The following is a 435,362-nucleotide window of genomic DNA, read 5'->3' as shown; positions in this document are numbered from 1 at the left end:
TCACCCTGACACCACCATCTCCTTGCGCCTCAAGCTCAAGCGCGCCGGGTGGAACGATGCCTTTCTTTTTGAGCTCCTCGGCCACATGCGATAGCCCTGCCCTCCAGGGGAGGTGAGCGGCCCCTAAATCTTCGCGGCCGTCTTCGGCCAATATTTGTCGCGCAAGTGCCGCTTCACCAGCTTGCCGGTCGGCGTGCGCGGCAGCTCGGCTTCGAAATCGATCGAGCGCGGGCACTTGATGGCGGAGAGGCGGTGCTTGCAATAGGCGATCAGGTCGGCTTCGAGTGCTTTGCCGGCACGGCTCATGTCGTGCGGTTGCACCACCGCCTTCACCTCTTCGCCCATCTCCTCGTTCGGCACGCCGAACACGGCGACGTCGGCGACCTCGGGGTGGGTGATGAGCACGTCCTCGGTCTCCTGCGGATAGATGTTCACGCCGCCGGAGATGATCATGTAGGATTTGCGGTCGGTGAGGTAGAGGAAGCCGTCCTTGTCGAGATAGCCGACGTCGCCGAGCGTCGACCAGCCCTTGGCGTTGTAGGCCTTCTTCGTCTTCTCGGGGTCGTTGTGATAGGTGAAGGCCGGCGCGTCCGCGAAATAGACCGTGCCAATCTCGCCCACCGGCTGCTCCTCGTCGTTCTCGTCCAGAATCTTGATCGTGCCGACCACGGCGCGGCCGACGCTGCCGCGGTGCTCCAGCCATTGCTGCGAAGTGCAGACCGTGACGCCGTTGCCTTCCGAGCCGGCGTAATACTCGATCAGGATCGGTCCCCACCATTCGATCATCTTGGCTTTGACATCGACAGGGCAGGGCGCGGCGGCGTGGATCGCGCCCTTGAGTGTGGAGACATCGTATTTGGTGCGCACCTCGTCCGGCAGCTTCAGCATGCGCACGAACATGGTCGGCACCAGCTGCGACTGCGTGACCTTGTATTTTTCGACCAGCTTCAAAAATTCCTCGGCGTCAAAATGCTCCATGATGATGGAGGTGCCGCCGAGCACGATCGCCATCATGTTGAAGCGCAACGGAGCCGCGTGATAGAGCGGCGCCGGCGAGAGGTAAGTGCTTTCGGCGTTCATGCCGCACATGTCGGCGCAGAGCACGCGCAGAAACGGATTCGGCTCGTCGATCGCTTTGCCTTCGAAGGCCTTCTTGACACCCTTGGGCCGCCCGGTGGTGCCGGACGAGTAGAGCATGTCGTAGCCGGCGACCTCGTCTGCGATTGGCGTCGTCGGCTGCGCGGCGGCTTCGTTGTCGTAGGAGCGGAAGCCCGGTGAGGGCTCGTCCATCATGTAGAAGATCGGCTCGCCGGCGGCGCCCCTGATCAGGCCATTGATCTGGTCGGCGCATTTCGGTGTGGTGATGACGACCTTGGCGCCGCAATCCTTCACGATGTAGTCGATCTCGTCCTGCTTCAAATAGCGGCTGATCGCGGTGTAATAGAGCCCGCTGCGTTGTGCGGCCCAGCAGATCTCCATGAAGGCGAGCCGGTTCTCCATTAACAGCGCGATGTGGTCGCCGGCCTTCAAGCCAAGCGAGCGGAACAGATGCGCGCCCTGGTTCGAGAGCTCGTCGAGCTCGCGATAGGTGATCGCCTTGCCGCTGCCGGCCATTCGATAGGCGCTCTTGTTCGGCGTGGTGCGGGCGTGGATGGAGGGGTGAGTCATGTCTCTGCTTGTTCAGTTAGGTGTGGCGTTCCCCGGACGCAGCGCATCGCGCAGTGGTGCGCTGCTGATCCGGGGTCCACTGTGAGGCATGGGCCCCGGCTCTGCGCCGCCGCGCTTCACGCTGCAGCGCGACCGGGACACGCGAAGGCTTACAGCCGCTCCACGATCGTCACGTTGGCCATGCCGCCGCCCTCGCACATGGTCTGCAGGCCGTAGCGCTTGCCGCGCTGGTGCAGGGCGTGGACTAGCGTGGTCATCAGCTTGGTGCCGGAGCCGCCGAGGGGATGGCCGAGCGCGATGGCGCCGCCGTTGACATTGAGACGCTCCGGGTCGGCGCCGGTGGTCTTCAGCCACGCGGTCGGCACCGAGGCGAAGGCCTCGTTGACCTCGAACAGGTCAATGTCACCAATTTTCATGCCGGCCTTCTCCAGCGCGCGCTTGGTCGCGTGCAGCGGGGCGTCGAGCATGATGACGGGATCACCGCCCGTCATGGTCATGTGATGGATGCGGGCGAGCGGCTTGACGCCGAGCTGCTTAAGGCCGCGCTCGTTCACCACCATGACGCCGGAAGCGCCGTCACAGATCTGGCTGGCGCTGGCCGCGGTGAGCTTGCCGTTCTCGGCGATCAGCTTGACGCCCTTGATGCCGTCGAGACTGACGTCGAAGCGGATGCCCTCGTCGATGTGATGGGTGTCCTTGCTGCCGTCCGCACGGGTGATCTCGAGCGGCACGATCTCCTTCTTGAAGTGGCCGGCCTGGGTGGCCGCGATCGCGCGCTGATGGCTGTTGTAGGAATATTCGTCGAGCTCATCCTTGGAGAGGCCGTACTTCTCCGCCATCATCTCCGCGCCGGTGAACTGGCTAAAGACGATGTTGGGATACTTCTTCTCGATGCCCGGGCTCTTGTAATTGCCAAAACCGTTCTTGGCCGGGAGCTGTGACGACAGGCCCATCGGCACCCGCGTCATCGATTCCACGCCGGCCGCGATCACGACGTCCATCGCACCGGACATCACGGCTTGCGCGGCGAAGTGCAGCGCCTGCTGCGAGGAGCCGCACTGGCGGTCGATCGACGTGCCCGGCACGCTCTCCGGCAGTTTTGAGGCCATCACCGCATTGCGCGCGACGTTGTTGGACTGCTCGCCGACCTGCATCACGCAGCCCATGATCACGTCCTCGACCTGGGCGGGATCGACCTTGGTGCGGTCGACCAGCTCGTCCAGCACCTTGGCGGCGAGATCGGCCGGATGCCAGCCGGCGAGGCGGCCCCCCTTGCGCCCGCCCGCGGTACGCGCAGCGGCGACGATGTAAGCCTCGGCCATGTCGGTTTCTCCCTGAATTTCTTGATTGGGGTTGGTTGTCGGGGAGGGATTTAAGGGGCGCGAGATCGTTTAGTCAATCGATCAATTAACTCTTGTGATGCGGCGCGGCTTGGGCTTATCTGCGCGCCTCACGAGGCATGTTCAGGGATCTCTGTGGCTACCAGCGTACCGACCAAGCTCCCCAGCGGGAAGAATTCCACGGCAGAGAAATTGCTCGTGGCCGCAAGCGAGCTGATGATCGAACGCTCCTCGATCGAGATCTCGCTCTCCGACATCGCGCAGAAGTCGGGCGCCAACGCCGCGTTGGTCAAATATCACTTCGGCAACAAGGACGGCCTGCTGCTGGCACTGCTCGCGCGCGATGCCGCGACCGAGCTGTCCAATCTCGAATACCTGCTGGCGCAGCCCATCACACCGACCGCGAAGCTGAAACTGCACATCGGCGGTATCATCCGCGCCTATTACCGGTTCCCGTACATGAACCGGCTGATCCATTATCTGCTGCACGAGACCAATGCGAGCTCCGCCGACGAGGTCTCGAAGTTCTTCGTGGCGCCGCTGCTCGACTTTCACCGCCGCCTGCTCGCCGAGGGCGAGCGAGCCGGCGAATTCCGCGCCACCGATCCGGTGCTGTTCTACACCAGCCTGATCGGCGCCTGCGACCATCTGTTCTTCGGCCGGCACGCGATGTCGCGCGCGACCGGGGTCGGCCCGGTCACCGACGAAGTCTGCCGGCAATACATCAAACACATGGAAACGCTGATCTGCGGCGGCATCCTCGCGCAAGCCGAGGAAGCTGTCGCGGCCGGGTGATCCGGCCGAACTTTCAAGTCCAGAGAAGAAACGCCCAAGGAAAGGTACAAGCGATGCAGTTGAAAGACGTAGCCGTTCTCATCACCGGCGGCGGTTCGGGGCTTGGTGCCGCGACCGCCCGGGCCATGGCCGCCAAGGGCGCCAAGATCGGCGTGATCGACCAGAGCAAGGAAAACGCCGAGAAGGTTGCTGCCGAAGTGAAGGGCGTCGCGCTCCATGCCGACGTCACCAGCGAAGAGCAGATCAAGGCAGCGATCGCCAAGGCAGAAGCCGCGCATGGCGTGGCGCGCGTACTGATGAACTGCGCCGGCATCGGCGGCTCGCAGCGTATCGTCGGCCGCGACGGCGTTTACCCGCTGGAAAAGTTCGCCCGCATCATCAACGTCAACCTGATCGGCACCTTCAACTGCCTGCGCCTGTTCGCCGAGCGCCTGGTCACGATCGAGCCGATCGGCGAAGAGCGCGGCGTCATCGTCAACACAGCCTCGGTCGCCGCTTACGAAGGCCAGATCGGCCAGATCGCCTATTCGGCCTCGAAGGGCGGCGTCGTCGGCCTGACGCTGCCGGCCGCGCGCGACCTCGCCAGCCAGAAGATCCGCGTCAATACCATCGCGCCCGGCCTGTTCTTCACGCCGCTCTTGATGGGTCTCAACGAGGAGGCCCGCAAGAGCCTGGGCGCCCAGGTGCCGCATCCCTCACGCCTCGGCGACGCCAACGAATACGGCATGCTCGCCGTGCACATCGTGGAGAACCCGATGCTGAACGGCGAGACCATCCGTCTCGACGGCGCCATCCGCATGGCGCCGCGGTAAGGCTCTCTTCCCTTCTCCCCTTGTGGGAGAAGGTGGCGCGAAGCGCCGGATGAGGGGTCTCTATCCGCGGACGCAGACCCCTCACCCGAGCGAACTCGTGGCTACCGACGTGCATGCCCTCTCCCACAAGGGGAGAGGGCACAATAATAGGCACCTCCCGCGCGCATGCACGAGGCCCCCATGTCCCGACCGCTGCTGATCGAGCATGATGACGGCGTTGACCGGGTGACGCTGAATCGTCCTGAAAGCCTCAATGCGCTCGATCCGGCGCTGATCGATGCGCTCAACGTCTACTTTCAGGGGCTTCAGCGCAACCGCGACACGCGCGTCGTGGTGTTGCGCGGCGCCGGCACGAATTTTTGCGCGGGCCTCGATCTCAAGGCCGCGATGGCTCGTCGCGCCGGCCAGCAGGAGCCGCCTGGCGTTACCGAGTCGCTGGATTCGCAGCGGCGCATCGCCGACATCGTGATGTTGATGCGGCGCTGTCCGCAGCCGATCCTAGCGCTTGTGCAGGGCGCCGCGGCGGGCGGCGGCTTTGCGCTGGCGCTTGCCTCCGACATCCGCATCGCCACGAAATCGGCGCGCATGAATTGCGCTTTCATCAAGCTCGGCCTCGGCGGCTGCGACATCGGCACCAGCTATTTCCTGCCGCGGCTCGTCGGGGTGTCGGTGGCGTCCGAGTTGATCCTGACGGGGCGTTTCATCGGCGCCGAGCGCGCGCTCGCGGTCGGGCTCGTCTCGGAGGTCGTCGACGAGGACAAGCTCGATGATGCAGCCGCGCCTTATGTCAACGCGATGATGACGGCCTCGCCCGTGGGGCTGAGTCTCTCCAAGGAATGTCTCAACATGAGCGTCGATGCCGGTTCGCTGGAAGCTGCGATCGCAATGGAAGACCGCAACCAGGTCCTGTGCAGCCGTTCCGAGGAATTTTCGGAAGGCATCAGGGCCTTCCTTGAGAAGCGAAAGCCTGTCTATATCAAACGCTAAAGACAAAGATCCGCCAAGGACAAGAAATTCCGGGAGACGCAAAATGAGTGGAAGCGCGGCGGCGGTGATGACGAAGCCCGCCTTTCGCAAGGTCGAGTGGCTCGCGCGCGACATCGCCGTCGAGCGCCGCGGCGACGGCACGGTGGTGCTGAAGTCGCGCATTCCGCTGCAGCCTTACGAGAAGCACATTCCAGCTTCGCTGGCGAAATGGGCGAAACAGGCCCCCGAGCGCATCTGGCTCGCGCAGCGCGGCGGAGTGAATCGCGAATGGCGCAAAGTGTCCTATGGCGAAGCCAAGCGCACCGTGGATGCGCTGACGCAAGCGCTGCTGAACCTCAAGCTCGAGGGACGACCCGTCACGATCCTCTCCGGCAATTCGATCGAGCACGCCCTGATGACGCAGGCCGCGATGCAGGCGCGCGTTCCGGCGGCTCCCGTGTCGCCGGCCTACTCGCTGATGAGCCACGATCACGTCAAGCTGAAATATCTGTTCGATTTGATCCAGCCGGCCGTGGTGATGGTGCAGGACGGCCCGATCTTCGAAAAGGCACTGAAGGCGCTCGACCTCACCGGCGTTACCGTCGTTCACGTCGCGCGCCCCTGCGATGGCATCAAGAGCGTCGGCTTTGCCGAACTCGCCGCAACGCCGGTGACCGCCGAGGTCGAAGCGTCGGTTGCACAGATCACGCCCCAGACCATCGGCAAGCTGCTGTTTACCTCCGGCTCGACCGGCATGCCAAAAGCCGTCATCAACACGCAAGCGATGATGTGCGCCAATGCGGCGATGATGATGCAGGTGCGGCCCCGGGATCCCAGCGGCCCGATCTCGACCATGCTGGACTGGATGCCCTGGAACCACACCATGGGTGGCAATGCGGCGTTCCACCCGATCCTCGTCGATGGCGGCACACTCTATATCGATGACGGCCGGCCGGTGCCGGGCCAGTTCGAAGAGACGCTGCGAAACTTGCGCGAGATCTCGCCGACCTATTACGCCAACGTGCCGGCCGGCTATGCTGCGTTGGCGGCGGCGATGGAGAAGGACGACGCGCTGTGCCGCTCGTTCTTCAAGAACCTGTCGATCATGGCCTATGGCGGCGCGCGCCTGCCGGACGATCTCTACGATCGCATGCAGGCGCTCGCGGTGAAGACGACCGGTGAGCGCATCGTGTTCTACACCGGCTGGGGCTCGACCGAGACCGCGCCGACCTCGACCGGCACGTATTGGGAGACCGAGCGCGTCGGCCTGATCGGGCTCCCGTTCCCCGGGGTCGAATTGAAGATGGTGCCGTGCGGCTCGAAATACGAACTTCGCCTGCGTGGCGTCAACGTCACGCCCGGCTATTTCGGTCAGCCTGAGCTGACGAAGAAGATGTTTGACGAGGAGGGTTTTTACTGCATCGGCGATGCCGGCATCTTCGTCGACGAGAAGGATCCGGTGCAGGGCATCATCTTTGCCGGGCGCGTGGTGGAGGATTTCAAGCTCACTACGGGCACCTTCGTGCACGTCGGCTCACTCCGGACCGATGCGATCGCGGCCGCAACGCCCGTCGTGCATGACGCGCTGGTCGCGGGACAGGATCGCCCGTTTATCGGCCTGCTGGCCTGGCCGAACCTGCACGCTTGTCGCCAACTCGTCGGCAATCCCGATCTGAGCTTTGCGGATGCGGTCAGGCACCCCGAGGTGATCGCTTGCTTCAGGCGCGGGCTGGAGACGCACAACCGGGAATGCGAAGGCGCCAGCAGCCGCATCATCGCGCGTGCCATGCTGATGGCCGAACCGCCCTCCATCGACGGCAACGAGCTCACTGATAAGGGCTACATCAACCAGCGCGCCGGCTTGGAGCGCCGCGCAGCGCTGGTGGAGCGGCTTTATGCGGATGAGCCGGATGAAGATGTGATCGTGCTGCGATGAATGCGCAACACTCTCAACCTCGTCATTCCGGGATGGCCAAAGGGCCAGGTCCGGAATGACGGCTTCAATGAGTACGACGAATAAAAAGGTAGCCCGCCATGAACTTCGATTTCTCCGACGACCAGAAGCAGCTCCGCGACCAAGCGCGCAAATTCCTCACCGAAAAGTGCTCGCCCAAGGCCGTACGCGTCGTCCTCGACGGCAAGGCGTCCTATGACAAGGAGTTGTGGAAGGGCCTTGCCGAAATGGGGTTTCTCGGCGTCGCGATCCCGGAAGAGTTCGGCGGTGCGGGCGCCGGCCATCTCGAGCTCTGCGTGATCGCGGAGGAAATGGGACGCGCGAACGCGCCGGTGCCGTTCTCCTCAACTGTTTACCTCGCCGCCGAAGCGCTGCTGATCGCCGGCAGTGACGCGCAGAAGAAAAAGTGGTTGCCCGCTATTGCCTCGGGCGAGGCGATCGGCACGCTGGCGCTGTTCGAAGGCAAGGGCAATCCGTCGCCGAAGAATGTCAAGCTGGCCGCTTCGAATGGCGCGCTCAACGGAGTCAAGAAGCCGGTCGCCGACGGCGCCATCGCCAATTTCGCGGTGGTCGCCGCGCGCACAGGATCGAGCGGACGTGAGAATGACATCTCGCTGTTCCTGGTCGATCTCAGGGCCGGCGGCGCCGAGGTGAAAAGCCTCACCAACCTCGATCCGACCCGTGGGCAGGCCGAGATCACCTTCAAGGACTGTAAGGCCGAGCCGCTGGGGGGCATCGGTGAGGGTTGGAGCATCCTCACCCAGGTGCTCGACCGCGCCGCGGTGCTGTGCGCGTTCGAGCAAGTAGGCGGCGCCGACCGCGCCCTGGAAATGGGCCGCGACTACGCGCTCGACCGCATCGCCTTCGGCCGGCAGATCGGCTCGTTCCAGGCCGTAAAGCACATGCTCGCCGACATGTATGTCTCGGCGACGCTGGCACGCTCCAACAGCTATTACGGTGCCTGGGCGCTCTCGACCAGCGCAGCCGAATTGCCGGAAGCCGCCGCCGCCGCGCGCATCAGCGCGACGCAGGCGTTCCAGCACTGCGCCAAGAACAACATCCAGGTTCACGGCGGCATGGGTTTCACCTGGGAGTTCGACTGCCACATGTACTACCGCCGCGCCAACGCCATGGCGCTCGGGCTCGGCAGCCTCACCTATTGGGAAGACCAGTTGATCGACCGCATGCGGAAGAAGAACGCGGCGTAACGTTGTCGTCATTCCGGGCGCCGCAAAGCGGCGAACCCGAAATCTGGAGATGAGTGAATAACATCGAGATTCCGGGTTCGCGCTACGCGCACCCCGGAATGACAGAGAGAAAGAGCCATGAACTTCGACGACACCCCGCAAGAGGCCGCATTCCGCGCCACCGCCCGCGCATGGATTGATGCGAACGCGCCCAAGCAATACGAAGAAGAGCTGCGCAAGTCCTCGCTCGGCCGCACCCAGCTCAGGAACGCGAACATTCTCGAGGTCGCAAAGGCCTGGCAAAAGAAGAAGGCCGATGCCGGCTGGGCCTGCCTGCACTGGCCGAAGGAGTACGGCGGCCGCGGCTCATCGCCCATCGAGCGCGTGATCTGGCAGCAGGAGGAGGGCCCGTTCGGAAAGCTCTCCCACATGTTCATCATCGGCCACGGCATGTGCGGGCCGACCATGATGGCATTTGCGCGCGAGGAACATAAGCGCACCTATCTGCCGCCGCTCGCTTCCGGCGAGAAGGTCTGGTGCCAGCTCTTCTCCGAGCCGGCCGGCGGCTCGGACGTCGCGGGGCTTCGTACTCGCGCGGAGAAGGACGGCGATGAATGGGTCATCAACGGCCAGAAGATCTGGACATCAGGCGCGCATTATTCCGACTACGGCATCCTCTTGACCCGCACCGATCCGACCGTGCCTAAGCACAAGGGCCTCACCATGTTCTTCCTGGACATGAAGAGCCCGGGCGTCGAGGTCAGGCCGATCAAGCAGGCGAGCGGCGCGTCCGATTTCAACGAGGTCTATTTCACGAATGTCCGCATCCCCGACCACCAGCGCCTCGGCGAGGTCGGTGACGGCTGGAATGTCTCGCTGACCACGCTGATGAACGAGCGCATGTCGATCGGCGCAGGCGTCTCGACCGGCTTTCCGGAGCTGTTCGAATATTGCTCCAGCCTGATGCTCGACGACGGTCCTGCGATCGATGATCGCGCCGTGCGCGCGAAGCTGGCGAACTGGGCGGTGAAGGCGAGCGGCCTGCGCTACACCAGCATGCGCGCGATCTCGGCGCTCTCGAAGGGCGAGCGGCCGGGGCCGGAGAATTCCATCGGCAAGCTGGTGGCAGGCTCGATGATCCAGGACGTCGCGACCTACGCGCTGGACTTGCAAGGTGCGGCTGGTGTCGTCAGCGGTCCAGAGGATGCCGAAGTCGCGGGCCGCTTCCAGGCGATGCTGCTGCGTGCACCGGGTACGCGCGTCGAAGGCGGCACCGACGAGATCATGCGCAACATCATCGCCGAGCGGGTGCTGGGCCTGCCGGGCGACATCCGTGTCGACAAGGACGTGCCGTTCAACAAGATCCCGACAAAGGGAAGAGGTTAATCATGTCCCGGAGGCGGTGCGGTACGAAGTGCCGCTCCGCCGCGCCGGGACCCCGAGCTACAATGGGCCCCGGCTCGAGAGCGCACCGCTTTGCGCTGCGCAGCGTCCGGGGCAGGGAGAGGAGAGTTCGAAGATGAATTTCGACGACACCCCGCAAGAGGCCGCATTCCGCGAGACCGCGCGCAAATGGGTCGAGGCCAACGCGCCGAAGGAACTCCATGCCGAGTTATCAAAATCTTCGCTCGGCCGAATCCGCCTCGCCAAGCAAGACATCGTCGATGTCGGCAAGGCCTGGCAGAAGAAGAAGGCCGAAGGTGGCTGGGCCTGCCTGCACTGGCCGAAGGAATATGGCGGCCGCGGCGCGACGCCGATCGAACGCGTCATCTGGCAACAGGAAGAGGGCGTCTACGGCAAGCTGACGCAACCGTTCCAGATCGGTGAAGGTATGTGCGGCCCGACTGTGATGGCCTTCGGCAGCGAAGATGCCAAGCGCCGATACTTGCCGAAGCTCGCCTCTGGCGAGGAGATCTGGTGCCAGCTTTTCTCGGAGCCGTCGGCCGGCTCCGACGTTGCGGGCCTCCGCACCCGTGCCGAGAAGAAGGGCGATAGCTGGGTCGTCAATGGCCAGAAGATCTGGACCTCGGGCGCGCATTATTCCGACTACGGCCTCTTGATTACGCGCACCGATCCGAATGTGCCGAAGCACAAGGGCCTCACCATGTTCGTCCTGGACATGAAGAGCCCGGGCGTCGAGGTGCGCCCGATCAAGCAGGCCAACGGCATGCAGGAGTTCAACGAGGTCTATTTCACCGACGTCGTGATCCCCGACAGCCAGCGCCTCGGCGCTGTCGGCGAGGGTTGGAGCGTATCGCTGACCACGCTGATGAACGAGCGCATGTCGATCGGTGCGCGGCTCGCAACCGGCGTGCCTGAGATATTCGAGTTCTGCTCGAATCTGATGCTGGAGGACGGGCTTGCGATCGACGATCCCGCCGTGCGTTCGAAGCTCGCCAGTTGGGCCGTGAAGGCGAGCGGGCTGAAATACACCAGCTACCGCGCGATCTCGGCGCTGTCGAAGGGCGAGCGACCGGGCCCGGAGAATTCGATCGGCAAGCTGGTCTCGGGCATGATGCTCCAGGACATCGCGACCTACGCCATGGACCTCCAGGGCGCAGCCGGTGTTCTGACAGGCAGCGACGAGGAGACGGTGCAGGGCCAGTTCCAGCAAATGCTGCTGTCCTCGCCCTCGATGCGCATCGCCGGCGGCACCGACGAGATTTTGCGCAACATCATCGCCGAGCGGGTGCTAGGTCTGCCGGGCGACATCCGCGTCGACAAGGATGTGCCGTACAACAAGATCCCGACCAAGGGACGGTGATCTCACGCCTCGCGGTATCTCGTAGGATGGGCCAAGCGAAGCGTGCCCACCCTATGCAGATGCTCAGGGGTAAGTTTGCCGGTGGGCAGGGCGCTATCGCGCCTTTGCCACCCTACGAGGACAACGCGAGCTGATCCATGGACGCACAAGTGAAACAAACCGACCGCATCGGCGTGCTTGAAGAGCTGCTCAACGAGCGCTACTCCGTTCGCGCTTTCCTCCCCAAGGAAGTCGACCGCGCCACGATCGAACACGTGCTGAAGACGGCGCAGCGCACGGCGTCCTGGTGCAACAGCCAGCCCTGGCAGGTTGTCATCGCCAGCGGCGCGGCCAAGGAGCGCTTTCGCCAGGCGATCTACACGGAAGCCTCCGGCGGTCTTGGCGACGATTACGATTTCACCCCGCCGCGCGAATATGTCGGGGTCTATCTCGAACGCCGGCGCGAAAGCGGCTTTCAGCTCTACAACACGCTCGGCATCGCCCGCGGCGACAAGGCGGCCTATGCCAGGCAGGCACTGGAGAACTACAATTTCTTCGGCGCGCCGCATGTCGCGATCATTCACACCAACGAGCCGCTCGGCATCTATGGCGCGATCGATTGCGGCGCCTATGTCTCCAACTTCATGCTGGCCGCGCAGGCGCTTGGGCTCGGCACCATTCCGCAGGCGGCGCTGGCACGCCATTCCGGTCTGATCCGCCGCCACTTCAGCCTGCCCGACGATCGCCGGATCGTCTGCGGCATCTCGTTCGGCTATGCCGACCACGCGCACAAGGTCAACAGCTACCGCACCTCGCGGGCGAGTGTGGCCGATAGCGTGATCTTCGTGGACGAGTGATCGGCGCTGCGAGCTTGGCACCATCGGCGACGCACAAAGGCGGCCGCGGAAGCGGCCGCCTTTGTCTGTCTCACCCAGTTGACGCCGCCGTCAGCCGCCGCTGCCGCCGATCACGGCCCGCACGGTCTCGTCGGGCCCAAAGTCCTCGGCGCCCTCGACATAGAGCAGCGCGGCGAGCTTCGAGCGGGCGCGGTTGACGCGGCTCTTGATGGTGCCGACGGCACAGCCGCAGATCGAGGCCGCATCCTCGTAGGAGAAGCCGGAGGCGCCGACCAGGATCAGCGCTTCACGTTGGTCCTGTGGAAGCTTGTCGAGCGCCGTACGAAACTCCTCGAACTCGAGATGCGCATTTTGTGACGGTTGCGTCTTCAGCGTCTTGGCGTAGTTGCCTTCGGCGTCCTCGACCTCCCGCCGCCGCTTGCGATAGTCGGAGCGGAACAGGTTGCGCAGGATCGTGAACAACCACGCCGGCAGGTTGGAGCCAGGCTGGAACGAATCGATGTTGGCGAGCGCGCGAAGCAGTGTCTCCTGCACCAAATCGTCAGCGCGGTCCGCATTGCCGCTGAGCGAGATCGCGAACGCGCGCAGACTCGGCACGGCCGCCAGGATGTCGTTACGCAGGGAGTCGGTGAGAGGCATTAATCCCTCCCATTGCTGTTGTCGTTGGATCCGCCCTCATTTTCCACTTGGGAAGTCGCTCCTTGTGCATCAAGCTTCTTGATCAGTTCAGCGAACCGATCCGGAACCCCCTGCCGCACCACATCGTCGTACATGGCGCGCAGCTGATGCCCGATCCGGGATTGGATCTCCGGAGTGAGCCCTCCCTTGCCGGGGGTCGTGCTTTTGCTGGCTTGAGACTTGAGATCTTTCATGACCTGTTCCACGTTTCCCCGAGTTAAGTGACTGTAAAATCGAGAAATTTTCTCAACCGGGAGCCGTTCCCTGGATAGGCACAATGCGAGCTGCGAGAAAAAGTTCCGCGCAATGCGGAACTTTTCTGAAGCTGAGGCGTAAACAGCCGAGCAGGGGAACCCGGGCCCCCCGCGTAACGCCTGACCTAAGGGTGACCTCAAGGCTGGCCCGAAGATGAATGGAGTGGGGATGTCCCGTTCACAGCTCGTTGCTGAACACTTGCCGCTGTTGCGCCGGTATGCACGCGCCCTGACGGGCAGCCAGGCCTCCGGTGACGCCTATGTCGCGGCCATGTTGGAAGCCATGCTTGGCGATCCGTCGGTGCTCGACGAAAGCCATGGGCCGCGCGCCGGCCTGTTCCGGCTGTTCACCCAGATCTGGAATTCGGTCTCCGTCAACGATGATGCCGAGGTGACGACACTGCCGATGCCGCCGGAGCGGCGGCTGTCGAACATCACACCCCTGCCACGGCAGGCCTTCCTGCTGCTCTCGCTCGAGGGCTTTTCGGAAGAGGAAGTCGCCTTCATCCTCGGCACCGACGTGAGCGAGACGCGGCGGCTTGCGGACGCTGCTGGACGCGAGATGGCGGCCGAGATCGCCACCGACGTGCTGATCATCGAGGACGAGACCTTCATTGCCATGGACCTCGAGAGCCTGGTGAAGAATCTCGGCCACAACGTCGTCGGCGTCGCGCGCACCCATGCCGATGCGGTGGCGCTGGCCAAGAACAAGCGGCCCGGCCTGATCCTCGCCGACATCCAGCTCGCCGACGGTTCGTCCGGCCTGGACGCCGTCAACGAGCTGCTCCGCACCTTCGAGGTGCCGGTGGTGTTCATTACCGCGTACCCCGAGCGATTCCTCACAGGCGAGCGCCCCGAGCCCGCGTTCCTGATCTCAAAACCGTTCCAGCCGGCGATGGTGTCTGCGGTGGCGAGCCAGGCGCTGTTCTTCCAGCGCAATTCGCGCAACCGCACGCCAAAGGCGCCGGCGGCCTGATAGAGGCTCCCGCGCAAGATTGATCCGGCGTGCTGCAAAGGCACGCCGGATTCTCAGTGTTTGCATGCCACGGCTTGACGGGCGTCGAATTGGCCGCTCATACCTCGTGCATCGGACTTCCCTCGGAAGCGTGCACATGGACCAGCAACTCCTCGATCGCCTCGCCATCCGCGACCTCGTCGAGAACTGGGCGGTGTGGCGCGACGCCGGCGACTGGGAGCGCTTTGCCACCGTCTGGCATGATGAAGGCTGGATGTCCGCCACCTGGTTTCAGGGGCCGGCGCGGGATTTCATGCGCGTCAGCCAGGAGGGGTTCGCCAAGGGCGTGCGCATCCTGCATTTCCTCGGCGGCACCAGCATCGACCTCGAGGGCGACCGGGCCATCGCCCAAACCAAGATGACGATCTCGCAGCGTGCCCTGGTGCACGACGTGCTCTGCGACGTCGTCTGCACCGGACGCTTCTACGATTTCCTGGAGAAGCGGCAGGGCGAATGGGGGATTGTCCGCCGCCAGCCGATCTACGAGAAGGACCGGATCGATCCGGTCGATCCCGCCGCGCCGCTTCAGCTCGACCAGAAAGCGCTCGCCGCGCTTCCCGAAGCCTATCGCCACCTCGCCTACATGCAGGAGCTGATCGGCTACAAGGTCAAGCGCGACATGCCGGGCCTCACCGGGCCTGAAGTCGAGAAGCTCTATGGTGAAGGGCGGGACTGGCTGGCGGGGATGGCCAAATAACGCGAAGCAAAAGTGAGCCCCAGACAAAAGTAAGGCGCGACTGGCATCACCACAGTCGCGCCCTACGTCGCCGGCTTATGGGGCAGGGGGGAATAGCCGGCTGCTGAGACGACTCCTGCCCGCGAAAGTCGTTCCACGCCTTGCAAAATATTTTGCGCGGCCGGCGACTTTTTCGCACACGGTTAAGTGATCGTGACGCCCGAGAACCCCTGATCCTTGGTCAGCGTTGTTCCCGCGATCGCCATGGGGCGAGGGATCGACAGCCATGTCACAGACTCAAAAGGCATTTTTAGGCGCCGTCGCAATTGCCGCGACGCTGGGCGCGGTGCAATTGGCCTCCGGCCACGATCTGGCCGACCGTTGGCAGGCGGTCGCCGATATTCCCAGTCACAGCACCAACTACGCGCCAAGCCACAACGTCAACCGAACCGGCAAGGCCGACCGCCTTGGCGAGATCAAACCGGCACCGGTTCCGACCCGAACCGTGTCGATGCGACTGAATGACCTTGCCGATACGTCGGTGCTGCTGCGGGTGCCGGCGGTGATCGAGACCGGCAATGCGAAGCCGCCGGTGCTGCTCCAAAACCAGAATCAGACCCTGCAGAAGGCCCGCAGCAAGCCGACGATCGCCTGCGAGCCGATGGTCAGCTCTCTGACCGAGATCGCCAAGCTGCTCCAGCCCGGCCGCTGCGTGACCTGATCTGGGCATTCGTCCAGTCAAGGCAGGCTCTGCCGCGCCCCATCACATCCTCTTGATCCGCCGTGTCGTCGCGCTATATCCGGGTTCCTCCCTTTGATTTGACCGGGTAAGCGCATGACGACGTCAGATACGGCTGTGCATACGCAGCCTTTCCAGGCCGAAGTTTCCGAACTGCTGCACCTCATGGTGCACTCCGTTTATTCGGAAACCGATATCTTCCTCCGCGAACTCATTTCCAATGCCTCCGATGCCTGCGACAAGCTGCGCTACGAGGCGATCGCAAATCCGGCGCTGCTGGGTGACGGCGAGGCGCTCAAGATCCGCATCATCCCGAACAAGACAGCCGGAACGCTCACGGTGGCGGACAATGGCATCGGCATGGAGCGACAGGAGCTGATCGATCATCTCGGCACCATCGCCCGCTCCGGCACCAAGGCGTTCGTGTCGAAGCTGAAGGAAGCCAAGGACGGCCTTGGCCTGATCGGTCAGTTCGGTGTCGGCTTCTATTCCGCCTTCATGGTCGCCGAGAAGATCGTCGTGATCAGCCGCCGTGCCGGTGAGAGTGACGTCTGGAGCTGGACGTCCTCCGGCGGCTCCGGGTTCGAGATCGCCCGTGCCAGTGACGAGGACGCGGCACGCGTGGCGCGCGGCACCGAGATCGTCCTGCAGCTGAAGGAAGACGCGAAAAAATACCTCGAGACCTACGAGATCGAGCGCATCGTCGGTGCCTATTCCGACAACATCCTGTTTCCCATCGAGCTCGTGCCTGGTGAGGGCGAGCCGCGCCAGATCAATTCGGCAAGCGCGCTGTGGCAGCGCTCGAAATCCGAGCTGACCGCAGACGACTACAAGAAGGCCTATCAGCAGATCGCCTCCGCCTTCGATGATCCCGCGGTGACGCTGCATTACCGCGCCGAAGGCCGTTATTCCTACGCCGTGCTGCTGTTCGCGCCGTCGACGAAACCGTTCGACCTGTTCGAGCCGAACCGCAAGGGCCGCGTCAAGCTTTACGTCCGCCGCGTCTTCATCACCGATGATGCCGATCTGTTGCCGGGCTATCTCCGCTTCATCCGCGGCGTCGTCGACAGCGAGGATCTCCCGCTCAACATCTCCCGCGAGATGCTCCAGAACAATCCGCAGCTCGCGCAGATTCGCAAAGCCGTGGCGACTCGCGTCGTGTCCGAGCTCGAAAGCCTCGCCGAGAAGGATCCGGAGAATTTCGCCAAGATCTGGGATGCCTTTGGCGCCGTGCTGAAGGAAGGCATCTACGAGGATTTCGAACGTCGTGAAAAGCTGCTGGCGCTGTCGCGCTTTACCACGACGTCGGGTGAGAAGCGGTCGCTGAAGCAGGTGATCGCCGATTTCAAGTCGAACCAGACCGAGATCTACTATCTCGTCGGCGACAGCATCGAGCGGTTGAAGTCCAATCCGCGGCTTGAGGCCGCGACCGCGCGCGGCATCGAGGTGCTGCTGCTGTCCGATCCCGTCGATGCCTTCTGGACCTCGATGCCCTCGGAATTCGAGGGCAAGCCGCTGAAATCGCTGAGCCAGGGCGATCTCAACCTCGACCTGATCCCGCGCGTCGACGACAAGGACGAGGCGAAAAAGGATGAGCCTGAGGCGGATGAAGCCGCCACTATCGCGGTGATCAAGGCCGCCCTCGGGGAGCGCGTCAGCGACGTCAAGGCCTCGACGCGGCTCACCAGCTCGGCCTCGTGTCTCGTCGCCGACAGCCGGGGTCCGAGTCGCGAACTGGAGCGCATCCTGGCGCAGCAGAATCGCGGCATGAAGACCAAGCCGATCCTCGAGATCAATCTGCGCCATCCGATGGTGGGCGCGATCACCAAGGCGCAGGCGGGCTCGAAGGTGGTCGATGATCTCAGTCTCCTCCTGCTCGAACAGGCGCAGATCCTGGATGGCGAATTGCCGGAAGATCCGGCGGCGTTTGCGGCGAGGCTCAACCGCCTCGTGCTGCAGGGGCTCGGCGGCTAGTTTGCTCCACTCACCTTGCCGTCATCTGTCCCTGGGAACAGTCGCCTCTTGCGTGGTGTTATGCCATATGAGGCGGCTGGCATCCGCGCCGGCGCCTGACCAATTCGAGGTTTCGCCATGCGTCTGTCAATCTTGATGCTCATCGCGGTCTTCACGGTGCTGGGCGCGTCAGATGCCAGCGCCCAGACCTATGATCCGCGATACCCGGTGTGCATGCACGTCTATACGCCCGGCGGCTTCACCGGTGGCGGCGGTGACTATTTCGACTGCTCGTTCACCTCGCTGCCGCAATGCCGCGCCACGGCGTCGGGCCGCTCGGCCAGCTGCGACGTCAATCCCTATTACGCCTTCGATGAACCGCCGCCGCCGCGCCGCCGCCACAAGAAGGTGCACTAGCGCTGCGACTTCTGAGGACTGTCTTCATGCGCCACTCACTCGGCCTGATCATGACTTTCGGTGCCATGCTGGCGGCCGCGCCGCTGCATGCGCAGACTTTCGACCCCCGCTATCCCATCTGCATGCACGTCTATTCCGGCGCGAACGGCGGGGGCGGGGAGTGGTACGACTGTTCGTTCATCTCGGTACCGCAGTGCCGCGCCACGGCGTCGGGCCGCGCCGCGACCTGCGACCTTAATCCGTACTATCCCGTCAACGCCCCGGCCTCGCGCCCGCGTTACAGGCTAAACGGTTAAGGCCGGGCGGATTGCCGCTCCGCCTCGCCTGGGGCTTACCGCTACCCCTTCCTGAACCCCGGCAACTCCACCACCTGCGCCAGCGATCGTCTCGGCCATCGGCATGCCGCCGATCCCTCCGGCTTGACCAAGGGTCACCAGCGTTAATCCCGTACTAACCGGGTTTACCCTGTCTCTTAACATCTGGGCAGGCTCGCAGGTCTAAGCTGCTGGATCAGCACACACGGCCTGAGAGAATGAACGGCATGACCACCAGTGTCATTGAGCAACCGAAAGTCGCGCGCGCGCCCTCGGCTTCGAAAATCTGGCTGAAGGCGATCGAGCTCACCGCGCGGATCGAGACTTTGCCGGGCCGTCTGTTCGCTGACGTCGTCGACGATTGGGCGCGACGCCAGCCCGATCGCGCAGCGCTGGTCATGGACGAGGCCACTCTCGACTACGAAGGCCTGTCGAAGAGGATCAACCGCTATGCGCGCTGGGCGCGCTCGGCTGGGATTGCCAAGGACGACACCGTTGCTCTGATCATGCCGAACGGCATCGACTATGTCGCGGCCTGGCTCGGCATCAGCCGTGTCGGCGGCGTGGCCGCGTTGATCAACACCAAACTCGTTGGGCAATCGCTCGCGCATTGCATCGATGTCGCAAAGCCGTCGCATGTCATCGTTGCGCATAAGCTGACGGGGATGCTGGACAGCGCCGCGCCGTATCTGAAGACCGAAGCAAAAGTCTGGACCCATGGCGATGCCCGCGGCGAACGCGCGATCGACGTGGCGCTGGCCGCGCTCGACGATGGAGCGCTCTCGCCGGACGAATATGGCAACGTCGCCATCGATGACCGCGCGCTGCTGATCTATACCTCGGGCACCACCGGCCTCCCGAAGGCCGCCAGCATCAGCCACCGCCGCATCCTCAACTGGGGCTTTTGGTTCGCCGGCCTCACCGGGGCGACGCCGCAGGACCGGCTCTACGATTGCCTGCCGCTGTTCCACTCGGTCGGCGGCATTGTCGCGCCCTGCAGCATGCTGGCTGCCGGCGGGTCGGTGGTGATTGCGGAAAAGTTTTCGGCTTCGCATTTCTGGTCCGACATCGTCCGGCATGACTGCACGCTGTTCCAGTACATCGGCGAGCTCTGCCGCTATCTGCTCAAGGCGCCGCCGTCGGAATATGAGAACGCGCATCGTCTGCGGCTCGTCTGTGGCAACGGCCTGCGTGGCGACATCTGGGAAGACTTTCAGGCGCGCTTTTCCATTCCCCGCATCCTCGAATTCTATGCGGCGACCGAAGGCAATTTCTCGCTGTTCAACGTCGAGGGGCAGCCCGGCGCGATCGGCCGCATTCCACCGCTGCTCGCGCACCGCTTTCCCGCGAGCCTCATCAAGCTCGACTCCGACAGCGGCGCGCCGTTACGCAACGAAGAAGGCTTTTGCATCGCCTGCGCCCGCGGTGAGGCCGGTGAAGCGATCGGCCGCATCGGTACCGCGGACCAGGGCGGCGGCCGTTTCGAGGGCTATACCGACGCGGGCGAGACCGAGAAGAAGATCCTGCGCGACGTCTTTGCCCGGGGCGATGCCTGGTTCCGCACCGGCGACCTGATGCGGCTCGACGACAAGGGCTTCTTCCACTTCGTCGACCGCATCGGCGACACCTTCCGCTGGAAGGGCGAGAACGTCGCGGCGTCGGAGGTGAACGATGCCGTGCGCGATTTCACCGGCGTGATTGATGCTACCACCTACGGTGTCAGCATCCCCGGCACTGACGGTCGCGCCGGCATGAGCGCGCTTGTCGTGAACGAGGGCTTTGACATCGCCGCGCTGCCCGCGCATCTGGGACAGCGCCTGCCGGCCTATGCCTGCCCCGTTTTCATCCGTATCTGCTGCGAGATCGACGCGACCGAGACCTTCAAGCAGAAGAAGGGCGACCTCGCGCGCGAAGGCTTCGATCCGGACGCGATAGCAGATCCGCTGTTCATGCTGGACCCGAAATCCGGCGCCTATGTCGCGCTCGACGCCGAGGCCCATGCGCAAATCGTGGACGGCACGATCAGGCTGTAACGCTGCGAAAATGCGCAGATAGGTCCAATTTTATCTGAATTGTCCAAGAAGCCATTTACTTCTGTCGGGTACACAGGCGGTCATGGGGAGGCGGTCAGCAAGAGCCGCCGCAACGCGAACAATCGATAACAACAAGCGAGCCAGCCATGTCGGTAAGGTCTAAGGTCATTGAAGCGATCCAGCAGATCGCCAAGGAGCAGCACGTCACGCTTCCCGCACTCTCGGACGATCTGTCCCTGCACGAGACGGGCTTCGACTCGCTCGCCTTCGCGATCTTGGTTGCGCGCCTCGAAGACGAGACCGGCGTCGACCCCTTCACCATTTCCGAGGACGCATCGTTCCCCGCGACCGTCGGCGATTTCGTGCGGGCCTACGAAAATGTCCCCGCGTGAGATCTTTGCGCTTCGCGACCATCTCGGCGCGGAGCTGAAGGGCCGCACGCTCTCGGGCGCGCACCATGTTGTGTCGCTGACGGACATCCTGTCGCACACGGTCCTGGGTGGCTGTCTGCGCGAATTGTCCGGCCGCTGCGTGCTCCTCAAGCTATCCGACCAGCTCCGGTCCGGCCTTGCCATGATCGAGCTCGACGGCATTGCCCGTCGCATGCTGTTATGCCCACCCGATCTCAAGCCGGCGTATCTCGACACGTTGATCGCGGATGCCGGGATCGATGCTGTCGTCACCGACGACGACGATGGCTGGACCAACACCGGTGTCGCGCTCATCGTCACGGCGCAATTGCCGCTCGAAGCGGCCGCGCCGGCGAAGACCGAACGTGCCACGGAATGGCTGATGCTCACCTCGGGCACCTCGGGCGTGCCAAAGATCGTCGGCCACACGCTGGAAGCTCTCACCGGCGCGATCGTCGCCGAAGGTCCGCCGCGCGGGCCCGCGCCGGTATGGGCGACGTTTTACGACATCCGCCGCTATGGCGGCCTGCAAATCTTCCTCCGCGCCATCCTCTCCGGCGGCTCCATGGTGCTGTCGGATCCGCATGAGGCGTTGGCCGATCACGTCGTGCGGCTGAACGCGCGCGGCGTATCGCATATTTCCGGCACGCCCTCGCACTGGCGCAAGCTCCTGATGAGCGGCTCGGCGGCACAGTTCGCGCCGGCCTACGTCCGTCTCTCCGGCGAGATCGCCGATCAGGCGGTGCTGGACGGCCTGAAGGCGGCATTTCCCAATGCCTCGGTCGGTCATGCCTATGCCTCGACCGAGGCCGGCGTCGGCTTTGCTGTCAATGACGGGCTTGAGGGCTTTCCCGCCAACTATCTCGGCAACCGCAATGGTGTCGAGATGAAGGTGGTCGACGGCTCGCTGCGCATTCGCTCGACGCGCACCGCACATGCTTACATTGGCCGCGACGCTGCCGCGCTCACCGACGCGGATGGGTTTGTCGACAGCGGCGACATCGTCGAGTTGCGCGGCGATCGCTATTATTTCATCGGCCGCCGCGGCGGCATCATCAATATCGGCGGGCTGAAGGTTCACCCCGAGGAGATCGAGGCGGTGATCAACCGCCATCCCGACGTGCGGATGTCACGGGCCAAATCCCGCCGCAGTCCGATCACCGGCGGCATCGTTGTCGCCGACGTGATTCTCGCCGACGGCTGCGATCCTGCGCGCACGAAAGAGATCCGCGACCAGATTCTGGATCAGTGCCGCGCGCAACTCGCCTCACACAAGGTGCCGGCGGTCATCCGCTTCGTCGAGGCGCTCGATGTCACTCCGGCCGGCAAACTGGCGCGCACCGATGCATAACGTTCTAGTCACCGGCGGCAGCCGCGGCATCGGCCTTGCGATTGCAAGGCGCCTCGCCGGCGCCGGCTTCAACGTGATTGCGGCCGCACGGCGCGAGAGCGAGGAGCTCAAGGCCGGGATCGCCGGGTCCGAAGGACGCCTGCATTTCCGCGCCTGCGATCTCGCCGTGATCGATGCGATCCCGGCGTTCGCAAAGCTCGTCCGCGACGAATTCGGCCCGATCTACGGCCTCGTCAACAATGCCGGCCTCGGCACCGAAGGCCTGCTCGCGACCATGCACAATTCCGAGATCGCGGCGCTGGTGCAGCTCAACGTGCTGTCGCCGATTATCCTCACCAAATACGTGGCGCGGCAGATGATGGCCGATGGCGCCGGCCGCATCATCAACATCTCATCTATCATCGCCACCACCGGCTATAACGGCCTCTCGGTCTATGGCGCCACCAAGGCCGCTGCCACCGGCTTCACCCGCTCGCTGGCGCGCGAGGTCGGCAAGCTCGGCATCACCGTGAACGCGATCGCGCCGGGTTTCATCGAGACCGAGCTGACGCACAATCTCTCCGACGAGGGACGCAAGCGCATCGCCGGCCGCAGCGCGCTGCGCCGCCTGCCCGAGACCGAGGACGTCGCGCGCATGGTGGAATATCTGCTCGGCGAGGGCGGGCGCAACGTCACTGGCACCGTGTTCACGATCGACGCGGGGAATACGGCATAAGCGGAACTCCGCCGCCGCCATAGAGTTGATCCGGCCCAATTTCAATTCACCGGATGTGGTCGTAAGATGCCTCGCAACCGGCTGGGTTACGTCAATCCGTCTGCCCTAACCGACAGGGAGCAGTCATGACCATGCCTGACATGACCCCTTCAAATCAGGGCCAGACGGAGCAATCCCGCGCGACGTCCGATGACGGCCGTTGTCCGCCGATGACGCATCAGAATTTCGGTGGCAACGGCCATGAGATGTATCCGCAGCAATTCGTGCGTCTGATCGGCTGTCATGACGCCTCTCTCGATGTCTTGCGCAAGCGTCAGGACGAGAAGCTGCACTAGCCGCTCACGTCCGGTGCCATCAAGGTCTTCGGCAAATCAATCGGCGACGGCGGCGGTCGGCCTTTCCGGCATCTTCACCGGCGATTGCGTCGAGGCCCGTATGCCGGCGTACGGGTGAGGTCGCGTCCTCGTGGCCGAAGGCGGACGCTTCGATGATTCCGCGGCAATCATTTTCGATAAATCAAGAGTAAACACCATTTGCGATGCGCCGTTGATGTCGATCAAAGTGCGACATTGCATCGCGGTGCGAGCTTGTTGTTCAGCTCCATTTGGCCAATGATCGGGACGTCGCGGCGAGACCGGCCGGCGAACCCTGATCGGTCCTGCCGCGTATCTGTTTTTCAACGTGCCATCCCAACCATCCGGCATCCCCCGATGACATCAGGCGAATCCTTTTACGGCGGCATTCCGGTCTTCCGCGGTTTCACCAGCCTGATGGATCCGGTGCTGTATTCGCCGCTGCCGAACAATTGGAGCATCGGCGTTGCGGACATCGTCGATTCCACCAAGGCGATCGCGGCGCAGCGCTACAAAGCGGTGAACATGGCCGGCGCCGCCGTGATCGCGGCGGTGACGAACGCGTTGGAGGGGCGCGAATTCCCTTTCGTGTTCGGCGGCGACGGAGCGAGCTTTGCGGTCGCGCCTCACGATCTTGAACTTGCCCGCGACGCGCTGGCGGCAACCGCGACCTGGGTACGGGAGGACCTCGATCTGAAGATGCGCGTCGCCCTGGTGCCGGTCAGCGCCATCCGTGCGCAGGGCCTTGACGTACGCGTCGCACGCTTCGGTCCGTCGGCGAACCTGTCCTATGCGATGTTCTCCGGCGGCGGCCTGGCCTGGGCGGACGCCGCGATGAAGCGCGGCGAGTTCGCGGTGGCTGAAGCGCCAAACGGTACGCAGCCCGATCTCTCCGGCCTGTCCTGCCGCTTCGAGGTAATGCCTGCGTCACGCGGATTGATTCTCTCGGTGCTGGTGATGCCGGCGCGCGGCGCTGACCCGCTGGCTTTCCGCAAGGTGATCGAGGACGTCATCCATCTCGCCGAGCGCAGTCCGGATGCCGGCCGTCCAGTGCCGGCGCAGGGGCCGCCGCTGAAATGGCCGCCGCAGGGGCTGGATTATGAAGCCCGCACCAAGCGCCGCGGCCCTCTGCTCGTGCGCCGCGCCACCGTCCTGGCCTACACGTTGTTCGCCTATCTGATCATGCGCTTCGACATCAAGGTCGGCGGCTTCGTGCCAAACGTCTACAAGCGTCAGGTGGTCGAGAACTCGGACTTCAGGAAATATGACGACGGACTGCGCATGATCCTCGACTGTACGGCCGAGCTCGAACGCGCGCTGAGCGATCGTCTCGCTGCGGCCGCGCGCGATGGCATCGTGCGCTACGGCCTCTACCAGCAGGACGCGGCGATGATGACCTGCTTCACGCCCTCGGCGCTGCGCAGTGATCACGTCCATTTCATCGACGGCGCGCGGGGCGGCTATGCCTCGGCTGCCACGGCGTTGAAGGCGATGGTGGCGTGAACCGCTAGCGTCCCGCGCGCGTCCAGGTCTCGCCGCCGCAGAGTGCGCCGACGCAGCCTTCGACCCGCAACGAATCCGCGCCCGTCACCGTGACGCTGCTCGCATAGGTGCTGCCGTCGTCGGCATTGTAGATCTGGCCCGACCATTTGTTCGGAGCTGACGGCTGCATGTCGCTGAACAATGGCAGGCCGATCATCGGACGCTTCGCGAGCGCGGGATTGGGATTCTTGCTGTCGGTCGCGGGCTGGCCGGTCGCGGTGTCATAGGGTTCGCGCAGCCAGACGATGTGGCCGCAGATGCCACCGCCGCATCTGCTGATCTTCACGCGCGCATCGCCTGCCTGGGTGAGCCAAGTGCCATCGGCGCTCTGCGCATGGGCGCTCGCTGCGCCAAGCAGTGCAGCCAGGACGACGAAGGGAAGCGCGAATCTGCTGAACATGGAGAGTGCCCCCGAAAATGAAGGCGCCTCCCATAGCAGGCCGGCAGGATAGTGCAACGCTGGATAGAATCACATTCCCGCGCTTATTGCGTGCGCCTATTCGCCTGCGCTCATTTGCCCCAGCGCACGAAGGCGACCGAGGCGGCGGTCGACAGCCCGAACACGACCATGGCGCCGCCGACCAGAGCGAACAAGGTCCAGGCCGGCGCCTGCACCATCATGAGGCTGACGCCGCCGACCGCGACGATCAGGAGCCGCGCCGTGGAGGCGAGCACGGGCCCGCCGACGCGCGCCGCGCCTTGTGAGGAGAAATACAACGATACGCCCATGCCGAAGAACACGAAAGCCGGACCTGCCCAGTAGAAATAGCTGTAGGCAGCGGCGGTTACGCCGGGATCCCGTGTGAAGAGCGCGACCCATAGCGACGGATCGAGCGCGATCACGAGGCCGATCAGGCCGACCGTGAGCCCGGAGGCGGTCGCCGCGGTCCAGGCCACGCGCCGCGCGCGCTTCAAATGTCCGGCGCCGATTGCCATGCCGACCATCGGCACCGATGCGATGCCGAAGGCGAAGGTGATCGGGATCAGCAGGAATTCCAGCCGCGACCCGATGCCGTAGCCGGCCAGCATCTCGGTGCCGAAGGTCGCGAGGATTTTTGTGAAGATCAGAATGGTGAGCACGGTCTGGAGGGGCGACAGGCAAGCCACCGCGCCCACCTTGAGAATGTCCAGGAACATCGCCCGCTCGAAATGGAAGGCGCGGACGTCGAGCTGCAATCGGCTGCGGCCGGACAAGAGATACCAGAGCAAAAAGACCGCGGCGCAGCTGAACGCGATCAGCTGGCCGCTCGCTACGCCCGGCATGCCGAACTGCTTCACGCCGAACAGGCCGAGGCCGAGGGTGCCGCCGAGCGCGACCTGGAGCACGCTCGCCCCGATCAGCGTCATCGAAGGCAGACGCATATCGCCGGTGCCGCGGATTGCCGAGGCCAGCGTGTTGACGAGCCAGATCGCGACGGCGCCGGAGAACAGCACCTGCGAATAGCCGCTGGCCTCCTCGAGCACGCGCTCGCGGCCGCCGAGCAGCGCAAAGAACGAGCGGCCGAACACGAGCATCATCACCGTGAAGAACAGCCCGCCGCAGAGGCCTATGATGGCCGCATGCAGCGCGAGCGTCGCGGCGCGGTCGCGATCTCCCGCCCCGAGCGCGCGGCTGATCGCGGAGGAGACGCCACCACCCATCGCGCCCGCGCTCATCATCTGCGTCAGCATTGCGAACGGAAACACCAGCGCGATCGCGGCGAGCGGGATGGTGCCGAGCCGGCCGATATAGGAGGTCTCGGCGATCGCAACCAGCGTGCTGCCGACCATCGCGATCATGTTGGGAATCGTGAGCCGCAGCAATGTCGGCAGGATCGGCGCCGTCAGCAGGCTGGCGATGGGGGAGGCGACCGGCGCAATCGGCGGGACGGCGTCTGCAGAGGCGTCGATCGTCATGTTCACCGGGCGGGACGTTAAATGATGGTTGACATATTATAGGGCGTGAGGCGGCCGGCGCAGCCCTTGCTCACGCAGGGCTCACCACGGCAGGCCGCATAGGTCGATGGTGCCCAGCGTCGGCGCGCGGACGATGTCGAAGACGTAGGGTGCCATGTAGTCGAAGCGGATTCGGCCCTCCGGCTGTTCGCAATAGACCTCGCCCTTGAAGGGCTGCCATCTGCGCGCCTCGTAGAACGCGAAATTGTGCGGCTCGCAGAACAGCAGCGCGAAGCGCACCGCCTCGTTGGCGCGCATGGTGTGCACCGCCGCGTCCATCGCCATGGTCGCGTAGCCGCGGCCGCGCCGGTCCTCGCGGGTGCAGACGCCGCCGATGCCGCCGACATGGACCTTCTGCCCGTTCCAGGTGACGGTTCGGAAGTAGACGCCGACATGGCAGACGAGACCATCCTCGGGCGTTTCGATCAGCACGCGGAGATCGGCATTGGCCCATTTGACATGAGCCCAGGGCTTATCCGCGACCATGTGCGGGCCCCAGACCGCCTGGTGCAGCGGCTCTGCGATCGGCCACGAGGCGTCGCCGTTCAGGATGTCGATTTCGATGCTCATGACTTTCTCTTTCGCAACGTCGGTTGATGCATTCGTTCTGGGATAAGCGCCTCAAAGGCAATGTTATTTTGTACCAGGGCACCCAGCCGCGCGAATGCCCGCGTGCTGCGACGATTTATGCAATCGTGCCAAGCGTCCGCCTCACGCATTTTCGCAAATTGGCGGTATTTAACGGCCACGGAACCTTCTATAAGGGGTGACCGTTAGAACTCGTTCCCACCAGTTGCGGACAAGAAGCCATGACCTTTACGCTGCCCCCCCTCCCTTACGCCTATGACGCCCTCGGCCAGTACATGTCGAAGGAGACGCTGGAATATCATCACGACAAGCATCATCAGGCCTACGTCACCAACGGCAACAACGCGCTCAAGGGGACCGAATGGGAAGGCCAATCCCTTGAAGAGATCGTCAAGGGCTCGTTCGGCAAGAACCCCGCGGTGTTCAACAATGCCGGCCAGCACTACAATCACATTCATTTCTGGAGCTGGATGAAGCCCAATGGCGGCGGCACCAAGCTGCCGGGCAAGCTCGAGAAGAAGATCAACGAGGACCTCGGCGGCTTCGAGAAGTTCAAGACCGACTTCCAGGCGGCCGGCGTCGGCCAGTTTGGCTCCGGCTGGTGCTGGCTCCAGGTCAAGAACGGCAAGCTTGAGATCTCCAAGACCCCGAACGGCGAGAATCCGCTGGTGCACGGCGCCACCCCGATCCTCGGCTGCGACGTCTGGGAGCACTCCTACTACATCGACTATCGGAACCGCCGTCCGGACTATCTCAAGGCGTTCGTCGAGAACCTCGTGAACTGGGAATACGTCGAGTCCCTGTTCGAGAAGGCGTGAGGTCTCATCTCGTCATTCCGGGATGGTGCGCCAGCACCAGACCCGGAATCTCGAGATTCCGGGTTCGCACTTCGTGCGTCCCGGAATGACAGACAAGGCGGTCGTCTGCGGCCGCCTTTTTGCTATGCGGAATTGCCTTGCGCGGTGCGCGCATGGGTGTGTCATCACACCGTTTGCATCACATCGCCGGCGCGCTTAATCAGGACGGGCATCCCCTCGATCCGACCCAAGCCCGTTTGTCAGAACCTTCCCCGAAAGACCCGGCGTCTGCCGAGGACGCGGACTCCGAGCCGCGGCCTGGGCGTGTGCGCAAGCCGATCGGCTGGTCGACCATCATCATCGCGGTCCTGGTGGCGGTGAGCGCCGCTCTGGTCTGGCGGCGTGACGGCACGGGCGGTGTTCTCGACATTCTCACCCACGACCTTTCGCTGTTCGGCGGCATCCTGCCGCGCGTGCTGGCCGGCTGTCTGCTCGGTGCGTTCATCTCGGAGATCCTGCCGCACGAAAAGGTCTCGCGCTCGCTCGGGCCGAAATCCGGCCTGATGGGGCTTCTGATCGGCACCGCCTTCGGCGCGATCCTGCCGGGCGGTCCCTTCACCGCCTATCCGGTCGCGAGCGCGCTGCTCGCGGTCGGCGCCGATTTCGGAGCCACCATCGCCATGGTCGTGAGCTGGACCCTGATCGGCTACGGTCGGGCGGTGGCATGGGAAATCCCGATCATGGGCACCGATTTCACGCTGTGGCGGATCGTGATCTCGCTGCCGCTGCCGGTGCTCGCCGGCGCGCTCGGCCGCTTCGTCTATGTCCGGCTCTATCCGAAGCCGATGACGAAGGATGACGAGACGTGAGCGCCGCGCTTCTGATCGACATCTTGTTGTGGAGTTCGGTGTTCGGCGTCGGCCTGATCGCCTTCGGCCGCGGCCCTGCCGTGTTCAGCGCTTCGCTGCGCGAAGGCTCGCTGGACTTCATCAACATCGTGCCGCGGATCGCGCTGGGGGTGATCGGCTCCGGCTACATCGCCGCCATCATCCCGCAGCAGGTGATCACCGGGTGGCTCGGGCCGGACAGCGGATGGCTCGGGGTCGCGTCCGCCGTGGTCGCCGGTGCCGCCACGCCGGGCGGACCTGTCATCGGCTTCTCCATCGGCACGGTGGCGCTGAAGTCGGGCGGCGGGGTGCCCCAGGTGGTTGCCTATGTCGTCGCCTGGGCCCTGTTCGCGTTCCAGCGGGTGATCCTGTGGGAGATCCCATTCATGCCGGCTCGTTTCGTCTGGTTCCGCTGCGCCGTATCGGTGCCGTTCCCGTTCGTGGCGGCCGCCATCGCCATGCTGATCGGCAAGCCTTGAGCCCGGCGTGGACAGACGCAATGTTATAATATAACGTCCTCGCATGGTTCCCGCCGTGTCTCACGCCCGTCATCACGACCACTCCCACGACCACGTGCATTCGCAGGGGCATGACCACACCCATGCCCATGTCCATGATCCCGCTTCGCCGCATCCGGCCCAGGCGGCCCCCTGGTCGATCCTGCGCATGACCATGGCCGGCCGCCTCGCGGCCGCGCTCGCTGTCTGCGCGGTGCTCTGGGGCATGGTCTTTCTGGCGATGAGGTGACCATGGCGGCACTGCACTTCCACAACGTCACGCTCGGCTATGACCGGCATCCGGCCGTGCACCATCTCAATGGCGAGGTCGCATCCGGCGCGCTGGTCGCAGTGATCGGCCCGAACGGCGCCGGCAAGTCGACGCTGCTGCGCGGCATCGTCGGCATCCTCAAGCCGCTCGACGGCAGCATCCACCTCGGCGGCCTCGACAGCAGGGACATCGCCTACCTGCCGCAGAGCGCCGAGATCGACCGCAGCTTTCCGATCTCGGTGTTCGATTTCGTCGGCACCGGGCTGTGGCGCGGGACCGGCCTGTTCGGCGGCATCGGCAAGGCTGCGCGGGACAAAATCCTGCGCGCAATTGCCGCCGTTGGCCTCAACGGTTTCGAGAACCGTCCGATCGGCACGCTCTCCGGCGGCCAGATGCAACGCGTGCTGTTCGCCCGGGTGCTGCTTCAGGACGCGAGTCTGATCGTGCTCGACGAGCCCTTCAACGCCATCGACAGCAAGACCACGGCCGATCTGCTCGCGCTGGTGAAGAATTGGCACACCGAGGGCCGCACCGTGCTGGCCGCGCTGCACGATATGGAGATGGTGCGTACCCATTTCAGCGAGACACTGGTGCTGGCGCGCGGCCCCGTGGCCTGGGGACCGACGGCCGAGGTGCTGACGCCGGAAAACCTGATGGTTGCGATGCGGATGTGCGAGGCTTTCGACGACAGCGCGGCGGCCTGCGCCGGCGACGACGGGCGGTCGCAGGCGGCGTGATTGCAAATGGCCTATGACGCGCTGATCGGTCCGTTCACCGAATTCGAGTTCATGCGGCGGGCACTCGCCGCCGTGATCGCACTGTCGCTGGCAGGCGCGCCGATCGGCGTGTTCCTGATGCTGCGGCGGATGAGCCTCGTCGGCGATGCCATGGCACATGCGATCCTGCCGGGCGCCGCCGTTGGCTTCCTGCTCTCCGGGCTCAACCTGTTCGCGATGACCGCCGGCGGCCTGATCGCCGGCTTTGCGGTCGCAATCCTCGCCGGTGTGGTCGCGCGCTCGACCGGGCTGAAGGAGGACGCTTCGCTGGCCACCTTCTACCTGGCCTCGCTGGCGCTCGGCGTTACCATCGTCTCGATCAAGGGGACCAATATCGACCTGTTGCATGTACTGTTCGGCAACATTCTCGCGATGGACGACCAGACGCTGCTAGTGGTGGCCTTCAACGCCACGGTGACGCTCCTGGTGCTTGCGGTGATCTACCGCCCGCTGGTGATCGAGAGCGTCGATCCCTTGTTCCTGCGCACGGTGAGTCGCGCCGGGGGCCCTGCGCATCTCGCCTTCCTCGCGCTCGTCGTGATCAACCTCGTCAACGGCTTTCAGGCGCTCGGCACGCTGCTTGCGGTCGGCCTCATGATCCTGCCGGCCGGCATTGCGCGATTCTGGTCGCGCGATCTCACCGCCATGATCTGCATCGCCGTGATTGCTGCCGCGGTTTCGGGCTATGCCGGCCTCGTGCTGTCGTTCCAGACCCGAGTGCCGTCGGGCCCTGCGATCATTCTCGTGGCGACGGTGCTCTACGTGGCCTCCGTCCTGTTCGGCCGCGTCGGCGGTATCGTCCGGCAATTGTTTCCCGGCCGGCATCTGGAAGCGTGACGATGCGGCTCATCCTGCTTTGCGCGCTGTTGCTGATCGCCTCGCCGCTGCACGCCGCCGAGCGGCTCAACGTGGTCGCGAGCTTCTCGATCCTGGCCGATTTCGTCCGCAATGTCGGTGGTGACCGGATCAATCTGACCACGCTGGTCGGCGCCGACAGCGACGTCCACGTCTACACGCCTGCGCCGAGCGATGCGAAGCGGATCGCCGATGCAAAGCTCGTCGTCGTCAACGGGCTCGGCCTCGAGGGATGGCTGCCGCGGCTCGTGCAATCCTCCGGCAGCAAGGCGACGGTCGTGACTGCAAGCGCCGGTATCACGCCCCTGAAATTGGGTTCGGCCGCAGATCCCCACGCTTGGCAGTCCATCCCCAATACCAAGATCTACGTCACCGATATCGCCAATGCGCTCGCCGCTGCTGCCCCGGATGACGCGGAGTTCTTCCGCGCTCGGGCCAAAGCCTATCTGGAAACACTCGAAGCCCTCGACAGTGAGGTCCGCGAAGCCGTGGCGAGAATCCCACTGGAGCGGCGCAAGGTGATCTCCACCCACGACGCCTTCGGCTATTTTTCCGCCGAATACGGTATCCGGTTCATCGCCCCCTTGGGCGTCTCCACGGAGACCGAGCCCAGCGCGCGCGACATCGCCGCGATCATCGGCCAGATCAAGGCCGAAAAAATCCCGGCAGTATTCCTGGAAAATATCAGCGATGACCGGCTGATCCGGCGGATCGCGGCCGAGACCGGCGCAAAGGTCGGCGGGACCCTGATTTCCGACGGTTTAACCGGCGAAAAGGGGCCTGCACCCACTTACATTGACATGGTCAGGCACAATATAAAGGCCCTGATCAGCGCGCTTGACCATTAGGGCAGGGGGCCACCCCGCCTCGCGTCGCGCGAAAGCCCGAAATCCGGAGTTGTTATGTCTGAAGTGACCTCCCCAAAAATTCCCGTGACCGTCCTGACCGGCTATCTCGGTGCCGGCAAGACCACGCTTTTGAATCGCATCCTGTCGGAAAACCACGGCAAGAAATACGCTGTCATCGTCAACGAATTCGGCGAGATCGGCATCGACAACGATCTCATCATCGGCGCCGATGAGGAAGTGTTCGAGATGAACAACGGTTGCATCTGCTGCACCGTGCGCGGCGACCTCGTGCGCATCATGGACGGCTTGATGAAGCGCAAGGGGAAGTTCGACGCCATCATCGTCGAGACCACGGGCCTTGCCGATCCCGCGCCCGTCGCCCAGACCTTCTTCGTCGACGAGGACGTGCAGAAAAACGCGCGGCTCGACGCAGTGGTGACGGTCGCCGATGCAAAGTGGTTGTCCGACCGGCTGAAAGACGCGCCCGAGGCGAAGAACCAGATCGCGTTCGCCGACGTGATCGTGCTGAACAAGACCGATCTCGTCAACAAGGGCGAGCTCGCGGAGGTCGAGGCCCGCATCCGCGCCATCAATCCCTATGCGAAGCTGCATCGCACCGAGCGCTGTTCGGTGGCGCTGGCTGACGTGCTCGATCGCGGCGCGTTCGACCTCGACCGCATCCTCGACATCGAGCCGGATTTCCTTGAGGCCGATGATCATGATCACGACCATGATCATCACCACCGTGGTCACGACCATCATCACGGCCATGGCCTGAAGCACTATCACGACGAGGACATGCAGTCGCTGTCATTGAAAACCGACAAGCCGCTCGATCCGAACGTGTTCATGCCCTGGCTCCAGAACCTGGTGCAGGTCGAGGGCGGCAAGATCCTGCGCTCCAAGGGCATCCTCGCCTTCCACGATGACGATGACCGCTACGTCTTCCAAGGCGTCCACATGATGCTGGAGGGCAACCACCAGCGGAAGTGGAAGGAGGGTGAGCCGCGCGAGAGCCGCCTCGTCTTCATCGGCCGCGAACTGCCGGAAGAGGCCATCCGCAAGGGTTTTGAGAGCTGCATCGTCTCGTGATGAAAGAGTTTACGCCGGCTCCTGATTCCGCCTCGATCGTCTCCGTCACCGACCGCGTCAAGCCGATCGCGCTCGGCATGGGCGTGACCTCGGCGCATTTCCTGGCCGATCGGGCCGCCTTCGTCGGCGGCGAGGAGAAAGTCGCGCTGGTCGACGCCAAGGGCGAGATCAGCACGGTCGCCGTGCACAGCGGCGGCATTCTCTCGACCGCCTCCGACGGCAAGCGCCTCGTCATGGGCGGCGACGACGGCAAGGTCGTGTCGCTCGATGCCAAGGGCGAGGTGACGCTGCTCGCCACCGACCCCAAAATGCGCTGGATCGATGCGGTGGCGCTGCATCCAGACGGCGCCTTAGCGTGGTCGGCTGGCAAGACGGCGAACGTCAAGAGCGGCAAGAACGAGGAGAAGTCGATCGAAGTGCCCTCGACGGTCGGCGGGCTTGCCTTCGCGCCAAAAGGCCTGCGGCTTGCGATCGCACATTACAACGGCGCGACGTTGTGGTTTCCCAACATGGCTGCCACAGCCGAATTCCTCCCGTGGGCCGGCTCGCATCTCGCCGTCACCTTCAGCCCGGACAACAAGTTCCTGGTCACCGCGATGCACGAGGCGGCGCTGCACGGCTGGCGGCTCGCCGATAACAGGCACATGCGCATGACCGGCTATCCCGGCCGCGTCCGCTCGATGTCCTGGAGCGCCGGCGGCAAGGCTCTGGCGACCTCGGGCGCCGACACCGTCATCCTGTGGCCGTTTGCCAGCAAGGACGGTCCGATGGGCAAGGAGCCCGCGATGCTCGCGCCGCTCCAGGCCCGCGTGTCCGTGGTGGCCTGCCACCCCAAGAACGATATCCTTGCCGCCGGCTACAGCGACGGCACCGTGCTGATGGTGCGGCTGGAGGACGGTGCGGAAATCCTGGTCCGCCGCAACGGCACGCCACCCGTGGCCGCGCTCGCCTGGAACGCCAAGGGCACGCTGCTGGCGTTTGCGGATGAAAATGGGGACGGCGGCCTGCTGGAGCTTTAATCTGTCATGGTCCCGGCCGTATAGGGGACCATGCGGTTTCTGACGACATTCCAGATTGCCGATTTTGCAGACACGCTGATCAGCCTGTTCACGGCCTTCGTGCTGGGGACGCTGATCGGCGCCGAGCGGCAGTACCGCCAGCGCACCGCGGGCCTGCGCACCAATGTGCTGGTCGCGGTCGGCGCCGCCGCCTTTGTCGATCTCGCCATGCATCTGGATGGCGCCGCCGGCGCGGTGCGGGTGATCTCCTACGTCGTCTCCGGCATCGGATTCCTCGGCGCCGGTGTCATTATGAAGCAGGGCATGGACGTGCGCGGGCTCAATACGGCCGCGACGCTATGGGCCTCCGCCGCGGTCGGCTCCTGCGCCGGGGCCGACATGGTCGCGCAGGCCGCGGCGCTGACCGTGTTCGTCATCGCCGGAAACACACTGCTGCGTCCACTCGTCAATGCTATCAATCGCATTCCGCTGAATGAGCGGGCACTGGAGGCGACCTATTACTTCAAGATAGCGGTGGCGGCCGACGCTCTGCCTGACATGCGCGACCGCCTCGTCGAGAGGTTGGAAGCCGCGAAATATTCCGTTGCTGATATCGACCTGGTGGAGATCGGCGAGGACATCCTGGAGATCGTCGCAAAGCTGGTAGCGACCGCGGTCGATCCGAACGAGCTGAACGCGGTCGCGACGGATCTCCAGCACCTTCCGGGCGTGCGCCACGCCACTTGGGAAGTCAGCACCACGGATTGAGCGCGGCGTTTTAGCGCGCAGGGGTGCGGTTCCCGCCCGGGCAGGCGCGGAACCCGCGCGCGGCCATTTCGTTGGTCCCGCGGGCAAACGCGGTGATCGACATGACAGGCAATGAGAAGCGCAGACTGAAACTCGACCTGATGATCGCCTGCTCGCTGTTCGCCGCGGGCGTCGTGGTGTCGGGCCTGTCGCTGGCGCAGATTCGCGCCGAGAACCGGATGCAGATGGCGCAGGCAACGCCACCGCTCCAGGGCACTCCTTCGGACGATCAGGGCAAGACGCCTGCGGAGTCCAAGCCCGGCGGTGATCGCCCGACCACGCCGGCTCCCGAGCCCGCACGGCCCGAATCCCAGACGCAAGGCGCGGCGACCAAGCCCGCGCTGCCGGCGGCGCCTGCGGAGAAGATCGCGCCGCCGATCAAGGAGAAATAACGACAGCCAGTTGCGGCGTCACCGCTGGGCTTGTCCGGCCATCCACGTTCTTGGCGTCCCGCGAAAGAAAGTGCGTCGATGCCCGGGACAGGCCGGACATGACGGCAGAGCCCTCACCGCACCAGAATATTCCGGAACTGCCAGGGATCGCTCGTGTCGATGTCTTCCGGGAACAGTCCCGGACGATCGGTCAGCGGCGTCCAATCGGTGTAGAAGCCCTTCACCGGGCCGAGATAGGGCAGCTGGATTTCCAAGAGACGTTCGAAATCCATCTCGTCGGCTTCGACGATACCTTCGTTCGGATTCTCCAGCGCCCATACCATGCCGGCGAGCACGGCGGAGGTCACTTGCAAGCCGGTGGCGTTCTGGTAGGGCGCAAGCCTGCGGGTCTCTTCGATGGAGAGCTGCGATCCGTACCAATAGGCATTGTTGTCATGGCCGAACAGCAGCACGCCGAGCTCGTCGATGCCATCGACGATTTCGTTCTCATCGAGGATGTGGTGCTTTTCCTGCATCTTCGCCGCGCGGCCGAACATTTCATGCAGCGAGAGCACGGCATCGTCGGCCGGATGATAGGCATAGTGACAGGTCGGCCGATAGATCGCCGTGCCCGATGCGTCGCGCACCGTGAAGTAATCGGAGATCGAGATCGACTCGTTGTGGGTGACGAGGAAGCCATACTGCGCGCCGCGGGTCGGGCACCAGGTGCGCACGCGCGTGTTGGCGCCCGGCTGCATTAGATAAATGGCGGCGCCGCAGCCCGCTTCGTGGGTCCGCGCATTCTCCGGCATCCATTTCTCATGGGTGCCCCAACCGAGTTCTGAGGGCTGCACGCCTTCCGACAGGAAACCTTCCACCGACCAGGTGTTGACGAAGACGTCAGGCTCTTTCGGGTTCCTGGAGCGCTGGGTGTCGCGTTCGGCGATGTGAATGCCCTTGACGCCGGCCTGCCGCATCAGGTCCGCCCATTCGGCCTTGGTCTTCGGCTTGGGGGCATTGAGCTTCAGATCCGCGGCGACGTTGAGCAGCGCCTGCTTGACGAAGAAAGAGACCATGCCAGGATTGGCACCACAGCAGGAAACGGCCGTCGTGGAGCCCGCCGGGCGCGCCTTCTTGGCGGCCAGCGTCACTTCGCGAAGAGCGTAGTTGGAGCGCGCTTCCGGGCCCTTCGAAGCGTCGAAATAGAAGCCGAGCCAGGGCTCGTTGACGGTATCAATGTAGAGAGCGCCAAGTTCGTTGCAGAGCTCCATGATGTCGGTGGAGCCGGTGTCGACTGAAAGATTGACACAAAAGCCCTGACCGCCGCCTTCGGTGAGTAGCGGGGTCAGCAACTCGCGATAATTGTCCTTGGTCACGCCCTTCTGGATGAAGCGTACATTGTGCTTCTCGCAATGCGCCTTGCGGCCCTCGTCCTTGGGATCGATCACGGTGACGCGCGACTTGTCGTAATCGAGATGCCGTTCGATCAGCGGCAACGTGCCTTTGCCGATAGAGCCGAAGCCGACCATGACAATGGGACCGGTGATCTTCGCGTAGATCTGCGAGGCGGGGCTCATGGGATGGTTTCTCCGGAACGTGATGGCAGACAAAGAGTGAGGGTGTGGATCAGGCGCTGCGGCGCTTGGCGGTGACTTCGATCTCGACCTTCATCTCAGGCTTGTAGAGCGCCGAGACGACCAGAAGCGTTGCGGCCGGGCGGATGTCGCCGAGGACTTCGCCGCAGACGGCGAAATGGGCGTCAGCGTCTTTGATGTCTGTGAGGTAGTAGGTCGCGCGGACGATGTCGGCCATCTCGAAACCACCCTCCTTCAGGGCGGCTTCAATGGTCTTGAAGCAGTTGCGTGACTGGCTCGTGACGTCGGCCGGCATCGTCATGGTCGTGTAGTCATAGCCCGTGGTTCCCGCGACGAAGGCGAACTCGCCGTCGATCACGGCGCGGCTATAGCCGGCGGCCTTCTCGAACGGGGAGCCGGTGGAAATCAGGCGACGGGACATGCTCTCGGACCTCAACTGAAGGGAGGGATGTTTCGCGGGTTTAAAGGGCGTTTCTCGGGCCCGTGCAACCCCAAACGAACAGCATCAAGTCAGCAGCCGGGCATGGCCGCTGGCTGCGGCTTCGGTCGTTGCGATCACCGCAATGCCTTAGGCCGCGTGCGCCTGGAGAGCGCGAACCGCCCTCCGTTTGGGCAGGGCCGCTCCGGTCGGAACGATCATCCCTTCCGCGCCGTCGAGCGCGCCTTCCGCAAACTCGATCGCCAGCAGCCGGTTGCGCTCGAACGGGCCGGGCAGCGACAACGCGCCGGTTTTCTCGGGCGAGAAGCCGAAGCGAGCGTAGTACGGGGCGTCGCCGAGCAGGATCACGGCACCATGCCCGCGCGCCCGGGCGGCGGCCAGCGCTTGATGCATCAGCGCGGCGCCGATCCCGAGTTCGCGGCAGGCAGAGTCGACCGCCAGCGGTCCAAGGACCAGAGCGGGCCTGCCTCCGGCGCTGACGTGCCACAGCCGCACGGTTCCCACGAGCTGTCCCTCGCGCACGGCCGACAGGGCAAGGCCTGTGGCAGGCGCGCGTCCGTCGCGCAGGCGCTGGCAGGTCCGGCCATGGCGGTTCTCGCCAAAGCAGGCATCGAGCAACGCTTCACGCATCGCGACGTCGGCAGCACGCTCCGCTCGGATCGCGAACGGAGCGGCTTTCGAAGTGAGGGCGATCTGTGGCTTCCGAGGAGCAGTCATGGCGCGTCAGTCCCCGCTTGAACGGACATGCGAGAGGCACATCGGTCCAAGACGTCGTCAGAATTGAAATTGTGAGGGAGGAGCCGGCAAGCCGGCTCCCGGGTTCGTCAGGCCTCAAGAGAGAGGCGGATCAGATGTGGTACGTCTTCAGCGGCGGGATGCCGTTGAACGCCACCGACGAGTAGGTCGACGTATACGCCCCGGTGCCTTCGATCAGCACCTTGTCGCCGATCTCGAGCGTCACGGGGAGTGGATACGGGGTCTTCTCGTACAGCACGTCGGCGCTGTCGCAGGTCGGGCCCGCGAGCACGCACGGCGTCATGTCCGCACCGTCGTGACGGGTACGGATGGCGTAACGGATCGACTCGTCCATCGTCTCGGCGAGACCGCCGAACTTGCCGATGTCCAGGTACACCCAGCGCACCTCGTCCTCGTCGCTCTTCTTCGAGATGAGCACGACCTCGGATTCGATGATACCGGCATTGCCCACCATGCCGCGGCCCGGCTCGATGATGGTCTCCGGGATCTGGTTGCCGAAGTGCTTGCGCAGCGCGCGGAAGATCGACCGGCCGTAGGTCACTACCGGCGGCACGTCCTTGAGGTACTTGGTCGGGAAGCCGCCGCCCATGTTGACCATGGAGAGGTTGATGCCGCGCTCGGCGCAGTCGCGGAACACCTGCGAGGCCATCGCCAGCGCACGGTCCCACGCCTTCACCTTGCGCTGCTGCGAGCCGACATGGAAGGAGATGCCGCACGGCTCCAAACCAAGGCGCTTGGCGACGTCGAGCACCTCGACCGCCATCTCCGGGTCGCAGCCGAACTTGCGGGACAGCGGCCATTCGGCGCCGGCGCAGTCATAGAGGATGCGGCAGAACACCTTCGCGCCGGGGGCGGCACGGGCGACCTTCTCGACCTCGGCGGCGCAGTCCACCGCGAAAAGCCGAATGCCCAGCGCGAAGGCGCGCGCGATATCGCGCTCCTTCTTGATCGTGTTGCCGAAGGAGATGCGGTCGGGCGTCGCTCCAGCGGCCAGCGCCATCTCGATCTCGGCGACGGTCGCGGTATCGAAGCAGGAGCCCATGGAGGCGAGCAGGGCCAGCACTTCCGGCGCCGGGTTCGCCTTGACGGCATAGAACACGCGGCTGTCGGGCAGCGCCCTGGCGAAGCTCTGGTAATTGTCGCGCACGACCTCGAGGTCGACGACGAGGCACGGCTCGGTGTCGAGGCCATCCTTGCGGCGGTTGCGCAGGAATTCCTGGATACGTTCGGTCATGGCACTCTCCCAAACGGCCCAGCGACGGGCCCGTTCAAAACATGACGTCGGATAAGAGCGCTCTGGCCAAATCGCGCGATGGAGGCGCGACGAAGCCAAAAAACTCAAACCAGACTGTGCTGCCGTGGATTGGTTGGGAGTGTTCCCGCCCGCACACCTGGCAATGAAGGACAAGCCTTTTCAGTAGCCCGCGCCGGCGTTGGACTGCCGGTAGAGACCAAAAAAGCCCGATCCGTCGTTGCTTTAAGTCGCGTCCCCCGTTGAGAGCGGGGTGCGCCGGTTCGCCTCCGGCTGCCAGTCACGGTTGCAAAGAGTGAAGTCACCTTCGACAAGGCATCCCTTGAGAGAGATGCTGGGCGCTCCGGGTTTGCTTTCAGTCCGTCGGCTTTTCAGTCTTTCGACTTTCAAGTCTTCCGGCTTCTGCACGTCCGAAGAGCCCCTCGGCTTCTTCACCCCTTGGCGGCTGTCCGGCCTCTTGTCCGGATACCTACCGACTGACACACGACCACAGGCACGTGCGAAATTGGGCAAGTCCGCACATAAGCGTTTTGAATCGGCTTCGCAAGAATTTTTTTAGGCTGAGAACAGAATTGCCTAACATCTACTTGCGCAGTGCTGCGCGAGCGACGCGGAAGATGAACACGTGTTAAGTTTTCTGTGCCGCGCGCGCGTGTCTGTCGCGCGCGAGCTTCAGCGGCGCGTCGTGAACGGCTCGATGCGCTGAGCTGTGCGGATGAACGCGGTCATCACCAGCACGCCGAGTGCGAACAGCACGGCCTGGAGGATGTGCGCGCCCTGGTCGCCGAGCCCGAACAGGATCGCGAGCGCCCAGCCGCCGGCAAACGCCGCGCCGAACACCTCCGCGCCGATCAGGATGGCGGCGCTGATAACGGTGATGACGCTCGGCCAGGCGATCTGGCGGGAAGAGGAGGCAGGCGCGTTCATGAGTTCAGGGACCCCGTGTCTTCGAGGGCCGCAATCTCCCCGAAAAGGCGGTCGGGAGCAAGGGCAAACGGCCCAAAAAAGCCCCATCGCGTGCTATAGCTGGCCACAACAAATTCGGCTCAAAAACCGGGACTTGTGATGTCAGAACTCCGCCAAATTACGGATGCCGAGACCAACCCGCTCCTGAAGGCCTGGGTGACGCCGTTCGCGACCCCGCCTTTCGACGAGATCAAGCCGGAGCATTTCCTGCCCGCCTTCGAGCAGGCCTTCGCCGACCATGCCGCCGAGATCGCGGCGATCACCAACGATCCGGCCGCCCCCGACTTCGCCAACACCATCACGGCGCTGGAGCGCTCGGGCAAGCTCTTGAACAAGGTCGCGGCGGTTTTCTACGACCTCGTCTCGGCGCATTCCAACCCGGCCATCCTGGAGATCGACAAGGAAGTCTCCTTGCGGATGGCGCGGCACTGGAATCCGATCATGATGAACGCCGTGCTGTTTGGCCGCATCGCCCAGCTGCACGAGAACCGCGCCAATCTCGGTCTCACGCCCGAGCAGCTGCGCCTCCTGGAGCGCACCTACACCCGCTTCCACCGCTCCGGCGCCGGCCTCTCCGACGAGGCCAAGACGCGGATGGCAGAGATCAACGAGAGGCTCGCCCAGCTCGGCACCAGCTTCAGCCATCACCTGCTCGGCGACGAGCAGGACTGGTTCCTGGAGCTCGGGGAGGCGGACCGCGAGGGCCTGCCGGAGAGCTTCGTCGCCGGCGCCAAAGCTGCGGCAGAAGAGCGCGGCATGGAAGGCAAGGCCATCGTCACGCTGTCACGCTCCTCGGTCGAATCGTTCCTGAAGAGCTCGGCGCGGCGCGACCTGCGCGAGAAGGTCTACAAGGCCTTCATCGCGCGGGGCGACAACGGCAATTCCAACGACAACAACGCAACCATCGTCGAGATCCTGAAGCTGCGCGAAGAGAGCGCCAAGCTGTTGGGCTACCCGACCTTCGCCGCGTATCGACTCGAAGACTCCATGGCCAAGACGCCGGAAGCGGTGCGGAGCCTATTGGAGCGGGTCTGGACGCCGGCGAGGGCGCGCGCGCTCGCCGACCGCGACGACATGCAGGCATTGATCACGGCCGAAGGCGGCAACTTCAAGCTCGCCCCCTGGGACTGGCGCTTCTACGCCGAGAAGCTGCGTCTTCAGCGTGCCAATTTCGATGACGCTGCGATCAAGCCGTATCTTTCGCTCGACAACATGATCGCCGCCGCCTTCGACTGCGCCACGCGCCTGTTCGGCATCACCTTCGAGGAGCGCAGCGACGTTCCGGTCTGGCACCCGGACGTCCGGGTTTGGGAGGTGAAGGGCAAGGACGGCAAGCACAAGGCGCTGTTCTATGGCGACTACTTCGCCCGGCCCTCGAAGCGCTCCGGCGCCTGGATGACTTCGCTGCGCGATCAGCAGAAGCTCGACGGCGAGGTCGCGCCGCTGGTTCTCAATATCTGCAATTTTGCCAAGGGAGCCGGGGGCGAGCCTTCGCTGCTGTCGCCCGACGACGCCCGCACCCTGTTCCACGAATTCGGCCACGGCCTGCACGGCATGCTCTCCCACGTCACCTATCCTTCGCTGTCGGGCACCTCCGTGTTCACCGATTTCGTCGAGCTGCCGTCTCAGCTCTACGAGCACTGGCAGGAGCGGCCCGAGGTGCTGCAAAAGTTCGCGCGCCACTACCAGACCGGCGAGCCGCTGCCGGACGACCTCCTGCAACGCTTCCTTGCTGCGCGAAAATTCAACCAGGGTTTTGCCACGGTCGAGTTCGTCTCCTCGGCGCTGATCGACCTCGAATTCCACACTCAGCCGGCTTCCGCCGCGCAGGACGTGCGCGCCTTCGAGAGACGCGAGCTGGAGAAGATCGGCATGCCCGAGGAGATCGCGCTGCGTCACCGGCCCACGCAATTCGGCCACATCTTCACCGGCGATCATTATGCCGCCGGCTATTACAGCTACATGTGGTCGGAGGTGATGGACGCCGACGCTTTCGGCGCGTTTGAGGAGGCCGGCGACATCTTCGATCCTTCGGTCGCCAAGCGCCTGCATGACGACATCTACGCCTCGGGCGGATCGGTCGATCCGGAAGCCGCCTACGAGGCCTTCCGCGGCCGCCCGCCGGAGCCGGACGCGCTGCTGCGCCGGCGCGGCCTGCTCTACGCCGCGAAGGCGGCGTGATGGGCATGCGCATCCTTCTCGGTCTGCTGCTCGCCGCCGGCCTGTCGCTCGCAGCGGGGCCGGCGCGCGCGCATCCGCATGTCTGGATCACCGCGACCAGCGAGTTGCTCTACGCGGCCGACGGCACCATCACCGGCGTGCGCCACGCCTGGACCTTTGACGACATGTTCTCGGCCTATGCGGTGCAGGGGCTCGAGAGCAAGACCAAGGGCGCCTATACGCGCGAGGAGCTAACGCCGCTGGCGCAGACCAATGTCGAGTCGCTGAAGGAATACGCCTACTTCACCTTCGCGAAGGCCGACGGCAAGAAGGAACGGTTCCAGGAGCCGGTCGACTACTTCCTCGACTACAAGGATACGGTGCTGACCCTGCACTTCACCTTACCGCTGAAGAACCCCGTCAAGCCCAGGCAGCTGGTGCTCGAAGTATTCGACCGCTCCTTCTTCATCGACTTCCAGATGGCCAAGGACAATCCGGTCAAGCTGGTCGGCGCGCCCGCCGGCTGCCAGATGAAGCTGGAGCGACCGAACGACGGCACCGCGAGTGCGCAGAAGCTCAACGAGCAGACCTTCCTCAATGGCGAGAATTCAAACTTCGGCATGATGTTCGCCAACAAGATCATGGTGGATTGCCCTTGAAGTCGCAACTCTCCGGGTTCGCGCTCGGGCTTCTCACTTGCGCCGCCGTTCTGCTGGTCGTGTCCGTGGCCGACGCCGCGCTCCACGATCTCCTCGCGCAGAATCCGTTCGGCGCGCCGCGCGCCCAGCAGGCGGCGGAGCCTGAAGCCAGCGGCCTCATCGGCTGGCTGTTGGCAAAACAGTCGGAGTTCTATCGCCAGATGTCGGCGACCATCCGCGCCGCGAAGTCCGACGGCTCGGCGGTGTGGACGCTGCTCTTTATCTCGTTTGCCTATGGCATCTTTCACGCCGCCGGCCCCGGCCACGGCAAGGCGGTGATTGCCTCTTATCTCGTCGCCAACCGCGAGACTGCGCGGCGCGGCATCGCGCTGTCGTTCGCCTCCGCGCTGATGCAGTCGCTGGTGGCGATCCTGATCGTCGGCATCTCCGCCTGGATCCTGAATGCGACCGCCAAGACCATGTGCAAGGCCGAAGGCGCGATCGAGATCGCGAGCTATGCCCTGATTGCGCTGTTCGGTCTGCGCCTGGTCTGGGTGAAAGGCGGCGCCTTCATCCGCGCGCTTCAGGTAGCCCAGCCGGTGCCAGCGATGGCAGGCGTGCCGCATGACCATGACCACGGCCATGATGCGGATGATCATCATGGCCACGATCATGATCACCATCACGGTCACAGCCACGCTCGCCATGAGCATGGGCATGGCCACGTCCATGACGAGCACTGCGGTCATTCCCACGGGCCTGCTCCGAGCGAGCTCGCCGGCCCCGGCGGCTGGCGGCGCGGCTTTGCCGCGATCCTCGCCGTCGGTATCCGCCCGTGCTCGGGGGCGATCCTGGTTCTGGTGTTCGCGCTGGCGCAGGGCCTGTTCTGGGCCGGCATCGCCGCGACCCTCCTGATGGGACTGGGCACCGCGATCACGGTCGCGTCCATCGCGGTCGTCGCCGTGTCCGCCAAGGACATCGCGCAGCGCCTCAGCGCAAGACGCGACGGGGGCGGCGCCCTCGTCATGCGCGGCATCGAGTTCGGCGCCGCTGGCCTGGTATTGCTATTCGGCGTCGGCCTGCTGTTCGGCTACATCGCCGCTGAACGGACAACCTGTTTTTAAGCCGCGCTCGCGGGCCCCGGCTCTGCGGAGCAGCGCACAGGGCGCTGCACCGCGTGCGGGGCACGGCACCTTAAACCGGCAGAAACCGCTTCAAGGCCGGCATGAAGAAGATCCCGAGATTGATCGCAAAGCCGATGCTCCAGAGGATCGAGCGCAGCGTCGGGCGGTTGCCGAGATAGGTCAGCACATAGGCGATCCGCACGATCAGGAACAGTGCCGCGAGCTCGTCGATCAGCCGCTGCGGCGAATCCCGGAATTCGGCGAGCAGCACCGCGAAGGCGAAAAACGGGAAGGTCTCGATGCCGTTCAGGTGCGCGCCGAGCGCGCGCTGCGCGAGGGCGTCATCGAAGAAGGCGGGGTCGCGCGGCTGGGAATTGTCGAACGTGCGAAACCTGGCCCATTTGATCGAGACGATCGTTGCAAGGTAAAGCAGCAGCGCTCCCAGGACGCACCATTCCGCGAGTGTCATCTTCCCTCCCGCTTGGGTGCAACCGTAGCCAAATCGGCCTCATCTTGACAAGTTCGGAGCAACGCGCGACCCACGGAGCCATGACCAGCGTCGTTCCCATCGACAGCGCGAAACCGGCAGCTCAATCCGCTCTGCCCCGCGTTGGCGTGCTTCTGATCAACCTTGGAACGCCCGATACTGCTGACGCGCCCGGCGTGCGGGTCTATCTGAAGGAGTTCCTCTCGGATGCCCGCGTCATCGAGGACCAGGGCTTGGTCTGGAAGCTCGTGTTGAACGGGATCATCCTGCGCAGCCGCCCCCGCACCAAGGCGCTGGACTACCGCAAGATCTGGAACAACGAGCGGGACGAGTCGCCGCTAAAGACCATCACGCGCTCGCAGGCCGACAAGCTCGCGATCGCGCTGTCGGATCGCAGTCATGTCGTCGTGGACTGGGCGATGCGCTACGGCAACCCGTCGATCCAGGCGGGCATCGACGCGCTGATCGCAAAAGGCTGCGAGCGCATCCTCGCCGTCCCGCTCTATCCGCAATATTCCGCCTCGACCTCGGCAACCGTCTGCGACGAGGTGTTCCGCGTGCTCGCCCGCCTGCGGGCGCAGCCGACGCTGCGGGTGACGCCGCCTTACTACCAGGATGCGGCCTATATCGAGGCGCTCGCGATCTCGATCCAGACGCATCTGGCGAGCCTGCCGTTCAAGCCGGATCTGATTGTGGCATCCTTCCACGGCATGCCGAAATCCTATGTCGACAAGGGTGATCCATACCAGAACCACTGCATCGCCACGATCGAGGCGCTGCGCCGCCGGCTCGGCATGAACGAGACAACGCTGCTGCTGACCTTCCAGTCGCGCTTCGGCAATGACGAGTGGCTTCAGCCGTATACGGACAAGACCATGGAGCGTTTGGCGAAAGACGGCGTGCGCCGCATCGCGGTGGTGACCCCGGGCTTTGCCGCCGATTGCCTGGAGACGCTGGAGGAAATCGCGCAGGAGAATGCCGAGATCTTCAAACATAATGGCGGCGAGCAGTTTTCCGCGATCCCCTGCCTCAACGACAGCGAACCCGGCATGGACGTGATCCGCTCCCTGGTGCTGCGCGAGCTTCAGGGCTGGATCTGACGTTTACGATGGGGCGGCAAATCTAACGTTTGGCGCTAGGTCCGCGCCGGCATCCTTTCAAGAGCGTTCTCGCAAACACATAATCCTTGCCATTCCCCTTCCGTACGCCTTGTGCAGAATCGCGCCGGTACCGACGTTAGTCGCGACCGCTGAACCGATAGGGTTGCGATACCGACCAATGACAGCGCGGGAAAGGGCCTTTTCCCGTTTGGAGGAGATATGAGCGGTTTCGACATTTTCGCGATTGTTCTGGTGTTGCTCGTCATCGTCACGCTGGTTGCCGGCGTGAAGACGGTGCCGCAGGGCTATGATTGGACTATCGAACGTTTCGGCAAGTACACGCAGACGCTGAGCCCCGGGCTCAATCTGATCGTGCCCTATTTCGATCGCGTCGGGCGCAAGATCAACATGATGGAGCAGGTGATCGACATTCCCGAGCAGGAGGTGATCACCAAGGACAACGCTACGGTGACGGTGGACGGCGTCGCCTTCTATCAGGTGTTCGACGCCGCGAAAGCGAGCTACGAGGTTTCCAACCTCACCCAGGCCATTACCGTCTTGACCATGACCAACATCCGCTCGGTGATGGGGGCTATGGATCTCGATCAGGTGCTTTCGCACCGCGACGAGATCAACGAGCGCCTGCTCCGCGTCGTCGATGCCGCGGTCTCGCCCTGGGGTCTCAAGGTCAACCGCATCGAGATCAAGGACATCGTGCCGCCGGCCGATCTCGTCGAGGCCATGGGCCGGCAGATGAAGGCCGAGCGCGTCAAGCGCGCCGACATTCTCGCCGCCGAAGGCCAGCGCCAGTCGGAAATCCTGCGCGCCGAGGGCGCCAAGCAGGGCCAGATCCTCCAGGCCGAAGGCCGCAAGGAAGCTGCGTTCCGCGACGCCGAGGCCCGCGAGCGGTCGGCTGAGGCCGAGGCCAAGGCAACCCAGATGGTCAGCGAAGCGATTTCGAAGGGCGATGTCGCCGCGCTGAACTATTTCATCGCCGACAAGTATATCAAGGCGTTCGGGCAATTGGCCGATTCGCCAAACCAGAAGGTCATCATGCTTCCGGTCGAAGCGATGAGCATGCTGGGTTCGCTCGCCGGCATCGGCGAGATCGCCAAGGCGACGTTCGGCGAGAGCGCCGCGTCCGCTGCGCTCGCTCGCCGTCCCGGCTCGGTGCCGCCGACCGGTGGCACGCCGCCGGCGGTGCCGCCGCGGCAGGGATAATCAAAGAGGTCGTATCATGGCCGACATGTTGGTATCGCTCGGCACCTGGAATTGGCTGATCTTCGGCTTCATCCTGATGGCGCTGGAGGTGCTGGCGCCGGGCATCTTCCTGTTCTGGCTCGGGCTCGCCGCGCTGCTGGTCGGCCTGATCTCGTTCACTGTCGCCGTGTCCTGGCAGATCCAGCTCGTGATGTTCGCAGTCTTCGCTGCCGCCGCCGTGCCGGTGTGGCGCCGCCTGGCTCGGCCGAAGCCGGACGCCAGCGCCGGCCCCTTCCTCAACAAGCGCACCGAGGCGCTGTTAGGGCGCGAGTTCACGCTGGAGAAACCGATCATTGACGGCGCAGGCACCGTCCGCATCGGCGACACGGTGTGGCGCGTGGCTGGGCCCGATACGCCGGCGGGGACGCGCGTGAAGGTAGTGCAGGTCGACGGCGCGAATCTTACTGTGGCCGCGGCGTAGCTTCCTTACCTCTCCTGGAGGGGGAGGGTCGATCGCGCGCAGCGCGAGCGGGGTGGGGTGATCTCTCCACTCGGGCACTGCCCCCGTGGAGGAACTGTCACCCTGCCCCGCTACGCATTTCGCGGCACTGCATGCGTAGCGACCCTCCCCCTCCAGGGAGGGTAAACAAGAGCGCTACCTTTTCCATCGCTCGGCAAATCGGTGCAATGGCATGAATGTCTCGCACAGCTCGCGTCCGTGCGGCGTCAATGCGTAACCTCCGCCTTCGCCAAGCTCGACGAATCCCGCTGCACGCAGCTCCGTCAGCCGCGCCTGCAGCACCGTCGGCGAGGCTTCGTCGCAGGCGCTGCGCAGCGCGCGCGAGGTGAGGGGCTCGCCGCGCAACTCCCACAATATCCGCAGGCTCCAGCGCCGGCCGAGCAGGTCCAGCAGCGCCATGATCGGCCGCCCGGTGCGCGAGCCGCGGACGCGGCGTTCTGATGCTGGCTGCTTTGCCATATCGGCCTCTTGCGTAGCGCTACAGATAATGTAGCGTATTGCTACGATAATTGTAGCAACGGAAGCAGTCCATGTCTTCTGCCATGTCACCCTCCTCGCCGCGTATCGCGCCCCTCGATCCGCCTTATCCCCCGGAGATCCAGGCGCAGTTCGACCGCATCATGCGCGGCGCACCGCCCCTGGTGCTGTTCAGGGTGATGGCAAGCCACAGCCGCGCCTGGGACAAATTTCGCGCCGGCGGCCTGCTCGATCCCGGCCCGCTGTCCCTCCGCCAGCGCGAGATCATCATCGACCGCACCTGCGCGCTGAACGAATGCGAGTATGAATGGGGGGTGCATGTCGCCATCTTTGCCGGGCCGGCAAAGCTCATGGAGGATGAAGTGCGTGCGACGGTGCTGGGCGATGCCATGTCACCGTGCTGGTCGCCGGCCGAGCAGGCGCTGATTGCGGCCGTCGACGCGCTGCATCATCGTGCGACGCTTGATGACGAGGAGTTCGCCGCGCTGTCCGCGCATTACGACGAGGCGCAGATCCTGGAAATCATGCTGTTGTGCGGCTTCTATCGCACGGTGTCGTATCTGGCGAACGGGCTGCGCTTGCCGCTGGAGGAGAACGCGGCGCGGTTTCCGGCGTAGGTCTCTCCGCCGTCATTGCGCGCCACACCCTCGGTGTCATTCCGGGGCACGCGAAGCGTGAACCCGGAATCCATTGGGCAGAGATCTCGGAGATGAATGGATTCCGGGTTCGCGCCCAAACGGGCGCGCCCCGGAATGACTCCCTGGAGTGTGTGCGCCTTACGCGACGCCCGCCCGCAACAGATCGTGCAGATGCACGATGCCGACCACCTTGCCCGCTTCGGTCACGACCAGCGTTGTGATCTTGCGTGTGTTCAGCACCTCGATCATCTCGGTCGCGAGCATCGACGGCGGCACCGTCTTCGGTTCAGTGGTCATAATCTCATCGACCGACGCAGCCAGCAGGTCGGGCCGCATGTGGCGGCGCAGGTCGCCGTCCGTGATGATGCCGACGGCCTCATCCGCATCATTGACGATACAGACGCAGCCAAGCCCCTTGGCTGACATCTCGACCACGGCCTCCGACATCTTGGTGCCGAGCGGCTTGACCGGAATTTCCGTGCCGGTGCGCATGTAGTCACGGACGAATTTCAGCATCGCCCCCAGCTTTCCGCCGGGGTGGAAATGCGCGAACTCCAGCGCGGTGAAGCCCCGGCCTTCGAGCAGCGCGATCGCGATGGCATCGCCAATCGCCGCCTGCATCAGCGTCGAGGTGGTCGGCGCCAGATTGTGCGGGCAGGCTTCGCGTGCCTTCGGCAACTCGATCACGATGTCGGCGGCCTGGCCCAGTGAGGACGCCGCGCTCGACGTCACTGCGATCATGGGAATCGCAAAGCGCGCCGAATAATTCACGAGGTTCTTCATCTCCGGCTGCTCGCCTGACCAGGACAGCGCCATGATGACGTCGTCGGACGTGATCATGCCGAGATCGCCATGGCCGGCCTCGGCCGCGTGCACGAAGAAGGCGGGGGTGCCGGTCGAGGCCAGCGTCGCCGCGATCTTGCGGCCCATATGGCCTGATTTGCCGAGTCCGGTGACGATGACGCGACCCTTGGCGTTGCGGATCAGGTCCACCGCTCTCGCAAATGTCGCACCCAGCGGGCCGCGCAAGGCGGCGGCGAGCGCGTTGATGCCGCCGCTCTCCGTCTCCAGCGTGCGGAGCGCGGATTCGACGCTATCAGCAATGGAGCCGGATGATGCGGTCATCAGCGGTTTCGAACTCGGCATGTTCAGGTCCAGGGAGGAGGAGCGTTCGCCCGTTGGCACCTGCTTAGCACGCCCGGGCAGGCGAGGCGACGCGCCGGCCAAATCCCTCAACTGGTCATTAACCATAATTGTTTTAACTCCATTAACGATGGTTCCCGCCAAGCGGTGGGAGCTCGTCGTGAAAGTATTTGATTTCGTTGGAGTTCTTCCATCGTGGGGTCGCCTCCAGGCACTGGCCGGAGCAAACGCGCGCATTTCCTGCGCGCCGTATTGCCGTGCCTGATGCTGACGGCCCTCGAGAGTGCACCGGCTCTGGCCCAGAGCCTCACGCCTGATCTGTTCAATCCCAACCGCGGCGGCTTCGCCGCGCCCGAGACGCTGCCGACACGGCGCACCGCCGGCGTGCCGCAGGCGCCTTCGGACGCGCTGCCGACGCTGCCCGATCCCAACGATCCGCGCAGGCGCCAGCAGCCCCCGGCGATCTCGCGCGCCGGCCAAAGCCCGGCCGGTCAGGTCCCGACCTACGGCCTGCCCGCGGCCAACGTCGCGAGCGGCTCCGGCTACGATTCGCTCAACCGCAAGCGGCAGCAGCCAAAACTCTATCCCGGACAGCCGAAGCCGAAGCGCCCCGCCGGCCCCGACTCAAAGGTAGCGCCGGCAACGCCGGAGCGGACGCTCGGCCCGCCGCGCATCGCGCCGCCACCCTCCGAAACCGCGCACAGGACGCCAGTGCCGCCGGCGATGGCCGGCAACGTGCCCGGCCAGCCGCTGCGCCGCCGCCTCAAGCTGGACGAGGATCCGTTCGGCGCGGTGGGCGACTATGCCGGCAGCTTCCTGATCAAGGGCGGGCTCGAGCTCTCCGCCGGCTACGATACAAATCCCGCGCGTCTCAACAGGCCTGTCGGTTCGCCGGCCTATGTGGTCGCGCCTGATCTCCTTGTAGTGTCCGATTGGGAGCGCCACGCGCTGGTCGCCGATCTGCGCGGCTCGTTCTCGGGCTACACCAACAACATGCCGGCGACCATCAACGGCTTCGCCTCGCCGTCGCCGGTCGAGGTCGATCGCCCCGATTTCACCGGCCATGTCGACGGCCGCCTCGACGTCACCCGCGATTTCAAGTTGACCTCGCAGCTCCGCCTGCGGCTCGCCACCGACAATCCCGGCAGCCCGAACGTGCAGGCAGGTCTTCAGAAATTTCCGGTCTACGCCGCCTATGGCGCGACCGTCGGCTTCGACCAGACCTTCAACCGTTTCCAGGTCGCCGCCGGCGCCACCGTCGATCGTACGGCCTACACCGATTCAAAGCTCATCGACGGCTCGACCTTTGCCAATACCGACCGCGAGTTCAACCAATATGGCGGCGTGGGCCGGTTCTCCTACGATCTGAAGCCGGGCCTCAAGCCCTTCCTGGAAATCCAGGGCGACACCCGCGTGCACGACCAGGCCGCCGACCGCAACGGCTACTTCCGCGATTCAAACGGCGGCTATGCCAAGGTCGGCTCCTCCTTCGAGTTCTCGCGCATCCTCACCGGCGAGATCTCGATCGGCTATTCCGCGCGCAACTATGTCGACCCGCGCCTCAGCCAGCTCGCGGGCTTCCTCACCACGGGCTCGCTGATCTGGAATGCGAGCGGCCTGACGACCGTGAAGTTCTTCACCGACACGCAGATCGCCGAGACCACGATCCCGGGCTCTTCCGGCGTCCTGGTGCGCACCTATTCGGCCGAAGTCGACCACGACTTCCGCCGCTGGCTCACCGCCGTGGGCAAGTTCACCTACGGCACGCTCGACTACCAGAACCAGAATCGCAACGACAAGACTTACTCGCTCGAAAGCAATCTGATCTACAAGCTCAACCGCAACATCTGGATCAAGGGCACGCTGCGCCACGACATCCTGGATTCGAACGTCGCGGGGGCGAGCTCGTCGGGGACGGTGGTGATGCTGGGGGTGAGGTTGCAGAATTAGGTAAGACGGGGCGCGTCGTTCGAGGCTACGCTATCTCGTCCCCACTCCGCTGTCATGCCCCCGCGCAGGCGGGGGCATCCAGTACGCCGCGGCGGATGTGGTGAGTGCGTGCCCTCTAAGGAGAGCCTCTGGAATACTGGATCGTCCGCCTCCGCGGACGATGACAGCGTCATTTGAAGCTTGGCTGCTGCGCGAGCCGCGACTACCGCGGCAGATCCGTCTTCCCCATCAGGAACGTATCGATCGACCGGGCGCACAGCCGGCCCTCGCGGATCGCCCAGACCACCAGCGATTGGCCGCGGCGCATGTCGCCGGCGGTGAACACGTTCGGGCGCGAGGTCTGGTAGTCCAGCGTGTTAGCCTTGACGTTGCCGCGACCGTCGAGCTCGACCGCGAGCAGGTTCAAGAGGCCCTCGTGCACGGGATGCACAAAGCCCATCGCGAGCAGGACGAGCTCGGCATCGAGCACGAACTCCGTGCCGGCAATCGGTTTGAACTTGTCGTCGACGCGCACGCAGTGCAGCTTCTTGACCTTGCCGTTCTCGCCCGAGAACTTCTGCGTCAGCACGGCGTATTCGCGGATCGCGCCTTCGGCCTGGCTGGAAGAGGTGCGCATCTTCAGCGGCCAGTTCGGCCAGGTCAGGCCCTTGTTCTCGCGCTCGGGCGGGGCGGGCATGATCTCGAGCTGGGTCACCGAGAGCGCGCCCTGGCGCAGCGAGGTGCCGATGCAGTCAGATCCGGTGTCGCCGCCGCCGATGACGACGACGTGCTTGCCGCCGGCCAGGATCTCCTGGACGCCGCGGAGCGGCTCCTCGGAGACGCGGCGGTTCTGCTGCGGCAGGAAGTCCATCGCGTAGTGAATGCCTTCGAGATCGCGGCCGGGGATCGGCAGGTCGCGCGGAGCTTCGGCGCCGCCGGTCAGCGCGACAGCGTCGTACTCGTTGAGCATCTCGCGCGGATCGACATTGCCGTCGGCGCCGACATGGCTGTTGTAGTGGAAGGTGACGCCTTCGGCTTCCATCTGCTTGACGCGGCGGTCGATGATGCCCTTCTCCATCTTGAAGTCGGGGATGCCGTAGCGGAGCAGGCCGCCGGCCTTGGCGTACTTCTCGAACAGATGCACGTCGTGGCCGGCGCGGGCGAGCTGCTGCGCGCAGGCCATGCCGGCCGGACCCGAGCCGATCACGGCGACCTTCTTGCCAGTCTTGACGGTAGCCACTTCCGGCTTCACCCAGCCATTGTCCCAGGCGCGATCGACGATCGCGCATTCGATGGTCTTGATGGTGACGGGGTTGTCGTCGATGTTGAGCGTGCAGGAGGCTTCACACGGCGCCGGACAGATGCGCCCCGTGAACTCCGGGAAATTGTTGGTCGAGTGCAGGTTGCGCGAGGCTTCTTCCCAGTTGCCCTGGTAAACGAGATCGTTCCAATCCGGGATCTGGTTGTTGACCGGGCAGCCTGGCGTGCCGGGCGCGACCGAGCCTGTGCCGTGACAATAGGGAATGCCGCAGTTCATGCAGCGCGCGGCCTGGTCGCGCACCTCCTTCTCGGAGAGGGGAACGACGAACTCGTGAAAATGCTTCACGCGCTCGGCGACCGGGATGTACTTGCGGTCATGCCGTTCGATTTCAAGAAAACCGGTGATCTTGCCCATTAAACCCGTAGTCCCTGCCGCTTAGTCGTTTGTTCTCTCACTCCTCATCCTGAGGAGCGGCGCCCTTTCGCGCCGCGTCTCGAAGGATGAGGTCCCGGATGGTGGCCTCATGGTTCGAGACGGCGCTCCGCGCCTCCTCACCATGAGGTTATTCTCTACGCCCCGATTGCGATCTTCGGCTCGGCGTCAGCATTGGCGGCCATTTCGCGCAGCGCGCGCCGGTACTCGACCGGCATCACCTTGCGGAATTTAGGCAGCCATTCCTTCCAATTGGCAAGGATGTCGGCGGCGCGCTTGGAGCCGGTCGCTTTGGCATGGCGCGAGATCAGCACGTGCAGCCGCTCGACGTCGGAGGCGAGCAGGTTCTTGAACACGTCGACCCGGCCATGCGCCTCGAGGTCACCGGCGTGGTGATAGGTGCCGGCATTGATCAGCTCTTCCGACAGCACCGGCTCGAGCTCGACCATCGACAGATTGCACAGCCGGTCGAAATCGCCGGCCTCGTCCAGCACGTAGGCGATGCCGCCGGACATGCCCGCCGCGAAGTTGCGCCCGGTCTTGCCGAGCACGACCACGATGCCGCCGGTCATGTATTCGCAGCAATGATCGCCCGCGCCCTCGACCACCGCGACCGCACCCGAGTTGCGCACGGCAAAGCGCTCGCCGGCGATGCCGCGGAAGTAGCATTCGCCTTCGATCGCGCCGTACATCACGGTATTGCCGACGATGATGCTCTCTTCCGGCACGATCGCAGAGTTCCTCGGCGGCTTGACTATGATCTTGCCGCCCGAGAGGCCCTTGCCGACATAGTCGTTGGCCTCACCCTCGAGCTCGAAGGTGACGCCGTTGGCGAGCCAGGCGCCGAAGGCCTGTCCGGCAGTGCCCTTGAGGCTGACATGGATGGTGTCATGCGGCAGGCCGGCATGGCCGTAGATCTTGGCGACCGCACCCGACAGCATGGCGCCGGCGGAACGGTTGGTGCTGTTGATCGCGGCCTCGATCTTCACCGGCGCGCCGCGGTCAAGCGCAGGCGTCGCCTTCTCGATCAGCGTGCGGTCGAGCACGGCCTCCAGATGATGGTTCTGGCGCTCGGAATGATAGATCTTCTGGCCGTTCTCTTCCTTCTGCTTGACGAACAGCTTTGAGAAGTCGAGGCCCTTGGCCTTCCAGTGCGCGACCAGCTTGGTCTGGTCGAGCAGCTGCACCTGGCCGACCATTTCGTTGAAGGTGCGGAAGCCGAGCGAAGCCATGATCTCGCGGACTTCTTCCGCGACGAAGAAGAAGTAGTTGATCACGTGCTCGGGCTGGCCGGTAAAGCGCTTGCGCAGCACCGGATCCTGCGTCGCGACGCCGACCGGACAGGTGTTGAGGTGGCACTTGCGCATCATGATGCAGCCGGCCGCGATCAAGGGCGCGGTGGCGAAGCCGAACTCGTCGGCGCCCAGCAGCGCGCCGATCACGACGTCACGGCCGGTGCGGAAGCCGCCGTCGACCTGGACCACGATGCGGCTGCGCAGCCGCTCGCGCACCAGGGTCTGATGGGTCTCGGCGAGGCCGATCTCCCAGGGCGAGCCGGCGTGCTTGATCGACGTCAGCGGCGAGGCGCCAGTGCCGCCCTCGAAGCCCGCGATGGTGACATGGTCGGCGCGCGCCTTGGCGACGCCCGCGGCGACCGTGCCGACGCCGATCTCGGAGACGAGCTTGACCGAGACGTCGCCCGCCGGGTTGACGTTCTTGAGGTCGTAGATGAGCTGCGCCAGATCCTCGATCGAGTAGATGTCGTGGTGCGGCGGCGGCGAGATCAGGCCGACGCCCGGCGTCGAGTGCCGGACCCTGGCGATGGTCGCGTCGACCTTGTGACCGGGCAGCTGGCCGCCTTCGCCGGGCTTGGCGCCCTGTGCCATCTTGATCTGCATCATGTCGGAGTTGACGAGATACTCCGTGGTGACGCCGAAACGGCCCGAGGCGACCTGCTTGATCGCCGAGCGCATGGAATCGCCGTTCGGCATCGGCTTGAAGCGGTCGGCTTCCTCGCCGCCTTCACCGGTGTTCGACTTGCCGCCGATCCGGTTCATCGCGATCGCGAGCGTGGTATGGGCCTCGCGCGAGATCGAGCCGAAGCTCATCGCACCTGTTGCGAAACGCTTGACGATCTCCTTGGCCGGCTCGACCTGGTCGAGCGGCACCGGCTTGCGCTTCTCCTCCTCCGCGTTCTTGATCCGGAAGAGGCCGCGCAGCGTCAAAAGGCGCTCCGACTGCTCATTGAGGATTTTTGCGAAGGCGCGGTAGCGCTCCTGCGAATTGCCGCGGGCGGCGTGCTGGAGCAGCGACACTGACTCGGCGGTCCATGCATGGTCCTCGCCGCGGCTGCGATAGGCGTATTCGCCGCCGACGTCGAGCGCGGTCTTGTAGACCTGCGCCTCGCCGAACGCGTCGGCATGGCGGCGTACCGCTTCTTCGGCGATCTCGGAAAGACCGACGCCCTCGACGCGGGTGTGCGTGCCGGCGAAGAACTTTGCGACGAAGTCCGCCTTGAGGCCGACTGCGTCGAAAATCTGCGCGCCGCAATAGGACTGGTAGGTCGAGATGCCCATCTTGGACATCACCTTGAGCAGGCCCTTGCCGATCGACTTGATGTAGCGCTTGACGATCTCGTAGTCGTCGAGCGAGCCGGGCAGGCGGTCCTTCATCGCGATGATGGTCTCGAACGCGAGGTAAGGATTGATCGCTTCGGCGCCGTAGCCTGCAAGGCAGGCAAAGTGATGCACTTCGCGCGGCTCGCCGGATTCGACGACGAGGCCGACCGAGGTGCGCAAGCCGGTGCGGATCAGGTGGTGATGCACGGCGGCGCAGGCCAGCAGCGACGGGATCGGCACCCGGTCGGTGCCGACCATGCGGTCGGACAGGATGATGATGTTGACGCCCTCGCGCACCGCGCTCTCAGCGCGCGCGCAGAGCTCGTCGAGCACCTGATCCATGCCGGCCGCCCCGAGGCCAGCGTGGAATGTGGTGTCGAGCGTGCGCGACTTGAAGTGCGACTCGGCGACCTCGGAGATCGAGCGGATCTTTTCAAGGTCCGCGTCGGTCAGGATCGGCTGGCGCACTTCGAGGCGCTTGGTCGTGGCCATGCCTTGCAGATCGAACAGGTTCGGCCGGGGCCCGATGATTGAGACGAGGCTCATCACCAGCTCTTCGCGGATCGGGTCGATCGGCGGGTTGGTGACCTGCGCAAAGTTCTGCTTGAAGTAGGTGAACAGCGGCTTGGCCTTGTCCGACAGCGCCGAGATCGGCGTGTCGTTGCCCATCGAGCCCGCGGCTTCCTCGCCTGTGGCCGCCATCGGCGTCATCAGGATGGTGATGTCTTCCTGGCTGTAGCCGAACGCCTGCTGGCGATCGAGCAGCGACAGGTTGGAGCGCACGCCGGTGGTCGGCACCTTCGGCAACTCCTCCAGCACGATCTGGGTCCGCTCCAGCCACTCCTTGTAGGGATGGCTCTTGGCAAGCTCGGCCTTGATCTCGTCGTCGGGAATCAAGCGGCCCTGTTCGAGGTCGACCAGCAGCATCTTGCCCGGCTGCAAGCGCCACTTGGTGATGATCTGGTCCTCGGGGATCGTCAGCACGCCCATCTCGGACGCCATCACGATGCGGTCGTCTTTGGTCACCAGATAGCGCGCCGGCCGCAATCCGTTGCGGTCGAGCGTGGCGCCGATCTGGCGGCCGTCGGTGAAGGCGATCGCGGCGGGGCCATCCCACGGCTCCATCAGCGCGGCGTGATATTCGTAGAAGGCGCGGCGCTTCTCATCCATCAAGGGATTGCCGGCCCACGCCTCCGGAATCATCATCATGACGGCGTGCGGCAGTGAGTAGCCGCCCTGCACCAGAAATTCGAGCGCGTTGTCGAAGCAGGCGGTGTCCGACTGTCCCTCATAGGAGATCGGCCAGAGCCGGTTGATGTCCTTGCCGTAGAGCTCGGAGCTCACCGAGGCCTGGCGCGCCGCCATCCAGTTGACGTTGCCGCGCAGCGTGTTGATCTCGCCGTTATGCGCGATCATGCGATAGGGATGCGCCAGCGACCAGGCCGGGAAGGTGTTGGTCGAGAAGCGCTGGTGAACGAGTGCCAGCGCGCTCTCGAAGTCCTTCTCGTGCAAATCGGGATAGTACTTGCCGAGCTGGTCGGCGAGGAACATGCCCTTGTAGATCACAGTGCGGCAGGACATCGAGCAGGGGTAATAGCCCGCAAGTCCGCGGTCGCGGCGCTGGTAGATCGCCTGCGAGATCGACTTGCGCAGGATGTAGAGCCGGCGCTCGAATTCGTCCTCGGTCTTGGCGGTGCCGTTGCGGCCGATGAACACCTGCATGCAGGCCGGCTCGGTCGGCTTCACGGTGATGCCTAGCGAGGAATTGTCGGTCGGCACGTCGCGCCAGCCGAGCAGCGTCAGGCCCTCTTCCTTGATTTGGTCGGCGATGATGCTCTTGATGACGTTGCGCCAGGCGGTGTCGCGCGGCATGAACAGCGCGCCGATGGCATATTCGCCCGGATTCGGCAGCGCGAAGCCGAGCTCCTTCGCCTTGCGGCTGAAGAAGGCGTGCGGGATCTGCACCAGGATGCCGGCACCGTCACCGGCGCGCGGATCGGCGCCGACGGCGCCGCGATGCTCGAGGTTGCAGAGGATGCTCAGCGCGTCCGCGACGATCTCGTGCGACTTCTTGCCCTTGATGTTGGCGATGAAGCCGACGCCGCAGGAGTCCTTCTCCAGGCTCGGATCGTACAGGCCTTCGGCTTCAGGGCGCGAATTGTGTTCCTGAATCGGATCGGTCGTTTTCGAGGCGACCGTCGCCGACAGCTGTTCTGCCACGATGTTTGCGCGCCCGAATTGCGACCCGTTCATTGTCCTGTCCTCTCCATGCGGCAAGCTGCCTCACCGCCATCTTCGGCGCACCTTGGGCGTTCCGCGGCACCCGCCTCTGGGTCACCGCTCGTCCGCTAGCGAGCCGCATTTTCTTAAATTCAGGCCTAGGCGTTCTTCGTCCCCGAGAACGGCTTTGCCTGGTACCTTCCCGGCGCTCGAGAGCACCGCTTTCGCTGCAATCCCCATGCCGGGGACCGCAAGCAAAATTGAGACAGCTTTCCTGTCCTAACCATCACCTTGCCAAATTTTTGTCTAGCACACAAGCGCGCACAAGTCCCGATTCCCGAGGTGTCAATTCCCGCTTTCCGTAGGCCGGCAGCCCCGGTTTTGAAGCAAACGTGCCCCGATCCGGCCCCGCGGGCGCCGAAATCCCGAATGAAGCTTCGGATCAACCCTTCGGAAGGCGCGCCACGCCGCGCGAAGCGAAAGAGGGCCGCCGTCGGGGGGCCTGACAGGAGCGTCTCGACCATGAAGTTTTTCACAGGATGTGTGGCTGCCGCCGCGCTGGCGCTGGCCGCAAGTGCGGGGCATGCGCAGGCTCCTCCGAACGGTATCGGGAGAGGGGGCGTTATCGCAGTGTCGGATTTCGACGGACCCTATGCGCCGCCGGAGGCCGCGCCGCCACCGCCGCCGCGTTACGGCTATGGCTACGGCTCCGAGGGGCGCGGTCCGGCCCCGGTGCTGCTGCCGTCGACCGAGGTCTATGCGGTGCTGCGCGAAAACGGCTTCTCGCCGCTCGGCATCCCGCGCCTGCGCGGCAGCGTCTACACCATCGCAGTGATCGACCATCGCGGCGACGATGGCCGGCTGGTGATCGACGCCCGCGACGGACGGATCATCCGCTTCATGCGCGCCAGTGACGCCTACGGCATGGCGCCCGCCTATGACGAGCACGCGGTCGCGCCTTACGGCCCGCAAAGCGCGCTCCCGCCGCCGACGGTGATCCGCAGCGGCCCGCCGCGCCCGCCGGCTTCGATTCCGCATGTCGCCAGCCGCACGGTGCCGATGCCCAAGGCTGCCCCGCGGCGCGGGGCGACGCCGGTGGCCGCGGCGAAGCCGGCCGAACCCGCGCGGCAGGAGGCTCAGGCGCCGCCGCCGGTACAGGCACGGCCCGCGCAGCAGACCACTGCCGTGGCCGCAAAGCCTGCCGAGGCCGCTCCGCAGGCGGCCCCGCCAACCGTCGCTCAGGCCAAGCCGGCGCCGGCGATCATGCCGACCCAGGAGATGCCGGCCGCACAGGGCCTGGATTAGCGAGCTGCTGCTTGACGCGACGGCCCGTCTTAAATTCCTCGGTGTCGTCCTGGCTTTCACCAGGACGCTGCGGAGAGATGTGGGCAAAAATGAAAGGCGCCCGACAATCTCGGGCGCCTTTGCATCAGGCCATCGTTCCTCAGCTATGCCCATACCCCGCCGCGTTCAGGATCAGCTTCGCCACTTCCCTCGGATGCGACACCAGCGAGAGGTGGCCGGCATCGAGCTCGATCGTGGTGGCGTTCATGCGCTTGGCGAGGAAACGTTCGAGATCGGGATTGATGGTGTAGTCGTTCTTCGACACCGCGTACCAGGCCGGCTTGCTGTGCCATGCAGCTTCCGTGGTGCGGCCGGCGAAGATTGAGGCTGCGGTTGGCCATTGCACCGCGTAGAGCTCCTTGGCCTGCTCCGACTTCACGCCATTGGCGAAATATTTCAGGAAGGCGTCTTCCGAGAGTTTTGTGTAGCCGTCGCGCTCGACAATGCCTGCGCGGGCAGGTCCCGCCGGAAACTGCTTGGACAGCGCGACGAAATCCTCGTTCGCGTCGGGAGCACGTGCAGCGACATAGACGAGGCCGGTGACCTTCGGGTCAGTGCCGACCTGGCTGATCACGGTGCCGCCCCAGGAATGCGCGACCAGCACGGTCGGTCCGTCCTGTTCAGCCAGTACGCGCTTGGTCGCGTCGACCGAGTCCGCAAGCGACGACAGCGGATTCTGCACGGCGGTCACGTGCAGGCCTGCGGCCTGGAGGATCGGGATCACCTCCGACCAGCTCGAGCCGTCGGCCCAGGCGCCGTGCACCAGCACGACGTTGTTGGCTTTCACTGTTTGCGGTGTCTGCGCGTCGGCAAGGCGGATGGGGGCCGCTAAAAGGCTCGCGGCGACGAAAAGGCTGCGCCAGAGTGTCATGATCGTTTTCCGTCTCGTTTTGGTTTCGATGACCATAGGACGGAGGGAGGGGTGGCCGCGTTACGCGACTTCACTGCTCTGTGATGCGGTGCAATAGCGGCACAGAAACGGTGTCGTGGCGAAGGCCAGAACCCATACCGCGAGGTCTATCGGCCGAAGTGAGGTGTTCGTGCCGGAGGCGAGTCTTCGCCAATCGTCTCGCTGGGGTGTGGGTCGTCGCCTTCGCCAGAACGACGGCGGGAGGCGCGATCACGAACGAAAAAAACGCCCCGGGGCACCGGGGCGTTCTCGCAACTTGGAAGTGACGTGCCTTTACGCGGCGGCTTGCGCGGAGCTCTCGATCACCTGCGCCTTCGGGGCGCTGGTGTTGATCGCGATCTGGCGCGGCTTCTTGGCCTCGGGAATCTCGCGTACGAGGTCGACGTGAAGCAGGCCATTCTCGAGCGAGGCGTCCTTCACCTGCACGAAGTCGGCAAGCTGGAAGGCGCGCTCGAAGGCACGCGCGGCGATGCCGCGGTAGAGCACTTCGGATTGCGAGTTCTCGTTGGCGACTTTCTCGCCCTTGATCGTCAGCGTGTTTTCCTTCGCGACGATGGAGAGCTCATCCTTGGCGAAGCCAGAGACCGCAACGGTGATGCGGTAGGCGTTCTCGCCGGTGCGCTCGATGTTGTAGGGGGGATAACCGGGGCTGCCGTCCGATGTTGCCTGGTCGAGCAGGCTGAAGAGGCGGTCGAAGCCGACGGTGGAACGATAGAACGGGGTGAGATCATAGCTACGCATGGTCAAGTCCTCCATAGAGCGACTGTTGGGTAACCCGCCCGCCAATCGGGCCGGGCTTTCGTCTGTGTGCAGCCTGATGTTCCGGTTCCGAAACACTGGTAGCGGCCTGCACGAAAATGATATGGGTGGAACGAGACGGCGTTCAAGAGGGCGGCATTTGCGCCTTTTCGGCGCTTTAGCCCCTTGATTTGCAGTACTTCCCGCCTATGACGCTGGTCTCGATCCCGTCCAATCCCGTCCCCGAAAACGTCGTCAGCGGCACCATCAAGACCCCCGATGGCGCCGAGTTGCGCTTTGCGCGCTGGGCGCCGCCGGCGGGCCGCAAGGGCACGGTCTGCGTCTTCACCGGGCGCAGCGAGCAGATCGAGAAATATTTCGAGACGGTCCGGGATTTGCGCGACCGCGGCTTTGCGGTGGCGATGATCGACTGGCGCGGACAGGGCCATTCCTCGCGCCGCCTGCGCGATCCGCGCAAGGGCTATGTGCGCGACTTCGCCGATTTCGAGGTGGACGTCGAGACCTTCGTGCAGCAGGTGGTGTTGCCGGATTGCCCGCCGCCGTTCTTTGCGCTCGCCCATTCCATGGGCGGCACGGTGCTGCTGCGGGTCGCGCATGCCGGCAAGCGCTGGTTCGACCGCATGGTGCTGTCGGCGCCGATGATCGACCTGCCTGGCCGCACCACGTCGTTTCCGGCCCGCGCGCTCATAAAGACGATGCGCCTGTTCGGGCAGGGCAGCCGTTATGTCCCCGGCGGCAGCAGCCGCATCACCGGGCTCGATCCCTTCATCAACAATCCCTTGACCAGCGATCCCGTGCGCTATGCGCGCAATGTCGCGATCCTGGAGGAGGATCCGACGCTGGGGCTGGCGTCCCCGACGGTGGCCTGGGCCGACGCTGCCTTCAGCGCGATGCAAACCTTCAAGCGCGTGAAATATCCGTCAGAGATCCGCCAGCCAATCCTGATGCTGGCGGCCTCCAGCGACACCGTGGTCTCCACCGCTGCGATCGAGGAGTTCGCCTATCATTTGCGCGCCGGCTCGCATCTCGTCATCGCGGGCTCGAAGCACGAGATACTCCAGGAGCAGGACCGTTACCGCTCCCAGTTCTGGGCCGCCTTCGACGCCTTCGTGCCGGGCACGCCGCTGTTCAAGTGAGAGCCCTGGTTCCGCAAGAGTGGTGTGGACCTGCAGAGAATCCTCATCCTCCGTTATTGCGAGGAGCTCTTGCGACGAAGCAAATGGCGGTGCTCACAGCGTCTTCAAATACTCGATCAAATCGTAGCGCTCGGCATCGTCCTTGAACGCGCGGCCGATGACGCCGGGGCGCTTCGGATCGCCTTCCTTGCGCTCGAAGGAATGGCCGAGCACGCTGTTGCCCTGGATCGGCTTGCCGTCCGATCCCGTCGCAGAGAATTCCGTTTCGCCGGTCTTGCAACGCTCGTTGTCGGTGACTGCAAAACCGACGGTCTCGGGATCATAGTCGCGGCGGCCCATGCAGAATTTTTGCGGGCGCTCGCCCGCCGGCTTCAGCAACCAATACAGTGAAGGTACCGAACCGTTGTGCAGGTAAGGTGCGGTGGCCCAGATGCCGTTCAGTGGCCGCGCGCGATAGCGCGGATCAGGCGCGGGATTGAGACAGTTCTTGCGCGCGAGATTCCATAATTTCGCCCGCTCGGCCTCCGGCATCTTCTCGTCGTCCATCCATTTGCGGGCGACGAGATCGACCACCGTCATCAGGCCGAGCGCATAGATCATCTCGTTGGGCGAGGTGCTTGCGGTCGGGATGTCGCATTGCCACCATTTCTGGAGATCGGCCGTGTTCACCTTCAGGAAGCCGGGCACATCGACGGTCCTCTTGCTGAGGACAAGGGACTGTTCGGGATCCGTCTTGATCTCGTCGAGGGGGATCGTCACCGCGTTCAGGACCTTGCTGTCGCCGCTCGGCTCCCAATGCTTCGATGACCAGAAGGCCGGGCTGTCGACGGCGGGCAGATGGCATCCGGAGCACATCTCGGTGTAGATCGCACGGCCGCGTTCGACGCGATCAGGCTTCAGCCTCCAGGCATCGCCGAGGATCTGCGAGGGCCATTTCGGCGCGAGCAGGCCGCCGAACTTCGGACCGGAGGAAGGATCGGCGGCCTTGAACGGATCGGGGCCTCTCAGCAAGTCCTCGATCCAGCCGAGTGTCGTGATGTTCACCGAGGAGCGCCACAGCCTGTCCTCTGGATAGGCATCGGACAGGTTAAGCAGGGCCGTCACGCCGAGGGCTTCGCCGGCGTTGCGGATCAGCGGCTGCTCGATCGAGGCGTCGTACTGGGCGAACTTGAACCACGGCACGGTCCAGATCGCGGGGTAGCTGACCGGCGCGTCCTGGGCGTGCAGGTTCTTCTCGAATCCCTTGACGCCGCTCAGAGCGAGATCTTGCGAAAAGACCTGATTGCCGATGCGGTTGAGGGCATCGAGCCGGCCGAACCCTTCCTCGGTATCCTTCTGCTGCTTGCCGTCCCAGGTTGTCTTGCCTTCGATCGTTTGTTGCTGGGTTTTTGCCCAATCGATCAGGAAGGTGCCGATCGTGCTGAGCTTCTGCTTGAGCGCGGCGCGGTCCGTCTTGCTGGCCTCAGCGCCGAGCACGCGATCGGCGAAGCGTTGAAAGCGGAACGGAACGTGCAGCGTGTAGGCGATCGACAGGCCGGTCGCGAGCTCGAGCTTCTTCAGGTCGGTCATCGCCGGACCGCCGTCGAAGCGGACGTCGACGTCCTGATAATGGATCTGGCCGGTATGACAGGCCGCGCAGGTCAGCCCGATCTTATCCTCTTCGCGGCGGCCCCGTCGCGGGATCGACGACACCGGTCATCCGCGCGAAGCCAACCGGCAGGCCGTCGACGTTCTCCGTCGGCGTCCATCTCGTCGACCAGTCCGACACCGGCGTCGTTTCGTAGACATTGGCGTAGCCGAACCGGCGCAGCGTCGCCGTGTCGGTCAGGATCGACTGCGGGCTCGGGATGAAGCCGAAGCGCTCGAGATAGGCGCTGTCCTTCATCATGCCCGGCTTCGAGAACAGATGAAGGCGCGGCTGCTCCAGCGCCACGAACCACTCATAGGGCACCGGGAAGGTCGCAGTGCCTTGGCTGGCATGGTGGAACCAGTGCCGGTCCTTCAACGACCAGTTTTGCTCAAGCCAATAGGCCGCTTTCGTCTCCGGCAGCTGCGGCAACGGTGGCGGCAGAAGATTCACGAGAATGCCCTTCTGCGGCAGCAAGGCGCGGACCTGGTTGGGGAATTCGGCGACCGCGACGAGGGCGAGGAGACCGAGACCGATCACGACCGCTGTGAGCGCGACCGTCCAACGAAAGCCGAGCTGGCAGGCCGACAGCAGCGGCTGCGACACGATCCGCTGGTTGATACGGTCCGGGAATTTGCGCTGCTCGAACAGCGTGCGCACGTCGGCCACGCTGAGATAACGCTCCTCGCCCTTCTTACCCTTGCCCATGATCTTCAGGAGGATGGGCCATTCGAACTTCATCAGCAGCGGGTCGTACCAGCGTGCGGCGCTGCCGGCGCGCTGAAGGTTGTCGTGCATGAAGGTCTTGATTTCGACGGCGTTGAGGCCAACCTCGCCGATGCCGGTGTTGGGATCGGTGTAGGTCCGGCCGAAGCTCGCGAGCCGCGCGATCTCGTCCTCGTTGACCTTGCCGTCAACGCCGAGGATGCGCGAGCCGGCGCCGCGCTTGTCGAGCGGACCGCCGCGCAACGCGTCGAGCTGCGGGCCCGACCAGATGGTCTTCAGGATGTGACTGATACCGTTGGCGATGAGCGCAACGCCGCGAACCTGGATGCGGGCCGATATCTTCTTCACCCCCGTCTCGCCGCTCGCATTCGCAATGGTCTGCGATAGCGTGTTGAGCGGGACGGTCTCGCCGTCGATGAAGCCTTCGCCGACGAGGCCGCGAAGGAACGGACAGGGATTATTTGGCGAAACCTGGATCGAAGGGTCAAAGGGCGGCTTCGAAGCGGCGTGATGCATGGCCCAAATCCGAATCGTGAAAAAGCAGGCGCGCCGTTAGAGCGCGAAAGTTTTAACAAACCGACAGCACGATATACGACTTCAGCGTGTGACGAAGTGTGGCGGATTTCACTGTCCTGGAAACAAGAGCAGACGTGAGGCTGCCAATGGACTGCAATGGACCCGTGGCCCTGTCAGGACTCGGCGGCGCGCTTGAGGTCGCTCTGCACCAGGGTCAGCTTGCCGAGCGGCACGCCAGCCTTCAGCAGACCCTCGCGGTAATGGGCGATGTCCTCAGGCCGCTTCCAGTGGAAGTTGCGCAAGTGCCTGTCGACATTCAGGGTTGGATAGTTTGCCATCAGCACGCCGACGGCCTCGTTCGCCTCGCCGCTCCGTCCCATTTGGGCCAACGCCGCGGCGCGGATCGCCAGTGCCTGCATGTGGTTCGGGTTGATGTAGAGCTGCTCGCGCGCCCATGACAGGGTCGCATCATATTGGCGCAACAGATAGTGACTGAAGGCGTTCAGCGCCGCCCATTGGTAGCGCGGGTCGCTGTTGTCGCGCTGCGCCGCCATCGAGAACAGCTCGATCGCCTCGCGGTGTTCGCCGATGACGAAATGGCAGATGCCGAGCACGCCCCGCGCGCCGTTGTCGTAGGGGTTGAGTGCGACCGCGCGCTTGGCGGCGTCCATCGCGGCGTCGTAATGCCCCTCCATGGCGTGGGCCCAGGACAGGATCGAGAACGCGAAGGAGGAGCGCGGGTCCAGCCGGACGCTGGTCTCGGCGAGGTCCATCGCCTCGGCCCACATCTCGCGCGTGCCCTTGACCCAGCCGAACTGGATGCTCTGGATCTGGATCGTGCCGAGATAGGCATGCGCGATCGACAGTTTGGGGTCGAGCCTGATGGCCTCGCGGAACAGCTCGACCGCGACGGCCAAATCCTCCTTGGTCTGCCGGTAGTAGTGCGACAATCCCTTGAGAAAGCGGTCCCAGGCGCTCACGTCAGTCGACAGCCGCGCCGGCGCCGAGGCTTCGGCGCGGACGATCTCGGTGGCGATGGCGGCGGACAGGTTGGTGGTGATCTCGTCCTGCATCGCGAACAGGTCGCCAATGTCGCGGTCGTAGCGGCCGGTCCAGAGCTGCTCGCCGCTCTCCGGCGCGATCAGCTCGGCGGTGACGCGGATCTTGGCACCGGCACGCCGCACCGAGCCCTGGATCAGATAGGTGGCATCGATCTCGCGCGCGATCAGCCGCGTGCTGGTGTTCTTGCCCTTGAAGGCGAAAGTCGAGTTGCGGCTCAGCACGCGGTAGAAGGATTGCAGCGACAGCGCGTGGATCAAATCCTCAGTGAGCCCGTCGGAGAAATATTCGTCCTGGGCATCGCTGAGATTGGCGAAGGGCAGTACGCCGACGATCGCGGTGCGGTACTGCTGCGAAAGGGCGGAGGCCTCCCTCAGCTCGGGCGCGAGCGGCGGCGCGCCCTCGGGCGTCCAGGTCCAGACTCCGACCGCATCCTTGATGTTCTTGAATCGATGGTTGCCGGCGTCGGTGAGCGGCACGGTGAGATGCTTGCTCGCCTCGCGATAGGCCTTCGCCGAGATGGCGAAGCCGCCGGGGCTCGCCACCGATTCCAGGCGGACGGCAATGTTGACGTCGTCACCGAACACTTCGTCCTCGTCGGCGATGACGTCGCCCATGTGGATGCCGAGCCGGAACTGCATGGCGCGGTCGGCGGGCAGATGATGGTTCCGCTCCGCCATCAGCGTCTGCATCGCAATCGCCGCCTCGGTGGCGCCGACGATCGAGGGAAACTCGAGTAGGAAGCCGTCGCCGGTGTTCTTCACGACACGGCCGCCGTGATTGAGGATGATGGGGTGGATCGCGCTGCGATGGGCCTTGAAGGCAGCATGGGTGCCGGCCTCGTCGCTGCCCATCATGCGCGAATAGCCGGCGACATCGGCGCAGACAATGGCGGCCAGACGTCTTTCCATACCCCAGGAGCTCCAAAGGACCTGCGATCGGCCACGGCGTGGCAGTCGCCCCGAATCCCGCATTTCAAGAACCCTGCCTTTATAAAGCAGATAGGGCCGCGCGAAAGTATGATCCGCATTGCAAATTCGAGTTAATTCCCACGCAATTGCGGCAGTGGACGGGGAGGGGCGAACCGATTAAGCCGCTTCAGGGCCGACGGGGGGCATCACATGCTGGGCATTCACGAGATCTGGCTCTTCATCCTGTCGGGCGTGCTGCTCAACGTCACGCCGGGCCCTGATACCGTCTATGTCATCGGCCGCAGCATGCAGATGGGCTGGCGGGGCGGCGCCGCCGCCGCGCTGGGCATCAGTTGCGGCTGCTTTTTCCATGTCGCGGGCGCCTCGATCGGCCTTTCGGCCCTGCTGATGGCCTCATCGACTGCGTTCTCGATCCTGAAGTTGGTCGGCGCGGCCTATCTGGTCGTCACAGGACTTCAGATGCTGTGGTCGCGCCCGGCGCTGGCGGCGGTCAGGGACGAAGGCGAACGGAGCTCGCTGCGGCGGGTCTTCCTCCAGGGCGTCTTCACCAACGCGCTCAACCCCAAGGTCGCGCTGTTCTTCCTCGCCTTCCTGCCGCAATTCGTCGCAGCCGATTCACCGCACAAGCCGCTCGCCTTCCTGACCCTCGGCTTGGTCTTCATCTGCACGGGGACGCTGTGGTGCCTGGTGCTGGCGGCCTTTGCGGCAAGGGCGGCCCATCGCTTGCGGAGCTCCGAGGGCGCGATCGCCTGGGTCAACCGCGCGCTCGGCGGCCTCTTCATCTATCTCGGCATCCGCGTCGCCATGCTGGAGACGCGGTGACTCGTTCGAACGAATGGCTGAAGCATCGCGCGGTTCGCTCGATCGAAGCCGCGCTCGGGAGGTTTTGATGATTCGTGGTAGCTGTCTGTGCGGCGCCGTGCGGTTCGAGATCGATCAGGTACGTTGGCTGACACATTGCCATTGTGCCAATTGCCGCAAGCTGACCGGCGCGGCATTCGCCACCTACGCCCATGTCGACGCCGACAAATTTCGCTTTGTTGCAGGCGAGGAGCTAACGGTGGCTTATGAATCCTCGCCGGGAAGTTTCCGCCATCGGTGCAGGACCTGCGGCTGCCTGACGCCGGGCAAGGCGAGCTATCTCCCGACAGTCAGCATTCCCGCTGGTCTGCTTGATGACGACCCGGAAGTCCGGCCTCGCCTCCACGTTTTCACCTCGTCGCGCGCGCCGTGGTGGACGATCCAGGACGATCTGCCTCAGCACGAAAAATGGGTGCCGGGTTACGCACCCGAGGCGTAAGTCTGTTCGAGTAAAGATGGCGCAGGCCTTCAGGCGAACTCCTTCGCCAGCGCGCTGCCGGCAAGATAGAGGCCGAGCAGGATCATCGCGATCAGGAACCAGCGGCGGAACGCTTCCGCCGGCATCCGCGCCCGTACCGACTGGCCGATGAACATGCCGGCAAAGGCCATGGCGAGTCCCACGGCGCCAGGCACGGCATTGGCGGGCGTCAGTAATCCGACGGCAGTCAGGTTGAAGGCGAGCGCCAGCGTCGCCGTGGTGAAGAACACGCCGAGCGCCTGCACCAGTTCGTCCTTCTCCATGCCGATCGCCTGCATGAACGGCATCGAGGGGATCACCTGCACGCCGGTCGAGGCCGAGATCACGCCGGTGACGACACCGACCACGCCGCCGACCCATTTCTCGTTCTCAGGCGCGACGCGGACCTGGAATTTGTTCAGGCCGATCACCGCGTAGATGACCAGCAGGGCGCCGAGCACGATCGTGCCGTAGCGCGCATGCGGGCCGGTCAACGCGCCCGCGTTGAGCCAGCATCCAATCACGGTGCCGATCATCAGCGGCCACAGCCGCCTCAGAATGTCGCGCAAATGAGGGCCGACGAAAGTCTGCCAGATGTTGGTGATAATCGCGGGCACGATGACGATGGCGATCGCGCGGCTCGGCGCCATGCTCACCGCGAGCAGGCCCATGGACACCGTCGGCAGGCCGAGCCCGACGACGCCCTTGACGAACCCGGCGATCAGGAACACAGCGGCGACGGCAATGAGAAGGGGGTCGAACATAGCCGCACATTGACCGAAGCCTTGCGCCGGCACAATCTGGAGGTTACGGAGACAGCCTTCGCTTGATGCGAAGGCTGGGGAGAAAACCGTCATGCGCTTCGACCTCGTCGACCTCCAGCTCTTCATCGCGGTCGCCGATCAGCGCAGCATCACCCGCGGCGCGGAGCGGTCGCACCTGGCGCTTGCCTCGGCCAGCGCACGCATCAAGGGCCTCGAGGATGCACTCGGCGTCGCGCTGCTCAAGCGCGGGCGCCGCGGCGTCGAGCTGACGGCGGCGGGCGAGAGCTTGCTTGATCACGCGCGCCTCGTCATCCACCAGATCGATGCCATGCGTGGCGATCTCGCCGGCTTTGCCAGCGGCGTGCGCGCCAGCGTGCATTTCCTCGCCAATACCTCAGGGCTCTCGGAGCACTTGCCGAAGGCGCTGGCCGCCTTCCTGCGCGAACATCGCGACGTCGCCGTCGACATCGAGGAGCGCGAGAGCACCGATATTGCGGCGGCGATTACCGCGGGCGCCGCCGACCTCGGCTTTGCCGCCGAGCACGCGCTGCCAGAGCATATCGAGCGCTTCCCCTTCAGCGAGGATCGGCTGACGCTGGTGACGTCGCGCCGTGGCCCGTTCGCGGGCCGCCGCCAGATCGACTTTCAGGAAGCGGGCGCCTGTGACTTCGTCGGCCTGACCAGCGCCACCGCGCTTCAGATGCACATATCGAAACATGCGGCGCGGCTCGGCATGCGCCCGCATTTCCGCGCGCGGCTGCGCGACTTCGACGCGATCTGCCAGATGGTCGCCGCCGATGTCGGCGTGGCGCTTGTGCCCGAAGCCGCCGCCCGCCGCTGCGCCAAGACCATGCCGCTCTCCATGGTCCGCCTGCGCGATGCTTTTGCCAACCGGAAGCTCGTGATCTGCGCGCGCAGCTTCAAGACGCTGCCAAGACCGGCGAAGATGCTGGTGGAGCATTTGCGGGCCACGGCGGCATAAGCCGGGTGTTGCCGCGGAATTGCGGTGCGCGAAGGCAAGCTGACTTGTCTGCATCGCGCCCGCGCCGCCCATGTGGTTCTGGCGCTTGCAGCGTAGGTCGACAAGCCAGGCCCGCCAAGAGCGGGCAAAAATGGTTCTCGCAGCAGATTGCATCTCCAACGTGCGGACGACAGATGCATCGCCGCGTCGAACGTTCCTACTTCATCGAGAAGATCGACGTAGAGCAGGCGTATGTCCGTTTAACGCATGTTAATCTCGATGGATTGGCTATTTAGATGCGCAAGCTTCGCGCGGCGGAAGCGCGATTGTCATAGGAACGCTTGCGCGAGAGATGGCTTGTTCTCGCGGCAAAAGTTCCGGTCCGCGCACGGGTTCATTAATGCAAGGCATCAGATGCTGCTCGCGCTCGCGACAGCGCCGGCATTCACGGTCGTCCTGTTCGGTCTCTCGCTGGATGATCTCCTGCAGATGCGTTGCTCTGTGCCGATCTGACGGAGGAGGTGACCATGGTGGAGTTCAGGCTTCCAAGAAACTCCCGCATCGGGAAAGGAACGGTCTGGCCAAAGCCGCACAGCAAAAGCTTGCGCGAGTTTCACATCTATCGCTGGAATCCCGACGATGGCCGCAATCCCCGGCTCGACACCTACTTTGTCGACACGACGGATTGCGGGCCGATGGTGCTGGACGGCCTGATCTGGATCAAGAACAACGTCGACTCGACGTTGACGTTCAGGCGATCCTGCCGCGAGGGCGTGTGTGGCTCATGCTCGATGAACATCGCCGGCCAGAACACGCTGGCCTGCACCAAATCCATGAGCGAGGATATTCGGGATGGTGAGCCGCTCCGCGTGCTGCCCTTGCCGCATCAGCCCGTAGTGAAGGATCTGGTGCCCGACCTGACGAACTTCTATGCGCAGCTCGCCATGATCGAGCCGTGGCTGCAGACCAGTTCGCCGACGCCCCAGAGGGAATGGCGGCAAAGCCTCGAGGATCGCGCAAAGCTCGATGGACTGTACGAGTGCATTCTCTGTGCCTGCTGCTCGACGTCGTGCCCGAGCTACTGGTGGAATTCCGAGCGCTTCCTGGGGCCGGCGGCCCTGATTCAGGCCGCGCGCTGGATCAACGACAGCCGGGACGAAGCCACCGGCGAGCGCCTCGACATGCTCGAGGACCCCTTCAGGATCTATCGCTGCCACACCATCCTCAATTGCGCCAAGGCCTGTCCGAAAGGTCTCAATCCGGGAGAAGCCATCGCCGCTCTGCGCCTCAAGATGGTCGAGCGGAAGTTCTGATCGCTGCAGACGCCACTCCGCAGACAGGAACCATGCCTGCGGCGCTTGCTTATCAATCTCCGAACGGAGGAGTTTGATGGGAAAGAAGCAGTTCGCCGCTTTGCCGTTTCGTCTGGATAATTCCGAACTGCGCGTGATGCTGATCACGACCAGGCGCAAGCGCAGATGGAGTGTCCCCAAGGGATCGCCGATGCGCAACAAGGAGCCGCACCTCACGGCTGCGCTGGAAGCCTACGAGGAGGCGGGGCTGGTCGGCATCATTGCGACACGCGCGATGGGCAGCTTCAAGCATCGCAAACGGAAGGGTGACCGCAAGCGGACCATGGACGTTGCCGTCTTTCCCATGAAGGTCCATGGTCAGGAGCGTTGGTGGCCTGAAAAAGGGGAGCGGGAAGCGACCTGGGTCTCCGCGGAAACGGCGGCGCGTCTGGTGCACAAAGCGGAGCTCCGGTGGTTGATTGCCCGCTTCGCGGCGCAAACGGAAAAGGGGTGCGTCCTCGCTGCTGAGCGGCAGGCGGGCTTTCTTGTCCAGGAACCAGCGTCCCGCGCAATCATTCAAGCTAGATGAAGCAAAGACCGACAAGGCTCGCATCTGAGGAGCGGCCGCCTCACGAAGTTCTGGCTGCGGCGATAGAACGACGCCGCGCGGTCCTGTTCGTCGGCGCCGGTGTCTCGATGGCTGTCGGATTACCATCCTGGCAGTCCCTGATCGAGCATCTGCTGGACGATCTCGGTCTCGAACGCGACGTCCTCGACGGAATGCACGGCGGCTATCAGATGCTTGCGGAGTATTACCGGCTGAAGCGTGGGGGCATCGGACCGCTCCGCAGCTGGCTCGATCGCAATTGGCGCGTCGATCCAGAGAGAATCGCCACCTCGGAGCTCCACCAGATCATCGTCGAGCTCGATTTTCCGGTCATCTACACAACGAACTACGATCGCAATCTCGAGACTGCCTTTGATGTCCTGAAAAAGCCATACGCGAAGATCAGCAACGCGAAGGAGATCGCGAGCGCTGGCGCCGGCGTCACGCACATCATCAAATTCCACGGCGACTTCGACGATGATGCCTCGCTCGTTCTGACCGAGACCGACTTTCTCAACCGGCTCGCATTCGATTCCCCGCTGGATATCCGTTTTCGCGCCGATGCTTTGGGAAGCACGCTGCTCTTCGTCGGCTACAGCATGTCCGATCCAAACATACGGCTGCTGCTGCACCGAATTTGGCAGATTTGGGATGAATCCGGGCACCGACAGGACCGGCCGAAATCCTTCGTGTTCGTCGCCCAGCGCAATCCGGTGCAGGAAGCCGTATTGGCGAACTGGGGCATCACGACCATTGCGCCGCCTGAAGGAATGGCCGCCGACGATGGTCTGACCCGGTTTCTCCTCGACGTCCGCCAGCGTATCGATCGAAGCTCCTAGAGTGATCGCTATCGCCGGCGCACGGTGCAGATCCCGTTCCGGATCGGGGCGACGCTTGCTGCATATTGCATATCCAGAAGGCCCGCCCGCCACCGCTGCGCCATCGCCGCTTCCGAAAGATCAAAGGATTTTTCGGGTCCGGCCTCCTCGCGACCCGGGCGGCAGCTCAGGAGATAGACGACGTCGTCGCAAACAAGCCCCTGCAACTCTGCGCGGAGCTGGCGGGCTTCCAGGGCATGGTCCAGGCGCTGAAATGTCTGGTTGCCGTAGGTCAGGTCGCTTTTGCGCTCGGCTGCGGCTTCGATGCCATCAGGGATTTTGCCGTCGCGCGCAAAGAGGTCGATCACATAGAGGCGAAGCGGGCTCGGGGATTCCAGGATCGGTTCAAATGGTGCGTTCAGAGAGAACCCGCCATCGCCGAGCCAGCGGCTGGCAATCTGCACTGGCGCGAACTCAGGGAGGAAGCCGCAACTGGCCAGGATGTGATCCATTTCGATCCGTTCCGACGAGGAGTCGAAGAGCACGGCGTCGCCGCTTTCGAGGTCGGTGGCGCAGATCGTGATGCGGGGATCACCGTCATTCAGGCGGTCGAAATCGACCAGCTGACGAAGGCGTTCGCGCGTCGGGCCGAGATCGTACAGGCCGCCGAAGTGAGGTGCCGGAAGCGGGAGACGGGGATGGAAGAAGCCGGCATGGCCAAGTAGGCGCGTATTGATCGAGCTCAGTCAGGCGGACAGATGACGGCGGGCGCTCGGCGGACCGGCACGACCGCCCGGTCCATGCCAATAATTACTTAGAGTCCGGATCCGATCGGCGCTCGGGCTTCCCGCGATCAGTGCGGCCGTGATCGCACCGGACGATGAACCGGCCACCCAATCGATCTGTGGCGAGAGAGAAGTGAGCGCTTCGAACGTACCGCCATGATACGCCCCGAGCCCAAGGCCGCCGGAGAAGACAACGGCGGTGAGCTGGCGCTCTGCTGTCTTGGCGCCGCTCGGCTCAGCGGCGCGGTCAGTCAAGGCGGGCCCCGGTTGTCAGTCTGATTCAGGCCGATCACCGGTATCCCCTGTGGCGGCGTGCATAGGCATGTCGAGGGTTGATGCCGCAATAGGCCTGCGTGCCCGATGCGGTCGCCATGCACTGAGCGTAGCTGGCGAACTGGCAATTGCCCGGATAGCCCCAAATGCGGCCCTGGAGGCAGTAGCGATCCTGTGCGACCGCCGTCGAAGGGCCGAAGCTCGTCACAAACGACAGGACGGCGGCAATCATCAGCAAACGATGTTTCATTGAAAATCTCCAATTTCGACAATGAACGCAGCCGGTGAGGCTGCGTTCCAAAGCGGCGCGCAGCACGCGCATCCCAGGGATTCAAGCGTGCGATTAACCTGTATGAAGCCGCTCGCGGTGGATCGCGGCTACGGTAATCGCTGCGACGTTTCGATCGGAAGCAGGATACCCGAACAGTCTTCGAGCCTCAGAACTTCAGCATCAATTTCGGTCCTCAGCATCCGGCGGCCAATGGCGTGCTGCGGCTCGTGCTCGAGCTCGACAGCGAGGTCGCCGCGCGCGTCGATACCCATATCGGATTGCTGCGTCGAGGCAGCGAGAAGCTGATAGAGGCCAAGGCATACCTCCACGCAATTCCGTATTTCGACCGGCTCGACCAACTATTTCCGGTCTGTGGGCTTTACTTCGCCGTCTCCACGCCGGCGTCCTTGATCACCTTCGCCCACTTCTTGGTCTCATCCGCGATGAAGCTGCGAAAATGCTCCGGCTCATCGCCGATCAGCGTCGCGCCTTGGGCTGCGAGCTTCTCCTTCACCGCCGGATCGGCCATCGCCTTCGTCGCAAGAGCATGCAGCGCGGCGACGATTCTCGTTCGGCGTGCCCTTGGGTGCGACCATGCCGTACCAGTTCTCGATACGTAGCGCGGGAAATCCCGTTTCCGCGGTGGTCGGCACGTCGTGCGCGGTCGGTGCGCGCTCGGCCGAGCCGACCGCAATGGGGCGCAAGGCGCCGGCCTTGACCTGCGGCAGCAGCACCGGCAGGTCGAGGAACGTCATCTGCACCTGCTGTCCCAGCAGATCATTCACCGCCGGCGCGGCGCCGCGATACGGCACGTGCACGATGTCGATCTTCGCCGTCAACTTGAACAGCTCGCCGGCGAGATGCGGCAGGCTGCCGGGGCCGGAGGAGGCGAAGTTGAGCTTTCCCGGCTGCGCCCTGGCGAGCGCAATCAACTCGCCGATGTCCTTGGCGGGCACGTTGGTTGCGACCACCAGCATTTCCGGCACGGTCGCAACCAGCGTCACCGGCGTGAGGTCGTTGAGCGTGTCGTAGGCGACCTTCTCCATGCTCGGGCTGATCGCCAGCGCGCCGGCTGAGGAGATCGCGACGGTGTAGCCGTCGGGCGCGGCCTTGGAGACGGCGTCAGTGCCGAGCACGCCGCCCTGGCCACCGCGATTGTCGATCAGCACCGGCTGCCCCGACAGTTCCGACATGCGCTGGCCGATCACCCGGGCGATGATGTCGTTGGGACCGCCGGCCGGGAACGGCACGATCAGCTTGATCGGCTTGGCCGGAAAATTCTGCGCGGAGGCGAGTGTCGGCAGCAGAAGCAGGAACAATCCGAGGAGCAGCCTGCGTGAGACGGTCATGCAAGCCCTCCGCTCGCGTTGTTATTGGTTCAATAGCTTGAGTGCTTCTTCGTGGACCCTGGGGTCGCCGGCCGCAATGATGCGGCCGCCACCCTGGGCCGGCTTGCCTTCCCACGTGGTGACGATGCCGCCGGCGCCGGTCACGATCGGGATCAGCGCCGCGATGTCGTAGGGCTTCAGCTCGGTCTCGACCACGAGGTCGACATGGCCGGCCGCGAGCATGCAATAGGAGTAGCAGTCACCGCCATAGCGCGACAGCCGCGCGCCCTGCTCGATGCGGCCGAAGATGGCGCGGTCGCGCTCGTTCATCAGCAGCGGGCTGGTGGTGTAGGTCGTGGCTTGCGAGAGCGAGGTGCAGCGGCGGACCTGGAGCCGCCGCTCGCCGGAGGGGCCCTTGTAATTGGCCGAGCCGTTGTCGCCGGAGAAGCGTTCGCCGATGAAGGGTTGGTGCATCATGCCGAACACCGGCGCGCCCTTGTGCAGCAGCGCGATCAGGGTGCCCCAGATCGGAAAGCCGCCGATGAAGGACTTCGTGCCGTCGATGGGGTCGAGCACCCAGACATAGTCGGCGTCGTCGCGCTCATTGCCGAACTCCTCGCCGACGATGCCGTGCTGGGGGAAGCTGGCCTTGATCAGCCGCCGCATCACTGCCTCCGCGGCGCGATCGGCTTCCGTCACGGGATCGAAATCCTTGGTTTTGCTCTTGTCGTCGACCGACAGTGAGGTGCGGAAGAACGGCAGGATGGTTTCGCCCGAGACGGTGGCGAGCCGTCCGATGAAAGCTGAGAAGTCGATCACCGTCACGGCGTATCCTCAAAAGCGAAAGTCGAATGAAGCTCGCTTCTGCCTAGCTCAAATCGGCAGAATCTTGCAGCGCTGTCTTTAAATGCTCCCTGGTATTTTGAATGCCGCAGCCGGCTGCCTTATCTCAGTCATCTCTTGGCCAAATATCGATCACAGCGTTGAAAACTTAGTTCCAATCATGCCTCGTTCGTATGCAAACATCTATCAACCCATTGAATTCTCTTATTAAAGAAAGTGAATCTGGGTTTCCATAGAAGCAACTGAGCCATGTGTGTTTTGCATGGGAAATCGCTCAAAAGCCCTTGCACTTTGTGCGGCGCGGTCGCATATTGTTGCGGTGCGGTAGCGCTTTGCGTTACCGCTGCCCTCCTTGGGCGTTTCCTCCCTAGACTTGGGCCGCTTCTTCATCAGAAGCGGCCCTTTTTTCTTTCCGGGTCTGCTTTCGTTTTCAGCGCGCGGCGCTGCGCAGCGAAACGCGCGCGCCGTTGCTCATGGCACGGATCGTTCGGGGAAAAATCCAAGCCTATTCCGCTGCGGCCTGGAACGGGCCGAGATCGCCGAACGGGATCGTGGCCGCCAGCACGTCGGCGAGGATGGCGAAGTCGCTTGCGACTTGCGCAAAGCGCGGACCGCGCTCGCGCCGCCGTTCGTCCATGTAGATCGCGCGATTGAGCTCGAGCTGCACCGCATGCAAGCCGCTTGCGGGGTTGCCGTAATGCTCGGTGATGAAGCCGCCGGCATAGGGCTTGTTGCGGCCGATCGAATAGCCGAGCCCCGTCATGGTCTCCTCGATGCGGTCGGGAAGCAGCGGCGTGCAGCTCGTGCCATAGCGGTCGCCGATCACGATGTCGGGCCGGCGCGGCTCGTCGCGGGAGACGCCGACCGATGGCATCGAGTGGCAGTCGACCAGCACCACGGTGCCGAACATCTGGTGTACCTTGTTGATCAGCCGACGCAGCGCGCGGTGGTAGGGCTTATACAGCGTCTCGATGCGCCCCAGCGCGTCGTCGACCAGGATGCGGTCGCGGTAGATCTCCTGTCCGTCACCGACCACGCGCGGAATGGTGCCGAGGCCCCCAGCGACCCGCATCGAGCGGGTATTGGCAAAGCTCGGCAGACGGCCGGTGAACATGCGCGGGTCGAGCTCATAGGGCTCGCGGTTGACGTCGACATAGGAGCGGGGAAAGTTGACCCGCACGGTGGGAAAGCCGCGATCGCTCAAATGGCCGATCAGCTCGTCCATGAAGGAATCTTCGGACCGCCGCAGCGTCGGCAGGTCGATCCTGGAGGCGCTGAGGAATTCGTCCGGATAGGTCGAGCCGGAATGGGGCGAGTTGAAGATGACCGGGGCACGCCATTGCGCGGGCTCCACGATCTCGAAGGCTGGCGACGTCGCGCCGTCAAACCGGGTCATCTTCTCAGGCTTCGTCCCTTCGCGCCGGGATCTGGCGTGGTCCAGATCGCATTGATTCGGCCGATCGAGCGGCTCTTATGTGTCGTCATTGTCCGGAATCGCAACCATTCTGCCAAGCGAAAAGATGCGATGGACGTTGGAACACGTCTTAACCGTGCGGGCAGGGAGGCGGGGATGCGGTGGCGGCTCGATTGATTCGAACTGCATTCCGGTTCACAAGGGACCGGCAGTGGCAGCCGTCTCAGGGTTAAGATTTTCACCCCAAATTTACCCTCTGTCGGGCTTAGTGACCTCTGCTGATATCCTCTGGGGATTCGACGTTTCCTGCCATGCCAAAGATACTGCTCGCCGAAGACGACAACGACATGCGCCGCTTCCTGGTCAAGGCGCTGGAAAACGCCGGTTTTCAGGTCTCGTCCCACGACAACGGCATGGCCGCCTATCAGCGGTTGCGGGAAGAACCGTTCGAGATGCTGCTGACCGACATCGTGATGCCGGAGATGGACGGCATCGAGCTCGCCCGCCGCGCCTCGGAACTCGACCCCGACATCAAGATCATGTTCATCACCGGCTTCGCCGCGGTCGCCCTGAACTCGGATTCGGACGCCCCCAAGAATGCCAAGGTGCTGTCCAAACCCGTCCATCTGCGCGAATTGGTCAGTGAAGTGAACAAGATGCTGGCGGCCTGAATCGGCCCCCTTCCGTCCTTGCACAGGCTCCCCTGAGCCGTTATAGGGACCCCACCCGATCTAGACGACCTCTAGGGCACGTAGCTCAGCGGGAGAGCACTACCTTGACATGGTAGGGGTCACAGGTTCGATCCCTGTCGTGCCCACCATCCTTCGCTCGCGAAGCGAGAGAAGGATGCCACGCCGAAGCCCCAAGGGCGCAGGCGGGCTTATCGCCGCGAGCTACGGCTCGGCAAGCCACGATTCAACGTATCCTAACGCGAAGCGTAGACGGGCTGGGGTGTCCTTGGAACAGTCCGATGCCATCGATATTGGTCCGCCATGCCGAAAACCTTCAAGCGCGGCGATCACGTCAGTTGGAATTCGGAGGCCGGCCGCGTGCGCGGCCGTATCCTGCGCGCGCACACCGAGGACGTCGACTACAAGGGCTACGTCCACACGCTACGCCGGACGATCCGCAATACGAGATCAAGAGCGACCAGACCGATCACGTCGCCCTGCACAAGGGCAAGGCGTTGCGATTGTTGCAGAGCTGACGAACGTGAGGTGAGCAAGGCATCCCCATGGCTCATCCCTTCTTCACCATCGGCCATGCCACGCGTTCGATTGGGGAATTCGTCGAGTTGCTCCGAGGCAGCTCGATCACATATCTGGCCGACGTTCGCACCGTTCCCCGCTCGCGCACCAATCCGCAGTATAATCGCGACACGCTGCCGCAGTCGCTCGCGGCCGTTTCGATCGGCTACGAGCATATCGCCTCGCTCGGCGGCCTGCGCAGCCGCAAGCGCGAGGTGCCGCGCGAGACCAATGCTTTCTGGCAGAACGGCAGCTTTCACAATTATGCGGACCATGCCATGAGCGCGGCCTTTCACCATGGTCTCGCTCATTTGCGCGATCTCGGGCAGACGCAGCGCTGCGCCATCATGTGCGCGGAAACATTGTGGTGGCGATGTCACCGACGCATCATCACCGATTATCTGCTCGCCGCCGGGGAAACCGTGTTTCACATTCTGGGACCAGGGCAGGTCAATCCGGCCGAGATGAATCCGGCGGCGCGTCATGGCTGACGGCAGCTTGGTCTATCCTGCGGAAAGTTAGCCAATCGTCCCTATCGCGGCTATTCTTGCCGCAGTCGTAGATCCTCTGCGGTGATGGTCTTCACCGTCACTCATAAATCTACGGCCTTGATCCAAGACGCGAGGCTGCCCATGAGCGTGTCCGTCATCGAACAGGCAAAAATCCAGGCGCAGGTGCTGGTGCCGCTGGTCAAGGCATTGCAGGCCGAACTCGGCGAGGCGCGCGCCAACACGCTGGTGCGCAAGGCGCTCGGCGATCTCTATCGCGGCTTCGGCGAGGAATTCTGGAAATCGAAGAACCTGAACAAGGACGAGACAGACCTCGGCCAGGCGGTCGCGTCCGCCTTCAAGACCTATGCCCGCGGCGACGCGCTCGCCTATGACGTCATCGAGCAGTCGAAAGACGTCTTCGCCTTCGATGTGAAACGATGCGCCTATGCCGAGTTCTACAAGGCGCTCGGCGAGCCCGAGCTCGGCTTCCTCCTGATCTGCACCGCCGACTTTGCGACAGCAGATGGCTTCGGCCCTGACATCACGCTCACGCGCACGCAGACCATCATGCAAGGCGCCGATCATTGCGACTTCCGCTACCGGCGCGACTCCGGTGAGCGCCGGTGAAGGGAGCGCCTCTCACGCAGACGCGTCTTCCACACATCGAGATCAGCCAGGTGAACCAGCGGCGACGACGTGCGCGCCGTTGACGTCCCTGAAGTCGATCTGGGTCCTGATCGCGGAATGCGGCATCGGCTAACTCGACCTCGGAGATGAACATCACTCGTCCACGAAGATATTCTCCAGCATCAAGGGATCGCCCTTGAGGGCGACGACCCGAGCTCTTAGTTGAATTCGCGCGAAGGGCAGCCCGCCGACTTTCGCAAGCTCGATCTCGCCGCCGAGCGCCGTTACCCGCGGTAGGCGCGATTAGCTGACGAGATATTTGGTGACTGCCGCCTCGTCCCACGCAATCCCGTTGCCGGGCTCCTCGCTCGGCAACGCAAAGCCGTCCTTGATCGCGAGGCGCGTCGACAGCACCGCGTCCGCCCAGTCGACATATTCCAGCCAATGTGCGGTCGGCGTCACGCACAAGAGGTGCGCGCTGACTTCCGAGAACAGATGCGTCGATATCTCGATGCCGGCGGCGTGTGCCAGCGAGGCAGCGCGCAGCCAGCCGGTGACGCCGCCGATGCGCTGGACGTCGGGCATCACGTAGTCGCAGGCTTCTGCGGAGAGTGCCGACTGCATCGCAAATGCGCTGTCGAAGTTCTCGCCGATCTGGACCGGCGTATGCAGCGCGTCCGCAATGCGGGCGCAGCCCGAATAGTCGTCGTGGCGGATCGGCTCCTCGATCCAGCTCAAGCTCTCGTCGTCGAGCATCTCGCCGCGGCGGATGGCTTCCGTGACCGTCAGCGCCTGATTGTAGTCGCACATCAGCGTCACCTGATCGCCGACGGCCTTGCGCACCGCGCGCACGACGGCGAGATCCTCCCGCGCATCGGGCCGGCCGACGCGGATCTTTGCCGCCCGAAAACCCTCGGCCAGCAGCTTGTGCGCTTCATCCACCGCCGCGCCTGCAGGCATGAGGCCGAGCCCCTTCGAATTGTAGGCCTTGACCGGCTTCGGCGCGCCGCCGAGCAGGCGGGCCAGCGGCAGGCCGCGTGTGCGCGCGAGAGCGTCCCAGGCCGCCATGTCGATGCCGGATTGCGCCAGCCGTTGCAGGCCGGCGAGGCCCAGCAGCGTGAAGCGCTGGGACAGCTTGCGCTCGATCTCGAACGGCAGCAGTTCGTCGCCGGCGACGAGGTCTGACATCTCCGTGACCATGGCGGTCAACGGCTTCAAGGCCGACGGCGTGATCGAGAACAGATAGGCGTGGCCGCGCACGCCCTGGTCGGTCTCGCAGTCGATCAGCACCAGCGGCGCTTTTGCGATTGCCCCCGTCGAGGTCTGGAGCGGCAGGTTCATCGGCACGATCACCGGCCGCGCATGGAAGCGCCTGATGCGGATAGTCTCGGTCATGGGTCTCTCCCGGCGGAGCGGATGCAGGAAGGCGCCGATCTTAAGCATTCGCGATCAAACGAAAAGGTGCCTGTTGCGACTCTCATAAAACGCAGAGCGATTATGAAGCGGTCGAGGCGCGCGCTGTGGCTGCCGCCAAGATCATATGCGATAGGCCTGCCTTCTGCGGGGATGGGTAGCCCAGCGGTGCGCGTGAGCTCACCGCGCCGCGCCTTCCGTGAAGGCGGTCTCGATCACGTCGCCAAAAGGCTGCCAGGAGCGGCCGTCGAACTGGACGAGCCGCATCTGCTTGATCGGCAGATAGCTATTGGGCGAGGTATTCATCCTGATGTCGGGCAGCGCAACGGAGGGGTGATGACCCCTAATCGACGCCGCCTGACGCATGATGTTCTCGCGCGAGAAGTCGTCGCCGCATTGCTTCAGGACGAGCGTCAGCGCCTCGGCCGCGGCGTAGCCAAAGACGGCCGCGCTGTTGTTCGTGCTTTCGACTTGATGGTATTTGTCCATGAAGGCAAACCATTCCTTCATGGCGGAATCGTCCTTCCATGCGGGATCGCTCGGATCCTTCAGAAAGGCCGCGGAGATCACGCCGGCGGAGTTCTCCAGGCCCGCTGGCGCCATTGCATTGGCGATCGAGGCGGAGGCATCGTTTACGATGAACACCGGATGCCAATTAAATGAGGCCGCCAGCTTGATCACCTTGGAGGCCGTCGACGGCACGCCGAGAAAGACGAAGATGTCGGCGCCCGCGCGCTTGAGAATCGAGACGTGCCCCTCGAGATGCTCGTCGGCAATGTCGAAGGCGATGTCGACGAGGACATGACGGTTCAAATCGCCAAGGCCCTCCTGGACGCCCTTGTAGAGCATGCGCCCGAACTGGTCGTTCTGCCAGAGCACCACGATCTTCTTCCGGGGATAATAGGCTTGGATGTAGTTGGCGTAGATGCGCCCCTCCGACCGGAACGACGGCTGCCAGCCCATGGTCCAGGGAAACGCGCTTGGCTGGCTCAGCTCCTCGTCGCCGGAGGCGACGAACAATTGCGGGATCTTCTTCTCGTTCAGATACCAGCGCGTGGCGAGATTGCCGGGCGTGCCGAACGACCCAAACATCAAGTGCACATCGTCGGTCTCGACCAGGTTGCGCGTCAGCTCCAGCGCAGTCGCCGGATCGGAATTGTCGTCGCGCGAGATGAAGCGGATCTTGCGGCCGTTGATGCCGCCGCGCGCGTTGATCATGTCGAAATAGGCGGCCTCCGCCTGGCCGATGGCGCCGAACTCCGACAGCGATCCCGAATACGGCATGACATTGCCGATGCGGATTTCCTTGTCGGTCGTGGGTTGCTCCGCACGTTGCTGCGACATCGCCCCGAGGGAGGCGTAGGCGACGATCAAAACGAAGGATAGTCTGCCGGTGACGCGCATGGTCGGCACCTCGACGTTGGCCCCGGAGAGGTCGGCTCGATCCCCACCAAGGCTGGTTGGTGTAGGTCAAGCGTTTGGCGATCGCATGGCTTGATCGCCCGCTTCAACGCAGCGCAGGGACCGAATGAAATGGCAGCCCTGCTGTCACGCCCTCTACGGCAGTCCCCGCGCCTCGAGCTGATGCACCAGCAGCAGCGTCGGCTCGGCGAGGCTGTCGCCGGAGCCGTCGAGGCCGAAGGCGCTCGCGATGCCGTCGCGGCTGCGCAGCAGCGCGCTGCGAGGGCAATGGCCGGCGCCGCAGAGCGTCTTCTTCAGGGTCTCGCCCTGCGCCACAACACCGGCGGAATCGTCCGCGGCCCAGGCCAGCACGATCGGCACGTCGACATTGAGGATGCCGGGGAAGACCGAGCGCTTGTTATATTGGCTGGCGTCGCTGCCGAGATACGCCTTCTCGCTGTCGCTGGCGTCCTTGCCCGCACGGTAGATGCCGGACACCAGGATCACGGCGGCCACATCGGCGCGGTCGGCCTGAAGCTCGGGATGCGCCAGCAGGGTGGCGACATGGAAGGCGCCGGCGCCGTAGCCGACCGCGACGATCTCGCGGGCATCGCCGTTGAACAGGTCGATATTGCCGTGGACCCAGGACAGCGCCGCCGCCACGTCGCTCGCGCCGGCGGGCCAGGTCGCGCCGGGCGCCAGGCGATAGCCCACGCGGACCCCGATCATGTCATTGCGCGCGGCAAAGCACATCGCCTGGTCCTGGATCTGGCGAGCCAGCTCCGGCGCGGCGCGGTCGCCGGTGAAGGAGTCGCCGGCCACGAACAGCAGCACCGGCCGCGGGGTATCCGCCTTGGTCGCGCTGGTCGCGACGTCGAGCACATTGGCCTCGCTCTCGCCATAGCGCAAACCGCGCGAGAAGGTAACCTGCTCGCACAGCCGCGCGGTGCCGCCGGCGGTCGTGTCGGAGTCGGTGAGGCCCACTTGGACGAGATCGGACGGCGGCGACAGCCGCGCCGGCAAGGGTCCGTGCGCGGAGGCCGAGGTCATGGTCAGAGTTAGGAAAAATGCCAGATAATTCTTCATGGTGATGCCGGCCTTGCGTGCCTCATATTGGCTTGCCGGTTTGGCCTGTCTATTCAATTCGCCCCATTAGTTGGCTCGGCTTGAGGCGATTTCACGGCACCTCGGTCGGCACGGGACGGGCATCCAGCCCGGCCTGCAGCCGCTCTTGGCACGCAAGTTGGCGGGCCGCGGGACGATTGCGCGGCGCAGCCGTTTTATCTCGATCTGTCAAGCCGTTGCCCAGCGCCGCAAAGCCTCGAGCCGGAAACGGCTTTCTACTGTGCATGGGGTTGTTTTCGCAGTTTTTGTTTTGGACCGCCCGTCAGGCCCGCTTCATGGTCCGGAAGGTGATCGAATAGCGGCGCGCCTCGACTGGCGGAATGCTGTGCTCCCATTGCGACCGTGCCTCGCCGTCCATCATGTAGAGCGAGCGCGGCATGGCTTCGAGCGTGTGACGCTCCCATCGGTCGCCGTTGCGGCGGCGAAAGCGGAATTTGCAGGGCGCGCCGAGCGACAGGCCGAGGACCTTGTCGAAATGCGGCTTGTCGCGGTGCCAACCGATGCCGACGCCAACCTCATATTCGGTGCAGAGCACCTGCCGGATGTCGCCCGACGGCAGACCCGCCCACGCCTCGACCTGGCGCGCGACGGGCGCCACCCAGTCCGGGATTGGCTCCGCCTCGGCCAGTCGTTGCAGGGAGTAGTCGTAGCGATAGCCGAACGAGGCCACCCGGCGATTGCCCTCGAAGACGCCGAACTGGAAGCGCTGGAGCGGCAATGCCGCGATGCGGCCGATCAAGGCCTGCTCGTTGGCCGCCTCGATAAAATCGTCCGTGTAGCGAAGCCCAGCGGGCCCTTCCTGCGGTTCTGCGAACAAGCCTAGCTGCGTCATTCCTCGCACGTCCGTGATGGAACCTAATTGCGGCTGATGCGACTTACATAGGACGCGGGGAGTAATGTGCGAGGCCGTCATGGCAGAGAAGCATACCGCCGATCCGGCAGAGATCATGCGGGCGACCGGTCATCCGGAGCTGGAATATGCCGCCGGCTGGACCATCGCCGGTCTGGTCACCATCGGCACCATCGTCGCCGCCTGGGTGTTCGCCATCTAGGCTACAGGGAATAGGCGACTGGGAATTGAAGTTCGAAAGCCGCGGCCCTGGTCGGCCGGCTTGAGCCGGATCGCCATGGCTCGCCATTACCGCGAGTGCCATCGCCAAGCCCATCCTGGTGCCACCCTGTTGCGGGCGGCTGGTGCAGAAGGCGTCGAAATCCGCTCGCGGTTGCGCAAGAAGATCGGTTCGGCGCAGGGTCGATTGCGGCATAGTTGAACAGCACCGGCACGTAAGCAGTTCGATCGTCAAGAGCGTCATCGACGGCGCGATCCACTCGCCAAAGAACAGCCAGTCAGCCAGCGCAGTACGAGGAGCAGCGCGTACCGCCCCCGTAGAGGGGGCGGTTGAACTCAGTGCGCACACGCGTTGGGCTGGCTTCCTATTCGGCCTGCTCCAGTGCGGCGGGCATCTTCGCCACCGACATCAGCGACCGCGCCACCTGATTGAGCAGGAGATCGGCATTCTCTTCTTCGGCGAGCGATTTCGAGAGCAAAGCGACGACCGCGCTGTGACGGAGCTGCTGGGCCAGATTGCGTGCCGTGGTATAGCCGGACATCTCGTAATGTTCGACGCGTTGAGCCGCTGAGATCAGCGCGAGGTCGGCGGCTGCGTCTTCCTTCTCTTCGCCTTCCTTCATGACCTCCTGGCCTTCCTCGATCAGCCCCATCATGCCTTTGCAAGGCTTGGCCCGAGCGTTCTCGCCGAGGAGCTCGAAGCATTCGTTGATGCGTTCGACCTGGTTCTCGGTCTCGGCGAGATGCTGCTCGAACAGTTCCCGCAACTGATCGAAACGCGCGGCCTGCGCCATCTTCGGAAGCGCCTTGGTCAACTGCTTCTCGGCATGGAGAATGTCACGCAGCTCGTGAAGCAGAAGATCGGTCAGGCCGGCTTCGTCGACGGGCGGCGAGCTCTCCGTGACGATCGATGTGGCAGCGCCGGGCTCCGCGGACTGCAGTGCCGGGGACTCGGTGAACACCCAGTCTTCGCCTTCGTTCCACGGACCGCGGGTGTCGATTTCGCCGTGGTCACCGCTGCCGGTGGAGTCGTTGAAGTACTGGTTCACGAGGCCAGGCGTCGGAGCAATCCGGCCGACACTGAAGGCCGGTTTGGACAGGCTTTCGAGTGCGCGCGCGAACGCCTTCATATGCGTAATCTCTCGCGTCATCAGGAATTGTAGTGCGTCTTTGCTGCCGGCGTCGTCGCAGAAATTGATCAGACGCTCGTAGACGATCTTGGCTCGCGCTTCGGCGGCGATGTTGCTGCGCAGGTCGACGTCGAGCTCGCCGGTGATCTTGAGATAGTCGGCGGTCCAGGGATTCCCCTGCGAATTGAACAGATTGACGCCACCGCCGCCGGCAATTGCAATGAGCGGATCGGCTTCCGCCGCCTGACGGTCGTTCTTTGAAGGCGCAAGATGCATCCGCGCCAGGCAGCCGACGACCTCGAGATGACTAAGCTCTTCGGTGCCGATATCCATCAAGAGGTCTTTGCGGTCGGGGTCCTCGCAATTCAGCCCCTGAATCGAATATTGCATCGCGGCCGCGAGTTCGCCATTGGCGCCGCCGAACTGCTCGAGGAGCATATTGCCGAAGCGCGGATCGGGTTCGTCGACGCGCACGGTGAACATCAGCTTTTTGACGTGGTGATACATGGAGGGCTCGCGCTCTGGAAGGAAAGATACGCGACAACGAGACGTCCGGACGTTCGTTCCTAAGCCCTCTCCAAGATTCAAGCTGTAGTTGCCCGAGACATTGCCGCAGAAGCGATAGCTCTGATCTCGCGGCGAGGAGTGTTACGGCGTCACCGCGCCGCGTTCGACCGCGGGCGGGGCGGTGAGCTTCTTCCAGGTCGAATTGGCCAGATGCACCGGCGAGAATGGCGGCCGCTCGACATAACGGCCGTCGCCTGCCTTGGCGCGCAGATCGCCATCTTTCCAGACGATGCGGCCACGGGACAACGTCGCGGCCGATCCGCCGGTGCAGGAAAAGCCCTCGAACACGTTGTAATCGATCCGACTCATCTGCCGCTTGGCACTGATGGTCCTGGTTGCCTTGGGATCCCACACCACGATGTCGGCGTCCGATCCGGCGGCGACGGCGCCTTTCCGCGGATAAATGTTGAGGATGCGGGCGATGTTCGCCGAAGTCACCGCGACGAATTCTTCCCTAGTCAGCCGCCCGGTGGCGACGCCCGCGGTCCACAGCAGCGCAAGGCGGTCTTCGAGCCCGCCGGTGCCGTTCGGGATCTTCCTGAAGTCGCCGAGGCCGAACCGTTTCTGCGCAATGGTGAAGGCGCAATGGTCGGTCGCGACGACCTGGAGCGAGCCGGCTTGCAGGCCGGCCCACAGGCTGTCCTGATGCGATCTGTCGCGGAACGGCGGTGACATCACGCGCTGGGCGGAGTGATCCCAGTCCTTGTTCTGGTACTCGCCGGCGTCGAGCAACAGGTGCTGGATCAGCGGTTCGCCATAGACGCGCTTGCCGGCCGCGCGCGCCCTTGCAATCGCCTCATGCGCTTCGCGGCAGCTGGTGTGCACGATGTAGACCGGCGTGCCCGTCATGTCCGCGATCATGATCGCGCGGTTGGTGGCTTCGCCCTCGACCTCCGGCGGTCGCGAGTAAGCGTGGCCTTCGGGGCCGGTGACGCCGCGTGCGATAAGCGCCTCTTGCATCAGGGCGACGACGTCGCCGTTCTCGGCATGGACCACCGGCATGGCGCCCAGATGAGCGCAGCGCGCGAACGAGTTGTAGAGCTCGTCATCGTTCACCATGAGCGCGCCCTTGTAGGCCATGAAATGCTTGAACGTGTTGATGCCGTAGGTTTTGACCACGGTCTCCATCTCGTCATGGATTTGCTTCGACCACGATGTCACCGCCATGTGGAAACCATAGTCGGCGGCCGCCTTCTCGGATTTGCGGCGCCAGTCCTGATACGCCGCGAGCATCGACTGGCCGTGATCGGGCAGGCAGAAATCCACCACCATCGTGGTGCCGCCAGCGAGCGCCGCTTTGGTTCCCGATTCGAAATCGTCGGCGGTGACGGTGCCCATGAACGGCATTTCGAGATGGGTATGCGGATCGATGCCGCCCGGGATGACGTAGGCGCCGCCGGCGTCAATCACTTCAGCGCCCGCGGGTGCATCGAGTGAGGCCCCGACCGCGACGATGGCCTCGCCGTCGATCAGCACGTCAGCACGGCGCGAACAATCGTGATTGACGACGGTGCCGCCGCGGACGAGGAGGGGCATAGAGAACTCCGGGGTGGGGCGAGGGGATAGGGCTCCGTGAAGGCTAAGCGCGGCAATCGCGATGCGACAGGCGAAATTTTAGTCAGCCACCGCCAACGGTTTCGCCGCTGCCTCTACTCTGCGAGGGCGACTAGCCCAACCAGCATTGCGCGTACGAGGCCTGCGATTTCCTTGCGCAGCGCCGGCAGGGGTACGGCGACCAGCTTCTGTTCCAACCCCAGCGCCACCATGCCATGGACCGCCGAGAACAGGCTGCGCGCGGTGATGCTCAGTTCTTCCGGGCTGCGCTTTGGAAGCAGCGCGGACAGCGGCTGGTAGATGTGGCGGAACAGCTGCATCTGGTCCTCGATCGACCAGTCCAGGACGATCTTGTCGGCCTCCATGCGGTGCTCGAACAGCGCGCGCCAGAGCTGGAGATTTTCCGCGGCAAAATCACAATAGGCGATCGCGATGCGGACCAGGGCTTCTTGTGGCGATGGCTCGCCCGCGCTCTCAGCGGCGCTGAGCGCCTTGTCGAGCCGAAGCAATGTGCGCGAGCCGACGCGCAGGATCAATTCGTCGACGTCGGCGACGAGATTGTAGACCGCGCCATTGGCGCAGCCGATCTCGCGGGCGAGATCCCGGGTCTTCAGGCCAGCCAATCCCCGTTCAGCGATCATTCGTTCCGCCGCAAGAACTAGGTCTGATCGCAATTTCTCTCGACGTTCCAAGATCTTAGACATCGCCTACCAAGTTCGTGAGCGTCGCTCATAAATTTCTTGAGCAACGCTCAAGATATGCTAGAAAGCATATGTGAGCAACGCTCATAACAGGGAGCAACAAATGTTCAAGACCGTGGTGACCCTTTTCCGCGGCAGCGTGGCCGCTGCGGGCGAGGAGCTGGAAGACCGGACCGCCCTACTCATCCTCGATCAGCAGATGCGTGATGCGGCCGCGGCCGTCGAGCGCAGCAAGCGCACGCTGGCGCTGGCGATCGCGCAGGACCAGCAGGAGGGCCGCAAGCTCGAAGCGACGAATGCCCGCATCGCCGATCTCGAGACCCGCGCCGTTGCGGCGCTCGACGGTGGCCGCGACGACCTCGCCAAGGACGCGGCGGAAGCCATCGCGAGCCTTGAGGCCGATCGCGATGCGTTGATGACGGCACGCGCGCTGTTCGCGACCGAGATCGTGCGGTTGAAGCGCCATGTCGCCAGCGCGCAGGCTCGCATCACCGAGCTCGATCGCGGCCGCCGCATTGCCCGCGCATCGGAAGCGGTGCGCTCGCTTCGTCGCAGTGGCATCGAGGCTGCACGACCCTACGAATCCACGCTGCCGGAGGCGGAGGGCACGTTGAGGCGTTTGCGCGAGCGGCAGATGGAGGCCCAGGCCGCCGACGATGCCCTGGTGGAGCTCGACGCGACCACCGGTCCGCTCGCCACTGCCGAGAGACTCGCCGAACAGGGCTTTGGCCCGCGGCTCAAGACGACGGCAGACGATGTGCTGGCGCGGCTGAAGTCCAAGCGCATGCCGACTGCCTGATCTCAACCCCAACTTCCCGAACCAATCATCATTCGAACAACAGGAGACCACCATGAACCAGAACGGCCAGCCGCACAGCAGCGCTTGGGTGAGCTTCACTTACGCGTCCTTCGCAGCCTCGGCTTTCCTCGTCGGCATCGGCATCTTCTTCCTGCCGATCGACCTCTGGATGAAGGGCTATCTCACCATGGGCATCGTCATGCTGATCCAGACCTGCATCACGCTGACCAAGACCGTGCGCGACAATCACGAGAGCAGCCGCCTCGTGAACCGCATCGAGGACGCCAAGGCCGAGCGGCTGCTGATGGAGGTGTCCAAGGCGGCTTGAGGAGAGAGGCGCGGAAGAGGAGCGCTGTATGGCGGCGGCTGATGCTGAGCATCCGCCCCCGCCGTATCTCCGGTCATTTGCAACAATCGTGGCATCGCCCGCAAAATGCAGTCGAACCATGATGGCGGGTGTTGCGCTCATATGTTGCCGAGATCCTTTACATGCTGAGGCTTGTTACCTGGTTGTCCAGGTCAGAGCAGGCTTTGCCGATTGTGATTTGAACGCAGGTGCGATATGGCTCTCGCGCTTTCCAGAGGCGGAGACGAGCATTGTCGAAACAATCGTTGCGTGAGGAGGCCGAGCGCCTGATCCGCGAATCGATGGAAAAGAGAACCATCGTCGTCAAGCAGGGCACCACCCGCATCGAGGCCGTCTGCGGCAAGTGCGGCGCGCCGAACCGGGTGCAGGCGGAAAAGGGCCAGACGCGCGTCAAGTACGCCTGCAAGGATTGCGGGCACAAGCAAGAGACGCTGTAAGCGGGTTATCTGATCTCACCGTGCTGTCGCGCTCCAGCTCCTCAGCATGAGGGTCTGATAGTCAGTCGCCCTCCACAAACGTCTTGAACGCATCGGCGTAATCCGGGTGCCACCGCGACAGCGGCGGGCGGTTCTCGATGATGTCGCCGGCGGCCCACAGCATGCGCTTCTCGTCGAGTGCGCGCGGCACGTCGTTGTCCGGGCACAGGATGTAGAAGTCGCCGGCCTCGATCCGCGCCAGCATGAAGTCGACGGTCTGCTCCGGCGTCCAGGCGCCTGCGGGCTTCTCGGTGCGGCCTTTCGCGGTGAGGCCGGTGAAGACGAAACCGGGGATGAGCAGATGCGCGGTGATGTGGCAGTCCTTCGTGTTACGCAGCTCGTGCTGGAGCGCTTCCGTAAAAGCTTTCACGCCGGCCTTGGAGACATTGTAGGCGGGATCGCCCGGCGGGGTGGTGATGCCTTGCTTCGATCCGGTGTTGATGATGAGGCCTGGTTTACCGCGCGCGATCATGCCAGGTGCGAAGATGCGCGAGCCGTTGATGATGCCCCACATGTTGACGCCGATGATGCGCTGCCAATTGTCCGGCCCGGCGAACAATGTGCTGCCGGGCTGGATGCCGGCATTGTTCATCAAGATATCGGTGCCGCCGAAGCGTTCGCCTACGGCATGTTCGAGTTCCGTCACGCTCTCGGCCTTGCTGACATCGGCGGCAAACGTCATCACATTCGCAGCACCTGCGATGGATGAGAGTTTTGTTGCGGCCTCGGCCAGCCGCACCTGATCGACATCGGCGATGCACAGCTTCATGCCGGTGCGCGCAAACGCCGCGGCGGCGGCAAATCCGATCCCGGACGCGCCTCCTGTGATCACGGCAACGTTGTCTTTGATGATGGCGGGATGTGACATGGCGGCCTCCGGCGAAGCTACGTTGCGTTCCGCCGCGTTATAGCACGTGTCTCGTGCGACCCTGCACAACTCGGCATGGGAGGTCTTCGCTCCGCGCCGCCTTTACGCCTCTCCGGCGCCGCTGTATTTTGTGGGACGAACGATCGCGCCCAGATCGAACCAATCAATCACCTGACAGGGAGTGCAGCCATGGCTGTGTCGCAGGCTATTCCGATCACGCGCCATCCATTCGCGAACGGGTCCTACAAGCAGATGCTGGTCGACGGGAAGTGGGTCGACGCTGCCTCAGGCAAGCGCTTCGAAACCCGCAATCCCGCCACCGGCGAGCTGCTCGCAACCGTCGCCGAGGGGGACAAGGAAGACATCGACCGTGCGGTCGCCGCGGCCCGCCGCGCCTTCGAAGGACCCTGGAGCAAGGTCAAGCCGTTCGAGCGGCAGAACCTACTGCTCAAGCTCGCCGATCTCGTCGAGAAGAATTTCGACGAATTGTCGCAACTCGACACGCTCGACATGGGGGCCCCGGTCAGCCGGACCCGCGCCTATCGCCTGCGCGCCATCGGCATGCTGCGTTACTACGCCGGCCAAACCACCGCGATCCATGGCGAGACCATCGAGAACTCGCTGCCGGGCGAGATCTTCTCCTACACGCTGAAGGAGCCGGTCGGTGTCGTCGGCGCCATCATCCCCTGGAACGGGCCGCTGACGGCGACGATCTGGAAGATCGGTCCGGCGATCGCGACCGGCTGCACGGTGGTGCTCAAGCCTGCCGAAGAAGCGCCGCTGACCTCGCTGCGCATCGCCGAGCTTGCGATGGAAGCGGGCGTGCCGCCCGGCGTCATCAACGTCGTTCCCGGCTATGGCGAGACCGCGGGCGCGGCGCTCGCCTCGCACCATGACGTCGACAAGGTCGCCTTCACCGGCTCGCATGTCACGGGCCAGTCGATCATCCGTGCGTCGGCCGGCAACCTCAAGCGCGTCTCGCTCGAGCTCGGCGGCAAGTCGCCGGACATCGTATTCGCGGATGCCGATCTCGATGCCGCGGTGCCGGGCGCCGCGATGGCGGTGTTCGCCAATTCGGGGCAGATCTGCAGCGCCGGAACGCGCCTGTTCGTCGAGCAGTCGATCTACGAGGAGTTCGTCGGCCGCGTCGCGGAGTTCGGCAAGAAGCTGCAAGTCGGAAACGGCCTCGATCCAAACACCCAGATCGGCCCACTGGTGTCCGAGCAGCAATTGGAGCGTGTCACCGGCTACCTCGATATCGGCCAAAAGGAAGGCGCCAAGGCGCTCGCCGGCGGCGGACGCGTCACCGAAGGCGCGCTGTCGAAGGGCTTCTTCGTCTCACCCACGGTGTTCGCGGGCGTCCAGGACAACATGCGCATCGCGCAGGAGGAGATCTTCGGTCCCGTCATCTCCGCGATCGCGTTCAAGGACATGGATGAGTTGGTCAAGCGCGCCAACAACACCACTTTCGGCCTCGGCTCGGGCCTATGGACCCGCGACGTCAGCAAGGCCCATGCGGTAGCGAAGAGTTTGCGCGCCGGCTCGGTGTGGGTGAACTGCTACCAGGCGATGGACCCGGCTGTGCCCTTCGGCGGCTACAAGATGAGCGGCTATGGCCGCGAGTCGGGCAAGCAGCACGTCGAGGAATATCTCAACGTGAAGGCCGTCTGGATCAAGACGGCGTAGTTTCCCTCCTCCCTTTCGCAAGGAGGAATATTGCCTTCGTGGGGCGGCACCTTTCCGGTAGCCGCCCCGCTATATGATCGTCATCCTTCCGAAGCATTTGAGGCCAGCATGAAGTTCGAGGCGTTGTTTCGACCGTTGCAGGTCGGTCCGTACAGGCTCGCGCATCGCGTCGCGATGGCGCCGCTAACGCGCATGCGGGCGGAGCGCGAAACTTTCGCGCCGTGGCCGCTCAACGCCGAATATTACGGCCAGCGCGCGACGCCGGGCGGCTTGATCATCGCGGAAGCCTCCCCTGTGCTCTCGCACGGCCGCGGCAATCCGGCGACGCCGGGCATCTATTCGGAGGCGCAAGTCGCTGGCTGGCGCAAGGTGGTCGATGCCGTGCACGCCAAAGGCGGCATCATCTTCCTCCAGCTTTGGCATGTCGGCCGCGTCTCGCATTCCTCCTTCCACGGTGGCGCGCTGCCGGTGTCGGCCTCGGCGATCCCGATCAAGGCCGAAGGCATGAAGGCGATGACCGCCGACGGCAAGATTTCGGACTACGAGACGCCGCGCGCGCTGGAGACCGAAGAGGTCAAGGGCATCGTCGAGGCATTCCGGCAGGGTGCCAAGAATGCGCTCGCCGCCGGCTTCGACGGCGTCGAGATCCACGGCGCCAACGGGTATCTGCTCGAGCAGTTCCTGCAATCGCGCAGCAACCAGCGCACTGATCAGTATGGCGGATCGATCGAGAACCGCGCGCGGCTGCTGTTCGAAGTGACGCAGGCCGCGATCGACGTCTGGGGAGCGAACCGCGTCGCCGTCCGGCTGTCGCCTCACGGCATCGCCAATGATTCCGGCGAGCCCGATCCGATGCCGCTCTATAGCCATGTCGTGAGGGCGCTCGACAAGCTCGGTCTTGCCTATTTGCACTTCATCGAGCCGCGTTCCAGCGGCGCCGGCCGCGCCGACGTGCATTGGGAGAACGTGCCCTCCGCGATGGTGCTGTTCCGCCCGCTCTACAGCGGCGTGCTGATGACCGCCGGCGGCTTCACCGGCGAGAGCGCGAATGCCGCGGTCGCCGACGGATATGCCGACATCATCGCCTTCGGTCGCATCTTCATCTCCAACCCCGACCTGCCGCGGCGTCTTCGGCACGGCTTCCCGATCACGCCGTACAATCGTGCGACGTTCTACGGTGGGGAGGAGAAGGGGTACACGGATTATCCGGCGTATGACGAACTGACGCCGGCCTGAACTGTTTCCGTCATTCCGGGGCGACGCAACGCCTCGAGCCGGGAATCCATGTCGCATCCTGGCGTGCCGCCCGATGGATTCGGGCTCGCGACTTCGTCGCGCCCCGGAATGACAATCGTGTATTCTCGTCCTCGCAATGACGACGGAGAGAATCCCCATGGCCAAAGCCGCCGCCGCCGCAGGAATTGCCACCGGGCAATGTCTCTGCGGCAAGGTCAGCTTCGAGATCGACGTGCCTGCGCGCTGGGCCTGGCATGATCATTCCGCCGCCAGCCGCCGCGCCCATGGCGCGGCCTACGCGACCTATGTCGGGAGCTGGAAGAAGCGCTTTCGCATCACCGCTGGCAAGACTGCGCTCACGCGTTACGAAGACAAGGCCACGAAGACCACCCGCAGCTTCTGCTCGCATTGCGGCACGCCGATCGCTTATGAGCGCCCGCGCGGGCCGCACATGGTCAATATCCCCCGCGCGCTGTTCAACGAGCGCACCGGCCGCCAGCCGCTCTATCACATCGCCATCGAAGAGCTGCAGGAATGGGCCTATGCCGGCGAGCCGCTGGTGCCGCTGAAGGGCTTTCCTGGCGTGGTCTGGCAGCGCTCGAAAAGGAAGAAACGGGTGAGGGGCGAGGATCCGTTCGAATTGGGGCGGGAGGAGATGTAGCGCACCGCGCACAGCTCTCGTGCCCCGGACGCAGCGCTGCGCCCCTTCGGCGGTGCGCTCCTGAGCCGGGGCCATGGTACCAGCCTCCGCCGTGCGAGTTCTGTGTCCCGGCTCTGCGTCGCAACGTTACACGTTTGCGCCACGTCCGGGACACGGAGAGGCGCTCACGCAACGCAGCCATGACCGCGTTTCCTTGCACGCTTCCTCCGACTTCGGCCATCATACGCCCATCCTTGCGGCAACGTCCGCTCCTGGAGGAAACATGAAGAACAAGATCACCGGCCGCTCGGCCTTTCTCGCGCTGCTCAAGGACGAAGGCATCACCCATCTGTTCGGCAATCCCGGCACCACCGAGTTGCCGATCATGCATGCGCTGAAGGATCACCCTGATCTCACCTATGTGATGGCGATGCAAGAGAGCCTGGTGGTCGCGATCGCCGACGGTTACAGCCGCGCCTCCGGAAAGCTTGTCGCTTGCAACGTCCATGTCGCGCCCGGCCTCGGCAACGCGATGGGCTCGCTCTACAACGCCAAGTTCACGGGCACGCCGATGATCCTCACCGCCGGCCAGCAGGAGCAGGGCCACGGCCTGATGGAGCCGGTGCTGTACGGTCCCTTGGTGCGCATGGCCGAGCCGCTGGTGAAATGGGCGGTCGAGGTGACGCGGCTCGAGGACCTGCCGCGCATCGTGCGCCGCGCGGCAAAGGTCGCGACCACGCCGCCAACCGGCCCCGTGTTCATCTCGCTGCCTGGCGACATCCTCAATAGCGAGGCGGGCATCGATCTCGGCCGCTCCACCCGCATCGACGCGCGTACCAGACCATCAGATGGTGCGCTCAGGGCCTTTGCTGCGCGGCTGCTGAAAGCCGAGCGTCCTGTGATCGTCACCATGGACGAAGTGGTCAAGAGTGACGCGCTGAAGGAGGCGGCTGAATTGGCGGAGTTGCTCGGCGCCGCCGCGTTTCAATCCTCGACAGCTTACGGTGCGCACTTCCTCTCGGAGAGCCCGAGCTTCGTCGGCACGCTGGCGCGGGTTCAGAAAGCGGCGCGCGATACGCTCGCGCCCTACGATCTCCTGATTGCGCTTGGCGGTGATCCGCTGCGGATGTCGGTCCATAGCGAAGTCGATGCGCTGCCGGATGGTCTCGGCATCGTGCAGATCGGTCTCGTCGATTGGGAGATCGCCAAGAATTACGGCGCCGAGATCGCGCTGAAGGCGGATTTGAAGGAAACGCTGCGCGCGCTGATCCCGGTGCTGAAAGAGATGGGCGGCGCAACACTCGCGAGCCGCGCCAAGCAGCACCTCGCCGAGCTCGTGCCGAAGAATTGGACTGCGCGCCGCGCCGCGCTGATCGAGCAGATCAACAGGAGCGCGGGCCGCACGCCGATCGACCCGGACTTTCTGGTGTTGCAAATGGTCGAGGCCATGCCCGAACATGCCATTCTCGTGGACGAAGGGCTCACCTCCAGCCGCCAGATCACCAACCTGCGTCCGCATCGCGAACGCTACGGCTATCACGGCCTCGCCTCCGGCGGCATCGGCTGGGGCCTGCCTGCCTCGGTCGGCGTCAGCATCGCCAATCCGGATCGCCCCGTCGTCTGTTTCTCCGGCGACGGCAGCGCGATGTATTCGATCCAGGCGCTGTGGACGGCGGCGCATCACAAGCTGCCGCTCAACGTCGTCATCGCCAACAATGGCGGCTACCGCATCATCAAGCAGCGCCTGCTCGCATTCCACGGTGACGACAATTACGTCGGCATGGATTTCGTCGATCCGCCGGTGGATTTTGCGGGCGTCGCGAAAGCGCTTGGCTGCGAGGCGATCAAGGTCAGCGATTCGCGTGAGCTGAAGACGACCCTGTCGTCGGCGCTTGGCCGGCCGGGGACGAAGCTGATCGAGGTGCTGGTGGACGGGAGGGTGTAAGTAGCGCTGCCTCCAAGTTCTCAGCTGTCATCGCGCGCGAAGGCGGGCGATCCAGTATTCCAGAGACGGCTGTGATTCCTCGATAGGCCGCGGCGTACTGGATGCCCCGGTCCCGGCTGCGCTAGGCTATGCGGGGCTTGCAAGCTCACTCGGCCGGCGAAGCTTCAGCGAAGATGGCAAGCCGGGGCATGACAGTGAGAGTGTGGCTCCTACCCCGTCTTCCCCACCCGATACCCCGCCGCCGGGTGCGGCGCATCGAGCCTTGCCCGGCCCTCGCCGAACAGCTTCTCCCGCAGCGTGCCCTTGGCATAGCCCGGCTTGTACCGTCCGCGCCGCGTCAGCTCCGGCACCAGCATGTCGGCGATATCCTCGAAATCGCCGGGCGAGATCGCAAAGGCGACGTTGAGGCCGTCGACATCGGTCGCCTCGAACCATTGCTCGATCTTGTCGGCAACCATCTCCGGCGTGCCGATCACGACGGGGCCGGCGCCGCCGATGCCGACATGCTCGATGACGTCGCGCACAGTCCAGACCCGGTCCGGATCGGCCCGGGTGACGTTGTCCATGGCGCTGCGGCCAGCGTCGTTCTGGACGTGCCGGACCTGCTGGTCGAGGTCGTAACCGGAGAAGTCGACGCCGGTCCAGCCCGACATCAGCGCCAGCGCGCCTTCGGGGCTGATATGGCGGCGATAGTCGGCGTATTTCTCTTTCGCCTCGGCTTCCGTCCGTCCGAGGATGATCGTCATCATCGAGAACATCAGGATTTCGGCCGGGTTACGGCCGAGCGCGGCGGCCTCTTGCCGGATTGCTGCCACGCGCGGCGCGATCACCTTGGCCGACGGTCCCGACATGAACACGCATTCGGCATGCTTCGCCGCGAATTGCCGGCCGCGCGGCGAGGTGCCGGCCTGGTACAGCACGGGCGTGCGCTGCGGCGACGGCTCGCTGAGATGAATGGTGTTGTTGATGCGGTAGTTCGCGCCCTCATGGTTGACGCGATGAACTTTCGCGGGATCGGTGAAGATGCCGCGCGTCCGGTCTCGCAGCACGGCATCGTCCTTCCAGCTTCCTTCCCAGAGCTTGTAGACGACCTCCATATATTCGTCGGCGATGTCGTAGCGGTCGTCGTGCCCGGTCTGCTTGTCCTTGCCGGCGCCGCGCGCGGCGCTGTCGAGATAGCCAGTGACGACGTTCCATCCGATCCGTCCCTCGGTGAGGTGATCGAGCGTCGACATCCGCCGCGCGAACGGGTAGGGCGGCTCGAAGGACAGATTGCTGGTGACGCCGAACCCGAGATTTTGCGTTACTGCCGCCATCGCCGAGAGCAGCAGCAGCGGCTCGTTCGACGGCGTCTGTGCTGCGTTGCGCAAGGCTGCGTCAGGGCTATTGCCGTAGACGTCATAAACGCCGAGCACGTCGGCGAGGAACAGCCCGTCGAAGCGGCCGCGCTCCAACGTCTTGGCGAGATCAATCCAATAGGGCAGGCGGTTATAGTTGGCGGTGCGATCACGCGGATGGGTCCACAGGCCCGGTGACTGGTGTGCGACGCAATTCATCGCAAAAGCGTTGAGCCTGATCTCTTTGGCCATGACGGTCCCTCGGCACTCTGTACTGAGCGCTCTTCGAATGGTAGACGTGCGCCCGAACTTGGCGAAGTTCTTGCATATCCTAGACTTGGATGTCTCGGCCTTGGCAAGGCCAAAATCCGCAGTGCTGCCGCACTTGGCAAGCCAATCTCACGAGAGCAAGAACCAAATTCCAAGAGAACCCCAAGAACTATCGAAGTCCCGCCACTTTCGAAGACCCGCCCGTCTCGGGTAATGTCCTTCGTCTCAAAATCTCGAAAAGCAAGTCATGACCAGAGCCGACGCTATCGCCCGCGCCCGCGAGGATTTCAAATCCGGTGCGTTCCTCACCGAGCTCGACCGCCGGATCGCTTATCGGACCGAGAGCCAGAATCCCTCGCGCGGCACTGAGCTGCGCGCCTATCTGGAACAGGAAATGCAACCGGCCTTTGCCGCGCTTGATTTCACCAGCCGCATCGTCGAATCCCCGAGCGGCAAGGCGCCGTTCCTGTTTGCCGAGCACCACGAGAGTGACTCAGTGCCGACCGTGCTGATCTACGGCCATGGCGATGTCGTCGACGGCATGGAGGGCGAGTGGCGCGACGGCCGCGATCCCTGGCGCACGACGGTTGCGGGCACGCGCCTCTATGGCCGCGGCACTGCCGACAACAAGGGCCAGCACAGCATCAATATGGCGGCGCTGCGCGCCGTGCGCGAGGCGAGAGGCGGCAAGCTCGGCTTCAACGCCAAATTCATTGTCGAGATGGGCGAGGAGATCGGCTCGCCCGATCTCGGCAAGGTCTGCGACCTCAATCGCGATGCGCTCAAGGGCGATCTGTTCATGGCCTCGGACGGGCCGCGTCTGTCCGCCGACCGTCCGACGCTGTTTCTGGGCTGCCGCGGCGGCATCCGCATCCATCTCGATGTGAACTTGCGCGACGGCGGTCACCATTCGGGCAATTGGGGCGGCGTGCTCGCCAACCCCGCGACCATCCTGGTCAACGCGATCTCCACGCTGGTTGATGGCCACGGCCGTCTCCAGCTCGACGCGCTGAAGCCGCCGCGGCTCACCAACCAGATCCGCAGCTATCTCGCCGACGTGCAGGTGGTGCCGACCGCGGACGAGCCGGCGCTGGCGGAGAATTGGGGCGAGGAGGGCCTGTCGGCGGCCGAACGGCTCTACGCCTGGAACACGCTGGAAGTGCTGGCGATGGCCTCGGGCAATATCGAGAAGCCGGCGAACGCCATTCCCGGCCATGCCAATGCCGTGCTGCAACTGCGTTTCGTGGTCGGGACGAAGATCGAGGGTCTGATCGAGGCCATCCGCGCGCATCTGGTCGCAAAGGGTTTTCCTATGGTCGAGGTGCGGGCGGCCCAGAGTTTTGCCGCATCGCGGACCGATTTCGACAGCCCCTGGATCAAATGGGCGGCCAATTCAGTGCAGGAGACGACCGGCAAGGCGCCGGCCGTGCTGCCGAATTTCGGCGGCTCGCTGCCCAACGACGTGTTCTCCGAAATCCTGGGCCTGCCGACGATCTGGGTGCCGCACTCCTACCCCGGTTGCTCCCAACATGCGCCCAATGAGCACATCCTGCTGCCATTGACCGAAGAGGCCTTGACGGTGATGGCCGGGCTGTTCTGGGATCTCGGCGAGTTGCCGGCGCCGTTAACCTGAGCCTTTGATCCAGCCGAAAGTTACATTCTAATCCGGCTCGATTTGTGCTTGCATCCGGGCCGCATCATCCGAAAGGGGAAGAAAAGTGAAACATTTCCGTTACATCGGGCTCGCGCTTGCCGCGACCTTCGCCGTCAGCCAGGCCGGGGCCCAGGAGCTGACCGGCACGCTGAAGAACATCAAGGACACCGGCGCGATCACGCTGGGCTTCCGCGACTCCTCGATCCCGTTCTCCTATCTCGACGACAACCAGAAGCCCATCGGGTTCGCGATGGACATCTGCTACAAGATCGTCGATGCCGTGAAGAAGGAGCTCAAGCTGGACAAGCTCGAGGTCAAGCTCAATCCGGTGACCTCGGCGACCCGCATCCCGCTGATGGCGAACGGCACCATCGACCTCGAATGCGGCTCGACCACCAACAATGCCGAGCGCCAGAAGCAGGTCGCTTTTACCAACACCCACTATCTGACGGCCAGCCGCTACGTGTTCAAGAAGTCGAGCGGCCTGAAGTCGATCGACGATCTCAAGGGCAAGACCGTGGTCTCGACCGCCGGCACCACCAACATCAAGCAGCTCACCGAAGCCAACGTTGCCAAGGGCCTCGGCGCCAACATCATTCCCGCCAAGGACCACGCCGAGGCCTTCCTGATGGTCGAGACCGACCGCGCGGTCGCCTTCGTGATGGACGACATCCTGCTGGCGAGCCTCGTGGCCGGGTCGAAGAACCCGGACGACTATGCCATCTCCAAGGACGCGTTCTCCAAGCCCGAGCCCTATGGCATCATGCTGCGCAAGGATGACCCCGCCTTCAAGAAGGTGGTCGATGCGGCGACGGCGGCGCTCTATACGTCCGGCGAAGCCCAGAAGATCTACGATAAGTGGTTCACCCAGAAGATCCCGCCGAAGGGACTGAACCTCAACACGCCGATTTCGCCAGAGCTGAAGAACGAGTTCGCCAAGCCGACGGACTCGCCGAATCCGGACGATTACAAGTAAGATGGAGCTGTTCGCCTCTCCCCGCTTGCGGGGAGAGGCGGTACATTTCGGACATTCTGGAGGGAGAATGGCCGGACATTTGCATAGGTGCCGGGACATCCATGATTGGCGCGTTCGCGCGGGGGACACGTGAACTACAACTGGAACTGGGGAATCTTTTTCCAGCCGAACCCGATGGGGACCGGCACCTATCTCGACATGCTGCTGTCGGGACTGGTGCTGACCCTCAAGACTGCGGCGCTGGCCTGGGTCATCGCGCTGATCACCGGCTCCATCGTCGGCGTGATGCGCACGCTGCCGTCGAGGGGAGCGAATTGGTTCGGCTTTGCCTATGTCGAATTCTTCCGTAACATGCCGCTGCTCGTGCAGCTCTTCCTGTGGTTCTTCGTGCTGCCGGAACTGCTGCCAAGAGGCGCCGGCACTTGGCTGAAGCAGCTGCCGAACGCGCCGTTCTGGACGGCCGCGATCGGTGTCGGCTTCTTCATGTCGGCCCGCGTCGCCGTGCAATTGCAGGCCGGCATCGGTTCGCTGCCGCGCGGGCAGAAGATGGCCGCAACCGCGCTGGGTCTGACCACGGTGCAGGGCTATCGCTACGTGCTGCTGCCGATGGCGTTCCGCATCATCCTGCCGCCCTTGACCTCTGAGTTCCTCAACACCATCAAGAACACGGCGGTTGCGATCACCATCGGCCTGCTCGAGCTGACCGGACAGGCGCGCTCCATGCAGGAGTTCTCGTTCCAGGTGTTCGAGGCCTTCACCGCTGCGACGATCCTCTATCTCCTTGTCAACGCCGTCGTCGTGACCGCGATGCGCTTCCTTGAGCGCTGGGTTGCGATCCCCGGCTACATCACGGGGAAATAGCGATGTTCGGCAATCTCGATTTCGACGTCATCCGCCGCGCGCTGCCCTATTTGTTCTATGAGGGCATGACGTTCACGCTGACGCTAACGGGGCTCGCGGCACTCGGCGGGTTGGTCTTCGGCACGGCACTCGCGCTGATGCGGCTCTCCGGCTTCAAGATCCTTGGCCGGATCGCCGGCGTCTATGTCGACTTCATGCGCTCGCTGCCGCTGGTGCTGGTCATCTTCTGGTTCTATTTCCTGGTGCCCTATATCGGGCAGTGGCTGACCGGCGCCTCGCGCCCCATCAGCGTCGGCGCATTCGCATCGTCGCTCATCACCTTCATCATGTTCGAGGCGGCGTACTTCTCCGAAATCATGCGCGCCGGCATCCAGTCGATCTCGCGCGGGCAGCCGGCTGCGGCCAGCGCGCTGGGGCTGACTTACGCCCAGACCATGCGCTATGTCGTGCTGCCGCAGGCCTTCCGCAACATGCTGCCGGTCCTGATCACGCAGACCATCGTGCTGTTCCAGGACACCTCGCTGGTCTACGTGCTGTCCATCACCGACTTCCTCGGTGCCGCCAGCAAGGTGGCGCAGCGGGACGGGCGCCTGGTCGAAATGTATCTGTTCGCAGCCGTCGTCTATTTCACCATTTCCTGTATCGCCTCCTTCGGCGTCCGCCGGCTCCAGGCGCGCATCGCCATCATTCGCTAGGTGGAACGTGAGTTCGAGATTTCGAATGCGATGCCCCTTCACCTCTCCCACAGGGAGAGCTCGGATCGCGCTAGCGATCCGGGTGAGGGGTTTCGCTCCAACGATGGACCTGTACCGCCTCACCCGGCGCTTTGCGCCGACCTCTCTCCTTGGGAGAGGTGAACCGAGATTGCCGAACCGCTTGAGAAACACATGATCGAAATCAGCCACGTCAACAAATGGTACACGCCGAGTTTCCAGGTGCTGACGGATTGCACCACCAGCGTCACCAAGGGCGAGGTCGTCGTGGTCTGCGGTCCCTCGGGCTCGGGCAAGTCCACGCTGATCAAATGCGTCAATGCGCTGGAGCCGTTCCAGAGCGGCGACATCTTGGTCGACGGCACCAAGGTCAACGATCCCAAGACCAATCTGCCGAAGCTGCGTTCGCGCGTCGGCATGGTTTTCCAGCACTTCGAGCTGTTTCCGCATCTCAAGATCATCGACAATCTCTGCCTCGCGCAGGAGAAGGTGCTGGGGCGGCCGCGTGACAAGGCGCAGACCAAAGGCATGCAGCTTCTGGAGCGCGTCGGGCTGATAGAGCAGGCGCAGAAATTCCCGGCGCAGCTCTCCGGGGGGCAGCAGCAGCGTGTCGCCATCGCTCGCGCGCTGGCGATGGATCCGATCGTCATGCTGTTCGACGAGCCGACCTCGGCGCTGGACCCCGAAATGGTCAGCGAGGTGCTCGACGTCATGGTCGATCTCGCCCGCGAAGGCATGACCATGATGGTCGTCACCCACGAGATGGGTTTTGCCCGCAAGGTCGCCAACCGCGTCATCTTCATGGACCGCGGCGAGATCGTCGAGGACGCAGCGAAGGACGATTTCTTCGGCAAGCCCCGCAGCGACCGCGCACAGAAATTTCTGTCGAAGATCCTGTCGCATTAATCACCGCCGTCATTCCGCGGCGCGACTTCGCGGGCTCGGAATCCATTGTGCGGCAGTACGCGAGGTGAGATGGATTCCGGGCTCATTCGCTTTGCGAACACCCCGGAATGACGCATCGAGGGTTTATCGTCGGCGCCAAATCTCCTATACCGGTGGGCAAATCCCCTTTCCGCCAGGAGACCTGCCTTGGACTCGATTGCCTACGTCAACGGCTCATTCATCCCGCTCTCGGACGCGAAGATCTCGATCCTCGACCGCGGCTTTCTGTTCGCCGACGGCATCTACGAGGTCTCGGCCGTTCTCGATGGCAAGCTGGTCGACAATGCCTCGCATCTGGCGCGGCTGGAGCGTTCGGTCGGCGAGATCAAGCTGAAGCTACCGGAGACGCTCGAGCGCATCACCGAGTTCCAGAAGGAACTGATCGCGCGCAACAAGCTCGAGAACGGCCTCGTCTATCTCCAGGTCACGCGCGGTGCCGACAAGGGCCGCGACTTCGCGTTTCCCAAGGGTGACGTCAAGTCGAGCCTGGTGATGTTCACCTCGGAGAAGGATATCATCAACGCCGCGTCGGCGAAGGCCGGCATCAGCGTGATCACCGTGCCCGACATCCGGTGGGAACGGCGCGATATCAAGAGCGTGGCGCTGCTGGCGCAGGTGCTGGCGAAGCAGGCCGCGGCCGAAGCCGGCGCCGGCGAAGCCTGGATGCTGGAAGACGGCTATATCACCGAAGGCGGCTCGTCCTCGGCATTCATCCTGACGCAGGACGACGTCATCGTGACCCGCAAGAACTCCAATGCGATCCTGCCGGGCTGCACCCGCAAGGCCGTGGTGGCGCTCGCCGAAGAGCGCCAGCTCCGCGTCGAGGAGCGTTCTTTCACGGTGGCCGAGGCGCTGGCCGCAAAGGAGGCTTTTGCGACGTCGGCCTCACTGTTCGTGCAGCCGGTGGTGGCGATCGATGGGAAAAAGATCGGCGACGGCAAGCCCGGCCCGTTGGCAACGCGGCTGCGTGAGATCTACGTGGAGTTCGCCAAGGCGACGGCGGTTTAAGCCACACCCATTGCTGTCATCGCCCGGCTTGACCGGGCGATCCAATACTCCGAGGCGGTCGTGCTTCAATCGATTGGCCGCGCCGTACTGGATGCTGCGGTCACGCCGGGGCATGACAGTTGAGCGGCTGGAGGCGACGTTGCGTCCATGACGCCACTCCTCACCCCACCGACGCCTTGACCTTCACCGGGTGAACCGCGCGGAACGAGATCGCGATCCTGTTCCAGGCGTTGATGGTCGCGATCAGCATGGTCAGATTGACCGTTTCCTCCTCCGAGAACTGTGCGCGGACCTGCTCGTAGACGTCGTCCGGCGCGTGCGTCTGCGAGATCAAGGTCACTGCTTCGGTCCAGGCCAGCGCGGCGCGCTCACGGTCGGAATAGAGCGGAGATTCGCGCCAGGCGTCGAGCAGATAGATGCGCTGCTCGGTCTCGCCGCGCTTGCGCGCGTCCTCGGTATGCATGTTGATGCAATAGGCGCAGCCGTTGATCTGCGAGGCCCGGATCTTGACGAGCTCGATCAGTGATTTCTCCAGGCCTGTCGACTGGATCTGCGTCTCCAGCGCCATCAGTGCTTTGATCGTGTCGGGCGCGGCCTGGTAGTAGTTCATGCGGGGCTTCATGGGCGTTCTCCTTGCTTGGATTGAGGTCAGTGGGCTCCGCCGGCGGAAGTCTGGCCGGGCTTCTTCAGGAAGAGGGCTGCGACCAGGGCCACGATCAGCGCCGCGCCAAGCAGATAGAAGGTGTCGCTGAAGGCGAGGATATAGGCCTGCTTCTGCACGATACGGCCGATCGCGACATAGGCACGATGCGACGCATCCGCATGGTCGAGGATGCCATGATTGATGAAATACTGGGTGAGCTGCTCCAGCCGCGTGCGCGTCGCCTGCTCGAACACCGAGACCGACTGCATCAGCACGTTGGAGTGATACTGCTCGCGCTTGGTCAGCACGGTCTGGAGCAGCGCGATGCCGACGGCGCCGCCGAGATTGCGCATCATGTTGAACAGGCCTGACGCCGAGCCCGCGTTTTCCGGCTCGATGCCTGATGTTGCCACCGCGGACAGCGGCGCCATCACCAGCGCCTGGCCAATCGCACGGACGACGTTGGGCCAGAACAACTGATCGGCGGCATAGTTACTGGTCATGGTGATGTTCATGAAGTTGGAGGCCGCGAACAATACGAAACCGACGCCGATCACCAGCCGTGCGTCGAACCTCTGCATCAGGCGAGGGACGAGCGGGATCAGAACGAGCTGCGGCAACCCGGTCCAGGCCAGCACGAAACCGATCTGCTCGGCATTGTAACCTTGGATGCGAGCCAGATATTGCGGCAGGATGAACACCGAGCCGTAGAGTGCGATACCAAGCAGGAAGTTCGCGAGCATGCCGAAGCCGAAATTGCGCCGCACCAGCAGGCGCAGGTTCAAGAGCGGCTTCTTCACTGTGAGCTCGATGACGAGGAAGGCGGTGAGCGCAACGCCAGCGATTAACGACAGTTTCACGATGAACGGCGAGCCGAACCAGTCGTCCTTGTTGCCTTCCTCCAGCACGGTCTGCAGCGCGGACAGCCCGATCGCCATGGTGATGATGCCGGCCCAATCGCCTTCCCGCAACAGCGACAGCTTCATGGGCGTTGCGTCGAGCGCGTACCAGAGCATGCCGACCATGATCGTGCCCGGCACGAGGTTGACATAGAAGATGTACTGCCAGCCGAAATTCTCGGTGAGGTAGCCGCCGATGGTCGGGCCGATCGCGGGTGCGAACGTCGCCGAGAGCGCGAACAGCGCAAGGCCCACGGGCTGTTTTCCGCGCGGCAATAGCGTGATGATCAGCGTGAAGGCCATCGGAATCAGCACGCCGCCGGTGAAGCCTTGCACCGCGCGCAGGACGATCATCTGCGACAGATCCTGCGCCAGCGCGCAGGCCGCCGACAGAGCCAGGAACAGGATCGCGTTGGTGAGCAGATAGATGCGGATCGAGAACACCTGCGCGAGCCAACCCGAGAGCGGGATCACCACGATCTCGGCGATCAGATAGGAGGTCGAGATCCAGCCGCCGTCGTCGATGCCGGCGCCGATCGCACCCTGGATATCGGCCAACGAAGCGTTGACGATCTGGATGTTCAGCACCGCCATGAAGGCGCCCAGCGTCGCGCCGATCACCGCGATCCATGTTCTTGCGGAAACCGCCGGGGTGGCGGGCGCAGCCGGGGCGGGGAGGGCGGCTGCGGCGTTGAGGGTGGATTGGAGCGTGCTCATGGAAGTCTCGTCAGCTTCAGCCGCCATTCGGACGGGTTGTGTTGTCGGCGAGATGCCTGGCCGTCTCGCGTTCGGCCAGCACCGCCTGCTTGGTGTCGACGGTCGGCACTGCGGACATGCCGGGGCGCAGCAGGCCGGTCAGGCTGTGGTCGTCGAGCACAATCTTGACCGGCACGCGTTGCACGATCTTGGTGAAATTGCCCGTGGCGTTGTCCGGCGGCAGCAGGGCGAATTCGAGCCCGCTTGCCGGCGACAGGCTGTCGACATGGCCGCGCAGGGTCTTGCTGCGGAAGCTGTCGACGCGTAGCTCGACGGGCTGGCCGGGGCGCATATGCGTGAGCTGCGTCTCCTTGAAGTTCGCGACGACATAGACGGCATCCAGCGGCACCACGGCCATCAATTGTGTGCCGGCCTGCACGTACTGGCCGACGCGTAAGCTCCGTGCGCCAACCGTGCCGTCGACCGGCGCGGTGATCTCGGTATAGGACAGGTTCAGCGCCGCCTGCTGCGCCACCGCGCGGGCTCGCTCGACTTGGGCCGCCGTCTGGGCCCGCTGGGTGGTGAGCACGTCGACCTTGCGCTGCGCCGCCAAGAGACCGGATTTGGCGTGCTGCAATTGCGCGGTGCTGGCGCGCAGCGCCGCATCGGTCTGCTGCGCGCGCTGGATGGTGCCGGAGCCCGACTTCATCAGGTCGTCGTAGCGGGCGCGTTCCTCCTGGGCGAATTTCAGATTGGCCTCAGCAGCAGTGACGTCGGCGGTGCTCTGCGCGATGATCGGCTGTTGCAATTCGAGTTGGGCATCGATGTTGCGCACCGAGGCTTCGCCGGCCTCGACATCGGCGCGGGCCTGGTCGAGGGCCGTCTTGAAGTCACGATCGTCGATCTTGGCCAGCAGCTGGCCTGCTTTGACTTTCTGGTTGTCGCCGACTAGCACCTTCGCGATGTACCCGGAGACCTTAGGCGCGATGATCGTGGAATCGGCCTTCACATAGGCGTCGTCGGTGGATTCGAGATAGCGGCCGGTCTTCAGGTAATCGTAGCCATAATCGCCAGCGACGACGATGCCGAGGGCCAGCGCCAGGCCGACCGCGCCCCGCTGGAGCGCCTGGCGAGACGGGCGAAGCCAGATTTTCTCATTTGTTTCAGCAACATACGAAGCATTTGACATGACATCCTCGAGATTCCCGGGCGCCTTCTGAGGGGCGCCGCTGGCCCTAAGATGCGTTGTCCTCACGGCTGCGATAATCGTGGTATTATTGGAAGAATTATCCGGTCTAGGTGGATAATCGGGGGCTTCGAGACATGGACCGCTTCAGCAGCCTCACGGCGTTCGTCCGGGTGGTCGATAGTGGCGGCTTTTCCGCCGCTGCCCGTCGGCTCAACATGTCGACGACGATGGTGAGCAATCATGTCCAGGCGCTCGAAGAGCGGCTGGGGGTGCGGCTGCTCAATCGGACCACGCGGAAAGTCAGCCTCACCGAAATTGGCAAGGCCTATTACGACCGTGCCACGCAGATCCTCGCCGATCTCGAACAGGCCGACGACATCGCGAGCGAATTGCAGTCGGTACCCCGCGGCACGCTGCGCATCCACGTCGCCACGCACATGGTGCCATTCGTCGCGCCGGTGGTTGCACAGCTCCTGTCGACTTATCCGGAGCTCAAGATCGACCTGCGCATGGGCGAGGCCGACGTCGACCTCATCGAGGAAGGTTATGACGTCGCCTTGCGCATGACCCAGCCGCGGGATTCCAGCCTGATCGTGCGGAGTCTCGCCACGTGGCGCCATGTGCTGTGCTGTTCGCACGACTATCTCGACAAGCACGGCCGCGTGCAGAAGCTCGATGAGCTCTCGGCGCATAATTGCGGCCGGCACCTGAATTATCCCTTCGGTGACGAGTGGCGCTTCCTCGATCGCAAGGGTGCGCCGGCATCGGTCCGCATCTCAGGCAGCTTCGTCACCAACAGCGGAGAAGCGTTGCGGAAGGTGGCGCTGGAGGGCGCGGCTATCTGCCTAATGGCTGGGTTTCTCGTTCAAGACGATCTCGAATCGGGTCGGCTGGTCCGCCTGCTGCCGGAATATCGGACCGTCGAGCTGTCTATGAACGCGGTCTATCCGCATCGCCACCATCTGACGGCGAAGGTCAGGACCTTCATCGACATGCTCGTGCATCACAGCGCCGAACAGCAGAAGCTGATCAACCCTTATTCGTGAGGACGAATGCGGTCAGGCTGCCTTGGCCGCGGCCGGCCGAGCCAGCAAGGATTCGACCTCAGTCTTCACCTTCGCGATCGCAGCCTCCTTCACCGGGCCATAACCGCGAATGTCCATGGGAGCCCTAGCGATGGCCGTGAGATTCGGCAGACGTGCCGCGTCAAGCTCGCCGAGCATCCGCTCGATCAGGCCTTCGTACCAGGCGATCAGCTCCCGCTCGGCACGCCGTTCGGCCGTGTAGCCGAATGGATCGAACGGTGTTCCGCGCAGCCCCTTCAACCGCGCCAGCATGAGGAGCGGTGCCTGGATCCACGACCCGAAGGCGCGCTTGCGCGGACGCCCACGTGCATCGCGGCTTGACAGCAGGAAAGGCGCGGCAAGGTGATACTGGATGCGGAAGCCATCCTCGAACTCGCCTTTTAGCTCGTCGAGGAAGCCGCTCTGCATATGCAGCCGCGCCACCTCGTACTCGTCCTTGTAGGCCATCAGCTTGAACAGGGCGCGGGCAACCGCGCCGGTCAGGGCTTCGCTGTTCAGGACGGCCTCTGCGCGGCGGACCCTCGTGACGAGCGCCCGGTAGCGCGCCGCATAGGCTTCGTCCTGATAGGCGGTGAGGAAATCGGCGCGGCGTTCAATGAGTTGGTCGAGTGTCTCGGCCGTGGGCGCGCGGTCCGTCTTCGGCAGAAAATCCGGATCGGCAGCGGCGATGCGGCCCCAGGCGAACGCCTGCTTGTTGCGCTCGATGGCGACGCCGTTGAGCTCGATCGCGCGCAGCAGCGCTTGCAGCGAGACCGGCACCAATCCGTGCTGCCAGGCAAAGCCCAGCATGATGATGTTGGCATAGACGGCATCGCCGAGCAGCCCTTCGGCCAGCGCATTCGCGTTGATCGTATCGAGATTGCCATCGCCGATCACGCGGCCGATGGCGCGCATGCGGGCAGGGGAGGCGAGGTCGGCATCGCGGAAGCGGACGACGTCACCGGTCGGCATCTCCGCGGTATTGACCGCGGCGCGCGTGCCGCGGCGATAGGTGCCGGAGGCCTTCGGCGAGGAGCTCACGACGAGGTCGCAGCCGATCAGCGCATCGGCCGCGCCCTGGTCGATACGGACCTGATGCAGCGCCCCGGGGGAAGGAGCAAGCCGGATGTAGCTCAGCACGGGGCCGAATTTCTGCGCAAAGCCGGTAAAATCCAGCACCGAGACGCCGCTTCGTTCGAGATGCGCGGCCATGCCGATCAGCGCGCCGACCGTGATCACGCCGGTGCCGCCGACGCCGGTCACCAGCAGGTCGTAGGGCCGGTCGAGCGTCGCGAAGGCGGGCAGAGGCAGCGTCGCGGCCTGGCCGATCGCGTCGATCCGGCTCGCGGTTTTCTGACGACGCGTGGCGCCTTCGACGGTAACAAAACTCGGGCAGAAGCCGTTGAGGCAGGAAAAATCCTTGTTGCAGGCCGAGAGATTGATCTGGCGCTTGCGGCCGAACGGCGTTTCCTTCGGCTCGACGCTGAGACAGTTGGACTCGACCGAGCAATCGCCGCAGCCTTCGCAGACGAGATCATTGATGTAGACATAGCGCTTCGGGTCGTTCATCTGGCCGCGCTTGCGCCGCCGGCGCTTCTCGGTGGCGCAAGTCTGCTGGTAGATCAGCACGGAGACGCCTAGCACCTCGCGCAGCTCGCGCTGCACCGCGTCCATCTCCTCGCGTGGATGGATGGTGACGCCAGTTGGCAGGTCGGGCGGAGAAAATTGCGCGGGATTGTCCGACAGCAGCGCGATACGCTCAACACCTTCGGCGCGGACGCTGTGGGCGATGGCATGCACGCTGACCGGCCCGTCGACCGGCTGGCCGCCGGTCATCGCCACGGCATCGTTGAACAGGATCTTGTAGGTGATGTTGGCCTTGGCGGCGATCGCCTGCCGGATCGCCATCGACCCGGAATGATAATAGGTGCCTTCGCCGAGATTCTGGAACACGTGCTTGTGGCCGGTGAATTTCGACGAAGCCGCCCAGTTCACGCCCTCCCCGCCCATCTGGATCAGCGAGGAGGTCTCGCGGCCCATCCAGCTCGCCATGAAGTGGCAGCCGATGCCGGCGAGGGCCTTGGAGCCCTCCGGCACCTTGGTCGACGTGTTGTGCGGACATCCCGAGCAGAAATAGGGTGTGCGCGTCGCGCCTGGGACGTTGATCGTGCGCGCGGCCTCCGGCATCAAGGCAGCTGCCCGCGCGGCGAGATTGAGGCCTGGAAACATCGGGTCGAGCCGGCGCGCCAGCACGGCAGCCAGCGCGCGCGGTGACAATTCGCCGATCCACGAGATCAGCCGCGCCCCCCGCTCGTCATGCTTGCCGACCATGCGCTCGGGCTTCGCGCCCGGATAATCGTAGAAATATTCCTTGAACTGGCTCTCGATGATGCCGCGCTTTTCCTCGACCACGAGGATCTCGCGCTTGCCCTTCACGAACTCCATGGCATCATGCAGCGCCAGGGGCCAGACCATGCCGACTTTGTAGATGTCGATGCCGATGCTGCGGCAGGCCGTTTCATCGAGGTCCATCAGCCGCAGCGCTTCCATCAGGTCGAGATGCGCCTTGCCCGTGGTGACGATGCCGTAGGTGGCACCCGGAATGTCGTAGATGTGCCTGTCGATCGGATTGGCCTTCGCAAAGGCGTAGACGGCGTGCTTCTTCGCTTCCAGTCGTTCCTCGATCTGCGGACCCGGCAGGTCTGGCCAGCGATAGTGCAGGCCTCCCGGTGGTGGCGCGAAGTCGGGCGTGCGGAAGTCGCGGGGCGGGCTTAGCGCCACGGAGGCGCCAGACTCCACGATCTCCGAAATCGCCTTGAAGCCGACCCACATGCCGGAGAAGCGGCTCAATGCGTACCCATACTCGCCGAACTCGAGATATTCGCCGACGCTTGCCGGGTGCAACGTCGGCATGAACCAGCTCATGAAGGCGACGTCGGACTGGTGCGGCATCGAGGATGAGACGCAGCCATGATCGTCGCCGGCGACCACCAGCACGCCGCCATGCGGCGAGGAGCCATAGGCATTACCGTGCTTGAGCGCATCGCCCGAGCGATCGACGCCGGGGCCCTTGCCGTACCAGAGCCCGAACACGCCATCGACCTCGCGGTCCCCTTGCGTCTCGACCTGCTGCGATCCGAGCACGGCTGTTGCCGCAAGGTCTTCGTTGACTGCGGGGAGGAATTCGATGCGGTCGCGCTTTAATCGCTCCTGGATGCGCCAGAGCTCGAGATCGATGCCGCCAAGCGGCGAGCCGCGATAGCCGGAGATGAAGCCGGCGGTGTTGAGGCCGCGGGCGCGATCGCGCCTGACCTGGTCGAGTGCGATACGGACGATCGCCTGTGTGCCCGTGAGGAAGACACGGCCTTGCTCGCGGTCATAGCGGTCGGAGAGTTCGTAAGTGTCGAGGGACGGAATGGCGTCCATGCGGACCTCCCGCGGCATTCCCTGCCGGATCAGCAGAGGTTAGGCTCGGGGGGCTGGTAGGTCTTACCTATCTTTCCCAATAGGCGCGGTTATTCTGGTAGATGTAACCTGATTTGGCCTATAATTCGGTTAAGTTATCCGGTTTGTGAGGATTCCATGATCGAAGAGCAGGATACGCGGATTCTTGCGCACCTCCAGAAGGACGGCCGCGCCACCAACCAGCAGCTTGCCGATGAGGTCGGCATGTCCACCTCGGCCTGCTGGCGCCGGGTGCGCGCGCTTGAGGAAAGCCGCGTCATCCGTAGCTATGCAGCGCTGATCGATCGCGAGCGGGCGGGCTTTGCGATGTCCGCCATCCTCCACGTCTCGCTGGAGCGGCATGACGCCAAGTTCGTCGATGAATTTGTCGCTCGGGTCACCACGCGCCGCGAGGTGCTGGAGTGCTTTGCGACCACGGGCGATGCCGATTATCACTTGCGCGTCGTCGTGCAGGACATGGCCGCCTACAACAGATTCTTGGACGAATTCATGTTCCGCATCCCCGGCATCCGCTACGTCCGCAGCAATGTGGTGCTGAAGGAGATCAAGACGAGCGTGGCACTGCCGTTTTGACGCAGGTGTGCACGGATTATCCGTGGTCGTCCCGGCCCTGCTGCGCCATTGCGCAGGGAGCCGGGACCCATGATCACGAATGCCAATTGTTTGCGAAGCTATAACAACGAGTCCCGATCATAACATATCTGCTGCGGCGGTATGGCTCCCGGCTTTCGCCGGGCCGACACTGTGGGTGCAGCGTGCGCTATACCTTCTCCCTGACAAACCTGTTCCGCAACGTTCCGATGCCGCTGATCTCGATCTCCACGACATCGCCGTGCTTGATATCCGGCGAGGCGCCGTCCGTGCCCATCCAGATCACGTCGCCGGGCCACAGCGTGAAATACTTCGTCAGCTCGACCAGGAACGGCACCACGCCGAAGATCATGTCGTTGGTTTGGAAGCGATTGGTCTCCTTGCCGTTGACCCGGACGATCGTCTGCATCCTGGCGAGGTCCGCCTCGGTCTCGATCCACGGGCCCATCGGCTTGAACGTGTCGGCGTTCTTGGAGCGCCACAGGCTGCGATCAGCCTTCTGCCAGCTGCGCTCGCTGACGTCGTTGCCGATGGTGTAGCCGAACACGCAATCCATCGCGTTCGCTTCGGTGAGATGCTTCACTTTTTTGCCGATGACGACGACGAGCTCGCCTTCATAGTGGATCTTGTCCGTTGCAAAGGAAGGGATCACGACATCCTGGTCATGCGCGATCAGCGCGTTTTGCGCGCGATAGCCGATCTCGGGACGGTCTGGCACTGCCGGCACCTCGCCGCGCTTGTCGGCGGCCTCCTTCAGGTGCTTCAGGTAGTTCAGGCCGACGCAATAGAAGGTGCGGGGAATCAGCGGCAGCTCGATGGTAACTTGTGACAGCGGATGCGTGCGCGAGCTGCGCCGCCATTCACTGAAGGGATCGCCGTCCACGGCGATCACCTGGTCGTCTTCAACGATCCCCCAGGACGTCCTGTCCCTGGCAGTGAATTCAGCCAGCGCATGTTATGCCCTCGTTGTCATTCCGCGGCATCGCGGGCTGAGTCTTCCAGGCACCGGGTGCCGGCCGCTTGAGCCCGAGATTTTCCCGCAACGTCTTGCCGCGGTATTCTTTCTGGAACAGGCCGCGCCGCTGCAATTCCGGCACGACGTGTTGCACGAAATCCGCGTAAGAGCCGGGTACGTAAGTCGCGGCGATGACAAAACCGTCGCAGCCGCGCTCGGCGAACATCTCTTCCAGCTTGTCCGCGATCTCCTTCGGACCACCGACCATCGCATCCTGAACCTGGCCGCGGCCGGAGTAGGTGACGAAGTCACGCGCGCTCGGATTGCTCTTGCCCGAATTCTTCAGCACGCCGTCGCGAATGCCTAAGATGCCCTGCATGCTCTTCAGCTCTGCCGTCGTCAGCGGCTCGTCGAGATCCTTGGAGGCGAAATCGTAGTTGAGCGCTTCGGCGAGCAGCGACAACGCGTCGATCTCGAGCGGAAGTTTGTTGATCAGCGCCATCTTGTCCTCGGCCTCCGCCTTGGTCGCGGCGCAGACCGGCGTCGTCAGGTTGCAGAGGAGCATCTGGTCGGGATCGCGGCCAGCCTTGGCGGCTTCGTTACGCACGGAAGCATAGCCTTCCTTGGCGCCCGCGAGGTTGCGCGCGGCGGTGAAGATCACCTCACCCCATCGCCCGGCAAAGCGCTGACCGCGACCGGACGCGCCGGCCTGGATGATCACGGGATGGCCCTGGTCCGAGCGCGGCACTGTGAACGGTCCGCGCGACTTGAAGGCCGGTCCATTGTGATCGAGTCGCTTGACCTTGGTGGGATCGGCAAAGCGGCCGCTCTTCTTGTCCATGATGAGCGCGCCGTCCTCCCAGGTGTCCCAATGGCCGAGCACGACCTCCATGAACTCGTCGGCTCGGTCGTAGCGGGAATCATGCTCGGGGTGCGAGTCGCGCCCCATGTTGAGCGCCTCGCCGTCGTTCAGCGAGGTGACGACGTTCCAGCCGGCGCGCCCGCCGGACATCAGATCGAGCGTTGCAAAGCGTCGCGCGACGTCGAACGGCTCGTAATAAGTGGTCGAGCAGGTCGCGCCAAGGCCGAGCTTCTCGGTGACCATGCCCATCGTGGTCAGCACGATCAGCGGGTCCATCTTCACGCAGCGGATGCCGTATTCGACGGTGTGGGCGTGATCGTTGCCGTAGCGGTCCGGCATCGCAAGGCGATCGTCGAAGAAGGCCATGTGAAATTTGCCGGCTTCGAGGATTCTCGCGATCTCCTGATAATAATCCGCCGACATCGAATCGTTGCGCGAGTCCGGATGCCGCCAGGAGCTCGGCAAGTTCGTGCAGTTCTGCGCCTGGAGGAAGCCGACCAGTACCATCTGCCGCGTCATGCTGCTGTTCTCCTGATGCCGTCAAGCCAGATCGAGGACGGTGTCGAGCCGGTACTCGCGCGCCAGCGCGCGCAGCTTCCCCCAGGTCGTATCCTCGATCTCGATGCCGTCGCGCAGGCGTTGCCGCTCGCGCAGGCCCTCGATCTCGCCGGGATAGAACACGCCCGTGCTGCCTTCGGACGGCGGCGTCGATTTGAGGTAATGCGCAAACTCGGCGACTTCACGCTTGAACTCCTTCAGCGGACGGAAGGCCGCGACGTTGAACACCGCCATGAAGCATCCGTCATTGTGCCGCCCGGTCGGCTCGACGCCGAAGCCGAGACCGGTGAGCAGGCCGCACAGCACCTCGACCATGGCAGCAAGACCGCTGCCCTTGTAGCCCTCGGTGCCGCCGAGCGGCAGCAGCGCGCCGCCCTTGCGATATTGGGACGGATCGGTGGTGTGCCGCCCCTCGGCATCGATGATCCACCCCGCCGGAATCTCCTCGCCGCGGGCAAGCGCGAGCTGGATCTTGCCGGCCGCCACCGCCGAGGTTGCCATGTCCAGATAGAACGGCGCATCGAGGTCGGACGGCACCGCGATCGAGATCGGGTTGGTGCCGAGCCGCGCCTCCTTGCCGCCAAACGGGGCGACGTGCTTCGGCGAGCGGCCGGAGTCCGCGGTTGCGATTCCGATCATACCTTCCCGCATCGCCATCAACGGATAAGCGGCAAGGCGGCCGACATGGCTCTGCCGGAACACGGTGCAGGCGGCGACGTTCGCCGTCTTCGCCTTCTCGATGGTCAGTGCCATGGCCTTGGCGTTGACGTGGTAGCCCAACCCCCAATGGCCATCGATCACGGTCGTGGTCGGCGATTCCTGGACGATGGTCCATTTGGCGCCGGGAACGATGTGTCCGGCCTTGATGCGGTCGATATAAGTGGGAACGGCGATCACGCCGTGCGAGTCATGGCCGGCGAGATTGGCGTTGACGCAGCCGAACGCCACCGCGTCCGCTTCTTCCTCGGACGCTCCGGCGGCGCGGAGCAGCGCTGCGCTGATGCACGTGAGACGCTCGGCCCCGACGATCGGCATGGCGTTTCCTCGGCTTGGTGCCCTTAACAGGGTGTTTGTTGGGTGCATGGTCTCAAAGCGCCGGCGCGATATCAATCTCCCGTAAACCAATACAGGGCTGCATTTTCGTAAAGAGAACGCGCCTTCGGTCGACAGTTCGTGCCATGCGGCGGTATTTTCGACAGTTTGGCGCCGGCCGTTCGCCGCTCATTCACTTTGATTGAGGGTTTGCAGCGCGCAATAACGTCCACTTAGGCGATCGCCACCCATAAAGTCACCCGGGAAAAATAGGCAGAAAATGCCCGGGAGCTGAGAACGTGCCGACGACCCTCGCACGCACCTTTGCGGCGTTGAGCGCCATCAACGAAGCGATTCTCTACGCGAAATCGCCGGACGAGCTGTACCAGAAGGTCTGCGACGCCGGGTTTTCGAGCGGAGATTTTTTGGCGGTCGCGGTGTTTCTGGTGGGACCGGACGGCCGGCGGCTGCATTTTGCGGCCGGCTGCGGCGATGACGTTGCGCGCCTGCGCTCGATCGTGATCACGACGGAAGCAGGCACGCCCGAAGGATCCGGCGTCGGCGGCGAGGCGTTTCGCGATCAGAAGCTGTGCATCAGCAACGACTATCTGAACGACCCGCGTTCGCTGGCGTGGCGCGAGGGTGCGGCGAAGGCCCAAATCGGGGCGGCTGCAGCAGTCCCGCTCCTCTGTAACGGCAAGGGCGTCGGCGTGCTCTACGTGACCCGCCGCAACGCCGGATCGCTGAACGAGCAGATGGTGTCGCTGTTCGAGCGCATGCCAGCCAATATCTCCTATGCGCTCGAGAATTTCGAGCGAGAAGGAGCGCGCCGGGACAGCGAGGCGGCGATGCGGCGGCTCAATCGCATGTTTGGGGCGCTTAGCGCGACCAACGAGGCAATCCTCAAAGCCAATACCGAATTGGACTTGTATCAGCGGGTCTGCGACGCAGCAGTGCACGGCGGCAAATCACTGGCGACTTTCGTGCTGTTGCGCGAGGAGAACTCGCATTGGCTGACGCCGGTGGCCGCGACCGGACAAAATCTCGATCTGATCAGACAGGCACGCTACTCGATCGATCCCGACAATCCTCACGGTCGGGGCATCTCCGGCCAGGTCTTCCGGACACAGAAGGCGATGGTCGAAGACGACCTCGTCGGTCGTACCAAGGGAACGACTTGGGAGCGGGCCAGCATCAATGCTGGCGCGGTCGCCTGCGTCGCCGCACCACTGATCAAGCGCGGAACCAGCGTCGGCGTGATGTTCTTCTTCGTCAGCAAGTCTTGGGCGAAGGACCATGGCATCGTCGCGCTGTTGCTGCGGATGACCGAGAACGTGTGCTTTGCGCTCCAGAATTTCGATCGCGACGAGGAGAAGGCGCAGATCGCGCGCGAGGAGGAGCGGCTCGCGCGCATGTACGCCGCGCTGAGCGCCACCAATGAGGCGATTATCCGGGCCACGTCGCGTGCCGAGCTGTTCGATCTCGTATGCGAGGCCTCAGTGCAGGGTGGTAAGTTCGGCTCGGCAACGATCGCGCTTGCCGAGCCCGCCTCCGGCTTGCTTCGGGTCGTCGCCTCCGCAGGGCCGTACTCCGATGAAGTACGCAGACTCAAATTCGCCACGACCGACAAGGTGCCGGAGGGAAGAGGCCTGACCGGCACGTGCTTCCGCACCGGGCAGCCGTGCATCTCCAATGACCTGCTCGCCGACGAGCGCCTCAAACCCTGGCACGAGAGTGCCCGCCGCACCGGCGTCAAGTCCTCCGCCGTGTTGCCGTTGCTGAACGGCGACCGCACGGAGGGCGTGTTCCTGTTCAACTCGCTCGAGATCGGCACGTTTACGCCGGAATTGGTCGAACTGCTGGAACGGCTCGCACGCAACGTGTCATTTGCGATCGCAAATCTCGACCGCGCCGAGGAGAAGGCGAAGGCCGACAAGCAGCGAGACCGGCTGAGCGGCATGTTCGCGGCGTTGAGTGCCACCAACGAAGCCATCATGCGCGCCGAGACCCGTGAGGAGCTGTTCGAAGTCGCATGTCAGGCGGCCGTGCTGGGCGGCATGTTCGCCTCTGCGACGATTGGAATCATCGACCAGAAACGTGAGTTGGTCCGGGTCGTCGCCGTGAAGGGACGGCTCCAGCAGCGAATGGTCGGGCGCACCTGCGCGATTGCCCCGGATCATCCCGAGGGCCAGGGCATCATTGGAACCTCGCTGCGGACGCGCCGGCCCAGTGTCGTCAACGACTATATGCACGATCCGCGCTCAGCACACTGGCACTCCAAGGCGGTCGAGGACGGAACCCGGGCCGCTGCCAGTTTCCCGCTTCTACGTTCCGGTCAGGAGCCGATCGGCATCCTGCTGTTCCTTGCTCCGGAGGAGGATACATTCACGCCCGATCTGGTCGAACTGCTGGCCCGTCTCGCAGAGAACGTCTCGTTCGCGCTCGACAATTTCGACCGCGCCGAGGAAAAGGCCCGCACCGAGGCGCAGAAGGAGCGCCTGACCCGCATGTTCGCGGCGCTGAGCGCGACCAACGAGGCGATCATGCGGGCGAAATCGCGCGCCGAATTGTTCGACCTCGTGTGTCTCGCCGCATCGAACGGCGCCAAGTTCACCTCGACGACCATTGCGCTCGCCGGCGCCGACAGCGACCAGCTCAAGATCGTGTCAAGCGCAGGACCGTCGTCCGACACCACGCGCAATGTCCGCCTCTCGGTCGACCCCGAGCGCCCCGAAGGTCGGGGGATGGCCGGCACGGCGTTCCGGACCCGGCAGCCCTGCATCAGCAACGACTATCTCAACGACCAGCGCGTGAGCGCCTTCCACGCCATTGTTCGTGGCGACGGCGCACGGTCGGGCGCGGCGATCCCGCTCATCGTTCATGATCTGGCCGTCGGCGTCATGATCTACATGTCGACCGACAAGGACACGTTCACCGCCGAGTTCGTCGAGCTGTTGCAGCGCCTTGCCGACAACGTTGCCTTCGCGATGGAGAATTTCGATCGCGCCGACGAGAAAAAGAAGGCCGACGAGCGGATCGAATACCTCGCCTCGCATGACAGCCTGACGGACCTGCCGAACCGCGAGACATTCAACGGATTGTTGCGCGAAGCGATCGGCGCGGCGCAGCGCTACGATCACCGCTTTGCGGTGCTGTTCATCGATCTCGACCGCTTCAAGGTCATCAACGATTCGCTCGGCCACGAGGCCGGCGACCTGCTCTTGCTCGAAGTGGCGAGTCGGTTGCGGAGCGCGCTGCGGACTAGCGACGTGGTGGCACGGCTCGGCGGCGACGAGTTCGTGGTGATCCTCGACCGGTGCGGCGAGATCGACGAGGTCCAGCGCATCGCCAGCGGGCTGCTTGCCGTGCTTGCCGAGCCCATGGAGCTGGCCGGGCACGAGTGCCACACCACGGCCTCGATCGGCATTGCGATGTATCCGACCAACGGCTCCGACGCGCAGACGCTGACCAAGAATGCCGACATGGCGATGTATCTCGCCAAGGAAGACGGCAAGAACGGCTATCGCTTCTTCTCGAAGGAAGTGAAGACGCAATCGATCGAACGTCTGTCGCTGGAGAGCGCGCTGCGCCGGGCGCTGGAGCGCCAGCAATTTTCGCTGAATTACCAGCCCAAGGTGGATATGGAGACCGGCCAGATCACCGGAGTGGAAGCGCTGCTGCGCTGGACGCATCCCGATCTCGGCAACGTCTCGCCGGCGCAATTCATTCCGCTTGCCGAGGAGACCGGGCTGATCGTGCCGATCGGCCGCTGGGTGCTGAATGAAGCCTGTGCCCAAGCGATGGCTTGGCAGCGCCGCGGCCTGCTGCCCCTGTCGATGGCGGTCAACCTGTCGCCGCGGCAGTTTGCCGACGAGCATCTGTTGCAGGACGTCGATGAGGCGCTGGCCGCCAGCGGCATGTCGCCGGTGCTGCTCCAGCTTGAGGTCACCGAGAGCATGATGATGCGCAATGTCGGGCGCGCGCTCAAGGTGCTCGACGCCATACAGAGCCGCGGCATTCGCCTCGCCATCGACGATTTCGGCACCGGTTATTCGTCGATGTCGCTGATGAAGCACTTCCCGATCGACACGATCAAGATCGACCGCTCCTTCGTCCGCGACCTGCCGCAGGATTCGGAAGATCAGGCGATCGCGCAGGCGATCATCAGCATGGGCAAGGCGCTCGGCATGACCGTCGTCGCCGAAGGCGTCGAGAACGCCGAGCAGGAGGCATTCTTGCGTACCCATGGCTGCGACGAGATGCAGGGCTATCTGATCTCCAAGCCGCTGCCGGCGCGGCAGATGGCCGAACTGCTGCGGCCGATGGAGCTGACCGTTGCGCCGCCGCTCCAGCCGGAGCCGGACCTTGCCGCAACCGATGCCGCAGCGTTACGGCTGAAACGCGCTGTCATCTGACGGCTGCGGGTGCAGCTCGCGGACGTCGTCATCCTTGCTTTCCGCCTTGCGCGGAAAATCTTCCGGCCACGGCAGTGAGGTCTGATCCTCGAACAGCGCGAGAAGTAGGCGCGCGCCATCGGCAAAGGCCGATCCTTCGCCGAGGCCGAGCGTGCGCGACCACGCACTTGGCATAGGCTGGCGCACGTCGAGCACCGCGATCGCGGGTCCCCACCACCAGGCCGGCGCCGGCGAACGTTCGTCCTCGGGCACAGCGAGCCAGCGGGCGAACTCCTCCACCACGCGCTCGAATTGCAGGCTTGCGGCCTGATGCATTCGTTCCGTGCTCCCTTGGGTCCGCCTGAGCAGGCCGATGCGCGCACTCGGTCGTGGTCTTTACGTTTGAAGAACGGCTCGTGTCGCGCAGCCACGTCTGCCGCTCCCATCGGCGGCCAGGCCTGAAACATGCGGCGGCCGGAAAAGCGGTCGACGCCGGTTGTCATAGTCTCTTCATTCTCTTTAGCCGCTGAAGGGCCCTGCCGGCAAGGTGCAGGACGGTTACCTAACGCGACCTGAAGGGATGCGCCTTCTGGTGCCAGGCCCAGGCGGTGCGGATGATCGTAGACAGGTCGGAGTGACGCGGCATGAAGTTCAGCACCTTCTTCGCGGCAGAGGGATCCGCGACCAGATAAGTGGGATCGCCGGCGCGGCGCGGCTTGACGGTGTGTGGCACCTCGCGTCCGGTCTCCTGCCTGATGGCGTTGAGGATCTCGCGCACGGAAAAGCCGGAGCCGGTGCCGAGATTGAAGCTGCCGCCGGCATGCCCTTCTTCCAGAAGCTTCAGTGCCGCCACATGCGCCGCGGCGAGATCGGTGACATGGATGTAGTCGCGGATCGCGGTGCCGTCGGGCGTGCCGTAGTCGTCGCCGAACACTGCGAAGTCGACATGACCCTGAAGCGCCATCATGGCGCGCGGAATGAGATGGGTTTCGTTGTCGCGCAGTTCTCCGATGCCGCCGGCTGGGTCGGCGCCGCTGGCGTTGAAATAGCGCAGGCAGAACGCGCCGAAGCCATAGGCCGCGCGGTAATCGGCGAGCATGCGCTCGATCATCCATTTCGATGCGCCGTAGGGGTTGATTGGCACGCAGGGAAAGTCTTCCGGCAGTTCCTTGGAATCGGCGTTGCCATAGACGGCGCCGGTCGAGGAGAACACGATGCGATGGCAGTTCGCGTTACGCATCGCCTGCAACAGCGACAGCGTGCCTTGCACGTTGTTGATGTAATATTTCTGCGGGTCGGTCATGGACTCCCCGACGAGGCTCGCCGCCGCGAAATGCATCACTGCCGTGATCTTGTGATCGGCGAAGGCGCGCGCCAGTGCTGTGCCGTCGAGCAGATCGCCCGTCACCAGCGGGCCAGTCACGAAACTGCGATGGCCCGTCGAGAGATTGTCATAAACGACGGGCTGATAGCCGGCGGCGGTCAGTGCGCGGCAGGCATGCGAGCCAATATAGCCCGCGCCCCCGGTGACGAGGACGGTCGGTCGGTCGGTCATGTCGTGTTCAGCTCTTCCCTTAACGGACGGGTCGGTTACGGCTGAAGAGAAGATAGAGCGCGCGGGGGTTGGTGGTCAAATAGCGCCAGAACAGGCGGCGTGGCTCGAGCCAGGTGCGCCAGGCCCACTCGAGCCCGATCTTCTGCATCCATTGCGGCGCGCGGGAACGGCTGCCCGACAAAAAGTTGAAGAGGCCGCCGGATGTCTTGATAACGCCAACATTGGTGAGATGCGGCGTGAATTCCTCCACGAATGCCTGCTCGTTGGGCACGCCGAGCGCAACCCAGAGATAATCCGGCGCAAGCGCGTTGATTTCCTGGACCTTCGCGCGCAACGCTTCGCCGCGCAGATAGCCATGGCTGCGGCCGACGATCTTGAGGTTCGGATACATCTTCTGAACGTTCTCGACCGCTGCGATGTTCTCGGCCTCGCTGGCGCCGAGCATGTAGAAGGTGCGGCCGAGCGCTTCCGCCTTGCGCGCGACGACATGGAACAGGTCCGTGGTTGCGACGCGCTCCGGCAGCGGAAACCAAGATTGTAGCTTCGAAGCCGCGACCAGCGGCTGGCCATCGGCGTTGATCAGGTCGGCGATGCGGAACAGGCGCTCGGTCTGCGGCTCGGTCGAGCAGCGCGCCAGCACCTCGCCATTGGCCGAAGTCAGGAACAGCGGACGGCCGATGCGATTGTCAGGATCGGTCGCCTCGATCATGAAATCGGCGGTCGCTTCCAGGTCGATCGCGGCCATGCGAAGGCCGCCGACGGTGATCCGCGGCACGTCGGCAGTTGCCGTCCGTCCCTCGAAATTGACGCGACGCTCAAGCATATTGCCGGCCTCGCTGGCGCGTTTGGGCTGCGGGAGTGAGCTCGTCGAGCACGACGCCGACGAGCTTGCGCTCGGCGCGGCCGAGTGTGGTCAAGATCTCTTCCAGGCTGTCGTTGATGTCGAGGCTGGTCGGCAGCACCGCCACCAGCGCCTCGGTGTCGTCCAGCAGCTTGCGGCCGCCGGCCGAGAGCGGCACCGCGGGGCCGTCGAGGATCACGAGATCATAGCCACCCGCGGCTCGCGCCTGTGTAATCGCCTTGCGGATGGCGTCGGCCGCCTTGCCGGCGTCGCCCTCTGCGGCCGGCAGCACCGAGATGCCGTTGACCGTCTTGATCTCGCGGGCGTCCTTGCTGCCAATCGAGAGCCAGCCGAGCCTGCTCGGCTCGTTCTTGCCGCGACGATCGACCTTGTTCGAGAGCGAACGCGCCTGATGATCGGCATCGATCATCAGCACGCGGGTGCCGTCGCGCGCGGCGGCCAGTGCGAAATTCAATGCGGCCACGCTACGCCCGGTGGTCTCGCCGGTCCCGACGAGCGCGATGACCGGCATCGCCATGCCGCCGGCGCGCCGGGCCACGGCAGCGCGCATGTCGCGCCAGGCATTGAGCAGCGTGGTGAGGGGAAAGCCGGGGCGCAGGGTCGGCCAGCCCAGCCGGGTGAGATCGACGCTGCCGCCGGTGGCGAGAATGGCGCCGAGCGTATGAATGACGTCGGCCTCCTGGAGGCGTGCGATCAGCGGCTTCTCGATCAGGGGCTTCTCGACGATCGAAGGCTGTAACGGAGGTGCGGCAAGTTCCGGCGGAGCTTGCTCTACTTCCGGAGCACCTGAGACCTGCGGGGGCGGCCAGGCCTCCGAGACCTCTGGTGCCCGCGCGCGCTGCGGAGCTCGCGTCGCATCCGGCGCCGGCGTGCGCTGTGGACGGGCAGGTGTTGGCGCCGGCGCGCTCGCACCAGCGAACATGAGCTCGGCCGCAGCGAACCAGCTCGACGCCGCGACCGCACCGAAGATGAAGCCGATCATGGCAAACAGGCTCATCGCCGGCGGGAACGAGCGCCGCTGCGGCACCGTCGCTTCGCCGATGACGCGGGCTGCTGAGGTGTTCAGGCTCTCCTGCTCCTCGGTCTCGCGGGAACGCTTGAGGAAGGATTGATAGACGTCGCGGCTGGCGTCGGCCTCGCGCTCGAGCTCGCGCAGGCGGACTGCGGCCTGGCTGAGCTGGACACTCTGCCGCTTCTGCGCTTCCAGCGCCCGGTTGAGCGAGGCTTCGAAGTCGCGGGCACGCGTCAGGTCGTTCTTGGCGGACTGGGCGAAGCGATCGATTTCCTCGTTGATGGTGCGCTTGAGATCCTCGACCTGCTTCTCGGTCTGGCGCAGCGCCGGGTGGCGCGGGCCGAGCTCGCCGGCTTGTTCCGCATACTTCTTGCGGGCGTCCGCATATTGCGCGCGCAGGTTCGCAATCGTCGGCGATTGCAGCGCCTCGGGGATTGCGCCCGCATCCGCCGCCGTGCGCCGGCTCGCCTCGATCTGGTCGAGCCGCGCCTGCGCATCCATCGTCGCCGCGCGGGCCGCGGCCAGCCGCTGGTTGCTGGCGGAGAGCTGCTGGTCGCTGATCAGCGTGTCCTGGGTGCCGACGAAATTGTTCTGGGCCTTGTAGGTGGCAAGCGCGGTCTCGGCGTTGCGCAGCCGCTCGCGCAGCTCCTTCAGGCGGCCGGAGAGATCATTGGTGGCGCGCCGTGCGGCCGAGGCCTGCGAGTTGCGGGATTCCGCAAGATAGGCATTGGTCAGCGTGTTGGCGAGCATTGCCGCTTTCGCGGGGTCCGTCGACCAGACCTCGATGTCGACGATGAAGCTCTTCTCGGTCTTGCGGACCGTGATGTGCCGGTTCAGCGCGTCGAGCGCCGCGAGCTGCACTTCCTTCTTTTCCGCAGCGGAGGGCGCGCGGGGCTGAAGGCCGATCAGGCCGAGCAGCGATGACATCAGGCTCGTGCCCTCGCCGCCGCCGAATTCCGGATCCTTGTCGAGGCCGGCTTGCTGGATGACCTGGAGCAGCACGCTATTGGAGGTGATCAGGCGCGCCTGGCTCTCCACCACCATGGACATGCCGGAGACGTCCTGGGCGCGCGGCGTCAGCTCGCGATCGACGAGCTGAAGCTCGCGCGGGTCGACATAGAGCTGTGCGGTGGCGGTGTAGCGCGGCGTCAGGCTCTTGCCGATGGTGACCGCAAGCGTCGCGCCGAGCAGGGCGGCCGCGGCAATCGCGACCTTTCGCCGCCAGAGCAGATTGGCGAGCTCCAGCACGCTGAAGCCGGCCTGAGGCTTTCCTCGCGGGGCCTCCGGTCTGGCCCGCTCAATCGGCTGGTTATAGTCAAGCATGATCCCCAGCTTTCATTCCAACTGCCGCGGGCTGAGGGGTTACTCTTCGTTTCACGCCACGCACCCGGGATATAGGTGCCCAATCAACGCAACAGGAAAAATTAACCATACTCATTGAGGGACTATTCACCGAAATGGCAAACAAAGCGTTTAAGCGCATGTCGTTCTTCGGTGCGTCGCGGCGACGCTGAGGTCGCTCAGAGATTAACGGTTCGTTACCGCGCGCAGCGTGGCCGCGAAGCTTCGCTTGTTGTGCGATCCGCTGCGCGCGCATGGCGTCAGCTCTTTCGCAGGATGACGTGATAATCGCCGCGGCGGACGTCGGTGCCGCGCGGCAGCACGGCGTTCAGCACCGTGGCCCCAGCGTCGGCCAGGGCCGCAAACAAAGGCTTGCGCCGGCGCATCTCGGGATAGCGCGGGCTCTCGACTTCACGACGATAGATCATCTCGAGACCGTTGGCGGCCGCAAATGCTTCGAGCCTCGGCAATGTCACCAGCGGATGGAAGAACGTCGGGAACGGCGGCTCGCCCGGCAGGCCGGCATCCTTGATGCCGCGGATATTCCGGTAGAACCAGACGTGGAACCAATGCGGCGAGTATTTGGTGACCACGCCGGACAGCGAGCGCGGGTTGGGGGCGCCGATCAGGATCATTCCGCCGCGCTTGAGCGCATCGCGGAAATTCAGCAGTGCGGCTTCGACGTCGGGAAGATGTTCGATCACGTTGTAACAGATGACGAGATCGAAAGTCTCTTGCCCAAAACGGTAGGTCTGGACGTCACCGAGGATCGCCACGTCCGCGTAGGTATTGTTGCGGACCTGATCCTCGTCGATGTCGACGACGGTGATGTGACTGCGGCTTGGCAAGTCCGGCGGCAGAACGCTGCACGAGCCACCGCCGGCTTCATAGATGGCGAGCCGGCCCTGCGGCAGTTCGCGGCGCAGCACGTCATGAATCGCGAGCAGGCTGTCGCGGGCTTCGCCAGGGATCAGATCGTGCAGCGCCTGGGTGGGGGGAGTGGCCGCGGAGACGTTGATCGCCGTGGCTGTCGCGAACTCGATCGTCGCTGGCTTGTTCATGATTTTCTGACCGCACTTGTTCTATTCAAATTTACAGGAAAAAACTCGCTTGGCCGAAGAGCAAATCTGATGCCGCGCCATCTCACTGATCGCAGTGCTTACGGTCGGGTTAATGCGCATAGGCGTTAACTACGGCATTGTTCGTGTTGAGGTGTTGTCGGCGCATTGGACCGCGAGTTGCACTAACACGGGTGCGAGGTTTCGCTGCGGAAGCGTGCGAAGGCGGTTAACTGCATGGTGTTTGTGCCAAGATGGCTGGAGATCGCCAGCGTGCGCGAGGATTTTCCGCTCGCCGGCCGTTCATTTTGGGACGCATCTGTCCCGCCGCGATGTGCCGTCGCGGGACGCGGCCGATCCGCGCGATCGAAGCAGGGCTTTTTCAACATATCTCGGACATCTAGGACGTCATGACACTGATCCCGACAGACTTGTCCGCCACGCGCTTCTCGGACCTCGTGTGCGATCCCAACCGCGAGATCGCGGCGAGCTCCAGCGTCATCGACCTGTCGGTCGGCATCGTCGTCTGCATTCCCTGCTTCCGCCGCCCGCAGCATCTGCGGCTGACGTTGGACTCGCTGGCCAGCCAGCGCACACCTCGCTCCTTTGCGGTCGTCATGGTCGAGAACGATGCCGCGCTGCGCGAGAGCGCGCCGGTCGCCGCGGAATATCTCGCCGACGGGAGGCTCCAGGGCATCTGCCTCGTCGAGAAGCGGCAGGGCAATTGCCAGGCGATCAACGCCGCGTTCGAGACGGCGCAGGCCATATTTCCCGCCGCGACCCGCTTCCTGATGATCGACGACGACGAGATCGCCTCGCCCGATTGGCTCGAGTTGATGGTGCGCACCGCGGAGGCGACCGGCGCCGACGTGGTCGGCGGGCCGGTGTTGCCGGTCTTCGACGACGACAGCCAGCCCTGGCTGTCACGTCATCCCGCTTTCTGTCCCGCCTATGATTACAGCGGCGCGGTGCCGCTGATCTATGGCTGCGGCAATTGTCTGATCACGCGTGCGGTATTCGAGCGGTTCGAGCGTCCGGCCTTCGACCTGCGCTTCAATTTCCTCGGCGGCGGCGACTGCGATTTCTTCGTGCGGTGCCGCGATGCCGGCATGACATTCCACTGGACGGCGGAGGCGGTCATCACCGAGACCGTGCCGCAAAGCCGCACCAGCCTCGGCTGGATCGCGAAGCGAGGCTTGCGCATCGGTGCGATCAATTATCGCGTGCAGTCCAAGGCTGCGCAGAGCGCAGCGGCGCGGATGCTGGTGTTTGCGCAGATGGTTGGCCGGTTGCCGCTGTCGCTAGTGCGTGCGGCCGGTCTGCTGACATCGTCGAAGACAGTCGTCGCGATGCATCCCGTGATGGTCGCGCTCGGCTCCGTGCTTGCGGCATTCGGCATCGAGCCGAAGCCCTATGAAGCCTCGAAGATCGTGTCCTGACGCCCTGGTAGCGGAGCTAGATGCCAAAACGGGCGAGGACGACCCGGAGCGCGGAGCGCGGCAGCGATTTGAGCGAGCGCCGGCCGACCATGGCGAGATAGGCGACGGCGTCGCGATATCTGCCGAAGCGAACCGCCTGCATCGCCGAATAGGTGACGAGATGAATCTCGGCGGCCCGGCGCAGCGCGCCGGCCGTGCCTTCGGGCAGTCTCGCCAGGATCAGCCCGTCGTCGAAGACTCGCGCGACCGCCGGGAAGAAATCCTGCGGCGTCCGCACCGCGGCATTCATCGTGTTCGCCGTGTGCAGGCGATAGTCGAGCAGGAGCTTTGGCGCGAATTCGAACTCGCCGATCGCGGCAAGTCGGCACCAGCAATGCCAATCCTCGCAATATCTGAGGGAGACGTCGAAGCCGCCCACAGCGCGAAAAGCCTCCGCACGGGTGAGCACGATGCCGCCATTGACGATGAAGTTGCCGGCTGCGAGCCGCGTCAGCACGTCGCCGGACGGCTTGCGGCGTCCCTTCAGCAGATCGCGCCGGCCGATCTGCCGTCCCTCGCTGTCGATCGTGTTGTAGTCGCCATAGACGAGAACCGCGCGCGGAGCGCCGCGCGCTGCCGCCAGCAGGGCCGCCACGCCATCGGGCCGCAGGCGGTCGTCGGCATCGAGGAAGAGCAGCCAATCGCCGACCGCCTGCCGCGCGCCAAGATTGCGCGCCGCTGACACGCCCGCGGAGGCGTTTTGTATCATGCGGAGCCGTGGATCACGCATGGCGCGGACGATCGCAATCGTGTCGTCGGTCGAGCCGTCGTCTACGACGATGATTTCGGCGACATCGCGTTGCGCCAGCGCGCTGGCGATGGTTTCGCCGATATAGGCCGAAGCGTTCTTGGCGGGAATGACGACGGATACCGACGCGCCCGGATTCACCGGCAACGGCAGGCGCGCCGCCGGCATCACGCGTGAGGCAGCCGTTAATTCGAGAACCTCGTCGGCGGTGATCAAGCTGCGACTCGTCTTTAATGATCCGTTAACCAGGGCGCGTCTGCCGAGCCGGCAATGCCAGCAATCGAAATCTCGGCTGCTGCGGATGATACCCGCATTATGGGCAAGTCGCTGCCGCGAGCGCCTGCGCGGCGCCGGATTCGTGGAATAACGTTAAGCCGGTGACATTGAGCCTGCGGCAAATCTAGAGTGCGGCAGCGCTGCCGCACAGAATATGCCTGTCGTCTTCGACATGCTGGTTGACGGATGGTTAACGGCGGTGAGCTAGAACCTGAAGCTTCCCGGCCTCACCTGCCTTGAGCTATGGATCGCAGCTTGGATCGCAGCGCCGCTGACATGACTGACGTCGAGGCCCGATCGTTGGGCCACGTCCTGCGCGGCGGGCTCGCAGGGCTGAACGCGGTGCGGGCAGCGCGCTGTCTCGTCGCCGTCGCGGCCTTGCTGTTGATCCTGGTGACGCTCGATCCGTTTCCGGACCTGCGGAGTGAGAATTTCGCTACTGTCGTCAGCGGGCGAATGGCGCTGACCTACATCGCCTTCGGCCTCTTGGCCGTGGTCGCCGTGCTGTTCGCCGCCGTGACCGATGCGCCAGCGCTGAAGTCCCTGGTGACCCCGTTGCATCTCTGTCTCGTCGGTTGGCTCTTGATCAACATCGCCTTCTCCGAGAGCCGCGGCGTTTCGTTTCAGCGCTTCGTGCTCGCGGCGAGCGTGACGTCGCTCGCCGTGCTCCTGCCGCTGTTGCCGCCGACGCAGCGCAGCTTCAACCTGTGCCTCGGCGGTGCCGCGCTCGCGCTGCTCGTGCTCTGCTATCTCGGCGTCTTCCTCGCGCCGCAATATTCGATTCACACCGCGTTCGACATCACCGAGCCGCAGCTTGCCGGTGACTGGCGCGGCAGTTTCGGCCACAAGAACGTCGCCTCGCCGGTGATGACCATCCTGGTCTATGTCGGCATCTACCTTTGCAGTGCCGGCGCGTTCGTGATGGGGCCGGCGATCGCGGTGCTTGCCGGCATCTTCCTGATCTTCACCGGCGGCAAGACGTCCTCGGTGCTGTGCCTTGCGATCTACGCGCTGGCGTCGCTGGTCTACGTCACGCGCAGCCTCTGGCTGAAGCGGATCATCTGTTTCGTGCCGCTGATCGCGATGAACCTGCTGACGGTGGGCAGCGTCTTGAGTCCGTCGCTCGGCGCCATGACGCGGCTGCTTCCGCTCGACCCCACTTTCACCGGGCGCTCCGCCATCTGGGAATTCGCGCTCGCAGCCGTCGCCGAGAAGCCGATCATCGGCCACGGCTATGCAGCCTTCTGGGATGATTTGACCGAGCGGCAGACCACGCAAGGCGCGGAATGGGCGACGAGCGCGGCGCACAGCCACAACAGCTATCTCGACCTCGCCGTCACCATCGGCCTGTCGGGGCTGCTGCTGGTGATCCTCGTCTTCGTGCTCGCACCGCTCGGCAATTTTCAGTCGGCCCAGGCGCATAACCGCAGTCGCGCGCTGGCAAAGCTGTTCCTGACGGTATGGCTGTTCGGCCTTTATTACGGAGCCACCGAGACCTTCCTGCTCGACCGACAGAGTCCGATCTGGTTCATCTTCGCTGTCGCAGTGGCCGGCCTGCACTTCCTGGCCCGGTTCCAGTGCGCAGGGCAGGTGGAACCTGAGCACTGACACCTGTCGCAGCGGGGCGGCTTTAAGTGGCATCGCTTAACGATAAGAGGCGACGTTACTTGTCCTCCGCGGCAAAACATAATCTATCCGGAAACTTCAGTAATCCTATGTCCCGCGGATGACGTTCCTCAGCGTCGAGCAATCAGAAGGCCGGGTGTCGAGCACGTCGGGAATCGCGGTCGATTTCATACGCGACTGGCGGCGGGCCGCATTGCGCCTGAATGCAAGCCATCGCACCGCGTTCCAGCACGGTTACTGGCTCGGCGCCTGGTACGAGGCGTTCCACGACCTCACACCGCTGATCGCCGTGATCTCCGATGCCGCGACCGGCAAGGACATCGCTCTTGTGCCGATGATCAGCCATACCAGGCGCGGCATCCGCGTGGTCGAATTTGCCGATCTCGGCGTCTCCGATAACAATGCGCCGATCCTGTCGCTTGACGCGGATGCGCCAGATGCCATCAGCAAGGCGTTGATCGATGCACTACGCGCCTTGCCCGATGGCTTCGATCTGCTGCGCCTGAGGAAGATGCCGGCCCAAATCGGCGGCAAGCCGAACCCGCTGGTCTCGCTCGGCCGGATCGGATCCTCCTCGCTCAACGGCAATCTGGTGCTGATGGGCGACGACTATGAGGCTTACCAGGCCTCGATCAAGCGCATGCAGATGCCGCGCTGCTGGCGCGTCTTCAGCCGTCATGCCGGCGCGCGGTTCGAGATCGCTGCGGATATCGCTCGCGCGCATGAACTGCTGGATGTCATGGATGTTCAGCAGCAGGCGCGCATGCGAAAGCTCGGCTCGCCATTTATCCTCAACGACGAGACCCATGCGCGATTTTACCGCGAGGTCGCCCGCCAGGGCGTCGTGGAAGGCTATGCCGTCGTCTCGGCGCTGGTCTGCGACGAGGGCGTCGTCGCCACCTCGCTCGGCGTCAGGCAGGATGCGACTTACTACCTGCTGCGCATCAGCCACGCCGGTGATTCATGGTCGAGCTGCTCGCCCGGGCTGCTCGTCGCCGAGCGCACCATGGCCGCACTGCATGCAGGGGGCGTGCGCTGCTTCGATCTCAGCATCGGCAATCAGGACTATAAGCGCCGCTTCGGCGCTCAGAGGGTCCCGCTGACCGATGTCAGCGTCGCACTGTCCTGGCGGGGCCTGCCCTATGCATGGCGCGACCACGCCGCGCAGGGGCTGCGCCGTCACCCGAGGCTCGCCGCGCTTGCGGCGCGGGCGATGGGCAAGGGGACGCGCTGAAGCGGCATTCCCGAACGAGAAATGCCGCCCGCGATCGCGTCAGCCGTGCAGCTCAGCCATGTAGTTTCCTGGCGGTCTCCGCGATCTGGCGGCCCTGATAGCGTGCGCCGGCGAGCTCGTTGGCGCTGGGCTGGCGGCTGCCATCGCCGCCGGTGATGGTGGTGGCGCCGTAGGGCGCGCCACCCGTGACCTCGTCCAGCTTCATCTGTCCGGCGAAGCCGTAGTTCATGCCGACGACGATCATGCCGAAATGCAGCAGGTTGGTGATGATCGAGAACAGGGTCGTTTCCTGGCCGCCATGCTGGGTCGCGCTCGACGTGAACGCGCCGCCGACCTTGCCGTGGAGCGCGCCCTTGGCCCACAGCCCGCCGGCCTGGTCGAGGAAGTTGGCCATCTGCGAGGCCATCCGGCCGAACCGGGTGCCGGTACCGACGATGATCGCGTCGTAATTGGCGAGATCTTCGATCTTGGCGAGGGGGGCGGCCTGATCGAGCTTGTAGTGCGAGGCTTTCGCGACCTCCGCCGGCACCAGCTCCGGCACGCGCTTGATGTCGACGGTGGCGCCGGCCTCGCGCGCGCCTTCGGCAACGGCATTCGCCATCGCCTCGATGTGACCATAGGCGGAATAATAGAGGACGAGAACTTTGGTCATGGGTGGTCTCCGTTGGATGACGAGGTGAGTTGCTTGTTCGCCGTCGTTGCCGGGCTTGACCCGGCAGCCCATCGCTTTTCAAAAAGCTCTTTACGAAGGCGATGGATGCCCGGCTCAAGGCCGGGCATGACGAGTTGCTGTGTGGTGGGGGCGCCTACGCCGCATCGACGAGCACGAGCTCCGTATCTTCCAGAGCGGTGATCTTCAGCCTGTCCTCGTCGCGGATTGCGGCGCCATCGCGGGCTTCGACGCGAACGCCATTGACCTCGACCGCGCCCGCAGCCGGCACCAGGTAGAGGTGCCGTGACTTCTGCGGCATGTATTCTGCGCTCTCGCCGGCCTCAGCGTGGTGGCGAGCACCCGCGCATCGGCGCGGATCGGCAGCGCGTCGGTGTCGTCCTCGAAGCCGCTCGCGATGGTGACGAGCTTGCCGGAACGGTCCGCCTTGGGGAATGGTTTCGAGCCCCAGGTCGGCTGACCGCCGCGTGCGGTCGGCTCGATCCAGATCTGGAAGATCCGCGTTCTGGTCGGCTCGAGATTGTACTCGGAGTGGCGGATGCCGCTGCCGGCGCTCATCACCTGCACGTCGCCGGCCTCGGTGCGTCCCTCGTTGCCGAGGCTGTCCTGATGGGTGATCGCGCCCTCGCGCACATAGGTGATGATTTCCATGTTGGCGTGGGGGTGAGCGGGAAAGCCGGTGTTCGGCGCGATCTCGTCGTCGTTCCACACCCGCAGGGCGCCGTGAGCCATGTTGTTCGGGTCGTAGTGGCTGGCGAAGGAGAAATGATGCTTGGCCTTGAGCCAGCCGTGATCGGCGCCGCCGAGCTTTGCGAAAGGTCTGAGTTCGATCATTTGCGTAATTCCTTGACTTGAACGGACGGCGCCTGAATCAGGCGCCGAATCCGCCGTCGACATTGAGCACCGTTCCGGTGACGAAGGAGGCTTCGGGGCTTGCGAGGAAGACGACGCCGGCTGCAACTTCCTCGGGGCGGCCGAAGCGCTGGAGCGCGTGCTGCTTGCGCTGGGTCTCGGCGAACTCGCCGCCGTCCTTCGGATTCATGTCGGTGTCGATCGAGCCCGGCTGCACCACGTTCACGGTGATGCCGCGTGGGCCGAGATCGCGCGCCGCACCCTTGGTGTAGCCGACCACGGCCGCCTTGGTGGCGACGTAGTCGGCGAGTCCGGGGAACGAGGCGCGGTCGGCCAGCATCGAGCCGACGGTAATGATGCGGCCGCCCTCATTCATCAATTGCGAGGCGGCGCGGATAGCCGCGATCACGCCATGCACGTTGATCAGATCCTGGCGGGCGAACGCTTCGGTGTCGGCATTGGCATCGTCGATCGCTCCGCCCGCGGCGACGCCGGCATTGTTGACGAGGATGTCGAGATGGCCGAACTCCTTGGCCACGTCTTTGACCAGCTGCGTCACGTCACTGGCCGAAGCCTGATCGGCCTTGAAGGCGCGTGCCTTGACGCCCTTGGCTTTCAAATCGGCAACGACGGCCTCCGCCTTTTCGGGCGAGGCGACGTAGCTGATGGCGACGTCCGCGCCTTCATCTGCGAGCGCGCGGGCCGACGCCGCGCCGATGCCGCGCGAGCCGCCGGTGACGAGAGCAACCTTGCCTGAGAGCTTCTTGGTCATTGGATGTCTCCATTGCTGGAATTGCGATTGACGCTTGGATAAGCCTCCGCCTGTGGTATAGAAATAGAAACTGTTGAAACTCATTGTTTCATTAAATAAACTAACGACGGACTTCACATGGCAAAACTCCCCGATTTCGAGGCGCTCGCGGTTTTCGCAAAAGTCGTGGAATTGCGGTCGTTTGCGGGGGCGGCAAGCGAGCTCGCGATGTCGAAGGCGACGGTCTCCAAGGCGGTCACCCGGCTGGAGGAGCGGCTCGGCGCCCGGCTGTTCAACCGTACCTCCCGCCGGCTCGCGTTGACCGATGCCGGCCACAAGCTCGCCGAACGCGCGACGCGCCTGCTGGCCGATGGCGAAGCCGCGGAGAACGAAGCGCTGGCGCAATCGGTGGCGCCGCGCGGCCTGGTCCGGCTCGCTGTGCCCATGACATTCGGCATCAAGGCCGTGGCGCCGCTGCTGCCGGAATTCTTTCAGGCCTATCCGGAAGTCTCGGTCGACCTGCATTTGAGCGATGCGACCGTCGACCTGATCGGGGAAGGCTTTGACATGGCGGTACGGATCGCGCGGCTGCCGGATTCCTCGCTGATCGCACGGCAGCTCTTCACCATGCCGCGCTATACCGTGGCGGCGCCGTCTTACCTCAAGCAATATGGCCGTCCGACGCATCCGATGCATCTGGCCGAGCACAAATGCTTCAGCTACGCCTATCTCTCGACGCCGAATGCCTGGCACTACACCAATTCGGCCGGTGAGCAGGCCAGCGTGCGCCCGGGCGGCCAGCTCCGCGTCAACAATGGTGAAGCGGTGATGCCGGCGCTGATCGCGGGCCTCGGTATCGCCGAGTTGCCCGAGTTCATCGTCGGCGAGGCGATCTCCTCAGGTCAGGTCGAAGTGATCCTCAAGGACTGGAAGCAGGCCGAAGGCGCCGTGCACCTGGTGACGCCGCCCGGTGGCCCGCGTCCCGCACGTGTCGAGGCCCTTGGCGATTTCCTGGCCGCGAAGCTGCCGGGCACCTGTAAGCGGCGGACACGCGGGAAGGCAAAGACGTCGTAGACCCACGCAGACTGACAGATCTAACGACCTCGTCATTGCGAGCGCAGCGAAGCAATCCAGAGTAAACCCGCGGAGAAACTCTGGATAGCTTCGTTGCAAGAGCTCTTCGCAATGACGGGTTAAAACGAAGGCAACTTCACGCCGTCGATCGCGACAATCCGCAAGCTCGGCTTCAGTGTCCCTTCCAGCTGGGACTTCAATTCGTGAACACGCGGGTCGCTCGAGCGTCTCGCGCAAACCGCATATTGATGGACAGATTGCGCCAGTGCGCGTCGCGCTTCCGGCGTTCGCGTCATTTCGGGCGTTGAAAGTCGCAACACGATCGCGGCGAGATTCACCAGCATCTCGTCCAAGGCGACGTCGATGGTCGCGAGTTTTCCCATGGCACACTCCTTGGAGTGAAAACGGAGGCCTCAGGCATGCGTTCCGGACCCAGTCGAACATGGCTAATGCTTCGTAAACATCTTGTTCTTGCCGATCGCGACGTTAGGCTGGCGAGCGAACAAAGAAAATGAGGGGAGGGACCTGCCATGGACCGACGCGACGTCCTGCGCGCCGCTGCTGCACTGCCGTTGTTGCGCGCTGGGTTACCTGACAATGCCTTTGCTCAAACCTATCCAGCCCGCAACATCACCATGATCGTGCCGTTTCCCGCTGGCGGACAGGCCGATCTGGCGGCGCGTCCGGTGGCCCAGGCGCTGGAGCGGATTCTCGGCAAGCCCGTGATCGTCGACAACCGCGCCGGCGGTGGCGGCGGATCGGTGGGCAATGCCGCGGCCGCGCGCGCCGAGCCCGACGGCTACACGCTGCTGATGACACTGTCCTCGCTCGCGGTGCTCCCCGAAGCCGACCGCCTGTTCGAGCGTCCTGTTGCGTACGAAGTCTCGCAGTTCATGCCGATCGCGCGCGTGCTCGCCGATCCCACGCTGCTCGCGGTGCCAGCCTCGGCACCGTGGAAGACGGCGCAGGATTTCGTCGAGGACGCGAAGAGGCGACCGGGCCAGATCACCTATGGCTCGTCCGGGCCCTACGGCACGCTGCACGTGGCGATGGAGATGTTCGCAAGCAGCGCCGGCATCAAGCTGCTGCATGTGCCGTTCCGCGGCGCAGGTCCCGCACTGACCGCCATCCTCAGTGGTACCGTGCAGGCGATCGCCGCGGCACCCGGCACGCTGAAGCCGCAGGTCGACGGCGGCAAGCTGCGCGTGCTCGGCAATTGCGGCGCGCAGCGCATCGCGAGCTTCCCCGACGTGCCGACCTTTCAGGAACTCGGCTACAGGGATGTCGAGATGTACATCTGGGCCGGCCTGTTCGCGCAGAGCGCGCTGCCGGCCGCGATCGCGACCCGTCTGCGCGAGGCGATGGCGCAGGTGATGACGAGTCCGGACGTGCTCAAATCGTTCGAGGCCTCGGGCAGCCTCGTGGCCTATCAGGATGCCCCGGCCTTCGCGCAATTCGTCGCGGCCGACAGCGCGCGGCTGATCGCGGCGGTGAAGAAGATCGGCAAGGTCGAGTAGGTTCCAGACGCGCTTTCACATTTTGTTGTTGGTCCAGAACCTTCCCCCGCCTCATTGATTGAGGAGGTTTTGACGGATTCGGGAAGGATCGGGACATGCGAACAGAGCGGATTGCGCTGGGTGTGGCGCTCGCGATCAGCGGCATCGTCGCGCAGAGCGCGGCATCTGCGCAAGAATACCGCGGCACGATGGAACAGCAGATGGCCTGCACGCCTGATGTGTGGCGTCTGTGCAGCGATCAGATTCCCGACGTGAACCGCATCGTGGCCTGCTTGCAGCAGAACACGCCGCAACTCTCCAGCGGGTGCCGTGCGGTGTTCCAGTCGAACAATCAGGCCCAGCCGCAGCAGCCGGTCCCGCGCAACCGCGCCGCGCCGCCGCCGCCGCGCTATAATGCGGCTCCGCCCGGGGCTCAGCCCCGACCCTACGATGACGATTAAAGTGCTTTCGCGCGACGTGGATACCCGGTCGCGCGGAGAGGTTCGGTTCTGATTCGATCAGAACCGATAAGGCTCTAGTCGCGCCTGATTTCGCAGACGTCGACCCATTCGGCCGCGACCAACTCGGCCATCCGGTCAGGGGTGATGCGCACGGCACTGTGGGTCGAGCCCGCGGCTGGCACCACGACGTCGAACGCTTTCAGCGAGACGTCGCAATAGATCGGCAGCGGTGCCTTCAGGCCGAACGGGCACACGCCGCCGACCTCGTGGCCGGTGATCTCGGCGACCTCCTCCGGTCCCAGCATTTTCGGCTTGCCCCCGAACTGCGCCTTCACCTTCTTGTTGTCCATGCGCGATGTGCCGGCAGCGACGATCAGGATCACGCGCTCGCCGACGCGCAACGAGAGCGTCTTGGCGATGCGCCCCGGCTCGACGCCATAGGCTTCGGCCGCCAGCGTCACCGTGGCGGAGCTGATCGGGGATTCGATGACGGTAATGTCGGGGGCTTTCTCGGCGAAGAAATCGCGAACGGATTGCAGGCTCATTCCAAACAGCTCATTCCAGCAGTTCACTCGAACTCATGGCAGCTAGCGATCCCTAAGCGATGCTTGGCAGCTCGGAGAGCGCGCGGACACGATGATCCGGCGCGAAGCCGAGCTCGTCCATCTGGGTGCGGATCGCCTTGAACATCGTCAGCGGTGCCATGAGTTCGGTCTCGACGCAAGCCAGCGCCATGGCTTCGGGTGCCACCCGCTCGATCCAGGCAACCTTCAATCCGAATGATTTCGCGCCGGCGGCGTCCCAGGGATTGGAGGAGACGAACAGAACCTCGTTCGGCTTGGTGCCCAGCACCTCGCCGATGAGGCCATAGGCCTCCGGGCTCGGCTTGAAGATATTCTTGGCGTCGACGCTGATGGTGGCATCGAGCAGGCGATCGAGGCCGGTATTCCGCACCAACGCGTTCAGCATGTGCGGGCTGCCATTGGAGAGGACCGCGAGCTTGCGCGGCTTCAGCGCGGTGAGCGCATCGATCGCATCCGGATAGAGCTCAAGATGCAGATATTTCTCGATCACGCGCTCGAACGCCTCGCTGTCATAAGCGAGCCCGAGCACGCGCAACGTATAGGCCAGGGAGTCGCGCGTGACCGCCGAAAAATCCTGGTAGCGCCGCATCAGCGAGCGCAACCAGGTATATTCGAGCTGCTTGATGCGCCAGATCTGCGTGATGATCCCGCCATAGCCTGGAAATGCATCCTCGGTGATCTCAGCGACCGACTGGATATCGTAGAGCGTTCCGTAGGCGTCGAAGACGACGGCTTTGAGGGGCAATTGACCGTCCTCCGGGCTCGATGCAGCCGCAGGACTATAGCGGGCCCCGTGATATCGATCCAAGCAGGAAATTCGGATCGGGCGCTGTTGCGCGGCCAAGAGTGTGCGAGGAATTCGATCGGGTTGCGAGGCGAACGCTGCAATATTTCAACGAAGCGAAGCGCATCTGGCGTGAATGCGTTCCGAAGTCGATCAGGCTGATACCACCGAAGGGGAGTTCCTGCGTGCAGTTGAGAAGCTGCGCGCCGAAGCCACTAGAGAACCGGGAGTTACACCGTGATTTGGCGCGGACGATGTGACCGGAGGCAGCTTCCGTTGGCGCAGTATCCGTTGCGCCCACGAAAATCAGCCAGACTCCACCGATCCATGAGCGCGTCTAGATTCCCAGCAGCTTGCGCGCGTTGGCCTTGAGCACCTTGGGCCGGATCTCGTCGCGGATGTCGATCTTGGCAAAATCCGACAGCCAGCGATCCGGCGTGATCACCGGCCAGTCCGAGCCGAACAGCATCTTGTCCTGGAGAATCGAGTTGATGTAGCGCACCAGGATCGGCGGGAAATATTTCGGCGACCAGCCCGAAAGGTCGATGTAGACGTTCGGCTTGTGGGTTGCGACCGACAGTGCCTCCTCCTGCCAGGGGAAGGAGGGGTGGGCGAGAATGATCTTGAGGTCGGGGAAATCGGCCGCGACATCGTCCATGTACATCGGGTTGGAGTATTTCAGCCGCATGCCCATGCCGCCGGGCATGCCGGAGCCGACGCCGGTCTGGCCGGTGTGGAACAGCGCGATGGCGCCGCCATTGTTGATCTCTTCATAGAGTGGATAGGCCATGCGGTCATTGGCGTAGAAGCCCTGCATGGTCGGGTGGAATTTGAAGCCGCGTACGCCGTATTCCTCGATCAGCTTGCGCGCCTCGCGGACGCCCAGCTTGCCCTTGTGCGGGTCGATGGAGACGAAGGGGATGAGGACGTCGAGGTGGTCGGAGGCGACCTCCAGCATCTCGTAATTGTTGTAACGGCGGAAGCCCGTCTCGCGCTCGGCGTCGACGGGGAAGATCACGGCGGCGATGTTCTTGGCGCGGTAGTACGCCGCGGTCTCCGGCACTGTCGGCGGATGCTTGTTTGGCGACTTGAAATACTCCGCCATCTGCGCCTGGAAATCGTCATAGCCGTCGTCAGCATGGCAGCCGCAGGGCTCCTCGGCATGGGTGTGGATGTCGATGGCGACGACATCGTCGATGTTGGGCAGCTTCAGCTTCGGCATGGTTTTCCTCCCGGCGGGTTGCCGAATTGATTATATGATATAACGAATTTTGCAAGGCAAAGCCGCAGGTTATCGATTGGCAGATCGAGCCGATCCGGCCGTTTCTACTGTGCATGGGGTTGTTTTCACGAATTTGCTGGTTCGGAACGGGGCCGTTAACATTGACATCACCGCCCGCCATGCCTTAAGAACCGCCCCGTCCCGGGCGGTCGGTCTGCCAGCGGGAAAAATCTCATTTTGCCACATTCGCGCGTGCCGAAACGGTAGTGCCGAACACGGCCTTTCGAACGTTCAGGATTCTGCCATGAAGGTCCGTAACTCGCTGAAATCGCTGCGCGGTCGCCATCGCGCCAACCGCCTGGTCCGCCGCAAGGGCCGGGTCTATGTGATCAACAAGGTGCAGCGCCGCTTCAAGGCGCGCCAGGGCTGATCTCGCCCTGCCGGACGCCGCGCGCGTCCCGCAAGACCCGGTCTCACACGAGTTTGACGCCGCCTTTGCTTTGCAAGGGCGGCTTTACGCGTTTAGACTTTCACCATGGCAGTGAGATTCCCTTTCGCGCTTACGCTGTGTCTGGCCCTTGTCCTGGGAACCGCCGGCTTCGCCCCGGCGCGAGCACAGCAGATTGAGCCGCCGCCCCCGCCCGGCAAGCAGAAGAAGCTGCCGGAAGCGCCGGCCAAGCTGCCCAAGGTCGACCGCACCAAGAATCTCGATTTCCTGTTCGGCGCGCTGAAGGCGGCGCCCGATGAGGCCAGCGCCAAGCATGTCGAGGCGCGGATCTGGGCGATCTGGCTCCAGACCCCGAGCGACACCGCGGCACTGTTGATGTCGCGCGCCAAGACCGCGGTCGACGCGCAGAAGATCGAGGTCGCGATCAAGCTGCTGGATTCGGTCATCAAGCTCAGGCCCGACTACATCGAGGCGTGGAACCGGCGCGCCACGCTCTATTACATGCAGAACGATTACGGCCGCTCGCTCGCCGACATCCAGCAAGTGCTGATCCGCGAACCGCGCCATTTCGGTGCGCTCGCCGGGCTCGGCATGATTATGCAGGACGTTGGTGACGAGAAGCGCGCGCTGGACGCCTACCGCAAGGCACTCGCCGTCAATCCGCACCTCGAGAAGATTCCCGACCAGGTCAAGGCCCTGACCGAGAAGGTCGAAGGCCGCGACATCTAGCTTCTAGCGATCGCGGCCGGCGCGGATTAACCACGATCGCAGGCGTCGCATCGTGAGGGCTATTGCCGGGGCCGCCGCGGGCCTCCCTGCAGGGCAGGAGCAAAGCCATGAAGCGTTTGATCTTTGCGGGTAGCTTGCTGCTCGCGTCGGGCACGGCGAGCCTCGCCGACGGATTGTTCTGGGTGGTCGGCAACCGCGCCACCGGCAAATGCAACATCGTGACCAGCAATCCCGTGATCATCGGCGATATCTGGTTCGGTGACGGCCCCTACAAATCCAAGGCCGACGCCAAGGTTGCGCGTTCAACGATCCGCGCCTGTCCCGCGCTCACGCCGGACGAGGAAAAGGACGAGGACGGGTCGAACTAGCCTGCACTCAATGCAGGACGCTGCCGCCGCGCTCGGAGAGGCCGCGATCGGCGGCTGCAGCGTAAGCCTTTGCAAGCTCCGCTTCGAGATGCTCGTTGATCAGGAGCAGCGCCCGCACGGCACCGCGCAGGTCGCCGTTACAGCTCGCGACGATCTCATCGATCGCAGTGTCATTCGATCTGAAGCTCATCGAAAATCCTCCGGTTCAACCAGGAAACATCCTGCCGGTCTTTCCCGCATCCCCGAGGTTGCGAGGAGGATCGGCGCCCACCCGCGCCTAGATGGCCGAACCGACCATGGCGATTATATGGATTCCGCGATGACGACTGCATGAAGCTGGGCCGAGGCGTCCGTGTCGCCAAGGAATATTGTTGATTCCATTGAGTTTTTACGCTCCCCAATTGTGCACATATCCACAGCCCACCATTTCCGGTGGAAGCCTTGATGCCGGCTGAGCGAAACTGCCGTGTGCCAAGACTCGTAACTGCCCTGTGCCCAGGATCGCCCGGATTCTCTCGATGATCGTGATGTCAATCGTGACGGCGCTGGTTCTGCTGGCGCTCGTCACGCAGGCTGGAATCGTCGTCGTGCAGCGCGCCTTTCCGGCGCAGGGCCGGATGATCGAGGTCGACGGCGCTGTGCTTCACGTCCTCGATCTCGGCCCGCGCGACGCTGGCCTGCCGATCGTGATGCTGCACGGCGCGAGCTCCAATCTCGAAGCGATGCGACGGCCGCTCGGCGATCTCCTCGCCAGGGATCATCGCGTCATTCTGATCGATCGCCCCGGCCACGGCTGGAGCACGCGCCTGCGGCGGCAGGATTCGACGCCGCAGATCCAGGCGCGGATGATCGATGAAGCGCTTCATAGGCTCGGGATCGATCGCGCGGTGTTCGTGGTGCATTCCTGGAGCGGCGCCCTCGGCGCGCGGATCGCGCTCGATCACCCCCACCGCGTTGCCGGCCTCGTGATGCTCGCGCCCGTCACTCATCCCTGGCGCGGCGGCGTCGGCCGCTACAACGAGATCATCGCAACGCCCGTGGTCGGTCCGCTGCTCGCCTACACGATCACGCTGCCGCTCGGCTACGTCCTCACCGAATCCGGTGCGCGCAACGTCTTCCTGCCCCAAGTCATGCCGGACGGCTTCGTCAAGGATTCCGCGACGCCGCTGCTGCTGCGTCCGCGCGAGTTCATCGCCAATGCCTTTGACCTGGTGACGCTGAAGGAAGCAGTGGCCGGGCAAGTCGCGCGTTACGGCGAGATATCGGCGCCGGTCACGATCATCGCCGGCGAGCCCGACAAGACCGTCTCGACCGGCATCCACGCGCGCCCGCTCGCTGCCACCGTGCCGAATGCGAAGTTGATCGTGCTGCCCGATCTCGGCCACATGGTGCAGAACGCCGTGCCGGATCTCGTGAAGGCGGAGATCGAGGCGATGATCGGCAAGATCGTGCCGGCGCAGGCGGCCGCCGATTAGCGGCCGCCTTTTCCGCGTTTACTGCTTGATCTTCCCGTCCTTGTCGAATTGGGAAATGAAGGCCCAGAGATTGTTGATCTCGGTCTCGTTCTTGATGCCGGCGAAGGCCATCTTGGTGCCGGGGATCTTGGCCTTGGGATCCTTGATGTATTCCTTGAACGTCGCCTCGTCCCAGGTGATGCCGGAATTCTTGTTCGCATCCGTGTAGTTATAATCGGGAGCGGTGCCCGACTTGCGGCCGTTGAGGCCGTTGAGCTCGGGGCCGACCTTGTTCTTGGCGCCTTCGCCGATCGCGTGGCAGGCCAGGCATTTGTTGAACGACGTCTTGCCGGCCGCGACATCCTGCGCCATCGCGGCGGGTGCGGTGGCAATCACGGTGAGGGTCGTCAGTGCGCCAAAGGTCAGTTTTGTCATCGGGTGCTCTTCGTCTCTTCCCTGGTGGGTCTAGTCAGTCTCTTGCCTGAGCGGCAATGGTCGGACGTGCCGGTTTTGGCAGGCCTGCCCGGCTTGGACAAGCCGCCAGACCATGACAGGTTTCACGATTTCCTACTTGTCCCAGAGCGAAGTCGCGGAAAGATCGTTGTCCGACTTTCGGATGGCCTACCCAAACATCCGCGGACGTGGTTGATTTGCCGCAACAAATTGATCAGGCGGCCTGGGCCGGAAAGGAAATGCCATGAAGGATTTGATATGGCTATCATGATGCCTGCGAGCGACCAGGCCGTGCTCGCGCGCCGCGCGGACATCGTTGCCGCGCTGCGCGCAATCGTGCCTGGCGAGGGTGTGATCGACAGCGCCGCCGAGATGCGAGCCTATGAATCCGACGGATTGACGGCCTATCGGCAGCCGCCGATGGTCGTGGTGCTGCCCGACACCACCGAGCAGGTCTCGCTGGTCCTGAAGTATTGTGCAGGGCAGGGCATCAAGGTCGTGCCGCGGGGGTCCGGTACCTCGCTATCCGGCGGCGCCCTGCCGCTCGAGGATGGCGTGCTGCTCGGGCTCGGCAAGTTCAAGCGCATCCGCGAGATCGATTTCGAGAACCGCGTCGTCGTGACCGAGCCCGGCGTCACCAATCTCGCCATCAGTCAGGCGGTCGCGCATGCCGGATTCTATTACGCGCCCGACCCGTCCTCGCAGATCGCCTGCTCGATCGGCGGCAACGTCGCGGAAAATTCCGGCGGCGTGCATTGCCTGAAATACGGCATGACCACCAACAACGTGCTCGGTTGCGAGATCGTGCTGATGAGCGGCGAGATCCTGCGCATCGGCGGCAAGTCGGCGGAGAACCCCGGCTACGACTTGATGGGAGTCATCACCGGTTCCGAGGGCCTGCTCGGGGTCATCACCGAGATCACCGTGCGCATCCTGCAAAAGCCGGAGACCGCGCGCGCGCTGATGGTCGGCTTCGCAGAAGTCGAAGCCGCCGGCGAATGCGTGGCACGCATCATCGGCGCCGGCATCATCCCTGGGGGCATGGAGATGATGGACAAGCCCGCGATCCACGCGGCCGAAGCCTTCGTCCACGCCGGCTATCCGCTCGACGTCGAGGCGCTGCTCATCATCGAACTCGACGGTCCCAAGATCGAGGTCGACGAGCTGATCACGCGCGTCGAGGCGATCGCGAATGGCTGCGGCTCCACCACCTGCCAGATCTCCAATTCCGAGGCCGAGCGCAATCTGTTCTGGGCGGGCCGGAAAGCCGCGTTCCCCGCGGTCGGGCGCATCTCGCCCGATTATCTCTGCATGGACGGCACCATCCCGCGCGGTGCGCTGCCGAAGGCGCTGGCGCGCATCCGCGAACTCTCGGAAAAATACCAGCTCGGCTGCGCCAATGTGTTCCATGCCGGCGATGGCAATCTGCATCCGCTGATCCTCTACGACGCCAATAAGCCTGGCGAGATCGAGCGTGCGGAGGCGTTCGGTGCGGACATCCTGCGCGCCTGCGTCGAATTCGGCGGCGTGCTCACCGGCGAGCACGGCGTCGGCATCGAGAAGCGCGATCTGATGCCCGACATGTTCAGCGAGATCGACCTCAACCAGCAGCAGCGCCTCAAATGCGCCTTCGACGCCCAGGGCCTGCTCAATCCCGGAAAGATGTTTCCGACCCTGCATCGCTGCGCCGAGCTCGGTCGCATGCATGTCCACGCAGGCAAGCTGGCGTTTCCGGATATCCCGCGGTTCTAGGCTCGCAATGTCGGATATTCCTCATCCTGGGCTGTCTATGTCGACGCTATCGGGAGAAGTCCTCGCCGCAATTCACACCCGAAGATCGGTCACGTTTCAGCTCGATCGCGCGAGTGGCGGCGATTGGCAGGGGACGCATGACGGGGCGTGACGCGGCGCCGAACGGCGCAGCGAGGCTACACCATTCGGCTTTCCTGATGCTGCCGCGGGTCTACATCAGCGCATATTGCGTGCGTTCGCGCCTGGTCAGCAGAGGTAGGGCTTGACCGGCGATATGGGTCTTAAAATGTGCGCTGTCCTGATGCGCCTTGAATGCGGCCTCGTCGCGGAATAGCTCGTAGAACAGGAACTGGGCCGGATTGTCCTTGGCGCGGCTGATCAGGAATAGTTTTACGCCGGGTTCGCTTTGAGCCTGTGGCAGGAAGCTGCGCAGGATCTCGGCAACCCGATCGGCTTCTTCAGCCTTCGCTTCCCATTGCGCCACAACCAGCAAACCGCCGCCGCCGACGGCCTGATGGATGGCCTGTTGGTTCATTGCCTGTTCGTCCATGATGGAGCTCCGTTTTGACGAAGACCATGCGACCAGTAGCCAAGTCTCGGGTGAAGATGGTTCGATCATGATCGAAGTGCGGATGTCGCAGGAGCTGAGGCCCGAGGTACACTCCACATCCTCATGGGAGACCGCGAAGCTGTCGTCTCGCCTATGAAGGCCCGGCGGTTGCAGCGCGGATCTCGTCCTTCGAGACGCTTGCTGCGCAAGCTGCTCAGGACGAGGGAAGGTGCCACGCTCCGGGGTGGCCGCCCACGTTCGCAACCCTCGTCGTCGCCTTGGGATCGCTCACACAAAGAGCCGCCGGGTTGAGACCGCGGCGGCTCCTGTCATTGGCCTATTGGCAATTGCGAGATGGCCGTCAGTAGCTACGTTTCGTGTTCGCGCCCGTGGTTTGGCCAGGAGCGTAGCCAGAAGCGCCGGGATGACCTTTCTTAGAACCCATGGCCTGCTTCTTATGTCCCGGAGCGTAGCCGGATGCTCCCGGATGGCCTGCCTTGGAGCCCTTGGTTTGCATCTCGTGGCCCGGCGTCTTGCTTGATACGCCTTGGGCAAAGACAGCCGGCGCAGTGCCGATGAGGGCGATGGCAGAAAGTGCAATTATCATCCTCTTCATCTTCATTCCTCCTCTCAACGAATAACTTTGATCAACGAGTTGGAAACTGCGCAGTTCCATGAACGCCTGTTCATCAATCTATTATCGCAGGTCAGCAAACGCCCGATGTGCGCCTCGCGCCGATTCGCCGAAAGCAGTGCCGATGATCGCGACGGTTGATGCAGAACGCGGAGTCGAGCTGTGGGCGCCGAGAGATTGCGTCGCTACGGTTCTTGCTTGCTCGACGTACCGACGATGATCTCGTCCGGGTGGGGCGAGCCACCCAAACAAGATTACGACAGCATCAAGAGCGACCTACCCAATGATCGTGCGCAGGCGCGTTTCGGCCGCCGGCACGACGGCCGATCCGGCTCCCATTCGGCCGAGAACTCAGGTGGATTTGAGCACGCCGTTCATTCCGTTCGGATAGAACCCGCCTTTGCTGACACCCTGCTTCTCGGTCAGATAGACGATATGCAGCACCTCCTGCGGCGTGCGGCGGAAGGCAATGGCATCGGGCGTTGACGGAACGACATTGGCTTTGCCGTTCATCCGGATGCCCTGGTCCTTGTCCTGACCACCGTCGACCTGGTCCCGGGCGTCGGAGATGGCGTTGGCCGCATTCCAGGCCTTTTCACCCATCAAATAGAGCTGCGAGCGCGCCATGCCCATGTGGTACGCCTCGACGGCCAGAATGCCCGCCGCAGCCTCGACGAACTCCTTGCTCTTGAGCAACGGCGCTGCCCCGGCATATGCCGTCACGCCGACATCCTCAAACAGCATGCCGCCCAGCAAGACACTCATGTCATCGGCAAACGGATCGAAGTCGGCGGGCAGACCAGCGGCCTGGGCGGCTGCCTTGAAGCCCGCATCGAAATCGATGGCCGGGCGCGATACCGCCATCCTGCCCAGCGTCTTGCGATAGAAGCGCACGTGGGCAAGCTCGTTTTCAGCCAGCTCCTCGACAAACTCGCGGATTTCCTTCCTGTCGAACTTGGCTTCGTGTCCGCCAGCGACCCTCGCGGCGTCGGGTCCAGCGTCAGAATCGTCGATCCCCTTGCCGGTCGTGGCACGCAGATAAAACTCAGCCTCCATGTATTCCAGGTTCAGCGCGAACTGAAAGATGTCCTCATCCTTCACTTCGGCGGCATGTATTCCCACCCCAGTGGTTTCCTGGTGCTTCTGTTGTGCTTTGTGCTGCGCATGGGCTGTGGGGATCAACAGCCCACTCAGGCCAAGGACCGACAAACCGGCAACGGATTGCCGTCGGGAGATACGAACTCGCTCCACGTTCATGGCAAGCCTCCTCTTCGTGGTGATTGTGACGCGCCTGACAAGAGCCGTAGATCGCCCCGCCCATTTCGCTCGCTTCGCGCCGGCGCGCCGAATGCATGTCAAATGCGAGTGCTTGCGTCCGTTCCTATTGGAGTCCTCACTCAGAGAGCAGGCAACCCTAATCGTCCGCAATCGCCCCTGACGACAGTCGTATGGCGTGCGCTGACGTCTGCCCAGCAGGGGGAGCGCGTGGCCGCCGCTCTTTCGCGTTGCACCAGAGATTGCCGGGCTGGGCGATGCTCAAGGCTTGCCAGATTTGATTTCCGGCGCGAATTTCGTTACGGCCTCTTCCCGTGGATACGCTGAAGGTCAGAGACGCCAAAGACGTCGAAGAAGTGGTGCGCGCGGCGATCGCCAACGAGCAGCCGCTCGAGATCATCGGTCATGGCTCCAAGCGCGGCATCGGCCACGCGATGGCGACCAATGCCGTGCTCGACGTCTCGGCGCTCAATGCCGTCACCTCCTACGAGCCCAACGAGCTGATCGTCACGCTCCAGGCCGGTGCGCCGCTGGCCGACGTGCTGTCGCTGATCGATGCCAAGAACCAGCAATTCGCCTTCGAGCCGATGGACACGGCGCCGTTGCTCGGCACGCCGGCGCTCGGAACCATCGGCGGCATGATCGCCGCCGGGCTCGCTGGTCCGCGGCGGATCAGGGCGGGCGGGGCGCGCGATCACCTGCTCGGGGCGCACGCCGTCTCCGGTTTCGGCGACAGCTTCAAGACCGGCGGCAAGGTGGTGAAGAACGTCACAGGCTACGACCTCTGCAAGCTTCTCGCCGGATCCTGGGGCACGCTGTCGGTGATGACGGAGGTCACGCTCAAAGTGATGCCCAAGCCCGAGGCCGAGCGGACGTTGGTGCTGCACGGGCTCGACGACCCCGGGGCCAACAAGGCCATGACGGCGGCACTCGGCTCGCCCTTCGACGTTTCCGGTGCCGCGCATCTGCCGAAATCGGCCTTTCGGGCCAAGTCGGAAGGACTTGGCGACATCGGGGGCCAGGACGAGGCGCTGACCGTGCTGCGGCTCGAGGGCATCACGGCCTCTGCCGCGCACCGCGCAGGCTCCTTGCGCGAATTGCTGGCGCCGTTCGGAACTGCGACGCTGATCGAGGACGTGGCGTCCGCGGCGCTGTGGGCCACGATCCGCGACGTCCTGCCGTTCGCGGCAAGCGGTGCGCTTGGCGCCTGGCCGGTCTGGCGGATCGTCTGTCCGCCGGCATCAGGGGCAGCGCTCGGCACCCAATTGGCCCGTGAGACCGGCGGCGACGTGATCTACGATTGGGGCGGCGGGCTGATCTGGGCGGCGTTGCCGCCGAAGCCGGACGCGCATGCCCCGGCCGTGCGCCAGCGCACCAACGCGTTCGGAGGACATGCCACGCTGATCCGGGCGACCGAGGGCGTCAGGCGTGATGTCGATGTCTTCCATCCGCAAGCGCCTGGCATTGCCGCGCTGAGCGAGCGGGTGCGCGCCAGCTTCGATCCGAAGACCATTCTCAACCGGGGGCGGTTGACGCGGAGCGCTGCGACATGAAGACCGAATTCTCACTGGCGCAGCTCGCCGACCCCGACATCGCGGAGGCCGACAAGATCCTTCGCGCCTGCGTCCATTGCGGCTTCTGCACAGCAACCTGCCCGACCTATGTGCTGCTCGGCGACGAGCTCGATAGCCCGCGCGGCCGCATCTATCTGATCAAGGAGATGCTGGAAAAGGACCAGGCGCCGACCGCCGAGGTGGTCAAGCATGTCGACCGCTGCCTGTCGTGCCTCGCCTGCATGACGACCTGCCCCTCAGGGGTGAACTACATGCATCTCGTCGACCAGGCCCGGGTCCGGATCGAGCAGCGCTATCAGCGGCCGCTGACTGAGCGGTTGTTGCGCCAGGTGCTGGCCTTCGTCCTGCCGGACCCGCGGCGCTTTCGCGCGAGCATGGTGCTGGCGCGGCTGGCCCGCCCGCTTGCCGTCTTCCTGCCGACGCCTCGGCCCTCGGCCACGCCCGGGTTGATCCAGCGCATCAAGGCGATGCTGGCGCTGGCGCCGAACCGGCTGCCATCGCCGGGGCCCCGCGCCGGCAGCGTGTTCGCCGCGCTCGGCAAGAAGCGCGGCCGGGTCGCTCTGCTGCAAGGCTGCGCCCAGCAGGTGCTGGCGCCGCGCATCAACCAGGCTGCCATCAGCCTTCTCACCCGCCACGGCATCGAGGTTGTCCTGGTCCGGGACGAGCAGTGCTGTGGCGCGCTGACCCATCATCTCGGCGACGACCATGACGCCTTGACGCGAGCCCGCGCCAATGTGGCGGCGTGGCGGAAGGAAGCGGCCGGCGAGGGGCTCGACGCCATCCTGGTGACGGCCTCCGGCTGCGGCACCGTGATCAAGGATTACGGCTATCTGCTGCGCGAGGACGCTGCGTTCGCCGCCGACGCGGCCAAGGTCTCCGCGATCGCCAAGGACATCACCGAATACGTCGCCGGCCTCGAACTCGCGACCACAGCGCCGCACGATGAAATCGTCGTCGCCTATCACTCTGCGTGTTCGTTGCAGCATGGGCAGAAAATCACGGGCCTTCCGAAAGAATTGCTTTCCAAGAATGGATTCGTGGTGAAAGATGTGCCGGAGAGCCATTTGTGTTGCGGTTCGGCGGGGACCTACAACATTCTCCAGCCCGAGCTTGCGGGCCGGTTGCGCGATCGCAAGGTCGCCAACATCGCGAGCGTCAAGCCGGACATGATTGCCGCGGGCAATATCGGTTGCATGGTGCAGATTGCCAGTGGCACGTCAGTTCCGGTCGTACACACGATTGAGCTTCTCGATTGGGCTACGGGCGGGTCGCGGCCGGCATTGAACGCGCAAGTTTGAGCTTTCAAAGGCTGAGCTTTCGTCCGGAAGTGACGGCTGAAGACGCCCGATCGACCATTGTTCGGCGGCAACAGGAGGACCACGATGGCGAAAGCGAAGAAGAAAAAAAGCAAGAAGGCCAAAAAGGCCAAGAAGGTCGTAGCGGCGAAGAAGAAGACCGCCAAGAAGGCAGCCAAGTCCGCGACGAAGTCTGCCAAGAAGGCTACGAAGAAATCTGCCAAGAAGGCAGCCCCGAAGAAGGCCGCCAAGAAGGCGGCGACTAGGTCGGCCAAGAAGGCCGCACCCAAGAAGGCCGCGAAGAAAGCGGCACCGAAGAAGGCGAAGGCAGCTCCTGCGCCGAAGCCATCAACGCCGGCAGCTCCGGCTGCCGAGCCTGTCGCTGAGACAAGCTGGGCGATGCCTTCGTCTTCTGCGGAAGCTGCGCCGGCCGAGGGGCAAGGCTAGGTCCAGCGACCACCATCGACGACAAGGAAGGCCGCGGCGGTGACGCTGCGGCCTTTTTGCATCGCCGCAAGCACCTTTAGAGGCCGCCCTTTCCTGCGCCTGTCTGATTCGTATCCGGGGCGCCACGCTGCCTGGCTTTCCCGTACTTGCACGGTCCCTCTCGTGCACCTTGCAACGCAAAGAATGTGTTCGAGAAGACACACAGGCTGACAACGTTTCGTGGAATCGTCAAAACGCCTAAAAAGTCGGCAAATGCCCGCGCTTTTTGCTTCACGGCTCGCACCCCTCAATCCAAATTGCCGCAGTTACGAGATTGCAATCAAGTCGAGCGCCCCGGGGGTTACCGGGATCCGACTGGGGCTCAAGAACTGGCGATGGGGATCGAAATGAAAAAAGTGGCTTTGTTGGCAACGGCGCTGGCAATGGTGACGGGTTCGGCTTTCGCGGCAGACATGCCGGTCAAGGCATTGAAAGCCCCGCCGCCGCCTGCCTTCGATCCCTGGGACATCGCTTTTGGTGGCGCGATCATGAGCGACTACATCTTCCGCGGTATCAGCCAGTCGAACCACAAACCGTCGGTCGCCGCCTATTTCGAGCCGCGCTACAACGTTACCAAGGACCTCCAGCTCTACATCGGCGTCGCCGGTGAGAGCATTTCCTTCCCGAACCGCGCCGCGGCCGAGATCGACGTCTACGGCGGCATCCGCCCGACCTTCGGTGCATTCGCTTTCGACATCGGTGTTTGGGGTTATCTCTATCCGGGTGGCACCTGCTTTTACGGCGCGCCGACTGACACCGCCGGCAACCCGCTTAGCGCGCAGTGCGCCGCCAACGCTCTGCTCAACGGCAACGTCATGAAGAAGGACGTGAGCTTCTTCGAAGTCTACGGCAAGGTGAATTACACCATCAACGACAACTGGACCGTTGGCCTGAACGAGTACTATACGCCGAGCTTCCTGAACTCCGGTGCGTGGGGCGACTACGTGTCGATCACCGCCAAGTACACGGCGCCGAGCACCTTTTTCGGCTCCAGTGGCGTCGGCATGTACGTCTCGGGTGAGTTCGGCCGCCAATTCCTGGGCACCTCCGACTCGTTCTATGGCACCGGCTTCGCTGCGCCGGGATTCGCTGGTCCGTTCCCGAACGGCATCAAGTACGCCGACTACAACACCTGGAATATCGGCATCGGATTCACGTACAAGGTATTCACGCTCGACCTGCGTTACTCCGACACCGACCTTTCGAAGGCGAACTGCAACGCCTTCACCAGCGACTACACGGCAGGCTTCAACGGCAGCTTCAGCAACATCAATCCGACTGGCGTCGGCTCCAATTGGTGCGGCGCCGCCGGCATCGCCAAGCTGTCCTTCGACCTGACAGCGATGACCAACCTGAAGTAAGTTTCTTCCCGAAACGACTTGATGAGGGCGGCGGAGCAATCCGCCGCCTTTTTGCTTTGGGGTCGGGTCTCTTCGCAAACGCCATGCCCGGGCTTGTTCCGGGCATCCACGTTCTTTGGCACTGTCGCGCAATGAGCGCGTGGATGGCCGGGACAAGCCCGGCCATGGCGACGCAGAAACGCGGCGCGTTGTCGCGAGGAAGACTTGGCATCCGTTCTAAGGAGAACGCAGTGCGGATTGCCCTGCGCCTCAACGCGCCGCGCTCGGCTCCGCTGCAGCCCGTTCGCCGCCGAGGACGTGAATCGCACCGTCCTTCACCAGCGCCACCTTGCGGGTGTGGAAAGCGTCGAGCGTCGAGCGGTGGCCGATCGAGACGATGGTGGTCTGCGGCAGCTTCTCAGCGAGCAGCCGGTAGAGCCGGGCCTCGGAGGGTTCGTCCAGCGAGGCGGTGGCCTCGTCCAGGAACAGATAGTCCGGCACATGCAACAGCGCGCGGGCGAGCCCGAGGCGCTGCTGCTCGCCCAGCGAGAGCATCCGATTCCAGTGACCGTTCTCGTCGAGCCGCTTTGCCAGCCGCGGCATGCCGACCGCGTTCAGCGCCTCTGCGATCTTCTCGGGTGCGATCGCGCCACGCCCTGCGGGGTAAATTACGGCGTCGCCGAGCGGGCCGATCGGAAAATACGGCCGCTGCGGCAGCATCATTAGCTTGGCCTTTTCGGGAATCGCGATGGTTCCGGTGCCGAACGGCCAGATTCCGGCGATGGCCCGGAACAGCGTGGATTTCCCGGAGCCCGACGGCCCGGTCACCAGCACCCGCTCCGCCGGCTGGATCGCGAAGGTATCGGCCGCAACAAGCGGCTCGCCGTTCGGCAGCTTTACCAGCAACTGATCGAGACCGATTGCCTTGCCGCTCGATGGTGCAACGCCGATGGTCGGCTCGCGCGTCGCCGTATGGGCCGCCGACCTGACCGACATCTCGAAACCGTCGAGACGGGCAATCACCGAGCGCCATTCCGCGAGCGAGCGATAGGCTGTGACGAAAAACGAGAGCGCATCTTGCACGCTGCTGAACGCCGAGCCAGTTTGCATCATGTCGCCGAGCTGAATTCTCTTGGCGAAGTAAGCCGGAGCAACGACCACATAGGGAAAGATCACTGCAGCCTGGCTGTAGCTTGCCGTGAAGGCGGTCAGGCGCTTGGTCCGGCTCATGATCGCGTACCAGTTGCCGATGACGAAACCAAAGCGCTGCAGCAGATTCCCTCGCTCCGCACTCTCACCTTTCAAAAGCGCGATCTGCTCGGAATTTTCGCGTACGCGGATCAGGTTGAAGCGGAAGTCGGCCTCAAAGCGCTGCTGCTCGAAATTGAGGTTGATCAGCGGAGCACCGATCCAGTGCGTCAGCGCCGTACCCAGGATCGCGTAGACCAGCGCACACCAGACCAGAAAACCCGGGACGATGATGTCTGTGCCGTAAATGTGCAGCGGCGCCTTGTCCGACAGACCCCAGAGGATGACGACGAACGAGGCCAGCGTCACGATCGACGACAGCAGGCCCAGCCCGAGGGTCAACGTCTGCTCGACGAAATTCTTGACGTCCTCGGTGATGCGCTGATCCGGGTTGTCGGCGGGGTCGCCCTTGAGCTGGATGCGGTAATGCGTCGAGCCGCTCAGCCATTCGCCGAGATAATGCTGCGTCAGCCACCGTCGCCAGCGAATCTGGAGCCACTGGTTCAGGTAGAGCTTGTAGACCGCCAGCGCGACGAAGGTGAAAGCAAGGCCGAGAAAGATCCAAATCTCTCTGACGAACCGGTCCAGTTCATATCCCTGGACCGCACTGAAGAATCGGTTCTGCCACTGACTGACGAGAACATTGATCGCCACCAGCGCCAGCTCCATGGCAATGACGGCGGCGAGCAGGCCGTGGCCGGCCCATTTGTCCTCCGATCGGAAATAGGGGCCGGCGATTCGCCAGACGATCGCGAGCGTGGCGCGGATGTTGTTCACAGAGCTGGGTCTCCTAGAGGGGATGTGCATAACGGCCCGGAGCCAAATGGCTGAGGCAATGACGGAAATGGGCGCGCTTAGACTAAAGTCGCAAGTTCTGCAATTTGCGTTGGCTTGTCGCAGCTTGCAACCCTAGCATGGGGCTCGACGGCGCGGGGCGGGGTGACCAGGGTTTCGCGAGCTTGTGAGCGGACGGGAACCGCCGCATTCGTGAGGAATTCGCGTCAAGCTCAGGGGTTATCGCTTCCAACGTCAAGCAGGATCGGCTCTCCACGCGAGTCGCCTGCCGCAACATGCGTGGGGGAGGAAGACCATGTGGAATCAAATCTATGATCCGCTGCACAGCCCGGTGCTGTCGACGATCGCGGCAGCTGTGCCCGTCGTCACGCTGCTGGTCCTGATCGCGAGCGGGCGCGTCCAGGCCCACATCGCCGCAATCATCGCCGTGATCGTGACCAACCTGATCACGATTTTCGTCTTCACCATGCCCGCGAACATGTCGATCCGCGCCTCGGTGCTGGGCATCGTCACCGGGTTCTTCCCCATCGGCTGGATCGTCCTCAACGTCATCTTCCTCTACCAGGTGACCGTGACCACCGGGCGCTTCGAGCTCTTGAAGCGCGCGGTCGGCGGCGTCACCGAAGATCGGCGGCTGCAATTGTTGCTGATCGCGTTCTCGTTCGGCGCATTCTTCGAGGGCGCCTCGGGCTTCGGCACGCCGGTCGCGATCACGGGTGCGGTGCTGATCGGCCTCGGCTTCTCGCCGCTGGCGGCTTCCGGCCTGTCGCTGATCGCCAACACCGCACCGGTCGCCTATGGCGCGCTGGGCACGCCGATCCAGGGCCTTGCCTCCGTCACCGGGCTCGATCCCTACATCCTCGGCGCCATGGTCGGCCGGCAATTGCCGTTCTTCTCCCTGATCGTGCCGTTCTGGGTGGTGTGGGCGTTCGCGGGCTGGAAGGGCATGAAGGACGTCTGGCCGGCGATCCTCGTCACGGGGGTGTCGTTCGCGATCCCGCAATTCGTCATCTCCAACTACATCAATCCCTGGATCGTCGACATCGGTGCGTCGCTGATCTCGATGGGCGCGCTGATCCTGTTCCTGAAGGTGTGGCAGCCGAAGCAGCTCTGGCTGTCGCCGGCGCTCCGCGGCCGCGACGAATCGGCCTCCACGATGGCGGCGGCAAAGCCGCTCGACAAGACGCCACTCACGCAGGGCGAGCTGTTTAACGCGTTGCTGCCGTGGATCATCGTCTGCATCGTGATGCTGGTCTGGGGCAGCGGCGCCTTCAAGGGCTGGGCGAACTCGATCTTCACCTGGAACTATCCCGTGCCCGAGCTGCACCAGATGATCAACAAGATGCCGCCGGTCGCCCCAGGGCCGACCAAGGAAAGCGCGGTGTTCGCCTTCACCTACCTGTCCTTCACCGGCACCGGCATGCTGATCGCGGCGATCATCTCCGGCTTCCTGATGGGCGTCGGTCCCGGCCGGCTCCTGACCGAATACGGCCGCACCATTCGGCTGTGCGCGATCTCGCTGATCACGATCTCAGCGATGCTCGCGATCGGAACGCTGACCCGGCTATCCGGTGTCGACGCGACGCTCGGTCTCGCCTTCGCGGCAACCGGCGTGCTCTATCCCTTCTTCGGCACGCTGCTCGGCTGGCTGGGCGTCGCACTGACGGGATCGGACACCGCCTCCAACGTGCTGTTCGGAAACCTGCAGAAGATCACCTCCGAGCAGCTCGGCCTGTCGCCGGTCCTGATGGCCGCGGCGAACTCCTCCGGCGGCGTGATGGGCAAGATGATCGACGCGCAGTCGATCGTAGTCGCCTCCACTGCGACCAACTGGTACGGCCACGAGGGCACCATCCTGCGCTTCGTGTTCTGGCACTCGATCGTGCTCGCCTGCCTCGTCGGCGTGCTCGTGACGTTGCAGGCCTATGTCTGGCCGTTCACGGCGCTGGTGCTGAAGTAGCGGTCGGCGCCAGGCTGCGATGCAAATCCCCGCGAGGTTCGCCTCGCGGGGATTTTTGCATCTACATCCGCCTGCGCGAACCTTCTCAAGGGCGCCGCCGTCTTATAGAAGGTGCGCCAAGTCAGGTTGGTCGAGAGGTCTCATGGTTTCGCTCAGGCGATTGACGTTTGCGGCAGTGGCAATGTTCGCGATGTCCACGCTTGCGCGTGCCGAGGAGGGGTTCCCGTTCGGCACCGAGATGACGCTGGAGGCGCTGCCGCAGCCCGGCTCGAAGCGGATACCGAACATCGAGATCGGCGACAATGGTGAGGTCGTGCTGGAGCTCTGGTGCAAGAGCGGCAAGGGCCAGTTCTCGGTCGCCGGCAACACCGTGATCTTCGTCCCCGGCCAGATCCAGGACCGGTCCTGTCCGCCTGCGAAGGCGCAGGCCGACGACGAGCTCGTGGCCGCGCTCGGCAGCGTCGAGACTTGGAAGCGCCAGGGCGAGGTGCTCACGCTGGTCGGTCCCAAGCCGCTGCGCTTTCGCGTCAACGGGAATTGAGCGTTGGGCGCGAAACGCGAACCCGGAATCTGGAGATTGTGGCGCGAGATTCAGGGGCGCGATTGCGCACCATGGGTCGACGCTGGCGCGTCGCCCCGGAATGACTTCGTCACTTCCACACCGACTTGTCGGCGTCCCAGCGCTGACCTTTCAGCTCCCTGGCAAGCGCCTCGATCGAGCCGTTGTCGTCGGGCAGCTCGCCTTCTTCGTCGGGGCTCGCGTCGTCGGACAGATTGAGCCTGGCGCCGCTGCTTTCATCGGCCGTGGTCGTCGCGGGGCTTCCGATCCAGAGCATCAGCTTGTCGGTCGTGCCGGGCTTGTCGGGCGAGACGAGCCCTGCGACCTCGATCGTGTCGGTGAGCTCGAGCGCCGGGTGATCCTGGTTCGGCCGCTTGAACACCAGCTTGAGCTTGCCGGTGGCGGGGTTGAAGCTCTGTGAGACCGGCTTTGCCGCGAGCGTCCTGCTCAGCACGCCCGCAACCGCGGTCGCGAGCTTGTCGCGGTTGATCTTGTCGCCGTCGCGCCAGTCGGCGGCGGGGAAGCGGATGGTGCGGTCCATCTCGGTCATGCCCGCGGTCCACCCGGCGGCGGTGACGCCGGGCATCGCCTTGAACTTTGCTAGCAGTGCGCCCGCGCGCTCCGGATCGACGGACATGTTGATGGTCTGCTCACCGGCGCGCAGGGCGTCGCAGCTGACATTGAGGCTGGCCAGCGTCACCTCGACCTCCTGGCCCTTCAGGCTCTTCAGGAAGTCGGTCGCGGCATCGAGCTTGACCTTGACCGCGATCGCCTCCGGTGAGACGTCGGTGAAATCCTTCGGCTGCGGCGTGATGCCGTCGTCGGAGGTCTGGTTGTCCAGAAATTCCTTCTCGCTGAGATCGGAATTGTCGGACGAGGTGACCTCGGTCACGGCCTGGCCGATCGTGATCTGGCCGCGGAATTCGAACATGTCCCCGGCCTGCTTGCGCAGCAGCTTGACACTGACGGGCGCCTTCGCGCCGAGGCTCTGCGTCGTGCCCGTCAGGTTCTGGCCTGCAACCTGAAGATTGACGACGAAGCGGTCCTTGCGGTCGGAATTCTTCGCGATCGGATAGCAGACGTCGAGTACGGCCGCCGTGACCGTCTTGCCCTGACGCGTCTCCTTCAGGATCGCGTCGGCATTACCGTCCATCAGCCCGTCGATCGACGTGAAATAGCGCGTCTCGGCGCCGCCGGCCGTCGTGGCCTTCGGTGATAGCTTCATCTGGGCGGAAGCGACCTCGGGCGCAAAGGCGAGCAAGGCTGCCAAAAGGGCGGTCAAACAAACCAGGAGCGCGCGCATCGATGAAATCCTCGAGCCATCAGAATCGGCGCCACCGTAGTGGGTTTTGGCCGCCGGTTGAATCGGAAAGCGGAGGGGCAGGGTCGGCAAAAAAGAAGGCCGCCCGGAGGCGGCCTTCGGAACACGCTAACGGACGATCGGGCGTTAGAAGCCGCCCATGCCGCCGCCGGCTGGCATGGCGGGCGGCGCTTCCTTCTTCGGCGTCTCGGCGACCATGGCCTCGGTGGTCACGAGCAGGCCGGCCACGGAGGAGGCGTCCTGGAGCGCGGTGCGGACCACCTTGGCGGGATCGATGATGCCCTTCTCAACCATGTCGACATAGGCCTCGGTCTGGGCGTCGAAGCCGAAGGTCTCGGACTTGTTCTCCAGGATCCTGCCGACGACGGTCGAGCCTTCCACGCCCGCGTTCTCGGAGATCTGGCGGATCGGGGCTTCGAGCGCCTTCAGCACAATGTTGATGCCGGCCTGGACGTCCGCATTGGCGTTGGAGAGGCGGCCGACCGCCTTCTTGGCGCGCAGCAGCGCAACGCCACCGCCGGGCACGATGCCTTCCTGCACCGCGGCGCGGGTCGCGTTGAGCGCGTCCTCGACGCGGTCCTTCTTCTCCTTGACCTCGATCTCGGTCGCGCCGCCGACGCGGATCACCGCGACGCCGCCGGCGAGCTTGGCGAGGCGCTCCTGGAGCTTCTCACGGTCGTAGTCCGAGGTGGTCTCCTCGATCTGCGCCTTGATCTGGCCGACGCGGGCCTCGATGTCGGGCTTCTTGCCGGCGCCGTTGACGATCGTGGTGTTCTCTTTGTCGATCACCACCTTCTTAGCGCGACCGAGCATCTTCACCGTGACGTTCTCGAGCTTGATGCCGAGCTCCTCGGAGATCAGCTGGCCGCCGGTGAGGATCGCGATGTCCTCGAGCATGGCCTTGCGGCGGTCACCGAAGCCCGGCGCCTTGACGGCTGCGACCTTGAGGCCGCCGCGCAGGCGGTTCACGACCAGGGTGGCCAATGCCTCGCCCTCGACGTCCTCGGCGACGATGACGAGCGGCTTGCCGGACTGCACCACGGCTTCGAGCACCGGCAGCATGGCCTGCAGGCCCGAGAGCTTCTTCTCGTGCAGGAGGATGTAGGCGTCCTCGAGCTCGGCGGTCATCTTCTCGGCATTGGTGACGAAGTAGGGGCTGAGATAGCCGCGGTCGAACTTCATGCCCTCGACGATGTCGACTTCGGTGTCGAGCGACTTGTTCTCCTCGACGGTGATGACGCCCTCGTTGCCGACCTTCTGCATCGCCTGGGCGATCATCTTGCCGATGGCGGCGTCGCCGTTGGCCGAGATGGTGCCGACCTGGGCAACCTCGGAGGAGGCGGCGACCGGCTTGGCGCGCTTCTCGATGTCCTTGACTACCGCGGCAACCGCGATGTCGATGCCGCGCTTGAGGTCCATCGGGTTCATGCCGGCGGCAACTGCCTTGGCGCCTTCGCGCACGATGGCCTGGGCCAGCACCGTTGCGGTGGTGGTGCCGTCACCGGCGAGGTCGTTGGTCTTGGAGGCGACCTCACGCACCATCTGGGCGCCCATGTTCTCGAACTTGTCCTCGAGCTCGATCTCTTTGGCGACGGTGACGCCATCCTTGGTGATGCGGGGTGCGCCAAAACTCTTCTCGATGACGACGTTGCGGCCCTTCGGGCCGAGCGTCACCTTGACGGCGTTAGCGAGAATGTCGACGCCGCGCAGCATGCGATCGCGCGCGTCTCCGGAAAATTTGACGTCTTTGGCAGCCATATCTGCAATCCCTCGTGTTTGGTGTTGTGTTGCCGCGCTTCCCTTCGTCTTTGCCAGGCTCGATCCGGCAATCCATCTTCGTGCGAAGAATGAGGATGCCCGGGTCAGGCCCGGGCATGACAGTAGGGATATTCAGCGGCCGTTCAGGCGGATGGTCTTAGGCCAGCACGCCCATGATGTCCGACTCCTTCATGATCAGGAGCTCTTCGTTGTCGATCTTGACCTCGGTGCCGGACCACTTGCCGAACAGCACACGGTCGCCGACCCTGAGGTCGATCGGGATCAGCTTGCCGGTCTCGTCGCGGCCGCCGGGTCCGACGGCGACGATTTCGCCCTGGGAGGGCTTTTCCTTGGCAGTGTCGGGAATGATGATGCCGCCCTTGGTCTTTTCCTCGGCGTCGATACGTTTGACCACGACACGGTCATGCAGCGGACGAAATTTGGATTTAGCCATGACGTTTCCCTTTGGAGGCTCGCTTCGGAAGTAGTGGAAGTAGGTTGGGGCGGCGCTTCCGCCCACCCTCTTGCCGAGGATCGACGGCGCGCTTAGCAATCGGGCTCTCCGAGTGCTAATAGTGCGCCCGGAAATATGGCTTGGCCGCGATCCTGTCAAGCAAAGGTGGTTAAGCGATTGGTGAGGCGGATATAGGATGGTGGCATTGGAAACTCGTTCGGGGCGCCGGCGTATCAAACGACGGCATTGCTCCGGCAGCGGTTTTGCGCTTGGCTGCTGCAGGGGTGCGGCCATGGTCTTGTTCGGGGGAATGCCATGATCAGTTCAGCTTGCGCGCGCACGGTTGCCAATCTGGCCGCCGCGTCCTGTCTGGCGCTATTGCTGGGCGCCTGCGGCGGCGGCATGAGCCTGCCGTCCTTCTCGTCGTCTTCGCCGCCGCCCGAGGCTGAGCCCGGCACCGGTCCGGAAATGCCTGCGACGATCCGCGCCGACGAGATCGTCGGCCGCTGGGGCCTCGCCTCGTTCCAGAATCCGGCCGACCGGGCGCGCACCGAGGCGGCCGCCCGGGCCCAGTGCAAGAATCCTTATGTGATCACCGCCGGCTCTTCCGGCGGCGTGATCATGCATCTGGCCGACCAAGCGACTCCGCAGGAGCTGCGGCTGAAGGGCTCCCCGAGCGGCAAGAATTACATCGGGCCGGCCGGCCCGACGCCGGGCGACCAGGACCGCGAGATCATCTCCTTCGACGGCCGCGTGCTGATCACCCGTTTCATCGACAAGGACGCTGCCACCCGCTACGGCAACATGGTCTACGTCCGCTGCGCGCCGAGGGCGTGATTGACTTTTCCCCTCTCCCCTTGTGGGCGAGGGTGGCTCGCCGCGACGGCGGCGAGACGGGTGAGGGGTCTCTCTCCCCGAAATCCAACTTCATTTGAGTTCGCGGATACAGACCCCTTATCCGGCGCTTCGCGCCACCTTCTCCCACAAGGGGAGAAGGGAAGAAGGGCGCGCGATCGACGTCTCCAAAAACAAGAACGCCGGCCCCCAAGGCCGGCGTCTCGTTCTCATATCCTCGCGTCCGCTCAGTCGAACAGCGCGTCGATGTCGTCCTGCGAGGCGTGGCCGACGTCGCCGGCGAGCTTCGGGCCGTTGAGGAGCTTCTCGTCCTCGCTGCGGTTGTCGACATGCGCGGGCACATGGGCCTTGATCGCGTCGACGCCGCCCCAGATCTCCATCATCGCATTGATGTGCTGCTCGATGAACTTCATCGTGGTCATGACCTTGCTGATGCGCTGGCCGGTCAGGTCCTGGAAGTTGCAGGCTTCGAAGATCGAGATGACGCGTTCCTGGATGTCGTCGGCGAGCCGCTTCTGCTGATCGGCCGATTGCACCTTGGACATCGCGCTGGCCGCCTGGTCGATCGACTCGGCGGCTTCGAGGATTTGCTGGGTCGCCTGCTCGGTGCCGCCGACGACCGCGCCAAGCTCGCCATTGACCTTGGCCATTTCGCCGCCGTCGAAGCTCTTGCCGTGCAGCGTCGCGATCTCGCGCTTGGTGCGGTCGATGGCGTCGTGGATGAGGTCGAGCTCGACCTTCAGCTTCTCGCACTGTTCGATCTGGGCCCGGTAGGTCTCGAGCATGGTGCGGGCCTCGGAGAGCTCGTGGGTGGTGGAGGCATCGATCGCCGCCATGGCGGCGCTGCCGGACAGCGGAATAGTGCCCTTCGCCATCTGTGCGCGGATCGCTCGCAACTCGGCCATGATCTCGCTGTGCATCGGGATTGCCTCTTCGGTTTCGTCAAGAATCGGCATCTCGCCACCGACGATGTCTTCGACACGGAAACGTTTGCGGTGAACAGCCATCAGGTACTCCCCCACCTCACTCACGCGTCTTTGTAGGCAGAAGCGATTTAACACGAAGTTCACAGCAGGAACCGATGCGCGGCGTCGCGCGCCGCCGCGCAAGGACGCGATTAACCATGGCCTTGCTGCATTCACCGAAAATAAACGCTGATCGCCAAATTGCCCCGCGCTTGACGATGTGGTGAATCCAAAGGCTGCTTCCGTTTACCAAACAAAACGGCTTTTGCTTTTTATTGACCACGCCGAGGGACGCGGATCAGCCACCAGCTCTCCACGGCATGCGATCTAGACGAAACAGTACAGAGTACGTCGATGTTCAAGAAAATGTCCGTCGCGCTGCTCGGCAGCGCTTGCACCGTCATTGCGGGCGCAAACAGCGCCAGCGCCTTCGACAACAGGGTGCCGAACGATCCGCCCGCGGTGCTCTATGCCCCGCAAGTGCCGCCGGCGCCAGTGCGCGTCGCCTCAAATTCGAACATGGGCGGCGGCTTCATCGAGTTTCTATTCGGTGACGGTCCCGGTCGTGGTCCGGCCTACGCGCCCGAGCGGCCGGTGTATCAGCAGCAGCCGGCCTATTACGACCAGCGCCGTCTGCCGCCGATGGGCGAGCCGCAGATGCAAGGCGCGCTTCTGCAAGGTGCGGTCCAGCAGGACGCGGTCGATCCGCGGCAGCGTCCGTTCGATCCGAAATTCGAGAAGCAACTCGTCGATTATAGCGGCAAGGAAAGTCCCGGCACGATCTTGGTCGATACGCCGAACAAGTTCCTCTATCTGGTCGAGGGCAATGGCAGGGCAATGCGCTACGGTATCGGTGTGGGTCGTCCCGGCTTCACCTGGTCGGGCGTGAAGTCGATCACGGCCAAGCGCGAATGGCCAGACTGGACGCCGCCGGCGGAAATGCTCGCGCGCCGCCCCGATCTGCCCCGGCATATGGAAGGCGGCCCGGAAAATCCGCTCGGCGCCCGCGCGATGTATCTGGGCTCTACGCTCTATCGCATTCACGGCTCCAACGAGCCCTGGACCATCGGCACCAACGTCTCCTCCGGCTGCATCCGCATGCGCAACGAGGACGTCATCGACCTCTATAGCCGCGTCAATGTCGGCACCAAGGTCGTGGTGATGTGAACGTCATGCGCTCGATGTGAGCCGACCTCTGCGTGTCGCGCCAGCTCGCGATGCGCGGCATCGAAGGCGTTGCGTGCCGTCGGCGTACGCCTTCAGCTAGGGTCTATGCTCGCTGGCGGTGACGCGTCGACCCGAAACGATGGGCAAGCGAGCGGCGGCGACGAGTTGACGAATGGGAATGCGGTGCGCGAGCGGAGCGGTTCAACCGTCGCGCCGACCGCTCCGCCTTCCTGACACGCTCGTGCAGTCCCTCCAACTCATACAATTCGGTGATGAGATGCGTTGTCACGTCGGTCAAGGTTGCAATGCGCTGCTGAAGTGGACTCATTTCTAAAAACCCCAACTATAACCAGAGAGGCAGCCACGTCGGTGTGTGTGGCATGAGCAACGTGTTCTTCAAGTTGAACACCCATGTCCAAATTTGGAAATCCGGGAGTCTACGGCCGCGCGTGTCAGAGGGCGATTTCGTGTTTCATGGTGAACTCGGCGCGTCCGGCCACGTTTAGCTCCGTGCAATGCAGCAAGCGTGCGGATTAGTCATATTGTATCGATCGGATTCTCTGTGCGACGTGGCAGCGAGGGCGCTTGAGTTATCCGGTAAAAGAAAACGGCCGCCTAAAGGCGACCGCTGCGCATCTATCGGGCGAATTGCTCACGCGTAATCGCTGCCGCCGTCGTCGCCACCGCCGAAGTCGCTGTCGTCGGCCACATCCATGTTGTCGTCGCGATCGTCGTCATAGGTCTGATCGTTGTTGTTGTCCCGGTCGTTCGACGCCTGGTCGAAGAAGCCCTGGCGGGAGTCGTGATTCGAGCCGATGTCGTTGAGGCCCGCGTCGCGCGCCAGCGAACCGCCTGACTGATCGCTGCCGCCCCAGGGGCTGCGGTCGCCCAAGGCGTTGGTGTCGCCAAAAGCCTGCTGATGCGGTCCGCCCATCATGCCGCGGATGCTGGAGAGCAGCAGCGAGCCGCCGACGACGCCGGCTGCCGCCGCCGCCGCCGTGCCGAGGAACGAGCCGCCGCCACCGCCGATAGGGGGCGCGCCATAGCCCTGACCCGGACCTTGGCCGTAGGCCTGTCCGTAAGGCGGCTGACCATAACCCGGCTGGCCTTGCTGCATCGCCTGGCCGCTGTTCCAGACCGGCCGCGAATCGCGCGGCGGCACGTTCGGCACAGAACTGCGCGACGAGCCACCGCCGAATAGCGTGTCACGCATGGTATCTAGGAAGCCGCCGGACTGCGCCTGCTCGGGCGCCTGCCCCGCTTCCAGCTCCTGGATGCGGCCGTGGGCGCGCTTCAGCGCTTCGTCCTGCAGCAGCACGGTCTGGACCAGCGCGTAGATCGCACCGGGTGCCTTGCGCAAGCCGTCGGAGATCGCGGCGATCGCGTCGGGATCGCGCGGTGCATTTTCGAGTTTGGTAAGCCGGTCGAAAAGCTCGTCGACGAGCTGGCGTTCCTGCGGCGTCATGATCTGTCTCCTTCGCGCAAAACCAAGCGCGAGGCAGATGTAGGGTTCCATTGTGGCCCCAACAGTGCCGGCCGGATTAAATTTCGGTATGCGACAAGCTGCCTCGCACGGCCGTTTCGGCGATTTCACCCCAGCGTGACCCCACTGTCCGCCAGCAGACGTGGGAATGCGTCGCCGGCGAGATAAGCGTGCTCGCGTTCGCGCACATCCGTCATCGGGTCGAGGCCAACAAGGACGTCATCGACGAATCCGGGATGGCACATCACGAGACCACCGTCGGGGAGGCCTTCCAGGAACTGCCGCATCAATGCGCCGAAATCGGCCGCCCGCGTGAAGTCGTAAGCGCCGGCGAAGCCTGGATTGAAGCTGAGGCCGGCGCTGCCGGCGCGGCGGCGGAATTGGGCGCTGAGGATATCGAGCACCATGGCCTTTGGTGACGCCAGCCGCCGCGCCAGCGGCAGGTTGCGGCCGCCCTGGCGTACCCACGCGTTCGGTGCGGTCTCGCTAACGGCATCGACAAAGCCGTCGCGCACCTGCGGATAGAGCTGGACGTGCTGGTGGCCATCGACGAAGTCGGGCGCACGTCCGAATGCTTCCATGAAAGCTGCGAGCTGCGCCTTCACCTCGTTGCGAAAGAATTCGCGGTCGAGCCGTCGCATCAGTGCGGCGCGCAGCAGCTTCGGAAAGGCCAAGAACATGTCGCCGTCGAGTGGACGGAAATGCATGGTGAGCGGCCGGAACGGTGCCGACAGCGTCACGTGGAGGCCGATCGCGCAGTGCGGGCTCGATTTGGCTGCCGCGTCCAGCGCTTCGATCTCGCTGCGCGCGATCGCAGGTCCCACCATCATCACCGACGTGGCGTTGAGGCGGCCGCGTTCGATCAGGTCGCGGATGGCGCGATTGACGCCCGCGCTGATACCGTAATCGTCGGCGCAGAGCCAGATTCGCCGCAGACTCGCGGCCGCGCTCATTCGGCCGCCGTCCGCTTCGAAGCGTCGTCGGCGTTGTCGGTCTCGAAGCGCTTTTCGCTGTGCTCGGCGACGAAGTAGATCGGGCGCGCCTTTAGCTCGGAGAGGATCTTGCCGATATATTCGCCGACGATGCCGATCATGATGAGCTGCACGCCGCCGATGGTCATCAGGCCGACCACGAGCGAGGGATAGCCGGGCACCTGCTTGCCAGTCGTGAACACCTCCCAGAGGATCGAGAGGCCGAACAGGAAGGCGATCCCGGCGAGCACCACGCCGAGCAGGCTGGCGAAGCGCAAGGGAGCGACCGAGAACGAGGTCAGGCCCTCGATCGACAGGCCGAGCAGGCGTGCGGCGTTGAAAGTGGTGGCGCCATGGGCGCGCGGCGCCGGTTCGTAGTCGACGCGGATCTGGCGAAAGCCGATCCAGCTGGCCAGTCCCTTGAAGAAGCGGTTGCGCTCCGGCAGCTGTCTCAGCGCTGCAACCGCCCGCGGCGAGAGCAGGCGGAAATCGCCGGCGTCCTCGGGAATCTTCTGCCGCGCGCCCCAATTGATCAGGGCGTAGAAGCCGTGCACGGCGAGCCGGCGCAGGAAGCTTTCGTTGTCGCGATGCGCCTTGGCGGTATAGACGACGTCGTAGCCGTCATCGATCCAGTGCCGCACCAGCTGCTCGACCAGGGCCGGCGGATGCTGGCCGTCGCCGTCCATGAACATGACGGCGCCGAGCCGGGCATGGTCGAGGCCGGCCATCAGCGCCGCCTCCTTGCCGAAATTGCGCGACAGCGAGACCACCTGGACGCCGATTGCGTCAGCCGGCAGGCTGCGGGCGATCGACAGCGTCGCATCCGCGCTGCCGTCGTCGACATAGACGACCTCGCAGGCCAGGCGATAGCGCTGCCGCAAGGTCTTCGCGAGTTCGCAGATCCGCTGGTGCAGGGCGGCGAGGCCCGCCGCCTCATTGTAGACGGGGACGACAATCGAGAGTCCCTTCGCGGCGGCGCTGGCCGCGGTGGTCGTCATGCCGGAAACGTCAGAGCCCAGCGTCATCGATCAAGGTTCCAAGGCGTTAGGTCTTATCAACAGCATATGTTAGCTGCGGTTTGCTGTCGCTACGCTGAACGAAACAGAGGCTCACCGCCCCAGAAAGGCCTCGAGCTTGGCGAACAGCGGGTTCTCCCGGTCGAACACGTAGTCGAGCGAAACCACCGAGACGGTCTCGGCGCCATGCTCGCGCAGGAAGCTCGCCAGCGCATAGAGTTGGTCCGGGGGGCAGTGCAGCGTCAGCATGCCTGACGAGGTCGGTCCGCCAAACGGGGCCGCGACGCCGAACCGGCTGTGGGCCTCGCCGAGCAGGGCGGCGTCGCATTGCCGAAAGCGGGTGCGGACCTCGCGGTACTTGTTGGCGCGGGCTCGCGCCGCAATGTGATCGAGGATGACGCGCGCAGTCTCGCGTGCCTGCAACGACCAGTCGGCCTCTTTGGAGGCGACCAGATTGGCCTGGCTGCGCAGGATCACGCCGTCGTCGAGCACCCGCAAGCCATTGGCGGCGAGCGTCGCACCGGTCGTAGTGATGTCGACGATCAGCTCGGCGCTGCCCGCCGCGGGCGCGCCTTCGGTGGCGCCGGCGCTTTCGACGATGCGGTAGTCGGTGATGCCGTGGCTCTGGAAGAAGGCGCGGGTCAGATTGACGAACTTGGTCGCGACCCGCATCCGCATGTGATGTTGCTCGCGGAAGCCGGTGGTCACGTCGTCGAGGTCGGCCATGGTGCGGACGTCGATCCAGGCCTGCGGCACCGCGACGACGACGTCGGCATAGCCGAAGCCGAGCCCCTCGATCAGTGACACGCGCTTGTCGGCGTCCGCGATGTTCTCGCGCACCAGGTCTTCCCCGGTGACGCCGAGATGCGCAAAACCGCGGGAGAGTTGCGAGGCGATCTCGCTCGCCGAGAGATAGGCGACCTCGACATTGTCGAGACCCGCGATGGCGCCGCGATAGTCGCGGGCACCGCCGGCCTTCGACAGCTTGAGCCCGGCGCGGGCGAAGAAGGCTTCCGTGTTTTCCTGAAGGCGGCCCTTGGAAGGAACGGCCAGAACGAATGGCGCGCTCATGACTTAAGCCCCCACCTTGCGGCCGATCTTGGTCAGCGCGTCCACCCAGACCGAGAAGCCGACCGCGGGAATTGGCTGCACGGAGCCGAGCTGGGTCATCAGCCCGTCATAGCGGCCACCGGCGACCAGCGGCTCGGCGCCATTACCTCTGTGATGCAATTCGAACTCGAAGCCGGTGTAATAGTCGAGCCCGCGGCCGAACGCGGTCGAGAAACGCGTCAGCTTCACGTCGATGCCGCGCGCCGCCATGAAGCCGACCCGGCTCTCGAACTGGTCGATCGCAGCCGTGAGATCGAGCTTGGCATCGGCGGTCAGTGCACGCAGCTTTGCGACGGCATCGTCGGGATTGCCTGCGATCGACAGGAAGCGTTTGAGCACGGTGATCGCCTCGCACGGCAACGCGCCACCCTTGAGGGTCGATTGCTCGAGGAAGCGGTCGGCAATCTCGGCTGTGGTACGGCCGCCGACATTGGTGGTGCCGGCGATCGACATCAAATCGGTGACGAAGGCGAGCGCCGCCTTGCGGTCCGAGCCGGCCAGCGCAGCGAGCACGCCCTCATATTCGCTGCGGGTCGCGGTGGCCGCGGCCGCCAGCCGCTCCAGATCCTGCTCCAGGCTGATCTTGCGGTTGAAATCCTTGACCAGGCGGCGGCGCCAGACCGGATAGAGATCGAGCGCGTCGAGCAGGGCATTGAACAGCGCGACGTCACCGGTGCGGATCTCGACGTCGCCGACACCGAAGGCGGCAGTTGCCTCCAGGGCCAGCGCCAGCATCTCGGCATCCGCCGCGGCGCGGTCCTGGCGGCCGAAGGACTCGATGCCGGCCTGGAGAAACTCGCTGGCCTGGCCGCCGCGGTATCGGAACACCGGGCCGAGATAGCTGAACCCGGCCGCTTGGCCGGCACGGCCAGAGGCGAGGTAATCGCGCGCCACCGGAATGGTCAGGTCCGGGCGCAGACAGAGCTCCTCGCCCGAGAGGTCCGTGGTCAGGTACAGGCTCTTGCGGATGTCTTCGCCCGAGAGGTCCAGGAACGGCTCGGCCGGTTGCAGGATGGCGGGCTCGGCCCTGACATAGCCCGCCTGCGCGAACGACAACAGCAGCGTATCCGCCCAGGCGGCGGAGCCGGCAGCATTTGAGGTGGCGGTCGCGGTCATAATAGAGGTCCATCGTCCCGGTGGAACCGGGCAGGCAAGGGAAGGGACGGGAATTGGCGCAGCCCTTAGCATGGCCCGAATGCGGTTTCGACCTCCAAAGGATCAATCGCTTAACGGGTGGGCAATTCCCCGGATTAGGTGGACTTGCCCCAATCGCCCAGCACCGCCTGCACCAGCGCCAGGGCCGCCACCGCGGCGGTGTCGGCCCGCATGATCCGCGGGCCGAGCGCCAGCTGCAGGATTTTCGGCTGCCGCAGCAGCAGCGCCCGTTCCTCCTCGGCAAAGCCCCCTTCTGGGCCGATCAGCACGTCGATACCTTTGCCGGCCTCGCGTGCGTTCTGCAGGCTCTGAACGGGGTTTGCAACCGCGGCCGCCTCATCGCAGAAGATGAGCAGGCGGTCTGCGGCGCGCTGGCTGAGGTACCGCTCCAGCGGCACCGGCTCGGCCACCGAGGCGATGCTGAGGATACCGCATTGCTCGGCGGCCTCGACGACGTTGGCGCGCATTCGCTCGGTGTTGACCCGGGAGGCCTGGGTGAACCGGGTTAGGACCGGCTGGAGCCTGGCGGCGCCCATCTCGATGGCCTTCTGGACCATGTAATCCAGCCGGGCATGCTTGAGCGGGGCGAACACGTAGGCCACGTCAGGCAGCCCGTCCTGAAGCCGGGTCTGCTGAAGGATCACAAGGCCATCCGGCCGTTTGCGGCCTTCGATGGCAGCCTGCCACTCGCCGTCCCGGCCGTTGAACGCCAAAACCTCGGCCCCGGCGGGCAGCCGGAGCACGTTGCCCAGATAATTGCTCTGGTCGCGGTCGAGCTGCACCCTGGCGTCTTGGGCGAGGGGGGCGTCGACGAACAGGCGAGGGGCGCGAAAATCGTGGGAAGGCATGGTTCAAAGGTCCAATTTGCCGCCGTTCTTAACCGAAACCAGTATTTTTGGGGGTAAATATCGACGAATTGGTGCGTCTCCGCGCCGCGCTCTTGCCCTATTCAACGGGTTGTTAAGCCCCGGCGGGAATCGTAAAAACGCGAACACGCTGGTTGCGCTTCGATTGGAAGACGCCGAACCCGTAAGCTCCTGCCGGAGAGACTGCCTTCATGATCCGTCGCCTGATGGTCCCGATCACTGCCGCCGCCATGGTCGCCATGGGTGCTGCGGGCGCTAATGCGCAAAGCGCGTTCCCGGCACCGCTGCCAAACCAGGCCGCCACCAGCTCCGCCTTTCCGCCCGTGAACGGCTCGGCACCCGTTGCCTCCGTCGGCACGGCGCCGCAATCATCCTTTCCCGTCAACGGCGCCGCGCCGATCGGCGGTGCCGGCGCTTTCAGCGCAGCTCCGCCGACGCAAGGCGGTCCCGGCGAGGACTGCATGAAGGCCTTCATTCCGCTCCGCGAGGAAGCCGAGAAGCGCGGCAAGCTGATCAAGGCCGCGAGCGACCGTCATGCGCCGCCGGACGAGGCGTGCAAGCTGATCGGCAACTTCAGCCAGGCTGAGCTGAAAATGATCAAGTACATCGAGTCCCACGCCGCCAAATGCGGAATCCCGCCGCAGATCGGCGAGCAGATGAAGACCGGCCACAAGAACACCGAGGCCATGCAGAAGAAGGTCTGCATGGTCGCGCAGCAGATGCAGCAGCAGCAGGCGCGCCCGGCCGGCCCGTCGCTGAGCGAGGTGCTGGGTTCGGGCTCGGCGCCGGAAGCCAATGCCGGCAAGAAGGGCGGCAGCACCTTCGATACGCTCAACGGCAACGTCCTGACCCGATGAGCGATACATCCGCCCGCGTTGCCGACTCTACAGGCAACTGGGTCGATACGCTCGCGCCGCAATGGGCGCGGCCTTATTTGCGCTTGTCCCGCTTCGACCGTCCGATCGGCTCCTGGCTGCTGTTGATGCCGTGCTGGTGGTCGGCGGCGCTCGCCGCCGGCATGGCGCACGAGATCCGCGGCCTGCCGCTCACCATCGTGCTGTTCTTCATCGGCGCCTTCGTGATGCGCGGAGCCGGCTGCACCTGGAACGACATCACCGACCGCGACCTCGATGACAAGGTCGAGCGCACCCGCTCGCGGCCGCTGCCGTCAGGGCAGGTGACCACGAAGCAGGCGCTGCTCTTCATGGTCGCACAGGCGCTGATCGGTCTCGTGGTGCTGTTGCAGTTCAACCGCTTCGCGGTGCTGACCGGCATCGCCTCGCTCTTGATCGTCGCGATCTACCCCTTCATGAAGCGCATCACCTGGTGGCCGCAGATCGTGCTCGGGCTGGCCTTCTCCTGGGGCGCCCTGATGGGATTTGCCGTCACCTTCGGACGCATCGACGTCACCGCGCTCGTGCTCTATGCCGGCGCGATTTCATGGGTGATCGGCTATGACACGATCTACGCGCATCAGGACGCCGAGGACGACGCGCTGATCGGCATCAAATCCACCGCGCGCCTGTTCGGCGCGCATACGCACCAGGCGCTGATCCTGTTCTATGGCTTTGCGGTGATGCTGATCGGCGTCGCGCTGGCTTCAGGCGATGCGGGCTGGCTGGCCTGGCTCGGCCTTGCGGCCTTCGCCGTGCATCTGGCGTGGCAGATCGTGCGGCTGAGGATCGATGATCCCGAACTGTGCCTGCGCCTGTTCAAGTCGAACCGCGATGCGGGGCTGTTGCTATTTGCAGGATTACTCGCCGACGCGGCAATGCGGGCGGCGTAGTTGCCACTCAATCCCTTGCAATGATCTCGCGTTCGCCCTGATGCACGGTGAGTTCGCGCGCGATGCCGGTGCGCCGGCGCATCAAGAATTTCGGGCGGCGGGCGCGGATCGCGTTGGCGCGACGGCGGCGCGGCGCGGGTTTGCGTGCGCCTTCGTCGAGCTGCGGAAGCGCGAAGATCTCGCTCCAGATCGCCCAGGCTTGCGCGATCTCGTCGGCCTCGGCGCCGACCAGCAGCGGAATGGAGAGCGAGGGATCGCGATGCACGAGGACGAGGGTCTGCACCTCGTCATTGCCGCGCAGCGCGACGCCGGTGAAGTCGCTGACACGGACGTTGATGGCCATCTGCATGCCGCGAACGGCACGGCGCAGCACGACACGCTCGCGATGAAGCTCGATCTGCCTGACATGTCCGTCGGCGCGCGGATCGTGCGCATCGAAGCGGACCGGAAGGGAAAGAGGGTCGAGCCGCAAGGAGCGGCTCGACCCGGCGGGAGCGACCCCGCATGTTGCTGTTTGACGCCTCACGGCTTTAGTTCTCCCCGCCGGGATTATGTTCCCGGTCGATGCGAGGACCTTAGCGCGCGCCTTTCCGAAACCGCTTAAAAAGGCTGGTTAACCCACCGTCACTGCTGCTCATGATTGACAAGACCTTGGCGCGCATGATTGACGAGACGTTGCGCGAGAGCTGCGAATCTGAGCTTTTGGCGGGCTGAAAATGCTTGAAGTCCGCGCTATCAGGGCACATCTGTGGGTTCCGGTCCCGAACCCGCCCCAACAGGATTTCGTTCGTGAACTCTTCACCATCCGCAAGCTCGACGCTTTCGACCCAAATGTCGTCGCAGGCCCATCGCGACCTGTTCGATCAGTCCGCGCTCTCCGATCTCGCGCAGCGGCTGGTCGAGGCCGCCAAGCGCGCCGGCGCTGATGCAGCCGATGCCGTCGCAGTACGCGGCGTCTCGCAGGGCGTCGAGGTGCGCGACGGCCGCGTCGAGGAATCCGAGCGGTCCGAGGGCGACGATGTCGGCCTGCGCGTGCTGGTCGGCCAGCGCCAGGCGGTGGTCTCGACCAACGACGTCAGCGGCGATGCCGTGACCAAGCTCGCCGAACGCGCGGTGGCGATGGCGCGTGTTGCGCCCGACGACAAATATGTCGGCCTAGCCGATCCCGCGCTGCTCGCGCGCGACTTCCCCGATCTCGACCTGCTCGATCCCGACCTGCCTACGACCTCAGAGCTCGAGCGCCGCGCGCTTGCGGCCGAAGCTGCGGCGCTCGGCGTGAAGGGGGTGACCAAATCCGGCGGCGCCTCGGCTTCCGCCGGCATCGGCGGCATGGTGCTCGTCACCTCTACCGGCTTCCACGGCTCTTACCTACGCTCCAGCCAGGGCATTTCCGCCACCGCCATATCGGGCGAAGGCACCAGCATGGAGCGCGACTACGACTTCACCTCGGCGCCACACGGCGCCGATTTGTTGTCGCCGGAAACCGTCGGCCGGTCCGCCGGCGAGCGCACGGTGGCGCGCTACAATCCGCGCAAGGTCGAGACCTGCAAGGTGCCCGTCGTGTTCGATCCGCGCGTTGCGGGCTCCCTGGTCGGCCATCTCGTCGGCGCCATCAACGGCGCCTCGATCGCGCGCAAGACCAGTTTCTTGAAGGACAAGCTCGGCCAGCAGCTGTTCGCGAAGAACATTCGCATCGTCGACGATCCCTTGCGCAAGCGCGGCCTGCGCTCGCAGACGTTTGACGCCGAAGGCGTCGCGGTGAGGAAGATCGCGCTGGTCGACGAGGGCGTGCTGACGACCTGGCTGCTCGACTGCGCCACCGCGCGCGAGCTCGGCCTCACCACCACCGGCCACGCCCATCGCGGCGTCTCCTCCTCGCCGTCGCCCGGGCCGTACAACCTGCATCTCGAGGCCGGCACGCCGACGCCGGCCGAGCTGATCGCGGACATCAAGCAGGGCTTCTACGTCACCGACCTGATCGGCTCCGGCGTCAACGGCGTCACCGGCGATTACAGCCGCGGCGCCTCCGGCTTCTGGATCGAGAACGGCGAGATCACCTATCCCGTCAGCGAGGTGACGATCGCCGGACATCTATTCGAGATCTTCAAGTCAATGCAGCCGGCGAACAATCTCGAATTCCGCTACGGCATCAATGCGCCGACGGTGCGCATCGAGGGTTTGACGCTTGGCGGACGCTGACGCGCAATCCCCAGACGCGACCATCCTGACACGCGATGCGGCGCTGCTGAAGGACGCGGTGCGGGACGCGGGCGCGCTGGCGCAGTCGATGTTCCGCACCGAGCTGAAGAAGTGGATCAAGGGGGCATCCTCGCCGGTGTCGGAAGCCGACATCGCGGTCAACAATCTGCTCGAAACGCGCTTGCGCGCTGCGACGCCTGACTATGGCTGGCTGTCCGAGGAAAGTGCCGACGATGCGGCACGGCTGTCGCGGCGACTGACCTGGATCGTCGATCCCATCGACGGCACGCGCAATTATCTGGGCGGTCATGACGATTGGTGCGTGAGCGTCGCGCTGGTCGAGGATACCTCACCGGTGCTTGCCGCGGTGTTCGCACCGGCGCGCGATGAATTCTTCTTCGCGGTCCGCGGCCAGGGCACGACGCTGAACGGGGCGCCGGTGCGGGCGACGTCCGGGTCCGAGTTCGACTTCGCGCGCGTCGCCGGCCCGAAGCCGCTGGTCGAGCGGCTCAATGCCACGGGCGGTGAGATCAAGCTGCATCCGCGAATCGGCTCGCTCGCGCTGCGTCTGTGCCGGGTCGCCGATGGCGCGCTGGATGCGGCCTTTGCGGGCGGCAACAGCCATGATTGGGACCTTGCGGCGGCCGATTTGATCGTGCAGGAAGCGGGTGGTAAGATGAGTGACCTCTCCGGAGAACCCATCCTCTATAACCGCCGGGAAGTGGCGCACGGGGTGCTGGTGGCAGCGGGACGCGATCGTCATGCGGGCATTGTCGCGCATTTTCGAAACCGCCCCTTGCCCTAAGCGCTTCGTCGTGCTTGTCGAACACTGCTTTGCCGGGCAGCCCGTTAGGAAGAGAACCCATGCCAGATAGTGCCCCGCAACAACTGCTTCATCTCGTCATCGGTGGCGAGCTCGTCGATCTCGAGCACAACACCTTCAAGAACCTCGACGACGTCGACATCGTCGGCCTCTATCCGAACTACGCCACCGCGCACGCGGCCTGGCGAGCCAAGGCGCAGAGCACGGTCGACAACGCGCAGATGCGCTATTTCATCGTCCATCTCCACCGCCTGCTCGACCCCAATCAAGAACCGGCGCGTTGAAAAAACTGCTTCGCAATACGCTGCGAAGCAGCTTTATTCAGCGTGCCGTCGGGGTCCTGGCGGCTGAATATCTGCGTCTGGTCTGGCGGACCAACAAGTTCAGGTTCGATCCGCCTGACGTCTATGACCGCGTCGAGCCGCAGATCCCGGCGATCTTCGCCTTCTGGCACGGCCAGCATTTCCTCACCCCCTTCATCAAGAACAAGGATTGGTACCGCGCCAAGGTGCTGATCTCCCGTCATCGCGACGGCGAGTTCAATGCGATCGCCGCCGAGCGGCTCGGGATCGGCACCATCCGTGGTTCCGGCGATCACGGCGGCGCCTTCCACCGCAAGGGCGGGGTCGGCGCCTTCAAGGAAATGGTGCGGACGCTCCAGGACGGTTGTAATGTCGCGCTGACCGCCGATGTCCCCAAACGCTCGCGCGTGGCCGGGCTCGGCATCATCATGCTGGCACGGGAATCGGGGCGGCCGATCATGCCTTTCGCAATGGCGACCAGCCGCTTCATCCGGCTCAAGAACTGGGACCGCACCACCATCAATTTGCCATTCGGGCGAGGCGCATTGGTCGGCATCAAGGAAATCCACGTTCCACCGGATGCCGACGCCGCAACCATGGAAGCGCTTCGGCTGGAGCTGGAGGAGACGTTGAACGAGGCGACCCGCCGCGCCTATGCGCAACTCGGGCGCCCGGGACCGGAAGATGCCTGACCCGCTGCCGATGACGCTGCGAATGTATCAGCGCCTGGCCTCCGGCCTGGTGCCGCTCGCGCCCGCGCTGATCAAGCGGCGGTTGAAACAGGGCAAGGAGGATCCCGCGCGCGTCAGCGAGCGGCGGGGCTTGTCGCGGGACGTGCGGCCACATGGCCCGCTGGTGTGGATCCACGGCGCCAGCGTCGGCGAGGTTCTGGCTGCGGCAGCGCTGATCGAGCGGCTGCGCGATCTCAATCTGCGCATCCTGCTCACCTCCGGCACCGTCACCTCGGCGGCCGTGGTGGCGAAGCGCTTCCCGCCCGACGTCATCCATCAATACGTGCCGTATGATTCCCCGCGCTACGTCGCGCGCTTCCTCGATCATTGGAAGCCGTCGCTGGCGCTGTTCATCGAATCCGACCTGTGGCCCAACCTGATCCTCGCCGGCGCGGCGCGCCGCGTGCCGATGGTGCTGATCAACGGGCGGATGTCGCCGCGCTCGTTCCCGCGCTGGCGGCGCATGCACGGCACCATCTCGGCGCTGCTTTCCCGGTTCGACATTTGTCTGGCACAATCGAAGACGGATGCCGAGCGCTTTGCCGCGCTCGGCGGCCGCGACGTCCTCACCACCGGCAATCTCAAGCTCGACGTCCCGGCGCCGCCGGCCGATCCCGCCAGGCTTGAGCGGCTGATGGCGATGACGCGCGGGCGGCCGATCATCGTCGCGGCCTCGACCCATCCGGGCGAAGACGAGATGCTGATCGCGGCGCATCGAAGCCTCGCCGGCTTCTTCCCGCAGCTTCTGACCGTGATCGTGCCGCGCCATCCGGACCGCGGCTCCTCGATCGCGGGTCTGATCACCGCCTCGGGCCTCAAGCCGGCATTGCGCTCGCGCGAGGAGCTGCCGGCGGCGACGACCGACCTCTATGTCGCCGACACCATGGGCGAGCTCGGCCTGTTCTATCGCCTTTCGCCGATCGTCTTCATGGGCGGATCGCTGATCCATCATGGCGGCCAGAACCCGATCGAGGCGATCAAGCTCGGTGCCGCCATCATCCATGGTCCGCACGTCTTCAATTTCGCCGATGTCTACGAGACGCTCGACGGGCGCGGCGGGGCGCGCCAGGTCGACACGCAGGAAGCGCTGGTCAAGCAGCTCGGCCAATTGCTGGCCGATCCCACCGCGCGCGACAAGATGCAGCGCGCCGGCGCGGGCGTGGTCGAGCAGCTCGGCGGCGCGCTCGATCGCACCATGGCGGCACTCGAGCCCTACCTGTTGCAACTGCGGATCGAGATGGGAGCCGCCAATGCGTGAGCCGGCCTTCTGGTACCGGCCACGCTCCCCGCAGTCGCATGTCCTCAGTCCTCTGGGTGCGCTCTACGGCGCGATCACTGCGCGTCGCATGGCGCGCCAGGGCTTTGACGCCGGCATTCCCGTGATCTGCGTCGGCAACTACCATGTCGGCGGTGCCGGCAAGACGCCGACCGTGCTGGCGTTGACCAAGCTACTGCGCGAGCTCAGTGAGATCCCGGTGGTGCTCAGCCGCGGCTATGGCGGACGCCTGAAAGGTCCGATTATGGTCGACCGGGCGCGTCACACCGCTTCCGACGTCGGCGACGAGCCGCTGATGCTGGCGCGCGAGGTCCCCGTCGCGGTCGCGCGTGATCGCCTCGAGGGCGTCGCGCTGGCGAAGTCGCAAGGCGCCACCGTGATCCTGATGGACGACGGCTTCCAGAACCCGCGTCTGCACAAGGACGCCTCGCTGATCGTGATCGACAGCGAGCGCGGCCTCGGCAACGGCAAGGTGTTTCCCGCCGGTCCCCTGCGCGCGCCACTGCAGGCGCAGCTCGCGCGCACCGATGCGCTGGTCCTGATCGGCGACGGGCGTGCCGCGAACGATGTCGCGGCCGAGCTTGCCAAGCGCGACAAGCCGGAGCTGCGCGCACGGCTGAAGCCGAATGCGGCCTCGCTCGCGCAGCTCCTTGGCAAGCGGGTTTTCGCCTTCGCCGGCATCGGCGATCCCGAGCGCTTCTTCCGCGGCTTGCGCGCCAGCGGCATCGACGTCGCACGCACGCGCCGGTTTGCCGATCACCACATGTTCTCGGATGACGAGCTCGCCGCACTCGCGGTGCAGGCCCGGCGCGAGCAGCTCACGCTGGTGACCACGGAAAAGGATCTCGCGCGTCTGCGCGGCCGTGAGGGCGTGCCCGAGGGCATCGTGGCGTTCGCCGTGCAACTTGAGTTCGACGATCCGGCAAAGCTGCAGGAAGTGATCAGCGACCACCTGTACAGGGCGCGCGAGCGGCGGTTCAGCACACGTTGATCTCACACGTTAGGCCAGCGTCTCTGCCGTAGCGCCAAAAGCGAAGTGTCGCGGCTGACGAATTCTCTTCCGCACGTTTGGGACCTGATATAGCCTTTCATGAGAGCCGTCACCGGGACGTGCCGAACTCCCGGCAATCATCGGCGGCGTTTATGCCCACGGCGGGCCCTACCTTCATCATTTCAGATACGACGGCCGCAACGACCAGTTCGCGGCAAGGCAAGTTATTGCCAAGAGCACAGAGAGCAGATTCCAAGAGCACAGAGGAGAACATGCCATGCATTTTTGCCTCACCGGACAATACACATCACGCTCCCTCGAGGCCATTCTGGAAAATCCCACGACCGATCGCCAGGAGGCGGCTCGAAAACTCATCGAAGCGGCCGGCGGAAGGCTGATCTCGATGTACAGCGTTGCGGCCGACGGCCCCGGCGTTTTGGTGATTTTCGACGTGCCTGACCCGAGTGCCGCTCCGGCCATTTCCGGCCTGACCGTCGCGGCGGGCACCCTGCAGAACGTGAAACTGACTCGGCTGTTCACGCAGGACGAGATCAAGCAGGTCCGCCAGAACGCGGCAAGGCTGCGTTCTTCGTATGCCCCGCCTGGAAGCTGACATCCGGATCTGAAGCGAAGCCGCCGCGGCACCAAGCGGCGGCAACGTTCACGTCACAGCAACAATCAAGTTTGCAAGCCGAGGGCATCGTGCTGGGTTCGGCGCCATACGCCGACCAAACCTGCTTGCCAGCGGCCTTGGTAACGGCCTGCGACCGCCGTTCAGCATTCAGTCATGCTCACCACACCCCGACGGCCATTAACCCGACAATGGTCAGGCATGAGGCACAGGCTACCATGACAGTATAGCATTCGGGTGTATTCATTGCTTCCTCCCAATCTGTTGCCAAGTGCTTGGTCACTGCACGCGGGAGAGATCGCCGGTCCTCGGCCGCTTCAATTCGGCACGCCGCAACCGATTTTGCGCTGCGCGTCCGTCCTCTCATCCTCACCCTGAGCTGCAGGATGATTGTGCGCTTCGAGAGCTTCAGAGCGTTCGGCTGAGATCAGAAGCTGCTTCCGCATTTCAGCGAGGCGGGCGCGGCAATATTCACGATAGAGCAGGTCCAATATGGTGGGCATGATTCACCCCCATCGTTTGAATTTGATTTACAGATATTCCACCGCGCATTTTTCGAGGTGATCGTAGCCCGCCGGATGACTCTTCGATATGAGCCCGTTCACAGACTGCGCCAGTTCCAAAGCTCGATCGCCGTTTGGCTGACTTGATTGTCTGCGCGATAAAAGGAGCAGGGCTAATTACCTAACACGCAATATAGCAGCCCATTGTTTCACCAAGACTTCGTCAAACAACTTAAGAGCGCCGATTTGCGACAAAGAATCCAACTACAGCGTGAAATGACGAGCCACGGAGTGCAAGTAATCTTTGATGCAACGCGGATCGTACGGCGAAAATCATTTCGGCTGCGGGAATCGCGGTTCAGGTGCGCGCGCACATCGTCTCCATCCCAAGTCGCGCGAGAAGCTGCGCCCCTGTTGCAGGTGGCTGCGCTCTTGTCTCCCACGACCTCAACTCGGAAAGCATGCCCGGGCGGTCAGCGTCACCGGAGAGAGGTTGAGAATCTGCGGGAACGTGAATGCATAACTCGCGCTGACCTCGTTGCCGCATGCTGACGCAGAAAAGGTGAATGTCTCCGCAGGGAGCGTGAGGCCGAACGCCTGCTGCGCAGCGTAACTGGTGATGGCACTGCTGCTTGGGCAGAGCGTGCTGTTGACGGTTGCGCAACGCGCTGCCATTTCGCTCCCATGCTGGATTCCCAGCTGAGTCCAGAACAGCAGCCCGCATTCGATGATCCCAAATATGAACAGGAAGAACGCCGGAGCGGTCAGCGCAAATTCCAGCGCGGATGCGCCTCGATTGTCTTGCCATAGTGCCGCGAGTTTCACTGCAGCCTCGCAGTGGATTGCGCGCTGTAAGTGTATGTGGCCGCCACAATCTGGTAATCGATGATGGTATAGTACGTCGCCCGCGCCGAGACCGTCGTATACGTTCCAGCCTGCGCGCCGCCGGTGCAAACCGTCCCGCAGGTGACAGTGCTGACACCTGCACTCGTTGGGCATCCGCAAAATTGGACCGGCGGAGGTGAGGCGGTGATGTCCGTGGCGCTGGTGGCACTTCTTACGGCGTTCGAAATGCCGCTCGCGTTAAAGCCGCGCGCAATTGCGTATTGCGCTCCCGCTTGTGCGGCATTTTCGACCTGCATCTTGCGATACAGTGCAAGCCCGATGTCCGTTACGGAAACGACCATCAGGGACAGCACCGGGATCAAGATGCCGAATTCGGCGGCCGCAACGCCGCGTTTGTCGCTGACAGCAGCGCGCACGTGCCCTGTTAGAGAATCAAGCAACCGACGACGGCGCCTGGATGAGACGCTCTGAATTTGCATTGACCCAAACCTCATTCGATGAGCTGTGCGGTTTGCGAACCTATGGTCGCGGTGCCGAGCGCGGTGCAATTGACCTGGAGGTTCGACGTGCCGCTGAACGTCAGCGTGTCCGCGATGATCTTGGTGCAGGATGTGCTCGTGCCGTTGCCGCCGCTGAAGCTGAGATTGGCCTTTGGCAGATAGATGGCGCCGCCGAAATTCTGTGTGCTGCCACCGGTGAGATTGAAAGCAGTCCCGGCCGGCATATTGCGGTCGCCGTACATGACGATGCCTTTCGTGGGGCCGCTGGTTGGTGCCGTCAGGTTGATGGTCGCGTTGCTGCCGATCGAAGCGGTGCCCCAGTCGCTTCCCGAGCCTGTAAACACCAGGGTCACGCCGCTGCCCGCGATTGTGGCGTTTCCAGCGACGCTCAAGTTGGCCCCGTCCAGATAATAGATGCCTGGACTCAGATTCAGGACTGCGCCGGCATTGACCGTAATGCTGCCCATGTAGCAGCCGGGGTCGAGCGAGTTCGTTTTTCCGTTGGCGTTGACCGTAATCTTGGCGTTGGTGCAACTCGGCCTCGCGGGGGGAGAAACGTTGGCGTAGGGGTCGGCGACGGGCGATATGTGCGTCTTGATACCGTTGCTCGCCGTGATGCTGCTCGCGCCGGAGACGTCGCCAACCACTCCGACCTGATTTGCAGCGACGGAGGCGCTGCCGGCAACGTTGAGCGAGGGACTTGCACTCGAGTTGCTGTAAAGGTTGCACTTGATCAGGTTGAGCTGGTTGCCGCCGCTGACGTTGACGGCGGGACTTGCGCTCGAGTTGAGCGCAAGTACGCAGCCTGTCCCGGAATTTGGCAGGGCGACAGAGCGTGCGGTTATGAGCACAGGATCCGAGCCGAACAAGGCTGATAGCAGCCGCTGCTGCGGCTGACTCACGATGACTTCGATGGCCTGCGAATTCGAAGCATGATTGCCTGTCTTCGGTGGCTGGTTCACCGTGACCGTGACGTTGTTCGACCCGTTCGCGTAACCGTAGTTTGCCGTCACCGCCTTGGCTTCGGACAAGGGGTCGGTGCCCGCACTCGCCGCTGTCGCAGCGCTGACCGCGCCCGAGTCAGCCGCGCTCTGCATATTCTTGTGTTTGTAGTACCACCAGCCGACTTCCGTGCCGAGGCCCGCGGTGCCGACCAGGACCGGCATCAGCAGCGCCGAAATGAGCACATAGCTGCCCGACTGATCTCGGGCGAATCGTTGAAGCAGGCTAATCGTGCGTCCGCGCCGACGAGCATGATCCGCTGGGCACGATGATGCATCGAACGAACGGCTGCAAAGTCTCCGAGGGTCCATGCGCTTCTGCCCGCCTGCCACTTTTTCCCGCCACAATGTGGTGCAGACCGACTTAAATGAGGCCCAACGGGAGCGAGACAATTTTAGACATCAGCTGACATTCAGCCGACATTCATGGCCGTGCGCTATCAATATAGCTCCGATCAGGAGAATTCGATGAAATTGCGATCCGCGATCTTTGTCGCCAGCCTCGCATGTCTGCCGGTTTTGCCCGCGCTTGCTCAGACCTCCTCGCCGCCGCCTGCCGCCGCTCCGGCGAATCCGACAAGTGCGGTGCCGGTTCCCGCGACCAAGCGCGTCACGTGCCTCGCCACGGCGCAAAATCTGAAGGGACAGGACAAACGCGACCAGATGCAGCTCTGCATGGCGCAGGCGCGGGTCGACTGCCTCAAGCAGGCGGTTGATCAGAAGATCGTCGGCGAGGCCCGCAAGACTTTCATCAAGACGTGTGTGGGCGCGGATGGCCGGGAGCAGCAATAGACGCGCGGGCGGGGCCTTAGGCCTGCGGCTTCGGCACGCCGGGGAAATGCCGCTGGAGCACGGCGGCAGGCGTGGCGTAGGCTTCTTGCAGATCCACACTCCAGTACTTCAGTTCGTCGAGCGGGATGCGCGCGTCGGTGATGGCACAACGCACATAGGTGCCCGGCGAGATCACGCGGAAATCGCCGTCAAGATATTGCACCTGCGCTTCGCCATGGCCCGAGGGGCCGAACTTGTTCAGCACGGTCGAAAGTCTCCGTGGAAGGCCTCTCCGTGGAAAACCTTGGAGGGCATAATGTGTCGGGCTGGATGTAGCATAGATAGGGTGGCTTGTCCGCCCGGTAAACCCACCGGTTTGTGATGTTTTGGCGCCGTTTCCGCGTGATAGTGCTTGGACGAAGGATCTTGACGCAGGGTCCGATGCGCCTTCGACTGACCGCCCTGTTCCTGACGCTCCTGACGTCGGCCGCGCACGCCGCGCCGGTGCCGCAGCAGGTCGACATCCCGCTGTCGTCGGGCGTCCTGCATGCGCAGCTCTACAAGCCCGAGGGCGAGGGGCCTTTTCCGGCCGTGATCGCGCTGCACGGCTGCGGCGGGCTCAGTGGCCATTCCGATTCCGTCCTGCCGCGCTATCGCGACTGGGCGGAGCGGCTGCTGAGGGCCGGCAATGCGGTGCTGCTGCCTGACAGCTACGGCTCGCGCGAGCTCGGGCCGCAATGTCGCGTCAAGGAGATGCACGTTAAGGCGCGCCGTGAACGCGTCACCGACATCGCGGCGTCACGCGCCTGGCTGATGAAGCAGAACTGGGTGGCGCGCGACCGCGTCAGCCTGATCGGCTGGGCCAACGGCGCCAGCGCGCTGCTCTGGGCGGTGCGGCCGCAGAGTGCCGCCCGCGATCTGGACCCGGATTTCCGTGCCGCGGTCGCCTTCTATCCCGATTGCCGGATCTCCGCCGGCCTCGGCTGGAGCACGCGGGTGCCGACCCTGGTGCTGATCGGCGCCAATGACGACGTCTCGTCGCCGCCGGCCTGCCGCCAGATGGTGGATGGCGCGCGCGGCCGCAGCGCGCTTGCGCGCATCGTGGTCTATCCCGGCGCTTATCACGATTTCGACCGCGCCAACACGCCACTGCACGCAGCCGCCGGCGGCACCGACGTAGCCGCGCCCGAGCATGGTCATCTCGGCACCGATATGCAGGCCCGCGCGGAATCGCAGAAGGACGTCGCGGAATGGCTGGCGCGGTGATCGCGGCGCCGTAGCCCGAACGAGCGAAGCGACATTCGGGGAGGTCGGTCCCGCAGATCGCGGCGCTCATGCGGACCACAAATCTGGAAGCGGGGCCGCCCGAGGAACAACATCAGGCGGACAGCGTCGCATCGACCACCGCCCTGTACGGACCATGATGGCCGACCGGCATCTACGGATCGCGCGCGGCGCCGTTTTTCAGCACATGGCCATGCCATCATTCGACCACGATGTCGACTAAACGCGTGTCATATGCGTAGCCGTATCGTCCTGTTCGCCTCCGCCCTGATCGTCTTCACCGTCGCGATCTTCCTGTTTGAAGCCCACGCCGGCGCGCCACAGCTCGTGCCGGAACATTGCGGCTTCTGGACCACGATCGACGCGGGGTTGTCGTGTAGGTAGAGCCGTAATACCTCCACATGCTCCGTCATTGCGAGCGCAGCGAAGCAATCCAGAGTCTCTCCACGGAGGGATTCTGGATTGCTTCGTCGCTTCGCTCCTCGCAATGACGAGCTTGTGGCTACGCTGGTTCCTACACACTCTCTGTCATCGCCCGGCTTGGGCGCCCCAGTACGCCGAGACGTCTGTGATTCACCGACAAGCCGCGGCGTACTGGCTTCCCCGCATCCGCGGGGAATGACACCGAGACCCGCGCCTAAAATAGGCTACCCTGATCCACCGGTTTGGCCACGCGCTTCGGCGCGGGCTTTGTCTCCTGTGCGGCCGGCTTCTGTTGCGCCGGGGCGCGCTTCGCCGCAGGCGCCGGGCGGTCCGCATCCGCAGTCGCGGCCACGCGGCCATCGGCAAATTCGATCTCGAGCCGCGCATTCGGTCCGACGCTGTCGGCCGCATGCAGGGGGTGGCCGGTTTCATCGCGCACCAATGCAAAGCCGCGCGCGAGCACGCTGCGGTAGGATAGCGCGGAGAGCAGCTTGCCGCTGTTCGCGACACGCGCATCGAGCCGTTGCAGCAGGGTGACGAGCGCGCGTTGCGCGCGCTCGGACAGCCGATGCGTGCGCTCGCGCTGGCGGAGAATCGCGTTGCGCTGGGCCTGCGCGTTGGAGAGCTTTGAGGCGCGCAGGCGAAGCTCGAGCCCGGCAAAGTGGTCGCGCCGCCGCCGCAGCAGCGAGCGCGCGGAGAGGCCGAGCCGCTCGCCGCAAACAGTGAGGCGGTGATCGGCCTGCGCGATCTGGCCGTGCAGCACCCGCAGCGTCAGCTTGGCGCTGGCGGCCGTAAACCTGCGGAAATGCGCGTGCGTGTTGGCCTTGAGGCCACGGGGCAGGGACGCGCCCGCCGAGTCCAGCCGCTGCCGCGGGATCGCGAGCAGGTCGCCGGCCGCCGGCAGCGCGCGCGCGGCCGCGCGCAGCTCGTTGCGGCGGTTTTCATGGCCGCGCTGCCAGCAGGCGCGGGTGCGGCGGGCGAGATCGGCGACCTCGACGAACAAGTCGCTGCGCACCGGCACCGCCATCTCGGCCGCCGCCGTCGGCGTCGGCGCGCGCTTGTCGGCGACGAAATCGATCAGCGTGATGTCGGTCTCGTGCCCGACCGCCGAGATCAGCGGGATCATGCTGTCGGCCGCCGCGCGCACCACGATCTCCTCGTTGAACGACCAGAGATCCTCCAGCGAGCCGCCGCCGCGCGCGACGATCAGGACATCGGGTCGCGGAATCCTGCCGCCTTCGGGCAGCGCGTTGAAGCCGCGGATCGCGGCCGCGACCTGCTCGGCCGAGCCTTCGCCCTGCACCTTGACCGGCCACACCAGCACGCGGCGCGGAAAGCGATCCTCCAGCCGATGCAGGATGTCGCGGATGACCGCGCCGGTCGGCGACGTCACGACGCCGATCACCTCCGGCAGCCAGGGCAGCAGCTGCTTGCGGGCCTCGTCGAACAAGCCTTCGGCGGCGAGCTTCTTCTTGCGCTCCTCCATCAGCGCCATCAGCGCGCCGATGCCGGCCGGCTCCAGCGCCTCGATGACGATCTGGTATTTGGAAGAGCCCGGATAGGTGGTGAGCTTGCCGGTGGCGATGACCTCGAGCCCCTCCTGGGGCTTGAACCGCATGCGGCTGTGCACGCCCTTCCAGATCACCGCCTCGATCTTGGCGCTCTCGTCCTTGAGCGCGAAATAGCAATGGCCGGAGGAGTGCGCCCCGCGAAAGCCGGAGATCTCGCCGCGGACCCGGACATGGCCAAAGGCGTCCTCGACCGTCCGCTTCAGGGACAGCGAGAGCTCGGAGACGGTGAATTCGGGCGCGTTGAGCAGTTGTTCCGCAGGCGGCATCTAGCAAACGATTCGGCATTTTGGGGTCAGACCCGACGTTAAGGATTTTCGCGCCCCGGCGCCAATCCGGATATTGATCGGGAGAGTACTCTGTGATATAGAGTTATCTATTGTTTGATGAGTTTCGGGAGATGAGCCATGGCGATCCGGCTGCTGCGCGGCGTTTTGACCGGCCTGAAATGGGCCTTGTGTGCCGTCGGCGGCGTGGCGCTGATCCTGGGCGCCATGATCGCAACGCCGCTGGAGCGGCCGCCCGAGATGCGATCGGTCTCGGATTCAGCCAAAGGCATCGACTGGTCCACGTTGCCACCGCTCGAACGCTTTCAGGCCCGCGATGGCACCTGGATCGGTTATCGCCACTATGCGCCGAAAGGCCCGGAGACGGGCCGCGGCGCGATTTTCATCCATGGCTCCTCCGGCTCCAGCGGCACCGTCAATCACGCGCTGACCCATGCGATCGCCGCGCGCGGGGTGGAGACCTGGGCGCTGGACATCCGCGGCCATGGCGGCTCCGGCACGCGCGGCGACATCGGCTATGTCGGCCAGCTCGAAGACGACCTCGTCGACTTCGTCGCTCATGTCCGCAGGAACGCACCTGATCTGCCGCTGATCCTGATCGGCCATTCCGCCGGCGCCGGCTTCTCGCTGCGCGTTGCCGCGACACCGATCATGCAGGACATGTTCGTCCGCACCGTGCTGCTCGCGCCCTATCTCGGCTATGACGCGCCGACCAACAGGCCGAAGGCCGGCGGCTGGGCCAACATGGACCTCCCACGCTTCCTCGGCCTGACCGCGCTGCGCAGGCTCGGGATCGACTGCTGTTCGCAGCTTCCGGTGCTGGCCTTGGCCGTGCCGGCGAGTTCGGCGAAATACCTCACCTCGACCTATTCCGACCGCCTGATGCGCAATTTCGCGACGCGCGGCTACCGCATCGATCTACCGGCAACGACACGCCCGATCACGATCTTCGGCGGCGCCGAGGACGAAATGATGATCTCGGACAAATATGCGGAAGCCGTGCAGGCGGTGAAGCCATCGGTTGACGTCAAGATCATCGACGGCATCAACCACATGGGCATCGTCACCAATCCAAAGGCCGTCTCCGCGATCGCCGAAGATGTGGCGACGCGCGGGGCAGGGCAGTCATGATCGACAGCAAGGAGGCGTCCGCGGCGCTGGCCGATATCGACGACATCGTCCGGCGCGTGAAGCAATCGCAGCTCTATGACCTGGCGAGCATCGCTGCCGTGTGGTGGGGCGTGTTGGTCTTTGCAGGGAATGTCGTGACCTGGCTCTGGCCGGTCTACGCAGTCTATGCCTGGGTTGCCGTAGACGTCATGGGCGTCGGCGGTCTGGTTGCGCTTCGCTTGTTCAATCCACCACATCACCCGCATGGTGCGGCCTTCGGCATCAGGCTGCTCCTGGTGTTCGTGTTGTTCTTCGCCTTCGGTTATCTCTGTACCAATGTGATCGGCCATTTCGGGCCACGCCAGTTGGGTGCGTTCTGGCCGCTCTACTTCATGCTGTTCTACGCGCTGGCGGGTCTCTGGTTCGGTTACGCCTTCGTTGCGATTGGTCTCGGCATTTCGGCGCTGACGTTGATCGGCTTCTTCTACATCGGTGAGGCGTTTCCGCTCTGGATGGCGTTCGTCAATGGCGGCGGTCTAATCATCGGCGGCCTCTGGATGCGGCGGAGCTAGAATTGGCCGAGCTCGACGACATCATCCACCAGCCGCTGCGGCTGAAGATCATGGCGGCGCTGAACGCGCTGCCGCAGTCGACCGGCCTGGAATTCGCGCGGCTGAAGAAGCTCACCGGCGCCACCGACGGCAATCTCGGCGCACATATCGAGACCTTGGCCAAGGCGGGGTACGTTTCCGTCGACAAGGCCTTCGTCGGCAAGAAGCCGCAGACCACGGTCACCGCAACCGCCGTCGGCCGCGGCGCCTTCGCGCGGCATGTCGCGACGTTGCAGGAGATCATCGCGGGGAAGCAGGTCTGATCGTCCGAAGCTGGCGCGAACTCTTACCCTCCCTGGAGGGGGCCCTCCAGGGGAGGGTAAGAGCGGCTCGACGCGGCGGCCTGGAATGGCGGGAGTACGGGGGCCAGCCCCCTTGAGACCGACCGCGATTCGTGCGACCGACGCCGCAAGCCCACCCCATTTTCTGAGCCATCGATGCACATTCTCCTGCTCGGTTCCGGCGGCCGCGAACATGCCCTGGCATGGAAGATCGCAGCCTCCCCTCTGGTGACCAAATTCTGGTGCGCGCCCGGCAATGCCGGCATTGCGCGGGAGGCGGAGTGCGTGGCGCTCGATGTCGCCGACCACGCCGCGGTGATCGAGTTCTGCAAAAAGAACGCGGTCGAGCTCGTGGTGGTCGGCCCGGAGACGCCGCTGGCGGCCGGCATCGTCGACGACCTCACCGCCGCCGGCATCAAGGCGTTCGGGCCTAGCAAGGCGGCCGCCCAGCTCGAGAGCTCCAAGGGGTTCACCAAGGCGCTCTGCACCGAATTCGGCATCCCGACCGGTGCCTATGAGCGATTCACCAATGCCGAGGACGCGCGCGCTTACGTGCAGAGCCAGGGCGCGCCAATCGTGGTCAAGGCCGATGGGCTGGCCGCCGGCAAGGGCGTCGTGGTCGCCAAGACCGTGCGCGAAGCCGAGGACGCTATCGCCATGATGTTCGAGGGGGCGTTCGGCGAGGCCGGCGCTGAAGTCGTGATCGAGGAATTTCTGGCCGGCCGCGAGATCAGCTTCTTCGCGCTGTGCGACGGCGAGACCGCGATCCCGCTGGCTTCCGCCCAGGACCACAAGCGCGTGTTCGACCATGATGTCGGCCCCAACACCGGCGGCATGGGCGCCTATTCGCCGACGCCGCTGGTCACGCCTGCGATTCACGACGCGATCATGGCAAAGATCATCCTGCCGACGGTATCAGGCATGAAGCAGCGCGGCACGCCGTTTCGCGGCGTGCTCTATGCCGGGATCATGCTGACGACGCAGGGTCCCAAACTGTTCGAGTTCAATGTCCGCTTCGGCGATCCCGAGTGCCAGGTGCTGATGCTGCGCATGATGAGCGACATCGTGCCCGCCTTCCTGGCAGCCTGTGACGGGCAGCTGAAGAATTTCGATCTGCGCTGGCATCCGGAATCCGCGATCACCGTTGTGATAGCGGCGAAGGGCTATCCGGGCGACTACCAGAAGGGCACGCGCATCCGGGGGCTCGATGACGCCGCCAAGGTCGACACCGTCGAGATCTTCCACGCCGGCACCGTGGCGAAAGATGACGCGATCCTCGCCAATGGCGGCCGCGTGCTCAATGTCTGCGCGCTCGGCAAGACCGTGACCGAGGCGCAAGGCCGTGCCTATCAGGCCGTCGACCGTATCGACTGGCCGGAAGGCTTCTGCCGCCGCGACATCGGCTGGCAGGCGGTGGAAGCGGAGAAGGCCAAGAATAGCAAGACATAGCTCGTCTTCCGGACGGCAGCTCGAAGCTTTGGTGCCACCGCGCCGCCACATCGACAATCCAGATATGTGTAATCAGCGGTTGGGGTTAGCTGCCCCGCCGATAATACCGCTACTGTGCATGGGGTTGTTTTCGACAATTTACGTTGTCGGCCGCCCCCCGGGACTGACCAATAAGGATGCAAGAAGATGTCCGACCTCGCCGATCTCTATCCGGGCTTTGCTGCCGAATGGATCGATACCTCCTTCGGCCGCATCTTCGCCCGCGTCGGCGGCAGCGGGCCGCCGCTTCTGCTCCTCCATGGCTTCTCCGAGACCCATGTGATGTGGCACCGCGTCGCGCCGCAGTTGGCCGACAGGTTCACGCTGATCATTGCCGACCTGCCGGGCTATGGCTGGTCCGACATGCCCGCCAGCGATGCGCTGCATATCCCCTACAGCAAGCGCGCCATGGCTAAAGCTATGGTCGAGGTGATGGAGCGCCTCGGCCATGTCCATTTCGCGCTCGCCGGCCACGACCGCGGCGGCCGCGTCGCCTACCGCCTCGCGCTCGACCATCCCGGCCGGCTGTCGCGCCTGGCCGTGCTCGATATTCTGCCGACCTACAATTACTGGGAGCGAATGAACCGCGCCTACGCGCTGAAGATCTACCACTGGACCTTCCTGGCGCAGCCCTATCCGCTGCCCGAGACCCTGATCGCGAGCAATGGCGAGTTCTTCCTGCGCTTCAAGATGGCGAGCCAGACCAAGTCGAAGACGTTGGAGGCGATCGACGAGCGCGCGCTCGAGCACTACCTCGCCCCGTTCCGCGATCCCGCCCGGGTGCATGCGATGTGCGAAGACTATCGCGCCGGCGCCTATTTCGACTACGACCTCGACAAGGCTGATTTCGAGGCCGGCAAGAAGATCACCATTCCCATGCTGGCGCTGTGGGGCAATGCCGGCATCGCCCAGGCCGCCGCCACCCCGCTCGACACCTGGACGCAATGGGCCACGAATGTCGCGGGCATGCCGGTGGATTCCGGCCACTTCCTCACCGAGGAGAACCCGGACGCCACCGCGAGGGCGTTGCGCAAGTTCTTCCTCGCGGATTAGCGCCGCTCGCGAAAGAACTCCCGCAGCAGCCGCGCCGCCTCGCTCTCGCCGACGCCGGAATAGACGTCCGGCGCATGATGGCAGGTCGGGGAAGCAAAGAACCGCACGCCGGACTCGACCGCGCCGCCCTTCGGGTCGGTGGCGCCGTAATAGAGCCGTCTCACTCTTGCAAAGGAGATCGCGCCCGCACACATGGTGCAGGGCTCCAGCGTCACGTAAAGGTCGCAGTCGACGAGGCGCTCGCTGCCGATCTTCTTCGCCGCCTCGCGCAGCGCAATGATCTCGGCATGAGCCGTCGGGTCATAATCGGTCAGCGTCCGATTGGCGGCGGTGGCGATGACCTCGTAATTGCGGACCACGACGCATCCGATCGGAACTTCGCCCGATTTTCCGGCATTTTCGGCCGTCTTGAGCGCCAAATCCATGAAAGAAGGGGCTTTCATGCCTCGTATCATCGCCAGAAACCTGCTACTAGCTCCGCCTTCAGCAAGAGTGAATACCGATTTTGCCTGAGCATGCGGCTCGGAACGAGCGCGCACAATGCTTTCTGGCTACCTCTGAGTGAGATTATTCATGCCTCGCGACAGCGACAAAGACAATGATTCCCGCGGCCGGCGTGATCGTGGCCCGTCCACGGGCCGTACCGGCAAGCCCCGGGGACCGGACAAGAAATTCGCCAAGCGCAGCTTCGAGAGCAAGGGCGACCGCGACAGCCGTCCGCCTCGCGAGGGGCGTGAGGGCCGCCCGCTTCGCCGCCGCGAGGAGGGCGATGCGCCGCGCCGCGATTTCAGCGACCGTCCGCGCTTCAAGCGCGACGACCGCGGCGGAGAGGGCCGCGGCGAGCGCAGCTTCAAGCCGCGTGGCGACCGTCCGTTTTCCGATCGCCCTTCGCGCGATGGCGAGAAGCGGTCGTCTGGGCCGCGCGGTGATCGCCCGTCCTATGGGCGTGACGACCGTCCGCCGCGCGGCCGTGATCGCGACGATTCCCGCCCGGCCGGCCGCACCGGCGAGAAGAAATTTGGCGACAAGCGTCCTTACGCTCCGCGCGGCGACCGTCCGGAACGCAAGTTCGAGGGCGAGCGGAAGTTTTCGCGAGGCGGACCCGAGCGCGACCGCGGAGATCGCGCCGATTCAAAGCCGTGGCAGAAGCGCGACGATCGTCCGCGCGGCGATCGCCCGCGCAAGGATTTTGGCAAAAACTTCAGCGGCCGTGATCGCGGCGAAGAGAAGCCCTGGCAGAAGCGTGACGACCGCCGCGAAGGCGGCCGCGGGGATGATCGCCCGCGGTTCTCGCGATCGCGTGACGATCGTGCATCGGGCGGCGATCGTCCATTTCGTGAGCGGCCCAAATTCGACCGGCCACGCGAGGATCGCGCAAAGTTCGACCGGCCCCGCCGTGACAGCGATGGCGAACGTGGCGGGCGCGGTGGTGACCGCCCGAAATTCGCTCGTCCACGCGAGCGCTCCGAGGGCCGCTCCGACTGGCACGAGCACCCGCGCAGTGAAGGTCATTCTCGTGATCGTCCGCGCCGCGCGAACGAGGACGACAGCAGGATCTTCGAGAAGCGCCCCGCCTTTGGCGGCCGCGGTGCCTATCGCGAGCGCGATCGCGACTTCGAGGGGCGGCCGCGCCGTGAAGACGCGCCGAAGCCGAAGAAGGCCGGCGAGCGCATCGCAAAAGTGCTGGCGCGCGCGGGCCTCGCTTCGCGCCGCGACGCCGAGGAGATGGTCACGCAGGGCCGCGTCACCGTCAACGGCCGGGTGATCAACTCGCCCGCGCTCGACGTGACGCAGAACGACGTGGTCGCGGTCGACGGCAAGCCGTTGCCGCCGCGCGAGCGGACGCGGCTGTTCCTCTATCACAAGCCGCGCGGATTGATGACGACGCATGACGACCCCGAGGGGCGTCCGACCGTGTTCGACAATTTGCCCGAAGGTCTGCCGCGCCTGATCAGCGTCGGCCGGCTCGACTTCAATACCGAGGGCCTGTTGCTGCTGACCAATGACGGTGGCCTCGCGCGTACGCTTGAGCTGCCCGACACCGGCTGGCTGCGCCGCTACCGTGTCCGCGCCCATGGCGACGTCACCCAGGCCCAGCTCGACGAGCTCAAGCACGGTATCGAAATCGAGGGCGTCAAATACGGTCCGATCGAAGCGACGTTGGAGCGGGACCAAGGCGCCAATGTCTGGCTGGTGTTCGCGATCCGCGAGGGCAAGAACCGCGAGGTGCGCAACGTCTGCGCCCATCTCGGGCTCGAGGTGAACCGGCTGATTCGCGTCTCCTACGGCCCATTCCAGCTCGGCGAGATTCCCGAGGGCCAAGTCGAGGAGATCAAGTCGCGCGTGCTGCGCGACCAGCTCGGCGACAACGTGATCGAGAAGTCGGGCGCCGAGTTCGACGTGCCCGCAAAATCCGCTACGCGCGACGACGACGCACCGAAGAAGCCGATGAAGCGCGCCGTGATCAACGACCGCAAGGGCCGCCGCGTGCTGGTGCAGCGTACTGGCAGCGAGGAGGCGCGCGAGCGCAACGAGTTGGAAGCAAGCGGCTATGGCCCGCCGCGCCGCCCCAAGCGCGGCTATCACGGCAAGCGCGATTTGAAGCCGCAGGAGGACTAGTTGCGCGTCGTCGGCGGTCGTTTGAAGGGGCGCAATCTCGCCTCACCGTCCTCGCGTGACATCCGCCCCACGGCGGACCGCCTGCGCGAGTCCGTGTTCAACATCCTCGTGCACGCCTATGACGATCCGATTGAGGACGCGCGCGTGCTCGATCTCTTCGCCGGCACCGGCGCGCTCGGCATCGAGGCGTCGTCGCGCGGCGCGAAGTTCACGCTGTTCGTCGATACTGGCGCCGAGGCCCGCGCGGTGCTCCGCAATAACGTCGAAGCGCTTGGCCTAGGTGGCGTCACAAAAGTCTATCGCCGCGATGCGACCGATCTAGGTCCCGCGCATCCCGTCGAGCCCTTCTCGCTGGTGTTCCTCGATCCACCCTATGGCAAGGGTTTTGCCGAGAAGGCGCTGGCGAGCTTGCGCGATGGCGGCTGGCTCACGCCGGGCGCGCTGCTCGTGGTGGAGGAGGCGAAGGCCGCGCATTTCGTGACGCCTGAGGGTTACGAAGAATTGGAGCGGCGGGTTTATGACGACACGGAGTTCGTGTTTCTGAAGAGGCCGTAGTCCCGCTGCCGTAGGGTGGGCAAAGCGAAGCGTGCCCACGGCTTCTAGCGCGATCAAGAAAAGAGGATGGGCACGGCGCTTTGCGTCTTTGCCCACCCTACGAGAGCTCGGATCACCGCCGGCCGAACAGCTTCTCCACATCGCTCAGCTTCAGCTCGACGTAAGTCGGACGGCCGTGATTGCACTGACCGGAGTTCGGGGTGTCCTCCATCTCGCGGAGCAGGGCGTTCATCTCCTCCGGCCGCAGCCGGCGGCCGGCGCGGACCGAGCCGTGGCAGGCCATGGTGGCGGCGACATGCATCAGGCGACGCTCCAGCGGCAATGCTTCGTCCCATTCGGCCATGTGCTCGGCGAGATCGCGGAGCAGCCCGCCTGCATCGGTCTTGCCCAGCAGCGACGGCGTCTCGCGCACCGCGACCGCGCCGGGGCCGAAAGATTCGATGGCGAGACCGAACGACGCCAGCTCCTCGTTCCGATCGAGCAGGCGCTCCACCGTGGCCTCATCCATTTCGACGATCTCGGGGATCAACAGGATCTGCCGCTGCACGCCATTCGCCGAAAGCGAAGCCTTCAGCCGCTCATAGACGATGCGCTCGTGCGCGGCATGCTGGTCGACGATGATGAGGCCATCGCGGGTTTGCGAGACGATGTAGGTCTCGTGGATCTGGGTGCGCGCGGCGCCAAGCGGGCGGTCGACGAAGTCGCTGACGGGCTGCGTCTCGATCCGCACGTCCGCACTGGGTGCACCGACATCGAATGCGGCTTGCGCGCGCTCGGCGAAGGCCGGAGCCGCTGAACCTTCGAAGGACGCGATCGGCGCGGCTGGAGCGGATGGCGAGGCTCGCCAATCCCAGCTTGCCGGGCGCGGCGTGAAAGCGAGCCGGAACGAAGAGAGCGCGCTCTCGCCGCCATTGGCGGCGGTGCGCCGGCCCTCCCGCGCAAGCCCTTCCTTCAACCCATGCACGATCAGTGCGCGCACCAGCCCGGCGTTACGGAAGCGCACCTCGGTCTTGGCCGGATGCACGTTGGCGTCGACCTCTCGCGGATCGAGCGTGACGAACAGCGCCACCACGGGATGGCGGTCGCGGGGCAGGTAGTCGGAATAGGCCGCGCGCACCGCGCCGAGGATCAGCTTGTCGCGAACCGGACGGCCGTTGACGAAGAGATATTGCCCGAGCGCGTTGGCTTTCGTCAGTGCGGGCGCCGCGGCATAGCCGGCAACGACAACGTCCTCGCGCTCGGCATGAACCTCGATGGCGTGGCTGCGAAACTCCGCGCCCAGAATATCGCCGAGCCGCGTCAATCGTCCCGCCGCGCCGGGCAGCGCCGCTGCCCAGGTCACCGGCGCGCGCTCCTCGCCCGCGAGCGTGAAGGCGATATCGGGCCGGGCCATCGCCAGCCGCCGCACCACCTCGCGAATCGCCTCGCCCTCGGTGCGGTCGGTCTTCAGGAATTTCAGCCGTGCCGGCGTCGCATAAAAGAGATCGTCGACCTCGACCCGCGTGCCATGCGCGAGCGCCGCCGGCATGATCTCGGACTTCTCGCCGCCCTCGACCGTGAGCGCCCAGGCGTGCGGCTCGCTGGCGTGCCGGGTGGTGATGGAAAGACGCGCGACGGACCCGATCGAGGGCAGCGCCTCGCCGCGGAACCCCAGCGTGCGGATCTGCAGCAGATCTTCGTCGTCGAGCTTGGAGGTGGCGTGGCGCTCGACTGCGAGTGCGAGATCCTTTGCGGTCATGCCGCCGCCGTCATCGGTGATGCCGATCCGCCGCCGCCCACCGCCGTCAGTGAAAACGTCGATGCGGCTGGCGCCGGCATCGATCGCGTTCTCGACGAGCTCCTTGACCACGCTCGCCGGGCGCTCGACCACCTCGCCGGCGGCGATGCGGTTAACGATCTGTTCGGGAAGTTGGCGGACGGGCATGGGTTCACTCGGCGAATGTCCCAGTCTAGCGCCGCCTCGCAACAAATGCATGGGGAAGGTCGCGCTTCCCACATACCAGATGTGGGAAATCCAGCGCTTCTGGCAGGCCCGATGAATGCGGCGTGCGTGCACGAGCCGCCGTATATGAGGAGCACAATTCCGCGAAACCGCCGCGAAATCCCTAAACGATCAACACACCACGCGGCTTGCATCACGACCGCGCCGTTCGAACTCTCTTCGCGATGAACCGGTTCGGTGCAGGCGAGCGGCGCAGGAAGCAGCCGAACCGTCGTCGCGAAAAATCCAGGAGAAATGGATGAAATTGGTGAAGACCTCTGTGATCGCATGCGCTCTCTCGGCCCTGATTGCGACGCCCGTTCTTGCGCAAGGTACGTCATCTGGCGCCAGGCCGGGCGGCACCGTGCAAAGCAAACCCATGCAGGGCGGCGCGTCAGGAAACGAGGATGAGGACCTCGGCGCACAGCAGGGAGCCGCGGGCGAGAAGGTCGGCATGAAGTCGACCAAAGGCACCAAGGGCGCCGCCGGAACCACGGGCAGCGCGACGCACAAGGGCACGGCCGACGATTCCGTTTCGGGCGGTGCCGCGACCGGCAAGCGCTACTGACGCTAGCGCATGATCAGCAAAAGTGTGCAGCGGGTTTCCGCAAAGATCATGCTCAAACAATGACCTAAAGCGCGATGACGATTCATCCTGATCTCATCGCGATTTGGTCTGCGAAACGGCAAACCTCCGGTCGCTTGGCGGCCGGAGGTTTTTCGACAATCAGTCAATCGTCGAATCCGCGCCCGCGCTTCGCCTTAACGTCGCTGCGGCGCTTCTTGCCCTCGAGCCGGCGCTGCTTGGACGCGAAGGTCGGCCGTGTCGCCCGCCGCGGGATCGGGCGGACCATCGCCTCGCGCAGCATCTCGGTGAGCCGGTCGATGGCATCCTGCCGGTTGCGCTCTTGGGTGCGGAAGCGCTGGGCGTGGATCACGATCACGCCGTCCTTGGTCATGCGCTGTCCGGCGATGCGGGCAAGCCGGATGGCGGCATCCTCCGGCAGGGTCAGTTTGCGCGTGTCGAAGCGCAGTTGTGCCGAGGTCGCGACCTTGTTGACGTTCTGCCCGCCGGGCCCGGAGGCGCGGACAAAGCCGATCTCGATGTCGTCCTCGTCGATGACGAGATCGCGGGATATCCGCAGCATGATGGCACCATTCGTGATGTCCGGACATATCGCGGACGTCCAGGTTCGGCAATGGTGCATCTGGAACGCAAATGGCCGGGACGAGCCCGGCCATTTCAGGAGACTTTTTACCGGACCGTCAGTTTGACTTCGTCGCAGGTACGGCCGCCGGTTGTGCGGCGGCCTGCGGCGCGCGGCCGACGACGACGGTCAGAAGGCCCTGGCCCCACAAGCGCTTGGCGGCCGCCTTGGCGTCGTCCAGCGTCACGGCATCGACGATGGCGTTGCGCTTCTCGATATAGTCGATCGGCAACTTGTCCTGCTGATACTGCAACAGCGCCTGCGCCAGCTTGGAGGACGTGTCGAGTGCCAGCATCTGCGAGCCCTTGAGGTAGGACTTGGCTTCGTCGAGCTCCTTCTGTGTCGGGCCCTCCTCGGCGATGCGCCGGACTTCCTTCTCGAGGGCGTCGATGGTGTCGCCGGCGCGGTCGGCGCGCGTGCCGGTATTACCGATGAAGAGCGCCGAATGCTCCATCCAGAGCAGCGATTCGTACACGGAATAGGCCAGCCCGCGCTTCTCGCGGACCTCGCGATAGAGCCGGGAGGACAATCCACCACCGCCGAGGATGTGGTTGACGACATAGGCTGCCATGAAGTTGGGATCGCTGCGCTTCAGCCCGGGGCCGCCGAAGGTGATCACGGTCTGCGGCACGTCGAGGGTCACGAAGGCGCGCTGCGGCGGCTTTGCGGCCTCGACGTCCGCGACCGGCGTGAGGTTGGCCTTGACGGGGAGGGCGCCAAAGGTGTGGTCGAGCAGCTTGCCGAGCGTGGCCGGATCGATGTCGCCGACGACCGCGATCTTCAACCCATCCTTGGCGAGCACGCGGCCGACATAATCCTTCATGTCGGCGACCGTGATGGTCGGCACGCTGTCGAGGTTGCCGTTGCTCTGCCGGCCGTAGGGATGGCCGCCGAAGGCGACCTCCAGGAACTTGCGGCTCGCCAGCGACGTCGGATTGGTGGTCTCGCGGCGCAGCCCCGAGACGACCTGCGAGCGGATGCGCTCGACGTCGGCCGCATCGAAATGCGGCGAGGTCAGTGCCATCCTGAGCAGGTCGAAAGCCTCATCCTTGTTGTCGCGCAGCATGCGCAGGCTGCCACGGAGGGTATCGCGGGTGGCGTTGAACGAGAGCTCGATGGCGCGGCGGTCGAGCCGTTCATGGAACGTCTTGGAGTCGAGATCGCCGGAGCCTTCGTCCAGGAGGTCGCCAACCATGTTGGCGACGCCCGACTTGTCTGGGGGGTCCTGGGCCGAGCCGCCGGCGAAGGAATATTCCATGGCGATCAGCGGCACGGTTGCGTCCTGCACGAACCAGGCTTCGATGCCGCCCGGAGAGATCAGGTGCTGGATCTTTGCGGCTGCATACGACGGCGACACCGCAGCCAGTGCGAGGGCCGCGCCGGTAACGAAGGACAGCGCGAAATGTCTTGTTCGCAGGAAGCGCCTTGCGCGAAGGAGGGAATAGGTCACGAACGCTTCTCCTCGCGCTTGGCGGTGGCGGTGTCCTTGATCAGATAGCCCGTCACCGAGCGCTTCTTCTCGAGCCATTTCTGCGCAACGGCGCGAACCTGCTCGGCCGTGACCGCGCGGATGCGGTCGGGCCAGCTCCTGATATCCTCGATCGACAGACCCGTGGTCAGCGCGCCGCCATACCAGCGCGCCAGCACCGCCTGGTTGTCCTGGGCGTAGATCGCTTCCGCGATAAGCTGGGTCTTGACCCGCTCCAGGTCCTCGGCGCGGATCGGGTTCTGCGCGACATTGGCGATGACGCCATCGACCGCCTGCTCGACCTCGGCGAAGCTGACACCGGGCTTCGGCGCGGCCGAGATCGCGAACTGGGTCGGGTCGAGCGAGATGCTCGAATAGCTGGCGTTGGCGGAGACCGCGAGCGGCTTGTCGACGACGAGGGCGCGGTAGAGATAGGAATTGCTGCCGCTGCCCATCAGCTGCGCGAGCACGTCGAGGGCCGCGCTCTCGCCGGCCGCAGCGGTCGTCGCCGAGGGCACCAGGTAATAGCGCCGCATGTTCGGCTGCTCGACGCGCGGGTCGGCCAGCGTGACGGTGCGCGGGGCGGCCGGCTCCGGCTCCTGCGGACGAACGCGCCGCGCCGGGATGGCGGGCTGGGCCGGGATGGAGCCGAAATTGCGCTCGACCAGCGGGCGGACATCGGCGGCGTCGACGTCGCCGGCGATCACCAGGATGGCGTTGTTCGGCGCGTAGAAGCGGCGGTAGAAGGCGAGCGCATCCTCGCGATCGAGCTTCTCGATCTCCTGATGCCAGCCGATCACCGGCCGGCCGTAGGGATGATTGAGATAGAGCGCGGCCATGATCTGCTCGTTCAGCCGCGCGTCCGGATTGTTGGCGACGCGCATGTTGTACTCTTCGAGCACGACGTCGCGCTCGGGCAGCACGTTCTCGTCCTTGAGGATGAGGCCGGTCATGCGGTCGGCCTCGAACTCCATCATGGTCGGCAGCTGCTCGCGCGGAACGCGCTGGTAGTAGTTGGTGTAGTCGACCGAGGTCGAGGCGTTCTCGTTGCCGCCGACGCGGAGCACGGTCTGGGAGAATTCGCCGACGGGATGCTTCGAGGTACCCTTGAACATCAGGTGCTCGAGGAAGTGTGCGAGGCCGGATTTGCCCGGCGTCTCGTCGGCCGAGCCGACCTTGTACCAGATCATCTCCGTGACCACAGGCGTGCGGTGATCCGGGATCACCACGACCTGCATGCCGTTGCTGAGCGTGAAGCTGGCAGGCGGGGCCGATGTTACCGTGGTCTGGGCGAGGGACGCGCCGGCCGTCAGGACACTCGTCGAAAGCAGCGCGGCAAGGAGGCAGGCAGCCGATCGGTAAGAGGACATCATGATCCTTATGACAGGCCGAGGTCCGGATCTCCGGCTCGGAGGCACGGCATGGTACACCGTGCGGCTGAGGCTTCGCGTCACGAAGCAGAGAACTCAACGCGTAGGCAAGCTACTGATCGGCAATTCGGGAACCGCGTCCGGCGTGCACGAGTCGCCGGCGCAGGGTTCGGTTCTGGCAGGACGTCGCGGCGCGACGGGAACGCTATTGTTCCTTGTCCTTGCCCGACATGATGTCGAAATAGGTCCGCCGCGACTTGTCCGGTCCGGAGCCATAGGCGTAGTTCGGCGACGGCGTCTGATAACCCGGCGGAGGCTCGACGAGCGATTGGCGCGGCGGCTCGCTGGTGAATGCCTTCTCTTCCGAGCTGTTGCCCTTGAACATGCCCCAGAGACCGCCGGAATAGCCGAGCTCGGCCGGCATCAGCGACGGGTTGCCGTTCGTGCCCGGCTGAATCGGATCGTTGCTGGTGCGGGGGGCCGCGGCGACCTGGCCGGCCTTCATCTCGGCGGGCGACAGCGGCTGAGCGGCTTGCCAGCTCTCCTGCGCCTTGTTGGCCTTCTTCCGCGCGGCAATGGCTTCCTTGCGGCGTTTCTCGTCAGGGTCCTTCGGCCAGTTCGGCGCATTCTTGGCCTGGGTTGCGGCGGGCGGCGGCAGGTCGAGCTTGGGCGGCACGACCAGCGGCGAACGCTCGCGGTACTCGATGCCGGGCTTCTCCATGCTCTTGGCGCCGATGCCGGACATCAGATTGTCGATGAGCTTCTCTTCGAAAGTCATGTCGTCGTCCTCGTCGTCGTCACCGGCGCGGGCGGCGCCGGACGACATGACGAGACCGATGCCGAGCGCGACTGCGGACAATTTCAATGCCCGCCAGAACCCTCGTTGGGGGTCTCGAACCATCGAACCGCTGGTCTTCGAGCTGCGCATCACCATACCTGTTCCATATTGTGGCAGATTGCCGCTCGCACGCGGCTTGACCCTCGCAAAAGCGGGTTCCACCCGCCGGTCGTATCGGCCGGGATCAGGGCGCTTTTGCGGCGGGTACCCCCAAGAAGGAATCATACAATAGCGCCGCCACCCCAGCAACGATGGCCACGTCGGCGAGGTTAAACACGTACCAATCATAGATATTTCCGCCAATCTCGATGTGAAACAGGGCGAAATCCACCACCGCGCCATAGGCCAGGCGGTCAATGCCATTGCCGATGGCGCCGCCGATGATCAGGCCGAGCGCGATCGTGGCAAGGAGGGTGTGGGAGCGGGCCATCCAGATCGCCAGCGCGACCACCGCGATACCTTTCACGGCCATCAGCGCGAGCTGCGCCGCCTGGCTGTCGTTCTGGAGCCAGCCGAAGCTGATGCCGATGTTCCAGGCCAGCACCAAATCGAAGAACGGCGTTACCCGGACCGCGCCGCGATGGGCGAGATCGAACACGTTCAACAGCCAAAGTTTAGAGGCCTGGTCGGCCACCAGCGTGACCATGGCCGTGAGGATGCCGGCGCGCAGCGGGGTCATGGCTGGCCGGTCAGACCGCCACCCCCAGCGCCTTCCATTCGCGCAGCGCCTTGGCGTCGCGCGGGGTGACGTCGGGGTATTCAGCGTCTTCGCCCACTGCCGTTGAGATCTTCCAGGAGCGGGCGCACTTGGTGCCGACCGCCTTCTCGACGACGACTGCGACGCCCGGCACGGCATCGAGACGGAACGCGGAAGCCGGCGCCTCGCCCTCGCGCACCTCGTAGTTCGAGGTGATGCAGACTTCGGCGAGATCGACGTCGAACAACGTCGCCAGCATGGCCCGGTCGGCGACATAGATCACCGGCGAGGCCTCGAGCGAGGAGCCGATGTTCTTGGCGGCGCGTTCGAGCTCGAGTGCGCCGGTGACGACGCGGCGCACGTTGCGGATCGTCTCCCAGTTGGCGGCGAGCTTGTCGTCGCGGAGATTCTCGAGGCCATCAGGAAACAGCGTCAGATGCACCGAGGGCTCAGCGTTCGGCCGGTACATGCGCCAGGCTTCCTCCGCGGTGAAGCTCAGGATCGGCGCCAGCCATTTCAGGATCGAGGCGCACAACAGGTCGATGGTCGTCAGCGCCGCTTTGCGCGTCAGCGAGGACGGCGGGTCGCAATAGAGCGTGTCCTTGCGGATGTCGAAATAGAACGCTGACAGCTCGCTGTTGAGGAAGGCGGACAGGATAGCGACCACCGTCTTGTAGTCGAACTCCCGATAGGCCTTGCCGATCGCGGCGGCGCGCACCGCGAGCTCGTGCAGCATCAAGCGCTCCAGTTCCGGCATCTCGGCGGGCTCGATTGCGTCGGCCGGCTTGTAGTGATGCAGCGTACCCAGCATCCAGCGCACGGTGTTACGGAGCTTGCGATAGGTCTCGACGGTGTTCTTCAGGATCTCGGGGCCGATGCGCTGGTCGTCGGTGTAGTCGCAGGACGCAACCCAGAGTCTCAGGATGTCGGCGCCGGATTCCTTGATGACGGCCTGCGGCTCAATGGTGTTGCCGAGCGACTTCGACATCTTGCGGCCGTCCTCGGCCTGGGTGAAGCCGTGGGTCAGCACGATGTCATAGGGCGCGCGACCGCGCGTGCCGCAGCTCTCCAGCAGCGATGAGTGGAACCAGCCACGATGCTGGTCCGAGCCTTCGAGATACATCACCGTGTCGGTGCCGCCGTCGACCTTGCGCCTGATGCCGGCAAGGCCAGGGAAATGTACGGGGTCTTCGAGCACAAAGGCGTGCGTCGAGCCTGAATCGAACCAGACGTCGAGAATGTCGTCGACCTTCTGCCAGTCTTCGTTGGCGCGGGGCCCGAGGAAGCGCTCGCGCGCTCCCTTCGCATACCAGGCGTCCGCGCCTTCGTTCTCGAATGCTTGCCCAATGCGCGCATTGACGGCCTCGTCCTGGAGGATCTCGGCCGAGCCGTCGCCCTTCTCGCGCACGAACACGGCGATCGGCACGCCCCAGGCGCGTTGGCGCGAGATCACCCAATCCGGGCGGGCCTCGATCATGCCGTTGATGCGATTCTCGCCGGACGGCGGCACCCATTGCGTCACCGAGATCGCGTGCAGCGCGCGGGCGCGCAGCGTGTCGCCGGACTTGGTGTTGCCGTCAGCGGCAACATCCTTGTCCATCGCGATGAACCATTGCGGCGTGTTGCGGAAGATCACCGGCTTCTTGGAGCGCCAGGAGTGCGGGTATTGATGCTTCAGCCGACCGCGCGCGAGCAGCATGCCTCTTTCGACGAGCGCCTTGATCACGGCCTCGTTGGCGTCGCCCTTCTCGCCCTTGTCGTTGATGACGCGCTTGCCGGCAAAGCCCGGCGCATGATCGGTGTAGGCGCCGTTCTCATCGACGGTATAGGGGATCGCGGTGTTGATGCCGCGCGCATCGAGATCGCGCGCCTGCGCCGTCCATGCGTCGAAGTCCTCGCGGCCATGGCCGGGTGCCGTGTGCACGAACCCGGTGCCGGTGTCATCCGTGACGTGGTCGCCGGGCAAGAGCGGCACGATGAAGTCGTAGCCGCCGGCGAGGCCCTTCAGCGGATGGGTACACTCGATCGCATCCATGGTGTCGCCGGGGACGTCGCGGACCTTCTCATAGGCCGTCACGCGCGCCTGCTTAAAGACTTCTGCAGCGAGCGCATCGGCGAGGATGAGGAGATCGCCGGGCTTGGCCCAATTGTCGGCGGGCGCGTCCGTCACCTTGTAGAGGCCATAGCCGATCTTCGGCGAGAACGAGATGGCGCGGTTACCCGGCAGCGTCCATGGCGTCGTGGTCCAGATCACGATGCTTGCGGAGGCGAGCGCACCGTGCGCGGGCGAGGTCACCGGAAACTTCACCCACACCGTGTCCGATGTGTAGTCCTCGTACTCCACTTCGGCTTCGGCCAGCGCGGTCTTCTCGACCACGCTCCACATCACCGGCTTGGAGCCGCGATAGAGCGTGCCGTTGGCGGCAAACTTCATCAGCTCGCGCGCGATCTGGGCTTCGGCGGGATAGCTCATCGTGGCGTAGGGATGGTCCCAGTCGCCGATCACCCCCAAGCGCTTGAATTCCTCGCGCTGCACGCCGAGCCAATGCGTGGCATAGGCGCGACATTCCTTGCGGAAGTCGATCATTGCGGCACTATCGCGGAAGTCGGGCTTCTGCTTGCCCTTCTTGCGATAGTGCTCTTCCTCGACCTTCCACTCGATCGGCAGGCCGTGGCAGTCCCAGCCCGGCACGTAGTTGGAATCGAAGCCGAGCATCTGCTGGCTCTTGGTGACGAGATCCTTCAGGATCTTGTTCAGCGCCGTGCCGATATGGATGTTGCCGTTGGCGTAGGGCGGGCCGTCATGCAGCACGAATTTTGCGCGGCCCTTCGCACTCTCGCGCAGCTTCTCGTAGAGGCCGATCTCATACCAGCGCTTGAGGATCTCCGGCTCCCGCTGCGGCAGGCCGGCGCGCATCGGGAATTCGGTCTGCGGCAGGAACAGGGTTTTCGAATAGTCTTTGATTTCAGACTTTTGCGACTTTTGCGGCTTTTCGGACATGAGGCTGACTGGCTCGGAAGGGCGCGGGAAACGGATGGCGATAGGGAATCGCGGGGTGAGACGACACATCCCGGTCTTGCGCCGAGCCGAAGGCTCAGGCGGAAGCCGGGCCGCTAATCCCTATGATGCGCCGCGCAAACATGGGCTCTCCATAGCAGCCGGACGGGGGAAGCGCAAAGGTTGGGGTGGCCCGGTTTCAGGCTCAATCGATCACGCCAAGCTTCGGAAACGCATCCGGGGCGGCGGCCAACATGGCGCGGGCGCGGGCGGAATCGTCGTCCATCTGGCGGATCAGGGCCTCCAGGCTGTCGAATTTCAGCTCTTCGCGGATGAAGCCGACGAAAGCGCAGTCGAGCACCTGCCCGTAAAGATCGCCCTTGAAGTCGAACAGGAAGATTTCGAGCAGCGGCGCGCCATTGTCGAAGGTCGGGCGGCAGCCGAAACTCGCCACGCCGTCGAGGCGCTCGGCGCCGCGGCCGACCCGCACGGCATAGATGCCGTGCTTGAGTCCGCAATTGGCGTCCAGGCGGATGTTGGCGGTGGGATAGCCAAGGTCGCGGCCGCGCTTCTCGCCGTGGATCACCTCGCCGGTGATGAACCAGGGAGCACCCAGCATGGTGGTGGCTTCATCGAGTTGCCCCTCGGCGAGCGCGATCCGGATCGCGCTGGAGGAGACCGGCCGCTCGTCGATATCGATATGGGGTTGCACGTCGACCTCGATGCCGAGCCGGGGCGCCTCGTTGACCAGCAGGCTCGGCGAGCCGACGCGACCCTTGCCGAAATGGAAGTCGTAGCCGACGGCAATTCCGCTGACGCCGAGCCGGCCGATCAGGTCATGGTGTATGAAATCTTGCGCGCTGGTTCCGGCGCGCGCCTTGTCGAAGGTCATGACCACGGCACCGGCAAGGCCGGTGCCGGCCAAAAGCCGCAGCTTGGCCCGCTCGTCCGTCAGGCGGAATTGTGGGGTGTTGGGGCTGAAAAACCGCCGCGGATGCGGCTCGAAGGTCAATGCCAGCGCAGGGCGGCCATGCGCCCGGCCCATTTCCAGGGCGGCCGTGATCACGGCTCGATGGCCGAGATGAACGCCGTCGAAATTGCCCATGGCGACCACTGCACCCCGCGGAATCGCGGAATCCGGCGTTGTGTCGCGGATGACGGTAAAAGGCGAGGCCATCAGGGGAATTCTCGAACCGGGGCAGGACCGGGCCGGACCGTGGCTCGACCGACCTGACCAAGTCAAGCGGGCGGAGCCGGACATCGAACACGATTTCAGTCCGTTGGCGGCGTCCGCAGTTAACGGGCTGTTTAACGCCTTGATGCTACTCCTTGAGGCGTGGAACTGCCGGGCTTCGCTTGGCAGGTCCGGTCGTAATATTCCTGCGTTTGTGTTGGGGGAGTCGAGATGGCGGTTGATTTGTCGATGCCGGTTCTGGTGGTGGATGACTACAGCACCATGATCCGTATCATCAGGAATCTGCTGAAGCAGCTTGGCTTCGAGAATATCGATGATGCCAGCGACGGTTCGGCAGCGCTGAACAAGATGCGCGGTAAGAAGTACGGGCTCGTGATCTCCGACTGGAACATGGAGCCGATGACGGGTTACGACCTCCTGCGCGAAGTGCGCGCGGATCCGAACCTTGCCACCACGCCCTTCATCATGATCACGGCCGAGTCCAAGACCGAGAACGTGATCGCAGCCAAGAAGGCCGGCGTGAACAACTACATCGTCAAGCCGTTCAACGCGGCGACGCTGAAGACCAAGATCGAGGCGGTCTTCCCGGACATGGCAAGCGCGTAAGGCACTTTGGCGTCCCCGGACAAGGCGCGGCACATCAGTGACGCGACGCTGAGCCGGGACCCAGTCTATCCACGACTTCACTTGCGGCGTCTGGGCCGTCGCTCTGCGCGCTTCGCCATAGCGCGTCGAACACGCGCGTAAACGCGCTTATGGCGTCCCGGGCACGATATTTCTACCACTTCAATTCGCGCATCAGCGCCTTCGGCGGATGGCCGAACAATTCCATCACGGACGCCGGGTCGAGCTGGTCGAGGCCCTCGAACTCTTCGGCATGAATGCCGCGGGTGACGAACAGGCAGTCGATGCCGAACTCGCGCGCGCCGGTGAGATCGGTGCGGACGGAATCACCGATCGCCAGCACCTTCCGCCGGTCGATCGGGTGGCCCTGGCGTTCACAGGCGAGCGCCATCGCGCGCTCATAGATCGGCCGGTGCGGCTTGCCGTAGAAGATCACCTCGCCTCCGAGCTCACGATAGAGCTCGGCGATGGCGCCGGCGCAGTAGATCAGCCGGTCGCCGCGTTCGACCACGATGTCAGGGTTGGCACACACCAGCGTCAGCTTGCGCTCGCGCGCCTTCAGCATCATTGCGCGATAGTCTTCCGCCGTCTCGGTCTCGTCGTCATAGAGACCGGTGCAGACGATGTAATCGGCTTGCTCCAGCGGCGCGGTCGTCGCATCGAGGCCCCGATAAATCGAGTTGTCGCGCTCGGGGCCGAGCCAGAACATCTTGCGGCCGGGATGCTCGGCGACATAGAGCCGCGTCAGGTCGCCTGACGAGACGATCGCGTCATAGGTCTCGTCCGCGACGCCGAGCTTGCGCAATTGCCGTTGCACGGAGTCGGCCGGGCGCGGTGCGTTGGTAATCAGGATCACCGTACCGCCGCGGCTGCGATAGGTATGCAGCGCCTCGCAGGCTTCGGGGAAGGATTCGAGACCGTTATGGACCACGCCCCAGATGTCGCTGAGTACGACGTCGACGCCACCCACGAGCTCGCGCAGGCTTTCGACAAAATGCAGCGTCGTCATGATGCGTGCGGCCGATCAGATGCGGCGCGCGAGCGCCGCGTTGCCGATGATACGCTGTGGCGGAGGCGCGGAAGATGTCCCGCCTGAGCTGGGTGTACCGGAGCCATTGGATCCCTGGATGTCCTGCGCCGGGGTCGGCGAGGCCCCGCCGGTAGCAGATGACCCTTCCGGCCGCAATGGCCGGGGCGGTGCGAACAAAAAGCCCTGGCCGAACCGCACGTCATAATCGAGCAGGTCGACCACCGCGCGCTCGCCCTCGATCCGTTCGGCGATCAGGTCGATGCCGAAGCGGCCGAGCAGGTCGGAGAGGTCGGACGGGTGGATGTCCGAGGCCGAGGCCTGCTTCGGATCGAGCAGCAGCGTGGCCGGCACCTTGATGAAGCGCACGCCGCGGTCGGCGAGCTCGCGCGGCTCGATGCGCAAATCCGTGACATGGTCGATCGAGAAGCGGAAGCCGCGCTGGGCGAGCGCGGCGAGATTCTCGGTCTCGGCCGGACCGAGGTTACGGAAGGTCGACTGCTTGAACTCCAGCACCAGCGAGGGCGCAAGCGCCCGGTTGGCTTCAAGGAAGTCGAGACATTGCGCGAAGGTGGTGGAATTGCCGAGCGTGGAGGCCGCGACGTTGCAGAACACGCCGACATCCTTGTTGCGCACCATCAGGCGCCGCAGCACCTGCACACAGCGCAGCATCACCATGTTGTCGATGCGCCCGATCAGCCCGGAGGCCTCGGCGATGCTGATGAACTCCTCAGCGGCGATCAGCTGATCGCGCTCATCGCGCAGGCGCGTCACGGCCTCGTAGAACCGCACCTTGCGCTGCGGCAGCGTCACCATCGGCTGGAGGAAGATATCGATGCGGTTTTCCTCGATCGCGTTGCGCAGCGTCGCCAACAATTGGGTCTGGTTGCGGCCGTTGGCGAGCTGGGCCGGGACCGTCTGTGCAGGCCGCGGCTGCGCTGCCGGGGGTGGAGGCGCAACGGCCAGCGGTGACGGGTCAGCCGGCCGCTCTTCGATCGTCGCGCTCAGGTCGAGCGGCGCGGGCTCCTGTTTCTCGACCGGGCTTGCGGCTGATACCGGAGCGCCGCCAGCCAGCAGGTCTTCATGGGCCGAGACGGTGGTGGCGAGCTGCCTGACCAGTCCGCCGAGTTCGTTGATCTCGCCGACCACCGACTGGATGCGCTCGGCGTTGGTCGAATTGGACGAGGCGATGCGTCCCTCGATTGCAGCTAACCGGCGGCCGAACTCGGCCACCTGGCGCGCGAGGTCGGCGGTGCCGCGCGAAAGGTCGGCGATCTGGCCGCCGACGTCGCTGCGGTCGCGCAGCCGCATCGATACCGCGTTGTAGAGGATCAGGAAGGTCAGCGCCACGATCGCGGATTCGGTTCCGCTGATGCCGGCGACCGAATAGAGCACAAGCCCGAGCGAGGCCGCGACCAGAACCATGCAGATGGCGATGAAGATCGTCGAAATGCGAATCATGCCGCGCGTTACGCCTCTAGAGCTGACTGTCTCACCGGGAAAACACGGGCCGCCGTCCGACGCGTCACGTCTCATGCTCCCCCGAGCCATGTGAGCTTAACATCATTGTTGATTCGAGGGGATAGCGGCGTCCGGCGCGCGGGCCGAGGTTGGCGCGCAAGCTTTGCAACCGGCGCTCACGATCAGGGGCGGACCGAATTGCAGCGTCAGGACGGCGCGGCCGCGCCGACCGTGTCGGCCGAGACGGCTTCGCGGCTGCCGAGCGGCTTCGGCCGCCCGGTGGTCGTATCGCGCAGGGTCTGCCGTTCGATCTCCGAGTTCAGCTCGGCTCCGAACATGATGACGATCGCCGACATCCACATCCACATCATGAGGCCGATCGCTGCCCCGAGCGAGCCGTAGGTCGCGTTGTAATTGGCGAATTCTGACAGATACCAGGACAGCAGCGCCGAGCCGGCGATCCAGAGGATGGAGGCCGTCACAGCGCCGAGGCTCAGCCATTGCCAGCGCGGCGCATCGCGGCTGGGCGCGAAGCGATAGAGGATGGCGAGCGCCACGAGCAGGATGAGGAACAGGAGCGGCCATCGTGCCAGCGCCACGATCAGCTTGCTTCCGGGCGCCATGCCGAGATGATTGAGCGCGAGCGGGAAGGCGACGACGGCGCCCACCATCAGCAGCAGCGCTACGATGCCGCCGACAGTGAAGGCCAGCGACACCATATTGAGCTTGATGAAAGTACGCTTCTCGCGCTCCTCATAGGCGACGTTGAGAGCGTCGAAGATCGCCTTGACGCCGGCATTGGCGCTCCAGATCGCAAGCAGAAGCCCGAGCAGGAAGGTGGCCCCGAGCGTCGTGTTGCCATGCGACACCACGCGCGCGACCTGGTCCTCGACGATCTGGAACGAGCCCTCGGGCAGCATGGTGGCAAGCGTCTGGAGATTGGCGCTGATGGTCGAGGGATCGGCGAACAGGCCATAAGAGGAGACAAGTGCCGTGACAGCGGGAAAGATCGCGAGCAGGCCGAAAAAGACGACGCCGCCTGCGGTCGCCAGCAGGCGATCCTCATCGATGCGCTGATAGGTCCGCCAGAAGATGTCCTTCCAGCCCGCCCAGGGGATCGTGAACGGGCTCTTGGCATGACGGCCGCGGCGGGGCTCCACGGCCGCGCTCGCCGGATGCGTTTCCGGTGAATTCGCCTCGGCCTTGCGATGGTCTTGCGGAGGCCCCGACTTGGCCAGGCCGGAGTCCTGGAAGTAGCGCTCCGCGGTGAGCACGAACACTGCCGTAGCCGCCACCAGCAGCCAACTGTCCATTTGCTCGGAGCGCCGCATCAGCATTCACGCTTCCAATCCGTGCCTGTGACGCCGCCGGCGTGCAGCCGTCAACCCGACCAGGCCGACGGCCGCGAGCATCAGGCCAAGTTGCACGGGACGGTTGGCGCGGTTCGGCCAGGCTTTGCTGTCGCGACCGCGTTCACCGGGCGCAAGCGGCACGAGGGGGATCGTCGTTGCGACCTCCTTCACTGCCTGCTTGACCGTTCCGCGAGGAATCCGCGGGGTGGCGATCGCAACCCGCATCCGGCTGGCGAGCGGCACGATCGGCTTGTCCCGACGCTTCACTTGAGCCAGAGCCACCCCGGCGCAGGTTGCGGCGAGCACCAGCAGCAAGGCTCCGACGGCGCCAAAGCCCCAGAATTGCCCGTAGGTGATCGCAACCCAACGGTACAGCGCGACCAGACCGACAAAGAAGGCCGCAATGACGAATAGCCCGGCCACCGCGAACAGGCCGGCTGCGACCGCATAGGACGTCGCCCGTCCGGTGGCTTGGTTGGTGCGGTCGCGCAAATACGATTGTGCGGCGCGTTTGAGGTGGTTGAGCTTGAGCGCCATGCCGGCGCGCAGCAATTCACCCGATGGCGCGAGCATGCGGACATCCTCCGAGAGCAAGACAATTCGTCGGGGGTGAACGTGGCGGAATTTGACTTGTTCCGAGGGAGCGTGCCCGTCGTAGCGGATCAGCCGAGATCGGCGGCTGCGATCCAGAACACCTCGCCCTCGGAGTCTTCGGTGTCCAGCCAGAGCAGCGGCAGTTCCGGAAAGGCCTCGTCGACTAGTCCGCGGCCGCGGCCGATCTCGCAGACCAGCCCGCCATCCGGCATCAGGTGATCGGGCGCCTCGCGCAGGATACGGCGCACCACGTCGAGACCGTCGGCGCCGCCGTCGAAGGCGAGCTTCGGCTCGGCCCGGCACTCCGGCGGCAGCGCGGCCATGCCTTCCGCATCGACGTAGGGCGGATTGGTGATGATCAGGTCGTAGCGTGCATCGCCGAGCGGGGCGAACAGGTCGCCGCGATACAGGCTGATCCGGTTCTCGAGCCCGTATTCGCCCACATTTCGCGCAGCGACCTCGATCGCGCCCTTGGAGATGTCAACGGCGTCGACGGTGGCGTTCGGAAAATGATGCGCGGCGAGGATGGCGAGGCAGCCCGATCCGGTGCAGAGATCGAGCACGCGCTCGACCGCCGTGGGATCGTCAATCAGGGATCCGGCAGTGCCGTGGCCGCCAAAATGCGAGTCCAGCAGTTCGCCGATGAAGGAGCGTGGAACGATGACGCGCTCGTCGACATAGAAGGGTAGCCCGCGCATGTAGATCTTGTTGACGAGATAGGCGGCCGGTTTGCGCGTGGTGACGCGCTGATGGATGAGATCGAGAACGGTCTTGCCCTCGGCGAGGGTGACACGCGCGTTGGCGAAAAGCTCGAACTGTTCGGGATTGAGATGCAGCGCCTCGCTGACCAGGAAGGCCGCCTCGGCAACCGGATCGGTGGTGCCGTGGGCAAAGGCGAGCTCGGCTTCGACAAAGCGGCTCACCGCATAGCGGACCAAATCGAGCAGCGTGACAAGCTCACCAGGAGCGACCTTAGCAAGACCGACCGTAGCAAGACCGACCTTAGCAAGTCTTGGCGCGCCGCGGCCACGCGCGGTCTTTTTGGATGCTCTTGCCATCAGGACCGGGTCCAGCGTGCGGCGGCTTCGTCGTCGCGGGCCTCGGCCTCGACCCAGCCGGTGCCGGCTTCGCTCTCTTCCTTCTTCCAGAACGGCGCGCTGGTCTTGAGATAGTCCATCAGGAACTCGGCCGCCTGGAACGCGGCCTGGCGGTGCTGCGAAGCGGTCAGCACCAGCACGATGTTCTGGCCGGGCATGAAGCGGCCGACGCGGTGAATCACCGTGACGCCGTTCAGCGGCCAGCGCGAGGTCGCCTCGTCGACGTGACGCTTGATCTCTTCTTCGGCCATGCCCGGATAATGTTCGAGCGTAAGCGCAGCGACCTTCGCACTATCCTCGTCGGCGCGGCAGATGCCCGAGAAGCTCACGACCGCGCCGATGTCGGTGCGGCTCTTGGTCAGGATTTCGATCTCGCGCGCGAGGTCGAAATCGTCCTCCTGGATGCGGATGGTGACGGGGCAGCTCATGCTCGCCCCGCTCCGACGGTGCCACACCTCTCCCCGATAGGGAGAGGCGTGGTGGCACCGTATGCTGGTGTGTTCGAGAACATTGGCCTAGCCGCCGGTCATCGGCGGGAAGAACGCGATCTCGCGGGCGCCCGCGATCGCGGTGTCCGGCTTGGCGTGGGCGTGATCGATCGCGGCGCGGATCACCTTCGGCTTCTCGAAGGCGTAGGCATAGGCCTCGCTCTGGGCGGACAGCCAGGCGATCAGCTCCTCGACGGTGCGCACCGTTGCGGGCGGTTCGATGGTCTCCTCGGCCTTGCCGACGCGCTCGCGCACCCAGGCGAAATATTTCACCTTCATCCCTCGTCCTCCTTGATGAGGTGATGGATGCCAGCGCGGAAATAGTCGTAGCCGGTGTAGATGGTGAGGATCGCCGAAGCCCACAGCAGCGCCAGCCCGATCATCGAGACCACCGGCACCACCTCATCACCGGCCGGGCCCGCGAGCAGGAAGCCGATGGCGACGAGCTGGACCGTGGTCTTCCATTTGGCGAGCTTCGTTACGGGCACGCTGACGCGCAGCGCGGCGAGATATTCGCGCAGGCCCGAGACCAGGATCTCGCGGCACAGGATTACGATGGCGGCCCACAGCGACCAGCCATGGATGATGCCATCGGCGGCCAGCATCAGCAGGCACGAGGCAACCAGCAGCTTGTCGGCGATCGGGTCGAGCATCCGGCCGAACGCTGATTGCTGATTCCAGATTCGCGCATAATAGCCGTCAAGGTAATCGGTCACCCCGGCGCCGATGAAGATGGCCACCGCCACCCAGCGCAGCCATAGCGGCCCGTCCATGATCGACTGCGCGTAAATGCATCCGACCACGACCGGGATCGCGGCGATCCGGCCGTAGGTCAGGATGTTGGGAAGGGACATCGAGCGCCTGGTTGCCCCTCGTGTCGTCGCGATGTTCATCCGTCCTACCAATACCGCTGGTGCCTGAACGTCAACCGTCCCGCTCTCCAAATGAGGCGCGGACGCAACGATCATATGACCGCGGTCCCCCTTTAGTTCATCCCGGCTGGGGATGGAAATACTCGAAAATCCTGCGGGCGCTTTCGGCGCTCACCCCCGGAACCTTGCCGAGATCGGCGATCGAGGCCCGCTCGATCTCCTTCAGGGTTCCGAAATGGTGCAGCAAGGCACGTTTACGTGACGGACCGATGCCCGGAATCTCCTGCAAACCGGCCTCGCGGATGTCCTTCTTGCGCAGCTTGCGGTGCGAGCCGATGACGAAGCGGTGAGCCTCGTCGCGCAGGCGCTGGATGAAATAGAGCACGGGATCGCGCGGCTCCAGCTTGATCGCCTCGCGCTCCGGCATGAACAGGGTCTCGCGACCGGCATCCCGGTCCGGCCCCTTGGCGACCGACATCAGCGACACCTGGGTCAGGCCGAGACCTGCAAAGATCTCGCGGACGGCGTTGAGCTGGCCGCGGCCGCCGTCGATGATGACGAGGTCGGGCCATTGCGGGAAATCGTCCTCCTTCGCCTTGGCCACGCCTTCCTCGGGCGGATTGATCAGTCGCTTGAAGCGTCGCTCCAGCACCTCGCGCATCATGGCGTAGTCGTCGCCAGGCGTCAGTCCTTCCGACTTGATGTTGAACTTGCGGTACTGGTTCTTCACGAAGCCGTCCGGGCCGGCAACGATCATGGCGCCGACCGCATTGGTGCCCTGGATGTGGCTGTTGTCGTAGACCTCGATGCGCTTGGGCACGTGCGGCAGGCTCAGCGTCGCGGCCATGGCCTCGAGCAGGCGGCTCTGCGTCGCGGTGTCCGCGAGCTTGCGGCCGAGCGCCTCGCGCGCATTGGTCAGCGCATGAGTGACGAGCTCCTTCTTCTCACCGCGCTTGGGCGCGGTGACCTCGACCTTGTGGCCGGCTTTGGTCGACAGCGCATTGGCGAGCAGCTCGCTCTCCTCGATCTCGTGCGAGAGCAGGATGTTCTTCGGCGGCGGCTTGTCGTCGTAGAACTGGGCGAGGAAGGAGCCGAGCACCTCCTCGGGGGTAAATGTCTTTTCCGCGCGCGGGAAATAGGCGCGGTTGCCCCAGTTCTGTCCGGTGCGGAAGAAGAACACCTCGACGCAGGAGAAGCCGCCCTCCTGGTGGATGGCGAACACGTCGGCTTCCTCGACCGTGCGCGGATTGATGCCCTGTTGCGACTGGATCGCCGACAGCGCGGCGAGGCGATCGCGATAGAGCGCAGCGCGCTCGAATTCGAGCTCGCCGGAGGCCTTCTCCATCTCGCCGGCGAGTTCCTGCTTCACCGCATGGCTCTTGCCGGAGAGGAAGTCGGTCGCTTCGCGCACCAGGGTCGTATAGCCGGGGAAGTCGATCTCGCGGGTGCAGGGCCCGGCACAGCGGCGGATCTGGTAGAGCAGGCAGGGCCGGGTGCGGCTCTCGAAGAAGGAATCGGTGCAGGAGCGAATCAGGAATGCGCGCTGAAGGGCCGTGATGGTCCGGTTCACGGCGCCCGCCGAGGCGAACGGGCCGAAATAGCGCCCCGGCCGGGTCTGCGCGCCGCGGTGCTTCAGGATCTGCGGCGCCCAATGGTCGCCGGTGATCAGGATGTAGGGAAACGACTTGTCGTCGCGCAGCTGCACGTTGAAGCGCGGCCGCAGCTGCTTGATGAGGTTGGCTTCCAGCAGCAGTGCTTCCGTCTCGGTGGTGGTTGAGACGATCTCCACGGTCACCGTGGCCGCGATCATGCGCAGGATGCGCGCCGGCTGCGGCGCACTCTGGCGCGCGTAGTTGGACAGGCGCTTTTTGACGTTCTTGGCCTTGCCGACATAGAGCACGTCCGCGTTCGCATTGAGCATGCGATAGACCCCGGGCGAGGTGGGGGCGAGCCGGACCGCGCGCTCGATCGCCTCATGACCGGTCGCCAGCGGGCCCTCGCCGACCGCGCCGCTCTCTTCCAGGATATCCGGCAGCCGCGCATCGTCCTCGTCGTCGCCGCTCGCTGTTGCGGGATCGAGGTCCGGCGGCGCCATGTCCGTTTCCGGAGGCGGGGCGTCCGGTGCGGTGACGCGCACGGGTTTGCGCGTACGTGCATCGTCCGGATTGTCGGGGGAATCGTGAACCATGGTGCGAATTTAGGCGCTGGGGGTGCCGATTTGAAGTTCCGGCCGTGGCGCACGCACAGGATGGCGGGCGCAGTTCCCGGTAACGCTTGGTTAAGCCTGTCAATAGCGCGGTAACCCGGCTTAACAGCCCTTTAACTTAAAGCTCTCGATAAATCTTACGCGAAAAAGTGGTGGTTCCGTAACCATGCGGTCTGGCTTCGCGCGGCGGCGCAGGCATCGCGGGGGGCGGCAGTTGCGTTGGAGTGTGTGATGAAGGGGCTCGTTGTGGGCGCAGCCGCGTTGGTTGCTGCCGGCTGGACAGCTTCGGCAGGGGCCGCCGATCTCAGTTACGGGCAGCGTGCCCCCTATACCGTCAATCAGCCGCTCAATGCGTACAGCTGGGCCGGTCCTTATCTAGGCGGCAACGTCGGCTATGAATGGGGTTCGGTCGACAACAATCCCTCAAAGCCTTCCGGCTTCGTCGGCGGCGTGCAGGCCGGCTATAATTTCCAGAATGGCCCTTGGGTGTTTGGCGTCGAGGGCGACATTCAGGCCGCCGGTGCCGACGATACCTTCGCGCCGTGGAAGTTCTCCAATCCGTGGTTTGGCACCCTGCGCGGCCGCGCCGGCTATGCCTTCAGCAATGTGCTGTTCTACGGCACCGCTGGCCTCGCTTTCGGCGAACTGCGCGCGCAGACCTTCGGCTGGACGGAATCGCACACCACGGCCGGCTGGACCATCGGTGCCGGCGCGGAAGTCGGCCTTGCGCCGAACTGGAGTGCCAAGCTCGAATATCTCTACATCGATCTGTCGACGAGTCAGTTCGCAATTACGGGCGTGTCAAACGGCTATAGCGCCAGCGTTGTCCGCGCAGGCGTGAACTATCACTTCTGATAGCTGAAGAAGAAAATACCGGACCAACCTCCCGGCCGCTCGCGGCCGGGATTTTTTAAGCCAGGCTCGCTAGGAGAGGATGACCAAATTGACCGCCTTCGGTCCCTTCCCCTTCTTGTCCGGTTCGACTTCGAAAGTAATACGCTGTCCTTCGGCAAGGTCCTTCAGTCCCGCCCGCTCTACGGCGGTGATGTGAACGAAGACATCGCGGCCGCCGTCGTCCGGCTTGATGAAGCCGTAGCCGCGCTCGCCGTTGAAGAACTTGACCGTTCCCGTCATGGCCATCGGGAAACTCCCCCTCATTGCTCCTCCGCCGCGACGCAGACTCGCGTCACGACATGACCGGACCTTACGAAGCCCGGGAGCTGGCCATCCTTGGGCGGACCTCATAGGTCCGGCCGGATCTTTCTTGGGCCTTCACTCCGCCGCAACCATTCGCGGAAGCGGAACGTAAAGCCAGTCACGGAAACAGCATAATACGGTTCGTCGCAGATTGACTACCGTTCCTGCATATTTTTCCCAAGAATGCCGGAGTGTTACGGCCTCGGCACCTCCAATCGGAATCTGGCAGCGCCGCCCTGGCCGAGCGGCATTTCGAGCTCGGGCAGGATGGTCTTGAGCTCGCCGTGCAGCGTGTAGGGCGGGTTGACGATCAGAAGACCCGTGGAGGTGAGGGCCGCGCCATCGAGCTGCGGCGCCACACTGAATTCGAGGCGCAGGCATTTTCCTGATGGCTTTGCTGCGGCTGCGAGCCGCGCCACCGTTTGCGCCAGCGTGTCGGTGGCGCGCCGGTTCTTAGCCGGATACCAGACGACGTAGATACCGGTCGGCCATTTCGCGAACGCCGCCGAGAAGGCCTCGCCAAGCCGCTCGAACTCATCCTTGGCCTCGAACGGCGGGTCGATCAGCACGAGGCCGCGCCGCTCCTTCGGCGGCACGAAGGCGGGCAGTGCCATCCAGCCGTCGAGATCGACCACGCGAGCCTGCTCGTCGCGGCGCAGCACGTCGATCAGCGCTTTCCGCGCCTTCGGCTCGAGCTCGCAGGCGATGAGGCGGTCCTGCGGCCTGAGCAGGCCGCGCGCGATCAGTGGCGAGCCCGGATAGGCCTTGAGCTCGCCCTTCGGATTGAAGGCGCGGACGATGTCGAGATACGGCTTGGTCAGCGCCGCGGTCTCGTTCGACAGCCGCGCCTGCATCAGCCGCGCAATGCCGGTCAGCCACTCGCCGCCACGGCGCGCCTCGTTGCTGTCGAGGTCGTAGAGGCCGGCGCCGGCATGGGTGTCGATGACGCGGAACGCCGCCGGCTTGTCCTGCAAATAAGTGAGGATGCGCGCCAGTACGATGTGCTTGATGACGTCGGCGAAGCTGCCGGCATGGAAGGCGTGACGGTAGTTCATGGCGGAGAGTTACGACATCGCGAGGCGAAAGTAACGGCCGTCATTTCGGGACGGTGCGCCAGCACCGAACCCGAAATCCATTTCTTTGAGAATGCGGACAGATGGATTCCAGCCCCGCGCTTCCGCCTTCGCTCTTCGGGCTGCGGCGGACAAGCCGCGCGCTCCGGAATGGCGATCCGAGGGCTCCCTCTACCCACCCCTGATCGGCGGCATCGTCACCTGCTCGCGGCGGCAGGTGCGGCGCTCGAGCTCGTCGCAGGCGCGGAATTGCAGATCCTTGCTGAGGCAGATGCGGACCTCAGACAGCCGTGTCCGGTTACAGGTGACCGAGATGGCGGCATTGCTGAGGCCGGGATTGGCCTTGATAAAGGCGTCCTCGACCTCCGCCGGCGCCACGGTCTTGGCCTGCGACAGATCGAGATATTCGGCCGGGATCTTGATCGCGGCGCGCGCTTTGCGGATCGTTTCGAAATAGCTGCGGCTCTCGAGCCCGGAGCAGGTGCCGTGCTTGTCCCATTCGTTGAAGATCAGGCCCGGCGCCGGCATCAAATCCAGCATCGAGGAGACGATGCCGCGGTTCAGCCGCGGTGCCGGCCGCTGGCAATATTCGGGGAAGCCGTTTTCATATTGCGGCCACAGCCCGTGCACCACGAAGGCGTAGGGCCGTCCGCTGCACTGCATGTGTGAGCGGCCGTTGCGCTCGGCCGCTTCCTCGCAGAAGGAGGGCGACCATGACAGCGACAGCACATAGAAATCGAACTCGCCCGGCGCGTTTTGCCGCTTGTCCTGGGCCTTTGCGCCGCCGGCGAACGAGGCCAGGCCTGCGGCAAGGATCAGGGGAAGGGTCAGCGAGATCACCAGGCGGGAAAACGAATGCAATCTGGAATGAAACATGGCGATGCCCCTCAACTAGACTGTGCAATGAAGCCTAGTAGGCGATAAGAACATTTCAAGAACAAAATGCAGCCACCGCCGCTCAGTCGCCAGATCGGCCCGACTCGGGACTCTTCAAATCAGGGCTTGGCGGCGCGGCAGGCTGGATTGTAGGCCCAGTTGCGGTCGACTCCGACGACGCACCATTCGACGCCATTGCCGTAGCCGGCGAAGCCGCCATCCTCGATAATCGAGAAATGCACCTTGCGCACCTTGCCGTCATTGAGCATGGCGTCGCCGGTGCAATACCGGCGCGGAATGTTGTCGGACTGCCAGGGCCGGAAAGCGGTCTCGCGAACGGCGGAGAAGCCGGTGATCTTCAACGAGGAATTCCAGAACGAGCTTTCCTTCTCCCAGAACTGGGTGGCGATCGTCGGCAGCGCCTTGTCGCAATCGGCGACGGCGCCATCGTAGCGCGGCCCGCTCAGCCAGAAATTCGTCTCGAGCGGATTGGCGGCCCTGGCCTCACCGAGCGATAGCGCCCCGAACATGAGGCCGAGCACGGCGGCAAAGCGGAGCGATTTCAGGGAGGGGGCGCGCATGGGCAATCCGGACTGCTGGGTCTTGCGAAGGTGGGACCGTGCCGCGAAGGCTGGGCGGGGTCAAGTGCAGCGCGGCAACACTTCGCCAGGAGTTGACCACAACGTCGCGCTCGGCATGGCTTCCGTTCTTTCCACTTCCATCCCGGCACCGTAAACTGGCGCCAACCAATTGGAGTGACGGGAATGCGAATCATTGCGGCCGCGGGTCTTCTCGCCAGCCTGGTTGTCTCGGGTATGATGGCGAGCCAGTCGGTGCGGGCCGATATTCTTCCAGTGCCGCCGTTCAAGGGCAACGACACCGGCGGCATCATCGCCTATTCGATGGCGACCCAGGTCGATGCGCGGCAGGTCGCGGTCGATCACTGCGCGCGCTACGGCAAAGTCGCCAAATTTCTCGCGGTGCAGGCCTACGAGGGCGGCTACATCTCGTTCTCCTGCCGCTGGGTGCCCTACGGCGCCGCCGAGCAGCCGATCCGCACGCTGTACTGAACCGCGGTCGTAACGCCGCAATCTCTCAGCCGGGAGCCCCCCCGATGACGCGCAAACTCGCTTTGCTCGGCTCGGCCGCCTGTCTCGTGTTGTTCGCAGGCAGCGCCAGCGCCGACGATCTGCCGCTGCGCAAGGCCGGCCTTTGGGAAATGAAGCTGGTCACGACCGGCTCGCCCGTGCCCGAGATGACCATGCAGCACTGCACTGACGAGACCGTCGACAAGGAGATGAGCAACAACGTCTCCCCGATGGCCAGGCAGATCTGCGCCAAGCAGGAGATCAAGAAGACCGCGACCGGCTATGTCAGCGATTCCGAGTGCAACGTCGCTGGCGTCAGCACGACCTCGCATGCCGAGATATCAGGCGATTTCAACTCGGCCTACACGGTGAGGACCTCCTCGCATGCGCAAGGCGGCGTCGCCGGCACGGCCGGGCGCGATAGCACCATGACGCTTGAAGCGAAATGGCTCGGGGCCTGCAAGCCGGACCAGAAGCCCGGCGACATCGTGATGCCAGGCGGCTTCAAGATGAACGTGCGCGACGTGGATAAGCTGAAGGGACTGCTGCCGAAGTAGCGAGATCGTAGCCGGAAAATCGGTGGGCTCCCTCGCCCCGTTCTAACGGGGAGAGGCAAGAGCAGTTACACGGGTATCCTCACGCTCGCCCTCAATCCTCCCATCGGGCTGTCGCCGAGCGTGATGTCGCCGCCGTGGGAGCGGGCGATGTCGCGGGCGATCGCGAGGCCAAGGCCCGTGCCGCCTTCGTCCTGGTTGCGGGCGTTGTCCAGCCGCAGGAACGGCTTGAACACCTCTTCGCGCAAATGCGCGGGAATGCCCGGCCCGTCGTCGTCGATCGTGACCGTGAGATAGCGGTGATCGCGCTGGCCGGTGATGGCGATGGCCTTGCCGTAGCGTGCGGCGTTGGTGACGAGGTTGGCAAGGCAGCGCTTGAACGAGGCCGGCTTCACCGTCACCACTGGCAGGCCGTGGAACGCCACGGTCGCGGTGTGGCCGTGCCGTTCGGCATCGCTGCGCAGCTCTTCCAGGGCCTGGGCCATATCGGTCGGCTGCGATTGCTCGCCGGAATCGCCGCGGGCAAAGGCGAGGTAATCCTCCAGCATCATCGACATCTCGTCGACGTCCTTGCGCATGCCCTCGAGCTCGGGACTATCGCCGATCAGCGCCAGCTCGAGCTTGAAGCGGGTCAGGATGGTGCGCAGGTCATGGCTGACGCCGGCCAGCATTGCGGTGCGCTGCTCCATCGTGCGCTCGATGCGCGATTTCATCTCGAGGAAGGCGACGGAGGCGCGCCGCACCTCGCGCGCGCCTCTGGGGCGGAAATTCGGCGCCTCGCGGCCTTTGCCGAAGCTCTCGGCGGCATCGGCGAGCCGCAGGATCGGCTTGATCTGGTTGCGCAGGAACAGCACCGCGACGATCAGCAGGATCGAGGACGTGCCGACCATCCAGAAAAGGAAGATTTCCGAGTTGGAGGCGTAGGCGGCGCTGCGCTGGGCGAACACGCGCATCACGGCATCGTCGAGCTGGATGCGGATCTCGACGAGGTTGGAGCGGCCGACCGTGTCGATCCAGAACGAACGCCCGATCTGGCGGCCGAGCTGCACCGACAGGGTCTGGTCGAGCAGCGAGAAGAACGGCTTTGGTCCCGGTGGCGGCATGTCACCGGCAGGCAGGAAATCGACGACGAGGCCGAGCCGCTGCTGGGCGATGCGGCGGATCTGGTCGCGATCCTTGTCCTGCGGATAGCCCTTGTAGACGTCGATCAGCGCGGCGATGTCCTGCACCACCGCGGCGGACAGGCGCCGAGTCACCGTGTTCCAGTGCCTTTCCATGAACACGAAGGCGACGACCGATTGCAGGATCACCATCGGCACGATCATGATCAGCAGCGCGCGCGCATAGAGGCCGGTCGGCATCCAGCCCTTGAATGCGTTGCCCATCCAGCCATTGGCGGCGGAGACGCGGCCAGCGGCGCTCTTCAGAAGCGTCAGGCCCGTATCGATCGTGCTCATCGGTGGCGCTTCACTGCTCTATGGGCTTTAAGGCAAGGCCACCAGCCGGTAGCCGATGCCGCGCACCGCCTGGAGGAATAGCGGATTGGCGGGATCGGTCTCGATCTTGCGCCTGAGGCGGTTGATCTGAACGTCCACGGCGCGCTCGTTGACGCTGCCGTTGCCGGTCAGCGCGCTGCGCGGCACGGTTTCGCCCGGCGTCTCCGAGAGGATGCGCAGCATCTCGCGCTCACGGTCAGTGAGGTGAATGACCTCATCGCCCTGGCGCAGCTCGCCGCGTTCGAGATGGTAGACGTAGGGTCCGAAAGCGATCTTCTCCACGGTCGCCGCCTGCGGCGGCGGCGCGGCGCGCTTGAGGATGTTGTTGATGCGCAGCGCGAGCTCGCGCGGCTCGAACGGTTTTGCGACATAGTCGTCGGCGCCGATCTGCAGGCCCTCGATGCGCGCTTCTGCCTCGTGCCGCGCCGTCAGCATCACGATCGGCACCGAGGACGAGGTGCGGATGAAACGGGCGAGGTCGAAGCCGGTCTCGCCGGGCATCATGACGTCGAGGATCAAGAGATCGAAATGCAAGCCCATGAGCTTGGCGCGCGCATCGCTGGCACTGGCGGCGGTCGAGACCCGATAGCCTTCGCTGGCGAGGAAGCGCGACAGCAGATCGCGAATGCGGCGGTCGTCGTCGACCAGCAGCAGATGCGGGGCATCGTCGGCGGGTTGCACCGGCGGGCGGGCGAGCGTGGCAGCGAGCGGCACGGTCACTCCTTGGCGTCGTGGTTGACGGAAGCGAAGATCGTCTCGAGCACCTTGTCCGGATCGTCGCGATCGATCATCGCGCGCAGGAAGCGCTTGACGGTCTCGGCATCCTGCGGACCTATCTCGGCAAGCGCCTTGGTGATCCGCGTGGTCTGGAGCCCGGCAAGCTTCTGCACCAGCGCTTCGCCTTTCGGCGTCGCATAGAGCAGGCGCTGACGACGGTCATTGTCGCCGGTCTTCTGCACGATATAGCCTTCGTCGAGAAGCTGCTTGAGCACGCGGCCGAGCGATTGTTTTGTGATGCGCAGGACGTCGAGGAGATCGGCGACCTTGAGGCCGGGATAGCGATAGACGAAGTGCATGACCCGGTGATGGGCCCGGCCGAAGCCGAAGGCCTCCAGCTCCTGGTCTGGATCGCCCACGAAATCGCGATAAGCGAAGAACAGCAGCTCGATGATATCCCAGCGCAAATTGCCTCCATCGCCTGCGGCCGGCCGAGGCTCGGCGGCGTCTTGAGACGGACTCGCGAAATTTATGTCAGGCATATTGACGTATCTTGGGTTCAATGTTACAAAACGATTGGCCCGTACGAAATTTTAGATCGTATCGCGACGGGCGGCGTCGAAGCAGGGACGGCGGAAACAGCCGGACAGGCGACGACGGCCGGAGCAGATCTACCGTGCGATTGTCGAGCGGCATTTCGACAAAACATACTGGACTTCCGCCTTCCGCAAAAGCATGTCCTCGGCGACATGCTGGCCACGGGAAACCGGCCGTAACAAGGCTGGCGGCGGTCCAGCCAGACACCTAATGAAGCCAGCCGGCCCCGAACAGGGGCGGGCCGGTGCCAGAACAGCGCCGATACCGGCAGCGGGAGCCAAGGACATGAGCATGACATTCGACATCCAGCCCGCATCCAATCCGACTCCTGAGAAGGACCGCGTCGCCAAGCTGGTGGACCCAGGGTTCGGGCGAGTTTTCACCGATCACATGGCGATCGTCCGCTACAATCAGGCCAAGGGCGGCTGGTACGAGGCCAAAATCGAGGCGCGCGCCAACTTTCAGCTCGATCCGGCCGGCGCGGTTCTCCATTACGCTCAGGAAATTTTCGAGGGCCTCAAGGCCTACAAGCGCGACGACGGCGGCGTGAACCTGTTTCGCCCCGACGCCAATGCGCGGCGATTCAAGGAATCGGCCGACCGCATGGCAATGGCGCAATTGCCCGAGGATGTCTTCATCGAGGCGGTCGAGCAGGTCGTGCGCATCGATCGCGCCTGGATGCCGGGCGGCGAGGGCAGTCTTTACCTACGGCCCTTCATGATCGCGAGCGAGACCTTCCTCGGCGTCAAGCCGTCATCCGAATACATCTTCGCGGTCATCGCCTCGCCGGTGGGCTCTTATTTCAAGGGCGGCCCTGCACCGGTGTCGATCTGGGTGTCCGAGAACTACACGCGCGCCGCGATCGGCGGCACCGGCGCCGTCAAATGCGGCGGCAATTATGCCGCGAGCCTGCGCGCCCAGGCGGAAGCGATCCAGCATGGCTGCGATCAGGTCGTGTTCCTCGATGCGCTCGAGCGCCGTTACATCGAGGAGCTCGGCGGCATGAATGTGTTCTTCGTGTTCGACGACGGCTCGCTGTCAACGCCGCCGCTCGGCACCATCCTGCCGGGCATCACACGCGACTCCATCATCACGCTCGCCCGCGATGCCGGAAAGACGGTGCGCGAGGAGCCCTACTCGCTCGACCAGTGGCGCAAGGACGCCGCCAGCGGCAGGCTGAAAGAAGCCTTCGCCTGCGGCACTGCCGCCGTGATCTCGCCGATCGGCAAGGTGCGCTCGGTGAGCGGCGATTTCGACATCAGTGGCGGCGCGGCCGGCCCGGTCGCCATGGGCCTGCGCAAGCAGCTCGTCGACATCCAGTACGGCCGCACCAACGATCCGCACAACTGGATCCGCAAAGTGTTTTGAGGCTTTTACCTATACCTTCTCCCCTTGTAGGAGAAGGTGGCGCGAAGCGCCGGCTGAGGGGTTGTCTTCGCGAGTTCAAGCGCGAGAGGTTTGTTCGCGGAGAGAAACCCCTCACCCGTCTCGCCGCTACCGCGAGCCACCCTCTCCCACAAGGGGAGAGGGCAAGAACGGTTGCCGCACCGCGCGTCGGCTGGTAAACGCCGCGCATGGCCGAGAAACCCAAAAAACCCCAGAAATTGAAGGCGCGCCTGCCGCGCGGGCTCGAGGATCGCGATCCCGCCGCGATCCGGGCGACGCGCGAGATGGTCGAGAAGATCCGCGCTGTTTACGAGCTCTATGGCTTCGAGCCGGTGGAGACGCCGGCGATGGAATTCACCGATGCGCTCGGCAAATTCCTGCCCGACCAGGACCGTCCGAACGAGGGCGTGTTCTCGTTCCAGGACGACGACGAGCAATGGATCAGCCTGCGTTACGATCTGACCGCGCCGCTCGCCCGCTACGTCGCTGAAAACTTCGACACGCTGCCAAAGCCCTATCGCAGCTACCGCGCCGGTTACGTGTTCCGCAACGAAAAGCCCGGTCCCGGACGCTTCCGCCAGTTCATGCAGTTCGATGCCGACACGGTCGGCTCGGCGACGCCGGCGGCGGATGCGGAGATCTGCATGATGGCGGCTGATACGATGGAGGCGCTCGGGATTGCACGCGGCTCTTACGTCGTGAAGGTGAACAATCGAAAAGTGCTCGACGGTGTTCTGGAAGCCATCGGGCTCGGCGGCGCCGACAACGCGGCACGCAGGCTGACCGTGCTCCGCGCGATCGACAAGCTCGACAAGTTTTCCGCCGACGAAGTGCGCAAATTGCTCGGTCCCGGACGATGGGACGGCGGCGAAGAGGGCAAGGGCGACTTCACGAAAGGCGCCAATCTGAGTGCGGCGGAGGCTGACGTTGTTCTCGCCATCACCAAGCAGCGCGATGATTGGAAAGAAGCTATCGCCGCCGCAGAAACGTACCTCGCCAAGAGCGAAGTCGGTCAGGCCGGCGTGAGCGAGCTGGAAGAAATTGCCAAGCTGGTCATGGCTTCGGGTTACGGCGCGGACCGCATTCGCATCGATCCCTCCGTTGTGCGCGGCCTCGAATATTACACCGGCCCTGTCTACGAGCTCGAACTCCTGCTCGACACCAAGGACGAGAAGGGCCGCCCGGTGCGCTTCGGCTCGGTCGGCGGCGGCGGACGTTATGACGGCCTCGTCTCGCGCTTTCGCGGCGAGCCGGTGCCGGCGACTGGCTTCTCCATCGGCGTGTCTCGCTTGCAGGCCGCACTGACGCTGCTCGGCAAGCTCGACACGCGGCCGGAATTCGGGCCCGTCGTCGTCACCGTGTTCGACCGCGACCGCGTCGCCGACTATCAGAAGATGGTCGCTTCCTTGCGCACCGCCGGCATCCGCGCCGAGCTCTATCTCGGCAATCCCAAGAACATGGGCAATCAGCTCAAATATGCCGATCGCCGCAACGCGCCCTGCGTCGTCATCCAGGGCTCCGACGAGAAGGCGCGCGGCGAGGTTCAGATCAAGGATCTGATAGAAGGTGCCAAGGCCGCCGCTGCGATCGCCTCCAACCAGGAATGGCGCGAGAGCCGCCCGGCGCAATTCTCGTGCAGCGAGGCCGATCTCGTCGCCAAGGTGCGCGAGGTCCTGGCGCGCCATGACGTGAGCTGGGGCTAGCCATTCGCTCCATTCGTCATGCGCGGGCTTGACCCGCGCATCCATCTTCCAAATGATGGATTGCCGGATCGAGCCCGGCAATGACGAATAGATGATGAACGACGAGCAGGGAGAAGACGATGCCTGAGATCACAATCAGCATGGCCGAAGGCCGCACCGACGAGCAGAAGGCCGGCATGATGCGCGACATCACCCAGGCGCTCGTGAAGAATCTCGGCGTCGACGCCGATGCCGTCGTTATCCAGATCAACGAGGCCCCGCTGCGCCACAAGATGAAGGGCGGCAAGACCTTTGTTGAGCGCGCGGCGGCTGCGAAGAAGTGACGCGTTAGCATCATTCCGGGGCAGCCCGTCAGGGCTAATCTCTGGCTTCCGCGTTCGCGCTTTGCGCCTGGAATGACGAGAAAGAATATGGACGCACGCGACTTCATCACGATCGGCATGAGCGCAGAGCGCACGCTGGTGGTGCCGGTGGAGCGCACGGTCGGGCATTTCGTGCCCGGCATGCCGTTTGTTTATGCGACGCCGATGATGATCCTCGAGATGGAGATGACCGCAAGCGATGCGATCCGCTCCGCGCTTCAGCCCGGGTGGGTCACCGTCGGCACCGAGGTCGACATCCGCCATCTGGCGGCAGCTCGCGTCGGTGCGACGGTGCGGACCACAGCGAAAGTCGTCACGGTCGAGCGCCGCGTCATCCGGTTCGAGGTCGAGGCGTTCGAGAGCACCCGCAAACTCGGCGAGGGCCGCCACGCGCGCGGTCTCGTCAATGTCGAGATGTTCAACAAGCGACTAGGAGCGTAGCTGCGAGTCCGTTAGCTACTTCGCCAATTCCTTCGACCGCGTCGTCGCGGCCGCAATTGCGCGGATCATCAACTCGCGCAGTCCGGGCTCGCCCATCAGCACGTCGAGGGCGGCAGCGGTGGTGCCACCGGGAGAGGTGACGTTCTGGCGCAGCGTGCTTGAAGCAAGCTCGGACTGGTGCAGCAGCTCGCCGGAGCCGGCGACGGTCTCGCGCGCAAGCCTGGTCGCCAGCGCCTCGGGCAATCCCGCTTCCACACCGGCGCGCGCGAGCTCCTCGGCGAGCAGGAAGACATACGCGGGCCCTGAGCCGGAGACTGCGGTGACCGCGTCCATGAGGCCTTCATCCTCGACCCATTCCACCGAGCCGGTGGCGCGCAGCAGCGCATCGGCCACCGCGCGCTGAGCCGAGCTGACGTGTTGTGCGGCGACGGCGACGGTGATGCCGCGGCCGATCGCGGCCGGTGTGTTCGGCATCGCGCGCATCACGGCGCCGCCGCAGACCTCTTCAAGCGAGGCGATGGTGGTGCCTGCCATGATCGAGACCACCGACGTCTTGTCCGAAACGAATGGTTTCAGCTTGGCGCCGGCCTCGCGGAACATCTGAGGCTTCACCGCGACGACCAGCGTCTCGACCGTGCCCGCCGCTTTCATGTCAGGATTGAGCGCAACGCCCTTGGCGGCAAGCGCGGTGATCTCGGGCGAGAGGTGCGGATCGATCACCGCAACGCGGCGCGGATCGAGCCCGCCCGCCAGCCATCCGCTCAGCATCGCGCCGCCCATCTTGCCGGCGCCAGCGAGGAGGATGGTGCCGGTGATGTTTTGGAGGGTGTTGTTCGCCATCGCTGCTGCCAAATCCGTCGTCCAGGCCAAGCCAGGACCCATGACCCCAAGTGGTTCTAGTGGATGGAGGGCAGAGCAACAAGCATCGCGAGATACGGAGAGTCCCCGCGGTATGGATCCTGGATCTGCGCGACGACAGCGCTTCGCGCCGTCATCGCTTGTCCAGGACGACGAAGGATGGGCGATGCCCTCCTCACGCGCTGGGGAGCGAGGCGCCCTACGCCTCGCCCACCGTGTCGAACATCGCCGCGTCCATGGCTTGCGCGGTGGTCTTGCCGGCCCACACCACGAACTGGAACGCCGGAAAGTAGCGCTCGCAGGCGTGGATGGCGCCTGCGAGCATGGCTTCGCATTGCGCGGTGGAGGCAGTGAGGCCGCCCGGCAGCACCAGCGCTTGGCGGTGCATGATCATGCCGGTGTTGGTCCACAGGTCGAAATGGCCGACCCACAATTGCTCGTTGACCGCGGCGACGAGCCGCTGCACCTCGCCCCGGCGCTGCAGTGGGATCTTCATGTCGAAGGCGCAGGCCAGATGCAGCGCCTCGATTTCGCCCATCCAGGTGAAGGAGAGCTGGTAATCGGTCCATTGTCCCTTCGAGACAATCGTGAGTTCGTCTTCGCCGGAGCGTTCGAACGGCCAGTTGTTGCTGGCAGCGATATCCTCGACCACCGCGAGCGGATGGCTCTTGGAATCGATAGTGCCTTCGAGCAGGGACATGCCGTCTCGACCTCTTGCCTTCTTGTTGTTTTGATACGCACGCGGTTGGCCCGGCGCGCGCTCCCTAAACGTCGCTACGGCGATCCCTAGGGTCGCTCTTGCGATCCCTTCGGATCAGCGCGGGCCTGTCGCGGATCAAGTGATGTGATTTGCGGAATCTGCGCAACCGCGTCCCGAGTCCGTCCACAAGCCAGGACTCGTTCGTCCACAGCTCATCTCCGCCACAATTGTTAACGGGGAGAGGCAAAACCGGACGAGGGAGAACAAACCGGAATCGCATTCGGGCGGCCGGCGCCAATTGCTAATTCCGTCCCGCGAGGGCCGCTCCCACCGCGACGGCATGGGACCATGCGCTTTGCCCATGCGGAACGCGCTTGCCGCAACGGCTCGCCGGCGGCATATTTGCTGGCAGGCCGTTCATCCCGAACGGCCGATGTTCTCAGGGCGGGGTGAAAGTCCCCACCGGCGGTAAGGGCCGAAAGGCCCAAGCCCGCGAGCGCCTTCCCCGAGGTTCTTTCCTGAAAAGGATTTTGCCGAAGGGAAGGGTCAGCAGATTCGGTGCAACTCCGAAGCCGACGGTCAAAGTCCGGATGAAAGAGAACGGTCGGTGGCAGACGCATCGCAAGATGCGGCTGTTTGTCGTTCCGTGTGCCCTGATTCTGGTCCTTAAACCGAGGAAAGCCATGAATCAGATGTTGCAAGATCCCCAAGTCCAAACCTCCACAGTCGAAACTGAAGTCGCCGAACCGCCGGTTCCGCAAGGACCCGCGCCCGAACACCCGCGCTTCGCAAAGCCGCAGCGGGTGGCCTTCGTGCAGGCCTGCTGGCACCGCGACGTGGTCGAGGAGGCCCGCCTCGCCTTCCTGAAGGAGGCAGAAGCGCGGCACCTCACCCATGTCGACGTGTTCGAAGTGCCCGGCTCGTTCGAGATCCCGCTGCATGCGCAGGTCCTCGCCAAGACGCGCCGCTACACCGCGATCGTTGCGGCCGGACTCGTCGTCGATGGCGGCATCTACCGCCATGAATTCGTCGCCGACACCGTGATCAAGGCGCTAATGGACGTGCAGCTCCGCACCGAGGTGCCGGTGTTCTCGGCCGTGCTGACGCCGCAGCAATTCCACGAGACCGAGGTGCACTACGACTTCTTCCGCAAGCATTTTGCGATCAAGGGCACGGAGGTCGCGGCCGCCTGTGCGGAGACATTGCTCGGCCTGGAACGTCTGCGCGGCCAGGTCGCGGCGGGGATCGTGGGGTAGGCAGACTGCCGTAGGGTGGGCGAAGCGCAAGCGTGCCCACCAGCTTCATCGAAAGAGAAAGGTGGGCACGGCGCTTTGCGCCTTTGCCCACCCTACGAGACTGAAGTCATTCCGGGGGCTCGCGTAGCGAGAACTACGGTGCGCAGTTGCGCACCTAAGAATCTCGAGATTCCGGGTTCGGCGCTGACGCGCCGCCTCGGAATGACAATAAAGAAATCAGTCGAACAGGCTCGACACCGACTCTTCGGCGGCCGTGCGCGCGATCGCGTCGGAGATCAGGCTGGCGATCGGCAGCGTGCGGATGTTCGGCGCCTTGGTCACCGCCTCGGTCGGCAGGATCGAGTCGGTGATCACCAGCTCCTTCAGCCTGGAGCCGGAGATGCGGGCCGCCGCGCCGCCGGAGAGCACGCCGTGAGTGATGTAGGCGTAGACGTCCTTGGCGCCCTTGGCGATCAGCGCGTCGGCCGCGTTCACCAGGGTGCCGCCGGAATCGACGATGTCGTCGACCAAGATACAGGTGTAGCCGGCGACGTCGCCGATCACGTTCATGACCTCGGACTCGCCCGGACGCTCGCGGCGCTTGTCGACGATCGCGAGCGGGGTGTTGATGCGCTTGGCGAGGCCGCGCGCGCGGGCCACGCCGCCGACGTCGGGCGAGATCACCATCACCTTGGAGAGATCGAACTTCTCCTTGATGTCGCGCACCATCAGCGGCGCCGCGTAAAGGTTGTCTGTCGGGATGTCGAAGAAGCCCTGAATCTGGCCGGCATGCAGGTCGAGCGTCATGACGCGGTCGACGCCCGCCTGCGTGATCAGATTGGCCACGAGCTTGGCCGAGATCGGCGTGCGCGAACCCGATTTGCGGTCCTGCCGGGCGTAGCCGAAATAGGGCAGCACCGCGGTGATGCGGCGCGCCGAGGAGCGGCGCAGCGCGTCGGTGATGATCAGGAGCTCCATCAGATGGTCGTTCGCTGGGAACGAGGTCGACTGGATGACGAAGGCATCCGAGCCGCGGACGTTCTCCTGGATCTCGACGAAGATCTCCATGTCGGCGAAGCGCCGCACCACCGCCTTGGTCAGCGGCAGGTCGAGGCCCTGCGCAATGGCCTGCGCCAGAGCCGGATTGGAGTTGCCGGCGACGAGCTTGATGGAGCCGTTTTTGGCCGACATGGACGCTTCCTCCCGCGCTTTGCTGGATACGACCTTCAACATCCTACGAATACCCATTGGAAGCACGGTTACGACGGGCGAGGAAATATCAGGCCGGGGGCTCGAATGGCAACCCGGGACGCTACGTTTTCCCTTCGAAAATCCTGAGTCGGGCCAACGGTTTGGCCGTAACTTGGGCCCGTGGTTTAGCGGGGGTTATGGCTCGGCGTAGCCGAGCGCCGTGGCCGGCATGTCCGGCGCGGGCGCGACCGGAATGATGGTCGCCACGGCCGGTCCCCGCAGGCCTGGAGCTACGCCTGAGGCATCCGGCGTTCCGTTGATCATGTTGGAAAGTCCGCTGAATCCGGCCTGGGCGATCTTTCGCAGCACCAGGTCGTCGGCAGCGCCCCAGGGGTCGCGGCCGCCCTTGGCGGACGTGGGTTCCTCGCCGGAGAGGCGCAGCGCCCGCTGCTGGTTGGCGTCGTAGACGTCCCAGACCCATGCAATCATGGTCTTGCCGCGCACGATTTGAGCCGAGAGGTAGCTGCGCACGCGATAGGCCGCCGTGCCCTCGCGGGAGACGACGGACAGACTGCGCAGCTTGGATTCGCTGTCGAGCACACCGACCATGCGGTCGAACACCTGCGGCGGCGGGCCGTCGATCGATTCGAAGGCGACCGTTGCGCCCGAGCCACCGTTCGCCGCCATCGCATAGGAATTGCTCGGCGCGTTGCCGCCGGCGCAGCCGGCAAGCATGGTCGCAGCCGCCAGCAGCATGACCGCCAGCACGCGTGCGCCCGCGCGACGCGGAAAAGATGACGCTTCCCTCATTATGGAGGGCAGCGATATCGTTAAAATCGATTAAGGTCTAGGGCAGGCTAGCCACAAACAGCACCGTCATCCCGGGACAACAGCGTGTTGCTCTTGTGTTCACGCTTCGAGCGCGATGGCATGAATGTGGCGACCGTAGTCCGGCTCCTTGCGATGCACCGAGCGGCGATAGCTGAAGAAGCGCTCATCGGCATAGGTGTCGAGACCGAGATCGTCGACCATCAGGATGCCGGAGGCTTCCAGCCGCGTCCGGATGAAGCCGGCGAGATCGAACATCGCGTGGCTCTCGCGTACCGACGGGATGAAGAACATCGCGTTGTCCGCATCCGCCTCGATGAAACGCGCCACGAACTCGTTGCCGACTTCGTAGCTCTCCTGCCGGATCAAGGGGCCGATCGCCGCGATGATGCCGTCGCGCGTGGCGCCGAGCTTCTCCATCGCCGAGATCGTTGCTTCCAGCACGCCTGATAGCGCGCCCTTCCAGCCGGCATGCGCACCGCCGATCACGCGCGCATTGGGGTCGACGAATAGCACCGGCCCGCAATCGGCGGTGGAGATGCCGAGCGCAATCCCGGATGTCCTGGTGACAAGCGCATCGCCCTTCGGCCGCGGCCCGTTCGGCCACGCGCGATCTACGACGAGCACGTCGGGCGAATGGATCTGGTGCAGGCTGAGAAAACGCTCCGGTGCGACGCCGACATGCTCGGCCATGCGACGGCGGTTTTCGGCGACGTGGGCCTGATCGTCGTTGGAGCCGAGCCCGCCGTTCAGCGCGGAATAGATGCCGCTGGAGACGCCGCCCTCGCGGGTGAAGAAGGCATGACGCAGGCCGGGCACGGCCGACAGCAGCGACGAGGCAAGCGTCATGAGGCTTCTCCGGCGCGTTCGAGATCGCTGAGACCGGCAAGACCGGTCAAACCTGGCTCGGAGATGCCGAGCACCTTGAACATCGAGCCCATGCCGCCGCGCCCCGTATCGGTCAGGCGCTTGAGCGCCACCGAAATGTCGGTTGCGACTTCGGGCGTAGCCTTCTGCATCAGCGCCGCCGCGCGGGTCTCAATGCCGATGCGCTTGAGGAAGTCGCCCTGCGTCACCGGCCCGTGCACGCGGGCCCCGACATCCTCGGCCGCACGCGCCAGCGCCTGGAAGTCGACATGGGCGGTGACGTCGGCTTGGCCCGGGGCCTTCAGGGGATCGGTGAAGCTGTGGCGCGCGATCGCCTGAAACGTATCGCCGGCATCGCTGCGCAAATGGCCGTAGTCGATGATCAGCGCCGCGCCGTCCTGGTCGCGCACGCGCGTGGCGAGCTTCATGATCTCGCTGTCGGGCCGCCATTCGAACACGGCACCGACCGGCGCGGCGCGCACCAAGGGCGGCAGCAGCACGTCGAAGCGTGGCGTCGGCTCGGGCGCGGCGCCGAACTGAAGTTTTCCGTTGGGATCGATCTCGATCACGCGCTCGTGCCAGCCGTTCTCGTAGCGGATCATCTGATGGATCGGCAGCACGTCGAAATATTCGTTGGCGAGGATGATACTGGGACCTTCCGGCACCTCGTCGATGCTGTCGTGCCAGGCGATGTTGCGCACGTTCGCCAGCGTCGCACTCTGCCGCTCGCGCAACACCGGATTGACCTCGACCATGTGGATGTGGAGTGCCTGGTAGAGCGGCGGCAGCACGCGCAATGCGCGCAGCGCGTCCGCCATCATGGTGCCGCGGCCGGGGCCGAGCTCGATCAGCCGCAAAAAGTGCGGCGAGCCCATCTGCTTCCACACCGAGGCGGCCCACAGTCCCAAGAGCTCGCCGAACATCTGGCTGACCTCGGGCGCGGTGGTGAAATCGCCCTCACGCCCGAGCGGATCGCGCGAGACGTAATAGCCGTAGCGCGGGTGCATCAGGCACAATTCCATGTAGCGCCAGACCGGCATCGGGCCTGAGGATTTGATCAGCGCCTTGATCTCGTTGAGTAGCGGCGAGTCGGTCACGATCTATGTTCTCGGAATGAATTAACGAATGGCCTCGATGGGCTTCGGCGCGCCGCGCCTGACTGCCCATACAATAAGTATGGTGCCGACGATAAGCATCGGGATCGACAACAGCATGCCCATGGTTAACCCGCCCCACAGGAAGCCGAGCTGGGCGTCCGGCTCGCGAAAATGTTCGCCGGCAATCCGGGTCAGACCATAGATCAGGATGAAGGCGCCGAGGATCATGCCGGGCCGCTTCAGGGCACCGAAGCGGATCATGATCGCGAGCACCGCGAACAACAGGATGCCTTCCATGCCGGCCTCATAGAGCTGGCTCGGATGGCGCGGCAGCTGTGTGGGATCGTTCGGGAAGATCATCGCCCAAGGCAGGCTCGCATCGGTAGCGCGGCCCCACAATTCGCCATTGATGAAATTGGCGATGCGTCCGAGCAGCAGCCCGACCGGGGCGACCGCGGTGGTGATGTCGCCGAGCGACAGGATCGAGATGCCGTTGCGATGAGCAAACAACATTACCGCGACGACGCAGCCGAGGAAGCCGCCATGGAAGGACATGCCGCCCTCCCACAATTTGAAGATCGCGGCGGGATGGTCGATGAAGAACGGCAGATTGTAGAACAGCACGTAGCCGGTGCGGCCGCCCAGGATGATGCCGAGCGTGACCCAGAGGATGAAATCGTCGATCTGGAGCAGCGAGATCGGTGCGGGTCCGCCCCACAGACGCTGGTTCTTGAGGAGCGATCTCGCATAGAGCCAGCCGAACACGATGCCGCAGATATAGGCCAGCGCATACCAGCGGATCGCGAACGGACCGATCTCGAGGGCGATCGGCTTGAAGGCGGGAAAGTCGATGAGCAGAAAGGGCATCGCGCCTTCTATGGCTGAACGAGATTGCGGCGATCGAGCGCCAGCAGACGCCCAGTGATTCTTGTTATGCAGGGACGTTGAATACGATTGCAAGGAAACCGGGGCATGACAAGGATGCCCCCGCTCGGCCCTTGAACCGGCCCAGTCGGATTGCCATTGTGTTTCGGAGAATTCGCGCAAAGTTTATCGGAGGCAGCCATGACCCAGACCAGCAACCGGTTTTTCGACGAGATCGGCCGCCTGATGAATGACGCTGCCGGTGCCGCCCAGGGCGTCAAGCGCGAGTTCGACACGGTGATGCGCACCCAGGCGGAAAAATTCCTGCGCGACATGGATCTGGTCAAGCGCGAGGAGTTCGAGGCGGTCAAGGACATGGCCCGCCTCGCCCGCGAGGAGAACGAGGCGCTGAAGGCTAGGATCGCGGCGCTGGAGGCCAAGTTCGGCGGAACGCCGACGTAAGGCACGCGCTCTTACCTCCCTAGAGGGGGAGGGTCGCAGCATGCAGCGAAGCGGAATGCGGTGAGGGGTGGGGTGATCCCTCCCCACGGGCATCGCCTCGATGGCGAGACTGTCACCCCACCCCGGCGCTACGCGCCGACCCTCCTCCTCCAGGGGAGGATGGCACCCCATTCTCCTTGTCATTTCCGCATCTTCCGGGTAAAAGCCCGCCACGTCTGCAGCCCCCGCACCCCTGGAGGCTTGCTGCGGATGCTGCCATGGGCCGCGCTGCGGCCCATTAACTTTTGCAAAAACAAGGACTTAACGACATGGCGACGACCGTCAAGGAATTGAAGGCGACCGCACGTCCGAAGAGCGGCAAGGGGGCCGCCCGGGCTGAGCGTCGCGCCGGCAGAGTGCCCGGAGTGATCTACGGCAACAACCAGCCCCCGGTGACGATCTCGATTGAAGATCGCGAATTGCGTCAGCGCATCCTCGCGGGCCGGTTCCTGACCACGCTCGTCGACATCGACCTCGAGGGCAAGAAGCACCGCGTGATTCCGCGCGACTATCACCTCGACCCGGTCAAGGACTTCCCGATCCATGTCGATTTCATGCGGCTGGGCGAAGGCGCCACCATCCGCATCAGCGTTCCGCTGCACGTGGTGAAGGCGGAAGGCTCGCCCGGCGTGAAGCGCGGCGGCACCGTCAACATCGTCGCGCATGCGATCGAGCTGGAATGCGGTGTCGAGAGCATCCCGCAATACATCGAGGCTGACGTCGGTTCGCTTGAAATCGGTCACTCGCTGCATCTGTCCGACGTCAAGCTGCCGGCCGGCGTGAAGGCGCTGACCCGCGAGGACGCGACCCTCGTCACCATCGTGCCGCCGTCGGGCTACGCCGAAGAGCAGAAGGCGGCAGCTGCGGCTGCGGCGGGTGGTGCGGCTCCGGTCGCGGGTGCTGCTGCTCCGGCGGCGGCTGCGCCGGCTGCGGGTGCTGCTGCTCCGGCAGCGGCTGCCAAGGCTCCGGCCGGCGGCGACAAGAAGAAGTAATCTCTCAAAGCTGGCGCGCGGTCCCCAGGATCGCGCGCCGAGCGAGGGGCGCGCCGCGTCATGCGACTCTTTGTTGGGCTCGGCAATCCCGGCGCGAAATACGCACGTAACCGGCACAATATCGGCTTCATGGCCGTGGACGAGATCGCGCGGCGTCATGGCTTTGCGCCATGGCGCCGCCGCTTTCAGGGCGAGACCTCGGAAGGCATGCTCGGACCAGAGCGCGTGATCCTGCTCAAGCCCACGACCTACATGAACGATTCCGGTCGCAGCGTGCAGGAGGCGGCCGGCTTCTTCAAGATCGCGCTGGGCGACGTCAGCGTGTTCCATGACGAGCTCGAACTGCCGCCGGGCAAGGTGCGGGTGAAGATCGGGGGCGGCATTGCCGGGCACAACGGCCTGCGTTCGATCTCGGCCCATATCGGCAACGACTATCGCAGGGTGCGGCTCGGCATCGGACATCCCGGCGTCAAGGAGCTGGTGCACGGCCACGTGCTGTCGGACTTCGCCAAGAGCGACAACGAATGGGTGGCGACGCTCTGCGAAGCGGTCGCCGAGCACGCCCCGCTGCTTGCCAAGGGCACCGACGCGACCTTCGCCAACAGGGTGCACCTTGCTATGCAGGCAAAGGGATTTTTGATCAAGGACGACAACGGCAAGGAATAACGCTCGTGGGATTCAAATGCGGGATCGTCGGATTGCCGAATGTCGGCAAGTCGACCTTGTTCAATGCGCTGACCGAGACGGCCGCGGCGCAGGCTGCGAACTATCCGTTCTGCACCATCGAGCCGAATGTCGGCGAGGTTGCCGTGCCCGATCCGCGGCTTGAGAAGCTCGCCGCCATCGCCAAATCGGGTCAGATCATTCCGACCCGGCTGACCTTCGTCGACATCGCGGGCCTCGTGCGCGGCGCGTCCAAGGGCGAGGGCCTTGGCAACCAGTTCCTCGCCAACATCCGCGAGGTCGACGCCATCGCGCATGTGGTGCGCTGCTTTGAGGATTCCGACATCACCCACGTCGAGGGCAAGATCGCCCCGCTCGCCGACATCGAGACCATCGAGACCGAGCTGATGCTCGCCGACCTCGACAGCCTTGAGAAGCGTGTCGACAACCTCTCGAAGAAAGCCAAGGGCAACGACAAGGACGCCAAGGAGCAGCTCGACCTCGTCAACCGCACCCTGGTGCTGCTGCGCGACGGCAAGCCCGCCCGCCTCGTCGAGCGCAAGGCCGAGGAGGAGCGCGCCTTCTCCATGCTGGGGCTGCTCTCATCAAAGCCTGTGCTCTACGTTTGCAACGTCGAGGAAGGCTCGGCCGCAACGGGCAATTCGTTCTCCAAGGCAGTCGAGGAGCAGGCCGCCAAGGAGGGCGCCGTCGCCGTCGTCATTTCCGCCAAGATCGAGTCGGAGATCGCGACCATCTCGCGGGACGAACGCGCCGACTTCCTGGAGACATTGGGTCTCGAAGAAGCCGGTCTCGACCGTCTGATCCGCGCCGGCTACCGGCTTCTCGACCTCATCACCTATTTCACCGTGGGGCCGAAGGAAGCGCGCGCCTGGACCATCCATCGCGGCACCAAGGCGCCGGCGGCGGCCGGCGTGATCCACACCGATTTCGAAAAGGGTTTCATTCGCGCCGAAACCATCGCGTATGAGGATTACGTCGTCCTCGGCGGCGAAGCCGGCGCGCGCGATGCCGGCAAGCTTCGGCTCGAAGGCAAGGAATACGTCGTCGCCGACGGCGACGTGATGCATTTCAGGTTTAATACGTAATTTGAAGCGATCATTCCGGGCGCGCGTCTTGCGCGAGCCCGGAATGACAAGGCTCACCGCACCCCGCCGCCCTGGTCCCTGATCGCGCCGAGATGCTCGTTGATGCGGAAGACGATCAGGATCAGCTCGGCGAGGATGCGCGAGAACACCACGCCGACGACGACGCTCGCGATCGACGACAGCAGCACCAGGAAGCCGCCGAACGGACTGATCGCCATCGCAGCCAAGCCGGAGAAGACGCCGGAGAGGCCGAACAGGCAGATCAGCGCGATTACCAGCCAGTAGAAGGTCTTGATGATCGTCGGTGTGATGAAGCGGTCCCACTGAAACAGGTCGCTGAATGAAAACATCGTTCTCCCCAGGGCAAAGCGGCTTTTGCCAGATCCGGCTTTGCTAAATGATCCTGACTTTCGGCTGATCCGACTCAAGACCAACCCCGCTGCATCGAATGTAGCACGAGCCATGCGGGCCCGCGGGTTGAGATTGCCACAAAGTGCGGCCACAATCTGTCATTTCCGCGAACCAATCCCAAGATGACCCTGACCTTCGAAGATTTCCCGCCCGGGCGGTTCGGAACGTTCGGCCCGCGCCATGTCACTCGCGACGAGATTTTGGCCTTTGCTGCCGAGTTCGACCCGCAGCCGATGCACCTCGATGAGGAGGCGGCGGCTAGAAGCATGCTGCGCGGCCTGTCCGGTTCGGGGTGGCACCTCTGTTCGCTGATGATGCGGATGATGGCCGATGGTTTTATTACGCGCGCGGCTTCGCTCGGCTCGCCCGGCGTCGACGAGGTGCGCTGGTTGTCTCCGCTCCGGCCCGGCGACGACCTCATGCTCGACGTCGACGTCGTGGAGGCGCGCACTTCGAAAAGTCGCCCGGAGCTCGGCATCGTCAAGTTCAAATGCACCGTGCGCAACGCTGCGGGGCAGGCGCTCGCCGAGATGACCTCGCCGATCCTGATCAAGCGGCGCGAGGGGACGGCCTGATGCGGTTCTTCGAGGATATCGAGATCGGCCAGCGCCGCGAGATCGGCACCTATACGTTCACAGCGGAGTCCATCAAGAGCTTCGCCGCCAAGTTCGACCCGCAGCGCTTCCACCTCGACGAGGAGGAAGGCAAGAACTCGCTGTTCGGCGGGCTCGCCGCCTCCGGTTGGCATGTCGGCTCGGCCTGCATGAGCCTGCTTGTCGCCGACGGCCAGCGCTTGGCGCGGGAAGCCGCCTCGCGCGAGGAGGAAGTTGCGGTGTGGGGTCCGTCGCCGGGCTTTCGCGATCTGCGCTGGATCAGGCCGGTGCTTGCCGGCGACACGGTCGCCTACGTCAACGTCGTCATCGACAAGCGCACCTCCGCCTCGCGTCCCGGCTGGGGCATTCTGACGGCTCGCACCACCGGCACTAACCAGCGCGGCGAGGAGGTCTATTCCATCACCGCCTCAGCCTTTGTGCCGATGCGCACGAACGGTGGTTAGATCTGTTCCAGGATGAACGGTCCAATTGAGTGCGCGAGTGTTGCCCGCGCGCTATGGACGCGATTCGGCGTGGCTGTCATAAGCCTGCGCGATATGGTTACCGCGAAGCAGTTTGGCGGAACCAGTGAGGTGCTAACTAATTATGAACCTGTCGCTGTCTATTTGAAACGAATGGGCAGAGGACAGGGGACGAGGACCATGGCAGATCGCGGCGCACTCAAGTTTGTCGGATTCATCTTCGCGACCGCGACGCTGGCCGTGATGCTGGTTGCCGGCATGGTGGTGAAGGGCTATGCCGATGGCGCCTACACCCTGGAAGCCTCGACCGTGGAAGCCGCTCGGTAAGAGTTCGTTACTTGTCGGGGCCGCCGCGCGTCAGCGGCTGTAGACGAACGCCAGCACCGCGACCGCAACCACCAGCAATCCGACAAAGCGCAGCATGATCGTGCCGAGCTGATTCGGTGCCGGCCGCAGCGATATAGGGTCCGTGTTATCGGGCCGAATGCTTTCCATGACATGTCCCCCCGCCAGGCCGTAAGACGGCCATCGACGCTTGGCATTGGTCGCTGGGGAAGGATGGAGGGTTCAAACACCCTACGCTGTCACGCCCGTGCTGCCACATCCTCCGCTGTCGTGCCCCGCGAAGGCATCCAGTACGCCGCAGCCCCTCCGTATCCTGGCACTGTCTCGGAGTACTGGATCGCCCGCCTGCGCGGGCGACGACACCTATCATGTCGGCGCGTGTGCGCACCTATCACATGCCCCATGAATCAAAACCGCCGCGCTCCCCTTCCGGGAACGCGGCGGCCGATGATGCGGTGCTTCGCGGTCAGCTGTTGCGCAGGCCGTCGGCGGCGCGCTTCCACTGCGCGACGTTGTCGGCGATCATGCGGGTCGACTTCATCGCGGCCTGGCTGAGCTGGGCGTAGCCGGAGATCTCGCGCTGGACGCGCTGGCCTTCGGCATGGAGCAGGTCGCGCAGGCTCTCGAGCTCGGAGATCAAGTTCTCGATCTCGGCCAGCGAGGTGCCGGCGACGCGCTGGATCAGCGAGTTGACGTTGTTGACGGTGGCTTCGGCGCTCGGGTCGAGCGGCGGCGCGTCGGTGGTCGTCGATGCCGGACGGCGCAGATAGGCGATGTCGTTGCGGACGAAATCGCGGATGCCGGCCTCGACCTCGGTCACGGCGGCGAGGTTGGTGTCGACCGTCTCGGTCTCGGTGGTTTCGGTCTTTTCCGGACGCATGGCGTTCATCGTTATTCCCCTGTTCGCGTTGAGCGCGGCGCGAGTGTCCCCCGCACGACGACGTCTATTTTGGCGACTAGGGCGTCCGATTTTGACCGCAAATGGGCCGAGATGCGGCAAGGGCGGACCATTCGGGGGTTTTGCCGTGGCGTATGGTTAGGAGAATGTGAATAGGGAACCGCGACGGCAAGCCATCCCCTCATGGTGAGGAGCGCGCCCTTCGCGCGGGTCTCGAACCATGCAGGCCCCGCTGTAGCAGCGAGCCCTCGATCCTTCGAGACGCGCTCCTTCGGAGCGCCCTCAGGATGAGGGGAAGTGGCGGCTCGCCCTACCAGCTCTTCTTGAAACCGGCCGTCAGGCTCTTGTTGATCGCGCCTTGCGAGGTCTCGCCGACCGAGCCTGAGACGGTGACATTGTCGAACAGCTTTTGCTCGGCACCGAACTTGCGCAGCCATTTGTCGTCGGTGGTCGACAGCGTCTGGCCGGCGGTAATGCTGGTGCCGGTGTCGGTGAGGGTGATCTTGGCGGTCTGATCGGTCTCGTAATTTCGCATGACGTGGCCGCCGATGCCGGGGACGGCGGTCGTGCCCTGCTGGTTGACGCTGTAGCCGTTCTGGAGCGTCAGCGAGGTGTCGCCCGACAGCGGCACCGACTTGGTCAACGAGGCGCCGATCTTGCTGTGTTCGGTGCCGGGATCGACCCGGGCTTCCACCGCGGTCTTGTCCCAGATCGAGCCCGCGCCCGGCGCTGTCGCCGCCGCCCAGGCGCTGCCGGAGGATTGCGGTAGGCTGCCGCCATTGGCGGCCTTCTGCGCCAGCAACTCGGACATCGTCCGCGGCTCGCTCGTCACCGTCATGTCGGCGCCGATCCGCGTGTCCCAGAACGAGAACACCGATTGCTTCACCGTCACCGCCGAGGAGCCGTTTGCATTTGGATTCGACGACCAGGCCAGGCCGTCCTTGGCCGCGGTCTGGGCGCGCTTCTTGGCGGCCATGGGGTCAATGCCGGTGCCGGCATCGACCGCGAGCTGGCTCCAGTCGAGCTTGTCGACGTCGATGCCTTTGAGCACGTCGGGGTCATTGACGTCGGGGGCCTGCGCCGCCTGGGTCTCGGCCTCATCGTCAGGCGCGATCGTCGCGGATGGAATGATCTGTGCCGAGACCGTCAGCACGGAGCCCAGAATGAATGCGGCCGCCAGCAACGGCAGCCTGGTCCGGCCAAACCCTGTCGAGAATTCCATCGTCCTGCCCGCGAACCCCAGCGCACGCTTTCCAACAATATATATCGGCCTTCGGCCGTGCGCCATTCCGCGCGACAGATGCTGATCCATCGTCACGAAATTGTGGCGGCTCGCCTCGCATAACGAACCAACGGGCCGCGCGAAAGGCGCGCGCCCGACGACGAGCTGTGACACGACCGCATCCGGCGGGGCTGGAAGCCAGGGCGTCATGTGAGCGTCGTCATCGGTCCCGAACAGCGGGACCCGTTGGCGTCCCCCTCAGCCGGCGCGGCTCATCTTCGGCAGATGAATGGCGCGGCCGAGTGCCTGCTCGACCAGGTCGAACGTATCGATCAGTACCCGCATGCTGGTGAGCTTTCCCGCCCTGAACTGGGCGAACTGCTTGTTGGAATCGAGCGCCGTCAGCGAATAGCGCAGCATCGAGGCGGCTGAATCAACGCCGAGCATGATGCTCTCGCGGTCGAAGCGGCGAACGTGGAAATTGTCGGCGAGCTGGCGGATGACGTCGAGCACGGCGTCCTTGCCCTGGCGCGCGCCAAGGAACGGAAACATGTCGATCGGGCCGTACAGGGCCCACTCGACGTCCTCGTCGATCAGGGCCTCGATATCCCTGAACTGCCGGTCGTTGATCGCGCCATGCAACGCGCGCGAGAAACGCCAGAGGCTGTGCTCTGTCATTTGGGCTGTCCTGAAGCTGGCTGCAAAAAAAACGGAAAACAACCCCATGCACAGTAAGGTGCCGGGGCTCAGCTCGTTCGTGTACAAATAACTACGGGATTTCGGCCAAAACGCAATTCACGTTTTCGCAATGCACCATTGAATGCGATTTGTGAGATAATAGAGTCCCGCAATTTCCCGGTGCTTGCCGGTTAGATTCCTCGGATCGCGGACGCCCCCTTCAGCGGACAACAGCGGGGAAGGGCCGCGTGACCCGTCTCACATCACCTCTCCACCATCGCGCCTAACGTCATCCCATGTCATCAGGGAGACGTGTCATGGCCGCCATCGCCACCGTCAGAAAGTCCCGCCTGCACAACGCGGTCGAAGGGCTCGCGCTGACCGCGACGCTGCAGAGCTTCCCGACCTTCGCCGCCGCCGCTTTCCTGCTCAAACTCGTCGGCGACCACGACCTCGTCGGCGACCCCGGCGTCGCCATCTTCGTCGCTGTCGCCTCGCTCGCCCACGCGCTGCTCGCGGTGACCTTCGGCCCGAGCTTCCCGGCCTTTTTCAAGACTGTCTACGAGCCAAAATTCTTCGAGGCCCATCTGACGCTCGCCGGCAAGATCACGGCATGGCGCACCCAGCCGGTCGCCTCGCTCCAGCTCGTGACCATCGTGCTGCTGCTGTCGGTAATGGCGGTGGTGACGGCGAGCGTCGGGTGAGGAGCGGGCTATCCCTCTCGTCATTCCGGGGCCCGCAAACCGGCGAGCCCGGAATCCACTGCGATCAGCGGCGCGGATGCGCCGCCTACCTCTTCTTCCACCCGCCCCGTCGCCCCGGCATCCCGCCTGTCGATTTCGGCGCCGGCCCGAACTCCGGTCCCGACTGCCGCGAGTCGGTTGGCTGGATGATCCGGCTGGTGCTGCCGAACGGCTTTGACGGCAGGCTCGGGCTTTCGCGATAGGGCAGCGATTCCGGGCCGTGCATCTCGTCGAGATGCGGCTTGTGCACGCGGGAGCCTTTGCCGCTGCCGGCCTTGAGCGCCGTTACGGCGCTCTTGTTCTTCATGGCACTGACCGGCAAGTTCGCAGCATCGCCGTACTTCTTCGTGCCCGCATAAGCGCCGGCCTTGCCCTGCACGGTGCGCTGCTTCGCGGTAGGGTCGTCGACCACGGCGAGCTCGGTGGCGCGCAGGCGCTTGACTTCGTCGCGCAGACGCGCGGCTTCCTCGAAGTTCAAATCGGCGGCGGCCTCGCGCATCCTTGTTTCGAGATCGGCAAGCACGGCTTCGAAGTTGTGGCCGATCGAGATGACGTCATCGGTCATGTCGTGGCCGCCAACCTCGACCAGCACGTGGTCGCGCTCGTAGACGGAGTTGAGGATGTCGCCGATCTGCTTCTTCACGCTCTCCGGCGTGATGCCGTTGGCAGTATTGTACTCGACCTGTTTTTCGCGGCGGCGGTTGGTCTCGGCGATGGCACGCTCCATCGAACCGGTCATCTGGTCGGCGTAGAGGATCACCTTGCCGTCGACATTGCGCGCGGCGCGGCCGATGGTCTGGATCAGCGAGGTCTCGCTGCGCAGAAAACCTTCCTTGTCGGCGTCGAGAATCGCGACCAGCGCGCATTCGGGGATGTCGAGGCCTTCGCGCAAGAGGTTGATGCCGACCAGCGCGTCGAACGCACCGAGGCGGAGATCCCGGATGATCTCGATGCGCTCGATGGTGTCGATGTCGGAATGCATGTAGCGGACTCGGATGCCCTGCTCGTGCAGATATTCGGTGAGGTCCTCCGCCATGCGCTTGGTCAGCACGGTGATCAGCGAGCGATAGCCGGCCTGCGCGGTGGCGCGGACCTCGCCGACGAGATCGTCCACTTGCGTGCGGGCGGGGCGGATGTCGACGGGAGGATCGATCAGACCTGTGGGGCGGATCACCTGCTCGACGAACACGCCGCCGCTCTCGTTCAGCTCCCAGCCGCCCGGCGTCGCCGACACCGCGATGGTCTGCGGCCGCATCATGTCCCACTCCTCGAAGCGCAAGGGGCGGTTGTCCATGCAGGAGGGCAGGCGGAAGCCGTATTCGGCCAGCGTCGCCTTGCGACGGAAGTCGCCGCGGAACATGGCGCCGATCTGCGGGATGGTGACGTGGCTCTCGTCGGCGAAGATCAGCGCGTTGTCGGGCACGTATTCGAACAGCGTCGGCGGCGGCTCGCCGGGGCGGCGCCCAGTGAGATAGCGCGAATAGTTCTCGATGCCGGCGCAGCTTCCGGTCGCCTCCATCATCTCGAGGTCGAAGGTGGTGCGCTGCTCCAGCCGCTGCGCTTCGAGCAGGCGGCCCTGATCGTGGAGCTGGTCGAGCCGTTGCTTCAATTCTGATTTGATCGACTTGATCGCCTGCACCAGCGTCGGCCGCGGCGTCACATAGTGCGAGTTGGCATACATCTTGATGAACTCGAGCTCGTCCTGCTTGTGGCCGGTGAGCGGATCGAACTCCTCGATGCTCTCGATGGTGTCGCCGAACAGGTTCACGCGCCAGGCGCGGTCCTCATAGTGCGCGGGGAAGATGTCGATGACGTCGCCGCGGACACGGAAGGTGCCGCGGGTGAAATCGGCCTGGGTGCGCTTGTACTGGAGCGCGACGAGATCGGCGATGAGCTGGCGCTGGTCGATGCGCTCGCCCTTCTTCAGCGCGAAGGTCATCGCGGTGTAGGTCTCGACCGACCCGATACCGTAGATGCAGGACACCGAGGCGACGATGATGACGTCGTCGCGTTCGAGCAGCGCGCGCGTCGCTGAGTGGCGCATGCGGTCGATCTGCTCGTTGATCGAGGAATCCTTCTCGATATAGGTGTCGGTGCGTGGGACGTAGGCTTCCGGCTGGTAATAGTCGTAGTAGCTGACGAAGTACTCGACCGCGTTGTCAGGGAAGAAATTCTTGAACTCGCCATAGAGCTGGGCGGCGAGGGTCTTGTTCGGGGCCAGGATCAGGGCGGGGCGCTGCGTCGCCTCGATCACTTTGGCCATGGTGTAGGTCTTGCCCGAGCCGGTGACGCCCAGCAGCACCTGCGAACGGTCGTTGCGATTGATGCCCTCGACCAGCTCGGCGATCGCAGTCGGCTGGTCGCCCTTGGGCTCATAGGCCGACTTGATCTCGAAGCGCACGCCGCCCTCGGACTTTTCCGGGCGCGGTGGCCGGTGCGGCGTCCAAATCCGCATCGAGCCGTCGTCCTTGCGGAATTCCGGGCGGCCCTCGCGGATCAGCGATTCCAACGCATCCGCGGTGGCCTTGACGCCCAGCGCCTCCATTTTTGAGCGCGGCGGCCGCGCCAGCGCCTCGGCATCGTCTTCTTCTGTTGGCAGCCCGAGCTGCCGCGCCAGTTCCGGATCGAGTGTCGGGATCGTGGCCGAGGTTCCGTAATTGGCCTGCGGCGCCTCGTCGAAGCCTTCGGTGGGTGCGCGCGCTCCAGCCGGCTGCGGATTGGTACGCAGCGGCATCGGCTTTGTAATGTTCTTGGCCGTATCCTGCGGAAACTCCTTCGGCGTCGAGGCGCGCGCGCGATGCGCGGCGGCCTCGCCCCCGGCACGGCGATCGCGCGAATTGTCCGGCGGCGGCTGGAGCCCGGTGCCCGATCCCAGGCCCGCATCGCCGCGATTGATCGCAGGATTGAGCAGTTCGGCCAGCGCCGGCCCGATCGGCTGCACATCGGGGCGATGCGCCTTCGAGTTCGGAGCCTTGGTCTTCGGGGATTTGCCAGATTTTTCGGAGGATGCAGGTTTCTTCGCCATAGGGCGAATATGGGACGAGTCCGCCTCTCAGGAAAGAGCGAATGCCCGCCGCTATGCAGCCTGCTGACAGCAGGTTGGCAGCAGGCTTGGCGTCACCCCGCCGGCAGCGGCCCCTCGTCATCCTCAGCCGCGATATTCGGCTCAAGGATGTCTAGATGGATGCCGCCGCAATCGGTGCAGCGCATGGTCCAGTACTCGCATCCAGCGCGACCGCCGATCACACGGAGCACCATGAGATCGCCGTCGCATTCCGGGTAGTTGGACAGCACGGCGCGCGCATAGATCCGCGGCCGCACTGAGCCGATTTCGGTGATAGACATGACCGGTTCCCCCTTGCGGCGCCCCGCCGCTGGTCCGCCCGCGGACGCTATTCGTCGTCGCTGTCGGCCCGGCGGCGGAAGCGATCGATGTGTTGCTTGGCATCGGCAATCGCGGCGTCGCGGTCGGGCCAGGCGAGGCCGACTTCCATGGCGGGAAACAGCACGCCGTCGATTGCAAGCGGGCTGAAATCGGAGCGCCGGATGCGGGCGTGCCACAGTCCTTTTCCAGCTTCGAAGGATTCGATGTCAAAGCCGTCGTAGAGGGTCGTCATTCTTGTCGGTCCCACGTTTTTTTGTCAGAGGGTCAGGGGACCACATTTGCGAATCCCGGGATGTGAAGCCGTTCACAAGCCGCGAGGCTTTTTTGCCGAGCGCGTCAGTTCCGCGCCGCAGCACGACCGAGTCGCCGCGCCGGACGCGCCGGTTCCGACGCCGCGCGCATGATCCAGCGGCGAAACGCGGCGAAGTCGCGTTGCTCGGTCTGGAAGCTGCGATAGAGCAGGTACCAGCGCATGCCTTTGGGCACCGAGAGATCGAACGGCGCCACCAGCCGTCCGGCGGCGAGATCGTCGTCAATATAGGGTCGAATGCCCATGGCAACGCCGAGTCCGTCCGCGGCGGCCTGCAGCGCCTGACCGTAGAACTGGAACTCGGGCCCGCGCGCGTTGATGCGCGCCAGGTTCGCGGCCTTGAGCCAGAGCGGCCAGTCCTCCGGCGAATGCGCGACGCGGATCAGGCTCGGTCCCCTGAGATCCGCCGGCCGCTTCAGGCCGCTCGCAAGGCGCGGCACGCAGACCGGCGTGAGGTCGCCCGCGAACAGCGGCTCGGCGACGAGGCCGGGCCAGTCGCCGGTGCCGAGCTTGATGCCGCAGCTCCAGTCCTCGCCGAACGGCACCGAGGCGCCGCCGGTGGTGAAGCGCACCTCGATGTCGGGCTCCTCGCTGCGAAACTCCGACAGGCGCGGGATCAGCCAGCGCATCGCAAAGGTGTGGCCGACGCCGATGGTGAGCACGCGCACGCTGGAGGGCGCCGTCACCTGCGCGGTGAGGCGCGCCAGCGCATCGAAGATCGGCGTCAGCCCGCTTTGATAGGCGCGGCCGGCCTGCGTCAGCACGAGCTTGTTGGCCTTGCGCTCGAACAGCGCGAGGCCGAGGCGCTCCTCCAGCAGATGCACCATGCGGCTGACGGCAGCGGCCGACACGTTCAGCTCGAGCCCGGCCGCGGCAAAGCTGCCGGTCCGCGCCGCCGCCTCGAATGCCTTGATGCCGTTGAGAAACAGCAGCCGCCGCAAATGCCCGACCCTCAGGAAAGCTGATGCCAGGCCAAGATAACTCAGTTTGCACGTGGGGGGCAAGCGAGGCACAAGAACGAGTGTAATTCTAAGTTGATTTCGGGCAGCCGCAGCGCTCTTCGCTTCTCGCCGCAAGCGAGGCGAGGCAGCGCCAGCAGCCTGCGTCCCTTACCTATGTTGAGGAGAATCCTTTCGTGGCGCCCATCGTGATCGCTGCCCTTGGCATGCTGATGGTCGCCACCGCGTTCCTGTCCGGGCTGTTCGGCATGGCGGGCGGGCTGATCCTGATCGGCGTGTTGCTGGCATTGATGCCGCTGCCGGCGGCCATGGTGCTGCATGCGATCACGCAGATGGCCTCGAACGGCTGGCGTGCGTTTTTGTGGCGCGCGCATATCCGCTGGCGCCCGGTCGCGAACTATCTCGCCGGCTGCGCGGTCGCGCTCGCGGCCTGGTCGCTCACGCGCTACGTTCCGGACAAGCCGGTCGCGCTGCTGCTGCTCGGTATCACGCCGTTCATGGCGCGGCTGCTGCCGTCAAACATCAAGCCCAACCCCGACAGCGTCTGGCAGGGCTCGGTCTACGGCTCGATCTGCATGGGCTTGATGCTGATGACCGGCGTCTCCGGCCCGCTGCTCGACACCTTCTTCCTCGGCGGCGATTTCGGCCGGCGCGAGAAGGTGGCGACCAAGGCGATGTGCCAGCTGGTCAGCCATTTCACCAAGCTGGTCTATTTCGGCGGCATCATCGACCAGGCGGCGAGCCTCGATCCCGTCCTCGCCGGCGTCGCGATCGCAGCATCGATGCTCGGCACCACACTGGCGCGCCGCATCCTTGAAGCCATGACCGACCAGCAATTCGTAGCCTGGTCGAACAAGCTGATCACCACCATCGCCTGCTACTACATCGCCTATGGCGGCTGGCTCCTGCTGCGTACGGAGGTCGCGGTCGCCTTCGACAAGGGAGGTTTGCGATGAGCGAGACCGCCGATCCGCTGGTGCTGGATTTCGTCGAATGGGTCGCACGCGAGCCGCGCGCCTATGCCGAGGTGATCGCGACCTGGAAGACCTCGTGCCCGCGCCTTACCATCTGGGAAGACGCCACTGAGCGCGGCTATGTCGCGCGGAAGATGGTGCCGGGAATCGGGCTGATCATCGCAGTGACGGAAGGCGGCGAGAAGCTGCTGCGGACGAACCGGCGGTGATGCGCACTTCCGTCTCGACATCGCCATTGCGAGCGTAAGCGAAGCAATTCAGAATGTCTCTGCCGCGCAGCCTGGATTGCTTCGCGGAGCCTGTCATCGGGTCGCGCTTCGCGCGGCACCGTTGGCTCGCCATGACGGAGCAAGCGGAGGCCTCTCATGTCACTCAAACTCTACGAACTCGTCGGCACCGACGCAGCGCGCCCGTTCAGCCCGTATTGCTGGCGCACGCGGATGGCGCTCGCGCATAAGGAGCTGACGGCGGAATCGCTGCCCTGGCGCTTCACCGAGAAGAGCGCGCTTGCGCCGCATGGCTCCGAGAAAGTCCCGGTGCTGCTGCATCACGGCAAGCCCGTGGTCGATTCGTGGACCATCGCGAATTATCTCGAAGACAGTTTTCCGGATCGTGCATCGTTGTTCGGCGGCGAGGGCGGTCGCGCGATGGCGCGCATGATCAATACCTTCGGCGACATCGCCATCGTCGGCGGCATCTTTCCGTTGATCGTCGCCGACATCCCGAAGAACCTCGCCGAGGTCGACGCCGCCTATTTCCGCCAGTCGCGCGAGGCACGCTTCGGCGGCAAGTCGCTGGAACAGGTCATGGCCAGCCGCGACACCGGCGTGATCGCGTTCCGCAAGTCGCTGGAGGTGATGCGGCAGACATTGAAGAAGCAGCCCTATCTGGGCGGCGCCGCTCCCAACTACGCCGACTATATCGTGTTCGGCGGTTTTCAATGGGCGCGGGTGGTGAGCCCGTTCAAGCTTCTGGAAGCCGATGATCCGGTTTATGCGTGGCGGGAAAAATTGCTCGACGCGTTCGACGGCATGGCGCGCAGGTCGCCGGGATTCGCGGTGTAGGGTAGGCTCCCTCCATCGTCGTCCTGGCGACGCCAGGGCCCATCTCGCGTGATCTATCGATCGTTTGCGGTACGGTACCGAACGGGGAATTTTCGTGGCGTGCTCGCCGGGGTAATGGGTCCTCCCGGCTCACGACACGGAAAACGTGGTCGGCTCTCGTGCCTAACGAGCAGCACTCGCCGCCGCCTGCCGCAAACATGCCCGGCACAAACAATCCTCGCCCTCGACTGGCATTGGCAGTCTTGCCGTCTCCTCCGCGCACCAGCAGCTGCCCGAGAGGTCGCAGCCAAACTCGGCGCCGCAGCGGGAGCAGGCGAGGCGCCGGGATTCTGGCAACGCAGATTCTTGCTGATTTGTCATGATTTACGTCGAAGCTAGGCCGTCATTTTCATGTCGGGTTCATTGGCCGCTGCGGTATATTATGCCTTGCGCACGGACTCGGAAAGCGGCTCCCGGCGCGCGAAGGACAGACCGATGGCCCGTGATTCGCAAGCCGCCCTCGTTGCGCTCAACCGCTTCGGCTTCGGCGCCCGCGGCGGCGCGTCCGGCGATCTCATCGATGCCGCCTCCGACCCGCGCGGTTTCGTCAAGGCAGAGCTCGCGCGTCCCAATGGCGTGCTGCTGGAAGCGCCGGGTCTGCAATCGACGCCGCAGCTCGGGCAGGCGGTGTTCGCCTATCAGGACGAGGTCAAGCAGGCGCGCGAGGCCGCCAAGGCCACGGCGGCCGCTGAAACGCCGACACAAGCGTCTGCCGATCAGAAGCCCGCCCTGCGCCGCAATCTCTCGCTGAACGCAGCCGCAAGCGAGGTCGCCGGCCAGATGGCGGATGCGAGACCAGCGGACAACGCGGCGAAGCCGGAGGCCATGCAGCCCAGCCCCGGCGCGCCGCCCGCCGCAAAGCCCGCGCCGCAGCCGCTCAACGTCATCCAGAAGACATTTCGCGCCGAGGCGCTGGCGCGGTTGCAGCGGGCCACCCTCGTCGAGTGCGGCTTCACCGAGCGACTCGTCGTGTTCTGGTCCAACCATTTCTGCATCTCCGCGAGCAAGGGCGAGCTGGCGCGGATCTGGGCCGGCGCGTTCGAGCGCGAGGCGATCAGGCCGCACGTACTCGGGCGTTTCGCCGACATGCTCAAGGCGGTCGAGCAGCATCCGGCGATGCTGTTCTTTCTCGATAACCAGCAATCGCTCGGACCGGATTCGCGTGCGGGGCAAAACCGCAAGCGCGGGCTGAACGAGAATCTGGCGCGCGAGATCATGGAGCTGCATACGCTCAGCGTCGGCGGCGGCTACACGCAGGACGATGTCACCTCGCTCGCGCGCATCATCACGGGCTGGACCTTCGCCGGCCGCCAGGGGCAGCTGGGGGCGCCCGGCTCCTTCGTGTTCAACGTCAATGCGCATCAGCCGGGGCCGCAGATCCTGCTCGGCAAGACCTACGGCCAGGCGGGCCTCGCGCAAGGCGAGGCCGCGCTCGCCGACCTCGCGCGCCATCCCTCGACCGCGAATTTCATCGCCACCAAGTTCGTCCGCCACTTCGTTGCCGATGATCCGCCGCCGTCTCTCGTTGCGCGGTTGCGCGACATCTTCGTCAAGACCGATGGCGACCTCAAGGCGCTTGCCATGGCGCTGGTCGATTCCGACGAAGCGTGGAAAGCGCCGCTGACCAAGATGCGCTCGCCTTACGATTTCCTGGTCGCGAGCGGCCGGCTGCTCGCGCGCGTGCCGGAAGATCCGAGCCGTTATCTCAATGGCCTCAACCTGCTCGGGCAACCGCTATGGTCGCCGGCCGGGCCCAACGGCTTTCCCGACACCAATGCAGCCTGGGCCGCACCCGAGGGCATGAAGCTCAGGCTCGATATCGCGGCGCAAATCGGCTCGCGGCTCGGCAACACCATCGATCCGCTCGACCTGCTGGAATTCGCCGCAGCCGATGCGGCCTCCATCGAGACGCGACGAACCATCGAGCGCGCGGAGTCGCGGCAGCAGGCGCTGGCGCTGCTGCTGATGTCGCCGGAAATGCAGCGGAGATGACGATGATCGACTGCGTCGAGAACCGGCTCCTCGCCTCGCGCCGCGGGCTCCTGCTCGGCGGCGCCTCTTTCGCGGCCTGGGCCTACCTGCCGAAATTCGCACGCGGCGCCGACGGGCACGATCCGCGCCTGGTCGTGGTGATCCTGCGCGGCGCGCTCGACGGGCTTTCGACCGTTGCCCCGATCGGCGACCCCGATTACGCCGGCCTGCACGGCTCGATCGCGCTCACGGCTGACGGCGCACACCCCGCGACCATGCTCGATAGCTTCTTTGCGCTGCATCCCGCCATGCCGGAGTTCGCACGCATGTACCGCGACAAGCACGCCGCGGTGATCCACGCCGTTGCAACACCGTATCGCGATCGCTCGCATTTCGACGGCCAGGACGTGCTCGAAAGCGGCTATGCCGGCCCGGGCCGGGTGCAGTCCGGTTGGCTCAATCGCGCGCTGGAAGTGCTACCGCGCGGCGAGCGGGTATCGAGCGGCCTCGCTGTCGGCCCGACCACGCCGCTGGTGCTGCGCGGCAATGCGCCGACCGTCGGCTGGGCGCCGGTCGCGCTGCCGCAGGCCGACGACGACACTGCAATGCGCCTCGTCGAGCTCTACCGCCATCGCGATCCCGTGCTGGCGACGGCCTTGGCGCAAGGCCTTCAGCTCGACAAGGCCGCAAGCGGCGACGACATGAAGCCGAAGGGCGGCAACGCAGCCGCGCAGATGCGCCAGGTGGCGCACGGCGCGGCAAGATTGATGGCGGCCGACGATGGTCCGCGCATCGCGGCGCTCGCCTTCGACGGCTGGGACACACACGCCAATGAAGGCGGGCCTGTGGGGCGTCTCGCCTTCCTGCTCGGCGGCCTCGACGGCGCGCTCGCCGAATTCGAAAGCGGGCTCGGCGAACGCTGGCGCGACGCGGTGGTCGTCGTCGCCACCGAGTTCGGCCGCACCGCGCGCATCAACGGCACTGACGGCACCGATCACGGCACGGGAACGATGGCGCTGCTCGCCGGCGGCGCGGTGAAGGCCGGCCGCGTCATCGCCGATTGGCCCGGCCTCAAGCTTGCCAACCTCCACGAAGGGCGCGACCTCAAGCCGACTACCGATCTGCGCTCCGTGATCAAGGGCGTGCTGCAAGGACAATTTGGCCTGTCCGATCGCGTGCTGGCGGAGACGGTGTTTCCAGACAGCGCCGCCGCAAAGCCGATGAAGGGGCTGGTGGCGTAATAACAGCCCGTCATTTCCGGGGCGCGTAGCGCGAACCCGGAATCGCAAAATGGATACCGGGCCCGCGCCTTGCCGCGCGCCCCGCAATGACGCGATAATGATGCGACATCAGGAGATCACCGCAATGTACATCGCCATGAACCGGTTCCGCGTCGCCAAGGGCTCCGAGGCCGCTTTCGAGCAGGTCTGGCTCACGCGCGACACTCATCTGGACACGGTGCCGGGCTTCGTCGAATTCCATCTGTTGAAGGGCCCCGAGCTCGAAGACCATACGCTCTACGCCTCGCACACGGTGTGGGCGAATTACGCGGCGTTCGAGGCGTGGACCAAGTCGGAGGCATTTCGCGCGGCGCATCACCGGGCTGGCGACAACAAGCCGCTCTATCTCGGCCATCCCCAGTTCGAAGGTTTTGAGGTGATGCAGACGGTCGGGCGCGGCGCGAAGTGACTGCCATAAAAAATGCGGCCCCTGTCAGACGCGGCGACTGACGGGGACCGCTTGGGGCGCTTGATCGGTGACGGGGGGCCTGACCAGACGCAGGTGCAGCGTAGTTCCGCTGTGTTACGCGCGGGTGACAGGCAGGAATTATCCACAGGCGCTGCCTGCGAAGATTAGAATATCTTGCGATAGACGATGAAGCCGGACCGCTCCGCGACCTTGTCGTACAGTCGCTGCGCGGTGACATTGGTCTCGTGCGTTTGCCAATAGACGCGCGGCGACCTCGCCAGTTTCGCCCGCTCATACACACCATAGATCAGCGCCGAGGCAACCCCCTTGCCGCGCGCGGCCTCGCGCGTGAACAAATCCTGCAAATAGCAGGACGGCTCGATCGCGGTGGTGCTGCGATGGAAGAGATAATGCGTCAGTCCGAGCAATTGGCCGTCGCTCTCGGCGACCAGCGCATGCACCGGCTCATAGGCGTCGAAGAAACGTTGCCACGTCATGCGCGTGATCTCTGGCGCGAGCGCGGTCGGGCCCGAACGGCCGTAGAAGGTGTTGTAGCCGTCCCACAGCGGCAGCCATTGTTCGTAATCCTGCTTCGTGACGGAGCGAATGGTGAGGGACATCTGAAATTCCTGGGCTCGGAGGATGCCAACGGCCGGTGAGGCATCCTTGATACGAGATTATCGCGCTGCCGATCAATCCTGCTGTCGCATCACTCTGCAAGGCGCAAAGAGCGGATCAGCCTTCGGTTCGCCGGATCGCGCAGCGAGCGGTAGTAGTCGGCACGCGCGGGCGCGTCGGTGTGGCGCACGAGATCGGTCACCGGCGTGTAGCTCAGCATGCGGCCGCCGTCGGGCAGCGCGGTGCAGACGAAACGCAGCACCTCGCCATTGCGCAAGGCGATGTTGATCGGCCTGGCATCGCCGATCCGCACCATCTCCATGCGCTGCGCGATGAAGGTGCCGAGCTCGTCCTCGGGCAGCTCGAACGCGCCGGTATCGCGGCCGTGATACATCAGCGCGATGAAGGGCGGCTTGCGGTCGGCGATCTGGTCGGGCACCGCAAAATAATCGCGGAACGCGCGGTTGATGAATTCGGCTCGGGTCTCGGCATCGAGCAGCACGACGCCGATATCGATCTGGTCGAGCGCGGCCGACAAGCGCGCGGCGGTAGCGTGGCTCTGGCGCTCGCCCGCGAACGTGCCGAGCAGCCGCTCGCGCATCAGGCCGGTGACGGCTGCGGTGCCGGCGGCCATGATTGCCAGCAGGCCGAGCCGGACCAGGTCTGCGATGCCGTATCCGGAGACGCCATGCTGGTTAAGGAAGAGCAGCGCAGCGCCGGCGACCGCGATGGCTGCGCTGGTCATGGCGGAGGCGAGACCCGACAGCGCACCGGCCAGCGCCACGATGCAGACCAACAGCGGCGCAGGGGAGGGAGTGGGGATGAAGTGATCGAACAGCATCGCCAGCAGCAGCGTCGCTGCCGTCAGCACCGGACCGGAGATCGCACGCCACCCGAGCCGCATGGGCCAGTCTCGCTCCTCCTGAACGAGGCAACGCAGCAACACTGGCTCATCGTTGCGCTGATGCGATGCGATTTCGCGCGGCGCGCTTAAGAGACCCTTGCCGCGGAGCGCAAATCTTTCGGATGATTTTAGACCAAGTGCGAGTGCCTGAGGCGCTGTTGCAGCGACGGTGCATTCAGCGTCGAGGTGCCCGAGCTCTTGCGCATGCCGGTGAAAATCAACAGCGACGCCGCGACCAGGATGGCCGCAGTCAGCGTGATTGCAACGACTACCACAGGTGACTTCATCGAGGTCCTGTCGCAATGCCGGTCGGCAAGGGCCACACGGCGGCTTGAAGGCTGGTCCAGGATGAAACGGGAATCAGATCGGCAGGCCCATTGCCATGGTCGCCTTGGTCGACATGACCGTCAGCGTGACGATCAGGCACAGCGAGAGCGCGGCGACGGCGAGCGAGGCCGCGACCGCATTGGTCAGCCGGGAAGACGCGACGGTGGCGGATCGGCCCTGGAAGCCTGCCGTGCCGGACGCCCGAGTCATGGGTCTAAATCCTTCAACACGCGAGCGAATCACCCGCGACGCGGGACAATTTCACCGTTTCAACGGGCAACATTGCGGCGGCCGTCGCGCCGAAAACGGCGAGATTGCGGCAAAGACGACCCTTGTGCCCGCTATTCGCCAGCGGGGACTAGCCTGTCAGGCGCCCACGGCGATGCTGGCGGGGTCGTCGACGTCGGCCGGGCGCCAGTCCATCGTGACGAAGCCGGGCGCAGATTCGACGCGCTTCAGCCAGTCCCGGATCGCCGGGAAGGTCGAAAGGTCGAAATCGCAGCGGTCGGCGAGGTGGGTGTAGCCGTAGAGCGCGATGTCGGCGACCGTCAGCTGGCGCGCGGCGAAATAGGCGTTGGTCTTGAGATGGTTCTCCATGACCTGGAGCGCGCCATAGCCGCGCTCCATCCAGTCCTCGAGCGAATGGGTCTGGAGATCGCGGCCGCCCTTGACCAGCGACAGCCAGAAATAGGCCGCGCCGATGTTGGGCTCGAGCGCGTGCTGCTCGAAGAACATCCATTGCAGCGCCTCGGCGCGGTCGATGCGGTTCTCTGGCGCGAGCGGCGTGCCGACGGCGACGTACCAGAGGATGGCGTTGGACTCGGCGAGATAGCGGTCGCCGCCGACCTCGAGCAGCGGCACCTGGCCCGACGGGTTCTTCGCCAGAAAGTCCGGCGTGCGGCTCTCGCCGCGCAGAATGTCGACCTCGATGGCTTCGTAAGGCACGTTGAGCAGCGCCAGCGCAAGGCGGACCTTGTAGCTGTTGCCGGAGCGCTGCATCGAATAGAGTTTGTACATTCTGGGAGTTCGTTTCCGAGGACGGGAAGGCGCGGCGCTGGCTGCCCTGCAGCGCGGCTAAACAATGATGCCGATGCGAATCCGCTGCAAGAGCCAGCCAATAGAAAAACTCGAAATCCCTACCGCACTGCAACGCCACGAAAGATCATTTCCGCGCGACCGCGCAAACGAGATCACGCTTGCGTTAGAGCACGGGCGCGTTGCGTCGGGCATTCGTGAGGTCGGCGACGATCGCATGCGATTTGGATGCAGCGCGCCGTCATGCCCGGGCTTGTCCGAGGCATCCACGTTCTTCGTGCGCGCGGCCAGGTGTAGATGGCTGGGACGCGGCTACGCCAAGGCTTCGCCATTTGGGCCGGCGAAACTTCAGACGACGGCAAGCGCGCCATGAGAAAACTTCGGCCGGAAGCGACAAATTGCTCCGAGGACAAGCCTTGCCGGATATGAGGGATTTGGCTGGCAAAGTTGCGGAACATTGCGGTAATCGCGCCTCGAAGCGCGGGAAATCCGTAAACTTCTTCGAGATCGGGCCGAAGTTTCTTGCGGTGCAGCGGCTCCCGTTTTAGGGTGGCTCATTCCCACAATCGGAGTCGTGAGGCGAAGGGCTTCACGACGCTTGTCAGGAGATGACGATGTCCTTCCTTGCCGCTGCGCTCGACCGTGTGAAGCCGTCCGCGACCATCGCGGTCACGGATAAAGCACGCGCGCTGAAAGCGGCGGGCCGCAACGTCATCGGCCTCGGCGCCGGCGAGCCCGATTTCGACACGCCCGCCAACATCAAACTGGCGGCGATCCGCGCTATCGAAGCCGGCAAGACCAAGTACACTGCGGTCGACGGCATTCCCGAGTTGAAGGAAGCCATCATCGCCAAGTTTCAGCGCGAGAACGGCGTCGTCTACAAGCCGAACCAGATCATCGTCGGCACAGGCGGCAAGCAGGTGCTCTACAACGCGCTGATGGCGACCATCAATCCGGGCGACGAGGTGATCATTCCCGCGCCCTATTGGGTCAGCTATCCCGAGATGGTGGCGCTCGCCGGTGGCGAGCCGGTACCGGTGGTCTGCACCGCTGCGACAGGCTTCAAGCTTCAGGCGGAGGCGCTGGAGCGCGCGATCACGCCGAAGACCAAATGGGTGATCCTGTGCTCGCCGTCGAACCCGACGGGAGCTGCCTACACCAAGTCCGAGCTGAAGGCGCTCACCGACGTGCTGCTCAGGCATCCCCACGTCTGGGTGATGACCGACGACATGTACGAGCATCTCGTCTATGACGACTTCCAGTTCACCACGGTCGCGCAGGTCGAGCCGAAACTCTACGACCGCACGCTCACCGTGAACGGCGTGTCGAAGGCCTATTGCATGACCGGCTGGCGCATCGGCTATGCCGGCGGCCCGGCGCAGCTGATCAAGGCGATGTCGACGATCCAGTCGCAGTCGACCTCGAACCCGTCGTCCATTGCGCAATGGGCTGCGGTCGAAGCGCTGAACGGTCCGCAGGACTTCATCCCAGCCAACAACAAGGTGTTCAAGGAGCGCCGCGATCTCGTCGTCTCCATGCTCAATCAGGCCAAAGGCATCGAGTGCCCGCGGCCGGAAGGGGCGTTCTACGTCTATCCGTCCTGCGCCGGCACGATCGGCAAGACCGCGCCGTCGGGCAAGGTGATCGACAATGACGAGACGTTCGTCACCGAGCTGCTGGAAACCGAAGGCGTCGCCGTGGTGCAGGGGTCGGCTTTCGGCCTGGGACCGGCGTTCCGCATCTCCTATGCGACCAAGACTTCGGACCTCGAAGACGCCTGCAAGCGCATCCAGCGCTTCTGCGGCAATCTGCGGTAAGCGCGCAGCAACGACGTGAAATCAAAGGGCCCGCGGTTAGTGGGCCCTTTTTCTGTCGCGTCCGCGCGAGCTGGCCCCACCACAACTATTGTGGCATAGACCATCATGCGGCGTGTGCCGCGCCTTCCTGCTCGCACCCCATCATCGCCGGAGACGTTTCATGCGCCGTTCGTTCCTCCTCTCCGGGCTCGCAGCGGCAAGCCTCGTTGTCTCCGTCGCTGCCGCCGGCGCGCAGCAGCGGATGGCACGGGTCGGCGTGCTCGAGTGCCGCGGCGGCGCCAGCGTCGGCTTCATCGTGGGATCGGTGACCCATCTCGGCTGCGTGCTGCGCGCCGATGGTCTACCCGACGACCGCTACGTCGCGACCATCCGCAAAGTTGGTCTCGACATCGGCATCACCCAGGAGACGGCGCTCGCCTGGGGCGTGTTCGCGCCGGTCGACCGGCTCGGCCCCGGCGATCTCTCCGGCAATTACGCCGGCGCGCAGGGCAGCGCCTCGGTCGGCGTCGGCCTTGGGGGCAACGTGCTGGTCGGCGGCTCCAACAATTCGATCGCCCTTCAGCCGCTCAGCGTGCAGGGCCAGGTCGGCCTCAACGTCGCCGCCGGTCTGGAGAGTCTGGAACTCCGTCCGGGCCGCTGATTGCCGTCAATTCTAACTGCACCGGCGGCGGCTCGCCTCCCCCGTCGCGGAGAGGTGGAACGCTCGGGCCGATAGTCGTACCAATCGTCAAGAGTTGAAGTCTTGATCGAGCCGACGACGCACCGCAGCGACGTTTGATGCTTGCCAAATCTCGGGGACGGGCAGAGCATCTGCGCTTGCCGACCCAATCATGGGCCGAGCTCCACAAAAAAGGAGGCGGCGAATGGGACAGGACGTCAGAAGTCCCCGAGGTCCACGGTGCATTGCGCTAGTGGGCCCATTCCAAAGCGGTAAAACCACGCTTCTCGAAGCAATCCTAGCGCGAACGGGCGCAATCCCCCGCGCCGGCAGCGTCGATGCCGGAACTTCTGTCGGTGACGCCACGCCCGAGGCCCGTCATCACAAGATGACCGTCGGCCTGACTGCCGCCACCACGACCTTCATGGGCGACAGCTACACCTTCCTCGACTGTCCCGGTTCCGTTGAATTCGCCTATGACATGCGCGCCGTGCTGCCTGCGGTCGACGCCGCGGTCGTGGTTTGCGAGGCCGACGAGAAGAAGCTGCCGCAGCTTCAGATCATCCTGCGCGAACTGGAAGAGCTGAAGATCCCGCGTTTCCTGTTCCTCAACAAGATCGATCGCGCCACCGAGCGCGTCCGCGAGAGCCTCGCAACGCTACAGCCCGCCTCACGCGTGCCGCTGGTACTGCGCCAGATCCCGATCTGGAAAAGCGAGCTGATCGAGGGCTTCGTCGATCTCGCGCTCGAGCGCGCCTTCATCTATCGCGAACACAAGGCCTCCGAGGTGATCGCGCTCGAAGGCGGCAATCTCGACCGCGAGAAAGAGGCCCGCTTCTCGATGCTGGAGAAGCTCGCCGATCACGACGATGCGCTGATGGAGCAGCTTCTCGAGGACATCCAGCCGCCGCGCGATGCCGTGTTCGACGATCTCGCCCGTGAATTGCGCGAAGGGCTGATCTGTCCGGTACTGCTGGGCGCCGCCGCGCGCGAAAACGGCGTGCTGCGCCTGATGAAGGCGCTGCGCCATGAGGCGCCGGGCGTCGCGGAGACCGCAAAACGTCTCGGCGTTCCCGAGACCAAGGATGCGCTCGGCTACGTCTTCAAGACGTTGCATTCGCAGCATGGCGGAAAATTGTCGCTGACGCGGCTGCTCGCCGGCCATCTCGACGACGGCGCCACGCTGCAATCCTCTTCCGGCGGCGCGGGGCGCATCTCCGGCATCCTCGCCGTCAATGGCGCCTACGACACCAAGCGTGCCTCGGCCGAAGCCGGCGACACCGTCGCGCTCGCCAAGCTCGATCCCGTGAAGACCGGCGACACTGTCTCGAGCGGCAAGACCCCGCCGGCTGCGCTCGTCACCGTGGAGCCGACGCCGCCGGTGCTCGCGATCTCGATCGCGGCGACCGATCGCAAGGACGACGTGAAGCTCGGCCAGGCGATGGCCCGCCTGCACGAGGAGGATCCATCGCTGGTGGTCGTGCAGAACGCCCGGACCCACGACACCGTGCTGTGGGGCCAGGGCGAAATGCATCTGCGGGTCGCCGGCGAGCGGCTGCGCGACCGCTTCGGCGTCAAGGTCACCTCGCACCCGCCCGCGATCGGTTATCAGGAGACCATCCGCAAGCCGATCGTCCAGCGTGGCCGCCACAAGAAGCAGTCCGGCGGTCACGGCCAGTTCGGCGACGTCGTGCTCGAAATCAGGCCGCTGCCGCGCGGCGATGGCTTCAAGTTCGCCGAAAAAGTGGTGGGCGGCGCGGTGCCGCGCAATTACATCCCCGCGGTGGAGGAAGGCGTCGTCGACGGATTGGCGCGCGGCCCGCTCGGCTTCCCTGTCACCGACGTGCAGGTGACGCTGACCGACGGCTCCTATCACAGCGTCGATTCCTCCGACCTCGCCTTCCGCACGGCGGCACGGATCGGGCTCAACGAGGGCCTGCCGCAATGCCAGCCGGTCTTGCTCGAGCCGATCCACATGGTCGAGATCGTCTGCCCGACCGATGCCACCGCCAAGATCAACGCGATCCTGTCGGCGCGGCGTGGCCAGATCCTCGGCTTCGACACCCGAGACGGCTGGAGCGGCTGGGACTGCGTCCGCGCCATGATGCCGGAAGCCGAGATCGGTGAGCTGATCGTCGAGCTGCGCTCGGCCACCGCCGGCGCCGGCAGCTTCACCCGCCAGTTCGACCACATGGCCGAAGTGACCGGCCGCGCCGCCGACCAGATCATCGCCGCTCATCAGCACGCGGCGTGATCTATTGGGGAAGCACAGTCCCCTTACCCTCTCCCCGCCCTTGCGCGGAGAGGGCGAGGGGAGACGCTGGCTTGTCAACCTTTATTGATTGCAGAGAGACAGACATGGGCAGCCCATGAAACCCTTGCGGTTGGCCCCGAATGATGTATTTTGCATCATTGTATATGCTCCAGATATCATTTATAGATTCTGATACGTGAGGCCACGGTGATCACGTCGTTCCAGATGCGGGCAGCGCGCGCGCTGCTCGGCATTGACCAGAAAACCCTGGCCGAACTCGCCGGCGTTTCGCTGCCGACCATCCAGCGGATGGAAGCCAGCACCGGCAATGTTCGCGGCGTGGTCGAGACCCTGATCAAGGTGGTCGAGGCGTTCGATCGGGCGGGCGTCGAGCTGATCGGCGAGCAGGCCCGCAGCGACAGCGGCGGGCGCGGCGTTCGCCTCAAGCAGCCGGGGCCGCCGCGGCGGGTGGGGGCATGATCGGGCGTTGATCATGCTCGGGATCAGGATGGGCTAGCGCATCGTCGCACCTCGGCAACACGGGACGCACGATGCTTCGGAGCATCGTGGGGCATGAGCATCACAAGCGATCACGCGGGCAGACTGCATCAGCTTCGCCGGCCGACTTTTGCCGAATTATACTTGCCAAAGCTCGTCACCGTCTGGCGTGAGGGATACGGCGCCGCGGACTTTCGCGCCGACGTCTTCGCCGGCCTCACGGTCGCGATCGTGGCGTTGCCGCTGTCGATGGCGATCGCGATCGCATCGGGCGTGACACCGGATCGCGGCCTCTACACCGCCGTTATCGGCGGCTTCATCGTGTCGCTGCTCGGCGGCAGCCGTTTCCAGATCGGCGGACCCGCGGGCGCTTTCATCGTCCTGGTTGCGGTGACGGCCGAGCGGCACGGCGTCGAGGGCGTCATCCTCGCCACCCTGATGGCGGGGCTGTTCCTGGTCACGGCGGGCCTGTTGCGGGTCGGCACCTACATCAAGTTCATTCCCTATCCCGTAACCGTCGGCTTCACTGCCGGCATCGCCGTCATCATCTTTGCGAGCCAGCTCCGCGATCTCGGCGGCATCACGCTTGCGGGAAAAGAGCCCAGCGAATTCGTCCCGAAACTCGTTGCGCTCGCCGGCGGCCTCAACACCGTCAATCCAGCCGCCGTCGCGGTCGCGATCGTCAGCATCGTCATCATTGGCGTGTTGCGTCGCTGGCGGCCGTCCTGGCCCGGCATCCTGATCGCGGTCGTGTTTGCGGCGGTCGCAACTGCCGTATTGTCGCTGCCGGTCGAGACCATCGGCTCGCGCTTCGGCGGCATTCCGCGCGAGCTGCCGTCGCCAGCGCTGCCCGCCTTCTCGCTTGAGAAGGCAAGGGCCGTGCTGCCGGATGCGATTGCGTTCGCGCTGCTGGCGGCGATCGAATCGCTGCTATCGGCAGTGGTGGCCGACGGCATGACCGGACGCCGCCACCGTTCCAATTGCGAGCTGGTGGCGCAAGGCGCCGCCAATATCGGCTCGGCGCTGTTCGGCGGCATCTGCGTCACCGGCCTGATCGCGCGCACCGCGACCAATATCCGCGCTGGCGCGCGCGGGCCGCTCGCGGGGATGCTGCACGCGTTCTTCCTGCTGTTGTTCATGCTGATCGCGGCGCCGCTCGCAAGCTACATTCCGCTGGCTGCGCTCGCCTCCGTGCTCGTGGTCGTGGCCTGGACCATGGCGGAGAAGCACGAATTCGCGACGCTGCTGCGCTCGTCATGGGGCGATGCCGTCGTGCTGCTCGCGACCTTCCTGCTCACGATCTTTCGCGATCTCACCGAAGGCATTCTGGTCGGCTTCGCGCTCGGCGCGGTGCTGTTCATCCACCGCATGGCGGAGACGACGGGCATCGAGGAGCGCACGCCGCTCGTGGCCGCCGATCGTCCCGACGACGGCAACGGTTCGCGCATTCCCTACGACCCCGCGCTTGCGGTGGACCGCGACGTGCTGGTCTATCGCATCACCGGCGCGTTCTTCTTCGGCGCCGCCTCTGCGATCGGAAGCGTGCTCGACGGCATCGCCGACCGGCGCAAGGCCTTCGTGGTCGATTTCGCCGCGGTGCCGTTCCTGGACTCCACCGCGGCGAACGTGCTCGGGCGCGTCGCCGCGAGGGCTCATCGCCAGGGCATCAGGCTGTTCATCACGGGCGCCTCGCCAGCGGTTCGCCGCGCGCTGCTCACCCATGGCGTGACGCCGCCCCGCGCGCGCTATCGCCAGAGCCTCGAGCGCGCCATTGCTGACATCAAGAGCTCTGCAGCCGATGAGGCTGCTGCGAGCTGACGGCGCCGTGGCGATGCGGCGCTCGTGCGCTTGACAGAGCCGTCGGGACGCGAAATGGATCGCCTTCCATATCGCTTGAGGGAAGGACGACCGTGACCAGGGCTCCCGCCGCTTGTCTGATCGGATGGCCGGCGGCGCATTCGCGATCGCCGCTGATTCATCATTACTGGCTGCGCACGCTCGGGATCGAGGGCGGCTACGTCATCGAGGCTGTCCCGCCCGAGGATTTGCGTGACTTCGTGCTGCGGCTGTCGCTGCGCGGCTTCGTTGGCGCCAACGTCACCATCCCGCACAAGGAGGACGTGCTGGCGCTGTCGAAACCCGATGCGCGCGCAACGGCTGTGGGTGCCGCCAATACGCTGTGGTTCGAAGACGGCGAGCTGCACGCGACCAATACCGACGTCGAAGGCTTCATCGGCAATCTCGACGCCAGCGCGCCCGGCTGGAATGCGGCTGAGGAGGCGCTGGTCCTCGGGGCTGGCGGCTCCTCGCGCGCGGTCGTGTTCGGCCTGCGTGAGCAAGGCATCAAGCGCATCCATCTCGCCAATCGCACCATCGCGCGGGCGGAGACGCTGGCAAGTCTCTTTGGGCCAAAGGTGCATCCTGTGACATGGGACAGCATCAACGACGTGCTGCCGCGTGCAAAACTTCTCGTGAACACGACCTCGCTCGGCATGCACGGCCAGCCTCCGCTCGATATCGATGTGGCGCGCCTGCCGGAGGCGGCGGTGGTCGCCGATCTCGTTTATGTCCCGCTGGTGACGCCGCTGCTTGCGGCAGCCAAAGCGCACGGGCTGAAGACCGCCGACGGGCTCGGCATGTTGCTGCACCAGGCGGTGCGCGGCTTCGAGCTGTGGTTCGGCCGGCGTCCTGAAGTCACCACCGAGCTGCGCGCGCTGGTCGAGGCCGATCTCACAAAGACTTGAGAGAATGGCGCGGCTGTTCCGGAGTTCTATCTCCGTGGGGACAACCGGAGACCGCCATGTCTGTTCAACGCGCAACTTTCACACGTCCACTTCTCGCCATCGCGATGGTGACCCTCTCGACCTACTGCGCCACCGCCCAAAAAGCGCCGGTGCCGACGCGTGTGCGCGGCACGATCGAGAACGTCAATGGCGACACCATGCAGGTCAAGTCGCGCAGCGGCGAAGATTTCAAGCTTCACATCGCCGCTGATGTGAACGTCTCGGGCATCACCAAGATCTCACTCGCCGACATCAAGCCCGGTTCGTTCATCGGCGCCACCACCGTGCCGGGGCCGGATGGCGGCCAGAACGCGGTCGAGGTCCACGTGTTTCCGGAGAGCATGCGCGGCACCGGCGAGGGCTCGCGGCCCTGGGACCTCAAGCCCAACTCCAGCATGACCAATGCGACGGTCGCCGAGAGCGTGGTCGGCAATGACGGCCACACGCTGCTGGTCAAGTACAAGGACGGCGAGAAGAAGGTGTTCGTTCCCGACAACACCCCGGTGGTGACCTTGGTGCCCGGCGACAAATCCGATCTGAAGACCGGTGCCAAGGTCATCGCCTTCATGAAGCAATTGCCGGACGGCTCTTTCGAGACCAACCGCGTCAGCGTCGGCCGCGACGGCCTCACGCCGCCAATGTGAGGGGAGAGCGGTCGCCTCCGCCGGGACGAGGCTGTTAGTGTTGCTGCATCTCGCCGAGCAAGGGGCAAAGGCGCGCTCGCGCCGTGCCCACGTCTTCTCTCAACTTGGAACGAAGGTCGCCACGCTTCCGCCTTCGCTCGTCGAGCTACGGTGGACAAGCGCCCTGCCCACCCAAGACGCTACGGTGCTGCCGCAATGATATGATCGTCGATCTCGTCGATCCGGTTGACGCCGCACAGGCCCATGGTGGTGAGCAGCTCCTTCTGGATGATGTCGATCGCCTTGGCGACGCCGGCCTGGCCGCCAGCCCCCAGGCCATAGGCATAGGCGCGGCCGATCATGCAGGACTTGGCGCCGAGCGCGAGCGCGCGCATCACGTCCTGGCCGGAGCGGATGCCGCCGTCGAACATGATCTCCATCTTCTCGCCGACCGCGTCCGCAATCTCGGGCAGCACCTCGATCGATGACGGCGCGCCGTCGAGCTGCCGGCCGCCATGGTTGGAGACGACCAGGGCCTGCGCGCCGGTCTTGGCGGCTTCCTCGGCATCCTCGACGTCCAAAATGCCCTTAAGGATGAGCTTGCCAGGCCAGATGCTGCGGACCCACTCGACGTCCTTCCAGTTCAGCGAGGTGTCGAACTGCGACGCGGTCCATTCGGCGAGGCGGTTGAGATCCTCGGTGTTCTTCACGTGGCCGGCGATGTTGCCGAACGTGCGGCGCTTGCCTTGCAGCACGCCGGAAACCCAGGCCGGCTTGCTGGCGAAATCCAGCAATTTCGATAGCGACCATTCCGGCGGTACCGTCATGCCGTTCTTGATGTCGGCGTGGCGCTGGCCGATCACCTGAAGATCGACGGTCAGCACCAGCGCGCTGCACTTCGCTGCGATGGCGCGCTGGATCAAGTCCTTGATGAAGCCGCGGTCCTTCATGACATAGAGCTGGAACCAGAACGGCTTCTCGACATTGGCGGCGATGTCCTCGATCGAGCAGATCGACATCGTCGATTGCGTGAACGGGATACCGGCGGCCTGCGCGGCGCGGCAGGCATGGATCTCGCCGTCGCCATGCTGCATGCCGAGCAGGCCGACGGGCGCGAGGATCAGCGGCATGGTCGAGGGCTCGCCGAGGATTGTGGTCGAGGTGTCGCGTTTGGAGACGTCGACCAGGATGCGCTGGCGGAACTTGATCGCCTGCATGTCCTCGCGGTTGGCGCGCAGCGTCTCCTCGGCATAGGAGCCGCGGTCGCAATAATCGAAGAACGCCTTCGGCACGCGGCGCTTATGCAGCGCACGGAGATCGTCGATACAGGTGATGTGCTTCATGATCGTTTCCCCGGCCCGTCTTGCATCGGATGATTTCGGGGTCATCTAGCATGGTTGGATGCACAGCCAAATCGTTTGCCAGACCGTTTTGCAGGAGGGCGCCATGACGAGGCCGCACGCCGGACCTTCGCCGGAAGAGACCAAGGAGAAGCGCGCCCTCGAGGAAGCGCTGGAAGAAGGTCTGGAAGAGACCTTTCCCGCCTCCGATCCCGTCAATGTCACCCAGCCGCCGCCGAGCCGCGGGGACGGGCATGTGAAGCGCACCGGCTAGGGACAGGTTCCGTTCCCGTTCCGGCTTCCCAGTTCGGAAATATAATGTTAACAATACGTTATCAGGGCAGCGGCGTGCCCGGTTCCGTAATGATTTATCATATTTTTTGAAGCCAACTTAGCCGCGATGGCTTTATAAGTGCTCGGCAAATCAGGGATGCGGGGCCCTTTCGGGCAGCCCGTGGTTGTAGAGGGGTCCCTGGTTGTTGCCTGGGGGACGATATGAGCCGCAAATATTTCGGGACGGACGGGATTCGGGGCCGCGCCAACGGACTGATCACGCCGGAGCTCGCGCTCAAGGTCGGCCAAGCCGCAGGGCTTGCGTTTCAGCGCGGTGACCATCGCCATCGAGTCGTGATCGGCAAGGACACCCGCCTGTCCGGCTACATGATCGAATACGCGATGGTCGCGGGCTTCACTTCGGTCGGCATGGACGTGCTGCTAGTCGGCCCGATGCCGACACCGGCGGTCGCGATGCTGACCAAATCCATGCGGGCCGATCTCGGCGTCATGATTTCGGCTTCGCACAATCTGTTCGAGGACAACGGCATCAAGCTGTTCGGCCCGCAGGGCTTCAAGCTCTCCGACGACGTCGAGAGGCAGATCGAGCAGCTGCTCGATGAATCCCTCGACAAGCGTCTCGCACAGAGCGCGAGCCTGGGGCGCGCCCGCCGCATCGACGGCGTGCATGACCGCTACATCGAATTCGCCAAGCGCACGCTGCCGCGCGATCTGTCGCTCGACGGCCTGCGCGTTGTGATCGATTGCGCCAATGGCGCCGCCTACAAGGTGGTGCCGGAAGCGCTATGGGAATTGGGTGCGGATGTGGTGCCGATCGGCGTCGAGCCCGACGGCTTCAACATCAACAAGGAATGCGGCTCCACCTCGCCGGAAGCCTTGTCGAAGAAAGTGCGCGAGATGCGCGCCGACATCGGCATTGCGCTCGACGGTGACGCCGATCGCGTCATCCTGGTCGACGAGCGCGGCCATCTGGTCGACGGCGACCAGCTGCTCGCGGTGATCGCGCAAAGCTGGAAGGAGGACGGCCGGCTGTCGCGGCCGGGCATCGTCGCCACCGTGATGTCCAATCTCGGCCTCGAGCGCTTCCTCAACGGGCAGGGGCTCGATCTCGTCCGCACGCCGGTCGGCGACCGCTACGTGCTCGAGCAGATGCTGAACGGCGGCTACAATCTCGGCGGGGAGCAGTCCGGCCACATCATCCTGTCCGACTACGCGACCACCGGCGACGGCTTCGTTGCGGCCCTGCAGGTGCTGGCGGTGGTGCAGAAGCTGCGCCGCCCCGTCTCCGAAGTCTGCCACCGCTTCGATCCGCTGCCGCAGATCCTGAAGAACGTCCGCCACAAGGGCGGCAAGCCGCTCGACGATTCCGACGTCAAGTCGGCGATCTCCGACGGCGAGAAGCGCCTCAACGGCCACGGCCGCCTCCTGATCCGCTCCTCCGGCACCGAGCCCGTGATCCGCGTCATGGGCGAGGGCGAGGACCGCATCCTGGTCGAGGACGTCGTCGACACTATCGTCTCCGCGCTGGGCCAGGCGGCGGCGTAAGGGCTCTTCCTTCTCCCCTTGTGGGAGAAGGTGGCGCGAAGCGCCGGATGATGGGTTCTATCCTCGCCCCCAACTGCTAGAGAGACTCGCGGAGGCAGACCCCTCACCCGTCTCGCCGCTGACGCGGCGATCCACCCTCTCCCACAAGGGGAGAGGGTAAGACCCGCGCATCCCAGCTATTTGCCGTTGACGCTGGTTCTACTGCCGCTTGCATCGTACCTAAGAGGTCGCGGCAATCTGCCGCGCCGGGATTGCTGCATTGAACAAGCCTGTCGTCGTCTCAGAGGAAACACTGACCGAGCCCGTCGTCGTCAACGACGTGGCGCCCGCCAAAGCGCCAGGGCCGGTCTACGTGGTGCTCGCCGGCATCAGCGTCTCGCACTTCCTCAACGACACCATGCAGTCGCTGATCGCCTCGGTGTATCCGATCCTGAAGGACACCTATGCGCTCGATTTCGCGCAGATCGGCATGATCACGCTGGCCTTCCAGTTCACGGCCTCGCTGCTCCAGCCGGTGGTCGGGCACTACACCGACAAGAAGGCGCAGCCCTATTCGCTGGCGATCGGCATGGCCTCGACCTTCTTCGGCCTCTTGCTGCTCAGCGCCGCGCATCAATACCTCGTCATTCTCGTCGCCGCCGCGCTGGTCGGTCTCGGCTCGGCGGTGTTTCACCCGGAGTCGGCGCGCATCGCGCGGCTCGCCTCCGGCGGCCGCTACGGCTTTGCGCAATCCGTGTTCCAGCTCGGCGGCAGTTTCGGCACCTCGATGGGACCGGTGCTGGCCGCGCTCATCGTCGTGCCGTTCGGGCAGGGCAGCATCGCCTGGTTCTCTTCGATCGCCTTCCTCGCGATCCTCATCCTGTGGCGCATCGGCCGCTGGTACGCGCCGCAGATCACGGCGAAGAAGGCAGCCCCCGTTCACAGCCAGCCGGGTGGTCCGAGCTCGCGCCGCGTCGCGGTCGCGCTGCTCGTGCTGGTCGCGCTCTTGTTCTCCAAGCAGCTCTACGTATCGAGCCTGTCGAGCTATTACATCTTCTACCTGATCGACCGCTTCGGCGTGTCGACGCAGGCTGCGCAGATCTATCTCTTCATCTTCCTGGCGGCGAACGCCGTGGGTGCGTTTCTCGGCGGTCCCTTGGGCGACCGCTTCGGCCGCAAGATCGTGATCTGGATCTCGATCCTCGGCGCGCTGCCGTTCACGCTGGCGCTGCCCTATGCCGGCCTCTATGCGAGCGCGGTGCTCAGCGTCGTCATCGGCCTGATCATCTCCTCGACGACGTCATCGATCATCGTGTTCGCGCAGGAACTGGTGCCGCATCGCTTCGGCATGATCTCCGGCGTGTTCTTCGGTGTCGCCTTCGGCATCGGTGGGCTGGGCGCGGCCGTGCTCGGCAAGCTCGCCGACCACACCTCGATCGCTTTCGTCTATCAGGTCTGCGCTTTTCTGCCGGCGATCGGCCTGCTTGCAGTGTTCCTACCCAGGCTGCCGCGGCACGCGCGTTAACACATCCTCTCTTGCCGCCTTGCGGTTTCACACATCGTTAGGGAATGCGGCGAAGGAAGTCGCATTTGGCGCTGCTTTTTTGCAACGCTGGCGCGGCGCGCGCGTGTACTGTCAGAAAAAATCAACCTTAAAAATTAGGGTTAAGCGGCGCTTAAACATTTGGTGCCATCGTCCTCCCGTGAGTTTCCAGAACGTGGGGCGGCTGCATTTTGCCTCACCGGCCATAAGGACGAAGCCAATGCGTAGCGTTAAGTCTCTCCTCGCCGCGGGTGCGGCAACCCTGATCTCGTCGATGGCATTCGCCGCCGATATGCCGATCGCGGCGCCCCCTCCGATGTACGCGCCGCCGGCCCCGCCCGCCGATTTCGGCGGCTGGTATCTGCGCGGTGATATTGGCATGACCAACCAGAGTGCCAAGCGCATCGATAGCGCGCTGCCGGCTGGGTATCAGAAGTCGACTGAGGGACTCGGCTTCGACTCTTCGCCACTGTTCGATCTCGGCGTCGGCTATCGCTTCAACAATTGGTTCCGTGCGGACGTGATCGGCCAGTACCGGGGCAAGGCTAACCTGCACGGTGCGGACAACGTCATTGGACCCGGCTTCGTCGGCACAAACAATTACAGCGGGAGCAAGTCCGAGTGGGTCGTCATGGCGAATGCCTATGTCGATCTCGGCACCTGGTGGTGCATCACCCCGTTCATTGGCGCCGGTGTTGGCGGCTCCTACAACAAGATCAGTGGCTTCCGTGACGACGGCGTTTCTTATAGCGCCGCGCTGACCCCGACTCCGAGCAACAGCGTCGCCTACTTCGCAGACAGCGGAAAGTGGAACTTCGCCTGGGCCGCTCACGCCGGTCTCGCCTACAAGGTCAATCCCGGGTTCACCGTCGAACTGGCCTACAGCTACATGAACCTCGGCGACGCGGCGCCTGGCAACTACCGCTTGTTCGACAACAGTGCCTCCGGTCCGACCTCTATCAAGATCAGGGAGCTCACCTCGCACGACGTCAAGCTCGGCGTGCGCTGGGATCTCAACAGCCCGCCGGTCTACGCGCCGCCGCTGGTCACCAAGGGCTGATCGGCAGCCTCATCGGTTAAAGTCTCTTAACGGCGCGGGGTCAGCCCGCGCCGTTTTGCTTTGCGGATTTTTCATGGCGCAGCAGCGACGAACGTGGCGGACGCAACCATTGGTTAAGGTTAACAGGGGATGATCATCGCAACTGTTCGAGTCCATGGAGCGTTGCGATGCGTAGGCTGATGGTGGCGGCGGCGATGTTGGGGACGGTGTCCGCCGCAAATGCGGCCGACATGCCGGACCTGCCGATCCTGCGCGGCAGCTTCACCGACGGCCTGACGAGATCCGGCGTCAACTGGCAGGGCTTCTATGTCGGAGGCCAGGGCGGCTATGGCTCGTCCGACGAAAATTTCAACGGGTCGACCAGCAATATGATGGCCGCGCTGCTCGCGGACACCCTGATCGAACAGGAGATGCAGGTCTCGCAATGGAATCTCGGCCTCGGAAAGGCCTCTCAGCGCAGCAGTGGATACGGTGCTTTCGCGGGCTACAATGGGCAGTGGGACGATGTCGTGATCGGCCTGGAAGCCAGTTACCTGCACGGTAAGTTCGGAGGATCGACCACCGCCAGCGAAGCACGTAGCCTCCAGCTGTCCGACGGCAACGTGCACAGCGTGACTGCGAGTTCGACGGCCTCGATCGCGATCAAGGACATGGCAACGTTTCGCGGCAGGGCCGGTTACGCGTGGGGCTGCTTCCTGCCCTACGTGTTCGGCGGGCTCGCGCTCGGCAACGCGGATATCGTTCGCACGGTGAGTGCTCAGGATTACGTGACGCCCGCCGGCGTTCTGCTGGGGCCGGTCTCCGCGAGCGAAGCGCAGCACAATCATCTGATCTACGGCTACAGCGGCGGCCTCGGTGTAGACGTCAACCTCGTCGGCGGTCTCTTCATGCGCGCCGAGTGGGAATACATTCGCTTCACGTCCCAGGTCGACACCAGCATCAACACCGTCCGCGCCGGCCTCGGCTACAAGTTCTGACGCGGCGACACGCCGCGGTTGACAGCCTCCTTCCGTCCTGATGCTCTGTCGCCCAAAAGCGGGACGGCGGCGATGCAGATCTACGGCGATAGCAATTCCGGCAATTGTCTGAAGGTGAAGTGGGTCTGCGACAAGCTCGCATTGCCCTATCAGTGGGTTGAGATCGACACGAGCAAGGGCGAGACGCGCACGCCGCAATTCCTGAAGATGAACGGCGCCGGCCAAGTGCCGACCGTCGCGTTCGACGACGGCCGCACGCTGGCGCAATCCAATGCCATCATCCGCTATCTCGCACGCGACAGCGCCCTCGTTCCGCGCGACGCCTTCATCGCTGCCAAGATGGACGAATGGCTGTTCTGGGAGCAGTACAGCCACGAGCCCTATATCGCGGTGTGCCGCTTCCTCCTGGTCTATCTCGGCAAGCAGGCCTCCGAGCTCGATCCTGAGAAGGTCAAGCGCGGTTATGCGGCGCTCGAGCGCATGGAGCAGCATCTTGCGGCCAGCCGCTTCCTCGCCGGTGAGGCGGTTTCGCTCGCGGATGTCTCGCTGCTCGCCTATACCCGCGTTGCGCATGAGGGCGGCTTCGATCTCGGCCGCTTTGCGGCCATCCGCCGCTGGATCGACCAGACCGAGGCCTTTCTCGGCCTTGCGCCGGCGCGCTGAGTCTGGAGCATCGCGCATGAACGCCGAAGCCGTCTCCATTCGCCGCGCGCGCCGCGACGACATCGCCGCGATCGTTGCAATGCTCGCCGATGATCATCTCGGACGCGCACGCGAGCGCGTGGAGGATCCGCTGCCCGCCGCCTATTACGAGGCATTTGCGCGGGTCGAGCGCGATCCGAATCTGACGCTTGTGGTCGCCGAGAGCGAGGGCAGGGTGGTCGGCTGCCTGCAACTCGCGATCCTGCCCGGCATCAGCTCGCAAGGCGGCGTGCGCGGTTTGCTCGAAGACGTCCGCGTTGCTTCCGATTGTCGCAGCCGCGGCATCGGCGAGCGGTTGGTGCAATGGGCGGTTGCGGAAGCGAAAGCACGCGGCTGCAATCTCGTCGAACTGCTGACGCATCAGACGCGTGTCGATGCGCAGCGCTTCTACAAGCGGCTCGGCTTCACGGCGAGTCATGTCGGTATGACTGTCCGCTTTTGACGCAGCGTGACGCAGGCGTTGCGCGATCAGCGGAATCGGATCGCGCATTCGTTCGTGTTAAGAGCCGGTAAACTACCCGTCCGTCGTTCACATTGATGAAGGAACGAACGGTGCTACGGCAGCGTCAGACACCGAGCTCGGTCGGTTCGGGGATTTCGATGACAAGCTATTCGATGATCAAGGTCGGCAACGACTACGTCGTGCAGGCCAATGACAAATGCATTTTGAAGGTCGGCAGCCGCCGCAGAGCCGCGCAATTGATCAGCGAAGCCACGGACTTGCTGAATGCGCTCGCTGCCGTCGACTCGCCTGATCTCGCGCCGGAGGCGCCTTCACTCCGCCGTGAGACGCCGGAACTTCCTTGACTGGTCTGCCCGATTCCCGTATCAGCCGCGGCGGGACACCTCCCCCCAACGGGAGGCTTACTATCTGGAAGGGTAGATCATGACTGTAGCGAAGCCCGCTTCGCGGCCGAACGTGCCGCATTTCTCCTCCGGCCCCTGCGCCAAGCGCCCCGGATGGAACGCCCAAAATCTCAAGGACGCAGCCCTCGGCCGCTCGCATCGCGCGAAGGTGGGCAAGGCCAAGCTCAAGCTCGCGATCGATCTGACGCGCGAAGTGCTCGAGGTCCCCGCCGATTACCGCATCGGCATCGTGCCGGCCTCGGATACCGGCGCGGTCGAGATGGCGCTGTGGTCGCTGCTTGGTGCGCGGCCCGTCACCACGCTTGCCTGGGAATCCTTCGGCGAAGGCTGGGTCAGCGATATCGTCAAGGAATTGAAGCTCAAGGACGTCACCAAGCTGAACGCAGCCTATGGTGAGATCCCCGATCTCTCCAAGGTGGATCCCAAGAGCGACGTCGTCTTCACCTGGAATGGGACCACGTCTGGCGTGCGCGTGCCGAACGCGAACTGGATCAGCGCGACCCGCGAAGGACTCACGATCTGCGACGCGACCTCGGCCGCATTCGCGCAGCCGCTCGATTTCGCAAAACTCGACGTCGTCACCTTCTCCTGGCAGAAGGCGCTCGGCGGCGAAGCCGCCCACGGCATGCTGATCCTGTCGCCGCGTGCGGTGGAGCGGCTCGAAACCTACAAGCCGGCCTGGCCGCTGCCGAAGATCTTTCGCATGACCAAGGGCGGCAAGATCAACGAAGGTATTTTCGTCGGCGAGACCATCAACACGCCCTCGATGCTCTGCGTCGAGGATTATCTCGACGCGCTGAACTGGGCCAAGTCGATCGGCGGCCTCAAGGCGCTGATCGCGCGTGCCGACGCCAATACCAAGGTGCTCGCCGACTGGAAGGCGAAGACGCCCTGGATCGACTTCCTGGCGAAGGATCCTTCGATCCGCTCCAACACTTCGGTGTGCATGAAGTTCACCGATCCCGCGATCACCTCGCTCTCCGAGGATGCGCAGGCCGAGTTCTCCAAGAAGCTGGTCGCGCTGGTCGAGAAGGAAGGCGCAGGCTACGACTTCGCCTATTACCGCGATGCGCCGGCCGGCCTGCGCATCTGGTGCGGCGCCACCGTCGAGGCTAGGGACGTCGAGCTGCTGACGCAGTGGATCGACTGGGCCTTTGCCGAGACCAAGGCCGCTCTGCCCAAGGCGGCGTGAGCAGGTTTCACTCGTCGCGTTATCTCAACTCGTCATGGCCGGGCTTGACCCGGCCATCCATCAATCAAGAGAGATGGTTCCGCGGGTCAAGCCCGCGGATGACGTTCCGTAAATGCAGCCCGCACCCACGGATCACACCCATGACCAAACCCAAAGTTCTCATTTCCGACGCGCTCTCGCCCGCCGCCGTGCAGATCTTCAAGGACCGCGGCGTCGAAGTCGACTTCCAGCCCAATCTCGGCAAGGACAAGGACAAGCTCGCCGAGATCATCGGCAATTACGACGGCCTTGCGATCCGCTCCGCGACCAAGGCGACCGCCAAGATCATCGAGAAGGCGACGAGGCTGAAAGTGATCGGCCGCGCCGGCATCGGCGTCGACAATGTCGAGATTCCCGCCGCCACGGCCAAGGGCATCATCGTGATGAACACGCCGTTCGGCAATTCGATCACGACCGCCGAGCACGCCATCACCCTGATGCTGGCGCTCGCTCGCGAGATCCCGCAGGCCGACGCCTCGACCCAGGCCGGCAAGTGGGAGAAGAACCGCTTCATGGGCGTCGAGATCACCGGCAAGGTGTTAGGCGTCGTCGGCTGTGGCAATATCGGCTCGATCGTGGCCGATCGCGCGCTCGGCCTGCGCATGAAGGTGATCGCCTTCGATCCGTTCCTGTCGCCGGAGCGCGCCAAGGACATCGGCGTCGAGAAGGTCGAGCTCGACGATCTCCTCAAGCGCGCCGACTTCATCACCTTGCACACCCCCCTCACCGAGAAGACCAGGAACATCATCGACGCGGCCGCGATCGCCAAGATGAAGAAGGGCGTGCGCCTGATCAACTGCGCCCGCGGCGGCCTCGTCGACGAGCAGGCGGTGGTCGATGCGCTCAATTCCAAGCACATCGCCGGCGCCGCCTTCGATGTCTTCGTCGAGGAGCCCGCAACCAAGAACGTGCTGTTCGGCCATCCTAACGTGATCTGCACGCCGCATCTCGGCGCCTCCACCACGGAAGCGCAGGAGAACGTCGCGCTCCAGGTCGCCGAGCAGATGTCGGACTATCTGCTCACCGGTGCGATCTCGAACGCGGTCAACTTCCCCTCGATCACCGCGGAAGAGGCGCCGAAGCTGAAGCCGTTCATCGCGCTCGCCGAGAAGCTCGGCTCGTTCGCGGGCCAGCTCACCGAGAGTGGCATCCTCAAGGTCGAGATCACCTATGAAGGCCACGTCGCCGAGATGAAGATCAAGGCGATCACCTCCGCGGTGCTGTCGGGTCTGCTGCGCCCGATGCTGGGCGAGGTCAACGTGGTGTCCGCGCCGGTCGTCGCCAAGGAGCGCGGCATGGTGGTGGACGAGATCGTGCGCGCGGCGCAGAGCGACTATGAGAGCCTGATCACCGTCACCGTCATCACCGAGCGGCAGGAGCGGTCGGTTTCGGGCACCGTCTATGCCGACGGCAAGCCGCGCCTCGTCGACATCAAGGGCATCCGCGTCGATGCCGAGTTCGGCAAGTCGATGATCTACGTCACCAACGAGGACAAGCCGGGCTTCATCGGCAAATTCGCGAGCCTGCTCGGCGACGCCAAGATCAACATCGCCACCTTCCATCTCGGCCGCGTCGCGCCCGGCAGCGATGCCATTGCCCTGGTCGAGGTCGACGGCGCCGTGCCGGCCGATTTGCTCGCCAAGGTGCAGGCGCTGCCGCAGGTAAAGCAGGCCAAGGCGCTGACGTTCTGATCCTTCACCTCTCCCGTAGGGAGAGGTCGGATCGCATCGCAAGATGCGATCCGGGTGAGGGGTTAGGCTCTCACCGAATGCTGCGGCCCCTCACCCGGATGGCTCAGGCGCGCAATTGCGCGCCATGGCAATCCGACCTCTCCCCGCTGGGGAGAGGTGACTCGCACCAGCCATTTGAGTCTGATGAGTCTGATCCTTCGTCCCGGCGCAGATATATTCCGACCCGCGGAACAACGCCGCCTCCGTCACCGGAGGCGGCGTTTTTATTTCTCCCGCCTCGGCCAAACTTTGTGTACCAATGGCGGTAAGGACGCTCCGTTCAAAATCGTTCGACAAGGGAGAAACACATGCGTGAAGCCGTCATCGTTTCCTATGCGCGCACGGGCCTGGCCAAGTCCGGCCGCGGCGGGTTCAACATCACGCCGCCGATGTCGCTCGCCGCCCACGCCATCCAGCACGCGGTGAAGCGCGCCGGCGTCGACAAGGACTATGTCGAGGACTGTTATCTCGGCAACTGCGCTCATGGCGCGCCGAACATCGGCCGTCAGGCCGCGCTGCTCGCAGGCCTGCCGAAGTCCACCGCCGGCGTTTCTGTGAACCGCTTCTGCTCCTCGGGGCTTCAGACCATCGCGATGGCTGCCAACTCGATCCGCTCCGACGGCGCCGACTGCATCGTCGCCGGCGGCGTCGAGAGCATCTCGATTCCCGGCGGCGGCTCGCCGAAGGAATCGATCGATCCGGAACTGCTCAAGGTCGCCCCTGACATCTTCATGGCGATGATCGACACCGCCGATATCGTCGCCGAACGCTACAAGCTCAGCCGCGAATACCAGGACGAGTTCTCGCTGGAATCGCAGCGCCGCATGGCCGCGGCGCAGCAGGCCGGCAAGTTCAAGGACGAGATCGTCCCGATGAAGACCAAGATGAAGGTCGTCGACAAGCAGACCAAGGCGGAGTCGATCGTCGATTACGTCGTCGATCGCGACGAGTGCAACCGGCCCGATACCACGATGGAGGGCCTTGCCAAGCTCGAGCCGGTGAAGGGCCCCGGCAAATACGTCACCGCCGGCAATGCCAGCCAGCTCTCCGACGGCGCCGCCGCCGTGGTGCTGATGGAAGCCAGGGACGCCGAGAAGCGCGGCCTCAAGCCGCTCGGGCGCTTCGTCGCCTGGGCGACCGCGGGCTGCGAGCCCGACGAGATGGGCATCGGCCCCGTGTTCGCGATTCCGAAGCTCTTGAAGCGCACCGGGCTCAAGATCGACGACATCGATCTATGGGAGCTCAACGAGGCCTTCGCCAGCCAGTGCCTGTATTGCCGCGACAAGCTCGGCATCGATCCCGCCAAGTACAACGTCAACGGCGGCTCGATCGCGATCGGGCATCCCTTTGGCATGACCGGCGCGCGGCTCACCGGCCATCTGCTCCAGGAAGGCGCACGCCGCAAGGCCAAGTGGGGCGTGGTGACGATGTGCATCGGCGGCGGCCAGGGCGGCGCCGGCCTGTTCGAGATCTATCACTGAGACCACCGCAAGGATTGTGTAGGGCACGGCGCGACAAGCGCCGTGCCCTTTCGTTTGAGCGACAGCACGGCAGACCTGGTTCCTGCAACCGAAGGCTTTATTCCGGCTGGTTTGGAAATCTTCGCGGTGTCGGGCGTTTACGCGCGAAGGGGCAAGCGGAGGAGAAACGCTCATGCGAACGACAATGGCAGCCATCCTTATCGCGGCCCCGCTGATGGCGGGGCCCGCAATCGCGCAGCAGGCAACACCTAACCAGAACGTGCAGAGCGAAGCGGACAAAGGCCTCAAGACGCAGAATTCCGGCGCCTCGGGCTACGTTGGAGCGCAGGACAAGCCGGGCTCGGCCGCGACCGCGCCGGGAGATCACACGCGCACGGACAGCAGCAGCGGTGTCGCCAACGTCCCCAGCGCGCAGAACTCGGGGACGGGTATCGCTGGGGCTCCCGGCAACAAGAACGGTCCTCCCGCTCGCACCGGAACGGTTGGCTCGAACTCGCAAAACCCGACCGTCCAGCAGCAGGATACCTCGAACATTAAGGGCTTGCCGGGCAACAAGAGCGGCCCGCCGGCCAAGCGTTGAGAGCGGCGTGAAGGAGGGCCGGTCCGTTGGGACCGACCCTCCGCAAAATGCTCACTCACGCCTTCGCCAGCGCCGGTGCGAACACCACCTCGATCAGCGTGCCGGAATTGCCCGCGTTCTTGATGTTGAACTGGGCGCGGTTGGCTTCGACCAGCGCCTTGGTCAGCGATAGGCTGAGCGCGGAGCTGTCCGCGGCGTCGCCTGGCGGCGGGGTGCGGAACGGCTCCATCGCGGCGGCGACTTCGCGTTCGCTGAGGCCATGGCCGGTGTCGCGGATGCGCAGCGCGATCTCGCCGCGATCGGTCAGCGCGGTCGAGACGATGACCTGGCCGCCGGCGCTCGCAAGCCGGATCGAGTTCGAGATCAGGTTTACGGTGATCTGCCGCATCGCGCGCGCATCCACCGTGACCTGCGGCAGCGCATGCGCCAGCGAGGTGCGGATGATGATGCGCTCGCGATTGGCCTGCGGCTGCATCACCACGACGCAGGCCTCGACGAGGTCGTTGAGATTGAGGTTGGCGAAGTTGAGGTCGAGCTTGCCGGTCTCGATCCGCGACAGCTCCAAGAGATCGTCGATGATCGCGATGACGCGCTCGCCGGAGGCGCGGATGTCCTTCATGTATTCGCCGTAGCGCTCGTTGCCGAGTGCGCCGAAACGCTCGGAGATCATCACCTCGGCGAAGCCGATGATGGCGTTGAGCGGGGTGCGGATCTCGTGGCTGATCCGCGCCAGCATGTCGGCTTTGGCCGTCGCTGCGCCGTCGGCGAGACGGCGGGCCCGCGTCAGCTCGCTCTCGCCCTTCTTGCTCTGGGAGAGATCGCGGAACACGGCGAAGAAGTTCGGGCCGTCCGGCCGTGTGCGGCCCATGATCATCGCGAGCGGAATGACGCCGCCCTTCTTCTCGCGGCCCAGCACCTCGCGGCCGTGGTCGAGCAGGCTCGCAATGTTCTGGCTCTTCAGGCTTTCGAGATAGTCGGCGACGATCTGCTGGCTCTCAGGGGCGAACAGCGTCGCCAGATTCTGCTCGAGCAGGGCTTCGCCGTCATAGCCGAACAGCGCCTCGGCGCTGCGGTTGCAGGCGTGGATGTTGCCCTCGGCATCGAACATCACGATGCCCTCGGCCGTGGTGTCCAGGATCGCGGCGAGATCCTCGGCGTCGGCATCGCCGGCCGCGGGCTCGAGCTCGGGCGCAAAGGGCAAGGATTCGGAGACAATCGTCTCGGCGATATCGGGCGCGGCGACCATTGGCGCGGCCTGCGGCAGCGCGCAGATCAGCGCATGCGCGCTCTCGCCGTCCCAGTCGATCGTGTGCAGATGCGCTTCCGTGGTCGCAAGCGGCTCTTCGCCGTTCGCGATGGCCGCGCTGATCGTCACCGGCGTGCCTGCTTGCGACGTGCTGCTGGCCGTGGAGACGCCCGGCTCGACATAGAGCGCGTCCAGCCCGCCGGCATCCTCCAGCGCGCTCAGGTTTGCGTAGCCCATGCGCGCGAGGAAGGCGGGGTTGGCGTAGAGCAGGCGGTCGAGGCGATAGATCAGGATGCCGGTCGGCAATAGGTCGAGCAGCGCGCGGTCGCGCACGGGCTCGCCGCGTGCCGGCGGCGCCGGCTCGGTCAGCCATTCGGCCGCAGCCTGCGGCGCCTCGGGCTCCGGCGCGGGTGGTTCGGGCGCGAATTCGGCGGCCGGCGGCTCAGACGTGTCGGCGGCAATCGTCTCGCGGTCGCGCTCGAGCCGCTCGGACAATTGCCGGGCGAGCTCGTTGAACGCGCTGTTCTCGACCGGCGTCAGCGTCGGCGAGCGTGCATCGCCATGCGGGCGGAACGGCACGACGTTTGGAGGCGGCGTTTCCACTGGCGTTTCCGGATCGGTTGGATGTGAATTCGCGTCGGGTGTGGGGTCCGGCAGTTCGGCTTCAGGCTCGGGCGCAGGCGGCGCGATCGGCGGAGGCGGCGTCGCTGCCTCGGCCTCCGGCTCGACGCTTTCGGCGGACAGGCCGTGCTGCGCCGGCGCTTCGGCCAGCAGCTCGAAGCGGCGGAGCGCCTCGAGCCGGTTGAGGCCATCGAGATCGCGGCAGACGCCAAAGCCCTTGAAGCCGGCGAAGTTGCGCTCCCGATCGTAGATCGGCAGGCCCGCGAGCTCGACCGGAAGATGCTCGCCGCCATCGGCGGGCCAGTTCACGGTGATGCCGGCCCAGGTGTCGTGGCTCTCGAGCGCCTCTGCGATGCGCCCGTCGGGATCGAGCGCAAATTCCGCGGCGATCTCGCGCCAGCGGCGGCCGAAGCGGGCGGCGGTGTGCGGACCGATGAGACGGATGAATTCGTCGGAGCGAAGCACAAAGCGTCCCTCGGCATCCATCTGCCAGAGGAAGCGCAGCGGATGCTGACGCGGTGCGGGCGTCTTCTCGTGGCCCGGCGGCGGCTCGACCATGCCGATAGTGATCGGCGCCGGCCGCGGCGACACAATGGCCTGGGCGCAGTTTTCAACCGGAGTTTTGGCCGCGGCCTCCGCGGTCTGCTCGGGCGCCGGTTCTTGCACGGCGTCCACGGCCGCTTCGCTCACGGCCGGTTCGGGCGCGGGCGTCGTCGTCGCGGCTATGTCGGATGTTTCGATCGGCTCAGCGAAGGCGTCGAACAATGCGATCCCGGCCTCCGCATCCAGCGATGACGGCTCGTTCGTCATCTCGGCGTCCTGCTGCGCCGCTTCGACCGGGGCTTCGGCTGTGGCTTCCGTCGTATTCTCCGGCGCCCATGCTGCGGGCGCCTGTTGCGCGGCGGTGGGCTCGATCAGCGCGATAAGGCCGATATCGGCGCCCGTGCCGACCCGTTGCAGCACCATCTGGCCGATTCCGATCGGCGTCGCGGCGCGGCCGCAGGTCAGCGCTTCGCTGCGGGCCCGGTCGAGGCCCGCTTCGCCGAGATCGCGAAAGCCGAGCAGAGAACGGGCGGCCTCGCTGGCGCCGACGAACAGGCCGTCAGGCGCGAACGCGGCCATCGGCACCTTGGCGCCGTCGACGAGACGAAGCAGCCGCTCGAGCAGCGGCATGCTGCTCAGCGACGGGTCCATCGCGGCGACAAGCACGCCATGGCTGCCATCGGCGAAGTGGAGGCGGGCGCAGGCGCAGGTCATCAGCATGCCGAGCCGGGCGCCGAAGCCGCGCAGCCGTTCGAGCCGCACAGTGCCGGTCGGCGGCAGGCTGCGGGCGAGCCGGGCGACCTGGCGGCGGTGGCTGTCCGCCGGGCCGAACGTCCTGTCCGCGAGGGCTGTGGCATGGGCCGCGCCGAACAGTTTTGCGCCGACCGGATTGGCCCAGAGCACGCGCGTGCCGTCGATCGACCAGAGCCAGGCGGGCAGCGGAGAGGTCGCGTGCACGGCCAGCCGGGGATCGCCCACGCCTCGCAACTGGAAATCCGAACTCTTCATCCGACCGGCTTTAAGTCTCGCTTGTCAGCATCGCGTTAAGGCGGCTGCCGCGAATGACAGCCTTAAGAAGGGGTTAGTATCGCCTGCGCCCGCGGGCAGGTCCACGGCTGCGGCCCTTCGCACACGGCCCAAAGCCGCGATAACCTTAATCCAGCCGACCCCGCAAGCCGCAACGCCGTTGCATCCAAGGGATTCGCGGCACGACCCTCATCATCCCGGTTGGCGGAAGAGACTCCTCGTTGCTACGACGAAGTCCCGTTCCCTCCCCCCTTGTGGGGAGGGCTAGGGAGGGGGGTAGCCCAGGAAAAGGTGCCAACTGTTGATGCTGCACCCAAGCCGATGCCCTCCGGAAAAGTCCCCGAATGGGACTCCTCCTGCCCCTCCAGGGCGAGGGAACGAGAGAGTGGATCTCTCTGGCTAACCAACAACGCACCCAGCTACTCAACCACCGGTTTCCCAATCGGGAACTTCATCCTGCGGGATTAAATTCTCGCAACGCACCCTCCTGGCACAGTGCAATGCACAATGTTGACACGATGGGCTGCCATAGTCCTAGGCGCTGGGCGAGCCATCTCATTTGTTTCGCGTTTCCAGTCTTCGTACCCGCTGAATGCGAGGGCCCAAATTGGGGCCGGCGGGCGGAAGGCTCACTCCATTTTTTCATTTAGCGTGAGGGACAACATGACAGGTGCGACTGATCCGTTTTCTGCCTCGATCATTCCGTTCGAGGTTCCCGAGCAGATGCGTGCGTTCGCCGAAAAGGGCGTGTCGCAGGTCCGCGAGAACTACGCCAAGTTCAAGGACGCCGCCGAAACCCACAACGGCACCGTGGAAGCCGTGTTCACCTCCGCCAGCAAGGGCGCGAGCGAGTACACCGCCAAGCTGGTGGAGTTCATGAAGGCCAACACCAGCGCCCAGCTGGACTTTGCCCAGCAGCTGTTCGGCCTCAAGTCGCCGGCCGAAGTGCTGGAGCTGTGGACCGGCCATACCCGCAAGCAGTTCGAGACCTTGCAGTCGCAGGCCAAGGAGTTGATCGAGCTCAGCCAGCGCGTCGCCGCCGAGACCGCCGAGCCGATCAAGGCCAGCGCCGAGAAGTTCTACAAGCCCGCCGCCTGAGGCGGACCGGACTTGAAGTGATTGAGAAACCCGGGCCGAAAGTCCCGGGTTTTTCTTTGGAAACGACGCTGCGGGTGATGCGGCCTGGGTTTAATCGACCTGCGCCAAGAATTCGGACCACCTCTCCCAAAGGGAGAGGTCGGATCGCATCGAAGTTGCGATCCGGGCGAGGGGATCAGGTCTCACTGCGGGACGCGGCCCCTCACCCGGATTGCTCAGGGCGCGCACTTGCGCGCCAAAGCAATCCGACCTCTCCCCGCTGGGGAGCGGTGAGGGACGCCCAGCCGATCTCGCCTCGGAGAGGGCCAAATATCGGGTTTTGCGGCCTTGCCAAAAACGCCGGTTGCACCTAGTTTCCGCCCCGTCCAGCCCCCCTCGGCACCGGCCCTTACCTGAGGGCGTCCCAAGGCGCGGCTCGCCAGGATGCAGTTGTAGCTCAGTTGGTTAGAGCGCCTGTCTGTGGAACAGGAGGTCGGTGGTTCGAGCCCACCCAACTGTACCAATGATCTCAAAGAGTCGAGCCCCTGCGCCCACGGTCTATTCGCTTGGTCTATTAAAGGCGCTGAGCGGAACGTGCGCACGACCAGCATGCTGCCGGCCTTTGGACCCGAAGCCGTCATTCCAAAAGTGGTTCGATGACTCTCTTTACTCGCCTCTCTCACGATCCAGGAGAAGTCAGACCGCGCCGTAGAAGTGCCTGTATTGCCATGCGGCTTGCTCCTCCAATTGAGCTTCAGACCACAATTGGTCTTTGAAGCGCATGACAGACATAGGCGATAGATCGATGGGAGGCCTGCCATCGACAATCCAAGTTGCAAGTGCCTCTCCGACGGCTGGCGAGATTGAAAGCCCGGCGACATTGCATCCGCTTGCAAAATAGAAGCCCGCCGCTCCAGGAGCCGGGCCAAGGATATGATGGCCGTCAGCGGTCATGGTCGGAATGCCACCGCGAAATTCCCGCACCTTGGCAGTATGCAGGATCGGGAGTTGATCCTTCACTTCAATAGCGGCTGAACAAAGCACCTCAATGTCGAGGGGCATGTCCTTGATGTCGAAATTGGCCCCGAGCGATTGCATATCGAAAAAACGCGGCGTTTCCTCGTAGACACCCCAAAGGAAGCCGCCCTGGTAGGGACGCGTATACACGGCGGCATCCATGATCCGAACCATCGGCAGGTCGGCGCGCGCGCCATCCAGAGGTTCCGTGACGATCAGTTGCTGCCGGGTGGGTTTCAACGGTACACGAATTCCGCTTGCCTCCGCTACCTGTCGCGTCCATGCACCGGCTGCATCGACGACGACCAGGCCTTCAATGATGCCTTTCGCGGTCGTTACGCCCGTCACCTTGCCAGCGCTGATGTTTACGGTGAGCACGTCCGTCTTCGGCAGCACGGTTGCACCCACAGCCGCTGCTGCTCTGGCGAAGCCGACTGCAACCTGCGCTGGGTCGAAATACCTGTCGTCAGCGATCCTCATCGCCGCTACGACGCCTGTTGGCTTCAAAAATGGATTGAGGCCGCTTGCCTGCTCCGGAGAGATCAGCTCGACATCAAGGCCCATACGGCGCCCGCGTTCAAAATCGGTCTTGAGAACCTCCGCGTCTTGCGGCCGACGCGCGATCTTCAGGCTGCCCGAATGCACCCAATCGAGAGGCTGCCCGGTTTCTTCCGTGAACGCTTCAATCTTGCGGCAAGCGTCCTTGATGAGGCTAATCATCAATTCGCTTTTGCGAACGCAGCTCACCATGCCTGCAGCGCGCGGCGAGGTCTGCGATCCAATGTCATGCTTGTCGACAAGCGCGACCCTGAGACCTTTTTGCTTGCTTAGGTAATATGCTGTGGCAGCGCCGAGGCCGCCGGAACCAATGACGATAACATCGGCCTTGCTTATCATGACAATGCCTCCTGAAATCCATCAGCAGCGGAACCTACCACGCGGTGGAGGTCGGTGACCATTCCCCGCTCTCGACAATAGCGCAGCAAGGGCTGCTTATAGCCCGCGACTGACATGCATTGACGGTGCCGGCACGCCTGCTTGCGAAGCCGGAGCGGACTCGATGCAAGCGCCAAGGAAGGGCGAGCCGCCACCGCCGATGCGGACGAAGCAGCGGTGGCTCGCTGGCGCGGAGCGTGTCGGTGCGCTCCGAGCAATACCCTCCCGAGACCACCGCAACCGGGAGGGCCGCGCGCTAAGCCGCTCTGATCCGCTCCGGCTTCTTGACGCGCGCTATGACGATGCCGAGTACGGCGCGCCGGTCCGCGTCCAGCCTGCGAAAGGCTGCGCCTCGCTCTTCGCTGAGTTCGATCAGCGCTTCCTCGTCGCGCTCGCGAGCCAGTAGCTCCGCTTCCAGCTCCAGCAGCTTGGCCGCGCGCTCATCTGACGACATCATGAGCGCCAGGTGCGCTATCCTGTCGATCTCTTCGTGCGGCCGCTTCTCGAAAGAGATGGTCAAGCCAAACGAGCGCGGCGCCGATGTCCAGCTTTGCCGCCGAAGCGCCCTCTACGGACCTGTCGAATTGGGCTTGGAAAGGCCGTCCATGATCGAAGGTGAGCTTCGGCCGTCCGCGCTCGCGCTGAGCGCAACATAAGCTGATGCCTGCTTCTTGAGATCGACGACGATCAATGCGGTGGCCATGCGCCTATGACCCGAGCTCGATGATCCTGCGTGCCATGCGCACATTGGCATAGTCGATCATCTTGCCATCCAGCGTCACCGCGCCCTGGCCTTGCGCCTCGGCGCTCTCCATGGCCTCGACGATCCGCCGCGCCTGGGCCAGCTCCTCGTCCGATGGCATGAACGCACGCAACGTCGGTTCGATTTGGTCGGGATGGATGATTTGCTTGCCGTCAAAGCCCATGGCGGCAGCCTTTTGCGCGCTGCTCTCGGTGAGCTTGGCATCGCGAAAGGCGCCGCACGGGCCGTCAATGGCGCGCAGGCCGAAGGCACGTGCCGCCACCAACAGGCGCATCATCGGGTAGGCGAACAGATCGAGCGGCGCGGACGCGTAGCCGCTTTGCGCCGATCCTACATGCCGGTAGCCGTCCGGCGAAATTCCGATGTCGGAGGTGCGGGCCCCGAGCGAGGCCGCGAAGTCGCCGACGCCGAGATGAAGCGCGGCGACGCTGTCGTGGCACGCGGCGAGCGCGTCGACATTGACGAGACCCAGCGCCGTCTCGATCAGCAATTCGAGCGCCACCGGCGCGGGGCGATCCGGCGCAGCCCCGCGCAACTGGTCGGCAATGGCAACGATGTCGCTGGCGCGCTCCGCCTTCGGCACGATCACCGCATCCAGCCGGGGATGCGCCGCCAGCGCGCGGATTTCCTCTCCGATGAACGGGCTGTCGACAGCGTTGAGCCTGATCGCAACGCGTTTGTTGCCCCAGTCGAGCGATGACAGCGACCGGACAGCTTCCTCCAGCGCAACACCCTTCTCGGACGGCGGCACCGCGTCCTCGAGGTCCATGAACACCGCATCGGCAGCCGAGGCGGCGGCCTTGGCGACAAGGCGGGAGCGATGCGCGGGAACGGCGAGATACGCCCGCGTCGGCCGCAGAGAGACCATCGTCACGTCTCTCTGGCGAGGCCGAGTTCGCCGAGGATGGAATCGTTGTGCTCGCCGATATCAGGCACCGGATCCATCCGCGGCGACAGGCCGGGGATGGTGAGCGCCGGCAGGAAGCTCATCACCGGCCCGCTGGGGGAGCCGACCGTCTGCACCCGCGAGCGCGCGTGGAGTTGCTCATGCTGCAGGAAGGCGTCGACCGAGTTCAGATGGGCGTTGGCGATCGAGGCTTCGTCGAGCAGCCGCAGCACCTCTTCGCTGGTCATGGATGCAAAGCGCTGCTCGATATGCGCTTGCAGATCGTCGCGGTTCTGCATGCGCAGCGGATTGGTGCGGAAGCTCGGATGGTCGGCGAAGCCGGCATCGCCCAGGACGATGCGGCACAGCGACCGCCATTCGCGATCGTTCTGGATGCCGAAGAAGATGGTGTTGCCGTCTCCGACCCGGAACGGGCCGTACGGCGCAATCGTCGCGTGCCTCGCGCCGGTTCGCGGCAGCGGCCGGCCCGTACTGTGCGTGTAGAAGGCGGGATAGCTCATCCAGTCCGTGATGGAATCGAATAACGAGGCCTGGAAGGCGGTGCCCTTGCCGGTCCGCTCGCGGCGATACAGCGCCATCAGCACGCCATTGAGGATGTACATGCCGGTGGCGATATCGACCACGGAAAGCCCGACCTTTGCCGGCTCCGCCTCGGTGCCGTTGACGGCGAGCACGCCGGCCTCGCACTGGACCAGCAGATCGTAGGCCTTCTTGTTGCTGAAGGGGCCGCCGGCCCCATAGCCTGAAACGTCGCAGGCGATGATCCGCGGGAATTTCCGCAAGAGAGATGCGGCATCGAGGCCGAGCCGCTCCGCCGCGCCGGGCGCGAGATTTTGGATGAAGACGTCGGCCCGCGGCAGCAGGGCGTCGAGCACCTTGCGGCCATCGGGACTCTTGATGTCGATCGCGAGGCTTTCCTTCGAACGATTGGTCCAGACGAACTGGCTCGACATGCCGTTCATCACGTGATCGTAGTCCCGGCAGAAATCGCCGTCGCCCGGCCGCTCGATCTTGATGATCCGCGCGCCCCAGTCCGCCAGGTGCCGGCTCGCAAGCGGCGCCGCAATCGCCTGCTCGAGCGAGACCACCGTCACGCCCGACAGCGGCAGCTCCGTCTCATTCCCATCCATGCGATCGCTCCACTCCCGTGCGCTTTTGATCAGCGCAGGAGACTGGCCGATCCATCCCACGCGCATCCTTTTGATGATGACATGATGCCCCTGTTTTGCCCGACGAGTCAAATTCGAATTCGTGAAATCCTAATACTGGAAATGCTGAGGGATTGCCGTGGCTTGGCTACTGTGCATGGGGTTGTTTTCGCGGTTTTTGTTTGAGGCCTGCCGAAGCGGGACGCTGTACGCCGCTTCGGCTTGGGGAACTGCAGGCCTTCACCGCCTGTTGCCGAGACCGCACACGTTGCGCCTTTCGCATCCCCCTCCGGTTGCCAATCAACCGCCGTTCACCCACTATCTCACCTGTTCGACATGTGGGGGGATCGATGCCGGCGTTTCGCTCGAAGAAGTCCTTTGCAAAACCGTTGGCCGTTGCCGGCCTCGGGATTGCCCTGGCCGTCCTGGCCCTGCCGCGTGCCGGCTTCGCCTATACCCAGGAAGAGCAGCAGGCCTGCTCGCCCGACGCGATGCGGCTGTGCGGCGAGTTCGTTCCGAACGTCGATGCCATCACCGCCTGCATGATCGCGAAGAAGTCGCAGCTCTCGCCGCAATGCCGGGTGTTCTTCCGGCCAGGACCCGAGCCGGGCGAGGTCCGTGCCGGCAAGCCGACCAACATCGCGCCCAAGGCCGCGAGGAAGAGCACCAAGCCGGCGCCGAAAGCCAAGAAGAAGAAATCCGAGCAGGGCTGAGCGCGACAGCGCGCTTTCTTCCTCGAAGTTCGGCAGCCGCGTTTCCTCCGTTGGACTCGTTTTGTTCGCGCGACCGGCGCGCCGGCTTGCGGCAATTGCAAGCGCGCACGACAAAAAAGAGTCGCAAAGCGGTTTGCGCGGCAAGGTTGCATTTCGCTTTGTCCGGCTTCGCTGCTCAAAAAGCGCATGATCGCTCGCGCAGGCCGCATTTCATTGCGATTGTATCGGGCGTCGCACCAGGCAGTGTGACTCAAAAGCCAACACGCCTTGTTATTTCGTGGCGGCAACGCAACTCCCGATAAATTTTTCTTTCACGAATCAGCGCGCTGATTCATTTTCGAGCCACGGGGTCAATCTGGAGGCCGAAGGTATGAACGTTATTGTTTTTGCATCACGTAAAGGCGGTTCGGGCAAGAGTACCCTCGCTGCCCATCTCGCCGCGCAGATCAAGGCGAGCAAGCAGGTCATGCTGGTGGACGCCGATCCGCAAGGCTCGCTCACGCTCTGGCACAAGCTGCGCGGCACCAACGAGCCGTCGATCAAGGCGGCCGTGAACTCCGTCAGCGGCATCGTCTCCGCGGCCAGGCGCGACGGTTATGAATGGGTGTTGATCGATACGCCGCCCAACCTGTCGGCGGTCGTCGACGACGCGATCAGGAACGCGACGATGGTGATCATTCCGGCGCGTCCCGGCGTGTTCGACGTCAACGCGGTGCAGGAAACCATTCAGATGTGCCGCGCCGCGCGCAAGCCCTACGCGGTCGTGCTCAACGGTGCGCCGGCGCGCCGCGACGAGACCGAAAGCCCGATCGTCACCATCGCCCGCGAGGCGCTGGCGAAATTCCGCGCTCCGGTGTGGGGCGGCCAGATCACCAACCGTTCGGATCTCCTGATGGCGCTCAGCCACGGCGAAGGCGCGCGCGAGTATCAGGCCGAGAGCCGCGCGGCTCAGGAAATTGCACGGCTGTGGGCGGCGATCGAGCGTTCAGTGAAGGCTATTCGCGGCACGGCTTCGGCTTCCGGCGCAATGCACAAGCAGGCGGCATAATTTCATTATTCATTTTCCCCGACGAAAAACGCGCGGACGAGCCGCGCGTTTTGCGTTTCTGCTTCACCTGTCTTTCCGGGATGGCGCGCAAGCGCGCCAGGCCCGGAATCTCGAGATTCCGGATTCGCCCTTCGGTCGATCCGGAATGACGAGCTGAGCTACGCGACCATCAGCATGTAGAACACGATGACCGGCGACAGGGTGAGGATCACCGACCAGATGCCGACGGCCCAGAGAATGTCCTCGGTGGTAAAGCTCTGCCCGGCGTCGTAATGCGACGCCATTTCATGCTGACTATTCACAAACGCCCCCGCGATTTCTTCGCTTATGGGCGCCAGTGATACGCGGGATGTTTTAAAATTCCGGGTCGCAGCTGGCCGTGCATTTTGAACACAGGTGCTACCACGGGTTAACCATCCGCGTGGCGCTGTCAGCCTGCCAGCCAGACGCGAAACAGCAGCACCGGCATCAGGCCGAGCATCACCGCCCAGAACCCGAATGACGACACCACCAGAATTCCCTGCACGAGATCGGCCGGCGCGAATTGGCTCGCGGCCATCGGCCGGGTGCGATGTCCCATGGTCATTCCCCCGTTTGAAAGTCTTGGCGGAAACGATAGGCGCGATTGCGTAAACGAGGCGTGGATGCACCATGCGGCAGACGCGAAGGCGGTTGGCGCGCGGTTAACTATGGAGGCGTTCTTACCCTCCCCCTCCAGGGGAGGGTAAGCGCTAGGCCGCGGCTTTCATCCGTCGCTCGATCTCGCGATCGATCGTGGCGGCGAACTCGCTGCTCACTTCCACCATCGGCAGGCGCACTTCTGGGCTGTCGATGAGGCCGCTGCGCCACAGCCAGTACTTCGCCGGCGCAGGGCTCGGCTCGGCGAACAGCAGCCGTGTCAGCTCGGCGACCTCCTGCCAGCGCGCCCTCGCGGCATCGTGATTGCCGCGCTTGAGTTCCGCATACACCGCCGCAAATGTCGCGGTCTCGACATGGGCTGACAGCACGATGCCGCCGTCGGCGCCGTCGGTGAGCGCCTCGAAATAATTCGCGTCCTCGCCGGTGAGCACGCGAAAATCCTTCGGCCTGTCGCGCAGCAGCGCGATCGATTGTTCGCGGCTCGCACCGCAATCCTTCAGGCCGACGATGTTCCTGTGTTCGGCGAGCCGCAGCATGGTCTGGTTGGTGACATTGACCGCGCAGCGGTAGGGAATGTTGTAGAGCGCAATCGGCCAGGCGGCGTGATCGGCGAGCGCCTCGAAATGCGCCAGCAGCCCGCGCTGCGACGGCCGCACATAGTATGGGCTTGCGATCAGATAACCGTCGATCGGCCAGTCCGCGGTCTCGTCGAGGCGATCCTTCAGCCGCGAGGTGTCCGCGCCCGACAGCCCGAGGCAGATCGGCAAGGTGCGGCGGCCCGCCGCCATCTCGTCGCGGACGACGGCGACGAGGCGCTCGAGTTCAGTGTCGCGCAGCGTCATGCCTTCACCCGAAGTCGCCCCCAGGATGAAGCCGTCGATGGCCTGTGCGCCGTAGTGCCGCGCCAGCCGCCGCAATGACGTCTCGTCGAGACGGCCGTCGCGAAACGGCGTCACCAGCGGCAGCCACAGCCCGTGCAATTGGTCTCGTAGTCCGGTCATGTTTCCATCTCCTTCTCGGGAAAAAGGCCTGAGACGGAGGGCACATGAAAAAACCCCGTCCAGGCGGCGGGGTTTTCGGGATTTGCTGCGATGACGAAGCCGGTATTAGCGCACGCAAAAATCCGAGGTCCCCGGATGGGGACCTTTTTTCGAGATGACTGCGCACGACTTCGTGATCATCGACAAATGATGCGGGGTATACCCAAGCCTGTCAATACACGCGGAAGGCGAAAGGCAATTTTGACGAAAAAAAGCCGGACCCGAAGGCCCGGCTTAGGTATTGGCCACGTGAGGCCGACACAATCACCTTCCAAGAGGGATTACTGAACTCCCGCGCCACTGGAGGAGGGGGACAAATGCGCAACGCGAAGGCTCAGCGTGCAAACAGTATGGGCTTGACGAGCGCCGTCCAGCAACAGCCGAGGCCGCATGTCAGTCATGCGGAAATCAGGACGGCCAGCGCTGCGCCTTGCTGACCACGAAGTCGCGGAACACCTGCACGCGTGCGACCGTCTTCAACTCCTCGGGATAGACGAAATAGGTGTCGAGCTGGATCGAATCCGATTCACCGAACAGCTGCACGAGTTTGTTCTGTTCCTCGACGAGGTAGTCGGGCAGGGCGGCGATTCCGAGGCCCTGCTGACAGGCGCGCACGAGGCCGAGGATGTTGTTGACCTTGAAATAGGCTTCGCGCGGACCCGAGCCGTTGCGACCAGCCTCGATCAGCCAGTTGCGGTTCTGAAGATGCGGGGCGAAGTTGCCGTCCGACAGCGTGATGATGCGGTGAGAGTCGAGCTCCTCCAGCGTGCGTGGCGTGCCGAAGCGCTTGATGTATTCCGGCGAGCAATATGCGTGGAAGCCCATCGCGAACAGCTTGCGCTGGATGAGATCCGGCTGGGTCGGCTTGCGGGTCCGGATCGCGACGTCCGCCTCGCGCATGGACAGGTCGAGCTCCTCGTCGGTGACGATCAAGGAGATCCGGATCTCCGGATAGAGCGCGGTGAACTCGCCGAGCCGCGGGATCAGCCAGTTGATGCCGACGCCAGGCGTGGTGGTGATCTTGAGGTCGCCGCTCGGCCGCTCGCGGCTGTCGGTCAGCTTGGCACGCGCGGCCTGGAGCTGCATGAACACGTCATGCGCGGTGCGGAACAGCAGGTCGCCCTGCTCGGTCAGGATCAGGCCGCGGGCGTGGCGGTGGAACAGCGAGACCGAGAGCTCCTGCTCCAGCGCCGAGACCTGGCGCGACACCGCCGATTGCGACAGGCCGAGCTGCTCGCCCGCATGCGTGAAGCTGCCCGCTTCCGCCGCCGCGTGAAACACCTTCAGCTTGTCCCAGTCCATATCCGTAAATCCGTCGCGTGTTCGGGGCATGATTCTATTCCGCTGCCGCGCGCTCGCTGGCGCGAAGGGCCAAGAAACGTTCGGCCTCGAGTGCGGCCATGCAGCCGAGGCCGGCGGCCGTCACGGCCTGGCGATAAGTCTCGTCGGCCACGTCGCCGGCGGCGAACAGGCCGGGCACCGAGGTGGCGGTCGAGTTCGGGGCGACCTCGACGTAGCCCGACGGCTTGAGCTTGACCTGGCCTTTGACGAGCTCGGTCGCCGGGGCGTGGCCGATGGCGATGAAGATGCCGTCGGTCTTCACGTTCGTGAGCGCGCCGGTCTTGACGTTCTTGAGGCGCACATGGGTGACCTTGTTCGGGTTCTCGGTGCCGCAGATCTCGTCGACGGCTGAGTCCCAGATCACCTTGATTTTGGGGTGCTTGAACAGACGCTCCTGCAGGATGCGCTCGGCACGGAAGTGATCGCGACGATGCACGATGGTGACCTGAGAGGCATGGTTGGTGAGGTACAGGGCTTCCTCGACCGCGGTATTGCCGCCGCCGACCACCACGACCTCCTTGTTGCGGTAGAAGAAGCCGTCGCACGTGGCACAGGCCGACACGCCGCCGCCCTGGAATTTTGTTTCCGACGGCAGCCCGAGCCAGCGCGCCTGCGCGCCTGTGGCGAGGATGACGCTGTCGGCAAGATAGACGTCACCGCTGTCGCAGGTGAGGCGGAACGGCCGCTGCGCAGTTTCCAGCTTGGTGACCAGGTCAGAGACGATCTTGGTGCCGACGTGGACCGCCTGCTTCTCCATCTGCTCCATCAGCCAGGGGCCCTGGATCACGTCGGCGAAGCCCGGATAGTTCTCGACGTCGGTGGTGATGGTGAGCTGACCGCCCGGCTGGATGCCCTGAATCAGGATCGGCTCGAGCATCGCACGCGCGGCGTAGATCGCCGCCGTGTAACCGGCGGGGCCGGAGCCGATGATGACGACCTTTGCATGAACAGGAGCGGACATTTCGGTGGACGCCTTTCACGGGGGATTTGCAGCGCGCGCGCGGAACGTGCCGGGAGGCCTCGCGGAGGCGCTGAAATATCAGAGCTAATCTAAGCCTTCTGGTGAGCTATGCAAGAATTGCATTCCCTATCGGCGGATTTTTCCAACAAGGAACAAAAGTCAATTGCGCTGCACGCGCAATAAAATTGCGCTGGGCGTATGGACTGGGTATGAGGATTGCGACAAGCCACCCAATACCGCCGCCGAGGCCAGGAGTTCCAATCACGTGTCGCGGAGCCTAGACGAGATCGACCTGAAAATTCTCACCGAGATTCAGGCCGACGGTCGAATCACGAATGTCGAGCTGGCCAAGCGCGTCGGCATCTCGCCGCCGCCCTGCCTGCGCCGCGTCCGGGCGCTGGAGGAGGAGGGCTATATCCATGGCTATCGCGGCCTGCTGGACGCCCGCAAGCTCGGCTTCGACGTCACCGTATTCGCCGCCGTGCACCTGTCCAGCCAGGCCGAAGCGGATTTGCGCGCCTTCGAGGAATTCGTCCGCGCCGAGCCCTTGGTGCGGGAATGCTGGATGCTGTCGGGCGAGGTCGATTTCATCCTGAAATGCGTCGCCCCCGACATGGCGACCTTCCAGGATTTCGTCACGCACCTGACCGCCGCGCCCCATGTGCGCAACGTGCGGACCTCGCTGGTGCTGCACAATTCGAAATATGAGGCGGCGGTGCCGCTCGACGTGAAGGGACGAAGGTAGCTCGGGTGATCGCCTGCCCCGGCCGGAGCGCAGCGCATCTTCAGCGATGCGCTGCAGAGCCGCGCCGCGCATTGCGCCGCCTTTTCGGAACGGCGTCACGGGCAGCGGCAAATCTCTACCGCCACTCCACCTTGGTGATCTCATACGCCTTGGCGCCGCCCGGCGTGTTGACCTCGACGGAGGCGCCCTTCTTCTTGCCGATCAGGGCGCGGGCGAGCGGCGAGGTGATGGAGATGCGGCCCTTCTTGGCGTCGGCCTCGACCTCGCCGACGATCTGCCACACCGTCTTCTTGTCGGTGTCCTCGTCGACCAGCGTCACGGTGGCGCCGAACTTGATGGTGTCGCCGGAGAGCTTCGAGATGTCGATGATGTCGGCGCGCGCGAGCTTGTCCTCGAGTTCGGCGATGCGGCCCTCATTGTGGGACTGCTCTTCCTTCGCGGCATGATATTCCGCGTTCTCCGACAGGTCTCCGTGCGAGCGCGCCTCCGCGATATGCTCGATGATCCGCGGACGGTCTACAGACTGGCGCTGCTTCAATTCTTCCCCGAGCGCGACAAAGCCGGCCTGGGTCATCGGAACCTTTTCCATCTCTTCTCTCGTCCTTCAGCTGCGCGCCCATATAAAGGGTGGCGCGGCAACCTTGATGCGTCGGTGTTCCCGGGGCTCAAAATGCGCCCACCGGGATTATTATTCGGGTCTGGCGCCGGAACAGAACACTCACATGGCCGGACAGTTCCTCCCGCCATTGTGGCTTCCTTGCCAATCACTTAGCGAAAGGCTGAGCCCAAGGCCCAGCCCCGCTAGCAATCAGGTTTCCGAAAAGTAGCTCTGCAGGGTCCGAACCTCAAGGTCCCCGCCCAGATAGGCGCGGATGCCCTGCGCGGCCGCCACGGCCCCGGAAAGAGTGGTGTAATACGGCACTTTATGCAAGAGGGCCGCGCGCCGCAGCGAACGGCTGTCGGCGAGCGCCTGCGGGCCTTCGGTGGTGTTGAAGACGAGCTGGACGTCGCCATTGGTGATGGCGTCGACGATGTGCGGCCGGCCCTCCAGCACCTTGTTCACCTTCTCGGTCGGGATGCCCTGATCGGTCAGGAAGCGCTGGGTGCCCGAGGTCGCCAGCACCTTGAAGCCGAGCGAATGCAGTTCGCGCACAGCCTCGGCGATGCGCGTCTTGTCGCTCTCGCGCACCGAGACGAACACCGTGCCCTTGCGCGGCACCCGCGTGCCGCCGCCGAGCTGGCTCTTGGCGAACGCCACCGCAAACGAGCGGTCGATGCCCATGACCTCGCCCGTCGAGCGCATCTCCGGGCCGAGCACCGTGTCGACGCCGGGGAAGCGCGCGAACGGGAATACCGATTCCTTGACGCCAACGTGCTTGAGCTCCGCCTTCTTTAGCTTGAAATCGGCGAGCTTCTCGCCGGCCATGATGCGCGCGGCGATCTTCGCGACCGGCGTGCCGATCACCTTGGCGACGAACGGCACTGTGCGCGAAGCGCGCGGATTGACTTCGAGCACGTAGATCTCGCTGTCCTTGATGGCGTATTGCACGTTCATCAGGCCGACCACGTCGAGGCCGAGCGCGAGCTCGCGGGTCTGCCGCTCCAGCTCCTCGATCATCCCGGCATCGAGCGAATGCGGCGGCAGCGAGCAGGCGCTATCGCCGGAATGGATGCCGGCTTCCTCGATGTGCTCCATGATGCCGACGATGAAAGTGTCCTTGCCGTCGCAGAGGCAGTCGACGTCGATTTCGGTCGCGTCCGAGAGATAGCGGTCGAACAGCAGCGGGTTCTTGCCGAGCACGGTGTTGATCTGCCCGGTCTTGTCGTTGGGATAGCGCGCCTTGACGTCGGCCGGCACCAGCTCCGGCAGCGTGCCGAGCAGATAGTCGTTGAGCTGGTTCTCCTCGCGGATGATCTGCATGGCGCGGCCGCCGAGCACATAGGACGGACGCACCACCAGCGGCAGGCCGAGATCGGCGGAGACGAGCCTCGCCTGCTCGACCGAATAAGCGATACCGTTCTTCGGCTGCTTGAGCCGCAGCTTGTCGAGCACGCGCTTGAAGCGGTCGCGATCCTCGGCAAGATCGATGGCATCGGGCGAGGTGCCGAGGATCGGCACTTCGGCTGCTTCCAGCGCGCGCGCCAGCTTCAGCGGGGTCTGGCCGCCGAACTGCACGATCACGCCGTGCAGCGTGCCTTTGCTGCGCTCCTTGGCGATGATCTCCAGCACGTCCTCGGCGGTGAGCGGCTCGAAATAGAGCCGGTCGGCAGTGTCGTAATCGGTCGACACGGTCTCCGGATTGCAGTTGACCATGATGGATTCGTAGCCGGCATCGTGCAGCGCGAAGCAGGCGTGACAGCAGCAATAGTCGAACTCGATGCCCTGGCCGATGCGGTTCGGTCCGCCGCCGAGGATGATGACCTTCTTCTTGTCGGACGGAGTGCTCTCGTCCGCAGGCGCACCCGCAAACGGCGCCTCATAGGTCGAATACATATAGGCGGTGGGAGAGGCGAACTCGGCCGCACAGGTGTCGATGCGCTTGTAGACGGGACGGACGCCGAGCGCGTGGCGCTTCGCCGTGACGTCGGCTTCCGTCGTCCCGGCGAGCACTGCGAGGCGCGCATCGGAGAAGCCCATGGACTTGAGCGTGCGCATGCCGAAGGCATTGCCCGGCAGGCCGTTCTTGCGAACCTTCTCCTCCATGTCCACGATGCCGCGCATCTCGCCGAGGAACCACGGATCGATCTTGCAGGAGTTGAAGATGTCCTCGTTGGACCAGCCGAGCCGCATCGCCTGGGCGACCTGGAGCAGCCGGTTCGGCGTCGGCGTGCCGAGCGCGGCGCGGATCGCATTCTTGTCGTCGTCGCGGCCGAGTCCCTCGATCTCGATCTCGTCGAGGCCGGTCAATCCGGTCTCGAGCCCGCGCAAGGCCTTCTGAAGACTTTCCTGGAAGGTGCGGCCGATCGCCATGACTTCGCCGACCGACTTCATCGAGGTCGTCAGCGTGGTCGAGGCACCCGGAAATTTCTCGAAGGCGAAGCGCGGCACCTTGGTGACGACGTAATCGATCGTCGGCTCGAACGAGGCCGGCGTGGCGCCGCCGGTGATGTCGTTGGCGATCTCGTCGAGGGTGTAGCCGACCGCGAGCTTGGCAGCGACCTTGGCGATCGGAAAGCCGGTGGCCTTGGAGGCCAGTGCGGACGAGCGCGACACGCGCGGATTCATCTCGATGACGACCATGCGGCCGTCTTCGGGATTGACGCCGAACTGCACGTTGGAGCCGCCGGTCTCGACCCCGATCTCGCGCAGCACCGCCAGCGAGGCGTCGCGCATGATCTGGTATTCCTTGTCGGTCAACGTCAGGGCGGGCGCCACGGTGATGGAATCGCCGGTATGCACGCCCATCGGATCGAGGTTCTCGATCGAGCAGACGATGATGCAATTGTCCTTCTTGTCGCGCACGACCTCCATCTCGTACTCTTTCCAGCCGAGCACGGATTCTTCGATCAGCACTTCGTTGGTGGGCGATGCATCAAGGCCGCGCTCGATGATGTCGAGGAACTCTTCCTTGTTGTAGGCGATGCCGCCGCCGGTGCCGCCCATCGTGAAGGAGGGCCGGATGATTGCGGGCAGGCCGATCTCGGAGAGCGCCATCATCGCCTGGCCCAGCGCATATTCCTGATAGCGCTTGCGGCGGTCGCCTTCGCCGAGCGTCCATTGCCGGTCGAGCTCTTCGAGGGCCGCGCCCGACAGCTTCTCGCGTTCGGCATGGTATTTGTCGCGGAACGACTTCTTCAGCTCGGACGCGTTGGCGAGCCGCGACTTCGGCGTCTGCAGACCGATCTTCTCCATGGCGTTGCGGAACAACTGGCGGTCCTCGGCCTTGTCGATCGCATCCGCGGTCGCGCCGATCATCTCGACGTCGAACTTTTCCAGCGTGCCCTGCCGGCGCAGCGACAGCGCGCAGTTCAGGGCTGTTTGACCGCCCATGGTCGGCAGCAGCGCGAAGCCGCCGGGAATGACGTGGCGCTCCTTCTCGATGATCTTGGCGACGATCTCGGGCGTGATCGGCTCGATATAGGTCGCATCGGCCAATTCCGGATCGGTCATGATGGTGGCCGGGTTGGAATTGACGAGGACGATGCGATAGCCCTCTTCCTTCAGCGTCTTCACCGCCTGCGTGCCCGAATAGTCGAACTCGCAGGCCTGGCCGATCACGATGGGACCGGCGCCGATGATCAGGATGGTGGTGATGTCTGTACGTTTGGGCATCAACTCTCGCCGGACTGGGATTTGGGCAAAAAAAAGGGCGCGCTACCGCGCGTCCCTGTGGCCGAGAGCGCGGTGGTCTCCCTCGCGCGCGGGTGGGTCTTAGACCAGTTTTCAGGGCGGCGAAACCCCGAAAAACGCCCATCAACCGGCAATTTTGACCGGTTTTGGCCGCGCCTGCCAGCCGCGGGCGAGATGCACCAGAAGCGAGGCGGCAACGCTCGTTCCGCCGATCCAGCCGAGGTCATTGGGCGAGAGTGTGGCCAGCACCGCGCCGCCCAGGGCGCCGCCGATGGCGAAGCCGAGATACATCGCCGAGGCGTTGAGCGAGAGCGCGATCATCGAGGCCTGCGGCTCGATCCGGATGATGCTGGCGATCTGGGCCGGATAAAACGCCCAGCCCGAGACGCCCCAGAGGAAGATCGCGCCCAGCACCGTATAATGCGCCTGTCCGGGCATCAGCTTCAGCACCAGCAATGCAGGATCAGCGCACTCGCCATGCCGGCGAGCCCGAGCGCGGCGGTGGCGAGCGTGCCGAGCCGGTCGGCCAGGACGCCGCCGAGCATGTTGCCGATCGCGGCGGCGCCGCCGAACACCAGCAGTGCCAGACTGATCTGCGAGGCGTCAAAGCCGAGGCTGCGCAGAGGAACGGCGAAATAGGTGAACACGGTGAAGCCGCCGAGCGCCCATAAAATTGTGATCACAAGCGCGATCAAGACATTGCTGTGACGCGCCACCGCCAGCCGCTCGCTCAGCGAGGCGGTGTTGCGCGGCAGGCCTTTGGGTAGCCCAAGCAGAAGGCCGGCGAGTGCCACCGTGCCGATCAGGGCGACCATGGCAAACGTGGCGCGCCAGCCGAGCAGGCTGCCGACGAGATTGCCAAGGGGGACGCCGATGACGGTTGCGACCGTAAGGCCCGAGGTGACGAGGGCCACCGCACGTCCGCGCCGTTCGGGCGAGGCGACCGCCACGGACACTGCCAGTGCCGTCGGCATGCACAGTCCCGAGCCCAGCGCCATCAGCATACGCGAGGCCAGCAGCAGGGCGTAGCTTGAGGCCGCCATTGCGGCGAGGTTGCCGGCGACGAAGGTCGTCAACGCCAGAGCCAACACGGTGCGGCGGTCGATGTTGTTGAGCGTGACCGCCAGGATCGGCGAGCCCACGGCATAGGTGAGGGCGTAAGCGGTGACCAGCTGGCCGGCGGCCGAGACCGAAATCGAGAGGTCAGTGGCGATCGCCGGTAAAAGTCCTGCAATGACAAATCCTTCAGTGCCGATCGCGAAGGCCGCCAGGGCCAGCCAGAACACGCTCATGGGAGAAATCCTTATGTTCAACGTTTATTGAACTATTGGTTGAACCGGCCTAGAAGTCAATTGGTTCAAGAACTGTTGAACATTTCGGTCTCGTCGCTATGATGGACCCATGAGCCGAATGCCATTTCACCCGACCCGCGAGCAGATCGAGCTGCCGATGGTCCTGGATTGCCTGAGCGATCCGATCCGGTTGGCGATCGTCTACCAGCTCGCGCAGCAAGAACGTGTCAGCAGCGAGCTCTGCTGTGGCGATTTCAGCGGCCTCGGCGGCAAGTCCAACCTCGCCTATCACTTTGCCAAACTGCGCGAATGCGGCCTGATGCAGACCCGCGTGGCCGGCACCAACCGCTTCATGCGGCTGCGCCGCGAGGATCTGGATGCGCGCTTCCCGGGCGTGCTCGATGCCGTGATCAAGTCAGCGGCCAAGGACGCCGACCGGCTTCAGCTGCTGTCCGAGTGCGAGATGGTCGACGCCGACCGAAAATGAGACGATTGCGCGCGAGCAGTCCGTCTTCGCTTTCGCTTCGCTGAAGCTACGCCGGACACGCTTCGCCCCTGCCGGTCTAGCATGGCTGCGCCACGCGTAGCCCCGCAGGGGCGAAGCGTGGAGACCCGGCCTGGATTTGAACCAGGATGAAGAGCGTTGCACCGCCCTCGCGTAGACGCTTCCGCCACCGGGCCGCATCGATCATTACCGATCGGAGGCGCGGCAGGCCACCTCGGCTGGTTGTTATACTTAACGGATCAGAGGTGGCCGCGCGATGAAGGTCATGCGCCAGTGATTGTGGCCGATATTGGTGTGCGCGCGCTGGACGACGAACCCGGCCGCCGTCAGCTTCGCGGTGATCTCCGCCTCGCTGTAGCGCTGGAGCCCGATGCGTGAGCGCAGCTGGCGATAGTCCGAGAGCGCGGTGCTGATCAGCCCGACCAGCGCGTCCTTCAGGAAGCCGTGCCGCACGCCGAAGCTGAGCAGCGCCATCACGTCCCTGACCATGCCGACATTGGGCTGGAGGATATCCCCGAGCACCAGCTTGCCGGAGGGTTTTAGGATCCGGCGGATGTTGAGGAGAGCGCCATCCAGCTCCTCCGGCGTCATGTATTGCGCGACCGAGTTCATCACGACGAGATCGATCGACCGGTCCTGCATCTTGCGGACGTCATCGAGCGAACGGACGCGGATCTTGGTGTTCGGAGCGAACCGCGCGATCAGCCGGCCGCGCACTCCCGGCGCGGGCTCGGCCAGGATCAGCTTGCCACACGCGGCGGCCACCTGGTTCGCCGACAGCGCCTCGCCGCAGGCATAGTCCAGCACCACGGCGTCGGACGAGGGGATATAGCCGATGATGTCCCGCGCAATGATCTGGAAGTGCAAGTCGCGATGCAGCTTGCTGACATAGATCGTATGCGTGGAGTCGTAATAATCGATCCAATCGTCCATGGTATTTGAACATCCCGGCCAAACGGTTCCGCCAACGGAACCGGCGCTGCCCGCCTTGCGTTAGGGGTGCGACGGCGCGCCGTCAATGTCCGCGTCCTAACAGGAAGGTCTCCCGTGAGCAAAACCAACAACAAGGTCTCGCCCGATCTCGACACCCCCACCGATCTGCCGCCCGATGGGGTCAAGAAGGTCTCGGAGGCGCTCAACGTGCTTCTGGCCGACGCATTCGCGCTGTATCTGAAAACCAAGAATTTCCACTGGCACATCAGCGGCCGGCATTTCCGCGATTATCATTTGCTGCTCGACGAGCAGTCCGACCAGATCTTCGCCACCACCGACCAGCTCGCCGAGCGCGTCCGCAAGATCGGCGGCACCACGCTGAGGTCGATCGGCCAGGTTGCAAAACTCCAGACCATCAAGGACAACAACGAGGACTACGTTCCGCCGCGCGAGATGCTGCGCGAGCTGATGCAGGACAACAAGCACGTCGCGGCTGCGATGCGTAAGGCGCATGAGGTCTGCGACGAAGCCGGCGATGTCGCCAGCGCCAGCATCCTCGAAAACTTCATCGATGAGACCGAGCGCCGCACCTGGTTCCTGTTCGAAGCCACAAGGCAGGAGGGCAGCAACGCGGGGTAGGGCGCTAATTCTTCCGCAACGTCGTCCCGGACAAGCGCGCCCCAAGCGCGCGCAGATCCGGGACCCGTCGCCACAGGCTTGAGTTTGGCGAAGACTCGCGGCCGCCATTTCCCGCCAAAACGTCTTCCTGAGGGTATGGGTGCGGCCGGCGCCGGGACGACGACCGCGTGTTTGGCCGGCGTTCTCGACTCACGACCGCCACAACCTCATCAGCGCGCCTTCCTTGCCCGTCACCGGATCGGCCGGCGGCATCGCGACTTGCGGAATCGTCTTCAGCGCCTTGGCGTGATTTTCAGCCGTCGCCCGCGTGATCTCCATCTTGGCGCCTGGCGGATAAGCGCCGATCACGCAGAAATCGTCGCTCGCCTTGATGCATTGGTGGCCGGTACCGGCCGGCAGGATCGCAACGTCGCCCGCCTTGATCTGAAGCTCCTGGCCATGGTCGCCGCCGAAGCGGACGCGAGCGCTGCCGCGCGCAACGCCGAGCACCTCATGCACGGTCGAATGATAGTGCAGATAATCGTAGACGCCGTTGCGCCACGTGCCGCCCCAGCCGTTCGCTTCGAACAGCTCTTCGATAGTCTCTTCCGGCTGCTCCGGATCGAGCTTCACCGCGCCCTGGTAAACCAGGAACGGGAGGATGTTGTTTGGCACGAGCCCGTCATCTTCGAACACGATGGCGAGCGGCTCGGCCTTGTCGCGGACGACGGACATGGCGGGGCTCCTGCTACACGAGAGTGCCCGGACAACATTTCATCCTGTGCAGGCGTTCCTGGACAGGTGTCGTGTCCCGGACGCGAAGCCGCGCGAAGCGATGCGTCGCTGAGCCCGGACCCGGAACGCCGTGTCTATGGCCCCCGGTTCAGCAGTGCATCACGCCGCAAAGGCGATAGCGCCCTTACGCGCTCTTCTTCTGCCGCATCAGATCGGCAAAGCGCTGGAACAGATAGTGCGAGTCGCGCGGGCCGGGCGAAGCCTCGGGGTGGTACTGCACCGAGAACACCGGCTTGCCGTCGAGCTGGATGCCGCAATTGGAGCCGTCGAACAGCGAGATGTGGGTCTGCGTCGCACCCTTCGGCAAAGTCGTCTCGTCCACGGCAAAGCCGTGGTTCATCGAGGTGATCTCGACCTTGCCGGTGGTCTCGTCCTTGACGGGATGGTTGGCGCCGTGATGGCCCTGGTGCATCTTCTTGGTCTTGGCGCCGACGGCGAGACCGAGCATCTGGTGACCGAGGCAAATGCCGAAGGTCGGCGTGCCCGACTTGATCACGTCCCGGATCACAGGTACGGCATATTTGCCGGTCGCCGCCGGATCGCCCGGGCCGTTCGACAGAAACACGCCGTCCGGCTTCATCGCAAGGATATCCTCAGATGAAGTCGTTGCCGGCACCACCGTCACCTTGCAGCCGACGCCGGCGAGCAGGCGCAAGATGTTGCGCTTGATGCCGTAATCGATCGCCACCACGTTGAACTCGGGCTTGTCCTGGCGGCCGAAACCCTTGTCCCACAGCCAGGGAGTCTCGTCCCAGGTGAAGCGCTGGCCGGACGTGACCATCGGCACGAGGTCCATGCCTTCGAGGCCCGGCCACTCGCGCGCCTCTTCCTTGAGACCGTGCAGATCGAACTCACCCTTCTTGGAATGCGCGATCACGGCGTTGGGCATGCCGTTGGAGCGGATCAGCGCGGTCAGCGCGCGGGTGTCGATGCCGGAGAGGCCGATGATGCCGCGAGCCCTCAGCCACTGGTCGAGGTGCTTGGTGGCGCGGTAGTTCGAGGGATCGGTGATCGCGGTGCGCAGGATCACGCCGCGCGCCCCGGGCGTTGCCGCCATGTTCACCGTCTCGATATCTTCCTCGTTGGTTCCGACATTGCCGATATGCGGGAACGTGAAGGTGATGAGCTGGCCGGCATAGGAGGGATCGGTCAGGATCTCCTCATAGCCGGTCATCGCGGTGTTGAAGCAGACCTCGCCGACGGCGTGGCCTTCGGCGCCGAGACCGAAGCCTTCGAGCACCGTGCCGTCGGCAAGCACGAGGAGCGCGGTCGGTTTGTGGTCCGGCCAAGCGGGATCGTTGTCATGTTGTGTCATGAGCGCGTTTCATAGTCTGCGCTGGCCCCGCCGTCAAAGCGGGACAGGCCGGATTCACATGCGTTTTTGCACATTTGACGGGCGGCTTCGGGCACTTAAGCCGGAACTGGCAACTTTGAGCCATTTCGAGCCCCGGCAAGGAAACAATGCACCGGCGGGCCGGTCCGGTATGGCCTCTTGCCCGCGAACGGCTTAGATCAGGCGCGACAGATTGAGAGGACCCGACCATGCTGCGCGACAACATCAACAATGCGGTCAAGGAGGCCATGAAGGCCAAGGACGAGCGCAAGCTGTCCACGCTACGCATGGTCAATTCGACCATCAAGAATGCCGACATCGACGCTCGCGGCAGTGGCAAGCCGCCGCTGTCGGACGCCGACATCCTCGCGGTGCTGCAGAAAATGATCAAGCAGCGCCAGGAGGCGGTTGAGCTCTACGACAAGGGCGGTCGCGCCGAGCTCGCCACCCAGGAGCGCGAGGAGATCGTGGTGATCTCGGCGTATTTGCCGAAGCAGATGTCGGACGACGAGGTGAAGAAAGCGATCTCGGATGCGGTCACTGAAACCGGCGCGGCCGGCATGAAAGACATGGGCAAGGTGATCGCAGCGTTGCGGGCGAAGTACGCGGGACAGATGGACTTCGGTAAAGCCAGCGGCTTGGTGAAGGCCGCACTGTCGGGCTAGGCTTTTCCTCTCTCCCCTTGCGGGTGAGGGTGGCTCGCTTTGATGCCGCGTCAGTTCGGTCTATTCTCTCTTTAAGGAAAATGGGGAGGCATGATGACCGGCGCCATCAAACCGTTCCGCATCGCCATCAGCGACGACGTCCTCGCCGACCTCAAGTCGCGCCTCGCCCGCACCCGCTGGCCGGAGGCGGAGCTGGTCGATGATTGGAGCCAGGGCGCGCCGCTGCAATGGATCCGGGAGATCTGCACCTATTGGGCTGATGGCTATGACTGGCGCGCCCGCGAAGCAGAGCTGAACCGCTTCGAGCAGTTCACCACCGAGATCGACGGGCTCGACCTCCATTTCCTGCATGTGCGGTCGACGCAGCCGTCCGCGCTGCCGCTGATCATCACCCATGGCTGGCCCGGCTCGATCGTCGAATTCCAGAAAGTGATCGCGCCGCTGGTCGATCCTGCCGCGCATGGCGGCAATCCGGCTGATGCGTTTCATGTCGTCTGTCCCTCGCTGCCGGGCTTCGGCTTCTCGGCCAAGCCGAAGACCACGGGCTGGGGCGTCGACCGCATCGCGGCGACCTGGGCGAAGCTGATGGACCGGCTGGGCTACGCGCGATACGGCGCGCAGGGCGGCGACTGGGGCTCGGCGGTGACGAGCTCGCTCGGCGCGCAGGACGCCGAGCATTGCGCTGGCATCCACATCACGTTGTCCTTCAATTCGCCGCCACGGATCGAGGGCGAGCCGACGGCGGAAGAGAAGCGCGCGCTCGCCGGGCTCAAGCATTATGTCGATCTCGATTCCGGCTATTCCAAGCAGCAATCGACGCGGCCGCAGACGCTCGGCTATGGCCTGACGGATTCGCCGAGCGGGCAGGCGGCCTGGATCTTGGAAAAATTCTGGGCCTGGACCGATTGCAACGGCCATCCCGAGAACATCTTCACCAAGGACGAGCTGCTTGACAACGTCATGCTGTACTGGGCGACGGAGACCGCGACCTCCTCTGCGCGGCTCTATTGGGAAAGTTTCGGCAAGCGCCGCACCACGCCTGTCGTGAAGGTGCCGACGGGCGTCGCGGTGTTTCCCAAGGAGATCATCACGCCGGTGCGACGCTGGATGGAGCCCAACTTCCCCAACATCACGCATTGGAGCGAGATGGAGAAGGGCGGCCATTTCGCCGCTTTCGAGCAGCCGGAGCTGTTCGTGCGCGATGTCCGGACGTTTTTTGCGACGGTGCGCTAACTCTCACCGTCATGCCGGGGCGCCCCGGCTTGTTCGCCGAAGCTTGATGAGCGAAGGCAGAAGGGCGAGCCCGGAATCTATCGCGCCACGGGAAATGCCGCATGATGGATTCCGGGTTCGAAGCTGGTGCGTCGGCCGCAATGACCGCGGCGGGGCTTGTCCCGAGCATCCACGGCTCTAAACTGGGCGACAACTACTCTGGAAACGTGCTGCCATGCTGACCGAAGCCGCAACTTACGACGAGCTCTATCGCAATTTCCGCTGGGACATTCCGGCGCGATTCAACATCGCGGAGGCGTGCTGCGATCGCCATGCCGACGGCAGCGGCCGGCTCGCGCTGATCTATGTCGACGAGAACCGCGTGACCACGCGCACGTCCTTTGACGAGGTCGCCGAGATGTCGCGCCGCTTCGCCAACGTGCTGAAGGCGGATGGGCTGTCGCGCGGTGACCGCGTCGCGGTGTTCCTGTCGCAGTCATTGGAGCTGCCGATCGTACACATGGCTGCGTTCCGGACAGGCCTGATCTCGATTCCGCTATTCGCGCTGTTCGGCGAGGACGCGCTGGAATTCCGCCTGTCGAATTCCGAGGCCAAGGCGATCGTGACTGACGAAGGAGGCTGGGAGAAGCTGTCGAGGATCCGCGATCGCCTGCCGGAGCTGACGAACGTCTATGTTGTCGGCGAGCGCGTTCCGGCAGGCGCGAAATCGTTCTGGGATTCGGTGAAAGCGGCCTCACCCGATTTCGTGCGGGTCGACACCTCCGCCGATGATCCCGCACTGATCATCTATACCTCTGGCACGACCGGCAATCCCAAAGGCGCCCTGCATGCGCACCGCGTCGTGCTCGGCCATCTGCCGAATGTGGAGATGTGCCACAACTTCCTGCCGCGCGCCGGCGATCTTATGTGGACGCCGGCGGACTGGGCCTGGATCGGCGGCCTCGTCAACGGCCTCTTGGCGTTCTGGTATCACGGCATTCCCCTGGTCGGTCATCGCGCGCGCAAATTCGAGCCGCAGGCAGCGATGCAGATGATGGCCGATCTCGGCGTGCGCAATGTCTTTCTGCCGCCGACGGCACTGAAGCTGATGCGACAGGCCGGTGTGAAGCACCCCGGCGTCAAGCTGCGCAGCATTTTTACCGGGGGTGAATCTCTGGGTGGCGAATTGCTCGGCTGGGTGCGCGAGACCTTCGGCATCGATGCGCACGAAGTGTTCGGCCAGACCGAATGCAACCTGGTGATTGGCAGCAATTCCAACCTGTTTCCGATCCGCCCCGGCGCGATGGGCAAGGCGACGCCAGGCTTCGACGTTCGCATCGTCAACGACAAGGGCGAGGAATTGGCGCGCGGTCAGCGCGGCATCATCGGCGTGCGCCAGCCATGTCCCGTCACCATGCTCGAATATTGGCGCAATCCGGAGGCGACGGCGAAGAAATATGCCGGCGAATTCCTGCTCACCGGCGATCTCGGCGTGCAGGATGAGGACGGCTATTTCTGGTATGTCAGCCGTGAGGACGACGTCATCACCACCGCCGGCTATCGCGTCGGCCCGTCCGAGATCGAGCACACGCTGATGAAGCATCCGTCCGTGGCGATGGCCGCGGTGGTCGGCATTCCCGATCCGATCCGGACCGAATCGATCAAGGCTTGGATCGTGCTGCGCCCCGGCTTCACCGGCAGCGACGCACTCGCGCACGAGATCCAGGAGTTCGTCAAGGTGCAGCTCGCCGCGCACGAATATCCGCGCTTCGTCGCCTTCGCGGAGACGCTGCCGATGACCGCCACCGGCAAGGTGCTGCGGCGCGAGCTGCGGGCGAAAGGTTAGCCTCTGACAATGGCAAAGACGCCTCAAGCCGCGGGCCCATAGCCGTATGGGATGTTGTTGGCGCGAAGCCGTAACCACGAGTCTTCGCCAAAAACTTCACCCTTTCGCTATGGCGCCCGGATCGGCGCGCGCTTGAGGCGCGCTTTGTCCGGGACGACGACACGGAGGCCGTCGCCCTACGGCGTCTTGATCCCCATCGCCTTCAGCGCATCGAGCATCCGCTGCGGCGGGCCCGGCTTGACGACCAGCGGCTTGCCGGTCTCGAGCAGGCTCTTGAGGCTCGACAGGATCGCCGGCCAGCCGGAGCGCCCGCCTGCAAGAATGTCATCGCTGAGCGGGCGGTCGTGGCCTTCGCTCATGGTGAGCCGGACGGCATCGCCGGCCTGTGCGATCTCGTAGGTGACGAGGGTCGGGCCGAGCTTCTCGATCAGATCGGGCCAGTTCACGTTGAACGTGACCGCGAGCTTTCGCGGCGGATCGTAGGCGAGGACCTCGCCGCTGATGTGCACGGCGCCGTCGGGCGTGCGCACGATGAAGGCGCCGCCGAGCCGTGGCTCGACCTCGACGGCATTGCCGAAGAAATACTGTCGGCTGAACTCTGCCGAAGTCAGCGCCTCCCACACCTTCTCGGGCGTGGAGGCGATGTAGATGGTGTAGACAGTCAGCGGCGTGAACTGCTCGAGCTTCATTTTGCGTCGAATCCCTTGTTGAGCGCCGTGCGCGGGATGGCGAGTACTTTGCCTCTCTCCAGCAGGCTCTTGAGCCCGGACAGGATCGCCGGCCAGCCATTGGAGACGGCGCCGAGATACTTGCCGCCCTCGACAAAACCGTCATGCAGCACGGTCAAACGCACCAGCGAGCCGAACGGTTCGATGGTGAAGACGACACGCGATATCGGCTCGCCGCGCAGCTCCTCGTATTTCTGGTGCTTGAAACTGTAGGACAATCGCCGCGGCGGATCGGCCTCGAGGATTTCGCCGGAATCGGTGATCTCGCCGTCGAGCGTGAGGGCGAAGGAAGAGCCTACCTTCCAGTCGGATCTGACCTCGGCGCCGAACCAGTACTGCCGCGTAAACGCGCTGTTGGTTAGCGCCTCCCAAGCCTTTTCCGGTGTGGTCTCGATGTAGGTGACGTAGACGAATTCCGGCTTACTCATCGCGTTTCTCCAGCTGACGTTTCAACTCGCTAAGTGCGGCGAGCTTGCCGCGCTCGAATTTCCTGATCCAGCGTTCGCCGATCTGATGGATCGGCACGGGGTTGAGATAGTGCAGCTTCTCGCGGCCATGCCTGATGGTGGTGACGAGATTGGCCTCCTCCAGAATGCCAAGGTGCTTGGTCACCGCCTGACGCGTCATGGCAAGGCCTTCGCAGAGCTCGTTCAGGGTCTGGCCGTTCCGGGTGTGAAGCCTGTCCAGCAGCGACCGTCGTGACGCATCGGCGAGCGCTTTGAAGACCTCATCCATGGTTATGATGATAGGCAACCAAATGGTTGCATGTCAAGCGGCGCTTGAGAAATCATGTTTTTGGTCGCGTGCAATCTCTCCGCTGCGGGACGAGGCGAAGAGCTCCCCGCAAGCGGGAACACGAGATCTGCGAGCTTCCGTTCCGGCCTCCGCCATGCATTAATGCGTACAAACCGCAGCGAGTCCTCCCCATGATGTCCATGCAAGCCTATCTCGCCTTCGTCGCTGCCTGCATCGCGCTGGCGTTGCTGCCGGGGCCGATCGTCACGCTCGTCATTGCCAACGGCCTGCGGCACGGCACCCGCGCGGCGCTCACCAACGTTGCCGGCGCGCAAGCGGGTCTTGCCATCGTGATTGGCATCGTCGCGGTCGGTCTGACCTCGCTGATGGCGACCATGGGGTACTGGTTTGACTGGGTACGCTTTGCTGGCGCCGCCTATCTGGTGTGGCTCGGCATCAAGTTGATCTGGACGCCGGTCGACGGCGTTGACGTCGACGCGCCGCCTCCGCCGCCGCGCGGCGGCTTCTTCCTGCAAGGATTCCTGGTGCTGCTGTCGAACCCTAAAGTGCTGGTGTTCTTCGGCGCCTTCATTCCGCAGTTCATGGACATGAACCACCCGCACTTTCCGCAAGTCGCGCTGCTTGGTGCCACCTTCATGGTCACGGCGGTCATGACCGACGCGCTCTACGCCATCGCCGCCGGCCGCGCCCGAAAATTCTTCTCGGCCCGCCGCACGCGGATGATGTCGCGCATTTCCGGCGGCTTCATGATCGGCGGCGGCATCTGGCTGGCGCTGACCAGGGCGAAGTGAGGCTTACACCAACAGCTCCGCCTTCAGCTCAACCTCGATCTCGGCAAGGATCCGCGCCAGCCGTTCCGCCCATTGCTGCTGGCCGGACTGGTCGGCGATCAGATCCTGGCGGATCTCGATGCCGGTGTTGACGAGGCCCCGCGCCTCGCCGTGCACGGGGATGGTGTAGTCGGTGAGGTCGTTCACCGCATAGGGCTCGTTGTCGCCGACGACGAGATCGCTTTCAGCGCGGAGATGTTTCAAGAGAAGCTGCGGCAGCACGGTGTCGCGGTTATACAGGGCGCCGACGTGCCAGGGCCGCGCGACGCCGGCATAGACCGGCGTAAAGCTGTGCAGCGACACCAGTGCTGTCGGCCGCTTGTCGCGCAGGCGGCGGTTGAGGGCGGCGTCGATGCGATGATGATAGGGCGCGAAAATCTCGCGCCGCCGCGCCTCGCGCTCCCACTCCGAAATACCCTCGTTGCGCGGAATCGCGGTGGCTTCAGAGATCACGGGGATCGAGCTCACAGCGGCGGGCGGGCGGTTGCAGTCGATCACGAGCCGCGAATAGCGCTGCGCGATCAGATGCGCGTCGAGCATTTTTGCGAGCCGCTCGGCGACGCCGGCGATGCCGATGTCCCAGGCGATGTGCCTCACAAGCTCGCTTTCCGCGACACCGAGATTGCCGAGCGCGCGCGGCAGCACCCGCCCGTAATGATCCGCGGTGAGCAGGAAGGGCGATTGGCCTGCCGTATTCACCTCATGCACTGGCGCAATGTCGCCCTCGCCGAGGAGTTGATCGGTCGCGTCGGCCGTATCTAGAGCCATCCTGATTGCCTATGGAAAAACTGCCGCCCTGAAGTTCGAAGAAAATCGGTATAGATCGGTTCGCTTCAAATCACCATGCTCGACCGAGGATGCCGCTGAGAGCGTCATTGCCTGTACATCGTGGTCCTGGCTTTCGCCAGGACGACAGCGAATATGCGGCGTTGTCGTTCCGCGCCATTGCCAGCTATACACACCGGATGACCTGCGATCGTCTCTTCGTCTACGGCACCCTGATGCGCGGCTTCGATCATCCGATGGCGCGGCTGCTCGCGGCTCATGCGGATTTCCTTGCCGATGCGACCTGCCGCGGTCGGCTCGTCCTGGTGAAGCATTATCCGGGGCTATTGCTGTCGGACGCGCCGTCCGACATCGTCCATGGTGAGCTCTTTCACTTGCGCGCGGGCGACGAGCTGCTGCGCGAGCTCGACATGTACGAGGCCTGCGGCGAAGGCTTTCCGGAGCCGACCGAATATCTGCGCCAGCTGATCGACGTGTCGCTGCCGGACGGCACCAGCAGCAAGGCCTGGACCTATGTCTACAACTGGCCCGTCACCGATCTTCCGCGCATCGTGTCCGGCCGCTTCCTGAAGCATTAGGCCGACAGCACCTCCTTCACCATGCGCACGTCGACCTCGCGCTCGACATAGGTCCACTCCTCGGTCTGCCGCAGCATCGCCACCAGCTCTTCGAACAGCGCAGCATCAACCGGTGCGAATTCGAACCAGGTCAGAAAGTCGAAGGGGCTGCCGAGGTCGCGGCAATGATAGAGCTGGCGCGCGATGGCGGGCAGGTAGCGCAGGCTGCTCGCGATGTGGTGCGATCTGTCCTCGAAGATCTTGCGGCGCTCTTCCTGCGTCAGCTCCCACCAGGCCTGCGACTTGCGGATCGGGATCAGCGCTGCGCTGGTCGCCTCTAACCGGCCGAGGCCGGCCTGCACGGCGACGAGCTGCTGCTTCTCAGGCCGCTCGGTGTAACGCAAGCTGCTCGCGACGCCGACCAGCCGCCAGGCGTTGCGCGAGGGCACCAGCGGCAACGAGACGGCCTCGCTGTCGGTCACCGACAGCGCCGGCACGAAGGGCAGGGGCTCGCCCCTCACGGGCGAGATTGACGTCACGCGCCAGCCCCCGCTCTGGCCGCCTCGAAAGGTCCTGAACATGGGGGTATGGAAGCGTGGAACCGGGCGCGGTTCAAGGCCTCTCTCCACCGTCATTTGCGGGGCGCCCGAAGCGCGAGCCCGGAAATCCATTTCTGCCAGCGGTCCGGTGGCGCCATTGATTCCAGGCTCGTGCTCTGCGCGCCCCGGAATAACGCGGGGCTGTGAACAGCGCGTATAATCCCGACAAACCTGACTTTTGCGCAGGCGGCACCTATATGCCTGATCTTGGCCCGGCTCATCTCGCTCGGGCAAGACTGGATCTCATGCGCTTCACGCCCCAATTCCTCGACGAGCTTCGTGCCCGGCTTTCGGTCTCCGAAGTCGTCGGCAAGCGCGTCAAGCTGAAGAAGGCGGGGCGGGAGTGGAAGGGGTTATCGCCGTTCCAGCAGGAGAAGACGCCGTCCTTCTACGTCAACGACCAGAAGGGCTTTTACCACGATTTCTCCTCCGGTAAGCACGGCGACATCATCAACTTCGTGATGGAGACCGACGGCGTGCCGTTCGCCGAGGCCGTCGAGCGGCTCGCCAATATGGCGGGACTGCCGCTGCCGGCGGTGACGCCGGATGCGGCCCGGCATGAGCAGCGGCGCAAATCGCTGCATGACGTCATGGATCTTGCAGCAAAATTCTTCGCCGAGACGCTGGCGTCGCGCTTAGGTGCCAAAGCGCGCGGCTATCTGGCCGATCGCGCCATCTCGCCGGCGACGCAATTGCAGTTCCGCCTCGGCTATGCGCCGCCCGACCGCTTCGCGCTGAAGGAGCATCTTGGCAAGCTTGGCGTGTCCGTTGACGACATGGTCGAGACCGGCCTGCTCGTCGCCGGCGACGACATTCCGGTGCCGTACGACCGCTTCCGCGACCGCGTGATGTTTCCGATCACGGATTTGCGCGGCCGCGTCATCGCCTTCGGCGGGCGCGCGCTGGAGAAGGACGTTCCGGCCAAATATCTGAACTCGCCGGAGACGCCGCTCTTCCACAAGGGCGACAATCTCTACAACCACCAGACCGCGCGCAAAGCCACCCATGACGGCGGCGCCCTGATCGTGGTCGAAGGCTATGTCGACGTCATCGCCATGGTCACCGCGGGCTTCGCAGGCACCGTCGCGCCGCTCGGCACTGCGCTCACCGAAAGCCAGCTCGCGCTGCTGTGGAAGATGGCGGACGAGCCGATCCTCTGCTTCGACGGCGACCGCGCCGGCCAGAAGGCGGCTTACCGCGCCGCGGACCTTGCCTTGCCGTTCCTCGCGCCGGGCAAGAGCCTGCGCTTTGCGCTGCTGCCGGAGGGGCAGGACCCCGACGATCTCGTTCGCTCGGGTGGCCGCGGCGCGATCGAGGACGTGATCGCGGCGGCGCGACCGCTCGCGGAGATGATCTGGTCGCGCGAGCTCGAAGGCGGCAATTTTGCCACGCCCGAGCGCCGCGCCGCTCTGGAGGCGCGCATCAAGGAGCTCTCCAACGGCATCCGCGACGAGGTGGTGCGGCGCTATTACCGCGACGACTTTGCCAATCGGCTCCAGCGCGCCTTTGCCCCCGAAGGCGGGCGCGGCGGCTTTGGCGGCCGGGGCAGTTTCCGCCAAGGTGGCGGCGGCCGGCCGTTCCAGCCCAGGGGTGGGGGAGGCGCGAATCGATTCGGTGGCCAGGGATTTGGTGGCGCCCGCCGCGGCCCGCCCGGTCCCGTCCCGCTGCCGTCCGGTCCATACCAGGCGGCGAGCCCTCAGCTGGCGGCAAGCCCGATCATGCGCGGCCAGCGCAGTGCCATCTCCCGCCGGGAGGCCCTGATCCTGCAATGCCTGATCAACCACCCCTGGCTGCTGCATGAGCACTTGGAGGAGGTGGCCGCCCTGGAGCTGGCCCATCCCGAAGCCCATAAACTCAGGGCCGGCATCATCGCCGCCTTCGCCAACGATCATCACCACTCACCGGACCCGGGCGAGCAGGCCGAGAAGATGCGGGGCGACCTCGAGAAGGGCGGATTTTCGCAAGTTCTTCAAAGGGTTGAGAACGGCATCACGACCGCGGCGGTGTGGGGCGCCCGGGAGGGCGCGGCGCGGGATGACGTTCTTGCCACCTGGCATCAGCTGGTTGCCTTGCATCGGCAATGGCATTCACTACTTAGAGAGCTGAAGGACGCTGAGCTGGCCCTGGGGGAGGACCCCAGCGAGGCCAATTTGGCGTGGCTGCGTGACGTCAAGGCTCGGATGGGCGAAGTCGACGGTACCGAGGCCCTGATCGAGGGTTTTGGCGAACTGTCGGGTCGGCTCCAGAAGAGCATGTAATGAAAGAATCATGCGGACGGCCGGGGTCGGAACCGCTAAAAGACTCGCCAAATCCTTGGTTTGGCGGCAGAAACAGGGTTAATCGAGGCTTAACGGTCTTGTAGCACTTTGGCCCGAAGGCGGCCGCAGGCAGAACAGACGCGTCAGGAATGAATCCGCGCAACCGCTGTTGGCACTACACCTGCATCCGCTGCGACAAAGAGGCTCACGAAGCGTTAGGCAAATCCGGCGAGAGAAAGTTGGGGGTGGCGAGAAGTTTGTGCGCCGCCCTTTCCGTGTCGAGAGCTGCCGAAGCGAGAGCGTCGAGCAACAGGTTCATGTGAATTCAGGCAGGCGGGGCGCGCCGTCTGCATTGAAGCGCGTTGAGGAGCAATGGATGGCCACCAAGGCAAAGACGCTGCAGGCGAAGGACAAGGAAAAGGACGACAAGGCAGCGGATGCGCCGGAGAAGGACTCCCAGGACGCGCCCTCGCCCTTGCTCGACCTGTCCGACGCCGCCGTGAAGAAGATGATCAAGCAGGCCAAGAAGCGCGGCTTCGTGACCTTTGATCAGCTCAACGAAGTCTTGCCGTCCGACCAGACCTCGCCCGAACAGATCGAGGACATCATGTCGATGCTCTCGGACATGGGCATCAACGTCACCGAAGCCGACGACACCGAAGGCGAGGAAGACAAGGACGAGGGCGAGGACGAGACCGACAACGAGCTCGTCGAGGTCACCCAGAAGGCCGTCACCGAGGTCAAGAAGAGCGAGCCGGGCGAGCGCACCGACGATCCGGTGCGCATGTATCTGCGCGAGATGGGCACGGTCGAGCTGCTGTCCCGCGAGGGCGAAATCGCCATTGCAAAGCGCATCGAGGCCGGCCGCGAGGCGATGATCGCGGGTCTGTGCGAAAGCCCGCTGACGTTCCAGGCCATCATCATCTGGCGGGACGAGCTCAACGAAGGCAAGATCTTCCTCCGCGACATCATCGATCTCGAAGCGACCTATGCCGGCCCTGACGCCAAGGGCGGCATGAACACCGCGATGATCGCCGGCCCGAACGGCGAAGCGCCGGCCGAGGGTGGCGAAGCCACCGCGTCCGCCGCTGCCCCCGCGCATGTCGCGCCGCCCGCCGCGCCGCCGTCGCCCACCCCGTTCCGCGCCGCGCCTGCGCCCGGTGGCACTGAAGCCGGCGAAGACAAGGATCCAGCCGAGTCCGCCGCCGAGTCCGACATGGACGACGACGAGTTCGAGAACCAGATGTCGCTCGCGGCAATCGAGGCCGAGCTCAAGCCGAAGGTGGTCGAGATCTTCGACAAGATCGCCGACAGCTATAAGAAGCTGCGCAAGCTTCAGGAGCAGGACATCCAGAACCAGCTCCAGAACGAGTCGCTCTCGCCGCACCAGGAGCGCAAGTACAAGAAGCTGAAGGACGAGATCATCGTCGAGGTGAAGTCGCTCCGCCTCAACCAAGCCCGTATCGACTCGCTGGTCGAGCAGCTCTACGACATCAACAAGCGCCTCGTCTCCTACGAGGGCCGCTTGATGCGTCTTGCCGACAGCCACGGCGTCGCGCGCGAGGACTTTTTGCGCAACTACACCGGCTCGGAGCTCGATCCGCGTTGGCTCAACCGCGTCTCGAAACTCTCGGCCAAGGGCTGGAAGAATTTCGTTCATCACGAGAAGGACCGCATCAAGGACCTTCGTCACGAAGTGCATCAGCTCGCCGCCCTGACCGGCCTCGAGATCGTCGAGTTCCGCAAGATCGTGCACTCCGTACAGAAGGGCGAGCGCGAGGCACGCCAGGCCAAGAAGGAGATGGTGGAAGCCAACCTCCGTCTGGTGATCTCGATCGCCAAAAAGTACACCAACCGCGGCCTGCAATTCCTCGACCTGATCCAGGAAGGCAACATCGGCCTGATGAAGGCGGTCGACAAGTTCGAGTATCGCCGCGGCTACAAGTTCTCGACCTACGCCACGTGGTGGATTCGGCAGGCGATCACCCGCTCGATCGCCGACCAGGCGCGCACCATCCGCATCCCCGTGCACATGATCGAGACGATCAACAAGATCGTGCGCACCTCGCGCCAGATGCTCAATGAGATCGGCCGCGAGCCGACTCCGGAAGAGCTCGCCGAGAAGCTCGGCATGCCGCTCGAAAAGGTCCGCAAGGTCCTCAAGATCGCCAAGGAGCCGCTGTCGCTGGAGACGCCGGTCGGTGACGAAGAGGATTCGCACCTCGGCGATTTCATCGAGGACAAGAACGCGATCCTCCCCATCGACGCCGCGATCCAGTCCAACCTGCGCGAGACCACGACGCGCGTGCTGGCATCTCTGACGCCGCGCGAAGAGCGTGTCCTGCGCATGCGCTTCGGCATCGGCATGAATACCGACCACACGTTGGAAGAAGTCGGCCAGCAGTTCAGCGTGACGCGCGAACGCATTCGCCAGATCGAAGCCAAGGCGCTGCGCAAGCTGAAGCATCCGTCAAGGTCGCGGAAGCTGCGCAGCTTCTTGGATAATTAATTCCGATCGTCAGGCCCCGGCCTGACCCGGGCATCCATCCGGACGAAACGGCAGGCGCAAGCCCGCCGTTTTTGTTCGTGCCTGTCTACCAGTAGCGTTCAGCCAAGAAGCTTCATCTGCTTTCTATCGGCTGCTTGTCTGCAATATGCGGCGCTGGTGAGCGCTGCCGATGTCTGCCTACTTCTTCTTCACCCCGACCCGCTCAATCCGCTTGATCTCGAGCGGCGGCCGACCGCTCTTTTCGGCGATCTCGCGGTCCTGCTCCATGATGAAGCCGCGGGCGGGCTCGTCGCCGTCGAGGCCGCCGAGCAGCTCGGTGGGCACGCGGCGGTTGGAGCGCTGGGTATCGTCCTCATAGACGACGTTGAAGAAGGCGAACTCGCCTTTGGGATTGGTTCCGGGTTTCTTGGCCATGGCGGCTTGTCGTCGATCAGGGCGCCGCAGTCAAATGACTTCGGCGGTTATCGACGTCGGCAATGCATTGAAGGCAAGGATGCCCGGCGCGGCTGCCGGATCAGATGTCGTTGCCTCGGAGTGACAGGCGTCGATGTGAACCCCAGTAGGCGGCGGGCCGCGAAGCCCGCCGTTTATCTTTGGCCGTCAGTTATCTTTGGTCTTCAGTGTCGCCCGGGGCTGGCGGGGGTGACAACCTAAAATAGAAGACTATCGAAGGCGCCGTGCGATGGCAAGGCAAATCGTGGCGGCGTTGATGTCGCAGCGGGCGGATCAGATATGCGTTGGCCGCGGCATGCCGACTTGATGCGCGTCGCAACAATAGTTTGGATCACCAAATCACTTTGTTCATTGTTCGGGCCGTCGCAATGCAGCGCAACTGAATCGAGGTCCACTATCGCGGTGCATGTCCCAAGGGCTGCGCCCTGCGCATCTGAGAATCCATGGAGCTGCGACGTTGTTGCGTCATGCATGATTCGGGCTTGCGGCCACCGGGCCGCTGCGCGCGACTCGTTAAACGCCGCCCGGAACGACGAGAGGAGAGTGTCGGACAATCGTCCATCTCGCGTCGCTTGGATACGATGTCGACGCGGATCAAGCTCGCGCGCCTTCACGGCGAGGCTTTGCTGCTTTGACGCCAATTCGGTTCCCGGGCATGATCGCGCGCTACTTTGCGCGCTCATTCTTCAGAGGATTTTCCGGCATGTTGAGACACGCTTTGGCCATCGCCTCCATCGTCTGTCTGGCCGGTGGGTCGGCGCAGGCCGCGCGCTGCGGCGGCGACTTCAACGCTTTCGTCGCCAGCATGGCCGCGGAGGCGCAAGCCGCCGGCGTTTCGGCGAGCGTGACCAATGCGGCGCTCAGTGGTGTGACCCAGGATGGCGCCGTGCTCGCCTTCGATCGGCGCCAGCGCCACACCTTCAATAAGAGCTTCGAACAGTACGTCTCGACCCGCGTCGGCCCCGGCCGCATCAATGGCGGGCGGGCGCTGCTCCAGCGCCATGCCGCGCTGCTCTCGCGGATCGAGCAGAAGTTCGGCGTGCCCCGCTACATCCTGGTCGCGATCTGGGGGCTGGAGAGCGATTTCGGCAAGGGCGATACCGGCAAGCTGCCGGTGATCCGCACGCTGGCAACCCTGGCGCATGACTGCCGCCGTACCGATCTGTTCCAGGGCGAATTGCTCGCCGCGCTCAAGATCGTGCAGCGCGGCGACCTGCCGCTGCGCGATCTCATCGGCGCCTATGCCGGCGAGATCGGCCAGACCCAGTTCCTGCCGTCGTCCTACATCAAATACGGCGTCGATTTCGACGGCGACGGCCATGTCGACCTCCGCCACAGCGTTCCCGACGTGCTCGCCTCGACTGCGAACCTGCTCCACACCAGCGGCTTCAAGATGGGCCAGCCTTACGGCGAAGGCACGCCGAATTTCGAAGCAATGCGCGAGTGGAACAGGGCGGTGGTCTATCGCAAGACGATCGGGTATTTCGCGGATCGGCTGATGGAGCAGTGAGGGGGCCATGGCTAACTAGGCTCGCAAATGACGGGGCGTCGCGCTGCTGTCGCGCCGCGCCCAGGCGCAAGCGCTGGAGCAGATCCATGAAACGGGCGTCGTTGCCGATCAGGATGCGAGGCTCGTTCCTCTCGATGCCTCTGATGATGCGCAGGGCGGCATCCTTCGGCGTGGTCTTCGCCGCGTTCTCCGGTCATGGCGGCGGCGCCGCGAATCGCAGTCATGGATCTCCTCGCCAAGTCCGGAAAGCGGGAACTATGATTTACATTTTTTCAGAATGGAACTGAACCACGACCGATTTGGGCCTTTAACATACGATACGAAGCAAGCATTGGGAGCCGCTCATGGGACAGGCACAGCCTTTTCGTGCAACAGCGCTGATCGTCGAAGACGACCACATGCAGCGGGAGATGCTTTGCGTTCTCCTCGAGGAAAGTGGGTACGACGTGATCCAGTGCGAGAGCGCGGAGGCGGCCGAACGCGTGCTGGAGAAGAATGCGGGCGCACTCTGCCTGATGCTGACTGACGTTCAGCTCGCTGGCCGCATGAACGGGGTCGAACTCGCTCATCTCGCCAAGGACCGTAATCCGAAGCTCGACGTCGTCGTCACCTCCGGGCGGCCTCTGATGCAGGCGCTGCCTGACGGTGCCAAGTTCTGGGCCAAGCCGTGGGCGCCGCTCGATGTGTTGCGCGAGGCCGAGATCGCGCAGCTGTCCTGAGGGCCGTTGCCGACCATCGCTTTTCCGACGCAAGGCGCGGTGATAACGTCCAATCATGACCTGGTCGTTCCTGCTCACCTCGCTCATCGTGGTCGCCTCGCCCGGCACCGGCGTGCTCTACACGCTGGCGGCGGCGCTCACCCGAGGCTCGCGCGCCAGCATCGCGGCGGCCTTGGGCTGCACGCTGGGGATTGTGCCGCACATGATGGCGGCGATGCTCGGCCTTGCCGCGGTGCTCCACACCAGCGCGCTCGCCTTCGCCGCGCTGAAATGGTGCGGCGTCGCCTATCTGCTCTACATGTCCTGGCAGGCGCTGCGCGAGCGAGGTGCGCTCGCGGTCGAGGGCAAGATCAAGGAGCGGTCGAGCGGCCGCGTCATCGTCACCGGCTTCCTGATCAACATCCTCAATCCCAAACTGTCGATCTTCTTCCTCGCCTTCCTGCCGCAGTTCATCGCGCTCGACGAGGCCCATGTGCTGGCGCGGATGCTGGAATTGAGCGGCGCCTTCATGGCGATGACCTTTGCGGTGTTCGTCGTCTATGGCCTCTGCGCTGCCTCGGTGCGCGAGCGCGTCATCTCCCGGCCCCGCGTCATGGCCTGGCTGCGCCGCAGCTTCGCCGCCGGCTTTGCCGCACTCGGCGCCAAGCTGGCGTTCGCGGAGCGGTAGTCTTTCTTTCTCCCAATAAAAAAGCGGGCCTTGCGCCCGCCACCCTTCAAACTCTCGATCTTGCCCGACGCCCGGGCGGAGCGAGGCTCCACCCGGGCAAAGAAAAAGAAGCCGCGTTACTTCTTCTTCGCCTTCTTGGCCTTCTTCGCCTTCTTCTTCGCCGCCTTCTTCGCTTTCTTAGCCATAGTATCCTCTTAGGGTTTAATGGTGGGAACGCGACACGAGGGATGCTCGGCGGAGGGCCAGCCTCGCAACATCCTCGACGACAAACTCAGCAGATTCGCGCTCCTCTGCCCCGCGTCGTCATATCTGTGTCATCGTGTTATCCACAGCTCAGATGCATTTTCAGGTGATTTTGCTGCGCGAATCCGCATCGCCGCGTCGGCGCACCGTCGCTTGCGACAGGCTTAACGATCGACAACAGCCAGGCGCCGTTCATGAATCCAAAACCAAAGGCGCGTTTTCAAGAGTCGCAGTGAGACTCCATTAAGCGCAACTCGCGCATTGTCGCCGGAAGAAAACGGGGATGGGTGATGGACGGACGGCTGCCAGGGACGGGGGGCGCGACGCTGCGCGTGCTGCACGCGCCATGCTGAACGTACCGACATTGTGGACGGTCTTCGTCGTCAACTTCCTGGCGCTCGGTGTGATCTGGGCCTACGTGACGCGCTCCTATCCGAAATTCGCAGCCGCGCGATTGTGGATGGCCTCGTCCTTCGTCGGCGCGGCCGGCGCCATGACGGCCCTGATCCGTCTGTTCGTCGCCTCGCCCCTGCCGCTTCTGCTCGGCGCAGCCGGCGTCATTGCCGCGAGCTGCCTCGCCGCCATGGGCATTCAGCGCTTCTATGACCGGCCGGTCTCGTGGCGTCTCATGACCGCAACGGGAGGCTTGAGCCTCACCGGCGTCGTGGTCTTTACGGTCGGCTTCGAGCACATGCAGCTGCGCATGCTCAGCTACACGCTCGGCCAAGCCTTGCCGTTGGCGCTGGCGCTGCGCCTCCTGCTGTCGCCGGAGGGGCGTGTCAGCCCCGGCGCGCGGCTGTCCGGCATCGTCATCCTCAGCATCATCGCGATCCTGTCCGCCCGTATGGTGGGCAATCTGCTTGGCCACGATCTCTCGGCGCGGGCCGGCGGCCAGACCCATGCCATCATGGTGCTGGGGCTGCTGTTCCTGTCGATGACGCTGAATTTCGGTTTCCTGCTGCTGGCAATGGACAGCTTGCGCAACGAGGTTGCCGACCTCGCGCTGCTCGACGATCTCACCGGCGTCGCCAACAGGCGGCATCTGCTGCAGCGCCTGACCGAGGAATGCGCGCGCTCGGAGCGCGGCGGCGCGCCGTTCTCGCTGCTGGTGATCGATCTCGACGGCTTCAAGACCATCAACGATACCCATGGCCATGCCGCGGGCGACGCCTGCCTGAAGCACTTCACGCTGATGGCGCAGACGCGCCTAAGGCCCGGCGACATGCTGGCTCGTACCGGCGGCGACGAGTTCTGCATCGTGCTGCCGTCGTCGTCGCTGCGCGAGGCTGCCGCGATCGCCCGCCGCGTGCTCGAGGTCTGCCGTCAGGACGCCGCGGCCTGCACCGGCCGCGACATTCCGATCGCGATCTCGATTGGGGTTGCGCAGTGGGACCGCGGCATCGGTCAATTCCCGGACCGCCTGATCGCGCGTGCCGACCACGCCCTCTACGCTGCCAAGAAGAACGGCAAGAACGATCTTGCCGTCTACGATCCGGCCCCGCCGCTCTCGCCCGAGCCGATCGGTCGAGGTGAGGCCGCGCACAACTTCGCGTAAGGGCGTGCTACATCAGGGGTCGCATTGGACCCGCATCACGATGTCCCGCCTGCTCGCGGCCGTTCTCGCCGCTCTGTATCTGACCATCCCCGCCGCCGCTGAGGATGCCGAGCTCGAAAAACTCGCGCGCGCCTCCGGCACGCCCGAGATTCCCGGCCTGAAGATCGTGTGGCTGGCACCATGGCGCGACGTCGACAGCGCAAACCGTTGGCGCAACATCATCGTGCACCAGACCGAGGGGCCGGCCGGTTCGGCGCGGGGCGGCGCGCTGGCGCAGGCGAAGAACCCGACCCGGCGCGGGGTCACGGTGTGGGTCGAGACCGACGGCACGGTCTATTGGGCGGCGGCGGAGAATTTGGTGCCGACCCATGGCGACGGCGCCAACCGCAACGACAACAAATACATCGACAACAGGTCGACCTATCGCCAGGTCGTGCGCGACAATTCGATCGGCGTCGAGTTCGCCGGAAATTATCCTGACGTCGCGGCCGGGCCGACCGAGGCGCAGGTCGCGGCCTGGAAGATCCTCGTTAAGGTGCTGCGCATGCGCTACGGCATCCCGGCCGATCGCGTCTACGCGCACAATTGGATCGACTACAAGGATGCCCGCTATTGCGAAGGCTGCTGGCTCGCGACGCTGGCGAGGGTTTGGGGGGAGTAGCAAGTGCGCTCCTCGCCCCGCTTGCGGAAGGTGAATGACCAGCGGCCGGGACGAGCTAAACCGCCGGCGACATCCAGCCGAAAAGCCGCTGGATCAATCCCGGCCGCCGCGGCACCACCGGCGGGCCGTCTGCGGCCAGCACGCGTTTGAAGAAATAATCCAGGAACACCACGTCGTTCGGTTCGGTGACGGTGAATTGCTCCTCGCCGAAGAACACGCTGTAGCTGTAGAAGAACGGGCCCATCAGCGGGATCGTCGCCGTGCCGGCATAATCCTTCGAGATCACGAATTCCGACGGCTCGAGCCCGTGCTCGCGCATCGCCTGCTCGACCAGCGGCAGCTTGCGCAGGAACTGGGCTTCGAAGCCGCCGACGGTGGATTGCAGGATGATCGACACGGTGCGTCCATTGGCTTGATTGTTGTCGCCCGGTCATTTTGGGTCGGTTGACCGGACGCGCGGGTTCAAGGCAAGCTCGGTTTCGACCCACGTTGGGTGAGGTTGATCACTCAATCCAGCATAGGCATCAGGCATGGGAATACTGACGTTCGAAGAACGCGCTGTGGAATATCAGTGGGCCAGCGACATTTCTTTCGACGGTGTCCGACTGGAAGTCCTTTCGAGCGGAGGGAATGTGATCTTCGAGGTCAGCGAGCCGGACGAAGGTCCGATCACGGGTCAACACTTTCGGCAAAGACGTCGCCGCAAACCTGTTAATGGCAGCGATAGAGGTTGCACAGCGTCCGCGATAGTCAACCCGCCGCTCAAAAGGGCAGGCCACTAACACCACATCCGGCGATCCCGCAGTACTGCGCTTCACCACCCAAACAAAAAAGCCGGCGTTGCCGCCGGCTTTTCGTCTCTTTCGATCCGCCAATCCTTTAGCGCGCAAGCCCGCTTAATGCGCAGCTTCCAGCGCAGCCTGTTCCTGTCTTGCGATCGTGCCCTTGACCGCGGACTGCACCTTCTCGAAGGCGCGGACCTCGATCTGGCGGACGCGCTCGCGCGACACGCCGAACTCGGCAGCAAGGTCTTCCAGCGTCATCGGCTCATCGGCGAGGCGGCGGGCCTCGAAGATGCGGCGTTCGCGCGGGTTGAGCACGCCCATGGCGCCGTTCAGCGCGTCACGGCGGTGATCATACTCCTCGTGCTCCGCCATCATGGCTTCCTGGTTGGGCGTATTGTCGACCAGCCAGTCCTGCCATTCGCCGGCTTCGCCGTCGTCGCGGATCGGCGCGTTGAGCGAGGCGTCGCCGCCGAGACGGCGGTTCATGTCGATCACGTCCTGATCCGTCACGCCCAGCCGCTTGGCAATGGTCGCGACCTGGTCGGGGCGGAGATCGCCTTCGTCCAGCGCGTTGATCTTGCTCTTCGCCTTGCGCAGGTTGAAGAACAGCTTCTTCTGGTTCGCGGTGGTGCCCATCTTCACGAGCGACCAGGAACGCAGGATGTACTCTTGAATCGACGCCTTGATCCACCACATCGCGTAGGTGGCGAGACGGAACCCCTTCTCGGGTTCGAATCGCTTCACCGCCTGCATCAGGCCGACATTGCCTTCCGAGACGACCTCGGAGATCGGCAGGCCGTAGCCGCGATAGCCCATGGCAATCTTGGCCACGAGGCGGAGATGGCTGGTGACGAGTTGGTGCGCCGCGTCGCGATCGTCATGCTCGCGCCAACGCTTGGCGAGCATGTATTCCTGCTGGGGTTCGAGCATCGGAAACTTGCGGATCTCGGCGAGGTAGCGAGAAAGGCCGGATTCTCCATTGAGGACCGGCAAAGCAGCGGTACGGGCCATAGTGCGCCCTCCAAAAGGTTCAGGCCCCCGATAGCGGCGGGCCAGGCAGACGACCGCTGTGTCAAAGCCGGTCGGGCTGCGATGTTCCGCGTTGGTCAATTTCAACGCAGGCGCAATATATCCTATCGGGGGTCGAAAAGGGAAGGATTGCTGACGTCACGTCCCCGTGTGGCAGCTATAACTTTTTGTAATGTAAAGGCTTTCTGAAAGGGGCTGCGTCATAGCGCCGCTTTGAGGCAGCTTCGAAGGAGAAGCAAATCCTCCGGCAGCGGCACCTCCCAGTGCAGTAATTCTCCGGTTCTTGGGTGCTCAAATACGAGCAGGTAAGCATGTAAGGCCTGTCGCCCCAGCGCCGTCAGGGCTGCCTGCGACCCAGGCCCGAGCTGGTTCGCCTTGGTCTTGAAATGCGGGCCATAGACCGCGTCGCCCAGCAGGGGGTGGCCGATATGGGCGAGGTGGACACGGATCTGGTGGGTGCGCCCGGTCTCGAGCTCGCAGGCGAGCAGGGCAGCGACGGGTTTGCCATCGCGGCCAGCAAAGCTCTCCAGAATTTGCCAATGTGTCACCGCCTCGCGGCCGCCTTGGCGAACCGCCATCTTCTCGCGCGCATGCGGATGGCGGTCGATCGGCGCGTCCACCGTGCCGCGATGCCGGTTCGGCACACCCCAAGCGAAGGCCATGTAGCCGCGCCGCATCTCGCCCGTGCGGCCGTGGTCGGCGAATTGCGTGGACAGCGAGGCATGGGCGAGGTCGTTCTTGGCGACCACCATCAGCCCTGTCGTGTCCTTGTCGAGCCGGTGCACGATGCCGGGCCTGCGCACCCCGCCGATGCCGGAGAGGGAGGCGCCGCAATGGGCGATCAGCGCGTTCACCAGCGTGCCGGTCTCGTGCCCGGCCGCGGGGTGCACGACGAGGCCCTTCGGCTTGTTGATGACGACGATGTCGTTGTCCTCGAACACGATGTCGAGGGCGATATCCTCGCCCTTCGGCTCCGCCGGCGCCGCCTCCGGCACGTCGATTGTGATCGTATCGCCGGGACTGACGTGATAAGCGGGGTCGCGGACCGCGGAGGCCTTCAGGTGTACTGCGCCCGCCAGGATCAGGGCTTTCAGCCTCGATCGCGACAGTTCGGTAAGGTGCGCCGCCAGCACGCGGTCGAGCCGGGCCGAGCCCTCGTCGCCGGCGACGACAACCTCCAACCTTTGCGCAGAGCCCGAGCTTTCCATGACGACCGAAACCGCTGTTCCCGAACCGACCCCCGAGCAGGCCGCGCTGTTCGCGCGGGTGCGGCGGATGATGCTGATCGCGGGGTTGACCACGGCGCTGGCGATCTGCGCCGTCCTGATCGCGGTGGGCTACCGTCTTTTCAAGTCGGAGGGAAGGGCGGTCGAGGTGGCCGGCGACGTCATCGCCACCCTGCCGAAGGGCGCCAGGATCGTCTCCACCGGCGTCGCGGGCGATCGCCTCGTGGTCACACTGGACATCGGCGGCGCCACCGAGCTCCGCACCTTCGATGCCCGCACCTTGAAACCGGCCGGAATGTTGAAATTTGCCAATGAGCCCTAAAACGGCTGCTGGGTCCTTGCGGCGGACAAATTTCGAGGTTATTGGCTAACCCCCACGCTCCCTTCGTCTAGCGGTTAGGACGCGGCCCTCTCAAGGCTGAAACAGGGGTTCGATTCCCCTAGGGAGCGCCATTTGCCTGCGAGCTGGGCACTCCAAAATTGGCCGTTTTACTGCTCGAAGCCGCAACGAGCGCTTGAGCAAGCTCTTGGCGTGGCTTGGCACCGCGCTCCCTTACGCCGTCGTGCCGTCGATCGAGCGGCGGATCACCCGCTGCACTTCCGCATTCGACAGAAACAGATCGTGGTTGACGATGCCCCAGCCTTCCTGGGACGCATCGATCACCCGCACACCGAGCCGCGAGATCGCAGCCTTCTCGGCGGCGCCGACCCTCGTCATTCCACCTGCGATTTGTCCCGACAGCGCCAATGCGCGATCGTTCGTCGCGGCAATCACGGTGATCTTGCCGGCGAGCGGGCCGATGCGCTGGATCGCCGACGAGAATACGTCCATGTCGATATCGGGCGCGGCAAACACGACCGAGCCGATCTTGCTCGCAACGGTGTCGCCGTAGCGGGCATAGAGCTGACGCAGGCTTTCGAGCGTCAGCATGGTTCCCATGCTGTGCGCAACGATGTGCACGCGACCGGCGCTTGGGGCCGACACCAGCGCAGAGAGCACGCGTTCGAAATCGTCGCGAGACCACATCGCGCTGTCGCGGTCATAGGCATAGTCGAACAATCCCGCCTTGGAGGGCCAGGAGAACACCATGGTCCGGCCGCGGAACTTGATCCCATCGGAGAGATGGGCACCGTCCAGCACCGCCGTCTCGAATGTCTGCTTGAAGCCGTGCACATAGATCAGCACGTCTCCTCCGCCAGCCTGCGCAACGAGATCGGCAACGTCGGCCGACACCGGCTCGACCCGATCCAGGCGCCAATCGCCAAGTCCAACAGAGGCGAGAGAAAGACGGCTTTCGTCCGGCGCCACCAGCTTCGCCCGCGCGACCGTCATGCTGGTCGCGCGCTCCGGCCCGAACCAGGGTTTGGTGCGACCGCCGCTCACGGGCTTGCGCGTGGTGGTGACAAGCAATGTGGGGTCGATCGAGAGGGACGAGGCGTCGAAGCGCGCGCCGGTCGCACCCAAGCCGGCGCATCCGCCGAGCGCGAGGGCACTCCCTGCCGACACAAATCCGCCGAGCAGAGCGCGGCGGGAAACGGCATGACGGGAGTCGCGTTGCAGGAGACGTCGGATGATCACAGGAACCTTTGGGAACTTTGCCCACCGTAACGCCGCCCCGGCTAGCTCCCTGAATGACAATGGAGGCGAGAAGACGGCGGAGCCGCTTCGCGATTGGTTGCATGATCATGGCGTCCGCGTCCGCTGCCGCAGGACGTGCGAGCGTCCGGTGAAGTTCTGGAACCGGCTGGCGTCGTTTCAATGATGACCCTCCGACACCCTTGCGGCATAGCAACCTAGCCCCGGTCGTAAAAATTGCCGCGCCGTCGCGCGGTATCGGCGGCGGCTCGGATGGGACCCACCGACGTCGGGCAAAACAGCTAAATTGGCGTCAAGCCTTCCTTGCAAAAATATTCCACTTTACCGAAATTCGGATTTGTCGTATGTGTCGCCCATTCCAGCCCTCCAAAGGGGCGGTCGTACGTCGTCACGAACGCGGGCTGGAGTTGCGGTGGACGCGGGCGGCGTTAAAGGCGGGCTTGTTGCGTGCAGGGCGAGATGAACCTCGTGAGCATGGCACGTCCCGCGAAGGCGGACGGCGCCCATGTCCGGCGAGGCCTTTTGGCGGAGCCGGATGGCTCGCGTGCGGCGAAACCGTGTGGTCCTGGCCGTCGTTGCTACGGTCAAGCTCTTGCGGATGCGGCATTGGCGTCAACCGGCGCGGTGTCCGTGACTTCTGCGAGGGCGAGGGAGGCCAGAACGAATTCGGCTCCCGGGAGAGCGCGGCATAGGCCGTCAAACCATCGCGCAGGGAAGGCCTGGTTTCGGCTGCCCTGTGTCTCCCCTGTGCATTGCGTGTGCATTCGTTCAGCGCAGGGGTCCTATGGGTGCCAGCCGGCGCCCGGTCTTCCCGGCGCCCTTTCTTTCGAGAGGGTGTTAAGAGGAGAGCACAGCTCGGGCACAACATGCCGCGGGGCTGCAAGCGCGCCTCCGTGATCTGCTGCCAAACGACCTTCCGGGGAAGCATGATGCGTCGGCCTCGGTGGAGGTGGTCGTTGCCCGCGGAATCTGCCTTGATGCGATATCAGCGCGGAGGAGTTTCGACATGAGCGGCTTGGTGATCTCTGGCGGTCGGGTAGTGGATCCCGCCAGCGGAATGGACGCCATCGGCGACGTTGCGGTGGTGGACGGCAAGATCGCCGCGGTCGGCGCCTCGCTCGGCAGCGCCGAGCGGGTGATCGACGCGACCGGCCTCGTGGTCGCGCCCGGCTTCATCGATCTGCACGCGCATGGCCAGTCGGTCCCGGCCGACCGCATGCAGGCCTTCGACGGCGTGACGACGACGCTCGATCTCGAGGCCGGCGTGCTGCCGGTCGCATCCTGGTATGAACGCCAGGCCAGGAAGGGGCGCGTGCTGAATTACGGCGCCGCCGCCAACTGGGCATTTGCGCGCATCGGCGCGATGACGGGCTCTAATGCGGAGAGTTCGCTGGAGGCTTTCGGCAATGCCATGCGCGACCGCCGCTGGATCGAGAACGTCGCGACCGATGCGGAGGTCGCCGGCATCCTCGATCGCCTTTCGCGCGGCCTCAACGAGGGCGGCATCGGCATCGGCATTTTGAACGCCTACGCGCCCGGCGCCGGGGTGCAGGAGTTGACCGCGGTCTGCCAGCTCGCGGCCGCCAAGGACGTGCCGACCTTCACCCACGTCGCCTTCATGTCGCGCATCGACCCTGAGAGCGCGGCGGAAGCCTATATCCGCCTGATCGGCTATGCCGGCGCCACCGGCGCGCACATGCACATCTGCCATTTCAATTCATCGAGCAAGACCGACATCGAGCGCTGCCGCGTGCTGGTCGAGAAGGCGCAGGCGCAGGGCCTGCCGATCACGGTCGAGGCCTATCCTTACGGCACGGGCTCGACCGTGCTCGCCGCCGCCTTCTTCAGCGATCCCGAGTTCGTCGAGCGCAACGGCACCGGCTATGATTCGGTGCAGCGGGTGACTGACGGCCATCGCTTTCGCGACCGCGAGGAGCTGCTCAAGGCGCAAACCGAAGAGCCGTCCTCGCTGGTGCTCTGGCACATTCTCGACACCGAGAACAATGCGCATCACCGCGACCTGCTCGACCTGTCGGTGCTGTATCCCGGCGGCGCGATCGCTTCCGACGCGATGCCGTGGACGCTGCCTGACGGCTCGACCTACACCGGCGATGCCTGGCCGCTGCCGGATGATGCCACCTCGCATCCACGCTCGGCCGGCTGCTTCACGAAATTCATCCGCGAATGGGTGCGTGAGCGCAAGACGGTGTCGCTGCTCGAAGGCGTGCGCAAATGCGCGCTGATCCCCGCGGAGATATTGTCGCAGAGCACGCCGGCGATGCGCGCCAAGGGCCGGCTCGACAGGGGCGCGGATGCCGACATCGTCGTGTTCGACTACGAGAAGCTCTCGGACCGCGCGACATTCACGGCGATGAACCGTCCCTCTGAAGGCGTGCGGCATCTGATCGTCAGCGGCGAGCCGCTGATTAGTGACGGCGTGCTGGACGTGGCGGCGCGGCCCGGCCGCCCCGTGCGCCGGCCCGTCATCGGGAGCTGATTCATGCCGGTCCCCATCCTCCTGGTGACGGGCTTTCTGGGGGCGGGCAAGACCACGGTCGTGAACCATCTGCTGGCGCATGCGGACGGGCGACGTATTGCCGCCGTGGTCAACGATTTCGGCGCGATCAACATCGATGCCGAGTTGATCGCCGGTGCGAGCGACGGCGTGGTTAGCCTCGCCAACGGCTGCATCTGCTGCTCGCTCGAAGGAGATCTCTTGCGCACGCTGTCGACGTTGCTGCGGCGTGATCCTAAGCCCGAATATATCGTCATCGAGACCAGCGGCGTCGCGGATCCCGTCGACATCGTGCGCAATCTGATGGATCCGGTGATCCTGCGCGAGGCGCCGCTAGAGACAGTGCTCTGCGTGATGGATGCGACGGCACCGACGGCCTCCCTGGAGGATGCGCTCCAGCGGTCGCAATTGCGCGTTGCTGATATCGTGGCGTTGACCAAGCTGGATCTGGCGGATGCCAGCGCAGGGCTGCGCATGCGCGAGGCCATCCGGGCACAGCGCGTCCCTGCCGCGGTCGTCGATGCGAACCATGGCGAGATTCCTGCCGCGCTGCTGTTTCCTGCGAATGTCGACCGCGCGCCCGCGCTGCGCGAGCCCGGGCCGAAACGTCCCGCCGAGGAGCGCTTCGAGACGCTGAGCTGGACCTCGGAGCAGCCCATCTCGCTGCCGCGTTTGCAGCAGGCCATCAGCCGCCTTGCGCCAAAGCTGGCGCGCGCCAAAGGTCTGTTCGAGACTATCGAGCAGCCCGGCCGCCTGATGGTGTTTCAATTCGCCTCCGGCCGCGCCACGCTGGTGCCGGGTGAAGCGCCGGCACCAGGCGTGCCGCGAGCACGCATCGTTTTCATCGCCGAGCTCGGGGTGCTCTCGAAGGCGGAGCTGGATGGAATCATGGAGGCGTGCGTTGCAGGCTGAAGCTGCAACTCGTACCAATCAGGCGAATTGCGCGATGCCGTTTCCGACGGACCAGTTCTCCTTGGGCGCATCGAGCACGTTCACGAACACGTCCGCGGGCCGGATGCCCGGGCTTTCGCCGAGCAGGTCCGCGATCCGGCGATACAGCGCCATCTTCTGCTCTGCGGTGCGCGAGGCGAACACCGTGATCTGGATCAGCACGGCGTCATCGCTGCGCTGGACGCCGTAGGCGTTGCCGCAGCGGAAATTCGCGGGCGCGAGCTCGCTGATAGTCATGAATTGGTCGCCCTCGGGCACGTTCAGCGTCTCGCGCATGGCGCCGTAGAGACCGTCGAGGATCGCCTGCCGATAGGCTTCCGGCTTGCCGGCGCGCATCGAGATGTGGAGCAGAGGCATCGGGATTGCCCTTTTGGTTTTCGGCGCGACCGCCTGCTAGCGGGCCGGCGCATAGACGATGCTGGCGATCAATTTGTTTTTGACGTAGTTGTCAAGAAATCACGTTCTTGACACCTTGTCAAATACCATCGGCCAAGTCAGGACCGGCAGTTAAAGAGGATCGCCATTGAGACCGCGCGAGTTCGACCACGACGACGTCCTGCGCATCGCGTTCGAGCAGTTCTGGCGCAAGGGTGTGCGCGGCACGTCGCTGTCGGACATCGCGCGTGATGCCGGCGTCCAGCGCGGCAGCCTCTACAATGCGTTCGGCAGCAAGGAGGCGCTGTTCTTGCAAGCCTATGAACGCTACGCAGGCGATTATCTCCTCGTCCTGCAAAAGGCGCTCGGCGCGGGCTCATTGCGCAAACGCCTCACCGCGTTCTTCGACTTGACCATCAGCAACTTCCGCTCCGGCTCTCCCCCGCGGGGATGTCCGACCACGCGTGGCTTGATGGAGCTCGGCGCGGCCAAAGGCGAAGGGCTGGATGAAGAGGCACGGCAGGCTTTTGCAAGCCTCGTCTCGCGCATCACTGCTCTGGTCCAGGATACGTTGTCAGCGGGCGCCGAACGTGGCGAGTTCAGCGGCAACCCCGCCGCCGCAGCCCTGCACATCGTTGCGGTGACGCGCGGTCTCGCCGTGCTCGAACGTGCATTCGGCGACGAGCCGCAATTGCGCAAGATCGCCGCCCACACAATCGACCTCGTGCTGGGTAAGAAGGGTGGCTAGGTGGATATGCGAGAAACGACGATCCCAGCGGTGGTCGCGCCGGGATCGTCTGGAGGTTTTATGGAAGGCGTCGAGCTCCGCCTCTCCATGGCGACGTTGATAGCGCAAGGCCGCGCCGGATGCGACTAGAAGCCGTCAAAATGTCAGCACAACGTCAGTGCAGCGTGGGACTGCCCACAAACCAACTTTTCACGGCCATCGTCCGATCATGTGCGAGTGAGCGGACGTGCCGGTCGGGCAGGATGAGACCTGCCACGCGGAAGATCGTTGCAAGCCCGCGCACCGGCGCCAGCGCCCAATCGGCTCCCTCCGGCAGCAGCCAGCACTCGAACTGCTCGCGCGCGACGCCGATGCGCTCCTGCTGGGCCGCGGCAATCGCCCGCAGGACTCCGTGCTCACTATCGGACATGCGCGGGCAGGTGGGGCAGTGCACTTCGATCGCCGTATGCGCCGTGCACGCAAAGATCTCGATGATGGATTCCAGCGAGGGCACGGCATCGCCGACGCGAAAATGGTCGTACACCTGCTTGATCTCGGCGGCCGTCGGGACGGCGCTTCCGCTGCGTGCTTTCGCCCGAAATCCCCAGATGAAGAGCCGCTCCGCCGCGCTCAGCGCGGGAAGGTTGAGAGACCCGGTATATGTCGATTGATGCATTGAGGCTCCGGCCTTCGGCTGTGCTCACGCCACGGCTGGCGTTGATCATCTGCGCCGATGCTTCTGCCAGAGCCCTCTGCAAGTCAACGTTCGCAGGGGCGATATCGAAGTCTTCTAGATTTGAGAAGCTTCAATCTCGGATGCAAGCCAGCTTTGCAGGCCCGCGAAGCCGGGCGGTGCACCTGCACTCGTCCCCACGCAATTTTGCGGAGACTTGGGAAAGCCAATGCTTAAAGCTTTGCTAAGGAGCGCAGGATAAAACTGACATATCTGCCCTTCCAATTCCTGCGAGCACCGATGATTTTCTCCCGCATCAGTTTCAAGCTGGTCCTGATTGTCGGCATCAGCCTCCTCGGCATGGTCGCGCTGGTGCCGCTCGCGCTATCCACCCTGCGCGCGCAGATGATCGCCGACCGTCAGGCCAAGACGCAGCACATGGTGGATGTCGGCTACGGCATCCTGGCGCATTACCAGAAGCTCGAGAGCGAAGGAAAACTCTCGCGCGAGCAGGCCCAGGCCGGGGCAATGGCCGAAATCAAGAGCCTGCGCTATGACAAGGTCGAGTATTTCTGGATCAATGACATGGCCCCCAAGATGGTCATGCACCCGATCAAGCCCGAGCTCGACGGCAAGGACCTCTCCGGGATGAAGGATCCCGCGGGCAACGCGCTGTTCATGGGCTTCGTAGACGTCGTCAACAAGCAGGGCGCGGGCTTCTACGGCTATCTCTGGCCGAAGCCCGGGTTCGACCAGCCGGTCGGGAAAATCTCCTATGTGAAGGGCTTTGCGCCCTGGGGCTGGATCATCGGTACCGGCATCTATCTCGATGATGTCGACGCCGTCTTCCGCCAGAATGCGATGACGTTCGGCTATTTATGCCTCGCCGTGCTGGTCCTGGTCCTCGGCGCCTCCTTCCTGATTGGGCGAAGCGTCACCCGGCCGCTGGCCAGGATCACCGGGCTGACCGAGCGGCTCGCCGCCGGCGATAGCGCGTTCGATGTGCCCTACACCGACCGCCGCGACGAGGTTGGCGGGCTCGCCAAGGCGCTCGCCATATTCAAGGACAATGCGTCGGCGGTCAGCCGGATGCATGACGAGCAGCAGGAGTTGAAGCAGAAGGCCGACGACGAGAAGCGCAGGGCGATGGCCGATCTTGCCGGCAAGTTCGAGGCAAGCGTTCAGGCTGTCGTGCGCGATGTCTTCAACGAGGCGCGCGCGATGCAGCAGGCCGCGCAGGGCATGGCGGAGACCGCGAACAAGGCGACCGACCGCGCGAGCTTCGTCGCCACCGCCTGCCAGCAGGCCTCGAGCAACGTGCAGACGGTGGCCTCGGCCGCCGGCGAGCTGTCGTCCTCGATCGCCGAAATCAGCCAGCGCGTCGCGCAGGCCGCCAGCGTGGCCGACAAGGCCGCCGCCGATGGTCAGCGCACCAACGACACCGTGCAGGGACTGGCCGCCGCCGCGCACAAGATCGGCGAGGTCATCGACCTCATCAATCAGATCGCCTCGCAGACCAATCTGCTCGCGCTCAACGCCACCATCGAGGCAGCGCGCGCCGGCGAAGCCGGCAAGGGCTTTGCGGTGGTCGCGAGCGAAGTGAAATCGCTGGCGAGCCAGACCGCCAAGGCGACCGACGAGATCGGGGCGCAGATCACCGCGATCCAGGCCGAGACCAACCAGGTGGTTGGCAACATCGAGAGCATTCGCAAAACCATCATGGAGGTCAACGAGATCTCCTCGTCGATCGCAGCGGCGGTCGAGGAGCAGGGCGCTGCGACCCAGGCGATCGCCCACAGCGTGCAGGAGGCGGCCGCCGGTACCGACCAGGTCTCGCAAAATATCTCCGGCGTCACCGATGCCACGGCGGCGACAGGCCAGGCCGCCGGTCTCGTGCTGCAATCGAGCGGCCGGCTGACGCAGAAGCTGCAATCGCTGGAGAACGAGGTCAGCGTCTTCGTTGCGGGCGTGCGGGCGGCCTGATCGTCGCCGATCCGTCTGCCGTGACGTGGACTATTGGCCTCGTCACGGCGCATGCGACTGGATCGAAATTCCGGCCTGCGGGAGCGGTCATTGCGACCGTCCTTCTCGCTCTTGACCGCTGCGGTTAAAGTGAAGAAGCAGGATCATCGAACCTGCCGACCCGCGCCGGGCCTCGCGGGCAAGGAGACCGTTGCATGTCGTTCAAGAAGCTCCTGATCGCCAACCGCGGCGAGATCGCCATCCGCATCGCGCGCGCCGCGGCCGAGGCCGGCATCATGACCGTTGCGATCCACCCCGCCGACGATGCGCTGTCGCTGCATGTGCGTGTTGCCGACGATGCGATCGAGATCGCCGGCCGTGGTGCGCGGGCCTATCTCGACATCGATGCGGTGGTGACGGCAGCGAAAGCGGCCGGTTGCGATGCCGTGCATCCCGGCTACGGCTTTCTCAGCGAGAACGCGGCATTCGCAAGAGCCTGCGCTGACGCGGGCGTCGCTTTCGTCGGGCCGAAGCCGGCAGCGCTCGAGCTGTTCGGCGACAAGGTTGCGGCACGGCAATTGGCGAAGCGCTGCGGTGTGCCGATCATCGCGGGCACCAGCGGGCCGTCCTCACTGGAGGAGATCACAGCCTTCTTCGCCTCGCTCGGCAGCAGCGCCGCGATTGTGATCAAGGCGATGGCCGGCGGTGGCGGTCGCGGCATGCGCGTCGTGGACAATGCCACCGATCTCGCGGAAGCCTATGCGCGCTGCCAGTCCGAAGCCAAGGCGGCGTTCGGCTTCGACGGTGTCTATGCCGAGCGGCTGATCCGGCAGGCCCGCCATATCGAGGTGCAGATCATCGGCGACCGCTTTGGCGCGATCTCTCACCTCTGGGAGCGCGAATGCACCATCCAGCGCCGGCACCAGAAGCTGATCGAGGTCGCGCCGAGTCCCTCGCTGAGCGATGGCTTGCGCGGCCGCATCATCGAGGCGGCAAAGCACCTCGCCGCGGCGGCCTCTTACGACAACCTCGGCACGTTCGAGTTCCTGGTCGATGGCAGCGCCGACGACAGCTTTGCCTTCATCGAGGCCAATCCGCGGCTCCAGGTCGAGCACACCGTGACGGAAGAGGTGCTCGGCCTCGACCTCGTCCGCGCTCAGCTCGCGGTCACCGCAGGTGCGACGCTCGCCTCGATCGGCTTTGCGCAAGTGGATATTCCGAAGCCGCGCGGCTATGCCATGCAGCTTCGCGTCAACATGGAGACGCTGGACGAAACGGGGGCGACGCACCCGACCGGCGGCGTGCTTGCCGTGTTCGAGCCGCCGTCAGGGCCCGGCGTTCGCGTCGATAGCTTTGGCTATGCCGGCTATAAGACCAGCGCGGCATTCGACTCGCTGCTGGCGAAGGTCATCGTGCATACGCCAGTCGATGCCTGGCACGACGTTGTCGCGAAGGCCTCGCGCGCCTTGCGCGAGTTCCGGATCGACGGCGTCGTCACCAACATCGCCTTCCTTCAGGCCGTGCTTGCGCATCCCGATTTCAGGATCAACCGCATCGCGACCGATTTCATCGACCGCAATATCGGCAAGCTCGTGGACGCATCCGACGGTGCTGCAAAGCCGCTGTACTTTGCCGCGAGCGAGCGAAGCAGCGCTCACGGCACCGAGGCGAACGTCGCGCAAGTCGTGCCCGAAGGGGCGGTGATGGTCGCGGCCCCCTTGCAGGGAACCATCGTCACCGTCCAAGTGAAGGAAGGCGAGATCGTCCGCCCCGGCCAGCAGCTCGCCGTGATCGAATCCATGAAGATGGAGCACCTCGTCATGGCCGAGCAGGGTGGCCGGGTCATGAAGCTCGCTGCCGCCGACGGCGTCACGCTGATGCATGGCGAGCCGATTCTTTTTCTGGAACCGCTCGACGTCGCGGCGGATAGCACGGCGGCGGAAGCCGACATCGATCTCGATCACATCCGTCCCGACCTCGCGGAGCTGATCGCCCGTCAGGCCAATACGCTCGACGAGAACCGCCCCGCCGCGGTCGAACGCCGCCGCAACACCAACCAGCGCACCGCGCGCGAGAACGTTGCCCAGCTCGTCGACGCCGGCTCGTTCATGGAGTATGGCAGCCTCGCGATTGCGGCCCAGCGCCGCCGGCGCAAGCTCGACGATCTCATCAAGAACACGCCGGCCGACGGCCTCGTCATGGGCATTGCCACCGTCAACGCCGAGAAGTTCGGCCCGCAAGGCGGGCGCTGCATCGTCGTGGCTTATGACTACACCGTGCTCGCGGGTACGCAGGGCCACATGAACCACAAGAAGATCGACCGCATGCTGACGCTGGCGGAGGATTGGCGCGTGCCGCTGGTGTTCTACGCCGAAGGCGGCGGGGGCCGGCCCGGCGACACCGACCGGCTCGGCATGACCGGCCTGGACGGGCCGTCCTTCGTGCAGTTCGCAAGGTTGTCCGGCCTCGTGCCCGTAGTCGGTGTCGTCTCCGGCTATTGCTTCGCCGGCAATGCTGCGATGCTCGGCTGCTGCGACGTCATCATCGCGACCAAGAGCGCCTCGATCGGCATGGGCGGCCCGGCAATGATCGAGGGCGGCGGGCTCGGCGTCTATCATCCGGCCGAGGTCGGGCCGGTCTCGTTCCAGGCGCCGAACGGAGTCATCGACATCCTCGTCGAAGACGAAGAGGAGGCAACGCGCGTTGCGCAGAAATACCTGTCCTATTTCCAGGGCGCGGTGTCGAATTGGGAGGCCGCCGACCAGCGCCTGCTCCGCCGCGCCATCCCCGAAAACCGTCTTCGCGTCTACGACATCCGCCGCGTGATCGAGCTCGTCGCGGACAAGGGCTCCGTGCTGGAGCTGCGCCGCGACTACGGCGTCGGCATGATCACCGCGCTGATCCGCATCGAGGGCAAGCCGTTCGGCCTGATTGCCAACAATCCGCGCCATCTCGGCGGCGCGATCGATGCCGATGCCGGCGACAAGGCCGCGCGTTTCCTCCAGCTCTGCGACGCTTTCGATCTGCCCATCGTCTCGCTCTGCGACACACCCGGCTTCATGGTCGGCCCGGAAGCGGAGAAGACCGCGATCGTGCGCCACGTCTCGCGCATGTTCGTGACCGGCGCCAGCCTCACCGTGCCTTTATTCGGCGTCGTGCTGCGCAAGGGCTACGGGCTCGGCGCGCAGTCGATGATCGGCGGCGGCTTCCACGCCTCGTTCTTCACCGCGGCTTGGCCGACCGGCGAGTTTGGCGGCATGGGGCTGGAGGGCTATGTCCGTCTCGGCTTCCGCAAGGAGATGGAGGCGATCGCCGATCCCGCAGAGCGCGAGACCTACTACCGCAACAAGGTCGCCGAGCTCTATGCCAACGGCAAGGCAGTTTCGATTGCCTCGGTGTTCGAGATCGACAACGTCATCGACCCCGCCGAGACGCGGCGCTGGATCATGGCGGGCCTGCGCTCAGTGCCGAAGCCGCCCGCGCGGACGGGCAAGAAGCGGCCGTGCATCGATACGTGGTGAGCGCGGTGCAGCAATTTTGACCGCGCCGCGTACGTTCCCGGTTCCCGATTGACATCCCCGCCCGCAGTGCCAGACTTTGCACAATAATACAGGGTGGAGACGTCCGCGATGGCCAGCCTTTCGGCCTCGAACCATGTCGCCCGTGTCTTGTCCGTCGCCAATCACGTGGCCGACGTCGATGCCTCTTCGCGGATTGCCAATTCCTGGCGGCGCTGCCTGGTCAATCACAAGCTCGATCCCGCCCGCCGCGGGCCGCCGCAGACGCTGACCGAAGCCGAGATCCGTCACGTTGCCGAGCCGATGGAGGAGACGATCAGGCTCGCAACGCCCGAGCTCGACGATCTCGCCACGGTGCTGCGCGAGGCCGGCTATTGCGTCAATCTCGCGGACGCGAGCGCGACCATGCTGTTAAGCCGGTTGCCGGGCGAGGCCGACGCCGACATCTTCCTGCGCTGGAAGGTCTACACCGGCTCCAATTTTTCGGAGGCCTTCGAAGGCACCAACGGACTCGGCACCTGCCTTGCGGAGCAGAAACCGATCCTGGTGCATCGGGACGAGCATTTTCGCGAGCAGTGGAGCATCTTCTCCTGCGCGGTGACGCCCTTGTTCGACCAAGCGGGTCGCATTGCTGGCGCCGTCAACATCACGTCGTGTCGTGATGACCTCAGCCGCGCCGCGCATCAGCTTGCGCTCGCGGTGACGATGGCTGCGGCGCGGCGAATGGAGGACGCGATCTTCCGCGGTCATTTCCGCGACGCCTGGGTTGCGACCGTGCCTGGAGACGGCGGCCGCGGCCTGCTCGCCTATGACGATGATCGGCGCATCGTCGGCGCCTGCCGTTCGGCGCGTGCGCTGCTGGGCCTGACCGACGGCATGATCGCGTCCGGCATCGATCTATCACGCTATGTCAGGTTCGTTCGTCACGCAGCGCGCGGCGCGGACGAGATCGTCGAGCTGCGCCGGGCCGACGGCAGTCCGTTAGGCCGGGGCCGTGTCGCGCCGCCGTTGCGTGCGAGGGCGCGTCGGCCGGCCCCGCGCGGCGACGGCTCCGTCGATCGCTTCGTCGCGCTGCACCGGCTCGCCGGTGGCGACCCCGGACTGATCAGAAGCGTGAAACGGCTCAAGCGCGTCAGTGACCACAATCTGCCGGTGCTGCTGCATGGCGAGACCGGCGTCGGCAAGGACGTGTTCGCGCGCGCCATTCATGCGGCCAGCAACCGCGCGCGCAACAATTATGTCGCGCTGAACTGCGCGGCGATGCCGGAGAGCCTGATCGACGCCGAGCTGTTCGGCTACGAGGCCGGCGCCTTCACCGGCGCGCGGCGCGACGGCTCGAAAGGCCTGATCGTGCAGGCCGATGGCGGCACGCTGTTCCTGGACGAGATCGGCGACATGCCGATCGCGCTCCAGACCCGCTTGCTGCGCGTGCTGGAAAACCGCGAGGTCTGGCCGCTCGGCGCGCTCAAGCCTGTCGCCGTCGACATCCGCCTGATCAGCGCCACCCACCGCGATCTCGGCCGCATGGCCGAGGAGGGCGCCTTCCGCGCCGACCTCTATTTCCGCCTGCGCGGCATGGAGGTGCGATTGCCGGCGTTGCGTGAGCGCGCCGACCGCGACGACGTCATTCGGCAGATCGCACGCGAGGAGGCGCCGAACTGCCGAGTCTCGGATGAAGCCTGGTCGCAGCTCGTGGCCTATCCGTTCCCCGGCAACATGCGCCAACTCCGCCACGTGCTGCGGCTTGCCGGCTGCACCGCGGAGGACGGTGTCATCACCGATGCCGATCTCGATTTGCCGCGGTTCGGAAAGGCGGAGCCGGATCTCGAAGCGGCCGAGCGCGCCACGATCGTCGAGGCGCTGCGCAGGCAGGGTGGTCGCGTCACCGAGGCAGCACGCGCGCTGAAGCTCAGCCGCGCGACGCTCTATCGCAAGATCAAGCTGCTGAAGATCGAGACGACGCAGTAGTGTCGAGAAAACGAGCCGCTCCCGCGAGCGGGGCGAGAGAGCACACCGCCACTGCCGCCGTCACGAAAAATCCGTCCAGCTCAGATGCCGTGCATCGATGTCGCCAATCGTCACGCCCTCGCGGATCTCCTGCGGCCTGTGAAAATTACCGCGCAGATAGACCAGCGGCTTGGCGGCATCCGCATGCGACACGCCGCGCACCTCGCCGATGAAGATCGAATGCGTCTTCGTCTCGAACTCCTGCGCCAGCACGCAGTCGAAAGCCGCGACCGCGTCCGTCAGCACCGGCGCGCCGGTCTTGCCTCGCGTCCATTGTCCGAAAGCGAAGCGGTCGTCGCCGTTGACGCCTTTCTGGCCGCTGAAAGTCAGCGCCAGCAGGGCGTGATCCTCGTGCAGGAAGTTGATTGCAAATGCGCCTTCCTCGCGGATGCGCCCGTGTGCGCTGGCGCTACGGTTGACGCAGACGATCAGCGACGGCGGATTGTCAGAGAGCGAGCAGGCCGACGTCACGGTCAGTCCGGTGCGTTTGCCGTGCTGGGCGCCGACCGTCACCAGCGCAACCGCGCCGGCGCATTGGCGCATCGCCTGCTTGAAATCCTTGGCGTCGACCGTCACGCGGAAATCTCCGAGATTGGGTGGGTGCGGCACGATCGCGCCGCACCCATACCGGGTCAAGCCGCCTTGCGCGCCGAGCCGAGATGCGTCAGGCGCGGCATCACCTCGTTTTTCAGCAGCGACAGCGAATGATGCCAGGCTTCGGCCTTGTGCTTGTAGTCGAAGCCGAACACCAGGAGGACGCCGAAGCCGCCGACCTCGTCGTAGATCTTCTCGATCTTCTCGGCGACGGTCGCCGGCGAGCCGACGATCCAGTTCCGCTTGGCGCAATATTCGACGGTGACGTCGCTGTCGGGCACGTCAGGCGCGTGCTTGAGGTAGTCCTTGAAGCCGAAATGGCCGAGCAGCGGCAGGAAGTATTCGCTCATCATCCGGCCCATCATGTCGCCGGTCGAGAGCTTCCAGGCTTCCTCGTCGGTATCGGCAACGAACACTTCTCGCACCAGCCGCCAGTCCTGTCGGTTCGGTTTGCGTCCGGTCTTGGCGGCGCCGATCTCGACCGAATCCCAATGGCTCGAGACATAGGCCGGGTTGAGGTTGAGGCTCATCGGAATGAATCCGCGCTCGCCCGCCAGTTTTAGCGTGTCCGAATTCTTGGAAAGCCCGGCGACGCCGATCGGCGGATGCGGCGCCTGGAACGGCTTGATGTGAGGCTTGAGGAAGTCGAACATCGTGTCAGGCTTGGTCACCGTCCAGAACTTGCCCTTGTGGGTGAAGGGCGCCGGCTCGGTCCACAGCTTCAGGATGATCTCCAGCGCCTCGCGGGTCATGTCGCGGTTCTGCCCGCTCATGCCGTCGACGTTGAACATCGCCCAGTCGCTCGGCAGGCCGCTCGCCGCGACGCCGAAATTGAGACGGCCCTCGGAGAGATGATCGAGCATCGCGACGCGATTGGCGAGCTCGGCCGGGTGATGGTAGGGCAGCAGGAAGCCGCCCGGTCCGATGCGAAGATTCTTGGTCTGCATCAGCGCCTGTGCGATTAGAAGATCCGGCGTCGGGTTGGGTTCCCAGGGCGCGGTGTGGTGCTCGCCGACCCAGGCCTCCTGATAACCGAGCTCGTCGAGCCAGCGCATGACCTGCAGGTCCCAGTCGTTCCCTTCCTTCAGGCCGCACTCCGGCGGATGCGAGGGCATCGTGAAATAGCCGATCTCCATGGGTTTCCTCATCTGATGTTGACGCGTCTTGTTGCGCGTTGACGGAGTTGAGTGGCGAAGCTTCAGCAAGCGGTGTGCCAGCGCGGCGGGGCTTCAAATCGATGAGAAAGGGCTGGTTTGCCCTCGCAATCGCCGGTATCTCGGCACAGACTTGCAACATGTCGTCTCATTGTCGCGAGACGACGTCTTAGCTGCAAGACGAGGACAGTTTCGAATGACCGAACCCGCCTACGCCGCGGTGGACTGGGGCACCAGCAGCTTTCGGCTCTGGCTGATCGATCGTGCCGGTCAGGTGCTGGCGGAACGCCGCAGCGGCGAGGGCATGCTGGCTGCGGCCAAGACCGGCTTCCCTGCCGTGCTGCAATCGCATCTTGCAGCCGTCGAAGCGCCGGATCATCTGCCGGTTCTCGTCTGCGGCATGGCCGGCGCCAAGACGGGCTGGGTCGAGACCGGCTATGTCGACACGCCGGCGCCACTTGCCGCCATCCTGAAGCAGGCTGCGCTCGTACCGGGCGAGCTGCGCGACATCCGCATCCTGCCGGGCATCGCGCAGCGCGATGCAAACACGCCGGACGTGATGCGCGGCGAGGAGACGCAATTGCTCGGCGCGCTCGGACTCGATGCCGCCGGCGAGGCGCTGGTCTGCATGCCCGGCACGCATTCGAAATGGGTCCGCGTGAAGGGTGGCATTGTCGAGCACTTCTCGACCTTCATGACCGGCGAGCTCTTCAGTGTCGTCTCGCGCGAGACGATCCTGTCGCTCGCGGTCGTCGGAGCCGATGACGCCGAGGACGTCGCAAGCTTCAAGGCGGCGGTGGTTGCTGCATTCAAGGCGCCGGCCTTCGCCGCCAATCTTCTGTTCACCGCGCGCTCGCGGCAGCTCCTGTTCGGCGGCACGCCGGCCGCGGCGCGCGAAACGGTATCGGGTACCCTCATTGGCGTTGAGCTCGCAGCGGGCCTTTCGGGCGCCGTCCCGAAAGCCGGCGTCACGCTGATTGCCTCCGGCCGGCTCGCGACGCTGTATCGGCTCGCCTTCGAGGCGTTAGCAGTCACCGTGCAGCCGATTGACGCCGATGAAGCCGTTCGCCGCGGTCTTTCGATGGCGGCCGCCGCGATCTGGATGAAATGAGAGGAATCTTGAAATGAGCGTTGCCTTTCCGCCGATGAAGCGTCCGCTGGTCGCGATCCTGCGCGGCGTCAAACCGGAGGAAACCGAGGCGATCGTCGGCGTGCTGATCGAGGCTGGCATGACCGCGATCGAGATCCCGCTGAACTCGCCAGATCCGTTCCGCTCGATCGGGACCGCCGCGAAGCTCGCGCCCGCCGGCGTGTTGATCGGCGCCGGCACTGTGCTGACGGCCGCAGACGTCGATCGTCTCAACGACGTCGGCGGCAAGCTGATGGTCTCGCCGAATGTCGATACCGGAGTGCTGGCGCGCGCGCATCAGCACGGCATGGTGACGATGCCCGGCGTGTTCTCGCCGACCGAAGCGCTTCTGGCGGCGCGCGCCGACGCATCGAGCCTGAAGTTCTTTCCGGCGAGCGTGCTCGGCGCGTCCGGCATCGCCGCGATCCGCGCCGTGCTGCCGGCCGGCGTGATGATCGCCGCTGTCGGCGGTGTCTCCGACCAGAATTTTGCCGAATACATCAAGGGCGGCGTGACGGCGTTCGGGCTCGGCTCAAGCCTCTACAAGCCCGGCATGACGGCGACGGACGTTGCCGCTCGCGCAAAGTTGACGATCGCGGCGTACGATCGGGCGATTGCGCAAGCCTGAGCCGCCAATAAACAAGCCGTGATGCCGTCACGGTCCTGCGTTATCCTATCTTGCTGCACCAGCGAGTTCAGGAGACCGACATGGCGATCAACAACATAGCCGATCTGTTCGTGGCGACGCTCGAACAGGCCGGCGTCAAGCGCATCTATGGCATCGTCGGCGATAGCCTGAACGGCCTCACCGAGGCGCTGCGCCGCCGCGGCACCATCGACTGGATCCATGTCCGGCACGAAGAGGTCGCGGCGTTTGCCGCCGCCGGCGAAGCCGAGATGACGGGAAGCCTTGCGGTGTGCGCCGGCTCCTGCGGCCCCGGCAATCTGCATCTGATCAACGGCCTGTTCGACGCGCATCGCAGTCGCGTTCCGGTGCTGGCAATCGCGGCGCAGATCCCCTCGGCCGAGATCGGCGGCGGCTATTTCCAGGAAACGCATCCGCAAAGCCTGTTCCGCGAATGCAGCCATTATTGCGCGCTGGTCTCCGACCCTAGCCAGCTTCCTTACGTGCTGGAGAATGCGATCCGTGCGGCGGTCGGCCTGCGCGGTGTCGCCGTCGTCGCCATGCCCGGCGATGTCGCTTTTCGCAGCCCGCCGAAGCGCGCGCAGTCGACGACGCGCGGGCTTACGCCGGCAGCGCCGAAGGTCGTGCCACAGACGGGTGAGTTGCAAGCGCTCGCGGATCTCTTGAACGGTGCCGAACGCATCACCTTGTTCTGCGGTCGTGGCTGCGCCGGCGCGCATGCGCCGCTGATGCAGTTTGCCGAAACGCTCAAGAGCCCGATCGTGCACGCGCTCGGTGGTAAGGAGCATGTCGAATACGACAATCCCTACGACGTCGGAATGACCGGCTTCATCGGCTTTTCCTCGGGCTACGCGGCCATGCACGCCTGCGACGCGCTGGTGATGCTCGGCACCGATTTCCCCTACAAGCAGTTCTTCCCGACCGACTGCCAGGTCGCGCAGATCGACATCCGCCCCGAAAATCTCGGCCGGCGCTGCAAGATCGATCTCGGCCTCGTCGGCGATGTCCGGCTGACCATCGAGGCGCTGCTGCCGCTCTTGAAGACCAAGACGCAGCGCAGGCATCTCGACGATGCCCTCGCGCACTACAAGAAGGCGCGCGAGGGTCTCGACCAGCTCGCCAGGGGGACGCCGGGAGCCAAGCCGATCCATCCGCAATATCTGGCAAAAGTCATCAGCGACCATGCGTCCGACGATGCCGTGTTCACCGCCGACGTCGGCACGCCCACGGTGTGGGCCGCGCGCTATCTCGACATGAACGGCCGCCGTCGGCTGATCGGCTCCTTCGTGCACGGCTCGATGGCCAATGCCATGCCGCAGGCGATCGGCGCGCAGGCTTCCCAACCCGGCCGCCAGGTGATCTCACTGTCGGGCGACGGCGGCTTCACCATGCTGATGGGCGATCTGATCACCCTGACGCAGATGAAGCTGCCGGTGAAGGTAGTCGTCTTCAACAACGGCGTGCTCGGCTTCGTCGCGCTGGAGATGAAGGCCGCGGGGTTCGTCGATACCAATGTCGATCTGGAGAACCCGGATTTCGCGGCGATGGCGCGCGCGATGGGTATCTTTGCCCAACGCGTCGAAGACCCCGGCGAGCTGCCCGGCGCGATGAAGGAGATGCTGGCTCATAACGGGCCGGCACTGCTCGACGTAGTCACCGCCAAGCAGGAGCTGTCGATGCCGCCGACCATCACGCCCGAGCAGCTCAAGGGCTTCAGCCTCTGGGTGCTGCGCGCCGTGATGAACGGTCGTGGCGACGAGGTGCTGGACCTTGCGAAGACGAATCTGCTGCCGCGTTAACTGCGCTTGGCTGACGGCACCGGTAGCCGCTCGTGGCGGTGCTGGAAGCGCTGCCAGTGCAGCACGGTGCCGATCAGCAGCGCCGGCACGAAGCCGAGCACGATCAGCAAATGCGGCAGCGCCTTCGGCGAGATGAAGGCAATGGCAACGTCCGAAATCAGCCAGAGCGCCGCGAACATCACCGCGAAATCCGTCCGTGGGCAGCGCAGATAATAGAACACGGCAGTGATGACGATGGCAGGCCCGATCGCAATGGCGATCATCACCGCCGTCAGCTCCTTCGGCGTCAGCGCGTCGAGCACCATCGATGCCAGCAGCCAGAGTGCGGCGAACATGGCGACGATGTCGAGCGGATGCCGCAACCCAATACCTCTCGCGGGAACGCGCTATCGTTGTGTCCTGCGCCCCGCCCGTCAAGTGAAATACGCCTATTCCTCGTCACTTCCGGGCGTTGGCCGCAACATGAAATGACCGAAGGCCGTGGCGATCGGCTTGTCCGGATCGTCCTGCCAGGCCCGCGCCTCGAAGGCGACGATGCGCCGCCCCTGCTTCACAATTGATACGTCGGCGAAGGTGTCGAGCGCCCGGCCGGAGCGCAGATAGTTGACGGTGAGGCCGATCGGTTTGGGTGGCGCCGCAGTGCCGAGCTCGCGCGCCACGCCGACGATCGCGGTGGTTTCGAGAAAAGCGCCGGTCATGCCGCCATGGATCGCGGGCAGGATCGGATTGCCGATGATCTTCGGCGAGAACGGCATCGTCAGCGTGGCGTCTCCGTTGACGCGAATGCCGAGGCAGCGCGCGAACGGGCTATTCGCGAACGGGCCATCCGGATCCTCGGGCGCCTCCAGCGTCGGAATGCTGCGCGAATCCATTCTCCGGTCCGCGAGCATGTTGGTGCGGTTGGCGCCGATCATGAAGCAGGCGGTCGCGGTCGCGACCGGATCGTCTTCGGACTCCTGATAGGCGGTGGAGCGGACGAAGGCGATCGAGCGTGTGGTGCGGTAGCAGACGGAATGCGCCTTGATATCGAGGCCCGGCGTTGCCGGCTTCTGATAGTCGATCCGCAGGTCGAGCGTTGCGATCGCGCGCGTGCCGTCGAGCGCGAGCTGCACCGCCATGCCGCAGCTCTCGTCCAGCATCGCGGTGACGACACCGCCATGCAGAACGCCGGTCTCGGTGTCGCCGACGAAGACGGGACGGTAAGGCAGGCTGGACCAGGCCTCACCGGGCGCGAAGCGGTCGAGCTGGAGCCCGCTGATATGGCCGTAATCGGAGCGCCGGCCCTTGATGGCCTCGGCGAGTTCCTCGAAGGGAAGCGTGGTCGATGAGCAAGACATAGCGACGTTCTAGACCAGTGCCGCGCATTGCGCAAAACCCCGCATGTAACCTTCGCACGGTCCTGCAAGGCCGGTTTGGTCTCGACAGAGGCGGCCGAAGCGACGATGGTGGGTGCTTCGTTCGTTCGACCTATCCGCAAGGAGCGCCCATGACCGACCCCGAAACACCCTCGACCGCCCAGGGGCCCGTCACCATTTCGACCTCCAGCTCGGAGCGGGCGCCGATCATCTATTTCGACGGCGCCTCATGCTTCGGCCATCATAACGGCGCGATCCAGATCGAGCTTGCCGCGAATCTCCTGATGCCGGTCGGCGCCGCAGTCAGGGTCGACGTGGTCCAGACCGCGCACCTGCGTTGCAGCGTGGCCGCGGCGCTTGCCCTGCGCGAGGCGCTCGACAAGGCGCTGACGATGTACAAGCAGGGCCAGCAGCAGCCGACGGAGGAGATTCCGGCAGTGAAGAATTGATGGCAGTCGCGCCATTGCAGGGCCTTCATGGTTCGAGACGCGCCGTAAGGCGGCGCTCCTCACCATGAGGGTCAAAATGAGGGTCAAAGATCGCGCTGCGAGGATGACCTCATCTTGAGGGCCCGCCAACGGCAGGCGTCTCGAAGGATGGGCCGCGAGGAATCCGTCGCCAGCTTCCTTGCGGCGGCACTCAGCCCACATGCACCTTCGGCTTCTTGCCGCCGTTCCACTTGCCGTCGAGCGCGCGCTCGATCTGGGCGGCGAGTTGCAGCAAGAGCCCGTCATTGGCCTGCTTGGCGATCGCCTGGATGCCGAGCGGCAGGCCGTGCTCGTGGGTCGCCATTGGCAGCGAGATCGCCGGGATGCCGCAGAGATTGGCGAGCGGCGTGAAGGCGAAATTGCGCCAGAGATTGCCGAACCAGTCGAGCACGTCGGGATTGTCGGAGATCGTGAGATATTCCTTTGTGCCGACCTTCGGCGTCGGCAGCGCGGTGACCGGCGTCAGGATCACGTCCCACTGCTCGAAGAAAGCGCCGAAGCCGCGGGAGGCCGTGTTGAATACGCCTTGCATCTTCGCGCGCTCGGCGAAGCTCGTGTGTCGGCCGGCTTCCCAGATGCGGATGTTCATGGGTTCGATCAGATCTTCCGGCGGCTTCTCCAGCCCGCGCGCGGCGAGCATGTTGGAGATCACCACCGCAAAGTTCGAGATGTAGCAGGTGGTCTGCGCCGCGAACGCAGCGCGGAAATCGAGCTCGGGCAGCGCATAGTCGACGTGATGGCCGAGCCCTTCGAGGAAGCGGCCGGTCTTCTCCAGCTCGGTGGCGATGTGCGACGTTGCGGTGTAATCGCCCCAGGTGTGCGATAGCGCGATCCGGAGCTTGCCGGGATCGCGCTTGATCATCTCGGAATAAGGCTGCGCCGTGGTCCAGAACGGCATGAACTCGCCGGGGGCAGGTCCCCTTGCATGATCGACAAAGGTGGCAGTGTCGCGCACACTGCGCGACTGGCAGCCCTGGATCGAGACGAGGCCGGTGAGATCGGACATGTGCGGTGCGAGCGAGAACACGCCACGCGATACTTTGAGCCCGATATTGCCGTTGACGCCCGCGGGAATGCGGATCGAGCCGCCGCCGTCGGTTGCATGCGCGATCGGCACCACGCCGGCCGCGACCATCGCGGCGCTGCCGGCCGACGAGCCGCAAGTGGTGTAGTCGGTATTCCAGGGATTGCGCGTGACATAGACGGCGGGATTGTCGGCCGAGCTGCAGACGCCGAATTCCGGCGTCGTGGTACGTCCGATCAGGTTGAGGCCAGCCTGGCGGAATTTGCCGGTCAGGAAGGTATCGGCGTCCGCGCGATTGCCGCGCATCAGGAGCGAACCCATCTCCTGGAGGCGGCCCTTCATGGTCGGTCCCAGATCCTTCATCAGGAAAGGCAGGCCGGCGAACGGGCCGGAGAGGTTGGCGCCGTCCTTGGCGGGATCGGCGATCACGTCCTCGAACAGCTCGACCACGCCCGACAGCGCCGGATTGACCTTGGCGACGCCCGCCGCGGCCTGCCGCGCCAGTTCCTTCGCCGTCAGCTCGCCGTTGCGGACGCGCGCGGCCAGCGCCACGCCGTCGTGCTGCGCCCATTCATTCCAGCTCATCGGCAAAGTCATGTCGGCAAAATCCTCTTGATGCGGCGCTACCTTTCCTTTCGCAAGGATCTTCGTGAATCAACTGAGCCGGCGCGGGGGGCAGGGTTGCATGGGGCGGAGAGGTGGAGGCGCAGAGCTGCCGATCGTCTCAATCCGACAGTCGCGCGATCACTGCAACCGGCCCGCCGCCCGGCGGTCCCTGATGCTCGGCCCCGCCGGAGATGTAGATGGCGCCGGTGCCGGCAAGTCCCGCAATCAGGCCGCCGACCGCAGCGCGGGCGTGGCGGGTGGCGCTGATGTCGGTGTCTTCCAGCATGGTGTGGCGAAAGCCGCGCACGCTGCCGCTCGGTGAAGCCTCCGCCTTGGCGAAGATATTGACCAGTTCGCGACCCGTCTTTGCCTGCGGCGCCACGCCGAGCCCGACGCTGTTCAGCGCCGATACCACCGCCGGGGCATCGATCGCGTCGGTCATCACGGCATGCCCGATCTCGAACGCGCTTGCTGAAGACAAGGAGTTGCCGAGCACGATGACGACGTTGTGCATCAACTCGATTCCGGCCGAAGTGGAGGCAACGGACGAGAACAGATCATCGCGCCGCAGCACGTCCTCGTCGCCGACGTCAGGCGCTATCTCGCCGAGCGCGACTGCGACGCCGAGCGCGGAGGCGCCGCGCGAATAGGCCATCGAGCCATAGGCGCTGGTCGTCGCCGTCTTGCTGCCGCGAGCGTTGGCCGCTTCGACGCGATCGCTGGTGAGCAGTGGACACTTGATCTGCACGAAATGAACGTCGGCAGAGTCAGTGATGCCGGCATCCGCCATTGCCGCCTTCACGGCTTTCGCCGTCTCGGTGATCTGTGCCGAGTGGCCGAACTCCTCGGGGAGGAAATCACGGGTGTGTGCCATGCCGATGCTCAGGCGCTTGCCGGACATGCCCGCCGGCCGCCCCTCGACGTCGCGCCGCGTAAACACCGTGATATGCGGGCTGAGCACGCCTTCGGTGCCGCCCGACATCACGAAGGCGATGCGCTGCTCGACCTCCTCTGGAGACAGGCCGAGCCGCGGCGCAAGCGCCGCGCACAACGCGGCCACAGCATATTCCCGCGTGAAATCGTTGACTCCGCCATTGCCCTCGGTCTTGCCGAGGATTGCGAGGATTTCGCTTGGATCGATCGCGCCTGAGCTGATCATACTGATGAGGCCGGACACGTCGCCGGGGCCCTTGGTGGCGATCCTGATGGCGTCGACCGATGTCGTCTGCATTGCACTTCTCTTTGGGGGTTCGGTGGTCCGGCAGACAAAACAGTCGTCCAAGCTTGGCGCCTGTCAATCCCCGTCGTCGTCCTGGCGAAAGCCAGGACCCATTACCCCAGGGAGCAATTTGGCGAAGATTCGTCGTTCGGTATTGCTTCCGGCCGTGATCGACAGACTAGCGGTGAGTCCTGGTCTCTGCCAGGACGACAGCGGAATTTGTGCGCCGTCTTCGCCATCTCCACGAATGTGGCGAGATCGCATCGGTTCAATAAAAAATCCTCTGTCGACGGCCGTCCGCTGCACCTTGATGAATCAACCCCGGTTGGTTCATAAGCGGCGTCCCGTGGCCGGTGGTTCGCCGCCGTTGCTAGGATAGAGGAATTCTCGCGTGGCAAATATCAACCAGAAAATTGCGCAGGAGCTTGGGGTTCGTGCCGAGCAGGTCGAGTCAGCGGTGACGCTGCTCGACGGCGGCGCCACGGTTCCCTTCATCGCCCGCTACCGCAAGGAAGCGACCGGTGCGCTCGACGACGCGCAATTGCGCACCCTGGAGGAGCGCCTGGTTTACCTGCGTGAACTTGAAGACCGCCGCAAGGCCATCCTCGAATCGGTCCGCGAGCAGGGCAAGCTCGACGCGGCTCTCGAAGCCAGCATTCTTGCCGCCGACAGCAAGGCGCGCCTCGAAGACATCTATCTGCCGTTCAAGCCGAAGCGCCGCACCAAGGCCGAGATCGCCAAGGAAGCCGGCCTCGAGCCGCTCGCCAATCAGCTGATGGCAGAGCCTGGCAATGATCCCAAGGCCGTGGCCGAAGCCTTTGTCGACGCCGAGAAGGGCGTTGCCGATGCCGCTGCCGCGCTCGACGGCGCCCGCGCCATCCTGGTCGAACGTTTCGACGAGGACGCCGATCTGATCGGCGCTCTGCGCGAGGAGATGTGGACCAATGCGCGCATGGTCTCCAAGGTGCGCAACGGCAAGAAGACCGAGGGCGAGAAGTTCGCCGATTATTTCGATTTCTCCGAGCCGCTGACGAAGCTGCCGTCGCACCGCATCCTGGCGATGTTCCGCGGCGAGAAGGAAGAGATCCTCGACCTCCAGATCCAGGCCGAGGCCGAGGCGCCGCCGCCGGGCGTGCCGAGCGCCTATGAGCTGAAGATCATGAAGCGGTTCGGCATCGCCGACCTGAAGCGCCCCGGCGACCGCTGGCTGATCGACACCGTGCGCTGGGCTTGGCGCACCAAGATCCAGGTGCATCTCAACATCGATCTGCGCATGCGGTTGTGGAATTCGGCCGAGACCGAGGCCGTCCGGGTGTTCGCCTCGAACCTGCGCGACCTCCTGCTCGCCGCGCCCGCCGGCACCCGCGTCACCATGGGGCTCGATCCCGGCTACCGCACCGGCGTCAAGGTCGCGGTGGTCGATGCGACCGGCAAGGTGGTCGACACCACCGCAATCTACCCGCACGAGCCGCAGCGGCAATGGAACGAGTCGCTGGCGACCCTCGGCAGGCTCGCGCTGAAGCATCGCGTCGAGCTGATCGCGATCGGCAACGGCACCGCCTCGCGCGAGACCGACAAGCTCGCGGCAGACCTCGTCAAAGGCCTGCCCGAACTGAAGATGACCAAGATCGTCGTGTCCGAAGCGGGCGCGTCGGTCTATTCGGCCTCGGCTTTCGCCTCGGAGGAATTGCCTGATCTCGACGTCACCTTACGCGGTGCGGTCTCGATCGCGCGGCGGCTCCAGGACCCGCTCGCCGAGCTTGTCAAGATCGAGCCCAAGGCGATCGGCGTTGGCCAGTACCAGCACGACCTCGGCCAGGCCAAGCTCGCCAAATCGCTCGATGCCGTGGTCGAAGATTGCGTGAACGCCGTCGGCGTCGATGTCAACACTGCGTCCGCACCGCTACTGGCCCGCGTGTCGGGCGTCGGCACAGGTCTTGCGCAGAGCATCGTGGCGCACCGTGACGTCAACGGCCCGTTCAAATCGCGCAAGGCGCTCAAGGACGTGCCGCGGCTCGGGCCGAAGGCATTCGAGCAGTGTGCGGGCTTCCTGCGCATCGTCGGCGGCGAGGATCCGCTCGACGCCTCTGGCGTGCATCCGGAAGCCTATCCGGTGGTGCGCCGGATTCTCGCGGCGACCAAGAGCGACATCAAGGCGCTGATCGGCAGCAGCGAGATCGTGCGCACGCTGAAGCCGAAGGATTTCGTCGACGAGACCTTCGGTCTGCCGACCGTCACCGACATTCTGCGCGAGCTCGAAAAGCCCGGTCGCGACCCGCGCCCGGCGTTCAAGGCCGCGGTGTTCAAGGAAGGCGTCGAGGAGATCAAGGATCTCAAGAAGGGCATGATCCTCGAGGGCACAGTGACCAACGTCGCCGCCTTCGGGGCCTTCGTCGACATCGGCGTGCACCAGGATGGCCTCGTGCACATCTCGGCGATGTCCAAGACCTACATCAAGGATCCGCGCGAGGTGGTGAAGCCCGGCGACATCGTCAAGGTGAAGGTGCTGGACTTCGAGGTCGCCCGCAAGCGCATCTCGCTGACGCTGCGGCTGGATGACGAGATCGGCGCCAAGAAGGACGCGCCCGGCATGCAGCGCGACAACAATTCGCGCAACAGCGCGCGCATGACCTCGTCGGCGCCGCGCAAGCAGGAATCCTCCGGCGGCGGCGCGCTTGCGGAGGCGTTGCGACGTGCAGCCGAGAAGAACGGCGGCAAGCGGGTGTGAGTCTCTCCTCGCCCATCGGGGAGAGGCGATCTGCTCCGCGGATAGCGAGTTCTATCGCGTCGTCATTGCGAGCGTAGCGAAGCAATCCAGACTGCCTCCACTGGACAGTCTGGATTTGCTTCGTCGCAAGAGCTGCTTGCAACTGACGAGGAGAGAGCGGTGGCCCGCCTCCCTAACACGCGCGTCAGAATCTGGCGCATTTGTAAGTTGAAGGAGACGGCGCGTTCTCCTCTTCTGAACCTTCGAGTGCGGCTGTGTGACCACCGCACTGTAGGGAGGATTTTCCGATGAAACACAGGCTTCTCACAGGCCTCGCCGCAGCGGCAGTTGCCGCGACGCTGGCGGTCGCGTCGCCCGTTCTTGCCCGCGCCGGCGGTGGCGGACATGGCGGGTTTGGCGGCGGTGGCCACTTCGGGGGTGGCGGCATGCATGTCGGTGGTGGCGGCATGGGTGGCGGGGGCATGCGAGTGGGCGGCATGGGCGGCGCTCATTTCGGTGGCGCGCGCTTCGCCGGTTCGCCAATGGCCGCCCGCGCCGCCATCGGGCCGCGCTTTGCCGCTGCTCCGCTCGCGACCCGTGCCGCCTTTGGACCGCGGTTTGCCGGCACGGGCTGGCACGGCAGGCCTTTCATCGGCCGGCATGCGTTCTTCCATCATCATCATCGCTTCCACCGGTTCGCCTTCTTTGGCGCGCCCTTCATCTACGCCAGCTATTACGACGACGGCTGCTGGCGCAGGAGCTGGACGCCCTATGGCTGGCGATGGGTCAATGTGTGCGGAGACTATTGGTAGAGCATCGCCGGACCGCACCATTGTCGCGGTCGCCACCGGGCAGTTCCGCTCAGCCCCGGAACGGGATAGTCTGGTGGCGATCGTCGCGCGGAGTTCGTCATGACCGGAGGTCACCGCCGCATCCTGGTCGTCGAGGACGATCCGGAGACTGCAGGCCAGCTCGTCGAGGAACTGACGACCTCCGGTTACGAGGTCGATCTTGCCGGCACGGGCCGCGAAGCGCTTCACCAGGGCGGCGCGCGCGACTATGCCGTGATCACTATCGACCGCATGCTGCCCGATATCGACGGCATCACCGTGATGCGCCAATTGCGCGACGACGGCATCGCTGCGCCGTTCCTGATCATTTCCGCGCTTGGCGAGGTGGATGATCGCGTGCGCGGCCTGCGCGCCGGCGGCGACGATTATCTCGTCAAGCCGTTCTCGTTCGTCGAGCTACTCGCACGGCTGGAGGCGCTTGGCCGCCGCAGCGAGACCATCGCCAAGGAGACGCTGCTGCGGGTCGGCGATCTCGCCGTCGACCTGATCGCACGCAGCGCCAGTCGCCGCGGCCGCAAGATCCCGCTGCTGCCGCGCGAATTCCAGCTGCTTGAATATCTCGTTCGTAACGAGGGCCGCGTCGTCTCCCGCGCAATGCTGCTCCAGCACGTCTGGGACCTGCATTTCGATCCCTCCACCAACATCATCGACGTCTATGTCGGGCGCGTTCGCCGCAAGGTCGACGATGCCCAAGCCTATCCGCTGATCCACACCATCCGCGGCATCGGATATTGCCTCCGTGCTCCTGGCTAAGACGCTCCGCTCCTCGACCTTCCGCCTCGCGCTGATCGCGATCGCGGCGTTCGGGCTGATCGTCGCGGCGATCATGGCTTACGTCTATTTCGGCACGCTCGCCTATGTGCAGAGCCGGCTCGGCGAGGCCGGCGATCACGATGCCTTCGCGCGCATGATCGAGCTCGCGATCGCTGCGGTCGCCGTGCTGCTTCTGGTGCTCGCCGGGCTCGCGGCCGTGCTGGTGACGCGGCGCACGGTCGGGCGGATCGAGCAAATCAACGCCACCAGCCGCGCCATCATGCTCGCCGGCCTCGACCAGCGCATTCCCCTGCGCGGCAGCAACGACGAATGGGACCGCGTCGCGGAAAACCTCAACCAAATGCTCGACCGCATCGAGACGCTGATGGGGGAGGTCAAACAGGTCAGCGACAACGTCGCCCACGATCTGCGCACCCCGCTGACGCGCATGCGCGGACGGCTGGAAAAGGCCTATCACACCCCGCGCAACAGCGAGGCGGATGCGGCGCTGATCGGCGACACCATCGCCGATCTCGACGCCGTGCTCGGCATGTTCGCTTCCATCACCCGGATATCGGAGATCGAGACCCGGGCCCGCACCGGCGCCTTCCGCGGGCTCGACCTCGCCGAGATCGCCGGCGAGGTCGTCGAGCTCTACGATGCCGCCGCCGAGCAGGTCGCCACAAAGCTCAGTCTCGCCAGCGACCGCGAGGTGCCGGTGACCGGCGACCGCGACCTCTTGTTCGATGCCATCGCCAATCTCGTCGACAACGCGATCAAGCACGGCCGCAAAGGCGGGCAGGTGACCGTCACCTGCCGCAGCGCCGATGGCGGCGCGGTGATCGCGATCGCCGACGACGGCCCGGGCATTCCCGCGGAGGAACGCGATTACGTGTTCAAGCGCTTCTACCGGCTCGAGCAGAGCCGCTATACGCCGGGCAATGGCCTCGGTCTCAGTCTCGTTGCCGCAGTCGCGCGCCTCCATGGCGCCGAGATCGCGCTGCATGACAATGCGCCGGGCCTCACCGTCCAGCTCAGCTTCAAGGCGGCACTAGCGACGTGAATTGGTGGTGTCACAGCTCGATCACGCCGCGGCGCGCCGCATGCGCGACCGCGTCGGTGCGGCCGGTGGCATCCAGCTTGTCGAGCAGCGAGCCGACATGGAATTTCACGGTGTGCACGGAGATGCCGAGCTGGCGCGCGATCATCTTGTTGGAGGCGCCCTCGGCCATCAGCGCCAGCACGTCGAGCTCGCGCTGGGTCAGCGCGATGTCGCCGGGCATGATGCGCGGATCGCGGGCAACAATCGTCGCCGCGGCGGCTTCGCCAGGCGCGACGAGGCGAAGTCCGGCGACGTTGCCGAGCAGCTTGGCCAGCCGATCGGCGAGGGCTGGGTCGTCGATCTCCAGCGCGAGCACGATCTCCGGCGCGTTGTCCTCGCTCACGCCTCCGGCCTCTCGCCGACCGTGACCTTGAAGCTGACCGGCTCGCCGCCGCGGCGAACTGCGACATCGACCACCGCGCCGACGCTGGAAGGTCCCAGCGTCCGCGACAGCGCGCGCACGCCGGACAGTTTCTGGTCGTTGACCGCCACGATCACGTCGCCCTGGCGGATGCCGGCCGCGGCCGAAGGCCCGGTCTTATCGACATTCATCACCATCGCACCGATACCGTCGTCGAGCCGCACCGGCTGCAGCCCGACGCCGAGATAACCGCGCGCGATGCGGCCGCGCGCCTCGAGCTGCGGCGCGACGCGCTCGATCGTCGCCGTCGGGATCACCAGCACCCGCCGCGGTCCGAGCACGGCCATGCCGAAGGCTTCACCCGATGCATCGAGCGCAAGGCCGCCCTGCTGGCTACCGCGCAGGCGGACGTCGAGCTCGATCCGTGCATCGATGTCGCCGCCGCGTAAGGAGCGCCAGCTCTTGCCGGACGCCGATACCATCCCGAGCGCCGCACTCGGCGCATCGCGATTGGTGGCGACAACGATCGACAGCGTGCCTAGCGCAGGGACCGATGTGGTCAGCTTGACCGGGGCAATCGCGGCCTCAGTGCGCAGCAGCGCGATATCGGTCGTATGGTCGCGACCGGCGATAGCGGCGGCCACTCGGCTGCCGTCGGGAAGGCCGATCTCGACCGCACCCTCGTCGGCGAGGGCCTCGTCGGCCGTGACGATCAGGCCTGGCTTCCACACGAAGCCGCTCGCGCGGGAGCGATGCGAGTAGACGGAGACGACGGACGGTGCGGTGCGCGCCACCATGTCCGCGAGCGCGGACGACAGTGAAGACAGAGGAGTTGGGTCGGTCATGGCAGGCTCCTGTAGCTGTGCTCAATCTGGGATGTCGCAGGCAATCCGGAAACTGGCCGGGTGGCCAGGGCAGCGTCAGTGCCGGCCGACGAACATGTGATTGGGACCCACTCACGGAAACGTGTAGCAACCGGCCCGACATTGCGCTGTACGGCGTCAAACCATTTCCGCGAGCCCTGACTGAATGAGCATCGATCTCACCCGCCGCACCCTGCTTCAGCTCGCCGGCGCGGCCTCTCTCGCAATGGCGGCGGCTGCCGCGGCGCGCGCCGAAGGCAATGCGCAGGGCGGTGGCCCGACCTATGCCAGCCGAACGCCGATGCGGGTCGGCATGGTGACGCTCCGGGTGAAGAACCTCGACAAGCTCGCCGATTACTACCGCGACGTGATCGGGCTCACCGTGATGGAGCGCTCGGCGACTGGCGCGAAGCTCGGCACGGCCGGCCTCGCGCTGCTGGTGCTGGAAGCCCGTCCCAATGCCGCAATCGAGCCGCGCAACGCCGCCGGCCTCTATCACACCGCCTTCCTGATGCCGACGCGCAAGGATCTCGCGCGTTGGCTGGTGCATGCCGCCGCACATCGCGTGCCGCTGTCGGGATTTGCCGATCACCTTGTCAGCGAATCCATCTATCTCGACGATCCCGAAGGTAACGGCATCGAGGTCTATGCCGACCGCGATCCATCGCAATGGCAGTGGAGCGAGGGCGGCGTGAAGATGGCAACCGACGAGCTCAACATCCCCGACTTGCTGTCGCTGACCAATACACGCGTGGCCGACTATGCCGGTGCGCCGGAAGGGTTGCGCATCGGCCACATGCATCTGCGCGTCGGCGATCTCGCGCAGGCCGAGAGCTTCTATCACGCCAGCATCGGCCTCGACCCGACCCGCCGCCGCAGCGGTGTCGCGTTCCTGTCTTCGGGCCGCTATCATCATCACCTCGGCATGAATGTCTGGCAGAGCCAGGGTGCCGGCCAACGCGACGATCAAATGACCGGTCTTGCCTGGTTCTCGCTGGTGACCGAGAAGCACGACATCCTCGCAGCCCAGGAGGAGCGCCTACGCAAGGTTGGCGCACGGGTCAGGGCGCTTGCGGACGGCCTGGAGGCTGTCGATCCCTGGGGCACGCGGGTGCGCCTTCTCAGGGTTTGATCGCCGGCGCAGGCGTTGGTAATACGCCTCAGGCGCAAACCAATTGACCGGGGTCCACGCCCGACATGTCCGAATTCCACGGTGTCTTTCCCTATCTCGTCTCGCCCGTCGATGCCGGTGGCACGGTGCGCACCGAAGTCCTCGGCAAGCTCTGCGACGATCTAATCGCCGCCGGCGTGCACGGGCTGACGCCGCTGGGCTCGACCGGCGAGTTCGCCTATCTCAATGCCGCGCAGCGCATGGCGATCGTGCAGACCACGATCGAGGCGGCCAAGGGCCGCGTGCCGGTGGTCGCGGGCGTCGCTTCAACCTCGATCGCGGACGCGGTGGCGCAGGCGAAAGCGTACCAGAAGCTCGGTGCCGACGGCATCCTGGCGATTTTGGAGGCGTATTTCCCGCTCGCCGATGCCCAGGTCGAATCCTACTTCCGCGCCATCGCCGATGCCGTGGACATCCCCATCGTGATCTACACCAATCCGCAATTCCAACGCTCCGACCTTACCCTCGATGTCATCGCGCGCCTCGCCGAGCATCCGCGCATCGGCTACATCAAGGACGCCTCGACCAACACCGGCCGGCTGCTCTCCATCATCAACCGCTGCGGCGATGGCTTGCGGGTGTTCTCGGCCTCCGCCCATATCCCGGTCGCGGTGATGCTGATCGGCGGTCTCGGCTGGATGGCAGGCCCGGCCTGCATCATCCCGCGCCAGAGCGTTGCGCTGTACGAACTGTGCAGGGCTGGTCGCTGGGAGGAGGCCATGAAGCTTCAGCGCAGGCTGTGGCGCATCAACGAGGCCTTTGCCCGCTTTAATCTCGCCGCCTGCATCAAGGCGGGGCTTTCGATCCAGGGCTACGACGTCGCCGACCCTGTGCCGCCGCAGGCCGCGCTGACGGCCGAGCAGCGCAGGATCGTGGAAGCGGCGTTGCGGGAGCTGGCATAGCCCGATTGTCACGCGGCAATATGCCCCCAGATGCTGCCGCAAGCCGACCTATTCCTATCTGCTTCGATCAGGAAACTTCCAGGCGCTTGCGACGTTGCTGCGTGAGCGAGATCCGCCACCTCAGGCATGAGCATTCTGAGCATTGTCTTCAGTACACCGCGGTGATCACCCATGAATCGTCGCTACGGAATTGCCGCGGCAGCCCTGGCCGCTCTGCTGCTCGTGGTCACTGCCGCGAAAATCCAGCATGCGCCGTGGACCACTCCCGCCGCGCGAGCCGTCGAGCAGCGCGGGCCGCTGTCGGAGGCCGAAAAGGCCACGATCGACATCTTCGAGCGCGTGTCGCCTTCGGTTGTCCAGGTAGCGGTGAGATCGGCGGCTAGTCCTCTCATGGGTGAGGAGGGCCAGGGCGGCGCTTCCGGCACGGGATTCGTTTGGGACGCCGAGGGGCACCTTGTGACGAACAATCATGTCGTGGCCAATGGCGGCGAGATGGCGGTGCGCTTTGCGTCGGGAGAGGTGGCCCAGGTTGACCTGGTCGGTACGGCTCCCAATTACGATCTTGCGGTCCTGCGAATCCGGAGTGTGCGCGAACTCCCTCCGCCGGTCGCTCTCGGCAGTTCGAACGATCTGAAGGTCGGGCAATCCGCCTTTGCGATCGGCAATCCCTTCGGGCTGGATCAATCCATGACCAGCGGCATCATCAGTGCTCTCAAGCGCAGGCTTCCGACCCATGGCGGCCGGGAGATTGCCAACGTCATCCAGACTGACGCCGCGATCAACCCGGGCAATTCAGGCGGGCCGCTGCTGGATTCCGCAGGCCGCCTGATTGGCGTCACGACGGCGATCATATCGCCGTCCGGCTCGAACGCCGGCATCGGCTTCGCGGTGCCGGTCGATGTCGTGAACCGGATTGTCCCCGAACTCATCCGCAACGGTCGCGTGCCGACCCCCGGCATCGGCATCGTGGCCGCCAGCGAGGATGTTTCGACGCGGCTTGGCGTCCAAGGCGTGATCGTGGTGCGGACGGCCCCCGGCAGCCCTGCGGAGCGGGCGGGGATTCGCGGGGTCAACTTGTCGACTGGCGCGGTCGGAGACATCATCACTGCGGTCGAAGGCAAGCCGGTGAGGCGCCTCTCCGACTTGACCGATGCGCTGGAGCAGGCCGGCGCCGGGAAGACCATTCGCCTCACTGTCAAGCGGGGCTCGGACAGCCGCGACGTGAATGTAGGCATCATCGACATCGAGCGTTCCTGACGTGGCAATCTGCGCGGCCAATGGGGGCGTGGCACGCAATGCTGATGTGCTGCGGCTCGGTTGTATCGACTGCAAAATCGGCTAAAACCGCCGCGGTCGTTTTCCGGATTTCAAGGACATAACGGAATGAACATTCTTCCCGGCAATTTGCGTTTCGGAGCGGGACAGCCCGTCAAGCGTTTGGAAGACCTTAGGCTGCTCACCGGGAAGGGGCAATTCATCGACGACAAACCGGCAGACGGCGCGTTGTGGTTGCACGTGCTGCGCTCGCCGCATGCGCACGCGAAGATCGTCTCGATTGACACCAGCGCCGCGGCGTCGATGCCTGGCGTCACCGCGATCTATACCGGCGCCGAGCTCGTCAAGGACGACATCGGCAGCATTCCGACGCTGAACATTTTCAAACGTCCCGACGGCAAGCCGATGACGGTGCCCCCGCGCCGGCTGCTGGCCCATGAAGTCGTGCGCTACGCCGGCGAAGCGGTTGCCGCCGTCGTGGCCGCCTCGCGCGTGGAGGCGCAGAGCGCGGCCGAAGCGATCGTGGTCGAATACGACGTGCTGCCTGCGGTGGTCGACCCGGTGGAGGCCGTAAAGCCCGGTGCGCCCGTGGTGTGGCCGGAAGCGCCCGATAACATCGTCGGCGCGATGAGCTATGGCGATGCCGCCAAGGTGGACGAGGCTTTTGCCAAAGCGGCGCACACGGTCGAGCTCGATCTCGTCAGCCAACGCCTCGTTCCATCCGCAATGGAGCCGCGCTCGACCATCGCCGAAGTCGACAAGAAGACGGGACGGCTCCTGCTGCACGTGCAGTCGCAGACACCGGCCTCGACTCGCGACGTGCTGGCGGAGGCCGTGCTCAAGCGTCCCAAGGACAGCGTGCGGGTGCTGGTCGGCGACATCGGCGGCGGCTTCGGCCAGAAGACCAACCTCTATCCCGAGGACGGCATCGTCGCCTATGCCGCGACCAAGCTGAACAAGAAGATCCGCTGGCGCGGCGACCGCACCGACGAGTTCGTCGGCGGCACCCATGGCCGCGATCTCACCTCGACCGCTTCCTTCGCGCTGGATGAGAAGGGCAAGGTGCTGGCCTATCGCGTCAAGTCGATCGGCTGCACCGGCGCCTATTCCTCGGGTGCGGCCAACATCATCCCGCTGGTGCTCGGGCCGTTCGTGCAGACCGGCGTCTACGATCTGCCGCTGGTGCATTTCGAGGTGAAGTCGGTGATGACCCACACCGCACCCGTCGGCGCCTATCGCGGTGCGGGCCGTCCCGAAGCCGTCTTCATCGTCGAGCGCCTGTTCGACGCGGCTGCGCGAAAGATCGGCATGGATCCGCGCGCGATCCGCAAGGCCAACTACATCAAGCCGGCGCAGCTGCCTTATACGAACGCCGCGGGCCAGATTTATGACTCCGGCGCCTTTGCGCACATGCTCGACCGCGCCGTGAAGCTCGCCGACTGGGACGGCTTTGCCGCGCGCAAGAAGGCGGCCAGGAAGAAGGGCCTGCTCTACGGTCGCGGTCTCACCTCCTATATCGAATGGACTGGCGGGCGCGCGCATACCGAGAAGGTCAGCCTGCACGCGACCTCGCAAGGCCGCGTCGTGCTGCATTCCGGCACCATGGCGATGGGGCAGGGCTTGCAGACCACCTACACCCAGATGATCTCCGACACCCTCGGCATTCCCATGGACAAGATCGACGTCGTCCAAGGCGACACTGATCTCGCCATGGGCTTTGGCAGCGTCGGCTCCCGTTCGCTGTTCGTCGGCGGCACGGCCGTGGCCGTCTCCTCCAATGACCTCATCCAGAAGGCGCGCGAGAAGGCCGCGAACGTGCTGGAGACCTCGGTCGAGGACATCGAGTATCAGGGCGGCATGCTCACCGTGGTCGGCACCGACCGCCGCATCAGCCTGTTCGATCTCGCCGAGAAGGAGAGCGGCGCCAAGCTCAGCGTCGATTCCGAAGGCGAGGTGGACGGACCGAGCTGGCCGAACGGCACGCATATCTGCGAGGTCGAGATCGATCCCGAGACCGGCGTCTCCCGCGTCGTGCGCTACACCACCGTCGACGACGTCGGCGTTGCCGTGAACCCGATGCTGGTCACCGGGCAGATCCATGGCGGCGTTGTGCAAGGCATTGGTCAGGCGTTGTATGAGGGCGTGTCCTACGATGCCGACGGTCAGCTCCTCACCGCGAGCTACCAGGACTACTGCATCCCGCGCGCCGCCGACGTGCCGCCGATTGTGGTGACGCTCGACGATTCCGCGCCCTGCCGCACCAATCCGCTCGGGGCCAAGGGCTGCGGCGAATCCGGCGCCATCGGCGGCCCGCCCTGCGTCGCCAATGGCGTGATGGATGCGCTCGCCGAGCTTGGCATCACCCAGCTCAACACGCCGCTGACGCCGCAGAAGATCTGGCAGGCGATCCGGGACGCGAAGGCGGGTGGTTAATATTTCAGGTGCACCGTCTTTGCGAGCGCAGCGAAGTAATCCAGATTCTCTCCGCGGAAAATTCTGGATTGCTTCGTCGCAAGCGCTCCTCGCAATGACGGATGAGCGAGCCGTAACTCCTATTGCGCTTCGCTCCGTCCGGGCTACAGGCCTCAAATCCCCAGCATCATCTTCGCGATGATATCGCGCTGGATCTCCGACGTGCCGCCGAAGATCGTATACGCTCGCCCGTTGAGATATTCCGGGATCACCGTCAGCATCTCCTCCGGGATCGGCGGCTCGTGGTTGAGCCTGTAGAGCGGCCGCATCGGCTCCACCGCGAGGGCGTCGTGACCGATCACGTCGGCCCCTAACCGCGTCACGGCTTGCCGGATTTCGCTGTTGCGCAGCTTCAGGATCGACGACACCGCGCCGGGATTTTGTCCGGTCTGCAGCGCCGAGAGCACGCGCAGCTCGGTCATTTCAAGCGCATCAATGTCGACCTCGACCTCGGAGATGCGCGTTGCGATGTCAGGGCTGTCGATCGCGCGGCCCGTGAGATCGGACTCGGCAAGGTCCGCGATCGCCTTCAATCCCTCGCGCAGCTTCGCCGAGGCGATGCCGGAGCCGCGCTCGAACTCGAGCAGATATTTGCCATAGGTCCAGCCCTTGCCTTCCTCGCCGACGCGGTTGGCGACGGGCACGCGCACGTCGTCGAAGAACACCTGGTTGACCTCGTGGTCGCCGCCGATGGTGAGGATCGGGCGCGTGGTGATGCCCGGCGTGTTCATGTCGATCAGGATGAAGCTGATGCCGTCCTGCTGCCGCGGCCCGTCGCTGGTGCGCACCAGCGCGAACATGCGGTTGGCGTGGTGGGCATGCGTGGTCCAGATTTTCGTGCCGTTGATGATGTAGTCGTCGCCGTCGCGCACCGCGCGCGTCTTCAGTGACGACAGATCGGAGCCCGAGCCTGGCTCGGAATAGCCCTGGCACCAATAATCGTCACCTGAGAGAATACGCGGCAGATAAAAATTCTTCTGCTCGGGGCTGCCGAAGCCGATGATGACGGGGCCGACCATCTTCACGCCCATCACGTTGACGTTCGGCACGCCGGCGCGTGCGCATTCGGTCTCGAAGATCCAGCGCTGCGCCGGGGTCCAGTCCGGCCCGCCATATTCGACCGGCCAGCCCGGCGCGCCCCAGCCCTGCCGGTGCAGCGCGCGCTGCCAGGCCTTGCCGATGTCAGGATCGGAGAACACCGAGGGCGTCAGCGCGGTTGCGCGCTTCATCTCCTCTGTGAGGTTTTTCGCAATGAAGCCGCGCACCTCGTCCTGGAAGGCGCGCTCCTCGGCATTGAACGACAGGTCCATGATGCGCTCCTCGTATCAGGCCGGCACTTTGGTACGGCCAAGCTGGGCGTGGCGGGCATAGTGGTACGAGCTGCCGCCGAACAGCGTGTCGAAGGCGACCAGCCGCTTGAAATAGGCGCCGACCTCGAGCTCCTCGGTGACGCCCATGCCGCCATGGAGCTGGATCGACTGCTCGCCGACGAAGCGCGCACACTTGCCGATCTTGGCCTTCGCGCCCGACGCAGCCCGCGCGCGCTCAACGGGTTCGGCGTCGGCTTTCAGTGCGGCGCGCAGCGCCATCGAGCGCGCCTCGTCGACCTGCATCGCCATGTCGGCGAGGCGGTGGCGGATCACCTGGTTGGCGGAGAGTGGACGGCCGAACTGCTTTCGGATCTTGGTGTATTCCAGCGTGGTGTCGAGCAGCGTCTGCATGATGCCGATGGCTTCCGCACCTAGCGCGGCCATGGCGCGGTCGACGGCCCATTCGATCGCGGGCAGAGCATCGCTGCCGTCGCCGAGCAGGGCGTCCGCAGGCAGCTGCACGTCCGACAGCTCGATGTTGCAGGCGCGTCCGCCGCCGAGGCGAGCGTAGTCGGAGATTGTGAGGCCCGGTGCCGCCGCCGGCACCACGAACAGGCCGATCCGTTCCGAAGGTCCGTGATGGTCATGCATGAGTGCGGAGACGATGATCTCGTCGGCAGCATGCCCGTCGAGCACCGCGATCTTTTTGCCGGCCAGATGCCAGCCCTGCGACGTCTTGTTGGCGCTGGTTGCGACCTTAGCGAGATCGAACCGCGCCGTGCGCTCGGAATGCGCCAAGGTGAGCTTCAGTGATCCGTCCCCGACCTTGGGCAGGCTCGCCTGCTTTTGCGCCGTGGTGCCGCATCTAGCGATCAGCGCGGCCCCTAGCACCACGGTTGCGACATAGGGCTCCGACACCAGCCCGCGGCCAAAAGCTTCCATCAGGATGCCGACATCGATCGCGCCGCCGCCAAGCCCACCGAACTCTTCAGGAAGCGGCAACGCCAGCCAGCCGAGCTCGGCGAACTGCCTCCAGACGGCCAGGCTGAAGCCGAGCGGATCGCTTGCCATCGTGCGGCGGTGAGCGGCATCGTAGCTTTCGGCTACGAAGCGTTCCGCGCTCTCGCGCAGCAGGCGCTGCTCGTCGCTGAGATTGAGGTCCATGTGTCTACTCCGACGCCGGCGGCTTGCGTACCGAGGGATGCAGGCCGGAGGGATCGACGATCATGCCGTACTCCTGGAGATTGTGGGCATGGCAGAGCTGATGCAGCGCAAAGGCCTGGTCGATCGCGGCGGGCTGGCCCATCACGTCCACCGAGCGGTTGACGGCCTCCTTGGTCAGCTTCAGCGCGAAGGACGGTTTCGTCGCGATCCGGCGCGCCAGCGCCAGCACGCTTGATGACAGCTCCGCGCGCGACACGACCTGATTGACCATACCGAGCTGATGCGCCTCCTGGGCGCTCCAGCTATCGGCGGTGAACAGGAACTCCTTGGCCTTGCGTGGGCCGAGCTCCCAGGGATGGACGAACCATTCGACGCCGCAGACGCCCATGGTGACGACAGGGTCGCAGAACTGCGCATCGTCGCTGGCGATAATGAGGTCGCAGGCCCAGGCCAGCATCAGCCCGCCGGCGATGCACTTTCCGTGCACTTCGGCGATAGTCGGCTTGGCGAGGTTGCGCCAGCGCCGCGTGATCTGGAGATAGATTTCCTGCTCGCGAGCGAAGCGGCCGTGAGCATTCGGCTCGGCAAAGCCACCCCAATTTCCGATCGGCGGAAAATCGACGCCCGCGGCATTCTTAGCCCCGGGACGCAGATCATGCCCGGACGAAAAGTGCGGACCGTTGCCGGCGAGGATGATCACCTTGACCGCGTCGTCCTGCACGGCCGCATCGAAGGCGGCGTTGAGGTCGTAGGTCATTTGCAGGTTTTGCGCGTTGCGCGCGTCGGGCCGGTTCATCACGATCCGGGCAATCGGCGGCTCCGGTCGCTCCACGAGGATGGTCTCGAACGAGCTCATCGCTTTCCCCTTGCCGTTTCCGTTCTTGTTTTATCCGAGTTGACTATGTCGTCGGGGCATAGGCAAGAGGCTTGCGTCAGTCGGCTGCTTTTCTCACGCGCCCAATCTGGTAGTTTGCGCCAGATTCCACCGGGAGAAATTTGATGCGCAAGATCCTGACCGTGCTGGCAGCGCTGGCCTCGCTGAGCCTGGCCAATTGCGGCTACAACGCGATCCAGAGCGAGGACCAGCAGATCAAGGCCAATTGGTCCGAAGTCGTGAACCAGTATCAGCGCCGCGCCGATCTCGTCCCCAATCTGGTCAATTCGGTGAAGGGTTTTGCCCAGCAGGAAAAGGACGTGCTGCTCGGCGTCACCAATGCGCGCGCCAAGGTCGGCAGCATCCAGGCAACGCCGGAGGTGCTGAACGATCCCGCCGCCTTCCAGAAATTCCAGGCCGCCCAAAGCGAGCTCTCCAGCGCGCTGTCGCGGCTCCTCGTCGTCACAGAGAACTATCCGCAGCTCAAATCGGATGCCCTGTTCAAGGATCTGATGTCGCAGCTCGAAGGCACCGAGAACCGCATCACGGTGGCGCGAAACCGCTACATCAAGGCCGTGCAGGAGTACAACATCACGGTCCGATCGTTCCCGACCAACCTCACCGCGATGGCATTCGGCTACAAGGAGAAGCCGAATTTCTCGGTCGAGAACGAGAAAGAGATCTCGACCGCGCCGAAGGTGGACTTCAACCCGGCTCCAGCGCCGTCGAAGTAGGCGCGTCGATTCGCGAATGCGCCAAGCCCCAATCACCGCCGTCATTCCCCGCGAAATCGGGGAATCCAGCTCGCCGCGGCCTCTCCGTATCTCGCCGCCATCTCTGGAATACTGGATCGCCCGGTCCCGGCTCCAAGGGCTTCGCCGGGCACCTCGGTATTGGGCCGGCGAAGCGTCAGCGAAGACGCAAAGCCGGGCGATGACAGCGAGGGTGTGGTGGGCCCTTTCGGTCTTCTCCTCGTTTGTTCTCGCCGTCGCACTTCTCTTCGCCTTCGCGCTCCCCGTCCACGCCGACGTCGCCGTGCCCCAACTCACCGGCCGCGTGGTTGACCAGACCGGCACGCTCTCGAGCGCCGAGATCGCTACGCTGTCGCAAAAGCTGCGCGACTTCGAGAATCGGAAGGGCAGCCAGCTCGCTGTCCTGATCGTGCCGACCACACAGCCGGAGACGATCGAGCAGTTCTCGATCCGCGTTGCCGAGGCCTGGAAGATCGGACGCAAGAAGGTCGACGACGGCGCCATCCTCATCGTCGCCAAGAACGACCGGCATTTGCGCATCGAAGTCGGCTATGGCCTCGAAGGCGCGCTCACCGACGTCACGTCGAGGCGGATCATCGATGAAGTCATCACGCCGAAATTCAGGACCGGCAATTTCAGCGGTGGCATCTCGGACGGTGTCGATCGCATGATGCGGGTCATCGATGGCGAACCGCTGCCGGTTCCCTCGCCGACTGTCAGCTTCGGCCATCTGGACGACCTCGCGCCGGTCTTCCTTGTGACGCTGTTCGCCTCGATCGGGGTCGGCGGGGTCTTCCGGGCCATGCTGGGCCGGCTGCTCGGATCGCTGGCGACCGGCGGCATCATCGCAGCACTGACCTGGCTCATTCTCGGCTCTTTCACCCTCGCCGTGGCGGTCGGCGTTCTCGGCTTCATCATCGGGTTCATCGCCGATCTGTTTTCGGCGATGGGACCAAGCACAGGGTGGTCGCGTGGCGGCTCTTGGTCGAGTGGCTCCCCATCGGGCGGCTGGAGCGGCGGCTCATCGAGCGACAGCGATAGCGGCAGCTTTAGCGGCGGCGGGGGCAGTTTTGGCGGCGGCGGCGCCTCGGGGAGTTGGTAGGTCATGAGCATCAAGCGCATCACCAGGCACCTCGTGCAGCATCATTGGCGGGCGAAGCGGATTTTTCCGCAGGCCGTGCTCGACCGCATCGAGCAGGCGATCAAGCGGGGCGAAGCCACCCATTCCGGCCAGGTCCGCTTCGTCGTCGAAGGCGCGCTCGACGGTGCGCCGCTGTTCCACAACCAGCCGGCGCGCGCGCGCGCGCTCGACATGTTCTCGCATCTGCGCATCTGGGACACCGAGCACAACAACGGCGTTCTCATCTATCTCCTGCTCGCCGACCGCGACGTCGAGATCGTCGCCGACCGTGGCATCGACGCGAAGGTTGGAGCCGAGCGCTGGGAGAGCATCTGCCACGCGATGGAAACCGAGTTCAGGGCGGGCCAGTTCGAGCGCGGCGTGATCGCTGGCATCGAGGCCGTGTCGCGCGAACTGGCGCGGCATTTCCCGCCGCAAAGACCGCATTCGAACGAGCTGCCGGATGCGCCCGTGGTGATGTGATCTCGCCGGTACTGGCCAAGGCCAGAACCACGTCGGAGAGGCGCCCTGCCTCGCGAGTGAATTCTACGGGCGCAATGCGCCCCAATGCCGCCTCCGCTGACAATTTGTTGCACGTCGCCACGCCGGTTCCACTTTCCCGGCCAAATTCGGCCTCGGACGAGTTCCTAAAATTTCGGTAAGCGGGTCCCGAGGTAAGGATTTCGCAAGCAATGAAAGTTACCAAAAGGTCAACCTAGACTGGAGTATTTGAGCCGTGAGCGAACCAATGCCCGAGCAGGCCTCCCTGGATCATGGCGCCGTCGAAGCCGCAGCAAGCGCCTCGCAGACGGTCGAGGCTGCCGGGATCGACGCCCCCTCGATCGCCCCTGACCACGAGGCGCCGCCGAAGCCCGACCCGGTCAAGATCGAGCCGCCAAAAATCGAGACATCAAGGATCGAGGTGCCGAAGTTCGAATCCAAGACTGAACCCAAGGCTCAGTCCAAGGCGGAGTCCAGGGCTGAATCCAAGCCCGAGCCGGAGCCCGGCAAGCTGATTGTGATGGCGCCATCGGAACGCTCCTGGGATCGCGAGGACTTTGCCCCGCATGTGAAGGCGGAGGAGCCGCGCGAAGCCGGCGGCAAGCGCCGCCTGTCGGCGATGGCTGCGGTGGTGGCGATCGCTGCTTGCGTCGGCGCGATCAGCGGCACGCTCGCGACCGCAGGGATGATGCACTTTGCCGCCACGGCCCCGGCGCCGGTACAGGTCGCCGATACCAGCGCGCTGGACGCTTCCGTCGCGCGGATCGATGCCGACCTCGTCGCGCTGAAGGCCAATGTCGAGCGCTCCTCCAAGACCGACGTGAGCCAGTTCAACCGGACCAACGACCGCCTCGACAAGCTCGAGAAGGCGCAGGCCGAGCCGTTGGCCAAGATCGCAAAACTGTCGGAGGCCGTCGACAAACTCCGCGCCGCGCCGCCGGCGGCCCTCGCGCCGGCCGCAGCCGCCGCGTCCGCCAAGGAGACCACCGGCTCGATCGCGCCGACCCAGGTTGCCACCGCCGCGGCTGCGCCCGCACCCGCCGCGCCCAAGACCGAGGTCGGCCGCCTGCCGACGATCGAAGGCTGGAGGCTGCGCAACGCCGCCAATGGCGGCGCGCTGATCGAAGGCCGCGACGGCCTCTACGAGGTATATCCCGGCGATCCCATCCCCGGCGTCGGCCGCGTCGATGCGATCCGCCGCCAGGACGGCCGCTGGGTGGTTGTCACCAGCAAGGGCCTGATCGTCGCGCGTTGAGCCCTCATATCCGGCCTTCGAAAAGGCGCTTCACCACTGCGTGAGGCGCCTTTTTGCTTGAATAGGCTGGTCGCCGCGGTGTTACTTGGGGCATGAGCCGCGCCTTGCGAATTGTCGTTGCTGCCGCCGCATTGTTTGGCGGTGTCGTCTCGCTTTCTGCGGCGGAGAACGTGCAATTGGCGCGCGGCACGGCGATCACCGATCCTGATCTGTTGCGCCGGCTCGATCAGAGCGATGCTCTCACGATCGCGAGCCTGCTAAGGCCGGAGCGGAACGCCGACATCCCGCTCACGACCGACCTGCTGTTCTCGTCGTTGCCGCAGCTCAAAGCGATTCCGCCGGCGATCAATGCGGAACTTGACCGCTACATTTCTCGGTACAAGGCGACATATCCGGGCGAGACCATCGGCGTCGGCGAAGGCTTTGACGTGCAATTGTTCGACCGAGCCAATCTGAGATCGCGCGACACGCGTTTCGTGCTGGCCGGCATCGTCAACCGTATGGACCGCGCCTATGTCTCGGAAGAGTCCTGCGGTGAGATCCGGCTGATCTACCGTCTCGCGCGTTACGAGAGCAGGCCGGAGGGCGGCAAGACCGCAACGCGCCTGCCGATGACGCTCAATCTGGTGATGAAGGCGCGCGACGCGCGCCAGACGGACGGGAATAATCCCGTCACCTGCGCCGCGATCGCGCGGCGCTGGCTCGACGATGGCGACTGGCAGGAGTTGATCGGCAGTCGCTCTTCGCCTCACGATGCCATGCTCGACCGCATCGAGACCAACATCCAGGTCTCCGTCGCGCCGAAATCGGCGCTGCACGATTTTCGCTCGGACTATCTACTCAAGGTGTTCAAGTACGACGCTGCGAGGAAAACGTTCGAGGAAGCGACGCTGGAGAACCAAATCGACCGTGACCGAATCCTTGCCGACGATGCGCTTCGGCGCGACTTTAGGGATTGGTTGCTCGCGCCCGAAAATCTGCGCGAATTCGATCGCGGCACGGTGCTGATCCCGGAAAGATTCCTGGCGACGTCTGCGGTGGTGCCGACACCTGCCGGGCTCGATGCCTCGGCGTTGCAGCCAGAGTTCGGCATGATGCAAGGAGAAGGAAAAGGGGAGGGCAGCGACGTTCCCGTCTTCGGCGATGACGACGTGGTCGGTGCCTTGAACCAGGCTGCCGCGCGCGGCATCGATCTGCAGAACGTCCGCTCGGTCGCTGGCTTTCAGCGCCGTCTCAACGACGTCACTTGTGCCGGCTGCCACCAGACCCGCGGCATCGGCGGCTTCCATTTCCCGGGCGTGGATTGGCTTGTGGACAAGTCCTCGAACTCCGCCAACGTGCCGGCATCGCCGCATTTCTTCGGTGACCAGCTCCGCCGCCGCGACATCCTGACCGCATTCGCCGCGGGCAAACGTCCCGATTTCTCACGCGGATTTGCCAGCCGGCCACAGACCCGCGGTGGCCGCGAGCTGGCCGGGACCGAATATCAGGACGGCTGGGGGGCGCATTGTTCCCTGCAAAATGCGGGATCAGGAACGACGGACAAGAGTTTTACGTCATGGAGCTGTGCTAAAGGCCTCACCTGTCAGGCTGCCGCGGCCTCGCGCCGCATCGGCATGTGCTTCATCAAGACGCGCTAAACCGATTTGGATGACCCATGACGGACCCGAGCGAAGCCAACAAGGAGCGCAATCGCAAGATTGCGCACAACGAGGAAGCCAAGCAGGTCACCGGCAGCATCCGCGTTAGCACCTGGGCGGTCGCGATGGTGGTCATCATCGGCGGGATCCTGTTTACGCTCGGCTGGCTGGCCTTGCGGTAGTCGGCGCCCTCACTTGGCGTAATTCGTCATCCGTTTTCCTGGCAGCAGTTCATAGGCCGGCTTCCAGCCGGGCAGTGCGGCCATGCGGCCGAGCCAGGCGTGGATCGCCGGATGGCTCGCCGCGAAGTCGAAGCCGTGCTCGTCACTCGGATAATGCAGATAGGCCATCATCGAGATATCGGCGACCGTCGGCTTTGCGCCGATCGCGAATTCATTGTGCTGGAGGTGTCCATCGAGGATGCCGAGGAAGTCCTCGAGCCGTCGGCGAAAATGCTTCAGTACCTGCGGATCGTTTTTCGCGGTGAAGGCGCGCATGAAGCGATAGGTCGCCATGTAGCCGGTGAGCTTGTGGTTGTCCCAGAACAGCCAGCGCAACAGCTCGAATTTTTCCTCGTCCGTATCAGCGCCAAAGCGCCCGTACTGATCGGCAAGCTTGAGCAGGAGCGGCGCGGTCTGCGTCATCTTCACGCCGTCGATTTCGAGCACGGGGATCTCACCCATCGGGTTCACCGCCCTGCGCCATTCCGCGGTGCGCGTGACGCCGCCGCCGAAATCGGTCCAGACCGGCTCGAATTTTTCGCCGCAAAGCGTCAGCATCAGCGCCAGCTTGTAGCTGTTGCCGGATTCGGGGAAGTAGTGCAGGCGGTAGCTGGGCATGGGACCTCGCAGGCGGACGGGATGCGCTGCCGATCATTATACCGAGACGGTCTCACGCCGTCATTGCGAGCATAGCGAAGCAATCCAGCAATGCATCCGCGGAGGGATTCTGGATTGCTTCGCAGCGCTCGCGATGACGATGCCGTGCGAGCGCGGCTCCTAACCCACCGCCCCCGTACCCCGCAGCTGCTTGATCGCCGCCTCGTCGTATCCCGCCCCACGCAAAATCTCGTCGCTGTGCTCGCCAACAGCGGGCGGCTTGCGCGGCTGCACCTTCCTGGCGCCGTCGATCCAGATCGGGCTGTTGATGGTGAGCATGGTGTCGTTCTCGAACGGCACCAGAACCTCATTGTCGAGCATTTGCTTGTCGTTGGGGATGTCGTCGAGAATGGCAACGACGCCGAACACGAGGCCGTTGCCGTCGAGGATCCTGCGCCATTCGCCGAGATCCTTGGTGGCGAAGGTGTCGTCCAGAATCTTGATCAGCTCGACCGAGCGGGCGTGGCGGTCGGCCTTGGTGACGAAGCGCGGATCGTCGATCAAGTCCTCGCGCCCGAGGCAGCGCGCCAGCGTCGGCCACTGCCGCTCCTCGTTGAGCAGGGACAGGATCAGCCAGCGGCCGTCCTTGCACTGGTAGTGGTTGGCCACCGCGTTCAGCGCGCGCTCGCGCGGGCGCCGCTCGCCGAACTTGGCGCCGCAGAGTTTTGCCTGTGCCAGCACGCTGGCGGCCCAGACGCCATTGGCCATCAGATTGGAAGCGACATGCGATCCCTTGCCGGTCTTCTCGCGCTGATAGAGCGCGGTGACGATGGCGCCGTAGAAGGCCATGGCGCAGGGATGGTCGCCCATGCCGGCGACGGAGCGGGCCGGTGTCGTGTCGGTATCGGCGCGGACGAGGTCCATCAGGCCGGAGCGCGCCCAATAGGCATTGCTGTCGAAGCCGGGCTTGTTGGCTTCCTCGCCCTTCTCGCCATAGCCGGTGAAGGAGGCGTAGATCAGCCGGTCGTTGAGATGGGCGAGGTGGTCATAGGTGATGCCGAGCTTGGCGCGCACCGGCGGCGGCATATTGGTGATGAAGACGTCGGCCTCCGCCACCAGCTTATAGAGCACGGCCTGCGCTTCCGGCTTGGAGAGGTCGAGCGCGATGCTCTTCTTGTTGCGGGCTTCCAGCAGCCAGGCGAAATTGTGCTCACCGGTCGGATAGCCCGGAAGGTTCGGCAGATTGCGGTAGGGATCCCCGGTGCCGGGCGGCTCGATCTTGACGACGTCGGCGCCGAAATCCGACAGCACGGTCGCGGCCGCGGGCGCTGCGATGAAGCTCGCGCAGTCCAGAACCTTCAGCCCAGCAAAGATGCCCTTTTCCATCGCGGCGTTGCTCCCTCGCTCTTGTCGTTTCCCGCGCGCTGGAATTGGCGCGGGCGCCTCGTGGGAGCATTAGACCGATGTTTCGGCAGGATGCAACGGCGCCCGCTGCAGGGCCTCACTCCTCCCCCGCAAGCAACGCAGCATTGCCGCCGGCCGCCGCGGTGTTGATGGTCACGGTCTGCTCGGTGGCAAAGCGCGCGAGATAGTGCGGGCCGCCGGCCTTGGGGCCAGTTCCGGACAGGCCATTGCCGCCAAACGGCTGCACGCCGACAACGGCGCCGATCATGTTGCGGTTGACGTAGATGTTGCCGACCTGGACTCGATCGATAATGGCCTCGATGGTGTCGTCGATGCGGGAGTGGACGCCGAGGGTGAGGCCGTAGCCGGTGCGCTCGATCGCTTGCAGGACACGTCCCAGATTCTCGGCGCGGTAGCGTACGACATGCAGGATCGGCCCAAACACCTCCTCGGTGAGCTGGCTGGCTTCTTTGAGCTCGAAGATGTGCGGCGCGACGAAGCAGCCCTCCGGTGCGTGCCCTGCAAAGTGCAGCCGCGCCTCGCCCTTCATTCGCGCGATGTGTGCATCGAGACGCTGCTTGGCCTCGCGATCGATCACCGGCCCGACATGGGTCGCGACATCGCTTGGGTCGCCGATTCTGAGCTCGCGCGCCGCGCCCGCGATCATCTCGATCATGCGGTCGGCGACGTCCTCCTGCACGAACAAGAGCCGCAGCGCCGAACAGCGCTGGCCGGCGGAACGGAAGGCAGAGGTCACGACATCGTCGGCGACCTGTTCGGGCAGCGCGGTCGCGTCCGCAATCATGGCGTTGATGCCGCCGGTCTCCGCGATCAGCGGCACGATCGGTCCGTCCTTGGCGGCGAGCGCGCGGTTGATGCTGCGAGCAACCTCGGTCGAGCCGGTAAAGACAATTCCCGCGATGTCGGCATGCGCGGTCAGCGCGGCACCGATGCGGCCGTCGCCAGTGACGAGATGCAGCGCGCTCTTGGGGATGCCAGCCTCGTGCAGCAGGGCTACGGCCTCGCGCGCGATGCGCGGCGTCTGCTCGGCAGGCTTTGCGACAACGCTGTTGCCGGCCATCAGCGCCGCTGTGACCTGGCCGAGGAAGATCGCGAGCGGAAAATTCCACGGCGAGATCGCGACGAAGACGCCGCGGCCGCGCATGGCGAGCGCATTGCTCTCGCCGGTCGGACCGGGCATGGCCGCGTCAACGCCGAACAATTTGCGGCCCTGCGCGGCATAATAGCGGCAGAAATCGGCGGCCTCGCGCAGCTCCGACAGCGCGTCGTCCAGCGTCTTGCCGCCCTCCGCTTGTAGCAGCGCGATGAAATGGGCCCTGCGGCTCTCCAAAAGATGCGCAGCCTGCTCCAGCGCCGCCGCGCGCGCAGCCGCCGGCGTCCGGCTCCAGGCGACAAAGCCGGCGCGCGTAGCAGTCACCGCTGCGTTGGCCCGATCCGGTGTCGCATCTGGGATGGGCTTGAGATCGATCGCCTCAGCCCTGACGTCGGCCAGCAGCTGGTCGAGTGCGGCACGCTCACCGAATTCGACCCCGCGCGAATTGCGGCGCTCCGGTGCAAAGAGATCGCGGGGCAGCGGAATCCTGGGATGAACCGCCTGTTGCGGACGTTCGATGGCGTCGGCCGGACGCTGCAACAGCGCCGACACCGGCACGCGATAATCAGCGGCCTGCGCCACGAAGGAGGAATTGGCGCCGTTCTCGAGCAGCCGCCGCACCAGATAAGCGAGCAGGTCGCGATGGCTGCCGACGGGCGCATAGGTGCGGTAGGCGATGTCAGCATGGTCCTTGGCAAGCTGCTCGTACAGCGCTTCGCCCATGCCATGCAGGCGCTGGAATTCGAAGCCGCCACTGCCTTGCGCAAGCTCGAGCACAGTCGCGACGGTTAGCGCGTTGTGGGTGGCGAATTGCGGGAAGATGCGCGGCCTCAAAGCCAGCAGCTTCGAAGCGCAGGCGATGTAGTTCAGGTCCGTCATCGCCTTGCGCGTGAACACGGGATAACCGTCGAGCCCGCGCTCCTGTGCACGCTTGATCTCGGTGTCCCAATAGGCGCCCTTCACCAGCCGCACCATCAGCTTGCGGTCGTGCGCGCGGGCCAGCGCATCGACATAGTCGATCACCGCGCTCGCGCGCTTCTGATAGGCCTGGATCGCCAGGCCAAATCCGTCCCAGCCGCTCAGCGAGCCATCGGCGAGTGTTGCCGCGATCACGTCGAGCGACAGCTCCAGCCGGTCGGCTTCCTCGGCATCGACGGTGAAGTTCAAATCATGGGCTTTGGCGCGCTGCGCGAGGTCCAGCAGCAGCGGCACCAGTTCGCGCATCACGCGTTCGCGGCTGGTCGCCTCGAAGCGCGGATGCAATGCCGAGAGCTTGACCGAGATGCCGGGCCGATCGGGCAGGGGATGGTTGCCCGCGGTCTTGCCGATGGTCTCGATCGCGCGCGCATAGGCGTCGAAATAGCGCTTGGCGTCCGCCGCCGTGCGTGCGCCTTCGCCGAGCATGTCGAAGGAATAGCGCGGCTTCTGGCCGGAGCGCGGCCGGCCGCGCTCGAGGGCCTGCTCGATCGTCTCCCCCAGCACGAAATGATTGCCCATCAGCCGCATCGCCTGGCGCGTGGCGGTGCGCACGGCGGGCGCCCCCAGCCGCTTCACCAGCCGGCCGATGGTGCCGTCAGGCGTCTCGCCGGGCTGGATTACCCGTGCCGAGAGGCCGAGCGCCCAGGCCGAGGCATTGACCAGGAAGGCGGTGGACTTGGTTTCGTGATGGATGAAGTCGCCCTCGCCGAGCTTGTCCTCGATGAACTGGTCGGCGGTGCGCGCGTCCGGCACGCGCAGCAGCGCCTCGGCCAGCACCATCAAAGCGAGCCCCTCCTTGGTCGAGAGCGCGAATTCCCGCAGCATGTCCTCGACCCCGCCGAGCCGGTCGTCGCGCTTGCGGATCGCCTCGATCAGCCGCGTCGCGGTGCGGTCGATCCGCGCCTCCTGCGGCGGGCTGAGATGCGACGCCGGCAAGAGGCGGGCGGCGATCTCGCTATCATCGGCCGTGTAGGGCGCGGAGAAGGGCGGTGGGATGTTCGGCATGGCGTGTCCTGTGGCTGAAATCCAGGATAAGGCCCGCGTTACCGTAGCTCGATAGACAATTTAGCCAGGTTGCCTTAGAAAATGAAGATCATTGGCTATTTGGCACCGTAAGATATGGAACTTGACCGAATCGACCGGAAAATCCTCTCGATCTTGCAGGAGGATGGGCGCATCGCCAATGTCGAGCTCGCCGAGCGCATCGGCCTGTCGCCGACCTCGATCGGCGAGCGACTGAAGCGCTTGCAGCGCGAGGGGTTTGTCGAAGGCTACGGCGCCCGCCTCAACCCGCACCGGCTTGGCCTCGGTCTCTTGGTGTTCGTCGAGGTGCTGCTCGACAAGACCACGCCCGATAATTTCGAGCGTTTTGCGCGCGCAGTGAAGCTGGCGCCCGAGGTGCTGGAATGTCACATGGTTGCCGGCGGTTTCGACTATCTTCTCAAGGCCCGGCTGGCAGACATGACCGCCTATCGACGCTTCCTCGGTGAGACCCTGCTGTCGATGCCGGGCGTGCGCGAGACGCGGACCTATGCGGTGATGGAGGAGATCAAGCGCGACGCACCGTTGCCGATGGGCTGACGAAATGCCGTCGCGATTGTCATTGCTGTGGCGTTGGATGCGCGGTCTTCACGGGAAAAATAGCTATCCTGTGCAATCGCAACGCCTGTCGTCGAATGCACTGGCCGTCTTCTGAAATTTTTCTTAGCCCAGCTCCCGGACGGATCCGGGAGGCAGCAAAGGCTGACGCGGGCTTATACTTTGAGGTTCTCTGCGGAGGTCTTGCCCCGGTTTGCGATCTCTTCGTATTCCACCGTCTGTCCTTCGTTGAGGGTGGACAGACCGGCCTTCTGCACTGCCGAGATATGCACGAACACATCCTTGCCACCCGACGCAGGCTGGATAAATCCATAACCCTTCGTCGGGTTGAACCACTTGACCGTACCTTTAGCCATCACGACTTCTCCGCGGGTCTTCCTCCGAGATCTCGAATCGCCAGTCCCCGCCAACCGGCCGGTTCGGTCCTAACAGGATACGCGGAATGTGGCAGGCTTGGTAGCTCAAACCACATCGGCATTTCGCCGAATTCCGCTCAACTTCGCAGCGATTTTGCCGGTTTTGCCCGTTTCGCGGTCAAATGGCAGGAGCGCGACGGATCTAATATCGCGAGGGATCATCGCATAGCCGTTCTTCCTTAACCCTCCCCTGGAGGGGGAGGGTCGATTGCGCGAAGCGCGAGCGGGGTGGGGTGATCCTTCCACTCGGGCAGTGTGCGAGATGAGAGACTGTCACCCCACCCCGCTACGCATTGCGCTGCGCTTCATGCATAGCGACCCTCCCCCTCCAGGGGAGGGTAAGAGAAAACGCGTTGACGCGGTCCTTCAGTACGTCGCGGCCAGATAATCGACGATCTTGCCGACATCGGCATCGTCGATCGGTGCGCCATAGACCTTGATCATCTTGGTCACCTCGGCCTGCCAGAAGCCCTTCTTGTCCTTCATCGGCGGCTGCGTGGCGATGTAGTCGGACGAGTGGCAGGCGCTGCAATTGCCCTGCACGACCTCGAGATTGGGCCCGGGCTTTAATGCCGCGACCTCGTCTGGGGTCTTGTAATTGACCGGTGCCGCAAGTGCCGAACCGATCACGGCGGCGAGAGCGAGCGAGATGGCGAGGAGAACGGTGCGTTGCATGATCATTCTCCTTCAGGCCACGGTCACGCGGACGGTTTCGACGACGTTGCGCAGATAACCCGCCGGGTTCCAGCGCGGCGTATCCGGCTGGGTCTCGCCGCCATTGCCGGTGGCGCGGACTTTGAGCTCGTGGCTGCCGGCCGCGAGCTTCACCGGCAGCTTCCATTCGCGGAACGAGTACTTGCCTAGATCCTTGCCGAGCTTGGCGCTGCTCCAGGTCTTGCCGCCGTCGGTCGAGACCTGGACCTCCTTGATGCCCTTGCCGCCGTCGAAGGCGATGCCGCGCAGCATCGCAGTTCCCGCCTTCAGCTTGGCGCCGTCGGGGATGCTGGTGATGAAGGAGCGGATGGTGAATCGGTTGATCGGGATCGTCGCCTTCGGCGCGGTGCCCGGCTCGACCGCGTTGTTCGGCGTGTCAGGGATGCGATACGCCGACTTCATCCAGAAGCCGTCATAGACGTTGTCGATCACCGTGATCTCGTTGAGGTGCTTGACCCAGTAGGTGCCGTAATAGCCCGGTACGATCAGGCGCAGCGGGAAACCGTTGAGGAACGGCAGGTCCCCGCCGTTCATGCCATACGCCAGCATCACCTCGCCGTCGGTAGCGTGATCGAGATCGAGCGCCTTGACGAAATCCGGCGTCTTGTCGCTGACCGGGCCGTCCATGCCGTTGAAGGTGACCTGTTTGGCGCCGGCCTGCACGCCCGCCATTTCCAGCACCGCCTTCAGTGGCACGCCGCGCCAGCGCGCATTGCCCATGGCGCCGTTGGCGAGCTGGCCGCCGGCAACACGTGGCTCGAAGAAGCCGCGGCTGTTGCCCGAACACTGGTTGACGGCGACGATCTCGGTCGCCTTCATCTTCTTGATGTCCTTCAGCGACAGCTTCAGCGGTTTGTCGACCTTGCCCTTGACCTCGAGCGTGAACTTGTCGGGGTCGAGATTGTAGGGCAGGTCGGAGAGATGATAGCGCACGAAGAATGCGTTGTTGGGCGTGATCGGGCCCTCGTTGAACACCGCGAACGGCGTCTCGAGCTGCGGCGGCCGGCTGGTCAGGCCGATCATCGGCCGCTTCTGTGGATATTTCACCAGCGGCCGTTCGCCATTTGCAAAGGGCAGGGTGACGGTGTCGAGCGCCAGCGCTCTGGTTGAGTTCAGTGTGGCCGCAAGGGCGGAAAGGCCCGCTCCTTTGAGCAGGTCGCGTCGATCGAACATTCTCATCCCCTCCCGGAGCTTTTCGTCGGATCGCGGTCATCACCGCGATCCCGCACTCATCTGTTGCAACGATTTGGACGAAGTCAATTCGTGCTTTCGCAGCAAGCCCATGCCGCTGCGTTGCAGCAGGCCGGTGTTACGCCGCGATGATTCCAGCGGGGTGGATCAATGGTGCCGCAGAACTCGCTCGACTCTCCCGCTTGCGGGAGAGGTCGCGCCGAAGACGCGGGTGAGGGCTTTCCCCTCTGGGGGATTGTCGCGTTGCGGAAACACCCTCTCCCCAACCCTCCCCCGCAAGCGGGGGAAGCGCACCTTTCGTGTGGCCTACGCGCTACGCGGCAACGCGCTCGCCTCGGTCGACGAGCGCCGTCAAGTCCCTCGCATCCGCGACGACACGCACGGCAAGCGGCTCGTCGCGGCCGCGGATCGCGACCTCCTGCTGCGGCAGGGCGTCGTCGGCAAGGCCCGCGGTGCGGCGGACTTCCTCCGAGACAATAGCCTCGCAAGCGAGCGTCTTGGTCATGTCCTGAAGCCGGGCAGCGACGTTGACAGCATCGCCGAGCGCAGTGAAGACGATGTGATCGCGATAGCCGATGTCGCCGATGATGACCTCGCCGCCATGGATGCCGATGCCGAAGCGGATCGGCTGGCGCAGATCGTGGCTCAGGAGCTCGTTGAGCTCGTCGATACGCGTCGCGATGCCGGAGGCCGCCTTCAGCGCCTGCCGGCAGGCCGCTTGCGGATCGGCCGACAGCCCGAACAGCGCCAGCATGCCGTCGCCGACGAACTGGTTCGGTTGACCGCCGTTCTCGATCACGGCCTGCGACACCGCGCCGAGGAAGCGGTTGACGATGAAGACGGTGTCGAACGGCAGCCGCTTTTCCGCGAGCTGGGTCGAGCCGCGCATGTCCACGAACAGGCTGACCAGATAACGCTCCTGGCCGATTCTGGCGGGCGTCGAGGCTTGCGCATTCGCGGAGAGTGTGTGCGGTGTGAAGAGCTGAAAGAAGGAGAGGTCGGACGTCGGCCGCAGCTGGCAGGCGAGCCTGATCGAGGGGTCGCTGGCGCCGACGCGGGTCAGCACGAAAGCCTCGCGCGGCGACGGCTCGGGCAGGGCGCCATGATCGCCGATGATGCGGATGCGGCAGGTCGAGCAGCGGGCGCGGCCGCCACAGACGCTGGCATGCGGCACATTGTGGCGCAGGCTTGCTTCCAGCACCGACAGCCCCTTGGGGACCCGCACCGTTTTCCCATTGCCGTAGGACAGCGCGATCATGCCGCCGCGCCGTTCGCGCAACGCGCGCACGCCGCGCGCCGCCAGCGCCAGTCCGAGCAGGCCGAAATAACCGATGGTGAGGCTGCCGGTGATGCGGTCGAGCGTATTGCCTTCGGCAGCCGTGCCGATCTGGCGGCGGCTGAGATTGTGCGTACGCCATTCTCCATCGTCGCTCTCGACGGCGACGCTGCGTCCGCCCTGGTAGGTGCCGAGCAGCGACAGCGTCGGAATCAGCACGGCAGCCGCGAGCAGATAGGGTGCCGCCCGCGCGAAGAACGGTTTGAGGCGAAGCCAGAAGAAGATCCCGATGCAGCCGTGCACCCACGCAATCAGAAGCAGGATCGTCATCTGCCAGAGCCGGCCGGGCGAGGCGACGAAGAACAGATAGAGCTCCTGCGGATAGAGTTTCTGGTGTCCATACAGCGTCTGGCCGAGCCGCACTCCGATCACGTGTGCCATGATCAGGACGGGGATGCTCAAGCCCAGCACCAGCTGTAGCGGCTCGATCGTCCGCCAGCGGAACTGCCGGCGCTGGTACAGCGCGTAGAGGCCAAGCCCCATATGGGTAAGTGCGGCCGTGTAGAAGACGATCGCGATTGGGAGGAACTGCCAGAATACGGTGTGGTAATAGACCCCGACCTCCATGGCATCGACCGAGATGTTGCCGAGCGCATGGTTGAGGAAGTGGCTGACCACGTAGGAGAACAGGATGACGCCGCAGACGAGGCGCACCTGCCGCACGCTGGTGGCACGGACGGCAGACATCTGGATGGGAGCGGTGGCCATGATTCGATTGTATCAGTTCATGAGAGAGAACAGCCAGCGTAGCGTTTAATTCCGGAGGTGGACAGCTTTGGAGATCACATGCGCGGCAAGGAGCCACACACTCCGCCGTCGTCCGGGGCGAGCGCGCGTCGATCCGCGACGACAGGGAGAATGGAGCTCCCGCATTGACTCCCCGTCGCAGGTTGGCGAAAAGCGCGGCCGTGACGACAGCCCCTGACATCACCGTTTCCCTTCGCGGCGCCGCGCGCCGGCCCCTCGTCATGGCCGCGGCGATCATCGCCGCGATGACCGTGCTGCGCATCGTCTACGCCTCGGAGATCGAGTTGCGGACCGACGAGGCCTATTACTGGACCTGGTCAAAGGAAACGGCGCTCAGCTTCCTCGATCATCCGCCTGGCGTTGCCTGGCTCATTCGCTTCGGCACCGCGATCTTCGGCGATACCGCGCTCGGCGTCCGCTTCGGCGGCATCGTCGCGATGCTGATGACGCAGCTGCTGCTCGCCGACATCGTCCGTCGTCTCACCCATAACGCACGGGCAATCATGATCGCGGTGCTGATGCCGGAGGCCGCGCTCTATTACGGCCTGCTGATGGCCAAGATCGCGCCCGATGTCGCCATGATCCCGTTCGCAACGGCGATGATGTGGTCGCTGGTGCGGCTGGCGCAGGGCGGCGATGAACGCTGGTGGCTTGCGGCCGGGCTGTTCGCTGGCCTGTCGATGCTGTCGAAATTCACCGCGATCATGTTCGCGCCGGCCGTTGCCGCCTTTCTGCTCGTGCCGGATTGGCGCTGGCGTTGGCTACGTAGCCCCTATCCCTATCTCGCAGTGCTGGTCGCGACCCTCGTGTTCTCGCCGGTGCTGATCTGGAATGCGCAGCACGACTGGGCCTCGTTCCGCTTCCAGGGGGTGCGCGCCACTGCCAATTACGGCATTTCGCTGCGCACCATCGGTGACTACATCGGCCTGCAATTCGGCCTGGTCGGCTTCGTGATGCTGCCGGTGGTGCTAACGGGCCTGGTGCTGACGGCGTGGCGCGGCTATCGCACGCGCGAGCCGGTCGCGATCCTGTTGTCGACCGCGGTGCTGGTGCCGTTTCTCTATTTCCTGGTCAAGTCGATGACGCTGCGGGTCGGCGACACCTGGCCGATGTTCATGTGGCCGGTTGGCTTTGCCGCTGCGGCAGTGAACCTCGCAACGATGACGAAGGAGGGATGGTCGGCTCGCATGCACAGATCGTCGGCGTTCTGGGCCAGGACATCCATCACGACGGGCATCGCCTTCGTCGTCATCGTGTTCCTCTATTACGTCGCCGCGTCCTGGAATCTGCTCGGCAAGATCGATCCGATCGGCGCCGAAGCCGGCTACGAGCAAGTCGCCGCGCGCGCGCAGGCCGCACTCGACGAGACCGGCGCGACCTGGATCGCGACGACCGACTACCGCACCTACGCCATGATGCGCTGGCTGTTCAGGGGCCGCGTGCCCGTCGTCGAGATCAACGAGCGCGGCCGCTTCCAGAATTTCCGCGATCCCGGCATGGACCGGATCAGGGACCACGCCGGCATCTATGTCGGGCGGGAGCCGGATAATCGATCATTGCTGTGGGAGAGCATCCCGGCGAAACGCAAGCAGCTTGGCCAAGTCGAGCGCCGCTGGCGCGGGCTCGTGATGGACACCTATGTGCTGGAAGAGCTCACCGGATGGACCCCGGAGCTCTCACCGCCGAAGGACTCGCCGCTGTTCCAGTGGCGGGTGCTGGCGGGGGAACTCGAGAAGCGAGAGCTCGCCTAGAGGCAAGCTCCTCTTCCTTCTCCCCCTGTGGGAGAAGGTGGCGCGAAGCGCCGGATGAGGGGTTTGCTTCGGCGAACGCTACTGCGAGAGAGAGGGCGCGGAGAGATACCCCTCACCCGTCTCGCCGCTACGCAGCGAGCCACCCTCTCCCACAAGGGGAGAGGGGAAGAAACGCGCTACTCCTCGTCGTCTTTCCGCTGCAACAGATCCGTCGCCAAATCTGACAGCTTCGGCGGCGGCAGCGCCGCGAACGGCAGCGGCCTTGTCACGTCGATCGCAGCCAGCCCCAGCCGCGCCGTCAACAACCCATTGAGCACGCCTTCGCCGAGCCGCTGCGACAGCTTCGCCGCGATGCCGTGGCCCAGCATCTGCTGAACCAGGCTGTCGCTCGCGGCCATGCCGCCCGTGATGGCGAGGTGGGCGATGACTTGGCGGAGCAGGCGGACCATGCCGAGCGCGCCGGGGCGGCCGCCGTAGAGATAGGCGAGCTGGCGGATCAGGCGCAGCGCGGCGACGAACACGAACAGCACGTCGATCGCCGCGCGCGGCGAGACTGCCGTGACGATCGAGACCTTTTGCGCGGCTGACGACACCAGCCGCCGCGCCTCCGCGTCCAGCGGCGACATCAACTCGCGCTCGGCGAGGCGGATCATATCGGCGCCGTCGATGATCTCGCCAGCATGGCTCTCAAGCGTCGCGCGGGCGCGTGCGAGCTGCGGGTTCTGGTGCGCGATCTTCAGGAGGTCGTGCACGATGACGCGGCTTTCCTTGCGATCATCATTGGCAAGGACGGCGGCGGCGCGCTGATGCAGTTTCTCGATCGTCGCGAGCCGCGCCAGCCCGAACGCCTCGCGCCCGATCACGACCGCGAGCGCAAGTGCGGTGACGAACGCGAAGGCAAGGCCAACCATGCCGAGGCTGTCGCTGCGCGCAAACAGATTCTCGATCAGACGGACGACACCGAGCCCGGTACCGAGCAGCGTCAGCCCGGCGAGGCCGGACCAGAACAGCGTGCCCCAGGGAAAGCCGCGCCGCGCCGGAAGCGTGGTTTGAACTGGTACCGGCAGCGCCAGCGGATCGGGCTCCGGCGTAATCTGGATCGTGCCGCGACCGATCCGCCCTGTCTCGTCGGCCTCGGTGACGACGACGCCGGGATCATCCAGCCGGAACGTCGCCGGCCGCCGTTGCTGGGATCGCTCGTTCATGAGAGCTTGTCTCCGATCAGGAACTGCAAGGCACGGTCGAGGCGAATATGTGGCAGCGCCGGCTCTTCTGTGCCTTCGTGCTCGAGCTTTGGCGGCCGGAAGCGCAGGAAGCGGAAATCACTCTTCTCGGCAGCTTGCGTCGCGAGTCCGCGGAACGCATCCGTACCATTGAACAGCGGCTCGGGATCCAGCGGTAGATCGCCTGGAAAGGTCGCAACCTCGATGTTGCCGTCGAAGAACTCGCCGCCAGCGCTTTCGCCTGCGGCCGGTGTTCCCAAAATCGACGGCAATTTGTCGCGGCCATGCGCCACCTGCGCCTCGCGCGTGGCGCGGACGGCGGCGAGCGCGACGACGTCGATCTCCGCGCCGGTATTTTCGGCGCGCATAACCGCGCGGGTGACCGCACGGCGCAGCACGGCCTCGAGCCGGTCGTGGCTGGAATGATGCAGATGGTCCGCCTTGGTTGCCGCGAACAGGATGCGGTCGATGCGCGGCCGAAACAGGCTGGAGAGGAAGGTGCTGCGGCCGATGTTGAAACAATCGAGAATGCCGGCGAGCGCGGCTTCGAGATCGTGCAGCGCTTCGGGTCCGGAGTTGAATGCCGTGAGCGCATCGGCCAGCACGATCTGGCGGTCGAGCCGGGCGAAATGATCGCGAAAGAACGGCCGCACCACCATGTCCTTGTAGGCCTCATAGCGGCGTACCATCATGGCCCACAGCGATCCTTCCGGCGCCTGCCCGCCAGCGGGCAGGTCGAGCGGCGCGAAGGTCAGCGCCGGCGTATCTGCGAGATTGCCGGGCATCAGGAAGCGGCCGGGCGGCAAGAGGCTCATCGCAAACCGTTCGTCGCGGCAGGCGCGTAAGTAATTGGTGAAGAGCTTGGCGGCCGTGAGCGTCGCCTGCTCGTCCTCACGTGCCTCGGGCTTGAGCGTTGCAAGATGCGCGTGCCAGTCTGCGGCAAGATGCGCGCGCGGCGCCTCGCGCGACAGGGCCAGACTTTCGGCCGACCATTGTTCGTAGCTCTTCTGCAGCAGCGGCAAGTCGAGCAGCCATTCGCCGGGATAGTCAACGATGTCGAGCGTGAGCGTGCGGTCCGCGCCGTTCCGGCGCTGATAATCGATGACGAGGCGGAGCTCGCTGATGTCGACGGTCGAGTTCGGCCAGCGCCGCTCCTCGATCAGCGCGCGCAGATGGGCCTCATAGGCAAAGCGCGGCACGGCATCGTCCGGCTGCGGCGCCAGATGCGCCCTCGCGATCCGGCCCGAGGCATAGGCGTCGAACACCGGAAACCGGCCGCCGCGGGTAAGGCCGTGGATCAAGGCGGTGATGAACACCGTCTTGCCGGCCCGCGAGAGGCCGGTGACCCCGAGCCGCACCGTCGGATTGAAGAAATGCTCGCCATAGTCGATCAGCGCCCTCGCCGACAGCCGCGCCTCCTCGACCATATCCTGGAAACTGAATGCCATATGAACGCTGAGTGATCTCGGGCGGGAGGAATGTGCGACCGTTCACAAAAGTGGCAATTGCGTGAGGAAAATCAAGTTTCATACTTCCACCGCCTTTGTCGGCAAATCAGCCGTTTGAACGACGCGCCGGTCGCGAAACACCCATGCAAGAGGGCATTGCCTCACGTTGCGGATTGCCATGACCGTCTTCCAACTGAAACACTTCGCATCCTCCTCCGTCCATGCTGCGGCCGACGCGATCGGCTGGGATTATGACCGCGCCGAGCTGATCGCCGACGGTGTCATTCACGCCATCGGCGTGCTCGCCGGGCTCATCGCCGCGACCGTGCTGGTGGTGCTGGCGGCGGTCTATGCCGACGCCACCGACATCGTTGGCGTCTCGATCTATGTCGCCGGCCTGCTTTCGATGCTGGTGCTGTCGGCGACCTATAATCTATGGCCGGTGTCGCCGGCCAAATGGGTGCTGCGGCGGTTCGACCATGCGGCGATCTATCTCCTGATCGCGGCGACCTACACCCCCTTCATCCTGGAGCTGAAGGACAGCGTGTTCGCGCTGCTACTGCTCACCGGCGTCTGGTGCGTCGCGATCCTCGGCATCGTGCTGAAGCTGTTCTATCCCGGCCGGTTCGACCGCATCTCAGTCGGCATCTATCTCGCGATGGGCTGGAGCGGCGTCATGCTCTACGACGCCGTGGTCAGGGCGCTGCCTGCGCTGGCGCTGGGCTTCATCCTTGCGGGCGGCCTGCTTTACAGCTTCGGCGTGATCTTCCACGCCTGGCGGCGGCTCCGCTTCCAGAATGCAATCTGGCACGGCTTTGTCTTGGCCGGCGCGGCGTGTCATTATACCGCGGTGCTCGACCTCGTGTTGAGCTGAGCAAGCCGCGAAGCGGTAGAAGAGACGCGGGCCAAGACAAGAGGAGACGTCGCATGCAGGTGACCGGCAAGGTCGTGGTCGTCACGGGCGGCGCCAACGGCATCGGCAAGGCGTTGTGCGAGGCTTTTCACAGGGCGGGTGCAGCCAAAGTCGTCGTCGCGGACATGGATGCCACCAACGCAAGGGCGGTCGCAGCCATGGTGGATGGTGACGCCTTCAAATGCGACGTCGCGCAGGAAAAGGACATCGCCCACGTTATCGAGCAGACCGAGCGGCAGTTCGGCCCGATCGAGCTGTTCTGCTCCAACGCCGGCATCGGCGGCGGCTTCGATCCGATGTCGGAAAATGCCGGCGGCGACTCCGATGAGCCGTGGCAGCGGAGCTGGGCGATCCACGTCATGGCCCACGTCTATGCCGCGCGGCATCTCGTTCCGCGCATGAGGGCGCGTGGCGGCGGCTATTTCCTCAACACGATCTCGGCCGCAGGCCTGTTGTCGCAGGTCGGCAGCCCAGCTTATTCGACGACGAAGCACGCCGCGGTCGGCTTTGCCGAGAATCTCGCGATCTCGCACAAGGCGCACAACATCAAGGTCTCGATCCTCTGTCCGCAGGGCGTCGACACCAACATGCTGCGCTCGATCCCGAAAGGCCCGCAATCCGGCGACGGCGACCTGACGCCGGAGCAGGTGGCAAAGGACGTGCTCGCCGGCCTCGAACAGGAGACGTTCCTGATCCTGCCGCACCCCCAGGTGCTCGGCTACATGCGCAAGAAGACCGAGAATTACGACCGCTGGATCGGCGGCATGGCCAAGATCCAGGCGAAGATGCGGGAGGAGTTCGGGAAGTAAGGGACGCTGTTCCCGCAGTTGACGCTGTCATCGCCCGCCTTCGCGGACGATGACAGTTGAATGTGTGACGGAATTCGCCCCTAGTGCTTCTGCCCGTAAAGCACCGGCACCGTCGAATCCACGACGACCTCGATCAGGCTCGTGCCCGCAAACGTCATTCCGCGCTTCAGCGCCTCGCCCAGCTCCGCAGCCTTCGTCACCCGTACCGCTTCGCACCCCATGCCTTCGGCGAGCCGCACGAAATCGATCCCTGGCAGCTCCAGCCCCGGCACGTTCCTCACCTGCACTACCTGGCTGAACGAGCGCATCGCGCCATAGCCGGAATTGTTGATGACGACGACGGTGAGCGGCAGCTTGCGCTGCGCAGCGGTCCAAAGCGCCTGGATCGAATACATCGCCGAGCCGTCGCCGATCAGGCAGACCGTGCGCTGCTTCGGCTTGCCGAGCGCCATGCCGACTGCGGCGGGCAAGGAGTAGCCGAGGCCGCCGCTGGACATCGTGTAAAAGCTGTCCTGGCCGCGCATCGGCATGAACTTTTGCATCGCTGGCCGGTGCGAGGGGACTTCCTCGACCAGCGAGGTGCCATCCGGCATTGCCTGCGACAGCGAGTGCAGCAGGAACTCCACGGGCAGCGGATCGGCGGCCTGCGGCGCCGGCGGCAGCGTGCGGCCCTTTGGCGCGGCGCGTTTGCTCTCCGGCAGAAGGTCGAGCAGCAGGCTCAGTGCAGGCTTCATCGTCGCGATGATGCTGGTGCCGACCGGCGTCACGGCCGCTGCATCCGGATCATCGGTGATCTGGAAGATCGTCGCACTGCCGTCGAAGATCGCGGCATGGCCTTCGACATGAAAGGTGAACACCGGCGCGCCGATCACGACGATGAGGTCGTGATCGCGTAGTGCATCGGACAGCTGCGCGGGCGAAGCATGCAGGAAGCCCGCGAATTGCGGATGGCGCTCGGGGAACGAGCAGCGCGCCGAGAACGGGCTGACCCAGACGCTGGCCTTGGCCTTCTCGGCCACGCGCACCATCAGATCGACTGCGCCGGCGCGATCGACGCCGGGGCCGATGACGAGTGCAGGGTGCTTGCACGACGTCAGCGCTTTCACCAGCGCCTGCATCGCATCTGGTTCGGGCCCGATCTCCCGGCTGACCTTGCGCGCCTCGATGGGAGATGCCGCATGCGCCCAATCGTCGATCGGGATCGACACGAAGGTCGGCCCGCACGGGGCCTGCATTGCGGTGTAATAGGCGCGCGCAATGGCGGCCGGCACGTCCTCGGCCCGTGCCGGCTCGACGCTGTATTTGACGTAAGGCCGCGGAAACTCCGACGCGCGCTCGGCGTAGAGAAACGCCTGCAAGGGAAGGATCGAGCGCGCCTGCTGGCCAGCGGTGATCACGAGCGGGGTCTGGTTGCGATGCGCGGTGTAGATGTTGCCGAGCGCGTTGCCGACGCCGGCCGCCGAATGCAAATTGATGAAGCCGGCATTGCGCGTGGCCTGGGCGTAGCCGTCGGCCATGCCGACCGCGCTGGCTTCCTGCAGCGCCAGCACATAGTCGATGTCGTCAGGCCAGTCGCTGAGGAACGGCAGCTCGGTCGAGCCGGGATTGCCGAACACCCTGTCGATGCCGAAAGAGCGCAGCAGGTCGAGCGTGGCCTGCTTCACGGTGACGGACTTGCTGCCGGTCTTGCCGTTCTTTGCCATGGTTTCCGTCCCTTCTCGACCTCATCCTGAGGAGCGCGTCTTCGCGCGTCTCGAAGGATGAAGGCCCGGCTGGTGGCCTCGCCCTTCGAGACGCGCGCGAAGGGCGCGCTCCTCAGGGTGAGGGTCTAAATTCCCGCTTCGTCGCTTCGCTCCTCGCAATGACGAGGAGAGAGCCTCACCACACCGCCGTGCCCTTCATCGTCGGCTGCCCTTCCGCATTCGCGGTCCACAGCTCCATGCTCGCCTCGGTCTCATTCGCATTGATCGAGAACTCCGTGCCCTCGAACAGCGGCTGCACGCCACGATAGGTAAATTTCTTCGGCGCCTTGCCGCCATGCAAGCGGGCCGCCATTTCGATGATCAGCGCCGCCTGCAACGGGCCGTGGAAGATCAGGCCCGGATAGCCCTCGACCTTGGTGACATAGTCGCGGTCGTAGTGGATGCGGTGGCCGTTGAAGGTTAGTGCGGAGTAGCGGAACAGCAGCACGGGATCGGAGACATGAGTCTCGCGATGCTGCGCCTTCGGTAGCGGGGGCGGAGCCTTTGCGGGCGCGCTGCTCGTCATCTCGCGATAGACGATGTCCTGCCGCTCGCGAATGGCGAGCCCGCGTGGCGAGGAAATGCTGTGCTCGACCGAGACGAAGCACAGCGTGCCGGTCGAGCCCGATTTCACCTGCACGTCGGCGATGCGTGAGGTGCGCGTCGATTCATCGCCAACGCGCAGCGGCTCAAGGAACTCGATCTCACCGCCGGCCCACATCCGGCGCGGCAGCGGCACCGGCGGCAGGAAGCCGCCGCGGGTCGGGTGGCCGTCGGGCCCTAACATCGACATTGGAAACACCGGTTGTGCCAGGCACCAATGCACCGTGAACGGTGCGGCATCGCCGTTCCTGGGCTCGCCGACCTCCTGGAACAGCGTCGCGCGCAATCCTTTCACGAGCTGCGCGGTGACGATGTCGGTGGCCTCTTGGTTGCGGCCGATCCATTGCCGCAAATGATCGATGTCGAGCTTCTCGGTCATGACGCCTCGCTCTATTATTTTTTGGATTGGGGACGTTCGCCGATCGCCGGCACCGGCCCATAGCTGCGCGTCTCGCCAACGATGATCGGCGCCGGCGCGGGATAGCTGACCCGGCCGTTGGGCGTATCGACCTCGATGCGGCGCAGATGCGGATGGTTGGTGAGGTCGGCCATGGTGTTGACCTCGGCAAAGGCGATGTCGGCATCGGACAGCCGCTTCAGCAGCTCGTCGCGCGTCATATGACTGAAGGCGTCCGCGACGGTCTTGTCGGTGAAGTCGCGGTTGCGCACGCGTTCGACCATGTTGGCGACGCGCGGATCGCTTGGCAGGTCCGGCTGGTCCAGCACCTTTGCGCAAAGCGTCTTCCACTCGCGCTCGCTCTGGATCGAGATCAAGATGTCCTTGCCATCCTCCGAGGTGAACACGCCATAGGGCGCGATCGAGGGATGGCGCAGGCCCATGCGCTTTGGAGGATTGCCGGCCTCCGAGTTGAGCAGCGGCACGGTGCACCAATCCGCCATCACGTCGAACATGGAGATGCGGATGTCGGCACCTTTGCCGGTACGCCCGCGCCCGATCAGCGCCTCCAGGATCGCCGCATGCGCGGTCGCGCCGGTCGCGACGTCGACGATCGACATGCCGACGCGCGAGGCGCCGTCGGGATTTCCGGTGATCGAGGCCAGGCCGCTTTCCGCCTGAATCAGCAAGTCATAGGCCTTGCGATGCGCGTAGGGGCCCGCGTCGCCGTAGCCGGTGATCGTGCACGAGATCAGCTTGGGATAGTCCTTCAGCAGCCGCTCGCGCGAAAAGCCGAGCTTGTCCATCGAGCCCGGCTTGAGATTCTGGATCAGCACGTCGGCGCTTGCGATCAGCTTTTCCAGCTCGGCGCAGCCTTCTTTCGTTGCGAGATCGACGACCACCGATTGCTTGCCGCGGTTGAGCCACACGAAGTAGCTGCTCTGGCCCTTGGCTGCCGCGTCATAGCCGCGTGCAAAATCGCCCTCGGGCCGCTCGATCTTGATCACCTCCGCGCCGGCATCTGCCAGGCGCGAGGAGCAGAACGGTGCTGCCACCGCCTGCTCGACCGCAATCACCCTGATCCCGTCAAGTGCTCCCATGATGGCTGCCTCAATACGAGCGGGGCATGCCGAGCACGTGCTCGGCGACGTACGACAGCACGAGGTTAGTCGAGATCGGCGCCACCTGGTAGAGTCGCGTCTCGCGGAACTTGCGCTCGACGTCGTACTCCTCGGCGAAGCCGAAACCGCCATGAGTCTGGATGCAGGCATTGGCCGCTTCCCACGACGCGTCCGCCGCGAGCATCTTGGCCATGTTGGCCTCCGCGCCGCAATCGAGCCCGGCCTCGTATTTACGCGTGGCCTCCTTCACCATCAGCTCGGCCGCGCGCATCGAGGCGTAGGCCTTGGCGATCGGAAACTGGATGCCTTGATTCTGGCCGATCGGCCGGCCGAACACCGCGCGCTCCTTGGCATAGTTCGTGGCCTTCGCGATGAACCATTTGGCGTCACCGACGCATTCGGCCGCGATCAAAATGCGCTCGGCATTCATGCCGGAGAGGATGTAGCGAAAGCCCTTGCCTTCCTCGCCGATCAGATTTTCCGCCGGCACCTTCATGTCCGTGAAGAACACTTCGGTGGTCGCGTGGTTCATCATGGTGCGGATCGGGCGGATCTCCAGACCATTGTCCTTGGCCTCGCGCATGTCGACGATGAATACCGAGAGACCATCGGTGCGCTTCTTGACCTGCTCCTTCGGCGTGGTGCGCGCCAGCAGCACCATCAGGTCGGAATGCTCGGCGCGGCTGGTCCAGATCTTCTGGCCGTTGACGATGTAGCTGTCGTTGCCATCCTTGCGCGCGAAGGTCTTGAGCGAGGAGGTGTCGGTGCCGCTGGTCGGCTCAGTGACGCCGAAAGCTTGCAGGCGCAATTCGCCGCTCGCGATCTTCGGCAGATACTTCGCCTTCTGCTCGGCATTACCGTGCCGCAGCACCGTGCCCATCGTGTACATCTGGGCGTGGCAGCCGCCGCCGTTGCAGCCCGCACGTTGAATCTCTTCCAGGATCGCCGCTGCGGCCGAGAGTTTCAGCCCCGCGCCGCCATATTCCTCAGGGATCAGCACCGAGAGATAGCCGGCCTCAGTCAGCGCATCGACGAAAGCCTTCGGGTAAGCCATCTCGCGATCGAGCTTGCGCCAATACTCGCCGGGAAACTGCGCGCAGAGCTTGGCGACCGCTTCGCGGATGTCGGCGTAATCTTCGGAGTGGTGTTCTTGACTCATGGCGTTTCCAATCAATAGCGGCAGTTAAGATAACGCCGGCCAATCCCCCGGCGTTGTGAAAACAACGCCAGCCCCCTATGCTCATTTGCTATAGCGTATGGAGTAGCCTTCCAGGATTGGCAAGCATGGATTTCCGTCAGCTTAGGACCTTCAGTTGCGTGGCGGAGCTCGGCAGCCTGTCCAAGGCGTCCGACACGTTGCGCGTGGCGCAGCCGGCGCTCAGCCGCCAGATCAAGCTCTTGGAACACGAGCTGCGCACCGAGCTGTTCACGCGCAACGGCCGCGGCATGGTGCTGACCGAATCCGGGCGCCTGCTGTTGGCGCGAACCTCCGGCATCGTCCGGCAGATCGACCAGATCCGCGACGACATCCAGTCGGCCAAGGGCCCGCCATCCGGCCAGGTCGTGCTTGGCCTGGTTCCGACCGTGAGCTGCGTGCTGTCGGCGCGCTTTGCGCGGCGCTGCGTCGAGAAATTTCCCGGTATCTCGCTGCGTATCGTCGAGAGCTACAGCGGCCATCTCGTCGAATGGCTGCATCGCGGCGAGATGGACTTGGCCATCCTCTACGGCCGCTCGGCCGACCTGCATCTCAACGTCGAGAGTCTCGGCCGCGACAACATCGTCGCTGTCGGCCCGCGCGGCTGTGGTCTCGCGCGCAGGAAGAGCGTCGACATCGGCTGGCTGCTGCGGCAACGCCTGGTGCTGCCCAGTCATTCGCACGGCCTCCGCGCGCTGATCGAGCACGCGGCGGCCCAGCGCAAGATCAAGCTCGACGTCCAGTTGGAAGCGGATTCGTTTCGGGTGCTGACGAGCCTGGTCGAGGAGGGCCTCGGTTTCGCGCTGCTGCCGCCATCATCCGTCCACGGCGAGGTCGCGGACGGCCGGCTGGAGACCGCGCCCGTGTCCAAGCCGATGACGCGCGAGCTCATTTTCGCTTCTCCGATCGATCGTCCGGCCTCGACGGCCTCGCTCGCCATCACCGGGCTTTTGCGTGAGGAGGTCGCGGCCTGCCGCAAGGAGGGCCTGTGGGACATCAGGCTGAGTTAAGTGCGCTCGTGCTTAGAACAGCCCGGTGCCAACTTGCCTTCGCATCTGGCGCGAGCTGTCATGCCGGAATTTTATAGCCGGGGTGTCGCTGCGCTTGCGGAGTGTCAGGGGCGATGCGCTCTTCGCCTCACCCTCGGTGTCATGGCCCGCGAAGGCGGGCAATCCAGTATTCCAGAGGCCGCACGGCTGGAACCGAAAGGCTGCGGCGTACTGGATGCTCCGCTTTCGCGGAGCATGACAGCGGAGGTTGATGAGGTCGCTTGCCCCAAAGAGCCTTCTAGGAGCGGAGCCTATCCCGGAATCCGCACCGGCAGCGACTCATACCCCTTGATGAAGCTCGAATAGATCCGCTTGGGCTCGCCGACCACCTCGATGCGGTCGAAGCGCTTCAGCATCTCTTCCCAGATGATGCGGAGCTGGAGCTCGGCCAGACGCATGCCGACGCAGCGGTGGATGCCGAACCCGAAGGAGAGGTGGGTGCGCGGCCGCGCGCGGTCGATGATGAAATCGTTCGGCCGCTCGAACATCTCCTCGTCGCGGTTGCCCGAGACGTACCACATCACGACGCGGTCGCCTTTCTTGATGTGCTTGCCGCCGATCTCGGTGTCTTGGAGCGCGGTGCGCCGCATATGCGCCAGCGGCGTCTGCCAGCGGATCACCTCCGGCACCATGGAATCGATCAACGCCGGGTTGGCGCGCAGCTTGTCGTACTGCTCCGGGTTCTCGTTCAGCGCCAGCACCGAGCCGGTCATGGTGTTGCGCGTCGTGTCGTTGCCGCCGACGATGAGCAGGATGATGTTGCCCATGAGGTTGTCGGGGTCCATGTGGCGTGTGGCGTCGTTATGGGCCATCAGCGACAACAGGTCGTTGCGCGGCTCGGAATTGACGCGCTCGTTCCACAGCTTCGACATGTAGGCATAGCACTCGTCCATCTCGCGGCGGCGCTCTTCGGCCGAGGCGACGATGCCGCTCTTGGGCAACGCGGTCGAGACGTCGGACCAGCGCGTCAGCTTTCGCCGCTCCTCCCAGGGGAAGTCGAACAGGGTCGCCAGCATCTGCGTCGTCAGCTCGATCGAGACGCGCTCGACGAAGTTGAAAGTCTCATTGCGCGGCAGATTGTCCAGCACGGTCTGCGAGCGCTGGCGGATCAGTTTGGCCAGTTCGTCCAGATGCTGAGGGGTGAACATCGGCGACACCGTCTTGCGCTGCGCCGAGTGCCGGGGCTGGTCCATGGCGATGAAGCTCGGCCAGTCATAGCCTTCGGGCACGTCGCGGATCGAGATGCCGCCGAGCTTGGAGTCGGAGGAGAAGATGCCGTGATTGGTGTCGACATGCATGATGTCGTTGTACTTCACCACCGACCAGTAGGGCTCGATCGGCGCGTTGGTGCAGTAATGCACCGGCTCTTCGTTGCGCAGCCGCTCGAACCAAGGCCACAAGGTATCGTCCTGGAACAGCCTGGGCGCGCCGGGGTGGAATTGCGACAACGGCGTCGCATAGGCCTCCTCGCGGGCCCTGCGCATGCGTTCGGCCTTGTTCACTCTAACCGGCGCTTGGATGTTCATGGTCGTGGCTCCAGTTGATCTTTCCTTCGCCTCTTTCCGCACGCGGGAGAGGGGAGTTCTTCGACTCACACGGCGATCTTCACCGGCAGCGTCTCGATACCCTTTACGAAACTCGAATAGACCCGCCTGGGTTCGCCGACCACATCGATATGGTCGAAGCGCTTGAGGATCTCTTCCCAGATGATCTTGAGCTGGAGTTCGGCCAGCCGCAAGCCCACGCAGCGGTGGATGCCGAAGCCGAAGGAGAGATGCGTGCGCGGGCGGGCGCGATCGATGATGAAATCGTAGGGCCTCTCGATCACCTCCTCGTCTCGGTTACCCGAGACATACCACATCACGACCTTGTCACCCTTCTTGATCTGCTTGCCGCGGAACTCGAAGTCGGAGAGCGCCGTGCGCCGCATATGCGCGAGCGGCGTCTGCCAGCGGATCACCTCCGGCACGAAGCTGTCGAGCAGATCAGGATTCTCGCGCAGCTTGCGATATTGGTCCGGATGCTGGCTCAGCGCGTAGATCGAGCCCGACATGGTGTTGCGGGTGGTGTCGTTGCCTCCGACGATCAAAAGAATGAGATTGCCGAGGAAGTTCTTCGCATCCATGTCGCGCGTCGCGGCGCCATGCGCCATCATCGACAAGAGGTCGCTCTTCGGCGGCTGCTCGATGCGCTCCTTCCAGAGGCGGGAGAAATAGCCCGCGCATTCCGTCAGCTCGGCCTGTCGTTCGTCTTCGGTGGCGACGAGGCCGTCCGGACCGGGAATGGTGGTGGCGATGTCGGACCAGCGCGTCAGCTTGCGGCGGTCCTCCCAGGGGAAGTCGAACAGCACCGCCAACATCTGCGTGGTGAGCTCGATCGAGACGCGGTCGACCCAGTCGAACACCTCGCCACGCGGCAGGTTGTCCAGGCACTCGGCCGAGCGCTTGCGGATGTTGAGCGCGAGATTGTCCAGATGCGTCGGCGTGAACATCGGCGCCACGGTCTTGCGCTGCGCCGCATGCCGCGGCGGGTCCATCGAGATGAAGCTCTCGCGGCGCAGGTCTGGATCGATGTCGCGGATCGTGATGCCGCCGAGTGCGGAGGCGGAGGAGAACACCGAATGATTGGTCTCGATCTCCATGATGTCATTGTAGCGCGTCACCGACCAGTACGGGCCGAACATCGAGTCCTTGCAATAGTGCACGGGATCCTCCCGGCGCAGGCGGTCGAAATAGGGCCAGAACGTATCGGTCCTGAACAGTTCAGGATCGCCGGGATCGAACTGCTCCAGCGGCAGCGATGTGGCGCGCTCGCGCAACGCGTCGAGCTTGGCTGCGCTCTCGATAGTCCCATGCATGACCGCTCTCCCTGTCGTGAACCGCGCGTCGTTGAATTCTGCGCTGCGGTATTTGATTTGCAATTACAGCCGGTTGTCTGCGCCGGGGCAAGGAGAGTTTTGCCACATCCAACCTTCCCGAGAGCGTCGGACGGACGTCACGCTGGCACGCGAACGTGGCCTCCCGCACGCCGCTCAGTGGGGGATCGTGCAAGAAACCAACTGGAATCGAGGTAAATCGAACCCGGTTATCTTGGGATCGACTAACCTCTGATCTATAGTTTGGCCGTCACAGATCCGCACCCCGAGGTTGCCGCCGTGAACGACATGCAATGGGCCCCCACCGGCTCCGAACCCATACCGCCGCCGCTGCCGCCGATGCGGGTCGATTTCACCGGCAGCCGCCCCGAATTCCGCAAGCTGGTCACCAGGGGTGCCATGCTCGAGCTCGTCACCTTCGGCTTCTACCGGTTCTGGCTCGTCACCGACATCCGCCGTCATCTGTGGACCAACACCGCGATCGACGGCGATGCAGCCGAATACACCGGACGTGGTAAGGAGCTTTTGGTCGGCTTCCTGTTCGCACTTGCGATCCTGGTGCCGATCTATCTCGCGTATTTCCTTGTCGGCATCGAGTTCGAACGCTGGCAGGGCTTTGCCTCGGCGCCGCTCTTCATCGCCTTCTATGCCTTCGGCCAGTTCGCGATTTTTCGCGCGCGCCGCTATCGCCTGACGCGCACGGCCTGGCGCGGCGTGCGGTTCTGGATGGACGGCTCGGGCTGGGCCTATTCGTTCCGTGCCATGCTGTGGGGCTTGCTCGTGTTTCTGACGCTCGGCCTGGCGCTGCCCTGGCGTGAGGCTGCGCTCGAACGCTACAAGATGCAGCACACCCATTACGGCGATCTCACCGGCGATTTCGAAGGCGACGGCTGGACGTTCTTCAAGCGCGGCTGGTGGCTGTGGCTGCTCAGCCCGATCGTCCTGGTGATCTTCCCGCTCGCACCGTTCTTCTATGCCGAGTTCAAGGCGCGCGAATGGCGCTGGTGGCTCGACGGCATCCGTATCGGCGGCGTCAGCCTGTCCTCGCGGCTGCCTCATGACGCCTTCTACGGCCTGTACTGGAAGGTGATCGGCTGGTGGCTGCTGCTCTCGATGGCTTTTGCCGCCTATCTTGGCGGCGCCACCATGCTCGTCGTCACCCTGAGCGGCGTTCCGGTGGAGGAGGTGTTCGGCCCGGACAATGCTGCCAAGAGCATCCCGATGCTGGTGATGATGGTGATCGGCTATTTCGCGCTCGCCCTTGCCGTCAACATCATCATGCGCGTCTATCTCCAGCGCGATCTCTGGGCCAAGGTGCTGGAGAACGTCGAGGTGCACAACATCGCGGCCGCCGCGGATGTGCGCGGCAGCGGCGAGCTCGCTGGCGCGCTCGGCGAAGGTTTTGCCGATGGACTGGATGTTGCGGGATTCTGAGCTGTGAGTGAGTTGTTGACCGAGGTCCCCGCGCAGTCCGCAAAGCCGGCGATCTTCTTCGACGGTGTCTCGAGCCGCAGGCGTCAGGTGACGCTGACGCTCGGTGACGCCCTAGAGATCGCCGAGGACGGCGAAGCGCCCGTTCGCTGGGCCTATGCCGATATCCGCCGCGCCGACAGCCCGGCCGGGGTTTTGCGTCTGGCTTCGACATCCGCGCCGCCACTCGCGCGGCTCGAGGTCCGTGATGCCGCGCTCGCAGCCGATCTAACCGCGCGATGCTTGCGCCTCGACGAGCGCCAGACCACGCGCCGTGGTGTCGCGAGGATCGTCGGCTGGTCGGTGGCCGCCGCCGTCTCCATCGTCTGCGTCGTGCTGTTCGGCGTACCGCTCGCCGCCGATCGGCTCGCGCCGCTCGTGCCGAAACCGATCGAGCGCCGCATTGGCGATGCGTCCGAGGTCCAGGTGAAGACCATTTTCGGCCGCAGCGCCTGCGAAGATCCCGCAGGCAAGGCCGCGTTCACAAAGCTCGTCAACCGTCTGCGCGATGCCGCCGGCCTCGACGACGATTCCATGACGGCCGGCGTGCTGCCGAGTTCGGTGCCGAACGCGTTCGCGCTCCCGGGCGGCAAAGTGTTCGTGCTGAAGGGCCTGCTCGACAAGGCTGAAAGCCCCGACGAGCTCGCCGGCATCCTCGCGCACGAGCTCGGCCATCTCAAGCATCACGACAACATGCGCGGCCTGATCTACAACGGTGGCACCTCGTTCCTGATCGGCCTGTTGTTCGGCGACGTCACCGGCTCCTCGGCCGTGATCTTCGCCTCGCGCAGCGTGGTCGAAGCCTCCTATTCGCGCGAGGCCGAGACCGGCGCCGACACCTTCGCCATCGACGTCATGCACGCACTCGGCCGCTCGCCCAAACCCGCGGCCGAGCTGATGTTCCGCATCACCGGCAAGGAAGGCGGCTCCGGTCTCATGACGATCCTCGCCAGCCATCCGCTGACCGAAGACCGTCTTGCGCGCATGACCAAGGAAGATCGCCCTGCCAGCGGCCCGCCGCTGCTGACGGACAAGGAGTGGCGGGCGCTGAAGGCGATTTGCGGCAGCGGAAAGGTGTGAGCCGCCGGGGGTTACTTCGCCGGCGCCGCCGGCGGGTTCGAGCCAGTGGTGACGTTCGGCGCGTTGTTCGGGCTGGATGTCGTGGTCTGCTGACCGACCTCGCGCCCATTGTAGAAGAAGATGGCTGCGACCACGGCGATCACGAAGATGGCGCCGATCGCCCAGCCGACCGGGCTGTTGCGGCGCGCACGGTCAGTCCTGCGGTCATCATTCTGATAGGTCATCGTGCTCTCCATGCTAGAGCAGGAGAACATCGCGCGACGGAAGCTGTTCCTAATGTGCGCGTAGCACTTACCGCGTTCCGTAAGCGCGGTCGCCGGCGTCGCCAAGGCCGGGCAGGATGAAGCCATTCTCGTCGAGGCCTTCGTCCACCGCGGCCGTCCAGATCGGAACGTCCGGGTGCAGTCCGCGCAGGCGCTCGAGGCCTTCCGGCGCGGCGATCAGGCAGGCGAGGCGGATGTCCCTGGCGCCGCGTTCCTTCAGCCGGTCGATGGCCGCGACGGCCGTGTTGGCGGTGGCGACCACGGGCGTCACCACGATCGCGAGCCGTTCGCCGAGATCGGACGGCGATTTGAAGAAATACTCGACCGCGGCAAAGCTGTGCGGCTCGCGGTAGAGCCCGATATGGGCGACGCGCGCGGTCGGCACCAGATCCATCATGCCGTCGACGAAGGTGGTGCCGGCGCGCAGCATCGGCACGAACACCAGCTTCTTGCCGGCGATCTTGGCCGAGTGCATCGTTGCCAGCGGCGTCTCGATGACCGTGTCGGCGAGCGGTAGGTCGCGCGTCACCTCGTAGCACAGCAGCATGCCGATTTCCTTGATCAGCTCGCGAAACGACTTGGTCGAGATGGACTTGTCCCGGACTAGCGTCAGCTTGTGCTGCACCAGCGGATGATCGACGATCGTGACGCCTTCCATGATGGGATGCTCTTCTTCTTCCCTTCTCCCCTTGTGGGAGAAGGTGGCGCGAAGCGCCGGATGAGGGGTCGTCTCCACGAACTTCGATGAGAGATGTGCCCGCGGAGACAACCCTCACCCGGCTTCGCCCTTCGCGAAGCCACCTCTCCCACAAGGGGAGAGGGTTATTAAAAAACCGTGCCGTCGCTGATCACTTTGAGCGGCGGCGAACCGTCCGGACGGCGTGCGAAGGCGATCGCGCGGCCCGCGGCCCAGGTGCCGCCCTCTAGAATGCTGGCGAGCGGTAACGTCTGAGGCGTGCGGTCGAGCTTGGCGCGGATGCGCTCTGCCAGCCGGTCCAGCAGGGCGACGGTGAGCGCGCGCCACTCGACGACGAGCAGCGAATCCACGGCATGCGCGCGCGCGGCATCCGCGGCATCGCGCAGACGCAGCACTTCGTGATCGACGAACAGGCCGCCATTGCGGTATTCGGCGAGCCCGGTCAGGCCGTCGATGTCGGTCACTTCGAAGCCTGCGCGCTGGAGCGGCTCGATGAGCGAATAGCTCAGCCATTGCGACAACTTGTGCAGCGGTACGAGACCGGCGGTGGCGTCGTCCGCCTCGATCGCCGGGTGATGCCAGCAATCGCCAAGCGGAATGCCCGCGAGTTCCAGCCGCGACGGCCAGATTGGTCCGAGCTGGTCCAGCACCGCGGAGAGGATGGCGGGCGCGGGAAGCGCGCCGCCCACAGCTTGCGCCGCGATGTGATCGAACAGGCCGCCCGGCCGCGGCGTATCGTTCAAACCGAATACCTCCGAACGCTCTGCGACCAGCTTGCCCAGACGGCGCAGCAGATCCGTGCGCCCTTCCAGTCCAAGCAGTGGATTGGCATCGCCGACCTGAAAGGCGGATGTGAGCCTGTCGCGCGGCAGCCTTGCAAGCACGTCCGCATCGGCCCTGAACGGCGCGCCGGGATCGCGCGAGAAAAGGCCGCCCGCAAACATATCGAGGCTTGCGATCGCAAGCCCCTCGGACCGGCCGATGCTTTCTCCTGTCACCGCGTCGCGATATCGCCACGCCGCACCCGCGCCGGCATCGAGCAGCACGCTGACGATGGCGAGGTCGAACTCCGCGCGCGCCCGCGCCGCGCGATCCGGCCAGGACGTAGCGTCCGCGAGCTCCGCCCAGCGATCGACGCCGCCAAGCACGAAATGCCGCCATCGTGCATGGAAGGGAATGTCCAGCCTCGGATAGGCCTTGCGCGTCACCGCGAGCACGGCCTGCGCGACGCCGTCCATGCGGCCGAGATCGATCGTGAAATGCTGGAGGCCGCCGGCGAGGCCGATCTCGAGCATCTGCGCGGCCCGCGCGCGAACCGCCGCTGCAGTGAGCAGCGCGCGCGCCTCTCGTTCCAAAGCCTCCGCCATCGCGCGATCAGTATTTTTCCAGCGAACGCCCGACCACGTCGTTGACGTCCTTCTCCGGCGCGATTTCGGTCGAATAATAGCCAGCGGCCTTCTTCGCGGCGATTTCGACATAGGCGTCGGCGGGAATGAGCTCCGGCGGGATCGGCACGCGCTCGACGATGTCGATGCCTTGCGAGGTCAGCGCGTCGTATTTCATGTCGCTCATCGACAGGAAGCGGTCGATGCGGGTCAAGCCGAGCCAGTGAATCGTATCCGGCATCAATTGCTGGAAGCGCGCGTCCTGCACGCCGGCGACGCATTCGGTGCGCTCGAAATAGGCCGCGGCCGCGTCGCCATCCTCCTGGCGCTTGCGCGCGTTGTAGACCAGGAATTTGGTGACCTCGCCGAGCGCACGGCCTTCCTTGCGATTGTAGACGACGAGTCCGAGCCCGCCCTCCTGCGCGCCGCGCGCGGATTCCTCGATGCCGTGAATCAAATAGGGCCGGCAGGTGCAGATGTCGGATCCGAACACGTCCGAGCCGTTGCACTCGTCATGCACGCGGCAGGTGATCTTGGTGCGGTGGTCCGGCAGCTTTGTCACATCGCCGAACAAGTACACCGTGGTGCCGCCGATCGGCGGCAGGAACACTTTCATGTCCGGCCGCGTCACCAGCTCCGGGAACATGCCGGCGGTCTGCTCGAACAGCGTGCGCCGCAGCTCGGTCTCGCCGGTGCCGAAGCGAGTCGCGAGGCCCGGCAGGTACCACACCGGATCGATCGCGATCTTCACCACCGACACGCTGCCATTGGCGTGCACGACCTCGCCGTCGGCGCGTAGCCGGTTTGCCGCCAGCGCCTCGCGGATCTCCGGGAGGTCCAGTCGCGCGCGGGTTACCGCGATGCTCGGCCTGATGTCGAAGCCCTCGGCGATCTCCTGGCGGAAGTTTTCCGCAACGAGATGCCCCCACGGATCGAGCGCGACGATTTTCGTGGGATCATTCCATTGCGGGAACGGGCCAATGGTCGCGGCGGGAAACGTGTTGGTGAGGTCAGGACGCCGGATCGGATCGAGCGCGCCCGCGGACACTGCGAGCGCCCGGTACATCGCGTAGGATCCGCCATGGCTGCCGATCACGTTACGATCCCCAGCGCGCGACACCGTGCCGATGATCGGACCCCGGGCGCGCGCCTCAGTGGCGCCCCAATGGATCGGGAAGGCGGCCTTCCGGCCCGGCTCCGGATGGGAGGTCAGGCGGATGTGGTCGGTACGGTTCGCGCGGCTCATGTCCAGGCTCCCAAAAAGCCAACGGCCCGCCGCTCGGACGGGCCTGGCTCGGTCGCGTTGCCAGTCGAGGACACCGGCGACGCGAGCTCAATCCGACATATTGTAGCGGCGAGGCACGACAGACAAGTTAATCGTGCCGGGCGGGCAGAGCCCCTTCGTGCCTAATTCCCGTCGTCAACGCGCCAGCAGCGCCGCCTTTGGCACCGCGCGCCCGCGTTGGCGGACCCGGCCGCTCTGCCTGTGCGGCCAGTTTAAGAGATTGAAATATTTCCAATTTTCGTGTTTTCAAGGGGTGCCGAATGGTCTGGCTGTGCGGACGACACGTTCTCGACAAAACCTGACTCAGCCCAACCGTAGGATCGCCTCGCCTTGGAGACTGCCATGCCCGCCGCCAGCTACATCGACCCCCGCAACGGACAACTCTATCCGCTGGACCGGCCGCGCTGGTGCTCGGACGAGCGCACGCCGTTGCTGGTGACGCCGGGCGCCGGCATGTCGCGCGAAGACATCGATGGCCGCATGCGATCGCTCTGGCGTTACCGGGCGGCGCTCCCGGTCGAGATCGCAAAGCCGATCACGCTCGGCGAGGGCTGCACGCCCCTGGTCCAGCAGGATTGGGGCGAACTGCGGCCGCTGTTCAAGCTCGAATGGTTCAACCCGACCGGCAGCTTCAAGGACCGTGGCTCTTCCGTGATGCTGTCCTTCCTGCGCCAGATCGGCATCAATGCGGTGCTGGAGGATTCCTCAGGCAATGGCGGCTCGTCCATGGCCGGGCTGGGTGCCGCCGGCGGCATGCGCGTGAAGATCCTCGCGCCTGCCTCGACCTCACCGGCCAAGATCGCGCAGGTGCGCGCCTATGGCGCCGCGGTGCAGCTCGTCGATGGCCCGCGCGAGGAATCGGAGGCCGAGGCGATCCGCCAGTCGCACCAGACGTTCTACGCCAGCCACAATTGGCAGCCGTTTTTCCTCGAAGGCACCAAATCGCTCGCCTATGAGATCTGGGAGGACCTCGGCTTCCACGCGCCCGACAACGTCATCGTCCCGGTCGGTGCCGGCAGCAGCCTGCTCGGTTGCGCCTTCGGCTTCCGGGAGCTGCGCAAAGCCGGCCAGATCACAAAGCTGCCGCGCCTGTTCGCGGCGCAGCCGCAAAATTGCTCGCCGATCGATGCAAGCTTCCAGGCCGGCGTCGATACGCCTGTCGCGCGCGAGGTGCACAAGACCATCGCCGAAGGCACCGCCATCAAGAATCCGCTGCGCCTGCGCGAGATCATCGGCGCCTTGCGCGAAAGCGGCGGCGGCACCGTCGCGCTCACCGAGGACGAGATCGTTGCTGCCCTGCGGCGTCTTGCACGGCAAGGATTGTTTGCCGAGCCGACCAGCGCCAGCGCGGCTGCCGCGCTGGAAAAACTGTCCGCTGCCGGCGCCATCAAGGCGAACGAGACCACGGTCGCCGTCCTCACCGGCACCGGCCTGAAAGCCGCCACCACCGTTGCCGATCTCGTGCAATAGCCTTCGATCTATTGAGCCTGTAGCGCGGGCCCGCGCGGGGTTAGGCTGTTGCAGTGGGATCGTCATTCCCGGGCTTGTCCCGCGCATCCACGTTCCTCGTGCCGCGGAGCCTTGCATGGATGGACGGACAAGGCGGACCATACGGGAAGAAGGTTTCGGTGAGCGCGTTGAACCTTCGGCGTCCGTCGTCAGCCTCATGAACATCGAGCTCGAGAAGGAGAGTTCCATGACCGCGCAGGATCCGTTTGCAGGTTTCAAGGCCGTTCAGAAGGAAGCCTGGTCGCTGTTCACCCCGATCGAAGTGTTCACCACACCGGCCGCCGCCAAGCTGGTCGGTTTTGCCGGCGTTGTCGCCGGCCAAAGGTTGGTCGACGTCGCATGCGGCACGGGTGTGGTCGCAATCACGGCCGCGCGCCGCGGTGCGAAGGTCAGGGGTCTCGACCTGTCGCCGGTTCTGATCGAGCGCGCCCGCGAGCACGCGCAGCTGGTGAACCTCGATATTGACTTCGCTGACGGTGACGCCGAAAGCCTGCCCTATGGCGACAATGAGTTTGACGTGGTGCTCAGCCAGTTCGGCCACATGTTTGCACCGAGTCCGGACCTTGCAATCGGCGAGATGCTGCGGGTGCTGAAGCCCGGCGGCACCATCGCTTTCTCCACTTGGCCGCCACATCTCTATGTCGGACGGATGTTCGCGCTGATCGGCCGCCATCTGCCGCCGCCCGAGGGTGTGGCGTCGCCGGTGTTGTGGGGCGATCCGAAAACGGTCGCCGAGCGTCTCGCCGGGAAAGCACAGGACCTCTCCTTCGAGATGGACATGATGACGCCGTCCGCACTCAGCCCGCAGCATTTCCGCCGCACCATGGAAACGACGATCGGGCCTTTGATCAAGCTCGTCGCCCAGTATCAGGACGAGCCGGACAAGCTCAGGAGCTTCCGCGCCGAGTTCGAGGCGTTGATCTCGGAATATTTCGATGCCGGCAACAACGTGATGCGCCAGCAGTATCTGATGACGAGAGCAAGGAAGGTGTGAGGGCGCGATCTCAGGCTAATGGCTTGCCGGGTTAAGTCTTGCTCGTCCTCCCCTGGAGGGCCGGGCTATCGCATTTGAAGACTGTTCGCCTTCGGCTATCCTTCGAGACGCCCGGCTTTGGCGGGCCCTTAGGATGAGGACCGCAGTTTCAACGAACACCGGTGCCGCTTAGCCTCATCCTGAGGAGACCGCTGGAAGCGGTCGTCTCGAAGGACGAGGCGCGCGCTCATTCGCCGCCCAAAAACCCATATGCGATTGCCTGCTCTCCAGGGAAGGGTAAGAAGCGCCTCATTCCTTCAGATCGTTCACCCGCTTCACCCATGTGCGCACGTCGGCGAGCACCTGGGGCAGCACCGCCTTGACCTCCTGCACCGTCATGCCGGGCTTGATGCGGGGGTCGTAGAGCAGATTGAGGATGTACTGGTCGTAGACGTCGAAATAGCCCATCGAGACGTTGTCATTGAACATCGTCCACGGCACGCTGGCGGTGTCGTTGATGGGCCCGAGCGATTGCAAGAGCTCCTCGTAGGCGCAGTCGAGGAAGACGAAATCGCCGTTGTCGACCGTGAGGATGACGTCGGAATGCTCGATCTCGAAATTGTCGTTCTTGCGAAAGCCGGACAGGCATTGCGGATCGAGCGAGGTGCGGATCTCGCGCGCCTTCTCCGCGCCGTAGAAGCTGGTGAGGGTGCGGTAGAGATCGCGATCGCGCACGAGCTTCACCCGCACATTCGCCGCCTCATTGGTGTCGGTCATGGCGATGTCGAGATGCTGCACGCGGGCGGCGATGTCAGTCACGACCCTTGCGAGTTGCATCTTGCGGTCGGCGCGGTCGCTCTCGGCGTACACGCGCACCGGCCCGTCGAACTTGCGGATGCGGTCGACGCGGCCGGCGAGGTGATATTCGGCGCCGAACGCCGTTTTGAGAAAACCGTCAACGATCTCGCCGTCGGTAAAGCTCTTCTTCTCGGAGCGCTGGCGCGAGGCGATCGCGGGCAGTTCGCCCGCTCGGGCCGTGGTCGCGGTGTCAGGCACCAATGTGAGCGCGGCGAGCGCCAGCAGGGCGGCGCGGACGGCGGGCGCGGTCAGGTTCAATGCGCTCATTGTCGTGCGACGCTGCCGCATTCGCGTCGCGCGCACAAGCCCGCAAATTCACGCGCCCTGCGGGTTCCCTCTGTGGCGGCCTAGTTGTTCAGCACCACCACGGTGGTGCCGACCGCGACCCGGCTGTAGAGGTCGGTGACGTCCTCATTGGTCATGCGGAAGCAGCCCGAGGACACGGCCTGGCCGATCGTCTCCGGTTCGTTGGAGCCGTGGATGCGGTACAGCGTCGAGCCCAGATACATCGCGCGCGCGCCCAGCGGATTGTCGACGCCGCCTTTCATGTGGCGCGGCAAATCGGGCCGGCGGGCCAGCATCTGCGACGGCGGCGTCCAGTCCGGCCATTCCTTCTTGGCGGTGATCCTGTGCACCCCGCCCCAGCGGAAGCCGTCGCGGCCGACGCCGATGCCGTAGCGCAGCGCCTGGCCGTTCTGGAGCACGAGATACAGCCGCCGCTCGCTCGTGTTCACCACGATCGTGCCGGGCGCGTAATTGCCGTTATAGATGACGGTGGTGCGGGGGACGGGGTTGGCGCCGGAACGGAAGAAATTCGGGCCGCCGCCCATGATGTCGCGCGAGTCGAACTCTTCGGCGAGCGCGCCTCCTGCCATGGCCGACACCAGTGCCATGGCGGCCATCGGCGCGGCAAAAAACCGGATCATTGTCTCCCCCAAGCAAAAAATCGATTCAATGGAAGCCAGAGGCCATATTTGCGGGCATTTCGCAAGCCACGGCCGCGTGAGGGACGCCATGCTTAACGATTGGCGTTACCAAATCGGCAACCGCGCCCCATCTGCCGAAAGGAATTAGCCCAGCCAGCGCATCGTTACGCCGGGCAGGGCCGCGATGGCGGCTATTGCTTTGACGGAACGCGCGAACAATGATTGATCGCACGGATATCTGGACAATGCCTGTCGTGGGAGCCTTGGGATGAACGGTGCGGAAAGCCTGGTGCGGACAATGGTCAAGGGCGGGGTGGACGTCTGCTTCACCAACCCCGGCACCTCCGAAATGCATTTTGTCGCAGCGCTCGACCGCGTGCCCGGCATGCGTTGCGTGCTCGGCCTGTTCGAAGGTGTGGTCACCGGAGCTGCCGACGGTTATTTCCGCATGAAGGGAACACCGGCCTCGACGCTGCTGCATCTCGGCCCCGGCCTCGCCAACGGCCTTGCCAATCTGCACAACGCGAAGAAGGCCAATTCCGGCATCGTCAACATTGTCGGCCAGCACGCCGTCTACCACATCGGCTACAACGCGCCGCTGACCTCCGACATCGAGGGCCTGGCCCGGCCGATGTCGTCCTGGGTCCGCACCTCGCCGGATTCCAAATCGGTCGCCGCCGACGGCGCAGCAGCGATTGCCGCCGCCAAGAGCGCGCCGCCGCAGATCGCCACCCTGATCCTGCCCGCCGACACCGCCTGGAACGAGGCCGACGGCATCGCCGAGGTTCCGGCCGAGCAGCAGCGGGCGAGCTATTCGCCGCAGGCGGTCGACCAGGCCGCAAGGATCCTGCATGGCGACGGCGAGGGCACGCTGCTGCTGATGACCGGCAGCGCGCTGAGCGAGCAGGGCCTGGCGCTCGCCGAGCGAATCGCCGGCAAGACCGGATGCACGGTGATGGGCCCGACCTTCCGTCCCAAGATGGCGCGCGGCCGCGGCCGTTTCTCGATCGATCGCATTCACTACGTCATCGAGCAGGCGCTGCCGATGCTGGCAAAATTCCGTCACATCGTGCTGGTCGAGTCTGACGATCCCGTGGCGTTCTTCGCCTATCCGAACAAGCCGAGCATGCTCAAGCCCCAGGGCTGCGAGGTCCATCGCATGACCTCCTGGGGCGAGAACTCGGTCGCGGCGCTGGAAGCGCTTGCGGGCGCCGTAAAGGCCAGCGCCAAGGACGTCAAGCCGCAGGCTTTGCAGGAACTGGTCAAGCCGACCGGCGCGCTCACCTTTGCCTCGATCGCACAGGCGATCGCCTGTGCGATTCCCGAGAACGCCATCATGGTCGACGAATCCCTCACCACCGGCCGCGGCTTCTTCCCGCCGACGGCGGTCGCCGCCCCGCACGACTGGCTCCAGAACATGGGCGGCTCGATCGGCTTCTCGACGCCGCTGTCGATCGGCGCCGCAATCGCCTGTCCGGATCGCAAGGTGATCACCATGGTCGGCGATGGCAGCGCGATGTACACGATCCAGTCGCTGTGGACGCAGGCCCGCGAGAACCTCGACATCGTCACCATCGTGTTCGCCAACCGCATCTACCAGATCCTGCGCGGCGAGTTCGACAATGTCGGCGCCGGCGAGCCCGGCCAGCGCGCCAACGACATGCTGCGGCTCGATCGTCCGACGCTGGATTTCGTCGCGCTCGCGAAGGGCATGGGCGTGCCTGGCCGCGCCGTCACCAATGCCGACGAGTTCAACAAGGCGCTGGCCGAAGCCGTCGCCGAGCCCGGGCCGCGCCTGATCGAAGTCCAGATGTGAGTCTGGCCGGTTGCGCCGCGACTTCAGTCCTCATCCTGAGGAGCCCGCGTGAGCGGGCGCCTCGAAGGATGCTTGCAGGTGGGATACGGGCCTTCATGGTTCGAGACGCGCGTTCCGCGCTCCTCACCATGAGGATCTGGCAGCGGCGCAACTGAGGGCGCGTGATGGGCCCGGAGGCACGATGCAAACCGAGCTGAACAAGGTGATCGCGGCGCTCCGGGACTTCTACGCGCAGGAAGCATTCCTGTTCGAGAAGGACGTCGGCGAGCGCGCGATCACGCACCGCTTCGCCGTGCACTTGGAGAAGCAGTTCTCCGGCTGGTCAGTTGATTGCAATTACGACCGGCTTGGTGAGCGCACGCTGCATCTGCCGCACGGCACTATCATCTCGACCGACGACCATCTCGGCAAGTCGATCTATCCTGATGTCGCCGTGCATCAGCGCGAGATCCCGAACAATTTGCTCACTGTCGAGATCCGCAAGGCGAGCAATCACACGCCGCTCGAGCACGACCAGCACAAACTGAGGGCGCTGACCGACGTGCATGTCTGGTTTCCCTATTGGATGGGCGTACTGCTGGTGCTGGACAGGCACCACGTCACGATGTCGGAGGTCTATGTCAGCGGGCTCGTCGATGAAGCGCTGTCGCGCTGGTTCGCGATGCGGCTGGAGGAGACCGGTCTCGGAGCTCGCGCATAGCGGAGCGCGGCGTGCGCGGTCACGCACGCCGCCTTCTCGTCAGTAATAGTACGGCTGCGAGTAGGCGTAGCGCGGATTGATGCCGCAAGAGGCCGATGTGCCGGAGGCGGTGGCGGCACATTGCTGATAGCTTGCGAACTGGCAATTGCCGGGATAGCCCCAGTTGCGGCCTTGCAGGCAATATCTGTCGTTTGCGGCCTGGGCCGGCGCCGCCGCCAAGGACGCGGCGATCACGGTTGCGAACGATGCAAGGGTGAGGATGGTGCGACGCATTTCAATCTCCTTCTAGGGCGGGGTGGAACGGCCGTGCCTTGGCGTTCCCCGTGGCCTGACGGACGCACGGTCATGCCTATCTTGGTGTCCGCGACGCGGGATGCGTTCGAGGTGAGATACATCCTGACGCAGCCGGCGGCGGACAATGTGATCTCCACCACAGTTCGCGCACAGGTTCTGACCTAATCTCAACGAACTTGCACGCCTCGATCCCGTGGGACTAGGCTTGCCTCATTCGGATCAGGCATTTTGGAGGTTCTGATGCAGAGATCATATTTGCTGGCTGCGACGGCAGCGCTGGTGCTCCTGATGCAAACGCCGCTGGCCCTGGCGCAGGGCGCACCGGCCGCCGGCGGAACCGCTGCGCCTGCCGCAACGAGCACTGCGCCAGCCGCGACGACGGCACCGGCTGCGGCCACCGACACCTCCAGCCAGCCGACCGATTCCAAGAAGAGCGCATCGAAGAAGCCGGCGAAGAAGAAGATGACGCGGCAGCAGGAGATCGATCATTCGGTCGACACCGGCACCGTCCCCGCGCGCTACCGCAGCTCGGTGCCCAAGCAATACCAGCAATACATTCCGTTCGATAAACAGTAGCGGATTGCGCCGCGGCGCGACCGGGATAGCGGTTGCGGCGCCGGTGCCGTCGAACGCATGGGCTTGGCCAGATTGGGTTCGACCGCATACATTGTGGCGATCCGCTTGCGGGTGCTAGTGTGGGCCAAGGTCCGGGGGAAGGAATGAGCGAGGACGGGAAGGATGCTGGCTTGGTGGCCATGATCACCAGCATCCTGGGGGGCAACAAGCGCGCCGACGTCGTGACGCCGCCGCCGCTCGCCGAGGCTCCACCGACAGCGCCGACGAACGGGTTTGAGTCGGTCGAGCCGTCCAACACAGATGCTGCAGCGGCCAAGCCTGCCGCCGAGGCCGTAGCAGCCGACACGCAGCCGGTCGAGGCGCCTCCGAAAATCGTCACCACACGAGACGGCAAGCAATTGCTCCCTGCGGAAGCGATTGCCGATCTCGTGCTTGGCGAATTGCGCAAGATGGAGAATTTTCCCGCGACCGGCGCCTCCGTCACGGTCTACGGTTACAAGCACTGGAATGCCATGATCACCTTCGCGCCGTTCTCGACCACGTTCCAGAATGCGACCCGGTTCCGCCAGGCCATGCCGGACATCGTCATCAAGCTACGCCGTTTCGTCGAACTTGAGATATAGTCCAGGTCAATCAGCGGCGGCGGAACGCTGCCGGTAGCCAGGACAGTCCGACAGGATTTTGAAATTGAGCGTCGCCTTCACCAAGGAAGAAAGCGCCGAAACCGCGTCCGAAACGCTGTTGCCGGACCGCCCGATCTCGCCGCATCCGAACCTCGTGACGAAAAAAGGCTTGCAGGCGTTGCAGACGCAGCTTGCCGAGGCGCGCGAGGCCTATGAAGCCGCGCAAGCGATCGATGACGTCAACGAAAAGCGCCGGCAATCAGCCGCGCCACTGCGCGACGTCCGCTATCTCACCGAACGGCTGCGCACCGCGCAGGTCGTTCCCGATCCGACCTCGAGCGATGTCGTTGCCTTCGGCAGCACCGTCACCTTCAGCCGCACTGATGGCCGCGTGCAGACCTACCGCATCGTCGGCGAGGACGAAGCCGACCCGAAGGCGGGGACGATCTCGTTCGTCTCGCCAGTGGCGCGGGCGTTGATGGGGAAGGCGGTTGGCGACGTGGTTGGCTCTGGTAACCAGGAGATCGAGATTCTGTCGATCGGATAGATGCCCAGGGCGAGGCGAGGATTGCGTGAGCAAAGGGCGCTATCGACAGGAGCAATCTCATTCGCCTAAAGCATGATCCGGAAAAGAGCGAGGCCGCTATGTCCGCGCAACAAAGCTTGATGGTTGAATGAGACGGTTTCTCTCCGGCGCATTGCCGTTTTACGCGTTGGCCGGATTGGCCATTTGCATGTACCTCGTCCTGTACAGGACGAATCTTTTCGACTTGAACGCCATCGTCCAGGGGGCGACCGGTTCATCATGGTTTCCGGTCTTCATGTTCGTCTGCATTCTCGCCGAGTCGCTCTTCCCCTATTTTGGCTATTTTCCCGGAACTGCCCTCATCTTGATGTCCGTCGCGCTCACTCCGAAGTCCGCGGATGTCTCCGTTTTTATCGTGGCGTGGCTGGCCATCATCGTGGGCGCCGTTCTGAGTTACGGACAGGCTCGCTTTTTCAGACCGCTCCTGCAGCGCGTTGCCTCGAGAGCGGCCCTGAGCCGATGTGAGTCCTTGCTCGACGCTTATGGCCGCTACGCCCGCGTTGCCTTGTTCGTCCATCCCAACGCTTGCGCGATGTATTTTACGGCACTCGGACTTCTCGGCCGGAACCTGACGCGAGAGCTCGCCCATCTTTGCGTGGGTGCGGCGGCCTCAGTGAGCGTTCTGTTCATCGTCGTGACCAGATTTGTGTCATCCGTGGGCGCCACCGATGACGGGCAATTGCAGGTGCTGCTCGCGGCAGGGCTGGTCGCCATCGGGACCCTCGTCGGTCTGTACGCGGCATGGCGGCCGGATCGGGTCGATTGAAGCTTGCTCCGTCATTGCGAGCGCAGTGAAGCAATCCAGAGTGTGTCCGCGGAGGCAGACTGGATTGCTTCGCTGCGCTCGCAATGACGACGAATCATCGCGCTTTACGCCTCCGGCAGCTCAACGCCCGTCAGCTTGCTCAATTTGCCGATGAGTTGGTCCTGAAATATCCGATCGCTCGCCTCACTGGCCGGCTGCTGCTGCTGGAGATGATGCCAGTAGCGCCCGCTGACCAGGGCCGCGGAATCCTCGCTCACCGCCAGCCAGGTCTGGGTCCGTTGTCCAGTGTCGAGATCGACCGGGGCGCTCGCACCACCCATCTTCGTGCGCACCCATCCGGGATCGACGGCGTTGCTCAGGACCTTGGGCCAGCGTCGTGCCAGCGCAACAGCGAGCGCGACGACATGCAGCTTGCTCTCGGCATAGGCCTTTGCCGAATCCCAGGCCCGCTTCGTCCAGTCGAGGTCGTCCAGCGAACCCTCTCCGCCGCGGTGCAGCCCGCTGCTGAGATACACCAATCGGTCGGGCCGCTCGATCAGGGCCGTCAGCATGTACGGCGCAAGCGTGTTGATGGCCAGAGTCTCGGCATGGCCTTCCGGCGTCGAGCCACGGCTCGGCCGCGTGTAGACGCCGGCGTTGTGGATGATCGCATCCATGCGCCCGATCGCATTGACCTGGTCGGCGATGCTCTTCGTCTCAGCGGCACTTCTGAGATCACCGACCACCATTCCGGCGGCACGCGACGCAAGCTGGCCAAGTGCTGCGGCACGATCGGCCGAACGCGCGTGCAGCACGACGCGGTGACCTTGATCGAGGAGGGATTTTGCCGCCGCGCGGCCGAGACCGTCCGCGCTGCCCGTGATGAATACGATCGCCATGCGCCGCTCCTCCGGATGTTTCAGAACGCATTCTACATTGCCCGCGCATCGTTTCCGATGTTGGTCGTCGCTCAGCTTGCCGGGATCGGCGAGAGAGCGCCATCGGCTGCTTTCTCATCTCACCAAAGGGGTAGCGCGTCTGTCTCGGAAACGATGCCGACAAAGGGCAGCAGGTCGACGTCCCGCTCGTCGAGGCGTGCTTTCGTGCTGGCGGTAACAATGTTCCGTGCGCCCTCGATGTAAGAGAGCTGTCCAGCCAGCATGTCTTGTGCGGATTTGAGGATCTTGCGACGGGCCGCGAGGATCTCGGCTTCGTTCCAACTCATCGTCTGGCGGGCTTCTCCGCGGATGATGTCATCCTGCCCCTGTTTTGCCCGACGAGTCAATCGTTGATTCGGAAAAGTCGTAGAAGTCTAACCCCTTGATCCGGCTGATGTCGGCTACTGTGCATGGGGTTGTTTTCGCATTTTTGGTTGAGACGGGTCGCCGAACACCATCAGCGTCGACGATCATTCAAAACCGGTAGGGTTCAGGAAAAGGAATGGTGGGCGCACAAGGGATCGAACCTTGGACCTCTCCCGTGTGAACCACAATTGGTGGATTGTAGCCAACCTAATCCAGCCATAGTCTTATTGTAAAAGTCCTTGCAAGTTAAAGACTTGTGGCCATATTGGACCATCCTTGGCCTCGGTTGGCCTTACCACATTTTGTATGTCCCTGCTGTGCCCTTCGGAGGAATTCCCTTAGGGCACACAAACTGGGACGTGGAGGCGATGGCTTGTGGTCCATTTGTTCTAGGGTCGCGCCTCGACCCGTCTCAGGGCGCCAGGAGCGAGAGCACAAGCGATGGAAAAGAGTAAAGAATCTCTCAGAGCTGAAGGAACGACGAATTACCTGAGACTCACTGACGCGGCGATCCGTGCGGCGACGCTGCCGCCGGGCAAATCGCAGCACTATCTGCACGACACAGAGCAGCCGGGGCTCGCGATCAGGATGCGCGCGACTGGTGGCAGGACCTGGGTCTTCATGTTCACAAGGCCTGGGACGAAGGGCACTCAACGCAAGACGCTGGGTGCGTGGCCCAAATTCAATGAGAAGGCCGCGCGCAAGGCCGCCACCGTCGTCGCTGCGGAGGTGGTCATTGGGATCGATCCTAACGAGGTCAAGCGCGAGGCGAAGCGGCAAGCGCTGGCCGAGCGGCAGTGCACGACACTGGCGACCCTGATCGTTGAAGATGGCCCGTACGAAATGTCCCTGACCGGGCGCCAGGTCGTCAACTGGAAACCGGCCATGTCGGCACTCCGACGCGGTCTGAAAGATCATTTCGACCTCGCCATCGCCGAGCTCACGCGACGGCAAATCATGGCGGCGGTAGATAGGATCGGCAAGACCGGCAAGCGCGGCGCAGCAAAGGACTTGCGCAAGCACACGCACACGTTCCTCGAATGGTGCGTCGGCGAAGGTTACGTCGAGCACAACGTGCTCGCCGGCTATCGCGTGCCCAAGGAGACGCGCGCGCAGCGGGTCGGGCGCCGAACGAAGGGCCGGGCGCTGACCGACGAAGAGATCATCAAAGTCTGGCACGCATCCGGCAAGCTTGGGACGTTTGGGCTATTGACACGAATGTGCCTACTTGGTGGCCCGCGCCGCAGCGAGCCAGCCACGATCGAGTGGCAAAATCACGTCATGGATGACCGCATCACTTTCGATGCAGCATGGACCAAGATGGGCCTTTACCACGACATGCCGCGCACCCATCTCGTTAACGAGGTGCTTACGGCCGCAAAACATTTTCAGCGTGCGACGTCGGACTATGTCTTCCCATCACCGAAGACCGGCGGCCAGATGTCGGGCTTCACAAACTTGGTCGACCGCCTGGTCAAGGAAGCGGGTGTCGCCAAGTTCACAATGCATGACTTAAGGCGCAGCTTGCGAACCATCATGTCACGCTGCGGCTATGACAACGAAATCCAGCGGTTGTGTGTCGGGCAAAAGCCGCGCGGGATCGATCAAGTCTACAATCACGACGAACAGTGGATTATCCGCAAGATGGCGTTCGAAGCTGCTCATGACTACATCGCGGAGTTGGTCGGCGCGAAACGGGGAGGCAAGGTCGTGCGCCTGCAGCGGACGAATCCGCTCGATCCCATCAAGGCCGAATTGCTGGGCCGTCTTCGCGAGCATTATGCGGCTGCGACGACTTAGTTGTCTTATCGCGTCCGGCCAGATAGTCGCGCACCGCATCGACTCGGTAAAGCGGGCGACCATCGACGTAGCGCCATTTCAGCGGGTGGTTCGGATTGCGCCGCCACAGCTCCAGGGCTCCAGGCGTGCGCCGGATTACGGCGGCCGTCTCTAATGCCGTTAAATTTGAGCTGCCCGGCAGCGAATCGATATCGAACGTCGCGGGCGGCGGCATGCCACGATTCTTCCGAGGTCGCTTCATGATGCGGAGCGTCTCCTTCGAGTGGCCCATCGTCAACTCTCACGATCGAAGCGAGCGAGGCTCTCGTGTAATCGCCTGGTCGCTTCTTGGGCGGAACGTCAAGAGAATCAACGCAGTCGTCGAACTTTGCCTGTCGAGTGCCGCCGATTTGACCATCATGCTCCGGTTGATGTTGCATAGGAACACGTCAATTGCGCGTCGTAAGATTGGATATCAACGCGAATAGAAGAAAAGTTGCTGGTAAGTAGCCGAGACCACTCCGCTCGCATTGCGGCCCTGCGAGTGGCCACGACAGCGGCCGGTCACGCCTGGAGGCTATTGGCCGTCATCATGGGAAGCATGCCGAAGAATGAAAAGCGAACTGATAGGTAGTTCGACGCTTCGCAGCTACATCGAGGCGGGTTGGCTGACATCGGAATTGACTTGGCGATACGGACTTGCTCGCCATCTACCGCCGCTTTCAATTGGCGTTCCATAAAAGCGACGCACCGCGTTTCAGGATTGGGTTCGTTCACTGGCGGGCCATTCCTCCTGAGCTCCCAATGCACGCGAGCGCCATAGGAATCGGTCAACCTTGCGATAAGATCTGCCTTCTTCATCGCGTCAAGTGCATAGCCCCAAGGCCATTCCTGGCAGCAGAGTCAACAATTCAGACGACAAGTGCCGCTGGAACGACTCGCCATAAAGATATGTTTACGGATCATTGCCGACGACAAAGATCTGTTCACGTTCAATTTATGATCTGTTTACAGATCATTTCGATGTTAATGATCCGAGAACATATCCATGACTTCGGCTCCAAACCCGCTGCTCAAGGAGCTTGGCGTGCACTTTCGAAGAGCACGAATGGCTGCTGGCCTATCCCAGGAGCAAATCGCCCTCCGGGCGAACATTAGCAGGCCGCGCTATCGCGACATTGAGACGGGTGCCGCTGCAGCCCGCGCAACGACACTCGTCAACGTTGCCCGCGCCCTTGGCATGGAAATGATGCTGATTCCGCAAGCGATGGTACCGGCTATTCAATCAATGCTGCAGAGAGCTACGGGCGATGATGACCGCCCTGCGTTCACGTCAGATGTTGAGGAGGAGCATGAATAAGCCTGTCCTCGCGGCTGAACGTATCCAATCGCTCGACATCTCATTAAACGATCTTGCCGTCGGCACGCTCGTCCGAACGCCGGGCGACTACAACGCATTCAATCTCTTGCCCGCGTATCGGAGCTTGAACGACCCTCCGATCTTCAGCCTATCGCTTCGCTCGGCAGATGGCAGCCTCCGCCGGGATCCCAAACCCATACGCGGCGCGCTGCCGCCGTTCTTCGCGAACTTGCTGCCCGAAGAGAAACTGCGCGAAGCAATGGAAAAGCACCACGCAGCGTCAGTAAGACCTGGAAATGACTTCGATCTCTTGGCTGCACTGGGGACAAATCTACCGGGAGCGGTACGAGCGTTGCCGAGCGACGGCGTCCCCGTTCCGGCCGGGCCAGAATCAGAAGCCAAGAAGAAGGCGCGCTTTTCGCTCGCCGGTGTCCAGATGAAGCTCTCCGTCGTGAAAAATACTAGAAAAGAAGGGGGAATCATGCTTGCCGTCGACGATGAGCAAGGGCAGTACATCGCGAAATTTCCCTCCCTCACCCATATTGGACTTTCGGAAAACGAATTCGCGATCTTGGCCTTGGCGGAAACGCTAGGCTGCGGAAGCAGACCCAGGTCGGCGGCGATGCCCACGACCGATTGGCCGGCCGATAGGGCCAGCGCGACCGAGGCGGAGCTGGTCGAGAAGGCTCTGTCGCCGGCATTGGGACCATGCCTGGTCTGCTGCAGCCAGCGTGCGCCGAACGTGCACCGGAAGTACAGCGAGATCGGCGTGACCCAGGCGGTGCTGGGGACGTGGACGATTGCGCACATCGCCAGGTTATGGCGGAGCCGCCGCCGCTGATCCGGCGTGGTTGCCGCGTCGAAGCTCGCGCCGACCAGTGCGGTCGTCGCGTCGGGGCGGTCGCCGCCGGGCGGATCCTTTTCTTCCTCGCAGTCGAGCACGAAGCTGTCCTCGATCCGGCGCTCGTCATCGCCGTCCTCAAACTGGCCGAGCTTGCCGTGATACACGCGGTCGATCAGGACGGTACCCGACGGCCTCTCGGGGTCGTCGGCTTTCGGGGTCATGCGGATGACGTTGCCGGTGGGGCGGCGGCCTGTGGGCTTTTTCATGTGCGGGATCTCACCAGGGTGGAGGGACCGAGCGGTTCCGACGCCAGGTCGATTTCGAGGAGGTCTGCGCAGGCCAGCGCCATCACCGCGAGCGAGGGATCATGGTCGCTGCGGACGAGCTCGACGAGGCGGACGAGCTCCATCGGTCCGTCGTCGCGCAGGATCTGCAGGATGCTGATGCGCAGGCCCACCGGCACGAGGTGGCCGTGGTGCGACCAGACCAGGCGGCAGTTGCCGCAGCGGGGTTCGCGAACGAGCTCCTCCGCCGTGACGACCAGGGGCGAGAGCTCCAGCTCCCGCAGCGCGATCAGCACGAGCCCTTCCTCGTCGAGCTCGCGGACCTGACGGGGCGGGCACCACGTCGAGGTAGAAGCGGCCATCGTCGCGCGCAAGGACGATCGCGTCGACCTCGACCGGGTCTAGCGGTGCGGACGAAACATGCGCCGTCGGTACGTGAGCGATGGAGCGCACCCGCGGATCGAGGCTCGCCTGGACGAGCGCTTCTCTAAGAGCAGGGTGTCGCGCGGGGATCGGCACGGGCGCTTTCGCGGATACGAAGAGGTCGGGCCGGCGGCGGGGCTGTGGTCTGAACATGACGAAACACTCGAAACCTGGAGGAGGGGCGGGTTGGCTTCGGTGGTCTTGATTGTCGATGTCGGTCATGACCGTCCCTTTCAGATCTCGATGATCAGGCGTTCGTCGAAATGCGGGTTGTCCCAAGTGGGCATGGAGGCGGCCACGGGCCGTAACCCTTTGTGTTGGACACGACGCGGGTCTCGCCGACCATGGCGTCGAAAGACTCGTGGGTGTGGCCGTAGAGCCAGAGGTCCGCCGGGCGCAGCGCGCCCGTGCCATCGTCCGGCGCGCGCGCCATCAGCCGCCTCAGGTCGCTCCGGAATGCCGGGTCGAGCGTCGGATCCTCGCCCGAGCCGCCGGGCTCGTCGGTGATGTGGGGGATCGGAGCATGGTGCGTGACGACGACCAGGCGGTCCTCGCCGCGCGGCTTGCGCATCTGTTCCTTCAGAAACGCGACCGACTTGAAGTGTCGCGTAAGCGCGTGATGCGGCAGGAAACGCCGCTCGTAGTTCGAGATCCGGATCTTCTTGAAGTCGTTCATGCGGTCGCCGGCGACGCCCATGGCGGCATGCGCGTCTCCGTTCAGGGCGAAGTCCGTCCAGAGGGTCGCGCCCGCGAACGTGACATTCCCGATGCGAACGGTCTCGTTCTCCAGCACGTGAACGTTCGTGCCCTCCGCCAAGGCCTTCGCCTTTTCGAGCGTCCGTCCGAGGTCGCAGCCGTAGCCCTCGTGATTGCCCATGACGTAGATGACGGGCCGGTCGGTCACGCGATCGAGCAGCCACCGGACGCCGCGCTCGGCCCGCGGGGTCAGGTCGCCCGCGACTATCAGCATGTCGAAATCCGGACGCGCTGCGGCCGGCGGGAGGTCCCAGCCACGCGTCAGTTCGAGGTGGATGTCGGACATGACCCACAGGCGCATGGTCAGTCCTCCCAATGTTCGCGATCGAGGGGCTCGGCCCCGTCGGCGAGTTCGAGGAGCGCGTCCACGAGCGGGTCGGGCATCTCGTCGACGCCGACGGCGACCTGCACTTCGCGCGAGCCGCAGCGCGGGCAGGCGTGGCGGGACGCGTCGTAGATGAATTTGCCTTCCTGGTGGCAGGTCCGGCAGCGGAACGTCGCCATGTCAGTCCTCCGCGATTCCGAGGGTGGCGGGATCGACGTCCACGAAGGCGTCATTCTCCCGGTCGTAGCGGCGGCACGTGATCCGCCGCTGCGCGCCCAGGCCGTAGCGGACGATGTGGATATTCTCGAAGCCGGGGCGGACTTCGGCGGGCGCGCGCCCCTCAGCGTGCAGGTCGCAGCGGGTCGTCAGCCACCCGCCCGTCCGGAGGACGCCTGCCTCGCCACAAATCTCGCAAACTGCAGGCGCTGCGGGCCTCGGCCAGGTCGATCGCCTCCTCGACGCGGGAGGTCGCTTCCGGAGAGAGGCGACCGGTCCAGTACAGGCGAATGCTCGCGTACTTCTCCTGATCTGCGTGAATTTGAAGGTGCCGTCCTCGGTTGCGACCGCCGCCCTGATCCGGATGCAGCACCGGTCGATGAGGTCGCGCCATCCGGGGCCGCACTCGGGGCAGCCCTCTGCCCCCTCAGGGACGCCCACCGGCGGGCGGAAGAGGTCGGAATGGGCCTCGATCAGCCCCCGCCTCCAATCCTGCAGCACGCTCGACATCACGACGCCAGCACTCAACAGGAGAACAAAACAAGAACATATTGAGCAGGAAGGTCAGCTCGAGTCAAGCGGTTAGCGCGTTATTCTTATATAAGAAGGATCGCACTTCTTATATAAGACTGGCCGCCTTCTCTGGCGCCACGGCTGCTCCGGCCTTATGGTTATCGGAGGCTTAATGCGCAGCGGGCGGATGAATGATCGCGAAAAAAGGGCGCCAAAACGGGGCAAGAGGACGCCGATCGGCGACCGCGTGACATTCCTCGCGATGATGGACAAGGACGTCATCGCCGACATCAAGCAGGTGGCGATAGACGAGCACCGGGCGGCCTGGGACGTGATGGAGCAGGCGGCCCGGGAATACCTTAAGCGGAGAAAAGCGAAGAGAACGCCCTGAAAGATCTCCGTTTTTCCTTGCGGTTGCGTAGTCGCCGCGGTTCAATTCGCCGCCTGGGGACCGAGGGATGAAGCTGTTTGGTTACCTTCCGGAGACACTGTTCAAGCCTTTGTCGGGGCCGAAAAAGCACGTCTATGCCCGCCTTTTGATGCGACTTTATGAGCGGGTCTACTCGGCCCGCATCCTTGAGACGCCGCTCAAGGAAGAGGTCGTGAAACAGATCGAGATCGGACTTTCGGAGTTCGGCATCGGGTCGATGGGGGATCTCTCCGAGGGTGATCCGGAAGAGGATCAGACCACTAGCCAGGCCCACTATCTCGCCTACTATCGATTGCGCGACACCGGCTGGCTCACGGAAGAGACTGAGAAGTGGCGCACCTACGTCGACATGAACCCTGACGCCTTCATGGTCCTGGGTGCGATCGTCGATTTCGGTAACAGCCGCGTGCGTGTCGCCGGCGCCGTGGTGGACGTGAAGAACAACCTTGAGGCTGCGTTCCGGGAGCCGGAGACCATGGCTCAGGGTCTCGCTAACGCCCACGAGACGGCGGCGCGGTTCGCCCGCAGCATGCGCCGCATCTTGGCCGGGATGCGCGAGATCGAAGACCGCATTCTGGGCAATCCCAACGCGGCGGCCATCCTTCGCACGTTCTTCCAGGACTTCGTCGATGGGCTGCTGATCGCCGACTACAAGCAGCTGAAGACGTCGAATAACCCTTACCGACATCGTCGGACGATCGCGTCTCTCGCGGGAGACATGCTCGCCGACGCCGAGCGTCTTCGTAAAATCGCGCGCGCCTACATCGAGCAGGGCGTCATGCCGGCCGGCGCCACGATCGCCATGGCCGAGGAGCGCGTCATCGCGGAGCTCGAGAAGATCAAGAGCGTGTTCGAGGACGTCGGCCCCTTCATGGACAAGATCGAGGACTTCAGGGATCGCCTCGAGCGACGCATCCGCACCACCGTCCACTACATGGACATCATGGGGGAAGGCTCCGCCGAGCGGATCGTTCGGCTGATCGAGCAGCTTTCGAAGATCGACAGCGACGAGGTGGAGATCCGTTTGAGATCGCCGGATGTCGCTCTGCCGATCACATCGCTTGCGCTGTACACCCCGCCCCCGCCGAAAGCTCCGCCGGAGCGGACGCGCTTCAAGGTGCCGAAGCAGGATCCTTATCTGCGCGCCTATGTTCAGGCCACCACTGACTTCGATCGGATGGTGCGAGTTTCCGACCAAAAGCTGCTCGAGTTCGCCCGCCAACAGATGCGAGACCGCGATGCCGTGTCAGCCGCCGAGATCGAGATTCGGAGCATTGCGGACCTGTTTGCCTACCGAGCTATTCCGAACTTGGCCGCGGTCGGTCGCTCAGTGCGCTTGGGTGAATTCACGATCACGCTCGAAGAAGGGCGTAGCGCGAACGACTGGATCGACGTGACCTCCTTCCGGATCGAGAGAACGAGGACTTCGGTCAATGCTGCGTGATCTTTCCAAGCTCATCGACGATGAGGATAGCGAGGGCGGCGACGGCGAGCGGCTGCAAAAGGAACTGCGCCAGGCCGCGCAGTCGCTCTGGCGTGCTCAGTTCATCTACGAGAACGATTGGGGCATGAAGACCTCCTACGAGGTACTCCGCCGCTACACGGGTTACTTCGAGAATTTGTTCGACGCGCTCGGCTACCGGGTCGTGGGCAGGCCGAACGATGGATACATCGGTCTGGTGGCGAACGAACTGCCGCCCCGTCAGAGCATGAGGCTCGACGAGAGCCTGCTCCTGCTGGTGCTGCGACTCCATTACGAGGAGGCCTTCACTCGGTTCGAAGCTAAGGAATTCGGCGAGGTGGAGGTCGAGAGCGAGCAGATCCTGCAGATCTACGAGGACCGGACCCATCGCGAGCGCCCCAACTTCGGGCGGGTAAAGGAGATCCTGGCCGGCTTCAGGCAGCGCGGGCTCGTGCGGATCGAAGATCGGGATGACAGAAACTTCACCCTCTTCCTGCGGCCCGCGTTGCCGATTGTGGTCTCCAAGGACACGCTCGGCTCCCTTGAAGAGTTCGTGTCGCGATCGGCCGCAGCGACGGCAAAGACAGACGGCGCGAGCGAGGTCCAGGCGTGATCGAGCTCCGGCGCATCATCCTGGTCGACTGGTACCTGTTTCGGGCGCAGCAGGTTGATATGCGTGGCATGACCGCCATCATCGGTCCAAACGGCGCCGGCAAATCAGCGATCATCGACGCCGTGCAGACCGTGCTCTCCGGCGCGAGCATGGCCAGCATCCGCTTCAACCCGAGCGCCCAGAGCAACGTCAGGAGCAAGCGGACGCTGCGAGATTACTGCCTCGGCGTGGTCTCGCTCGATGAGAAGGGCGAGCGGTCGGAGCCGACGCGCCAGCACGCCTACACCTACATCATCCTTGTGTTCGAGGACCTGGGCGACGGTTCGGCCGTGAGCTTGGGTGTGGCCTTTTCGGCCTCGGCCACGAGAAGCGACGAGGCCTGCGAGGCGCGCTTCATCGCAAAAGCTGCGCTGACGAAGGACGACATCCTGAGTCCTGTCGGCGATGACGAGGTCGAGACGCTGCAGTGGCATGCAGTCCGCAATGCCTTGCGCGCCCGCAACGTCGAGGTTGACGACGCGTTCTCGAGCGCGACCGACTTCGTGGCTGAAGCGCTCAGGGCGCTGTCGCCGGCGGGCTTCCCTCTCGATCCCAGGCGCTTTCAGAAGGCCTTTCGGAATGCCCTGCTGCTGAAGCCAGTGGACAATCCTACCGACTTCGTCCGAAACTACGTCCTCGACGTCCAGCCTCTTCAGGTCGATAGGCTTCGCCGCGGTATCGAACATTGGCGCACGTTGACCCGCCGTATCGAAGAATTGAAGGCACAAAGCGCCAGCTTGGCCGGGATCCTCCGTATCGTCGCGCGGGCGGTCGAAAACGAAAGGGTCATTGCGGTAACGGGCTGGCAGATCGCGCGGCTTGAGTGGGAGAAGTTTCGGCGGGAGGCCAGGAGGCAGGAAGAGGTCATCGCGCAACTCCGGAGCGCCGCGAGCAGAGCTGAGGTCGACGCGGTCGCGGCCGCAGCCAGACATGCCACCCTTGATGCTGAGCACAAGACCGTCGAACTCTCGATCAGGACCAGCGACGGCGAGCAGTTGGCCCAGATGTACGAGTCCGACAAGACCGCAACCCTTAGCCAGCGCGCCAACGCGATGGTGCCAGTCAAGGAGATCGAAGTTCTCATCGCTTCGATCAGGAAGGCCGTCGATCTCAATCTGTTGGTTCACCGTGACGACTTCTTGCACGCGCTGCTGAGTGCAGTGGCCGTTGCGAGGGGAAGGGCTCCACTTTCCGAGTGGGACAAACCGCTTCCCGAGAACTGGAAGGATAGCGCTTCCCATCTGGATGCGGCTCTTGCGGCTGTCGACCAGGAGCGGCTCGAGGCAGCGCGAAAGACGTTTTCGGACGCGCATTTTCACGCGCGAGTGGCGACCAAGGCTCTGCAGGATCGCATCGAACTGATCGACAGTAACCTGAAGCGGATGGATCAAGGGTTGAGCCCCATCGAAGGCGGCACTCGGGACCTCATCAGGCAACTGGCTTCGCACGGTATCGAGGCGACCCCACTGTGCGAGCTGGTCGAGATACGCGACGACAAGTGGCGGATGGCAGCTGAGGCCTTTCTGGGTCGCTCCCGGGAAGCATTGATCGTCGAGCCCACAAGGGCGGTACGCGCCTTGGAGATATTCCGGGAGGGTGGAGAGCACTCCTTCAGGGATGCGGAGGTCATCAACACGACCAAGACCGACAACACCAGGCCGGCTGAAAAGGGCTCTCTCGCACAGATCATCAGTACGGAAAACCGTCACGCCCGGGCATTCCTCAACTATCGGATTGGCCGCCTGATGATGGTCGAGACCATGGATAGGATGGCTGCGGCCGAGAACGCCATCACGCCAGATCTCATGGTCCAGGGCGGGCGGACGGTCCGGCGACTGCAGAAGCCTCAGTATCTTAAGCTCGGGCGCGCCACGCAGGAGCAGATGCGTCAACAGCTTCAGGCCGAACGGCAGCAATTGCTCCGGCAGCTTGCGGAATCGGCGGGAGATGTCCGTCGCTCGGAGGACGAAGCGCGCTTGTTCGAAGCCATGTTCGGGCAGTTTCAGGCGATCCGCGGCGCCGGCCTGACCTGCACCGGAGCCGGCGAGGAACTGGCTGCTTTCGATCGCAAGCTGGCGGAAATCGGGAAAAATATCGAAGATGCCAAGCGGAATCGCGATCCCAAGCTCGTCTCCGATCTGGAGCGCCTCGCCGCCGAGGTCAAGACGGCAAATCGGCTCAAGACTGAGACGCAGGATGCGTCGACCCGGGCCCACAGCGCGAGAGACCGGGCCGAGGGCGCGTATGAAGATTACATGAAGAACAACCGTGGCGTCCTGGCGGGGGCTCGTCGCACCCGCGCGCGACAGTTGCTGGACGAATTCCCGCAATCGAGGGACATGGGCGACTACCGATCAAAGGTGACCGAAATGGCCACTGAATCCCTGTCGGACCGAATTGCCGGGCTAACGGCGGACCGGGAAAACCGTTCTACCAACCGGCGCTCTACTCTGATGCGCGAAATGACCGGTGCGATGAACAAGCACGGCCAGGAATTCCATGTCGTGCCGCCGTTCACCGCCGAGGAGGCGACGCCGTCGGTCGTCGAGCAGTGGGCGACCGCTGAAAAGGACCGCTTGGATGCGCATGAGTTGGTTCAGTACGAGGAGCAGTGTCGCAACGCTGCGACGGAGATGACCTCGGCATTCCGGGACGACCTTCTCCATCGGCTCGACGACGCCTTTACCGGCATCAAGTCCACCCTGAACGAGCTCAACCGCCACCTAAAGGATCGCCAGTTCCACGGGCGCGACTACTACTCGTTCAAGGCGCTGGAGGCCCCAACCCACGTCGACATGATCGAGCTCGTCGAGGAATCCAGAAAGCCCGAGTTCAATCTGCCGCTTTTCGGTGACCGCAGCGAGGATGCGAGCTCACCGATGATGCGCGCCGTGCGACAGATCGAGGAGATCCTGTCGAACCCGGAGGCGCGGACCGAGGAGATCGAGGATCCCCGCAAGTATTTCAACTTCGAGCTCTACATCCAGGACGCCGAGGGCAAGATCCGCTCGTCTTTGACGAGCCGCGCCGGTACGGGATCCGGCGGCGAAGGTCAGTTGCCGTTCTACATCGCCATCGGCGCCTCGCTGGCCGCGACCTACCAAAACCGTCGCACCGGCGAGAGCGGGCTCTCGCTCGCCATCTTCGACGAGGCCTTCAATCGTCTGGATACCAAGGCAATCGGCCAGTGCTCTGAATTCATGCGGGACCTGGGTCTCCAGGTCATGCTCGCTACTCCGGACGAGAAGCGGCACGTGTTCATGGAAGTGGTCGACACGGTCGTCAACGTGAACCGCTTGGGCAACCAGGTGATGATCGACACCGAATACCCGACGGAGATGGCTCGCCAGGCGATCGTTGCAGCCGACCCGTATCGCAAGGGCTTCGATGTATTCAAAGCCGAGTTGATTGAGGTCGAGAAGGCCGGCGCCGTCCCGCAGGACCAGGCTGCGGAATGACAGACGTTCGTACGACGGACGCCGGGGTCGAATTCCTCGAACGCCTGCTGGAGCGGAGCGAACGCAATCCGGATCGCACCCGGCCGCCGTCCGCGGCGCCGGAGTACGACAGACTTTCGACCGCGCAGCAGGTGGGCCGCTTTCACGACCAGATGGCCGCGGCGGAACGGTTCGGCGCAGTGGAGGTGCAGCGGGGCAAGAGAGACCGAGGACATCTGGTCGAGAGAGTTCGCGTTCGAGACCCGGAATTGCTCGCCAGACATCTCGGACGCCCGACGGCACTCGCGACCGCGCAGCGCGTCAGGGCGGAATTGCTGCCCGTCGCAGCGACCGGCGAGCCGTGGGTCGCCACTTTGTTGGACGAGATGGCGGCGAGATGGGCACGAAGCGAGGCCGCCTACCGCCTGACCGCCGCCCAGGCCGACGCCGCCAAGGAGTTCTTCACGCTGCTGGCGTCCATCTCCCGGCAGGAAGCGCGAGGGCTGGACGCGCGAAGCTTCTCCCAAAAGGCGACGAACGACACGAAGGCCTTCGATCGGCATGCCTCGCGGCTCGCCGCCGTGCTCGGCGTCCGGGTCGGACTGCCGGGTGCTGCAGCCGACGTGGTCTGGGCGCACATCGGGCTGGAGCGCTTCAGTCATCCTGTTCATCTGAAGGGGCCCGTCGCCGTCGAGGGCGCGGACGGCCGTCAGGTCGATGGTCGCGCCAAGCCGTTCGCCTCGATTCATCCGGAGATGCTCTCGCAGCTGTTGGTCTTGGAGCGACCATCAGCCATCCTGACGATCGAGAATTTCGCGACCTTCAATCGGCAGGTCCGCGAGATCCATGACGCCAGCCTGGTCGTTTACACCGGCGGCTTCCCGGCGGCTGGTGTCATCGAGCTTCTAGCGAAGGTTCTGGCGGCCGTGCCAGCCGACGTGCCGTTCCTTCACTGGGGCGACGTAGATGCCGGCGGCGTGCGCATCTTCAGGTACCTCGAAGAGAGCCTGTCCCGCGGGCCTGAGCCCCACCTCATGACCAGGCAGCTGGCGGAGATGCACGGCCAGCCGGCAGACGCGGATCCGAGCTTGGCATCCATAGCGAGGTCCGATAGCGCGGTTCGCGATCTAGCGGATTGGTTGGCATTCGGATCGAACGTGCGCCACCTGGAGCAAGAGACGCTCGATCCCGCTGCACTTTAACTTACCCCCTAACGCCGATTCCTGTGGCGGTCGTCGTCTTCGCCGTCGTCTTCTTTCATGTCGACTGTCAGCAGCGTCGTGGCGTAACCGTTCTTCTGCGCGAAAACTTGCTCGTAAAGGGCTTCGACGCGGCCACGCTTCTCTAGCCATACGTGAGTGGGCACATCCCTCAATTCCGAAACGGTGCCGATTGTGGACGGGCTTGGCCAACGGCGAATGAGGGAAAGCTCAGGAATCGGGGCGCCGGCGCGAAGACCAACATAGGGGAAATTCGGTGCAGGTATCACCCTCTGCACCTTTCGATCTTTGGATATCACGATGGCTGCAAGTTCGTCGGCACTGGTCACGTAGACCTTGGCCATCACTTCGAGGGAGACGTCGAACTTCCGCGCCAGTACGCGCACTTGTTCAAGGTCGCACGCCTTGCTCAGCTTGCGACGCTCCGCCCGATATTCCGGCATCGGAACCACCAAGGCGCGGAAAACTCGTTCGCTTCGATCTCGATCCGCTCTTCGTGTGGCACCGCATCCCACTTGTCCTTGGGTCTGGCGCGGCGCAGATCACTCGTCGAACATTCGAATGGGCCCAAGCCTGCGCTCCATGTCCGGGAAGTAGTCCATCCTGCCGCCGTCCGCGAAGTGAAATTCCATTCGGAACGGTTGGACGAGAAAGGACGTCACCCGGTAGTCGACCTCGGAGATCCACATGAAGTGTCTCTCGTCGATCGCCTCCCAAGGAAACTCACGCCGGTTCTTGCGCGACGTGAAGACCCCCGTCGGCTTCCTGTGCCCCCGTTCGAGGATGGTACGGATCGGTCCGCCGCCCGTGGCGCGCACGATCTTCACCACACTCGGCCGCAAGCTACCCAGGGTTCTTCTCTTTTCGGTTTCCGTCGACATGGCTGCGTCCGAGGACTCGTCGCCCGATCCGCCCGCGGAATTGCATCCGAACAGAACGCGCTCGGCGGCGCGGCCCCCGAGCAGCATGGTGGTGCGATCCTCCACTGTTTGCCGCGTGGCCAAGTCGGGGGAGGACGCGTATTCGACTAGCGTGCGGTTCTCCGCCCCGCTCCTCGCCCCGACGATGCAGTGACGCAGCACTCCGCATTCGAGAACCAGCGCGAGCAGGACATGGCCGGCTTCGTGCGCGCAAATGCGCCAGTCCATCTCGGGCGGGGGCCGCTCGGAGCTCAGAAGCGCCGCGCGCAGGTCCGCCGCGAGCAGCTCGCGTCCGGCGTGACGCGCGATCCGGCGAGCTTCGCGGACGAACGCCATGACCTCCGCGCCAGTCGAGCGCTCCATGGCCGTAGCGATGTCATCGAGCTCGTCGTCAGGTACCGCGCCGGCGACGTGAAACTTGAGCATGCTCAGCGTGCCGGCTGCGTCGGCCCGCTCGATCTTGATCATCCGTTCGAAGCGGCCGGGGCGCAGCAGGGCGGGGTCCACGGACTCTGGATTGTTGGTCGCACCGATCAGGATCACGCCCCGCCTGGCCGACGAAGTCCCGTCGTCGAACCTGGTCAACAGGTCTGCAACTATAGGTAGCCAATAATCCTTGTTGCGACTATCTAGGGGCTCTATCCGGGACCGCGTCAACCTCATCCAGGAACAGAAAACCAATTCCATGGGCTCGCACGAGAGCGACCGAACGATCCAAGCGCATCGCCCGGATCACGTCGTCCATATACGAGCGTTCCTTCGTGAACCAATCCGCAACGGACGAGATCACAATGGGAGCATCACCACAGTAACGGGCGACGGCCCTAGCCAGCAGGGATTTCCCGCACCCCGGCTCGCTCGCCAGGCAGATTCCCTTGGGCATAGACGCCCAGTCCCAAATCCCGCTAGTTTCGCGGCTTCGTTCGCTGATTGGCGGCCGAGGGATCCGCGGAATACAATTACCTCCGCAATCCCTCGACTTCTTCACGGAGAGGTGTCCGATGAGCTACCGAGAACGAGGCGCGGAGAAGGCGTGCTTTGCGCGACGATCCTTTCTGGCCCTGATCGCTGGCGCGACAGTTGGAGCGGCGGTGCGCCCCGCCGTTGCCGCTGAACCCATGATCAAGGTCCACAAGGATCCGAACTGCGGCTGTTGCTTGGGCTGGGTACAACACTTGCGCGACGCCGGATTCACGGTCCAGGTGGACGATGCTTCCGACCTTCCGGCCGTCCGGAAACGCCTGGGCGTCCCGGCCGATCTGGCCGCGTGCCACACGGCAGAGGTGGACAGCTACATCCTTGAGGGACACGTACCGGCGTCCGCGGTGCGGCGGTTGCTGACGGAGCGCCCGAAGGCTCTGGGGCTTGCCGTGCCCGGCATGCCTGCAGGGTCGCCGGGGATGGAAGGTGGACACCCTGAGCCTTACACCGTCGTGCTGTTCGGATCGGCAGGTCGTGCGACGTTCATGCGGTTCGTCGGCAAGGAAGCCATCGGCTGACCGTCTTAGAAAGTTAACCACCGGGGCGCCCGCTCGCGCATTTGTGAACCGGGGCACTTTCCAGCGTCCCGCCCCTATGAGACTGTGACGCCATGAATGCTCGCCGCCTCCTCAGACTTCTGCTCGCGGTCCTTGTGACCGCAGGGCTGACGGTCGCACCGCTGGCAACGCCGGCGGCGGCGGGACATTCGATGGGCGCCATGCAGATGGCTGACGCGCAGGACATGCCGGATGACATGGCGTGCTGCCCGGACAAGCAGAACAACAAGCAATGCCAGGACTGTCCTCTCATCGCGATCTGCATGTTGAAGGTGCTCCAGACTGGACCTTCGGCGGCGACAGTGAGCATCAGGCAGCCTGTGCGTGAACTGCTGCGGCCGCTCGATGACATGATCGCCGACGGCCTAACCCGTCCCCCTCCGGACCAGCCCCCTCGATCGATCGTCTGACCGGCGCTGCGGCGCCGGAACGTTGGCGCGCGTCCATCGCGCGCATTCGCAGGCCGCTTCGGCGGCTCAACAGACGTTTCGAGGAACAGACATCATGAAGATCTCCACTGCTGCGCGCGGGCTGGCCGCCGCGCTGGTCGGGCTTTCGCTAACGGCAGCGCCAAGGTCCGCTCTCGCCGACATCAAGGACTATGAATTCCAGCTCGTCGAGCAGGCGGTACAGACCGGCCCCGACAAGGTCGTGACGGTGCGGCTGGTGAACAAGAAAACCGGCAAACCCGTGCCGGACGCGGTCATATTCGCCTCCCGGCTCGACATGGCGCCGGACGGCATGCAGGAGATGGTCACGAAGGTGACTTCGATGCCGGGGACGGAGCCCGGGACCTACCGGTTCAAGGCCAACTTCAGCATGGCGGGCCGCTGGCAATTGTCCCTCGGCGCCAAGGTGCAGGGCGAGACCGGCACGGTCGAAAACAAGCTCGTCGTCACGGCGAAGCAATGACGCGCGCCATCACCATAGGTGCGACCGCTGCGGTTTGCGCAGCGGCCGCAGCCGCGCTTTACGTGGGCGCGATCCCGCGCGCAAATCCGTTCGCCGGACCGGTGACGGTCGCTGCGGCGGCCGAGAGCGGCGCGGCGATCTACTACCAGGATCCGGACGGGAAGCCGTTCTATTCGCTCGGGCCGAAGAAGACGCCGGATGGGCGCGCCTGGCGTGCCGTGCCCGCGGGAGCCGACCTGAGCTTCGACGAACCCGAGGAAGCGCCGGCGCGGACCAAGGCCGACGCGAAGACCGAGCGCAAGATCAAATACTACCGGAATCCGATGGGCCTGCCGGACACCTCGCCGGTGCCCAAGAAGGACTCGATGGGGATGGACTACATCCCCGTGTACGAAGGCGAGGACACCGACGACGGATCGATCAAGCTCTCGCCGGGGAAAATACAGCGTACAGGCGCAAAATCTGAGGCGGTCGTCAAAAGACCCGTGACCTCCTTGATCCGCGCTCCAGGCACCGTCCAGGAGGACGAGAGACGCGTCTCAGTCGTCGCCCTCCGCTTCGAGGGCTTCGTCGAGAGCGTCGCCAACGTCACGACCGGCGACCACGTCCACAAGGGCCAGCCGCTCCTGAACGTCTACAGCCCGGCGTTGTCCAGCGCCGCCGCCGAATATCTTTCGGCGATCAACGCCAGCGCGACCGGAAAGGAGCTGAAGGGCGCGCGCCGACGACTGGAGAATCTTGCTGCTCCGGAAGCGGCCATCAAGGAGCTCGAGCGCACCCGGGAGATCTCTCTCTCGATCCCGTGGCTCGCGCCGCAGGACGGCGAGATCCTCGAGCGCAACGCCGTGCCCGGCATGCGCGCGGGGCCCGGCGACGTCCTGTTCAGGATCGCTGACCACCGCCTCGTCTGGGTCCTGATCGACGTCGCCGAGCGCGATCTGCCGCAGGTCGCGGTTGGGACGAAGGTGACCATCAGGCCACGCGCGTTCGCCGGCCAAAGCTTCGAGGGCACCGTGGCGTTGATCTATCCCCATCTCAACGCCGCGACGCGCACCGCGCGGATCCGGATCGAGGTATCCAATCGCGACGAACTGCTGCGGCCGGAGATGTACGTCGATGCCGAGATCGAGGCCGGCACGCCGGGACCGGTTCTGGCGGTGGCGGAGAGTGCCGTGCTCGACAGCGGAAGCCGCCAGGCCGTCTTGGTCGACAAGGGCGAGGGCCGCTTCGAGCCGCGCGAAGTGAAGCTCGGCCGGCGCGGCGGCGGCTTCGTCGAGATCACGAATGGCCTGTCCGAAGGCGAAGCGGTCGTGACCTCGGCCAACTTCCTGATCGATGCCGAGAGCAACCTGAAAGCGGCGCTCAAGGGGTTTGCCGAGTCCAGCGGCCCGCCGCCCGAGGCGCCAGCCACCGGATCGGGAGCGCGCCCATGATCGCCCGCGTCATCGCCTGGTCGGCGCGCAACCCGCTGCTGGTGCTGTTCGGCACCGGCTTCGCCGCCGCGGCCGGCATCTACGCGCTCGTCCACCTCCCGCTCGACGCGATCCCGGATCTCTCCGATACCCAGGTCATCGTCTACACCGAATACCCGGGGCAGGCGCCGCAGGTGATCGAGGACCAGGTCACCTATCCGCTGGCCACCGCCATGCTCACCGTGCCGAAATCCAAGGTGGTGCGCGGCTTCTCCTTCTTCGGCGTCTCCTTCGTCTACGTGATCTTCGAGGATGGCACCGACATCTACTGGGCGCGCTCGCGGGTGCTCGAGTTCCTGAACGCCGCTACATCGCGCATTCCTGCCGGTGTCACGCCGACCATCGGTCCGGACGCCACGGGAGTGGGCTGGGTGTACCAGTATGCGGTGGTGTCGAAGGAGCTGAATCTCGCAGACACGCGCACCATCCAGGACTGGAATCTCAAATTCGCGCTGGCCAAGGCGGAAGGCGTCGCCGAGGTCGCGAGCGTCGGCGGTTTCGTCAAGCAGTACAACGTGATCCTGGATGCGCAGCGGATGCGCGACCTCGGCATCACCATGCCGAAGATCCGGGACGCGATCCGCGCCAGCAACGCCGATGTCGGCGGCCGGACGGTCGAGCTGTCGGAGTTCGAATACGTCATCCGGGGCCGGGGCTACCTGAAAAGCATCGACGATCTCGGCAACATCGTCCTCAAGACGGACAAGGGCACGCCGGTGCTGCTGCGGGACGTCTCCCGGGTCGAACTGGGGCCGGACGAGCGGCGCGGCATCACCGAACTCAACGGCGAGGGGGAGGTCGCGAGCGGCATCGTGCTGCAGCGTTTCGGGATGAACGCGCTGGACGTCATCGAGAACGTCAAGAAGCGGTTCAAGGAGATCGCGACCAGCCTGCCGAAGTCGGTCGACATCGTGCCGGTCTACGACCGGTCGAACCTGATCTACGCCGCCATCGACACGCTCAAGCACACGCTGGTCGAGGAGAGCCTCGTCGTCGCGCTGGTCTGCGTCGTGTTCCTGCTGCACGTCCGCAGCGCGCTGGTCGCCATCCTGATGCTGCCTGTCGGCGTGCTGATGGCGTTCGGAGCGATGAAGCTGCTCGGCATCGGCTCCAACATCATGAGCCTCGGCGGCATCGCCATCGCGATCGGCGCCATGGTGGACGCCGCCATCGTCATGATCGAGAACGCCCACAAGCACCTCGAGCGCGCGGAGCCGGGCAAGTCGCGGATCGCAATCCTGATCGAGGCCGCCTCGCAGGTCGGGCCGGCATTGTTCTTCAGCCTGCTGATCATCACGGTATCGTTCATGCCGATCTTCACGCTGGAATCGCAGGAAGGGCGGCTGTTCAGCCCGCTCGCCTTCACCAAGACCTTTGCGATGGCGGCCGCCGCGCTGCTCTCGGTCACGCTGGTGCCTGCGTTGATGGTGATCTTCGTCCGGGGACGGATCGTTCCGGAGCACCGCAACCCGATCAACCGCTTCCTGATCTGGATCTATCGCCCCGTCATCAAGGGCGTGCTGCGCGCAAAGACGTTGGTTATCCTGCTTGCGCTCGCCGCGCTCGCGATCACGATCTGGCCCGCCCGTCAGCTCGGCACCGAATTCATGCCGAACCTCGACGAGGGCACGCTGCTCTACATGCCGACGACGCTGCCCGGCATCTCCGTCACCAAAGCCGCCGAACTGATGCAGACCCAGGACCGCATCATCCGCTCCTTCCCGGAGGTCGCGTCGGTCTACGGGAAGGCCGGCCGGGCCTCCACGTCGACCGATCCGGCGCCGACCGAGATGTTCGAGACGGTGGTCAATCTCAAGCCCAAGGAGCAGTGGCGGCCGGGTCTCACCATCGACGGCCTGATCGCCGAGATGGACAAAGCTCTGCAGTTTCCGGGCGTCTCCAATGCCTGGACCATGCCGATCAAGGCGCGCATCGACATGCTCTCGACGGGCATTCGCACTCCTGTCGGCGTCAAGGTGATCGGCACCGATCTCGTCGAGATCGACAAGCTCGCCAAGCAGATCGAGCAGGTGCTGCGGAACGTGCCCGGAACATCGTCCGCCTACGCCGAACGGGCCATCGGAGGCTACTACCTGGAGATCACGCCCGACCGGTCGGCGCTGGCCCGCTATGGCATCATGGTCCAGGACGTCCAGGACACGATCGCGACCGCGCTCGGCGGTCAGGCGGTCACGACCACCGTGGAGGGCCGGCAGCGCTTCACGGTCAACATGCGCTACCCCCGCGACCTCCGGGACAATCCGAAGAAGATCGCAAGCGACGTCCTCGTTCCGATGCCGGCCGGCGGCGCCGTCCCGCTCGCGGAAGTCGCGACCGTTCAACTCGCGCGCGGCCCGACGTCGATCCGGACGGAGAACGCACAGCTTGCGACCTACATCTACGTCGACATCCGCGACCGGGATCTCGGCGGCTACGTCGCCGAGGCGCAACGCGCCGTCCAGGCCAGCATCCAGTTTCCGTCGGGCTACTACGTGGTCTGGAGTGGCCAGTACGAATATTTCGAGCGCGCCATGGCCCGCCTGAAGATCGTCGTGCCGGCGACGCTGCTCATCATCTTCCTGCTGCTGTACCTGAATTTCAGGTCGGTGACCGATACGATGATCGTCATGCTGTCGCTGCCGTTCGCGCTGGTCGGCGGGCTTTGGCTGATGTGGTGGCTCGGGTTCAACCTCTCGGTCGCCGTCGCCGTCGGCTTCATCGCCCTCGCGGGCGTCGCCGCCGAGACCGGCGTGGTGATGCTGATCTACCTCAACGAGGCGCTTGCCGAGATCAGGGCGCGCCGCGCCGCCGAGGGGTGGACCTTGAGCCGGACCGATCTCCGCGAGGCCATCATGGAGGGCGCGGTCGAGCGCGTCCGGCCGAAGATGATGACCGTCGTCGCCATCATGGCGGGA

The 435,362-nt window shown here is 64.5% G+C and carries 408 protein-coding genes, 4 tRNA genes, 10 pseudogenes and 1 riboswitch; of the genes and pseudogenes, 224 read left to right on the top strand and 198 right to left on the bottom strand.

The genetic code is table 11. The features are described 5' to 3' along the window. Positions 1 to 123 precede the first annotated feature (123 nt). Both IVA91_RS22725 and IVA91_RS22720 read right to left on the bottom strand, forming a co-directional pair. Entirely contained in the window at positions 124 to 1,668 is a 1,545-nt protein-coding gene (locus IVA91_RS22725) for an acyl-CoA synthetase (RefSeq protein ID WP_247277741.1), read from the bottom strand. A gap of 149 nt (positions 1,669 to 1,817) precedes the next feature. Then, a complete protein-coding gene (locus IVA91_RS22720; RefSeq protein WP_247277740.1) occupies positions 1,818 to 2,990 on the bottom strand; it encodes an acetyl-CoA C-acetyltransferase in 1,173 nt (390 codons plus the stop codon). Positions 2,991 to 3,143: 153 nt separating this feature from the next. Here IVA91_RS22720 and IVA91_RS22715 point away from each other — a divergent pair, with 153 nt between their 5' ends. The 8 genes from IVA91_RS22715 (at position 3,144) to IVA91_RS22680 (ending at position 12,322) form a co-directional block, all read left to right on the top strand. Then, entirely contained in the window at positions 3,144 to 3,803 is a 660-nt protein-coding gene (locus IVA91_RS22715; protein WP_346015514.1) for a TetR family transcriptional regulator, read from the top strand. A gap of 53 nt (positions 3,804 to 3,856) precedes the next feature. Further along, positions 3,857 to 4,615 carry an SDR family NAD(P)-dependent oxidoreductase gene (locus tag IVA91_RS22710; protein WP_247277738.1) on the top strand — a complete coding sequence of 253 codons (759 nt, stop codon included), beginning with the start codon at positions 3,857 to 3,859 and terminating at the stop codon, positions 4,613 to 4,615. 180 nt (positions 4,616 to 4,795) lie between these two features. Next, positions 4,796 to 5,602, top strand: a complete 807-nt coding sequence (locus IVA91_RS22705) for an enoyl-CoA hydratase-related protein (protein WP_247277737.1) — start codon at positions 4,796 to 4,798, stop codon at positions 5,600 to 5,602. Positions 5,603 to 5,645: 43 nt separating this feature from the next. Next, positions 5,646 to 7,517, top strand: a complete 1,872-nt coding sequence (locus IVA91_RS22700; RefSeq protein ID WP_247277736.1) for an AMP-binding protein — start codon at positions 5,646 to 5,648, stop codon at positions 7,515 to 7,517. 98 nt (positions 7,518 to 7,615) lie between these two features. After that, the gene (locus IVA91_RS22695; RefSeq protein ID WP_247277735.1) at positions 7,616 to 8,743 is read left to right on the top strand and encodes an acyl-CoA dehydrogenase family protein; all 1,128 of its coding nucleotides are present in this window, start codon (positions 7,616 to 7,618) and stop codon (positions 8,741 to 8,743) included. Between the two features lie 117 nt (positions 8,744 to 8,860). Continuing rightward, positions 8,861 to 10,108, top strand: coding sequence for an acyl-CoA dehydrogenase (locus IVA91_RS22690; protein WP_247277734.1), 1,248 nt, complete (start codon positions 8,861 to 8,863; stop codon positions 10,106 to 10,108). Positions 10,109 to 10,241: 133 nt separating this feature from the next. Next, positions 10,242 to 11,486, top strand: coding sequence for an acyl-CoA dehydrogenase (locus tag IVA91_RS22685; protein ID WP_247277733.1), 1,245 nt, complete (start codon positions 10,242 to 10,244; stop codon positions 11,484 to 11,486). 137 nt (positions 11,487 to 11,623) lie between these two features. Then, positions 11,624 to 12,322: a nitroreductase gene (locus IVA91_RS22680; RefSeq protein WP_247277732.1), complete on the top strand. Its 699-nt coding sequence runs from the start codon at positions 11,624 to 11,626 to the stop codon at positions 12,320 to 12,322. Between the two features lie 90 nt (positions 12,323 to 12,412). On the opposite strand, the gene IVA91_RS22675 is transcribed toward IVA91_RS22680, so the two are convergent. After that, a complete protein-coding gene (locus tag IVA91_RS22675; protein ID WP_008543571.1) occupies positions 12,413 to 12,961 on the bottom strand; it encodes a sigma-70 family RNA polymerase sigma factor in 549 nt (182 codons plus the stop codon). Beyond that, complete coding sequence (locus tag IVA91_RS22670) at positions 12,961 to 13,194, bottom strand: NepR family anti-sigma factor (RefSeq protein ID WP_247277731.1); 234 nt, start codon at positions 13,192 to 13,194, stop codon at positions 12,961 to 12,963. Before IVA91_RS22670 ends, IVA91_RS22675 begins: the two co-directional genes overlap by 1 nt. A gap of 229 nt (positions 13,195 to 13,423) precedes the next feature. On the opposite strand from IVA91_RS22670, the gene IVA91_RS22665 reads away from it, so the two are divergent. From IVA91_RS22665 to IVA91_RS22610, 12 genes are all read left to right on the top strand, one after another. Beyond that, positions 13,424 to 14,230 (top strand): response regulator, encoded by an 807-nt coding sequence (locus IVA91_RS22665; RefSeq protein WP_247277730.1) that lies wholly within the window; start codon positions 13,424 to 13,426, stop codon positions 14,228 to 14,230. Positions 14,231 to 14,366: 136 nt separating this feature from the next. Continuing rightward, the gene (locus IVA91_RS22660) at positions 14,367 to 14,966 is read left to right on the top strand and encodes a nuclear transport factor 2 family protein (RefSeq protein WP_247459128.1); all 600 of its coding nucleotides are present in this window, start codon (positions 14,367 to 14,369) and stop codon (positions 14,964 to 14,966) included. Positions 14,967 to 15,231: 265 nt separating this feature from the next. Beyond that, the gene (locus IVA91_RS22655) at positions 15,232 to 15,666 is read left to right on the top strand and encodes a hypothetical protein (RefSeq protein WP_247277728.1); all 435 of its coding nucleotides are present in this window, start codon (positions 15,232 to 15,234) and stop codon (positions 15,664 to 15,666) included. A 114-nt stretch (positions 15,667 to 15,780) separates the two neighbouring features. Then, a complete protein-coding gene (gene htpG, locus IVA91_RS22650) occupies positions 15,781 to 17,658 on the top strand; it encodes a molecular chaperone HtpG (protein ID WP_247459127.1) in 1,878 nt (625 codons plus the stop codon). Between the two features lie 117 nt (positions 17,659 to 17,775). Then, positions 17,776 to 18,054, top strand: coding sequence for a DUF3551 domain-containing protein (locus tag IVA91_RS22645; protein WP_247277726.1), 279 nt, complete (start codon positions 17,776 to 17,778; stop codon positions 18,052 to 18,054). 26 nt (positions 18,055 to 18,080) lie between these two features. After that, entirely contained in the window at positions 18,081 to 18,350 is a 270-nt protein-coding gene (locus IVA91_RS22640) for a DUF3551 domain-containing protein (RefSeq protein ID WP_247277725.1), read from the top strand. Between the two features lie 236 nt (positions 18,351 to 18,586). Further along, positions 18,587 to 20,401 carry a long-chain-acyl-CoA synthetase gene (locus IVA91_RS22635; RefSeq protein WP_247417157.1) on the top strand — a complete coding sequence of 605 codons (1,815 nt, stop codon included), beginning with the start codon at positions 18,587 to 18,589 and terminating at the stop codon, positions 20,399 to 20,401. Between the two features lie 146 nt (positions 20,402 to 20,547). Continuing rightward, positions 20,548 to 20,793, top strand: coding sequence for an acyl carrier protein (locus IVA91_RS22630; RefSeq protein WP_247277723.1), 246 nt, complete (start codon positions 20,548 to 20,550; stop codon positions 20,791 to 20,793). Beyond that, the gene (locus IVA91_RS22625) at positions 20,780 to 22,162 is read left to right on the top strand and encodes a fatty acid--CoA ligase family protein (RefSeq protein WP_247459126.1); all 1,383 of its coding nucleotides are present in this window, start codon (positions 20,780 to 20,782) and stop codon (positions 22,160 to 22,162) included. Before IVA91_RS22630 ends, IVA91_RS22625 begins: the two co-directional genes overlap by 14 nt. Continuing rightward, positions 22,155 to 22,877: an SDR family NAD(P)-dependent oxidoreductase gene (locus IVA91_RS22620; RefSeq protein ID WP_247277721.1), complete on the top strand. Its 723-nt coding sequence runs from the start codon at positions 22,155 to 22,157 to the stop codon at positions 22,875 to 22,877. The genes IVA91_RS22625 and IVA91_RS22620 overlap by 8 nt, the downstream gene beginning before the upstream one ends. Positions 22,878 to 23,002: 125 nt before the next feature. Beyond that, positions 23,003 to 23,212, top strand: a complete 210-nt coding sequence (locus tag IVA91_RS22615; protein WP_247277720.1) for a hypothetical protein — start codon at positions 23,003 to 23,005, stop codon at positions 23,210 to 23,212. Between the two features lie 375 nt (positions 23,213 to 23,587). After that, positions 23,588 to 24,733, top strand: a complete 1,146-nt coding sequence (locus IVA91_RS22610; RefSeq protein ID WP_247277719.1) for a DUF3095 domain-containing protein — start codon at positions 23,588 to 23,590, stop codon at positions 24,731 to 24,733. 4 nt (positions 24,734 to 24,737) lie between these two features. Here the strand turns inward: IVA91_RS22610 and IVA91_RS22605 are convergent, their stop codons facing one another. From IVA91_RS22605 to IVA91_RS22595, 3 genes are all read right to left on the bottom strand, one after another. After that, positions 24,738 to 25,172 carry a DUF2147 domain-containing protein gene (locus IVA91_RS22605; protein WP_247277718.1) on the bottom strand — a complete coding sequence of 145 codons (435 nt, stop codon included), beginning with the start codon at positions 25,170 to 25,172 and terminating at the stop codon, positions 24,738 to 24,740. Between the two features lie 110 nt (positions 25,173 to 25,282). Then, complete coding sequence (locus tag IVA91_RS22600; protein WP_247277717.1) at positions 25,283 to 26,668, bottom strand: MATE family efflux transporter; 1,386 nt, start codon at positions 26,666 to 26,668, stop codon at positions 25,283 to 25,285. Positions 26,669 to 26,749: 81 nt separating this feature from the next. Continuing rightward, complete coding sequence (locus IVA91_RS22595) at positions 26,750 to 27,277, bottom strand: GNAT family N-acetyltransferase (RefSeq protein WP_247277716.1); 528 nt, start codon at positions 27,275 to 27,277, stop codon at positions 26,750 to 26,752. Between the two features lie 239 nt (positions 27,278 to 27,516). On the opposite strand from IVA91_RS22595, the gene IVA91_RS22590 reads away from it, so the two are divergent. The 11 genes from IVA91_RS22590 (at position 27,517) to IVA91_RS22540 (ending at position 35,515) form a co-directional block, all read left to right on the top strand. Further along, positions 27,517 to 28,113 carry a superoxide dismutase gene (locus IVA91_RS22590; protein WP_247277715.1) on the top strand — a complete coding sequence of 199 codons (597 nt, stop codon included), beginning with the start codon at positions 27,517 to 27,519 and terminating at the stop codon, positions 28,111 to 28,113. Between the two features lie 236 nt (positions 28,114 to 28,349). Further along, positions 28,350 to 28,961 carry a permease gene (locus IVA91_RS22585; RefSeq protein ID WP_247277714.1) on the top strand — a complete coding sequence of 204 codons (612 nt, stop codon included), beginning with the start codon at positions 28,350 to 28,352 and terminating at the stop codon, positions 28,959 to 28,961. Then, the gene (locus IVA91_RS22580) at positions 28,958 to 29,458 is read left to right on the top strand and encodes a hypothetical protein (RefSeq protein ID WP_247277713.1); all 501 of its coding nucleotides are present in this window, start codon (positions 28,958 to 28,960) and stop codon (positions 29,456 to 29,458) included. Before IVA91_RS22585 ends, IVA91_RS22580 begins: the two co-directional genes overlap by 4 nt. Before the next feature lie 43 nt (positions 29,459 to 29,501). Continuing rightward, positions 29,502 to 29,726, top strand: coding sequence for a hypothetical protein (locus tag IVA91_RS22575; protein ID WP_247277712.1), 225 nt, complete (start codon positions 29,502 to 29,504; stop codon positions 29,724 to 29,726). Positions 29,727 to 29,728: 2 nt separating this feature from the next. After that, positions 29,729 to 30,484, top strand: coding sequence for an ABC transporter ATP-binding protein (locus IVA91_RS22570; protein WP_247277711.1), 756 nt, complete (start codon positions 29,729 to 29,731; stop codon positions 30,482 to 30,484). A gap of 6 nt (positions 30,485 to 30,490) precedes the next feature. Beyond that, on the top strand, positions 30,491 to 31,360 hold the full coding sequence (locus IVA91_RS22565) for a metal ABC transporter permease (protein WP_247277710.1): 870 nt from the start codon (positions 30,491 to 30,493) through the stop codon (positions 31,358 to 31,360). A gap of 2 nt (positions 31,361 to 31,362) precedes the next feature. Further along, positions 31,363 to 32,226 carry a zinc ABC transporter substrate-binding protein gene (locus tag IVA91_RS22560; protein WP_247277709.1) on the top strand — a complete coding sequence of 288 codons (864 nt, stop codon included), beginning with the start codon at positions 31,363 to 31,365 and terminating at the stop codon, positions 32,224 to 32,226. Between the two features lie 54 nt (positions 32,227 to 32,280). Beyond that, on the top strand, positions 32,281 to 33,318 hold the full coding sequence (locus IVA91_RS22555; RefSeq protein WP_247277708.1) for a GTP-binding protein: 1,038 nt from the start codon (positions 32,281 to 32,283) through the stop codon (positions 33,316 to 33,318). Then, on the top strand, positions 33,318 to 34,337 hold the full coding sequence (locus tag IVA91_RS22550) for a WD40 repeat domain-containing protein (protein WP_247277707.1): 1,020 nt from the start codon (positions 33,318 to 33,320) through the stop codon (positions 34,335 to 34,337). Before IVA91_RS22555 ends, IVA91_RS22550 begins: the two co-directional genes overlap by 1 nt. 30 nt (positions 34,338 to 34,367) lie before the next feature. Further along, positions 34,368 to 35,084 (top strand): MgtC/SapB family protein, encoded by a 717-nt coding sequence (locus tag IVA91_RS22545; RefSeq protein ID WP_247417136.1) that lies wholly within the window; start codon positions 34,368 to 34,370, stop codon positions 35,082 to 35,084. 101 nt (positions 35,085 to 35,185) lie between these two features. After that, positions 35,186 to 35,515 carry a hypothetical protein gene (locus tag IVA91_RS22540; protein WP_247277762.1) on the top strand — a complete coding sequence of 110 codons (330 nt, stop codon included), beginning with the start codon at positions 35,186 to 35,188 and terminating at the stop codon, positions 35,513 to 35,515. 113 nt (positions 35,516 to 35,628) lie between these two features. On the opposite strand, the gene IVA91_RS22535 is transcribed toward IVA91_RS22540, so the two are convergent. The 5 genes from IVA91_RS22535 to IVA91_RS22515 all read right to left on the bottom strand — a co-directional run bounded on the left by IVA91_RS22535 (position 35,629) and on the right by IVA91_RS22515 (position 40,463). Further along, positions 35,629 to 37,071: a homospermidine synthase gene (locus tag IVA91_RS22535; RefSeq protein ID WP_247277706.1), complete on the bottom strand. Its 1,443-nt coding sequence runs from the start codon at positions 37,069 to 37,071 to the stop codon at positions 35,629 to 35,631. Positions 37,072 to 37,120: 49 nt separating this feature from the next. Further along, entirely contained in the window at positions 37,121 to 37,510 is a 390-nt protein-coding gene (locus IVA91_RS22530; RefSeq protein WP_247277705.1) for a RidA family protein, read from the bottom strand. 147 nt (positions 37,511 to 37,657) lie between these two features. Continuing rightward, entirely contained in the window at positions 37,658 to 38,245 is a 588-nt protein-coding gene (locus tag IVA91_RS22525) for an N-acetyltransferase (protein WP_247277704.1), read from the bottom strand. Between the two features lie 130 nt (positions 38,246 to 38,375). Then, the gene (locus IVA91_RS22520; protein WP_247277703.1) at positions 38,376 to 39,518 is read right to left on the bottom strand and encodes a type III PLP-dependent enzyme; all 1,143 of its coding nucleotides are present in this window, start codon (positions 39,516 to 39,518) and stop codon (positions 38,376 to 38,378) included. A gap of 690 nt (positions 39,519 to 40,208) precedes the next feature. Next, positions 40,209 to 40,463 carry a hypothetical protein gene (locus IVA91_RS22515; RefSeq protein WP_247277702.1) on the bottom strand — a complete coding sequence of 85 codons (255 nt, stop codon included), beginning with the start codon at positions 40,461 to 40,463 and terminating at the stop codon, positions 40,209 to 40,211. Positions 40,464 to 40,601: 138 nt separating this feature from the next. Here IVA91_RS22515 and IVA91_RS22510 point away from each other — a divergent pair, with 138 nt between their 5' ends. The 3 genes from IVA91_RS22510 to IVA91_RS22500 are packed head-to-tail and all read left to right on the top strand — an operon-like array spanning position 40,602 to position 44,424. Further along, positions 40,602 to 42,683, top strand: a complete 2,082-nt coding sequence (locus tag IVA91_RS22510) for a M3 family metallopeptidase (protein ID WP_247277701.1) — start codon at positions 40,602 to 40,604, stop codon at positions 42,681 to 42,683. Then, positions 42,683 to 43,321 carry a DUF1007 family protein gene (locus IVA91_RS22505; protein ID WP_247277700.1) on the top strand — a complete coding sequence of 213 codons (639 nt, stop codon included), beginning with the start codon at positions 42,683 to 42,685 and terminating at the stop codon, positions 43,319 to 43,321. Before IVA91_RS22510 ends, IVA91_RS22505 begins: the two co-directional genes overlap by 1 nt. Further along, complete coding sequence (locus tag IVA91_RS22500; RefSeq protein WP_247277699.1) at positions 43,318 to 44,424, top strand: nickel/cobalt transporter; 1,107 nt, start codon at positions 43,318 to 43,320, stop codon at positions 44,422 to 44,424. The genes IVA91_RS22505 and IVA91_RS22500 overlap by 4 nt, the downstream gene beginning before the upstream one ends. 70 nt (positions 44,425 to 44,494) lie before the next feature. On the opposite strand, the gene IVA91_RS22495 is transcribed toward IVA91_RS22500, so the two are convergent. After that, positions 44,495 to 44,893, bottom strand: coding sequence for an MAPEG family protein (locus IVA91_RS22495; protein ID WP_247277698.1), 399 nt, complete (start codon positions 44,891 to 44,893; stop codon positions 44,495 to 44,497). Between the two features lie 80 nt (positions 44,894 to 44,973). On the opposite strand from IVA91_RS22495, the gene hemH reads away from it, so the two are divergent. The 3 genes from hemH to IVA91_RS22480 all read left to right on the top strand — a co-directional run bounded on the left by hemH (position 44,974) and on the right by IVA91_RS22480 (position 47,692). Beyond that, complete coding sequence (gene hemH, locus IVA91_RS22490; protein WP_247459125.1) at positions 44,974 to 46,011, top strand: ferrochelatase; 1,038 nt, start codon at positions 44,974 to 44,976, stop codon at positions 46,009 to 46,011. Between the two features lie 219 nt (positions 46,012 to 46,230). After that, positions 46,231 to 47,232, top strand: coding sequence for an SPFH domain-containing protein (locus tag IVA91_RS22485; protein WP_247277696.1), 1,002 nt, complete (start codon positions 46,231 to 46,233; stop codon positions 47,230 to 47,232). A gap of 16 nt (positions 47,233 to 47,248) precedes the next feature. Beyond that, entirely contained in the window at positions 47,249 to 47,692 is a 444-nt protein-coding gene (locus IVA91_RS22480) for an NfeD family protein (RefSeq protein WP_247277695.1), read from the top strand. A 174-nt stretch (positions 47,693 to 47,866) separates the two neighbouring features. Here IVA91_RS22480 and IVA91_RS22475 read toward each other — a convergent pair whose 3' ends face one another. After that, on the bottom strand, positions 47,867 to 48,190 hold the full coding sequence (locus IVA91_RS22475) for a helix-turn-helix domain-containing protein (protein WP_247277694.1): 324 nt from the start codon (positions 48,188 to 48,190) through the stop codon (positions 47,867 to 47,869). 83 nt (positions 48,191 to 48,273) lie between these two features. Between IVA91_RS22475 and IVA91_RS22470 the strand changes: the two genes are divergently transcribed. Then, positions 48,274 to 48,825, top strand: a complete 552-nt coding sequence (locus tag IVA91_RS22470; protein ID WP_247277761.1) for a carboxymuconolactone decarboxylase family protein — start codon at positions 48,274 to 48,276, stop codon at positions 48,823 to 48,825. A gap of 159 nt (positions 48,826 to 48,984) precedes the next feature. Here IVA91_RS22470 and IVA91_RS22465 read toward each other — a convergent pair whose 3' ends face one another. Continuing rightward, positions 48,985 to 49,992, bottom strand: coding sequence for a KpsF/GutQ family sugar-phosphate isomerase (locus tag IVA91_RS22465; protein WP_247277693.1), 1,008 nt, complete (start codon positions 49,990 to 49,992; stop codon positions 48,985 to 48,987). A gap of 192 nt (positions 49,993 to 50,184) precedes the next feature. Here IVA91_RS22465 and IVA91_RS22460 point away from each other — a divergent pair, with 192 nt between their 5' ends. Beyond that, on the top strand, positions 50,185 to 51,939 hold the full coding sequence (locus IVA91_RS22460; protein ID WP_247277692.1) for an outer membrane beta-barrel protein: 1,755 nt from the start codon (positions 50,185 to 50,187) through the stop codon (positions 51,937 to 51,939). A 202-nt stretch (positions 51,940 to 52,141) separates the two neighbouring features. Here IVA91_RS22460 and IVA91_RS22455 read toward each other — a convergent pair whose 3' ends face one another. After that, positions 52,142 to 53,593 (bottom strand): glutamate synthase subunit beta, encoded by a 1,452-nt coding sequence (locus IVA91_RS22455; protein ID WP_247277691.1) that lies wholly within the window; start codon positions 53,591 to 53,593, stop codon positions 52,142 to 52,144. A 155-nt stretch (positions 53,594 to 53,748) separates the two neighbouring features. Continuing rightward, complete coding sequence (gene gltB, locus IVA91_RS22450; protein WP_247277690.1) at positions 53,749 to 58,482, bottom strand: glutamate synthase large subunit; 4,734 nt, start codon at positions 58,480 to 58,482, stop codon at positions 53,749 to 53,751. Between the two features lie 489 nt (positions 58,483 to 58,971). On the opposite strand from gltB, the gene IVA91_RS22445 reads away from it, so the two are divergent. After that, entirely contained in the window at positions 58,972 to 59,754 is a 783-nt protein-coding gene (locus IVA91_RS22445) for a hypothetical protein (protein WP_247277689.1), read from the top strand. 139 nt (positions 59,755 to 59,893) lie between these two features. Here the strand turns inward: IVA91_RS22445 and IVA91_RS22440 are convergent, their stop codons facing one another. Continuing rightward, complete coding sequence (locus IVA91_RS22440) at positions 59,894 to 60,664, bottom strand: alpha/beta hydrolase (protein WP_247277688.1); 771 nt, start codon at positions 60,662 to 60,664, stop codon at positions 59,894 to 59,896. A gap of 312 nt (positions 60,665 to 60,976) precedes the next feature. Further along, the gene (locus tag IVA91_RS22435) at positions 60,977 to 61,444 is read right to left on the bottom strand and encodes an Hsp20 family protein (protein ID WP_247277687.1); all 468 of its coding nucleotides are present in this window, start codon (positions 61,442 to 61,444) and stop codon (positions 60,977 to 60,979) included. Between the two features lie 206 nt (positions 61,445 to 61,650). On the opposite strand from IVA91_RS22435, the gene IVA91_RS22430 reads away from it, so the two are divergent. Next, a complete protein-coding gene (locus tag IVA91_RS22430; protein WP_247277686.1) occupies positions 61,651 to 62,598 on the top strand; it encodes an alpha/beta hydrolase in 948 nt (315 codons plus the stop codon). A gap of 93 nt (positions 62,599 to 62,691) precedes the next feature. On the opposite strand, the pseudogene IVA91_RS22425 reads toward IVA91_RS22430, so the two are convergent. Together IVA91_RS22425 and IVA91_RS22420 are read right to left on the bottom strand one after the other, a co-directional pair. Beyond that, positions 62,692 to 65,467: pseudogene (locus IVA91_RS22425) on the bottom strand (di-heme-cytochrome C peroxidase). 173 nt (positions 65,468 to 65,640) lie between these two features. Then, entirely contained in the window at positions 65,641 to 67,437 is a 1,797-nt protein-coding gene (locus tag IVA91_RS22420) for a tetratricopeptide repeat protein (RefSeq protein ID WP_247277684.1), read from the bottom strand. Positions 67,438 to 67,647: 210 nt separating this feature from the next. On the opposite strand from IVA91_RS22420, the gene IVA91_RS22415 reads away from it, so the two are divergent. Continuing rightward, the gene (locus IVA91_RS22415; protein WP_247417116.1) at positions 67,648 to 68,280 is read left to right on the top strand and encodes a LysE family translocator; all 633 of its coding nucleotides are present in this window, start codon (positions 67,648 to 67,650) and stop codon (positions 68,278 to 68,280) included. A gap of 13 nt (positions 68,281 to 68,293) precedes the next feature. Further along, entirely contained in the window at positions 68,294 to 68,758 is a 465-nt protein-coding gene (locus IVA91_RS22410; RefSeq protein ID WP_247277682.1) for a GFA family protein, read from the top strand. A 29-nt stretch (positions 68,759 to 68,787) separates the two neighbouring features. Here IVA91_RS22410 and IVA91_RS22405 read toward each other — a convergent pair whose 3' ends face one another. After that, a complete protein-coding gene (locus IVA91_RS22405) occupies positions 68,788 to 69,540 on the bottom strand; it encodes a sulfite exporter TauE/SafE family protein (protein ID WP_247277681.1) in 753 nt (250 codons plus the stop codon). Positions 69,541 to 69,631: 91 nt separating this feature from the next. Between IVA91_RS22405 and IVA91_RS22400 the strand changes: the two genes are divergently transcribed. The 4 genes from IVA91_RS22400 to IVA91_RS22385 all read left to right on the top strand — a co-directional run bounded on the left by IVA91_RS22400 (position 69,632) and on the right by IVA91_RS22385 (position 73,239). After that, positions 69,632 to 70,522: a LysR substrate-binding domain-containing protein gene (locus IVA91_RS22400; RefSeq protein ID WP_247277680.1), complete on the top strand. Its 891-nt coding sequence runs from the start codon at positions 69,632 to 69,634 to the stop codon at positions 70,520 to 70,522. A 506-nt stretch (positions 70,523 to 71,028) separates the two neighbouring features. Next, a complete protein-coding gene (locus tag IVA91_RS22395; RefSeq protein WP_247277679.1) occupies positions 71,029 to 71,814 on the top strand; it encodes a succinate dehydrogenase iron-sulfur subunit in 786 nt (261 codons plus the stop codon). A gap of 76 nt (positions 71,815 to 71,890) precedes the next feature. Then, a complete protein-coding gene (locus tag IVA91_RS22390; protein WP_247459124.1) occupies positions 71,891 to 72,382 on the top strand; it encodes an NUDIX hydrolase in 492 nt (163 codons plus the stop codon). Next, complete coding sequence (locus IVA91_RS22385; RefSeq protein ID WP_247277677.1) at positions 72,379 to 73,239, top strand: SIR2 family protein; 861 nt, start codon at positions 72,379 to 72,381, stop codon at positions 73,237 to 73,239. Before IVA91_RS22390 ends, IVA91_RS22385 begins: the two co-directional genes overlap by 4 nt. 8 nt (positions 73,240 to 73,247) lie before the next feature. Here IVA91_RS22385 and IVA91_RS37195 read toward each other — a convergent pair. Together IVA91_RS37195 and IVA91_RS22365 are read right to left on the bottom strand one after the other, a co-directional pair. Beyond that, positions 73,248 to 74,258: pseudogene (locus IVA91_RS37195) on the bottom strand (patatin-like phospholipase family protein). A 34-nt stretch (positions 74,259 to 74,292) separates the two neighbouring features. After that, the gene (locus IVA91_RS22365) at positions 74,293 to 74,526 is read right to left on the bottom strand and encodes a DUF3551 domain-containing protein (RefSeq protein WP_247277675.1); all 234 of its coding nucleotides are present in this window, start codon (positions 74,524 to 74,526) and stop codon (positions 74,293 to 74,295) included. Positions 74,527 to 74,666: 140 nt separating this feature from the next. Here IVA91_RS22365 and IVA91_RS22360 point away from each other — a divergent pair. Next, positions 74,667 to 74,915: pseudogene (locus IVA91_RS22360) on the top strand (hypothetical protein); the annotation flags it as partial. A gap of 11 nt (positions 74,916 to 74,926) precedes the next feature. On the opposite strand, the pseudogene IVA91_RS22355 reads toward IVA91_RS22360, so the two are convergent. The 3 genes and pseudogenes from IVA91_RS22355 to IVA91_RS22345 form a co-directional block, all read right to left on the bottom strand. Beyond that, positions 74,927 to 75,896 (bottom strand): annotated as a pseudogene (locus tag IVA91_RS22355) (tripartite tricarboxylate transporter substrate binding protein). Between the two features lie 21 nt (positions 75,897 to 75,917). Further along, positions 75,918 to 76,700 (bottom strand): histidinol-phosphatase, encoded by a 783-nt coding sequence (gene hisN / locus IVA91_RS22350; RefSeq protein ID WP_247277674.1) that lies wholly within the window; start codon positions 76,698 to 76,700, stop codon positions 75,918 to 75,920. 523 nt (positions 76,701 to 77,223) lie between these two features. Further along, positions 77,224 to 78,114 carry an N-formylglutamate amidohydrolase gene (locus IVA91_RS22345; protein ID WP_247277673.1) on the bottom strand — a complete coding sequence of 297 codons (891 nt, stop codon included), beginning with the start codon at positions 78,112 to 78,114 and terminating at the stop codon, positions 77,224 to 77,226. A gap of 329 nt (positions 78,115 to 78,443) precedes the next feature. Between IVA91_RS22345 and IVA91_RS22340 the strand changes: the two genes are divergently transcribed. The 5 genes and pseudogenes from IVA91_RS22340 to IVA91_RS22320 all read left to right on the top strand — a co-directional run bounded on the left by IVA91_RS22340 (position 78,444) and on the right by IVA91_RS22320 (position 80,497). After that, complete coding sequence (locus IVA91_RS22340; RefSeq protein ID WP_007597092.1) at positions 78,444 to 78,803, top strand: response regulator; 360 nt, start codon at positions 78,444 to 78,446, stop codon at positions 78,801 to 78,803. A gap of 74 nt (positions 78,804 to 78,877) precedes the next feature. Then, a tRNA-Val gene (locus IVA91_RS22335) sits at positions 78,878 to 78,952 on the top strand. 172 nt (positions 78,953 to 79,124) lie between these two features. Then, a pseudogene (locus tag IVA91_RS22330) lies at positions 79,125 to 79,339 on the top strand (DUF2945 domain-containing protein). 27 nt (positions 79,340 to 79,366) lie between these two features. Further along, positions 79,367 to 79,870 (top strand): DUF488 domain-containing protein, encoded by a 504-nt coding sequence (locus tag IVA91_RS22325; protein ID WP_346015513.1) that lies wholly within the window; start codon positions 79,367 to 79,369, stop codon positions 79,868 to 79,870. Between the two features lie 141 nt (positions 79,871 to 80,011). Beyond that, a complete protein-coding gene (locus IVA91_RS22320; RefSeq protein WP_247417104.1) occupies positions 80,012 to 80,497 on the top strand; it encodes an L-2-amino-thiazoline-4-carboxylic acid hydrolase in 486 nt (161 codons plus the stop codon). Positions 80,498 to 80,800: 303 nt separating this feature from the next. Here the strand turns inward: IVA91_RS22320 and IVA91_RS22315 are convergent, their stop codons facing one another. The 4 genes from IVA91_RS22315 to IVA91_RS22300 all read right to left on the bottom strand — a co-directional run bounded on the left by IVA91_RS22315 (position 80,801) and on the right by IVA91_RS22300 (position 85,268). Continuing rightward, the gene (locus IVA91_RS22315; protein WP_247277671.1) at positions 80,801 to 81,892 is read right to left on the bottom strand and encodes an enolase C-terminal domain-like protein; all 1,092 of its coding nucleotides are present in this window, start codon (positions 81,890 to 81,892) and stop codon (positions 80,801 to 80,803) included. 198 nt (positions 81,893 to 82,090) lie between these two features. After that, on the bottom strand, positions 82,091 to 83,314 hold the full coding sequence (locus tag IVA91_RS22310; RefSeq protein WP_247459123.1) for an ABC transporter substrate-binding protein: 1,224 nt from the start codon (positions 83,312 to 83,314) through the stop codon (positions 82,091 to 82,093). Between the two features lie 153 nt (positions 83,315 to 83,467). Next, entirely contained in the window at positions 83,468 to 84,397 is a 930-nt protein-coding gene (locus IVA91_RS22305) for a carboxylesterase family protein (protein ID WP_346015515.1), read from the bottom strand. A 301-nt stretch (positions 84,398 to 84,698) separates the two neighbouring features. After that, positions 84,699 to 85,268, bottom strand: a complete 570-nt coding sequence (locus IVA91_RS22300) for an alpha-ketoglutarate-dependent dioxygenase AlkB (protein ID WP_247277668.1) — start codon at positions 85,266 to 85,268, stop codon at positions 84,699 to 84,701. Positions 85,269 to 85,347: 79 nt separating this feature from the next. Between IVA91_RS22300 and IVA91_RS22295 the strand changes: the two genes are divergently transcribed. Then, positions 85,348 to 85,488 (top strand): hypothetical protein, encoded by a 141-nt coding sequence (locus tag IVA91_RS22295; RefSeq protein ID WP_007597071.1) that lies wholly within the window; start codon positions 85,348 to 85,350, stop codon positions 85,486 to 85,488. A 382-nt stretch (positions 85,489 to 85,870) separates the two neighbouring features. Here IVA91_RS22295 and IVA91_RS22290 read toward each other — a convergent pair whose 3' ends face one another. The 3 genes from IVA91_RS22290 to IVA91_RS22280 all read right to left on the bottom strand — a co-directional run bounded on the left by IVA91_RS22290 (position 85,871) and on the right by IVA91_RS22280 (position 89,460). Then, positions 85,871 to 87,142: a DUF892 family protein gene (locus IVA91_RS22290; RefSeq protein ID WP_247277667.1), complete on the bottom strand. Its 1,272-nt coding sequence runs from the start codon at positions 87,140 to 87,142 to the stop codon at positions 85,871 to 85,873. A 141-nt stretch (positions 87,143 to 87,283) separates the two neighbouring features. Continuing rightward, positions 87,284 to 88,738: a dihydropyrimidinase gene (hydA, locus tag IVA91_RS22285; protein ID WP_247277666.1), complete on the bottom strand. Its 1,455-nt coding sequence runs from the start codon at positions 88,736 to 88,738 to the stop codon at positions 87,284 to 87,286. A gap of 113 nt (positions 88,739 to 88,851) precedes the next feature. Then, the gene (locus IVA91_RS22280; protein ID WP_247459122.1) at positions 88,852 to 89,460 is read right to left on the bottom strand and encodes a TetR/AcrR family transcriptional regulator; all 609 of its coding nucleotides are present in this window, start codon (positions 89,458 to 89,460) and stop codon (positions 88,852 to 88,854) included. Positions 89,461 to 89,560: 100 nt separating this feature from the next. Between IVA91_RS22280 and IVA91_RS22275 the strand changes: the two genes are divergently transcribed. The 3 genes from IVA91_RS22275 to IVA91_RS22265 all read left to right on the top strand — a co-directional run bounded on the left by IVA91_RS22275 (position 89,561) and on the right by IVA91_RS22265 (position 91,060). After that, entirely contained in the window at positions 89,561 to 90,256 is a 696-nt protein-coding gene (locus IVA91_RS22275; protein WP_247277664.1) for a PspA/IM30 family protein, read from the top strand. A 52-nt stretch (positions 90,257 to 90,308) separates the two neighbouring features. Further along, the gene (locus tag IVA91_RS22270; protein ID WP_247277663.1) at positions 90,309 to 90,584 is read left to right on the top strand and encodes a YiaA/YiaB family inner membrane protein; all 276 of its coding nucleotides are present in this window, start codon (positions 90,309 to 90,311) and stop codon (positions 90,582 to 90,584) included. A 269-nt stretch (positions 90,585 to 90,853) separates the two neighbouring features. After that, on the top strand, positions 90,854 to 91,060 hold the full coding sequence (locus tag IVA91_RS22265; protein ID WP_247277662.1) for a hypothetical protein: 207 nt from the start codon (positions 90,854 to 90,856) through the stop codon (positions 91,058 to 91,060). A 61-nt stretch (positions 91,061 to 91,121) separates the two neighbouring features. Here the strand turns inward: IVA91_RS22265 and IVA91_RS22260 are convergent, their stop codons facing one another. Next, positions 91,122 to 91,967, bottom strand: coding sequence for an SDR family NAD(P)-dependent oxidoreductase (locus tag IVA91_RS22260; RefSeq protein WP_247277661.1), 846 nt, complete (start codon positions 91,965 to 91,967; stop codon positions 91,122 to 91,124). 189 nt (positions 91,968 to 92,156) lie between these two features. Here IVA91_RS22260 and IVA91_RS22255 point away from each other — a divergent pair, with 189 nt between their 5' ends. The 4 genes from IVA91_RS22255 (at position 92,157) to IVA91_RS22240 (ending at position 97,474) form a co-directional block, all read left to right on the top strand. After that, positions 92,157 to 93,653, top strand: coding sequence for an aldehyde dehydrogenase family protein (locus IVA91_RS22255; protein WP_247277660.1), 1,497 nt, complete (start codon positions 92,157 to 92,159; stop codon positions 93,651 to 93,653). Positions 93,654 to 93,761: 108 nt separating this feature from the next. After that, the gene (locus IVA91_RS22250; protein ID WP_247459121.1) at positions 93,762 to 94,889 is read left to right on the top strand and encodes an alkene reductase; all 1,128 of its coding nucleotides are present in this window, start codon (positions 93,762 to 93,764) and stop codon (positions 94,887 to 94,889) included. A gap of 157 nt (positions 94,890 to 95,046) precedes the next feature. Then, positions 95,047 to 95,550 carry a GFA family protein gene (locus IVA91_RS22245; protein ID WP_247277658.1) on the top strand — a complete coding sequence of 168 codons (504 nt, stop codon included), beginning with the start codon at positions 95,047 to 95,049 and terminating at the stop codon, positions 95,548 to 95,550. Positions 95,551 to 95,812: 262 nt separating this feature from the next. Beyond that, entirely contained in the window at positions 95,813 to 97,474 is a 1,662-nt protein-coding gene (locus IVA91_RS22240; RefSeq protein WP_247277657.1) for a thiamine pyrophosphate-binding protein, read from the top strand. Between the two features lie 209 nt (positions 97,475 to 97,683). Here IVA91_RS22240 and IVA91_RS22235 read toward each other — a convergent pair whose 3' ends face one another. Continuing rightward, positions 97,684 to 99,063: an LLM class flavin-dependent oxidoreductase gene (locus IVA91_RS22235; protein ID WP_247277656.1), complete on the bottom strand. Its 1,380-nt coding sequence runs from the start codon at positions 99,061 to 99,063 to the stop codon at positions 97,684 to 97,686. A gap of 265 nt (positions 99,064 to 99,328) precedes the next feature. On the opposite strand from IVA91_RS22235, the gene IVA91_RS22230 reads away from it, so the two are divergent. The 6 genes from IVA91_RS22230 to IVA91_RS22205 all read left to right on the top strand — a co-directional run bounded on the left by IVA91_RS22230 (position 99,329) and on the right by IVA91_RS22205 (position 105,238). Next, positions 99,329 to 100,714, top strand: coding sequence for a M20 family metallopeptidase (locus tag IVA91_RS22230; protein ID WP_247277655.1), 1,386 nt, complete (start codon positions 99,329 to 99,331; stop codon positions 100,712 to 100,714). Positions 100,715 to 100,799: 85 nt separating this feature from the next. Next, positions 100,800 to 101,711: an amino acid ABC transporter substrate-binding protein gene (locus IVA91_RS22225; protein ID WP_247277654.1), complete on the top strand. Its 912-nt coding sequence runs from the start codon at positions 100,800 to 100,802 to the stop codon at positions 101,709 to 101,711. A gap of 129 nt (positions 101,712 to 101,840) precedes the next feature. Continuing rightward, positions 101,841 to 102,572, top strand: coding sequence for an amino acid ABC transporter permease (locus IVA91_RS22220; protein ID WP_247277760.1), 732 nt, complete (start codon positions 101,841 to 101,843; stop codon positions 102,570 to 102,572). 2 nt (positions 102,573 to 102,574) lie between these two features. Beyond that, positions 102,575 to 103,267, top strand: a complete 693-nt coding sequence (locus tag IVA91_RS22215; RefSeq protein WP_028140044.1) for an ABC transporter permease subunit — start codon at positions 102,575 to 102,577, stop codon at positions 103,265 to 103,267. Positions 103,268 to 103,459: 192 nt separating this feature from the next. Further along, positions 103,460 to 104,191: an amino acid ABC transporter ATP-binding protein gene (locus IVA91_RS22210; protein ID WP_247277653.1), complete on the top strand. Its 732-nt coding sequence runs from the start codon at positions 103,460 to 103,462 to the stop codon at positions 104,189 to 104,191. Between the two features lie 186 nt (positions 104,192 to 104,377). Continuing rightward, positions 104,378 to 105,238, top strand: coding sequence for a D-amino-acid transaminase (locus IVA91_RS22205; RefSeq protein WP_247417094.1), 861 nt, complete (start codon positions 104,378 to 104,380; stop codon positions 105,236 to 105,238). Positions 105,239 to 105,398: 160 nt separating this feature from the next. Here IVA91_RS22205 and IVA91_RS22200 read toward each other — a convergent pair whose 3' ends face one another. From IVA91_RS22200 to IVA91_RS22190, 3 genes are read right to left on the bottom strand one after another with little or no spacing between them, the layout of a single operon-like run. Then, positions 105,399 to 105,860, bottom strand: a complete 462-nt coding sequence (locus IVA91_RS22200) for a carboxymuconolactone decarboxylase family protein (protein WP_247277651.1) — start codon at positions 105,858 to 105,860, stop codon at positions 105,399 to 105,401. Between the two features lie 26 nt (positions 105,861 to 105,886). After that, positions 105,887 to 107,497, bottom strand: coding sequence for an MDR family MFS transporter (locus IVA91_RS22195; RefSeq protein ID WP_247277650.1), 1,611 nt, complete (start codon positions 107,495 to 107,497; stop codon positions 105,887 to 105,889). A 16-nt stretch (positions 107,498 to 107,513) separates the two neighbouring features. Continuing rightward, a complete protein-coding gene (locus tag IVA91_RS22190) occupies positions 107,514 to 108,665 on the bottom strand; it encodes an HlyD family secretion protein (RefSeq protein ID WP_247277649.1) in 1,152 nt (383 codons plus the stop codon). A 134-nt stretch (positions 108,666 to 108,799) separates the two neighbouring features. Between IVA91_RS22190 and IVA91_RS22185 the strand changes: the two genes are divergently transcribed. After that, the gene (locus IVA91_RS22185; RefSeq protein ID WP_247417091.1) at positions 108,800 to 109,711 is read left to right on the top strand and encodes a LysR family transcriptional regulator; all 912 of its coding nucleotides are present in this window, start codon (positions 108,800 to 108,802) and stop codon (positions 109,709 to 109,711) included. Between the two features lie 12 nt (positions 109,712 to 109,723). Here the strand turns inward: IVA91_RS22185 and IVA91_RS22180 are convergent, their stop codons facing one another. Beyond that, on the bottom strand, positions 109,724 to 113,155 hold the full coding sequence (locus IVA91_RS22180; RefSeq protein WP_247277647.1) for an indolepyruvate ferredoxin oxidoreductase family protein: 3,432 nt from the start codon (positions 113,153 to 113,155) through the stop codon (positions 109,724 to 109,726). 156 nt (positions 113,156 to 113,311) lie between these two features. On the opposite strand from IVA91_RS22180, the gene IVA91_RS22175 reads away from it, so the two are divergent. Beyond that, the gene (locus IVA91_RS22175; protein WP_247277646.1) at positions 113,312 to 113,767 is read left to right on the top strand and encodes an Lrp/AsnC family transcriptional regulator; all 456 of its coding nucleotides are present in this window, start codon (positions 113,312 to 113,314) and stop codon (positions 113,765 to 113,767) included. A gap of 187 nt (positions 113,768 to 113,954) precedes the next feature. On the opposite strand, the gene IVA91_RS22170 is transcribed toward IVA91_RS22175, so the two are convergent. The 3 genes from IVA91_RS22170 to IVA91_RS22160 are packed head-to-tail and all read right to left on the bottom strand — an operon-like array spanning position 113,955 to position 117,195. Continuing rightward, a complete protein-coding gene (locus IVA91_RS22170) occupies positions 113,955 to 114,734 on the bottom strand; it encodes a fumarylacetoacetate hydrolase family protein (protein ID WP_247277759.1) in 780 nt (259 codons plus the stop codon). Further along, positions 114,727 to 116,121 carry an LLM class flavin-dependent oxidoreductase gene (locus IVA91_RS22165; RefSeq protein ID WP_247277645.1) on the bottom strand — a complete coding sequence of 465 codons (1,395 nt, stop codon included), beginning with the start codon at positions 116,119 to 116,121 and terminating at the stop codon, positions 114,727 to 114,729. The genes IVA91_RS22170 and IVA91_RS22165 overlap by 8 nt, the downstream gene beginning before the upstream one ends. Before the next feature lie 21 nt (positions 116,122 to 116,142). Beyond that, positions 116,143 to 117,195, bottom strand: coding sequence for an Ldh family oxidoreductase (locus IVA91_RS22160; RefSeq protein ID WP_247277644.1), 1,053 nt, complete (start codon positions 117,193 to 117,195; stop codon positions 116,143 to 116,145). Between the two features lie 296 nt (positions 117,196 to 117,491). Between IVA91_RS22160 and IVA91_RS22155 the strand changes: the two genes are divergently transcribed. After that, complete coding sequence (locus IVA91_RS22155) at positions 117,492 to 121,607, top strand: GAF domain-containing protein (protein ID WP_247448721.1); 4,116 nt, start codon at positions 117,492 to 117,494, stop codon at positions 121,605 to 121,607. Here IVA91_RS22155 and IVA91_RS22150 read toward each other — a convergent pair. The 5 genes from IVA91_RS22150 to IVA91_RS22130 all read right to left on the bottom strand — a co-directional run bounded on the left by IVA91_RS22150 (position 121,581) and on the right by IVA91_RS22130 (position 127,417). Beyond that, complete coding sequence (locus IVA91_RS22150) at positions 121,581 to 121,922, bottom strand: hypothetical protein (protein ID WP_247277642.1); 342 nt, start codon at positions 121,920 to 121,922, stop codon at positions 121,581 to 121,583. The two genes, IVA91_RS22155 and IVA91_RS22150, sit on opposite strands and share 27 nt — an antisense overlap. 226 nt (positions 121,923 to 122,148) lie before the next feature. Next, the gene (gene galE, locus IVA91_RS22145; RefSeq protein ID WP_247277641.1) at positions 122,149 to 123,141 is read right to left on the bottom strand and encodes a UDP-glucose 4-epimerase GalE; all 993 of its coding nucleotides are present in this window, start codon (positions 123,139 to 123,141) and stop codon (positions 122,149 to 122,151) included. A gap of 19 nt (positions 123,142 to 123,160) precedes the next feature. Continuing rightward, positions 123,161 to 123,964 carry a WecB/TagA/CpsF family glycosyltransferase gene (locus tag IVA91_RS22140; protein WP_247277640.1) on the bottom strand — a complete coding sequence of 268 codons (804 nt, stop codon included), beginning with the start codon at positions 123,962 to 123,964 and terminating at the stop codon, positions 123,161 to 123,163. Then, the gene (locus tag IVA91_RS22135; RefSeq protein WP_247459120.1) at positions 123,957 to 126,338 is read right to left on the bottom strand and encodes a Wzz/FepE/Etk N-terminal domain-containing protein; all 2,382 of its coding nucleotides are present in this window, start codon (positions 126,336 to 126,338) and stop codon (positions 123,957 to 123,959) included. The genes IVA91_RS22140 and IVA91_RS22135 overlap by 8 nt, the downstream gene beginning before the upstream one ends. A 278-nt stretch (positions 126,339 to 126,616) precedes the next feature. Further along, a complete protein-coding gene (locus IVA91_RS22130) occupies positions 126,617 to 127,417 on the bottom strand; it encodes a methyltransferase (RefSeq protein WP_247277638.1) in 801 nt (266 codons plus the stop codon). A 407-nt stretch (positions 127,418 to 127,824) separates the two neighbouring features. Between IVA91_RS22130 and IVA91_RS22125 the strand changes: the two genes are divergently transcribed. After that, a complete protein-coding gene (locus tag IVA91_RS22125) occupies positions 127,825 to 128,853 on the top strand; it encodes a glycosyltransferase family 2 protein (protein WP_247277637.1) in 1,029 nt (342 codons plus the stop codon). Between the two features lie 16 nt (positions 128,854 to 128,869). On the opposite strand, the gene IVA91_RS22120 is transcribed toward IVA91_RS22125, so the two are convergent. Continuing rightward, complete coding sequence (locus IVA91_RS22120; RefSeq protein ID WP_247277636.1) at positions 128,870 to 129,856, bottom strand: glycosyltransferase; 987 nt, start codon at positions 129,854 to 129,856, stop codon at positions 128,870 to 128,872. A 315-nt stretch (positions 129,857 to 130,171) separates the two neighbouring features. Here IVA91_RS22120 and IVA91_RS22115 point away from each other — a divergent pair, with 315 nt between their 5' ends. Together IVA91_RS22115 and IVA91_RS22110 are read left to right on the top strand one after the other, a co-directional pair. After that, positions 130,172 to 131,524 carry an O-antigen ligase gene (locus IVA91_RS22115; protein WP_247277635.1) on the top strand — a complete coding sequence of 451 codons (1,353 nt, stop codon included), beginning with the start codon at positions 130,172 to 130,174 and terminating at the stop codon, positions 131,522 to 131,524. 118 nt (positions 131,525 to 131,642) lie between these two features. Next, complete coding sequence (locus tag IVA91_RS22110; protein ID WP_247277634.1) at positions 131,643 to 132,776, top strand: GNAT family N-acetyltransferase; 1,134 nt, start codon at positions 131,643 to 131,645, stop codon at positions 132,774 to 132,776. 52 nt (positions 132,777 to 132,828) lie between these two features. On the opposite strand, the gene wrbA is transcribed toward IVA91_RS22110, so the two are convergent. From wrbA to IVA91_RS22095, 3 genes and pseudogenes are all read right to left on the bottom strand, one after another. Next, entirely contained in the window at positions 132,829 to 133,428 is a 600-nt protein-coding gene (gene wrbA, locus IVA91_RS22105) for an NAD(P)H:quinone oxidoreductase (RefSeq protein ID WP_247277633.1), read from the bottom strand. A 154-nt stretch (positions 133,429 to 133,582) separates the two neighbouring features. Next, positions 133,583 to 134,280: pseudogene (locus IVA91_RS22100) on the bottom strand (pirin family protein). Between the two features lie 37 nt (positions 134,281 to 134,317). Beyond that, positions 134,318 to 135,070: an SDR family oxidoreductase gene (locus IVA91_RS22095; protein WP_247277632.1), complete on the bottom strand. Its 753-nt coding sequence runs from the start codon at positions 135,068 to 135,070 to the stop codon at positions 134,318 to 134,320. A 117-nt stretch (positions 135,071 to 135,187) separates the two neighbouring features. Here IVA91_RS22095 and IVA91_RS22090 point away from each other — a divergent pair, with 117 nt between their 5' ends. Beyond that, positions 135,188 to 136,123 carry a LysR family transcriptional regulator gene (locus IVA91_RS22090; RefSeq protein ID WP_247277631.1) on the top strand — a complete coding sequence of 312 codons (936 nt, stop codon included), beginning with the start codon at positions 135,188 to 135,190 and terminating at the stop codon, positions 136,121 to 136,123. 119 nt (positions 136,124 to 136,242) lie between these two features. Here the strand turns inward: IVA91_RS22090 and IVA91_RS22085 are convergent, their stop codons facing one another. Further along, positions 136,243 to 136,506 carry a hypothetical protein gene (locus IVA91_RS22085; protein WP_247277630.1) on the bottom strand — a complete coding sequence of 88 codons (264 nt, stop codon included), beginning with the start codon at positions 136,504 to 136,506 and terminating at the stop codon, positions 136,243 to 136,245. A 147-nt stretch (positions 136,507 to 136,653) separates the two neighbouring features. Between IVA91_RS22085 and IVA91_RS22080 the strand changes: the two genes are divergently transcribed. Together IVA91_RS22080 and IVA91_RS22075 are read left to right on the top strand one after the other, a co-directional pair. Next, complete coding sequence (locus IVA91_RS22080; RefSeq protein ID WP_247277629.1) at positions 136,654 to 137,640, top strand: tripartite tricarboxylate transporter substrate binding protein; 987 nt, start codon at positions 136,654 to 136,656, stop codon at positions 137,638 to 137,640. Positions 137,641 to 137,735: 95 nt separating this feature from the next. Next, entirely contained in the window at positions 137,736 to 138,080 is a 345-nt protein-coding gene (locus tag IVA91_RS22075) for a hypothetical protein (RefSeq protein ID WP_247277628.1), read from the top strand. Between the two features lie 74 nt (positions 138,081 to 138,154). Here IVA91_RS22075 and IVA91_RS22070 read toward each other — a convergent pair whose 3' ends face one another. From IVA91_RS22070 to IVA91_RS22060, 3 genes are all read right to left on the bottom strand, one after another. Further along, positions 138,155 to 138,625: a YbaK/EbsC family protein gene (locus IVA91_RS22070; RefSeq protein WP_247277627.1), complete on the bottom strand. Its 471-nt coding sequence runs from the start codon at positions 138,623 to 138,625 to the stop codon at positions 138,155 to 138,157. A gap of 52 nt (positions 138,626 to 138,677) precedes the next feature. Then, positions 138,678 to 139,409, bottom strand: a complete 732-nt coding sequence (locus IVA91_RS22065; RefSeq protein WP_247277626.1) for a haloacid dehalogenase type II — start codon at positions 139,407 to 139,409, stop codon at positions 138,678 to 138,680. Positions 139,410 to 139,785: 376 nt separating this feature from the next. After that, entirely contained in the window at positions 139,786 to 140,670 is an 885-nt protein-coding gene (locus IVA91_RS22060) for an amidohydrolase family protein (RefSeq protein WP_247277625.1), read from the bottom strand. Between the two features lie 304 nt (positions 140,671 to 140,974). On the opposite strand from IVA91_RS22060, the gene ykgO reads away from it, so the two are divergent. The 3 genes from ykgO to IVA91_RS22045 all read left to right on the top strand — a co-directional run bounded on the left by ykgO (position 140,975) and on the right by IVA91_RS22045 (position 142,215). Continuing rightward, a complete protein-coding gene (ykgO, locus tag IVA91_RS22055; RefSeq protein WP_006611362.1) occupies positions 140,975 to 141,100 on the top strand; it encodes a type B 50S ribosomal protein L36 in 126 nt (41 codons plus the stop codon). Between the two features lie 105 nt (positions 141,101 to 141,205). Beyond that, a complete protein-coding gene (locus IVA91_RS22050) occupies positions 141,206 to 141,847 on the top strand; it encodes a tetratricopeptide repeat protein (RefSeq protein WP_247459119.1) in 642 nt (213 codons plus the stop codon). 107 nt (positions 141,848 to 141,954) lie between these two features. After that, on the top strand, positions 141,955 to 142,215 hold the full coding sequence (locus tag IVA91_RS22045) for a hypothetical protein (protein WP_247277623.1): 261 nt from the start codon (positions 141,955 to 141,957) through the stop codon (positions 142,213 to 142,215). 7 nt (positions 142,216 to 142,222) lie between these two features. On the opposite strand, the gene IVA91_RS22040 is transcribed toward IVA91_RS22045, so the two are convergent. Beyond that, entirely contained in the window at positions 142,223 to 142,405 is a 183-nt protein-coding gene (locus tag IVA91_RS22040; protein ID WP_247277622.1) for a hypothetical protein, read from the bottom strand. Positions 142,406 to 142,733: 328 nt separating this feature from the next. Here IVA91_RS22040 and IVA91_RS22035 point away from each other — a divergent pair, with 328 nt between their 5' ends. Beyond that, complete coding sequence (locus IVA91_RS22035; protein WP_247277621.1) at positions 142,734 to 143,690, top strand: alpha/beta hydrolase; 957 nt, start codon at positions 142,734 to 142,736, stop codon at positions 143,688 to 143,690. 18 nt (positions 143,691 to 143,708) lie between these two features. On the opposite strand, the gene cycA is transcribed toward IVA91_RS22035, so the two are convergent. After that, entirely contained in the window at positions 143,709 to 144,104 is a 396-nt protein-coding gene (gene cycA / locus IVA91_RS22030) for a cytochrome c-550 CycA (RefSeq protein ID WP_247277620.1), read from the bottom strand. A gap of 276 nt (positions 144,105 to 144,380) precedes the next feature. Here cycA and IVA91_RS22025 point away from each other — a divergent pair, with 276 nt between their 5' ends. Then, positions 144,381 to 145,874, top strand: coding sequence for an FAD-linked oxidase C-terminal domain-containing protein (locus tag IVA91_RS22025; RefSeq protein WP_247277619.1), 1,494 nt, complete (start codon positions 144,381 to 144,383; stop codon positions 145,872 to 145,874). 211 nt (positions 145,875 to 146,085) lie between these two features. Here IVA91_RS22025 and IVA91_RS22020 read toward each other — a convergent pair whose 3' ends face one another. From IVA91_RS22020 to IVA91_RS22010, 3 genes are all read right to left on the bottom strand, one after another. Then, the gene (locus IVA91_RS22020; protein WP_247277618.1) at positions 146,086 to 146,424 is read right to left on the bottom strand and encodes an antibiotic biosynthesis monooxygenase family protein; all 339 of its coding nucleotides are present in this window, start codon (positions 146,422 to 146,424) and stop codon (positions 146,086 to 146,088) included. 361 nt (positions 146,425 to 146,785) lie between these two features. Further along, a complete protein-coding gene (locus IVA91_RS22015) occupies positions 146,786 to 147,100 on the bottom strand; it encodes a hypothetical protein (RefSeq protein WP_247277617.1) in 315 nt (104 codons plus the stop codon). A gap of 309 nt (positions 147,101 to 147,409) precedes the next feature. Continuing rightward, positions 147,410 to 148,315 (bottom strand): ferritin-like domain-containing protein, encoded by a 906-nt coding sequence (locus tag IVA91_RS22010; protein WP_256464547.1) that lies wholly within the window; start codon positions 148,313 to 148,315, stop codon positions 147,410 to 147,412. Positions 148,316 to 148,647: 332 nt separating this feature from the next. Between IVA91_RS22010 and IVA91_RS22005 the strand changes: the two genes are divergently transcribed. The 4 genes from IVA91_RS22005 (at position 148,648) to IVA91_RS21990 (ending at position 153,049) form a co-directional block, all read left to right on the top strand. Next, the gene (locus IVA91_RS22005) at positions 148,648 to 149,886 is read left to right on the top strand and encodes an FAD-binding protein (protein WP_247277616.1); all 1,239 of its coding nucleotides are present in this window, start codon (positions 148,648 to 148,650) and stop codon (positions 149,884 to 149,886) included. Beyond that, the gene (glcF, locus tag IVA91_RS22000; protein ID WP_247277615.1) at positions 149,883 to 151,205 is read left to right on the top strand and encodes a glycolate oxidase subunit GlcF; all 1,323 of its coding nucleotides are present in this window, start codon (positions 149,883 to 149,885) and stop codon (positions 151,203 to 151,205) included. Before IVA91_RS22005 ends, glcF begins: the two co-directional genes overlap by 4 nt. An 84-nt stretch (positions 151,206 to 151,289) precedes the next feature. After that, a complete protein-coding gene (locus tag IVA91_RS21995; protein WP_247277614.1) occupies positions 151,290 to 151,649 on the top strand; it encodes a histone in 360 nt (119 codons plus the stop codon). 386 nt (positions 151,650 to 152,035) lie between these two features. After that, on the top strand, positions 152,036 to 153,049 hold the full coding sequence (locus IVA91_RS21990; RefSeq protein WP_247277757.1) for a TorF family putative porin: 1,014 nt from the start codon (positions 152,036 to 152,038) through the stop codon (positions 153,047 to 153,049). 249 nt (positions 153,050 to 153,298) lie between these two features. Here IVA91_RS21990 and IVA91_RS21985 read toward each other — a convergent pair whose 3' ends face one another. Further along, positions 153,299 to 155,053 (bottom strand): ABC transporter ATP-binding protein/permease, encoded by a 1,755-nt coding sequence (locus tag IVA91_RS21985; RefSeq protein WP_247277613.1) that lies wholly within the window; start codon positions 155,051 to 155,053, stop codon positions 153,299 to 153,301. Positions 155,054 to 155,366: 313 nt separating this feature from the next. Between IVA91_RS21985 and IVA91_RS21980 the strand changes: the two genes are divergently transcribed. Beyond that, on the top strand, positions 155,367 to 157,031 hold the full coding sequence (locus IVA91_RS21980; protein WP_247277612.1) for an L-lactate permease: 1,665 nt from the start codon (positions 155,367 to 155,369) through the stop codon (positions 157,029 to 157,031). A gap of 142 nt (positions 157,032 to 157,173) precedes the next feature. Next, positions 157,174 to 157,572: an META domain-containing protein gene (locus IVA91_RS21975; RefSeq protein ID WP_247277611.1), complete on the top strand. Its 399-nt coding sequence runs from the start codon at positions 157,174 to 157,176 to the stop codon at positions 157,570 to 157,572. A 109-nt stretch (positions 157,573 to 157,681) separates the two neighbouring features. Here IVA91_RS21975 and IVA91_RS21970 read toward each other — a convergent pair whose 3' ends face one another. The 3 genes from IVA91_RS21970 to IVA91_RS21960 form a co-directional block, all read right to left on the bottom strand. Further along, the gene (locus tag IVA91_RS21970) at positions 157,682 to 158,893 is read right to left on the bottom strand and encodes a hypothetical protein (protein ID WP_247277610.1); all 1,212 of its coding nucleotides are present in this window, start codon (positions 158,891 to 158,893) and stop codon (positions 157,682 to 157,684) included. A 144-nt stretch (positions 158,894 to 159,037) separates the two neighbouring features. Next, complete coding sequence (gene groL, locus IVA91_RS21965) at positions 159,038 to 160,669, bottom strand: chaperonin GroEL (RefSeq protein ID WP_247277609.1); 1,632 nt, start codon at positions 160,667 to 160,669, stop codon at positions 159,038 to 159,040. A 157-nt stretch (positions 160,670 to 160,826) separates the two neighbouring features. Beyond that, positions 160,827 to 161,123, bottom strand: coding sequence for a co-chaperone GroES (locus tag IVA91_RS21960; protein WP_247277608.1), 297 nt, complete (start codon positions 161,121 to 161,123; stop codon positions 160,827 to 160,829). 315 nt (positions 161,124 to 161,438) lie between these two features. Here IVA91_RS21960 and IVA91_RS21955 point away from each other — a divergent pair, with 315 nt between their 5' ends. Next, positions 161,439 to 161,960 carry a hypothetical protein gene (locus IVA91_RS21955; protein ID WP_247277607.1) on the top strand — a complete coding sequence of 174 codons (522 nt, stop codon included), beginning with the start codon at positions 161,439 to 161,441 and terminating at the stop codon, positions 161,958 to 161,960. Between the two features lie 245 nt (positions 161,961 to 162,205). On the opposite strand, the gene IVA91_RS21950 is transcribed toward IVA91_RS21955, so the two are convergent. After that, the gene (locus IVA91_RS21950; RefSeq protein ID WP_247277606.1) at positions 162,206 to 162,985 is read right to left on the bottom strand and encodes a protein phosphatase CheZ; all 780 of its coding nucleotides are present in this window, start codon (positions 162,983 to 162,985) and stop codon (positions 162,206 to 162,208) included. A gap of 312 nt (positions 162,986 to 163,297) precedes the next feature. Here IVA91_RS21950 and IVA91_RS21945 point away from each other — a divergent pair, with 312 nt between their 5' ends. Beyond that, on the top strand, positions 163,298 to 164,110 hold the full coding sequence (locus IVA91_RS21945; RefSeq protein ID WP_247277605.1) for a L,D-transpeptidase: 813 nt from the start codon (positions 163,298 to 163,300) through the stop codon (positions 164,108 to 164,110). Positions 164,111 to 164,762: 652 nt separating this feature from the next. Here the strand turns inward: IVA91_RS21945 and IVA91_RS21940 are convergent. From IVA91_RS21940 to IVA91_RS21915, 6 genes are all read right to left on the bottom strand, one after another. Beyond that, entirely contained in the window at positions 164,763 to 165,575 is an 813-nt protein-coding gene (locus IVA91_RS21940; RefSeq protein ID WP_247277604.1) for a DUF2076 domain-containing protein, read from the bottom strand. 125 nt (positions 165,576 to 165,700) lie between these two features. Continuing rightward, entirely contained in the window at positions 165,701 to 166,546 is an 846-nt protein-coding gene (locus IVA91_RS21935) for a ChbG/HpnK family deacetylase (protein ID WP_247277603.1), read from the bottom strand. After that, positions 166,543 to 167,589, bottom strand: coding sequence for a glycosyltransferase family 2 protein (locus IVA91_RS21930; RefSeq protein ID WP_247277602.1), 1,047 nt, complete (start codon positions 167,587 to 167,589; stop codon positions 166,543 to 166,545). The genes IVA91_RS21935 and IVA91_RS21930 overlap by 4 nt, the downstream gene beginning before the upstream one ends. An 84-nt stretch (positions 167,590 to 167,673) precedes the next feature. Then, a complete protein-coding gene (gene hisG / locus IVA91_RS21925) occupies positions 167,674 to 168,651 on the bottom strand; it encodes an ATP phosphoribosyltransferase (RefSeq protein WP_247277601.1) in 978 nt (325 codons plus the stop codon). Positions 168,652 to 168,654: 3 nt separating this feature from the next. Further along, complete coding sequence (locus tag IVA91_RS21920; protein WP_247459118.1) at positions 168,655 to 169,806, bottom strand: ATP phosphoribosyltransferase regulatory subunit; 1,152 nt, start codon at positions 169,804 to 169,806, stop codon at positions 168,655 to 168,657. Positions 169,807 to 169,940: 134 nt separating this feature from the next. Further along, entirely contained in the window at positions 169,941 to 170,693 is a 753-nt protein-coding gene (locus tag IVA91_RS21915) for a 16S rRNA (uracil(1498)-N(3))-methyltransferase (RefSeq protein ID WP_247277599.1), read from the bottom strand. A 209-nt stretch (positions 170,694 to 170,902) separates the two neighbouring features. On the opposite strand from IVA91_RS21915, the gene IVA91_RS21910 reads away from it, so the two are divergent. Further along, positions 170,903 to 171,568, top strand: coding sequence for a hypothetical protein (locus IVA91_RS21910; RefSeq protein WP_247277598.1), 666 nt, complete (start codon positions 170,903 to 170,905; stop codon positions 171,566 to 171,568). Further along, positions 171,565 to 172,497 carry a 4-hydroxybenzoate octaprenyltransferase gene (gene ubiA, locus IVA91_RS21905; protein ID WP_247277597.1) on the top strand — a complete coding sequence of 311 codons (933 nt, stop codon included), beginning with the start codon at positions 171,565 to 171,567 and terminating at the stop codon, positions 172,495 to 172,497. The genes IVA91_RS21910 and ubiA overlap by 4 nt, the downstream gene beginning before the upstream one ends. Before the next feature lie 7 nt (positions 172,498 to 172,504). On the opposite strand, the gene IVA91_RS21900 is transcribed toward ubiA, so the two are convergent. Continuing rightward, the gene (locus IVA91_RS21900; RefSeq protein ID WP_247277596.1) at positions 172,505 to 173,023 is read right to left on the bottom strand and encodes a DUF6101 family protein; all 519 of its coding nucleotides are present in this window, start codon (positions 173,021 to 173,023) and stop codon (positions 172,505 to 172,507) included. Between the two features lie 305 nt (positions 173,024 to 173,328). Between IVA91_RS21900 and IVA91_RS21895 the strand changes: the two genes are divergently transcribed. The 7 genes from IVA91_RS21895 to IVA91_RS21865 all read left to right on the top strand — a co-directional run bounded on the left by IVA91_RS21895 (position 173,329) and on the right by IVA91_RS21865 (position 179,432). Next, complete coding sequence (locus IVA91_RS21895; protein ID WP_247277756.1) at positions 173,329 to 174,696, top strand: TldD/PmbA family protein; 1,368 nt, start codon at positions 173,329 to 173,331, stop codon at positions 174,694 to 174,696. Beyond that, positions 174,683 to 175,501 (top strand): 3'(2'),5'-bisphosphate nucleotidase CysQ, encoded by an 819-nt coding sequence (locus tag IVA91_RS21890; RefSeq protein ID WP_247277595.1) that lies wholly within the window; start codon positions 174,683 to 174,685, stop codon positions 175,499 to 175,501. The genes IVA91_RS21895 and IVA91_RS21890 overlap by 14 nt, the downstream gene beginning before the upstream one ends. A gap of 59 nt (positions 175,502 to 175,560) precedes the next feature. Then, positions 175,561 to 175,803: a DUF4170 domain-containing protein gene (locus IVA91_RS21885; protein WP_027575891.1), complete on the top strand. Its 243-nt coding sequence runs from the start codon at positions 175,561 to 175,563 to the stop codon at positions 175,801 to 175,803. Next, complete coding sequence (locus IVA91_RS21880) at positions 175,800 to 176,513, top strand: lysophospholipid acyltransferase family protein (RefSeq protein ID WP_247277594.1); 714 nt, start codon at positions 175,800 to 175,802, stop codon at positions 176,511 to 176,513. Before IVA91_RS21885 ends, IVA91_RS21880 begins: the two co-directional genes overlap by 4 nt. Beyond that, a complete protein-coding gene (locus IVA91_RS21875) occupies positions 176,506 to 177,810 on the top strand; it encodes a 3-deoxy-D-manno-octulosonic acid transferase (protein ID WP_247277593.1) in 1,305 nt (434 codons plus the stop codon). The genes IVA91_RS21880 and IVA91_RS21875 overlap by 8 nt, the downstream gene beginning before the upstream one ends. Next, positions 177,803 to 178,819, top strand: a complete 1,017-nt coding sequence (gene lpxK / locus IVA91_RS21870; protein WP_247277592.1) for a tetraacyldisaccharide 4'-kinase — start codon at positions 177,803 to 177,805, stop codon at positions 178,817 to 178,819. Before IVA91_RS21875 ends, lpxK begins: the two co-directional genes overlap by 8 nt. 277 nt (positions 178,820 to 179,096) lie before the next feature. Further along, on the top strand, positions 179,097 to 179,432 hold the full coding sequence (locus tag IVA91_RS21865; protein ID WP_247277591.1) for a GYD domain-containing protein: 336 nt from the start codon (positions 179,097 to 179,099) through the stop codon (positions 179,430 to 179,432). A gap of 968 nt (positions 179,433 to 180,400) precedes the next feature. Here the strand turns inward: IVA91_RS21865 and IVA91_RS21860 are convergent. Genes IVA91_RS21860 through IVA91_RS21850 form a run of 3 tightly spaced genes read right to left on the bottom strand, consistent with a single transcriptional unit; the run spans position 180,401 to position 182,612 of the window. After that, positions 180,401 to 180,778, bottom strand: coding sequence for a TadE/TadG family type IV pilus assembly protein (locus tag IVA91_RS21860; protein ID WP_247277590.1), 378 nt, complete (start codon positions 180,776 to 180,778; stop codon positions 180,401 to 180,403). Then, positions 180,775 to 181,278 carry a TadE/TadG family type IV pilus assembly protein gene (locus tag IVA91_RS21855; RefSeq protein ID WP_247277589.1) on the bottom strand — a complete coding sequence of 168 codons (504 nt, stop codon included), beginning with the start codon at positions 181,276 to 181,278 and terminating at the stop codon, positions 180,775 to 180,777. The genes IVA91_RS21860 and IVA91_RS21855 overlap by 4 nt, the downstream gene beginning before the upstream one ends. 11 nt (positions 181,279 to 181,289) lie before the next feature. Then, the gene (locus IVA91_RS21850; protein WP_256464546.1) at positions 181,290 to 182,612 is read right to left on the bottom strand and encodes a pilus assembly protein TadG-related protein; all 1,323 of its coding nucleotides are present in this window, start codon (positions 182,610 to 182,612) and stop codon (positions 181,290 to 181,292) included. A gap of 156 nt (positions 182,613 to 182,768) precedes the next feature. Here IVA91_RS21850 and IVA91_RS21845 point away from each other — a divergent pair, with 156 nt between their 5' ends. Beyond that, positions 182,769 to 183,092, top strand: a complete 324-nt coding sequence (locus tag IVA91_RS21845; RefSeq protein WP_247277755.1) for a hypothetical protein — start codon at positions 182,769 to 182,771, stop codon at positions 183,090 to 183,092. Between the two features lie 16 nt (positions 183,093 to 183,108). On the opposite strand, the gene IVA91_RS21840 is transcribed toward IVA91_RS21845, so the two are convergent. Next, positions 183,109 to 183,336, bottom strand: a complete 228-nt coding sequence (locus IVA91_RS21840) for a DUF2093 domain-containing protein (protein WP_247277587.1) — start codon at positions 183,334 to 183,336, stop codon at positions 183,109 to 183,111. A gap of 176 nt (positions 183,337 to 183,512) precedes the next feature. Between IVA91_RS21840 and IVA91_RS21835 the strand changes: the two genes are divergently transcribed. Then, a complete protein-coding gene (locus IVA91_RS21835; protein WP_247277586.1) occupies positions 183,513 to 184,337 on the top strand; it encodes a dienelactone hydrolase family protein in 825 nt (274 codons plus the stop codon). 252 nt (positions 184,338 to 184,589) lie between these two features. Continuing rightward, entirely contained in the window at positions 184,590 to 184,739 is a 150-nt protein-coding gene (locus tag IVA91_RS21830) for a hypothetical protein (protein ID WP_247277585.1), read from the top strand. 253 nt (positions 184,740 to 184,992) lie between these two features. On the opposite strand, the gene xseA is transcribed toward IVA91_RS21830, so the two are convergent. Continuing rightward, on the bottom strand, positions 184,993 to 186,615 hold the full coding sequence (gene xseA, locus IVA91_RS21825) for an exodeoxyribonuclease VII large subunit (RefSeq protein WP_247277584.1): 1,623 nt from the start codon (positions 186,613 to 186,615) through the stop codon (positions 184,993 to 184,995). 138 nt (positions 186,616 to 186,753) lie between these two features. Here xseA and IVA91_RS21820 point away from each other — a divergent pair, with 138 nt between their 5' ends. The 5 genes from IVA91_RS21820 to IVA91_RS21800 all read left to right on the top strand — a co-directional run bounded on the left by IVA91_RS21820 (position 186,754) and on the right by IVA91_RS21800 (position 191,176). Further along, positions 186,754 to 187,764, top strand: coding sequence for an alpha/beta hydrolase (locus IVA91_RS21820; protein ID WP_247277583.1), 1,011 nt, complete (start codon positions 186,754 to 186,756; stop codon positions 187,762 to 187,764). Continuing rightward, on the top strand, positions 187,761 to 188,315 hold the full coding sequence (locus IVA91_RS21815; RefSeq protein ID WP_247277582.1) for a hypothetical protein: 555 nt from the start codon (positions 187,761 to 187,763) through the stop codon (positions 188,313 to 188,315). The genes IVA91_RS21820 and IVA91_RS21815 overlap by 4 nt, the downstream gene beginning before the upstream one ends. A gap of 2 nt (positions 188,316 to 188,317) precedes the next feature. Further along, positions 188,318 to 188,617: a transcriptional regulator gene (locus tag IVA91_RS21810; RefSeq protein ID WP_247277581.1), complete on the top strand. Its 300-nt coding sequence runs from the start codon at positions 188,318 to 188,320 to the stop codon at positions 188,615 to 188,617. A 174-nt stretch (positions 188,618 to 188,791) separates the two neighbouring features. Then, entirely contained in the window at positions 188,792 to 190,084 is a 1,293-nt protein-coding gene (gene purD, locus IVA91_RS21805) for a phosphoribosylamine--glycine ligase (protein WP_247277580.1), read from the top strand. A gap of 186 nt (positions 190,085 to 190,270) precedes the next feature. Further along, the gene (locus IVA91_RS21800) at positions 190,271 to 191,176 is read left to right on the top strand and encodes an alpha/beta hydrolase (RefSeq protein ID WP_247277579.1); all 906 of its coding nucleotides are present in this window, start codon (positions 190,271 to 190,273) and stop codon (positions 191,174 to 191,176) included. On the opposite strand, the gene IVA91_RS21795 is transcribed toward IVA91_RS21800, so the two are convergent. Continuing rightward, a complete protein-coding gene (locus IVA91_RS21795) occupies positions 191,173 to 191,631 on the bottom strand; it encodes a nucleoside deaminase (protein WP_247277578.1) in 459 nt (152 codons plus the stop codon). The genes IVA91_RS21800 and IVA91_RS21795 overlap by 4 nt on opposite strands. 118 nt (positions 191,632 to 191,749) lie before the next feature. On the opposite strand from IVA91_RS21795, the gene IVA91_RS21790 reads away from it, so the two are divergent. Continuing rightward, complete coding sequence (locus tag IVA91_RS21790; RefSeq protein ID WP_247277577.1) at positions 191,750 to 193,795, top strand: pseudouridine synthase; 2,046 nt, start codon at positions 191,750 to 191,752, stop codon at positions 193,793 to 193,795. Further along, the gene (gene rsmD, locus IVA91_RS21785; RefSeq protein ID WP_247277576.1) at positions 193,796 to 194,350 is read left to right on the top strand and encodes a 16S rRNA (guanine(966)-N(2))-methyltransferase RsmD; all 555 of its coding nucleotides are present in this window, start codon (positions 193,796 to 193,798) and stop codon (positions 194,348 to 194,350) included. Positions 194,351 to 194,462: 112 nt separating this feature from the next. Here the strand turns inward: rsmD and mutL are convergent, their stop codons facing one another. Continuing rightward, positions 194,463 to 196,274: a DNA mismatch repair endonuclease MutL gene (mutL, locus tag IVA91_RS21780; protein ID WP_247277575.1), complete on the bottom strand. Its 1,812-nt coding sequence runs from the start codon at positions 196,272 to 196,274 to the stop codon at positions 194,463 to 194,465. Between the two features lie 316 nt (positions 196,275 to 196,590). Between mutL and IVA91_RS21775 the strand changes: the two genes are divergently transcribed. Continuing rightward, a complete protein-coding gene (locus IVA91_RS21775; protein WP_247277574.1) occupies positions 196,591 to 196,899 on the top strand; it encodes a hypothetical protein in 309 nt (102 codons plus the stop codon). Positions 196,900 to 197,062: 163 nt separating this feature from the next. Here IVA91_RS21775 and arfB read toward each other — a convergent pair whose 3' ends face one another. The 7 genes from arfB to IVA91_RS21740 form a co-directional block, all read right to left on the bottom strand. Beyond that, entirely contained in the window at positions 197,063 to 197,479 is a 417-nt protein-coding gene (arfB, locus tag IVA91_RS21770; protein WP_247277573.1) for an alternative ribosome rescue aminoacyl-tRNA hydrolase ArfB, read from the bottom strand. 118 nt (positions 197,480 to 197,597) lie between these two features. Further along, positions 197,598 to 199,067, bottom strand: coding sequence for a pitrilysin family protein (locus IVA91_RS21765; RefSeq protein WP_247277572.1), 1,470 nt, complete (start codon positions 199,065 to 199,067; stop codon positions 197,598 to 197,600). Then, entirely contained in the window at positions 198,986 to 200,377 is a 1,392-nt protein-coding gene (locus tag IVA91_RS21760) for a pitrilysin family protein (RefSeq protein WP_247277754.1), read from the bottom strand. The genes IVA91_RS21765 and IVA91_RS21760 overlap by 82 nt, the downstream gene beginning before the upstream one ends. Before the next feature lie 205 nt (positions 200,378 to 200,582). Next, positions 200,583 to 201,305, bottom strand: a complete 723-nt coding sequence (locus IVA91_RS21755; protein ID WP_247277753.1) for a hypothetical protein — start codon at positions 201,303 to 201,305, stop codon at positions 200,583 to 200,585. A 94-nt stretch (positions 201,306 to 201,399) separates the two neighbouring features. Further along, on the bottom strand, positions 201,400 to 201,894 hold the full coding sequence (gene lspA, locus IVA91_RS21750; protein ID WP_247277571.1) for a signal peptidase II: 495 nt from the start codon (positions 201,892 to 201,894) through the stop codon (positions 201,400 to 201,402). Positions 201,895 to 201,904: 10 nt separating this feature from the next. Continuing rightward, positions 201,905 to 204,913, bottom strand: a complete 3,009-nt coding sequence (gene ileS / locus IVA91_RS21745; protein ID WP_247277570.1) for an isoleucine--tRNA ligase — start codon at positions 204,911 to 204,913, stop codon at positions 201,905 to 201,907. Positions 204,914 to 205,115: 202 nt separating this feature from the next. Further along, a complete protein-coding gene (locus IVA91_RS21740) occupies positions 205,116 to 206,087 on the bottom strand; it encodes a bifunctional riboflavin kinase/FAD synthetase (protein WP_247277569.1) in 972 nt (323 codons plus the stop codon). Positions 206,088 to 206,315: 228 nt separating this feature from the next. On the opposite strand from IVA91_RS21740, the gene IVA91_RS21735 reads away from it, so the two are divergent. Next, positions 206,316 to 206,711, top strand: a complete 396-nt coding sequence (locus IVA91_RS21735) for a response regulator (protein WP_008567674.1) — start codon at positions 206,316 to 206,318, stop codon at positions 206,709 to 206,711. Between the two features lie 172 nt (positions 206,712 to 206,883). Here IVA91_RS21735 and IVA91_RS21730 read toward each other — a convergent pair whose 3' ends face one another. The 9 genes from IVA91_RS21730 to uvrC form a co-directional block, all read right to left on the bottom strand. Beyond that, positions 206,884 to 207,738 (bottom strand): TIGR01459 family HAD-type hydrolase, encoded by an 855-nt coding sequence (locus IVA91_RS21730; RefSeq protein ID WP_247277568.1) that lies wholly within the window; start codon positions 207,736 to 207,738, stop codon positions 206,884 to 206,886. A gap of 15 nt (positions 207,739 to 207,753) precedes the next feature. Next, positions 207,754 to 209,217, bottom strand: a complete 1,464-nt coding sequence (locus IVA91_RS21725) for an EAL domain-containing protein (RefSeq protein WP_247277567.1) — start codon at positions 209,215 to 209,217, stop codon at positions 207,754 to 207,756. 206 nt (positions 209,218 to 209,423) lie between these two features. Continuing rightward, positions 209,424 to 210,554, bottom strand: coding sequence for a YihY/virulence factor BrkB family protein (locus IVA91_RS21720; protein WP_247415061.1), 1,131 nt, complete (start codon positions 210,552 to 210,554; stop codon positions 209,424 to 209,426). Next, positions 210,555 to 211,142, bottom strand: coding sequence for a phage holin family protein (locus tag IVA91_RS21715; RefSeq protein WP_247277565.1), 588 nt, complete (start codon positions 211,140 to 211,142; stop codon positions 210,555 to 210,557). 89 nt (positions 211,143 to 211,231) lie between these two features. Next, positions 211,232 to 212,221 carry a 50S ribosomal protein L3 N(5)-glutamine methyltransferase gene (prmB, locus tag IVA91_RS21710; RefSeq protein WP_247277564.1) on the bottom strand — a complete coding sequence of 330 codons (990 nt, stop codon included), beginning with the start codon at positions 212,219 to 212,221 and terminating at the stop codon, positions 211,232 to 211,234. Next, positions 212,221 to 212,688: a molybdenum cofactor biosynthesis protein MoaE gene (locus IVA91_RS21705; protein ID WP_247277563.1), complete on the bottom strand. Its 468-nt coding sequence runs from the start codon at positions 212,686 to 212,688 to the stop codon at positions 212,221 to 212,223. Before IVA91_RS21705 ends, prmB begins: the two co-directional genes overlap by 1 nt. 87 nt (positions 212,689 to 212,775) lie before the next feature. Then, positions 212,776 to 213,027, bottom strand: a complete 252-nt coding sequence (gene moaD / locus IVA91_RS21700) for a molybdopterin converting factor subunit 1 (protein WP_247277562.1) — start codon at positions 213,025 to 213,027, stop codon at positions 212,776 to 212,778. Next, positions 213,024 to 213,641, bottom strand: a complete 618-nt coding sequence (gene pgsA / locus IVA91_RS21695; RefSeq protein WP_247277561.1) for a CDP-diacylglycerol--glycerol-3-phosphate 3-phosphatidyltransferase — start codon at positions 213,639 to 213,641, stop codon at positions 213,024 to 213,026. The genes moaD and pgsA overlap by 4 nt, the downstream gene beginning before the upstream one ends. A 97-nt stretch (positions 213,642 to 213,738) precedes the next feature. After that, positions 213,739 to 215,808 (bottom strand): excinuclease ABC subunit UvrC, encoded by a 2,070-nt coding sequence (uvrC, locus tag IVA91_RS21690; RefSeq protein WP_247277560.1) that lies wholly within the window; start codon positions 215,806 to 215,808, stop codon positions 213,739 to 213,741. A 249-nt stretch (positions 215,809 to 216,057) separates the two neighbouring features. Here uvrC and IVA91_RS21685 point away from each other — a divergent pair, with 249 nt between their 5' ends. Further along, positions 216,058 to 216,681, top strand: coding sequence for an outer membrane protein (locus tag IVA91_RS21685; protein ID WP_247277559.1), 624 nt, complete (start codon positions 216,058 to 216,060; stop codon positions 216,679 to 216,681). A 69-nt stretch (positions 216,682 to 216,750) separates the two neighbouring features. On the opposite strand, the gene IVA91_RS21680 is transcribed toward IVA91_RS21685, so the two are convergent. The 4 genes from IVA91_RS21680 to IVA91_RS21665 all read right to left on the bottom strand — a co-directional run bounded on the left by IVA91_RS21680 (position 216,751) and on the right by IVA91_RS21665 (position 219,553). Then, complete coding sequence (locus IVA91_RS21680; protein ID WP_008544396.1) at positions 216,751 to 216,966, bottom strand: cold-shock protein; 216 nt, start codon at positions 216,964 to 216,966, stop codon at positions 216,751 to 216,753. 251 nt (positions 216,967 to 217,217) lie between these two features. Continuing rightward, complete coding sequence (rlmJ, locus tag IVA91_RS21675; protein ID WP_247277558.1) at positions 217,218 to 218,078, bottom strand: 23S rRNA (adenine(2030)-N(6))-methyltransferase RlmJ; 861 nt, start codon at positions 218,076 to 218,078, stop codon at positions 217,218 to 217,220. Between the two features lie 189 nt (positions 218,079 to 218,267). Continuing rightward, positions 218,268 to 218,972 (bottom strand): ribonuclease T2, encoded by a 705-nt coding sequence (locus IVA91_RS21670; RefSeq protein ID WP_247277557.1) that lies wholly within the window; start codon positions 218,970 to 218,972, stop codon positions 218,268 to 218,270. A gap of 119 nt (positions 218,973 to 219,091) precedes the next feature. Beyond that, a complete protein-coding gene (locus IVA91_RS21665) occupies positions 219,092 to 219,553 on the bottom strand; it encodes a hypothetical protein (protein ID WP_247277556.1) in 462 nt (153 codons plus the stop codon). 183 nt (positions 219,554 to 219,736) lie between these two features. Here IVA91_RS21665 and IVA91_RS21660 point away from each other — a divergent pair, with 183 nt between their 5' ends. After that, complete coding sequence (locus IVA91_RS21660) at positions 219,737 to 220,042, top strand: hypothetical protein (protein ID WP_247277555.1); 306 nt, start codon at positions 219,737 to 219,739, stop codon at positions 220,040 to 220,042. 44 nt (positions 220,043 to 220,086) lie between these two features. Beyond that, positions 220,087 to 220,617: a DUF3617 family protein gene (locus tag IVA91_RS21655; protein WP_247277554.1), complete on the top strand. Its 531-nt coding sequence runs from the start codon at positions 220,087 to 220,089 to the stop codon at positions 220,615 to 220,617. Between the two features lie 65 nt (positions 220,618 to 220,682). Here IVA91_RS21655 and IVA91_RS21650 read toward each other — a convergent pair whose 3' ends face one another. The 3 genes from IVA91_RS21650 to IVA91_RS21640 are packed head-to-tail and all read right to left on the bottom strand — an operon-like array spanning position 220,683 to position 223,369. Beyond that, positions 220,683 to 222,071: an ATP-binding protein gene (locus IVA91_RS21650; protein ID WP_128946364.1), complete on the bottom strand. Its 1,389-nt coding sequence runs from the start codon at positions 222,069 to 222,071 to the stop codon at positions 220,683 to 220,685. Positions 222,072 to 222,098: 27 nt separating this feature from the next. After that, entirely contained in the window at positions 222,099 to 222,830 is a 732-nt protein-coding gene (locus IVA91_RS21645; RefSeq protein WP_247277553.1) for a response regulator transcription factor, read from the bottom strand. Beyond that, complete coding sequence (locus tag IVA91_RS21640; protein ID WP_247277552.1) at positions 222,827 to 223,369, bottom strand: MarR family transcriptional regulator; 543 nt, start codon at positions 223,367 to 223,369, stop codon at positions 222,827 to 222,829. The genes IVA91_RS21645 and IVA91_RS21640 overlap by 4 nt, the downstream gene beginning before the upstream one ends. 340 nt (positions 223,370 to 223,709) lie before the next feature. Between IVA91_RS21640 and IVA91_RS21635 the strand changes: the two genes are divergently transcribed. The 4 genes from IVA91_RS21635 (at position 223,710) to IVA91_RS21620 (ending at position 227,316) form a co-directional block, all read left to right on the top strand. After that, on the top strand, positions 223,710 to 224,792 hold the full coding sequence (locus IVA91_RS21635; RefSeq protein ID WP_247459117.1) for a branched-chain amino acid aminotransferase: 1,083 nt from the start codon (positions 223,710 to 223,712) through the stop codon (positions 224,790 to 224,792). Positions 224,793 to 224,998: 206 nt separating this feature from the next. Beyond that, positions 224,999 to 226,513, top strand: a complete 1,515-nt coding sequence (hisS, locus tag IVA91_RS21630) for a histidine--tRNA ligase (RefSeq protein ID WP_247459116.1) — start codon at positions 224,999 to 225,001, stop codon at positions 226,511 to 226,513. Positions 226,514 to 226,632: 119 nt separating this feature from the next. Further along, positions 226,633 to 226,836 (top strand): tautomerase family protein, encoded by a 204-nt coding sequence (locus tag IVA91_RS21625; protein WP_025033847.1) that lies wholly within the window; start codon positions 226,633 to 226,635, stop codon positions 226,834 to 226,836. 87 nt (positions 226,837 to 226,923) lie between these two features. Then, positions 226,924 to 227,316 carry a hotdog domain-containing protein gene (locus IVA91_RS21620; protein ID WP_247277549.1) on the top strand — a complete coding sequence of 131 codons (393 nt, stop codon included), beginning with the start codon at positions 226,924 to 226,926 and terminating at the stop codon, positions 227,314 to 227,316. A 15-nt stretch (positions 227,317 to 227,331) separates the two neighbouring features. On the opposite strand, the gene proC is transcribed toward IVA91_RS21620, so the two are convergent. Together proC and IVA91_RS21610 are read right to left on the bottom strand one after the other, a co-directional pair. Then, positions 227,332 to 228,156 (bottom strand): pyrroline-5-carboxylate reductase, encoded by an 825-nt coding sequence (gene proC / locus IVA91_RS21615; protein WP_247459115.1) that lies wholly within the window; start codon positions 228,154 to 228,156, stop codon positions 227,332 to 227,334. Positions 228,157 to 228,373: 217 nt separating this feature from the next. Next, positions 228,374 to 228,874, bottom strand: coding sequence for a YbjN domain-containing protein (locus tag IVA91_RS21610; protein ID WP_247277547.1), 501 nt, complete (start codon positions 228,872 to 228,874; stop codon positions 228,374 to 228,376). A gap of 431 nt (positions 228,875 to 229,305) precedes the next feature. Further along, positions 229,306 to 229,480: riboswitch (FMN riboswitch) on the top strand. A gap of 77 nt (positions 229,481 to 229,557) precedes the next feature. Here IVA91_RS21610 and IVA91_RS21605 point away from each other — a divergent pair. After that, on the top strand, positions 229,558 to 230,130 hold the full coding sequence (locus IVA91_RS21605; protein ID WP_247277546.1) for a 6,7-dimethyl-8-ribityllumazine synthase: 573 nt from the start codon (positions 229,558 to 229,560) through the stop codon (positions 230,128 to 230,130). Between the two features lie 216 nt (positions 230,131 to 230,346). On the opposite strand, the gene IVA91_RS21600 is transcribed toward IVA91_RS21605, so the two are convergent. The 5 genes from IVA91_RS21600 to lgt all read right to left on the bottom strand — a co-directional run bounded on the left by IVA91_RS21600 (position 230,347) and on the right by lgt (position 234,959). Beyond that, a complete protein-coding gene (locus tag IVA91_RS21600; RefSeq protein WP_247277545.1) occupies positions 230,347 to 231,300 on the bottom strand; it encodes a ribose-phosphate pyrophosphokinase in 954 nt (317 codons plus the stop codon). Positions 231,301 to 231,495: 195 nt separating this feature from the next. Then, positions 231,496 to 232,110 (bottom strand): hypothetical protein, encoded by a 615-nt coding sequence (locus IVA91_RS21595; RefSeq protein WP_247459114.1) that lies wholly within the window; start codon positions 232,108 to 232,110, stop codon positions 231,496 to 231,498. Between the two features lie 99 nt (positions 232,111 to 232,209). Beyond that, a complete protein-coding gene (gene pgeF, locus IVA91_RS21590; protein WP_247277543.1) occupies positions 232,210 to 232,977 on the bottom strand; it encodes a peptidoglycan editing factor PgeF in 768 nt (255 codons plus the stop codon). Beyond that, the gene (locus IVA91_RS21585) at positions 232,974 to 234,092 is read right to left on the bottom strand and encodes an SAM-dependent methyltransferase (RefSeq protein ID WP_247277542.1); all 1,119 of its coding nucleotides are present in this window, start codon (positions 234,090 to 234,092) and stop codon (positions 232,974 to 232,976) included. Before IVA91_RS21585 ends, pgeF begins: the two co-directional genes overlap by 4 nt. Before the next feature lie 21 nt (positions 234,093 to 234,113). Then, entirely contained in the window at positions 234,114 to 234,959 is an 846-nt protein-coding gene (gene lgt / locus IVA91_RS21580) for a prolipoprotein diacylglyceryl transferase (protein ID WP_247277541.1), read from the bottom strand. A 198-nt stretch (positions 234,960 to 235,157) separates the two neighbouring features. Here lgt and IVA91_RS21575 point away from each other — a divergent pair, with 198 nt between their 5' ends. The 4 genes from IVA91_RS21575 (at position 235,158) to ychF (ending at position 238,218) form a co-directional block, all read left to right on the top strand. Continuing rightward, the gene (locus IVA91_RS21575; RefSeq protein WP_247277540.1) at positions 235,158 to 235,418 is read left to right on the top strand and encodes an accessory factor UbiK family protein; all 261 of its coding nucleotides are present in this window, start codon (positions 235,158 to 235,160) and stop codon (positions 235,416 to 235,418) included. Positions 235,419 to 235,726: 308 nt separating this feature from the next. After that, complete coding sequence (locus IVA91_RS21570; RefSeq protein ID WP_247277539.1) at positions 235,727 to 236,449, top strand: 50S ribosomal protein L25/general stress protein Ctc; 723 nt, start codon at positions 235,727 to 235,729, stop codon at positions 236,447 to 236,449. A 60-nt stretch (positions 236,450 to 236,509) separates the two neighbouring features. Then, positions 236,510 to 237,115, top strand: coding sequence for an aminoacyl-tRNA hydrolase (pth, locus tag IVA91_RS21565; protein ID WP_247277538.1), 606 nt, complete (start codon positions 236,510 to 236,512; stop codon positions 237,113 to 237,115). 5 nt (positions 237,116 to 237,120) lie between these two features. Continuing rightward, on the top strand, positions 237,121 to 238,218 hold the full coding sequence (gene ychF / locus IVA91_RS21560; RefSeq protein ID WP_247277537.1) for a redox-regulated ATPase YchF: 1,098 nt from the start codon (positions 237,121 to 237,123) through the stop codon (positions 238,216 to 238,218). Positions 238,219 to 238,271: 53 nt separating this feature from the next. On the opposite strand, the gene IVA91_RS21555 is transcribed toward ychF, so the two are convergent. Further along, positions 238,272 to 238,568, bottom strand: coding sequence for a DUF4282 domain-containing protein (locus tag IVA91_RS21555; protein WP_247277536.1), 297 nt, complete (start codon positions 238,566 to 238,568; stop codon positions 238,272 to 238,274). Between the two features lie 183 nt (positions 238,569 to 238,751). On the opposite strand from IVA91_RS21555, the gene IVA91_RS21550 reads away from it, so the two are divergent. The 3 genes from IVA91_RS21550 to IVA91_RS21540 all read left to right on the top strand — a co-directional run bounded on the left by IVA91_RS21550 (position 238,752) and on the right by IVA91_RS21540 (position 240,031). Beyond that, on the top strand, positions 238,752 to 239,204 hold the full coding sequence (locus IVA91_RS21550) for a MaoC family dehydratase (protein WP_247277535.1): 453 nt from the start codon (positions 238,752 to 238,754) through the stop codon (positions 239,202 to 239,204). After that, positions 239,204 to 239,686, top strand: coding sequence for a MaoC family dehydratase (locus IVA91_RS21545; protein ID WP_247277534.1), 483 nt, complete (start codon positions 239,204 to 239,206; stop codon positions 239,684 to 239,686). The genes IVA91_RS21550 and IVA91_RS21545 overlap by 1 nt, the downstream gene beginning before the upstream one ends. A 198-nt stretch (positions 239,687 to 239,884) precedes the next feature. Continuing rightward, positions 239,885 to 240,031, top strand: coding sequence for a hypothetical protein (locus IVA91_RS21540; protein ID WP_027545961.1), 147 nt, complete (start codon positions 239,885 to 239,887; stop codon positions 240,029 to 240,031). Positions 240,032 to 240,061: 30 nt separating this feature from the next. Here IVA91_RS21540 and IVA91_RS21535 read toward each other — a convergent pair whose 3' ends face one another. The 4 genes from IVA91_RS21535 to IVA91_RS21520 all read right to left on the bottom strand — a co-directional run bounded on the left by IVA91_RS21535 (position 240,062) and on the right by IVA91_RS21520 (position 242,847). After that, complete coding sequence (locus IVA91_RS21535) at positions 240,062 to 240,199, bottom strand: hypothetical protein (protein ID WP_247277533.1); 138 nt, start codon at positions 240,197 to 240,199, stop codon at positions 240,062 to 240,064. Between the two features lie 316 nt (positions 240,200 to 240,515). Further along, positions 240,516 to 240,938 (bottom strand): hypothetical protein, encoded by a 423-nt coding sequence (locus IVA91_RS21530; protein ID WP_247277532.1) that lies wholly within the window; start codon positions 240,936 to 240,938, stop codon positions 240,516 to 240,518. Positions 240,939 to 241,257: 319 nt separating this feature from the next. Continuing rightward, positions 241,258 to 242,169: a hypothetical protein gene (locus tag IVA91_RS21525; RefSeq protein WP_247459113.1), complete on the bottom strand. Its 912-nt coding sequence runs from the start codon at positions 242,167 to 242,169 to the stop codon at positions 241,258 to 241,260. A 258-nt stretch (positions 242,170 to 242,427) separates the two neighbouring features. After that, complete coding sequence (locus IVA91_RS21520; RefSeq protein ID WP_247277530.1) at positions 242,428 to 242,847, bottom strand: nuclear transport factor 2 family protein; 420 nt, start codon at positions 242,845 to 242,847, stop codon at positions 242,428 to 242,430. A gap of 317 nt (positions 242,848 to 243,164) precedes the next feature. Between IVA91_RS21520 and IVA91_RS21515 the strand changes: the two genes are divergently transcribed. After that, positions 243,165 to 243,551: a hypothetical protein gene (locus IVA91_RS21515; protein ID WP_247277529.1), complete on the top strand. Its 387-nt coding sequence runs from the start codon at positions 243,165 to 243,167 to the stop codon at positions 243,549 to 243,551. 85 nt (positions 243,552 to 243,636) lie between these two features. On the opposite strand, the gene uvrB is transcribed toward IVA91_RS21515, so the two are convergent. The 4 genes from uvrB to IVA91_RS21495 all read right to left on the bottom strand — a co-directional run bounded on the left by uvrB (position 243,637) and on the right by IVA91_RS21495 (position 248,226). Then, the gene (uvrB, locus tag IVA91_RS21510) at positions 243,637 to 246,615 is read right to left on the bottom strand and encodes an excinuclease ABC subunit UvrB (RefSeq protein ID WP_247277528.1); all 2,979 of its coding nucleotides are present in this window, start codon (positions 246,613 to 246,615) and stop codon (positions 243,637 to 243,639) included. A gap of 92 nt (positions 246,616 to 246,707) precedes the next feature. Next, a complete protein-coding gene (locus tag IVA91_RS21505; RefSeq protein ID WP_247277527.1) occupies positions 246,708 to 246,935 on the bottom strand; it encodes a hypothetical protein in 228 nt (75 codons plus the stop codon). A 47-nt stretch (positions 246,936 to 246,982) separates the two neighbouring features. After that, the gene (locus IVA91_RS21500) at positions 246,983 to 247,207 is read right to left on the bottom strand and encodes a hypothetical protein (RefSeq protein ID WP_247277526.1); all 225 of its coding nucleotides are present in this window, start codon (positions 247,205 to 247,207) and stop codon (positions 246,983 to 246,985) included. Between the two features lie 104 nt (positions 247,208 to 247,311). Continuing rightward, complete coding sequence (locus IVA91_RS21495) at positions 247,312 to 248,226, bottom strand: LysR substrate-binding domain-containing protein (protein WP_247277525.1); 915 nt, start codon at positions 248,224 to 248,226, stop codon at positions 247,312 to 247,314. 194 nt (positions 248,227 to 248,420) lie between these two features. On the opposite strand from IVA91_RS21495, the gene IVA91_RS21490 reads away from it, so the two are divergent. From IVA91_RS21490 to IVA91_RS21480, 3 genes are all read left to right on the top strand, one after another. Beyond that, positions 248,421 to 249,200 carry a sulfite exporter TauE/SafE family protein gene (locus IVA91_RS21490; RefSeq protein WP_247448716.1) on the top strand — a complete coding sequence of 260 codons (780 nt, stop codon included), beginning with the start codon at positions 248,421 to 248,423 and terminating at the stop codon, positions 249,198 to 249,200. Next, positions 249,197 to 249,427 carry a hypothetical protein gene (locus IVA91_RS21485; protein WP_247277523.1) on the top strand — a complete coding sequence of 77 codons (231 nt, stop codon included), beginning with the start codon at positions 249,197 to 249,199 and terminating at the stop codon, positions 249,425 to 249,427. Before IVA91_RS21490 ends, IVA91_RS21485 begins: the two co-directional genes overlap by 4 nt. Before the next feature lie 156 nt (positions 249,428 to 249,583). Next, positions 249,584 to 250,282: a glutathione S-transferase family protein gene (locus IVA91_RS21480; RefSeq protein WP_247277522.1), complete on the top strand. Its 699-nt coding sequence runs from the start codon at positions 249,584 to 249,586 to the stop codon at positions 250,280 to 250,282. 162 nt (positions 250,283 to 250,444) lie between these two features. Here the strand turns inward: IVA91_RS21480 and IVA91_RS21475 are convergent, their stop codons facing one another. Beyond that, positions 250,445 to 250,642 (bottom strand): cysteine-rich CWC family protein, encoded by a 198-nt coding sequence (locus tag IVA91_RS21475; protein WP_247277521.1) that lies wholly within the window; start codon positions 250,640 to 250,642, stop codon positions 250,445 to 250,447. A gap of 114 nt (positions 250,643 to 250,756) precedes the next feature. On the opposite strand from IVA91_RS21475, the gene IVA91_RS21470 reads away from it, so the two are divergent. The 3 genes from IVA91_RS21470 to IVA91_RS21460 all read left to right on the top strand — a co-directional run bounded on the left by IVA91_RS21470 (position 250,757) and on the right by IVA91_RS21460 (position 253,981). Beyond that, complete coding sequence (locus IVA91_RS21470) at positions 250,757 to 252,313, top strand: DUF1800 family protein (RefSeq protein ID WP_247277520.1); 1,557 nt, start codon at positions 250,757 to 250,759, stop codon at positions 252,311 to 252,313. Continuing rightward, a complete protein-coding gene (locus IVA91_RS21465; protein ID WP_247277519.1) occupies positions 252,310 to 253,533 on the top strand; it encodes a DUF1501 domain-containing protein in 1,224 nt (407 codons plus the stop codon). Before IVA91_RS21470 ends, IVA91_RS21465 begins: the two co-directional genes overlap by 4 nt. A 124-nt stretch (positions 253,534 to 253,657) precedes the next feature. Continuing rightward, complete coding sequence (locus tag IVA91_RS21460; protein ID WP_247277752.1) at positions 253,658 to 253,981, top strand: antibiotic biosynthesis monooxygenase; 324 nt, start codon at positions 253,658 to 253,660, stop codon at positions 253,979 to 253,981. A 164-nt stretch (positions 253,982 to 254,145) separates the two neighbouring features. Here the strand turns inward: IVA91_RS21460 and IVA91_RS21455 are convergent, their stop codons facing one another. The 5 genes from IVA91_RS21455 to IVA91_RS21435 all read right to left on the bottom strand — a co-directional run bounded on the left by IVA91_RS21455 (position 254,146) and on the right by IVA91_RS21435 (position 256,847). After that, positions 254,146 to 254,601 carry a GNAT family N-acetyltransferase gene (locus IVA91_RS21455; protein ID WP_247277518.1) on the bottom strand — a complete coding sequence of 152 codons (456 nt, stop codon included), beginning with the start codon at positions 254,599 to 254,601 and terminating at the stop codon, positions 254,146 to 254,148. An 89-nt stretch (positions 254,602 to 254,690) separates the two neighbouring features. Continuing rightward, positions 254,691 to 255,503, bottom strand: coding sequence for a PAS-domain containing protein (locus IVA91_RS21450; RefSeq protein WP_247415006.1), 813 nt, complete (start codon positions 255,501 to 255,503; stop codon positions 254,691 to 254,693). A gap of 128 nt (positions 255,504 to 255,631) precedes the next feature. After that, complete coding sequence (locus IVA91_RS21445; protein ID WP_247277516.1) at positions 255,632 to 255,790, bottom strand: hypothetical protein; 159 nt, start codon at positions 255,788 to 255,790, stop codon at positions 255,632 to 255,634. A 73-nt stretch (positions 255,791 to 255,863) separates the two neighbouring features. Beyond that, entirely contained in the window at positions 255,864 to 256,040 is a 177-nt protein-coding gene (locus tag IVA91_RS21440; protein ID WP_247277515.1) for a hypothetical protein, read from the bottom strand. A gap of 156 nt (positions 256,041 to 256,196) precedes the next feature. Then, complete coding sequence (locus IVA91_RS21435; protein WP_247277514.1) at positions 256,197 to 256,847, bottom strand: glutathione S-transferase family protein; 651 nt, start codon at positions 256,845 to 256,847, stop codon at positions 256,197 to 256,199. 632 nt (positions 256,848 to 257,479) lie between these two features. Between IVA91_RS21435 and IVA91_RS21430 the strand changes: the two genes are divergently transcribed. The 7 genes from IVA91_RS21430 to IVA91_RS21400 all read left to right on the top strand — a co-directional run bounded on the left by IVA91_RS21430 (position 257,480) and on the right by IVA91_RS21400 (position 265,519). Continuing rightward, complete coding sequence (locus IVA91_RS21430) at positions 257,480 to 258,682, top strand: pyridoxal phosphate-dependent aminotransferase (protein ID WP_247277513.1); 1,203 nt, start codon at positions 257,480 to 257,482, stop codon at positions 258,680 to 258,682. 160 nt (positions 258,683 to 258,842) lie between these two features. Then, positions 258,843 to 259,322 (top strand): DUF992 domain-containing protein, encoded by a 480-nt coding sequence (locus IVA91_RS21425; RefSeq protein ID WP_247277512.1) that lies wholly within the window; start codon positions 258,843 to 258,845, stop codon positions 259,320 to 259,322. Positions 259,323 to 259,545: 223 nt separating this feature from the next. Continuing rightward, positions 259,546 to 261,594, top strand: a complete 2,049-nt coding sequence (locus IVA91_RS21420) for an elongation factor G (protein WP_247277511.1) — start codon at positions 259,546 to 259,548, stop codon at positions 261,592 to 261,594. 207 nt (positions 261,595 to 261,801) lie between these two features. Beyond that, a complete protein-coding gene (locus IVA91_RS21415) occupies positions 261,802 to 262,074 on the top strand; it encodes a helix-turn-helix transcriptional regulator (RefSeq protein ID WP_247277510.1) in 273 nt (90 codons plus the stop codon). Positions 262,075 to 262,167: 93 nt separating this feature from the next. Continuing rightward, entirely contained in the window at positions 262,168 to 263,910 is a 1,743-nt protein-coding gene (locus tag IVA91_RS21410; protein ID WP_247277509.1) for a SulP family inorganic anion transporter, read from the top strand. 92 nt (positions 263,911 to 264,002) lie between these two features. Further along, positions 264,003 to 264,836 carry a shikimate dehydrogenase gene (locus IVA91_RS21405; RefSeq protein WP_247277508.1) on the top strand — a complete coding sequence of 278 codons (834 nt, stop codon included), beginning with the start codon at positions 264,003 to 264,005 and terminating at the stop codon, positions 264,834 to 264,836. A gap of 56 nt (positions 264,837 to 264,892) precedes the next feature. Continuing rightward, positions 264,893 to 265,519, top strand: coding sequence for a hypothetical protein (locus IVA91_RS21400; protein WP_247277507.1), 627 nt, complete (start codon positions 264,893 to 264,895; stop codon positions 265,517 to 265,519). 179 nt (positions 265,520 to 265,698) lie between these two features. Here the strand turns inward: IVA91_RS21400 and IVA91_RS21395 are convergent, their stop codons facing one another. Beyond that, on the bottom strand, positions 265,699 to 266,841 hold the full coding sequence (locus IVA91_RS21395) for an alpha-hydroxy acid oxidase (RefSeq protein ID WP_247277506.1): 1,143 nt from the start codon (positions 266,839 to 266,841) through the stop codon (positions 265,699 to 265,701). Between the two features lie 103 nt (positions 266,842 to 266,944). On the opposite strand from IVA91_RS21395, the gene IVA91_RS21390 reads away from it, so the two are divergent. The 12 genes and pseudogenes from IVA91_RS21390 to IVA91_RS21335 form a co-directional block, all read left to right on the top strand. Beyond that, a complete protein-coding gene (locus tag IVA91_RS21390; RefSeq protein WP_247277505.1) occupies positions 266,945 to 267,112 on the top strand; it encodes a hypothetical protein in 168 nt (55 codons plus the stop codon). A 221-nt stretch (positions 267,113 to 267,333) separates the two neighbouring features. Continuing rightward, complete coding sequence (gene glmM, locus IVA91_RS21385; protein ID WP_247277504.1) at positions 267,334 to 268,677, top strand: phosphoglucosamine mutase; 1,344 nt, start codon at positions 267,334 to 267,336, stop codon at positions 268,675 to 268,677. Positions 268,678 to 268,936: 259 nt separating this feature from the next. After that, positions 268,937 to 270,181 (top strand): MFS transporter, encoded by a 1,245-nt coding sequence (locus IVA91_RS21380; RefSeq protein WP_247277503.1) that lies wholly within the window; start codon positions 268,937 to 268,939, stop codon positions 270,179 to 270,181. 238 nt (positions 270,182 to 270,419) lie between these two features. After that, on the top strand, positions 270,420 to 271,259 hold the full coding sequence (locus IVA91_RS21375; protein WP_247277502.1) for an outer membrane beta-barrel protein: 840 nt from the start codon (positions 270,420 to 270,422) through the stop codon (positions 271,257 to 271,259). A gap of 167 nt (positions 271,260 to 271,426) precedes the next feature. Then, the gene (locus IVA91_RS21370) at positions 271,427 to 272,236 is read left to right on the top strand and encodes an outer membrane beta-barrel protein (RefSeq protein ID WP_247277501.1); all 810 of its coding nucleotides are present in this window, start codon (positions 271,427 to 271,429) and stop codon (positions 272,234 to 272,236) included. A 72-nt stretch (positions 272,237 to 272,308) separates the two neighbouring features. Then, entirely contained in the window at positions 272,309 to 272,899 is a 591-nt protein-coding gene (locus IVA91_RS21365; RefSeq protein WP_247277500.1) for a glutathione S-transferase family protein, read from the top strand. Between the two features lie 16 nt (positions 272,900 to 272,915). Continuing rightward, positions 272,916 to 273,380, top strand: coding sequence for a GNAT family N-acetyltransferase (locus tag IVA91_RS21360; protein WP_247277499.1), 465 nt, complete (start codon positions 272,916 to 272,918; stop codon positions 273,378 to 273,380). Positions 273,381 to 273,538: 158 nt separating this feature from the next. Next, positions 273,539 to 273,745: a hypothetical protein gene (locus tag IVA91_RS21355; protein WP_247277498.1), complete on the top strand. Its 207-nt coding sequence runs from the start codon at positions 273,539 to 273,541 to the stop codon at positions 273,743 to 273,745. A 79-nt stretch (positions 273,746 to 273,824) separates the two neighbouring features. Continuing rightward, complete coding sequence (locus tag IVA91_RS21350; RefSeq protein WP_247277497.1) at positions 273,825 to 274,997, top strand: phosphoserine transaminase; 1,173 nt, start codon at positions 273,825 to 273,827, stop codon at positions 274,995 to 274,997. A 140-nt stretch (positions 274,998 to 275,137) separates the two neighbouring features. Then, complete coding sequence (serA, locus tag IVA91_RS21345) at positions 275,138 to 276,727, top strand: phosphoglycerate dehydrogenase (RefSeq protein ID WP_247277496.1); 1,590 nt, start codon at positions 275,138 to 275,140, stop codon at positions 276,725 to 276,727. Between the two features lie 347 nt (positions 276,728 to 277,074). Beyond that, the gene (locus IVA91_RS21340) at positions 277,075 to 278,247 is read left to right on the top strand and encodes a thiolase family protein (protein WP_247277495.1); all 1,173 of its coding nucleotides are present in this window, start codon (positions 277,075 to 277,077) and stop codon (positions 278,245 to 278,247) included. Positions 278,248 to 278,644: 397 nt separating this feature from the next. After that, positions 278,645 to 278,827, top strand: a pseudogene (locus IVA91_RS21335) (hypothetical protein); the annotation flags it as partial. A gap of 55 nt (positions 278,828 to 278,882) precedes the next feature. Here the strand turns inward: IVA91_RS21335 and IVA91_RS21330 are convergent. Next, positions 278,883 to 282,245 carry a PAS domain S-box protein gene (locus IVA91_RS21330; protein ID WP_247277494.1) on the bottom strand — a complete coding sequence of 1,121 codons (3,363 nt, stop codon included), beginning with the start codon at positions 282,243 to 282,245 and terminating at the stop codon, positions 278,883 to 278,885. A gap of 681 nt (positions 282,246 to 282,926) precedes the next feature. Here IVA91_RS21330 and IVA91_RS21325 point away from each other — a divergent pair. Together IVA91_RS21325 and IVA91_RS21320 are read left to right on the top strand one after the other, a co-directional pair. Further along, positions 282,927 to 283,361, top strand: a complete 435-nt coding sequence (locus IVA91_RS21325; protein WP_247277493.1) for a phasin — start codon at positions 282,927 to 282,929, stop codon at positions 283,359 to 283,361. A 425-nt stretch (positions 283,362 to 283,786) separates the two neighbouring features. Continuing rightward, positions 283,787 to 283,863: transfer RNA gene (locus tag IVA91_RS21320), tRNA-His, on the top strand. 173 nt (positions 283,864 to 284,036) lie between these two features. Here IVA91_RS21320 and IVA91_RS21315 read toward each other — a convergent pair. The 5 genes from IVA91_RS21315 to IVA91_RS21300 form a co-directional block, all read right to left on the bottom strand. Beyond that, positions 284,037 to 285,254, bottom strand: coding sequence for an FAD-binding oxidoreductase (locus IVA91_RS21315; RefSeq protein WP_247277492.1), 1,218 nt, complete (start codon positions 285,252 to 285,254; stop codon positions 284,037 to 284,039). Between the two features lie 295 nt (positions 285,255 to 285,549). Then, on the bottom strand, positions 285,550 to 285,813 hold the full coding sequence (locus tag IVA91_RS21310; RefSeq protein WP_247277491.1) for a hypothetical protein: 264 nt from the start codon (positions 285,811 to 285,813) through the stop codon (positions 285,550 to 285,552). A 48-nt stretch (positions 285,814 to 285,861) separates the two neighbouring features. After that, positions 285,862 to 285,996 (bottom strand): hypothetical protein, encoded by a 135-nt coding sequence (locus IVA91_RS36855; protein ID WP_256464545.1) that lies wholly within the window; start codon positions 285,994 to 285,996, stop codon positions 285,862 to 285,864. 4 nt (positions 285,997 to 286,000) lie between these two features. Next, positions 286,001 to 286,924 (bottom strand): CoA ester lyase, encoded by a 924-nt coding sequence (locus tag IVA91_RS21305; RefSeq protein ID WP_247277490.1) that lies wholly within the window; start codon positions 286,922 to 286,924, stop codon positions 286,001 to 286,003. A gap of 2 nt (positions 286,925 to 286,926) precedes the next feature. Next, complete coding sequence (locus IVA91_RS21300; protein WP_247277489.1) at positions 286,927 to 288,093, bottom strand: CaiB/BaiF CoA-transferase family protein; 1,167 nt, start codon at positions 288,091 to 288,093, stop codon at positions 286,927 to 286,929. 368 nt (positions 288,094 to 288,461) lie between these two features. Between IVA91_RS21300 and IVA91_RS21295 the strand changes: the two genes are divergently transcribed. Beyond that, positions 288,462 to 288,824 carry a hypothetical protein gene (locus IVA91_RS21295; protein ID WP_247277488.1) on the top strand — a complete coding sequence of 121 codons (363 nt, stop codon included), beginning with the start codon at positions 288,462 to 288,464 and terminating at the stop codon, positions 288,822 to 288,824. A gap of 370 nt (positions 288,825 to 289,194) precedes the next feature. Next, positions 289,195 to 289,872: a ParA family protein gene (locus IVA91_RS21290; protein WP_247277487.1), complete on the top strand. Its 678-nt coding sequence runs from the start codon at positions 289,195 to 289,197 to the stop codon at positions 289,870 to 289,872. 158 nt (positions 289,873 to 290,030) lie between these two features. Here the strand turns inward: IVA91_RS21290 and IVA91_RS36850 are convergent, their stop codons facing one another. The 5 genes from IVA91_RS36850 to trxB form a co-directional block, all read right to left on the bottom strand. Next, positions 290,031 to 290,156 carry a hypothetical protein gene (locus tag IVA91_RS36850; protein ID WP_256464544.1) on the bottom strand — a complete coding sequence of 42 codons (126 nt, stop codon included), beginning with the start codon at positions 290,154 to 290,156 and terminating at the stop codon, positions 290,031 to 290,033. Between the two features lie 146 nt (positions 290,157 to 290,302). Further along, positions 290,303 to 290,452: a hypothetical protein gene (locus IVA91_RS21285; protein WP_247277486.1), complete on the bottom strand. Its 150-nt coding sequence runs from the start codon at positions 290,450 to 290,452 to the stop codon at positions 290,303 to 290,305. A gap of 151 nt (positions 290,453 to 290,603) precedes the next feature. Then, positions 290,604 to 291,512 (bottom strand): 4-hydroxy-tetrahydrodipicolinate synthase, encoded by a 909-nt coding sequence (locus tag IVA91_RS21280; protein ID WP_247277485.1) that lies wholly within the window; start codon positions 291,510 to 291,512, stop codon positions 290,604 to 290,606. A gap of 447 nt (positions 291,513 to 291,959) precedes the next feature. Further along, a complete protein-coding gene (locus IVA91_RS21275) occupies positions 291,960 to 292,883 on the bottom strand; it encodes a LysR family transcriptional regulator (protein WP_247277484.1) in 924 nt (307 codons plus the stop codon). 4 nt (positions 292,884 to 292,887) lie between these two features. After that, a complete protein-coding gene (gene trxB / locus IVA91_RS21270; RefSeq protein ID WP_247277483.1) occupies positions 292,888 to 293,853 on the bottom strand; it encodes a thioredoxin-disulfide reductase in 966 nt (321 codons plus the stop codon). Between the two features lie 265 nt (positions 293,854 to 294,118). Between trxB and IVA91_RS21265 the strand changes: the two genes are divergently transcribed. Then, positions 294,119 to 294,598, top strand: coding sequence for an Lrp/AsnC family transcriptional regulator (locus IVA91_RS21265; protein WP_183246374.1), 480 nt, complete (start codon positions 294,119 to 294,121; stop codon positions 294,596 to 294,598). Positions 294,599 to 294,713: 115 nt separating this feature from the next. Here the strand turns inward: IVA91_RS21265 and greA (IVA91_RS21260) are convergent, their stop codons facing one another. The 3 genes and pseudogenes from greA (IVA91_RS21260) to IVA91_RS21245 form a co-directional block, all read right to left on the bottom strand. After that, positions 294,714 to 295,187 carry a transcription elongation factor GreA gene (gene greA, locus IVA91_RS21260; RefSeq protein WP_247277482.1) on the bottom strand — a complete coding sequence of 158 codons (474 nt, stop codon included), beginning with the start codon at positions 295,185 to 295,187 and terminating at the stop codon, positions 294,714 to 294,716. A gap of 219 nt (positions 295,188 to 295,406) precedes the next feature. Beyond that, entirely contained in the window at positions 295,407 to 298,871 is a 3,465-nt protein-coding gene (gene carB / locus IVA91_RS21255) for a carbamoyl-phosphate synthase large subunit (protein ID WP_247277481.1), read from the bottom strand. 141 nt (positions 298,872 to 299,012) lie between these two features. Continuing rightward, positions 299,013 to 300,181, bottom strand: a pseudogene (locus IVA91_RS21245) (MFS transporter). Between the two features lie 109 nt (positions 300,182 to 300,290). On the opposite strand from IVA91_RS21245, the gene IVA91_RS21240 reads away from it, so the two are divergent. Further along, a complete protein-coding gene (locus IVA91_RS21240; protein ID WP_247277479.1) occupies positions 300,291 to 300,668 on the top strand; it encodes a transcriptional regulator in 378 nt (125 codons plus the stop codon). A gap of 118 nt (positions 300,669 to 300,786) precedes the next feature. Here the strand turns inward: IVA91_RS21240 and IVA91_RS21235 are convergent. Beyond that, positions 300,787 to 300,862 (bottom strand) — tRNA-OTHER (locus tag IVA91_RS21235). A gap of 55 nt (positions 300,863 to 300,917) precedes the next feature. Beyond that, positions 300,918 to 301,619: a class I SAM-dependent methyltransferase gene (locus IVA91_RS21230; protein WP_247277478.1), complete on the bottom strand. Its 702-nt coding sequence runs from the start codon at positions 301,617 to 301,619 to the stop codon at positions 300,918 to 300,920. A 114-nt stretch (positions 301,620 to 301,733) separates the two neighbouring features. On the opposite strand from IVA91_RS21230, the gene IVA91_RS21225 reads away from it, so the two are divergent. Beyond that, positions 301,734 to 302,258, top strand: a complete 525-nt coding sequence (locus tag IVA91_RS21225; RefSeq protein ID WP_247277477.1) for a DNA starvation/stationary phase protection protein — start codon at positions 301,734 to 301,736, stop codon at positions 302,256 to 302,258. 189 nt (positions 302,259 to 302,447) lie between these two features. Here IVA91_RS21225 and IVA91_RS21220 read toward each other — a convergent pair whose 3' ends face one another. Both IVA91_RS21220 and carA read right to left on the bottom strand, forming a co-directional pair. Continuing rightward, positions 302,448 to 302,972, bottom strand: coding sequence for a cupin domain-containing protein (locus IVA91_RS21220; RefSeq protein WP_247448708.1), 525 nt, complete (start codon positions 302,970 to 302,972; stop codon positions 302,448 to 302,450). Positions 302,973 to 303,156: 184 nt separating this feature from the next. Then, positions 303,157 to 304,347, bottom strand: coding sequence for a glutamine-hydrolyzing carbamoyl-phosphate synthase small subunit (carA, locus tag IVA91_RS21215; RefSeq protein ID WP_247277475.1), 1,191 nt, complete (start codon positions 304,345 to 304,347; stop codon positions 303,157 to 303,159). Positions 304,348 to 304,574: 227 nt separating this feature from the next. Between carA and IVA91_RS21210 the strand changes: the two genes are divergently transcribed. The 3 genes from IVA91_RS21210 (at position 304,575) to IVA91_RS21200 (ending at position 308,088) form a co-directional block, all read left to right on the top strand. Beyond that, positions 304,575 to 305,030: a GatB/YqeY domain-containing protein gene (locus IVA91_RS21210; RefSeq protein ID WP_247277474.1), complete on the top strand. Its 456-nt coding sequence runs from the start codon at positions 304,575 to 304,577 to the stop codon at positions 305,028 to 305,030. A gap of 93 nt (positions 305,031 to 305,123) precedes the next feature. After that, positions 305,124 to 306,263 (top strand): epoxide hydrolase family protein, encoded by a 1,140-nt coding sequence (locus IVA91_RS21205; protein WP_247277751.1) that lies wholly within the window; start codon positions 305,124 to 305,126, stop codon positions 306,261 to 306,263. A gap of 214 nt (positions 306,264 to 306,477) precedes the next feature. Beyond that, complete coding sequence (locus IVA91_RS21200) at positions 306,478 to 308,088, top strand: acyl-CoA synthetase (RefSeq protein ID WP_247277473.1); 1,611 nt, start codon at positions 306,478 to 306,480, stop codon at positions 308,086 to 308,088. 176 nt (positions 308,089 to 308,264) lie between these two features. Here IVA91_RS21200 and IVA91_RS21195 read toward each other — a convergent pair whose 3' ends face one another. From IVA91_RS21195 to IVA91_RS21185, 3 genes are read right to left on the bottom strand one after another with little or no spacing between them, the layout of a single operon-like run. Next, complete coding sequence (locus IVA91_RS21195) at positions 308,265 to 308,777, bottom strand: SRPBCC family protein (RefSeq protein ID WP_247277472.1); 513 nt, start codon at positions 308,775 to 308,777, stop codon at positions 308,265 to 308,267. Continuing rightward, entirely contained in the window at positions 308,774 to 309,244 is a 471-nt protein-coding gene (locus tag IVA91_RS21190) for an SRPBCC family protein (RefSeq protein ID WP_247277471.1), read from the bottom strand. Before IVA91_RS21190 ends, IVA91_RS21195 begins: the two co-directional genes overlap by 4 nt. Then, positions 309,237 to 309,551: a helix-turn-helix domain-containing protein gene (locus IVA91_RS21185; RefSeq protein ID WP_247277470.1), complete on the bottom strand. Its 315-nt coding sequence runs from the start codon at positions 309,549 to 309,551 to the stop codon at positions 309,237 to 309,239. The genes IVA91_RS21190 and IVA91_RS21185 overlap by 8 nt, the downstream gene beginning before the upstream one ends. Before the next feature lie 191 nt (positions 309,552 to 309,742). On the opposite strand from IVA91_RS21185, the gene IVA91_RS21180 reads away from it, so the two are divergent. After that, positions 309,743 to 310,363: a LysE family translocator gene (locus tag IVA91_RS21180; RefSeq protein ID WP_247277469.1), complete on the top strand. Its 621-nt coding sequence runs from the start codon at positions 309,743 to 309,745 to the stop codon at positions 310,361 to 310,363. 3 nt (positions 310,364 to 310,366) lie between these two features. Here the strand turns inward: IVA91_RS21180 and IVA91_RS21175 are convergent, their stop codons facing one another. Continuing rightward, complete coding sequence (locus IVA91_RS21175) at positions 310,367 to 311,170, bottom strand: N-formylglutamate amidohydrolase (protein WP_247414967.1); 804 nt, start codon at positions 311,168 to 311,170, stop codon at positions 310,367 to 310,369. 197 nt (positions 311,171 to 311,367) lie between these two features. Here IVA91_RS21175 and IVA91_RS21170 point away from each other — a divergent pair, with 197 nt between their 5' ends. Continuing rightward, positions 311,368 to 311,766 (top strand): gamma-glutamylcyclotransferase family protein, encoded by a 399-nt coding sequence (locus IVA91_RS21170; protein WP_247277750.1) that lies wholly within the window; start codon positions 311,368 to 311,370, stop codon positions 311,764 to 311,766. Here IVA91_RS21170 and IVA91_RS21165 read toward each other — a convergent pair. Beyond that, entirely contained in the window at positions 311,763 to 312,326 is a 564-nt protein-coding gene (locus IVA91_RS21165) for a chlorite dismutase family protein (RefSeq protein WP_247277468.1), read from the bottom strand. The two genes, IVA91_RS21170 and IVA91_RS21165, sit on opposite strands and share 4 nt — an antisense overlap. Positions 312,327 to 312,589: 263 nt before the next feature. Between IVA91_RS21165 and dnaG the strand changes: the two genes are divergently transcribed. Continuing rightward, positions 312,590 to 314,602, top strand: coding sequence for a DNA primase (dnaG, locus tag IVA91_RS21160; RefSeq protein ID WP_247277467.1), 2,013 nt, complete (start codon positions 312,590 to 312,592; stop codon positions 314,600 to 314,602). A gap of 376 nt (positions 314,603 to 314,978) precedes the next feature. Continuing rightward, a complete protein-coding gene (gene rpoD, locus IVA91_RS21155; RefSeq protein ID WP_247277466.1) occupies positions 314,979 to 317,111 on the top strand; it encodes an RNA polymerase sigma factor RpoD in 2,133 nt (710 codons plus the stop codon). A gap of 177 nt (positions 317,112 to 317,288) precedes the next feature. On the opposite strand, the gene IVA91_RS21150 is transcribed toward rpoD, so the two are convergent. After that, positions 317,289 to 317,525, bottom strand: a complete 237-nt coding sequence (locus IVA91_RS21150; protein WP_247277465.1) for a hypothetical protein — start codon at positions 317,523 to 317,525, stop codon at positions 317,289 to 317,291. A 742-nt stretch (positions 317,526 to 318,267) separates the two neighbouring features. On the opposite strand from IVA91_RS21150, the gene IVA91_RS21145 reads away from it, so the two are divergent. Then, positions 318,268 to 319,074: a lytic murein transglycosylase gene (locus tag IVA91_RS21145; RefSeq protein ID WP_247277464.1), complete on the top strand. Its 807-nt coding sequence runs from the start codon at positions 318,268 to 318,270 to the stop codon at positions 319,072 to 319,074. Positions 319,075 to 319,138: 64 nt separating this feature from the next. On the opposite strand, the pseudogene IVA91_RS21140 reads toward IVA91_RS21145, so the two are convergent. Next, positions 319,139 to 319,264: pseudogene (locus tag IVA91_RS21140) on the bottom strand (acetoin dehydrogenase); the annotation flags it as partial. 154 nt (positions 319,265 to 319,418) lie between these two features. Between IVA91_RS21140 and IVA91_RS21135 the strand changes: the two are divergent. The 4 genes from IVA91_RS21135 to IVA91_RS21120 all read left to right on the top strand — a co-directional run bounded on the left by IVA91_RS21135 (position 319,419) and on the right by IVA91_RS21120 (position 322,919). Continuing rightward, positions 319,419 to 319,793: a response regulator gene (locus tag IVA91_RS21135; protein WP_247277463.1), complete on the top strand. Its 375-nt coding sequence runs from the start codon at positions 319,419 to 319,421 to the stop codon at positions 319,791 to 319,793. A gap of 55 nt (positions 319,794 to 319,848) precedes the next feature. After that, on the top strand, positions 319,849 to 320,460 hold the full coding sequence (locus IVA91_RS21130; RefSeq protein WP_247277462.1) for a LysE family translocator: 612 nt from the start codon (positions 319,849 to 319,851) through the stop codon (positions 320,458 to 320,460). A gap of 589 nt (positions 320,461 to 321,049) precedes the next feature. Continuing rightward, positions 321,050 to 322,258, top strand: coding sequence for a GGDEF domain-containing protein (locus IVA91_RS21125; protein WP_247277749.1), 1,209 nt, complete (start codon positions 321,050 to 321,052; stop codon positions 322,256 to 322,258). 34 nt (positions 322,259 to 322,292) lie between these two features. Then, positions 322,293 to 322,919: a peptidoglycan recognition family protein gene (locus tag IVA91_RS21120; protein ID WP_247277748.1), complete on the top strand. Its 627-nt coding sequence runs from the start codon at positions 322,293 to 322,295 to the stop codon at positions 322,917 to 322,919. 55 nt (positions 322,920 to 322,974) lie between these two features. Here IVA91_RS21120 and IVA91_RS21115 read toward each other — a convergent pair whose 3' ends face one another. The 4 genes from IVA91_RS21115 to IVA91_RS21100 all read right to left on the bottom strand — a co-directional run bounded on the left by IVA91_RS21115 (position 322,975) and on the right by IVA91_RS21100 (position 325,941). Next, positions 322,975 to 323,316, bottom strand: a complete 342-nt coding sequence (locus tag IVA91_RS21115) for a hypothetical protein (protein WP_247277461.1) — start codon at positions 323,314 to 323,316, stop codon at positions 322,975 to 322,977. Positions 323,317 to 323,443: 127 nt separating this feature from the next. After that, positions 323,444 to 323,794, bottom strand: a complete 351-nt coding sequence (locus IVA91_RS21110) for a hypothetical protein (protein WP_247277460.1) — start codon at positions 323,792 to 323,794, stop codon at positions 323,444 to 323,446. A gap of 21 nt (positions 323,795 to 323,815) precedes the next feature. After that, positions 323,816 to 324,715 carry an RNA polymerase sigma factor RpoH gene (gene rpoH / locus IVA91_RS21105; RefSeq protein WP_157328162.1) on the bottom strand — a complete coding sequence of 300 codons (900 nt, stop codon included), beginning with the start codon at positions 324,713 to 324,715 and terminating at the stop codon, positions 323,816 to 323,818. Positions 324,716 to 324,933: 218 nt separating this feature from the next. Beyond that, on the bottom strand, positions 324,934 to 325,941 hold the full coding sequence (locus IVA91_RS21100) for an RluA family pseudouridine synthase (protein ID WP_247277459.1): 1,008 nt from the start codon (positions 325,939 to 325,941) through the stop codon (positions 324,934 to 324,936). Between IVA91_RS21100 and IVA91_RS21095 the strand changes: the two genes are divergently transcribed. Beyond that, positions 325,940 to 326,281, top strand: a complete 342-nt coding sequence (locus tag IVA91_RS21095) for a hypothetical protein (protein WP_247277458.1) — start codon at positions 325,940 to 325,942, stop codon at positions 326,279 to 326,281. The two genes, IVA91_RS21100 and IVA91_RS21095, sit on opposite strands and share 2 nt — an antisense overlap. Before the next feature lie 56 nt (positions 326,282 to 326,337). Continuing rightward, a tRNA-Glu gene (locus IVA91_RS21090) sits at positions 326,338 to 326,412 on the top strand. Between the two features lie 100 nt (positions 326,413 to 326,512). Here IVA91_RS21090 and IVA91_RS21085 read toward each other — a convergent pair. After that, a complete protein-coding gene (locus IVA91_RS21085; protein ID WP_247277457.1) occupies positions 326,513 to 327,538 on the bottom strand; it encodes an alpha/beta fold hydrolase in 1,026 nt (341 codons plus the stop codon). Positions 327,539 to 328,562: 1,024 nt separating this feature from the next. On the opposite strand from IVA91_RS21085, the gene IVA91_RS21080 reads away from it, so the two are divergent. Both IVA91_RS21080 and IVA91_RS21075 read left to right on the top strand, forming a co-directional pair. Next, positions 328,563 to 330,053: an amidohydrolase family protein gene (locus tag IVA91_RS21080; protein ID WP_247277456.1), complete on the top strand. Its 1,491-nt coding sequence runs from the start codon at positions 328,563 to 328,565 to the stop codon at positions 330,051 to 330,053. 3 nt (positions 330,054 to 330,056) lie between these two features. Beyond that, positions 330,057 to 330,983 carry a GTP-binding protein gene (locus tag IVA91_RS21075; RefSeq protein ID WP_247277455.1) on the top strand — a complete coding sequence of 309 codons (927 nt, stop codon included), beginning with the start codon at positions 330,057 to 330,059 and terminating at the stop codon, positions 330,981 to 330,983. An 18-nt stretch (positions 330,984 to 331,001) separates the two neighbouring features. On the opposite strand, the gene IVA91_RS21070 is transcribed toward IVA91_RS21075, so the two are convergent. Then, positions 331,002 to 331,379 (bottom strand): tautomerase family protein, encoded by a 378-nt coding sequence (locus tag IVA91_RS21070; RefSeq protein WP_247277454.1) that lies wholly within the window; start codon positions 331,377 to 331,379, stop codon positions 331,002 to 331,004. Positions 331,380 to 331,545: 166 nt separating this feature from the next. Here IVA91_RS21070 and IVA91_RS21065 point away from each other — a divergent pair, with 166 nt between their 5' ends. Next, positions 331,546 to 332,145, top strand: a complete 600-nt coding sequence (locus IVA91_RS21065) for a TetR/AcrR family transcriptional regulator (protein WP_247277453.1) — start codon at positions 331,546 to 331,548, stop codon at positions 332,143 to 332,145. A 154-nt stretch (positions 332,146 to 332,299) separates the two neighbouring features. Here IVA91_RS21065 and IVA91_RS21060 read toward each other — a convergent pair whose 3' ends face one another. Further along, positions 332,300 to 332,800, bottom strand: a complete 501-nt coding sequence (locus IVA91_RS21060) for a hypothetical protein (protein ID WP_247277452.1) — start codon at positions 332,798 to 332,800, stop codon at positions 332,300 to 332,302. A 297-nt stretch (positions 332,801 to 333,097) separates the two neighbouring features. On the opposite strand from IVA91_RS21060, the gene IVA91_RS21055 reads away from it, so the two are divergent. The 3 genes from IVA91_RS21055 to IVA91_RS21045 all read left to right on the top strand — a co-directional run bounded on the left by IVA91_RS21055 (position 333,098) and on the right by IVA91_RS21045 (position 340,245). Then, complete coding sequence (locus IVA91_RS21055; protein ID WP_247277451.1) at positions 333,098 to 334,780, top strand: cache domain-containing protein; 1,683 nt, start codon at positions 333,098 to 333,100, stop codon at positions 334,778 to 334,780. A 194-nt stretch (positions 334,781 to 334,974) separates the two neighbouring features. After that, a complete protein-coding gene (locus IVA91_RS21050) occupies positions 334,975 to 338,280 on the top strand; it encodes a carboxyl transferase domain-containing protein (protein ID WP_247277450.1) in 3,306 nt (1,101 codons plus the stop codon). Positions 338,281 to 338,388: 108 nt separating this feature from the next. Beyond that, positions 338,389 to 340,245, top strand: a complete 1,857-nt coding sequence (locus IVA91_RS21045) for a sigma-54-dependent Fis family transcriptional regulator (protein ID WP_247414945.1) — start codon at positions 338,389 to 338,391, stop codon at positions 340,243 to 340,245. 60 nt (positions 340,246 to 340,305) lie between these two features. On the opposite strand, the gene IVA91_RS21040 is transcribed toward IVA91_RS21045, so the two are convergent. Both IVA91_RS21040 and IVA91_RS21035 read right to left on the bottom strand, forming a co-directional pair. Continuing rightward, a complete protein-coding gene (locus tag IVA91_RS21040; protein ID WP_247414943.1) occupies positions 340,306 to 340,860 on the bottom strand; it encodes a flavin reductase family protein in 555 nt (184 codons plus the stop codon). A 56-nt stretch (positions 340,861 to 340,916) separates the two neighbouring features. After that, positions 340,917 to 342,014, bottom strand: a complete 1,098-nt coding sequence (locus tag IVA91_RS21035; protein ID WP_247414941.1) for an LLM class flavin-dependent oxidoreductase — start codon at positions 342,012 to 342,014, stop codon at positions 340,917 to 340,919. A 214-nt stretch (positions 342,015 to 342,228) separates the two neighbouring features. On the opposite strand from IVA91_RS21035, the gene IVA91_RS21030 reads away from it, so the two are divergent. The 3 genes from IVA91_RS21030 (at position 342,229) to poxB (ending at position 345,606) form a co-directional block, all read left to right on the top strand. Further along, on the top strand, positions 342,229 to 343,143 hold the full coding sequence (locus tag IVA91_RS21030; protein WP_247277446.1) for a 2-dehydro-3-deoxygalactonokinase: 915 nt from the start codon (positions 342,229 to 342,231) through the stop codon (positions 343,141 to 343,143). Between the two features lie 13 nt (positions 343,144 to 343,156). Beyond that, positions 343,157 to 343,789, top strand: coding sequence for a 2-dehydro-3-deoxy-6-phosphogalactonate aldolase (locus IVA91_RS21025; protein WP_247277445.1), 633 nt, complete (start codon positions 343,157 to 343,159; stop codon positions 343,787 to 343,789). An 80-nt stretch (positions 343,790 to 343,869) separates the two neighbouring features. Further along, positions 343,870 to 345,606: a ubiquinone-dependent pyruvate dehydrogenase gene (poxB, locus tag IVA91_RS21020; RefSeq protein ID WP_247459110.1), complete on the top strand. Its 1,737-nt coding sequence runs from the start codon at positions 343,870 to 343,872 to the stop codon at positions 345,604 to 345,606. Here the strand turns inward: poxB and IVA91_RS21015 are convergent. Together IVA91_RS21015 and IVA91_RS21010 are read right to left on the bottom strand one after the other, a co-directional pair. Beyond that, the gene (locus tag IVA91_RS21015) at positions 345,603 to 345,968 is read right to left on the bottom strand and encodes a hypothetical protein (RefSeq protein ID WP_247277443.1); all 366 of its coding nucleotides are present in this window, start codon (positions 345,966 to 345,968) and stop codon (positions 345,603 to 345,605) included. The two genes, poxB and IVA91_RS21015, sit on opposite strands and share 4 nt — an antisense overlap. Positions 345,969 to 346,034: 66 nt before the next feature. Next, complete coding sequence (locus tag IVA91_RS21010) at positions 346,035 to 346,943, bottom strand: PaaI family thioesterase (RefSeq protein ID WP_247277442.1); 909 nt, start codon at positions 346,941 to 346,943, stop codon at positions 346,035 to 346,037. A 149-nt stretch (positions 346,944 to 347,092) separates the two neighbouring features. On the opposite strand from IVA91_RS21010, the gene IVA91_RS21005 reads away from it, so the two are divergent. Next, entirely contained in the window at positions 347,093 to 347,410 is a 318-nt protein-coding gene (locus tag IVA91_RS21005; protein ID WP_247277441.1) for a hypothetical protein, read from the top strand. 190 nt (positions 347,411 to 347,600) lie between these two features. Here the strand turns inward: IVA91_RS21005 and IVA91_RS21000 are convergent, their stop codons facing one another. Both IVA91_RS21000 and IVA91_RS20995 read right to left on the bottom strand, forming a co-directional pair. Continuing rightward, on the bottom strand, positions 347,601 to 349,070 hold the full coding sequence (locus tag IVA91_RS21000) for an amidase (protein WP_247277440.1): 1,470 nt from the start codon (positions 349,068 to 349,070) through the stop codon (positions 347,601 to 347,603). A 127-nt stretch (positions 349,071 to 349,197) separates the two neighbouring features. Then, positions 349,198 to 350,310, bottom strand: coding sequence for a ring-opening amidohydrolase (locus IVA91_RS20995; RefSeq protein ID WP_247277439.1), 1,113 nt, complete (start codon positions 350,308 to 350,310; stop codon positions 349,198 to 349,200). Positions 350,311 to 350,689: 379 nt separating this feature from the next. Here IVA91_RS20995 and IVA91_RS20990 point away from each other — a divergent pair, with 379 nt between their 5' ends. From IVA91_RS20990 to IVA91_RS20975, 4 genes are all read left to right on the top strand, one after another. After that, positions 350,690 to 353,026 (top strand): Tex family protein, encoded by a 2,337-nt coding sequence (locus IVA91_RS20990; RefSeq protein ID WP_247277438.1) that lies wholly within the window; start codon positions 350,690 to 350,692, stop codon positions 353,024 to 353,026. A 287-nt stretch (positions 353,027 to 353,313) separates the two neighbouring features. Continuing rightward, a complete protein-coding gene (locus tag IVA91_RS20985) occupies positions 353,314 to 353,817 on the top strand; it encodes a hypothetical protein (protein ID WP_247459109.1) in 504 nt (167 codons plus the stop codon). 99 nt (positions 353,818 to 353,916) lie between these two features. Beyond that, positions 353,917 to 354,609 carry a response regulator transcription factor gene (locus IVA91_RS20980; protein WP_247277436.1) on the top strand — a complete coding sequence of 231 codons (693 nt, stop codon included), beginning with the start codon at positions 353,917 to 353,919 and terminating at the stop codon, positions 354,607 to 354,609. Then, positions 354,596 to 355,672 (top strand): HAMP domain-containing sensor histidine kinase, encoded by a 1,077-nt coding sequence (locus IVA91_RS20975; RefSeq protein ID WP_247277435.1) that lies wholly within the window; start codon positions 354,596 to 354,598, stop codon positions 355,670 to 355,672. Before IVA91_RS20980 ends, IVA91_RS20975 begins: the two co-directional genes overlap by 14 nt. Positions 355,673 to 355,682: 10 nt before the next feature. On the opposite strand, the gene IVA91_RS20970 is transcribed toward IVA91_RS20975, so the two are convergent. Next, entirely contained in the window at positions 355,683 to 356,054 is a 372-nt protein-coding gene (locus IVA91_RS20970) for a helix-turn-helix transcriptional regulator (protein WP_247277434.1), read from the bottom strand. After that, positions 356,051 to 356,917 (bottom strand): S1C family serine protease, encoded by an 867-nt coding sequence (locus tag IVA91_RS20965; protein ID WP_247277433.1) that lies wholly within the window; start codon positions 356,915 to 356,917, stop codon positions 356,051 to 356,053. The genes IVA91_RS20970 and IVA91_RS20965 overlap by 4 nt, the downstream gene beginning before the upstream one ends. A 184-nt stretch (positions 356,918 to 357,101) precedes the next feature. On the opposite strand from IVA91_RS20965, the gene IVA91_RS20960 reads away from it, so the two are divergent. From IVA91_RS20960 to IVA91_RS20945, 4 genes are all read left to right on the top strand, one after another. Then, positions 357,102 to 358,067: a VOC family protein gene (locus IVA91_RS20960; RefSeq protein WP_247277432.1), complete on the top strand. Its 966-nt coding sequence runs from the start codon at positions 357,102 to 357,104 to the stop codon at positions 358,065 to 358,067. Positions 358,068 to 358,132: 65 nt separating this feature from the next. Continuing rightward, complete coding sequence (locus IVA91_RS20955; RefSeq protein ID WP_247277431.1) at positions 358,133 to 359,008, top strand: dihydrodipicolinate synthase family protein; 876 nt, start codon at positions 358,133 to 358,135, stop codon at positions 359,006 to 359,008. 171 nt (positions 359,009 to 359,179) lie between these two features. Next, positions 359,180 to 360,265 carry a trypsin-like peptidase domain-containing protein gene (locus IVA91_RS20950; protein ID WP_247459108.1) on the top strand — a complete coding sequence of 362 codons (1,086 nt, stop codon included), beginning with the start codon at positions 359,180 to 359,182 and terminating at the stop codon, positions 360,263 to 360,265. A gap of 126 nt (positions 360,266 to 360,391) precedes the next feature. Further along, a complete protein-coding gene (locus tag IVA91_RS20945; protein ID WP_247459107.1) occupies positions 360,392 to 362,716 on the top strand; it encodes a xanthine dehydrogenase family protein molybdopterin-binding subunit in 2,325 nt (774 codons plus the stop codon). Positions 362,717 to 362,868: 152 nt separating this feature from the next. Here the strand turns inward: IVA91_RS20945 and IVA91_RS20940 are convergent, their stop codons facing one another. Genes IVA91_RS20940 through IVA91_RS20930 form a run of 3 tightly spaced genes read right to left on the bottom strand, consistent with a single transcriptional unit; the run spans position 362,869 to position 366,085 of the window. Then, positions 362,869 to 364,065, bottom strand: a complete 1,197-nt coding sequence (locus tag IVA91_RS20940) for an acyl-CoA dehydrogenase family protein (protein ID WP_247277428.1) — start codon at positions 364,063 to 364,065, stop codon at positions 362,869 to 362,871. Between the two features lie 15 nt (positions 364,066 to 364,080). Continuing rightward, a complete protein-coding gene (locus IVA91_RS20935) occupies positions 364,081 to 365,229 on the bottom strand; it encodes an acyl-CoA dehydrogenase (protein ID WP_247277427.1) in 1,149 nt (382 codons plus the stop codon). Between the two features lie 4 nt (positions 365,230 to 365,233). Next, positions 365,234 to 366,085 (bottom strand): enoyl-CoA hydratase, encoded by an 852-nt coding sequence (locus IVA91_RS20930; protein ID WP_247277426.1) that lies wholly within the window; start codon positions 366,083 to 366,085, stop codon positions 365,234 to 365,236. Between the two features lie 143 nt (positions 366,086 to 366,228). Here IVA91_RS20930 and IVA91_RS20925 point away from each other — a divergent pair, with 143 nt between their 5' ends. The 6 genes from IVA91_RS20925 (at position 366,229) to IVA91_RS20900 (ending at position 371,553) form a co-directional block, all read left to right on the top strand. Then, positions 366,229 to 366,837, top strand: coding sequence for a LemA family protein (locus IVA91_RS20925; protein ID WP_247277425.1), 609 nt, complete (start codon positions 366,229 to 366,231; stop codon positions 366,835 to 366,837). 199 nt (positions 366,838 to 367,036) lie between these two features. Further along, the gene (locus IVA91_RS20920) at positions 367,037 to 367,957 is read left to right on the top strand and encodes a YgcG family protein (protein ID WP_247277424.1); all 921 of its coding nucleotides are present in this window, start codon (positions 367,037 to 367,039) and stop codon (positions 367,955 to 367,957) included. Positions 367,958 to 367,960: 3 nt separating this feature from the next. Continuing rightward, entirely contained in the window at positions 367,961 to 368,458 is a 498-nt protein-coding gene (locus tag IVA91_RS20915) for a TPM domain-containing protein (RefSeq protein ID WP_247277423.1), read from the top strand. A 265-nt stretch (positions 368,459 to 368,723) separates the two neighbouring features. Further along, positions 368,724 to 369,731 carry a hypothetical protein gene (locus tag IVA91_RS20910; protein WP_247277747.1) on the top strand — a complete coding sequence of 336 codons (1,008 nt, stop codon included), beginning with the start codon at positions 368,724 to 368,726 and terminating at the stop codon, positions 369,729 to 369,731. Positions 369,732 to 369,823: 92 nt separating this feature from the next. Further along, on the top strand, positions 369,824 to 371,371 hold the full coding sequence (locus IVA91_RS20905; protein ID WP_247277422.1) for a hypothetical protein: 1,548 nt from the start codon (positions 369,824 to 369,826) through the stop codon (positions 371,369 to 371,371). Between the two features lie 17 nt (positions 371,372 to 371,388). Continuing rightward, complete coding sequence (locus IVA91_RS20900; protein ID WP_247277421.1) at positions 371,389 to 371,553, top strand: hypothetical protein; 165 nt, start codon at positions 371,389 to 371,391, stop codon at positions 371,551 to 371,553. A gap of 9 nt (positions 371,554 to 371,562) precedes the next feature. Here IVA91_RS20900 and IVA91_RS20895 read toward each other — a convergent pair whose 3' ends face one another. The 3 genes from IVA91_RS20895 to putA all read right to left on the bottom strand — a co-directional run bounded on the left by IVA91_RS20895 (position 371,563) and on the right by putA (position 376,690). Beyond that, positions 371,563 to 372,210 (bottom strand): glutathione S-transferase family protein, encoded by a 648-nt coding sequence (locus IVA91_RS20895; RefSeq protein WP_247277420.1) that lies wholly within the window; start codon positions 372,208 to 372,210, stop codon positions 371,563 to 371,565. Between the two features lie 159 nt (positions 372,211 to 372,369). Next, positions 372,370 to 373,575, bottom strand: a complete 1,206-nt coding sequence (locus tag IVA91_RS20890) for a CoA transferase (RefSeq protein ID WP_247277419.1) — start codon at positions 373,573 to 373,575, stop codon at positions 372,370 to 372,372. Between the two features lie 115 nt (positions 373,576 to 373,690). Next, positions 373,691 to 376,690 carry a bifunctional proline dehydrogenase/L-glutamate gamma-semialdehyde dehydrogenase PutA gene (gene putA, locus IVA91_RS20885; RefSeq protein WP_247277418.1) on the bottom strand — a complete coding sequence of 1,000 codons (3,000 nt, stop codon included), beginning with the start codon at positions 376,688 to 376,690 and terminating at the stop codon, positions 373,691 to 373,693. 114 nt (positions 376,691 to 376,804) lie between these two features. Between putA and IVA91_RS20880 the strand changes: the two genes are divergently transcribed. Continuing rightward, the gene (locus IVA91_RS20880) at positions 376,805 to 377,266 is read left to right on the top strand and encodes an Lrp/AsnC ligand binding domain-containing protein (RefSeq protein WP_247277417.1); all 462 of its coding nucleotides are present in this window, start codon (positions 376,805 to 376,807) and stop codon (positions 377,264 to 377,266) included. Between the two features lie 173 nt (positions 377,267 to 377,439). Here IVA91_RS20880 and IVA91_RS20875 read toward each other — a convergent pair whose 3' ends face one another. The 4 genes from IVA91_RS20875 to IVA91_RS20860 all read right to left on the bottom strand — a co-directional run bounded on the left by IVA91_RS20875 (position 377,440) and on the right by IVA91_RS20860 (position 381,649). Further along, positions 377,440 to 377,640 carry a cold-shock protein gene (locus IVA91_RS20875; protein WP_008563500.1) on the bottom strand — a complete coding sequence of 67 codons (201 nt, stop codon included), beginning with the start codon at positions 377,638 to 377,640 and terminating at the stop codon, positions 377,440 to 377,442. A 426-nt stretch (positions 377,641 to 378,066) separates the two neighbouring features. Next, the gene (locus IVA91_RS20870; protein WP_247277416.1) at positions 378,067 to 378,375 is read right to left on the bottom strand and encodes a cytochrome c; all 309 of its coding nucleotides are present in this window, start codon (positions 378,373 to 378,375) and stop codon (positions 378,067 to 378,069) included. Between the two features lie 12 nt (positions 378,376 to 378,387). Further along, on the bottom strand, positions 378,388 to 379,587 hold the full coding sequence (locus IVA91_RS20865) for a molybdopterin-dependent oxidoreductase (protein WP_247277415.1): 1,200 nt from the start codon (positions 379,585 to 379,587) through the stop codon (positions 378,388 to 378,390). Positions 379,588 to 379,918: 331 nt separating this feature from the next. Then, positions 379,919 to 381,649 carry an adenylate/guanylate cyclase domain-containing protein gene (locus IVA91_RS20860; RefSeq protein WP_247277414.1) on the bottom strand — a complete coding sequence of 577 codons (1,731 nt, stop codon included), beginning with the start codon at positions 381,647 to 381,649 and terminating at the stop codon, positions 379,919 to 379,921. Positions 381,650 to 381,909: 260 nt separating this feature from the next. Between IVA91_RS20860 and IVA91_RS20855 the strand changes: the two genes are divergently transcribed. Further along, entirely contained in the window at positions 381,910 to 383,439 is a 1,530-nt protein-coding gene (locus IVA91_RS20855) for a glycosyltransferase family 39 protein (protein WP_247277746.1), read from the top strand. Between the two features lie 176 nt (positions 383,440 to 383,615). Here IVA91_RS20855 and IVA91_RS20850 read toward each other — a convergent pair whose 3' ends face one another. Together IVA91_RS20850 and IVA91_RS20845 are read right to left on the bottom strand one after the other, a co-directional pair. Beyond that, positions 383,616 to 384,644: a TIGR01620 family protein gene (locus IVA91_RS20850; RefSeq protein WP_247459106.1), complete on the bottom strand. Its 1,029-nt coding sequence runs from the start codon at positions 384,642 to 384,644 to the stop codon at positions 383,616 to 383,618. Then, positions 384,641 to 386,110: a YcjX family protein gene (locus IVA91_RS20845; protein ID WP_247277412.1), complete on the bottom strand. Its 1,470-nt coding sequence runs from the start codon at positions 386,108 to 386,110 to the stop codon at positions 384,641 to 384,643. Before IVA91_RS20845 ends, IVA91_RS20850 begins: the two co-directional genes overlap by 4 nt. Before the next feature lie 178 nt (positions 386,111 to 386,288). Here IVA91_RS20845 and IVA91_RS20840 point away from each other — a divergent pair, with 178 nt between their 5' ends. Together IVA91_RS20840 and IVA91_RS20835 are read left to right on the top strand one after the other, a co-directional pair. Continuing rightward, positions 386,289 to 386,984, top strand: a complete 696-nt coding sequence (locus tag IVA91_RS20840; protein WP_247277411.1) for a hemolysin III family protein — start codon at positions 386,289 to 386,291, stop codon at positions 386,982 to 386,984. A gap of 53 nt (positions 386,985 to 387,037) precedes the next feature. Further along, positions 387,038 to 387,832 (top strand): SDR family oxidoreductase, encoded by a 795-nt coding sequence (locus IVA91_RS20835; RefSeq protein ID WP_247277410.1) that lies wholly within the window; start codon positions 387,038 to 387,040, stop codon positions 387,830 to 387,832. A gap of 80 nt (positions 387,833 to 387,912) precedes the next feature. On the opposite strand, the gene mdlC is transcribed toward IVA91_RS20835, so the two are convergent. From mdlC to IVA91_RS20815, 4 genes are all read right to left on the bottom strand, one after another. Next, a complete protein-coding gene (mdlC, locus tag IVA91_RS20830; protein WP_247277409.1) occupies positions 387,913 to 389,535 on the bottom strand; it encodes a benzoylformate decarboxylase in 1,623 nt (540 codons plus the stop codon). A gap of 175 nt (positions 389,536 to 389,710) precedes the next feature. Continuing rightward, positions 389,711 to 390,556 (bottom strand): MaoC family dehydratase N-terminal domain-containing protein, encoded by an 846-nt coding sequence (locus tag IVA91_RS20825; RefSeq protein WP_247277408.1) that lies wholly within the window; start codon positions 390,554 to 390,556, stop codon positions 389,711 to 389,713. Between the two features lie 14 nt (positions 390,557 to 390,570). Further along, positions 390,571 to 391,674: a CaiB/BaiF CoA-transferase family protein gene (locus IVA91_RS20820; protein ID WP_247277407.1), complete on the bottom strand. Its 1,104-nt coding sequence runs from the start codon at positions 391,672 to 391,674 to the stop codon at positions 390,571 to 390,573. A gap of 10 nt (positions 391,675 to 391,684) precedes the next feature. Then, positions 391,685 to 392,854, bottom strand: a complete 1,170-nt coding sequence (locus tag IVA91_RS20815) for an acyl-CoA dehydrogenase family protein (protein ID WP_247277406.1) — start codon at positions 392,852 to 392,854, stop codon at positions 391,685 to 391,687. Between the two features lie 125 nt (positions 392,855 to 392,979). On the opposite strand from IVA91_RS20815, the gene IVA91_RS20810 reads away from it, so the two are divergent. Continuing rightward, entirely contained in the window at positions 392,980 to 393,900 is a 921-nt protein-coding gene (locus IVA91_RS20810) for a LysR substrate-binding domain-containing protein (RefSeq protein ID WP_247277405.1), read from the top strand. A 290-nt stretch (positions 393,901 to 394,190) separates the two neighbouring features. Here the strand turns inward: IVA91_RS20810 and IVA91_RS20805 are convergent, their stop codons facing one another. Together IVA91_RS20805 and IVA91_RS20800 are read right to left on the bottom strand one after the other, a co-directional pair. Then, a complete protein-coding gene (locus tag IVA91_RS20805; RefSeq protein ID WP_247277404.1) occupies positions 394,191 to 395,465 on the bottom strand; it encodes a cytochrome P450 in 1,275 nt (424 codons plus the stop codon). A gap of 65 nt (positions 395,466 to 395,530) precedes the next feature. Continuing rightward, a complete protein-coding gene (locus IVA91_RS20800; protein ID WP_247277403.1) occupies positions 395,531 to 396,796 on the bottom strand; it encodes a cytochrome P450 in 1,266 nt (421 codons plus the stop codon). Between the two features lie 306 nt (positions 396,797 to 397,102). Between IVA91_RS20800 and IVA91_RS20795 the strand changes: the two genes are divergently transcribed. Together IVA91_RS20795 and IVA91_RS20790 are read left to right on the top strand one after the other, a co-directional pair. Further along, complete coding sequence (locus IVA91_RS20795) at positions 397,103 to 398,248, top strand: YjgN family protein (protein WP_247277745.1); 1,146 nt, start codon at positions 397,103 to 397,105, stop codon at positions 398,246 to 398,248. 3 nt (positions 398,249 to 398,251) lie between these two features. Next, entirely contained in the window at positions 398,252 to 399,364 is a 1,113-nt protein-coding gene (locus IVA91_RS20790; RefSeq protein WP_247277402.1) for a M48 family metallopeptidase, read from the top strand. Positions 399,365 to 399,375: 11 nt separating this feature from the next. Here IVA91_RS20790 and IVA91_RS20785 read toward each other — a convergent pair whose 3' ends face one another. The 4 genes from IVA91_RS20785 to IVA91_RS20770 form a co-directional block, all read right to left on the bottom strand. Further along, positions 399,376 to 399,588, bottom strand: a complete 213-nt coding sequence (locus tag IVA91_RS20785) for a hypothetical protein (protein WP_247277401.1) — start codon at positions 399,586 to 399,588, stop codon at positions 399,376 to 399,378. A 67-nt stretch (positions 399,589 to 399,655) separates the two neighbouring features. Next, a complete protein-coding gene (gene upp, locus IVA91_RS20780; protein WP_018317218.1) occupies positions 399,656 to 400,285 on the bottom strand; it encodes a uracil phosphoribosyltransferase in 630 nt (209 codons plus the stop codon). Between the two features lie 167 nt (positions 400,286 to 400,452). Further along, positions 400,453 to 401,691 (bottom strand): URC4/urg3 family protein, encoded by a 1,239-nt coding sequence (locus tag IVA91_RS20775; protein WP_247448703.1) that lies wholly within the window; start codon positions 401,689 to 401,691, stop codon positions 400,453 to 400,455. A 7-nt stretch (positions 401,692 to 401,698) separates the two neighbouring features. Next, positions 401,699 to 402,955 (bottom strand): GTP cyclohydrolase II, encoded by a 1,257-nt coding sequence (locus tag IVA91_RS20770; protein ID WP_247277399.1) that lies wholly within the window; start codon positions 402,953 to 402,955, stop codon positions 401,699 to 401,701. 381 nt (positions 402,956 to 403,336) lie between these two features. Between IVA91_RS20770 and IVA91_RS20765 the strand changes: the two genes are divergently transcribed. Next, entirely contained in the window at positions 403,337 to 404,464 is a 1,128-nt protein-coding gene (locus IVA91_RS20765) for a threonine synthase (RefSeq protein ID WP_247277398.1), read from the top strand. Positions 404,465 to 404,690: 226 nt separating this feature from the next. Continuing rightward, a complete protein-coding gene (locus tag IVA91_RS20760; protein WP_247277397.1) occupies positions 404,691 to 405,497 on the top strand; it encodes a class I SAM-dependent methyltransferase in 807 nt (268 codons plus the stop codon). A 288-nt stretch (positions 405,498 to 405,785) separates the two neighbouring features. On the opposite strand, the gene IVA91_RS20755 is transcribed toward IVA91_RS20760, so the two are convergent. Continuing rightward, on the bottom strand, positions 405,786 to 406,601 hold the full coding sequence (locus tag IVA91_RS20755) for a DUF2927 domain-containing protein (RefSeq protein ID WP_247277396.1): 816 nt from the start codon (positions 406,599 to 406,601) through the stop codon (positions 405,786 to 405,788). Positions 406,602 to 406,681: 80 nt separating this feature from the next. Further along, on the bottom strand, positions 406,682 to 407,260 hold the full coding sequence (locus IVA91_RS20750) for a L,D-transpeptidase (protein WP_247277395.1): 579 nt from the start codon (positions 407,258 to 407,260) through the stop codon (positions 406,682 to 406,684). Between the two features lie 268 nt (positions 407,261 to 407,528). Here IVA91_RS20750 and IVA91_RS20745 point away from each other — a divergent pair, with 268 nt between their 5' ends. Beyond that, positions 407,529 to 409,076 carry an acetolactate synthase large subunit gene (locus IVA91_RS20745; protein WP_247277394.1) on the top strand — a complete coding sequence of 516 codons (1,548 nt, stop codon included), beginning with the start codon at positions 407,529 to 407,531 and terminating at the stop codon, positions 409,074 to 409,076. 181 nt (positions 409,077 to 409,257) lie between these two features. Then, positions 409,258 to 409,776 (top strand): hypothetical protein, encoded by a 519-nt coding sequence (locus IVA91_RS20740; protein WP_247277393.1) that lies wholly within the window; start codon positions 409,258 to 409,260, stop codon positions 409,774 to 409,776. Between the two features lie 39 nt (positions 409,777 to 409,815). Here IVA91_RS20740 and IVA91_RS20735 read toward each other — a convergent pair whose 3' ends face one another. Beyond that, on the bottom strand, positions 409,816 to 410,049 hold the full coding sequence (locus IVA91_RS20735; protein ID WP_247277392.1) for a DUF3551 domain-containing protein: 234 nt from the start codon (positions 410,047 to 410,049) through the stop codon (positions 409,816 to 409,818). 261 nt (positions 410,050 to 410,310) lie between these two features. Between IVA91_RS20735 and IVA91_RS20730 the strand changes: the two genes are divergently transcribed. The 4 genes from IVA91_RS20730 (at position 410,311) to IVA91_RS20715 (ending at position 412,621) form a co-directional block, all read left to right on the top strand. Beyond that, on the top strand, positions 410,311 to 410,646 hold the full coding sequence (locus tag IVA91_RS20730; protein ID WP_247416647.1) for a hypothetical protein: 336 nt from the start codon (positions 410,311 to 410,313) through the stop codon (positions 410,644 to 410,646). A 143-nt stretch (positions 410,647 to 410,789) separates the two neighbouring features. Continuing rightward, positions 410,790 to 411,269, top strand: a complete 480-nt coding sequence (locus IVA91_RS20725) for a hypothetical protein (RefSeq protein WP_247459105.1) — start codon at positions 410,790 to 410,792, stop codon at positions 411,267 to 411,269. Positions 411,270 to 411,333: 64 nt separating this feature from the next. Next, positions 411,334 to 411,816, top strand: coding sequence for a transcription elongation factor GreA (greA, locus tag IVA91_RS20720; protein WP_247277389.1), 483 nt, complete (start codon positions 411,334 to 411,336; stop codon positions 411,814 to 411,816). A gap of 127 nt (positions 411,817 to 411,943) precedes the next feature. Further along, positions 411,944 to 412,621, top strand: coding sequence for a hypothetical protein (locus tag IVA91_RS20715; protein WP_247277388.1), 678 nt, complete (start codon positions 411,944 to 411,946; stop codon positions 412,619 to 412,621). Between the two features lie 104 nt (positions 412,622 to 412,725). Here IVA91_RS20715 and IVA91_RS20710 read toward each other — a convergent pair whose 3' ends face one another. Together IVA91_RS20710 and IVA91_RS20705 are read right to left on the bottom strand one after the other, a co-directional pair. Continuing rightward, positions 412,726 to 413,499 (bottom strand): SDR family NAD(P)-dependent oxidoreductase, encoded by a 774-nt coding sequence (locus IVA91_RS20710; protein WP_247277387.1) that lies wholly within the window; start codon positions 413,497 to 413,499, stop codon positions 412,726 to 412,728. A gap of 119 nt (positions 413,500 to 413,618) precedes the next feature. After that, positions 413,619 to 413,885: a hypothetical protein gene (locus tag IVA91_RS20705; RefSeq protein ID WP_247459104.1), complete on the bottom strand. Its 267-nt coding sequence runs from the start codon at positions 413,883 to 413,885 to the stop codon at positions 413,619 to 413,621. A gap of 460 nt (positions 413,886 to 414,345) precedes the next feature. Between IVA91_RS20705 and IVA91_RS20700 the strand changes: the two genes are divergently transcribed. The 3 genes and pseudogenes from IVA91_RS20700 to IVA91_RS20690 all read left to right on the top strand — a co-directional run. Continuing rightward, positions 414,346 to 415,704, top strand: coding sequence for an integrase arm-type DNA-binding domain-containing protein (locus IVA91_RS20700; RefSeq protein ID WP_247418809.1), 1,359 nt, complete (start codon positions 414,346 to 414,348; stop codon positions 415,702 to 415,704). Positions 415,705 to 416,731: 1,027 nt separating this feature from the next. Then, the gene (locus IVA91_RS20695) at positions 416,732 to 417,043 is read left to right on the top strand and encodes a helix-turn-helix transcriptional regulator (protein ID WP_247277384.1); all 312 of its coding nucleotides are present in this window, start codon (positions 416,732 to 416,734) and stop codon (positions 417,041 to 417,043) included. Beyond that, a pseudogene (locus IVA91_RS20690) lies at positions 417,036 to 417,638 on the top strand (HipA N-terminal domain-containing protein); the annotation flags it as partial. The gene IVA91_RS20695 and the pseudogene IVA91_RS20690, both read left to right, overlap by 8 nt. A gap of 511 nt (positions 417,639 to 418,149) precedes the next feature. Here the strand turns inward: IVA91_RS20690 and IVA91_RS20685 are convergent. From IVA91_RS20685 to IVA91_RS20675, 3 genes are all read right to left on the bottom strand, one after another. Then, a complete protein-coding gene (locus IVA91_RS20685; protein ID WP_247418822.1) occupies positions 418,150 to 418,545 on the bottom strand; it encodes a hypothetical protein in 396 nt (131 codons plus the stop codon). Between the two features lie 296 nt (positions 418,546 to 418,841). After that, positions 418,842 to 419,651, bottom strand: coding sequence for a metallophosphoesterase (locus IVA91_RS20680; protein WP_346015512.1), 810 nt, complete (start codon positions 419,649 to 419,651; stop codon positions 418,842 to 418,844). A 2-nt stretch (positions 419,652 to 419,653) separates the two neighbouring features. Beyond that, on the bottom strand, positions 419,654 to 419,854 hold the full coding sequence (locus IVA91_RS20675) for a hypothetical protein (protein ID WP_247277382.1): 201 nt from the start codon (positions 419,852 to 419,854) through the stop codon (positions 419,654 to 419,656). Between the two features lie 737 nt (positions 419,855 to 420,591). Here IVA91_RS20675 and IVA91_RS20670 point away from each other — a divergent pair. From IVA91_RS20670 to IVA91_RS20650, 5 genes are all read left to right on the top strand, one after another. After that, the gene (locus IVA91_RS20670) at positions 420,592 to 420,795 is read left to right on the top strand and encodes a hypothetical protein (protein ID WP_247459103.1); all 204 of its coding nucleotides are present in this window, start codon (positions 420,592 to 420,594) and stop codon (positions 420,793 to 420,795) included. Positions 420,796 to 420,862: 67 nt separating this feature from the next. Next, entirely contained in the window at positions 420,863 to 422,278 is a 1,416-nt protein-coding gene (locus tag IVA91_RS20665; protein WP_247418829.1) for a Wadjet anti-phage system protein JetA family protein, read from the top strand. Continuing rightward, positions 422,268 to 422,909: a DUF4194 domain-containing protein gene (locus tag IVA91_RS20660; RefSeq protein ID WP_247277378.1), complete on the top strand. Its 642-nt coding sequence runs from the start codon at positions 422,268 to 422,270 to the stop codon at positions 422,907 to 422,909. The genes IVA91_RS20665 and IVA91_RS20660 overlap by 11 nt, the downstream gene beginning before the upstream one ends. Beyond that, positions 422,906 to 426,406, top strand: coding sequence for an SbcC/MukB-like Walker B domain-containing protein (locus IVA91_RS37190; RefSeq protein ID WP_247418831.1), 3,501 nt, complete (start codon positions 422,906 to 422,908; stop codon positions 426,404 to 426,406). The genes IVA91_RS20660 and IVA91_RS37190 overlap by 4 nt, the downstream gene beginning before the upstream one ends. Further along, complete coding sequence (locus IVA91_RS20650; RefSeq protein WP_247277376.1) at positions 426,403 to 427,587, top strand: Wadjet anti-phage system protein JetD domain-containing protein; 1,185 nt, start codon at positions 426,403 to 426,405, stop codon at positions 427,585 to 427,587. Before IVA91_RS37190 ends, IVA91_RS20650 begins: the two co-directional genes overlap by 4 nt. A gap of 8 nt (positions 427,588 to 427,595) precedes the next feature. Here the strand turns inward: IVA91_RS20650 and IVA91_RS20645 are convergent, their stop codons facing one another. Both IVA91_RS20645 and IVA91_RS36675 read right to left on the bottom strand, forming a co-directional pair. Next, the gene (locus IVA91_RS20645) at positions 427,596 to 428,048 is read right to left on the bottom strand and encodes a hypothetical protein (RefSeq protein ID WP_247459102.1); all 453 of its coding nucleotides are present in this window, start codon (positions 428,046 to 428,048) and stop codon (positions 427,596 to 427,598) included. A gap of 99 nt (positions 428,049 to 428,147) precedes the next feature. After that, a complete protein-coding gene (locus tag IVA91_RS36675) occupies positions 428,148 to 429,188 on the bottom strand; it encodes an AAA family ATPase (RefSeq protein ID WP_256464964.1) in 1,041 nt (346 codons plus the stop codon). 338 nt (positions 429,189 to 429,526) lie between these two features. On the opposite strand from IVA91_RS36675, the gene IVA91_RS20630 reads away from it, so the two are divergent. The 5 genes from IVA91_RS20630 to IVA91_RS20610 form a co-directional block, all read left to right on the top strand. Beyond that, positions 429,527 to 430,024, top strand: coding sequence for a DUF411 domain-containing protein (locus IVA91_RS20630; RefSeq protein ID WP_247277374.1), 498 nt, complete (start codon positions 429,527 to 429,529; stop codon positions 430,022 to 430,024). Between the two features lie 92 nt (positions 430,025 to 430,116). Continuing rightward, on the top strand, positions 430,117 to 430,473 hold the full coding sequence (locus IVA91_RS20625) for a hypothetical protein (RefSeq protein ID WP_247418834.1): 357 nt from the start codon (positions 430,117 to 430,119) through the stop codon (positions 430,471 to 430,473). A gap of 94 nt (positions 430,474 to 430,567) precedes the next feature. Beyond that, complete coding sequence (locus IVA91_RS20620) at positions 430,568 to 430,975, top strand: FixH family protein (RefSeq protein ID WP_247418835.1); 408 nt, start codon at positions 430,568 to 430,570, stop codon at positions 430,973 to 430,975. Then, complete coding sequence (locus IVA91_RS20615) at positions 430,972 to 432,408, top strand: efflux RND transporter periplasmic adaptor subunit (protein ID WP_247418836.1); 1,437 nt, start codon at positions 430,972 to 430,974, stop codon at positions 432,406 to 432,408. Before IVA91_RS20620 ends, IVA91_RS20615 begins: the two co-directional genes overlap by 4 nt. Then, positions 432,405 to 435,362, top strand: a 2,958-nt coding sequence (locus IVA91_RS20610) for a CusA/CzcA family heavy metal efflux RND transporter (protein ID WP_247459101.1), incomplete at its 3' end; no start/stop codon positions are given. The genes IVA91_RS20615 and IVA91_RS20610, both read left to right, overlap by 4 nt.

Source organism: Bradyrhizobium sp. 153, from assembly GCF_023073835.1.
Taxonomy (GTDB): Bacteria; Pseudomonadota; Alphaproteobacteria; order Rhizobiales; family Xanthobacteraceae; genus Bradyrhizobium.
This window is presented reverse-complemented; position numbering and strand designations above follow the sequence as displayed.

Bases quoted from the DNA above. Each gene is read 5' to 3' on its own strand.
- IVA91_RS22510 (WP_247277701.1), top strand. From the start codon at position 40,602: ATGTCAGAACTCCGCCAAATTACGGATGCCGAGACCAACCCGCTCCTG.
- IVA91_RS20955 (WP_247277431.1), top strand. From the start codon at position 358,133: ATGTCCGAATTCCACGGTGTCTTTCCCTATCTCGTCTCGCCCGTCGAT.
- IVA91_RS21055 (WP_247277451.1), top strand. From the start codon at position 333,098: ATGATTTTCTCCCGCATCAGTTTCAAGCTGGTCCTGATTGTCGGCATC.
- IVA91_RS20680 (WP_346015512.1), bottom strand. From the start codon at position 419,651: ATGCGCCTGTGGGTCATGTCCGACATCCACCTCGAACTGACGCGTGGC.
- IVA91_RS21325 (WP_247277493.1), top strand. From the start codon at position 282,927: ATGACAGGTGCGACTGATCCGTTTTCTGCCTCGATCATTCCGTTCGAG.
- IVA91_RS21460 (WP_247277752.1), top strand. From the start codon at position 253,658: ATGTACATCGCCATGAACCGGTTCCGCGTCGCCAAGGGCTCCGAGGCC.
- IVA91_RS22700 (WP_247277736.1), top strand. From the start codon at position 5,646: ATGAGTGGAAGCGCGGCGGCGGTGATGACGAAGCCCGCCTTTCGCAAG.
- IVA91_RS20980 (WP_247277436.1), top strand. From the start codon at position 353,917: ATGACCGGAGGTCACCGCCGCATCCTGGTCGTCGAGGACGATCCGGAG.
- putA (WP_247277418.1), bottom strand. From the start codon at position 376,690: ATGCCGAACATCCCACCGCCCTTCTCCGCGCCCTACACGGCCGATGAT.
- IVA91_RS22590 (WP_247277715.1), top strand. From the start codon at position 27,517: ATGACCTTTACGCTGCCCCCCCTCCCTTACGCCTATGACGCCCTCGGC.
- IVA91_RS22660 (WP_247459128.1), top strand. From the start codon at position 14,367: ATGGACCAGCAACTCCTCGATCGCCTCGCCATCCGCGACCTCGTCGAG.
- lgt (WP_247277541.1), bottom strand. From the start codon at position 234,959: ATGCCCTTTCTGCTCATCGACTTTCCCGCCTTCAAGCCGATCGCCCTC.
- IVA91_RS21395 (WP_247277506.1), bottom strand. From the start codon at position 266,841: ATGAAGCACATCACCTGTATCGACGATCTCCGTGCGCTGCATAAGCGC.
- IVA91_RS21125 (WP_247277749.1), top strand. From the start codon at position 321,050: ATGCTGAACGTACCGACATTGTGGACGGTCTTCGTCGTCAACTTCCTG.
- IVA91_RS21440 (WP_247277515.1), bottom strand. From the start codon at position 256,040: ATGACTCGGGCGTCCGGCACGGCAGGCTTCCAGGGCCGATCCGCCACC.
- IVA91_RS21030 (WP_247277446.1), top strand. From the start codon at position 342,229: ATGACCGAACCCGCCTACGCCGCGGTGGACTGGGGCACCAGCAGCTTT.
- IVA91_RS22670 (WP_247277731.1), bottom strand. From the start codon at position 13,194: ATGAAAGATCTCAAGTCTCAAGCCAGCAAAAGCACGACCCCCGGCAAG.
- IVA91_RS21970 (WP_247277610.1), bottom strand. From the start codon at position 158,893: ATGCGCGCGCTCCTGGTTTGTTTGACCGCCCTTTTGGCAGCCTTGCTC.
- IVA91_RS20925 (WP_247277425.1), top strand. From the start codon at position 366,229: ATGCGCAAGATCCTGACCGTGCTGGCAGCGCTGGCCTCGCTGAGCCTG.
- pgeF (WP_247277543.1), bottom strand. From the start codon at position 232,977: ATGACGCTTGCCTCGTCGCTGCTGTCGGCCGTGCCCGGCCTGCGTCAT.
- IVA91_RS20675 (WP_247277382.1), bottom strand. From the start codon at position 419,854: ATGGCGACGTTCCGCTGCCGGACCTGCCACCAGGAAGGCAAATTCATC.
- IVA91_RS21505 (WP_247277527.1), bottom strand. From the start codon at position 246,935: ATGTCTATCACCGAAATCGGCTCAGTGCGGCCGCGGATCTATGCGCGC.
- IVA91_RS22020 (WP_247277618.1), bottom strand. From the start codon at position 146,424: ATGGACGAACAGGCAATGAACCAACAGGCCATCCATCAGGCCGTCGGC.
- IVA91_RS21940 (WP_247277604.1), bottom strand. From the start codon at position 165,575: ATGACGCCGCAGGAACGCCAGCTCGTCGACGAGCTTTTCGACCGGCTT.
- IVA91_RS22545 (WP_247417136.1), top strand. From the start codon at position 34,368: ATGCGGTTTCTGACGACATTCCAGATTGCCGATTTTGCAGACACGCTG.
- IVA91_RS21400 (WP_247277507.1), top strand. From the start codon at position 264,893: ATGTCTGTTCAACGCGCAACTTTCACACGTCCACTTCTCGCCATCGCG.
- uvrB (WP_247277528.1), bottom strand. From the start codon at position 246,615: ATGGCGAAGAAACCTGCATCCTCCGAAAAATCTGGCAAATCCCCGAAG.
- IVA91_RS20615 (WP_247418836.1), top strand. From the start codon at position 430,972: ATGACGCGCGCCATCACCATAGGTGCGACCGCTGCGGTTTGCGCAGCG.
- IVA91_RS20805 (WP_247277404.1), bottom strand. From the start codon at position 395,465: ATGAACATCCAAGCGCCGGTTAGAGTGAACAAGGCCGAACGCATGCGC.
- IVA91_RS20645 (WP_247459102.1), bottom strand. From the start codon at position 428,048: ATGCCGGAATATCGGGCGGAGCGTCGCAAGCTGAGCAAGGCGTGCGAC.
- IVA91_RS21285 (WP_247277486.1), bottom strand. From the start codon at position 290,452: ATGGGACATCGCACCCGGCCGATGGCCGCGAGCCAATTCGCGCCGGCC.
- IVA91_RS20785 (WP_247277401.1), bottom strand. From the start codon at position 399,588: ATGACCTATCAGAATGATGACCGCAGGACTGACCGTGCGCGCCGCAAC.
- IVA91_RS22430 (WP_247277686.1), top strand. From the start codon at position 61,651: ATGACGCTGGTCTCGATCCCGTCCAATCCCGTCCCCGAAAACGTCGTC.
- IVA91_RS22300 (WP_247277668.1), bottom strand. From the start codon at position 85,268: ATGACGCAGCTAGGCTTGTTCGCAGAACCGCAGGAAGGGCCCGCTGGG.
- IVA91_RS21300 (WP_247277489.1), bottom strand. From the start codon at position 288,093: ATGGATGGGAATGAGACGGAGCTGCCGCTGTCGGGCGTGACGGTGGTC.
- IVA91_RS22365 (WP_247277675.1), bottom strand. From the start codon at position 74,526: ATGAAACATCGTTTGCTGATGATTGCCGCCGTCCTGTCGTTTGTGACG.
- IVA91_RS21670 (WP_247277557.1), bottom strand. From the start codon at position 218,972: ATGTTTCATTCCAGATTGCATTCGTTTTCCCGCCTGGTGATCTCGCTG.
- IVA91_RS22635 (WP_247417157.1), top strand. From the start codon at position 18,587: ATGAACGGCATGACCACCAGTGTCATTGAGCAACCGAAAGTCGCGCGC.
- IVA91_RS22085 (WP_247277630.1), bottom strand. From the start codon at position 136,506: ATGGGAAAACTCGCGACCATCGACGTCGCCTTGGACGAGATGCTGGTG.
- IVA91_RS21135 (WP_247277463.1), top strand. From the start codon at position 319,419: ATGGGACAGGCACAGCCTTTTCGTGCAACAGCGCTGATCGTCGAAGAC.
- IVA91_RS20985 (WP_247459109.1), top strand. From the start codon at position 353,314: ATGAAACACAGGCTTCTCACAGGCCTCGCCGCAGCGGCAGTTGCCGCG.
- IVA91_RS21145 (WP_247277464.1), top strand. From the start codon at position 318,268: ATGTTGAGACACGCTTTGGCCATCGCCTCCATCGTCTGTCTGGCCGGT.
- lpxK (WP_247277592.1), top strand. From the start codon at position 177,803: ATGCGTGAGCCGGCCTTCTGGTACCGGCCACGCTCCCCGCAGTCGCAT.
- IVA91_RS20840 (WP_247277411.1), top strand. From the start codon at position 386,289: ATGACCGTCTTCCAACTGAAACACTTCGCATCCTCCTCCGTCCATGCT.
- IVA91_RS21390 (WP_247277505.1), top strand. From the start codon at position 266,945: ATGACGAGGCCGCACGCCGGACCTTCGCCGGAAGAGACCAAGGAGAAG.
- groL (WP_247277609.1), bottom strand. From the start codon at position 160,669: ATGGCTGCCAAAGACGTCAAATTTTCCGGAGACGCGCGCGATCGCATG.
- IVA91_RS21205 (WP_247277751.1), top strand. From the start codon at position 305,124: ATGACCGGCGCCATCAAACCGTTCCGCATCGCCATCAGCGACGACGTC.
- IVA91_RS21945 (WP_247277605.1), top strand. From the start codon at position 163,298: ATGTTCAAGAAAATGTCCGTCGCGCTGCTCGGCAGCGCTTGCACCGTC.
- IVA91_RS21595 (WP_247459114.1), bottom strand. From the start codon at position 232,110: ATGAGGGAAGCGTCATCTTTTCCGCGTCGCGCGGGCGCACGCGTGCTG.
- IVA91_RS21075 (WP_247277455.1), top strand. From the start codon at position 330,057: ATGCCGGTCCCCATCCTCCTGGTGACGGGCTTTCTGGGGGCGGGCAAG.
- proC (WP_247459115.1), bottom strand. From the start codon at position 228,156: ATGGCGAACAACACCCTCCAAAACATCACCGGCACCATCCTCCTCGCT.
- IVA91_RS21760 (WP_247277754.1), bottom strand. From the start codon at position 200,377: ATGTCCTCTTACCGATCGGCTGCCTGCCTCCTTGCCGCGCTGCTTTCG.
- IVA91_RS22250 (WP_247459121.1), top strand. From the start codon at position 93,762: ATGAAGTTCGAGGCGTTGTTTCGACCGTTGCAGGTCGGTCCGTACAGG.
- IVA91_RS20630 (WP_247277374.1), top strand. From the start codon at position 429,527: ATGAGCTACCGAGAACGAGGCGCGGAGAAGGCGTGCTTTGCGCGACGA.
- IVA91_RS21920 (WP_247459118.1), bottom strand. From the start codon at position 169,806: ATGACCGCGACCGCCACCTCAAATGCTGCCGGCTCCGCCGCCTGGGCG.
- IVA91_RS21070 (WP_247277454.1), bottom strand. From the start codon at position 331,379: ATGCCTCTGCTCCACATCTCGATGCGCGCCGGCAAGCCGGAAGCCTAT.
- IVA91_RS20900 (WP_247277421.1), top strand. From the start codon at position 371,389: ATGACGGACCCGAGCGAAGCCAACAAGGAGCGCAATCGCAAGATTGCG.
- IVA91_RS21650 (WP_128946364.1), bottom strand. From the start codon at position 222,071: ATGAGCACGATCGATACGGGCCTGACGCTTCTGAAGAGCGCCGCTGGC.
- IVA91_RS21210 (WP_247277474.1), top strand. From the start codon at position 304,575: ATGCTGCGCGACAACATCAACAATGCGGTCAAGGAGGCCATGAAGGCC.
- IVA91_RS21165 (WP_247277468.1), bottom strand. From the start codon at position 312,326: ATGTTCAGGACCTTTCGAGGCGGCCAGAGCGGGGGCTGGCGCGTGACG.
- greA (WP_247277482.1), bottom strand. From the start codon at position 295,187: ATGGAAAAGGTTCCGATGACCCAGGCCGGCTTTGTCGCGCTCGGGGAA.
- htpG (WP_247459127.1), top strand. From the start codon at position 15,781: ATGACGACGTCAGATACGGCTGTGCATACGCAGCCTTTCCAGGCCGAA.
- IVA91_RS22190 (WP_247277649.1), bottom strand. From the start codon at position 108,665: ATGTCAAATGCTTCGTATGTTGCTGAAACAAATGAGAAAATCTGGCTT.
- IVA91_RS22235 (WP_247277656.1), bottom strand. From the start codon at position 99,063: ATGGCCAAAGAGATCAGGCTCAACGCTTTTGCGATGAATTGCGTCGCA.
- IVA91_RS22605 (WP_247277718.1), bottom strand. From the start codon at position 25,172: ATGTTCAGCAGATTCGCGCTTCCCTTCGTCGTCCTGGCTGCACTGCTT.
- IVA91_RS21420 (WP_247277511.1), top strand. From the start codon at position 259,546: ATGGGACAGGACGTCAGAAGTCCCCGAGGTCCACGGTGCATTGCGCTA.
- IVA91_RS21150 (WP_247277465.1), bottom strand. From the start codon at position 317,525: ATGGCCAAGAAACCCGGAACCAATCCCAAAGGCGAGTTCGCCTTCTTC.
- IVA91_RS21820 (WP_247277583.1), top strand. From the start codon at position 186,754: ATGGCGATCCGGCTGCTGCGCGGCGTTTTGACCGGCCTGAAATGGGCC.
- IVA91_RS21720 (WP_247415061.1), bottom strand. From the start codon at position 210,554: ATGCTGATGCGGCGCTCCGAGCAAATGGACAGTTGGCTGCTGGTGGCG.
- IVA91_RS22410 (WP_247277682.1), top strand. From the start codon at position 68,294: ATGGCTGAAGCATCGCGCGGTTCGCTCGATCGAAGCCGCGCTCGGGAG.
- IVA91_RS22315 (WP_247277671.1), bottom strand. From the start codon at position 81,892: ATGACCGAGACTATCCGCATCAGGCGCTTCCATGCGCGGCCGGTGATC.
- IVA91_RS21685 (WP_247277559.1), top strand. From the start codon at position 216,058: ATGAAGGGGCTCGTTGTGGGCGCAGCCGCGTTGGTTGCTGCCGGCTGG.
- hisS (WP_247459116.1), top strand. From the start codon at position 224,999: ATGGCCGAGAAACCCAAAAAACCCCAGAAATTGAAGGCGCGCCTGCCG.
- IVA91_RS20760 (WP_247277397.1), top strand. From the start codon at position 404,691: ATGACCGCGCAGGATCCGTTTGCAGGTTTCAAGGCCGTTCAGAAGGAA.
- IVA91_RS22305 (WP_346015515.1), bottom strand. From the start codon at position 84,397: ATGAAGAATTATCTGGCATTTTTCCTAACTCTGACCATGACCTCGGCC.
- IVA91_RS20670 (WP_247459103.1), top strand. From the start codon at position 420,592: ATGAATGATCGCGAAAAAAGGGCGCCAAAACGGGGCAAGAGGACGCCG.
- IVA91_RS20695 (WP_247277384.1), top strand. From the start codon at position 416,732: ATGACTTCGGCTCCAAACCCGCTGCTCAAGGAGCTTGGCGTGCACTTT.
- IVA91_RS20665 (WP_247418829.1), top strand. From the start codon at position 420,863: ATGAAGCTGTTTGGTTACCTTCCGGAGACACTGTTCAAGCCTTTGTCG.
- mutL (WP_247277575.1), bottom strand. From the start codon at position 196,274: ATGCCCGTCCGCCAACTTCCCGAACAGATCGTTAACCGCATCGCCGCC.
- IVA91_RS22515 (WP_247277702.1), bottom strand. From the start codon at position 40,463: ATGAACGCGCCTGCCTCCTCTTCCCGCCAGATCGCCTGGCCGAGCGTC.
- IVA91_RS22385 (WP_247277677.1), top strand. From the start codon at position 72,379: ATGAAGCAAAGACCGACAAGGCTCGCATCTGAGGAGCGGCCGCCTCAC.
- prmB (WP_247277564.1), bottom strand. From the start codon at position 212,221: ATGGCAAGAGCATCCAAAAAGACCGCGCGTGGCCGCGGCGCGCCAAGA.
- IVA91_RS20750 (WP_247277395.1), bottom strand. From the start codon at position 407,260: ATGATCCGGTTTTTTGCCGCGCCGATGGCCGCCATGGCACTGGTGTCG.
- IVA91_RS21665 (WP_247277556.1), bottom strand. From the start codon at position 219,553: ATGCGCGCCCCCTCCCTGAAATCGCTCCGCTTTGCCGCCGTGCTCGGC.
- IVA91_RS21435 (WP_247277514.1), bottom strand. From the start codon at position 256,847: ATGTACAAACTCTATTCGATGCAGCGCTCCGGCAACAGCTACAAGGTC.
- IVA91_RS22610 (WP_247277719.1), top strand. From the start codon at position 23,588: ATGACATCAGGCGAATCCTTTTACGGCGGCATTCCGGTCTTCCGCGGT.
- IVA91_RS22150 (WP_247277642.1), bottom strand. From the start codon at position 121,922: ATGCATCAGGCCGCAAGCCTGCAATTCGAGCGCGTGGTGGAGGAGTTC.
- IVA91_RS22160 (WP_247277644.1), bottom strand. From the start codon at position 117,195: ATGCCGATCGTCGGGGCCGAGCGTCTCACGTGCATCAGCGCAGCGCTG.
- IVA91_RS21005 (WP_247277441.1), top strand. From the start codon at position 347,093: ATGACCGACCCCGAAACACCCTCGACCGCCCAGGGGCCCGTCACCATT.
- cycA (WP_247277620.1), bottom strand. From the start codon at position 144,104: ATGACAAAACTGACCTTTGGCGCACTGACGACCCTCACCGTGATTGCC.
- IVA91_RS22420 (WP_247277684.1), bottom strand. From the start codon at position 67,437: ATGGAAAGACGTCTGGCCGCCATTGTCTGCGCCGATGTCGCCGGCTAT.
- IVA91_RS22540 (WP_247277762.1), top strand. From the start codon at position 35,186: ATGACAGGCAATGAGAAGCGCAGACTGAAACTCGACCTGATGATCGCC.
- IVA91_RS21010 (WP_247277442.1), bottom strand. From the start codon at position 346,943: ATGTCTTGCTCATCGACCACGCTTCCCTTCGAGGAACTCGCCGAGGCC.
- IVA91_RS21455 (WP_247277518.1), bottom strand. From the start codon at position 254,601: ATGTCCCTCACCATTCGCTCCGTCACGAAGCAGGATTACGAACAATGG.
- IVA91_RS20870 (WP_247277416.1), bottom strand. From the start codon at position 378,375: ATGCAACGCACCGTTCTCCTCGCCATCTCGCTCGCTCTCGCCGCCGTG.
- IVA91_RS22415 (WP_247417116.1), top strand. From the start codon at position 67,648: ATGCTGGGCATTCACGAGATCTGGCTCTTCATCCTGTCGGGCGTGCTG.
- IVA91_RS21555 (WP_247277536.1), bottom strand. From the start codon at position 238,568: ATGTTTTCATTCAGCGACCTGTTTCAGTGGGACCGCTTCATCACACCG.
- IVA91_RS21370 (WP_247277501.1), top strand. From the start codon at position 271,427: ATGCGTAGGCTGATGGTGGCGGCGGCGATGTTGGGGACGGTGTCCGCC.
- IVA91_RS21480 (WP_247277522.1), top strand. From the start codon at position 249,584: ATGTCACTCAAACTCTACGAACTCGTCGGCACCGACGCAGCGCGCCCG.
- IVA91_RS21915 (WP_247277599.1), bottom strand. From the start codon at position 170,693: ATGCCTTCCCACGATTTTCGCGCCCCTCGCCTGTTCGTCGACGCCCCC.
- IVA91_RS22295 (WP_007597071.1), top strand. From the start codon at position 85,348: ATGGCAGAGAAGCATACCGCCGATCCGGCAGAGATCATGCGGGCGACC.
- IVA91_RS22165 (WP_247277645.1), bottom strand. From the start codon at position 116,121: ATGACGCGGCAGATGGTACTGGTCGGCTTCCTCCAGGCGCAGAACTGC.
- IVA91_RS22665 (WP_247277730.1), top strand. From the start codon at position 13,424: ATGTCCCGTTCACAGCTCGTTGCTGAACACTTGCCGCTGTTGCGCCGG.
- carA (WP_247277475.1), bottom strand. From the start codon at position 304,347: ATGACACAACATGACAACGATCCCGCTTGGCCGGACCACAAACCGACC.
- IVA91_RS20625 (WP_247418834.1), top strand. From the start codon at position 430,117: ATGAATGCTCGCCGCCTCCTCAGACTTCTGCTCGCGGTCCTTGTGACC.
- IVA91_RS21730 (WP_247277568.1), bottom strand. From the start codon at position 207,738: ATGACGACGCTGCATTTTGTCGAAAGCCTGCGCGAGCTCGTGGGTGGC.
- IVA91_RS22550 (WP_247277707.1), top strand. From the start codon at position 33,318: ATGAAAGAGTTTACGCCGGCTCCTGATTCCGCCTCGATCGTCTCCGTC.
- IVA91_RS22060 (WP_247277625.1), bottom strand. From the start codon at position 140,670: ATGCCGAAGCTGAAGCTGCCCAACATCGACGATGTCGTCGCCATCGAC.
- IVA91_RS21050 (WP_247277450.1), top strand. From the start codon at position 334,975: ATGTCGTTCAAGAAGCTCCTGATCGCCAACCGCGGCGAGATCGCCATC.
- IVA91_RS22440 (WP_247277688.1), bottom strand. From the start codon at position 60,664: ATGACACTCTGGCGCAGCCTTTTCGTCGCCGCGAGCCTTTTAGCGGCC.
- IVA91_RS22045 (WP_247277623.1), top strand. From the start codon at position 141,955: ATGAAGCGTTTGATCTTTGCGGGTAGCTTGCTGCTCGCGTCGGGCACG.
- IVA91_RS21350 (WP_247277497.1), top strand. From the start codon at position 273,825: ATGACTGTAGCGAAGCCCGCTTCGCGGCCGAACGTGCCGCATTTCTCC.
- IVA91_RS21895 (WP_247277756.1), top strand. From the start codon at position 173,329: ATGTCGTCGCAGGCCCATCGCGACCTGTTCGATCAGTCCGCGCTCTCC.
- IVA91_RS21815 (WP_247277582.1), top strand. From the start codon at position 187,761: ATGATCGACAGCAAGGAGGCGTCCGCGGCGCTGGCCGATATCGACGAC.
- IVA91_RS22140 (WP_247277640.1), bottom strand. From the start codon at position 123,964: ATGCTTGAGCGTCGCGTCAATTTCGAGGGACGGACGGCAACTGCCGAC.
- rlmJ (WP_247277558.1), bottom strand. From the start codon at position 218,078: ATGAACTACCGTCACGCCTTCCATGCCGGCAGCTTCGCCGACGTCATC.
- IVA91_RS20820 (WP_247277407.1), bottom strand. From the start codon at position 391,674: ATGGGAGCACTTGACGGGATCAGGGTGATTGCGGTCGAGCAGGCGGTG.
- IVA91_RS21545 (WP_247277534.1), top strand. From the start codon at position 239,204: ATGCGGTTCTTCGAGGATATCGAGATCGGCCAGCGCCGCGAGATCGGC.
- IVA91_RS21195 (WP_247277472.1), bottom strand. From the start codon at position 308,777: ATGAAGCTCGAGCAGTTCACGCCGCTGACTGTCTACACCATCTACATC.
- IVA91_RS20860 (WP_247277414.1), bottom strand. From the start codon at position 381,649: ATGGCCACCGCTCCCATCCAGATGTCTGCCGTCCGTGCCACCAGCGTG.
- IVA91_RS21605 (WP_247277546.1), top strand. From the start codon at position 229,558: ATGAATCAGATGTTGCAAGATCCCCAAGTCCAAACCTCCACAGTCGAA.
- upp (WP_018317218.1), bottom strand. From the start codon at position 400,285: ATGGAAGGCGTCACGATCGTCGATCATCCGCTGGTGCAGCACAAGCTG.
- IVA91_RS21775 (WP_247277574.1), top strand. From the start codon at position 196,591: ATGAAATTGGTGAAGACCTCTGTGATCGCATGCGCTCTCTCGGCCCTG.
- uvrC (WP_247277560.1), bottom strand. From the start codon at position 215,808: ATGGTTCACGATTCCCCCGACAATCCGGACGATGCACGTACGCGCAAA.
- IVA91_RS22270 (WP_247277663.1), top strand. From the start codon at position 90,309: ATGAACCAGAACGGCCAGCCGCACAGCAGCGCTTGGGTGAGCTTCACT.
- IVA91_RS20845 (WP_247277412.1), bottom strand. From the start codon at position 386,110: ATGGCATTCAGTTTCCAGGATATGGTCGAGGAGGCGCGGCTGTCGGCG.
- IVA91_RS21185 (WP_247277470.1), bottom strand. From the start codon at position 309,551: ATGGATGAGGTCTTCAAAGCGCTCGCCGATGCGTCACGACGGTCGCTG.
- IVA91_RS21315 (WP_247277492.1), bottom strand. From the start codon at position 285,254: ATGATAAGCAAGGCCGATGTTATCGTCATTGGTTCCGGCGGCCTCGGC.
- IVA91_RS22040 (WP_247277622.1), bottom strand. From the start codon at position 142,405: ATGAGCTTCAGATCGAATGACACTGCGATCGATGAGATCGTCGCGAGC.
- dnaG (WP_247277467.1), top strand. From the start codon at position 312,590: ATGCGCTTCACGCCCCAATTCCTCGACGAGCTTCGTGCCCGGCTTTCG.
- IVA91_RS22555 (WP_247277708.1), top strand. From the start codon at position 32,281: ATGTCTGAAGTGACCTCCCCAAAAATTCCCGTGACCGTCCTGACCGGC.
- ykgO (WP_006611362.1), top strand. From the start codon at position 140,975: ATGAAGGTCCGTAACTCGCTGAAATCGCTGCGCGGTCGCCATCGCGCC.
- IVA91_RS22570 (WP_247277711.1), top strand. From the start codon at position 29,729: ATGGCGGCACTGCACTTCCACAACGTCACGCTCGGCTATGACCGGCAT.
- IVA91_RS20800 (WP_247277403.1), bottom strand. From the start codon at position 396,796: ATGCATGGGACTATCGAGAGCGCAGCCAAGCTCGACGCGTTGCGCGAG.
- IVA91_RS22255 (WP_247277660.1), top strand. From the start codon at position 92,157: ATGGCTGTGTCGCAGGCTATTCCGATCACGCGCCATCCATTCGCGAAC.
- IVA91_RS20910 (WP_247277747.1), top strand. From the start codon at position 368,724: ATGCCCGAGCAGGCCTCCCTGGATCATGGCGCCGTCGAAGCCGCAGCA.
- IVA91_RS22695 (WP_247277735.1), top strand. From the start codon at position 7,616: ATGAACTTCGATTTCTCCGACGACCAGAAGCAGCTCCGCGACCAAGCG.
- IVA91_RS21365 (WP_247277500.1), top strand. From the start codon at position 272,309: ATGCAGATCTACGGCGATAGCAATTCCGGCAATTGTCTGAAGGTGAAG.
- IVA91_RS20835 (WP_247277410.1), top strand. From the start codon at position 387,038: ATGCAGGTGACCGGCAAGGTCGTGGTCGTCACGGGCGGCGCCAACGGC.
- IVA91_RS20855 (WP_247277746.1), top strand. From the start codon at position 381,910: ATGGCCGCGGCGATCATCGCCGCGATGACCGTGCTGCGCATCGTCTAC.
- IVA91_RS21035 (WP_247414941.1), bottom strand. From the start codon at position 342,014: ATGGAGATCGGCTATTTCACGATGCCCTCGCATCCGCCGGAGTGCGGC.
- IVA91_RS21935 (WP_247277603.1), bottom strand. From the start codon at position 166,546: ATGAGCGCGGCCGCGAGTCTGCGGCGAATCTGGCTCTGCGCCGACGAT.
- IVA91_RS22405 (WP_247277681.1), bottom strand. From the start codon at position 69,540: ATGTTCGACCCCCTTCTCATTGCCGTCGCCGCTGTGTTCCTGATCGCC.
- IVA91_RS22180 (WP_247277647.1), bottom strand. From the start codon at position 113,155: ATGGACGCCATTCCGTCCCTCGACACTTACGAACTCTCCGACCGCTAT.
- IVA91_RS22280 (WP_247459122.1), bottom strand. From the start codon at position 89,460: ATGTCTAAGATCTTGGAACGTCGAGAGAAATTGCGATCAGACCTAGTT.
- IVA91_RS22710 (WP_247277738.1), top strand. From the start codon at position 3,857: ATGCAGTTGAAAGACGTAGCCGTTCTCATCACCGGCGGCGGTTCGGGG.
- IVA91_RS21885 (WP_027575891.1), top strand. From the start codon at position 175,561: ATGCCAGATAGTGCCCCGCAACAACTGCTTCATCTCGTCATCGGTGGC.
- IVA91_RS22070 (WP_247277627.1), bottom strand. From the start codon at position 138,625: ATGAGCCTGCAATCCGTTCGCGATTTCTTCGCCGAGAAAGCCCCCGAC.
- IVA91_RS22680 (WP_247277732.1), top strand. From the start codon at position 11,624: ATGGACGCACAAGTGAAACAAACCGACCGCATCGGCGTGCTTGAAGAG.
- IVA91_RS22075 (WP_247277628.1), top strand. From the start codon at position 137,736: ATGCGAACAGAGCGGATTGCGCTGGGTGTGGCGCTCGCGATCAGCGGC.
- IVA91_RS22260 (WP_247277661.1), bottom strand. From the start codon at position 91,967: ATGTCACATCCCGCCATCATCAAAGACAACGTTGCCGTGATCACAGGA.
- IVA91_RS21360 (WP_247277499.1), top strand. From the start codon at position 272,916: ATGAACGCCGAAGCCGTCTCCATTCGCCGCGCGCGCCGCGACGACATC.
- IVA91_RS20915 (WP_247277423.1), top strand. From the start codon at position 367,961: ATGAGCATCAAGCGCATCACCAGGCACCTCGTGCAGCATCATTGGCGG.
- glcF (WP_247277615.1), top strand. From the start codon at position 149,883: ATGAAGACCGAATTCTCACTGGCGCAGCTCGCCGACCCCGACATCGCG.
- IVA91_RS22035 (WP_247277621.1), top strand. From the start codon at position 142,734: ATGATCGTGATGTCAATCGTGACGGCGCTGGTTCTGCTGGCGCTCGTC.
- IVA91_RS22015 (WP_247277617.1), bottom strand. From the start codon at position 147,100: ATGGAACTGCGCAGTTTCCAACTCGTTGATCAAAGTTATTCGTTGAGA.
- IVA91_RS22655 (WP_247277728.1), top strand. From the start codon at position 15,232: ATGTCACAGACTCAAAAGGCATTTTTAGGCGCCGTCGCAATTGCCGCG.
- IVA91_RS21025 (WP_247277445.1), top strand. From the start codon at position 343,157: ATGAGCGTTGCCTTTCCGCCGATGAAGCGTCCGCTGGTCGCGATCCTG.
- IVA91_RS21130 (WP_247277462.1), top strand. From the start codon at position 319,849: ATGACCTGGTCGTTCCTGCTCACCTCGCTCATCGTGGTCGCCTCGCCC.
- IVA91_RS22485 (WP_247277696.1), top strand. From the start codon at position 46,231: ATGAGCGGTTTCGACATTTTCGCGATTGTTCTGGTGTTGCTCGTCATC.
- hisG (WP_247277601.1), bottom strand. From the start codon at position 168,651: ATGAGCGCGCCATTCGTTCTGGCCGTTCCTTCCAAGGGCCGCCTTCAG.
- IVA91_RS20940 (WP_247277428.1), bottom strand. From the start codon at position 364,065: ATGGACCTGTCGTTCAATGCCGAGGAGCGCGCCTTCCAGGACGAGGTG.
- IVA91_RS22690 (WP_247277734.1), top strand. From the start codon at position 8,861: ATGAACTTCGACGACACCCCGCAAGAGGCCGCATTCCGCGCCACCGCC.
- IVA91_RS22345 (WP_247277673.1), bottom strand. From the start codon at position 78,114: ATGACCCGGTTTGACGGCGCGACGTCGCCAGCCTTCGAGATCGTGGAG.
- glmM (WP_247277504.1), top strand. From the start codon at position 267,334: ATGAGCCGCAAATATTTCGGGACGGACGGGATTCGGGGCCGCGCCAAC.
- IVA91_RS20650 (WP_247277376.1), top strand. From the start codon at position 426,403: ATGACAGACGTTCGTACGACGGACGCCGGGGTCGAATTCCTCGAACGC.
- IVA91_RS22600 (WP_247277717.1), bottom strand. From the start codon at position 26,668: ATGACGATCGACGCCTCTGCAGACGCCGTCCCGCCGATTGCGCCGGTC.
- IVA91_RS22595 (WP_247277716.1), bottom strand. From the start codon at position 27,277: ATGAGCATCGAAATCGACATCCTGAACGGCGACGCCTCGTGGCCGATC.
- IVA91_RS22525 (WP_247277704.1), bottom strand. From the start codon at position 38,245: ATGACTGCTCCTCGGAAGCCACAGATCGCCCTCACTTCGAAAGCCGCT.
- IVA91_RS22325 (WP_346015513.1), top strand. From the start codon at position 79,367: ATGGCTCATCCCTTCTTCACCATCGGCCATGCCACGCGTTCGATTGGG.
- IVA91_RS20730 (WP_247416647.1), top strand. From the start codon at position 410,311: ATGCAGAGATCATATTTGCTGGCTGCGACGGCAGCGCTGGTGCTCCTG.
- IVA91_RS21280 (WP_247277485.1), bottom strand. From the start codon at position 291,512: ATGACCGGACTACGAGACCAATTGCACGGGCTGTGGCTGCCGCTGGTG.
- carB (WP_247277481.1), bottom strand. From the start codon at position 298,871: ATGCCCAAACGTACAGACATCACCACCATCCTGATCATCGGCGCCGGT.
- IVA91_RS20960 (WP_247277432.1), top strand. From the start codon at position 357,102: ATGAGCATCGATCTCACCCGCCGCACCCTGCTTCAGCTCGCCGGCGCG.
- IVA91_RS21610 (WP_247277547.1), bottom strand. From the start codon at position 228,874: ATGTCCCTGCTCGAAGGCACTATCGATTCCAAGAGCCATCCGCTCGCG.
- IVA91_RS22230 (WP_247277655.1), top strand. From the start codon at position 99,329: ATGACCAGAGCCGACGCTATCGCCCGCGCCCGCGAGGATTTCAAATCC.
- IVA91_RS22445 (WP_247277689.1), top strand. From the start codon at position 58,972: ATGAAGTTTTTCACAGGATGTGTGGCTGCCGCCGCGCTGGCGCTGGCC.
- IVA91_RS21640 (WP_247277552.1), bottom strand. From the start codon at position 223,369: ATGCCTGACATAAATTTCGCGAGTCCGTCTCAAGACGCCGCCGAGCCT.
- IVA91_RS21175 (WP_247414967.1), bottom strand. From the start codon at position 311,170: ATGGCTCTAGATACGGCCGACGCGACCGATCAACTCCTCGGCGAGGGC.
- IVA91_RS22675 (WP_008543571.1), bottom strand. From the start codon at position 12,961: ATGCCTCTCACCGACTCCCTGCGTAACGACATCCTGGCGGCCGTGCCG.
- IVA91_RS21000 (WP_247277440.1), bottom strand. From the start codon at position 349,070: ATGACTTTGCCGATGAGCTGGAATGAATGGGCGCAGCACGACGGCGTG.
- IVA91_RS21470 (WP_247277520.1), top strand. From the start codon at position 250,757: ATGGCCCGTGATTCGCAAGCCGCCCTCGTTGCGCTCAACCGCTTCGGC.
- IVA91_RS21845 (WP_247277755.1), top strand. From the start codon at position 182,769: ATGAAATTGCGATCCGCGATCTTTGTCGCCAGCCTCGCATGTCTGCCG.
- IVA91_RS22640 (WP_247277725.1), top strand. From the start codon at position 18,081: ATGCGCCACTCACTCGGCCTGATCATGACTTTCGGTGCCATGCTGGCG.
- IVA91_RS21625 (WP_025033847.1), top strand. From the start codon at position 226,633: ATGCCTGAGATCACAATCAGCATGGCCGAAGGCCGCACCGACGAGCAG.
- IVA91_RS36855 (WP_256464545.1), bottom strand. From the start codon at position 285,996: ATGGCCACCGCATTGATCGTCGTCGATCTCAAGAAGCAGGCATCAGCT.
- IVA91_RS20865 (WP_247277415.1), bottom strand. From the start codon at position 379,587: ATGTTCGATCGACGCGACCTGCTCAAAGGAGCGGGCCTTTCCGCCCTT.
- pgsA (WP_247277561.1), bottom strand. From the start codon at position 213,641: ATGAACATCGCGACGACACGAGGGGCAACCAGGCGCTCGATGTCCCTT.
- IVA91_RS21680 (WP_008544396.1), bottom strand. From the start codon at position 216,966: ATGGCCATGACGGGAACGGTCAAGTTCTTCAACGGCGAGCGCGGCTAC.
- IVA91_RS22095 (WP_247277632.1), bottom strand. From the start codon at position 135,070: ATGACCAAGAAGCTCTCAGGCAAGGTTGCTCTCGTCACCGGCGGCTCG.
- IVA91_RS21715 (WP_247277565.1), bottom strand. From the start codon at position 211,142: ATGCTCGCGCCATCGGGTGAATTGCTGCGCGCCGGCATGGCGCTCAAG.
- IVA91_RS21515 (WP_247277529.1), top strand. From the start codon at position 243,165: ATGGCCGCCATCGCCACCGTCAGAAAGTCCCGCCTGCACAACGCGGTC.
- gltB (WP_247277690.1), bottom strand. From the start codon at position 58,482: ATGAACGGGTCGCAATTCGGGCGCGCAAACATCGTGGCAGAACAGCTG.
- IVA91_RS21705 (WP_247277563.1), bottom strand. From the start codon at position 212,688: ATGAGCTGCCCCGTCACCATCCGCATCCAGGAGGACGATTTCGACCTC.
- IVA91_RS22090 (WP_247277631.1), top strand. From the start codon at position 135,188: ATGGCAAAACTCCCCGATTTCGAGGCGCTCGCGGTTTTCGCAAAAGTC.
- IVA91_RS21275 (WP_247277484.1), bottom strand. From the start codon at position 292,883: ATGCCCCGAACACGCGACGGATTTACGGATATGGACTGGGACAAGCTG.
- IVA91_RS22720 (WP_247277740.1), bottom strand. From the start codon at position 2,990: ATGGCCGAGGCTTACATCGTCGCCGCTGCGCGTACCGCGGGCGGGCGC.
- IVA91_RS21340 (WP_247277495.1), top strand. From the start codon at position 277,075: ATGCGTGAAGCCGTCATCGTTTCCTATGCGCGCACGGGCCTGGCCAAG.
- IVA91_RS21540 (WP_027545961.1), top strand. From the start codon at position 239,885: ATGGCAGATCGCGGCGCACTCAAGTTTGTCGGATTCATCTTCGCGACC.
- IVA91_RS20740 (WP_247277393.1), top strand. From the start codon at position 409,258: ATGCAAACCGAGCTGAACAAGGTGATCGCGGCGCTCCGGGACTTCTAC.
- IVA91_RS21765 (WP_247277572.1), bottom strand. From the start codon at position 199,067: ATGGCTCGAGAAGAAGCGCTCGGTGACGGGCTATCTGATCAAGGACAC.
- galE (WP_247277641.1), bottom strand. From the start codon at position 123,141: ATGACCGACCGACCGACCGTCCTCGTCACCGGGGGCGCGGGCTATATT.
- IVA91_RS22475 (WP_247277694.1), bottom strand. From the start codon at position 48,190: ATGGCAAAGCAGCCAGCATCAGAACGCCGCGTCCGCGGCTCGCGCACC.
- ileS (WP_247277570.1), bottom strand. From the start codon at position 204,913: ATGTCCGAAAAGCCGCAAAAGTCGCAAAAGTCTGAAATCAAAGACTAT.
- IVA91_RS22630 (WP_247277723.1), top strand. From the start codon at position 20,548: ATGTCGGTAAGGTCTAAGGTCATTGAAGCGATCCAGCAGATCGCCAAG.
- IVA91_RS21620 (WP_247277549.1), top strand. From the start codon at position 226,924: ATGGACGCACGCGACTTCATCACGATCGGCATGAGCGCAGAGCGCACG.
- IVA91_RS20905 (WP_247277422.1), top strand. From the start codon at position 369,824: ATGAGCCGCGCCTTGCGAATTGTCGTTGCTGCCGCCGCATTGTTTGGC.
- IVA91_RS22495 (WP_247277698.1), bottom strand. From the start codon at position 44,893: ATGACACTCGCGGAATGGTGCGTCCTGGGAGCGCTGCTGCTTTACCTT.
- IVA91_RS21740 (WP_247277569.1), bottom strand. From the start codon at position 206,087: ATGGCCTCGCCTTTTACCGTCATCCGCGACACAACGCCGGATTCCGCG.
- IVA91_RS22455 (WP_247277691.1), bottom strand. From the start codon at position 53,593: ATGGGCAAGATCACCGGTTTTCTTGAAATCGAACGGCATGACCGCAAG.
- IVA91_RS21975 (WP_247277611.1), top strand. From the start codon at position 157,174: ATGGTTTCGCTCAGGCGATTGACGTTTGCGGCAGTGGCAATGTTCGCG.
- ubiA (WP_247277597.1), top strand. From the start codon at position 171,565: ATGAGCGATACATCCGCCCGCGTTGCCGACTCTACAGGCAACTGGGTC.
- IVA91_RS20890 (WP_247277419.1), bottom strand. From the start codon at position 373,575: ATGGAAAAGGGCATCTTTGCTGGGCTGAAGGTTCTGGACTGCGCGAGC.
- IVA91_RS22340 (WP_007597092.1), top strand. From the start codon at position 78,444: ATGCCAAAGATACTGCTCGCCGAAGACGACAACGACATGCGCCGCTTC.
- IVA91_RS22435 (WP_247277687.1), bottom strand. From the start codon at position 61,444: ATGCGTAGCTATGATCTCACCCCGTTCTATCGTTCCACCGTCGGCTTC.
- IVA91_RS22245 (WP_247277658.1), top strand. From the start codon at position 95,047: ATGGCCAAAGCCGCCGCCGCCGCAGGAATTGCCACCGGGCAATGTCTC.
- IVA91_RS20950 (WP_247459108.1), top strand. From the start codon at position 359,180: ATGAATCGTCGCTACGGAATTGCCGCGGCAGCCCTGGCCGCTCTGCTG.
- IVA91_RS20755 (WP_247277396.1), bottom strand. From the start codon at position 406,601: ATGAGCGCATTGAACCTGACCGCGCCCGCCGTCCGCGCCGCCCTGCTG.
- IVA91_RS21230 (WP_247277478.1), bottom strand. From the start codon at position 301,619: ATGGACGATTGGATCGATTATTACGACTCCACGCATACGATCTATGTC.
- IVA91_RS21955 (WP_247277607.1), top strand. From the start codon at position 161,439: ATGATCAGTTCAGCTTGCGCGCGCACGGTTGCCAATCTGGCCGCCGCG.
- IVA91_RS21995 (WP_247277614.1), top strand. From the start codon at position 151,290: ATGGCGAAAGCGAAGAAGAAAAAAAGCAAGAAGGCCAAAAAGGCCAAG.
- IVA91_RS21550 (WP_247277535.1), top strand. From the start codon at position 238,752: ATGACCCTGACCTTCGAAGATTTCCCGCCCGGGCGGTTCGGAACGTTC.
- lspA (WP_247277571.1), bottom strand. From the start codon at position 201,894: ATGACCCCGCTGCGCGCCGGCATCCTCACGGCCATGGTCACGCTGGTG.
- IVA91_RS21355 (WP_247277498.1), top strand. From the start codon at position 273,539: ATGACAAGCTATTCGATGATCAAGGTCGGCAACGACTACGTCGTGCAG.
- moaD (WP_247277562.1), bottom strand. From the start codon at position 213,027: ATGAAGGTGAAATATTTCGCCTGGGTGCGCGAGCGCGTCGGCAAGGCC.
- IVA91_RS20920 (WP_247277424.1), top strand. From the start codon at position 367,037: ATGACAGCGAGGGTGTGGTGGGCCCTTTCGGTCTTCTCCTCGTTTGTT.
- IVA91_RS22210 (WP_247277653.1), top strand. From the start codon at position 103,460: ATGATCGAAATCAGCCACGTCAACAAATGGTACACGCCGAGTTTCCAG.
- IVA91_RS21305 (WP_247277490.1), bottom strand. From the start codon at position 286,924: ATGGTCTCTCTGCGGCCGACGCGGGCGTATCTCGCCGTTCCCGCGCAT.
- IVA91_RS21045 (WP_247414945.1), top strand. From the start codon at position 338,389: ATGGCCAGCCTTTCGGCCTCGAACCATGTCGCCCGTGTCTTGTCCGTC.
- IVA91_RS21180 (WP_247277469.1), top strand. From the start codon at position 309,743: ATGATGTCCATGCAAGCCTATCTCGCCTTCGTCGCTGCCTGCATCGCG.
- hydA (WP_247277666.1), bottom strand. From the start codon at position 88,738: ATGCCCCTCCTCGTCCGCGGCGGCACCGTCGTCAATCACGATTGTTCG.
- IVA91_RS22645 (WP_247277726.1), top strand. From the start codon at position 17,776: ATGCGTCTGTCAATCTTGATGCTCATCGCGGTCTTCACGGTGCTGGGC.
- IVA91_RS20745 (WP_247277394.1), top strand. From the start codon at position 407,529: ATGAACGGTGCGGAAAGCCTGGTGCGGACAATGGTCAAGGGCGGGGTG.
- IVA91_RS22175 (WP_247277646.1), top strand. From the start codon at position 113,312: ATGATCGAAGAGCAGGATACGCGGATTCTTGCGCACCTCCAGAAGGAC.
- IVA91_RS20945 (WP_247459107.1), top strand. From the start codon at position 360,392: ATGAACATTCTTCCCGGCAATTTGCGTTTCGGAGCGGGACAGCCCGTC.
- IVA91_RS22130 (WP_247277638.1), bottom strand. From the start codon at position 127,417: ATGAACAAGCCAGCGACGATCGAGTTCGCGACAGCCACGGCGATCAAC.
- IVA91_RS21600 (WP_247277545.1), bottom strand. From the start codon at position 231,300: ATGTCGGCCAAAAACGGCTCCATCAAGCTCGTCGCCGGCAACTCCAAT.
- IVA91_RS20725 (WP_247459105.1), top strand. From the start codon at position 410,790: ATGAGCGAGGACGGGAAGGATGCTGGCTTGGTGGCCATGATCACCAGC.
- IVA91_RS21240 (WP_247277479.1), top strand. From the start codon at position 300,291: ATGAGCCGAATGCCATTTCACCCGACCCGCGAGCAGATCGAGCTGCCG.
- IVA91_RS22465 (WP_247277693.1), bottom strand. From the start codon at position 49,992: ATGCCGAGTTCGAAACCGCTGATGACCGCATCATCCGGCTCCATTGCT.
- IVA91_RS22725 (WP_247277741.1), bottom strand. From the start codon at position 1,668: ATGACTCACCCCTCCATCCACGCCCGCACCACGCCGAACAAGAGCGCC.
- IVA91_RS21445 (WP_247277516.1), bottom strand. From the start codon at position 255,790: ATGAAGTCACCTGTGGTAGTCGTTGCAATCACGCTGACTGCGGCCATC.
- IVA91_RS22685 (WP_247277733.1), top strand. From the start codon at position 10,242: ATGAATTTCGACGACACCCCGCAAGAGGCCGCATTCCGCGAGACCGCG.
- IVA91_RS22575 (WP_247277712.1), top strand. From the start codon at position 29,502: ATGGTTCCCGCCGTGTCTCACGCCCGTCATCACGACCACTCCCACGAC.
- IVA91_RS21200 (WP_247277473.1), top strand. From the start codon at position 306,478: ATGCTGACCGAAGCCGCAACTTACGACGAGCTCTATCGCAATTTCCGC.
- IVA91_RS21290 (WP_247277487.1), top strand. From the start codon at position 289,195: ATGAACGTTATTGTTTTTGCATCACGTAAAGGCGGTTCGGGCAAGAGT.
- IVA91_RS22480 (WP_247277695.1), top strand. From the start codon at position 47,249: ATGGCCGACATGTTGGTATCGCTCGGCACCTGGAATTGGCTGATCTTC.
- IVA91_RS22400 (WP_247277680.1), top strand. From the start codon at position 69,632: ATGCGCTTCGACCTCGTCGACCTCCAGCTCTTCATCGCGGTCGCCGAT.
- IVA91_RS22470 (WP_247277761.1), top strand. From the start codon at position 48,274: ATGTCACCCTCCTCGCCGCGTATCGCGCCCCTCGATCCGCCTTATCCC.
- IVA91_RS21190 (WP_247277471.1), bottom strand. From the start codon at position 309,244: ATGAGTAAGCCGGAATTCGTCTACGTCACCTACATCGAGACCACACCG.
- IVA91_RS20810 (WP_247277405.1), top strand. From the start codon at position 392,980: ATGGATTTCCGTCAGCTTAGGACCTTCAGTTGCGTGGCGGAGCTCGGC.
- IVA91_RS22025 (WP_247277619.1), top strand. From the start codon at position 144,381: ATGGCTATCATGATGCCTGCGAGCGACCAGGCCGTGCTCGCGCGCCGC.
- IVA91_RS21220 (WP_247448708.1), bottom strand. From the start codon at position 302,972: ATGTCCGTCGTCCGCGACAAGGCCGAGCCGCTCGCCATCGTGTTCGAA.
- IVA91_RS21475 (WP_247277521.1), bottom strand. From the start codon at position 250,642: ATGACAAATCAGCAAGAATCTGCGTTGCCAGAATCCCGGCGCCTCGCC.
- IVA91_RS20715 (WP_247277388.1), top strand. From the start codon at position 411,944: ATGAGACGGTTTCTCTCCGGCGCATTGCCGTTTTACGCGTTGGCCGGA.
- IVA91_RS21725 (WP_247277567.1), bottom strand. From the start codon at position 209,217: ATGATTCGCATTTCGACGATCTTCATCGCCATCTGCATGGTTCTGGTC.
- IVA91_RS21980 (WP_247277612.1), top strand. From the start codon at position 155,367: ATGTGGAATCAAATCTATGATCCGCTGCACAGCCCGGTGCTGTCGACG.
- IVA91_RS20775 (WP_247448703.1), bottom strand. From the start codon at position 401,691: ATGGCGGAGGCTTTGGAACGAGAGGCGCGCGCGCTGCTCACTGCAGCG.
- IVA91_RS21570 (WP_247277539.1), top strand. From the start codon at position 235,727: ATGGCGACGACCGTCAAGGAATTGAAGGCGACCGCACGTCCGAAGAGC.
- IVA91_RS20875 (WP_008563500.1), bottom strand. From the start codon at position 377,640: ATGGCTAAAGGTACGGTCAAGTGGTTCAACCCGACGAAGGGTTATGGA.
- IVA91_RS21990 (WP_247277757.1), top strand. From the start codon at position 152,036: ATGAAAAAAGTGGCTTTGTTGGCAACGGCGCTGGCAATGGTGACGGGT.
- IVA91_RS22240 (WP_247277657.1), top strand. From the start codon at position 95,813: ATGAAGAACAAGATCACCGGCCGCTCGGCCTTTCTCGCGCTGCTCAAG.
- poxB (WP_247459110.1), top strand. From the start codon at position 343,870: ATGGCGATCAACAACATAGCCGATCTGTTCGTGGCGACGCTCGAACAG.
- IVA91_RS20965 (WP_247277433.1), bottom strand. From the start codon at position 356,917: ATGACCGACCCAACTCCTCTGTCTTCACTGTCGTCCGCGCTCGCGGAC.
- IVA91_RS21425 (WP_247277512.1), top strand. From the start codon at position 258,843: ATGCGCCGTTCGTTCCTCCTCTCCGGGCTCGCAGCGGCAAGCCTCGTT.
- IVA91_RS21635 (WP_247459117.1), top strand. From the start codon at position 223,710: ATGAGCATGACATTCGACATCCAGCCCGCATCCAATCCGACTCCTGAG.
- IVA91_RS22625 (WP_247459126.1), top strand. From the start codon at position 20,780: ATGTCCCCGCGTGAGATCTTTGCGCTTCGCGACCATCTCGGCGCGGAG.
- IVA91_RS22050 (WP_247459119.1), top strand. From the start codon at position 141,206: ATGGCAGTGAGATTCCCTTTCGCGCTTACGCTGTGTCTGGCCCTTGTC.
- serA (WP_247277496.1), top strand. From the start codon at position 275,138: ATGACCAAACCCAAAGTTCTCATTTCCGACGCGCTCTCGCCCGCCGCC.
- IVA91_RS21530 (WP_247277532.1), bottom strand. From the start codon at position 240,938: ATGAACGCCATGCGTCCGGAAAAGACCGAAACCACCGAGACCGAGACG.
- IVA91_RS20770 (WP_247277399.1), bottom strand. From the start codon at position 402,955: ATGAGCCGCGCGAACCGTACCGACCACATCCGCCTGACCTCCCATCCG.
- IVA91_RS22395 (WP_247277679.1), top strand. From the start codon at position 71,029: ATGGTGGAGTTCAGGCTTCCAAGAAACTCCCGCATCGGGAAAGGAACG.
- IVA91_RS21655 (WP_247277554.1), top strand. From the start codon at position 220,087: ATGACGCGCAAACTCGCTTTGCTCGGCTCGGCCGCCTGTCTCGTGTTG.
- IVA91_RS22275 (WP_247277664.1), top strand. From the start codon at position 89,561: ATGTTCAAGACCGTGGTGACCCTTTTCCGCGGCAGCGTGGCCGCTGCG.
- IVA91_RS22560 (WP_247277709.1), top strand. From the start codon at position 31,363: ATGCGGCTCATCCTGCTTTGCGCGCTGTTGCTGATCGCCTCGCCGCTG.
- IVA91_RS21450 (WP_247415006.1), bottom strand. From the start codon at position 255,503: ATGCGGCTCGGGTGGCGTGCGATCTCCGGTCCGGTGCTGACGGCAGCG.
- IVA91_RS21800 (WP_247277579.1), top strand. From the start codon at position 190,271: ATGTCCGACCTCGCCGATCTCTATCCGGGCTTTGCTGCCGAATGGATC.
- IVA91_RS22010 (WP_256464547.1), bottom strand. From the start codon at position 148,315: ATGAACGTGGAGCGAGTTCGTATCTCCCGACGGCAATCCGTTGCCGGT.
- IVA91_RS22620 (WP_247277721.1), top strand. From the start codon at position 22,155: ATGCATAACGTTCTAGTCACCGGCGGCAGCCGCGGCATCGGCCTTGCG.
- IVA91_RS20660 (WP_247277378.1), top strand. From the start codon at position 422,268: ATGCTGCGTGATCTTTCCAAGCTCATCGACGATGAGGATAGCGAGGGC.
- IVA91_RS21095 (WP_247277458.1), top strand. From the start codon at position 325,940: ATGACGACCGAAACCGCTGTTCCCGAACCGACCCCCGAGCAGGCCGCG.
- IVA91_RS22320 (WP_247417104.1), top strand. From the start codon at position 80,012: ATGAGCGTGTCCGTCATCGAACAGGCAAAAATCCAGGCGCAGGTGCTG.
- wrbA (WP_247277633.1), bottom strand. From the start codon at position 133,428: ATGACCAAAGTTCTCGTCCTCTATTATTCCGCCTATGGTCACATCGAG.
- IVA91_RS22195 (WP_247277650.1), bottom strand. From the start codon at position 107,497: ATGAGCACGCTCCAATCCACCCTCAACGCCGCAGCCGCCCTCCCCGCC.
- IVA91_RS21960 (WP_247277608.1), bottom strand. From the start codon at position 161,123: ATGGCTAAATCCAAATTTCGTCCGCTGCATGACCGTGTCGTGGTCAAA.
- IVA91_RS21375 (WP_247277502.1), top strand. From the start codon at position 270,420: ATGCGTAGCGTTAAGTCTCTCCTCGCCGCGGGTGCGGCAACCCTGATC.
- IVA91_RS21520 (WP_247277530.1), bottom strand. From the start codon at position 242,847: ATGACAGAGCACAGCCTCTGGCGTTTCTCGCGCGCGTTGCATGGCGCG.
- IVA91_RS20620 (WP_247418835.1), top strand. From the start codon at position 430,568: ATGAAGATCTCCACTGCTGCGCGCGGGCTGGCCGCCGCGCTGGTCGGG.
- IVA91_RS21930 (WP_247277602.1), bottom strand. From the start codon at position 167,589: ATGACGCTGGGCTCTGACGTTTCCGGCATGACGACCACCGCGGCCAGC.
- IVA91_RS20825 (WP_247277408.1), bottom strand. From the start codon at position 390,556: ATGACCGAGAAGCTCGACATCGATCATTTGCGGCAATGGATCGGCCGC.
- IVA91_RS21795 (WP_247277578.1), bottom strand. From the start codon at position 191,631: ATGATACGAGGCATGAAAGCCCCTTCTTTCATGGATTTGGCGCTCAAG.
- rpoH (WP_157328162.1), bottom strand. From the start codon at position 324,715: ATGGCCCGTACCGCTGCTTTGCCGGTCCTCAATGGAGAATCCGGCCTT.
- IVA91_RS21755 (WP_247277753.1), bottom strand. From the start codon at position 201,305: ATGCGCAGCTCGAAGACCAGCGGTTCGATGGTTCGAGACCCCCAACGA.
- IVA91_RS21080 (WP_247277456.1), top strand. From the start codon at position 328,563: ATGAGCGGCTTGGTGATCTCTGGCGGTCGGGTAGTGGATCCCGCCAGC.
- IVA91_RS20880 (WP_247277417.1), top strand. From the start codon at position 376,805: ATGGAACTTGACCGAATCGACCGGAAAATCCTCTCGATCTTGCAGGAG.
- IVA91_RS22135 (WP_247459120.1), bottom strand. From the start codon at position 126,338: ATGCTTGACTATAACCAGCCGATTGAGCGGGCCAGACCGGAGGCCCCG.
- xseA (WP_247277584.1), bottom strand. From the start codon at position 186,615: ATGCCGCCTGCGGAACAACTGCTCAACGCGCCCGAATTCACCGTCTCC.
- IVA91_RS20710 (WP_247277387.1), bottom strand. From the start codon at position 413,499: ATGGCGATCGTATTCATCACGGGCAGCGCGGACGGTCTCGGCCGCGCG.
- IVA91_RS21295 (WP_247277488.1), top strand. From the start codon at position 288,462: ATGCCGGCGTTTCGCTCGAAGAAGTCCTTTGCAAAACCGTTGGCCGTT.
- IVA91_RS22615 (WP_247277720.1), top strand. From the start codon at position 23,003: ATGACCATGCCTGACATGACCCCTTCAAATCAGGGCCAGACGGAGCAA.
- IVA91_RS20850 (WP_247459106.1), bottom strand. From the start codon at position 384,644: ATGAACGAGCGATCCCAGCAACGGCGGCCGGCGACGTTCCGGCTGGAT.
- IVA91_RS21100 (WP_247277459.1), bottom strand. From the start codon at position 325,941: ATGGAAAGCTCGGGCTCTGCGCAAAGGTTGGAGGTTGTCGTCGCCGGC.
- IVA91_RS21865 (WP_247277591.1), top strand. From the start codon at position 179,097: ATGCATTTTTGCCTCACCGGACAATACACATCACGCTCCCTCGAGGCC.
- IVA91_RS22530 (WP_247277705.1), bottom strand. From the start codon at position 37,510: ATGTCCCGTCGCCTGATTTCCACCGGCTCCCCGTTCGAGAAGGCCGCC.
- IVA91_RS21660 (WP_247277555.1), top strand. From the start codon at position 219,737: ATGCGAATCATTGCGGCCGCGGGTCTTCTCGCCAGCCTGGTTGTCTCG.
- IVA91_RS21170 (WP_247277750.1), top strand. From the start codon at position 311,368: ATGACCTGCGATCGTCTCTTCGTCTACGGCACCCTGATGCGCGGCTTC.
- IVA91_RS21060 (WP_247277452.1), bottom strand. From the start codon at position 332,800: ATGCATCAATCGACATATACCGGGTCTCTCAACCTTCCCGCGCTGAGC.
- IVA91_RS22565 (WP_247277710.1), top strand. From the start codon at position 30,491: ATGGCCTATGACGCGCTGATCGGTCCGTTCACCGAATTCGAGTTCATG.
- IVA91_RS20895 (WP_247277420.1), bottom strand. From the start codon at position 372,210: ATGCCCAGCTACCGCCTGCACTACTTCCCCGAATCCGGCAACAGCTAC.
- IVA91_RS22520 (WP_247277703.1), bottom strand. From the start codon at position 39,518: ATGACCGAACGTATCCAGGAATTCCTGCGCAACCGCCGCAAGGATGGC.
- IVA91_RS21485 (WP_247277523.1), top strand. From the start codon at position 249,197: ATGAGCGAGACCGCCGATCCGCTGGTGCTGGATTTCGTCGAATGGGTC.
- IVA91_RS21500 (WP_247277526.1), bottom strand. From the start codon at position 247,207: ATGACGACCCTCTACGACGGCTTTGACATCGAATCCTTCGAAGCTGGA.
- rpoD (WP_247277466.1), top strand. From the start codon at position 314,979: ATGGCCACCAAGGCAAAGACGCTGCAGGCGAAGGACAAGGAAAAGGAC.
- IVA91_RS21830 (WP_247277585.1), top strand. From the start codon at position 184,590: ATGCGTAGCCGTATCGTCCTGTTCGCCTCCGCCCTGATCGTCTTCACC.
- IVA91_RS22390 (WP_247459124.1), top strand. From the start codon at position 71,891: ATGGGAAAGAAGCAGTTCGCCGCTTTGCCGTTTCGTCTGGATAATTCC.
- mdlC (WP_247277409.1), bottom strand. From the start codon at position 389,535: ATGGCAAAGAACGGCAAGACCGGCAGCAAGTCCGTCACCGTGAAGCAG.
- IVA91_RS22310 (WP_247459123.1), bottom strand. From the start codon at position 83,314: ATGCGCGTCACCGGCAGACTATCCTTCGTTTTGATCGTCGCCTACGCC.
- IVA91_RS20930 (WP_247277426.1), bottom strand. From the start codon at position 366,085: ATGAGCTCGTTCGAGACCATCCTCGTGGAGCGACCGGAGCCGCCGATT.
- IVA91_RS22080 (WP_247277629.1), top strand. From the start codon at position 136,654: ATGGACCGACGCGACGTCCTGCGCGCCGCTGCTGCACTGCCGTTGTTG.
- arfB (WP_247277573.1), bottom strand. From the start codon at position 197,479: ATGCTGCGGATATCCCGCGATCTCGTCATCGACGAGGACGACATCGAG.
- IVA91_RS22290 (WP_247277667.1), bottom strand. From the start codon at position 87,142: ATGTATCACCACGTCAAAAAGCTGATGTTCACCGTGCGCGTCGACGAA.
- trxB (WP_247277483.1), bottom strand. From the start codon at position 293,853: ATGTCCGCTCCTGTTCATGCAAAGGTCGTCATCATCGGCTCCGGCCCC.
- IVA91_RS21950 (WP_247277606.1), bottom strand. From the start codon at position 162,985: ATGGCTGTTCACCGCAAACGTTTCCGTGTCGAAGACATCGTCGGTGGC.
- IVA91_RS21910 (WP_247277598.1), top strand. From the start codon at position 170,903: ATGATCCGTCGCCTGATGGTCCCGATCACTGCCGCCGCCATGGTCGCC.
- IVA91_RS21850 (WP_256464546.1), bottom strand. From the start codon at position 182,612: ATGGACCCTCGGAGACTTTGCAGCCGTTCGTTCGATGCATCATCGTGC.
- IVA91_RS20765 (WP_247277398.1), top strand. From the start codon at position 403,337: ATGCCCGCCGCCAGCTACATCGACCCCCGCAACGGACAACTCTATCCG.
- IVA91_RS22505 (WP_247277700.1), top strand. From the start codon at position 42,683: ATGGGCATGCGCATCCTTCTCGGTCTGCTGCTCGCCGCCGGCCTGTCG.
- IVA91_RS22125 (WP_247277637.1), top strand. From the start codon at position 127,825: ATGACACTGATCCCGACAGACTTGTCCGCCACGCGCTTCTCGGACCTC.
- IVA91_RS21575 (WP_247277540.1), top strand. From the start codon at position 235,158: ATGACCCAGACCAGCAACCGGTTTTTCGACGAGATCGGCCGCCTGATG.
- IVA91_RS20795 (WP_247277745.1), top strand. From the start codon at position 397,103: ATGCAATGGGCCCCCACCGGCTCCGAACCCATACCGCCGCCGCTGCCG.
- IVA91_RS22705 (WP_247277737.1), top strand. From the start codon at position 4,796: ATGTCCCGACCGCTGCTGATCGAGCATGATGACGGCGTTGACCGGGTG.
- IVA91_RS21790 (WP_247277577.1), top strand. From the start codon at position 191,750: ATGCCTCGCGACAGCGACAAAGACAATGATTCCCGCGGCCGGCGTGAT.
- IVA91_RS21855 (WP_247277589.1), bottom strand. From the start codon at position 181,278: ATGCAAATTCAGAGCGTCTCATCCAGGCGCCGTCGTCGGTTGCTTGAT.
- IVA91_RS20935 (WP_247277427.1), bottom strand. From the start codon at position 365,229: ATGGACCTCAATCTCAGCGACGAGCAGCGCCTGCTGCGCGAGAGCGCG.
- IVA91_RS36675 (WP_256464964.1), bottom strand. From the start codon at position 429,188: ATGAGGTTGACGCGGTCCCGGATAGAGCCCCTAGATAGTCGCAACAAG.
- IVA91_RS21535 (WP_247277533.1), bottom strand. From the start codon at position 240,199: ATGGAAAGCATTCGGCCCGATAACACGGACCCTATATCGCTGCGGCCG.
- IVA91_RS22535 (WP_247277706.1), bottom strand. From the start codon at position 37,071: ATGAGCCCCGCCTCGCAGATCTACGCGAAGATCACCGGTCCCATTGTC.
- IVA91_RS21465 (WP_247277519.1), top strand. From the start codon at position 252,310: ATGACGATGATCGACTGCGTCGAGAACCGGCTCCTCGCCTCGCGCCGC.
- IVA91_RS21525 (WP_247459113.1), bottom strand. From the start codon at position 242,169: ATGGAATTCTCGACAGGGTTTGGCCGGACCAGGCTGCCGTTGCTGGCG.
- IVA91_RS20735 (WP_247277392.1), bottom strand. From the start codon at position 410,049: ATGCGTCGCACCATCCTCACCCTTGCATCGTTCGCAACCGTGATCGCC.
- IVA91_RS22110 (WP_247277634.1), top strand. From the start codon at position 131,643: ATGACGTTCCTCAGCGTCGAGCAATCAGAAGGCCGGGTGTCGAGCACG.
- IVA91_RS36850 (WP_256464544.1), bottom strand. From the start codon at position 290,156: ATGGCGTCGCATTACGACGCCGGGCAGAGCTTTACCACCGAGGACATT.
- purD (WP_247277580.1), top strand. From the start codon at position 188,792: ATGCACATTCTCCTGCTCGGTTCCGGCGGCCGCGAACATGCCCTGGCA.
- IVA91_RS21875 (WP_247277593.1), top strand. From the start codon at position 176,506: ATGCCTGACCCGCTGCCGATGACGCTGCGAATGTATCAGCGCCTGGCC.
- IVA91_RS21430 (WP_247277513.1), top strand. From the start codon at position 257,480: ATGTCCTTCCTTGCCGCTGCGCTCGACCGTGTGAAGCCGTCCGCGACC.
- IVA91_RS21410 (WP_247277509.1), top strand. From the start codon at position 262,168: ATGAGCATCACAAGCGATCACGCGGGCAGACTGCATCAGCTTCGCCGG.
- IVA91_RS20995 (WP_247277439.1), bottom strand. From the start codon at position 350,310: ATGCAGACGACATCGGTCGACGCCATCAGGATCGCCACCAAGGGCCCC.
- IVA91_RS22215 (WP_028140044.1), top strand. From the start codon at position 102,575: ATGTTCGGCAATCTCGATTTCGACGTCATCCGCCGCGCGCTGCCCTAT.
- pth (WP_247277538.1), top strand. From the start codon at position 236,510: ATGCGACTCTTTGTTGGGCTCGGCAATCCCGGCGCGAAATACGCACGT.
- hemH (WP_247459125.1), top strand. From the start codon at position 44,974: ATGACCAGCGTCGTTCCCATCGACAGCGCGAAACCGGCAGCTCAATCC.
- IVA91_RS22185 (WP_247417091.1), top strand. From the start codon at position 108,800: ATGGACCGCTTCAGCAGCCTCACGGCGTTCGTCCGGGTGGTCGATAGT.
- IVA91_RS21735 (WP_008567674.1), top strand. From the start codon at position 206,316: ATGGCGGTTGATTTGTCGATGCCGGTTCTGGTGGTGGATGACTACAGC.
- IVA91_RS20815 (WP_247277406.1), bottom strand. From the start codon at position 392,854: ATGAGTCAAGAACACCACTCCGAAGATTACGCCGACATCCGCGAAGCG.
- IVA91_RS22200 (WP_247277651.1), bottom strand. From the start codon at position 105,860: ATGAAGCCCCGCATGAACTACTACCAGGCCGCGCCCGACACGATCAAA.
- IVA91_RS21835 (WP_247277586.1), top strand. From the start codon at position 183,513: ATGCGCCTTCGACTGACCGCCCTGTTCCTGACGCTCCTGACGTCGGCC.
- IVA91_RS21330 (WP_247277494.1), bottom strand. From the start codon at position 282,245: ATGAAGAGTTCGGATTTCCAGTTGCGAGGCGTGGGCGATCCCCGGCTG.
- IVA91_RS20700 (WP_247418809.1), top strand. From the start codon at position 414,346: ATGGAAAAGAGTAAAGAATCTCTCAGAGCTGAAGGAACGACGAATTAC.